The sequence below is a fragment of the Enterococcus sp. DIV0086 genome (assembly GCF_050498705.1).
Taxonomy (GTDB): domain Bacteria; phylum Bacillota; class Bacilli; order Lactobacillales; family Enterococcaceae; genus Enterococcus; species Enterococcus faecalis.
In genome coordinates, this window is record NZ_JBNIDN010000001.1 from 1,211,100 (window position 1) to 1,672,472 (window position 461,373).

General features: G+C 37.3%; 445 protein-coding genes, 3 tRNA genes, 3 rRNA genes, 5 pseudogenes, 3 riboswitches and 2 other annotated features (2 of these 461 running past the window's edge). Of the genes and pseudogenes, 88 read left to right on the plus strand and 368 right to left on the minus strand.

Annotation, left to right across the window (positions count from 1 at the left end; all coding sequences use genetic code 11):
- The 4 genes from prmC to IGI63_RS05870 all read right to left on the minus strand — a co-directional run.
- A protein-coding gene (gene prmC / locus IGI63_RS05855; protein ID WP_429975509.1) for a peptide chain release factor N(5)-glutamine methyltransferase crosses the window boundary here: on the minus strand, positions 1-524 show its 5' portion. The gene continues 310 nt to the left of window position 1, outside the view; only the first 524 of its 834 coding nucleotides appear in the window; it begins with the start codon at positions 522-524; the stop codon falls past the left edge of the window.
- Positions 517-1,590: a peptide chain release factor 1 gene (gene prfA, locus IGI63_RS05860; RefSeq protein WP_002356619.1), complete on the minus strand. Its 1,074-nt coding sequence runs from the start codon at positions 1,588-1,590 to the stop codon at positions 517-519. Before prfA ends, prmC begins: the two co-directional genes overlap by 8 nt.
- A gap of 11 nt (positions 1,591-1,601) precedes the next feature.
- Positions 1,602-2,186, minus strand: a complete 585-nt coding sequence (locus IGI63_RS05865; protein WP_002356618.1) for a thymidine kinase — start codon at positions 2,184-2,186, stop codon at positions 1,602-1,604.
- Positions 2,187-2,411: 225 nt separating this feature from the next.
- Positions 2,412-3,929, minus strand: a complete 1,518-nt coding sequence (locus IGI63_RS05870; RefSeq protein ID WP_002356617.1) for a flavocytochrome c — start codon at positions 3,927-3,929, stop codon at positions 2,412-2,414.
- A 369-nt stretch (positions 3,930-4,298) separates the two neighbouring features.
- Here IGI63_RS05870 and IGI63_RS05875 point away from each other — a divergent pair, with 369 nt between their 5' ends.
- Entirely contained in the window at positions 4,299-5,714 is a 1,416-nt protein-coding gene (locus tag IGI63_RS05875) for a Ktr system potassium uptake protein D (RefSeq protein WP_002385738.1), read from the plus strand.
- Positions 5,715-5,750: 36 nt separating this feature from the next.
- On the opposite strand, the gene nifJ is transcribed toward IGI63_RS05875, so the two are convergent.
- From nifJ to ssnA, 23 genes are all read right to left on the minus strand, one after another.
- Positions 5,751-9,284, minus strand: coding sequence for a pyruvate:ferredoxin (flavodoxin) oxidoreductase (nifJ, locus tag IGI63_RS05880; protein WP_429975510.1), 3,534 nt, complete (start codon positions 9,282-9,284; stop codon positions 5,751-5,753).
- A 20-nt stretch (positions 9,285-9,304) separates the two neighbouring features.
- Positions 9,305-10,723, minus strand: a complete 1,419-nt coding sequence (gene gltA, locus IGI63_RS05885) for an NADPH-dependent glutamate synthase (protein ID WP_429975511.1) — start codon at positions 10,721-10,723, stop codon at positions 9,305-9,307.
- Positions 10,716-11,573, minus strand: coding sequence for a sulfide/dihydroorotate dehydrogenase-like FAD/NAD-binding protein (locus tag IGI63_RS05890; RefSeq protein WP_002370486.1), 858 nt, complete (start codon positions 11,571-11,573; stop codon positions 10,716-10,718). The genes gltA and IGI63_RS05890 overlap by 8 nt, the downstream gene beginning before the upstream one ends.
- 37 nt (positions 11,574-11,610) lie before the next feature.
- Entirely contained in the window at positions 11,611-12,075 is a 465-nt protein-coding gene (locus tag IGI63_RS05895; RefSeq protein ID WP_002382673.1) for a flavodoxin, read from the minus strand.
- Between the two features lie 235 nt (positions 12,076-12,310).
- Positions 12,311-13,141 (minus strand): selenium-dependent molybdenum cofactor biosynthesis protein YqeB, encoded by an 831-nt coding sequence (gene yqeB, locus IGI63_RS05900; protein ID WP_174114044.1) that lies wholly within the window; start codon positions 13,139-13,141, stop codon positions 12,311-12,313.
- Positions 13,105-13,860, minus strand: coding sequence for a selenium cofactor biosynthesis protein YqeC (gene yqeC, locus IGI63_RS05905; RefSeq protein ID WP_010819565.1), 756 nt, complete (start codon positions 13,858-13,860; stop codon positions 13,105-13,107). The genes yqeB and yqeC overlap by 37 nt, the downstream gene beginning before the upstream one ends.
- Positions 13,848-14,105 (minus strand): DUF3343 domain-containing protein, encoded by a 258-nt coding sequence (locus tag IGI63_RS05910; RefSeq protein WP_002356603.1) that lies wholly within the window; start codon positions 14,103-14,105, stop codon positions 13,848-13,850. Before IGI63_RS05910 ends, yqeC begins: the two co-directional genes overlap by 13 nt.
- 20 nt (positions 14,106-14,125) lie before the next feature.
- A complete protein-coding gene (gene yedF / locus IGI63_RS05915) occupies positions 14,126-14,713 on the minus strand; it encodes a sulfurtransferase-like selenium metabolism protein YedF (RefSeq protein WP_016622328.1) in 588 nt (195 codons plus the stop codon).
- A 15-nt stretch (positions 14,714-14,728) separates the two neighbouring features.
- Entirely contained in the window at positions 14,729-15,751 is a 1,023-nt protein-coding gene (gene selD / locus IGI63_RS05920) for a selenide, water dikinase SelD (protein WP_002362241.1), read from the minus strand.
- Between the two features lie 15 nt (positions 15,752-15,766).
- The gene (gene sclA / locus IGI63_RS05925) at positions 15,767-16,915 is read right to left on the minus strand and encodes a selenocysteine lyase SclA (protein ID WP_429975512.1); all 1,149 of its coding nucleotides are present in this window, start codon (positions 16,913-16,915) and stop codon (positions 15,767-15,769) included.
- Positions 16,916-16,928: 13 nt separating this feature from the next.
- Positions 16,929-17,510, minus strand: coding sequence for a molybdenum cofactor cytidylyltransferase (gene mocA, locus IGI63_RS05930; RefSeq protein WP_108120076.1), 582 nt, complete (start codon positions 17,508-17,510; stop codon positions 16,929-16,931).
- 13 nt (positions 17,511-17,523) lie between these two features.
- On the minus strand, positions 17,524-20,097 hold the full coding sequence (gene xdh, locus IGI63_RS05935) for a selenium-dependent xanthine dehydrogenase (RefSeq protein WP_002410254.1): 2,574 nt from the start codon (positions 20,095-20,097) through the stop codon (positions 17,524-17,526).
- A 120-nt stretch (positions 20,098-20,217) separates the two neighbouring features.
- Entirely contained in the window at positions 20,218-21,225 is a 1,008-nt protein-coding gene (locus tag IGI63_RS05940) for an XdhC family protein (protein ID WP_002397107.1), read from the minus strand.
- The gene (locus IGI63_RS05945; protein WP_002356595.1) at positions 21,222-21,581 is read right to left on the minus strand and encodes a winged helix-turn-helix domain-containing protein; all 360 of its coding nucleotides are present in this window, start codon (positions 21,579-21,581) and stop codon (positions 21,222-21,224) included. The genes IGI63_RS05940 and IGI63_RS05945 overlap by 4 nt, the downstream gene beginning before the upstream one ends.
- A gap of 93 nt (positions 21,582-21,674) precedes the next feature.
- The gene (locus tag IGI63_RS05950) at positions 21,675-22,994 is read right to left on the minus strand and encodes a nucleobase:cation symporter-2 family protein (RefSeq protein WP_002356594.1); all 1,320 of its coding nucleotides are present in this window, start codon (positions 22,992-22,994) and stop codon (positions 21,675-21,677) included.
- 93 nt (positions 22,995-23,087) lie between these two features.
- Positions 23,088-23,468, minus strand: coding sequence for a RidA family protein (locus IGI63_RS05955; RefSeq protein ID WP_002362244.1), 381 nt, complete (start codon positions 23,466-23,468; stop codon positions 23,088-23,090).
- Positions 23,469-23,482: 14 nt separating this feature from the next.
- Positions 23,483-24,427 (minus strand): carbamate kinase, encoded by a 945-nt coding sequence (arcC, locus tag IGI63_RS05960; protein WP_002367131.1) that lies wholly within the window; start codon positions 24,425-24,427, stop codon positions 23,483-23,485.
- 240 nt (positions 24,428-24,667) lie between these two features.
- The gene (ygeW, locus tag IGI63_RS05965; protein WP_002359643.1) at positions 24,668-25,861 is read right to left on the minus strand and encodes a knotted carbamoyltransferase YgeW; all 1,194 of its coding nucleotides are present in this window, start codon (positions 25,859-25,861) and stop codon (positions 24,668-24,670) included.
- A 38-nt stretch (positions 25,862-25,899) separates the two neighbouring features.
- Positions 25,900-27,225 (minus strand): YgeY family selenium metabolism-linked hydrolase, encoded by a 1,326-nt coding sequence (locus tag IGI63_RS05970; protein ID WP_002362247.1) that lies wholly within the window; start codon positions 27,223-27,225, stop codon positions 25,900-25,902.
- A complete protein-coding gene (gene dpaL, locus IGI63_RS05975) occupies positions 27,216-28,409 on the minus strand; it encodes a diaminopropionate ammonia-lyase (protein ID WP_375343736.1) in 1,194 nt (397 codons plus the stop codon). The genes IGI63_RS05970 and dpaL overlap by 10 nt, the downstream gene beginning before the upstream one ends.
- 23 nt (positions 28,410-28,432) lie before the next feature.
- Positions 28,433-29,806, minus strand: a complete 1,374-nt coding sequence (gene hydA, locus IGI63_RS05980) for a dihydropyrimidinase (RefSeq protein WP_173951346.1) — start codon at positions 29,804-29,806, stop codon at positions 28,433-28,435.
- Positions 29,807-29,835: 29 nt separating this feature from the next.
- Positions 29,836-32,841 (minus strand): putative selenate reductase subunit YgfK, encoded by a 3,006-nt coding sequence (gene ygfK, locus IGI63_RS05985; RefSeq protein ID WP_002400915.1) that lies wholly within the window; start codon positions 32,839-32,841, stop codon positions 29,836-29,838.
- A 30-nt stretch (positions 32,842-32,871) separates the two neighbouring features.
- Complete coding sequence (ssnA, locus tag IGI63_RS05990; protein WP_002381504.1) at positions 32,872-34,206, minus strand: putative aminohydrolase SsnA; 1,335 nt, start codon at positions 34,204-34,206, stop codon at positions 32,872-32,874.
- Between the two features lie 401 nt (positions 34,207-34,607).
- Here ssnA and IGI63_RS05995 point away from each other — a divergent pair, with 401 nt between their 5' ends.
- From IGI63_RS05995 to IGI63_RS06015, 5 genes are all read left to right on the plus strand, one after another.
- Positions 34,608-35,246 carry a helix-turn-helix transcriptional regulator gene (locus IGI63_RS05995; protein WP_016614361.1) on the plus strand — a complete coding sequence of 213 codons (639 nt, stop codon included), beginning with the start codon at positions 34,608-34,610 and terminating at the stop codon, positions 35,244-35,246.
- A 205-nt stretch (positions 35,247-35,451) separates the two neighbouring features.
- Positions 35,452-36,804: a Mur ligase family protein gene (locus IGI63_RS06000; protein WP_002356584.1), complete on the plus strand. Its 1,353-nt coding sequence runs from the start codon at positions 35,452-35,454 to the stop codon at positions 36,802-36,804.
- On the plus strand, positions 36,794-37,486 hold the full coding sequence (locus tag IGI63_RS06005; RefSeq protein ID WP_002356583.1) for a type 1 glutamine amidotransferase: 693 nt from the start codon (positions 36,794-36,796) through the stop codon (positions 37,484-37,486). The genes IGI63_RS06000 and IGI63_RS06005 overlap by 11 nt, the downstream gene beginning before the upstream one ends.
- Before the next feature lie 114 nt (positions 37,487-37,600).
- Positions 37,601-37,645: riboswitch (PreQ1 riboswitch) on the plus strand.
- A 77-nt stretch (positions 37,646-37,722) separates the two neighbouring features.
- Positions 37,723-38,697 carry a nucleoside hydrolase gene (locus IGI63_RS06010; RefSeq protein WP_429975513.1) on the plus strand — a complete coding sequence of 325 codons (975 nt, stop codon included), beginning with the start codon at positions 37,723-37,725 and terminating at the stop codon, positions 38,695-38,697.
- 2 nt (positions 38,698-38,699) lie between these two features.
- A complete protein-coding gene (locus IGI63_RS06015) occupies positions 38,700-39,245 on the plus strand; it encodes an ECF transporter S component (protein WP_002356581.1) in 546 nt (181 codons plus the stop codon).
- Positions 39,246-39,300: 55 nt separating this feature from the next.
- Here the strand turns inward: IGI63_RS06015 and manA are convergent, their stop codons facing one another.
- The 10 genes from manA to licT all read right to left on the minus strand — a co-directional run bounded on the left by manA (position 39,301) and on the right by licT (position 52,063).
- A complete protein-coding gene (gene manA, locus IGI63_RS06020; protein ID WP_429975514.1) occupies positions 39,301-40,272 on the minus strand; it encodes a mannose-6-phosphate isomerase, class I in 972 nt (323 codons plus the stop codon).
- A gap of 41 nt (positions 40,273-40,313) precedes the next feature.
- Positions 40,314-41,357, minus strand: coding sequence for a serine hydrolase domain-containing protein (locus IGI63_RS06025; RefSeq protein ID WP_429975515.1), 1,044 nt, complete (start codon positions 41,355-41,357; stop codon positions 40,314-40,316).
- 129 nt (positions 41,358-41,486) lie between these two features.
- Positions 41,487-42,356 (minus strand): VOC family protein, encoded by an 870-nt coding sequence (locus IGI63_RS06030; RefSeq protein WP_071646778.1) that lies wholly within the window; start codon positions 42,354-42,356, stop codon positions 41,487-41,489.
- A gap of 162 nt (positions 42,357-42,518) precedes the next feature.
- Positions 42,519-44,387, minus strand: coding sequence for an ABC transporter ATP-binding protein (locus IGI63_RS06035; protein ID WP_002359616.1), 1,869 nt, complete (start codon positions 44,385-44,387; stop codon positions 42,519-42,521).
- Positions 44,384-46,111 carry an ABC transporter ATP-binding protein gene (locus tag IGI63_RS06040; protein ID WP_002367144.1) on the minus strand — a complete coding sequence of 576 codons (1,728 nt, stop codon included), beginning with the start codon at positions 46,109-46,111 and terminating at the stop codon, positions 44,384-44,386. Before IGI63_RS06040 ends, IGI63_RS06035 begins: the two co-directional genes overlap by 4 nt.
- 20 nt (positions 46,112-46,131) lie before the next feature.
- A complete protein-coding gene (locus IGI63_RS06045) occupies positions 46,132-46,809 on the minus strand; it encodes a TetR/AcrR family transcriptional regulator (protein WP_429975516.1) in 678 nt (225 codons plus the stop codon).
- 147 nt (positions 46,810-46,956) lie between these two features.
- On the minus strand, positions 46,957-47,526 hold the full coding sequence (locus tag IGI63_RS06050) for a guanylate kinase (protein WP_002367148.1): 570 nt from the start codon (positions 47,524-47,526) through the stop codon (positions 46,957-46,959).
- 181 nt (positions 47,527-47,707) lie between these two features.
- Positions 47,708-49,153 (minus strand): glycoside hydrolase family 1 protein, encoded by a 1,446-nt coding sequence (locus IGI63_RS06055; RefSeq protein WP_429975517.1) that lies wholly within the window; start codon positions 49,151-49,153, stop codon positions 47,708-47,710.
- A gap of 24 nt (positions 49,154-49,177) precedes the next feature.
- Positions 49,178-51,058 (minus strand): beta-glucoside-specific PTS transporter subunit IIABC, encoded by a 1,881-nt coding sequence (locus IGI63_RS06060; protein ID WP_002381495.1) that lies wholly within the window; start codon positions 51,056-51,058, stop codon positions 49,178-49,180.
- Between the two features lie 162 nt (positions 51,059-51,220).
- Positions 51,221-52,063 (minus strand): BglG family transcription antiterminator LicT, encoded by an 843-nt coding sequence (gene licT / locus IGI63_RS06065; protein ID WP_002359608.1) that lies wholly within the window; start codon positions 52,061-52,063, stop codon positions 51,221-51,223.
- 301 nt (positions 52,064-52,364) lie between these two features.
- Between licT and IGI63_RS06070 the strand changes: the two genes are divergently transcribed.
- Entirely contained in the window at positions 52,365-52,991 is a 627-nt protein-coding gene (locus IGI63_RS06070; protein ID WP_002367152.1) for an FMN-dependent NADH-azoreductase, read from the plus strand.
- Positions 52,992-53,052: 61 nt separating this feature from the next.
- On the opposite strand, the gene IGI63_RS06075 is transcribed toward IGI63_RS06070, so the two are convergent.
- The 28 genes from IGI63_RS06075 to groES form a co-directional block, all read right to left on the minus strand.
- Positions 53,053-54,222 carry an AI-2E family transporter gene (locus tag IGI63_RS06075; RefSeq protein WP_429975518.1) on the minus strand — a complete coding sequence of 390 codons (1,170 nt, stop codon included), beginning with the start codon at positions 54,220-54,222 and terminating at the stop codon, positions 53,053-53,055.
- Positions 54,223-54,226: 4 nt separating this feature from the next.
- On the minus strand, positions 54,227-54,595 hold the full coding sequence (locus tag IGI63_RS06080) for a PTS glucitol/sorbitol transporter subunit IIA (RefSeq protein WP_002356567.1): 369 nt from the start codon (positions 54,593-54,595) through the stop codon (positions 54,227-54,229).
- A 127-nt stretch (positions 54,596-54,722) separates the two neighbouring features.
- On the minus strand, positions 54,723-54,899 hold the full coding sequence (locus tag IGI63_RS06085; RefSeq protein WP_002356564.1) for a DNA-directed RNA polymerase subunit beta: 177 nt from the start codon (positions 54,897-54,899) through the stop codon (positions 54,723-54,725).
- 13 nt (positions 54,900-54,912) lie between these two features.
- Positions 54,913-56,214: a UDP-N-acetylglucosamine 1-carboxyvinyltransferase gene (gene murA, locus IGI63_RS06090; RefSeq protein ID WP_429975519.1), complete on the minus strand. Its 1,302-nt coding sequence runs from the start codon at positions 56,212-56,214 to the stop codon at positions 54,913-54,915.
- Positions 56,215-56,316: 102 nt separating this feature from the next.
- Positions 56,317-56,553 (minus strand): DUF1146 family protein, encoded by a 237-nt coding sequence (locus IGI63_RS06095; RefSeq protein ID WP_002356560.1) that lies wholly within the window; start codon positions 56,551-56,553, stop codon positions 56,317-56,319.
- 188 nt (positions 56,554-56,741) lie between these two features.
- Positions 56,742-57,161 carry a F0F1 ATP synthase subunit epsilon gene (locus tag IGI63_RS06100; RefSeq protein ID WP_002356559.1) on the minus strand — a complete coding sequence of 140 codons (420 nt, stop codon included), beginning with the start codon at positions 57,159-57,161 and terminating at the stop codon, positions 56,742-56,744.
- Positions 57,162-57,177: 16 nt separating this feature from the next.
- Complete coding sequence (atpD, locus tag IGI63_RS06105; RefSeq protein WP_002356558.1) at positions 57,178-58,584, minus strand: F0F1 ATP synthase subunit beta; 1,407 nt, start codon at positions 58,582-58,584, stop codon at positions 57,178-57,180.
- 73 nt (positions 58,585-58,657) lie between these two features.
- Positions 58,658-59,566, minus strand: a complete 909-nt coding sequence (locus IGI63_RS06110) for a F0F1 ATP synthase subunit gamma (protein ID WP_002359606.1) — start codon at positions 59,564-59,566, stop codon at positions 58,658-58,660.
- A 15-nt stretch (positions 59,567-59,581) separates the two neighbouring features.
- Complete coding sequence (gene atpA / locus IGI63_RS06115) at positions 59,582-61,138, minus strand: F0F1 ATP synthase subunit alpha (RefSeq protein WP_002356555.1); 1,557 nt, start codon at positions 61,136-61,138, stop codon at positions 59,582-59,584.
- A gap of 28 nt (positions 61,139-61,166) precedes the next feature.
- A complete protein-coding gene (gene atpH, locus IGI63_RS06120) occupies positions 61,167-61,709 on the minus strand; it encodes an ATP synthase F1 subunit delta (protein WP_429975520.1) in 543 nt (180 codons plus the stop codon).
- On the minus strand, positions 61,696-62,226 hold the full coding sequence (gene atpF, locus IGI63_RS06125; protein WP_002365031.1) for a F0F1 ATP synthase subunit B: 531 nt from the start codon (positions 62,224-62,226) through the stop codon (positions 61,696-61,698). The genes atpH and atpF overlap by 14 nt, the downstream gene beginning before the upstream one ends.
- Positions 62,227-62,363: 137 nt before the next feature.
- Positions 62,364-62,585, minus strand: coding sequence for an ATP synthase F0 subunit C (gene atpE, locus IGI63_RS06130; protein WP_002356552.1), 222 nt, complete (start codon positions 62,583-62,585; stop codon positions 62,364-62,366).
- Between the two features lie 48 nt (positions 62,586-62,633).
- A complete protein-coding gene (atpB, locus tag IGI63_RS06135; RefSeq protein ID WP_002356551.1) occupies positions 62,634-63,353 on the minus strand; it encodes a F0F1 ATP synthase subunit A in 720 nt (239 codons plus the stop codon).
- A 302-nt stretch (positions 63,354-63,655) separates the two neighbouring features.
- Complete coding sequence (smpB, locus tag IGI63_RS06140; RefSeq protein ID WP_002356550.1) at positions 63,656-64,120, minus strand: SsrA-binding protein SmpB; 465 nt, start codon at positions 64,118-64,120, stop codon at positions 63,656-63,658.
- Between the two features lie 12 nt (positions 64,121-64,132).
- Entirely contained in the window at positions 64,133-66,502 is a 2,370-nt protein-coding gene (rnr, locus tag IGI63_RS06145; RefSeq protein WP_429975521.1) for a ribonuclease R, read from the minus strand.
- A complete protein-coding gene (locus tag IGI63_RS06150; RefSeq protein WP_002389815.1) occupies positions 66,502-67,275 on the minus strand; it encodes an alpha/beta hydrolase in 774 nt (257 codons plus the stop codon). The genes rnr and IGI63_RS06150 overlap by 1 nt, the downstream gene beginning before the upstream one ends.
- A 145-nt stretch (positions 67,276-67,420) precedes the next feature.
- A complete protein-coding gene (gene secG / locus IGI63_RS06155; RefSeq protein ID WP_002356546.1) occupies positions 67,421-67,657 on the minus strand; it encodes a preprotein translocase subunit SecG in 237 nt (78 codons plus the stop codon).
- A gap of 167 nt (positions 67,658-67,824) precedes the next feature.
- Positions 67,825-68,100 carry a GNAT family N-acetyltransferase gene (locus tag IGI63_RS06160; protein WP_002356545.1) on the minus strand — a complete coding sequence of 92 codons (276 nt, stop codon included), beginning with the start codon at positions 68,098-68,100 and terminating at the stop codon, positions 67,825-67,827.
- The gene (locus IGI63_RS06165) at positions 68,090-68,374 is read right to left on the minus strand and encodes a (4Fe-4S)-binding protein (RefSeq protein ID WP_010710643.1); all 285 of its coding nucleotides are present in this window, start codon (positions 68,372-68,374) and stop codon (positions 68,090-68,092) included. Before IGI63_RS06165 ends, IGI63_RS06160 begins: the two co-directional genes overlap by 11 nt.
- A 91-nt stretch (positions 68,375-68,465) precedes the next feature.
- Positions 68,466-70,295 carry a heavy metal translocating P-type ATPase gene (locus IGI63_RS06170; RefSeq protein ID WP_002384144.1) on the minus strand — a complete coding sequence of 610 codons (1,830 nt, stop codon included), beginning with the start codon at positions 70,293-70,295 and terminating at the stop codon, positions 68,466-68,468.
- A 168-nt stretch (positions 70,296-70,463) separates the two neighbouring features.
- Complete coding sequence (gene nadE / locus IGI63_RS06175) at positions 70,464-71,291, minus strand: ammonia-dependent NAD(+) synthetase (RefSeq protein ID WP_429975522.1); 828 nt, start codon at positions 71,289-71,291, stop codon at positions 70,464-70,466.
- A gap of 2 nt (positions 71,292-71,293) precedes the next feature.
- Positions 71,294-72,778: a nicotinate phosphoribosyltransferase gene (locus IGI63_RS06180; RefSeq protein ID WP_002356538.1), complete on the minus strand. Its 1,485-nt coding sequence runs from the start codon at positions 72,776-72,778 to the stop codon at positions 71,294-71,296.
- A gap of 77 nt (positions 72,779-72,855) precedes the next feature.
- Complete coding sequence (locus tag IGI63_RS06185) at positions 72,856-73,266, minus strand: GtrA family protein (protein WP_002356537.1); 411 nt, start codon at positions 73,264-73,266, stop codon at positions 72,856-72,858.
- Positions 73,267-73,484: 218 nt separating this feature from the next.
- Positions 73,485-75,005, minus strand: coding sequence for a glucosaminidase domain-containing protein (locus IGI63_RS06190; protein WP_429975523.1), 1,521 nt, complete (start codon positions 75,003-75,005; stop codon positions 73,485-73,487).
- A gap of 16 nt (positions 75,006-75,021) precedes the next feature.
- Positions 75,022-75,732 (minus strand): hypothetical protein, encoded by a 711-nt coding sequence (locus IGI63_RS06195; RefSeq protein WP_429975524.1) that lies wholly within the window; start codon positions 75,730-75,732, stop codon positions 75,022-75,024.
- Positions 75,733-75,755: 23 nt separating this feature from the next.
- Complete coding sequence (locus IGI63_RS06200; protein ID WP_002356534.1) at positions 75,756-76,475, minus strand: response regulator transcription factor; 720 nt, start codon at positions 76,473-76,475, stop codon at positions 75,756-75,758.
- 297 nt (positions 76,476-76,772) lie between these two features.
- Positions 76,773-78,398 (minus strand): chaperonin GroEL, encoded by a 1,626-nt coding sequence (groL, locus tag IGI63_RS06205; protein ID WP_002362559.1) that lies wholly within the window; start codon positions 78,396-78,398, stop codon positions 76,773-76,775.
- Between the two features lie 57 nt (positions 78,399-78,455).
- On the minus strand, positions 78,456-78,740 hold the full coding sequence (groES, locus tag IGI63_RS06210; RefSeq protein WP_002356531.1) for a co-chaperone GroES: 285 nt from the start codon (positions 78,738-78,740) through the stop codon (positions 78,456-78,458).
- A 232-nt stretch (positions 78,741-78,972) separates the two neighbouring features.
- Here groES and IGI63_RS06215 point away from each other — a divergent pair, with 232 nt between their 5' ends.
- Together IGI63_RS06215 and IGI63_RS06220 are read left to right on the plus strand one after the other, a co-directional pair.
- The gene (locus IGI63_RS06215) at positions 78,973-79,149 is read left to right on the plus strand and encodes a hypothetical protein (protein WP_002356530.1); all 177 of its coding nucleotides are present in this window, start codon (positions 78,973-78,975) and stop codon (positions 79,147-79,149) included.
- A gap of 18 nt (positions 79,150-79,167) precedes the next feature.
- Positions 79,168-79,821: a CPBP family intramembrane glutamic endopeptidase gene (locus IGI63_RS06220; RefSeq protein ID WP_002362272.1), complete on the plus strand. Its 654-nt coding sequence runs from the start codon at positions 79,168-79,170 to the stop codon at positions 79,819-79,821.
- A gap of 44 nt (positions 79,822-79,865) precedes the next feature.
- Here IGI63_RS06220 and IGI63_RS06225 read toward each other — a convergent pair whose 3' ends face one another.
- On the minus strand, positions 79,866-80,516 hold the full coding sequence (locus IGI63_RS06225) for a redox-sensing transcriptional repressor Rex (RefSeq protein WP_002356528.1): 651 nt from the start codon (positions 80,514-80,516) through the stop codon (positions 79,866-79,868).
- A gap of 213 nt (positions 80,517-80,729) precedes the next feature.
- On the opposite strand from IGI63_RS06225, the gene IGI63_RS06230 reads away from it, so the two are divergent.
- The 4 genes from IGI63_RS06230 (at position 80,730) to IGI63_RS06245 (ending at position 86,416) form a co-directional block, all read left to right on the plus strand.
- Positions 80,730-82,676 carry an ABC-F family ATP-binding cassette domain-containing protein gene (locus IGI63_RS06230; RefSeq protein WP_002410270.1) on the plus strand — a complete coding sequence of 649 codons (1,947 nt, stop codon included), beginning with the start codon at positions 80,730-80,732 and terminating at the stop codon, positions 82,674-82,676.
- A 14-nt stretch (positions 82,677-82,690) separates the two neighbouring features.
- On the plus strand, positions 82,691-83,323 hold the full coding sequence (locus IGI63_RS06235; protein WP_002356525.1) for a GntR family transcriptional regulator: 633 nt from the start codon (positions 82,691-82,693) through the stop codon (positions 83,321-83,323).
- Positions 83,324-83,523: 200 nt separating this feature from the next.
- Positions 83,524-84,714, plus strand: coding sequence for a quaternary amine ABC transporter ATP-binding protein (locus IGI63_RS06240; RefSeq protein ID WP_002388977.1), 1,191 nt, complete (start codon positions 83,524-83,526; stop codon positions 84,712-84,714).
- Positions 84,707-86,416: an ABC transporter permease/substrate binding protein gene (locus tag IGI63_RS06245; protein ID WP_002356521.1), complete on the plus strand. Its 1,710-nt coding sequence runs from the start codon at positions 84,707-84,709 to the stop codon at positions 86,414-86,416. Before IGI63_RS06240 ends, IGI63_RS06245 begins: the two co-directional genes overlap by 8 nt.
- Positions 86,417-86,700: 284 nt before the next feature.
- Here the strand turns inward: IGI63_RS06245 and IGI63_RS06250 are convergent, their stop codons facing one another.
- The 11 genes from IGI63_RS06250 to IGI63_RS06300 form a co-directional block, all read right to left on the minus strand.
- Positions 86,701-87,435, minus strand: coding sequence for a YcjF family protein (locus tag IGI63_RS06250; protein WP_002384134.1), 735 nt, complete (start codon positions 87,433-87,435; stop codon positions 86,701-86,703).
- Between the two features lie 119 nt (positions 87,436-87,554).
- Positions 87,555-88,457 (minus strand): diacylglycerol/lipid kinase family protein, encoded by a 903-nt coding sequence (locus tag IGI63_RS06255; RefSeq protein ID WP_033625099.1) that lies wholly within the window; start codon positions 88,455-88,457, stop codon positions 87,555-87,557.
- A 122-nt stretch (positions 88,458-88,579) separates the two neighbouring features.
- Complete coding sequence (locus tag IGI63_RS06260) at positions 88,580-89,593, minus strand: CdaR family transcriptional regulator (RefSeq protein WP_002356518.1); 1,014 nt, start codon at positions 89,591-89,593, stop codon at positions 88,580-88,582.
- 141 nt (positions 89,594-89,734) lie between these two features.
- The gene (locus tag IGI63_RS06265) at positions 89,735-90,883 is read right to left on the minus strand and encodes a glycerate kinase (protein WP_002356517.1); all 1,149 of its coding nucleotides are present in this window, start codon (positions 90,881-90,883) and stop codon (positions 89,735-89,737) included.
- A gap of 21 nt (positions 90,884-90,904) precedes the next feature.
- Positions 90,905-92,197 (minus strand): GntP family permease, encoded by a 1,293-nt coding sequence (locus IGI63_RS06270; protein WP_002359581.1) that lies wholly within the window; start codon positions 92,195-92,197, stop codon positions 90,905-90,907.
- A 109-nt stretch (positions 92,198-92,306) separates the two neighbouring features.
- Complete coding sequence (locus IGI63_RS06275) at positions 92,307-92,990, minus strand: TVP38/TMEM64 family protein (RefSeq protein ID WP_002376564.1); 684 nt, start codon at positions 92,988-92,990, stop codon at positions 92,307-92,309.
- 148 nt (positions 92,991-93,138) lie between these two features.
- Entirely contained in the window at positions 93,139-94,212 is a 1,074-nt protein-coding gene (locus IGI63_RS06280) for an ABC transporter substrate-binding protein (protein ID WP_429975525.1), read from the minus strand.
- Positions 94,209-95,045, minus strand: a complete 837-nt coding sequence (locus IGI63_RS06285; RefSeq protein WP_002356512.1) for an ABC transporter permease — start codon at positions 95,043-95,045, stop codon at positions 94,209-94,211. Before IGI63_RS06285 ends, IGI63_RS06280 begins: the two co-directional genes overlap by 4 nt.
- Positions 95,045-95,851 (minus strand): ABC transporter permease, encoded by an 807-nt coding sequence (locus tag IGI63_RS06290; protein ID WP_002356510.1) that lies wholly within the window; start codon positions 95,849-95,851, stop codon positions 95,045-95,047. The genes IGI63_RS06285 and IGI63_RS06290 overlap by 1 nt, the downstream gene beginning before the upstream one ends.
- An 18-nt stretch (positions 95,852-95,869) precedes the next feature.
- Positions 95,870-96,955, minus strand: a complete 1,086-nt coding sequence (locus IGI63_RS06295; RefSeq protein WP_002356508.1) for an ABC transporter ATP-binding protein — start codon at positions 96,953-96,955, stop codon at positions 95,870-95,872.
- A 25-nt stretch (positions 96,956-96,980) separates the two neighbouring features.
- On the minus strand, positions 96,981-97,523 hold the full coding sequence (locus tag IGI63_RS06300) for a helix-turn-helix domain-containing protein (protein WP_002359576.1): 543 nt from the start codon (positions 97,521-97,523) through the stop codon (positions 96,981-96,983).
- Between the two features lie 263 nt (positions 97,524-97,786).
- Here IGI63_RS06300 and IGI63_RS06305 point away from each other — a divergent pair, with 263 nt between their 5' ends.
- Genes IGI63_RS06305 through IGI63_RS06320 form a run of 4 tightly spaced genes read left to right on the plus strand, consistent with a single transcriptional unit; the run spans position 97,787 to position 100,758 of the window.
- On the plus strand, positions 97,787-98,779 hold the full coding sequence (locus IGI63_RS06305) for a YhdH/YhfP family quinone oxidoreductase (RefSeq protein ID WP_429975526.1): 993 nt from the start codon (positions 97,787-97,789) through the stop codon (positions 98,777-98,779).
- Positions 98,780-98,794: 15 nt separating this feature from the next.
- Complete coding sequence (gene coaB / locus IGI63_RS06310; RefSeq protein WP_002370507.1) at positions 98,795-99,568, plus strand: phosphopantothenate--cysteine ligase; 774 nt, start codon at positions 98,795-98,797, stop codon at positions 99,566-99,568.
- Entirely contained in the window at positions 99,565-100,119 is a 555-nt protein-coding gene (gene coaC, locus IGI63_RS06315; RefSeq protein WP_002365039.1) for a phosphopantothenoylcysteine decarboxylase, read from the plus strand. Before coaB ends, coaC begins: the two co-directional genes overlap by 4 nt.
- Before the next feature lie 3 nt (positions 100,120-100,122).
- Positions 100,123-100,758, plus strand: coding sequence for an ECF transporter S component (locus tag IGI63_RS06320; protein ID WP_429975527.1), 636 nt, complete (start codon positions 100,123-100,125; stop codon positions 100,756-100,758).
- Between the two features lie 51 nt (positions 100,759-100,809).
- On the opposite strand, the gene IGI63_RS06325 is transcribed toward IGI63_RS06320, so the two are convergent.
- Positions 100,810-102,018: an aminoacyltransferase gene (locus IGI63_RS06325; RefSeq protein WP_002395491.1), complete on the minus strand. Its 1,209-nt coding sequence runs from the start codon at positions 102,016-102,018 to the stop codon at positions 100,810-100,812.
- Positions 102,019-102,255: 237 nt separating this feature from the next.
- Positions 102,256-102,762, minus strand: coding sequence for a QueT transporter family protein (locus tag IGI63_RS06330; protein WP_002356499.1), 507 nt, complete (start codon positions 102,760-102,762; stop codon positions 102,256-102,258).
- Positions 102,763-103,024: 262 nt separating this feature from the next.
- On the opposite strand from IGI63_RS06330, the gene IGI63_RS06335 reads away from it, so the two are divergent.
- The gene (locus IGI63_RS06335; protein WP_002356498.1) at positions 103,025-103,984 is read left to right on the plus strand and encodes a diacylglycerol/lipid kinase family protein; all 960 of its coding nucleotides are present in this window, start codon (positions 103,025-103,027) and stop codon (positions 103,982-103,984) included.
- 66 nt (positions 103,985-104,050) lie between these two features.
- Here the strand turns inward: IGI63_RS06335 and recD2 are convergent, their stop codons facing one another.
- The 4 genes from recD2 to IGI63_RS06355 form a co-directional block, all read right to left on the minus strand.
- Positions 104,051-106,660: an SF1B family DNA helicase RecD2 gene (gene recD2 / locus IGI63_RS06340; protein WP_429975528.1), complete on the minus strand. Its 2,610-nt coding sequence runs from the start codon at positions 106,658-106,660 to the stop codon at positions 104,051-104,053.
- A gap of 26 nt (positions 106,661-106,686) precedes the next feature.
- Entirely contained in the window at positions 106,687-107,331 is a 645-nt protein-coding gene (locus IGI63_RS06345) for a histidine phosphatase family protein (RefSeq protein ID WP_002365042.1), read from the minus strand.
- A gap of 216 nt (positions 107,332-107,547) precedes the next feature.
- Positions 107,548-108,054, minus strand: coding sequence for a tRNA (uridine(34)/cytosine(34)/5-carboxymethylaminomethyluridine(34)-2'-O)-methyltransferase TrmL (gene trmL / locus IGI63_RS06350; protein ID WP_002359567.1), 507 nt, complete (start codon positions 108,052-108,054; stop codon positions 107,548-107,550).
- Positions 108,055-108,366: 312 nt separating this feature from the next.
- The gene (locus IGI63_RS06355) at positions 108,367-109,212 is read right to left on the minus strand and encodes a methyltransferase domain-containing protein (RefSeq protein ID WP_002380669.1); all 846 of its coding nucleotides are present in this window, start codon (positions 109,210-109,212) and stop codon (positions 108,367-108,369) included.
- A 129-nt stretch (positions 109,213-109,341) separates the two neighbouring features.
- Here IGI63_RS06355 and cutC point away from each other — a divergent pair, with 129 nt between their 5' ends.
- Positions 109,342-109,971 (plus strand): copper homeostasis protein CutC, encoded by a 630-nt coding sequence (gene cutC, locus IGI63_RS06360; protein WP_002359565.1) that lies wholly within the window; start codon positions 109,342-109,344, stop codon positions 109,969-109,971.
- A gap of 117 nt (positions 109,972-110,088) precedes the next feature.
- Here cutC and mgtE read toward each other — a convergent pair whose 3' ends face one another.
- From mgtE to IGI63_RS06380, 4 genes are read right to left on the minus strand one after another with little or no spacing between them, the layout of a single operon-like run.
- The gene (gene mgtE, locus IGI63_RS06365) at positions 110,089-111,450 is read right to left on the minus strand and encodes a magnesium transporter (RefSeq protein WP_002362548.1); all 1,362 of its coding nucleotides are present in this window, start codon (positions 111,448-111,450) and stop codon (positions 110,089-110,091) included.
- A 30-nt stretch (positions 111,451-111,480) separates the two neighbouring features.
- Positions 111,481-112,374: an RluA family pseudouridine synthase gene (locus IGI63_RS06370; protein ID WP_010707216.1), complete on the minus strand. Its 894-nt coding sequence runs from the start codon at positions 112,372-112,374 to the stop codon at positions 111,481-111,483.
- A gap of 7 nt (positions 112,375-112,381) precedes the next feature.
- Entirely contained in the window at positions 112,382-113,179 is a 798-nt protein-coding gene (locus IGI63_RS06375; protein ID WP_002356486.1) for an NAD kinase, read from the minus strand.
- A gap of 12 nt (positions 113,180-113,191) precedes the next feature.
- Positions 113,192-113,866: a GTP pyrophosphokinase gene (locus IGI63_RS06380; RefSeq protein ID WP_002356484.1), complete on the minus strand. Its 675-nt coding sequence runs from the start codon at positions 113,864-113,866 to the stop codon at positions 113,192-113,194.
- A 196-nt stretch (positions 113,867-114,062) separates the two neighbouring features.
- Here IGI63_RS06380 and IGI63_RS06385 point away from each other — a divergent pair, with 196 nt between their 5' ends.
- Positions 114,063-114,641, plus strand: coding sequence for a CYTH domain-containing protein (locus tag IGI63_RS06385; protein ID WP_429975529.1), 579 nt, complete (start codon positions 114,063-114,065; stop codon positions 114,639-114,641).
- 63 nt (positions 114,642-114,704) lie between these two features.
- On the plus strand, positions 114,705-115,364 hold the full coding sequence (locus IGI63_RS06390; RefSeq protein ID WP_002356482.1) for a ClpXP adapter SpxH family protein: 660 nt from the start codon (positions 114,705-114,707) through the stop codon (positions 115,362-115,364).
- A gap of 282 nt (positions 115,365-115,646) precedes the next feature.
- Here IGI63_RS06390 and IGI63_RS06395 read toward each other — a convergent pair whose 3' ends face one another.
- From IGI63_RS06395 to spxA, 5 genes are all read right to left on the minus strand, one after another.
- Positions 115,647-116,366 carry a helix-turn-helix transcriptional regulator gene (locus IGI63_RS06395; RefSeq protein ID WP_002356481.1) on the minus strand — a complete coding sequence of 240 codons (720 nt, stop codon included), beginning with the start codon at positions 116,364-116,366 and terminating at the stop codon, positions 115,647-115,649.
- Positions 116,367-116,556: 190 nt separating this feature from the next.
- Positions 116,557-118,368 (minus strand): oligoendopeptidase F, encoded by a 1,812-nt coding sequence (gene pepF, locus IGI63_RS06400; RefSeq protein WP_429975530.1) that lies wholly within the window; start codon positions 118,366-118,368, stop codon positions 116,557-116,559.
- Positions 118,369-118,415: 47 nt separating this feature from the next.
- Positions 118,416-119,594, minus strand: coding sequence for a competence protein CoiA (locus IGI63_RS06405; protein ID WP_086318011.1), 1,179 nt, complete (start codon positions 119,592-119,594; stop codon positions 118,416-118,418).
- A gap of 89 nt (positions 119,595-119,683) precedes the next feature.
- On the minus strand, positions 119,684-120,346 hold the full coding sequence (locus tag IGI63_RS06410) for an adaptor protein MecA (RefSeq protein WP_417630065.1): 663 nt from the start codon (positions 120,344-120,346) through the stop codon (positions 119,684-119,686).
- 342 nt (positions 120,347-120,688) lie between these two features.
- Positions 120,689-121,087 carry a transcriptional regulator SpxA gene (spxA, locus tag IGI63_RS06415; protein ID WP_002356477.1) on the minus strand — a complete coding sequence of 133 codons (399 nt, stop codon included), beginning with the start codon at positions 121,085-121,087 and terminating at the stop codon, positions 120,689-120,691.
- A 359-nt stretch (positions 121,088-121,446) separates the two neighbouring features.
- Between spxA and trpS the strand changes: the two genes are divergently transcribed.
- Positions 121,447-122,457, plus strand: coding sequence for a tryptophan--tRNA ligase (trpS, locus tag IGI63_RS06420; RefSeq protein WP_002359559.1), 1,011 nt, complete (start codon positions 121,447-121,449; stop codon positions 122,455-122,457).
- A 43-nt stretch (positions 122,458-122,500) separates the two neighbouring features.
- Here the strand turns inward: trpS and IGI63_RS06425 are convergent, their stop codons facing one another.
- Positions 122,501-124,216, minus strand: coding sequence for an ABC transporter ATP-binding protein (locus tag IGI63_RS06425; protein ID WP_108120125.1), 1,716 nt, complete (start codon positions 124,214-124,216; stop codon positions 122,501-122,503).
- Between the two features lie 327 nt (positions 124,217-124,543).
- Between IGI63_RS06425 and IGI63_RS06430 the strand changes: the two genes are divergently transcribed.
- Positions 124,544-125,257 (plus strand): HAD family hydrolase, encoded by a 714-nt coding sequence (locus IGI63_RS06430; RefSeq protein ID WP_429975531.1) that lies wholly within the window; start codon positions 124,544-124,546, stop codon positions 125,255-125,257.
- 37 nt (positions 125,258-125,294) lie between these two features.
- On the opposite strand, the gene elrE is transcribed toward IGI63_RS06430, so the two are convergent.
- The 10 genes from elrE to IGI63_RS06480 all read right to left on the minus strand — a co-directional run bounded on the left by elrE (position 125,295) and on the right by IGI63_RS06480 (position 140,006).
- Positions 125,295-126,320, minus strand: coding sequence for a transmembrane protein ElrE (elrE, locus tag IGI63_RS06435; RefSeq protein WP_002376547.1), 1,026 nt, complete (start codon positions 126,318-126,320; stop codon positions 125,295-125,297).
- A 74-nt stretch (positions 126,321-126,394) separates the two neighbouring features.
- Positions 126,395-127,171, minus strand: a complete 777-nt coding sequence (elrD, locus tag IGI63_RS06440) for a WxL domain-containing protein ElrD (RefSeq protein ID WP_002362542.1) — start codon at positions 127,169-127,171, stop codon at positions 126,395-126,397.
- A gap of 39 nt (positions 127,172-127,210) precedes the next feature.
- Positions 127,211-127,993 carry a WxL domain-containing protein ElrC gene (gene elrC / locus IGI63_RS06445; protein ID WP_002362540.1) on the minus strand — a complete coding sequence of 261 codons (783 nt, stop codon included), beginning with the start codon at positions 127,991-127,993 and terminating at the stop codon, positions 127,211-127,213.
- 1 nt (position 127,994) lies between these two features.
- A complete protein-coding gene (elrB, locus tag IGI63_RS06450) occupies positions 127,995-128,363 on the minus strand; it encodes an LPXTG anchor domain-containing protein ElrB (protein ID WP_002356469.1) in 369 nt (122 codons plus the stop codon).
- 3 nt (positions 128,364-128,366) lie between these two features.
- Entirely contained in the window at positions 128,367-130,538 is a 2,172-nt protein-coding gene (elrA, locus tag IGI63_RS06455; RefSeq protein ID WP_429975532.1) for an enterococcal leucine-rich protein ElrA, read from the minus strand.
- A gap of 189 nt (positions 130,539-130,727) precedes the next feature.
- A complete protein-coding gene (gene elrR / locus IGI63_RS06460; RefSeq protein WP_002384093.1) occupies positions 130,728-131,633 on the minus strand; it encodes an Rgg family transcriptional regulator ElrR in 906 nt (301 codons plus the stop codon).
- Positions 131,634-131,700: 67 nt separating this feature from the next.
- Positions 131,701-134,898 (minus strand): DEAD/DEAH box helicase, encoded by a 3,198-nt coding sequence (locus IGI63_RS06465; protein ID WP_002356465.1) that lies wholly within the window; start codon positions 134,896-134,898, stop codon positions 131,701-131,703.
- Between the two features lie 19 nt (positions 134,899-134,917).
- A complete protein-coding gene (locus tag IGI63_RS06470) occupies positions 134,918-138,055 on the minus strand; it encodes an SbcC/MukB-like Walker B domain-containing protein (protein ID WP_429975533.1) in 3,138 nt (1,045 codons plus the stop codon).
- A 4-nt stretch (positions 138,056-138,059) separates the two neighbouring features.
- A complete protein-coding gene (locus IGI63_RS06475; protein ID WP_185946578.1) occupies positions 138,060-139,328 on the minus strand; it encodes an exonuclease SbcCD subunit D in 1,269 nt (422 codons plus the stop codon).
- A gap of 51 nt (positions 139,329-139,379) precedes the next feature.
- Positions 139,380-140,006 carry a lysophospholipid acyltransferase family protein gene (locus tag IGI63_RS06480; RefSeq protein WP_002356461.1) on the minus strand — a complete coding sequence of 209 codons (627 nt, stop codon included), beginning with the start codon at positions 140,004-140,006 and terminating at the stop codon, positions 139,380-139,382.
- Between the two features lie 188 nt (positions 140,007-140,194).
- Between IGI63_RS06480 and IGI63_RS06485 the strand changes: the two genes are divergently transcribed.
- Together IGI63_RS06485 and IGI63_RS06490 are read left to right on the plus strand one after the other, a co-directional pair.
- Positions 140,195-140,929 carry a tRNA1(Val) (adenine(37)-N6)-methyltransferase gene (locus IGI63_RS06485; RefSeq protein ID WP_002356457.1) on the plus strand — a complete coding sequence of 245 codons (735 nt, stop codon included), beginning with the start codon at positions 140,195-140,197 and terminating at the stop codon, positions 140,927-140,929.
- A complete protein-coding gene (locus tag IGI63_RS06490; protein WP_002356455.1) occupies positions 140,919-141,185 on the plus strand; it encodes a GIY-YIG nuclease family protein in 267 nt (88 codons plus the stop codon). Before IGI63_RS06485 ends, IGI63_RS06490 begins: the two co-directional genes overlap by 11 nt.
- Positions 141,186-141,251: 66 nt before the next feature.
- Here the strand turns inward: IGI63_RS06490 and IGI63_RS06495 are convergent, their stop codons facing one another.
- From IGI63_RS06495 to IGI63_RS06505, 3 genes are read right to left on the minus strand one after another with little or no spacing between them, the layout of a single operon-like run.
- A complete protein-coding gene (locus IGI63_RS06495) occupies positions 141,252-141,947 on the minus strand; it encodes a 5'-methylthioadenosine/adenosylhomocysteine nucleosidase (protein ID WP_002356454.1) in 696 nt (231 codons plus the stop codon).
- 15 nt (positions 141,948-141,962) lie between these two features.
- Positions 141,963-142,259, minus strand: coding sequence for a cell wall synthase accessory phosphoprotein MacP (macP, locus tag IGI63_RS06500; protein ID WP_002356451.1), 297 nt, complete (start codon positions 142,257-142,259; stop codon positions 141,963-141,965).
- Positions 142,256-142,840 (minus strand): NUDIX hydrolase, encoded by a 585-nt coding sequence (locus IGI63_RS06505; RefSeq protein ID WP_002356449.1) that lies wholly within the window; start codon positions 142,838-142,840, stop codon positions 142,256-142,258. The genes macP and IGI63_RS06505 overlap by 4 nt, the downstream gene beginning before the upstream one ends.
- A gap of 402 nt (positions 142,841-143,242) precedes the next feature.
- Here IGI63_RS06505 and IGI63_RS06510 point away from each other — a divergent pair, with 402 nt between their 5' ends.
- The 4 genes from IGI63_RS06510 to IGI63_RS06525 all read left to right on the plus strand — a co-directional run bounded on the left by IGI63_RS06510 (position 143,243) and on the right by IGI63_RS06525 (position 146,655).
- Positions 143,243-143,923: a 5-bromo-4-chloroindolyl phosphate hydrolysis family protein gene (locus IGI63_RS06510; RefSeq protein ID WP_002356448.1), complete on the plus strand. Its 681-nt coding sequence runs from the start codon at positions 143,243-143,245 to the stop codon at positions 143,921-143,923.
- A gap of 19 nt (positions 143,924-143,942) precedes the next feature.
- Positions 143,943-145,130: a toxic anion resistance protein gene (locus IGI63_RS06515; protein WP_002356447.1), complete on the plus strand. Its 1,188-nt coding sequence runs from the start codon at positions 143,943-143,945 to the stop codon at positions 145,128-145,130.
- Between the two features lie 144 nt (positions 145,131-145,274).
- Positions 145,275-146,114 (plus strand): NUDIX domain-containing protein, encoded by an 840-nt coding sequence (locus tag IGI63_RS06520; RefSeq protein WP_002384084.1) that lies wholly within the window; start codon positions 145,275-145,277, stop codon positions 146,112-146,114.
- Between the two features lie 16 nt (positions 146,115-146,130).
- A complete protein-coding gene (locus IGI63_RS06525; protein ID WP_002362532.1) occupies positions 146,131-146,655 on the plus strand; it encodes a GNAT family N-acetyltransferase in 525 nt (174 codons plus the stop codon).
- Between the two features lie 44 nt (positions 146,656-146,699).
- Here IGI63_RS06525 and IGI63_RS06530 read toward each other — a convergent pair whose 3' ends face one another.
- The 4 genes from IGI63_RS06530 to recX form a co-directional block, all read right to left on the minus strand.
- Positions 146,700-147,185 (minus strand): hypothetical protein, encoded by a 486-nt coding sequence (locus tag IGI63_RS06530; RefSeq protein ID WP_002356444.1) that lies wholly within the window; start codon positions 147,183-147,185, stop codon positions 146,700-146,702.
- Between the two features lie 137 nt (positions 147,186-147,322).
- Positions 147,323-148,447 (minus strand): LCP family protein, encoded by a 1,125-nt coding sequence (locus tag IGI63_RS06535; protein ID WP_002368824.1) that lies wholly within the window; start codon positions 148,445-148,447, stop codon positions 147,323-147,325.
- A 180-nt stretch (positions 148,448-148,627) separates the two neighbouring features.
- A complete protein-coding gene (mutY, locus tag IGI63_RS06540; protein ID WP_129193756.1) occupies positions 148,628-149,812 on the minus strand; it encodes an A/G-specific adenine glycosylase in 1,185 nt (394 codons plus the stop codon).
- Positions 149,802-150,602: a recombination regulator RecX gene (gene recX, locus IGI63_RS06545; RefSeq protein ID WP_429975534.1), complete on the minus strand. Its 801-nt coding sequence runs from the start codon at positions 150,600-150,602 to the stop codon at positions 149,802-149,804. Before recX ends, mutY begins: the two co-directional genes overlap by 11 nt.
- Before the next feature lie 131 nt (positions 150,603-150,733).
- On the opposite strand from recX, the gene rlmD reads away from it, so the two are divergent.
- Entirely contained in the window at positions 150,734-152,104 is a 1,371-nt protein-coding gene (gene rlmD, locus IGI63_RS06550; protein WP_002359466.1) for a 23S rRNA (uracil(1939)-C(5))-methyltransferase RlmD, read from the plus strand.
- A gap of 206 nt (positions 152,105-152,310) precedes the next feature.
- Here the strand turns inward: rlmD and IGI63_RS06555 are convergent, their stop codons facing one another.
- The 3 genes from IGI63_RS06555 to IGI63_RS06565 all read right to left on the minus strand — a co-directional run bounded on the left by IGI63_RS06555 (position 152,311) and on the right by IGI63_RS06565 (position 157,294).
- The gene (locus IGI63_RS06555) at positions 152,311-152,559 is read right to left on the minus strand and encodes a GlsB/YeaQ/YmgE family stress response membrane protein (protein WP_002356434.1); all 249 of its coding nucleotides are present in this window, start codon (positions 152,557-152,559) and stop codon (positions 152,311-152,313) included.
- A 180-nt stretch (positions 152,560-152,739) separates the two neighbouring features.
- The gene (gene ebgA, locus IGI63_RS06560; protein ID WP_429975535.1) at positions 152,740-155,862 is read right to left on the minus strand and encodes a beta-galactosidase subunit alpha; all 3,123 of its coding nucleotides are present in this window, start codon (positions 155,860-155,862) and stop codon (positions 152,740-152,742) included.
- On the minus strand, positions 155,795-157,294 hold the full coding sequence (locus IGI63_RS06565) for an amino acid permease (RefSeq protein WP_002359464.1): 1,500 nt from the start codon (positions 157,292-157,294) through the stop codon (positions 155,795-155,797). The genes ebgA and IGI63_RS06565 overlap by 68 nt, the downstream gene beginning before the upstream one ends.
- A 148-nt stretch (positions 157,295-157,442) precedes the next feature.
- Here IGI63_RS06565 and IGI63_RS06570 point away from each other — a divergent pair, with 148 nt between their 5' ends.
- Both IGI63_RS06570 and IGI63_RS06575 read left to right on the plus strand, forming a co-directional pair.
- Positions 157,443-158,273 (plus strand): AraC family transcriptional regulator, encoded by an 831-nt coding sequence (locus IGI63_RS06570; RefSeq protein WP_002356429.1) that lies wholly within the window; start codon positions 157,443-157,445, stop codon positions 158,271-158,273.
- Positions 158,274-158,466: 193 nt separating this feature from the next.
- Positions 158,467-159,969: a glucosyltransferase domain-containing protein gene (locus tag IGI63_RS06575; protein WP_429975536.1), complete on the plus strand. Its 1,503-nt coding sequence runs from the start codon at positions 158,467-158,469 to the stop codon at positions 159,967-159,969.
- 122 nt (positions 159,970-160,091) lie between these two features.
- Here IGI63_RS06575 and rplL read toward each other — a convergent pair whose 3' ends face one another.
- The 5 genes from rplL to lsa(A) all read right to left on the minus strand — a co-directional run bounded on the left by rplL (position 160,092) and on the right by lsa(A) (position 164,188).
- Positions 160,092-160,460 (minus strand): 50S ribosomal protein L7/L12, encoded by a 369-nt coding sequence (gene rplL / locus IGI63_RS06580; protein WP_002356427.1) that lies wholly within the window; start codon positions 160,458-160,460, stop codon positions 160,092-160,094.
- Between the two features lie 62 nt (positions 160,461-160,522).
- Positions 160,523-161,023, minus strand: coding sequence for a 50S ribosomal protein L10 (gene rplJ / locus IGI63_RS06585; protein WP_002356426.1), 501 nt, complete (start codon positions 161,021-161,023; stop codon positions 160,523-160,525).
- A gap of 130 nt (positions 161,024-161,153) precedes the next feature.
- Positions 161,154-161,283, minus strand: a sequence feature (ribosomal protein L10 leader region).
- Between the two features lie 62 nt (positions 161,284-161,345).
- The gene (gene rplA / locus IGI63_RS06590; RefSeq protein WP_002356425.1) at positions 161,346-162,035 is read right to left on the minus strand and encodes a 50S ribosomal protein L1; all 690 of its coding nucleotides are present in this window, start codon (positions 162,033-162,035) and stop codon (positions 161,346-161,348) included.
- A 111-nt stretch (positions 162,036-162,146) separates the two neighbouring features.
- On the minus strand, positions 162,147-162,569 hold the full coding sequence (gene rplK, locus IGI63_RS06595; protein WP_002356424.1) for a 50S ribosomal protein L11: 423 nt from the start codon (positions 162,567-162,569) through the stop codon (positions 162,147-162,149).
- Between the two features lie 122 nt (positions 162,570-162,691).
- A complete protein-coding gene (lsa(A), locus tag IGI63_RS06600) occupies positions 162,692-164,188 on the minus strand; it encodes an ABC-F type ribosomal protection protein Lsa(A) (RefSeq protein WP_429975537.1) in 1,497 nt (498 codons plus the stop codon).
- A gap of 375 nt (positions 164,189-164,563) precedes the next feature.
- On the opposite strand from lsa(A), the gene sdaAB reads away from it, so the two are divergent.
- Both sdaAB and sdaAA read left to right on the plus strand, forming a co-directional pair.
- A complete protein-coding gene (gene sdaAB / locus IGI63_RS06605) occupies positions 164,564-165,232 on the plus strand; it encodes an L-serine ammonia-lyase, iron-sulfur-dependent subunit beta (RefSeq protein WP_002414070.1) in 669 nt (222 codons plus the stop codon).
- 22 nt (positions 165,233-165,254) lie between these two features.
- Positions 165,255-166,127 carry an L-serine ammonia-lyase, iron-sulfur-dependent, subunit alpha gene (gene sdaAA, locus IGI63_RS06610; protein ID WP_002362308.1) on the plus strand — a complete coding sequence of 291 codons (873 nt, stop codon included), beginning with the start codon at positions 165,255-165,257 and terminating at the stop codon, positions 166,125-166,127.
- A 64-nt stretch (positions 166,128-166,191) separates the two neighbouring features.
- On the opposite strand, the gene IGI63_RS06615 is transcribed toward sdaAA, so the two are convergent.
- Genes IGI63_RS06615 through IGI63_RS06625 form a run of 3 tightly spaced genes read right to left on the minus strand, consistent with a single transcriptional unit; the run spans position 166,192 to position 169,779 of the window.
- The gene (locus IGI63_RS06615; protein WP_002388425.1) at positions 166,192-167,037 is read right to left on the minus strand and encodes a M55 family metallopeptidase; all 846 of its coding nucleotides are present in this window, start codon (positions 167,035-167,037) and stop codon (positions 166,192-166,194) included.
- Entirely contained in the window at positions 167,034-168,137 is a 1,104-nt protein-coding gene (locus IGI63_RS06620) for a M42 family metallopeptidase (protein ID WP_002356417.1), read from the minus strand. Before IGI63_RS06620 ends, IGI63_RS06615 begins: the two co-directional genes overlap by 4 nt.
- Positions 168,138-168,150: 13 nt before the next feature.
- On the minus strand, positions 168,151-169,779 hold the full coding sequence (locus tag IGI63_RS06625) for a peptide ABC transporter substrate-binding protein (protein WP_010730862.1): 1,629 nt from the start codon (positions 169,777-169,779) through the stop codon (positions 168,151-168,153).
- A 77-nt stretch (positions 169,780-169,856) separates the two neighbouring features.
- Between IGI63_RS06625 and IGI63_RS06630 the strand changes: the two genes are divergently transcribed.
- Positions 169,857-170,579 carry a MurR/RpiR family transcriptional regulator gene (locus IGI63_RS06630; protein WP_126254677.1) on the plus strand — a complete coding sequence of 241 codons (723 nt, stop codon included), beginning with the start codon at positions 169,857-169,859 and terminating at the stop codon, positions 170,577-170,579.
- A gap of 92 nt (positions 170,580-170,671) precedes the next feature.
- Here the strand turns inward: IGI63_RS06630 and IGI63_RS06635 are convergent, their stop codons facing one another.
- From IGI63_RS06635 to rpmG (IGI63_RS06650), 4 genes are all read right to left on the minus strand, one after another.
- On the minus strand, positions 170,672-171,559 hold the full coding sequence (locus IGI63_RS06635; RefSeq protein WP_429975538.1) for an alpha/beta hydrolase: 888 nt from the start codon (positions 171,557-171,559) through the stop codon (positions 170,672-170,674).
- 110 nt (positions 171,560-171,669) lie between these two features.
- Positions 171,670-172,215, minus strand: a complete 546-nt coding sequence (gene nusG / locus IGI63_RS06640; protein WP_002384070.1) for a transcription termination/antitermination protein NusG — start codon at positions 172,213-172,215, stop codon at positions 171,670-171,672.
- 124 nt (positions 172,216-172,339) lie between these two features.
- Positions 172,340-172,510 (minus strand): preprotein translocase subunit SecE, encoded by a 171-nt coding sequence (gene secE, locus IGI63_RS06645; protein ID WP_002356409.1) that lies wholly within the window; start codon positions 172,508-172,510, stop codon positions 172,340-172,342.
- A 20-nt stretch (positions 172,511-172,530) separates the two neighbouring features.
- The gene (gene rpmG / locus IGI63_RS06650; protein WP_002356408.1) at positions 172,531-172,683 is read right to left on the minus strand and encodes a 50S ribosomal protein L33; all 153 of its coding nucleotides are present in this window, start codon (positions 172,681-172,683) and stop codon (positions 172,531-172,533) included.
- Positions 172,684-172,968: 285 nt separating this feature from the next.
- Here rpmG (IGI63_RS06650) and cbpA point away from each other — a divergent pair, with 285 nt between their 5' ends.
- Positions 172,969-173,607, plus strand: a complete 639-nt coding sequence (gene cbpA / locus IGI63_RS06655) for a cyclic di-AMP binding protein CbpA (RefSeq protein WP_002365057.1) — start codon at positions 172,969-172,971, stop codon at positions 173,605-173,607.
- A 73-nt stretch (positions 173,608-173,680) separates the two neighbouring features.
- Here cbpA and murB read toward each other — a convergent pair whose 3' ends face one another.
- Positions 173,681-174,568 carry a UDP-N-acetylmuramate dehydrogenase gene (gene murB, locus IGI63_RS06660; protein ID WP_002387193.1) on the minus strand — a complete coding sequence of 296 codons (888 nt, stop codon included), beginning with the start codon at positions 174,566-174,568 and terminating at the stop codon, positions 173,681-173,683.
- A gap of 86 nt (positions 174,569-174,654) precedes the next feature.
- A complete protein-coding gene (locus tag IGI63_RS06665) occupies positions 174,655-175,569 on the minus strand; it encodes a Gfo/Idh/MocA family protein (protein WP_429975539.1) in 915 nt (304 codons plus the stop codon).
- Positions 175,570-175,775: 206 nt separating this feature from the next.
- Here IGI63_RS06665 and IGI63_RS06670 point away from each other — a divergent pair, with 206 nt between their 5' ends.
- The 3 genes from IGI63_RS06670 to IGI63_RS06680 all read left to right on the plus strand — a co-directional run bounded on the left by IGI63_RS06670 (position 175,776) and on the right by IGI63_RS06680 (position 177,810).
- Positions 175,776-176,531 (plus strand): exodeoxyribonuclease III, encoded by a 756-nt coding sequence (locus tag IGI63_RS06670; protein WP_002367205.1) that lies wholly within the window; start codon positions 175,776-175,778, stop codon positions 176,529-176,531.
- 34 nt (positions 176,532-176,565) lie between these two features.
- Entirely contained in the window at positions 176,566-177,099 is a 534-nt protein-coding gene (locus tag IGI63_RS06675; protein ID WP_002356400.1) for a 3'-5' exonuclease, read from the plus strand.
- 120 nt (positions 177,100-177,219) lie between these two features.
- Entirely contained in the window at positions 177,220-177,810 is a 591-nt protein-coding gene (locus tag IGI63_RS06680; RefSeq protein ID WP_202333843.1) for a hypothetical protein, read from the plus strand.
- Positions 177,811-177,909: 99 nt separating this feature from the next.
- Here IGI63_RS06680 and IGI63_RS06685 read toward each other — a convergent pair whose 3' ends face one another.
- The 14 genes from IGI63_RS06685 to IGI63_RS06750 all read right to left on the minus strand — a co-directional run bounded on the left by IGI63_RS06685 (position 177,910) and on the right by IGI63_RS06750 (position 193,314).
- Positions 177,910-179,592: an FAD-dependent oxidoreductase gene (locus tag IGI63_RS06685; protein WP_429975540.1), complete on the minus strand. Its 1,683-nt coding sequence runs from the start codon at positions 179,590-179,592 to the stop codon at positions 177,910-177,912.
- 96 nt (positions 179,593-179,688) lie between these two features.
- The gene (gene ahpC, locus IGI63_RS06690) at positions 179,689-180,252 is read right to left on the minus strand and encodes an alkyl hydroperoxide reductase subunit C (protein WP_429975541.1); all 564 of its coding nucleotides are present in this window, start codon (positions 180,250-180,252) and stop codon (positions 179,689-179,691) included.
- 240 nt (positions 180,253-180,492) lie between these two features.
- Positions 180,493-181,182, minus strand: coding sequence for an O-methyltransferase (locus IGI63_RS06695; RefSeq protein ID WP_429975542.1), 690 nt, complete (start codon positions 181,180-181,182; stop codon positions 180,493-180,495).
- Between the two features lie 615 nt (positions 181,183-181,797).
- Positions 181,798-182,802, minus strand: coding sequence for a lipoate--protein ligase (locus IGI63_RS06700; RefSeq protein ID WP_002356394.1), 1,005 nt, complete (start codon positions 182,800-182,802; stop codon positions 181,798-181,800).
- Between the two features lie 32 nt (positions 182,803-182,834).
- Positions 182,835-183,575: an MBL fold metallo-hydrolase gene (locus IGI63_RS06705; RefSeq protein WP_002356393.1), complete on the minus strand. Its 741-nt coding sequence runs from the start codon at positions 183,573-183,575 to the stop codon at positions 182,835-182,837.
- 145 nt (positions 183,576-183,720) lie between these two features.
- Positions 183,721-184,512: a DUF975 family protein gene (locus tag IGI63_RS06710; protein ID WP_002362504.1), complete on the minus strand. Its 792-nt coding sequence runs from the start codon at positions 184,510-184,512 to the stop codon at positions 183,721-183,723.
- A 20-nt stretch (positions 184,513-184,532) separates the two neighbouring features.
- Positions 184,533-185,615 (minus strand): M42 family metallopeptidase, encoded by a 1,083-nt coding sequence (locus tag IGI63_RS06715; RefSeq protein ID WP_429975543.1) that lies wholly within the window; start codon positions 185,613-185,615, stop codon positions 184,533-184,535.
- Positions 185,616-185,827: 212 nt separating this feature from the next.
- Entirely contained in the window at positions 185,828-187,102 is a 1,275-nt protein-coding gene (gene dltD, locus IGI63_RS06720) for a D-alanyl-lipoteichoic acid biosynthesis protein DltD (RefSeq protein ID WP_002376500.1), read from the minus strand.
- The gene (gene dltC / locus IGI63_RS06725; RefSeq protein ID WP_002356389.1) at positions 187,102-187,338 is read right to left on the minus strand and encodes a D-alanine--poly(phosphoribitol) ligase subunit DltC; all 237 of its coding nucleotides are present in this window, start codon (positions 187,336-187,338) and stop codon (positions 187,102-187,104) included. Before dltC ends, dltD begins: the two co-directional genes overlap by 1 nt.
- 32 nt (positions 187,339-187,370) lie before the next feature.
- Positions 187,371-188,576, minus strand: a complete 1,206-nt coding sequence (gene dltB / locus IGI63_RS06730) for a D-alanyl-lipoteichoic acid biosynthesis protein DltB (protein WP_002382500.1) — start codon at positions 188,574-188,576, stop codon at positions 187,371-187,373.
- Positions 188,573-190,093, minus strand: coding sequence for a D-alanine--poly(phosphoribitol) ligase subunit DltA (gene dltA, locus IGI63_RS06735; RefSeq protein ID WP_002362499.1), 1,521 nt, complete (start codon positions 190,091-190,093; stop codon positions 188,573-188,575). The genes dltB and dltA overlap by 4 nt, the downstream gene beginning before the upstream one ends.
- A gap of 14 nt (positions 190,094-190,107) precedes the next feature.
- Complete coding sequence (locus IGI63_RS06740; protein ID WP_002356384.1) at positions 190,108-190,257, minus strand: teichoic acid D-Ala incorporation-associated protein DltX; 150 nt, start codon at positions 190,255-190,257, stop codon at positions 190,108-190,110.
- 203 nt (positions 190,258-190,460) lie between these two features.
- Entirely contained in the window at positions 190,461-192,557 is a 2,097-nt protein-coding gene (locus IGI63_RS06745; RefSeq protein ID WP_002384061.1) for an ABC transporter permease, read from the minus strand.
- The gene (locus tag IGI63_RS06750) at positions 192,547-193,314 is read right to left on the minus strand and encodes an ABC transporter ATP-binding protein (protein WP_002356382.1); all 768 of its coding nucleotides are present in this window, start codon (positions 193,312-193,314) and stop codon (positions 192,547-192,549) included. Before IGI63_RS06750 ends, IGI63_RS06745 begins: the two co-directional genes overlap by 11 nt.
- Before the next feature lie 405 nt (positions 193,315-193,719).
- Between IGI63_RS06750 and nrdD the strand changes: the two genes are divergently transcribed.
- Together nrdD and nrdG are read left to right on the plus strand one after the other, a co-directional pair.
- Positions 193,720-195,903, plus strand: a complete 2,184-nt coding sequence (gene nrdD / locus IGI63_RS06755) for an anaerobic ribonucleoside-triphosphate reductase (protein WP_002385686.1) — start codon at positions 193,720-193,722, stop codon at positions 195,901-195,903.
- A 32-nt stretch (positions 195,904-195,935) separates the two neighbouring features.
- Positions 195,936-196,532 carry an anaerobic ribonucleoside-triphosphate reductase activating protein gene (nrdG, locus tag IGI63_RS06760; RefSeq protein WP_002356379.1) on the plus strand — a complete coding sequence of 199 codons (597 nt, stop codon included), beginning with the start codon at positions 195,936-195,938 and terminating at the stop codon, positions 196,530-196,532.
- A 44-nt stretch (positions 196,533-196,576) separates the two neighbouring features.
- Here nrdG and dinB read toward each other — a convergent pair whose 3' ends face one another.
- From dinB to IGI63_RS06830, 14 genes are all read right to left on the minus strand, one after another.
- Entirely contained in the window at positions 196,577-197,692 is a 1,116-nt protein-coding gene (gene dinB / locus IGI63_RS06765) for a DNA polymerase IV (protein ID WP_023894966.1), read from the minus strand.
- A gap of 128 nt (positions 197,693-197,820) precedes the next feature.
- Complete coding sequence (locus tag IGI63_RS06770) at positions 197,821-198,579, minus strand: ABC transporter permease (RefSeq protein ID WP_429975544.1); 759 nt, start codon at positions 198,577-198,579, stop codon at positions 197,821-197,823.
- A complete protein-coding gene (locus IGI63_RS06775; protein WP_002356375.1) occupies positions 198,563-199,225 on the minus strand; it encodes an ABC transporter ATP-binding protein in 663 nt (220 codons plus the stop codon). Before IGI63_RS06775 ends, IGI63_RS06770 begins: the two co-directional genes overlap by 17 nt.
- A 14-nt stretch (positions 199,226-199,239) precedes the next feature.
- The gene (gene rsmI / locus IGI63_RS06780; RefSeq protein WP_429975545.1) at positions 199,240-200,112 is read right to left on the minus strand and encodes a 16S rRNA (cytidine(1402)-2'-O)-methyltransferase; all 873 of its coding nucleotides are present in this window, start codon (positions 200,110-200,112) and stop codon (positions 199,240-199,242) included.
- A gap of 112 nt (positions 200,113-200,224) precedes the next feature.
- Positions 200,225-200,572: a DNA replication initiation control protein YabA gene (locus IGI63_RS06785; protein WP_002356372.1), complete on the minus strand. Its 348-nt coding sequence runs from the start codon at positions 200,570-200,572 to the stop codon at positions 200,225-200,227.
- Positions 200,565-201,404: a PSP1 domain-containing protein gene (locus tag IGI63_RS06790; protein WP_002356371.1), complete on the minus strand. Its 840-nt coding sequence runs from the start codon at positions 201,402-201,404 to the stop codon at positions 200,565-200,567. The genes IGI63_RS06785 and IGI63_RS06790 overlap by 8 nt, the downstream gene beginning before the upstream one ends.
- A gap of 116 nt (positions 201,405-201,520) precedes the next feature.
- Positions 201,521-202,471, minus strand: coding sequence for a DNA polymerase III subunit delta' (gene holB, locus IGI63_RS06795; RefSeq protein WP_002389791.1), 951 nt, complete (start codon positions 202,469-202,471; stop codon positions 201,521-201,523).
- Position 202,472: 1 nt separating this feature from the next.
- Positions 202,473-202,802 carry a cyclic-di-AMP receptor gene (locus IGI63_RS06800; protein ID WP_002356367.1) on the minus strand — a complete coding sequence of 110 codons (330 nt, stop codon included), beginning with the start codon at positions 202,800-202,802 and terminating at the stop codon, positions 202,473-202,475.
- A gap of 19 nt (positions 202,803-202,821) precedes the next feature.
- On the minus strand, positions 202,822-203,460 hold the full coding sequence (gene tmk / locus IGI63_RS06805) for a dTMP kinase (protein ID WP_002356366.1): 639 nt from the start codon (positions 203,458-203,460) through the stop codon (positions 202,822-202,824).
- A gap of 208 nt (positions 203,461-203,668) precedes the next feature.
- Positions 203,669-204,265 carry a recombination mediator RecR gene (gene recR / locus IGI63_RS06810; protein WP_002356363.1) on the minus strand — a complete coding sequence of 199 codons (597 nt, stop codon included), beginning with the start codon at positions 204,263-204,265 and terminating at the stop codon, positions 203,669-203,671.
- A gap of 175 nt (positions 204,266-204,440) precedes the next feature.
- Complete coding sequence (gene tenA, locus IGI63_RS06815) at positions 204,441-205,103, minus strand: thiaminase II (protein ID WP_002362330.1); 663 nt, start codon at positions 205,101-205,103, stop codon at positions 204,441-204,443.
- A gap of 11 nt (positions 205,104-205,114) precedes the next feature.
- The gene (locus IGI63_RS06820) at positions 205,115-205,768 is read right to left on the minus strand and encodes a CbiQ family ECF transporter T component (RefSeq protein WP_002362491.1); all 654 of its coding nucleotides are present in this window, start codon (positions 205,766-205,768) and stop codon (positions 205,115-205,117) included.
- Positions 205,759-207,117 (minus strand): ABC transporter ATP-binding protein, encoded by a 1,359-nt coding sequence (locus IGI63_RS06825; RefSeq protein ID WP_429975546.1) that lies wholly within the window; start codon positions 207,115-207,117, stop codon positions 205,759-205,761. The genes IGI63_RS06820 and IGI63_RS06825 overlap by 10 nt, the downstream gene beginning before the upstream one ends.
- On the minus strand, positions 207,114-207,677 hold the full coding sequence (locus IGI63_RS06830; RefSeq protein WP_016626139.1) for an ECF transporter S component: 564 nt from the start codon (positions 207,675-207,677) through the stop codon (positions 207,114-207,116). Before IGI63_RS06830 ends, IGI63_RS06825 begins: the two co-directional genes overlap by 4 nt.
- Before the next feature lie 104 nt (positions 207,678-207,781).
- Positions 207,782-207,872: riboswitch (TPP riboswitch) on the minus strand.
- 178 nt (positions 207,873-208,050) lie between these two features.
- Between IGI63_RS06830 and IGI63_RS06835 the strand changes: the two genes are divergently transcribed.
- Together IGI63_RS06835 and IGI63_RS06840 are read left to right on the plus strand one after the other, a co-directional pair.
- Positions 208,051-208,836 (plus strand): TraX family protein, encoded by a 786-nt coding sequence (locus IGI63_RS06835; protein WP_429975547.1) that lies wholly within the window; start codon positions 208,051-208,053, stop codon positions 208,834-208,836.
- Between the two features lie 163 nt (positions 208,837-208,999).
- Positions 209,000-210,361, plus strand: a complete 1,362-nt coding sequence (locus tag IGI63_RS06840) for an MFS transporter (RefSeq protein WP_002362334.1) — start codon at positions 209,000-209,002, stop codon at positions 210,359-210,361.
- Positions 210,362-210,411: 50 nt separating this feature from the next.
- Here the strand turns inward: IGI63_RS06840 and IGI63_RS06845 are convergent, their stop codons facing one another.
- Positions 210,412-211,602 (minus strand): MFS transporter, encoded by a 1,191-nt coding sequence (locus IGI63_RS06845; RefSeq protein ID WP_010706833.1) that lies wholly within the window; start codon positions 211,600-211,602, stop codon positions 210,412-210,414.
- A gap of 144 nt (positions 211,603-211,746) precedes the next feature.
- Between IGI63_RS06845 and IGI63_RS06850 the strand changes: the two genes are divergently transcribed.
- Positions 211,747-212,103 (plus strand): winged helix-turn-helix transcriptional regulator, encoded by a 357-nt coding sequence (locus IGI63_RS06850; protein WP_002356348.1) that lies wholly within the window; start codon positions 211,747-211,749, stop codon positions 212,101-212,103.
- A gap of 92 nt (positions 212,104-212,195) precedes the next feature.
- Here the strand turns inward: IGI63_RS06850 and thiD are convergent, their stop codons facing one another.
- The 8 genes from thiD to galE form a co-directional block, all read right to left on the minus strand.
- The gene (thiD, locus tag IGI63_RS06855) at positions 212,196-213,026 is read right to left on the minus strand and encodes a bifunctional hydroxymethylpyrimidine kinase/phosphomethylpyrimidine kinase (RefSeq protein ID WP_429975548.1); all 831 of its coding nucleotides are present in this window, start codon (positions 213,024-213,026) and stop codon (positions 212,196-212,198) included.
- Positions 213,023-213,658 (minus strand): thiamine phosphate synthase, encoded by a 636-nt coding sequence (gene thiE / locus IGI63_RS06860; RefSeq protein WP_002368794.1) that lies wholly within the window; start codon positions 213,656-213,658, stop codon positions 213,023-213,025. The genes thiD and thiE overlap by 4 nt, the downstream gene beginning before the upstream one ends.
- Positions 213,655-214,473, minus strand: coding sequence for a hydroxyethylthiazole kinase (locus IGI63_RS06865; RefSeq protein WP_429975549.1), 819 nt, complete (start codon positions 214,471-214,473; stop codon positions 213,655-213,657). Before IGI63_RS06865 ends, thiE begins: the two co-directional genes overlap by 4 nt.
- Positions 214,457-214,945, minus strand: a complete 489-nt coding sequence (thiW, locus tag IGI63_RS06870) for an energy coupling factor transporter S component ThiW (RefSeq protein WP_002356342.1) — start codon at positions 214,943-214,945, stop codon at positions 214,457-214,459. Before thiW ends, IGI63_RS06865 begins: the two co-directional genes overlap by 17 nt.
- 140 nt (positions 214,946-215,085) lie before the next feature.
- Positions 215,086-215,174: riboswitch (TPP riboswitch) on the minus strand.
- A gap of 147 nt (positions 215,175-215,321) precedes the next feature.
- Positions 215,322-215,636 (minus strand): YbaB/EbfC family nucleoid-associated protein, encoded by a 315-nt coding sequence (locus IGI63_RS06875; RefSeq protein ID WP_002384048.1) that lies wholly within the window; start codon positions 215,634-215,636, stop codon positions 215,322-215,324.
- A gap of 20 nt (positions 215,637-215,656) precedes the next feature.
- Positions 215,657-217,417 carry a DNA polymerase III subunit gamma/tau gene (dnaX, locus tag IGI63_RS06880; RefSeq protein ID WP_002356340.1) on the minus strand — a complete coding sequence of 587 codons (1,761 nt, stop codon included), beginning with the start codon at positions 217,415-217,417 and terminating at the stop codon, positions 215,657-215,659.
- 71 nt (positions 217,418-217,488) lie between these two features.
- Positions 217,489-218,739: a UDP-glucose--hexose-1-phosphate uridylyltransferase gene (locus IGI63_RS06885; protein WP_033592909.1), complete on the minus strand. Its 1,251-nt coding sequence runs from the start codon at positions 218,737-218,739 to the stop codon at positions 217,489-217,491.
- The gene (gene galE, locus IGI63_RS06890; protein ID WP_002388439.1) at positions 218,720-219,712 is read right to left on the minus strand and encodes a UDP-glucose 4-epimerase GalE; all 993 of its coding nucleotides are present in this window, start codon (positions 219,710-219,712) and stop codon (positions 218,720-218,722) included. The genes IGI63_RS06885 and galE overlap by 20 nt, the downstream gene beginning before the upstream one ends.
- Before the next feature lie 267 nt (positions 219,713-219,979).
- Between galE and IGI63_RS06895 the strand changes: the two genes are divergently transcribed.
- Positions 219,980-220,147 (plus strand): DUF3042 family protein, encoded by a 168-nt coding sequence (locus IGI63_RS06895; RefSeq protein WP_002356337.1) that lies wholly within the window; start codon positions 219,980-219,982, stop codon positions 220,145-220,147.
- Between the two features lie 162 nt (positions 220,148-220,309).
- Here IGI63_RS06895 and IGI63_RS06900 read toward each other — a convergent pair whose 3' ends face one another.
- The 8 genes from IGI63_RS06900 to IGI63_RS06935 form a co-directional block, all read right to left on the minus strand.
- Positions 220,310-222,148: an FAD/NAD(P)-binding protein gene (locus IGI63_RS06900; RefSeq protein ID WP_429975550.1), complete on the minus strand. Its 1,839-nt coding sequence runs from the start codon at positions 222,146-222,148 to the stop codon at positions 220,310-220,312.
- A 13-nt stretch (positions 222,149-222,161) separates the two neighbouring features.
- Positions 222,162-222,512 (minus strand): DUF488 domain-containing protein, encoded by a 351-nt coding sequence (locus IGI63_RS06905; protein WP_002362343.1) that lies wholly within the window; start codon positions 222,510-222,512, stop codon positions 222,162-222,164.
- 121 nt (positions 222,513-222,633) lie between these two features.
- Positions 222,634-223,032, minus strand: coding sequence for a rhodanese-like domain-containing protein (locus IGI63_RS06910; RefSeq protein ID WP_002356334.1), 399 nt, complete (start codon positions 223,030-223,032; stop codon positions 222,634-222,636).
- A 15-nt stretch (positions 223,033-223,047) separates the two neighbouring features.
- A complete protein-coding gene (locus IGI63_RS06915; protein WP_002356333.1) occupies positions 223,048-224,019 on the minus strand; it encodes an ROK family glucokinase in 972 nt (323 codons plus the stop codon).
- The gene (locus tag IGI63_RS06920; RefSeq protein WP_002356332.1) at positions 224,020-224,238 is read right to left on the minus strand and encodes a YqgQ family protein; all 219 of its coding nucleotides are present in this window, start codon (positions 224,236-224,238) and stop codon (positions 224,020-224,022) included.
- Positions 224,239-224,255: 17 nt separating this feature from the next.
- Positions 224,256-224,966 carry a rhomboid family intramembrane serine protease gene (locus IGI63_RS06925; protein WP_429975551.1) on the minus strand — a complete coding sequence of 237 codons (711 nt, stop codon included), beginning with the start codon at positions 224,964-224,966 and terminating at the stop codon, positions 224,256-224,258.
- Between the two features lie 10 nt (positions 224,967-224,976).
- Positions 224,977-225,519 (minus strand): 5-formyltetrahydrofolate cyclo-ligase, encoded by a 543-nt coding sequence (locus IGI63_RS06930; RefSeq protein ID WP_429975552.1) that lies wholly within the window; start codon positions 225,517-225,519, stop codon positions 224,977-224,979.
- 87 nt (positions 225,520-225,606) lie between these two features.
- Positions 225,607-226,377, minus strand: a complete 771-nt coding sequence (locus IGI63_RS06935) for an alpha/beta fold hydrolase (protein ID WP_002356329.1) — start codon at positions 226,375-226,377, stop codon at positions 225,607-225,609.
- A gap of 165 nt (positions 226,378-226,542) precedes the next feature.
- Between IGI63_RS06935 and IGI63_RS06940 the strand changes: the two genes are divergently transcribed.
- Together IGI63_RS06940 and IGI63_RS06945 are read left to right on the plus strand one after the other, a co-directional pair.
- A complete protein-coding gene (locus IGI63_RS06940; RefSeq protein WP_002356327.1) occupies positions 226,543-227,118 on the plus strand; it encodes a DUF805 domain-containing protein in 576 nt (191 codons plus the stop codon).
- 89 nt (positions 227,119-227,207) lie between these two features.
- Positions 227,208-228,779 carry a hypothetical protein gene (locus tag IGI63_RS06945; protein ID WP_429975553.1) on the plus strand — a complete coding sequence of 524 codons (1,572 nt, stop codon included), beginning with the start codon at positions 227,208-227,210 and terminating at the stop codon, positions 228,777-228,779.
- Between the two features lie 86 nt (positions 228,780-228,865).
- Here IGI63_RS06945 and IGI63_RS06950 read toward each other — a convergent pair whose 3' ends face one another.
- The 11 genes from IGI63_RS06950 to IGI63_RS07000 all read right to left on the minus strand — a co-directional run bounded on the left by IGI63_RS06950 (position 228,866) and on the right by IGI63_RS07000 (position 240,761).
- Positions 228,866-230,032, minus strand: a complete 1,167-nt coding sequence (locus IGI63_RS06950; RefSeq protein WP_429975554.1) for a CHAP domain-containing protein — start codon at positions 230,030-230,032, stop codon at positions 228,866-228,868.
- 88 nt (positions 230,033-230,120) lie between these two features.
- Positions 230,121-230,501, minus strand: a complete 381-nt coding sequence (locus IGI63_RS06955) for a hypothetical protein (protein WP_002362349.1) — start codon at positions 230,499-230,501, stop codon at positions 230,121-230,123.
- Positions 230,502-231,206: 705 nt separating this feature from the next.
- Positions 231,207-232,271, minus strand: coding sequence for an FUSC family protein (locus IGI63_RS06960; protein ID WP_002378657.1), 1,065 nt, complete (start codon positions 232,269-232,271; stop codon positions 231,207-231,209).
- Positions 232,272-232,526: 255 nt separating this feature from the next.
- Positions 232,527-232,778 (minus strand): hypothetical protein, encoded by a 252-nt coding sequence (locus IGI63_RS06965; RefSeq protein WP_002389274.1) that lies wholly within the window; start codon positions 232,776-232,778, stop codon positions 232,527-232,529.
- Between the two features lie 89 nt (positions 232,779-232,867).
- A tRNA-Ser gene (locus tag IGI63_RS06970) sits at positions 232,868-232,957 on the minus strand.
- A 95-nt stretch (positions 232,958-233,052) separates the two neighbouring features.
- Entirely contained in the window at positions 233,053-233,202 is a 150-nt protein-coding gene (gene rpmG, locus IGI63_RS06975) for a 50S ribosomal protein L33 (RefSeq protein ID WP_002356321.1), read from the minus strand.
- A gap of 125 nt (positions 233,203-233,327) precedes the next feature.
- Positions 233,328-235,463: a peptidoglycan D,D-transpeptidase FtsI family protein gene (locus IGI63_RS06980; protein ID WP_002359399.1), complete on the minus strand. Its 2,136-nt coding sequence runs from the start codon at positions 235,461-235,463 to the stop codon at positions 233,328-233,330.
- Positions 235,464-235,627: 164 nt separating this feature from the next.
- The gene (gene thrS, locus IGI63_RS06985; protein WP_002356319.1) at positions 235,628-237,565 is read right to left on the minus strand and encodes a threonine--tRNA ligase; all 1,938 of its coding nucleotides are present in this window, start codon (positions 237,563-237,565) and stop codon (positions 235,628-235,630) included.
- A 396-nt stretch (positions 237,566-237,961) separates the two neighbouring features.
- Entirely contained in the window at positions 237,962-238,141 is a 180-nt protein-coding gene (locus tag IGI63_RS06990) for a 2-hydroxymuconate tautomerase (RefSeq protein WP_002356318.1), read from the minus strand.
- 164 nt (positions 238,142-238,305) lie between these two features.
- A complete protein-coding gene (locus IGI63_RS06995; RefSeq protein WP_002370561.1) occupies positions 238,306-239,751 on the minus strand; it encodes a L,D-transpeptidase family protein in 1,446 nt (481 codons plus the stop codon).
- A 146-nt stretch (positions 239,752-239,897) separates the two neighbouring features.
- On the minus strand, positions 239,898-240,761 hold the full coding sequence (locus tag IGI63_RS07000) for an aminoglycoside 6-adenylyltransferase (protein WP_288666053.1): 864 nt from the start codon (positions 240,759-240,761) through the stop codon (positions 239,898-239,900).
- A gap of 121 nt (positions 240,762-240,882) precedes the next feature.
- On the opposite strand from IGI63_RS07000, the gene IGI63_RS07005 reads away from it, so the two are divergent.
- On the plus strand, positions 240,883-241,464 hold the full coding sequence (locus tag IGI63_RS07005) for a YdcF family protein (protein ID WP_429975555.1): 582 nt from the start codon (positions 240,883-240,885) through the stop codon (positions 241,462-241,464).
- 157 nt (positions 241,465-241,621) lie between these two features.
- Positions 241,622-242,566 carry an endo-beta-N-acetylglucosaminidase gene (locus IGI63_RS07010; protein ID WP_104875546.1) on the plus strand — a complete coding sequence of 315 codons (945 nt, stop codon included), beginning with the start codon at positions 241,622-241,624 and terminating at the stop codon, positions 242,564-242,566.
- A gap of 278 nt (positions 242,567-242,844) precedes the next feature.
- On the opposite strand, the gene IGI63_RS07015 is transcribed toward IGI63_RS07010, so the two are convergent.
- From IGI63_RS07015 to IGI63_RS07180, 34 genes are all read right to left on the minus strand, one after another.
- Positions 242,845-243,675 carry a DUF6287 domain-containing protein gene (locus IGI63_RS07015; RefSeq protein ID WP_429975556.1) on the minus strand — a complete coding sequence of 277 codons (831 nt, stop codon included), beginning with the start codon at positions 243,673-243,675 and terminating at the stop codon, positions 242,845-242,847.
- Between the two features lie 233 nt (positions 243,676-243,908).
- Positions 243,909-244,628: a YebC/PmpR family DNA-binding transcriptional regulator gene (locus IGI63_RS07020; protein WP_002356305.1), complete on the minus strand. Its 720-nt coding sequence runs from the start codon at positions 244,626-244,628 to the stop codon at positions 243,909-243,911.
- 86 nt (positions 244,629-244,714) lie between these two features.
- On the minus strand, positions 244,715-245,902 hold the full coding sequence (locus IGI63_RS07025; protein WP_429975557.1) for a nucleotidyltransferase: 1,188 nt from the start codon (positions 245,900-245,902) through the stop codon (positions 244,715-244,717).
- A gap of 80 nt (positions 245,903-245,982) precedes the next feature.
- A complete protein-coding gene (locus IGI63_RS07030; RefSeq protein ID WP_002356302.1) occupies positions 245,983-246,723 on the minus strand; it encodes a class I SAM-dependent DNA methyltransferase in 741 nt (246 codons plus the stop codon).
- A 1-nt stretch (position 246,724) separates the two neighbouring features.
- The gene (rsfS, locus tag IGI63_RS07035) at positions 246,725-247,063 is read right to left on the minus strand and encodes a ribosome silencing factor (RefSeq protein WP_033072556.1); all 339 of its coding nucleotides are present in this window, start codon (positions 247,061-247,063) and stop codon (positions 246,725-246,727) included.
- 46 nt (positions 247,064-247,109) lie between these two features.
- Positions 247,110-247,700, minus strand: coding sequence for a bis(5'-nucleosyl)-tetraphosphatase (symmetrical) YqeK (gene yqeK / locus IGI63_RS07040; protein WP_429975558.1), 591 nt, complete (start codon positions 247,698-247,700; stop codon positions 247,110-247,112).
- Complete coding sequence (locus tag IGI63_RS07045) at positions 247,678-248,337, minus strand: nicotinate-nucleotide adenylyltransferase (RefSeq protein WP_002365150.1); 660 nt, start codon at positions 248,335-248,337, stop codon at positions 247,678-247,680. The genes yqeK and IGI63_RS07045 overlap by 23 nt, the downstream gene beginning before the upstream one ends.
- Before the next feature lie 17 nt (positions 248,338-248,354).
- Positions 248,355-248,666 (minus strand): ribosome assembly RNA-binding protein YhbY, encoded by a 312-nt coding sequence (gene yhbY / locus IGI63_RS07050; protein WP_002356298.1) that lies wholly within the window; start codon positions 248,664-248,666, stop codon positions 248,355-248,357.
- Positions 248,667-248,689: 23 nt separating this feature from the next.
- Positions 248,690-249,799 (minus strand): ribosome biogenesis GTPase YqeH, encoded by a 1,110-nt coding sequence (yqeH, locus tag IGI63_RS07055; protein ID WP_429975559.1) that lies wholly within the window; start codon positions 249,797-249,799, stop codon positions 248,690-248,692.
- Positions 249,796-250,323 carry a YqeG family HAD IIIA-type phosphatase gene (locus tag IGI63_RS07060; RefSeq protein WP_002356296.1) on the minus strand — a complete coding sequence of 176 codons (528 nt, stop codon included), beginning with the start codon at positions 250,321-250,323 and terminating at the stop codon, positions 249,796-249,798. Before IGI63_RS07060 ends, yqeH begins: the two co-directional genes overlap by 4 nt.
- Before the next feature lie 221 nt (positions 250,324-250,544).
- Positions 250,545-251,333, minus strand: coding sequence for an acetyl-CoA carboxylase carboxyl transferase subunit alpha (locus tag IGI63_RS07065; protein ID WP_002407956.1), 789 nt, complete (start codon positions 251,331-251,333; stop codon positions 250,545-250,547).
- Between the two features lies 1 nt (position 251,334).
- Positions 251,335-252,201 (minus strand): acetyl-CoA carboxylase, carboxyltransferase subunit beta, encoded by an 867-nt coding sequence (gene accD / locus IGI63_RS07070; protein ID WP_002356293.1) that lies wholly within the window; start codon positions 252,199-252,201, stop codon positions 251,335-251,337.
- A gap of 94 nt (positions 252,202-252,295) precedes the next feature.
- Complete coding sequence (locus IGI63_RS07075; RefSeq protein WP_002359385.1) at positions 252,296-253,666, minus strand: acetyl-CoA carboxylase biotin carboxylase subunit; 1,371 nt, start codon at positions 253,664-253,666, stop codon at positions 252,296-252,298.
- Between the two features lie 7 nt (positions 253,667-253,673).
- On the minus strand, positions 253,674-254,099 hold the full coding sequence (gene fabZ / locus IGI63_RS07080; protein ID WP_002356286.1) for a 3-hydroxyacyl-ACP dehydratase FabZ: 426 nt from the start codon (positions 254,097-254,099) through the stop codon (positions 253,674-253,676).
- 3 nt (positions 254,100-254,102) lie between these two features.
- A complete protein-coding gene (accB, locus tag IGI63_RS07085) occupies positions 254,103-254,591 on the minus strand; it encodes an acetyl-CoA carboxylase biotin carboxyl carrier protein (protein ID WP_002359384.1) in 489 nt (162 codons plus the stop codon).
- Position 254,592: 1 nt separating this feature from the next.
- Complete coding sequence (fabF, locus tag IGI63_RS07090) at positions 254,593-255,828, minus strand: beta-ketoacyl-ACP synthase II (protein ID WP_002356284.1); 1,236 nt, start codon at positions 255,826-255,828, stop codon at positions 254,593-254,595.
- Between the two features lie 18 nt (positions 255,829-255,846).
- Positions 255,847-256,584, minus strand: coding sequence for a 3-oxoacyl-[acyl-carrier-protein] reductase (gene fabG, locus IGI63_RS07095; RefSeq protein WP_002356283.1), 738 nt, complete (start codon positions 256,582-256,584; stop codon positions 255,847-255,849).
- A gap of 3 nt (positions 256,585-256,587) precedes the next feature.
- The gene (gene fabD / locus IGI63_RS07100; protein ID WP_010819607.1) at positions 256,588-257,517 is read right to left on the minus strand and encodes an ACP S-malonyltransferase; all 930 of its coding nucleotides are present in this window, start codon (positions 257,515-257,517) and stop codon (positions 256,588-256,590) included.
- Positions 257,518-257,549: 32 nt separating this feature from the next.
- Positions 257,550-258,506 carry an enoyl-[acyl-carrier-protein] reductase FabK gene (gene fabK, locus IGI63_RS07105; RefSeq protein ID WP_033596412.1) on the minus strand — a complete coding sequence of 319 codons (957 nt, stop codon included), beginning with the start codon at positions 258,504-258,506 and terminating at the stop codon, positions 257,550-257,552.
- A 136-nt stretch (positions 258,507-258,642) separates the two neighbouring features.
- Complete coding sequence (locus IGI63_RS07110; RefSeq protein ID WP_002356278.1) at positions 258,643-258,870, minus strand: acyl carrier protein; 228 nt, start codon at positions 258,868-258,870, stop codon at positions 258,643-258,645.
- A gap of 52 nt (positions 258,871-258,922) precedes the next feature.
- Entirely contained in the window at positions 258,923-259,888 is a 966-nt protein-coding gene (locus IGI63_RS07115) for a beta-ketoacyl-ACP synthase III (protein ID WP_002365153.1), read from the minus strand.
- A 15-nt stretch (positions 259,889-259,903) separates the two neighbouring features.
- Entirely contained in the window at positions 259,904-260,344 is a 441-nt protein-coding gene (gene fabT, locus IGI63_RS07120; protein WP_002362455.1) for a fatty acid biosynthesis transcriptional regulator FabT, read from the minus strand.
- Positions 260,345-260,733: 389 nt separating this feature from the next.
- Positions 260,734-260,964: a YkuJ family protein gene (locus IGI63_RS07125; RefSeq protein WP_002379802.1), complete on the minus strand. Its 231-nt coding sequence runs from the start codon at positions 260,962-260,964 to the stop codon at positions 260,734-260,736.
- Positions 260,965-261,064: 100 nt separating this feature from the next.
- Entirely contained in the window at positions 261,065-261,955 is an 891-nt protein-coding gene (locus IGI63_RS07130; protein WP_002359377.1) for an NAD(P)-dependent oxidoreductase, read from the minus strand.
- Between the two features lie 72 nt (positions 261,956-262,027).
- Complete coding sequence (gene bgsB / locus IGI63_RS07135; protein ID WP_002389260.1) at positions 262,028-263,251, minus strand: cell wall glycolipid biosynthesis glucosyltransferase BgsB; 1,224 nt, start codon at positions 263,249-263,251, stop codon at positions 262,028-262,030.
- A gap of 46 nt (positions 263,252-263,297) precedes the next feature.
- A complete protein-coding gene (bgsA, locus tag IGI63_RS07140) occupies positions 263,298-264,302 on the minus strand; it encodes a cell wall glycolipid biosynthesis glucosyltransferase BgsA (protein ID WP_002359375.1) in 1,005 nt (334 codons plus the stop codon).
- A 192-nt stretch (positions 264,303-264,494) separates the two neighbouring features.
- Positions 264,495-264,568 (minus strand) — tRNA-Asn (locus tag IGI63_RS07145).
- A gap of 6 nt (positions 264,569-264,574) precedes the next feature.
- A 5S ribosomal RNA gene (gene rrf, locus IGI63_RS07150) occupies positions 264,575-264,690 on the minus strand.
- Positions 264,691-264,786: 96 nt separating this feature from the next.
- A 23S ribosomal RNA gene (locus IGI63_RS07155) occupies positions 264,787-267,699 on the minus strand.
- A gap of 176 nt (positions 267,700-267,875) precedes the next feature.
- Positions 267,876-267,948, minus strand: a tRNA-Ala gene (locus IGI63_RS07160).
- Positions 267,949-268,027: 79 nt separating this feature from the next.
- Positions 268,028-269,590 (minus strand): 16S ribosomal RNA (locus IGI63_RS07165).
- Together the 16S, 23S and 5S rRNA genes with 2 tRNA genes alongside form the textbook arrangement of a ribosomal RNA operon.
- A gap of 434 nt (positions 269,591-270,024) precedes the next feature.
- Complete coding sequence (locus IGI63_RS07170; protein WP_429975986.1) at positions 270,025-270,273, minus strand: hypothetical protein; 249 nt, start codon at positions 270,271-270,273, stop codon at positions 270,025-270,027.
- On the minus strand, positions 270,257-270,628 hold the full coding sequence (locus IGI63_RS07175; RefSeq protein WP_002385270.1) for a hypothetical protein: 372 nt from the start codon (positions 270,626-270,628) through the stop codon (positions 270,257-270,259). Before IGI63_RS07175 ends, IGI63_RS07170 begins: the two co-directional genes overlap by 17 nt.
- Before the next feature lie 64 nt (positions 270,629-270,692).
- Positions 270,693-271,061, minus strand: a complete 369-nt coding sequence (locus tag IGI63_RS07180; protein ID WP_002365178.1) for a CvfD/Ygs/GSP13 family RNA-binding post-transcriptional regulator — start codon at positions 271,059-271,061, stop codon at positions 270,693-270,695.
- A gap of 183 nt (positions 271,062-271,244) precedes the next feature.
- On the opposite strand from IGI63_RS07180, the gene IGI63_RS07185 reads away from it, so the two are divergent.
- Positions 271,245-272,411, plus strand: coding sequence for a MalY/PatB family protein (locus IGI63_RS07185; protein WP_429975560.1), 1,167 nt, complete (start codon positions 271,245-271,247; stop codon positions 272,409-272,411).
- A gap of 33 nt (positions 272,412-272,444) precedes the next feature.
- Here the strand turns inward: IGI63_RS07185 and IGI63_RS07190 are convergent, their stop codons facing one another.
- Positions 272,445-272,651 carry a DUF3955 domain-containing protein gene (locus IGI63_RS07190; RefSeq protein ID WP_002355151.1) on the minus strand — a complete coding sequence of 69 codons (207 nt, stop codon included), beginning with the start codon at positions 272,649-272,651 and terminating at the stop codon, positions 272,445-272,447.
- Positions 272,652-272,815: 164 nt separating this feature from the next.
- The gene (locus IGI63_RS07195) at positions 272,816-273,406 is read right to left on the minus strand and encodes a peptidylprolyl isomerase (RefSeq protein ID WP_002361120.1); all 591 of its coding nucleotides are present in this window, start codon (positions 273,404-273,406) and stop codon (positions 272,816-272,818) included.
- 204 nt (positions 273,407-273,610) lie between these two features.
- On the opposite strand from IGI63_RS07195, the gene IGI63_RS07200 reads away from it, so the two are divergent.
- On the plus strand, positions 273,611-274,621 hold the full coding sequence (locus IGI63_RS07200) for an NAD(P)/FAD-dependent oxidoreductase (RefSeq protein WP_002368301.1): 1,011 nt from the start codon (positions 273,611-273,613) through the stop codon (positions 274,619-274,621).
- A 148-nt stretch (positions 274,622-274,769) separates the two neighbouring features.
- Positions 274,770-275,732, plus strand: a complete 963-nt coding sequence (locus IGI63_RS07205) for a phosphoglycerate dehydrogenase (RefSeq protein WP_002355148.1) — start codon at positions 274,770-274,772, stop codon at positions 275,730-275,732.
- A gap of 85 nt (positions 275,733-275,817) precedes the next feature.
- Here the strand turns inward: IGI63_RS07205 and IGI63_RS07210 are convergent, their stop codons facing one another.
- The 19 genes from IGI63_RS07210 to efrA form a co-directional block, all read right to left on the minus strand.
- Positions 275,818-277,371 carry a bifunctional metallophosphatase/5'-nucleotidase gene (locus tag IGI63_RS07210; protein WP_016632810.1) on the minus strand — a complete coding sequence of 518 codons (1,554 nt, stop codon included), beginning with the start codon at positions 277,369-277,371 and terminating at the stop codon, positions 275,818-275,820.
- A gap of 97 nt (positions 277,372-277,468) precedes the next feature.
- Complete coding sequence (locus IGI63_RS07215; RefSeq protein WP_429975561.1) at positions 277,469-278,749, minus strand: extracellular solute-binding protein; 1,281 nt, start codon at positions 278,747-278,749, stop codon at positions 277,469-277,471.
- A 23-nt stretch (positions 278,750-278,772) separates the two neighbouring features.
- The gene (locus IGI63_RS07220; protein ID WP_429975562.1) at positions 278,773-280,062 is read right to left on the minus strand and encodes an MBL fold metallo-hydrolase; all 1,290 of its coding nucleotides are present in this window, start codon (positions 280,060-280,062) and stop codon (positions 278,773-278,775) included.
- Complete coding sequence (locus IGI63_RS07225; RefSeq protein WP_002355144.1) at positions 280,046-280,864, minus strand: carbohydrate ABC transporter permease; 819 nt, start codon at positions 280,862-280,864, stop codon at positions 280,046-280,048. The genes IGI63_RS07220 and IGI63_RS07225 overlap by 17 nt, the downstream gene beginning before the upstream one ends.
- A 4-nt stretch (positions 280,865-280,868) precedes the next feature.
- Complete coding sequence (locus tag IGI63_RS07230) at positions 280,869-281,744, minus strand: carbohydrate ABC transporter permease (RefSeq protein WP_002355143.1); 876 nt, start codon at positions 281,742-281,744, stop codon at positions 280,869-280,871.
- The gene (locus IGI63_RS07235) at positions 281,744-282,814 is read right to left on the minus strand and encodes an ABC transporter ATP-binding protein (RefSeq protein WP_033624553.1); all 1,071 of its coding nucleotides are present in this window, start codon (positions 282,812-282,814) and stop codon (positions 281,744-281,746) included. The genes IGI63_RS07230 and IGI63_RS07235 overlap by 1 nt, the downstream gene beginning before the upstream one ends.
- Before the next feature lie 209 nt (positions 282,815-283,023).
- Entirely contained in the window at positions 283,024-283,962 is a 939-nt protein-coding gene (locus IGI63_RS07240) for a glycosyltransferase family 2 protein (protein ID WP_023894780.1), read from the minus strand.
- Between the two features lie 203 nt (positions 283,963-284,165).
- Positions 284,166-284,495: a HesB/YadR/YfhF family protein gene (locus tag IGI63_RS07245; RefSeq protein WP_002355140.1), complete on the minus strand. Its 330-nt coding sequence runs from the start codon at positions 284,493-284,495 to the stop codon at positions 284,166-284,168.
- A 54-nt stretch (positions 284,496-284,549) separates the two neighbouring features.
- Complete coding sequence (locus IGI63_RS07250; protein WP_002355139.1) at positions 284,550-285,215, minus strand: potassium channel family protein; 666 nt, start codon at positions 285,213-285,215, stop codon at positions 284,550-284,552.
- 103 nt (positions 285,216-285,318) lie between these two features.
- The gene (locus IGI63_RS07255; RefSeq protein WP_002355137.1) at positions 285,319-285,951 is read right to left on the minus strand and encodes a response regulator; all 633 of its coding nucleotides are present in this window, start codon (positions 285,949-285,951) and stop codon (positions 285,319-285,321) included.
- On the minus strand, positions 285,926-287,029 hold the full coding sequence (locus tag IGI63_RS07260; RefSeq protein ID WP_002365182.1) for a sensor histidine kinase: 1,104 nt from the start codon (positions 287,027-287,029) through the stop codon (positions 285,926-285,928). The genes IGI63_RS07255 and IGI63_RS07260 overlap by 26 nt, the downstream gene beginning before the upstream one ends.
- Positions 287,026-287,757 (minus strand): cell wall-active antibiotics response protein LiaF, encoded by a 732-nt coding sequence (liaF, locus tag IGI63_RS07265; protein WP_002381168.1) that lies wholly within the window; start codon positions 287,755-287,757, stop codon positions 287,026-287,028. Before liaF ends, IGI63_RS07260 begins: the two co-directional genes overlap by 4 nt.
- Before the next feature lie 150 nt (positions 287,758-287,907).
- Complete coding sequence (gene greA, locus IGI63_RS07270) at positions 287,908-288,387, minus strand: transcription elongation factor GreA (RefSeq protein WP_002355133.1); 480 nt, start codon at positions 288,385-288,387, stop codon at positions 287,908-287,910.
- Between the two features lie 260 nt (positions 288,388-288,647).
- The gene (gene mltG / locus IGI63_RS07275; protein ID WP_002387309.1) at positions 288,648-290,033 is read right to left on the minus strand and encodes an endolytic transglycosylase MltG; all 1,386 of its coding nucleotides are present in this window, start codon (positions 290,031-290,033) and stop codon (positions 288,648-288,650) included.
- A 207-nt stretch (positions 290,034-290,240) separates the two neighbouring features.
- A complete protein-coding gene (locus IGI63_RS07280) occupies positions 290,241-290,918 on the minus strand; it encodes an HAD family hydrolase (protein ID WP_002399507.1) in 678 nt (225 codons plus the stop codon).
- Positions 290,919-290,992: 74 nt separating this feature from the next.
- Complete coding sequence (gene wecB / locus IGI63_RS07285; protein ID WP_002385282.1) at positions 290,993-292,144, minus strand: non-hydrolyzing UDP-N-acetylglucosamine 2-epimerase; 1,152 nt, start codon at positions 292,142-292,144, stop codon at positions 290,993-290,995.
- Positions 292,145-292,157: 13 nt separating this feature from the next.
- Entirely contained in the window at positions 292,158-292,649 is a 492-nt protein-coding gene (locus tag IGI63_RS07290; RefSeq protein WP_002355129.1) for a gamma carbonic anhydrase family protein, read from the minus strand.
- 97 nt (positions 292,650-292,746) lie between these two features.
- Entirely contained in the window at positions 292,747-294,516 is a 1,770-nt protein-coding gene (gene efrB / locus IGI63_RS07295) for a multidrug efflux ABC transporter subunit EfrB (RefSeq protein ID WP_002365186.1), read from the minus strand.
- A complete protein-coding gene (efrA, locus tag IGI63_RS07300; protein WP_010717186.1) occupies positions 294,513-296,240 on the minus strand; it encodes a multidrug efflux ABC transporter subunit EfrA in 1,728 nt (575 codons plus the stop codon). Before efrA ends, efrB begins: the two co-directional genes overlap by 4 nt.
- 228 nt (positions 296,241-296,468) lie before the next feature.
- Here efrA and IGI63_RS07305 point away from each other — a divergent pair, with 228 nt between their 5' ends.
- The 3 genes from IGI63_RS07305 (at position 296,469) to rnjA (ending at position 299,060) form a co-directional block, all read left to right on the plus strand.
- Positions 296,469-296,855, plus strand: a complete 387-nt coding sequence (locus IGI63_RS07305; protein ID WP_002355126.1) for a YbaN family protein — start codon at positions 296,469-296,471, stop codon at positions 296,853-296,855.
- Positions 296,856-297,160: 305 nt separating this feature from the next.
- On the plus strand, positions 297,161-297,373 hold the full coding sequence (locus IGI63_RS07310) for a DNA-directed RNA polymerase subunit epsilon (protein ID WP_002355123.1): 213 nt from the start codon (positions 297,161-297,163) through the stop codon (positions 297,371-297,373).
- A gap of 1 nt (position 297,374) precedes the next feature.
- Positions 297,375-299,060 (plus strand): ribonuclease J1, encoded by a 1,686-nt coding sequence (gene rnjA, locus IGI63_RS07315; protein WP_002355122.1) that lies wholly within the window; start codon positions 297,375-297,377, stop codon positions 299,058-299,060.
- Between the two features lie 105 nt (positions 299,061-299,165).
- On the opposite strand, the gene IGI63_RS07320 is transcribed toward rnjA, so the two are convergent.
- From IGI63_RS07320 to IGI63_RS07335, 4 genes are all read right to left on the minus strand, one after another.
- Complete coding sequence (locus tag IGI63_RS07320; protein ID WP_002355121.1) at positions 299,166-299,366, minus strand: cold-shock protein; 201 nt, start codon at positions 299,364-299,366, stop codon at positions 299,166-299,168.
- Between the two features lie 153 nt (positions 299,367-299,519).
- The gene (gene radC, locus IGI63_RS07325; RefSeq protein WP_429975563.1) at positions 299,520-300,218 is read right to left on the minus strand and encodes a RadC family protein; all 699 of its coding nucleotides are present in this window, start codon (positions 300,216-300,218) and stop codon (positions 299,520-299,522) included.
- A 56-nt stretch (positions 300,219-300,274) separates the two neighbouring features.
- On the minus strand, positions 300,275-300,934 hold the full coding sequence (locus IGI63_RS07330; RefSeq protein WP_002385286.1) for an HAD family hydrolase: 660 nt from the start codon (positions 300,932-300,934) through the stop codon (positions 300,275-300,277).
- On the minus strand, positions 300,918-302,240 hold the full coding sequence (locus tag IGI63_RS07335; RefSeq protein ID WP_429975564.1) for a bifunctional folylpolyglutamate synthase/dihydrofolate synthase: 1,323 nt from the start codon (positions 302,238-302,240) through the stop codon (positions 300,918-300,920). Before IGI63_RS07335 ends, IGI63_RS07330 begins: the two co-directional genes overlap by 17 nt.
- Before the next feature lie 248 nt (positions 302,241-302,488).
- Between IGI63_RS07335 and IGI63_RS07340 the strand changes: the two genes are divergently transcribed.
- Together IGI63_RS07340 and IGI63_RS07345 are read left to right on the plus strand one after the other, a co-directional pair.
- Positions 302,489-305,053 carry a YfhO family protein gene (locus IGI63_RS07340; RefSeq protein ID WP_429975565.1) on the plus strand — a complete coding sequence of 855 codons (2,565 nt, stop codon included), beginning with the start codon at positions 302,489-302,491 and terminating at the stop codon, positions 305,051-305,053.
- Entirely contained in the window at positions 305,046-305,645 is a 600-nt protein-coding gene (locus tag IGI63_RS07345) for a TVP38/TMEM64 family protein (RefSeq protein WP_429975566.1), read from the plus strand. The genes IGI63_RS07340 and IGI63_RS07345 overlap by 8 nt, the downstream gene beginning before the upstream one ends.
- Positions 305,646-305,691: 46 nt before the next feature.
- On the opposite strand, the gene IGI63_RS07350 is transcribed toward IGI63_RS07345, so the two are convergent.
- From IGI63_RS07350 to IGI63_RS07405, 12 genes are all read right to left on the minus strand, one after another.
- Entirely contained in the window at positions 305,692-308,334 is a 2,643-nt protein-coding gene (locus IGI63_RS07350) for a valine--tRNA ligase (RefSeq protein ID WP_429975567.1), read from the minus strand.
- 102 nt (positions 308,335-308,436) lie between these two features.
- Positions 308,437-308,676 (minus strand) — a binding site (T-box leader).
- 49 nt (positions 308,677-308,725) lie between these two features.
- On the minus strand, positions 308,726-309,214 hold the full coding sequence (tpx, locus tag IGI63_RS07355) for a thiol peroxidase (protein WP_002367321.1): 489 nt from the start codon (positions 309,212-309,214) through the stop codon (positions 308,726-308,728).
- 63 nt (positions 309,215-309,277) lie between these two features.
- Positions 309,278-309,925 carry a redox-sensing transcriptional repressor Rex gene (locus tag IGI63_RS07360; protein WP_002365189.1) on the minus strand — a complete coding sequence of 216 codons (648 nt, stop codon included), beginning with the start codon at positions 309,923-309,925 and terminating at the stop codon, positions 309,278-309,280.
- A gap of 129 nt (positions 309,926-310,054) precedes the next feature.
- Positions 310,055-311,269 carry a tRNA uracil 4-sulfurtransferase ThiI gene (thiI, locus tag IGI63_RS07365; protein WP_002359156.1) on the minus strand — a complete coding sequence of 405 codons (1,215 nt, stop codon included), beginning with the start codon at positions 311,267-311,269 and terminating at the stop codon, positions 310,055-310,057.
- A gap of 91 nt (positions 311,270-311,360) precedes the next feature.
- Positions 311,361-312,479 (minus strand): tyrosine-type recombinase/integrase, encoded by a 1,119-nt coding sequence (locus IGI63_RS07370; protein ID WP_429975568.1) that lies wholly within the window; start codon positions 312,477-312,479, stop codon positions 311,361-311,363.
- Positions 312,454-312,666: a DUF3173 domain-containing protein gene (locus IGI63_RS07375; protein WP_002399131.1), complete on the minus strand. Its 213-nt coding sequence runs from the start codon at positions 312,664-312,666 to the stop codon at positions 312,454-312,456. The genes IGI63_RS07370 and IGI63_RS07375 overlap by 26 nt, the downstream gene beginning before the upstream one ends.
- Before the next feature lie 92 nt (positions 312,667-312,758).
- Positions 312,759-313,115 carry an LptM family lipoprotein gene (locus IGI63_RS07380; protein ID WP_010823197.1) on the minus strand — a complete coding sequence of 119 codons (357 nt, stop codon included), beginning with the start codon at positions 313,113-313,115 and terminating at the stop codon, positions 312,759-312,761.
- A 65-nt stretch (positions 313,116-313,180) separates the two neighbouring features.
- Positions 313,181-313,717 carry an EF0163 family protein gene (locus tag IGI63_RS07385; RefSeq protein WP_033594329.1) on the minus strand — a complete coding sequence of 179 codons (537 nt, stop codon included), beginning with the start codon at positions 313,715-313,717 and terminating at the stop codon, positions 313,181-313,183.
- Positions 313,714-313,938, minus strand: a complete 225-nt coding sequence (locus IGI63_RS07390; protein ID WP_002371406.1) for a hypothetical protein — start codon at positions 313,936-313,938, stop codon at positions 313,714-313,716. Before IGI63_RS07390 ends, IGI63_RS07385 begins: the two co-directional genes overlap by 4 nt.
- A gap of 12 nt (positions 313,939-313,950) precedes the next feature.
- Complete coding sequence (locus tag IGI63_RS07395) at positions 313,951-314,979, minus strand: phage tail tip lysozyme (RefSeq protein WP_429975569.1); 1,029 nt, start codon at positions 314,977-314,979, stop codon at positions 313,951-313,953.
- Between the two features lie 42 nt (positions 314,980-315,021).
- Positions 315,022-317,073: a hypothetical protein gene (locus tag IGI63_RS07400; RefSeq protein WP_429975570.1), complete on the minus strand. Its 2,052-nt coding sequence runs from the start codon at positions 317,071-317,073 to the stop codon at positions 315,022-315,024.
- 15 nt (positions 317,074-317,088) lie between these two features.
- Entirely contained in the window at positions 317,089-319,593 is a 2,505-nt protein-coding gene (locus tag IGI63_RS07405) for an ATP-binding protein (protein WP_429975571.1), read from the minus strand.
- A gap of 248 nt (positions 319,594-319,841) precedes the next feature.
- On the opposite strand from IGI63_RS07405, the gene IGI63_RS07410 reads away from it, so the two are divergent.
- A complete protein-coding gene (locus IGI63_RS07410) occupies positions 319,842-320,162 on the plus strand; it encodes a hypothetical protein (RefSeq protein WP_229204073.1) in 321 nt (106 codons plus the stop codon).
- Between the two features lie 77 nt (positions 320,163-320,239).
- Here IGI63_RS07410 and IGI63_RS07415 read toward each other — a convergent pair whose 3' ends face one another.
- From IGI63_RS07415 to IGI63_RS07455, 9 genes are all read right to left on the minus strand, one after another.
- Positions 320,240-320,629 carry a conjugal transfer protein gene (locus IGI63_RS07415; protein ID WP_033628147.1) on the minus strand — a complete coding sequence of 130 codons (390 nt, stop codon included), beginning with the start codon at positions 320,627-320,629 and terminating at the stop codon, positions 320,240-320,242.
- 8 nt (positions 320,630-320,637) lie between these two features.
- Positions 320,638-320,862, minus strand: coding sequence for a hypothetical protein (locus IGI63_RS07420; RefSeq protein WP_002394254.1), 225 nt, complete (start codon positions 320,860-320,862; stop codon positions 320,638-320,640).
- A complete protein-coding gene (locus IGI63_RS07425) occupies positions 320,862-321,848 on the minus strand; it encodes a conjugal transfer protein (protein WP_429975572.1) in 987 nt (328 codons plus the stop codon). Before IGI63_RS07425 ends, IGI63_RS07420 begins: the two co-directional genes overlap by 1 nt.
- A complete protein-coding gene (locus IGI63_RS07430) occupies positions 321,829-322,296 on the minus strand; it encodes a hypothetical protein (protein WP_002380870.1) in 468 nt (155 codons plus the stop codon). Before IGI63_RS07430 ends, IGI63_RS07425 begins: the two co-directional genes overlap by 20 nt.
- Positions 322,293-322,835: a hypothetical protein gene (locus tag IGI63_RS07435; protein ID WP_429975573.1), complete on the minus strand. Its 543-nt coding sequence runs from the start codon at positions 322,833-322,835 to the stop codon at positions 322,293-322,295. Before IGI63_RS07435 ends, IGI63_RS07430 begins: the two co-directional genes overlap by 4 nt.
- A gap of 139 nt (positions 322,836-322,974) precedes the next feature.
- On the minus strand, positions 322,975-325,722 hold the full coding sequence (locus IGI63_RS07440; protein ID WP_429975574.1) for a SpaA isopeptide-forming pilin-related protein: 2,748 nt from the start codon (positions 325,720-325,722) through the stop codon (positions 322,975-322,977).
- A gap of 159 nt (positions 325,723-325,881) precedes the next feature.
- Complete coding sequence (locus IGI63_RS07445; RefSeq protein ID WP_142428258.1) at positions 325,882-326,904, minus strand: hypothetical protein; 1,023 nt, start codon at positions 326,902-326,904, stop codon at positions 325,882-325,884.
- A 91-nt stretch (positions 326,905-326,995) separates the two neighbouring features.
- A complete protein-coding gene (locus IGI63_RS07450; protein WP_429975575.1) occupies positions 326,996-327,607 on the minus strand; it encodes a Phi-29-like late activator in 612 nt (203 codons plus the stop codon).
- A complete protein-coding gene (locus tag IGI63_RS07455) occupies positions 327,608-327,877 on the minus strand; it encodes a hypothetical protein (RefSeq protein ID WP_033628140.1) in 270 nt (89 codons plus the stop codon).
- A gap of 27 nt (positions 327,878-327,904) precedes the next feature.
- Between IGI63_RS07455 and IGI63_RS07460 the strand changes: the two genes are divergently transcribed.
- Positions 327,905-328,222, plus strand: coding sequence for a hypothetical protein (locus IGI63_RS07460; RefSeq protein WP_142428256.1), 318 nt, complete (start codon positions 327,905-327,907; stop codon positions 328,220-328,222).
- On the opposite strand, the gene IGI63_RS07465 is transcribed toward IGI63_RS07460, so the two are convergent.
- The 12 genes from IGI63_RS07465 to IGI63_RS07520 all read right to left on the minus strand — a co-directional run bounded on the left by IGI63_RS07465 (position 328,219) and on the right by IGI63_RS07520 (position 335,605).
- Positions 328,219-329,502 (minus strand): replication initiation factor domain-containing protein, encoded by a 1,284-nt coding sequence (locus IGI63_RS07465; protein ID WP_429975576.1) that lies wholly within the window; start codon positions 329,500-329,502, stop codon positions 328,219-328,221. The two genes, IGI63_RS07460 and IGI63_RS07465, sit on opposite strands and share 4 nt — an antisense overlap.
- 287 nt (positions 329,503-329,789) lie before the next feature.
- Positions 329,790-330,230, minus strand: coding sequence for a hypothetical protein (locus tag IGI63_RS07470; RefSeq protein WP_010710100.1), 441 nt, complete (start codon positions 330,228-330,230; stop codon positions 329,790-329,792).
- Between the two features lie 9 nt (positions 330,231-330,239).
- Positions 330,240-330,527, minus strand: a complete 288-nt coding sequence (locus IGI63_RS07475; protein WP_033599777.1) for a hypothetical protein — start codon at positions 330,525-330,527, stop codon at positions 330,240-330,242.
- Positions 330,517-330,795, minus strand: a complete 279-nt coding sequence (locus IGI63_RS07480) for a hypothetical protein (RefSeq protein ID WP_010716622.1) — start codon at positions 330,793-330,795, stop codon at positions 330,517-330,519. Before IGI63_RS07480 ends, IGI63_RS07475 begins: the two co-directional genes overlap by 11 nt.
- 18 nt (positions 330,796-330,813) lie before the next feature.
- Positions 330,814-332,322: an FtsK/SpoIIIE domain-containing protein gene (locus IGI63_RS07485; RefSeq protein ID WP_429975577.1), complete on the minus strand. Its 1,509-nt coding sequence runs from the start codon at positions 332,320-332,322 to the stop codon at positions 330,814-330,816.
- A gap of 309 nt (positions 332,323-332,631) precedes the next feature.
- A complete protein-coding gene (locus tag IGI63_RS07490) occupies positions 332,632-333,531 on the minus strand; it encodes an XRE family transcriptional regulator (RefSeq protein WP_429975578.1) in 900 nt (299 codons plus the stop codon).
- 5 nt (positions 333,532-333,536) lie between these two features.
- Positions 333,537-333,731, minus strand: a complete 195-nt coding sequence (locus tag IGI63_RS07495; protein ID WP_429975579.1) for a hypothetical protein — start codon at positions 333,729-333,731, stop codon at positions 333,537-333,539.
- A gap of 8 nt (positions 333,732-333,739) precedes the next feature.
- On the minus strand, positions 333,740-334,249 hold the full coding sequence (locus IGI63_RS07500; protein ID WP_429975580.1) for a hypothetical protein: 510 nt from the start codon (positions 334,247-334,249) through the stop codon (positions 333,740-333,742).
- A 163-nt stretch (positions 334,250-334,412) separates the two neighbouring features.
- On the minus strand, positions 334,413-334,799 hold the full coding sequence (locus IGI63_RS07505) for a HepT-like ribonuclease domain-containing protein (RefSeq protein WP_429975581.1): 387 nt from the start codon (positions 334,797-334,799) through the stop codon (positions 334,413-334,415).
- A complete protein-coding gene (locus tag IGI63_RS07510) occupies positions 334,789-335,115 on the minus strand; it encodes a nucleotidyltransferase family protein (protein WP_002394268.1) in 327 nt (108 codons plus the stop codon). Before IGI63_RS07510 ends, IGI63_RS07505 begins: the two co-directional genes overlap by 11 nt.
- Before the next feature lie 59 nt (positions 335,116-335,174).
- The gene (locus tag IGI63_RS07515) at positions 335,175-335,468 is read right to left on the minus strand and encodes a hypothetical protein (RefSeq protein WP_429975987.1); all 294 of its coding nucleotides are present in this window, start codon (positions 335,466-335,468) and stop codon (positions 335,175-335,177) included.
- A 41-nt stretch (positions 335,469-335,509) separates the two neighbouring features.
- Positions 335,510-335,605, minus strand: coding sequence for a DUF6906 family protein (locus tag IGI63_RS07520; protein ID WP_373413213.1), 96 nt, complete (start codon positions 335,603-335,605; stop codon positions 335,510-335,512).
- A gap of 284 nt (positions 335,606-335,889) precedes the next feature.
- On the opposite strand from IGI63_RS07520, the gene IGI63_RS07525 reads away from it, so the two are divergent.
- Positions 335,890-336,078 (plus strand): hypothetical protein, encoded by a 189-nt coding sequence (locus tag IGI63_RS07525; RefSeq protein WP_002371434.1) that lies wholly within the window; start codon positions 335,890-335,892, stop codon positions 336,076-336,078.
- Here the strand turns inward: IGI63_RS07525 and IGI63_RS07530 are convergent.
- The 4 genes from IGI63_RS07530 to IGI63_RS07545 form a co-directional block, all read right to left on the minus strand.
- Positions 336,065-336,226 carry a hypothetical protein gene (locus tag IGI63_RS07530; protein ID WP_002380875.1) on the minus strand — a complete coding sequence of 54 codons (162 nt, stop codon included), beginning with the start codon at positions 336,224-336,226 and terminating at the stop codon, positions 336,065-336,067. The two genes, IGI63_RS07525 and IGI63_RS07530, sit on opposite strands and share 14 nt — an antisense overlap.
- A 40-nt stretch (positions 336,227-336,266) precedes the next feature.
- Entirely contained in the window at positions 336,267-336,665 is a 399-nt protein-coding gene (locus tag IGI63_RS07535) for a DUF961 family protein (RefSeq protein ID WP_429975582.1), read from the minus strand.
- Positions 336,665-336,991 carry a hypothetical protein gene (locus IGI63_RS07540; RefSeq protein WP_010826740.1) on the minus strand — a complete coding sequence of 109 codons (327 nt, stop codon included), beginning with the start codon at positions 336,989-336,991 and terminating at the stop codon, positions 336,665-336,667. The genes IGI63_RS07535 and IGI63_RS07540 overlap by 1 nt, the downstream gene beginning before the upstream one ends.
- Before the next feature lie 85 nt (positions 336,992-337,076).
- A complete protein-coding gene (locus IGI63_RS07545) occupies positions 337,077-337,328 on the minus strand; it encodes a hypothetical protein (RefSeq protein WP_010777935.1) in 252 nt (83 codons plus the stop codon).
- Between the two features lie 745 nt (positions 337,329-338,073).
- Here IGI63_RS07545 and IGI63_RS07550 point away from each other — a divergent pair.
- From IGI63_RS07550 to IGI63_RS07565, 4 genes are all read left to right on the plus strand, one after another.
- Entirely contained in the window at positions 338,074-338,457 is a 384-nt protein-coding gene (locus IGI63_RS07550; RefSeq protein WP_002394275.1) for a helix-turn-helix domain-containing protein, read from the plus strand.
- Positions 338,454-339,113 (plus strand): ImmA/IrrE family metallo-endopeptidase, encoded by a 660-nt coding sequence (locus IGI63_RS07555; RefSeq protein WP_429975583.1) that lies wholly within the window; start codon positions 338,454-338,456, stop codon positions 339,111-339,113. Before IGI63_RS07550 ends, IGI63_RS07555 begins: the two co-directional genes overlap by 4 nt.
- Before the next feature lie 15 nt (positions 339,114-339,128).
- The gene (locus tag IGI63_RS07560) at positions 339,129-339,464 is read left to right on the plus strand and encodes a winged helix-turn-helix transcriptional regulator (RefSeq protein ID WP_002402309.1); all 336 of its coding nucleotides are present in this window, start codon (positions 339,129-339,131) and stop codon (positions 339,462-339,464) included.
- Positions 339,465-339,563: 99 nt separating this feature from the next.
- Complete coding sequence (locus IGI63_RS07565; protein WP_429975584.1) at positions 339,564-340,784, plus strand: IS256 family transposase; 1,221 nt, start codon at positions 339,564-339,566, stop codon at positions 340,782-340,784.
- A 53-nt stretch (positions 340,785-340,837) separates the two neighbouring features.
- Here IGI63_RS07565 and IGI63_RS07570 read toward each other — a convergent pair whose 3' ends face one another.
- The 4 genes from IGI63_RS07570 to IGI63_RS07585 all read right to left on the minus strand — a co-directional run bounded on the left by IGI63_RS07570 (position 340,838) and on the right by IGI63_RS07585 (position 344,235).
- Complete coding sequence (locus tag IGI63_RS07570) at positions 340,838-342,169, minus strand: FAD-dependent oxidoreductase (protein WP_429975585.1); 1,332 nt, start codon at positions 342,167-342,169, stop codon at positions 340,838-340,840.
- Between the two features lie 98 nt (positions 342,170-342,267).
- A complete protein-coding gene (locus tag IGI63_RS07575; protein ID WP_171803825.1) occupies positions 342,268-343,203 on the minus strand; it encodes an aldo/keto reductase in 936 nt (311 codons plus the stop codon).
- A 14-nt stretch (positions 343,204-343,217) separates the two neighbouring features.
- Positions 343,218-343,637: a MerR family transcriptional regulator gene (locus tag IGI63_RS07580; RefSeq protein WP_002365234.1), complete on the minus strand. Its 420-nt coding sequence runs from the start codon at positions 343,635-343,637 to the stop codon at positions 343,218-343,220.
- Positions 343,638-343,653: 16 nt separating this feature from the next.
- Entirely contained in the window at positions 343,654-344,235 is a 582-nt protein-coding gene (locus IGI63_RS07585; RefSeq protein WP_002380883.1) for a histidine phosphatase family protein, read from the minus strand.
- A gap of 221 nt (positions 344,236-344,456) precedes the next feature.
- Between IGI63_RS07585 and IGI63_RS07590 the strand changes: the two genes are divergently transcribed.
- Both IGI63_RS07590 and IGI63_RS07595 read left to right on the plus strand, forming a co-directional pair.
- Positions 344,457-344,786, plus strand: a complete 330-nt coding sequence (locus IGI63_RS07590) for a winged helix-turn-helix transcriptional regulator (RefSeq protein ID WP_002365236.1) — start codon at positions 344,457-344,459, stop codon at positions 344,784-344,786.
- A 78-nt stretch (positions 344,787-344,864) separates the two neighbouring features.
- The gene (locus tag IGI63_RS07595) at positions 344,865-345,473 is read left to right on the plus strand and encodes a hypothetical protein (RefSeq protein ID WP_010816771.1); all 609 of its coding nucleotides are present in this window, start codon (positions 344,865-344,867) and stop codon (positions 345,471-345,473) included.
- A gap of 126 nt (positions 345,474-345,599) precedes the next feature.
- On the opposite strand, the gene IGI63_RS07600 is transcribed toward IGI63_RS07595, so the two are convergent.
- From IGI63_RS07600 to IGI63_RS07635, 8 genes and pseudogenes are all read right to left on the minus strand, one after another.
- Positions 345,600-346,649: a hypothetical protein gene (locus tag IGI63_RS07600; protein ID WP_429975586.1), complete on the minus strand. Its 1,050-nt coding sequence runs from the start codon at positions 346,647-346,649 to the stop codon at positions 345,600-345,602.
- 284 nt (positions 346,650-346,933) lie between these two features.
- The gene (locus IGI63_RS07605) at positions 346,934-347,173 is read right to left on the minus strand and encodes a hypothetical protein (RefSeq protein WP_002394283.1); all 240 of its coding nucleotides are present in this window, start codon (positions 347,171-347,173) and stop codon (positions 346,934-346,936) included.
- Between the two features lie 249 nt (positions 347,174-347,422).
- A complete protein-coding gene (locus IGI63_RS07610; protein WP_429975988.1) occupies positions 347,423-347,734 on the minus strand; it encodes a CPBP family glutamic-type intramembrane protease in 312 nt (103 codons plus the stop codon).
- A complete protein-coding gene (locus tag IGI63_RS07615; protein ID WP_429975989.1) occupies positions 347,710-347,787 on the minus strand; it encodes a hypothetical protein in 78 nt (25 codons plus the stop codon). The genes IGI63_RS07610 and IGI63_RS07615 overlap by 25 nt, the downstream gene beginning before the upstream one ends.
- 1,087 nt (positions 347,788-348,874) lie before the next feature.
- The gene (gene hchA / locus IGI63_RS07620; protein WP_429975587.1) at positions 348,875-349,738 is read right to left on the minus strand and encodes a glyoxalase III HchA; all 864 of its coding nucleotides are present in this window, start codon (positions 349,736-349,738) and stop codon (positions 348,875-348,877) included.
- 505 nt (positions 349,739-350,243) lie between these two features.
- Positions 350,244-350,779 (minus strand): annotated as a pseudogene (locus IGI63_RS07625) (C39 family peptidase); the annotation flags it as partial.
- A gap of 150 nt (positions 350,780-350,929) precedes the next feature.
- A pseudogene (locus IGI63_RS07630) lies at positions 350,930-351,624 on the minus strand (M23 family metallopeptidase); the annotation flags it as partial.
- 186 nt (positions 351,625-351,810) lie between these two features.
- Positions 351,811-352,002, minus strand: coding sequence for a hypothetical protein (locus IGI63_RS07635; RefSeq protein ID WP_429975588.1), 192 nt, complete (start codon positions 352,000-352,002; stop codon positions 351,811-351,813).
- A gap of 201 nt (positions 352,003-352,203) precedes the next feature.
- Between IGI63_RS07635 and IGI63_RS07640 the strand changes: the two genes are divergently transcribed.
- The 6 genes from IGI63_RS07640 to IGI63_RS07665 all read left to right on the plus strand — a co-directional run bounded on the left by IGI63_RS07640 (position 352,204) and on the right by IGI63_RS07665 (position 357,445).
- Positions 352,204-353,403, plus strand: a complete 1,200-nt coding sequence (locus tag IGI63_RS07640; RefSeq protein WP_429975589.1) for an efflux RND transporter periplasmic adaptor subunit — start codon at positions 352,204-352,206, stop codon at positions 353,401-353,403.
- Between the two features lie 2 nt (positions 353,404-353,405).
- Positions 353,406-354,092, plus strand: coding sequence for an ABC transporter ATP-binding protein (locus IGI63_RS07645; protein WP_429975590.1), 687 nt, complete (start codon positions 353,406-353,408; stop codon positions 354,090-354,092).
- A gap of 4 nt (positions 354,093-354,096) precedes the next feature.
- Positions 354,097-355,329 carry an ABC transporter permease gene (locus IGI63_RS07650; protein ID WP_429975591.1) on the plus strand — a complete coding sequence of 411 codons (1,233 nt, stop codon included), beginning with the start codon at positions 354,097-354,099 and terminating at the stop codon, positions 355,327-355,329.
- 41 nt (positions 355,330-355,370) lie between these two features.
- Positions 355,371-356,042 (plus strand): response regulator transcription factor, encoded by a 672-nt coding sequence (locus IGI63_RS07655; RefSeq protein ID WP_429975592.1) that lies wholly within the window; start codon positions 355,371-355,373, stop codon positions 356,040-356,042.
- A gap of 151 nt (positions 356,043-356,193) precedes the next feature.
- Positions 356,194-356,568 (plus strand): hypothetical protein, encoded by a 375-nt coding sequence (locus IGI63_RS07660; protein WP_429975593.1) that lies wholly within the window; start codon positions 356,194-356,196, stop codon positions 356,566-356,568.
- Between the two features lie 16 nt (positions 356,569-356,584).
- Positions 356,585-357,445, plus strand: a complete 861-nt coding sequence (locus IGI63_RS07665) for a HAMP domain-containing sensor histidine kinase (protein ID WP_429975594.1) — start codon at positions 356,585-356,587, stop codon at positions 357,443-357,445.
- Positions 357,446-357,807: 362 nt separating this feature from the next.
- On the opposite strand, the pseudogene IGI63_RS07670 reads toward IGI63_RS07665, so the two are convergent.
- The 5 genes and pseudogenes from IGI63_RS07670 to IGI63_RS07690 form a co-directional block, all read right to left on the minus strand.
- Positions 357,808-359,112, minus strand: a pseudogene (locus IGI63_RS07670) (IS1182 family transposase); the annotation flags it as partial.
- 113 nt (positions 359,113-359,225) lie between these two features.
- A pseudogene (locus IGI63_RS07675) lies at positions 359,226-359,434 on the minus strand (cold shock domain-containing protein).
- 904 nt (positions 359,435-360,338) lie between these two features.
- Positions 360,339-361,652, minus strand: coding sequence for an NCS2 family permease (locus tag IGI63_RS07680; RefSeq protein ID WP_002355107.1), 1,314 nt, complete (start codon positions 361,650-361,652; stop codon positions 360,339-360,341).
- A 180-nt stretch (positions 361,653-361,832) separates the two neighbouring features.
- A complete protein-coding gene (locus IGI63_RS07685; RefSeq protein WP_002359155.1) occupies positions 361,833-362,570 on the minus strand; it encodes an SDR family oxidoreductase in 738 nt (245 codons plus the stop codon).
- Entirely contained in the window at positions 362,570-363,151 is a 582-nt protein-coding gene (locus IGI63_RS07690) for a DapH/DapD/GlmU-related protein (RefSeq protein ID WP_002355105.1), read from the minus strand. The genes IGI63_RS07685 and IGI63_RS07690 overlap by 1 nt, the downstream gene beginning before the upstream one ends.
- A 107-nt stretch (positions 363,152-363,258) precedes the next feature.
- Here IGI63_RS07690 and IGI63_RS07695 point away from each other — a divergent pair, with 107 nt between their 5' ends.
- A complete protein-coding gene (locus IGI63_RS07695; protein ID WP_002365269.1) occupies positions 363,259-364,143 on the plus strand; it encodes a LysR family transcriptional regulator in 885 nt (294 codons plus the stop codon).
- A 19-nt stretch (positions 364,144-364,162) separates the two neighbouring features.
- Here IGI63_RS07695 and rbsU read toward each other — a convergent pair whose 3' ends face one another.
- From rbsU to rbsR, 4 genes are all read right to left on the minus strand, one after another.
- Positions 364,163-365,050: a ribose/proton symporter RbsU gene (gene rbsU, locus IGI63_RS07700; protein WP_002378904.1), complete on the minus strand. Its 888-nt coding sequence runs from the start codon at positions 365,048-365,050 to the stop codon at positions 364,163-364,165.
- Positions 365,051-365,070: 20 nt separating this feature from the next.
- The gene (gene rbsD / locus IGI63_RS07705; protein WP_002355102.1) at positions 365,071-365,466 is read right to left on the minus strand and encodes a D-ribose pyranase; all 396 of its coding nucleotides are present in this window, start codon (positions 365,464-365,466) and stop codon (positions 365,071-365,073) included.
- A 15-nt stretch (positions 365,467-365,481) separates the two neighbouring features.
- On the minus strand, positions 365,482-366,399 hold the full coding sequence (gene rbsK, locus IGI63_RS07710) for a ribokinase (protein ID WP_002381157.1): 918 nt from the start codon (positions 366,397-366,399) through the stop codon (positions 365,482-365,484).
- 91 nt (positions 366,400-366,490) lie between these two features.
- The gene (gene rbsR / locus IGI63_RS07715; RefSeq protein WP_002370032.1) at positions 366,491-367,486 is read right to left on the minus strand and encodes a ribose utilization transcriptional repressor RbsR; all 996 of its coding nucleotides are present in this window, start codon (positions 367,484-367,486) and stop codon (positions 366,491-366,493) included.
- Positions 367,487-367,697: 211 nt separating this feature from the next.
- On the opposite strand from rbsR, the gene IGI63_RS07720 reads away from it, so the two are divergent.
- Positions 367,698-368,672, plus strand: a complete 975-nt coding sequence (locus IGI63_RS07720; protein ID WP_429975595.1) for an alpha/beta hydrolase — start codon at positions 367,698-367,700, stop codon at positions 368,670-368,672.
- Between the two features lie 64 nt (positions 368,673-368,736).
- Here IGI63_RS07720 and IGI63_RS07725 read toward each other — a convergent pair whose 3' ends face one another.
- From IGI63_RS07725 to IGI63_RS07850, 26 genes are all read right to left on the minus strand, one after another.
- Positions 368,737-370,104, minus strand: coding sequence for a PTS ascorbate transporter subunit IIC (locus IGI63_RS07725; protein WP_429975596.1), 1,368 nt, complete (start codon positions 370,102-370,104; stop codon positions 368,737-368,739).
- Positions 370,105-370,118: 14 nt separating this feature from the next.
- The gene (locus IGI63_RS07730) at positions 370,119-370,418 is read right to left on the minus strand and encodes a PTS sugar transporter subunit IIB (protein WP_002367331.1); all 300 of its coding nucleotides are present in this window, start codon (positions 370,416-370,418) and stop codon (positions 370,119-370,121) included.
- 1 nt (position 370,419) lies between these two features.
- The gene (locus tag IGI63_RS07735) at positions 370,420-372,429 is read right to left on the minus strand and encodes a BglG family transcription antiterminator (RefSeq protein WP_429975597.1); all 2,010 of its coding nucleotides are present in this window, start codon (positions 372,427-372,429) and stop codon (positions 370,420-370,422) included.
- Positions 372,430-372,594: 165 nt separating this feature from the next.
- Positions 372,595-372,819 (minus strand): hypothetical protein, encoded by a 225-nt coding sequence (locus tag IGI63_RS07740; RefSeq protein ID WP_429975598.1) that lies wholly within the window; start codon positions 372,817-372,819, stop codon positions 372,595-372,597.
- A gap of 45 nt (positions 372,820-372,864) precedes the next feature.
- Positions 372,865-373,266 carry an LPXTG cell wall anchor domain-containing protein gene (locus IGI63_RS07745; RefSeq protein WP_002359148.1) on the minus strand — a complete coding sequence of 134 codons (402 nt, stop codon included), beginning with the start codon at positions 373,264-373,266 and terminating at the stop codon, positions 372,865-372,867.
- Complete coding sequence (locus IGI63_RS07750; RefSeq protein ID WP_429975599.1) at positions 373,247-374,380, minus strand: DUF916 and DUF3324 domain-containing protein; 1,134 nt, start codon at positions 374,378-374,380, stop codon at positions 373,247-373,249. Before IGI63_RS07750 ends, IGI63_RS07745 begins: the two co-directional genes overlap by 20 nt.
- A gap of 87 nt (positions 374,381-374,467) precedes the next feature.
- Entirely contained in the window at positions 374,468-375,157 is a 690-nt protein-coding gene (locus IGI63_RS07755) for a WxL domain-containing protein (RefSeq protein WP_002365278.1), read from the minus strand.
- Between the two features lie 425 nt (positions 375,158-375,582).
- Positions 375,583-376,554: a dimethylarginine dimethylaminohydrolase family protein gene (locus tag IGI63_RS07760; RefSeq protein ID WP_429975600.1), complete on the minus strand. Its 972-nt coding sequence runs from the start codon at positions 376,552-376,554 to the stop codon at positions 375,583-375,585.
- Positions 376,555-376,665: 111 nt separating this feature from the next.
- Positions 376,666-378,111 carry an alkaline phosphatase gene (locus tag IGI63_RS07765; protein ID WP_429975601.1) on the minus strand — a complete coding sequence of 482 codons (1,446 nt, stop codon included), beginning with the start codon at positions 378,109-378,111 and terminating at the stop codon, positions 376,666-376,668.
- An 87-nt stretch (positions 378,112-378,198) separates the two neighbouring features.
- Entirely contained in the window at positions 378,199-380,112 is a 1,914-nt protein-coding gene (locus IGI63_RS07770; protein ID WP_429975602.1) for an endonuclease MutS2, read from the minus strand.
- Between the two features lie 346 nt (positions 380,113-380,458).
- Positions 380,459-381,202: a 2-dehydro-3-deoxy-phosphogluconate aldolase gene (gene dagF, locus IGI63_RS07775; protein ID WP_429975603.1), complete on the minus strand. Its 744-nt coding sequence runs from the start codon at positions 381,200-381,202 to the stop codon at positions 380,459-380,461.
- Positions 381,203-381,205: 3 nt separating this feature from the next.
- Positions 381,206-382,309 carry a DgaE family pyridoxal phosphate-dependent ammonia lyase gene (locus tag IGI63_RS07780; RefSeq protein WP_002370039.1) on the minus strand — a complete coding sequence of 368 codons (1,104 nt, stop codon included), beginning with the start codon at positions 382,307-382,309 and terminating at the stop codon, positions 381,206-381,208.
- Between the two features lie 11 nt (positions 382,310-382,320).
- The gene (locus tag IGI63_RS07785; protein WP_429975604.1) at positions 382,321-383,172 is read right to left on the minus strand and encodes a PTS system mannose/fructose/sorbose family transporter subunit IID; all 852 of its coding nucleotides are present in this window, start codon (positions 383,170-383,172) and stop codon (positions 382,321-382,323) included.
- Positions 383,172-383,921 (minus strand): PTS mannose/fructose/sorbose/N-acetylgalactosamine transporter subunit IIC, encoded by a 750-nt coding sequence (locus tag IGI63_RS07790; RefSeq protein ID WP_002355079.1) that lies wholly within the window; start codon positions 383,919-383,921, stop codon positions 383,172-383,174. Before IGI63_RS07790 ends, IGI63_RS07785 begins: the two co-directional genes overlap by 1 nt.
- Before the next feature lie 23 nt (positions 383,922-383,944).
- On the minus strand, positions 383,945-384,439 hold the full coding sequence (locus IGI63_RS07795) for a PTS system mannose/fructose/N-acetylgalactosamine-transporter subunit IIB (protein WP_002355078.1): 495 nt from the start codon (positions 384,437-384,439) through the stop codon (positions 383,945-383,947).
- 19 nt (positions 384,440-384,458) lie between these two features.
- Entirely contained in the window at positions 384,459-384,860 is a 402-nt protein-coding gene (locus IGI63_RS07800) for a PTS sugar transporter subunit IIA (RefSeq protein ID WP_002365282.1), read from the minus strand.
- Positions 384,861-384,931: 71 nt separating this feature from the next.
- Positions 384,932-387,745, minus strand: coding sequence for a sigma 54-interacting transcriptional regulator (locus IGI63_RS07805; protein ID WP_429975605.1), 2,814 nt, complete (start codon positions 387,743-387,745; stop codon positions 384,932-384,934).
- Between the two features lie 120 nt (positions 387,746-387,865).
- Positions 387,866-388,393, minus strand: a complete 528-nt coding sequence (locus IGI63_RS07810; protein ID WP_002359138.1) for a histidine phosphatase family protein — start codon at positions 388,391-388,393, stop codon at positions 387,866-387,868.
- Between the two features lie 65 nt (positions 388,394-388,458).
- The gene (locus IGI63_RS07815; RefSeq protein ID WP_429975606.1) at positions 388,459-389,907 is read right to left on the minus strand and encodes an amidase; all 1,449 of its coding nucleotides are present in this window, start codon (positions 389,905-389,907) and stop codon (positions 388,459-388,461) included.
- Between the two features lie 96 nt (positions 389,908-390,003).
- Positions 390,004-390,669 (minus strand): helix-turn-helix domain-containing protein, encoded by a 666-nt coding sequence (locus IGI63_RS07820; protein ID WP_002359135.1) that lies wholly within the window; start codon positions 390,667-390,669, stop codon positions 390,004-390,006.
- A 352-nt stretch (positions 390,670-391,021) separates the two neighbouring features.
- The gene (locus IGI63_RS07825; protein ID WP_002396661.1) at positions 391,022-392,230 is read right to left on the minus strand and encodes an ABC transporter permease; all 1,209 of its coding nucleotides are present in this window, start codon (positions 392,228-392,230) and stop codon (positions 391,022-391,024) included.
- On the minus strand, positions 392,227-392,901 hold the full coding sequence (locus IGI63_RS07830; RefSeq protein ID WP_048737579.1) for an ABC transporter ATP-binding protein: 675 nt from the start codon (positions 392,899-392,901) through the stop codon (positions 392,227-392,229). Before IGI63_RS07830 ends, IGI63_RS07825 begins: the two co-directional genes overlap by 4 nt.
- On the minus strand, positions 392,894-394,060 hold the full coding sequence (locus tag IGI63_RS07835; RefSeq protein ID WP_002361088.1) for an efflux RND transporter periplasmic adaptor subunit: 1,167 nt from the start codon (positions 394,058-394,060) through the stop codon (positions 392,894-392,896). The genes IGI63_RS07830 and IGI63_RS07835 overlap by 8 nt, the downstream gene beginning before the upstream one ends.
- A gap of 171 nt (positions 394,061-394,231) precedes the next feature.
- Positions 394,232-394,531, minus strand: a complete 300-nt coding sequence (locus IGI63_RS07840) for a rhodanese-like domain-containing protein (RefSeq protein WP_002361086.1) — start codon at positions 394,529-394,531, stop codon at positions 394,232-394,234.
- Positions 394,524-396,173, minus strand: coding sequence for an FAD-dependent oxidoreductase (locus tag IGI63_RS07845; protein ID WP_429975607.1), 1,650 nt, complete (start codon positions 396,171-396,173; stop codon positions 394,524-394,526). Before IGI63_RS07845 ends, IGI63_RS07840 begins: the two co-directional genes overlap by 8 nt.
- On the minus strand, positions 396,174-396,488 hold the full coding sequence (locus IGI63_RS07850; RefSeq protein WP_429975608.1) for a rhodanese-like domain-containing protein: 315 nt from the start codon (positions 396,486-396,488) through the stop codon (positions 396,174-396,176).
- Positions 396,489-396,656: 168 nt separating this feature from the next.
- Between IGI63_RS07850 and IGI63_RS07855 the strand changes: the two genes are divergently transcribed.
- A complete protein-coding gene (locus tag IGI63_RS07855; protein WP_002355063.1) occupies positions 396,657-396,917 on the plus strand; it encodes a metal-sensitive transcriptional regulator in 261 nt (86 codons plus the stop codon).
- Positions 396,918-396,961: 44 nt separating this feature from the next.
- On the opposite strand, the gene IGI63_RS07860 is transcribed toward IGI63_RS07855, so the two are convergent.
- Together IGI63_RS07860 and IGI63_RS07865 are read right to left on the minus strand one after the other, a co-directional pair.
- A complete protein-coding gene (locus tag IGI63_RS07860; protein WP_002368361.1) occupies positions 396,962-398,221 on the minus strand; it encodes an MFS transporter in 1,260 nt (419 codons plus the stop codon).
- Positions 398,222-398,317: 96 nt separating this feature from the next.
- On the minus strand, positions 398,318-399,526 hold the full coding sequence (locus tag IGI63_RS07865; protein ID WP_002355061.1) for a pyridoxal-phosphate-dependent aminotransferase family protein: 1,209 nt from the start codon (positions 399,524-399,526) through the stop codon (positions 398,318-398,320).
- Positions 399,527-399,697: 171 nt separating this feature from the next.
- Here IGI63_RS07865 and IGI63_RS07870 point away from each other — a divergent pair, with 171 nt between their 5' ends.
- On the plus strand, positions 399,698-401,323 hold the full coding sequence (locus tag IGI63_RS07870; protein ID WP_002365289.1) for a PucR family transcriptional regulator: 1,626 nt from the start codon (positions 399,698-399,700) through the stop codon (positions 401,321-401,323).
- Between the two features lie 117 nt (positions 401,324-401,440).
- Here IGI63_RS07870 and allE read toward each other — a convergent pair whose 3' ends face one another.
- The 6 genes from allE to sylA all read right to left on the minus strand — a co-directional run bounded on the left by allE (position 401,441) and on the right by sylA (position 408,093).
- On the minus strand, positions 401,441-402,226 hold the full coding sequence (gene allE / locus IGI63_RS07875; protein ID WP_002384779.1) for a (S)-ureidoglycine aminohydrolase: 786 nt from the start codon (positions 402,224-402,226) through the stop codon (positions 401,441-401,443).
- A 21-nt stretch (positions 402,227-402,247) separates the two neighbouring features.
- On the minus strand, positions 402,248-403,471 hold the full coding sequence (gene allC, locus IGI63_RS07880) for an allantoate deiminase (RefSeq protein ID WP_002383320.1): 1,224 nt from the start codon (positions 403,469-403,471) through the stop codon (positions 402,248-402,250).
- A 181-nt stretch (positions 403,472-403,652) separates the two neighbouring features.
- On the minus strand, positions 403,653-405,017 hold the full coding sequence (gene allB / locus IGI63_RS07885) for an allantoinase AllB (protein WP_429975609.1): 1,365 nt from the start codon (positions 405,015-405,017) through the stop codon (positions 403,653-403,655).
- Complete coding sequence (allW, locus tag IGI63_RS07890; protein ID WP_429975610.1) at positions 405,018-406,514, minus strand: allantoin permease; 1,497 nt, start codon at positions 406,512-406,514, stop codon at positions 405,018-405,020. It lies immediately after the preceding gene.
- A gap of 595 nt (positions 406,515-407,109) precedes the next feature.
- Entirely contained in the window at positions 407,110-407,622 is a 513-nt protein-coding gene (locus IGI63_RS07895) for a GNAT family N-acetyltransferase (protein WP_429975611.1), read from the minus strand.
- 18 nt (positions 407,623-407,640) lie between these two features.
- Positions 407,641-408,093 carry a transcriptional regulator SylA gene (gene sylA, locus IGI63_RS07900; protein ID WP_010823229.1) on the minus strand — a complete coding sequence of 151 codons (453 nt, stop codon included), beginning with the start codon at positions 408,091-408,093 and terminating at the stop codon, positions 407,641-407,643.
- Positions 408,094-408,285: 192 nt separating this feature from the next.
- Between sylA and IGI63_RS07905 the strand changes: the two genes are divergently transcribed.
- On the plus strand, positions 408,286-408,978 hold the full coding sequence (locus IGI63_RS07905; RefSeq protein WP_002407878.1) for a hypothetical protein: 693 nt from the start codon (positions 408,286-408,288) through the stop codon (positions 408,976-408,978).
- Positions 408,979-409,140: 162 nt separating this feature from the next.
- On the opposite strand, the gene IGI63_RS07910 is transcribed toward IGI63_RS07905, so the two are convergent.
- Positions 409,141-410,802: a SulP family inorganic anion transporter gene (locus IGI63_RS07910; protein ID WP_429975612.1), complete on the minus strand. Its 1,662-nt coding sequence runs from the start codon at positions 410,800-410,802 to the stop codon at positions 409,141-409,143.
- Between the two features lie 176 nt (positions 410,803-410,978).
- Between IGI63_RS07910 and IGI63_RS07915 the strand changes: the two genes are divergently transcribed.
- Entirely contained in the window at positions 410,979-412,046 is a 1,068-nt protein-coding gene (locus tag IGI63_RS07915) for a choloylglycine hydrolase family protein (RefSeq protein WP_010823971.1), read from the plus strand.
- A 51-nt stretch (positions 412,047-412,097) separates the two neighbouring features.
- Here the strand turns inward: IGI63_RS07915 and IGI63_RS07920 are convergent, their stop codons facing one another.
- The 3 genes from IGI63_RS07920 to IGI63_RS07930 all read right to left on the minus strand — a co-directional run bounded on the left by IGI63_RS07920 (position 412,098) and on the right by IGI63_RS07930 (position 415,854).
- Entirely contained in the window at positions 412,098-412,754 is a 657-nt protein-coding gene (locus tag IGI63_RS07920) for a glucose-6-phosphate 1-dehydrogenase family protein (RefSeq protein WP_429975613.1), read from the minus strand.
- A 24-nt stretch (positions 412,755-412,778) separates the two neighbouring features.
- The gene (locus tag IGI63_RS07925) at positions 412,779-413,987 is read right to left on the minus strand and encodes a chloride ion channel protein (RefSeq protein WP_429975614.1); all 1,209 of its coding nucleotides are present in this window, start codon (positions 413,985-413,987) and stop codon (positions 412,779-412,781) included.
- A 208-nt stretch (positions 413,988-414,195) separates the two neighbouring features.
- The gene (locus tag IGI63_RS07930; protein WP_429975615.1) at positions 414,196-415,854 is read right to left on the minus strand and encodes a PucR family transcriptional regulator; all 1,659 of its coding nucleotides are present in this window, start codon (positions 415,852-415,854) and stop codon (positions 414,196-414,198) included.
- A gap of 127 nt (positions 415,855-415,981) precedes the next feature.
- On the opposite strand from IGI63_RS07930, the gene IGI63_RS07935 reads away from it, so the two are divergent.
- The 5 genes and pseudogenes from IGI63_RS07935 to IGI63_RS07955 all read left to right on the plus strand — a co-directional run bounded on the left by IGI63_RS07935 (position 415,982) and on the right by IGI63_RS07955 (position 422,560).
- Positions 415,982-416,848, plus strand: a complete 867-nt coding sequence (locus tag IGI63_RS07935; protein WP_002365307.1) for a DUF2877 domain-containing protein — start codon at positions 415,982-415,984, stop codon at positions 416,846-416,848.
- Complete coding sequence (fdrA, locus tag IGI63_RS07940; RefSeq protein ID WP_429975616.1) at positions 416,826-418,385, plus strand: acyl-CoA synthetase FdrA; 1,560 nt, start codon at positions 416,826-416,828, stop codon at positions 418,383-418,385. Before IGI63_RS07935 ends, fdrA begins: the two co-directional genes overlap by 23 nt.
- Complete coding sequence (locus tag IGI63_RS07945) at positions 418,372-419,796, plus strand: DUF1116 domain-containing protein (protein WP_429975617.1); 1,425 nt, start codon at positions 418,372-418,374, stop codon at positions 419,794-419,796. Before fdrA ends, IGI63_RS07945 begins: the two co-directional genes overlap by 14 nt.
- Positions 419,797-419,839: 43 nt before the next feature.
- Positions 419,840-421,021 carry a hypothetical protein gene (locus IGI63_RS07950; protein ID WP_429975618.1) on the plus strand — a complete coding sequence of 394 codons (1,182 nt, stop codon included), beginning with the start codon at positions 419,840-419,842 and terminating at the stop codon, positions 421,019-421,021.
- A gap of 100 nt (positions 421,022-421,121) precedes the next feature.
- Positions 421,122-422,560 (plus strand): annotated as a pseudogene (locus IGI63_RS07955) (helix-turn-helix domain-containing protein).
- A gap of 5 nt (positions 422,561-422,565) precedes the next feature.
- Here the strand turns inward: IGI63_RS07955 and IGI63_RS07960 are convergent.
- The 10 genes from IGI63_RS07960 to IGI63_RS08005 all read right to left on the minus strand — a co-directional run bounded on the left by IGI63_RS07960 (position 422,566) and on the right by IGI63_RS08005 (position 433,506).
- Positions 422,566-425,118: a cation-transporting P-type ATPase gene (locus tag IGI63_RS07960; RefSeq protein ID WP_429975619.1), complete on the minus strand. Its 2,553-nt coding sequence runs from the start codon at positions 425,116-425,118 to the stop codon at positions 422,566-422,568.
- A gap of 149 nt (positions 425,119-425,267) precedes the next feature.
- Positions 425,268-426,530, minus strand: a complete 1,263-nt coding sequence (gene sstT, locus IGI63_RS07965; RefSeq protein ID WP_002359106.1) for a serine/threonine transporter SstT — start codon at positions 426,528-426,530, stop codon at positions 425,268-425,270.
- 284 nt (positions 426,531-426,814) lie between these two features.
- Complete coding sequence (locus IGI63_RS07970) at positions 426,815-427,042, minus strand: potassium channel family protein (RefSeq protein WP_429975620.1); 228 nt, start codon at positions 427,040-427,042, stop codon at positions 426,815-426,817.
- A 102-nt stretch (positions 427,043-427,144) separates the two neighbouring features.
- Entirely contained in the window at positions 427,145-427,885 is a 741-nt protein-coding gene (gene truA / locus IGI63_RS07975) for a tRNA pseudouridine(38-40) synthase TruA (protein ID WP_289854204.1), read from the minus strand.
- A gap of 111 nt (positions 427,886-427,996) precedes the next feature.
- Positions 427,997-429,778 (minus strand): hypothetical protein, encoded by a 1,782-nt coding sequence (locus IGI63_RS07980; protein ID WP_002386294.1) that lies wholly within the window; start codon positions 429,776-429,778, stop codon positions 427,997-427,999.
- A gap of 151 nt (positions 429,779-429,929) precedes the next feature.
- Positions 429,930-430,856 (minus strand): anti-sigma factor, encoded by a 927-nt coding sequence (locus IGI63_RS07985; RefSeq protein ID WP_002406041.1) that lies wholly within the window; start codon positions 430,854-430,856, stop codon positions 429,930-429,932.
- Between the two features lie 2 nt (positions 430,857-430,858).
- Positions 430,859-431,323 carry an RNA polymerase sigma factor gene (locus IGI63_RS07990; protein ID WP_002355030.1) on the minus strand — a complete coding sequence of 155 codons (465 nt, stop codon included), beginning with the start codon at positions 431,321-431,323 and terminating at the stop codon, positions 430,859-430,861.
- A gap of 137 nt (positions 431,324-431,460) precedes the next feature.
- A complete protein-coding gene (gst, locus tag IGI63_RS07995; RefSeq protein ID WP_002370068.1) occupies positions 431,461-431,970 on the minus strand; it encodes a DinB family glutathione transferase in 510 nt (169 codons plus the stop codon).
- A 39-nt stretch (positions 431,971-432,009) separates the two neighbouring features.
- Entirely contained in the window at positions 432,010-432,771 is a 762-nt protein-coding gene (locus IGI63_RS08000) for a hypothetical protein (protein WP_429975621.1), read from the minus strand.
- Positions 432,772-432,804: 33 nt separating this feature from the next.
- Entirely contained in the window at positions 432,805-433,506 is a 702-nt protein-coding gene (locus tag IGI63_RS08005; protein ID WP_429975622.1) for a hypothetical protein, read from the minus strand.
- Between the two features lie 327 nt (positions 433,507-433,833).
- Here IGI63_RS08005 and IGI63_RS08010 point away from each other — a divergent pair, with 327 nt between their 5' ends.
- Positions 433,834-435,237 (plus strand): dicarboxylate/amino acid:cation symporter, encoded by a 1,404-nt coding sequence (locus IGI63_RS08010; protein WP_002387350.1) that lies wholly within the window; start codon positions 433,834-433,836, stop codon positions 435,235-435,237.
- A 165-nt stretch (positions 435,238-435,402) separates the two neighbouring features.
- On the opposite strand, the gene IGI63_RS08015 is transcribed toward IGI63_RS08010, so the two are convergent.
- The 8 genes from IGI63_RS08015 to rlmH all read right to left on the minus strand — a co-directional run bounded on the left by IGI63_RS08015 (position 435,403) and on the right by rlmH (position 447,241).
- Entirely contained in the window at positions 435,403-437,031 is a 1,629-nt protein-coding gene (locus tag IGI63_RS08015; protein WP_429975623.1) for a glycoside hydrolase family 13 protein, read from the minus strand.
- A gap of 11 nt (positions 437,032-437,042) precedes the next feature.
- The gene (locus IGI63_RS08020) at positions 437,043-440,195 is read right to left on the minus strand and encodes a TIM-barrel domain-containing protein (RefSeq protein WP_429975624.1); all 3,153 of its coding nucleotides are present in this window, start codon (positions 440,193-440,195) and stop codon (positions 437,043-437,045) included.
- A gap of 73 nt (positions 440,196-440,268) precedes the next feature.
- Positions 440,269-441,516, minus strand: coding sequence for an ABC transporter substrate-binding protein (locus IGI63_RS08025; RefSeq protein WP_429975625.1), 1,248 nt, complete (start codon positions 441,514-441,516; stop codon positions 440,269-440,271).
- Positions 441,517-441,533: 17 nt separating this feature from the next.
- Positions 441,534-442,358 (minus strand): carbohydrate ABC transporter permease, encoded by an 825-nt coding sequence (locus IGI63_RS08030; protein ID WP_002404340.1) that lies wholly within the window; start codon positions 442,356-442,358, stop codon positions 441,534-441,536.
- A complete protein-coding gene (locus IGI63_RS08035; protein WP_002359095.1) occupies positions 442,355-443,227 on the minus strand; it encodes a carbohydrate ABC transporter permease in 873 nt (290 codons plus the stop codon). The genes IGI63_RS08030 and IGI63_RS08035 overlap by 4 nt, the downstream gene beginning before the upstream one ends.
- A gap of 15 nt (positions 443,228-443,242) precedes the next feature.
- Positions 443,243-445,510 (minus strand): TIM-barrel domain-containing protein, encoded by a 2,268-nt coding sequence (locus tag IGI63_RS08040; RefSeq protein ID WP_429975626.1) that lies wholly within the window; start codon positions 445,508-445,510, stop codon positions 443,243-443,245.
- Position 445,511: 1 nt separating this feature from the next.
- Positions 445,512-446,519, minus strand: coding sequence for a LacI family DNA-binding transcriptional regulator (locus IGI63_RS08045; RefSeq protein ID WP_002359092.1), 1,008 nt, complete (start codon positions 446,517-446,519; stop codon positions 445,512-445,514).
- Positions 446,520-446,761: 242 nt separating this feature from the next.
- Positions 446,762-447,241: a 23S rRNA (pseudouridine(1915)-N(3))-methyltransferase RlmH gene (gene rlmH, locus IGI63_RS08050; RefSeq protein ID WP_002355021.1), complete on the minus strand. Its 480-nt coding sequence runs from the start codon at positions 447,239-447,241 to the stop codon at positions 446,762-446,764.
- Positions 447,242-447,641: 400 nt separating this feature from the next.
- On the opposite strand from rlmH, the gene IGI63_RS08055 reads away from it, so the two are divergent.
- Complete coding sequence (locus IGI63_RS08055) at positions 447,642-448,940, plus strand: S1C family serine protease (protein WP_002368406.1); 1,299 nt, start codon at positions 447,642-447,644, stop codon at positions 448,938-448,940.
- A gap of 46 nt (positions 448,941-448,986) precedes the next feature.
- On the opposite strand, the gene ytpR is transcribed toward IGI63_RS08055, so the two are convergent.
- From ytpR to pepA, 4 genes are all read right to left on the minus strand, one after another.
- Positions 448,987-449,607: a YtpR family tRNA-binding protein gene (gene ytpR / locus IGI63_RS08060; RefSeq protein ID WP_002361057.1), complete on the minus strand. Its 621-nt coding sequence runs from the start codon at positions 449,605-449,607 to the stop codon at positions 448,987-448,989.
- 210 nt (positions 449,608-449,817) lie between these two features.
- A complete protein-coding gene (locus IGI63_RS08065; RefSeq protein WP_002385249.1) occupies positions 449,818-450,273 on the minus strand; it encodes a universal stress protein in 456 nt (151 codons plus the stop codon).
- 147 nt (positions 450,274-450,420) lie between these two features.
- On the minus strand, positions 450,421-450,735 hold the full coding sequence (locus IGI63_RS08070; protein ID WP_002355015.1) for a thioredoxin family protein: 315 nt from the start codon (positions 450,733-450,735) through the stop codon (positions 450,421-450,423).
- Positions 450,736-450,746: 11 nt separating this feature from the next.
- The gene (gene pepA, locus IGI63_RS08075; protein WP_002355013.1) at positions 450,747-451,823 is read right to left on the minus strand and encodes a glutamyl aminopeptidase; all 1,077 of its coding nucleotides are present in this window, start codon (positions 451,821-451,823) and stop codon (positions 450,747-450,749) included.
- Positions 451,824-452,129: 306 nt separating this feature from the next.
- Here pepA and IGI63_RS08080 point away from each other — a divergent pair, with 306 nt between their 5' ends.
- Together IGI63_RS08080 and IGI63_RS08085 are read left to right on the plus strand one after the other, a co-directional pair.
- Positions 452,130-452,471, plus strand: a complete 342-nt coding sequence (locus tag IGI63_RS08080; RefSeq protein ID WP_002355012.1) for a PepSY domain-containing protein — start codon at positions 452,130-452,132, stop codon at positions 452,469-452,471.
- Positions 452,472-452,789: 318 nt separating this feature from the next.
- Positions 452,790-454,445, plus strand: a complete 1,656-nt coding sequence (locus IGI63_RS08085; RefSeq protein ID WP_002355011.1) for a peptide ABC transporter substrate-binding protein — start codon at positions 452,790-452,792, stop codon at positions 454,443-454,445.
- 66 nt (positions 454,446-454,511) lie between these two features.
- Here IGI63_RS08085 and IGI63_RS08090 read toward each other — a convergent pair whose 3' ends face one another.
- From IGI63_RS08090 to chbG, 7 genes are all read right to left on the minus strand, one after another.
- A complete protein-coding gene (locus IGI63_RS08090) occupies positions 454,512-455,348 on the minus strand; it encodes a PTS system mannose/fructose/sorbose family transporter subunit IID (protein WP_429975627.1) in 837 nt (278 codons plus the stop codon).
- Positions 455,320-456,093 (minus strand): PTS N-acetylgalactosamine transporter subunit IIC, encoded by a 774-nt coding sequence (agaW, locus tag IGI63_RS08095; RefSeq protein WP_002355009.1) that lies wholly within the window; start codon positions 456,091-456,093, stop codon positions 455,320-455,322. The genes IGI63_RS08090 and agaW overlap by 29 nt, the downstream gene beginning before the upstream one ends.
- 24 nt (positions 456,094-456,117) lie before the next feature.
- A complete protein-coding gene (gene nagA / locus IGI63_RS08100; protein WP_429975628.1) occupies positions 456,118-457,269 on the minus strand; it encodes an N-acetylglucosamine-6-phosphate deacetylase in 1,152 nt (383 codons plus the stop codon).
- A 45-nt stretch (positions 457,270-457,314) separates the two neighbouring features.
- Positions 457,315-457,791, minus strand: a complete 477-nt coding sequence (agaV, locus tag IGI63_RS08105; RefSeq protein ID WP_429975629.1) for a PTS N-acetylgalactosamine transporter subunit IIB — start codon at positions 457,789-457,791, stop codon at positions 457,315-457,317.
- Between the two features lie 26 nt (positions 457,792-457,817).
- Positions 457,818-458,255: a PTS sugar transporter subunit IIA gene (locus IGI63_RS08110; protein WP_002355006.1), complete on the minus strand. Its 438-nt coding sequence runs from the start codon at positions 458,253-458,255 to the stop codon at positions 457,818-457,820.
- 146 nt (positions 458,256-458,401) lie between these two features.
- Positions 458,402-459,496 carry an acyltransferase family protein gene (locus IGI63_RS08115; RefSeq protein WP_429975630.1) on the minus strand — a complete coding sequence of 365 codons (1,095 nt, stop codon included), beginning with the start codon at positions 459,494-459,496 and terminating at the stop codon, positions 458,402-458,404.
- A gap of 86 nt (positions 459,497-459,582) precedes the next feature.
- Positions 459,583-460,398 (minus strand): chitin disaccharide deacetylase, encoded by an 816-nt coding sequence (gene chbG / locus IGI63_RS08120; protein ID WP_025190278.1) that lies wholly within the window; start codon positions 460,396-460,398, stop codon positions 459,583-459,585.
- A 143-nt stretch (positions 460,399-460,541) separates the two neighbouring features.
- Here chbG and IGI63_RS08125 point away from each other — a divergent pair, with 143 nt between their 5' ends.
- Positions 460,542-461,294 carry a MurR/RpiR family transcriptional regulator gene (locus IGI63_RS08125; RefSeq protein WP_429975631.1) on the plus strand — a complete coding sequence of 251 codons (753 nt, stop codon included), beginning with the start codon at positions 460,542-460,544 and terminating at the stop codon, positions 461,292-461,294.
- Positions 461,295-461,362: 68 nt separating this feature from the next.
- Here the strand turns inward: IGI63_RS08125 and IGI63_RS08130 are convergent, their stop codons facing one another.
- Positions 461,363-461,373: the 3' end of a DNA-3-methyladenine glycosylase I gene (locus IGI63_RS08130; RefSeq protein WP_429975632.1), read on the minus strand. 541 nt of this gene lie beyond the right edge of the window; 11 of the gene's 552 nt are visible here — the last part of the coding sequence; the start codon falls outside the window, past its right edge; its stop codon occupies positions 461,363-461,365.

Here is a 461,373-nt window from a genome sequence, read left to right on the forward strand (position 1 = left end):
GAAGCAACTGGCTGTAAGCCATTCCCATGATAAAATTCGATGCCAGCACCTAATGCTTGCGCGTTTTGTTTAGCGACAGTCAACGCTTCCTCTGAAAGATCAATGGCAATAACTCGCCAGTTGGGCCGTGCCAGTTTCAAGCTAACCGCAATGGCACCTGTCCCTGTTCCGACATCCACGACCGTCAAAGGAGTATCTGGATTGGCTTTTAAGCAACGCTCGACTAATTCTTCTGTTTCTGGTCTAGGAATCAAAGTATGTTCATTAACAATAAAGGAATGTCCATAAAATTCAGCTTGTCCTAGTAAATATTGTGCTGGGTAATCTGTCAATAATTGGGCTAAATCCGTTTTTAATTGTTCCTCTTCTTCTTTGGGCATTTCTTCTTGCATATGCAGGAGCCACTGCGTTTTATCCCAACCTTTACGTTCTAAAAAAACATAGTGAATAGCATAGCCTTCTTTGCCTTGCGCCTCTAAAAAAGAAGAAGCCCAGTTAAGGACTTCAAAGTAACCTTTAGCCATTTTGCATCTCTTCTAATTTCGATGTTTGATCATATAAGACTAATGCATCAATGATTTCGTCTAATTTACCAGCAAGAATCTGGTCTAGTTTTTGGATGGTTAAACCAATACGATGATCCGTTACTCGATTTTGTGGGAAGTTATACGTTCTGATTCGTTCTGAACGATCTCCGGTCCCCACCGCCGATTTACGGTTAGCATCATATTCACTTTGTGCTTCTTGTTGAATTTGGTCATACACACGAGCACGCAAAACTTTCATTGCTTTTTCACGGTTTTTTAGCTGTGAACGTTCATCTTGCATTGCGACCACGATTCCTGTTGGTAAATGGGTTAATCGAACAGCCGAAGCGGTTTTATTGACGTGCTGTCCACCAGCGCCACTTGCATGATAAATATCGACACGGATATCTTTATCAGCTAATTCGATTTCGACTTCTTCCGCTTCCGGCATAACTACAACGGTTGCTGTCGATGTATGAATCCGTCCTTGTGATTCTGTTGAAGGAACTCGTTGCACGCGGTGAGCGCCACTTTCATATTTTAATTTTGAAAAGACGTTATCTCCTGAAATCATCATAATTACTTCTTTATATCCACCGATTCCAGTGACGTTCGCTTCTAAAACTTCCGCTTTCCACCCTTGTGCTTCTGCATATTTTTGGTACATATTAAATAAGTCGCCAGCAAAAAGTGCGGCTTCATCGCCACCGGCTGCACCACGGATTTCCATGATGATGTTTTTATCATCATTTGGATCTTTTGGTAATAATAAAATTTTAATGCGGTCTTCTAACACTTCTTTTTCTTTTTTCAAATCAGAAAGTTCTTCTTTCGCCATTTCGGCCATTTCCGCATCTAAGTTTTCACTTAAAAGTTCTTCGGCATCGCTAATCCCTTCAACAACTTGTTTATATCGGCGATAAACCTCAACCGTCTCACGTGTATTAGCTTCTTCCTTCGATAATTCCATGAAACGTTTTGTATCACTAATGACTGCTGGGTCACTTAATAATTCGCCCAATTCCTCATAGCGATCTTCAATAGATTGTAATTGATCGTACATAGTGTCTCTCCTTACTGTTCTTCATTCACTGTTTTTGGATGAAAATAATGTTTGCGACAAACAGGATAGTAGGCTTCATTCCCACCAATTTGGACTTGATCCCCTTCATAAACGGGTTTGCCATCAATATAGTGCAAGTTCATAGTTGCTTTTTTATGACAGAACCAGCAAATCGTTTTTAATTCTTCTAATTTGTCTGCATATAAAAGTAAATACTTTGAGCCTTCAAATAATTCATTTCTAAAATCATTCTTTAGCCCAAATGCCATTACTGGAATATCTAATTCGTCAACAATTCGTGCAAATTCAATGACATGATGCTTGTTTAAAAATTGACATTCATCGACTAATACGCAAAAAGGTTTGTAAGACAAATCATTAATCAAGTCAAAAACATTGGTTTCTTCAAAAATTGGAATAGCATCTCTGCGTAATCCGATGCGACTGGATACTTTCCCGACACCATCACGTGTATCTAGTCCACTGGTCATCAAAACAACTGGTTTGTCTTGTTCTTCGTAATTGTGTGCTACTTTTAAGATTTCAATGGTTTTACCACTATTCATTGCGCCATACTTGAAAAATAATTGAGCCATGTTCACTACACCTTTCCGTTAGTTCCTTACGTATTTTACTATATTTTCAGCAAAAAAGCAGTATTTTTAGCTAAAATGGTCGTGCATTTTTCTGAAAAAAACAGAATCTACGCCAAAGTCATTTTAGCAGGGCTATTTATACTCCAACTAATGATCCTGCTAGTATGCAATAAAAAAGCCCGAAATTGTAGTTATTTGACTACAATTTCAGACTTTTTAAACTAGTTATTTTTGAGCAGAGGCAAATTCTGCTGATTGCGTACCTGCTTGACGACCATAAATGATAATATCGGCGATGGCATTGCCTCCGATACGGTTTTGACCATGTAAGCCACCTGTTAATTCACCAGCAGCATATAGACCTTTAATTGGTGTGCCATCTTCACGTAAAACTTCTGTTTTCGTGTTGATTTTCACGCCACCCATTGTGTGGTGAATCCCTGGTGCAATTTTAATTGCGTAGTAAGGCGCTGTGCTTAGGTCAGCTTCCATGCCAGTTGTCCGGCCAAATTGTTTGTCATCTTTGGCATTAACATCTTGGTTCCAAGTATCAATCGTTGCTTTCAATGTATCGGCAGGCATGCCAATTTTTTCAGCTAATTCTTCAATCGTTTCACCTTTTTCCACGAAACCTTTTTGATCATAGAAATCAATGGCTTTTGCACGGTCGCGAACGCCTTGGTCAAAGACTAAATAAGCTGATTTTTCTGGTAAGGCATTGATTGCTGCAGAAACTTTGTCGCGTGTATCTAACTCATTAACAAAACGTTCTCCTTTTTGAGAAGCCAAGATTGCGCCTTCTCCACGAACTGCTTCACCAATTAAGAAAGCATCGCTTTGTTGAACAGTTGGGTGAATTTGAATTTCTTTCATATCCACTAACGCACCGCCAACTTTTTGAATCATTTGGATACCGTCACCTGTTGTGCCTTCTTGGTTCGTTGTAACATAGTTTTTCAATTCTGGTTTGTATTGTGTAATTAATTTTTCGTTGGCACCGAAACCACCTGTTGTGACAACGACTGCTTTTGCTTTAACTGTTTTTTCTTTATCATCTTTCATTTTCACTTTTACGCCATCAATTTGACCGTTTTCTTCAACTAAGTCTGTCACGTCAGCATCAACAAACAATGGAATTTTTTCTTCGCGAACGTTACGTACTAAACCGTCAACTAGATAGCCCCCAATTGCTGATCCGTCAGCAGGACGGTGTGTGCGTTTTTCGCTCATTCCACCTGTAATCGTTAAATTGCTCAATGTAATTCCTTTTGTATCTAACCAATCAATTGCTTCAGCTGAATGATCAACAAAATAACGTAGTAATTCTTGATCGTTGGTTCCTTTACCGCCTTTTAGTGTTTCTTCAAAGAATTTATCGTTGCTATCTTTAATGCCTTCTTTTTCTTGGAATTTTGTTTGTGAAGCATTCATTCCTGAAGACGATTTAATTGTATTCCCACCTGCAACAGGCATTTTTTCTAAAATAACTGGATTCATGCCAGCTTCTTTGGCTTGTAATGCAGCGGTCATCCCCGCACCACCTGAACCAACAATAACAACATCATAACTGTCTTTTAGTTCACTTGGATCTGTATAACCATTAGCAGAGGCACCAGATGTTGCTTCTGTTTTTTCAGAAGACGCTTTTGTTTTACCAGCGGCTTTTTCTTGATCGCTTGTACAACCTGTTGCTGCACCTAATAATAACCCTAGGGAAAGAACTCCCATTAACACTTTTTTCATTGTTTTCCCACCTTATAAACTATTGATTTCTACCAACACAATTTCTTATTTTTCATTTGAATAAAAATAACAGTTTGTTACATAAAGTGAACACATTCACATATCAACCGAAATAAAAAAGCTACCACTACTTTTTAAAGTTGTATCGTTAGACAAACTGACCAATTAGCAATAAGTTGTTTGGGGAACAACCTATTTTTCTATTCTTTCATAAAATATCATGTTCTCGCTTGTTTGTGGATGTTTTCCAATTATTTCTAACGAATTTCTAATTTTTATTTGTCATTTCAAGGATTTTCTGGCAGAATTATTCGTTTGAGGCGAAAAGTTTTGGTATACTTAGTTTAATTAGAATTGGGAGGTTATCTAGTGAACCATACACGTTTGCTGTGGCTGGCACAGCGAAAAAGCGATCGATTTATTCGCAAAAATTTTTCATCTATTCAAATCATCGTCGCTTATTACATATTAATGACGGTTATTTCTTATTTATTGTTTTGCCTCCCTATTTTCAGAGAACCTGACTCGCATGTTCCTTTTATTGATTTATTTTTCTTAGCAATCAGTACAGTCAGTGTTACTGGACTCACCACAGTCGATATTAATTCGGTTTTTAATGATCGTGGGATCGTCTTATTGGAGGTTCTTTTCCAAGTTGGTGGCTTAGGGATTATGATGATTTCAACGGTCTTTTTTATTTTATCAAAACGGCGAATCACATTAAAGCAACGTCAGTTAATTATGACTGACATGAATCAGCCGCGACTGAGCGGAATTGTTCGACTGATCCGCACCACTTTTTTGATTTTAATTTGGTTCCAAGTAATCTTCGGCTCGCTCTTTTCGCTTTATTTTTATATAAGTGGTTATTATACAAACTGGCGAGATGCGATATTTTATGGATTTTATCAAGCTATTTCTGCAGTGACTAATTCAGGCTTTGATATTTCAGGTGATTCAATTATTCCTTTTGCTCATGATTATCTCTTTTTACTGGCAATTATGTTCTTAATTTTTATCGGCGGAATTGGATTTCCCGTTTTACTAGAAATTCATGAGTGGTTACATTTTAAGAAAAAGAACTTTCGTAAGAAGAAACGAGGCTTGCCTTTCCGCTTCTCATTGTTTAGTAAAATTGCTTTGCTAGCGTTTATTGTTCTGTTTATTGGTGGGACTATTCTGATTTACTTATTAGAAAAAGATCACCTATTTTTGACAATGAATGAAAGTGGCCGTTGGGTAAGTTCGATGTTTTATTCGATGACTACACGAAACGCTGGCCTCCAAATTAATGATTTAGGGGACTTCCAAATTACAACGTTGATTATTTTTTCTGTGTTAATGTTTATTGGTTGTAGTCCTAGCTCTGTTGGTGGTGGTGTTCGAACAACGACTGTTGCGATTATTGGCTTGTATTTGTTAGCCTTTTTAAAAAGTGAAGATGATATTAGCGTCTTTAGCCGTAAAATAGATGACGATGATGTCAAAAAATCGATTGTCGTCTTCATGTTATCTTTGATTATGTGCTTTTTCGCTGTCGTCTTTTTGTCAGCCACTGAAAATCTGCCCTTGATTTCAATCATTGTGGAAGTCGCTTCTGCCTTTGGGACAACCGGTCTTTCTTTAGGCATTACAGACGATTTAACAACAGTAGGTAAATTAATGATTGCCTTATTAATGTTTATTGGACGTATTGGTATGCTTTATACCTTAATGATTTTTGTACCAAAAGAAACACGTGACTTAGGCTACGAATACCCTTCAGAAAAAATTATTATTGGATAAAAAAACAAAGCCTCTCAAGTAAGAGGCTTTGTTTTTTTATTTTTTCATGTGTGTGACTAGTTTGTTATAACTTTCAGAGCGTTCAATTGCATCTTCTTTAGTTTTATCAAGTAAATGTTCGACTACTTCTTGATTCTGTTTAATTGTATGCAACGCAGAGTAACGTGTTTGTTTTTCAAGGAAATCACGCATTTTGTCAAAATCTGTTTTCTTGTAGTCAATGACCATCGGATCTTTGCCTTTCTTAACTAACTCTGGATTATAGCGATAAAGTGGCCAATAGCCAGATTCAACGGCTTCTTTGGCTTGATCTAACGTCCGAACCATTCCGCCTTTGACCCCGTGATTAATACATGGGGTATAACCGATGATAATTGATGGGCCTGGGTACCGCTCCGCTTCGTCAATTGCTTTAATCGTTTGCATTGAGTTTGCGCCTAAAGCCACTTGTGCAACATAGACATTCCCATAAGTGATTGCCATCATCCCTAAATCTTTTTTAGAGGTATGTTTCCCACCCGCTGAGAATTTGGCAATGGCTGAAGCTGGTGTAGCTTTAGATGTTTGTCCGCCTGTATTGGCATACACTTCGTTATCCATAACAAAAATATTAACATCTTCCCCACTGGCAAGAACATGATCAATGCCGCTAAACCCGATATCATAGGCCCAACCATCGCCGCCGACAATCCATTGACTCGTTTTCACTAGTAAATCTTTTTGTTCGTAAATTTTTGTTAAAAGTGGATCTTCATCGGCTTCTTCACTTAATGCCGCCGCTAGTTTGGTTGCTCGCTGTTGTGTTCCTTCCCCTTCAGCCATGTGTTCCAACCAATCATTTAACAAGGCTTGAAGTGAATCTGATCCGACATTTTTAGCAAGACTTTCTTCAACCAGACTAGCTAAATGTTGACGTTTCGTTCGATTGGCAATATACATACCATAACCATATTCCGCATTATCTTCAAACAGCGAATTACTCCAAGCTGGTCCTTGGCCACATTCGTTCGTTGTATAAGGCGTCACCGGTGACGAACCACCCCAAATTGATGAACAGCCTGTTGCGTTAGCAATCATCATTCGATCACCAAATAATTGCGTCAACAACTTAATATAAGGTGTTTCGCCACAGCCTTCACAAGCACCTGAAAATTCCATCAATGGCTGGTTAAATTGGGAACCTTTAACAGAAAGTTTTTTGACTGGGTTGGCTTTTTGTTTAAGAGTCATCGCAAAGGCCCAATTCATCGCTTGCTCTTTCTGAGTTTCATAAGGTTTCATTAAAATCGCCTTGTCTTTCACGGGACATGCCTGAACACAAAGACCACAACCTGTACAGTCTTCTAAAGAAACTTGGATACGATACATCAACCCATCTGTGCCACGCATTTCGCGCATGGCAAAACCTGCAGGTGCTTCTTTCAGTTCTTCTTCATCCGCTAAAAACGGTCGAATAGCCGCATGTGGACAAACAAAGGCACATTCATTACACATCGTACACTTATCCATTTGCCACTCAGGCACTTCTAACGCAATGCCACGTTTTTCATAAGCCGCAGTGCCCATAGGAATGGCACCGCCCTTCATTCCGTTTTCAATCAAATCTGAAACGGTCAGCTGATCCCCTTTTTGACGATTGATTGGTTCTAAAATATTTGTCACAAAAGCTGGAGCTTCCGACTCTTGATTTTCTGGTTCTAAAACAATGGTGGCCCAATCTTCTGGAACTACGATTTCTTGCAGCGATTCAAAGGTAGCATCAATCGCTTGGTAATTTTTTTCAACAATTTCCATTGATTTTTTTCCATAAGTCTTTTTCACTTCTTCTTTAAGTAACGGTAAATATTGCTCTTTCGTTAAAATATCTGTTACTTCAAAAAAGGCAGTAGACATCACTGTATTGATCCGACGGCCTAAGCCTACTTTGCGAGCTAACTCAACCGCATTGATAATATAAAATTTGATTTGGTGCTCCCCAATATATTTTTTTAACTTAGCCGGTAATAAACGATGAACCTTTTCTTGATCCCAAATAGTATTCAGTAAAAACGTTCCGCCATCTTTTAAACCTTTTAACAGGTCGTATTTATGCAAATAGGAAGCATTATGACAAGCGATGAAATCTGCTTGTTCAATTAAATACGTGGAAGTAATTGGCTCTTTACCAAAACGCAGATGCGAAACGGTTAAACCGCCTGATTTTTTAGAATCATAACTAAAGTAAGCTTGTGCATAAAGGTCGGTATGATCTCCGATAATTTTAATCGCTTGCTTGTTTGCTCCCACAGTTCCGTCAGAACCAAAGCCCCAAAATTTTGCTTGGAAGGTAGTATCTGGCGTTAAATCTAAAGTAGGTTCTTCTGGCAATGATTGATAGGTTACATCATCAACGATCCCTACCGTAAAGCGTTGTTTTAATTCTTTAAATGGCAATAACAAATGGTCATAGATCGCTTTAATTTGATTAGGCGCTACGTCTTTAGAACCTAACCCATAACGTCCACCAATCACAATTGGACGATTTTCATGTTGATAGAGAGCGCTTTGAACATCTAGCAATAACGGTTCCCCTTCGGCTCCTGATTCTTTTGTTCGATCTAAAACCGCAACCTTTTCTACTGTAGCTGGTAATTTTTCAAGAAGGTTTTCGGTAGGAAATGGACGATATAAATGAATATTGATAAAACCAACTTTGCGTCCTTGTTGATTGAGATAGTCGACTGTTTGTTTGATTACTGGCGAAGCCGACCCCATTGAAATAATGACTTCTGTTGCATCTTCAACCCCGTAATAATCGGTTAAATCATACGTTGTTCCACGAAGATTGTTAATTTTTTTCATGTATTTTTGAACAATTTTTGGCATTTCTTCGTAATTTTTATTGACTGTTTCTCTTTGTTGAAAATGAATGTCAGGATTTTGAGCGGTCCCTGAAACAGTGGGATGATTAGGATTCATGCCTCCCATTCTAAAACGAGTTACAGCTTCCTGATTCACCATTTCTTTCAGGTCATCATAATCAATCACTTCGATTTTTTGTAGTTCATGGCTCGTTCTAAAACCATCAAAAAAGTTTACAAAAGGTAAACTACCTTCTAAGCTAGCTAAATGAGCAACTGCCGACAAATCCATCACTTCTTGAACACTCGATTCTGCTAACATACAAAAACCTGTTTGGCGGGTAGCCATCACATCGCCATGATCACCAAAAATACTCAACGCACTTGTCGTTACTGCCCGAGCCGCCACGTGGAACACAGAAGGCAGCAATTCTCCTGCGATTTTATACATATTGGGAATCATCAACAGTAAACCTTGTGAAGCAGTATAAGTAGTGGTTAACGCACCTGTTTTTAACGAACCATGAACTACTCCCGCTGCCCCAGCTTCTGATTGCATTTCAATAACTTGAACTTTTTGACCATAAATATTTTTTAAACCACTTTCCGCCCATTCATCTACCAACTCAGCCATTGTTGAACTTGGTGTGATAGGATAAATAGCGGCAACTTCTGTAAACGCATATGAAATATAAGCCGCTGCGGTGTTTCCATCCATTGTTTTTTTCATTTTTTCACCTTTTATCTTTCCTAAACATTGCTTGTGACTGTTGTTTTTTGTGTTTTGACATACTGATCAATTGCATTAGCTGCGGTTTTCCCAGCGCCCATCGCTAAAATAACGGTGGCAGCACCTGTGACTATATCGCCCCCAGCAAAAACGCCAGGTATTGAGGTTGCTCCTGTTTTAGGATCAGCCTGAATGTAACCCCATTGGTTTAGTTCTATTTCTGGATATGTTGATAACAAGACTCGATTTGCCCCTTGGCCAATTGCCTCGATTACTGCATCAGCAGGAATGGTAAACGTGCTGTCTGGAACCGGTTCTGGCCGTCGTCTTCCAGACACATCTGGTTCACCTAAAACCATTTTGATACATTCAACACCGGCTAGATTTCCTTGTTGGTCATCTAAATAAGCAATTGGATTCGTTAACCAATAATAGTTAATTCCTTCTTCAAGGGAATGGTGGTATTCTTCAATTCTTGCTGGTAATTCTTCTAACGAACGACGATACACAATGTTCACATTTTCAGCGCCTAATCGTTTGGCTGAACGAGCGGCATCCATTGCAACATTCCCGCCGCCAATCACAACAACATTTTTAGCACGTTTAATCGGTGTATCATATTCTGGAAACTCATAGCTATGCATTAAATTGATTCGTGTTAAAAATTCACTAGAAGAATAAACCCCATTTAAACTAGTTCCTGGGATTCCCATAAAATTTGGTGCCCCTGCACCAACCGATAGATAACAGGCATCAAACTCTGACATTATTTCTTCCATCGTAATCGTTTTACCTACTACCACATTGGTTTCTATTGTTACACCTAAGGCTTCAATACTCGCAATTTCTTGTTTAACAATTTTTTTCGGTAATCGAAATTCAGGTATGCCATAGGTTAATACGCCACCAGCTTCATGAAGCGCTTCAAAAATAATTACTTCGTAGCCGAGCTTTGCCAAATCCCCCGCAACTGTTAACCCAGAAGGACCAGAACCGACCACTGCGATTTTCCCTTTTGTTGGTTCCGCTGTTTTTTTTGGAAACATGTGATTTTCTAATGCCCAATCGGCAACTAAACGTTCTAATTTGCCAATTGCCACTGGTTCAAAGTTTTTGGCTTTCCCTAATTTACAAACTTGTTCACATTGTTTCTCTTGCGGACAAACGCGTCCACAAATAGCAGGTAAATTCGTATATTTACTTAAAATATTGGCTGCTTGTTCCATGTTTCCTTCACGAATAGCTAAAATAAATCCAGGAATATCAATCATCACGGGGCATTTAGCAATACAAGGTGCATTTTTACATTGTAAACAGCGAATCGCTTCTTCTTGCCCTTCTGCTAATGTATAGCCTAAGCAAACCTCTTCAAAATTATTCTTTCTGATAGTAGGTGCTTGTTCCGCAATCGGTGTTTTTATACGACTTTTCCTAGCCATTTTTCTCCACCTGCTCTTTCAAACGATCTGTAAAGCAAACTGCTTCTTCTTCCTGATATTGCTTCATTCGATTAATGAATTCATCCCAATTTACTTCATTGCCTTTAAACTCAGGTCCATCAACACAGGCAAATTTCATGGTGCCATCAACAGTGACCCGACAACCGCCACACATGCCTGTTCCGTCAATCATAATAGGATTCAAGGAAACATAAATTGGTAATTGATGTTTTTCAGCTGTCAAGGTACAAAATTTCATCATGATGCTGGGCCCAATCGCCCAACTGCACGCTACAGATTCACGTGCAATAACTTCTTCCATCGCTTCTGTTACTAAGCCCTTTTTACCTAATGAACCATCATCCGTTGTAATGATTAGCTCATCTGAATAACGACGGCATTCTTCTTGTAACAGAACTAACTCAGCTGTTCGTGCTCCCAAAATCGTAATCACTCGGTTGCCTGCTTCTTTTAAAGCCTTGATAATTGGATAAATAGCCGCGATACCAACCCCGCCACCGACAACCATCACCGTTCCATATTGCTTCACTTCTGTGGGCATACCTAAAGGTCCAGTGACATCTAACAAAGAGTCGGAAGTTTTAAGTTGGGAAAGTGCAGCTGTTGTCTTACCAATTACTTGGAAAATAATTCGAATACTGCCTGCTTGTGGATTTGTCTCCGCAATCGTTAAAGGGATCCGCTCTCCTTTTTCGTCAATTCTTAAAATAACAAACTGTCCAGCCTGGGCATGTGTCGCTATTCTTGGCGCTTCCAGCCAAAAATCAAATGTATTACTAGATAATTGAGTCGATTGAAGAATATTAAACATTGAAATACCTACCTTCATCGTTCCTTTTCATTCTGACTCCTACTTTCTTAAACCCTTAGGCAACGCTATCAGATAAAGTTGTGGCGACACTTTTAACAAATGTTTTTAGCATTTCGATGTCTTCTTCTTCTGCATTGTTTTCAATTTCAACTGTTTCAGCTACTTTTTTAGCACCAGCTTTTTCAAAAGCTCCTACAAAATCATGCGCTGATTTACAGAAAAATTCACCATATTCACGATCACCGGAGCCAACAACACCAAATGGCTTACCTGCTAAATCCTTCTCAGTTAATTCATCAAAGAAATCTTCAAATTCAAAAGGCAGTTCCCCATCACCATAAGTATACGTTGCGATAATACAAGCATCTGCATCATCAAAGAAGTCTACATCAACTTCTGAACATTCTTCACGTTCTACTTCAACTCCAGCTTCTTGAAACTGTTCTTCCAAAATCTCGGAAATTTCTTCTGTGTTTCCAGTCATACTTGCATAAACAATTTTTACTAGTGCCATCTTCATTCATTTCCTTTCTTTTTCCTAAATATTTCAATGCATTCAAATGCAATTGTAACCCCTTACATTAATCCTTAAAAAAATAACTTTTACAAATGATTTTATTCACAAACTAATCTAACTAAGTATGTACTCTTCCCCTTTCGAGATAGAGTATTTTTTACTACGTCTTTACTATACCACATTCCAAACCTTTTTAACAATATTTTTAAGGTAAAAAAAATATTATTTAGGTTCTTTTTTATAAAACGTTTTTCCTTCTTCCAATCATAAAAATTGCTTCTAAAACCGCTCCCCCTAATGCACGAGCTTTGTCGGAGATCGTCAAGCAATCGACTTTCTCAACTGGTCGAGGATCTACATCTGCACACTTCAACCCTTGATAACATGTTACCTTTTCTGAAATCAATCCTCTCAAAGTCCCTGTCAGAGGCGAATAAACTGGAACCTGATCGATAAAAAATAATGCTTCCCCTTTCAACACGAGATCCCCTATGTTTTTAAGGTGGGTAACTTGTCCTGAAGCAGGAGCATGGACAACTCGTTCCGCACTTTTTCCGCCAATTTCACCTGGAATACCTGTATTAGGTAAAGCTGTTCCTTCAAAGTATAAACGTCCCAACCTATGTCCACGCATTGTCTCAATCACAACATCGACATCTTTCGGTGCTGAAAAGCCTGGTCCTAAAGCAATCGTAATCGGTGCCATTCCTCGATGCGTACCTAAATTTTTCTTAGCCAAAATCGCATCGATAACAATCAGTGGTTTCAATTGTTGAATAGCACTTGCTGTTTGATCGACAAAAACAGGCAGCTTATTTTGCTGCCAACATTTCGCGCAATCCTTTAATGAAGTAATTCGAACAGCAACCAAATCTTCCACTCTTTGTTCTTTCTGAAAAATAGCATCACAAACTGAAACAGTCCGCCGAATGGCCAGAGGACATTCTGTTTCTAATACTAGTATTTTAAAGCCAACGTGCCATAATTTTTGGATAACACCTGTCGCTAGATCGCCCCCTCCGCGAACAATCACTAATTTTTCTTGGATGTTTTGACTGATTTCTCCCATAAAATAAGTCCTTTCTCTAATTCCATATTGCAAGCAATAATCTTGTCTAATTTTTCAAAACAGCTTTTGGGTAACTGAAGACAGACATTCATCGCTTGAACGAACTCTCTTCGCGTATGGGTTTGATTTAAACACAAAATTCGTTTGCCTTGGCTCTCTTTAAACAATCCTTTTGGATGAGCAATCAGTTGAGCTAACAATGTTTCTGTGATTGGTTCTTGTAGTTGCGCATCGGTTAATTCCAAAAAAAGCGGCAACCGATGAATGGTCGTTTCATCTATCTTTTGACCAATCACAGAAATCGGAAGCACACCAATTGTGGTGGTTGTTTCTTTTAATATCACGGGTTCATAAGAGGACCAGCCTTTCAAAGGTCGTTGTTTGGACCCATCCGCTTCTAAAAAAACTTTCGTGAAGTGCTGAAACAATGTTTGAAACGAGGTCATTGCAGGCATCGTTAGTTTTGTTTGGTTGTTGATAGCGGTTCCTGCTAAAGTGATTCCGCAGATATTCGGCGTTATTTTTTCAAAATGGTTTGTATAAAAATAATCATACAATTGACGTTGGGGAAACCCAATTTTTGTGGTTGTACTAACCAGAACAGCTTCTTTTCGATATGTTTTTGCTAGCGCCCACATTAAGCTTGTTTTCCCACCACTACCAACAATTGACACAATCTCCTTTCCTTGTAAATCAAAACACTTTTTTAAGGACTCCACAGTTGGTACCTCCTTTCCCCAAGGTCATTTTTCACAGAAAAAATAGAGGCTACGCGTACTTTTGCTTCTTCTAAAAAACATACACTGTGAGTTATTTCCGCTTCATTAATGAGTAAACCGATCCCACAGCCATCCGTCAATGATGGTGGCAAAGTAAAGACGCGAACAGCCACCTTTCTTGCCAACAGTACTTGTTCTGCCAAAACAGCATAATGTGTATTCGGAAAGGTTAGCAAATACTCCATCTTTTCACCTTCTTTTTTTGTTAAAGCGTAATTACTTTAACCGCTTGATTCATTGTTTCAACAATTTCGTACATATTAGTAATAGAGCCGATAGCTAAGGTGTCTGTTAAATGATAAAAATCTAAACAGGCCCCACACGTTTGAATCGTGGTTCCCTTCTCCGCTAATTGTTGCAAATCAGCTAAGGTATTCGCTGCTTGATTCGTTAAAAATGCCCCTCGATTAAAGAATAATAGCTGTGTAGGAACAGTTTCTGCTTCTGATAATGATTGAAGATAACTTTTCATTAATAGTCGTCCTAGCTGCTCGTCTCCAGTACCTAATTGATCGGAGCCAATCGTAATTACTAAATCTGTTGCTGACTGACTTGTTTGTTGCGTCGCTTCTTCAGGTACCGTAATTTTGACAGAGAAAACCGTGGCTTCTATCTGCTTCGCAGTCAAAGTGGCCTGTTTTTTAGTAGCTAATTTTTTTAAATTTTCAATGGCTACTTCGTTATCGACTAATACCTCGATAGTGCCTCCAGCTAAACCTAACTCCGCCAAAGCTTTTTTTGTTTCAATCACAGGTATTGGGCAAGGTTTCCCCAATGCATCTACTAATTTCATATTTGGCCCTTCTCTCTATAAAAGTACTACTGCTTGTTGTTCTTTTGGCAGAACCTCGCCAATAATTTTGGCAACAGGGTCCTCTTTTTGAATAGCTGCTAAACAGGCTGCCGCTTCGTCAGCAGCGACACTAATTAACAGTCCGCCAGAAGTTTGTGGATCAAACAAAAGTTCTTGCATTTCCATAGAAATTTTTGAATAATCGATTGTCGTTCCGATTGTTTGGCGGTTTCTTTGCCCAGCTGCAGTGACTAAACATTCTGCGGCGTAGGCCAACGCTCCTGTAATGGTTGGTAATGCTTCTGTATCAATCAGTAATGTTACCTGATTATCAGCCATTTCTTTTGCATGAATTAATAGACCAAACCCAGTCACGTCAGTACAAGCATGTACTGCGTAGGATCGAGCATTCGCAGCGGCATATTTATTTAAACGTTCCATCGAATCTTGTGCGATTTTTTGTTCCGTCTGCTTCGCCAATTGCCCCCGAACAGCCGCTTGAATAATTCCTACACCTAATGCTTTAGTTAAAATCAAGACATCCCCCACCTGTGGCGTATTATTATGCCACAAATTTTCCGGATGAACTTCTCCGGTTACCGCTAGACCATACTTGGGTTCATGGTCATAAATCGAATGGCCTCCCGCCAGTAAAGCACCCGCTTCCTTTAATTTTAAGCTGCCACCCAAGAGCATTTGTTCCAACCATTCTTTTGACATCTTTTGTGGAAAACAAACAAGATTTAGCGCATAAAGGACTGTTCCGCCCATGGCATAAACATCACTTAAAGCATTAGCGACCGCAATTTTTCCAAATGATAACGGATCATTGACCATTGGTGAAAAAAAATCTACCGTTGAAATCAAAGCTTTTTCAGGCGTTATTTGGTAAACCGCGGCGTCGTCGGCATGTTCAAATCCGACGAGTAGCCGCTCATTTGCCGGTGTTTCGGGTAAGTGTTGCAACAATTGGTTCAGTACACGGGATTCAATTTTTGCCCCGCAACCACCTGATGTACATTGTGATAAAAAATCCATGCTGTCCGCTCCTTCTCACATTAGTAGTTCTTGTAAAGCGTGAATTGTCCAAGTAATTTCTTCAGGCGTTGTCTGCCAACCAAAGCTAAAACGTAAGGTGCCAGTTGCTAAAGTCCCAGCTGTTTCATGGGCTAATGGTGCACAATGCAAACCTGCGCGCGTCATAATGCCATATTGTTCTGCTAGTTGCTGTGCCACCACTGTTTCTTCCTGATTCCACAGTGTGATAGAAACAACAGGGACAGTTTGTGCCACGTCCTTGGTTCCTAAAATTGTGACAGGTAACCCTGATAAACCATTTAAAAAATTCTGCATTAAGGTTCGTTCGTGCTTTTGAATCGCTGCTAAACCAATTTTATTCAACTCTTTAACAGAACTATTTAAGCTTAGAATACCTAAACTGTTTAACGTACCAGCTTCAAATTTATCTGGTAAAAAAGAGGGTTGATCAAAGGAATTAGAATGGCTACCAGTGCCGCCCGTTATCAGTGGCTTAACCGCTTCAGCCCCTCGCTCACTAAAAGCTAACCCACCAATACCTGCTAATCCATATAAGCTTTTATGTCCAGTAAAGGCTAACACATCAATGGCCATCTGGGTCATTTTTATTGGTAAAAATCCCGCCGTTTGAGCCGCATCCAAAATAGTTAGTAATCCTTTCTGTTGAGCCCATTGAAAACATTCTTCAATGGGTAAAATGGTGCCTAAGACATTGGATGCGTGTGTCATCACCAAGGCTTTTGTATTCGTTCGCCAAGCTCGCTGAATATCTTCTACATCTAACAGGCCAGTTTTTTGACAAGCAACATATGTCACTGAAATGCCTCGTTCTTTCTCAAGCAAGTGAAGAGGTCTGGCTACTGCATGATGTTCTAACATAGTCGTAATCACATGGTCGCCAGGTTGTAAAAAACCTGCTAATGCAAGATTTAAGGAAGTTGTTGCGTTATTCGTAAACGTAATCTGAGCCGCACTGGGTGCCTGAAAAAAGTCTGCTAACAATTGACGTGTCTCTAAAAGAGGAAGCCCCTCTCTCAGCAAAGGGGCATTTCTTCCGTAATTCATGAACTGATTTTCTGCTAAATAGGCAGTCAAAGCCTCAATGGTTGCTGGAAATTTTTTATAGGAAGTCGCTGCATAATTTAAATAAACCAAGTCCTTCATACGTTTTTCCTCTCTAACTATTGGTTTCTTGAATTAATTTTCTGTACTCTTCTGGCGTATCGATATCTTTTAAACGGTCAGGAGTCGCTATTCTCAGCATCTGAACTGCTTCTGGAAAGCGTTCATAAATCATGCGTCCGCCTGTTTCACCAGTCAATGTTAATAGTTCTTGTCGAAATTGATTACCGAATAATACTGGACTACTAGGACAACCATCTTTTTGTAATGGCACTACAATTTTATTTCTCTGACATTTATCTAACACAGGTTGTAGCATTTTAGGTGTTAACAATGGTTGATCACTAGGTAAGTATAAATAGCCAGCTCCCCGAGCTTGTTCGGTTCCTAAACGAATACTGCTACTTTGTCCTTCTTGCCATTGATGATTGAGAATCAACTGAATGTTCTTAGGTAAAGGAAACGCTGGCTGATTCTCAGGCGAAACAACTAAAATCCGTTCTAATACGTCTAATTGATTCACTAAGGTTAACGTGTGCTCTAAAAATGTTTTTCCTTGATATTTTAAGAACAATTTATTTTGGCCCATCCGTTGTGAATTGCCCGATGCTAGAATAATGACACTAACGAGTGACATGAGTTGTCTCCTTTTATCTTTTTTTCTTTTGATAAGGGGTATTTTCTAAAGGCAGACTTGGTCGGAGCTGACCATCCAAGGCAAAATATGCGCCTGCTAAAGCTGGTGCGGTAGGGATCGTTGCTAACTCACCTACGCCTTTAATTCCATAAGCTAAACCTTCGTGAAGATTGTCAGCATGAACCAAAATTGTTTCGATTGGTGGTACTTGAGTGGCGTTCACTAATCCTAGCGTTGCATATTTTGCTTTAACATAGCCTTCTTCTAAGGCAAATTTTTCAGTTAAAGCATACCCCATGCCCATCGCAATCCCACCTTCAATTTGACCTTCAGCAGCTCGTGGATTCACCACTTGCCCCATATCATACGCAGCCACAAATTTAGCTACTTTTCCTTTGTCATCTAGAATAGCTACTTCAGCAGCATAACCATAACCAGCATGACTAACTGGACTTTTTTTATCATTAATTAACGGATCCGTTTTCGCTGAATATTCCCCATAAAATTCTTCGCCTTCCAAATCGCTTAAAGCACGTCCCATATCAAGTTCATACCGTAATTGCATTGCCGCTCTTCTAGTTGCTTCTCCTGTGAAGAGTGACTGCCTCGAAGCCGTTGTTGTTCCTGAATTCGGCGTTCTTCTCGTATCAGGTGCTTCCGCAACAATCATTTCTGGTGGTAAATTTAATGTTTCACAGGCAATTTGCGTCGTAACGGTTGCCATCCCTTGACCGATACAAGCAGCACTTGTGCGGACATGTATTTTTCCTTCTTCAACAGAAATAATACAACGCCCTGTATCAGGTAGCCCCACACCCACGCCACTGTTTTTAAAGAAACTAGAAATTCCAGCAACTTCCGCTTGTTCATAGACGTCTTTAACTGCTAACAAGGCTTCTTTTAACGCCGCATTTTTCGAGACCAATTGTCCATTCGGTAAAGTATCTCCTGGGGCGACGGCATTTTTAAAGCGTATTTCCCATGGTGATAGTCCGACTTTTTCTGCTAACAAGTTTAAATTACTTTCAATTGCAAAAGCCGTTTGGCAAACACCAAATCCACGAAATGCACCTGCTGGCGGATTATTAGTATATACAGCAAACCCTTCCACATCAATCGTTTGATACTTGTAGGGACCTGCCGCATGTGTACAAGCCCGTTGCAATACCGGTCCTCCTAAAGAAGCATAGGCCCCAGTATCCGCATAAATCACTGCTTTCATTGCAGTTAAATTGCCTTCTTCATCACAGCCGGTCGTAAAGTCCATTTCCATGCCATGGCGTTTGGGATGAACCATCAAACTTTCTTCACGGCTTAGCAGTACTTTTACTGGTTTCTTCAATAACCAAGCGGCTAAGGATGCATGATGCTGAACACTCATGTCTTCTTTTCCACCAAAACCACCACCAACAAGTTTTGATTGAACATGAATTTTTTCCTTGTCTAGCCCTAGCATCCGAGCCACTTCCCGTTGTTCATCATAGATACTTTGACCCGCACTAAAGAGTAAAATGCCCTCACCTTCAGGTTGTGCAATCGCACATTCGGGCTCCATAAAGGCATGTTCATTAATTGGTACGGAATAATGTTCTGTCACTACAAACGCAGAATTTTCTAACACTTCCTCTGCATTGCCACGTACCAAGTGTTCATGAGACAAGATATTGCCCTTTTCATGAATAGCTGGTGCACCTTCTGCTAAAGCAGCTTCACAAGAAGTAAGCGGTATCATTTCTTCGTAATCAACTTCCACTAAATTTTTTATCTCTGGTAAGGTTTCTTTTCTTTTTGAAACAACGAGTGCTACTGCATCCCCAACATACCGTGTTATTTCTCCTTCTGGAATCATTACATCCCAATCGGAAATAAATTCTAAATGACCAATTTTATTATTTCCTGGAACGTCTTTAGCTGTGAACACAGCCACACAGTCAGGATGCGCCAATGCTTGGGTACTATCGATTGATAGAACTTTTGCGCGAGGATAGGCACTCCGCAAAGCAGATGCATGAAGCATTCCTTCTATGTCAATATCATCTACATAAATCCCTGTTCCTAAGGTTTTCTCCACTGCATCGACCCGTTGGAAGTCTTCCCCTAATTTACCATTTGAATGTTCTTCTGGAATGCTCGTTTCTTCACAAAACATTTTAGCAGCTAACTGAATGGCTTCTATTATTTTCACATATCCTGTACAACGACAAATGTTTCCTCGTATAGCTTTCTGAATGTCTTCTTTTGTGGGTTCGGGTTTCTTGTTCAATAATCCTTGTGCCGAAATAACCATCCCAGGGATGCAATACCCGCACTGAACTGCACCCGTTTTTGCAAACGCATAGGCATAGACATCTTTTTGCCGTTGGCTTAAACCTTCGATTGTCGTGACTTCTTTACCAGCTAATTTTTCTAGAGTAAACAAACATGCTTTGGAAGCCTTTCCATTTACTAACACCGTACATGCACCGCAAGAGCCTTGGTTACAGCCATCTTTTGTTCCAGTTAGGCCCAGATCCTCCCGCAAAAAGTCCATTAATTTTTTGTTTGTTTCACAGGTTTCACTTTGACCATTTACAATAATTGAATACATTTCTTGCACCTCGATTTCTGATATAGTTTAGTGTTCAATCACCTAGATTATACCACAAATCTTCGTTCTAAAAATTATTTTTTAGCAAAAAAAGTTTTTTATTTAATTTAAAGGTCCTCATTATTGATAGCGCTGTTGAATTAATTCTCCCGCGATGCTAATCGCTAACTCTTCTGGTGTTTCGGCTGCAATATCTAAGCCAATTGGCATGAAAATTCTTTCAATTTCAGTCATTGTATAACCGACCTCTTTTAACCGTCGAACTTGTGAAGCAATTTTGTGTTTGCTCCCCATCACACCAATATATTTGGCTGGTGTTTCCAATAACTGTTTGGCAACGATGAAATCAAAATTGTGTCCTCTGGTAATCACTATACCATAATCGTCCGCCGTTATTTCAATAAACGCAGCTAAATTTTCTAAAGGAATCACCCGTAGTTCTTCAGCTTGTGGAAAAGCTTGTGCCGTCAAAAATTCTGGACGATCGTCCACTACAACGCAATAAAACGATAAATAGTTTAAAATAGGTACCAATGCGCGTGCGACATGACCACTTCCAAAAATATACACTTTCCCTACTTGGAGGATCGCTTCTGTTAAAAAAATTATGTCCTCTTTTTGCTCACAATGGATACCTTTAGGTAGCAAACTTAATTCCCCCTCCCAAGAAGTGGAACCAATCAATTCGCCTGTTTCACTATAAAAGGATACTTTTCCTAAATTGTTTTGATCTAGTTCAGTCACTAACCAACCTTGTTGGTTATTTTGAAAATGCGTTTCTATGGATTCACACAACTCCTTTAAAAATGGCGTTTCCCATGAAAGATAATGGAAAAAAATCGTGACATTCCCGCCACAGACCATACCTAAATCAGCAATATTATTCGGGGCTAAAATAAATTGACGTTGTGCATTTTCTTTCTCAAGAAGTAGCTTTTTTGCCACTTGTTCAGCCTGAAATTCAACCGCCCCACCACCAACAGTTCCGGCTATTCTACCTTCGGCGGAAACCAGCATTCTAGCCCCTTGACTTCGTGGTGTGGATCCTGAACTTGTACCAATCGTTAATAACATCGTGTCTTGCTTTTCCAATATTGCCTGTTTCAAACGCTGAAATACTTCTCTCATTTCAGTTCCTCCGATACTACATCCTGTTCTTTAAAGATTTCTTCAAAACATGCCTCTACCTGTTGATACACTTTTTTCTCAAATAAAAGATATTGATCAATCAACTCTTTTCCTTGATCCGTAACAATTGACCCGCCACCATTACAACCACCAACACTTTTGATAATTAATGGAAAAGATAGCTCTTCTTCAGCTACCCGCACAATCCGCCATGCCTTATTATAAGACATTTTCATCTCTTTTGCCGCTAAGTTTAGTGACCCAGTTTGCTGAATTTTTTGTAAAACTTCGACAACGCCAGGACCAAAAAAGTTCCGATCTGTTTTTAATTTTAAGTTTAGGGAATACGTAAACATCTTCTCCTCCTTTATTCGTTCATTTTTTTATAGATAACGTAAGGGAAAAAGGATACGAAAGCTTACTCACTTTCGTATCAAAAAAAGCAATCTTCACTCAAGTGCTACGCGCTTTTTTGGTTTTAAAATGACATTTAAAAGGACTGCTACCAAAGTGGTTAAGATAACTTCCGAATTACCGAAAATCGTTGTTACCCAAGTTGGAAAACCAGCTAAGCTTCCAGTAGACAATGTGACACCAATTCCAAATGCTAGAGCTGTTCCGACAACCCCAGTATTTCGAGGAGTCATTTCCTGCGAAGCAATCATCCGAATACCTGTCATAGAAATAGAAGCAAAAACTGAAATCGTTGCGCCACCAATTACCGCGTAAGGAATCGTAGTTAATAATGCAGCTACTTTCGGAACAAAACCAGCAATTAATAATATAACTGAAGCGAAAACCAGAACATATTTATTAATCACTTTTGTTACCGTAACCAGACCAACATTTTGTCCAAAAGTTGCCACTGGGATTGATCCAAATAAACTGCCAATAAAGTTAGTGAATCCACTCCCCATAATTCCGCCAGATAATTCTTCATCCGTTGCATCTCGATCCATTGCTCCAACCGTTGTTGCTGTAAATTGACCGATGGCTTGAACAGCATCAACAATAAACATCACCACAAGCGTAAAGATTGGTACCAGTTGAAAATCCAGTCCAAAATGAAACGGGGTAATTACCTGAACGATTTTAGCATTTTGAACTGGCTCAAAACTAACCATCCCTAAAGCTAAAGAAATCAAATAGCCAATAACCATTCCGTTTAAAATTGCGGATAACTTCAAAAATCCTTTTGCAAAATAATTGAAGTAAAAGACAATCGCAAAGGTTAATAATGCAACTAACCAATTCCGGGCTGAACCAAAATCAGCACTACCAGCTCCTCCTGCCATATACTTAATCGCAACAGGAAACAGGGATAGGCCAATACTTAAAATAACCGTTCCTGTTACTAAAGGCGGAAACAACACACGGATTTTTTTAATGAACAAACCAACAATAATAACAAGAATACTGCCAACTAATTGGGAACCAAAAATTGCTGCAATTCCAAAATCAGCTCCGATGGCCATCAAAATCGGTACATACGCAAAACTTGCCCCCATCATAACTGGTAACCGTGAACCCACTTTTCCAAAAATAGGGAAAAGTTGAATTAACGTTGCAACTGCTGAAAAAATCAATGATGTTTGAATCAAAATAGTCGTATCACTAGGACTTAATTGGCAAACTTTGGCAATCATAATTCCCGGTGTGACAATCCCTACTACTGCTGCGACAACGTGTTGCAATCCCATCGGAATTGCTTCAGAAATTGATAGTTTCGCATCATATTCAAATAATGCTTGCTCTTTTTTTTCATTCATAGGATCGTTTCCTTCTTCTTTTTATTCTAAAAGGATTGTTCCCCTTAATCAGTAAAGAATGCAATCCTTTTTCCCTCAGAAACATCTTAAAAATTATCCTTTGACAGCAACTGCTTCAATTTCAAATAAACCATCTTTTGGCAACTTGGCTACTTCTACACAAGAACGTGCAGGCAAAACTTCTGAAAAGTAATTCCCATAGATTTCGTTAATTTTGCTAAAATCAGACATATGTTGTAAAAACACCGTTGTTTTCACAACATTATCATAGGTCATCTCGACCTCTTTTAAAATCGAACCTAAATTGATAAAAGCTTGTTTTGCTTGTTCTTCCACTGTAGTCTTCATTTCGCCCGATTGCGGATCTAATCCTAGTTGTCCAGAAATGTACAACGTATTTCCCGCTAAGACAGAATGTGAATAAGGCCCTACAGCAGCTGGTGCCTGTGCAGAATTAATCATTTTGTTTGTCATCGTTTTCCTCCATTCTATGATTCTTTATTTTCAATTAAAGTCCCTGTTTTTCCAGATAATCCTTCTTTGGCTTTTTCTAATAACGTAATCAATGTTTTTCGACCTGGCTTAGATTCAGCAAACTTAATCGCTGCTTCAACTTTTGGTAACATTGAACCTGGAGCAAACTGACCTTCTTGCGCATATTGTTTCATTTTTTCTGTTGAAACATTCCCTAAGGCTTCTTGATTTTCTTTACCAAAATTAATACAAACTTTTTCAACTGCTGTTAAAATCACGAGCAGATCAGCATCCACTTGTTCAGCCAGTCGTTCACTACAAAAATCTTTGTCGATGACTGCATTGACACCTTTTAGTCGGTTCCCTTCTTGAATGACTGGGATGCCACCACCGCCGCCAGCAATGACTGTTTGGCCAGCATCAACCAATGTTTGAATCGTGAGAAGTTCGACAATATTTTTTGGTTTAGGAGAAGCGACGACTTGGCGATAACCACGGCCAGCATCTTCCATCACTTGTATATTTTTTTCTTTGACTAATTGTTCTGCTTCTTCTTTTGTCATGAAGCGACCAATTGGTTTCGTTGGTTTTTTGAACGCCGGATCATTTTCATCCACGACCACTTGAGTGACTACGGTGGTGACGGCTTTACTTATATTTCGTTGACGCAACTCTTCTTGTAGCGCATTCTCTAAATCATAGCCAATGTAACTTTGACTCATGGCTACGCACATGGATAACGGAACAACTGGATATTGTGGATTATTAAAGGAAAATTCTTCCATAGCTAATTGAATCATCCCCACTTGAGGACCATTGCCATGAGATAAAATAACTTCATATCCTGCTTCAATCAAATCTGCAATCGCTTTGGAGGTCTGTTTCACGGCAGTCATCTGCTCCGTCAAATTATTTCCTAAAGCATTGCCACCTAAAGCTACTACGACGCGTTTGCCCATTGCTTCACCTCATTTTCTGTTTTATAAAAAGGACGATGCTTTTTCTTTTTCACAACGAGTTTTCGTATTAACTGTCTGTTGTCGTTGCATGAAGTCAACGCACATGACTAAGCGTTCTTGACTCGAGACAATCACACATTCATGAATAGACTTGGGAAGGTCTTATTTGTTCATGTTGAAGAGGCAACTTCTAATGATTCATTGTGTAAAGAAAAAGCATCTGTCTTCATGCCAAATTCATTATTTTACTTCTCTTGGTGTCGCTTTATCCGCTAAGTCTGTTAAGGTTTTTTGCGGATTTTTTACTTTACTTAAGAAAATCATAGCCGCAATAACATACGGTTTGTAGCTAGCTTCTTTGTAAAGTTCGACCCGATAACGATCGAAAACAGAAGCTTCCACTTCGCCTTCTTCACAACTAACGCCAGTAATATCAGCTGGTAGACAATGCATATACAAAGCTTTGCCGTCTTTTGTTGTTTTCATCAATTCTTCTGTACATTCCCAATCTTTGTGCTTTTTATTTTGAGAAAGTAATTCTTGTTCTAATTGATCAATTCCTGCTTGGTCACCATTGCCATATAATTCAGTTCGCTTTTCCATTGCCGCAAAAGGTGCCCAGCTTTTCGGATAAACAACATCCGCATCTTTGAATGCTTCTGCCATACTATTCGTTTTAGTAAAGTTTCCACCAAATTCTGCCGCATTTTTCTTCGCAACTTCTTCTACTTCTGGCATAATTTCATAACCTTCTGGATGTGCTAAGACGACATCCATTCCTAAACGGGTCATTAGACCAACAATTCCTTGAGGAACAGATAATGGTTTTCCATAAGATGGTGAATACGCCCAAGTCATGGCAACTTTTTTCCCTTTCAGGTTTTCAATGCCACCAAATTCATGAATTAAATGCAACGCATCCGCCATTGCTTGCGTCGGATGGTCAATATCACATTGTAAATTCACTAACGTTGGGCGTTGTTCTAATACCCCATCTTTATATCCTTCTTGGACAGATTCTGATACTTCGTGCATGTAAGCATTGCCTTTACCAATGTACATGTCATCACGAATACCAATGATATCAGCCATAAAAGAAATCATGTTTGCTGTCTCACGAACAGTTTCTCCGTGAGAAATTTGACTTTTTCCTTCGTCTAAATCTTGAACTTCTAAGCCCAAAAGATTACACGCTGAAGCGAAACTAAAACGTGTTCTTGTAGAGTTGTCGCGGAATAAAGAAATCCCCAAGCCACTATCAAAGATTTTAGTTGAAATATTATTTTCTCTTAAATAGCGTAATGTATCGGCAACTGTGAAAACAGCTTCTAATTCATCTCTTGTTTTTTCCCAAGTTAGGAAAAAGTCATTTTCGTACATTTTTTCAAATTCTAATTTATCTAATTTCTCAATATATTCTTTAAACGTTTCCATTCCATCTGCTCCTTTTTGCTTATCTAATAATCCTTTACTTAACCACAATAGACCGTTGGTAATGCCGCATAAACGGCTGCACAACGAACCAAATCATCTTTCCAAGTTTTTTCATTTGGTGCATGTGCTTGTGCTTCCGCCCCTGGCCCGAAACCAATACAAGGAATGCCATTACGTCCCATAATTGAAACGCCATTTGTTGAGAAGGTCCACTTATCTAACAATGGGCGCTCTTCACGCATTTCCACTGTTTCTACAGAGCCTTTCCGTGTTTCTCCATAGAGATTTTTATGCGTTTCCATCAAGGCTTTTGTTACATCATGATTTTCTGGAATTACCCATGTTGGGAAATAACATTCAATTTCATAAGTTAAATCAGTATAAGAAGGACGATCATAGTTGTACATTGAAACCGTCACATCATCTCCATATTTTTTAACAGCTGGTAAATTGCGAATTTCTTCCAAACAACTTTCCCAAGTTTCTCCAGCAGTCATTCGACGGTCTAGTGAAACGGTACAGCCATCCGCAACAGCACACCGACTTGGTGAAGAATGGAAAATTTGCGAAACAGTCACCGTACCACGACCTAAGAAACGGGCTTCTTGCCACTCTGGATTGTACTTAGGATCTAACATACGAACTAAACCACGAATCGCTGTGCTTTCTGTATCTCCATTGTTGTTTAAGGCACGAACATCTTGTAAGATATCCGCCATTTTGTAAATGGCATTATCTCCACGTTCTGGTGCTGAGCCATGACACGAAACGCCTTTGACATCAACTTTAATTTCCATTCGGCCTCGTTGACCACGATAAATCCCCCCATCTGTTGGCTCTGTTGAAACAACAAATTCTGGACGGATACCGTCTTCTTTGATAATGTACTGCCAGCATAAACCGTCACAGTCTTCTTCTTGGACAGTAACTGTTACCAAAGCAGTGTATTTTTCTGATAATAGACCTAAATCTTTCATGATTTTAGCGCCATAAATAGCCGAAACAATCCCGCCCTCTTGGTCAGACGTACCGCGACCACCGATCTCAGTTTCTGTTTCATAGCCATCGTAAGGATCAAATTTCCAGTTACTCATTTCACCAATTCCGACAGTATCCATGTGCCCATCAAAAGCAATTAATTTTTCACCAGACCCCATATAACCAAGTAAATTCCCTTGAGGATCAATGTCAATTTTATCGAAACCTAATTTTTCCATTTCGGCTTTTGCTCGCGCAATTTTGTTGCCTTCTTCTGCACTTTCTCCTGGAATTTTGACAAGGTCTCTTAAAAATTTGACCATATCTTCTCTGTAACCTTCTGCTGCTGCATTTACTGCATTAAAATCCATTCCTTTTACCTCCATAAAATTTTTTTATAATTGTCTGGATCAGTGTCCCCTTCGGTAGAAAACATTAAAACGTTTGACGTCTCATCCAGTTGCAATGCCTCACGTAATTCTTGATAGTCGGGATCTTGCATCACTGTAGCTACTAAGCCCATTGCTACTGCCCCAGATTCGCCTGATACAACTTGCGGATCCCCTTTTAATGGCGCGCCCAACATACGCATTCCTTTTTCAGAAACCCAATCTGGCGCTGAAACAAAGAAGGATATATGATTTTTTAGAATATCAAAAGAAATCGTATTAGGTTCTCCACATGCTAAGCCAGCCATAATTGTCTGTAAATCACCATCGACAAAGCGAATTTCTCCGTCTTTTTTAATTGCTGATTGATATAAACAGTCAGCCGCCTGTGCCTCAACTACGACCATAATCGGTGGGTTTTCTGGAAAAGCATTAGCAAAATAACCAATCACTGCACCAGCTAAACTGCCGACACCAGCTTGAACAAAAACATGACTAGGTCGTTCAGAGCCAAACTTTCTTAATTGTTGAGAGGCTTCTAACGCCATCGTTCCGTATCCTTGCATAATCCAAGTCGGAATTTTTTCATATCCGTCCCAAGCGGTGTCTTGAACCATGACACCGTTTTCAGTTTCTTCGGCCATTTTATTAGCCATTCGCACACATTCATCGTAATTAACTTCTTCGATTGTGACGGTTGCGCCTTCTTTTTCAATATTTTCTTTTCTCGTCTGTGTTGAACCCTTCGGCATGAGTACAACTGATTTTTGGCCTAATTTATTCGCAGCCCAAGCGACTCCTCGTCCATGGTTGCCATCAGTTGCTGTAAAAAACGTAGCTTGTCCAAAAGCTGATCGTAATTGATCAGAAGTTAATTCATCATATGTTAGTTCCGAAACATCTTTCTTTAATTTTTCGGCAATATAGTTAGCCATGGCAAACGAACCACCTAATACTTTAAAAGCATTTAAACCAAAGCGATAAGATTCATCTTTAACAAAGAAATCATTTAACCCCAGATACGCGGCCATATGATTCAATTCTGCTAATGGTGTTTCTGAATACTGTGGAAAACTTTTGTGAAAAGCCAAAGCTTTCTCAATTTTTTCTTTAGACATCAGAGGTAAGTACTTATCCTCCGTCTTCGGCATTTCATTTGCTGTCCATTTAATTTTTTCCAAAAATACTTCTCCTCCTTCTATTTTTAAGTTGCTTTACGAAAAACAAATTTTCCTTGATTTGCCAAGATGACTTGCCCAGCTTCAGCAACTTTTTGACCTCTTAAATAAACCATTCGAGCCTGTCCTTGTGTTTCAAATCCTTCATACGGCGTATAATCGACATTTTGTAACTGCGTTCTCGCAGCAATCACGCCGGTTGTTCTAGGATCCCAAACAACTAAATCGGCATCACTGCCTTCTTGCACCACACCTTTTTGTGGATACATCGAGAATTGTTTAGCAATATTTTCAGAAAGCAGAGCAACCATTTTTTCCAAGGTGATTTGGCCCTTCGCCACACCTTCCGTGTAAATTAATTCTGGTCTCGTTTCAACACCTGGCATCCCATTGGGAATTTTACTAAAATCATCTTTGCCAACTGTTTTTTGTCCGTGAAAATTAAAACTACAGTGATCTGTCGATATTGTATTGATTGCCCCCTCTTTAATTCCTTGCCACAAAGCCTGTTGATCCTCTCGTTTGCGTAGTGGCGGTGAGCAGACATATTTTGCTGCTTCAAAATTAGGCGCATCGTACAAGTGATCATCTAGTAAAAGATATTGAGGGCAAGTTTCTACATAAACTGATTGTCCTCTTTGACGAGCCCGTTCCACCGCTTCTAATGATCGTTTTGTGCTTAAATGCACAATATTAACCGGCAAATCAGCCATTTCCGCTATCATCAAATATCTTGCTACCGCTTCTGCTTCAACAGCCGCCGGTCTTGATAACGGATGATAGTGCGGGGCTAACTTTCCTTGAGAAACATATGATTGGATTAATTCATCTACTAAATCACCATTTTCACAATGAACACCTAACATTCCATTAACTTTTTTTATTTCCTTCATCGCTTCAAAAATTTCCGCATCTGTGGTCCGCAAATTATCATAAGCCATATACATTTTGAAGGAAGTAATACCTGCAGCAATCATTTCCTGAATTTCAGCAGCTATCGTTGGTTTCCATTCAATCATGGACATATGGTAAGTATAATCACATGAACTCTTGCCTTCAGCCAATTGATTCCAAGTAGCTAAACAGTCTTTCAATGAGCCGCCTTTATTAGGTGTAGCCATATCAATAACCGTAGTCGTACCTTTGGCCACCGCCGCTTGGCTTCCAGTGGTAAAGTTATCCGCCGTACTTAACGAACCTTTGCCATTATTTAATTCCAGATGCGTATGCGCATCAATAAAGCCTGGTAATACATAACACCCCGTAACATCCTCAATCTGAGAATTTTCTACTGGTAAATTTGCCCCCATCTCTACAATTTGCTCGCCGTCAATTCGAATATCCAATTGACGACGATTATATGCAGATACGACGGTTCCACCTTTGAGCAGAATAGACATTTATTTATCCCCCAGTCGTAAATTTCCTTTTATGCTTGCATACAATAAGCATATTCTTCAATCATAGTTACCATTAATGCAATTAAATCTTCTGGTACATCTAATCCTTGATCTGTTAATTGAATTGTTGACACCGTTCCCCATAGACGCAGTAAACAAATTTTATCCACAGGATTTTGAACATAGAAACCTGAATTAGTACTGTCATAAAAATCAGCTTCACTGTTAAATAAGGTAAATTTGTCTTTGTAAGGGGCACTTGCATAAGGGCAAAATGTTTCACAGTTACCACATTCGTTACACATCCGATCAACATGGACAATTTGTGGTTTTCCTTCGACATACACAACAATATTTGCTCGGTTTGGACAGACATCCATACAAGATTCACAAATTGTGGAGCATTCTAAGCAACGACTAGCTTGACTACAAGACATCTCGTCTGTCACAAGGATACCCCGTTTGTTTCTAACAAATGCGACATCACTATTTAAATTATCTTTTTCATAGTGATGATTGTGGACAAGACAAATATTATTGGCCGCTTTGGTTGCATCAGCGATTGCTTCAACAATTGTAGCTGGTCCTAAATTAGCATCACCAATGACATAGACGCCTGGTATATTTGTTTCCAATGTTTCTTGATTTGAAACGACTTTCCCATAGTTGTCTGTGTGAATGCCTAATGCTTGGTAAAATTCTGTATCTACTTTTTCACCAACAGCGGCAATCACTGTATCAGCAGGAATATCAATCATTTCTCCTGTACCAATTGGTCGACGGCGTCCAGAGGCATCTCGTTCACCTAGGACCATTTTTTCACAAGTTAATTGTTGATTTTCATGTTTAATTGGCGAAAGTAATTCTAAAAAGTCAACGCCATCTTCTAAGGCTAAATAAAGTTCTTCTTCATCTGCTGGCATATTGCGTTTATTCCGACGATAAACCACTGAGACTTTTTTAACACCAGGTAATGTTGTGGCTGCACGAGCACAGTCCATAGCTGTATTTCCGCCACCAACGACGACAATCTGTTCTCCGTAAGGATTAATCGTTGGATTTTCTCGGTTTGCTTTTAAAAATTCTAACGAGTTCAATGCTCGACCAGATTCTAAACGAAGGACCCCATGTTTCCATGCACCAATGGCATAAATAACATTCGTATAGCCTTGGTTTTTCAATTCTGCCAATGATGGCGCCTCTTGTCCTGTACGGAATTCAGCTCCCATAAATTCCGCTAACTGAACGTCTTTTTGAACAGATTCCATAGAAATTCGAAATTCTGGTACAATCTGGCTACAAACGCCCCCAATTGTCTCGGATTTTTCAAACACAGTAACAGGCATGCCTTCACGTGCTAATAAATACCCAGCAGAGATCCCTGCAGGACCTCCACCCACAACAGCTGTTTTAGGTGCATTTTCTTTTGGCTGTGGCTTTTCTAGTGTCGTCAATAATTCATCATAGGCATGTTCAGCTGCTTCTAACTTCACTTCCCGAATATGAATAGATTCTTCATAAAATTGACGTGTACATTTAGTCATACAAGGATGTGCACAAATGGTTCCAGTAATAAAAGGCAATGGATTTTTATCGACAATTACTTGCAAGGCCTTTAAATAATTACCTTCACTTACATAACGAAGGTAAGCAGGAATATCCTGATTGATTGGACAACCACCGTCACTTCGACAAGGAGCAATATAACAATCTGTTAACGGAACTGTTTTTCTTAGTTTGGTACTTTCTGGTAATTTAATTGACTTTTGGTAACGTGCTTGTGTTTTAGCTTTCTCAACAACTTGGGCTAATTTATCCAAGTTGACATGAACCATCTGAGGATATTCTGCTGCGCTTAATACATTAGCAACTTGATTCATTCGTTGATAGCCACCGGGTTTCAACAGCGTCGTTGCCATAGTGATTGGCCAAATCCCAGCATCAAATATTTCTTTACTATTGAAAATATCTGCACCGCCAGAATAAGAAATTTGTAGTTTCCCATCAAATGCTTCTGATAATTTTTGTGCCAATGAAATACTAAGAGGAAATAGCGAACGTCCTGACATGTACATTTCATCACCAGGTAATTCATTTGCTGCAATCGTTACCGGGAAAGTGTTCGTAATTTTAACTCCGAAGCTTAGATTTTTACTATTGGCTAATAATTGCAGACGTTGTAACATCGGTACTGCTTCTTCAAATTGTAAATCTTCTTTAAAATGGTGATCGTCAAAAACCATATAATCAAACCCTAGCTCATCCATCGTTTGACGCGCATATTCATAACCTAACATGGTTGGATTACATTTAATAAAGGAATGGAGCCCTTTTTCACTTAATAAATAGGCCGCAATTCGTTCAATTTCGTCTGATGGACAACCGTGTAAAGTCGACAACGTAATAGAATGACAGACTTTAGGACTAATTGCTTCGATATATAAGTCATCTACTTTTTTAAAATAAGATAGATATTTTTTGGCAGCTGCTTGGCATTCCGCCCAAATCGGCGTTCCTTCTGCGTTCTGCATTTCGTTAATATAACGATCAATTTTTGGTGATTGAATCCCTGCCAAATCATAGCCAACACTCATGTTAAAAATGAAACCATTCGGGTCACCTAGCTCAAACTCTTTACTCAGTAACTTCAAAACAAACCATGCTTTGACGTATTCATCATAAGCTTGAGGAACGCGCAATTCTGTGGACCACTCAACGTTGTAACATTCATCCGCTGCTGCGATACATGGTTTACTAACTGGTAAATCTTCTCCATCCAGTATCTGGACTGTCTTGACTTCAAAAAAACGAGAACCTGTTAAATAGGCCGCAATAATATTTTGTGCTAATTGTGTATGAGGACCTGCTGCTGGACCACAAGGGGTTTCCATTTTTTCTCCAAATAACGGAATCGTTTTTGTAGGATCCGCATGATAAAATTTACGAATGCCAAAAATTGTGCCATCTTGTTGATACTCACTAAAAATCCAATTTAATAAAGCCTCAATTGAGATGGGATGCATAATATCACTCATTAACGTCACTCCTTTTATTTATAATGAAAGCTATTGATTTACTCGTTTCCAGAAAGATTGTGCTTGCGTTTGCGCATCATGCCAAACTTTCTCTTCATCAATTCCTTGAACTTCACGATTACGCATCCGAATTTCTCCATTAATCACCGTGTCAGTAACCATCCCACCATTCATGCCGAATAAAATGTGCATGTTATAATTCTCTTTTGTCATTGGTGTCGGGCCATGATAATCAACAATAATGACGTCTGCTGCTGCATCAGGTTCTAAAACGCCTAGCTTTGTTTTAAAATAGCGATTAGCCATTTGCGGATTATTATCAAACAGCATTGCGGGAATTTCTGCCCAAGCTGCATTTGGATCAGCTAAATGATGTTTGTGGATAACATTTCCTACCTTATAAGATTCCGTCATATCATTCGTATAACCATCTGTGCCAAGACCCATCAAAATACCATACTCATTAAACATGCGCATCGCAGGTGGGCAACCGACCGCATTCCCCATATTCGACTCTGGATTCGTGACCACCATTGTGTCTGTATCTCTTAGTAATTCCATCTCATGAGGGCCAATATGGATGCAATGGCCTGCCATTGTCTGTTTTCCTAAAATTCCTAAATCAAATAATCGGTTCACAATCGGCTTCCCATATTTTTTCAAAGAATCATGAACATCGGCTAAATCTTCTGCAATATGAATATGATAACCAATCCCATCTGGCGTATTGGCTGCACATAATTCTAAAGAAGCATCTGATAAAGTAAAGGCTGCATGCATACCCATCATCGCTTTTTGCATATCATCCTTTCTTAAGGAACTGGCTTTAATAAAGGCGGCATTTTCTTGAACTGCTTCCCGCATTTTCTGCTCACCATCGCGATCAGAAACTTCATAACAAAGGCAGGTCCGAATCCCTAACTCGTCCGCTGCATTAGATAATTGGGTTAAACTCCCTGTAATTTCTCCGTAACTAGCATGATGATCAAAGACAGTTGTAACACCGTTGCGAATACTATCTAAATAAGCAACCTTACCACTTTGATAAGTGTCTTCTAATGTCAAGGCACGATCAATTCGCCACCATTGATCTACCAAAATATCCATGAAATTTTTAGGATGATAATTCGTTAAACTTAACCCACGTGCAAAGGTACTATAAATATGATTGTGCATGTTAATAAAGCCTGGCATAATCACTCCACCTTTAGCATCAATAAATGTCGCTTCTGGATAAGCTTGTTTTAAATCTTCTGTCGTTCCGACTTGTTTCACAACTTGACCATCAATCGCCACACACCCATTTTCAAAAAAATGATTCTGCGCATCCCGAGTGATTAAACGCCCATTTCCAATTAATAACATGTATTCTCCTCCTATTTTTCAACCTATTCCCCACAAGTGGCAAACGCTTACAAATCTATTGCTCAATCATTCACGAATATAGCTTGACTAGCTTGGCTAATCTATATCCCTACGAAAAGCATTTGAAGCGCTTGCATTTTTTACTAACGAACTCATTAACTTGATTAAAGTATATCACCTTACCTTAAAAAAAACAATGCTACCTAAAAAATATTTTTTAGAATTTTGACAGCCGTTATCTTGTATTATTATTTTTATCATGCTATCATTATTTTTCAGAACAGGTAGTACGCGACATTAAAGGATTTAGCCCTGCCTATTCCATTTAAAAATATTATGTTAAATTTGACACAATCTTATAAAAACTGTTTGTGCCAGGCACATTAGAAAGGAGCTTATTTATGTTATCCGACGAAAAACTTACTTTTTTAACACAAATTGCTAAAGGTTTAGCTGGTCAATTTGGGGAAAACTGCGAAGTCGTTATCCACCAAATCAATGAAGACAATATTAACAATTCTATTGTTTCCATTGAAAATGGTCATGTCTCTTCTCGTCATTTGGGCGATGGACCTTCTCAAGTAGTCTTAGAAGCCTTAAAAAAAGACCCTAGTGAGTTGAATGATCATATTAACTATCTGACCCGCACCCATGATGGTCGTATTTTAAAATCTAGTACAATGTATTTTAAAGATGAGGATGGTCAGCTCGATGGTATTTTTGCTATTAACTACGACATCACTACATTGATTGCTGCAGAGTCGAACTTAAAATCTTTGATTTCCACTGCAGAACCTGAAGAAGATAAAGACCCTGATTACATTCCTCAGGATGTTAATGAGTTGTTAGACGATTTAATTCACGAATCAGTCAAATTAGTTGGCAAGCCGGTCCCATTAATGACGAAGGACGATAAAATCAAGTGTATTCAATTTTTAAACAATAAAGGCGCCTTCTTAGTCACTAAATCTGGGGACAAAGTTTCTAACTTCTTCAATATTTCTAAATATACGCTATACAGTTATATTGATGCGAAATAAAAATGGACATCGATGGACGATTTGTTGTTAAGACAAGTCGTCTATTCTCTTTTTTCCTTCACTATTCTACTTTTTCTAAAAGACTTTTTAAATAATAGTAAGAAAAAGTAAAAGGAATTAATTTTTTATTTTAGTTATGGTATGATAGATTGAGTTTAATTTAAAATAACGAAAAATTAAAGATATAGAAATTGGGGGACAACAAATGGGGATTCGAAGTCATTTAGCAATTGCTGCAGGAAAAACTTCGCAATGGGTTTTACAAACATTTTTTAAAGGCGGCAGTAGCTACCCAGGGAAATTAGCCCTAAAAATCGATCCTAAAATTTTAGATACATTGGCAAAAGACTATGAAATTGTCGTAGTCACTGGAACGAACGGCAAAACATTGACAACTGCTTTAACTGTTAACATTTTACGCCAAGAATTTGATGAGGTATTAACAAATCCAACGGGTGCTAACATGGAGCAAGGAATTGTCTCTACTTTTTTAAATGCCAAGGCGAAAAAAGGACAAAAGAAATTTGCGGTGTTAGAAATTGATGAAGCAAGTTTAAGCCGTGTCACTAAATATATTCAACCAAAATTATTTGTTTTTACGAATATTTTCCGCGACCAAATGGATCGCTATGGTGAAATTTATACGACGTATCGCTTAATTATGGAAGGCGCCGCTGCTGCTCCTGAAGCAACTATTTTATGCAATGGTGATTCGCCAATTTTTAATTCAAAAGAAACTGTAAATCCTCGCAAATACTATGGATTTAATCATTTACCACCGAAAGAGCAATTGGCTCATTATAATACAGATGGGGTTTTATGTCCAAAATGTAATCATATTCTTCATTATAAAATGATTACGTATGCTAATTTAGGTGATTACTATTGCCCAAATTGTGGCTTCAAACGCCCTGAATTGGATGTGCAGTTAACGGAAATGGTCCGGATGGATAATACATCTGCTGATTTTGTGATTGATGGCGAAGAATACGGCATTGCTGTTGGTGGGATGTATAATGTTTATAATGCGCTAGCGGCCACAGCGGTAGCAGAATATTATCAGGTGGCACCAGATAAAATCCGAGCAGGCTTAGCTTATGATGAAAAAGTTTTTGGGCGTCAAGAAACCATTAAAGTTGGCGATAAAGAATGTACGTTAGTTTTAGTAAAAAATCCCGTTGGTTTAAATCAGGTCATTGATATGATGGGCTTAGCCCCTTACTCTTTCTCGCTGGTTTCATTATTAAATGCCAATTATGCAGATGGAATTGATGTCAGTTGGATTTGGGATGGTAATCATGAAGCCTTTGCTGATATGGACATTCCAAAAGTAATTGCTGGCGGTGATCGCCATGAAGATATGGCCTTGCGTTTAAAAGTTGCGGGTATTCCTGAAGAAAAATTACTAGAAATTGCTGATTTAGAGCAAGTAATTTCAGAAATTAAAACGTTGCCGACAGATCATGTCTATATTTTGGCAACCTATACTGCTGTTTTGCAATTAAGAAAATCATTAACAGCCCAAGGGTATATTCAAGGGGGAATGAATGGTGTCTAAAGAATTAGTCGTTTGTCATTTATATGGCAACTTATTAAATACTTACGGAGATAACGGAAATTTATTGATGCTTAAATATTTAACCGAAAAAATGGGCGTTACCTTCCGATCAGAAATTATTAGTATCTACGAACCGTTTGATCCCGAAAAATATGATTTAGTCTTTGTTGGTGGCGGTCAAGACTTCGAGCAACTGATCATCTCAGAAGACATTCAGAATAAAAAAGAAGCTTTGACTTCTTATATTGAAAATGACGGCGTCTTGTTAGCTATCTGTGGTGGTTATCAACTTCTAGGACATTACTATGTCGGCGCACAAGGCGAAAAAATTAAAGGAATCGGTGCATTAGATCATTACACTTTGAGCCAAGACAACAATCGTTTCATTGGTGATATTGAAATTTATAATGAAGAATTTGATGAAACGTATTATGGTTTTGAGAATCATAACGGCATGACTTTTTTAGGCGAAGGGGAACGACCTTTAGGAACAGTCAAACAAGGCAAAGGCAATAACGGTCAAGATAATGGCGAAGGCGTTGTCTATAAAAATGTGTTTGGCTCCTACTTCCACGGTCCAATCTTAGCACGCAACAAAAATCTAGGGATTCGGTTAATTCGGACCGCTTTAGAGAAAAAATATGGTGAACCGATCGCTATTCCTGAAACGCTTTATAAATAAAAGAAGAATCTAGTTCCTACATATAGGGCTAGATTCTTTTTCATTTATCCGACAACTATTTACATCTTTACAAAATATAGTAAGATAAAGAGGTGCATTTAAAATCGAGAATTTCTCGGACTGGTTCGGAAACTTCCCAGAATAAAAAACTAAGTATCTCTCAATACTAACTCAAGTCATAGCTTTTTTAACAAGAGTTATCATTTGCAGTTAATGAAAAAGGAGGATTGGAAAAAATGCAAAAAGTAATTATTGATTGTGATCCTGGAATTGATGACACGCTTGCTCTCTTGTATGCACTTGCTTCACCAGAGCTAGATGTCCAAGCGATTACAGTTGTTTGCGGAAATGTCCCTGTGGAGATTGGCGTGGAAAATGTTTTTAAATGTTTGGAAAAAGTTAATCGCTTAGATATTCCTGTCTACCAAGGGGCTGCTAGCCCTTTAAAACGGCCATTTGTTAGTGCACAAGATACACATGGCATGGATGGTTTAGGTGAAACATATTTCCCCAGAACTAGCAAAATCCAAGCACAAGCACTTTCCGCTGCTGACTATTTAGCACAAGCCTTTCAACAAGCTACCGATTGCTCAATCATTGCCCTTGGTCCTTTAACAAATATTGCTTTGGCTTTAAAAAAAGAACCTCTTCTGGGGCGAAATCTTCAACGTTTTGTCTCAATGGGTGGTACCTTTAAAAGCCACGGCAATTGCTCTCCTGTTGCAGAATTTAATTATTGGTGTGATCCTGATGCAGCAGCTTGGGTTTTTGAGAAATTAGGTGCAAAAATCGAGATGGTCGGCTTAGATGTCACACGAGAAATTGTTTTTACACCAACAATTCTCAATTATTGTCAACGACTCAACCCCAAAATGGGGAATTACCTCGCTGAGATTACTCAATTTTATTTTGATTTTCATTGGAAATATGAACGTATTTTAGGGTGTGTTATCAACGATCCCTTAGCGGTTGCTTATTTTATTGATCCTACGCTCTGCCAAGGCTTTTCCAGTTACGGACAAATTGTTCCTGACGGCATTGCTATGGGGCAATCAATGATCGATCAGTATCATTTCCAGCAGCAACCAGCTAATTGTCATGTCTTGACTACGGTTGATAGTCAACAGTTTTTCGTGAAGTTTCTATCCATTCTTTTAAATGTACAAATAGATGAGATCGAAAGAGATTTCAAAAATTTAAGGATGGGATAACCATGAAAAAAATAACACCACGAATCATTACAATTATCGCTTTTAGTGTTGCTTTAAATTACCTTGGCAGTACCATTGCATTGCTCCTTCGCTTACCAATCTATCTTGATAGCGTGGGAACTATTTTTACAGGTGCGTTATTAGGCCCACTCTTTGGTGCACTGACAGGTATTTTAACAAGTCTACTAACTGGATTGACAACGGATATCTTTTCTCTGTATTATTCACCTGTCCAACTCTGCACAGGAATTTTAGCAGGTTTGCTCCTTCATCAGCAGTTAAAAGTAACCAAATTACCATTTAAAACGTTGTGGTTAACGATACCAGGAACAGTGATTTCTTCCTTGATTACAGTTTGTTTATTTGGTGGAATTACTTCTGCTGGCTCCAGCATAATTGTCCAATTTTTATATGGTTTAGGCTTAAATCAGCTAGCAAGCGTCCTGTTGGTTCAATTGATAACAGATTACGGGGATCGTCTGCTATCAGTCATCATCGTCACAGCTGTTATCGCTGCCTTACCTAAACGTTCCTTTATAACAAAATAAACTGTTTTAATGCCAAAAAATGAGGAAATCATCTGTTGATGATCTCCTCATTTTTTTAGCGACTGCCAGGTTCTGAAGCTATAATCGTTAAATCACCTTCAAAACGCCAGCTCGGAATATCTGTTGGAAAAATAAAGCTATCGCCTTTTTTCAAATCAAAAGTAGCCACATCTGCTTTTGTAGCATCTTCTGTAATCAATCGACCCACACCTTCAATAACTGTTGCTAATGTATAAGGTGCTTGTTTTTTGACTTTTAGAATCCCACTGACACGCCACTCATAGACATTAAAGAAATCTGTTTTTACATAAGTAACAATGCTTGATTGTCCTTGATTTTCTTGTTGAATAGAGAGGTCAGGATCCTTCGCCGGAACGGTTGTCACATCAATGGATTGTTGAATATGCAATTCCCGGGTCTTTCCTTGATCATCTGTTCGATCATAATCATAAACCCGATACGTAGTATCACTGCTTTGTTGCGTTTCTAAAATTAAAATACCCGAGCCGATGGCATGAATAGTGCCGCTTGGTACATAATAAAAATCGCCTTTTTTCACTGGTACTTTTCTTAAAAGATCGTCCCAACGACCTTCTTCAATCATTTCTGCAAGTTCTTCTTTTGTTTTCGCGTGATGTCCATAAATGATTTCAGCGCCAGGTTCTGCATCAATAATGTACCAACATTCAGTTTTGCCTAGCTCGCCTTCATGTTTTTGGCCATATGCATCATCAGGATGAACTTGCACGGATAAATCATCTTCAGCATCTAAAATTTTCGTTAATAATGGAAAGACAGCGCCACCTGCATGGCCGAATAACTCTTGATGGTCTATCCACAATTCATCTAATTTTTTTCCTTTAAATTCGCCATTTAAAACAGTACTAACGCCATGTGGATGTGCACTGATTGCCCAATCTTCACCAATTTTATCGCTCGGTAAATCGAAACCAAATAGCGTGTGTAGACGATTGCCGCCCCAAATTTTTTCTTGAAAAACAGGTTGTAAAAATAATGGTTCTTGCATTGACTGTGACCTCCCAAATTGAATTCGCTCTCATTATATCACTAAAAACTAGTCATTTCATCTGAAACTGATGATTTCTCTTTTAAATAGGTTGCCAACAACTGATCTCTTTCTTCGATATAAGTATTCCGGTGGTCCTCTGGATAGACTCGATTAGATAAAAAGATAAACGCTGATTGTTGTTGCACATCAATTAGCAAAAAAGTTCCTGTATAGCCTGTATGGAATAATAATGGCCGTTGCGTAGCTACATCATATTTAAAATCCCAGCCTAGAGAACGTGGTTTATCTGCAGCTGGCACTTGGTTAACTAGCAACAAATCAATCGTCTCTTTTTTTAAGAATTGGAGATTGTGATAACTGCCTCGATTTAAATACATTCGAACAAATTTTGTTAAATCATAGACATTGCTAAACAAGCCAGCATTCCCTGCATGTTCCCGTAAAACAAATGCCTTAGGATCATGGGTTGTACCTCGAATCAACCCTCTTTGTTCATGTAATTCTGTTGGCACACAGTTTAAAGGATTCTTTGGTAGAAACGTACTTTCGTTCATCCCTAAAGGAAGCAATACTCGCTCAGATAAAATTTCTATCATTGATTGTTGGAACATTTCTTCTAACATAAAGCCTAATAAAATAGTCCCTGCATCTGTATAGACGACTTTTTCACCTATTGCTTTGCCTGCGTGAAAGGAATGATTGTAGGCGTCTTTTAATTCTTGGGCATTCAGCTGATCACGATTAGGAATATAGCCTTGTAAATCTGCCGTATGTGTCAACAAATGCCGGATTGTAATATTAGAATCTTGAAAAGAGGGATAATAAGTTTGTAATGATTGATCTAGAATAATTTTTCCTTCTTCCACTAATTGCAAAATAACGGTGGTGGTGCCGACTACTTTGGTTAAAGAAGCCACATCAAACAGCATGGCCGAGGTTAATTGTTCTTTGGTGGGTTTTACTTGTGCGAGTCCCCAACAATTGCTCTCCTCTTTTTCACCTTCAATGAAACAAAAACTAGCGCCCGAAAAAACACCTTTTTTCATCATTTTTTGAATTTTCCACTTTGTTTTTTCGTACATTTTTTCACCTTCTATTTTTAATATTAAAGGAAAAGTCTAGAATAAGTCCCGAACAAAAGTAGCGTTAAACTTTTATTCCGACTTTATTCCAGACTTGCTAAAACAAGCTTATTTTGTCTGTCTAAGCGTTTATTTTAAGACAAACCACCATTCCAAGCCAATTGGATCAAACACAGTGACAATCGCTTTTTTCTGGTCAATAAAGAACTCTTGATTTTTTGCCGTTAATTGTTGCTCCATTGCTAAAATATGGTCTTGATCAGAGAGCTTAATGGTAAAGAAATCTAAACCTAAGTGTGGATCAGGTAATTGATCCACTTCACTTGTTTCAGGTTTTTGGAATCCAATAGTTGCTTTGCCATCTTCTAAAACAAATTGATCTTTTTCATTGCGTTTTAAACCCAGAACTTCCTCATAGTATGCTTTTATTTCTTTTTGATTGTTTGTTTTTAATTGCACATGCGCTAAATATGACCCAGCGGCTAACCCTTGATGCGGCTCTAAGTCCTCACTGATAAGATCTTTAAGCACAATTGGTTGCTTTTCAGAAGTCGAATTTGCTGTTGCTTCATCGTGAAAAATCTCAAATTGATTACCTTCAAGATCAGTAATGAACATGCTTTGTCGTGTGCCAATTTGGAAACTTTCATCAATTGGGTAGTCTTGCTCAAGCACTCGTTGAGCAATTTGTAAAAATTCTTTTTCCGTAGGAACTTTAATTGAGAAATAAGCCATTTGCTTTTCTTCATTATGAAAATCTTCGGCTTTTCTAGTTTCTTCTAAAATTAATAATTGCGTTCCTGCTTCACGTGTACCCCAGATAGACAGGTTATTTTCTTCTGACTTTAAAACAAAACCCATTACTTTTTTATAAAAGTCGACCATTTCACCAACTTTTTTCGCACGAATGGCAATTGTTTTTAATGTCGCAGTTTTTTCTAATTGAAATTCAGTCATTTTTTCTGTTACCTCCATTTTCTTCTCTCCCATTTTATACATCTCTTGCTATTTCATCAAGTAATATCCTGTTTTTCTCAAAAGAAAATAGAAATTTTTCAATTTCGCTAACTTTTTGTCAAAAAAATAAGGCTTCAGGAACCAGTCTTTACGACTATGGTTCCTGAAGCCTTATCATGAATTACTATTTTTTTGCTTCGCCTTTTAGGCTACTTCTTCTGAAAACTGACTGTTATATAAATCAGCATAAAAACCATTTTTTGCCATTAATTCATCGTGGGTTCCTGTTTCCACAATTGAACCTTCTGCCATAACGATAATCGTATCAGCATCACGGATAGTCGACAAGCGATGAGCAACTACAAAGCTGGTCCGATTTTCCAATAAACGATTCATTGCTGCTTGAATCAGTATTTCTGTTCGAGTGTCCACACTTGAGGTGGCTTCATCCAAAATTAAAACGTCTGGATTTGCTAAGAATGCTCGAGCAATTGTAATTAATTGTCGTTGACCTTGAGAAATATTGCTGGCTTCTTCATTTAGAATCGTTTGATAGCCTTCTGGTAATTTTCTAACAAAATCATCCACATGGGCTGCTTTCGCCGCACGGATCACTTCTTCTTCGCTCGCTTGCTCATTACCATAATGAATATTGTCATAGATACTTCCAGTGAACAACCAAGTATCTTGAAGAACCATTGAAAAGTGTGCTCGCAACTCTTCGCGAGATAAATCGCGCGTATCTACGCCATCATATTTGATGCTGCCGCTACTAATATCATAGAAGCGTTCCAATAAGTTAATTAGGGTTGTTTTCCCAGCACCTGTTGGGCCCACGATTGCGACCATTTCCCCAGGTTTAACATTTAAATTGAAATCTTTCATTAATAATTTCTCTGGTGAATAGCCAAAAGCAACATGTTCAAAAGAAACACGATAAGGACTATCTGTTTCCACTGGTATGCCAGAAGGTTCATCCACCATTTCTTCTTCATCTAATACTTCAAAGACACGTTCTGCCGAAGCCACCGTAGCTTGGATTGTATTCATTAAATTAGCGATTTGAGTAATCGGTTGTGAAAATTGATTGGTATATTGAAGAAATGCTTGGACATCCCCTAAATCCATCATACCATTCGCTACTTTTACGCCACCAAGGACTGCAACAAACACGTAGCCTAGATTTTTGATAAAGTTCATTAAAGGCATAATGATCGCTGAAATAAATTGTGCTTTTCGACCAGCATGATATAATTTTTCATTTTCTTTTTCAAATACTTCTTGATCACTTTCTTCGTGGTTGAAACTTTTTACTACTACGTGACCACCGTAGGTTTCTTCGACTTGGTTATTCAATAATCCTAAGCTTTTTTGTTGAGCCGCAAAATGTTTTTGCGAGCGAGGCGCCACAACCATCACAACAATTAAACTTAATGGCACTGTTGCTAAGGCAATTAGTGTTAACTGCCAGCTAATGGTCAGCATCATCCAAAGTACACCCACAAATGTCACGATACTGGTAATTAATTGGGTTAAGTTTTGTTGTAAAGTACTCGCAATATTATCCATGTCGTTAATTGCCCGTGACATAATGTCCCCATTACTATGAGTATCATAATAGGAAATTGGAACTTTGTTCATTTTCGCTTCTAATTCTTGACGTAATTCATAAACTGTTCGCTGTGAAACACGTGTCATAATTACTTGCTGCAAGAAATTAAAGACAGCAGAAATAAGGTACATGGCAATAACAATTAATAAAATTTGACCGATTTTGTCAAAATCAATTGGAAAAGATGTTATTTTTAAGCCTTGTTTCATTTCAGCAGCGCCTTTCATGACGCCTTTAAAAATTTCAGTTGTCGCCTGTCCTAATACTTTTGGTGTTTGAATTTGGAAAACGACGGCTGCGATTGCTAATACTAAGACTGCAATAATTGACAGCATTCGTTTAGACATGTATCGAAATAAACGTTTCACTGTTTTCCAGAAATTTTTTGGTTTTGGCCCTTTTGCGCCAATGTTGCGTCCTGGTCCACCGCCCATTGGTCCGCCTTTTGGTCGACTACTCATGCAAGGTCCTCCTCTCTCAATTGAGAATGTACAATTTCTTGATACGTTTGGTTATTCGCTAATAACTCTTCATGCGTTCCTTTACCAACTAATTTCCCTTCGTCTAATACTAAAATTGTCGATGCTTCCATAACCGTACTTACACGTTGGGCCACTAAAACAACAATTGCATCCGTCATCTGCTCTTTTAAGGCTTTTCTTAAATTAGCATCAGTTTTGAAGTCCAATGCAGAAAAGGAATCATCAAAAACATAGACATCTGCTGGTTTTACTAAAGCACGAGCAATAGCCAACCGCTGGCGTTGTCCGCCAGAAAAATTACCGCCGCCTTGTTCGACATGACTATCCAAACCTTCTGCCAATTCTGAAACAAACGCCTTTGCCTGCGCAATTTCTAAAGCTTGCCAAATTTCTTCATCGGTCGCATTTGGGGCGCCGTATTGCATATTTTCACGAATCGTTCCTGTAAATAAAACAGCCTTTTGCGGTACAAAGCCAATCATTTCTCGTAAATTATGCTGTGACGTATCTTTAATGTTTTTACCATTTAGCAAAATCTTGCCAGATTCAACATCATAAAAACGTGGTAAAAGATTAACCAGCGTTGTTTTCCCAGAACCTGTCCCACCAATAATTGCGACCGTCTCCCCAGATTTTGCTGAAAAATCTATATCTTCCAGTGCTAAGTTTTCAGCATGCTGGTAACGATAATTAACATGTTCAAACGCCAATGTTGCTTCGTCGCCTTTTAGAGAAAGCAGTTCTGGATTGGGTACATCTTTGATTTCTGAATCAGTATTTAGCACCTCATTAATCCGATCAGCAGAAGCTTGCGCCCGCGGTACCATGACAAAAATCATAGATAACATCATGAAACTCATCAGAATTTGCATGGCATAAGTCATAAAGGCAATTAAGTTTCCTACTTCTAGTTGCATTTCCGCAATATAATGACCGCCGAACCAGGTGATTGCAATATTGGTACCACTCATAATGAGTGTCATTAAAGGAATCATCAAAGCGACAATCGTATTCACTTTAATCGCCGTTTGTGTATAATCCTTATTGGCTTCATCAAAACGTTGTTCTTCATAGTTTGCTTTGCCAAAGGCCCGAATCACACGAACTCCTGTCAGTCCTTCACGAAAAACTAAATTTAAACGGTCGGTTTTCTTTTGCATGCTTTTAAATAACGGAACCGCTAAAAACATGATACCTCCCACTAAAACAGCCATAATTGGTAAAACATATAGAAAAATTTTCGTTAATTGTGGGTCCTTGTTATACGCCATAAAACTTGCACCAATTAACGTTAAAGGTGCGTTAATCATTAAACGTAAAAACATTTGCATAACCATTTGAATCTGATTGACATCATTGGTTGTTCGTGTAATTAGCGAAGCTGTCCCAAATTTGTCAAATTCATTATTAGAAAAATTTTCAACTTTTCGATAAATATCAGTCCGTAATTTTTTACCTAAACTTTGTGATTCTTTGGTGGCAAAAAAGGTATTTCCAATAGAAGCGACAATGCTAATCAAAGAAAAGCCTAACATGACAACTCCTGTACTCCAAATATAGTTAATATCTCCTTTAGCGACACCGTCATTAATGATATTAGATGTTAATGTGGGCAGATATAAATCTGCGATAATTTGCACGATCATAAATAAAACCGCTGCAAAGACCGACCATAACGACATCCGTTTGACTAGTTTAATCAACTAACTTCTCCTCCTTTTTGCTACTTATAAGCGCCATTTTTCAACCAATTTAATTTCATTTTTAATTGTTTGACTGCTTCAGTTGAATCATAGGCGGGATTTTCTCTTTGTTGACGATACCCGTCAACAATTGTTGAGAAAACGGCATGCATCGCCGTCTGCATGAACCATGTGAATTCTTTTGGCGTTTCAATGGTTAATTTCGAACGATCGATTATTTGATAAAGATGTTCTGCATAGGCAGCATGGCCTTTTCTTCCTCTATGCTTATGACAGTGCTGTTTCCTATTTTTTTCCTCTTCACCAGTCGCTAAATTATCTGTCACCCGACGTGAAGCACGATAGTCCATGTTGACAAATAAATTCCGATAGAAAGAAGCATTCTCTCCAGTTAGCACTTCGACAATCATTTTGGAGAAATAGACATCCATGGCTTCGATTAAATCACCATTTTCCGCAATAATTTGTTTCTCTAAATCTCGTTCACTATTTTTTCTTAATGTCGCAAAGTAATAAAAATACAAATCTTCTTTGTTCTCAAAATATTGATAAAAGCTACCGCGAGGAATTTCCGCTAATTTAACAATATTTGCAATTGACGCTTCTTGTAAAGAATGGCGCGAAAATTCAATTTGCGCAGCATCTAATAAGCGTTGTTGCTTTTCTTCTGGCAAATGAAAAAACGTATTCATAGGCATATTTGTGTTCCTCCCTTTTATGACACATTGTCATATGACACCATGTCATTATAGCACTCTCTATTCAGAATGCAAGTTTTTTACAAAAAAAATCAAGCACCTAGCAAGACAAAATTGATGTTAGATTCTGTCTCACCAGTTGCTTGATTAATAATAGTGTTTGATGCATTCTTGTAACAAGCCAGCGACCTCTTTTATAGGTCCATTGGCATCTATTCGTTGATAATTAGGATATTGTTCCAATTGGTTTTTGATAAGAATTTCTTGATCATAAAGGTTTAAACGTTCTTCAATAATTTTAGGATCAGATTCTCGTTGTTTTAAACGTTGATAAATATTTTCTTTTGAAACGTCAAAAAAAACTGGAATGACGGACTCGCCGAAACGCTCAAAGACCGCTTGAAAGCCTGGAAAAGTTAACGCATTATAGGCTGGATGCTCTTTCGTTGTTTCAACGATGGCAGCTACACCGACACCGTAATAGTTTCCATGGTAAAAATCATACTCCACTAACTGATTGGTTTCAATCAAGGTTTGAAAACTTGCTTTTGTTTCAAAATAGTAATCCACGCCATCCACTTCATCCAATCGTTTTTTCCTCGTAGTATGCGAGATAACTTTATAGTTTTTCGGAAAAACCTTACTTGTAATTGCGGTCTTGCCAGAACCACTCGGACCCATAATAACAAAAAATGGATGTTGTAATTGCTTAATCATTAGAAACGCTCCTCTCAGTTGTTTCTATTATAACGTATTGTGCACTATTTTGAAAAATTGACAAAAAAGAGCTTGGGCCAAAAATCACTTTGGATTTTTGGCCCAAGCTTAAAAATTAATAAACGGCGGGAACAGAAGCAACAACCTACTACGCTTATCTTGTTTTGTTTAATTACAATAACTAGCCTAAGTTTTGTCCATTAGTTTCGATAACTTGTTTGTACCAATTAAACGATTTTTTTTCATAACGGTTTTTAGTACCATTTCCTTCATCGTCTAAATCAACGTAAATAAACCCATACCGTTTACTCATTTCACCTGTGGAAGCACTGACTAAATCAATACAGCCCCACGGCGTATAGCCCATTAAATCGACGCCGTCTGCAACTGCTTCTGCCATTGCTTCAATATGACGACGTAAATAATCAATCCGATAGTCATCTTCCACATAGAAATTTTCGTCTACTTTATCAATTGCACCTAAGCCGTTTTCCACAATAAATAAAGGTTTTTGATAACGATTATATAATTCATTTAGGGCAATTCGTAAGCCTTCGGGATCAATTTGCCAACCCCATTCACTTGCTTCTAAGAAGGGATTTTTAACGCCGCCTAAAAGATTCCCATTTGCTGTATCGTTGGTAGTACCAGTAACATCGACAGCAGTCGACATATAATAACTAAAGCCAATGTAATCCACTGGGTATTCTTTTAATAATTCTAAATCTCCTTCTTCAATAACTAAGTCTTTCACAGCATATTTTTGATACATGCGTTCTGCGTATGCTGGATATTCACCACGAACTTGAACATCTGTACAATAATAATTAAACTCTTGGTTTTCAATCATTGTAGCAACTTGATTGACTGGATTCGAATCAATGCCATACGTTGTTGCATAAATAATCATACATCCAATTTGTAATTCTGGATTTAATTCATGGCCAATTTTTACAGCTTTACTACTTGCAACAAATTGATTATGCCATGCTTGGAAAATGTTTTGATAATCATTGGCTCCATTGCTTTTCACCAATCCTTGACTAAGTGCTGGGAAATGGAACGCTGAATTAATTTCATTGAATGTCATCCAATAGTTAACTTTTTGGTGGTAACGTGTTAAAACAGTTTCCGCAAAACGTTCATAAAAGTCAACTAATTGGCGATTTTTCCACCCGCCGTATTCTTTCGCTAAATGCAGTGGCATTTCATAATGAGAAATCGTAATTACTGGTTCAATGTTATAGTTTAAGCATTCATCGATAACCGCATCATAAAATTTCAAGCCGGCTTCATTCGGTTGTGTTTCATCTCCTTTTGGAAAAATACGCGACCACGCAATTGAAAAGCGATAACATTTGAAGCCCATTTTAGCAAACAACGCAATGTCCTCTTTAAAGCGATCATAGTGATCAATTCCTGTATGATTAGGGTAGCGATATTTCGTTTCGTCAATCGTCCAATCAAACGCTTCATCTCCTAAAATAGCGAAACGTTGTTTTCCTCCCGGCATCGCATCTGCCACAGATAAACCTTTACCATCGGCTAAGTAAGCCCCTTCTAATTGATTGGCTGCGGTCGCACCGCCCCATAAAAATCCTTTTGGAAATTTTGTCGTTGTTGTCATACTTGTTCCTCCTCCAATTGTCTTTTATTTAATAATGGCTAAAAAGTCTTCACCATGTAACACGTCTGTTTGGTTCATATCCAAAACATCTAAATAATCATTCGTATTCGTTACCACAATCGGTGTAACTACTGGATAACCAGCTTCTTTAATGGCAGCAATATCAAAAGTAACCAGCAAATCTCCTTTTTTAACAGAATCACCTTGTTTCACTGATAATTCAAAGCCTTTACCATCTAATTCGACCGTATCCATGCCAATATGCATTAATAATTCAACGCCCTCTGTTGTCGTCAAGCCAACAGCATGTCCTGTCGGAAATAATGTGGTGATTTCACCATCTGCGGGTGCATACAGTTTGCCTTCAGTCGGCTCAATTGCAACACCTTTTCCTAAAGCACCTGAAGCAAAAACAGGGTCTTGTACTTTTTCTAGCGGTAAAATTTCACCTTGAAGTGGACTTGCTAAAATAATTTTATCTTCTTGATTCGTTTTTACAGGTGCCACCATCTTATCAGTTTCTGTTTTTTCAGTTGCTGTTTCTGGATTAGGTTGATCTTCAAAACGTAAGACAAACGTTAAGACAAACGCAATGATAAAGGCAATTCCGGCACCAATTGCACCAGTAATCATCGGTGCAGTATCTTTTGTCTCTGCAGGAATAAAGCCAGGCAAGCTCAACATACTAACCAAGCCAAACGTAAAGTTTTTCACGTGATTCATAGCCACAAATGCACCACCGATACCGCCACCAATACAAGCTGCAATAAATGGTTTTTTCAATGGTAAAGTCACGCCATATACAGTTGGTTCAGTAATTCCAAAAATAGTCGTAATACTTGAAGACAAAGCCAAACCTTTTAGTTTCACATTTTTTGTTAGGAAAAAGACAGCTAAAGCAGCCCCGCCTTGTGCAATAACGGCTGGTAATAACATTGGTACCATCGTATCGCCACCTTGTGTTAAGTTTAACATCATAATTGGTACAAAGCCCCAATGCATACCAAACATTACCAAGACTTGCCACAACGAACCCATTAATAACCCTGCGATAATTGGACTAAAAGCGTAAATTGCGTTGTATCCTTGTCCCAACCAATCGCCGATGACCGTCCCGATAGGACCAATAGCTAAGAAGGTAACAGGTGCCATAATAAGGAAAACAGCTAACGGAACGCAGATAATTTGTAGAAAACTCGGAATTACTTTTTTGAAGAAATGTTCTACATAACTTTGTGCAAAAACAGCCAAAATAATTGGTAAAACCGAAGAAGTATAGCCACTTGGCCCAATAATCACTGGAAGACCAGCAAAGCTAATTGTTTTGCCTGCTAAAGCAGTAATGCTGGGATGAACTAAGGCCATCGCCAAAGCAACCGCTAAAAAGGGATTAGTATTGAATTTTTTAGCAGCCGTAAACGCTAACATAATTGGTAAGAAAGTAAATAAACCATCTGCAATCGAAAAGAGAACAAGATATACGCCTGAAGTGTCAGCTAACCAGCCCATAGTTACAGCCAATGTTAAGAAGCCTTTTAGAACCCCAGCGCCGGCCATTGCACCTAAAAACGGTGTAAAAATAGAAGAAATAATATCAATTAAACGGTTAAAGATATTTCCGCCACTTTCTTTTTCTCTATTATCAGAATCATTACCTAGTCCACTGTTAGCCATCAAATCCTTATAGACATCACTAACGTGACTGCCAATAACCACTTGATATTGTCCTGCACTTTGAACTACCTGAATAACATCTGGGTCAGCATTCAATGCAGCTGTATCTGCTTTATTCTCATCTTTTAATTTAAAACGTAAGCGTGTAGCACAGTGAACAACACTATTAACGTTGCCTTCGCCCCCAACAGCTTTTAACACACGTGCTGCAATTTCTTGATTTTTACTCATCTCTAGATCCTCATTTCCATTAATTTTTAATATCAAAAAAACCTACATTGAAAAAGAGCCAGATCCTTCTCTTCACAGCTGCGCAGTCTGCGAAAATCGTTATCGGTTTTTTCAATCTAGGTTTTGCCTGCATTATCAGTAACAATCCGCGATTATTGGTTGTTATGCTTTTTTATCATTGACCACTCTTTGGATATGAATGGTTAAATAAATCATTTCCGCTTGATCAATTGGTCGATCATAGCTTTTTAATAAATACTCATTAATACGTTGGACCGCTTGAAACGCCTTAGGATACTTTCCTTGGACCAATGCAAAAAGAAATTCGTCCTCCTCATCATGCGCTTCTTGTTTTAAATAACGTTGCGCAAAATATTGAAGATGTGTAACAATTCGTTGATAGTTCAATGAATCTTCATCAAACACCTGTCCAAAGTAGCGACTAATAATCGTTAAAATATCACGAACCATCTTGGTTGCTTCCATGGTAACTTCCATATTGCCATTTCCTTGTTCAGCATTCACAATATGAAAAGCAATGAAACCCGCTTCATTTTCTGAAAATTGAACCCCTAGCTTTTCAGCAATAATCGCTAATGCTTGCTTTGCGATTTCAAATTCTTTAGGATAAAATTTGCGTGTTTCGAATACAAGAGGATTCGGAATATCAATTCCTTCTTTGGCTCGAAGTAACGCATAGTGAATATGATCCGTTAAAGTTAAATAAATATTTGATGAAAGCTCAATAGCTAGCGTTGTTTCTGCTAAATCAACGATTTGTTTGACGACTTCTACTTCTTTGGTGGGGACGTCTTCAAACAGCTGCTGGAATTGCCCTGCCATAGCGGAGTCCTTTAACACGAATTCCTTTTCAACATAATCTGGATTGATCGTGTCTCCAATCTTCTTTTGAAAGGCTAAGCCGCGTCCCATATAAACAATTTCTTCGCCTTGCTCATTTCTTGAAAGCACGACATTATTATTTAAAACTTTTTCAATCCTCATGATGAATGCAACCTCACTTTTTTATAAAAAAAGCCCAGAATCCCTCCACTGATTGTGTTAATGGAAGACTCTGGTTTTGCCTGCAAAGCAGTAACAATCCTTATTTACAAAGTAATAATAGCATGCTTTTTTTTAATATGCAAGCCTTTCCAAAAAAATATTTTTATTTATTTTTTACTCTGTTGATCCATTTTAAAAAAAAGTTTACTAAAAGTAAAAAAAAGACTTGCTTTCTCTTACTTTTTATTAGTAAAATAGAGATGTTGAATTTTTAAACTATTTATTTTAAGGAGATTACACAATGTCAAAATTATTAGTTGTTAAAGCACATCCATTAACAAAAGAAGAATCACGCTCAGTTCGTGCGTTAGAAACATTTTTAGCTTCATACCGTGAAACAAATCCATCAGACGAAATCGAAATTTTAGATGTTTATGCACCAGAAACAAACATGCCGGAAATCGATGAAGAATTATTATCTGCTTGGGGTGCACTTCGCGCTGGCGCAGCATTTGAAACATTAAGCGAAAACCAACAACAAAAAGTGGCTCGTTTTAATGAATTAACTGATCAATTTTTATCTGCCGACAAAGTAGTAATTGCTAATCCAATGTGGAACTTAAACGTACCGACACGCTTAAAAGCTTGGGTAGATACAATCAACGTTGCTGGAAAAACATTCCAATATACTGCAGAAGGACCAAAACCTCTAACAAGTGGTAAAAAAGCCTTACACATCCAATCAAATGGCGGCTTCTACGAAGGAAAAGATTTTGCTTCTCAATACATTAAAGCGATTCTAAACTTTATTGGCGTTGATCAAGTCGACGGATTATTCATCGAAGGAATCGATCATTTCCCTGATCGCGCGGAAGAACTTTTAAATACTGCCATGACCAAAGCAACTGAATACGGTAAAACATTCTAAATTTTCCGAGTGATTTACATCAAAAAGAGACAAGCAGTTCGTTCACTGCTTGTCTCTTTTGTTACGTAGATTCTTGTTGATCTGGCTTATCTTCATCATACAAACCGGAAACGATTTGGTACCACTCAAAAATGTGTGTAATTATCACCTTAGCTGCGTCATAAACAGGAATTCCTAAAATCACCCCGACAATCCCAAATAGTTTACCAGACGTTAATAAAACAACCAAAATGGTGACTGGATGAATGGATAACTGACTGCCTAGGACAAGTGGTGAAATAAACCGACCTTCGACCGTTTGCTCAATGGCAAAAACAATCAAGACTTTAATTAACAAAGCTGGCCCACTGACAATTCCTAAAAAGACTGCTGGAATCATGGCTAAAAATGACCCTAAATAAGGGATTAAATTTAAAAAGCCTGCTGCAATACCTAAAGTGACTGCATAATCTAAGCCAATGACAGAAAAACCAATCATAAACATAATTGCCACTGCGAAAGCGACAGTTAACTGTCCTCTAATATAAGAAGAGACTTGATCATTGACTTCTGCAAGAACTTTTAAGGTTGGTTTACGCATCTTCACTGGTAAAAACTTCATTAAATATGGCGCTAAGTTTTTGCCATCTTTCAGTAAATAAAATAGAATAAACGGCATCGTAATGATGGCGACAAAGATCGTAGCCACCGCCCCAAAGAAATTACCAATTCCTTGTACTGTGAACGTTGAGACGTTTTTAATGATGGTACCTAACGAACTGACAACTTTATCGCCTGCCGCTTCAAGTTGTTCTCTAAATTGCGCAAAAAGTGGATCACTTAATATTTCCTGCGATTTTTGATCAATTGTATCAATATATTGAGGAAAATGATTCACAAAGCTGACAGATTGCTCACGAATTTTAGGAACGATTACAATACCACCCCAAATGAGTAGTGCCACAATTAAAATAAATAGGCCGATAATACTCCAGACACGCGAGATTTGTTTTTTCTCTAAATAATCGACAATCGGATTTAATAAATAATATAAAATCCCCGCCATAATTACTGGTAAGCCGACAACGCCAAAAAACTGCCAGACGGGCTTAAATAAATAAGAAACTTTCGTAAAAGTTAGAATAATTAACAGCACCAATAAGACAATCAGTAAGGCTGTTACTACTTGATTATTTAAAAACCAACGCCAAAACCAAGACAGGCGTTTATCAGTCGTTTGTTTTTTATCCATTGATTCACGCTCCATTTACTAAATAATCAATTGTTGTTCCAATGGTTATCTTTGGTAACTGATGGGGCGTTAAATAAACACCATTTCGGATAACATCATCCTCATCGGTTGGTGCATCAGCAAAGATTAAAGTGCTGTGAGCGATACTTTGCAAGTTACTATTGGCAAAAGAACCCACTTTTGTGATTGTATAGTTTGTATCGCCAATTTTCAGATGATCTCCTTCTGCCAAGGTAACTTGGTCTTTTTCTGGGAATGATTGAATAACTGCATGTTGCTTCAAGGTATCGGTAGCAGTTTCTCCAAAAAGAATAATCATTTTTTCTGAATCATCGATTGCATGTTTGCCTATTTCTGTTACGGTTGCTTGCATCTTCCATCCCACTCCTTCATTATCTTACTTCTATTATTATAGCATAGAATAAAATAGATATTCAGGAAAAAGAAAAGGCGGTGAACAATCGTCAATTGACTTTTGTTCACCGCCTTAAAATAAGTTTTTATTTAAAGAAGTTCATAATATGAGTCCAAATTTTTTCATCAAAGACATCCATTGGATTCCCATTTCCAATCAAACCATAACCAATCATTGTTCCCACAACAAATAAGATAATGACTAACGAAATGACCACTAGAATTTTCAATAATGTTACTAAAATATAACGAAATGAACTCATACGTTTGACTCCTTTAGATTACTGTCGTTGCTTGTTTTTCTTCAATTTTTTCATCATTGACACGTTCAACGTTCGCGCCTAATTTTTGAAGTTTTTTATGGAACTCATAATAGCCACGATCTAAATATTTCAAATTAGAGACACGTGTAATGCCATTTGCACGTAACCCTACTAAAATCAATGCGGCAGCTGCCCGTAAATCAGTGGCTTCCACTGCTGCTCCTTGTAACTCGTTGCCACCATTAATAACGGCAATGTTGCCGTCAATTTTTAAGTCAGCGTTCATTCGACGCATTTCCTCTAAGTGTTGGTAACGATTTTCAAAGACTGTTTCTGTCACGATGCTTGTTCCTTCAGCAAACATTTGGATCGCTGTCATTTGTGCTTGCATGTCTGTTGGGAAACCAGGATGCGGCATTGTCTTAACATCTGTTGGTTTTAGATGTTTTGGTCCAATTACACGGATGCCATTTTCTTCTTCTTCAATGATTGCACCCATTTCAGTTAATTTAGAAATTAGCGGACGATTATGTTCAGAAATTGCTTCTTCAATTAAAACATTGCCCTCAGTCATTGCTGCAGCTACCATGAACGTACCTGCTTCAATTCGATCTTGAACGATTGAATGCTCTACGGCATGTAATTTATCGACGCCTTCGATACGCATCGTTTCTGTCCCAGCACCGATAACATTGGCACCCATTTTGTTTAAAATGTTTGCTAAGTCAACGATTTCAGGTTCACGAGCAACGTTTTCAATGATGGTTGTTCCTTTCGCACGAACAGCAGCCATCATAATATTTTGCGTAGCGCCGACACTTGGGAAGTCTAAGTAAATAGTGTTACCGATTAGTTCATCCGCAATTGCTTCAATATAACCATTTTTTTGGATGATTTTTGCACCTAATGCTTGGAAGCCTTTTAAGTGTAAATCAATTGGTCGTTTGCCAATGGCACAGCCACCTGGCATTGCCACTTTGGCATGACCATTACGAGCCAATAAAGGTCCCATTACAACGATAGAAGCACGCATTTTACTAACGTACTCATAGTTTGCTTCGATCCCTAAAGGTTGTGTTGCGTCTATTGTTACTTCATTCGCGTCTTCATCAAAATCAATGGCTACATTCAAATGCTTAATTACTTGATTCATTGTAAATACATCAGATAAAATTGGTACATTTTTTAAAGTAGTAACGCCTTCTTCAGCTAAAAGAGTAGCTGCTAAAATTGGTAAAACAGCGTTTTTGGCGCCTTCAATTTTTACAGTTCCTTGTAATTTTGTATTACCACCATGAACAATAATTTGTTCCATTTTGTTCCCCCCAAAAAAATGAGAATAGGTATTCCTATTCAAAATCTTTACTATTATACCATTATTCAACTAAAAATTGTACCTTTTTTTATTTTTCAATTTTTAAGGAAAATACACAATGAAAAGATTTCGACAAAGCGCAATCAATTCTAAAGCAAACGAGCTAACTGTGTATCCGATAGCGATGGCGAAAAATACCATCAGCATTCTAATTTGCGGTGTAAATTGGGTTTTGAAAAATTGCTCAATACGCAATGATTGCAACGCCCAAAAACTTATGTAAATGAACATAAGATGACTAACGATTCGAACAATAGCATCTACTCCATAGTATTGCATAAGGAGCCTCCTTTTTTCTAACGTAGGAACATTTTATCACAAAATAATAAAAACCGATAATTAATCCACTTGAAATGCCAAAATTTGACACTATTTATTAAAAAATACGAAGAAATAGAGTTTAAGGCACCTGACTCAATAGCAAGCGCCTTAAACTCTACAAAAGTGACTGAATCCTTCAGCCTTTTTTACCCATGTTTCGATACATTGATCCGGTTGATTGCACGATGCAAAGCAACAGTCGCACGACGTAGTTGATCGCGGTCATCTTTTGCTTTGGCTTCTTCAATTAAACGTTCTGCTCGTTGTTTTGCTCGTTCAGCACGAGGTACATCGATATCTCGTTCACGTTCGGCACTATCGGCAATAATAGAAACGACATTATCACGGACTTCCATGATACCACCATTTACAGCTACCCAGTCAACATGTGTATCTGAATCGGTCCGTTTGATGCGGACTTCATCAATCGCTAGCGGAACGATGATTGGCGCATGTTTTGGTAAAATACCAATTTCACCATCTGTTGTTTTCGCCACAACGATTTTTGCATGGTGGTCATAAACTAGACCATTAGGCGTTACTACATTCACAGTAAGACTATCCATTGTGTTTGCCGCCTTTCTAGTAGTTTAATTGTTTCGCTTTTTCGATGGCATCTTCAATTTTACCGACACTACGGAAGGCTTCTTCTGGCAGATTATCATGTTTACCTTCAAGAATTTCTTTAAAGCCACGAACTGTTTCCGCAACTGGTACATAAGAACCAGGTTGACCTGTAAATTGTTCAGCAACGTTAAAGTTTTGAGATAAGAAGAATTGAACACGGCGTGCGCGACCAACAAGTACTTTTTCGTCATCTGATAATTCGTCCATCCCTAAAATAGCGATGATATCTTGTAATTCACGGTAACGTTGTAAAATATGTTGCACTTCGGTAGCCACTTCGTAGTGTTCTTCTCCAACAATTTCAGGAGCCAAGGCACTAGAAGATGAAGCTAACGGATCTACCGCTGGATAAATCCCTTGTTCGGTTAATTTACGTTCCAAGTTAGTTGTTGCATCCAAATGAGCAAACGCTGTTGCTGGCGCTGGATCGGTATAGTCATCGGCTGGAACATAGATTGCTTGAATAGAGGTAATTGATCCTTTTTTCGTTGAAGTAATCCGTTCTTGTAATTGTCCCATTTCAGTCGCTAAGGTTGGTTGGTAACCAACGGCTGACGGCATCCGACCTAAAAGGGCAGAAACTTCTGAACCGGCTTGTGTGAAACGGAAAATGTTATCAATAAATAATAGCACGTCTTGTCCTTCCACATCACGGAAATATTCAGCAATCGTTAACCCAGTTAAAGCCACACGCATCCGTGCACCTGGTGGTTCGTTCATTTGACCAAAAACCATGGCTGTTTTTTCAATAACGCCTGAATCTTTCATTTCATAGTACAGGTCGTTCCCTTCACGTGTCCGTTCACCAACACCAGTAAAGACGGAAATCCCTCCATGTTCTTGGGCAATATTATGAATTAATTCTTGAATTAAGACGGTTTTACCAACACCGGCACCACCGAAAAGTCCGACTTTACCACCTTTTAGATAAGGTGCTAATAAATCAATAACTTTAATCCCTGTTTCTAAAATTTCATTACTGGTACTTAATTCATCAAATGCTGGCGCTTTTTTATGAATCCCACTACGTTCAGCATCTGCAGGGAATGGCGCTTCTAAGTCAATTGTGTCTCCTAAAACATTAAACACACGACCCAATGTATCTTTACCAACAGGAACTGAAATTGATTTTCCTGTATCGATAACTTCCATTCCACGTTGTAAACCATCTGTCGATTCCATGGCGATAGAACGAATCACTCCATCACCTAGTTCTAAAGCGACTTCAAGTACTACTTTTTGTTTTGCTTCGCCATTTTTATAAACGACTAAAGCGTTGTTAATATCGGGTAAGGATTGATCTAATGAAAATTCCACGTCAACAACGGGACCGATTACTTGAACAATCTTTCCTGAACTCATAATTTCTTTCCTCCAGTCTTCATAAAGTCACACGCTTTGAACGTTTTTATAAACGTTCAAACGTAAGACTAGATTATTCTAGTGCAGCTGCACCAGCAACAATTTCTGTAATTTCTTGGGTAATCGCCCCTTGACGAGCACGGTTATAAGAAATTGTTAAATCGCTAATAATATTTTGCGCATTGTCAGTGGCTGTTTTCATGGCGGTCATCCCAGCAGCATGTTCTGCTGTTTTCGCATCAATGATCGCCCCATAAATTAAGCTTTCTGCATATTGTGGTAATAATTGATCCAAGATTGCTTCAGGTGAAGGCTCTAAAAGATATTCTTGTTCGTAAGAGGTCGCCTCTGATGGATCTAAATCAGTAATTGGCAACATTTTTTCCACACGAAACTGACTCGTTAGTGAGTTAACGTGGTGATTATAACAAACATACAATTCATCAAACACTTCGTTTTGGTACATAGTCGTTGCCGTTGTCACAATCTTACGGACTTCTTCAAACGTTGGTTGATCCGTTAAGCCTCTGAGCTCATAGGAAACATCGATTCCGCGTGCTTTAAAGAAATCCGCCCCTGTACCACCAATGGCGATTAAGGCATATTCTTTATTAGAATCGTGGTCTTCTTGAATCATACTCATGGTTTGTTTTAAGATTGAGCTATTGTAGCCACCAACTAACCCTTTGTCAGAAGTGATAACGATATAGCCTGTTTTTTTAACAGGTCGTTGTGCTAACATCACATGATAGTTCCCTTCACTAAGAGAAGATTGTTCTGTTTCACGTAATTCACTTAACTGAGCAGCTACTAAATGCGTAACGACACTACGAATTTTTGAAGAATATTCTTGAAAGCTTTTAGAGGCGCCTTCTGACTTGGTCAATTTGGCTGCAGAAACCATTTGCATCGCTTTGGTAATTTGGCTTGTCTTTTTTGTTGATGCAATGCGTTGTTTGATTTCGTTTAATGAAGCACCCAATGTCGCTCACCTCTCTTATGCGTTATCGATTTTTTCTAAAGCTTCTTTGGCTGAATCTCCGCTATTGTTTGCCGCTGCAAACATTTCAGAAAACTCTGTAATCGCTGCATCTAATGCATCAGTATCTGGTAAGTCTTTCGTAGTACGAATGGTTTCCAATAAGTCTGCATGTTTGCCATCAAAATAATCGAATAAATCTTGTTCAAAGTGTAAAATTTTATCTACGCTCACGCTATCTAAAAAGCCGTGTGTTAACGCATATAAAATTAAGACTTGTTTTTCTACAGGCAGTGGCGCATGTAGTTTTTGTTTTAAAATTTCTACCGTACGACGACCACGGTTTAATTTAGCTTGTGTTGCCGCATCTAAATCAGAGCCAAATTGTGTAAAGGCTTCTAACTCACGGTAACTAGCTAAGTCTAAACGAAGCGTTCCGGCAACTTTTTTCATTGCTTTGATTTGCGCTGATCCTCCGACACGAGAAACAGATAACCCAGCATCAACGGCTGGACGAGTGCCTGCATAGAACAAGTCGCTTTCTAAGAAAATTTGTCCATCAGTGATTGAAATAACGTTTGTTGGAATATAAGCAGAAATATCGCCTGCTTGTGTTTCAACGAATGGTAAGGCTGTCATTGAACCGCCACCTAATTCATCACTTAATTTAGCTGCACGTTCTAATAAACGTGAGTGTAAATAGAAGACATCCCCTGGATAAGCTTCACGACCTGGTGGACGGCGTAATAGTAGAGAAAGTTCACGATAAGCCACGGCTTGTTTTGATAAGTCATCAAAAATAATTAAGACATGTTTGCCGTTATACATGAATTCTTCACCCATTGCAGTTCCTGCATATGGTGCAATGTAAAGTAATGGTGCTGGTTGTGAAGCCCCTGCAGTCACAACGATTGTATAATCTAAGGCACCAAATTTACGAAGTGTTTCTACTTGGTTACGAACAGTAGATTCTTTTTGACCAATCGCTACATAAATACAAATTACATCTTGTCCTTTTTGGTTAATAATTGTATCAATTGCAATCGATGTTTTCCCTGTTTTACGGTCTCCAATAACTAATTCCCGTTGTCCACGACCAATTGGTACGAGGGCATCAATGGCTTTTAAACCAGTTTGCATTGGTTCAGCAACAGATTGACGTTGCATAACACCGGGAGCTGTTGCTTCCACAGGACGTGTTTTGTCTGTTTTAATTTCGCCTAAACCATCTAATGGTTGACCTAATGGATTAACAACACGGCCAATCAAAGCTTCCCCAACGGGTACTTCCATGATTTTGCCTGTGCGTTGTACTTTATCTCCTTCACGAATGGTTTCAAAATCGCCAAGGATAATAATCCCTACATCATTTGTTTCTAAGTTTTGTGCCATTCCGTATGAACCGTTTGAAAACTCAACAAGTTCTCCACTCATGGCATTTTCTAAACCGTGGGCGCGGGCAATTCCGTCACCGACGTAAGTGACTGTTCCAACTTCTTCAACAGCAAGCTGTTGTTGATAGTTTTCGATTTGTTCTTTAATCAAGGCACTGATTTCTTCTGCTTTGATAGCCATTCAATTCACCTCTTTGTAGTCCTAAAGATTATTTTAATAACTTCTGCTGCATATGTTCTAATTGTTTGCGGATGCTGCCATCGATTACTTGATGGTTTGCTTCAATAACCACTCCGCCGACAATTGACGGGTCAATTAAATTGACTAAATGCGCTTGTTCATACCCTAATAATTGGGCAGCTTTTTCTTCCATTGCTTGATGTTGTTCTTTTGATAAAGGAATGGCTGTTGTCACTGAACCCAAAATTAGTCCTTGGCGCTCATCATAACGTCGTTCATATTCATCAATCATCAAGAGCAGATCGTACATGCGACGATATTCGTAAACCACTCGCAAAAAGTTTTGCATCATTTCACTAAAACCTGTTACTAGTTTTTCCATGATGCTGTCTTTTTCATAAGGTTCTAAGCGATCATCACTTAAAATATCGCCAATACCAGGTACTTGGTGATAGACTTCGCGAAGCGTCAATAATTCTTGATAAATTGCTTCAGCTTGGTTCTTTTCAACTGCCAACTCAAACAAAGCCTTGCCGTAGCGTTTACCAACTGTATATTTATCTAGTTTCATTTGCTTTACCTAAACTTTCAATATAAGAATCAATCAATGCTTCATGTGCATCTGGTGTTAATTCTTTATTTAAAATTTTGGCTGCAATTTGAAGAGAAAGATCTGCCACTTCATTTTTTACTGAAGACAATGCTTCTTCACGTTCTTGAGAAATATCTGTCCGAGCTTTTTCGCGTAAGCGAGTAACTTCCGCAGTTGTTTCTTTTAATGTTTTTTGGCGAGTCTGTTCTCCACTTTCTTTCGCGTTTTTAATAATTTCAGCTGCTTCTGATCTGGAAGAAAGTAATTGTTGTTGACGTTCTTTTTCCATTTTCGCTGCTGCTACGCGAGATTGTTCTGCAGAGTCTAAATCGTTGGCAATTTTTTCTTCACGTTGTGTCAAAATATCTACGATTGCTCCCCATGCATATTTCTTTAATAAGAGCATCAAGATTAAAAATGCACCACTGACAACAATCATCGTGCCTAGTGTGGTACTAGGAGCCGTTTCACCGACTACCAATGTAGTAAGTAGCATGAAGTCTCAACTTCCTTTCCTGCAAAAATCGATTTAGCTTCTTCAACTGCTTTATCACCAGCTATTGAAAAGGCTAAAGATAGAAGAAAGCAGTGACGGTCCCGATAATAATCAGCGTCCTGCCTCCATTTTATTGCTTATCTGAATAAAAGTAATAAAGAAACAACGACACCTAAAATTGGCACAGCTTCGATTAAAGCGACCCCGATAAACATTGTTGTTCTTAATTGACCAGACATTTCTGGTTGACGAGTCATTGACTCGATTGTTTTTGAAATAACTTGTCCGTTACCGATAGCGGCTCCGATAGCTGAACCGAAAATTGCAATTGCTGCTGCGATAAAATTTAATCCTTCCATTGTGTAAAATCCTCCTAAAAGATAATTTTTGTCCTTCGTATTTCTTGATTATTCTTCTGTTTCAATTTTGTGTGACATATAAACCATTGAAAGTGTCACAAAGATAAACGCTTGGATACATCCAATAAAGATTGAGAATGCTACCCAAATCATTTCTAGCGGAATTGCTAGTGGGATAACCCATAATCCAACGCTTGCTACGGTTCCAGCAATCAAGCCCAATAGAACTTCGCCGGCAAAAATGTTTCCGTACAAACGCAAGCCTAATGTTAATAGATTCGTGAATTCTTCCATTAATTTTACCGGTAGTAAGAAACCAACGGGTCTTAAATAACTATTAACTAGATAGCCTTTAAAACCAAAGCGTTTCATACCAAAGAAGTGTGTTAAGACAATCATCATCATCGCTAACGTTAAGGTTACGATTGGATCGGCGGTTGGACTTTTCCAAACGCTGAGATCGTCGCCCACAACGATTTTTGTAACGAGACCCAAGATGTTTGAAACAAGTACAAACATGAACAGGGTAAACGCCATTAAATGAAAATTGCTCACTTCTTTACGAGGTAAATTGTCTGTAATGATTCCACGAATAAAATCCACTAACCATTCGATGACCGTTTGTTTGCCCTTAGGTCGTAGCTTCATATTTCTCGTACAAGCATAGACAAAGGCGAAAACAATGATACACGTCAACAGCACCATCAAAACAATGGTTCCATCAAACCAAATTGGTCCGATATTGAAGAGTAATTTCTTCTCTTCCAAATCAATTCACCTCTTTTCCAACAATCTTTCAGAAGTTTCATCCTACTCCTGAGTGATAATCCCTGGCAAAGCTATCGTACCACCACTTGTTGATAATTTACAAATAGTTTACTTTTAAAATTTCATGTGTTGAAAATTGGTTGGAAAACCTTTTCCATAAACCAATCTAATGCAGGGTGGTACTGCTTTCCGAAGCGATTAAAAAATGAATCATTTACATTCATTTACTCAACACTTACCAGATTTTACACCTAATCCGAAGAAAGGCAAGCAAATATGCGAAAAAGAATAAATTTACATTTTTAACGTCGGTTATTTTTTAATGTTCGGCTGATTTGTCGGTCAACTTCCTTACGTTTCAAGTCTTCACGCTTGTCGTACTGCTTTTTCCCTTTAGCTAAACCAATCAAAACTTTGGCATAGCCGTCTTTAATATAGACCTTCAAAGGTACTAATGTGATACCTGTATTTTTGGTTTCGCCGATTAACTTATTAATTTGTTTTTTGTGTAATAATAATTTTCTGGTACGTAATGGGTCATGATTAAAAATATTGCCCTGTTCATATGGACTAATATGAACGTTATACAAAAAGGCTTCTCCGTTTCGAATTCGCGCAAAACCATCTTTTAAATTGATACGACCATTTCGAATAGATTTGATTTCTGTTCCTTGTAAAACAAGCCCAGCTTCAACCGTATCGATAATTGAATAATCATGTCTAGCTTTGCGGTTTTGTGCGATTAATTTTCCTTCCCCTTTTGGCATAAGCGACCTCCTCTACTTCTTCTTTTTCCCTTTTTTATTTTTTTGTTTCATTGCTTCTTTATAAAAAGGTTGTTTTTTGCCTTTGCCTTTTTTCTTATTTTTCTTTTTCTTACCATCAAATGATTCATCTTTTTTATTTCTTCGTTGATTATTTGAACGAGTTGAAGAATTGGCTTTACCTTTTTTACGTCCTTTTGGTCCTTCGACTGGCGCGACTTCCTCAGCTGAAATCAATTCAAAATCAACTTCTCTTGTTTCTGGATCAGCTTTTTCAACACGGATTTGAACTTTCTGACCAATTTTCAAAGTCATTCCCGTCCGTTCACCAACTAACGCCATATGATTTTCAATAAAGTGGAAATAATCTTGTTTTAAGTTGTTCACGTGAATCAAGCCTTCTATTGTATTAGGCAGTTCCACAAAGATACCAAATTTTGTGACTGAGCTGATAATCCCGTCATACGTTTCTCCCACTTTATCTACCATAAATTCGGCTTTCTTCATGGCGTCCACTTCACGCTCTGCATCAACTGCGCGACGTTCCATACTTGAACTATGGTTGGCAATTTCTGGTAATGCTTCGTTCCATTTTTCTTGATTTTTTTCAGATTGATCTTGGCTATAGCTACGAATCAAACGATGCACAATTAAATCTGGATAACGACGTATTGGTGAAGTGAAATGCGTATAATATTCAGCAGCCAACCCATAGTGTCCGTAGTTGTCTTCTGAGTATTTCGCTTGTTGCATACTTCTTAGCAACATCGTATTGATAACCACTTCTTCCGGCTTATTTTCAACTTGCTCTAAAACTTTTTGTAAATCTTTCGGTGAAATGTTTTCTTTTGTTCCTTTAACAAGAATGCCAAGTACTGCAGCGAAATCAAAGAAACGTTGCATTTTTTCTTCTTTTGGTTGTTCATGAATCCGATAAATAAATGGCAGTTTTAAGTCATGATAATGACGCGCCACAGTTTCATTCGCTGCCAACATAAAGGATTCAATTAATCGTTCACCCACACCACGCGTGCGTAAAAGAATATCTTGGGGATGACCATTTTCATCAACTAGGACTTTGGCTTCACGATCTTCAAAAGAAATCGCACCACGGCGCATACGCATCTCTTCTAATATATGGTGCAGCTCGCCCATCTCTTTAAACATGGGAACTAGTTCTTTGTAGCGTTCTAACGTTTCAGGTTTTTGCTCTTCTAAAATTTCATTGACTGCTGTATAGGTCATTCGCTCCGTTGTTTGGATTACACTTTGGAAAATTTCATGCGAAATAACTTCTCCTTCTGGTGTAATTTCCATCTCACAACTCATGGTTAAACGTGGAACATGTGGGTTTAGCGAACAAATCCCATTTGATAATCGCTGCGGAATCATTGGCACAACTCGGTCTGTCAAATAGACACTTGTACCACGTTCATACGCTTCCATATCCAATTGGCTTCCTTCAGTTACATAATAAGAAACATCTGCAATATGCACCCCTAAAAAGAAATTGCCATTTGCTAACTTTTGTACCGTTACTGCATCATCTAAATCTTTCGCATCTTCTCCATCAATCGTCACAATCAACTGATCACGTAAATCCCGACGACCGACTAAATCGCTTTCTGCAATAGTTTCTGGTACTTGGTCCGCTTCAGCCAAAACTTCATCAGGAAATGCTGTGGGAATTCCATGAGACACCACGATTGATAAAATATCCATTCCTGGATCATTTTTATGACCAATCACTTGTTTGACTAGTCCTTCCATACTCGTTGGATATTCTTGATCTGGATAATAGGTAATTTCAGCAATGACAATGCTACCATCTACTGGCTTAATCCCTTCAGGTGCAATTGATACAGTATACTGATTCAATTTCTTATCTTTGGGAATCATGTAGCCATACAGTCCCATTTCTGCCATTTCTTCTTCACTATATGCCACAAATTCTCCGACAACTTGGCTCACTGCTCGCTCTTTAATTTCTTTGACTTTACCTTCTGCGCCGCGATCTGAAAAAGGATCCGCATGTTGGATCACGTCAATTAAAACCGTATCTCCATCCATTGCAAAGTTCGTTGCCTCTTTCGGAATATAAACATCTGGTTCTTCAGGATCGATGGTCACGAAACCAAAGCCTCGTTCATTTGCACGAAACGTTCCTTCTATTAATAAGTCTTTCATTGGTAACAGGACTTTGCCTTTTTTGTGGAAACTAACTGACTTTTCTCGTTCCATTTGTGCAATGGTTTGCACTAAAATTTTAAAATCTGAACTTTTTTCTAAATTCAAACCTTGTGCAATTTCTTCCATTGAAAAGCTTTTCTTTTTTTGGCTTTCCATGAAATGTAAAATTTGCTCTTTAATTGTTTGTTTTGTCATTATTTCTCCTCATTCCAAGGTAGTGTTGCTAAAAATTGCACCACATCTTGCTCTAATTGTTTGTGTTCTCCACTCACCGTAATGACATGTCCGCTGTTTGGGTACCATTGTAAGGTCACACGTGCTTGTGTTAGCGCTTGGGCCGTTTGATAGACGCCCATTGGCTCAATCATTTCATCTTTGCCAGCTTGCGCTAAGAAAAGAGGTGCGTGGATTTTGTTTAGTTTGTCAGCCGTCTGACTAGCAATCGTTTCAATCGCTCCTAATTGTTGTTTGACTCGTTGCTCAATCGATTGCAACCGGCTTTGTTGTTCCTCTGCAGGAACTTCTGCGATTTTCATCACGTTTTCTGCGTATAATACAAAATTTTCTGGGACTTTATTTGCGACAGGGTAGATCGGTGAACAGAAAAATCCACCACCAATTAATCCTGTTAATTGTTCCGTTAATGCATGCATACTGAAAATCCCGCCCATTGATAAACCAAAAATGGCAATTTCTTGGTAACCTCTTTCTCTCAAAAAAGCGACTGCTTCTTGTGTATCTTGCCACCATTGTTCCGTTGTTTGATCTAAAATATCTTCAGGAACTAGCGTGCCATGTCCTGAAAAATTAGGCGAATAGACAGTATAATTTTCTTTTTCTAAACGTCTGCTTAACATCCGTACATCATTACTGCTGCCAGAATAAGCGTGTAATAAAAGGACCGCCCGTTTTCCTTTTTCTGAAAATAATGGCTTCGGTAAATTGATTTTTTTTGCCACTTCGCTCACCTCAGCTTCATTCTATCATATTCTCAAAAGAAAACCTTCCGAAATGATAAGTTTCAAAGACTTTTTCAGAAAGAAAAAGAACAGAAAAATAAGTGTCCGCACTCATCTCTCTGTTCTAAACTTGTCATTTTAAAAGATTACGTACTTATTTTGAAGATAAGAACGCCAAAACAAATAATAAAATCATCCAAATTGCGCCAAGAACTGCTGTTGAGCGTTGCATAACAGCTTCAAAACCGCGCGCTTTTTGCTTCCCAAATAATTTATCTGCACCGCCAGTGAAGGCACTTGCTGCACTGTTTTGTTTGCTTGGTTGCATCATAACAGTAATGACGATTAAAACAGATAAAATGATGACCAACGTTAAGATTAGATTATACATGCGTTAATTCTCCTTTTTATACAAATATGCGAAATTCATCTACTTTAATGTAGCATATTTTATCTGTAAACACCAGTGAAATTTAATGTCTTTCCTTATTTGTCTCTAATAGCAACAGCCGCAAGTAGGAATCAGATTTCTACTTGCGGCTGTTGCTAACTTATTTTTTATTTTCTCAACACGTCTCCGTATTCAGGTTTAGTATCAAATTCTTTTTTGGCAAATGGACATAGCGGAATAATTTTTTTATGCTCTTTTCTCGCTTTTTCAACACCGGCTAAAACAAGTTTTTCAGCTAATTTTTGTCCACGATAAGTTGGATCAACAAACGTATGGTCAATAATCATCATGCTTTCGCCAGCATCTGACCAAGTCATTTCACCAATTTCTTGGTTTTCATCGTTATATAGAGCAAAACGATTGTTTTCTTCTTTAATTTGCATATTCGTTCCCTGCTTTCCGAATATATTTTAGAGCACCACTTGGACATGAATCTACCACAATCATGTCATTTTCAACACTTCCGTTATCTGGAATAATCCATGGTTTCCGACCAACTTCAAAGACTTCTGGATTTCCGCGAACACAATTACCAATATGTTCACAAATATCTTTATTATAAAAGATATCAATTCCTTTCCCAGTATATTTACGGTAGCCTTCTTTTAATAGTTGTTCTTCCGTGACTGGTTGCCCATCTATTTGGTTTCCTTTCATTGCACAATCTCTCCCCTGTAACTTATTAATATTAAAAACGTACCTTTATTTTACCACTAAGCTGGACATTCAGGCAATTAATTGTTCCACCTTACTTGCCAATTCGACGAGCACGCAAAGCAGATAAGATTGACACAGTGTCCACGACTTCTTGTAGCATAGCCCCGATTAGCGCCGGAATGATCCCGGTACTAGCAATTAACATTAGTAAAACGCAGATAAAAATTCCGATTAATACAGATTGTTTGGCAATTTTCATGGTGTCTTGGGCAATTTCGACCGCTTGGCTGACTTTACTTAAGTCATCTTTTAAAATAACAACGTCAGCAGTTTCACTAGCCGCAGTAGCTCCATGAGCGCCCATAGCAATACCTACGTCTGCAGCGGCAAGCGAAGGTGCATCATTTACACCATCTCCTACCATGATGACTGGATGATTTTCTTTAGGCAATTCTTTTAGAATAGTTAATTTATCTTGTGGTAAACATTCCCCATGTACTTCGGTAATTCCTACTTCTGCAGCAATCGTTTCTGCGACGGATTCTTGATCCCCCGTCAGCATTAAAATTCGTTGAAGATGTAATTGGTGTAATTTTTCCATAGTCTCTTTTGCTTCTGGGCGTACAGTGTCTGTAAAAGTAATTCGGCCTAAATATGTGCCATTACGTGAAATATGAATAGTCGTTTTATCAATTTTTTCAGTTTCTTGAGACTCTTGTGTCACAAAATTCTTTTTACCTACCCGTATCTCAGCACCATCCACAAATGCCTTCACGCCAGCACCAGAAACTTCCGCTAGATCTGTAATATTTTTTAATGGGACATCTTGCTTTCTGGCATAAGCAACAATTGATCTAGCTAAAATATGACTTGATTCTTGTTCCACGCTTGCTGCCAATCCCACTAATTCAGCAGCAGTTATTTCAGCATTGATTGGTTGGACTTGATCAACAGAAAGTTGTCCTTGCGTAATCGTGCCTGTTTTATCAAACGCAATCGTTTTTGCAGAAGCTAATTTTTCGACCATCGTTCCCGATTTAATAACGACCCCATGACGACTTGAACGACCCATCCCTGCCACTAAAGCAATTGGGGCAGATAGAATTAAAGGACACGGCGAAGCAACCACTAAGACTTCCGCAAAGCGTGTCGGACTTTTCGAAACAAACCAAGCAACACCTGCAATTAGGTAGGCAACTAGTGTAAAAGGTACCGCATAGCGGTCTGCTAAACGTACAAAATGAGCTGGACGTGCCGCAGATTCTTTCACTAAGTTCACAATTGTTTGATATTGACTGTCGGCTACAGTTTTTTCAGCAACCATTTTCAAAGAGCCATCACCATTCACGGAACCCGACATTAATTCATCACCAGGATTTTTTTCAATTGGTTTTGATTCTCCTGTTAATGAAGATTCATCGACTGTTGATGTCCCGGTTTTTACCAAGCCATCAACTGGAACTAGTTCCCCTGGTTTTACTACTAATTCATCGCCAACATTGATTTCCTCAACAGAAACATCTTCTAAATTTTCGCCATTCAAGCGATGAGCTTTTTGTGGCGAGTTATCCAATAATGACTTCAGCTCTTGGTTAGCTTTTCCAGCGGCATAGTCTTCTAATGAATCACCACCAGTCAACATAATTAAAATCATCAAACTGGCCCAGTATTCTCCCACAGCTAAGGTTGCAACGATAGCGGTAATCGCTAAAATATCGACACCATATTTTCCTTCACGTAAGGTTTGAATCATTTCCCAGAACATCATTAACGCCATTACAGAACCTGTTATTAAAATAATGCCATACGCCCAATTCGGCTGATGTAAAATAAATTCAAATAATAATGCCAAAACTCCTGTTATAATTGTAATCCCCAATTTTGTTACATGCTTCATCTCTTTTTCTCTCCCATCATTCACTTTACATTATTGAGCGTACCTTTTCTGTTTTGAAAAAGAAAGTGAAAACGCCTAAATGAAAACGACTTTCATTATCATAGGATAGTTGCTGTAGCAACGTTTACTTTCTGAAAAGTAGTTATGTAAAAAAAACACAGACCATCGTTCATTCGCCGATGGTCTGTGTTTTTATTTCCAAAAATCATCAAAAATTGTAATGGGTAAATGCCGTTTGTGTTGTCCTTTTTTATACCAGTTTTCAATTGTTTGTTGATCTGTTTCCGAGACTTTTTTGCCTTCCAAATAGTCATCAATGGCATCATACGTGACACCTAAGGCAACTTCATCTGCAACTAACGGTTTGTCATCTTCTAGATCAGCTGTTGGTATTTTTAGATACAAGGCTTCTGGTGCCCCAAGTTCTTTCAGCAAAGCTTTTCCTTGGCGCTTATTTAAACGAAATAACGGTAAAATATCCGCTCCGCCATCGCCATATTTAGTGAAGAAAGCTGTGACATTTTCGGCTGCGTGGTCTGTGCCAATTACTGCGCCAGCATTTTCGCCAGCTACTGCATATTGTGTAATCATACGTTGACGTGCTTTCATGTTCCCTTTATTAAAATCGCTAATTTGAACGCCAGCGTTTTCTAGCGAACCAACCATTGCATCCACTGCTGGTTTAATATCCACTCGTAAAGAAACATCTGGCTGGATAAAGGCTAGCGCGGCTTGTGCATCAGCTTCATCTGCTTGCTCACCGTATGGAAGGCGAATCGCAATAAATTGATACGACATATCTCCTGTTTCTTCGCGCATTTCAGTCATCGCTAATTGTGCTAAGCGCCCAGCTAATGTTGAATCTTGTCCGCCACTAATTCCCAAGACAAAGGTTTTTAAAAAAGGCTGTTTAGTTAAATAAGCTTTCAGAAAATCAATACTTTTACGAACTTCTTCTTTTGGATCAATTGTCGGTAAAACACCTAACTCTTGAATGATTTTTTCTTGAAGTGTTGTCATTTCTAGGCCTCCTTATTCACCGTTTCCGTTAAATGTTTAACGTCTTTACGCACTTTTTCCAATAAATTCATTTTGTGGTTCCAACAATCTGTTGAAAGGTCCACTGGATATTTCTGCGGATTCAAGTCCCGCTTGTATTCTTCCCAAAGTGAATCTAAATTTTCTTTTGCATATTGTTTAATTTCATCTAAAGTTGGTAATTCATACACACGTTTTCCTTCAACGAAAATATCTTGGAGTACTGGCCGTGCTTCAAAATCACGGACATACTTATTAATAAAGGTATGAACGGGATGGAACATATAAATTTCTTCTTCTTGGCGAGGATCTTCGTTCCAAAGTGTCACATAGTCCCCTTCTGACTTTTTATCAGATTTACGTGTAATGCGCCAGACTTGTTTTTTTCCTGGTGTTGTCACTTTTTCAGCATTGCTAGATAGTTTAATGGTATCTTTCATTTGACCATCTTCACCTTCAATTGAAACTAATTTAAACACCGCTCCTAAAGCCGGTTGATCATAGGCGGTAATCAGCTTGGTACCCACGCCCCATACATCAATTTTTGATTTTTGCATTTTTAGATTCAAAATCGTATTTTCATCTAAATCATTCGATGCATAAATTTTTGCTTCAGTAAAGCCAGCTTCGTCCAGTTGTTCACGAACTCGTTTAGAAATATAAGCCATATCGCCACTATCAATCCGCACACCTAGGAAATTAATTTTATCACCCATTTCTCGAGCTACTCGAATTGCGCTTGGCACTCCCGCTTTCAAAGTATCATACGTATCAACAAGGAAAACGCAATCCCGATGTGTTTTGGCATACGCCATGAATGCTTCATAATCATTTCCATACGACTGAACCAATGAATGGGCATGAGTCCCACTAACCGGAATACCAAAAATTTTACCAGCACGAACATTACTTGTCGCGTCCGCCCCACCAATATAGGCGGCTCTTGTGCCCCAAATGGCAGCATCTAATTCTTGTGCCCGGCGTGTTCCAAATTCCAATAAAGGATCATCGCCTATCACGGATTTAATTCGAGCCGCTTTTGTCGCAATTAATGTTTGGAAATTCACCATATTTAGCAAGGCAGTTTCTACCAATTGACATTGTGCCAAAGGACCTTCAATTTGAATTAACGGTTCGTTATTAAAAACCAAATCCCCTTCTAAAGCAGAGCGTACAGTACATTTAAATTCAAAATTTGCTAAATACGTCAAGAAATCTTCTGGATATTCTTCAACTTCTCGGAGATATGCAATATCAGATTCTGTGAACGTTAAATTTTCGAGATAATTGACTAAACGTTCTAAACCTGCAAAAATTGCGTAGCCATGATTAAAGGGCATCTCTCTAAAGTAACATTCAAAAACAGCATGTAAATCTGCTCTCCCTAATTCCCAGTATGTTTGCATCATATTGATTTGATACATATCTGTATGCAATGTCAAACTATCATCTGCATATGTATAGTCCATCGTTTTCTACCTCTATTCTTTGTATTAAAAACTTGTTTATATTATAACAAAAAAATTTTTTTTAGCCTAAAATCTGCTTAGACCTCTTTTTCTTTAAAAATGAAAAACTTACTGAAGAAATAATTTAAAATCACTACTACAACTTGTGTAATCATTTTCGCCCAAAACGATGAAAAATGAATGCCATCAATTAGGAGAATCATTAAACCCATATCAGCCACAAAAGATAAAATTCGGTACCAATAAAATAAGCCCATTTCTTTAAAAAAACCAGCTATGCTTTCATGCTTACTTGCGAATACCCAATATTTATTCGTGAAAAAGGCAAATAGAACAGATAAAAACCAACTAATTGTGTTACTTATCTTGTAATCCAACCCTAACACATTTTGACAAACAAAAAACACAACTAAGTTGACGACAGTCGTTGCACCACCAAAAAATAAATAAGCCAGTACTTCTCGGTATTTACGAAATAATTCTTTCAATTTTCACGCATCCTTTCAACTAATCATTTTATCAAACTTCGGCAAGAAAACCTATCTATTTTGTGTAAAGACACAATTCTCTTGCTAATTTTACTATTTATTAAGTATTTATGAAAAACATAATAAGAGTAGAGGAAAAGTTCATCCATGAATGAACTTACCCTCTACTCTTACTCTAATAATATATTGACTCCATCGACCGATAAGTTAAATCAGCATTAGTCCTTTAGCTTAGGAAGTGCTATCGTTTGTCCTTCGGTTAATACAGAATACGTTAAGTCATTTGCCTGCTTGAGGGCGGTTAAGGAATAGCCCGTTTTTTTTGCAATTTTTGCGAGTGTCTCTCCTCTTTTTACTTCATAATACTCAGTAGACTCTGTTTTTGAGTCATTCGCTGTACCATTTGATTGTTCTGCTGTCTTCAAAGCATTAGTCACCGATTTACTGATTATTAGTGATTGAAGTAACGCTTGTTCTTTCGGTTCTAGAGAAGTCGCCGCTGTATGCTGAGGAATCGTGATTTTTTGGCCAATATAAAACATTTCTTGAGTCTTTGAATTTTGTTTTAAGATGGCTGTTGCTGACACACCAAACGTCTGGCTAATGGTGGCGAGAGAATCTCCTTTGCTTACTTCATAGATGACTGCTTCCTTATCAAACGAAGGTTTCTTTTCTTCTGCCAAATTAGTCACTACTGGTTTCTTCTTTTCTTGATCGTATTCAGTTAATTGATAGGTTTCAATCAACGCGTTTAATTTTTTATCGTAATATGTATCCGTTGCATAACGACCTGTTAAAAATTTTGTTGCCTGCTGATAATCCGTCGTGTTTGCTTTCAAAACGCCGTGATAAAACGTCGGATTACCCGCCAGCCCATTGATAATTAATTTACTATAGTCTGTTAATGACTCTTTATAAGATGGATACTGACGAAAATCGGCATGAATGGTGGTCATCTTCCCTTTACCATCATCTTCTTGTGTGGGAAAGCTGACACTTTGACCATGGTAAGCTCCTTTAATGCCAAACAAATTATAATTTGGCGCCGCCGCTAACGCACTATTGCCCGAGCCACTCTCTAAAATAGCTTGAGCTATCATGACAGAAGCGTATAGATCATGTCGCTGACCAATAACTCGTGCTTCTTCACCGATTTTTCTAATAAACTCAGAAGTAGAAGCATTCTCTTGGACAACAAAATTTGCCTCGGCTTGTTGTTGAATTCCTGCTTGCTTTTCCTTTTCTTGACTATTGTCTACCTCTGAATGTACCAACGGCTCTTTGGTCTTTTCAGTTAATGTAGAATTTTGTGGTTCCTGATTATGAGGTGACTTCTCAGTGAGCGCTTTACGCTCTTCAGATACTGGTTGCTCATTTTGTAACGATTCGGTTGGTTTAGTACTAGCAATTGTCTTTTCTTGTGGCGGTAAACTATTTTCAGATTCTAATGGTTCCACATTATTTTCCTGATGGTCACTGCTGTCATTTTGTGTTGAACTTTCTTGTTGTTCAGACGAACTTATTATTGTTTCGTTCAGCGTTGAAGAAGTAAGGGTTCCTTGGTCTTGATTGGCTTGGTCCGCTCTTTTTTCTTCCAGCGATAGCTGTCGACTTTCGTCCCTCGTTTCGGTCTCTTCTTGAGCGATTAATGGTTCCGAATTGTAGTAACTGGCGCCCGCATAAATCCCTAAAATTCCAATACATACCAACTTCAAATATCTTGCCTTTCTTTTTTTCATCGCATTTCTCCTTCATTTACCTCTTTATTTCTGCTAATAACTGCTCTATCTGTCGGTACGTTCCTGTTGATTCATTCTTGATTGTCAGCATTTGTTCACAATAAGCTTGGTACTCTCTTGCCACTTGCTTCATGCGTGTTAAAGTTGCTAAACGTTGTTCCATTTCTTCATGAACTGTTGCAACTTGTTGTTTGGCTTGACTAATTGTTTCTTTTGCTTGACGTTTGGCTTCTAATAACACTTCGCCAATTTCTTTTTGAGAAAGCGTAACGGCTGTGTCTAAATTCTCTTCACTGGTCTGTCTCTGTTGCATCTTTTCTTCAGACAATTGTTTCTGTAAAGAAGTGATAGTTGTTACTTTATCACTTAATGTTTCTTTAACATGTTTAAGTTGAACATCTTTTTCGACTACTTGTTTTTGTAATGCTTCCACTTCATTGGTTTGCATTAATAATTGCTCCGTTAGCTTTTTAATGGATTGCTGATATAGTTGATTTTCTTCTTCTAGTTTTTCAACAAAAGAAAATGACTCTTCTGACAGTTCAGTCGGCACTTGTTGCTGGACCTGTTTTACTTTTGCGGATTGCTCTTTTGCATAAACGAACTCGTCATCAAAGATTGCTTCTTCTGTTACCGTTGGTTGTGCTTTCATCGATTGTTCATTTTCAAAATCCGGCATCTTCTCATACTCCTCATCTTCATTGTTTTTAGTCAAAAATTGCCACATTTGTTTCTCCTCCTTCGTACCTTTTACACCGTTAACATATAGCCTTTTGAGCGAATTGTTTTGATATATTGTGGTTTGTTCACATCTTGTTCAATTTTTTTACGCAAATGGAAAATCACATTAGCGACACGATATTTTCGTTCATTCGCAGTATCTTTCCAGACATTTTTGTAGAGTTCTTCATATGTAATTGTTTGTCCTGCGTGTTTGTATAAATACTCTATTGTGAAAAATTCCAATTTTGTTAAAAGAATTTCTTCTCCACTTCCCAAGCAAACACTCAAATTTGGCGCAATTAAATACAATCTCTCAGAAAGATTCTTAGTAACTGTTTGTTCCTCGTTTGCAATAGCTAATTTAGGATAAAAACGTCTTTTTACACGTTGCAATAAATTACTCATGCTTAACATGCATTCTTGACGATCATAAGAATGATCAAAAACGCCATCTGCACCTAATTGTAAATAAATAATTCGATTGACTTTACTAATTACTTCTGTCCGAGAAAATAACCAAATCGGTAAATCTGACTGCTTGCGAATCGTCATTAATAACTCACAACAAGTATTTACTTGCTGGTGGTCAGTAACTTCAATCACTAATCCATCAATATGGTGCAAATGAAGAAGTATATTTGTTCCTTGGATGATCTGACATTCTACTTGATTACTAACAAACCAATTTTGACAGTATTCTTTTGTTTCAATTGTCAAAGGAACGACACCAATTGTATATTTTTCCATTTTTCCACCTCAATCTTCCTAATATTCCCCTTCAAAATATAATAATTTTTATTTATATTCTATTAATAAATAAAAATTACCAACTACTAGTTTTCAAAAAATGATTGTTATTACTAAATTTTATCGAATAAAAACAAGGCTGTCTAGCTAAAACGAATCCTTTAAATTATCATCTTTTTTGTTAATTGAGTAAATATTTGAGAAAACACCATAAGCAAAGATATTATTTAGATTATTTATTCTTTATAAAAAGCTTACGATTTTTCAATCGTAAGCTTTTAGAATACTTTTTTATTTTTACATCATACCGCCCATGCCCATTGATGGATCCATCATAGGAGCTGGTGCAGCTGGTTCTGGTTTGTCTGCAACAACTGCTTCAGTTGTTAATAATAAAGCTGACACAGAAGCTGCATTTTGTAAGGCAGAACGAGTTACTTTTGTTGGGTCAACAATACCGGCTTCAACCATGTTTACCCATTCACCGTTAGCTGCATTGAATCCGATACCTAAGTCAACATTTTTTAGTTTGTCAACAATCACTGATCCTTCATAACCAGCATTTTCAGCGATTTGACGGATTGGTTCTTCTAATGCACGAACGACAATCTTGATCCCTGTTGCCACATCGCCTTCAGCTTCTAGCGCAGCGACTTTACCAATTACATTGACCAGTGCGGTACCACCACCAGAAACCATGCCTTCTTCTACAGCGGCACGTGTTGCGTTTAATGCATCTTCAATTCGTAATTTTAATTCTTTTAATTCTGTTTCAGTTGCAGCACCGACTTTAACGACAGCAACCCCACCAGCTAATTTAGCTAAACGTTCTTGTAATTTTTCACGATCAAAATCAGACGTTGTTTCGCCGATTTGGTTTTTAATTAAATGAACGCGGGCATCAATGGCTTCTTTTGAACCAGCACCTTCAACAATTGTTGTGTTATCTTTGTCGACAACTACTTTGCTAGCATTTCCTAAGTTTTCAATAGTTGTGTCTTTTAACTCTAACCCTAAGTCGTCAGTGATTACTGTACCACCTGTTAAAATAGCAATATCTTCAAGCATCGCTTTGCGGCGGTCACCAAATCCTGGCGCTTTTACTGCGACAACATTAAATGTACCACGGATTTTGTTCAATACTAATGTTGGTAGAGCTTCCCCATCAACATCATCCGCAATGATCAATAGTGGACGGCTTTGTTGTAGAATTTGTTCTAATAAAGGTAAGATATCTTGAATATTTGAGATTTTTTTGTCGGTAATTAAGATATATGGATTTTCTAAAACAGCTTCCATTTTATCGTTGTCAGTAACCATGTATTGAGATAAATAACCGCGGTCGAATTGCATTCCTTCAACCACATCTAATTCTGTTTCAATCCCTTTTGATTCTTCAATGGTAATTACGCCGTCGTTACCAACTTTTTCCATTGCATCAGCAATTAATTGGCCGACTTTTTCAGAACCTGATGAAACAGCAGCGACTTGTGCAATCGCTTCTTTTGAATCAACTACAGATGAAATATTGTGTAATTCTTCTACTGCTGTTTTTGTTGCTAATTCAATCCCACGGCGAATACCTAATGGGTTAGCTCCAGCAGTTACGTTTTTTAAGCCTTCACGAACAATGGCTTGTGTCAAAACAGTCGCTGTTGTTGTTCCGTCACCAGCAATATCATTCGTTTTAGAAGCAACTTCTGAAACTAATTTTGCGCCCATGTTTTCAAAATGATCTTCTAATTCAATTTCCTTAGCAATTGTTACTCCATCGTTAGTAATCAATGGTGAACCAAATGATTTTTCTAAAACAACGTTACGACCTTTAGGGCCTAATGTCACTTTCACTGTATCTGCTAATACATCTACTCCGCGTAGCATTGCTGCACGTGCATCTTCTGCAAATTTAATCTCTTTTGCCATGATTTCTTCACCTCATAATTTTTTTCTTCTATTATATTATTCTGTAAAAGTTGTTTATTATTCAACAGTGGCAATAATGTCTTTGGCTGATACAATTAAGTATTCTACGCCTTCGTATTTCACTTCTGTTCCTGAATATTTTTCAAACATTACTGTGTCACCAATTTTTACTTCCATCGGAACTTTTGTGCCATTTTCAAGCACACGACCTTCACCTACTGCGATAACTTCACCTGTTTGTGGTTTTTCTTTTGCAACGGATGCAAGAACAATTCCTCCAACAGTTTTTTCTTCTTCTTTCGCGACTCTAATTACGACGCGATCGCCTAATGGTTTTAACACAATAAATCCCTCCAAATAAAAAGTTTTCGCTTATTTTAGCACTCGATACACAAGAGTGCTAACTCACACTATTTATAATACTCATTTCACTCTAAAAATGCAAGTCTTTTCTCTCTTTTTCTTGTCAATTATAAGATACGCATTTTTTATTGCGTATTCTTTTTTCATGGAATGTTTTTCCAATCCTTTAATTCATGGTAAAATAAATTGACTACGATTGGAGGCGAATAAAATGAAACAACGTTTACTTACAGCACTAATAGCAACATTCGTTTATTTTGTGATAGCGAATTTAGGAAATCTTGTTTTCAGTGTCACAGAAGGAATTGTTTCGACACTTTGGGAATCTCTTTTCTTTTTCTTATTCGTTTTTCTTTTATTAGGATATCGCAATAATCGTAAAAAATAATTATAGAAAGGATTAACCATGACCTTAAGAAAATCAAGTTTATTTATTTTAGTCACATACATTATCGCTTTTTTCGGGCCGTTACTTTTTTCGGGTATTTCCCCCAATGCAGCGATTAATGTGACAACTGCTCTCTACATTATTGGCGCCCTTGTAATGATTGGCATCTTTTTAAAAACAACAGAACCTTCTCCTTTAGAGGAAACAGCAACCTTGAAATCACCTATTTTTATTTTTTTACTAGGTGTTAGTGGGATTTTCATTGCCATGCTGATTCAAGGGGTTACTTTTGCCATTGAAGTAGCCATCACAGGAGAACAAGCTACTTCTCAAAATACACAAGCTATTGTAGCGGTGATTTTGGCAAATCCTTTATTTATTTTGGCAACTACTATCGGTGGTCCGATTATGGAAGAATTCGTCTTTCGTTATGCATTTATCCATTTAATCCAGCCTTTTACAAATTTCTGGATTGCGGCTACTGTTAGTTCGGCGATTTTTTCACTCGCACATGCCGATGGTCACTTTTTTGTTTATTTCTTTATGGGATTTTTCTTTGCTCTTTTGTACAAGCAAACTGGAAAAATTTGGACCTCAATTATTGCCCATTGTGGCATGAATACGATTGTGATTATTGTTCAACTACTTTTGCATAATGGTACAATTCAATAAGAAAAGGGCCTAGTCATTTAAACGACTAGGCCCTTTTCTTTTGCTTATTCTTCTTCGTCAATCAATTCGTTGTCATGATGTAAGAAATAAATTAATGTTTGTAATTCGTTGGTTAAGTCAACATTTTGAATTAATACTTCAGGTGGCGCTACTAAACGCGCAGCCGTAAAGTTTAGAATTCCTTTAACCCCTGCTTCGGCAAGTTTGTTCACAACTTCTTGCGCTTTGCGAGCTGGAATAGTTAAAATAGCTACTTCGATTTGTTGAACACGGATTTGTTCCATCATATCTTCCATTGGATAAACCGGAATACCGTCAACAATGCGTCCCACAATATCTTCATTCACATCAAATGCGCAACTTACACGAATACTGTTGCTTTGATGGAATTTGTACTTTAATAAAGCACTTCCTAAATTACCAACCCCGATTAATGCGACATTGGTTAACTCATCTTCATTCAATGTTTTTGCAAAAAAGTTCATTAAGTTTTCAACATCATAGCCGTACCCACGTTTACCTAATTCACCAAAATATGAAAAGTCACGACGAATAGTCGCACTGTCTACTTGTACCGCTTCACTTAATTCAGTTGATGAGACTTTATTTTTTCCTGTATCATGTAACATTCTTAAGTAGCGATAATATAAAGGAAGGCGTCGCGCCGTTGCTTTTGGAATAACTTGATCTTTCACAATTGGACCTCCAATACTTTCACTTAAATCTTATCCATTAACATAATAGCAGTTTTTCACAATAAAAAGCAATTCTATGGCTCAAAAATAGCATTTTTCTTCAAAAGTTTGTGATAAAAGGTATAAACCTTCACAAAGCATTTTTTGATACGTGCTATTTTAGCAGATTTTATGCTACACTAAGGGCAATGAATTTAGAAATGAGGACTACTGATGATTTTATTACAAGCAAATCAAGTTGCCCGGCATTTTGGCTCGGAAACATTGTTTGAAAATATACATTTAGAAATTGCAACAAAAAGTCGGATTGCCTTAGTTGGTCGTAATGGTGCTGGAAAATCGACTTTTTTAAAAATCATTGCAGGCATTGATGCTCCCGATAGCGGAACCATTGCCAAAAATAAAACTGCTACGTTAGGTTATTTAGCTCAAAATACCGGCTTAGAATCAGATAAAACCGTTTGGGAAGAAATGACAAAAGCCTTTGCTGACATCCTAGAAATGGAACAGCGTATGCGAGAATTAGAAACCAAAATTAGTGAAATGGAGCCAACCACCTCCGTTTATGAAGGAATTTTAAAAGAGTACGATCAATTGCAACATACGTTTTCTGAAAAAAATGGCTACGGCTATGAAAATGAAATTCGTTCAGTCCTTCACGGCTTTGGCTTTGATGAATCCTTTTACACGAAAGATATTCAAACCTTATCTGGTGGTCAAAAAACCCGGCTTGCATTAGCGAGAATGCTTTTACAAAAACCAGACATTTTAATTCTGGACGAGCCTACAAACCACTTAGATATCGAGACGCTTTCTTGGCTGGAATCTTATTTGCCAAGTTATCCCGGCGCCCTATTAATTGTTTCCCACGATCGTTATTTTTTAGATAAGGTAGTTAATGAAGTTTATGAACTGAGCCGCAAAAAAATGACTCACTACAAAGGAAACTATTCCAAATACTTAGAGTTAAAAGCAGAACAATTAGCCAGTGAATGGAAAGCGTATGAAAAGCAACAAGAAGAAATCAATAAGTTAGAAGATTTCGTTGCCAAAAATCTGGTTCGTGCATCTACAACGAAACGTGCACAAAGTCGCCGAAAAGTATTAGAAAAAATGGACCGTTTAGACCGACCTCAAGGAGATGAAAAATCGGCGCATTTTCTTTTCGATAGTGAAAAAGTCTCGGGAAATGTTGTTTTACAAGTCGAAGATGCCGCCATTGGTTACGACCAAGAACATATTTTATCCGAACCTATTCACTTGGATATTCGTCGCAAAGAAGCCATTGCCTTAGTCGGACCGAACGGAATTGGTAAATCCACTCTCTTGAAATCAATTATTGATCGCATTCCTTTCATTAAAGGAAGTAAAACTTTTGGCACCAATGTTTCTGTAGGTTACTATGACCAAGAGCAAGCCAATTTACATGGCAATAAAACGGTCTTAGCGGAATTATGGGATGAACACCCAACCACACCTGAAAAAGAGATTCGAAGTATTTTAGGCGGCTTTCTCTTCAGTGGAGATGATGTTGAAAAAACGATTCCTTTATTAAGTGGTGGCGAAAAAGCCCGTGTGGCATTAGCAAAATTAGCGATGGATCGTGACAATTTCTTGATTCTCGATGAGCCAACCAACCACTTGGATATCGATAATAAAGAAGTTTTAGAAAATGCGCTGATTGATTATGAAGGAACCATCCTCTTCGTTTCTCATGACCGTTACTTTATCAATCGAATTGCAACAAAAGTTGTTGAGCTTTCTGAAAAGGGCAGCAAACTTTATTTAGGCGACTATGACTATTATTTAGAAAAGAAACAAGAGGAAGAAGAAATCGCTGCCCTCTTAGCTAATGAAGAAGCGGCGAAAAAACCCAAACCAGTTACAGCCAAAAATACCTTTTATCAAAATAAGGAGCAACAAAAATTACTCCGTACTTTGCAGAGAAAAATAACACAAGTCGAAGAAAATCTTGCTCAGTTAGATACGACAATTGCACAATTGGAAGCACAAATGAGTCAACCAGACATTCTAGAAAATCATGTTGAATTGCTGGCTTTAAACCAACAATTAGATGACGCTCGTCAGCAACAAGATGAACTACTTGAGCAATGGGAAAATTTCAGTTTAGAATTAGAAGAAATGGAAAATAACAATTAACGGAGGGATTCACTATGGCTTCCAAAAAAATCAGTTTAACGAAGCCCAAATATCAACAAATCGCCGTTGATGTTGCGGAAAAAATTGCAGAAGGCAAATTACATGTTGGAGATAAAATCCATGCCCGTTCCACCCTAGCTAACCAATACCAAGTGTCGCCAGAAACAGCCCGCAAAGCCATTATCGTTTTAGTCGATTTAGAAATCGTTAAAGCCAAACACGGCAGCGGCTTCTATGTGGCATCAAAAGAAAAAGCGCAGGACTTTGTGACACAATATCAAGACGTTCAAACGATTGCTGAAATTAAAGAAGAATTGCTAGATAGCGTAGCGAAACAAAAAGAAGAACTTACTCATTTTTCTAGCATTCTAGATACTCTTGTTGAACAAACAAAGCGTTTTGATTCTTTCAATCCAATGAATCCTTATTCATTAGTTTTAACAGAAGAAGCTGCTTATCTTGAGGCGACGATTAGCGAAATGAATTTTTGGCAAAACACTTCGGCAACGATTATCGCCATCAAACACAAAGAAGAACTTCTGGTCTCACCTGGTCCATATGCAAAGATTTCGTTGAACGACACACTTTATTTTGTTGGACATGACGAATCAACCTTACAACGAGTGCAGAATTTCTTTTATCCTTAAACAAAAAAGTGACTACTTATCTTGCGGTAAATAGTCACTTTTTTTATTTATTATTTCTATTTTTCATAAAAAACCACTATAAAACCTAGTTAAAATACTGTTTTTCTTCATTTTCAGAAAGATTTTCATCTAATTTGACAAAGTGACAACTTTATAGTAGTCTGATGTAGTCACTTTTTTTAATGAGGAGGAACAATGATTTGCCAAAAGTAAAAGTAAATCACCTTACCAAGATCTTTGGTAAGAAAACCAAACCGGCACTTGAAATGATTCGTGCCAACAAAAGCAAAACAGAAATTTTAGAAAAAACGGGTGCCACAGTCGGTGTTTATGATGTAAATTTCGAAGTTGAAGAAGGCGAAATTTTCGTTATTATGGGGTTATCAGGAAGTGGGAAATCAACATTAATTCGTTTATTAAATCGTTTGATTGAACCAACTTCAGGAAATATTTATATTGATGGACAAGATATTTCTTCTTTAGATAAAGAAGGATTACGTGAAGTACGTCGAAATAAAATGAGCATGGTTTTCCAAAACTTTGGTCTTTTCCCCCATCGAACTATCTTAGAAAATACGGAATATGGTTTAGAAATTCGTGGTGTTCCTAAAGAAGAACGCCAAGCAAAAGCTGAAAAAGCCTTAGAAAATTCTAGCTTAATTGCTTTTAAAGACCAATTACCAAGTCAATTATCTGGTGGGATGCAACAACGTGTCGGCCTTGCTCGTGCCTTGGCTAACGATCCAGAAATTTTATTAATGGACGAAGCGTTCTCTGCTCTTGATCCGTTAATTCGTCGTGAAATGCAAGACGAACTATTAGATTTACAAGAAAATGTCAAAAAAACCATTATCTTTATCACACATGATTTGAATGAAGCTTTACGAATCGGCGACCGGATTGCTTTGATGAAAGATGGTCAAATTATGCAAATTGGGACTGGAGAAGAAATTTTAACCAACCCAGCCAACGAATATGTGCGAACCTTCGTGGAAGATGTGGATCGTTCAAAAGTCTTAACTGCCCAAAATATTATGGTACCTGCTTTAACTACTAACATTGAAATTGATGGCCCAACTGTTGCTTTAAAACGGATGCGTCAAGAAGAAGTGAGTATGTTACTTGCCGTGGATAAAAAACGCCAACTAAAAGGCGTTGTACGCGCAGAAAAAGCTTTAGAAGCGCGTAAAAACGGGACTTCTCTTGTAGAATGTGTGGATCCAGAAATTCAAACAATCGACAAAGATATGTTAGTGAATGATATTTTTCCACTGATTTATGATGCACAAACACCTCTTGCCGTGACTGATAACGGCAAACTATTAGGCGTGGTCATCCGTGGTAGCGTACTTGAAGCACTTGCAGAAACAGAGGTGAACGAACATGAATAAGTATCAATTACCTGTCGCGTCTTGGGTTGAAAGTTTTACTGATTGGTTAACTTCAACATTTGCTGGATTATTCAGCTTTTTACAAACAATTGGTCAAAGTGTAATGGACAACATTACTGCCTTACTAACAGCCGTACCACCACTTGTGCTGATCGTGCTATTAACGATTGCTGCTTTCTTTATTTCTAATAAAAAAATCGGCTTAAGTTTATTCACGTTTATCGGCTTAATGTTTATCTATAATCAAAACTTATGGAACGATTTAATGAGTACCGTTACGTTAGTTTTACTTTCTAGTGTTATTTCCATTATCATTGGTGTGCCACTAGGGATTTTAATGGCGAAAAGCGAAAAAGCCAAGAGTATTATTACACCGATTTTGGACTTCATGCAAACAATGCCTGGTTTCGTTTACTTGATTCCAGCCGTTGCATTCTTCGGAATTGGTATGGTTCCTGGGGTCTTCGCCTCTGTTATCTTCGCTTTACCACCAACCGTGCGCTTTACGAATTTAGGAATTCGACAAGTACCAAATGAACTTGTTGAAGCAGCTGATTCTTACGGTAGTACTGGCTGGCAAAAATTATTCAAATTAGAATTACCTTTAGCCAAAAACACGATTATGGCTGGTGTTAATCAAACAACCATGCTAGCCCTATCAATGGTAGTTATTGCTTCAATGATTGGTGCGCCTGGATTAGGACGTGGCGTCCTTTCTGCTTTACAACGTGCGCAAGTCGGGAACGGTTTCGTAAATGGTGTGGCTTTAGTTATTTTAGCGATTATCATTGACCGTTTTACTCAACATTTAAATAATAAAAAAGCAGCCCCTAAAGCAGCTGGTGCCACCTCTAAAAAGAAAAAATATGGGATTATTGCAGCGGTTGTTGTAATTGTCGCTGGCTTAGTCGGTGCTTCAATTTTTACAACAACAAATGATAAGCAAATTTCCCTTTCTTATGTGGAATGGGATACCGAAGTAGCCTCCACACATGTGGTTGCCGAAGTCTTAAAAGATATGGGGTATGATGTTAAAACGACTCCTTTAGATAACGCAATCATGTGGGAATCTGTAGCTAAAGGTGAAACAGATGCCATGGTTGGTGCGTGGCTGCCAGGAACTCACGCAGAGCAATATAAACAATATAAAGATAAATTAGACGACCTTGGTGAAAACCTTAAAGGCGCGAAGCTAGGAATTGTCGTCCCTTCTTATATGGATGTTGATTCTATCGAAGATTTATCTGATCAAGCTGGGAAAAAGATTACTGGAATTGAACCTGGGGCTGGTGTTGTTGCAGCAGCAGAGAAAACTAAAGAAGCTTATCCTAATTTGAAAGATTGGTCTGTTGAAACTTCTTCATCAGGTGCCATGACTGTCGCCTTAGGACAAGCAATTAAAAACAACGAAGACATCGTTATTACTGGCTGGTCTCCTCACTGGATGTTTGCAAAATATGATTTAAAATATTTAGCTGATCCAAAAGGCACTATGGGCGGCGAAGAAGCGATTCACACAATGGCTCGCCAAGGCCTAAAAGAAGATCAACCAGAAGCTTACAAAGTGTTAGATAATTTCCATTGGACCACTAAGGATATGGAATCTGTCATGTTAGAAATTAACGAAGGCAAAGACCCACAAGAAGCTGCACGCGATTGGGTTGATTCACATAAAGACCAAGTAGCAGAATGGAAAAAATAATTCTTAACAAATGACTTCCCCATCTATTTAAAAGAGGGCGTTGAACAAATTGTTCAACGCCCTCTTTTTTCGCCAAAAAAACCACTCAGTTGGGTAGACTGAGTGGAAAGGAGTTATTTTTACTTGAGGAGTAAAAATGAAAAGTGTTTATGTTGGGTGTTTTGTTGGTATGCTTATATATTAACGAGAACCTGTGAATAATTTGTGACGAAAACCTTGGAAATTTGCTACGAATTACTTAAAAAAGTTTAAATGTGTCTCACCCTAGTTAATCAATACAGCGATTATTTCTTTTTAGCATTTTGGATGGCTTTAAATAATGTTGAAAATTGTCCTTTGAAAGACATCACATCATCAAAGATATCAACACCATCGTTTAACATTTTGACGGTAACCCAGCCAAGCGCTTCCGTAATTGCTACCGCAACTGAAGCATTGACCATGCCACCAGTCACAGTTCCGACAACAGGAATCACTTTTAGAATATTCCCGACTGCACTCTTACCTAAACTAACCACTACTAATTCTTTGGTTAAGCTTTTCCCTAAGCTTTCAGACCAAGACTGACCAAAAATTTTATGCAGCCGTGACATCATAGTTAATTGAACAGGTACCAGTAAAAAAGCATCCGAAAATGGAATTGGCGAAAACCCAATAATTGCTGCTGACAATGCAGCAAAATGAATCGTTTGATGACTTTTCTTTTTCACGTCAGGTGAAACACCAGCCAAAAATTCATCAAATACTTTGTCGAGTTGTGTTTGACTATTCGTCACTAATTGTTCTGCTTTACCTTTAGAAGTTGCGAAAGCATTCATTATGGCTGTAGACGTTTTTTGTGGAAATTTTTTCAAGACATCTTGAAAAAAAGAACGAAATTCTGGGTCTTCGATTTCTTCATTCAATTGCTTAGTTTCTTGTTCTGCTAATTCTTGTTTTTCAATCTCTTCAAAAAGTTCTTGTTTCTTTTTGTTTTTATGTTTTTTTCTTCTCATCTCATTAACTCCCTTATCTATCAATATGTAGAAACAAAGTATAGCATAGCCCCTGATTGATTCTCTTTTAGATGATTTGAAAAGCCAGAACTTATCTGTTTTTCAAACAAATAGAAATGTTCTAGCTTTTCTCAAAAAATCAGCTATTTTGTTTGTTCTTCACCGCAATACACCGTCAAGTGTTTAGGCAAAATTTCCAGCGTAATTGGCAAAGCAGCTCCTTCATCACCATCCACATTAGTGGTTAATTCTTCTTGGTTTTCTAAGGAGATTGTTCCTTCTTTAAAGGTTAGGTAAACTAAATTATCAGTGGACTGGTCGACTCCTTTTAACAAATCTGGGACTGCTTTTACTGCATCCCACAATGATTGATCTTTTAAATAAACTAAATGAAGTTTGCCATCATCCACTTGGGCCTCTGGTAATAATGTTTCAAACCCACCGATTGAATTCGTTAAGCCAACTAAAACGGTACTACTTTCAATGGTTTGTTCTTTTTGATCCAAGCTTAAATGAAAAGGATACGTTTGAGCATTCGCTAAATGTTTGGCACCTGAAATAAAATAAGCGAGTTTTCCTAACTTCGTTTTTTGTTCAACGTCCACGTCGTTAATTGACTCTGGAATCGTCCCAATCGCAACGACATTCATAAAGTAGTCGTCATTGATTTTCCCCACATCTAAAGCACTGGTTTTTTCTAAATCTAATTGTTGAATCGCTTCTTCAGGGTCCATCGGTAAATTCAAGGCTCGCGCTAAATCGTTCACCGTTCCTAAAGGAAAAAAGCCAAATTTTGGGCGGTAATCTTGTTCTGCCAACCCGCTAATTCCTTCATTAACGGTTCCATCTCCCCCCATTACGAAAACACTGTCGAAGTGACTTTCCGCAGCTTCACGGGCAAATTGTTCTGCATCGCCGCCTTTTTCTGTTTGTTTCACTACAACTTCATCAAATAACTGCTTTAATTTTTCTTCTGCTAACGTTTCAAATTCTTTGGCTTTTTCACCACCAGAACTGGGGTTAACAATTAAAACTGCTTTTTTCACTGGCACCACTCCTCATTGATATCTAAATCGTTTGATTCCTTACAATTATTATAAAAGATATTTTTGATTCTGGCGAAAAATATGCTGACACTTGCTTAACAAACAAGCATTCCTGCTCCTCACTACTTTTCAAAACGTTCTTTAAAGCAATAGGCAAAATAATAGAACAATTTCCAAAAATCTTGCCAAACTTTTGGATCCATCCCCGTCAATTCATGAATTCGTTTCAAACGGTAATTCAATGTATTTCGATGGATATGTAATACTTGTGAGGTTTCATTGATGTTTAAGTTATGATTGGCGAAAAAAATAACGGTTTCATAGTATTCATCATAAATCGTCTGGATGGTTTCAAAAAAATCCAATTCAATATGAAAAGGAAAATTAAAAATTCCTTGAATGAAAAAATCTTCTGCTTGGTAAAACTTAGCCTTTTCTAATTGGAGAAACGATAGAAGTAAATACGTGTTTTGTGCCTCTTGGACCATTTGTTGAATCGTGGCTTTTTCCGAACTTATCACAAGGTATTCTGTTACTGGCTTTGTTATCTGAGGTGGTTCAGAAGTAATCACCAGATAACAATTTTCCCATTCAAATATTTCATGGCCAGGATAATAACTGGATAATAAGCGCTTGTCCTTGGTCAGTACACAATGATTCTGGTCATCTAATTGAAGGTTATATAGTTCCAACGCTTCAAGTTTTAAGGCTTCTGAGTAAGCAGAATCAACATGCATTAAGTGCTGGATAAACTGATTTTTTTGTTTCTTCTTTTTTTCGCGTTCTTGTTGTGTATTTAATTCTTCTGTCAGTAAAAGAACAATCGAGCGCACAAGTTTGGTAAATTTGCGCACCTCGTCTGGTTCTCCTGAAATGCCTACGACACCTAAAATGTGATCATTCAAAATAATCGGTTCATTGGTGCCTTTTTTCTCTAAAGAAGTATCTTTATAAATTTCAATATTTTTTCGTTCATTGATGGCTCTTTCTGCACCACGATGGCGCTCCCCAATTCGAGCAGAATCTCCACTCGCAATAATTTTTCCTCGTTCATCCATAATATTGATGTTATAAGGAATATCTGCCATCAACTTTTCAACAATTTTATTTGCTTGGATTTTGTCTAATTTTAACATTGCTATCGCCAACTTTCTAAAAAGCGAGTAGCGTTTGGGACATAAGCCGCAATGACTTATGTCCCAAACGCTTAATTCTTCAGATCAACGACTGAACATTTTTATTTCAGCTTTCATTACTGATGATACCATGGTTAGTTCTTAGTCACAAGGCACCAGCTGTAATGTACGAGCAATATTTTCAACGGTTCTTTCTAAGTTAACTGGCCCATTTTTCAATGCTGCTTCCAATGGTTCGGCTTTGGCCAAAATTCCAAAAATAGCCGTCATCCCTTCTTCATAGAGGACATCCACATCTTTGCCGATATAGCCAGCACAAGCGAAAACCGGTTTTTGATACTTCTTGGCCAAACGTGAGACGCCATAAGGGGCTTTGCCGAATTTTGTTTGAAAATCCATCCCGCCTTCACCAGTAAAGACATAATCAGCAGCTTTTATTTTTTCTTCTAATTGATTCACTTCTACGACAATATCAATCCCTGGGCGTAACTGAGCTTTTGTGAATGCTAGTAACCCTGCACCCAAACCACCAGCAGCTCCTGCGCCTGGCATCATCTCAACATCAATGCCGACCTCTTTTTTGATGATTGCTGCATAATGGGCTAAGTTTTTATCTAATTGAGCCACCATTTCTTCTGTCGCACCTTTTTGCGGACCAAAGACATGAGACGCCCCTGTTGGCCCTGTTAGTGGGTTATTCACATCACTAGCTACTAGAACTTCGGTAGCAAAAATACGTTGATCAAACTGTGTTAAATCGATCTGCGCCAGTTTATCTAATGCACCACCGCCACGTGTCAATTCTTGCCCTTCCTTGTCTAACAAACGCGCACCAAGTGCCTGAATCATACCTGCACCCCCATCATTTGTCACGCTACCACCAATGCCGATAATGATTTTTTTTGCCCCATGATTGAGCGCATGTTGAATCATCTCTCCTGTACCATAAGTAGAAGTGATCAAGGGATTACGTTCTGCTGCTTTAACCAATTCAATTCCGTTGGCTTTCGCCATTTCAATGACCACCGTTTCTTGGTCACCTAATAAGCCGTAATAGGTTTCAACGATTTGATCAGGAAGCGGTCCTGCCACGCGCACTGGTACTCTTGTACCTCCTGTTGCATCCACTAAGGAATCCACCGTTCCTTCCCCGCCGTCTGCCATCGGGACATGTTGAATGTCTGCATCTTTAAATACAGCTAAAATCCCTTTTTCCATTGCCAGACAGGCTTCTTTTGCACTCATACTTTCTTTAAATGAGTCTGGAGCCAAAACAAATTTTTTCGTCATCTTTTCGCGCCTACTTTCCAACTAGTTTAAAATAAAGCCATATAAAATGGTTGCAACAATCGTCATTACCCCACCGACACACATTTCATAAGGAATCACTCGAATTCTTTCTTTAATCGTCATATTCATACTTTGTGCCGTAATATGGAAATAATTGCCTTGAGGAACACTATCAATCACAGTTGCACCAGTATGCACCATGACTGCTGCTGAAAGTGAAGATGTGCCCATATCTAAAATCGCTGGTCCAAAAGAACCTGTCGCTAAAATAACCGCTGTGGATGTTGAACCAACTGCTAAGCCCATTAAAATACCAGAAATCGGTGCCAAGAAGGTTCCAGAAATTCCCATAACAGAAATTAAGTGGACAATTTGTGTTGATAAATCAGAAACAGAAATTAATCCAGCAATTGCACCTGCACCAATTAAAATTAAAACGGTATCGGTTACTCTCTTCAAGCCAGAAGATGCATAAAAGGCCAGTTGTTTTGTTTGCCCAATCGCAATTGTCCCAACAACTGAGGCGAACGGCAAAATATACAGAGCATCAATATTCAAACTTTTGATGAAAGAAATATTTAAAACGGCGCCAATCGGATTAAGTAATAATAAGACAATCGCTAACACTGGCGCGATCAACGCCTTTTTCAAAGGTAATAATTCTTTTGTTTGTTCCTCTACAAGATCCGTTTCTTTGACCATTGATCCTTTGCTTCTCATGATATTTGCAAGAACAACAGCTGTAATTAAGCCAAATACGGCTGGAATAAAGCCAGCAATCATAACGTCACTTAGAGGTAAATCAAAGCCGTTCGCCGCTGCAATAGTATTTGGATTAGGCGAAATAATATTGCCCGCTTTGCCGCCACCTGATAAGGCAATCAATAATGATAACTTACTGATACCCGTACTTTTCCCAACAGATAGAGCAATCGGGGCAACAATCAACACTGCAACAGGAATGAATACGCCCACTGCTGTAATTACCATTGTGGATAATGCCAAAGATAAAATAGCTTTTTTCTCGCCAAGCTTTTGTACAATGGCGTTGGCAATTGATTCTGCCGCACCAGATTCCATCATCACACCCGCCAACATGCCGGCTGCTAAGACACGGATTGCGGTTCCCATAATACTTTGTGTTCCGTTTAATAGAACAGCGACTGTATCTGACAGGGAAGCGCCTCCAATAAGACAACCAACAATTGCACCAAAAAACAAGGAATACACAGGATTAAATTTTTTCAAAATTAATACTATCGCTACAACTAATCCTAAAATTGCAGCAACCCAAGATATTGTAATATCTGGCATTCAAAATCAGCTCCTTAAATTGTTTACGCTTTCATTTTATCAAAGTCCTTTCTTTTTAAAATTGTAAATTTAACAGGATTTATTGTTCAAATGCACAAAAAAACCGTTCTTAAAGAACAGTTTTTTGAAATCTTTTTCTATCTTTCTCAATAATGACCACCAATCCAACGAACAAAAGAACACTCACAATTAACAATACTGCCGTTTTATTATATCCATGAAATAGTGCTTCGCCTCCACATGCGTAAAGTATTGAGGAAGGAATTACACCAATGAATATAGCGGCTATTAAATTTTTTAATGGCAACTGCATAGTATCCGCAGCAAAATTAATCACAGAAGAAGGAATAATTGGAATCATGTAGCCCACCATAATCCCAATTTTTGGATGCTTCATCCGTCGAATGGACTGGACCCAATGATTGGTCTCCGTTTTTTTATCTAAAAATTTTATATGATGCATCAAAAAGATTGCAACTAAATTTCCCAAACTATTCCCTAAAACGTTAATGAGTGTGCCGCTGAAGGGACCAAAACTCAATCCTGCAATCACACCAATTACTGAGGTTGGAATCCCTGGTACTGCACACATGATTGCGGTCAAAAAAACTAACAACAGCGCTGCTGAAAAACCATGTGAACGAATTCGCTCTAATAATTGTGTCTTACTGGCTTTAGGATTCAAAAATAATTGAATATCTGTTTGATATTCTAGATACAAACGGTAACCCACCAGCAGGATTAAAATAAGCCCGCTACTGATTAGTAGTATTCGAATTGTTTTCCTCTTCATTTTCTTTGCTCCTTTTATGCTTTATACAAAGTGTAGCACAGGTTTCTTCGTGCCTCAATTAGAAGCTTGTATGAATAAAAGCCGCCCCTAAAAGTTAGACTAAAAATCTAGCTTTTAGGGGCGATTCGAAAGTTACGAAGGTATTTTTTTATTTCCGATACATCTTAAACTCCAAGAACAGATCGTTATAAATTCCTAAGTATTCTTGACCTAAGTCTTGGTAAACTTCTAAATTTTTGATGGTTTCATCATCTGGATAAAATTGTTTATCTTCAGCAACTTCTTTTGGTAATAGTTTTTTAGCTTCTTTATTTGGTGTGGAATAACCAATATATTCTGCGTTTTGTGCTGCATTTTCTGGTCGTAACATAAAGTTCATAAATGCATAGGCGCCGTCTTTATTTTTGGCTGTCTTAGGCATCACAATGTTATCAAACCAGAGATTAGAGCCTTCACTGGGAATCACATAATGTAGATGTTCATTGTTTTCTAGCATTTCAGCAGCTTCACCAGAGAAAGTTACAGCAACTGCACTTTCTTCATTAGCCATGTACATTTTGATTTCATCGGCAACAATTGCTTTGACATTGTTCGTTAATCGGTTTAACTTATCGGTAGCCTGACGTAATTGTTGGTCGTTTTTACTGTTTAACGAATAGCCTAAACTATTCAAAGATAATCCTAACACTTCGCGAGCGCCATCAATCAGCATGACATTATTTTTTAATTCCGGGCGCCATAAGTCATCCCAATGTTGGATCTGACGGCCGTCAATAAATTTATCATTATAAATAATCCCCAACGTACCCCAGAAGTATGGAACGGAAAACTTATTTTTGGGATCAAAGGATTGATCTAAAAAGCGTGCATCAATGTTTTCTAAGCCTTTTAATTTGCTGTGATCAAGTGGTAAAAGCATCTTCGCTTTCATCATTTTTTGAATCATATATTCAGAAGGAATGGCAATATCATAGGCTGTGCCACCTTGCTGAATTTTTGTATACATAGCTTCATTAGAATCAAAGGTTTCGTAATTGACTTTATAGCCTGTTTCTTTTTCAAATTTCTTAATCAAGGCTGGATCTATATAGTCCCCCCAATTGTAAATGGTCAAGGTATCTGCTCCTGCCATGCCACTTGCTTTCTCCAATTGGCGCACGCCAAAAAACAAGATGACAATAATAGCGATAATTCCAATAAAAAGTGACTGTAATTTTTTCATTTTAACTTGGCCACCTCACTTTGTTCCCGACGCATTTTCTTTAAACGTTTTGGCGTATTGTCTTTACTGATAAAGTAATAACCGACAACTAGAATCATTGAGAATAGGAATACTAACGCACTTAAGGCATTGATTTCTAAACTAATTCCCTGACGTGCTCGTGAATAAATTTCAACAGATAATGTTGAAAAACCATTGCCTGTCACAAAGAATGTTACGGCAAAATCGTCCAACGAATAAGTAAAGGCCATAAAGTAGCCAGCAATAATTCCTGGCGCTAAAAAAGGCAAAATAATATTTTTAATCACTTGAACATTATTGGCCCCTAAATCCCGTGCCGCATCTACCATAGAATCGTTCATCTCTTGTAGTTTTGGTAAAACCATTAAAACAACAATTGGAATACTAAAGGCAATATGCGACAATAATACACTTGTAAAACCTAAACTGATAAACCCTACTGCCGTGAAGAAAATTAAGAAACTGGCTCCAATAATAACATCTGGTGAAACGAGTAAAATGTTATTAAAGCTAAGCAACGTGTTCCGGTTTTTACGACGTTTTGTATAATAAATCCCCATCGCACCAAATGTTCCAATGATGGTTGCTATTAAAGCCGATAAGAAAGCTAGCAAAAACGTATTCAGAACAATGGTTAACAAACGTGTGTCTTCAAAAACGTTCCGATAATTATCTAACGTAAAACCAGTAAACTGATTCATCGTTTGCGTGTCGTTAAACGAATAAAAAATCAAATAAAAGATTGGTGCGTACAGTAGCGCAAAGACAACGAATAAATACACATAAGACCATTTAAACTTTTTCTTTTGCATTATTTGCCACGCCCTTTCTTCTTCTCACCCGTCAGCAACATCACAATAAACATGGCAACAATTAAAATCACACCAATTGTTGAACCCATGCCCCAGTTTTGCGTTACTAAGAAGTGTTCCTCAATCGCCGTTCCCAACGTAATCACCCGATTGCCGCCAATTAAACGCGTTAACATAAAGAGCGAGAGCGAAGGAATAAAGACAGCTTGAACGCCACTTTTCACACCGTTTAGGGAGAGAGGAAAAATGACACGGCGGAATGTTTCCGCACTGCTAGCTCCTAAGTCCCGACTAGCACTAATCAATGAAGGATTCATCTCTTCTAAGGCATTAAAAATCGGCATAATCATAAATGGAATTTCTATATACGTTGCGACAAATAAAAAACTAAAATCTGTAAACAGAATCTGGTGCGTGCCCAAACCCATAAAACTCATAAACTGATTGATACTCCCATGAATACTGAAAATCCCAATAAAGGCATAAGCTTTTAATAATAAATTCACCCACGTTGGTAAAATAACAAGCATTAACCACAACTGTTTGTGCTTGAGCTTTGTCAAAAAATAAGCCGTAGGATAACTTACCAATAACGTAAAAATGGTAATCAGAAAAGCATACCACACTGAATTAATGGTCATACTTAAATACGTTCCTGATGTAAAATACGTTTGGTAATTCGCCAAAGTAAACTGGCCATTCATATCGAAAAATGATTGATAAATAATCATTAGCACTGGCGCAATGACGAATAAAAGTAACCACATTACATAGGGAATCGAATAAATTCGACGCATTGTTTTCATTTTATTTTCCCCTTTCGTTTACTCGTCGTAACTTTCTAAACGGGCATCAAAGTCTTCTTCTGATTCATTGAAGCGCATCACGTGAATATCTTCTGGCTCAAAAGAGAGACCTACTTGAGCACCTTCTTTGGCTTTTCGAGTGGAATGCACCATCCATTCGTTTCCTTGTTCATCAAAACAAATAATTTCATAATGAACGCCGCGGAATAACTGCGTGTCCACCGTTACGGTTAGCTTGCCTTTTTCAAGCGTGGTAATCGTTAAGTCTTCTGGACGTAAAACGACTTCTACAGGTTCATTTTTCCGCATGCCGCCATCGACACATTCAAACTTTTTGCCCACAAATGAAACTAAATTATCTTCCAGCATCACGCCATCCACAATATTACTTTCCCCCACAAAGTCAGCAACAAAGTGATTAATCGGTTCATCATAAATATCGACTGGTGTGCCACTTTGCACGATATGACCTTTATTCATGACAAAAATTTCATCACTCATCGCTAATGCTTCTTCTTGATCATGGGTCACAAAAATAAAAGTAATCCCTAAACGTTGTTGTAAATCACGTAGTTCATATTGCATCGCTGTGCGTAATTTCAAATCTAAAGCGGATAACGGTTCATCTAAAAGCAATACTTTTGGCTCATTGACAATCGCTCGTGCAATTGCGACCCGCTGACGCTGGCCCCCAGACATTTCACTAATTTCACGTGTTTCGTAGCCCGGTAATTGAACCAAACGTAATGCCTCTTTCACTTTTTTTTCAATTTCTGCTTTGGATAGTTTTTTGATTTTTAAACCAAACGCAACATTATCAAAAACATTCATGTGAGGAAACAAAGCATAATCCTGAAACACGGTATTGACTTGGCGTTTATTGGCAGGTACATCATTTATTCTTTTACCATCAAAATAAACATCGCCAGAAGTCACGTCATTGAATCCCGCAATAATACGCAAAATCGTTGTTTTGCCACATCCTGAAGGTCCTAATAACGTATAAAATTTTCCTTCTTCAATTTCAAAGCTGACATTTTTTAATACTGGTTCATCGTCAAATTGTTTGACAACATTTTCAAATGAAATCACATGGTTTCTCACTGGATAAACTCCTCCATTTCGTCCTTTATAAATACGATTCTGTCGCCACAATTAACGCACGACTTTTTCCTCGACCATTGTTGCTAATTTGGTGAGGTTCTGTTGCTTGGTAATACATGGTTTGACCTTTTTTAGCAATATACGTGGCTTCCCCTAATGTCAAACAAATGGAGCCATCAATCACATAAATAAATGTTTCCGATAGAGAAGGTTCAAACGTTTTATATTCGCCATTTTTATCAAAAGTAATAATGACAGGTTCCATTTCTTTTTCATTTGAGGCTGGAATTAACCATTTTAGTTCATAGCCATGTTCTTCATCATAATAGAGGGTACTTTCTTCTTCATTGTAGACAATTTTCTGTTCAAGCGGTTGCTGACTAAAAAACTGCTCTGGCGTCACGCCTAGTACTTCTAAAATTGAGAAAAATGTTTCCATTGATGGTGAGCTTAAATCCCGCTCCAATTGGGAAATATAGCCTTTGGATAAATCCGTTCTTTCGCCTAATTCTTCTTGTGTTAAATTTTTCTGAATGCGTAAATTTCTCAACTTCTCACCAATTTCCATGGCACACCTCGTTTCTATTTTCAGCTAATCTTTTCAACAAAAGTTTTGTAATACTAAACTTACAGTTTAGTTTTACCTTTTTTAGTATACGAACTTTTTGAAAAATTTCAACCATTTTTCTTTATTTTTCTAGTCTAATTGTCACACAATCTTTCTTTTCTGTATAACTTACTGTTTATAAGAAGAAAAATGATACGAAAAAATCAGAATATGATAAAATAAGACGAGTTGCTTTTTTACATAATTGGAAGGAGAGTTTTTATATGAATTCATTTCAAGCATTTACGTTAAGAGAACAAGATACATCTGTTATTGGTCAACTAGAAACCATTACTTTAGACGATTTATCAGAAGGCACTGTAGTAATCAAAGCAGCCTACTCCTCAGTTAACTTTAAAGACTCTTTAGCTTCAAAAAAAGACGGCGGTGTGATTCGCAATTATCCAATGATTCCAGGAATTGATGTCAGTGGCACTGTTATCACATCGGAAGATCCTCGTTTCAAAGAAGGCGATAAAGTGATCGTAACAGGCTATCAATTAGGGGTTAGTCATACTGGTGGTTATTCTGAATATGTGCGTGTTCCTGGCGATTGGGTAGTTCCACTTCCTGAAAAAATGAGTCTCAAAGAAGCAATGATTTTCGGAACTGCTGGCTTTACGGCCGGATTATCTGTCACAGCTTTAGAAGACGATGGCTTACGCGACGACAAAGAAGCCCCCATTATTGTAACTGGTGCGACAGGCGGTGTTGCGACATTGTCTATTGCGATGTTGCATCAATTAGGCTACACTTCAATCACTGCATTAACTAGAAAGCCAGATTCTTTTGAGCTTTTAAAAGAGTTAGGTGTTAGTGAATGCTTATTAGTAGAAGATTTCTTAGCAACTCCTGTTAAAGCATTAATGAAACAGCGTTTTGCTTTTGCAATTGATACCACTGGTGGGGAAATTACTTCTGCTGTTTTACCACAACTTCGTTATGATGGCCGTTCAGCCATTTGTGGCCGCGCTGCTGGAATTACATTAGAGACAACCGTTTTACCCTTTATTTTACGGGGCGTTCATTTATTGGGCATTGATTCGGTTAATGTTGGTATGGACAAACGAAAAATAGTTTGGCAACGTCTTGCCACTGATTTAGACATCACTGAAAAAGCTGTGTATCAAGAGATTACTTTAGAAGAACTTCCCCCTGTTTTTGAAGCATTACAAGCAGGCCAACATATTGGACGGACCATTGTCCGAATTTCTTAAGGAGGCGTTTTGATTATGGATGTTTTAGTTACTGCTGGTGGAACGTCAGAACCGATTGATAATGTTCGTTCGATTACCAATCATTCTTCTGGCGGACTAGGAAAAGCAATTGCTGAAAGTTTTTTAGCTGCTGGACACACCGTAACCTACGTAACAACCAAACATGCATTACGTCCAACCCAACAATTGGACTTATCAATTAAAGAAATAGAAACAACAGTTGAATTAGCTACTACGTTAGAACAACTCTTTGCTGAAAAGCAATTTGATGCGATTGTTCACGCAATGGCAGTCAGTGATTTTACGACGGAAACCGCGCAAACGGAAGAACAATTTATTGATTCTTTTGCTCAACAATTAAGCGAACAAACATTGCCAAAGACCAAAGAAGCCTTGGTAACTATCGTTCAAAACACATTGAATCAGATTGCTGATATTCCTCAAACAGCAACAAAAATTTCATCTGATACGGACCGATTATTAATTTTTCTAAAGAAAAATCCTAAAGTCATCCAAATGATTCGTGACAAGCAACCCCAAACTGTTTTAGTGGGCTTTAAATTACTTGTCGACGTTTCACAAGAAGAACTTGTCCAGGTTGCACAAGCCGCTTTGGTTAAAAATCGGTGTGACTTTATCTTAGCCAATGACTTGATGAACGTTCATGAAACAGAACACGAAGGATTATTAATTAACGAAACGGGCATTGTCCAAGAAGCTTGTTCAAAACAAGGGATTGGTTCAATGATCGTTAAAAATGTTGAAAAGAAATGGAGAGAACAACAATGAAAACTATTTTATTAGGCGTCTCTGGCAGCATTTCTGCATATAAAGCAGCAGATATTACAAGTCAACTAACTAAGCTTGGCTACAATGTGGAAATTTTAATGACTAAAAGCAGCACAGCGTTCATCACTCCGCTGACGTTACAATCACTTTCTAAGAATCCAGTGCATACGGATGTCATGATGGAAATTGATCCCAGTAAAATTAATCACATTGAGTTAGCTAAAAAAGCGGATTTATTTTTAGTAGCACCTGCTTCGGCCAATACAATTGGGAAATTAGCCCATGGGATTGCCGACGACTTATTATCAACAGTTGCTTTGGCACTTTATCCTGAAACACCAAAAATTATTGCGCCCGCGATGAATACGTATATGTACCAAAACCCCATTGTCCAACGAAATATTGGCATTTTAAAAGAAGTCGGCTATCAAGAAATAATCCCACGTGAAGCTCTATTAGCTTGTGGCGATTATGGTCGTGGCGCACTTGCCACTGTTGAAGATATCCTTCAAACAGTGATGAAAATTTTAGCATCTGATAACAAGGAGTAATTTATGAATAACACGAAAAAATTTACGTTAACAGCAATGTTCTTAGCTATCTTACTTTTACTGGCTTTAACCCCGCTAGGATTTATCACATTAGGTCCTTTAAATTCGACCACGATGCATATTCCTGTAATTATTGGTTCCATTGTTTTAGGGCCAAAAATCGGTAGTATGTTGGGCGGCACGTTTGGGATCATTAGCTTAATTAAAAATACGACAGCACCAACACCTTTGTCGTTTGTTTTTTCTCCATTTATTCCCGTGATCGGTACCGATCACGGTAGTTGGAAGGCTCTTTTAATTGTGCTAATTCCGCGGATTTTAATTGGGGTCGTTCCTTATTTCGCTTACAAATGGCTAAATAAATTAACGAAGGAAAAAGCGCAACCTGTCTCCTTATTTGTGGCTGGTGTTTTAGGCTCAGCAACGAATACCATTTTAGTCATGAACATGATTTATTTTCTTTTTAATTCAGCTTATGCTGAAATTATTGGTAAAGCTGGAACTGCTGTTTACCTAGCTATTATTGCGACGATTTTCAGTTCTGGTGTGCCAGAAGCTCTTGTTGCTGGTGTAGCTGCTTCAGCAATTGCTAGCGTTTTGCTTCGCTTAATGAAACGGAATGAAACGCAAAAACTATAGAAAAAAACACAGGGACTAAAAATCAAGTTTGATTTTTAGTCCCTGTGTTTTTTATTTATTTTTTTGTTTTCGTAATTTATAGGCATATTCACTGGCTTTAAATAATAATTTATTAACCGGTAAATCAAATTCCCCAATAAATTCATTAATCGTTGGGTTGAAGTTCGCTTTAAACTTAATTAAGCCATCATTTAAACTACCTTCTAAGCCGCCCATATTACAGCTTTCGCAGCCACGGTTAAAACATTCTTGAATGGCATCTCGCCAAGTCACATATGTTGGCATGTAGCGTTTATAACGATCATCTAAGCCAGCATAAAGGATTTCACTTGTTGGACCAAATGTCACAGCCAAGGCGCCAGCAACCGTGACGATTTCACCAGCTTCTGCGATATTTTCTTCTAATTCTTTTAGTTCCCGAGTCAAGGAAGCATCTAATTCTTCTAAATTATGGCGCTTTTTCACTTGATTTTCTTTCAAATTACTCAAGTCTTTTTGATTTTTGTCATAGCGTTGTCGCGTGCTATCTAAGCGTTCCTTTAAATTGACTTGCGCCAGCATAATAAAGGAGTCTTCTGGGTAAATGTTCAACAGCTTCTTAAAGTAATCACTATTCCGTAAAGAAATATGTTGGCGTTCCATGGTTGATTGAATGACTTTTTCAAATTCATCAACAAAGTCAACATGCCCTTGCTGCACAACGACCCCTTTTTTTTCAGCTGTTTTAATCATTTTCTTGGTACTTTTTGACAATTGTTCCTCACTAAAATCTTCACGATAAATATTCGCTTGGAAGCGGGGCTGGATGGTGGCCCCCATATCCATTGTCAGTCCTTGATATTTGGCCCCTGCTTCTTTCAAGGTCTCAATAATAGCTGTCGCTTCAGCATGCGGTTGATGTTCTTCTCCCAAATGAAAATCTTGATAGTGAACCGCTGGATCCATTTTTATAAATAAAGCTCGTTTTTTCTTGCCAAATTTTTTCAATTCAGCCATAAAGTAGCTGACCAAACGTTCATTTGTATAGTCCATTACTGGACCTCTTGGTGTATATAACATCGTAAAACCGGCTGGTAATGGTTTGATTAAAACTAAACTTGATGCGACTAATGTATCCTTTTCATAAACCCCAACAATTTCAGAACCCCAGTTATCCTTGACTTTTGCCCATGAAGATGACTGTAGTAAATTACATAATGGGTGATTTTTAACAAATGTATCGTGTACTTCTGCCGGAATACCGATTTTAAATGTGTACATGTTCAAACTCCTCTGCTGTGACTTTCCAATAGTCCGTTTATCTTACACTATCATAGTGTATTCCAACAGACTAGTAAAGTTTTACATGAAAATTTTTAGAAAAAATGTAGATCTTATTCTTTATGTAAAAAAGACGAGGTAGAAACAGTTCATTCTATCACTTAGCTCACTAATAGCAACGACACTTTTCTTCACTGCCATTCAAAGGATGAATCATTTCTATCCACATCTTTTCAATTAAATACGTGTTTCAAATTTTAATGACTTGTTGATAAAATACATGATTGGTGCTGAAATCGTCATAATAATCGCTTCACTTAATGCTAACCAACCATAAGTTGTCCAAAATGCTTGACCGCCACTTGGTACTAGCATAAAGGCAATAAAAAACATACTTACAGTGAAAAATAGACTATTTAGACACATTCTAACAGGAATACTTGGTACTTTTTTTTGTAAAAAAGCTGTTAAACTCAACGCAAATAATGTTTGCGCTCCACCAAACAGAGCATCCATTACACCGAAACCAAAAAATAAGTTAAAAAAGATAACGCCGCCTAAAACACCCCACATCAATTTGCGATTGAAAACGACTAGGTGATTCAAACTTTCTGAAATTCTAAATTGAATCATACCAGAAGAAACTGGCCGAACCAATAAAGAGAGGACAATATATAAGCCCATAATGATACCATTGGCTAAGACTGTTCTTAGCTTTCGATTGGCTTGAAACGAATTTTGCATACTTTTTCCTTCTTTCTCCGAGTTTTTTTACAAGGGATGGTTGATGAACCTTGGTTACAATTGCAACAGTTCACATTCTAATATGGAACGTCAAAATAGTCAATGAAAGCCCTGTTTTACTTTGCACTTATTTGCAGTTTTCACCTCTCATGCATTGTTTCGTGCCTTTTTCTAGTCATTTTTTACTTTTTTAAGCAATCTTTATTCGCAGAAGTTCCTCCCTCTGGTATAATGGACAATAGCGATTCAAAGGAGGAGCTCAATGAACATTCACTACTATCTTATTATCAACGAGCAGGCAAGTAGCGGCAATGGCCGAAAAGTCGCTAGAAAAGTGATTCAACAACTCAAGCAACAAGAACTTAAATATACGGCTCTTTACACTGATTACGCTGGACATGAAAAAGAATTGACGAAGGAACTTGCAGAAACAACTTTACTTCCTTGGTCTGAAGACTTAGACGTTTCAACTTTTCCAATCCTAGTCGTGCTAGGCGGCGATGGCACACTACATAATGTCATTAATTCATTACTTCCATATGATTCAGCTATTCCTTTAAGCTATATTCCATGCGGCTCTGGAAATGATTTTGCACGAGGGGTGGGATTATCAAGAAATATTGATAAAGCATTGCATCAAATCCTGCGCACCAGACGACCAAAAGAAATTCAAACAATTCATTATGTAGAAGCCAACCAAGAAGAAATCGGCTTAGCCACCAATAATGTTGGCTTAGGGTTAGATGCGGCAATCGTGGAAAAAACCAACGAATCGTCATCAAAAAAAGCCTTAAATAAATTTAAGCTTGGCTCGCTTTCCTATATTTCTTCAATCATTCATGTCTTTTTTAAACAAAAAGGCTTTCCAATTTTAGTTGAAATGAATGGTAAACAATACACATTTAATCGTGCTTTCCTATGTACGGTCACAAATCATCCTTATTTTGGCGGGGGCGTATCAATTATGCCGACGGCCAATCCTCGCAAAGCAGTCGTGGACTTAGTTGTCGTGGAACGAATCAATATTTTTAAAATTTTGTGGCTTATTTTCCTATTGCTTCGCCAAAAACAAGGGAAATCTAAGCATTTTCATCATTTTCAATCAAGCAAAATTCGAATTGTTTCGACGATTCCACAAACCATTCACGCAGATGGCGAGATTTTAGGCAAACGAAGTATTGATATGGTTTATACCACACAAAAACGTTTGTTTTGGTTTTAACTGAGTCCCTTAAGGTTGAAAAAGAGTGCCATAAGTCAAAACGACTTATGGCACTCTTTCCTTTTCTCACAGAAATTGATAAGGCGTCGTATCCTTCATTCCAATCATTGGATCAATAGCATTTGTTTGAATAATTTCGACTGTTAGTCGTGGTTCTTTTGGTAATGATTCTTCGACAACTTTTGTCGCTTTCTTTGCTGTTTCTGGGGTTGACTCTTCCCCTTCATCAGCAAATAGTGAAACTTCTTGTACCGTTGTTTCAACTAATTGCTCGTCTGTTTCTTTTATCTGATCGGCTTTCGTTGATTGCTGTTCAGTTTCATAAGAGACAGCTTTTGTTTCCTTTTCAGTAAATGGATGGTCTGCCGTTAAACCTTCTTCATAGGCTTCTAACTGAGTTCTAGTCGTTAAGGTCATTTGTTCTGCGTTCACGATTCGTTCTTTTAGCATCGTCATGCGACTAGCCGATTTGTTTTTGACACATGTTTCAAAAGCAGAAACCTCACCTAGTAGAATTAATAATTCTTTACTACGTGTCACTGCTGTATACAGCAAATTTCGTTGCAGCATTCGGCTATACTGATGAACCATTGGCAGTAACACCATGCGGAATTCACTACCTTGCGCTTTATGAATCGAACAACAATACGATAGCGTAATTTTATTCCATTCATTTCTTTTATACGTTACTTCATTATTATCAAACTGTAAAACCAACTCGTCCACTTTGTCCTCTGAGTCTTTGGCTAAAGTAATTCCGACGATTTCTCCCATATCTCCATTGAACACATTTAATTCTGGCGTATTGACTAGTTGCAAAACTTTGTCCCCAATCCGATAGACGGTGTCATTCCATTTGACTTCTTTTTTCTTACCATCATTTGGATTGAAGATTTCTTGCATCATCTTATTCAAGGCATCAATGCCAGCTGCGCCACGATACATTGGCGCTAAAACTTGGATATCTTGTGGCGTAAACCCTTTTGCTTTTGCCTTTGTGACGATTTGTCGAATGTATTCTTCAATATGACCAATATCACTTGCAAAGAACGAGCGATCCTTTTGATTTTTTTGAAAATCAGCAGGCAACTTTCCTTCTTTAATTTCATGGGCAAGAGGAATAATACTTGAACCGTCTCCTTGACGATAAATTTCGTTTAGCTCACATTTGGGAATTTCGTTAATTTGCAATAAGTCATGTAAGACTTGACCTGGACCGACAGACGGTAGCTGATCCTTATCACCAACAAAAATCACTTGCATGTTTGTCGGAATAGCTTTTAATAACGTATTGGCTAACCAAGTATCCACCATGGACATTTCATCTACAATTAGCAAACCACCTTCTAATTCTTTGGCGGTTAAACTCGGATTTTTTTCACGACCTGTCAAGCCTAACAAACGGTGGATGGTACTTGCAGGTAAACCTGTCGTTTCGTTCATACGTTTCGCTGCTCGCCCAGTTGGCGCCGCTAGCAAGATTGGAAACATCTCCTGCGTATAGTCTTTGAGATCTAATGAAAGACCATTTAGTTCCGCAAACAACGAGACAATCCCATTAATAACAGTTGTTTTCCCTGTTCCGGGCCCTCCAGTTAAAATAAATAACGGTGATTTAATCGCTGCTTCAATCGCTGCTTGTTGCGAGTCGCCATACTGAATATTTAAACGTTTCTCAATCATTCGGATATTTTTTTGGACTTCTTCTTCCTCATAATGAATTTCTTTTTTACGAGAAAGTAAACGCTGAATCGAAGTACCAATGCCCCATTCAGAAAAATAGAGACTGTTCTCAAAAAGTTTAGTCTCTTCTTGTTGGATTTTTCCATGTTCGACTAACGTAATGATTTCATTGGCTACTTGATCAGGTGAGATTTCCACTGGGCGACTTGCTTCCAAGGTCCGAATCGCTTCTTTTAACAAAACATCTGCTTGAACATACGTATTGCCTGAGCGAATGGAGTGCTCAAACACTTCATGTAAAATCGCCGCTCGAATTCGAACAGCAGAATCCGCCTGAATGCCGATTTGTTCAGCAATATTGTCCGCTCGTTTAAATCCGACTCCCTCAATATCTTCAACTAACTGATAAGGATTTTCTTGAATCACAGAAAGGGTTTCTTCTTGATAGGTTTGATAAATTGAAAAAGCTAACTGACTACCGAAGCCGTATCGATTTAGTCCCACAATCACTTGCTCCATCCCGTGATTCAAGCGAATTGTTTCGACGATTACTTGACGTTTTTTTTCATTTAAAACAGTAACTTCTTCCAAAACACTCGGGTCATCAATAATTCGGTCAATCGCACTTTCCCCTAATACTTCAACAATTTTTTCAGCGGTTCGTTTACCAATGCCAGGAAATTTGTCACTTGATAAATAGTTAACCATCCCACTAGCCGAAGTCGGTCTTTCTTGCTGATAACTATCCACCTGAAACTGTCTGCCATAACGAGGATGGTCCACAAAATGACCAAAGAAACGATAGGGTTCCTCTTCTTGAACTTGGCCAAAACTTCCAGTTACTACAATTTCTTTTTCTAAATAATCTGTATTTGTATCGGTCACATTTACAAGAACGACTTTATAAAAATTACTGGGATTTTCAAAAAAGATTGCTTGTACAGTCCCAACAATAAAGGCTTTTTCTTCGTCCTCACCAAAAAGTGTTACCACTACAAGCCCTCCTTTCTGTTGTGCGCTTATTGTGCTTTTTCTTTAGCTAAAAAAGACGTATCATTCCATAACGTTAAGTCGTACGGCATGTTCCTTGATGCCTCTTTGGTTTCAAGGATTGAAAGGCTATTGTTTAACAGCCCGCCCATTGTCCGTAATTCTGATAATGGTTTACCAGCCATCGCTTGGATTGCCGCCGTCAGCGCTGCTCCGTGTCCGACAAATAGAACTGGACCTTCGTGCTGTTTCGCCGCTTCAGCAACTGTTTCTGAAATCCGTTGAATCGCTTGCTCGATTGGTTCACCATCAAAAATTGTTGGATCATACAAATCTAAACGATGCCGTAAATGATCTAATTCTTCTCCATAAAAATTACGCATTTCTTCAATATATTGTCCTTCTAAACGACCTAAACCTAATTCTTTTAAGCTGTCTGTATAAACAATTTCAACTGGACGATTCAATTCTTGTTGAATTCCCCGCGCAGTATTTTTGGCACGTAATAGCGGACTAGAATAAATTTTTTCAAACGGAATATCTTGTAAATATTGGCCTAATTGTTTAATTTCATCATAACTAGTTGGTAATAACGGCGAATCTCCTGTCATTCCTTGAAATCGTTTCTGTTGATTCCATTCAGTTTTTCCATGTCGTGTAAAATATAATTTCATGTAACTTCTCCAAACTTCTTTATCTCTTCATATGTCTTTCTAGTTTATCACTTCCCTGCGAAAATATCCATGGAAGTTTCTAGCAATCCAAGCAAAATAAGCCTAGAACAAAAATCTAAATTGTTTTTTGTTCTAGGCTTGGAAATTGGCCAACAGTAAAAATAAAACCACTTTCTTCTGACATTTTTGAAAAAAGCGCTACTGTCTTAACTTTTTTTAATCCAATTTATCATTTTCATAATGATGCGTCAGTTCTAAGTTCGGAAAATTTTGCTGACGTAAGGCTTCATAAACAATTAGTGCGGCAGTGTTAGAAAGATTCAGTGAGCGCACATGTTCATCATTCATAGGAATTCGGATACACTTTTCTTCGTTTTCTCGCATAAACGTTTCTGGTAAGCCCGTTGTTTCTTTTCCAAAAAGGAAATAATGGTCCTCGCCATCATTATAATTGACCTCGCTGTATGTTTGGTGAGCAAATTTGGTTACTAAATGCAAGTGTTTGCCTGCCACATGGGCTAAAAAGGCAGCCAAATCTTTATGATACGTAATATTTACATCATTCCAATAATCTAATCCAGCACGTTTTAAGTGTTTATCATCTGTTGAAAATCCTAAAGGTTCAATTAAATGCAACGGTGCATTCGTCGCTGCACATGTCCGTGCAATATTTCCAGTATTTGCTGGAATTTGTGGTTCAAATAAAACAATATGGTTCGTCAACTATCTTCAGCTCCTCAAATATCAATCGTGTTCATTTTAGCATAAATTCAAAATAAATAGCGCCCACAATACTTATTTTCAAAAAAAAACCGCATGACGCGATGATGTCAGGCGGCAGCTATTCTAACCAATAAAAAAAACGTACCGTCTCGGTGTCTAGCACGGCGAGTCGTTACGTTAGTGAAGGTCTCTTCACTAACTTTTATCAGAACAGGACCCTGATAAAAACCAATGAAAAAACAACTTGTAAGTAATATAACACCAATGTCACTTTATTGCAAGACTTTTTTAGGATTTTCTTCACAAAAAAGTCTATCTTTTACGACCTACTAACAAGCGGACGTCAATCGTAATTTTTTCCAACGGTCGCTGTTGTAGCTCGGCTTTAACTTCTTGAGAAACTTGCCACTCTAATGGCGACATTTCTAATAAATCCAACCGCCTTTCCTCGGGAATGTCAAAGCAATAAGTTATTCGTTCATCTACTTCCACAGCTAATTCCTCGGCAAAACGTTGGACTACTTTTTGATTGGAATAACTTTGTTTCTTTTCGTCATTGGGATAAAAAGCCGCTCGTAATTCCTTTAAATAATTCTCTTCAGGAATAATTTTAATCACAGTCCCGTCAGCTTTTAGTACTCGCCGAAATTCTTGATAATGTGAAGGAGAAAAAATATTTAAAATCGTATCAAGCCCTTGATCCGCAAATGGCAAATTCGTTAAATCCGCCACACACCAAAACGCATCAATTGGCTGATTACTTGCTAAATAGATTCCTTCCTTTGATAAATCAAACCCGATTTTCAGTCCAGATAAGCCTGCTTGACTTAACTCAGCAAGAAAACTCCCTTCACCACAACCAACATCGACTACTGTTTTATTTTGAGGAAGATAGTGCATAATTTTGTTTAAAACAGGCGCGTACATGCCACTTTGAATCATTTTTCCTCGAGAAGTAAACATTTTTTTATTATATTCTGTCTGAACGCCATGATTTAGAAAGTATAGCGTGCCTTTCTTGGATAAATCAAATTGATGTCTCTGTTGACAAATCAGACCAACCCCTTCTACATGCATTGGTTCATGACAAGTTGGACAGCGAAATACGGCTGCTTCTTTTTTCAATAATTGTTGTGCTCGTTCAATTTTCTTTAACATTTAAAGCTCCTTACGTTCATCAAATGAACATTTTCTCTTATAAAAAGTTGCACTCTTTTTTTCAGGGCTATGGTAGTAAGCAGAATTATGGTACAATGCCTGTGAAGAAAAAGCAAGGAGCGATAAGAAATGATTAAAGAATTCTGTGCCGAAAATTTCACTAAGATTCCCCAAGCCATTCAAAAAGGTGCGAATCGCATCGAATTATGCGATAACTTAGCCGTGGGTGGAACGACGCCAAGTACTGGTGTTATTGAAGAAGTCTTAGCATACGCTGGCGAACATTCTGTACCAGTGATGACAATCATTCGTCCTCGTGGCGGCAATTTTGTCTATAATGATATTGAATTAAAAATTATGCATACCGATTTAATCGAAGCAAAGAAATTAGGAACCGACGGCATTGTTATTGGCTGTTTAACTGAGGACGGTTGGTTAGATGAAGAAGCTTTGGACTTATTCATTGAAACAGCTGAAGGCTTGCAAATCACTTTCCATATGGCTTTTGATGCCTTGTCGAAAGAAAACCAATTTAAGGCGATCGACTGGTTAGCTGAGCGTGGTGTGACACGTATTTTAACTCATGGCGGGCCAGCTGGTACCCCTATCGAAGACAACTTTGATCATTTAAAAGAATTAATTGCCTACGCAGATCAACGGATTCTTATTTTACCAGGTGGCGGTATTTCCACAGAAAACGTTCAAACTGTGATGGACACTTTAAAAGTCACAGAAGTCCATGGCACAAAAATTGTTTAATTTCTTGTATCTAAAAAAGTGAGGTAGCCGTCGTATTAACGGCTATCTCACTTTTTTGATTTCAAGCAAACCAACGAATCCTTTTACCTCAGTCTCATGATAAATAAGTGCAATTTTTTAAACAAAATAACGCATAAACATGCTGGCAATATTGAAATAAATTAATACACTGGTTAAATCACTTAAGGTAGTAATAAACGGACCACTGGCAACTGCGGGATCAAACCCTAATTTATCCATTAACATTGGGATTAAACTCCCTGCTAAATTCGCCACAGTAATTGCACAGAGCATTGCCATCCCAATCACAAATCCAAGCGGAAGATTATGTTGCCACACGCCAACCACAATCATAATGGTTAAACCTGTCACAGCCCCCGTCACTAGTCCCGTGAGTACTTCACTTAAGATTAAGCGACCAAAATTACTATCCTTTTCATCTTTCATAGCCAAACGGCGTACCGCGACCGCCAATGATTGTGTCCCGGCATTGCCGGCTGTTCCGGTAATTAAAGAAATAAAAACGGCTAAAATACTCGCTTCGCTAACTAACGACTCATAATTACTGATTAACGAGGCCGTAGACATTCCTAAAAACAATAGCGTAATTAACCAAGGTAATCGTTTAGAAGCGGCTTTTAAAGGGTTCTCACTAACTTCTTCAACGTCGACCCCGGCTAAACCAGAGTAGTCGCTAGCGGCCTCATCATCGATAACATCAATAATATCATCAACTGTTACAATCCCCAACAAATGATCATCATAATCTGTAACTGGCACAGCTAAGAAGTCATAGTCACGAATTGTTTGCGCGACATCTTCTTGGTCATCGCCAACATGAACTGAAATAACCCGTTCATTCAAAATATCAGCAATCAAGGTATCATCATCATTAACAATTAAATCCCGCAACGAAATAACGCCGACTAAATGATTTTCTTGGTCGACTACGTAAACGTAATAGATTGTTTCCGCCATGTCCGCTTGATTCTTTAAGACGTACATCGCAGAACGCACTGTTTGATTCGCCACAATCGAAACAAATTCGGTGGTCATAATCGCCCCAGCAGTTTCATCTTCGTAATGAAGTAACTCTTTAATTTCGCCTGCTTCTTCACTACTTAACAAACTAAGATATTTCGCCTTTTGACTCTTATCTAACATATTTAGTAAATCCACCGCATTATCGGTATACATCTCAGCTAACATATCGGCTGCATAACTTGGACGCATTTCAGCTAAATAATCTTTCATATTCTCATTATCTTCTTCGATAACATCAAACATATCCGCTAGTTCTTTCGGAGATAGGTAATTGTATAAATGTTGTCGGTCTTTTTCATCTAACGATTGGTAAAATTGTCCTTGTTCATAAATGTGTAACGCTAAAAATAGCTCACGAAATTCGTTCATTTGTTGATTTTTTAGCGTTTCTAAAAGAAGGGCAAATTGCTCTTCCATTTCTTGGCCTTCATTCATCTTACACTTTCCCCTCCTGCCTCTTTATTATTATAACGTATCATCTACACTTTTCATATCCTCCGCTAGTGGGGAAATCAGATGAACCGTTTCTTTGGTAAAAGGATGAGTAAAAATTAGTTCCATGCAATGCAACGCTTGCCGCTCAATTCCTTGATCCATCTTTCCATGATACATCTCATCCCCTAACAATGAACAGCCAATTGCTTCAAAATGTACCCGAATTTGGTGTGTTCGTCCTGTATGGAGCTGAATGCGCACAGCTGCTGCTTTGGCTCCTCTTTTTGCGAGCCAATATTCTGTACTAGCAAATTGACCTGTTTCGATAACTTGGCGTTTTAATAAAGAGGACAAGTCGCGCCCAATTGGCTTTTCAATCAATTGATGCTCGTTTAACTGCTCAATCGCTCCACCAACAAGGGCATAATAAATTTTTGTCACCTTTTTTTCTCGTAATTCTTGGTCAATTAAAGCATGAGCAAAGCCGTGTTTCGCAAATAACATCAGCCCAGAAGTATCTCGATCTAAACGAGTCACGACATGAATAACTTGATTCACGTAATTTTGTCGCTTGTAATACCCCTTAACACGATTCGCCATCGTTCCTGAAGGATGATACTGAGCAGGTATCGAGGCAATGCCAGCAGGCTTATTAACTACTAAAAAATGATCATCTTCAAACACAATTTCAATCGGTTCATCATCTGTTAATAATGTCTCATGTTCCGCTTCATCTGGAATCGTCATTTTAACGACATCGCCAGTTTGTAAAGGATAGATGGCATTTTGAACGGTCCCATTCACTTGAATTTTACCACCCTGAAATTTCACCTTAGCTAATAACCCTTTTGAAACGCCTTGTTCCTTTAAAAAATATTTCACTTGTTGTGTTGTTTCTTTGTCATATGTCCATTGAAATTCCATCGTTTAATTAATCCTCACCAATAAAGGCATCTTTCACCCGATGCCAAAAATGCATGTGCCGATAAGAGGCAAAATGAATCCGTTCGTCTGCAATTCGATAGCAGACAGAAGCGATATTTTCTTGATAAATATCTAATTGGTCCACCGTGACAAAATAATCATCACTTTCCTGTAATTTAATCTCCAGCCACTCCGTATGTGCGATTACAATCGGTGACCCCAATGTTCGAAAGACACGATTGTTTAAGGAGGCGATTTCGGTTAACTGAAACGCATTAATGCTAGGATGCAAAACAGCCCCACCAATACTTTTATTATACGCAGTAGAGCCGGTTGGGGTCGAAATCGACAACCCATCACCACGAAATCGTTCAAACAGTTCGTCTTTAATAAACACATCGCCCACCATCGTCCGGTTTCCTCGTTTAATTGTCGATTCATTTAATGCTAAAAAATGTTTATCTGGTTTCCCATCTCTAAACCGAATCCGCACATCTAATAATGGATAACTCGTACTTTTTTCACGATGAATACACAAACTCTCAACTAGTTCTTTTAATTCATAATCACGCCAATCTGTATAGAAACCCAAGTGTCCGGTATGTACACCTAAGAAACTTACTTCGTTTAACAGATGATTAAATCGATGAAAAGCGGAAAGAAGCGTACCATCTCCGCCGACTGAAATCACAAGTTCAGGTTGACGATTGTCTATTTGAATTTGGTTTTGCTCTAATAGTGTTGTCAGTTGTTTTGTGACTTGTTTCGATTTTTCTTCCGAGTTATGAACAATCGCCACTTTCATAAGCAGACTCCTTTACTGATTTTCTGGTGTTTCGTTTTTAATTTGCTTATAGTATTCGTTTTCTAGCAATCCACGGCCATGAGAGAAGTAATGTTGTGCTTCTTGAATTTCTTCACGAATAGATGACATTTCTTCATCTAATAAATAGGCTGCCTCTGCCGCTCGCTGAAGGCGTTCTTTCATTTCTTCAGGAAAGACACCTTGATATTTATAATTCAAAGAATGTTCAATCGTTGCCCAAAAATTCATGGAGAGTGTCCGAATTTGGATTTCGGCCAAAATAATCTTTTCCCCGGTGACTAATTGCACAGGATATTCCACCACCACATGGTACGAACGATAGCCACTTTCTTTTTTATTTTCAATGTAGTCCCGTTCTTCCACAATTTTTAAGTCTTTACGATTTCTTAAAAGTGCGACTACCTGGTAAATGTCTTCCACAAATTGGCACATAATCCGCAAACCAGCAATGTCTTGCATTTCTTCTTCAATCCGATTTAAAGGAATATGCCGAATAGCCGTCTTTGTCAAAATACTATCTACTGGTTTCACACGTCCTGTAACGAATTCAATTGGTATGTGTTTATCTTGCTCCCGAAATTGTTTACGAATACCTCGTAGTTTTACTTTTAATTCGCTGACCGCCTGTTCATATGGCGCTAAAAACAGCTCCCACTCTCGTTCCATGGTAGATCCCTCAATTTCCTTGAATTTCATTCACTGATTATTTTACCACAGTCCTCCCTAAAATAGGGTGTTATTCGCTATTTGATTTCCAAACGCCTTTCATTAGAAAAATTTTTCACAGAGAAGACCACTTTTCTTGACGGAAACCTATATAATATGTGAAAATTGGAGTGATTTAAGAAAGAGAGAGAACCCCATGAGTGAGCACTTAGAAATTGAATTTAAAACATTAGTTAGTCCGCAATATTTCAAACGATTAATCGACCATTTTGCTATTCAAAAAACGGACTTTTTTACGCAAACAAATCATTATTTTGATACGGACGATTTTCAATTAAAAGCACAACGAATGGGCTTAAGAATTCGCGTATTAGCAGATCGTGGTGAGTTAACCTTAAAAGTTCCTGCGCCAGAAGGATTATTAGAAATCAATGACCCTTTATCGCTTGAGACGGCGAACCACTTTATCAAGAGGAATCACCTCCCTACTGAGGGGGCTGTGGCGAAGAAATTACAAGAATTAGGTATTGAAATCGCCTCGATCCATTTAATTGGTTCATTAAAAACAGCACGTGCAGAAAAACAAATTCCTCAAGGACTACTTGCGTTAGACGAAAGTTGGTATAACCAACAGCACGATTTTGAATTAGAGTTAGAAGTTACTGAAGCTGAAAGCGGCAAGCAAGCGTTTCAAACATTAATGGCTGATTTGAACATTCCCATTACGCTTGCACCTAACAAGATTCAACGCATGATGCGGACCACTGCCCCTTAGTATTCGAAGCACTGACGTTCTGGCACCTGTATTTGAAAAAGCATGGCATTGGAGGAAGTATGAATGGTTGAAATTTATTTGTTCGTCAATCCTTTAGGCGGCGTCTGTTTAGAAATTGAAAAAGAAATTATACAATTGTCTGTTAACGACAAGAAAAAAATACAATTGCGCTTTATTCCTTTATTAAACATGAAAACGATCAATGAATTTTTAAGTCGTCAACATATTCCGATTAATGACATTAAACGACGGAATCGAATTTTTGAAGATTTATACTCAGCCGCTCTTGACTATAAAGCTGCACAGTTACAAGGCCGAAAAAAAGGCCGACAATTGTTGATTGGCTTACAAAAAGCAGTAGCTGAAGACGGTCTAGCTTACTCTCCTGAGTTATCAGAAGAACTACTTCTAGCGGCCGGCGGGGATATTGATATGTATCGTAAAGACCGACAATCAGATTTTGTCAAAGAATCTTTCCAAACCGACCAAAAAGTTGCTCGAGAAATGGGGATTAAACAACATCCTACCGCAGTCGTTTACAACTATACTTGCGAGAACGATTTCGGCATTTTAGTCGAAAATTTTGAAAACATGGATGAAATTAAACAACTTTGTCGTGTCCATCCACATAACGAACCGTTGCTGGACCAAGGTGACGCAACCTTTGAATTTAAACGTCGCTCCAATTATCATTTTCCAAATGGACATTTACATTTATTATAAAAAAGAAGGACCAGTTGACTGGCCCTTCTTTTACTATTTTCACCATGTTCTATAATAATAGATAAAGTCTAATACTGCTACATTTGATGATTTGTTCTTATAAAAGACAGCTATGGAATGGGGCCATGTATATATTATGTACTTTTAAATATTAACACCGAAATTTGTATCGACCACCAATATTTATTTCAGTTCATCGACTAACCTCTTGGAACGCTATCAGACAATACTCGCCGATACTAACTCAAAAAATCGAGGAAATTTTATTCGGTTTAACACAAGCTAATTTATTTCTTCCCATTTATTTTTAGTCTGCTTATATAATATGGTTAGTTCTTTTTTATCCTTATCTAAATTTTTATTTATTAATTCCTGAATCTCATAAGAAAATTTATTTCTTTGATTTACATTGTCAAAGATGAATTCTTTATCAAAAGATAACTCTAACCCATTTAATGCTCCTGTTGTCCAGTAAATTTTTATATTCGAATCATCACCGCTATAATACATATTAAACTTTTCGTTTTCAGAGATATACGAACTCATTAATTCCAATTCTTCTGGAATTGTAAACAGATTATAATTATCAATTTTAACCACATGATATTGAATGTTATCTTCTATTAAATTATAAGTTTGACCATTTTGATTCCATTCTTTGACACCGCTATAAAAATTATTCAGACGAAGTTGTAAAATAGTAAAATATCCACCTATACATAGTACTATAATTAATAATATTAAAAATAATTTTTTGTACTTCTGTCCCTCTCTAATATCTTTCGAAAGTTTCTCCACCATCGTATTGTCCTCCTTCAATAATCGATCCAAGGTCATTTCATAAAGATTACTTAGTTCAATTAAACAATCAATATTAGGATATGATTTATTATTCTCCCAGTTAGAAATTGTTTGCCTAGTAACGTATAATTTCTCAGCAACCTCTGATTGTGTCAATCCTAATTCATTTCTTCTCATTTTTAATGAATTCCCTATGTTCAAAAAAAAACCTCCTTTTATTACTCTAAAGATAATAGAAGCTTGATATAAAAGAAAGCAAAGAATCTTTGCTTTCTTTTATATAACAGCAACAATCTATTTAATTATATAACTAAACCTGGTTTTACACAGATATATTTACTATTCTGTGTAAAACCAGGTTTATATTTTATGTTTACTAAGAAGTTACGACTTATAATTTTTCAACCAAAGCTTCTAATTCCGTTAAACGTTCTTCAAAAACTTTCATTGCATCTTCGATATACACGGCTTGTGTCATATCCACGCCCGCTTTTTTCATCACTTCAATTGGGAAGTCACTACTTCCTGCTTTCAAGTAGTTAAGATAGTTCTCTAAAGCTCCTTCTTCTCCAGCTAAAATATGTTTAGACAATGCCGAAGCGGCTGAGAAGCCAGTTGCATATTGATAAACATAGTAATTGTAATAAAAATGTGGAATTCTCGCCCATTCGTAACTGATTTCTTCGTCTCTAACTACTTCTGGTCCATAATATTTAGCATTGAGCTCGCCATAATACTCACTCAAATATTCACTTGTTAATGGCGTGCCTTTAGCATCTTCCGTGTGAATAAAATGTTCAAATTCCGCAAATTGGGTTTGACGGAAAATGGTTCCCTTAAAGCCGTCTAAATAGTGATTTAAGACATACGTACGTACTTTAGGATCTGTTTCTGTTTGTAATAAATATTCTGTTAAAATATTTTCATTTGTGGTTGAAGCAATCTCAGCTAAGAAAATTGAATAGTCGCCATAAACATACGGCTGATTATTTCTTGTATAGTAACTATGAACACTATGGCCCATCTCATGGACTAATGTAAATAGTTGATCCAAACTATCATGCCAATTCATTAAAATGTATGGGGCTGTGTCATAAGCTCCTGAAGAATATGCGCCACTTCGTTTTCCTTGATTTTCAATCACATCAATCCAGCGACTTGAAAAAGCTTCTTTAACAATAGATAAATAGTCTTCACCTAGTGGTTTTAAAGCCTCAATTGCTTTTTCTTTTGCTTCTTCATAGCTGTAACGAATTGGTGCTTCACCTAGCAAAGGCGCATACAAGTCGTACATGTGTAATTCTTCTACGTTTAATAATTTTTTTCTTAATTTTACATAACGATGTAGCAAAGGTAAATGTTTATTTACTACAGCTACTAATGTTTCGTGAACACTTTCAGGGATATGATTACTTGCTAAAGATGCTGCCCGAGCAGAATCATAATTTCTAATTTTTGCTTTATAATTATGCGTTTTAACATGTGCACCTAAAGTTGAGGCTAATGTATTTCTAAATTGTTTGTACACTTTGTACAAACCTTTAAATGCTGCTTCACGAACAGATGGATCGACACTTTCCATTAACTGACCATAAACGCCATGAGAAAGTTGAATCGTTTCGCCTTCAGCATTTTGCACAGTTGGAAATTCTAAGTCTGCATTATTTAAAATTGAAAATGTATTACTTGAGGCACCAAAAATTTCACTAGCCCCCGCCAGTAAAGCTTCTTGTTCCATCGATAAAACATGGGGACGTTCATCTAAAATATTTTGAATATAGTGACGATAAACAGCTAATTTGGGCTGCTCTTCAAAATATCCCCAGATTTGTTCATCACTTAATGTTAAAACCTCTGGGTCAAACCAAGAAACAGCTTCACTAACTTGTGCATATAAAGAACTAGCTCTGGCATATAAAGCTTGGTAAGCTGTATTTGTAGTGTCTTGATCATTTTTTAAATGAGAATAGACATATAATGTTTCCACTTTTCGATAGACATCTAAAACGTATTCTAACGCAGCTAGAAAAGCTTCTGCACCATTCCCTAAGGTTCCTTTAAATGATTCTGCTTGATTTAGCTCTTCTGTCAACTGATTATACGCAACATCAAAAGCAGCATCATCTTTAAAAATTTTGGTTAAATCCCAAGTTAATGGAGTTGGAACTTCATCACGTGTTGGTAATTGTTTAATTTCGCTCATAGTTTACTCTCCTTTAAGAAACGTTTTACTCATTATACTATCATAATTTAACACGTGTGACTAAAAAAATGTTGTTTTTTCACTTTTTTTAGCCAATGAATGAGCTTTTCAGGATCTTCTCTTAGGAAAATACTAGTTATTAGGTACTTATTGTTTACTTTAATTAACACATAACATTCTTGTAACCAGCTCAATAAGCTATTCCCCACAATTTTAAAAAGCTTTTTTAAGCCAATATTCGGCAGTGGCTGCCAAACAAAGTTCCCTTCTTCCAAAAAAACAGCTTCCAAGATACGCCATAGTTCCTGTTTGGTCACTAAACGCTCTTCTTCGGTTTTTAGTGCTTCCCAAACAAGCATTTTTAAATGAATATCTTCTTCAGAAGAAGGTATTAGCTTCAATCCAGGATAGTAAAACCAAGGAGGTAACTGGAGAAGGTGACAACCTTTCGTATATAAAAAGCTCTGTGTCCTAAGCAACTGAGCATTTCTGTAACCAAGTTGTTGAGTCAATTTTTGATAATAATCATGCATCAATTGACCAGTATGCCGTCTATCTGGCAGTAAATTTAAATTAGAGGTCGGTAGTCGGAAGATTTCTAGTAATTTTTTTTCGTAAAAATCCCATGATTGTTTTCTTCTATAAAATTGTTGACATTGACTCTCTTCAATATGACAAAGTAACTCTATTCGTTCTTGTTTCTTATTGGCCGACCATAAATAAAATCCCAAGGACTCCGAAAAATAAAGGAATTGTTTCGTTAATTGCGTGAGCTTGTCTTTAGGCACTAATCGTTCACCTAAAATCCAAACAACTTGATAGCCATGAGCTTGATAAGTCTCCGTCCGTTCCACCAAACGTTTAATTGGCAATGGACTACATTGAATTTCAATGGCTATCTTGCCAATGAGTAAATCTGGGCGTTGCTTCAAGTTGGGTAAGTATGCCTCAACTTGAAAGGACAGCTTTTCGCGTAAACACTTTTCCGCAAAAAGCTGCTTCAAGCGGAGGTGTTCTTCTGTTTCAGCTTCTGCTTCGTACCAACAACTATTCTTTTTACGATGAGCAAAATGGGGTATTTTAATGGGGCCTGCCTTCAAAATGACCGATTGATGACACATTGGACACACAAAAGCTTGTTCGCTTCGTATCTGTGTTAATTCATCAATCGAGCAGTCGATTAAAGAAAATAATTCTTGGTTGTCTGCCGTTAAAGCTGTTAACATGATTTTCACCTCTCATAAATAAACTACGCAAAGTTTCTTAATTTTCATTAAAAAAAAAAGCAAAAACTCGAAAGTTTTTGCTTTTTTGCTTAATCATTAAAGTAATAACGTGTTAATTCCAACGCACTGCGTTCCATAATACAAGTGCCATATTCGACTAAAGTATCCTGAGTGACAGTTGTTTTATGAGCAAATTCTAAAATCTGTGCAATTTCATTGTCAACATTTGTTTTTTCTAATTCATCGGTTAAGAACAAAACTTGTAAGTAATAACGATCGTTGTACGTGTATAAGTTAGTCAAAACAGATTGCATGAAGACTTCTTTGGATAATTGGATCATCGCTTCAAAATTATCTAATTCAAAGATTACATTTCTGTTTGTTTCATCTGTGGCTTCCATCTCATCAAGTTCATCGGCGGTTGCTTTGTCTGCTTCAATTTGTTTGCGAATTAATTCGCTAACATCTGCATTGACTTCGCTCAGACCTTCTAAGGAAGACAAGTCGTCCATAGCGACATTTTTACTAATAAACAGTTCTAAACCATCATTTTTAGGCAAGACTTGGAAAGTGACTGCTTCACTACCTTGGAATTCATCTTCGACATCAACTTCTTCTAAAATACTATAAAAGAAATTTTCAACATCTTTGTGGTTTCCTAGTAAGTCAAGAAAAGTAATCCCTCTATCCGCCAGGTCTTCGTTGCCAATTAACACACGAATCGTATTTTCATTAATATGTTCCATTTCCATAGCGCTACACCTCTCTTTGCTTCAATCAGGAAACTTCTTACGTTCATTGTAGCGAAAACTACACAAAAGTAAAGTGGAAAGTCTATAAATCCTCGAAAACTAGCGAACGTTTTATAAACTTTGAACTTTTTTAACGATTGGTTTTTCGCTCCTTCTACCTCTTCATCTTAACGCAGTCTCTCCAAAAAAGATACTATTTTTCCTTGATCACGTTCTGCCAAATCAAATGAATACAAGTTCTAAATATGTATTAAAAAGCCAGAGATAAAAATCCCTGGCCCTAAATTCATATGAATCGTTCTTTATTACAATTAACAAATAAAGAACAAAATTTTATATTTTTTATAAACCTGCCATTAATTGTGCTTGGCGCAATTCCAGTTGTCGAACATCTCTTGGTAAGAATCGGCGAATTTCATCTTCGTTAAAACCGACTTGTAATCTTTTCTCATCAATCATAATTGGCCGACGCAACAATCCAGGGTTTTCTTGAACCAACTCTAATAAATCTTGAAGTGGAAGCTCGTCCAAATCCATATTTAATTTTTGGAAAACTTTAGAGCGAGTAGAGATAATCTCTTCTGTTCCATCTTCTGTCATGATTAAAATTGCTTTTAATTCCTCAATATTTAAAGGTTCAGAAAAAATATTTCTTTCTTTAAAAGGAATTTCGTGCTCTTGCAACCAGGCTCTAGCCTTACGACATGACGTGCAACTTGGGGAAGTATAAAGTGTCAACATTGTGCATCACTCCTTTTCGCGAATCATCGCGTTTCTGAAACAGGGAACTGTACTGTTCCTCTATTTAAAACCAGTATACCTAATTTCTAATAAAAATACTAGGGGTTTTTAAACATTTTTTATTCACTTTGTTTATTTTTCCTTCATTACATCCGTGTAAAATTAGGGTTAATTTTTATGAAATTTTATGGATATTCGTTATGATTCTGTAAAAAAGTAATACAGTTTTCTATTTTTATGGTTGCTGTTATAATTTACTTCTCTTGGTGATTTTTCAAGAAGTTCCCATGTATTTTTTTCTAATAAAATGTATAATAGAACTATTCACTATCTTAAGTCTAAAGTCAGGTGGTTATTTAATGAAAACAATTTTTTCTGGTATTCAGCCCAGTGGTACTCCGACAATCGGAAATTACATTGGTGCAATGAAACAATTTATCGAATTACAAAATGAATACAATTGTTATTTTTGTATTGTGGATGAACATGCCATTACCGTTCCCCAAGAACCGCAAAAGCTACGTCAACAAATTCGTAGCTTAGCAGCTCTTTACCTAGCGGTTGGTTTAGACCCACAAAAAGCAACAATTTTCATACAGTCTGAAGTGAGTGCCCATGCAGAAGCTGGTTGGATCATTCAGTGCAATACTTCTATTGGTGAGTTAGAGCGAATGACACAATTTAAAGATAAATCGCAAAAAAATGGTCGTGCTGGCGTAAGCGCTGGTCTTTTAACATACCCTCCATTAATGGTTGGTGATATCGTGTTGTACAATGCTGACTTAGTGCCAGTCGGAGATGATCAAAAACAACATTTAGAATTAACACGTGATTTTGTGGAACGCTTCAATAAACGTTATGCCCAAAAAAATCAAGAAATTTTAACGATGCCTGAAGTAAAAATCGCTGAGCAAGGTAGTCGAATTATGAGCTTACAGGAACCAACGAAAAAGATGAGTAAGTCCGATACAAATGTGAAGGGCTTTATTTCAATGCTTGATGAGCCAGCAGTGATTCGCAAAAAAATCCGCTCTGCTGTAACTGATTCAACTGGTGTAATTGAATATAATAAAGAAGAAAAGCCTGGTATTACTAACTTACTAAATATTTATTCTGCTGCGACAGGTCAAACTGTTGAGGAACTTGTTCAAGCATACGAAGGCAAAGGCTATGGAGACTTCAAAGCAGATTTAGCAGAAGCAGTAGTTGCCTTATTAGAACCTATTCAAGTGCGCTACCAAGAGCTTCTAGCTTCAGAAGAATTAGATATGATTTTAGATGAGGGCGCAGAAAACGCTCGCCAGGTAGCCAACAAAACACTTCAACGAATGAAAAATGCTGTTGGTTTGGGAAGAAAAGTTCGGCGCTAACTAAACATAATAAAAACCCGCGAAGTTTTATTCGCGGGTTTTTTTATGTTCTAAATTGAGCATCGTATAAGCGACGATAGTGGCCTCTTTGCGCGTACAAAGTTTCATGTGTTCCATCTTCTAAAATTCCTTGGTCACTCACTACGATTATTCGATCAGCATGTTTAATCGTTGCCAGTCTGTGGGCAATAATTAATGTTGTTCGCCCGTCAGCTAACGAGTTTAATGACTCTTGAATCACTTGCTCTGTTTCTGTATCTAATGCAGAAGTCGCTTCATCTAGAATTAAAATCGGCGGGTTCTTCAAGAACATTCGCGCAATTGCCACTCGCTGCTTTTGACCGCCCGATAATTTCACGCCACGTTCGCCAATAATTGTGCCTAAGCCATCTGGCATTAGCTGAATTACATGTTCTAAATGTGCTAATTTCACCGCTTGTTGAATGTCTATTTCTGTAGCATTTAAATTCCCATAAGCAATATTTTCTCGTAATGTTCCAGGGAATAAAAACACATCTTGTTGAACAATTCCAATTTGCTTACGTAATGAAGCCAAGGTCATTTGCTGGATATTTCTGCCATCGATCGTAATTTCACCACTACTGACTTCATAAAAACGAGGCAACAGATTACACAAGGTCGTTTTTCCTGAACCACTTTGTCCAACGAAAGCAACGGTTTCGCCAGGTTGAATTTTTAAATTGATATGGTCTAAAACTTTTGTGCCATCTTCATAAGCAAATGAAACATCTTTATAGGCAATCGTTCCTTCTAAATGCGAAACAGCAACAGCTCCTGGCAAATCTTTGATGGACGGTTGTTTGTCCATTTCTTCCGTAAAACGTTTAAAACCAGCAAATCCTTTGGGATAACTTTCAATCATATTGTTGACTTTTTCAATCGGCCGAATAAAAATATTGGCTAATAAAATAAATCCTACAAACTGGCCTTCTGTAATTTCTCCTTTAATTGTATAATACGCACCAAAAATTAATGAAAATAAATTTATCAGACGAATTAATAAGTAATTATAGGCGGAACTGACACCCATCACCTTATAAAAATATAATTTCGATTTTCGATACATTTGATTTAAATAATTAAACTGTTTTCGTTCAAATGGTTCATTTGCAAAAGATTGCGTGACACGTATCCCACTTACTGACGCTTCAATCCCAGCATTAAATTCACCTAAATTATCGTAAATATCCGTATTCGCTTTTGTCATTTTTTTATTAAAATAGCCTAGCGCAATCGTGATAAATGGCAATAAAATAAACGTAGCGATGGCTAATTTCACGTGAATGGTTAACATTAATAGAAAAGAACCTGCTAACGTCATAATCGTAATAAAGACGTCTTCTGGACCATGATGCGCCACTTCCGAAATTTCAAAAAGATCAGTGGTCAAACGGCTCATTAATTTCCCTGTTTTTTGATTATCATAATACTCAAACGGTTGTGTTTGAAGATGTTGATATAATTCTTCACGCATATCTGTTTCAATATTCACGCCTAACATATGACCAAAATAAACCACAATAAATTGTAAAAACGTATTGATTATATAAAATGCAAATAAGCCCGCACTAGCTAATGCAATGAGGCGAAAATCTCCTTTTGGCATAATCTTATCAATTACTTGGTTGACTGCTACTGGAAAAGCCAACTCTAACAGCCCCGCAAAAACGGCACACCCAAAATCCAAAATAAATAATCGACGATAAGGCCGATAATACCCAAAAAAACGCTTTAACATAACTCCCTAACTCTCCCCCTTCATTCTCATTCATTATACGGAAAAAGACTGTCTCTTGCAAAATTCTAACTTCTATCAGAACACGTGTTATTTAAGTAACTTTGACTCAAAATCATTTTCACAAACTTTTCATTATCAGAATATTTTTTCATTTATCGTTTCCATTTTTTCGGTAAAAATAACTATAATTGTCTTTTCCCACAAGGCTTTGATTTCTGTACAAAACCTTGAAATACAGTGAAAAATACTCTATTTATTTGTGAAAATATCGGCTACAATATAACATATGAAAAGTTTTGTAAAAAAGTTAAGAGGTGCACTTGTTAAATGAGAACCATTGTTTTTGATGTTGATGACACGCTGTACGATCAGCAACAACCCTTTCGAAATGCGATGACTAAAATTTTCCCAAACGTTGCGACAGAGGATATGCATGAATTGTATCTTCGTTTTAGACACCACAGCGATGAAACGTTTCCGAAAGTTTTAGCCAATGAATGGTCCCTAGATTTCATGCGGTTTTTCCGGATGAATGAAACATTAAAGGATCTAAACTATCCAGGAATTTCACAAGAAGAAGGAAAAATTTTCCAACAAGTTTATGAAGAAGAATTGGATAATATTACGATGCATCCAGAAGTTACTAAGCTTCTTGATACTTTACAAGAGAAAGAAATTCCGATGGGGATTATTACAAATGGTCCAACAAACCATCAATTTAAAAAAGTTAAACAATTGAATCTTGAAAAATGGGTTCCAAGCCAAAATATCATTATTTCTCAAAGTACGGGTTTTCAAAAACCTGAAAAGGAAATTTTTGATTTAGCCTGTAATCAATTTTGTATGGAACCTGAACATACTTTATATGTTGGTGATAGTTATGACAATGATATTGTAGGCGCACGTAATGGTGGCTGGCATTCTCTTTGGTTTAACCACCGCTCTCGTGAACTACCAAGTTGCCAACCTGCATCACACCTTGCAGAAGTCACTTGTTTCACCGAACTTTGTCCGACTGTGGAGAAATTATTTAATCTTTAAAAAAAAGCCGCTCTTCAAATTGAAGAACGGCTTTTTTTTATTTATTTTTTTGTTTTTTCAGACGTAAAATGATGAACAGGCAGATTATCAGTAAAAGGATCAATAAACCGATTAAGAGATAAATAAGTTTAGATTCCGTTTTTTTGACGGTTACATCTTTCTCATTAAATGTTTTTGCTTCCTCTTTTGAGATCGTAAATTCTTTCGTAAATTGCCATTTTTTTCCTGAGCCTTCCACAGTCATTGCCAATACATACGTCCCAGCTTCCATTTCATTTTCTTCATAAGGAATAGGGAAATTAAAAATTGAATTGGGCGCCATTTGCATATCTTCTTGTTCTTTCTCTAAAATAACGTTATTTGTTTTCTTATTTTTAACATTTGCCGTTACTTTCATTGATTGAAGATAGGCTGCTTCATGGTTTAACAGTGTTGCAGAAATAACACTGCGCGCATTTCTTTGCGTCGGTTCAACTTTCTCTAAAGACAATTCTGGTTGTACAACTGTTTCATTTTCTCGAAGTAAAACAGCTACTGTATAGGCATAGCGATTTTCAATTGCTAAGCCGTTTGTATTTTCTTTTTGCTTGTCTTTCGTTTCATCGACTTTTTCACTAAACGTGATCCCGCCCGCTAGTTGCCCTGAAAACTCTTCTTTAGGCATCTTCACTCGCAATTCAACTACTTTTTCACTTTTAGCAGGCAATTCAACACTCTCACCGCCGTCTTTCAGTTGAATGATTTCTGATAAATCTGCTGGTGCAGATTTATCTAAAGCTGTCAACGACTCACCATATTCAATCACTCCGTTGCTGTTTGTTGTGGCCGACTTCACACTAACATCAATCACTAAATTTTCATCTGTACTATTGGCCGCTCGAACTTTCAAAATTTGTTCTTGGTCTGGTTTCATCATTAAATCAAAATATGTTTTTGTTTTATCTATTTGGTTTTCTGGAATTTCTGTTTCAACACTAAATCGTAATTCTGCTGCTGAGGTTTCAATCCCAAAAGCAAAGAAATAAAAACTTAGGATCATCAGAATAAAATATCTATTTTTCATTTCGCTCTACACTCCATTTCTATGTAAAGGAGAAAGGCTGAGTTCCCCTCTTCCTTTCTCCAAAAAGGTTCTTTTTATACTGGCGTATTAGCTAATGTCCAAGTAATTGTTGTTTTGTAGGCATCGTTTAATTTAACTGATTTACCTGGCACTTTTAATTGAACATCTTTCATTACTTGACGGCCGTCAACTTCAGCAATTGAACTAGCATTGCCGTATAAGTATGACCATTTCCCAGCACCTTGATCTGTTGCGGCTACCATCACGTTATGACTTTCACCAACTGTACCAAAAGTTACGCTCGCTAAACTTGTTGGTGCAGCGCTTTGTCCTGCTGTCACAGCTGAAGCATTTTGAAAGACAATTTCAGTTCCTTCAAGCGTCTGACCTTTTGTAGCAGAAGTAAATGCAGAATTTTGTTTTGCAGATAAAGTCCAGCCTTCTAAAGTTCCACGATTATCTGTAATTTGAGCAAATAATGGACCCGTTTTTTCAACATTATTTTTATCTTTTAAAACTTGTGCTGATGCAAAATAGATTTCATCTTTTGTGCTGATGATATTTTCACCAAAGTTTAAACTTGAAGCATAGTCCAAGGTTAAGGGGCCTGTAGAACCTTCATCAACTGGTTTGTCAGGATTTACTGGGTCGATAGGTGTCACAGGATCTTTGCCGTCTTTGTCTTCTGGATCCACTACAGGATTTTTGCTGTTAGGATCTTTTTCATCTGGTGCTTTAAATTTTACAATAGCATCTGTGTCGCGATTAGCCACTTCCTCTGCTTGAACTGGTAGTGTGCCTACCGCGATGGTTGCTAAAATTAAGCTGCTTGCGATGGTCATTTTTTTCATGTTAGTGCTCCTTCTCTTCTATTGTTATAGTTTCAATAATTATACGCTTGGTAAATCAGCGATTGTCCATGTTAAAACAGTTTTGTATTGAACAGCATCTTTTGGTGTTGCTCCTGGTACAGTTAATGTGATCGCTGTATTTTTATCTACGCTTTCACCGTCAACTTCCACTTTTTCAATCCCACCGAACGCACTAAGCCAAGTTCCAGAACCTTGACCTTCAGCGGCAGACATCACATTTGATGAATCGCCAGCTACTAAAGTTACTTCATGCGCAGTTGGTGTGACTGCTTTGGAATTAGACACTGCTTTGTTTTGACTTAATTTAATTTCTGAACCGTCTAAAACTTTATTTAATGTTTCTTTTGTCGCTGTTAATTGTGTTTCTTGTTTAACTGTTAAGGCCCAACCGGCATTCGTTCCGCGTTTGTCGGAAATTTGTACATAATTTGGTTTAGGATTAGTCAAATCAGGACCAGAACCGTCTGCCAAGAAAAAGTATTGTGGATTTGCATAATATTTTTCATCTTTATTTGAAATTTTATTTTTGCCAAAGTCTAAACTAGAAGCATAATCGATACTTAGTGGACCAGTTGTTCCTTCATTTGGCTTATTGCCTGTGTCTGGTGTCGTTGGGTCAAAGGGTTCAACAGGTTTTTCGGTATCTGGATTCACTGGATCGACTGGTTTGTTGATAGAGGTATCCGGCGTAAATTCTACGATGGCATTTGATTCATAGTTTTTTTCTTCTGCATTCACTTCTGGTGCAATAGCCACGCCTAAAGTGATAGCGGGGATTGTTGATAAGATAATTTTTTTCATTTTATTGTTCCTTCTTTCTTTTTTTTAAAATAAAACTAGCCATAAAGATGACTATTATTCCGAGATAATTAAACATTTGTTGCTGTTTAGTACCAGTTCGAGGTAAGAAGCCTGAGCCTTTTTGATCAACCGTTTTACTTGTTGAATGCTTCAATGATTCTCCACTCACTGCTGGTATTGCTTCCGACTGCTTGGGGAAACGCTGTGGTATCTTACCATCTGGTTTTTCTTTGTTGGCTGGTGGCTCATACTCGCCATAAAAAGAAACTTCTGCATTTGTCGGATAGGCATTTGTTTCAGCAAATACATCAACTGATGAAATCAATCCTAATAGCAATACACCGCTAACTATTTTTTTGATAAGACTCACCCCCTATTTTGCACTGCCATCAGGTACGTCCATCAAGTGCCAAGTTAGTTTTGCTTCGTATTCTTCTGCTTTGGCCGTCCCTCCAGGAACAGATAATAACAACTCTTGGTCATTTTCTTTCCATTGATCAGAAATATTTGTTTCTTGATGTCCATTGACTTGGTTGTGAACAAGAATCGATTGGCCTTCTGGAATGTCCTGTAAGCGATGGTTGGTTCTAAATTTTAAAATATTCGGCAACGTAGCACCTGATTCAGATTTGAAATCAGAAGTAACGGTTAGTGCAAGCGACCAATTATTCCCTGTTTGACGAGTATCCCGTATCACTAATGGTTGATCCATGGAAACAATTGGATATTGGGTCGTGCTACTAGCGATTTGCAGCTCATTCCCAAAGGAAATCGCTGTGGGTACCGTTTTGAACCTGACAGAGCCAACCACAGTGACTGTTAGCGCTAATTCATCAATCTTGTAGCCTTTATCATAGACTTCCACGACCAACTGCTGTTTTCCATAAGTTAGTTCTGGTAATAACAAGGCTTTTTCCTTAAATGTTTTAGAATTAGTGGTTGTTTCATCTGCTAATTTCTGGATTTCTTGGCCCTCTTTTTTGACAATAAATTGTAATCTATTCCCAGCATCGACATCTTGCCAATAAAAAGGCAGGGCTGTTTTTTGAAAGTCATCAATATCGATTGTTTTTTCCATCGACTTTTCTATACGCTCTTTTGACCAAGATAGTTTCGTTTCACTTAAGAAAACTTCTTTGACAGGTTGGACGACTGTTCCAGAAAAGTTCCCTAAGTATGCTTTATCTGTTGATTCCCAGATATAAGAAACGCCTTCATGAGCTTTGGGTAAATTCCATTCAAACAGTCCTTTTGTGGCATCGTAACTTCCATAAGGGCTAATCGTCAGCGGTGGAAATAGTTGACCATCACGAGATACCACCTTATTTTTTAATTGCAGTGGTTTCCCAGCAATATAATCGACAGAAGATAAGATAATCATTTGATTAGATACATCTAGCCCTGTAATGGCCGTTAAGCCTTTTAACGGACTGATATCTGAAATTTGATTTTCTCCCACATCTAAAACTGTTAGATTGAGTGTTTTCTCTAACGGTGCCAAGGAAGAAATTTGATTGTTTCTTGCATACAGTACACGCAGATTAGGAACAGTGCTTAAAGCTTCCAGACTAGCAATCGTTTGATTCATAATACTCAACTCTTCTAGACGTTGTTTATTCGCCAAGGGCGCAATTGTTTTTAATTGATTATTTTCCACATAAAGACGGAGTAGGTTATTTGCTTCCGTAAGCCCATCTAAAGTAGCAATCTGATTATTGGCAGCCCAAATGGTTTCTAAATTACGAAGAGAACGAAGCGGGTCGAAGGAAGTCACTCGATTATTCGGCGTGATTTTTGACGGATGATCTGTCGTATTTTGGATACTTAAATTTTTTAAAGCAGGCATTCCTTCAAGTCCATTTAATGTAGTTAATTGATTGTTCTCAACATACAAGCCTTCTAAACTAATTAATCCTGCTTGACCTAACGGACTAAGATCAACTATTTTATTGTTTCTCATATATAAAAAACGTAATAGCTTAAATTCACCTTTAGCAAAAGGACTCAAATCTGTTACATTGAGCGAATCTTGAAAAGATAATTCTTCTAAGTTTCTTAGGTATTGAACTCCTTCCACATTAGAAACAACGACATTTTCTAAAATAACTTTATTCAGTTTATCCAATTCTGCTTGGGTGACAGTATTAGAGGTCCGAGATTTGCTTAACTGTTTTCTGATATTTTCCGCAAAGGCTGGATCAGGAAATAGTGTACTGATAGGCGTCGCTTTATCTAAGACAGCACCTGCGTATAATTGGGGCATCATCAGTTGTGCTTCCGTTATCGCTAGTGCTTCATTTGGCGGCTCTTCACTTGTTTCAACAGTCGTTAACTCTTCTGATTGGGGAATCTCCGAACTACTGGTTGCTGAATTTTGCTCTTCTGCCGATGAAGTTTCTGGAATCTTTTCTTCTGAAACAGATGAAACATTTTCTTCACTGGAGGATGCGATTGTTTCGGTCGTTTCGGCGAAAGTTGTTACAGGAAGTAGCAAACTATTACCCAAAAGTAAGGCACTAACTGCGGAGATGCACATTTTTTTCATAAACTTCACCTCCTGATATTTTCTTAATTATAGTGAATATCAACTGAAAATGGGTTCAATTACGACAAACTGTCCAAATTAATTTGTATAGACAAGACAAAGAGCGCCAAATAGGGTTTTATACCCCTATTTGGCGCTCTTTGTCGCTAAACACAACCAGAATGTATTATGACAAATTCTCAATTATGCCTAGTTTTCTTTTATTTCTTTTAAACTATCCTCTATTTTTTCCAATTGCCCAGCAAAAAATTCTTGTTTGGCTTTTGGTAAAAACAATGTGATAGATAAAAGGATTTGTTCTTTAAAGATTGACCAATCTGCGAATATTTCTTCATTGGTTAAAATCATTTCTATTTTTTCTGCTATTTTTTTCCAGAGGATCATTCGCCAGTTATTTTCACCCACTTCATATTCTTTAAACATGCTTAATACATGAAGAATATGGGGAACATTTTGGCTGACAATCGCCGCAAATAAAAAATCAATAATTACTTGCTCGATAATTTCTAGTGAGCGAATATCAATAATTTCCCGCTCATTGACAGATTGTAGTACACGAAAAAGTAACGAAGTTGGAAACGGCTGCAAGCCAACGTTTTTTTGTAATGCTAAAAATTTCAAATTAAAAATAGTATACACATCGGCATTAATTAATCGTTCCAGAATCTGATTTTCTAATGCAATAATTTCCTCTTTTGTCACAACCGTTTGAGGGTTAAAAAGATATTCCAACGCCAACATCGAATACATTACTTCTTGCTTTCCTAAAGCAAAAGACGATTTATCATAATACGCCCGATAATCTGCAACGATTCGACTACTTTCTTGAAAATTTTTACTAAAGATTGCTTGATTAAACTGCTCCTTAGCTAAAACTGTTTTGGACATTGGCGTTAATTTTTCTGTCATTTCCATCGGCGAAATAGACAAGATTTCGACAATAATGGCTAAATCCGAAATACGCAATTCACTATTTCCTTGGACAAAGCGTTGATAACTTCGACTAGAAACACCATTTTCATCAAAGACACGCAGAGGAATATTTTTCCCTTTACGAATCCGTTCAATTTCTTCACCTAGCGGCCGATATTCCATATATTCTTTTTGTTTCAAACGAATTACTCCATTTCTCTTTAAATAAGATAGCAACTAAGTTGAACGGCTATTCCCCAATGCTTAAAATTGTGCGAATATCTTCTTCCGTCATTTTCGCTAATTGCTCTTCATTTCCTTGAATCACTTTTTGGAACAGCTCGCGTTTTTCTTGCTGTAAGGAATTCATTTTTTCTTCAACCGTTCCTTCTGCAATCATCCGCCACACTTCAACAACCTTTTTTTGTCCCATGCGGTGCGCCCGACCAGCCGCTTGTTCTTCGACTGCGGGATTCCACCATAAATCGTATAAAATAACTGTATCTGCACCAGTTAAATTTAGTCCGGTTCCCCCTGCTTTCAATGAAATTAAGAAGACATCTTTTTCTCCTTCATTGAAGGCATTCGCCATCGTTAACCGATCTTGAGGCTTCGTACTTCCTCGTAAATAGAACGTCTCTAAACCTAATTCATTCAATTCTTTTTCTAAGATAGAAAGCATACTTGTGAACTGAGAAAATAATAGGACACGACGATTGTTTTCTTTGGCAGCCACTAAAAAGTCTTTGACTTGTTCCACTTTGCCAGAACCTCCCGTGTAATCCTCAATAAACAAACGCGGATCGCAACAGATTTGTCGTAAACGGGTCAAGCCTGCTAAAATACTCATGCGATTTTTCTTGAAGGTCGCCTGATCCATTTGACTGACATCTGCTTGCATTTGTTTTAGATAGGCCAAATAAACCGTTTTTTGTTCTTCTGTTAAGACACTGTACATATTATTTTCAATTTTTTCTGGTAAGTCTGCGAGCACCGTTTTCTTGTCTCGTCGTAAAATGAATGGTTGAATCATTTTGGCAATTTCTTCCGGCTTAATTTCTCGAAAGGCTTTTTTGCCTGGGAACAATCCCGGTAAGATCATTTGGAAAATTGACCACAGTTCATCTAAATTATTTTCAATTGGTGTGCCACTTAATGCAAAACGTTGTGGTACTTTTAAACTTTTTAAGGCTTGCGCCGTTTTAGTCCCACTATTTTTAACCATTTGGGCCTCATCTAGAATCAAATAGCCGACACGCATTTCCTGATAAAGCTGAACATCTTGTCGCATACTTGCATAAGAAGTAATCAGAATATCTTCGGTGCTATTTTGTAAAAGCGCTGCTCGTTCTTGGCGGTTGCCAGAAACCACTTGAACATTTAAGGTTGGCGCAAAACGTTTGACTTCGGCTAACCAGTTATAGGTTAAACTTGCAGGTGCGACAATCAAAGCTGTCCCTTTCAAGCGCTCTTCTTCTTTTTCCGAAAGTAAATAGGTAATGGTTTGCAGTGTCTTCCCTAAACCCATTTCATCAGCTAAAATACCGCCAAATTGATAATGGCTAAGCATTTTCAGCCATTTATACCCTGTTTCTTGGTAATGGCGTAACGTTGCTTGTAAGGATTTGGGGACTTGCGCTTCAAAGTTTTCTGGATGCGTTAAATCCGTGACCATTTTTTTAAAGGAATCTGAAAAATGTGCTCGCTCGTTGTCTTCTAATAAACTTTCGATCATGAGGCCTTGGTTTTTGGGCACATGAATGACATTGTCTTCTTGATGCATATTTTTTCGCAACTTCGTTAAAATTGCACTTGTATGGAAAAATTCCTCTGAGTCAAAAGCAAGAATTTCACCACTTTTTAACGTATAAAAAGCATCATTACGTAGCAGACTAGTCAATACTGCATCGATTTCGGTTTCATCAATGCCAGTGACATCAAACCGAATATCTAACCAAGAATCCCCTTCCGCAACTTCAATCGTTGGTTGATGATGCTGGGCATCTAAATACAATTCCCGTAATTTCCGTCCCATCCGAACTTCTCCTAATTGACGGAAAGCTGGAACTTCGGCTTTAAAGAAATAATACAAGGACTCTCCAGCAGGTAAGACTTTTTCAAAGCCTGTGGTTGTTTGCTGATAGGCAAACTGTTGAAATTGTTGCTTAATTGCTGTTTCTTTTGCTTTATCTCGAACGATTTCTTGATTGACTTCAGGTAATTGAGCATATTTCGGGTTTGTCGAGAAAATGACTTCTCCATAGTGATAGTCAATTCGAGCATTAATCCGACCTTTAATTTTCTTAAAAATAAAGACTGCTTTTAAAGGATGATGGACGACTAATTCTTCAACTGATTCTTCAACAGACACTCGACCAATTTTTTCCAATAATGGTAACACTTCACTAAATAAATCAGAAACTGTTTCTTTTTCATAAATAATTGACGGCTCTTCCAAGCGTTTCATTAATTGAAGTAACGTGGTGTAGATGGCTTCCTGCTCTTCTGTTAGTAAATAAACCGTTTGATCCGCAATCGCCCAGTGATAGTGGGCTAGAAACGTTGTAATAGGATTCTGAATAGTTAATTTGAAGCTTTGTTCCTCGGTTTTTTGCACTGTAAACGTAAGTGGCAAACTGGTTTCTTTGAACGTTAGATAGCGATACTTATGAGTTTGATTGGTCAATATAAACTGACCCGTTCGATTCATTTTTTCAACTAACGATTGACTGCGATCAATTGGTAATAATAGATAACGTTTGTCGATTTTCCCTTTAACTTGAATACCGTTTGCACCTAATAATTGGCTGGTATGATAAATTGCCGCAAGTTCTGTTAAAATTTCTTGAATCTCCATTGAAAAAGAATCATGTAGCAAGGTAAATTGGTGTTGTTTATTCACCATAAAGGTCATTTCTTTTTCATATGCTTGTAAAAAATCACCAATATTTTTCACAATATATGTTTTAGGTTTGGTGCCTTCCAAACCAATTTTTAAAGAAAGACCAATCGTTGATAATTCTGGATAGTAATTATTCGTTTCGATCACATCTAAATGAAATTCTAAACGTAAAGGCTGCAAGGGAACTTCGGCAGAAGCTTTGCTTAATTTGGCAAAGCCTTTGGTAAACATTTCAGCTGTTGATCGATTTGTTTTCTCAAAACTGACTGTTTGATTCGCTTGAATAATTCTTGACACGCCTCGTTGTTTCAGTGCCAGTTCAACTGCCACTGTATGCTTGCAATAGCCATGTTCCATCCAATATTGACATTCACAAACATCTTGTTCTTTGGCGGTACCATCCAATTCAACAAGATAAAGTTCTTCCCCTAAAACCTCAGACAACCAGATCCTTTTTTCTGGATTTTGAACGATAGATAAGACCCGGCCTTCTTGCATATATTCGCGCCCTTGTTCAACGATTCGCTCTGGAATACTCCATTTCATCGACTCACCTCCTCTTCTACTAAGCTAGCTGATAGTGAACGGTACTTTGACCATTCCCATTGCTTTTTATTTGTAATTGTTGTGGAATTCGTGCTTTTAATTCGCCAATATGACTAATAATCCCAATCATGCGGCCTTCATTTTCAATCGTTTCTAACGCCTCCATTGCCATTTCCAATGCTTCTTCATCTAAGGAACCAAAGCCTTCATCAATAAACAACGCATCAATTAAGACTCCGCCGGCTTGTTCTTGAATCACTTCTGCTAAAGAAAGTGCCAAAGCTAACGCTGCTATAAAACTTTCCCCGCCTGATAACGTGTGAGCACTGCGCACCGTCCCCGAATTGTCATCATAAATATTGATTTCTAGCCCCGTTTGATTCCGATAACTGCCTGCTTCGTGATTCAATTCAAATTGATAACGACTATTGGTCAGGCGGTCTAAACGCTGATTAGCAACTGTCAGCACTCTTTCTAAATACGTTTGTAACATATACCGTTCAAAACTAATTTTTTTAGGATTATTGCCATTCACCGTATCTGCCAACTGTTGTAGTGCAGCAACTTCCTCAAACTTGTCTTCAATTGTTGTTCTTTGCGCATTAATTTCTTGAACCAACTGTTGGTTGTTCAGCATTTTTTCATGCAGTTGATAGTATTTTTTTTCTTGTTCTTCAATTTGTTGTGTTATTTGTTCAATTTCTGTGATGATTAAAGATAATTCTGGGAACGTATCACTAGATAATTTTTTTTCAATTTCAGCGAGTTGGATAGTCAGTTGGGTTTGCTCTTGTTCAAATAAAGCAATTTGTTCTTGCTGACTTTCTAGTGTCGGTACTTCTTTCAACCACTCCGTCAATTGGTCCTCTGTCACGCCTTGTTCCGTTAAAACTGCGTTTAACTGACTCTCAAGTTGCGCGACTGTTTGTTGAAGTGTTTGTTGTTCTTTCTCCAAATGCGTCAACGTACTTTCAAGGATCATTTCTTCTTTCTTCAAGGTTTCTCCTTGTGTCGTCACGTTTTCTTTTTGACGTTCAAATGCAGAGAGTTCTTCTTGAAGCAAAGCTTGTTGTTTGGTCATTTCTTCGTATGTGACGGTTGCATCCAATAATTGGCTAGCAATCATTTGCTGCTGGATAGTGATTCTTTCCAGACTTTGTTGCATTGTTTCTACTTGTTGTCGGAGCACTTCAAAGCGTTGAGAATTTTCAGCTACTTGTTCTTCTAGTTCCGCCAGACGGTCCTTTTCGACTGAAATTTCCGTTAGTTTTTGTGCTATTTGTTGTTTTTCTTTAGCTAATTGCGACTCAACTTCCGCAATTTCTGCAGGTGTTACTTGTGAAAAAGTTAGTCCTGTTAACGGCAACTGAAAGTCAGCAAACTGCGCTGCTAATTGTTCTTGTTCCTCAGTATACGCAGCTTCCTGTTCTTGTAATTGGCTTTCTTTCTGTTGCTTTTCCGCCCCTAATGCAGAGAGCGTTTCAGTAAATCGTTGTACCGTTTTTTCAACTTCCGTTAATTCCCGTTCCGCTTGATTAATCTCTTCTAAGGAAACTTCTTGATGAGTTTGTTGCTTTGGATGTTCTAAAGAGCCACAAACTGGGCAAGGTTCCCCCTCTTCAAGTAACAAGCTTAATCGTTGGATTTGTAAAGAGGCCCATTGACTTTTCTTTGTCTGCAACTTCGCTTCTTCGGCGCTTTTTTGTTGCTGTTCAACAGCAAACCGTTGTGTCAACTCGTGCAATTCCACTTGGTTTTGACTAATTTTTTGCCAAGCTTTTTGATTTTTTTGACAACGTTCTACAAAATTTTGCCAATGATCTGCTACACTAGAACATTCAAAATTTGCTTTTTCAAGTGTTCCTTCTTGTTCAATAAATTGTTTGGCTGTCGCCACTTTATCCGCTAATGTTGTTTTTTCCTGTTGGCAAGATTCATACTCTTTTTGAATGGCTTGATAATTGGCTTGTTCTGCTATTTGTCGTTGGGCTAACTGTTCATATTCTTGGTATTGTGGTAATTGACGTTGAATCGTTTGAAAACGTTCTTGTTTTTCAGCAATCAATGGTTGTTGTTCTTCCAACTCACTCATGATTGCTTGCCAATCTGTCAATGCTTGTTGCGTTTCCATAAGAGCTTGTTGTTTGGACTTTGTTTCTTGCTCTTTTTGTTGTTTTTCGCTTCGTTTTTCAAAGACTTTTTCAGCTAAAGATTGCTGTTTTTGGCTCCATTTTAATTGCTGAATCTGTTCCTTTAACCGCTCAATGACGGTTTCCTGTTCAGCTTGTTTTGCTTTCTTTTCCAGTAATTCTTCTTTTTGCTGTTGCAAGTTTTGTCGTTCTTCAATAGCATAACGAACTTGCTCTTTTGCTTGTTTGGCTTGTTTTAAGGTTGCAATTTGTTCTCTTTCAACTAATAGTTGTTGCTGAGCCTCTTGTTGTTGGCTTTCTAATAATTGAAGTTTTTCAAAAAGTGTCATTGTCGGTTCAGGTTCTTCTGACCAATGCAACTGTTCTGTTTTCAGTTCAATTTTTTGCTGGGTTTCTTGAATCTCTTGATTGGCAATTTTTAAGCGTTCTTTTAAATTTTCGCTGAACAACTGATACAATTCTGTTCCGAATAAATTACGCAAAACCTTTTCTTTTTCATCACTTTTAGCAATTAAAAAAGTCCGAAACTCTCCTTGTGGTAACAATACAATTTGAGCAAATTGATTGGCGTTTAAATGAAATAATTCTTGAATGAGTTCGTCCACTTCGCGTCTTTTATAATAGGATCGTAGTTCTTTCCCTTGAGCATCTTTGACAATTAAAGAAATTTTGGCACTTTGTTTACGGACTCCTGTGCCACGTTTTTTAAAAAGTTCTTGTTCGGGAAGGCGGTTCAGTTCATAGAGATACTCGTTATGTTTAAAAAGCAAAGTAACTTCAGTGGCTTCTGAGGGGTCAGCAAATGTGGAACGCATTTCTTTGCCTAAACGTAATTTCCCAGAACTTTCACCAAACAAAGCATAGCTCATTCCATCAAAAATCGTTGTTTTCCCAGACCCTGTTTTTCCACTAATTAGAAAAAGTGAAGAATCTTCAAACTTCGTAAAATCAATGGTTTCATTAATATACGGTCCGAAGTTTTTCAATGTTAAAGATAATGGTTTCATCCTGTTACTTCCCTCTTTCTAATTGATTAAGTGTACTCAGTTCTTCTTGGACCCATTGTGCTTGTTGTTCTGTCAAGGCCTCTCCTGTCACATCGTTAAAAAAGTCATGCAGATGTTCTTCTGGTGAACGTTGTTCTATTTGTACCACTTTTTTCTGATTTCCGTTGCTTGTTTCTCGACCATTCAAACGTTCCAGCCCAATAATTTTGGGGTAAATTTTTCGCAATTGATTCATCATGTTGGGAATGATCGCTCGGTCGGTTAATTGGACATGTAAATAATTTTCCCGATTCACTTCTTGATAAAAAGCGGGATCCGTTAACTGCTGAAACGAGCCCGTCAATTGTTGAATGTCTCGCAATGGTTTCAAAGTACGGAATTGAAAATGAACTTCAGTTTCTGTTTCAACAAGCCAAACACCCTTTTCTTGTGTCATTTCTGATAAAGAAAATTTTACAGGCGAGCCACTGTATCGAGCATTAGGTGCCTGCAACGCATTTTTTCCATGTAAGTGGCCCAACGCGACATAATCAAAAGGCTCTAACAAAGCCGTCGGTACAACATCCAAACCACCCACTGTTAATTTTGTTTCAGAATCAGTTTTTTCACTGCCAGCGACAAAAAAATGACTAACTAACACTTGTTTTTTATTGGGGAGAAAAGATTCTTGCATTTTCGCGACAACTTTTTCCATCGCCGCCTGAATCGTTCGAATCGTTTCATCTTCAAAATATAAGCGAGCCGCAATCGGTTCAAAATAAGGCAACAAATAAAATTGGGTATTGTCGATTTCAATTGGTTGAAAGGCTTGTTCTAAACGCGTATTCAAATGAAATTGCGTTTGGTTAAACCAAGGGCCTCCTGTTTCTAAACGAGTGCTGCTATCATGGTTTCCCGAAATAGCTAACACGGGGAAATGCTCTTTGAGATTCATTTGAATCATCATTTCATTAAAAATCTCGACTGCTTCAACTGCTGGAACAGAGCGATCATACAAATCTCCAGCGATCACAACAGCATCCACTTGCTCTTCTTTCGCAATTGCTAAGATTTGTTTAAAGGCTTCCCTTTGTTCTGCCAACAAATCAAAACCATGTAATTTTTTGCCAATATGCCAATCTGCTGTATGTAAAAATTTCATTTTTTCACCGCCTAAAAAAGTCCTTCTTATTATTATAACAAATTTCTGGTATTTTTTAAGAAAATCGGACAGAAGAATTAGATTTTTAACAAACTTTTTTCTTAACGCAAGAAAAAAGACAGGGAGCATCATCTTTTGATGAGACTACCTGCCAGTAACATTCCTATTTTGTAGCGGTTTGTTTTATTCTTTTTCTGTTGATTCATATTTAAAAGTTGGATCAATTTCTTTATCTAACTGATCAAATGCTTCTTGCATCCGACGTTCCACTTCAGCTAAACCGTCTTTATCCATTTTTTTAATATCACTAATATCGATTGGCTCCCCAAAACGAACCGTTACTTTTTTCCGTTTAAACAACTCTTTTAAAGTTAACGGACCTTGATAAACAGATGGCACGATAGGTACTCGCCCCATTTTAGCAATCAAAGCTACCCCACCTTTTAATTCTGAGGAATGACGCGTGCCACTAGGGAACATAATCAAACTTAAATCAGAATTTTTTAAAATTTTGACAGGTGTTTTAATCGCGCTGGGACCGGGCTTCTCACGATCCACCGGAAACGCATTCGCATGTTTTAAAATGAAACGTAAAACAGGATTTTTAAACAACTCTTTTTTTGCCATAAAGCTAAACTTCTTAGGACTGCCAGCAACAGCTAAATACAGCGGTTCCCACCATGTTCGATGCGGCGCAACTAAGACATAGTTTTGGTCTTTTGGTAATTTTTCTTTATTTTCATAATGTGCATTTCCATTAATCACAAATAAAATGACGCGAACCACGCCACGCATAAATGTAAAAAACATAATTTTCTTCCTTTCTTCTCTCCGCTTTCTAGTATGCCGAAAGCTCTACCTTTTGACAAGCTTTTTTTACGTCTATCAATTAGAGAAATAACATGTCCCTACTAATCTAGGGAACAGATTTTGTCATACGGGTTTAAAAGTAGTATAATACATGAACAATCAGATGAAAAGTTGGAGGTTCTTAATCTATGTTATTATCCGGCGAACGGATTGATCAATTATATGCGGATGATATTCAAATTATTCAAAGCAAAGAAGTCTTTTCTTTTTCCATTGATGCAGTCTTATTGGCTAATTTTCCGCAACTACCAAAAAAAGGCAAGATTGTCGATTTGTGTGCTGGCAATGGCGCGGTCGGCCTCTTCGTTAGTCGGAAAACAGCTGCAAAGATCGACCAAATCGAATTACAACCTCGTTTGGCAGATATGGGTCAACGAAGTATTCTATTAAATAAATTGGAAAAACAAGTAACGATGTATGAACGTGATTTAAAACAAGCGACAGAGGTCATCAAAAAAGATTCTGTTGATTTAGTATTATGTAACCCCCCATACTTTAAAGAACGACCAACTAGCCAAAAAAATCCAAACCCGCATTTAGCGATTGCCCGTCATGAAATTCACACGTCTCTTCAAGAAGTGGTCACTGTGTCGGCGGATTTATTAAAAACAAATGGTCGCCTCGCAATGGTTCATCGTCCTGATCGTTTCCTTGATATTTTACATGCCATGGAAAACGCCAATATTGCGCCGAAAAAAGCTCGGTTTGTTTATCCGAAGCCAGGCAAAGAAGCCAATGTTTTACTAATTGAAGGCATTAAGCAAGGCAAAAAAGACGGTTTTCGTGTGTTACCACCTCTTTTTACATACAATGAGAAGAACGAATACGAAGCAGAAATGAAGGCTATGCTGTATGGAGAATAAGAAATCCCATTATTTTTATGTTTTACTTTGCCAAGATGGTTCCTTTTACGGTGGCTATACAACTGAGCCAGAACGTCGATTAACCGAACATAATAGCGGAACTGGTGCAAAATATACTCGATTAGCCAAACGACGGCCAGTCAAAATGATTCATACAGAGAAATTTGAAACACGTAGCGCGGCCACCAAAGCCGAAGCCGCCTTTAAAAAATTAACGCGTAAACAAAAAGAACAGTATTTAAAAACCTTCCATTAAGTGACAATCAGCAAAAAGAAACAGCCATCATTTCATTGATGAAATGATGGCTGTTTCTTTTTCTTTTTAAACTAAGTTTTCGACAAAATGAATAACCATTTCGGCTGATTTTTTCCCAGCTTCATCGATGAATTCGTCAAAGCTTTGAGTTGCTTCGCCATCTGCTGTATCACTCATTGCCCGTACAACTAAGAATGGAATATTGAACTGTGAAGCCGCTTGGCCAATTGCTGCGCCTTCCATTTCACAAGCTAAGGCTTCAGGAAACTCTTTCTTAATTTTGGCGATTTTCTCAGCGCTATCCACAAAAGTATCTCCAGTAACAATCAATCCTTTACGAATAGCTAAACCAGTTTTTTCAGCGGCTTTCGCAATTTCCATCCGCAAGTATTCACTTGTTTCAAAATACAAAGGCACACCACCAGGCAATTGTCCATAGGCATAACCAAAACCAGTGACATCAACATCAAAGTAAGCTAATTTGTCTGCAATGACTAAATCGCCGACTTTTAGTCCTTCACCGATACCACCAGCAGAACCGGTATTAATCACCATATTTACGCCATATTGATGAATCAATAAAGTCGTGGTCACAGCTGAGGCCACTTTACCAATTCCTGAACGAACCACAATCACCTCGTGTCTTCCTAACGAACCAGAAACAAATAAAGCGCCTGCTCGTTCCCATGACATCGTGTCTGTCAATTTTTCTTTTAGAATTTTGACCTCTTGATCCATTGCTCCAATAATTCCAATTTTCATAGTGATTCCTCTTTTCTATAAATTCAAAACGATATATGCCACAACGGCTAATAAAATCGCTACAATAATAATTGCCTTGTTTAACCAAGTACTCCGTTCTCGACGCTTCGAGTATTCTCCTACTCGTGACTTGTTGATCGGTTTTTGTTTTTTCTTTTCTTTACGATAAAACGTCGAAATTTCTTTTTCTTTTCGCTTATACGCTTTTTCCGCCAGCTTCTGCTCTTCTTGCTGACGACGTTCCGCTTCTTTTTCTTCTGCTTCTCTGCGTTTGCGAAGCTCTGTCCGAGTGACTAACGGACCTTTGCTCATTGCGTGTCCTCCTTAAACTGTCTCTGCAGTAAATACAATTCCCAGTATTGTATAGCAAAAAGTGTTTTGGCATCACAAATCGTGCCCTTTGCCACTTCTGCTTTGGCTTCAGCTATTGTTAGCTCGTAAAGTTCCAAGATTTCATCTTCATCTTGAGGACGCGGATTTTCGACTTTCTGCAAATCCGTTGCCAAATAGAGAGCCAATTTTTCATTAGCAAATCCTGGTGACAGATACATTGAATTTATGTAGGTAAGCTGACCTGCACGATACCCAGTTTCTTCTTCTAATTCCCGCATAGCCGTCGTTTCCAGTTGATTTTCTTCTCCAGGATCAATTTTCCCCGCTGGAATTTCTAAAATCACTTGTTCCAAGGGTTTTCTAAATTGTTTAACTAAGACGATTTTTCCTTCTGCGGTTAACGGAATCATAGCTACTGCGCCTGAATGAAAAACCAATTCGCGTTTAGCAGTGCCGCCTGTCGGTAAAGCCACGTCATCCAAAAAAACATCAATAATCTTTCCTTTAAAAATTTCTCGACGTTGAAGTGTTTTTTCTTCGAAGTCCTCATAATTTAACATATCTTTCACCAACCTTTCTTGTTTATCATACCCTAAAATGATAAAAATCGCACCCCTTCTTCTCTAGTTAAACCCTTTTCAAAGAAAAAAATTTATTGCTTTAGAAAAAAATTACATTTTCGAAAAAAAATAGACATAAAAAATTCACAACTTCCTTGTATTATTTAAGCATACCAACAAACAACCCTAACAAAACACTTTTTCATTTTTAACTCCTTTCCCGTCCTACCCCCAATTAGGACGGGTCTTTTTTTGCGTTTTATACTTTTTTTCTTAGGATTTCACTAAATCATAAAATACATCTTCCGCTGTATGTCTTTTCTCTCACAGAGTATGCTAAAATAACTATTGTAATGAGAGCTGACTCTTTCGAGGATTAGATAGATAGGAGGAACTATATAAATGAACAAATTAAATACAAAATTACTGATTGGCTATATTCTTTTAGGAGCCTTAATCATTGCTGTCGCTAGAGAATATGGCTTCTTCGCTTTTGTGATTCTGGTAGGCTTTTTAGTATTCGTTCTCTATCGAAAAAAGAAAAATGCCGCCGACAAGAGCGATCAAATGCCTTACTTAACAAAAGATAAAGAAGCCCATTATCGTGAGTTGGGGTTATCTCCACAAGAAATTGATTTTTTCAGAAGTACAATGAGCACAGCCAAAAAACAAATCATACAATTACAAGAAAACATGAATCGTTCAACTAAATTACGGGCGATTGACTTACGTAATGATACAACGAAGGTTTCTAAAGCTCTGTTTAAAGAGTTAGTGAAAGAACCTAAAAAGTTACACTTAGCCAATCACTTTCTCTATACACATTTACCAAATATCGTTGACTTAACAAGTAAGCATTTAGAAATCGAACAACATGAAGTAAAAAACAAACAAACGTATGAAAAATTAGAAGAAAGCGCACAAATCATTGACCAATTGTCAAAATTAGTTAAAAATGATTATGAGGAAATCGTTTCCGATGACTTAGACGATTTAGATGTCGAAATGTCGATCGCTAAAAGCAGCTTGTCGCAAAAAGCTGCAACTGAGGAATCACCTCAAGTAAACGAAGACCAGCAATAATCATTAGGGAGGAAAAAAAATGACTGAGCAACAACCCAAAGAAACAACATCTGTAACCAATACATTGGACGATTTATTAAGTAATCCATTTTCATCAATGGATGAACTAACACCAACGCAACAAAATGAACTATCTGAGTTAAAAGAACAGCAAGCAGCTCCTCGTTTAATTGATAAATTACCACAAGAACGTCAAGCCCAAGCAAAAGAATTAGCTTCAAAAATTGATGTCCAAGATTCACAAGCAGTAATTACCTATGGTTCAAATGCCCAAATCAAACTCGGCGAATTTTCGCAAGCGATGTTAAACCACGTTCAAGCACAAGACATTGGTCCTGTTGGTGATTCACTGACCGATCTAATGTTTCGTTTAAATGAAGCCAATCCCAATGAATTACGTGCTGGCGAAGGCAACTTTATTCAAAAAATGTTAGGTAAAGTCAAACAATCCGTTTACGAAATTACCGCCAAATATCAAAAAATTGGTGCGCAAATTGACAAAATTGCTGTCAAATTAACCCATGAAAAAGATGGTCTTTTAAAAGATAATGCCATGTTAGATCAATTGTATCAAAAAAATAAAGATTATTTTGATGCCTTAAACATCTATATTGCCGCTGGGGAATTAAAAGCAGAAGAACTACGGACGCAAATTATTCCTGAAGCCATGAAAAAAGCGGAAGAATCTGGAGATCAAATGGATGTCCAAATTGTTAATGATTATAACCAATTCCTAGACCGTTTAGAAAAAAGAACCCATGATTTACGCTTGGCTCGTCAAATTACGATTCAACAAGCCCCACAAATTCGTTTAATCCAAAATACTAACCAAGCTTTGGCTGAGAAAATTCAATCATCGGTGAATACGGCGATTCCGTTATGGAAAAACCAAGTAGTCATCGCCTTAACCTTACTCCGTCAAAAAGATGCTGTGACTGCTCAACGTCAAGTCTCTGAAACCACCAATGACTTACTGAAGAAAAATTCAGAAATGCTAAAAATTTCTGCAATTGAAACAGCAAAAGAAAACGAACGTGGCCTAGTCGATATTGAAACATTACAAAAAACACAAAATGATTTAATTGAAACTATCCAAGAAACATTACGTATTCAACAAGAAGGAAAAGAAAAACGCCAAGCTGCCGAAATCGAACTTGGCCATATGGAAGAAGATTTGAAAAATAAATTATTAGAATTAACACAATAAATAACGTCTAGAACAAACTTCTTATAGTACAAGCCTGGGACAAGAATCCAAAGTGATTTTTGTCCCAGGCTTGCTTTTCTTTTTACGCTTGAATATTGTATTTCAGCCACTTAATGATACAATAAAAGAAAACCATGTTTCTTTTTGAAAGGAGGAGCAATTGTGCCACAATTTGCTTCTAAAGCCGAAGAAAAAAATTATTATGAACGCCAAGCTAGCTTAGCAGAGTTTTTAACTTGGTATCATCAACAAGAATTACCTGAATATGAAAAACCCTCTTTAACCGTTGATATGGTTCTTCTTTGTTACAACAAGGAAGCTGATCAATTAAAAGTCTTACTGATTCAACGTAAAGGTCACCCCTTTAGAAACTCATGGGCGCTTCCTGGCGGTTTTGTTAATCGCAACGAATCTACTGAAGATAGTGTTTTAAGAGAAACAAAAGAGGAAACTGGTGTGGTGATTTCTCAAGAAAATATTGAACAATTACACAGCTTTAGTCGCCCAGATCGAGATCCTCGTGGCTGGGTCGTGACAGTCAGCTATTTAGCCTTTATTGGTGAAGAACCTTTAATTGCTGGCGACGATGCCAAAGAAGTCCATTGGTTCAATCTTGAACGGCATGGTCAACACATCACGTTATCTCATGAAGATGTGGAAATTACTTTAGACTTGAAAACAGCGGCCTCTCTTGGTAAAGATACATTAGCCTTCGACCATAGTGAAATTATAATTAAGGCGTTTAATCGTGTTGTTGATAAAATGGAACATGAACCGCAAGTGCTTCAAGTCTTAGGAAAAGATTTCACCATTACGGAAGCCCGTAAAGTTTTTGCGAAGTTCCTCGGCGTTGATTATCGCAGCATTGACCATTCAAATTTTAAAAAAGCCATGACACAATATTTTGAAGAGTTAGGTGAACGTCCCGTTGGCATTGGCCGCCCTTCAAAAATTTACCAATTGAAAACAACAACAGGTTTCTAAGAGGAGGGAATATTTTTTGACTGTTTACTTAAGAAAAGCAGAACCTTCTGATTTGCCTGACATCCTTGCTATCATTGAAGATGGACGCCGCACCTTACAAAAAAGTGGCATTCCCCAATGGCAAAACGGCGATGGCCCGAATCAAGAAATTTTAGCAAAAGATATCGACCAGCAAACTTGCTATATTTTAATGGTTGAGGATGCCTTGGCAGGCGTTGGTGTTTTATGTTCGGAGATTGATCCTGCTTATGAAGCGATTTTTAATGGTTCTTGGCAACCTCATTCTCAAACTACGTATACGGCAATTCATCGTGTTGCTCTAAAAAGTTCCTTTCAAGGTCAAGGACTGGCTTTGGTGCTTTTGCGCTCACTGGTTACAGCCGCTCGTTTGCAAGGTGCTACTGATATTCGAATCGATACACATCCACAAAATCTCGCTATGCAGCACCTGATTAAAAAAGCTGGCTTTGTTTATCAAGGTGACGTGATTTTAGATGTTAACGATGGCGAACGTTATGCTTATCAGATGATATTGAAATAAAAAAGTTAGGGATAACTGCCAGATTGACAGCTATCCCTAACTTTTTACATCTTATGAACACTATGAGCGCTTTGAATGCCCTCACAGGCTTCTTTACAAGCTTGATTAATTAATAAATAAGAGGATTCTTTTTGGCGGATTCCTAATTGATATTTCAATTCATCTGTCACTTGGCAAGATTCACTTAATGCCTCTAACCAGAAAAATACTCCTTCTTTATACGTATCTAATCCTTCTAGCAAGATTTTCGTTGCTTCTTTATCATAATACGGCTCTAAATTTTTGCGAAACATCATTTCTTCTGTAAAAAAACGATTCACATTATTTCGGCAAAACATATAAGTGTCACGGCCTCTCCGATGTGCAGCCTGATTACAACCGTATTCTTGAACTTCTTTAGAGATGGCTTTGAAAATTTCGTTGTATACTTCAATTCTTTGCATAATTGACAAAATGGTATCTGTATAACTAAACATAACTCCTTGCTCCCTTCCCCTTCTAAGTAACAAAAATTTGCTTGTTACTTTCATTATAAAGGGAATGTTGGGTTTATATCAAATGATACGCTGTTTCCTTGCTAAAATCCTTCGTTTTTTCCTTAGAAGAATAATAAGTAAGCGGATTACTTAATCTGTTATGTTCGGATTTTCTATACTTGGAAAATAAATTATTTTATAAAGCCATTTTCCGTTTTAACTGATGGCAACGGGCCAGTCTGTGTATTGCCAGGAACACCAATATACGTATTGCCGTTGATGGAAGTCATTTCGTTTTCCTCAGCTGCTTCATCTTGAACGGTATAATCACTTTGATATAAAAATTCACCGTTCGTATGGAAGACATAGCCGTCTTGATCTCGTTCATCTGGCTTTTCTAAATTTAAAGACACACGTAATTGATGACGGACATTTTCAATACTATCTGGATATAGTTCAACCATACTGCGCCCTTCATTACTAAAAGTGCGCCAGTCAAAAGAAAGCTGTTGTTTATCATAATTGGTCCAAGTCAAACCTTCTTTGACTAAATGAGTCAATTCATTGGAATCCACATCAGTTTGAATGTTTCCATTTAACGAATCAATAATGTCCATTATTTTCATGATTGATTGACCAGATTTCAACTTGTCTTCAACTGCTTGAATAATTTCTTGTTGTCGGAATCCACGCATAATATCGTTATCGCTATGTCTTTCACGGGCATAAGATAAAGCTTTCGTACCATCTAAATGCTGTTTCCCTGCATCAAAATGAATGGATCCTGGCCCGTCTTTGGTGACACCATCAAACGCCTGCTTGACATTGACATCTATGCCGCCAACTGCATCAATTAACTTAATAAAAGATAAAAAGTTAAACACAACGTAATGATTGATTGGAATATTCAATAATTTCTCAACTGTGTTAACAGAAGCTGTTGGTCCATCGTAGGTATAGGCGGCTTCAATTCGTTGCATCCCTTGGTAATTTTTTGCATCAATTTGAACAAAACTATCCCGTGGCAAACTTAAATAGGTTATTTTCTTCGTCTTGTTATTCACGGTAATCACCATCATAGCATCAGTCCTAGTTGTGCCTAATTTCCGTTCAATTGTATTGTCTAGACCCATGACCAAAAACGATTGACTATCTTTATTTTGCGCTTCAGTATAATCATTTTTTATGGGAACATAGCCTTTATCAATTGTTTTCTTTAAATAGCTACCCGCTACAGCAAAGTATGCTGAGCCGACTGTGACAAAAAACAAAATGATGACTAAACTAATTAAGCTGATTTTTCGCTTCCTACTCATTGGCTGTACTTCCTCTCTCTTGAAAAGTCTCCACCATCATTACTACTCCTCTAAGCAGACAAGAGACAAGTCTATCTTACCAGTCCCTTTCAAAACTAAACATAGCAGAATTTATATAGGGGTATAACCTAGAGGAAACAAAAAAGAGGGGCTTGTTTGTTAAAAAGCCTCTCTTTTTTGTTATTTTTTTTCGTGTTCTTTTTTGAACAATTCCACCATTTTTTGCTGTGGTTTTGGAAAAACATAGTCCGAAAATTGTTGTGCTGCCACCCATCGCTGCGACTCTAGTGTGGCTAATTCGCCTGTATTTCGGCCATAAAAGACTAAGATATGCCATTTTAAATGACTGAAAATATGAACGACTTCGCCTAAGGCACGTTTTTGCCAGACAACTGTGTCATAGTCAGCAAAAACATTGACAGGTTCTTCAGCAACCAAAGGCTCTGTTACAGGATCTAACTCTAAAGTTAATTGTTTTTCCGTTTCTGCTGGTTGCGCCAGTTTTTGCAATTGTTGAAATTGTTTTTTGCTAATTTCTTCAATCGGAAACAGCCACATATTGGCTAACAAACCGGTTTCAGGTCGTTGTTCTAATAAAAATTCTTGCTTTTTATTTTCAATAATAGTGCCGACATAATACACATCTTTCGGCTTAACTTTTTTTGATTTGACTGGATAAGCGGTCATTTTATCTGCCTGATAGGCCGCACAATATTGCTGAAGCGGACAGCTTTCACACTTAGGTGAAGTTGGGGTACAGACGGCTGAGCCTAGATCCATTAAGGCTTGATTAAAATCCCCTGGACGCTCACGATCGATGATTTTAAGCATCGCCGCTTCAAATACTTTACGACTACTCGCTTTTGCAATATCTGCATCAATTTCAAATAAACGGCTCACTACCCGCATGACGTTACCGTCAATTGCTGGTTCGGGGAGATTAAAGGCAATACTGCCAATCGCACCAGCCGTATAGGGGCCGATTCCTTTTAAACTCCGAATATCTTCGATTGTGTCAGGCATTTTCCCACCAAATTCTGAAACAATCTGTTGCGCTGCCACTTTTAAATTACGCGCTCGTGAATAGTAGCCTAACCCTTCCCAAGCTTTCAACAACTTATCATCTGGCGCTTCCGCTAAATCTTGAATCGTCGGAAACCATTCCATAAATCGATAAAAATAATCAATGACTGTATCTACGCGAGTTTGTTGTAGCATAATTTCAGAAATCCAAATACGATATGCATCTGTATTCGCTCGCCAAGGTAAATTGCGTTTTTCTCGTTCATACCAAGCTAAAAAATCTTCCTGGAATGAACTAACTTTTTCGGGACTCCACGCCTCCCAAGGCTCTTTATTCGTCATGTTCTACTTCCTTTTCGCTAATAAATTGCTGAATCAAATCATAGTCAAACCCTTTTTGGAATAAGCTTTGTTTGACTTTTTGGACTTTTTTAGAAAAATCAAATCGCTGATTGGCACGCCATAAACGTTCGCCTTCCTTGTTTAACGCTTGTTGTTCTTGTTCTTCGTCCTTTTCAAAAGCTAAAGATTCCAAAGCTAGATCAATGATTTCATTTGTAAAGCCCTTTTGCATCAGATGCAGACGCGTTTTCTGTAGTGCATCTTTAAAACTTTTAGTTCGATAGCGTTTCATGGCCTTTTCTGCAGTTGCTGTGGCAACATTAAGTTGTTCATCTAACGTATAAAAGGTCAAGCCATGCTGAATATCTTCTTCACTAATGCCTTTTTGCTTTAATTGTTGTGCCACATTTCGTGGTCCTTTATCACTGGTTCGCATAGCTGTCCGTACGTAACTTTCACTAAAAATTGCATCATCCAACAACCGCAGCTCTTCTAAACGTTGAACGATTTTTACTCGATCTTCAGGTACAATTTCTTTCTCTTTTAAATAAGTAAAAATCTCTTTCTTTGAACGTAATTGATAGCTTAAGTAATTCATCGCCATTTGTAACCCGACATCATAAGAACTGGCTTTTTTTATTTCTTCTATTAAAGTATCTGATAACTCTTGGCCTTTTAGCATACGCTGCCGTACTAAAATATCTTCCGAGACACGCAGTTTTTCGCCTGAAGATAGCCAAAGTAGATAAAATTCACCTTTATCTTTACTAATTCGTGTGATTGTTGTCATCTTATTCTCCTGCCCCTCTAAATCAGAACATATATTCTACTATACCATAGAATCCTTGGAAGCCAAATAAATAAAAATGTGCTAAAATGGAAGGAAGTGAAAAATGTGAGATGACTAAAGGATGAAAGAATATGACCCAACAACTAGTAAAAAAAGGCCAACAAATTTCTTTAAAAATTAAACGATTAGGAATTAATGGCGAAGGTATCGGCTATTATAAAAAATTAATTATTTTCGTTCCTGGGGCGCTACCGAAAGAAGAAGTGACTGCCACGATCACAAATGTTACACCCAAATTTGCTGAAGGAACCCTTCAATCTGTCAAAAAAGCTGCTAAAGATCGCGTGGTCCCTCCTTGTCCTGTCTATGAAACATGTGGCGGCTGCCAACTACAACATTTAGCCTACAAAGCACAATTAGACTTTAAAAAAGATTTATTAAAGCAGGCACTTAACAAATTTAAACCAGCCAATTATCAAAACTATGAACTACGAAAAACAATTGGGATGGAGAATCCTTGGAATTATCGAAATAAAGCCCAATTCCAATTACGCCAAATCGATGGCCAAGTAGAAGCTGGTCTCTATCAAGCTGATTCACATCAATTAGTACCGATTGATAACTGTTTGGTCCAACAGCCTGCGACAACCAAGGTGATGAATACATTAGTTGATTTATTGAATGACTTTCAATTACCAATTTATGATGAACGTAAAAATAGTGGTATCTTTCGAACATTAATGGTTCGAGTGGGCATCCAAACTGGCGAAGTCCAAGTAGTGTTCATTACACAATCGCAGAAATTTCCACAAAAAGAAAAAATGGTTCGCGCAATTAATGAACAATTACCAGAAGTTGTTTCTATTATGCAAAATGTCCAAAATAAAAAAACCTCTCTAGTAATGGGTGATGATACCCTTCACTTATGGGGCAAAGAAAGCATTGAAGAACACATTAACGACGTTGTCTTTGATTTATCGCCGCGAGCATTTTTCCAATTGAATCCAGAACAAACGGAAGTTTTATATAATGAAGGAATCAAGGCCTTAGATTTACAACCAAACGAAACTGTTGTTGATGCTTATTGTGGCGTCGGGACCATTGGCTTAAGTTTAGCGAAACAAGCGCATCAAGTTCGTGGTATGGATACCATTCCCGCCGCAATTGACGATGCTAGATTCAATGCAAAACGACTTGGTGTTACGAACACACATTATGCTGTTGGAACAGCTGAAGACTTATTACCTAAATGGTTCAAAGAAGGCTTTAAACCTGATGCCATTGTAGTTGATCCCCCACGGACTGGTTTGGATCGTAAATTATTAACGGCCCTTTTGAAACAACCACCTAAGAAAATGGTGTATATTTCTTGTAATGTATCCACGTTAGCACGTGATTTAGTTCAATTAGCCAAAGTATATCAAGTAGACTATTTACAATCTGTTGATATGTTTCCACAAACCGCTCGTTGTGAAGTTGTCGTAAAATTAACGAGAAAATAAAAAAAGGAGCGTGGGACAAAAATCACTTTGGATTTTTGCTCCACGCTCAAAAACTGATAAACGGCGGGAACAGAACCAACTCCTTCGGAAATAAGCCGAAATTATCCAAAAATTAAAAAGCAATTTTCGGAAATTTCTTCTTATTTCTCGGAGCTAAACGGTTCTGTCCCGACCTCCTTTAACTAATTAAACAATTATTTACTTAATTAGCTATTTTTTCGTCCGAAGAAGAATGAAACCACAGCAACTAAAATTACTGCCCCAATAATTGATGGCACAATTGCCATACCTGCTACGTGAGGACCCCAGCTACCTAAGATTTTTTCTCCGATAAATGAACCAACTAAACCGGCAACGATATTCGCAATCCAACCCATTGATTGACCTTTGCTTGTAAGTGCGCCAGCGATAGCACCGATAACAGCACCAACGATTAAAACCCATAAAGTATGCATAAAATAATTCCTCCTAAATGCTTTATCTAGCGAATAATTCGCTATGTTACTATTATGGACTACTTTTATTAGATAACAAAATAGTTTGCTTGTTTCCATGAAAAAAAAGCAATAATTTCTGATAATTTCATTAAAAAAACTCAGAACAGGAGACCGAAGTGCACTGTTCTGAGCTTTTATTTAAGAAATTGTTGGTCGTTTTACTCGTTCATGTGCGACATCCGCTGCTTGAATCTCTTTATTATTAAAAGGTGTTAAGCGGAATGCCAATTGGAATTCTTCAAACGTAGTCCGGTATTTTTCTAATTGCCACTGGCCACAAGAGTAGCTACCTAGGGCGTTTTGTTTGTAATCGATATTTAAAACAACATACTCACTTTCTTGTAATTCATTGGTATGCTTAGCAACATCTAGCGCTTGTTCTTCAAAATAAGAAACACTAAAATTATATGAATCAGCCGCTGTTGCTACTACCCCTTGGCCGCGATCATCCGTGAATGCGGACCATTTAGTCGCCATGTGGTTACCATTGGCTTGTGGAACAACATAATTAGTGAACATTTCCGTCACTGTAGCATCATAAACGCCAAGTAAACCAGCTTCTTGTGAATCTACATAGTTTTCTCTCGGCCCTTTACCGAAATATTTTACTTCTGATAGAGACTTGTCTAAATGGAGAGTCACACCCAAACGTGGTAACATATCTGGCGCATTTTCAATTTTACCAGCAGGACTACCTTTTAAGTCGAAGAAAATTTCGCCATTTGGTGCAATTAAATACTGATAGGTACATTGATAATGCCAAGCACTGTTAGTCGTTCCGTTAATTGTTTTTACGATGACTTGGATAAAATCATCAACTTTTTTCCACTCAAAAGAACGGACAATTTCATGCTCTAAATGTAAGAAATATTTCTTCTTCATTTCATCAATAATTTCCATATCATTACTGATTGGTGCCCGCCAAAATGTAAATTTCGGCCCTTTATGCAATAATTTTTTACCATCTCGTGTCACATTCGTTAAGGCGCCCTTCACTTTATCAAAATTAATTGAAAAGTTTGGTCCTTCAATGTATAAATGAGGGCCAATTTCCTTTGCCATCATCGTGCCAACTGGTGTGATCTCGATCCCTGGCGTTGCAATTGGCAATTCAAACTGTGCGGTAGCTAATTCATGACCAGCAGATGCATAGGCGGTCGTTTCTTTCAATTGATATGAAAGAGTTAAATAATAGGCGGCTCCTGCCTTTTTAGGAAAATCTAAATGATAAGGTAAGTGCAGTCTTCCTTCTTCTCTAGCAGCAATTGCTGGCACTGCTACTGTCCCTGATTGAATTACTGTTTGATCTTCAGTAATTGTATAAACCAGCTTAAAGATAGCCAAGTTTTCAAAGTCAAACCGACTCAATAATGAGAATTCACCTGACAGAACGTCAATAACGCTAGTTGTAATGGGTTCAATGACTTTTTTGTATTCATACAAGCTAGGAGATGGCGTACGGTCAGGCATCAACATCCCGTCAATACAAAAATCTTTGTTACTTGGATCATCGCCGAAATCGCCGCCATAACGATAATAAACTTCACCGTTATCTGTTACAGATTCAATGCCATGGTCAAACCATTCCCAAATAAAGCCACCTTGTAATTTATCATGAGCATAAAATAGCTCTTGGTATTCTTTTAAATTCCCAGGGCCATTCCCCATCGCATGACAATATTCACATAAAATATGCGGTTTTTTTGAATTTTCAATAATCGTATTCATCAGTAATTCTCTAGTTGGGTGTTCCAACCACGTATACATTGTAGAATAGACATCCGTGACCTCTGCTTCAAAATCACCTTCATAATGGACCAAGCGTGTCGGATCCATTTCTTTGGCAATACGGGCCATTTCAATAAAGTTATGACCAAACGCAGATTCATTTCCTAACGACCAAAAGAGAATTGATGGATGATTTTTATCCCGTTGAATCATCCGTACCATCCGAGAAACATAAGCCGTTTCCCATTCTGGATCGTTGCTAATCCAATCATATTCTCCAGTTAATTCAAAGCCGTGACATTCCAAATCAGTTTCATCAATCACATACATTCCATATTCATCGCATAAATCATAGAAATAAGCAGATGCTGGATAATGACTGGTTCGAATGGCATTAATATTAAATTGTTTCATTAAACGAATATCTTTTTCAATTTCTTCACGACTAACCACTCGACCATTTTTCGGATTATAATCATGACGATTCATTCCTTTTAGTTTAATGGCCACACCATTGACTAAGAAAGTCTCACCAGATACATGAATATTTCTGAAACCAACTTTTTGCGGAATAACTTCGACGACTTCCCCTTCAGAAAAAACAGTGATAAATAGCTGATACAAGTATGGTTTTTCCGCTGACCAAGCAGTGACAGACGGTAAACTCGCTGAAAATTCAACCGTACCTTGATTTCCTGCGACAGTCTCTTTAAGAACCGTTTTTCCCTGCTGATCCATCAACTCCAATTGAACTTGTTGTCCTTTGTCTTGCCAAAATTTACCCGTAATTGCCAAGTGGCCATTTTGATACGAATCATCTAAATCGGAAATAATAAAGAAATCTTCCAGCCCATTTTCTGGTACACCGAGTAATTCAACATCACGAAAAATACCACTTAACCACCACATATCTTGATCCTCTAAATACGTACCATCTGACCATTGATAGACTCGCACCGTTAAATCATTTGTTTCACCAATTTTAGTGTAAGGCGTAATGTCAAATTCTGCTTCATTTCGTGCACCTTTACTGTAGCCAACTTCATGGCCGTTCACCCAAACATGATAAGCTGAATCTACGCCACAAAAACGTAAAATGATTTTTTTATCGTGAAATGTTTCATCTATAGCAAATGTCCGTTTGTAAATACCTGTTGGGTTTTCCGTTGGTACATACGGCGGATTAATGGGAAAATTGTACCATAAATCAGAGTAATGCATTTTGCCATATCCTTGGACTTGCCAATTTCCAGGAACAGTGATTTGATCCATTTGGCTTGTATCAAAGTCCGTCGCAAAAAAGTTTTCTGGGCTGTATTCTGGCGCTTCTAAAAAGAGAAAATGCCAGCATCCGTTTAAATTTTTGTATGCTTGTGTATATTTATTTTCATTTAATAACGCTGTTTCTTTCGAAGGAAAGCTCGAAAAGTGTGCTCGTCCAGGCAACCGATTAATACTATCTACTTTATAATTTTCCCAAGTCTTCATAATCCATTTCTCCTTTACCAACTTCATTTTTTTCTTTTGTTTCATATCGTTTCCAACAAATCCAAGCAAAGCCCATAAAGACAATTAACCCAATAATGTTATACGCCAACATGCCCAGTGGACTAGCGGTTCCTTTCGGTAACGTGCCATTGATTTCTTCCATGATTAATTTTGGATCCGGCACAGTTGACATAAAGAATACAAAGATAAAAATGGCTAATAAGAAAATTCCCGCAATTAAGCCAAAGGTTCGATTACCAAAGCGGAAACTTCTCGGCATTGTTTCTTTTTTCCAACGAAGCCCAATATAGGCGATTAACAAGAACAAGACAGGCACTAATGACGTAGAAGCTGTCATATTAATTAACGTTTCTAAAAAGCTATCCATATTTCCAATTCCTAATGCTGGAATGGCAACTAAAATCGTCACAATAATTCCTTGAACTAACAAAGCATTGGTTGGATTTCCCTCTTCGTTCGTTTTCACTAGCCACTTACCGAAGACCCCATCAGGAATTTCTGAGAAAAATACTTTAACTGGTGCTGCCGTCCACAGAGCCAAAGAACCAAGACTTCCGACAAATAAGATAATTCCTACTAAGCGCACCATCATTGCTGCGGGAATATGGAAATACGTACCTAAAATTTTAAAGATATCAAAAATACCATTTGAAAAGTTTCCTTTTAAGACGTCCGTTGGCACTACCAAACCTACAGCAACGGCGCCAAGAATATACATGATGCCGACCGCAATCGTTGCACCAATCATCGTGCGGACAAACGTTTTATTGCCGCCTTTAACATCCTTAATATATACACCAATACTTTCACCACCGCCAACAGCTTGTAAAATCCACGCCATCGTCATGAAAAAAGTCCAATTAAAAGTTGGCATAATTGACGTCGTGGTAAACTCTTGTGCTGGTTCATTGCCAAAACCAAACACGACGACAAAGGCTAAAACCACAAAAGCTACGCCCATAAATAAACGAGCACCACCCGCTAAGCTAGTCACTTTCGAAATCCACGAAACCCCTTTAATACAAACCCATGTCATTAACCAAAATAACAGAATAGAAATCACTGCAATTATTTTAGTACTATGGTTTCCTTGAAAAACGTTTTGACCTAAAAAAGCGTATGAACCATAAATCAATGTATTCGGTAGCAATGAACAGAAGAAAAACAAGTTGACAAAGAAATACGACCAAGCACCTAAAAATGCCCATTTAGGTCCTAGCACAGATTCCAACCAACTGTGAACACCTGATTCATTTTCAGAATTAGCAGAAGCAAATTCTGCAATCATTAGAATAAATGGTAAAAAGTAAAAAATAGAGCCGAATAAATAGCCTGGAATAGTTGCTAGGCCAATCTGAATACTGTTGTTAACAATGCTGGGAAAGGCAAAAACCGCTGAAAAAGTCATGAGCATCAATGCGACAGAACCTAATCGTTCCCGTGAATGTGTTGCCATTTTACTACATCCTCTCTTTATCAAATTAATTAGTACTCACACATTGTAAAACGCTTACAGTTTTTTAAAAATAAAAAATGTTGCCTATTTCTTGTAAAGATGTTGACTTTTAGAAAGCCTTTACATACTCTTATAAAGAGGTGATAGCATGCAAAATGTTTTTACAAATAATGTCAGCATCCTGATTAATGATCAACCTATTAGCCAAGAATTTCATCTTTATGAAGCTGGCTATGAAAAATGCCGTCCGACAAAACCAACTGAGTTTGCACCCATTAATTATTGGGTTTTACATTATTGTAGCGATGGTGAAGGCTATTTTTCAACACCCTTTATGGAAAAACAACACATTACCGCTGGTGATTTGTTTATGATTCCAGCCAATTGTCGCAATATTTATTATCCTAATCGGCAAAATCCTTGGACCTATCATTGGGTTGGTTTTGTTGGAGATCTTTCGTCTCAGTATTTAGAAAAAATAGGCCTGACTACCGAAAATTGTATTTTAAAAGGAACTGTTGATAAGAAATTAGAAAGTTTATTTAAAAATATTTACCAAGAAGCGAAGAAACATAATCATTTTGGCAGTTTAAGTGAAAGCTTTCAATTGTTGAATTATCTAGAGCATCATTCCGTTACACAGCACGAAAATCAAAGCCAACAATTATTTAACCAAATTAAAATGGCTATTCACGAAAATTTTTCAAACAATCTTTCAATTAGTCAATTAGCTTCTGAGTATAACATTGATCGTAGCTATTTATTTAAGCTATTTCAGCGTTATGAACAAACAAATCCTAGTATTTATGTACAAAACTTAAAATTGCAAAAAGCCTGTTCTCTATTAAGAAAAAGTTCCTTAACCATCACGGAAATCAGTTTTGAAGCAGGTTTTTCTTCACCTTCTTATTTTTCAAAATTTTTCTTCCAGAAAAAAGAGATGACACCTCGACAATATCGTCAACAGTTTTTGACTTAAAATAAATTGTTGCTTATCTGTAGTTAAAGAAAAAACAATTTATTTAATAATTTTCAAATTTAGGTAGTTCTTATAATTTATCTATTTTATAATTAATTAGGGTTTTATTATAGGTGGGAGTGTGATATATAGACTAATCAAAATCAATAAATAATTTACAAGTTTTAGCAAATAAACAATATTGGAGAGAAAAATGAAACATTTTATTAAAGAAAACAAAGGTTTAGCCATCTACAGCTTTTTTATTGTCTTTGCCACTTATGGTATTAAACTATTTAACAATACTTACGCTATTGATACTATGCACTTAATGACTAATTACAGAGGCTATTTAAAACATTGGGTTTCCATTGGTAGACCAGGATTAGTAGCTTTAAAGCTTTTAACATACAACTATGTAAATGTTTATTTTTTAAATTTGTTAGCTATTATTTTCTTTGCTATCGCCACTATCTTGTTGTGCTATTATGTTGATCTTTCAACTAAGCAGATTTATAACAAAAAGTATTTATATATTATCCCAAGTATTTTTCCAACCAGTCAATTATTTAGCGAACAATTTTACTTCGTCCTACAAAATTTTGAATTTTCATTAGGTATCTGTTTGGTTATACTTTCTCTCATTGCTATTTACCATATTCCCAATAAAATTTTTAAATTATTCGGCTTTTTGTTGCTGACATTTACACTTACTATGTACCAATCATTCTTTGTATTTGCGTGTACCTTAGTTTTATTCAAGATTTTAATGACATTGTATTTTGCTCAGTTAAATGATCTTAAAATTTCTTTTAAAGACTATGCCTTCAAAATTGGTCATTTTATTCTACTAGCTATTTCATCTCTCGTTCTATCTCAACTAATGGCGATGTTAGCGAAAAAAGTTTTAAACGTTGAAAGCTCCTATCTAGATAATATGATTCTTTGGGGTAAACGTCTCTTGATAGATTCTATCAATGATATTAAAGATTACGCCAAAGAACTATTTTTCCCTACAGTCGGAGACACTTTTTTTACACCGCTGTTTTTGATATGTGTTCTTTTACTGGTCATTGTATTAATTAATATGTCCTATCTGAAACGCAAAAATGTTTTCTTCATCTTTATTACCTTGTTAGGTATTCTAATCACTCCACTCATGTTTACAATTTTAGGTGGAAAACGTCCGGCAATTAGAGGTGAAGTGCCTAACTTCCCTGCTGTTTTAGCGTTATTACTCATCTTTATTATGATTTACTGGGGATACAACTTTGTGCTTAAACATTTATTAGTTGGCATAGTAATTCTCTTTACTTTTATTCAAGTCCGGGAAACAACCAACCTAGAATATTCTGAGTATCTAACAGCGGAAGAAGATTTACGTACTGCGGAAATGATTACAAATAATATTTATTCAATGGAAGTTGAGAATCCAGAATCCTATAAACTTTTAATGTATGGAAATCGTTCTCCTCGGAATGTTTCAAATATAAAAGGTGAAACAAACGGTGTCTCATTATTTGAATTCATGCCTAACTCGGTGCATACTAGTTTAAATACTTTACTCTATATGAAAACATTTGGATTAAATTTTAATGATCCTACACCAGAAGATTTTGAAAAACACAAAGCTTTACAAGCAGAAATGAATGTCTGGCCTAGCAAAGATTCTATCCGAGTGGTAGATGATTGTATTGTTGTTAATTTGTCAAAGTAGACAATTAAATTTTATAGATATTTTACTAGCGGTAGTTGTTTTAGCAAAAGACAACTACCGTTTGCTATAAAAAAAGAACCCTTGCCACACAAGGGTTCTCGAACATTCAAAAGTTGAATGAATTATTTTACTGTTACTGAAGCGCCAACTTCTTCTAAAGCAGCTTTTAAAGCTTCTGCTTCTTCTTTAGAAACAGCTTCTTTAACTGGTGCAGGAGCGCCATCAACTACAGCTTTAGCTTCTTTCAAGCCTAAGCCAGTTGCTTCACGAACTGCTTTGATAACTTTAACTTTTTGATCGCCAGCTGCTGTTAATTCAACAGTGAATTCAGTTTGTTCTTCTGCTGCTCCACCTGCTGCTGGTCCAGCTACTGCTACAGGAGCTGCTGCTGATACGTCAAATTTTTCTTCGATAGCTTTAACTAATTCGCTTAGTTCTAAGATAGTTGCTGTTTCTAACTCAGCAACGATGTTTTCAATGTTTAATGCCATTTTGAATTTCCTCCATTTAAATTAAAATTGTTTGTTTTTTATTTGTTTGAATTAGACTGCAATTAAGCAACTTCTTCGTTTTTCTCTGCCACTGCTTTGACAGCGTAAGCCACGTTGCGGACTGGCGCTTGTAATACAGATAATAGCATAGATAGTAAACCTTCGCGGTTTGGTAGTTTTGCCAAGGCAGTAATTTGTTCCACTGAAGAAACTTTTCCTTCGATGACGCCACCTTTGATTTCTAATGCTTTTGCATCTTTAGCAAATTCGTCGATGATTTTAGCTGGTGCTACTACATCGTCGTTGCTGAATGCGACAGCAGTTGGGCCTGTAAAGACTTCGTCTAAGCCGTCTAAACCAACTTTTTTAGCTGCACGAGAAAGGATTGAGTTTTTGATGACTTTCATTTCTACGCCTGCATCACGTAATTGTTTACGTAAGTTAGTGACTTCTTCAACTGTTAAACCACGGTAGTCCACGATTACAACTGATGCTGCTGATTCAAATTTCTCAGCGGCTGCTTGAACTAGGGTTTCTTTTTTAGCGATTGCTGCTTCACTCATTTATTTCACCTCCTGATTTTGATGGTGGAGTTGGACTTGGTTTACGTTATGTAAAGTAGAAGAATCAAATGAAACTTCGCTCACTTCGTTCGCCAAGTATTGTTTTACATCGGCTTTTTTTCAAAAAGTCGTGTAAAACAACAAAACTCCATGCCACCGTAGACATAGAGGGACCGAATTGTATATAACTCAACAATTGTCCTCGGTAGGAAATTAAGACTTGCGTCACCTACTGTCTTCGGTACAGTTAATTATTAACCTCACTCACTTTACCATAGGGTAAGTGAGTGAGTCAAGAATTTTTTAATTATTTTCTTTCAAATTAGAAAGAAGCTTGGTCAACGTGGATTCCAGGTCCAAATGTTGTTGTTACTGAAATGTTTTTGATGTATTGACCTTTAGCAGTTGATGGTTTAGCTTTCAATAATACGTCGTTAATTGTGTTGAAGTTTTCAACCAATTTTTCGTTATCAAATGAAACTTTACCGATTGGTACGTGGATGTTACCAGCTTTGTCAACGCGGTAAGTTACTTTACCAGCTTTAACTTCTTCAACCGCTTTTGTAACGTCCATTGTTACAGTACCAGTTTTAGGGTTTGGCATTAAACCTTTTGGTCCTAAGACACGGCCTAATTTACCAACTGTAGCCATCATGTCAGGAGTCGCAACAACTACGTCAAAGTCGAACCATCCACCTTGGATTTTTGCAACCATGTCGTCGTCGCCTACGAAATCTGCACCAGCAGCTTCAGCTTCTTTAGCTTTTTCGCCTTTAGCGAATACTAAAACAGTTTGTGTTTTACCAGTTCCGTTTGGAAGCACAACTGCTCCACGGATTTGTTGGTCTGCTTTTTTAGGGTCAACGTTCAATTTGTAAGCAACTTCAACTGTTGCGTCAAATTTCGCGATGTTTGTATCTTTTGCTAAAGCTACTGCTTCTTCAACTGAGTAAGCTTTTGTAGCATCAACTTTTTTCAATGCTTCTTGCATTTTTTTGCTCTTTTTAGCCATTTTGTTTCCTCCTTGATTGTGGTTATAACGGTTGTACCTCCCACGTCTTTCATATCTTTAAATATGAAACGAACTGAGAAGCTACTTCTTTGAGTAAGTGTGGAATAAAAATTATTCTACGATGATACCCATGCTTCGTGCAGTTCCTGCAACCATGCGCATTGCTGCTTCAACGTCAGCGGCGTTTAGGTCTGCCATTTTAAGTTCAGCGATTTCTTTCACTTGATCGCTTGAAACTGTTGCAACTTTAGTTTTGTTTGGTTCACCTGAGCCTTTTTCGATTTTTGCAGCTTTTTTCAATAAGACTGCAGCAGGTGGTGTTTTAGTAATGAATGTAAATGAACGATCTTCATATACAGAGATTACTACTGGAATAATTAAGCCTGCTTGGTCAGCTGTACGAGCATTGAATTCTTTAGTGAATCCCATGATGTTGATACCTGCTTGACCTAACGCTGGACCTACTGGTGGAGCTGGTGTTGCTTTCCCCGCAGGAATTTGTAATTTAACGATTTTTTCTACTTTTTTAGCCACGAAAATACCTCCTTAAGTTCTCGTGCGTGGTTAATGGGGTTGAGATTTCCCCTCCCACTCAACGTACATTTAAAACATACCCTATTACTATACAGGATTCCCTTTACTTTTTCAAGATGTTTTTATGATTTCAAGACAATTTTTTTATCCGTTATTTTCTTCATGAAATGCGCATCATGCTCAATCACTAGCATTGCAGGCTTCACAGATAAGATTAGCGCTTCTAATTGTTGATGATTAAACACATCCAAGTAATTAAGGGGTTCATCCCAAATATAAAGCTCAGCTGATTGAGACAATGATTTGGCTACTTCGACTTTTTTTCGTTGGCCCATACTCATTTGTTCAATTCGATTAGTGAAAACGGCGCGCTCCATCCCAAGTTTTCGTAAGTTATTTAAAAATTGGGTGTAATCTAACTGATTTTTCTCTGCAAATTCAGATAAAGTTCCTTGATTGTCTTCATAATCTTGGCGCACATAAGAAATGGTTAATTGGTGAGCCAAAGTGGCTTCGCCTTCTGAATCTCCAGAAAAATCCCCCAACAAATACTGAATCAAGCTCGATTTTCCTGAGCCATTTTTTCCTGTTATTCCAACAATTTCTCCCGCGTTTATTGAAAAAGAAATTGGCGCAAATAGCCAATTTTTCTCGTAGCCCAGACGAAGCTCTTCCACCGTCAATAATGTTTTGTGATGCGTTGGCTGATAATCCATTGACAAAGAATCAATATACTCAAGATCTTTTAATAGTTTTTCTTTTTCTGCTAATTGTGTTTCGGCGCGTTGTTGAATATGTTTCGAGCGCTTCATTACGCGCGCTGCCCGGGCACCAATGGCTCCTGTATCAAAAATCGCCCCGCTCCCTTTTTCTTTAGCATTGCCGTACTTATCACCTTCACGGTTCATCGACCATTCCGCTTTTTTACGAGCGGTTTCTTTCAAGCGATTGACTTCTTTTTTGATTTTTTCATTTTCTGCTAGTTCAAAAGCATCTCTTAATTTTTTTTGCTCTTCATAAATAGAAAAATTCCCTTGATACAGTGTCAATTGACTTTTTTCAATCGCCAAAATATGATCAACCACTTCATCAACAAATGCCCGATCGTGGCTGACTAAAATAAACCCGTGTTTCTTTTTCTTCAAATATTCAGCCACTTGTTGTCTGCCAGCTAGATCTAAATGATTTGTTGGCTCGTCAATTAAAGGAAAGGCATTTTCTTCAATAAAAAGAAGACCTAATAAAACTTTCGTCTTTTCGCCGCCTGATAAAGAAGAAAAGGGCCGCCATAAAACTTCAGGATCAACGTTTAAAAGCGTTAATTCTCGTTCTAATTTCCACTGTTCAAAAGAAGTCACCTCTTGTAAGACATAATAAGTGAGCTGTTGTTCTTCTGCAACTGTTTGTGGAAAATAGACGAAATCGACTTGATGAAGAATCTCTCCTTGGTAATCCAACTGCTTTCGTAACAATCTTAATAAGGTTGTTTTCCCACGGCCATTGCGGCCAATCAATCCTAATTTCCAATTGGTATCCATCGTGATATTTGCCTGATCAAAAAGCAATACTTCTTGATTATCATAGGCAAAAGATAGTTGTTTTAGTTCAATTTTCGACATAAATATACCTCCATAAAGCAAAATTGATGCAGCTTTACGGAAATCAGCGGCATCAATCCAAGGTATACAAAAAGACCCGTGGTTGAATTCTTTAAGCTAATTTCCGAAAATCCGCACACTCCACCCGTTATATTCAGGCAAAGTTATACAGTTTCTCTAAAAAATTAACTTAAATTTTCAACGCACGAATCCCTCTTTTCGTCTTTTATTATCTAAAATTTAGCATCTCTTCACTGATTTGTCAACGAAGGCCCCTTGCTTTCATTCTGATAAAAATTTAAATTATTCGCTAAAACACAAGCGATTGCCTAGTTCCCCGCCATTTTTTGTGTTAGACTTCCAATGAAAACATATTCTAATGAAGAAGGTGCTGAAATGGAAGAGTTACGCTTTAATAGTGTTTTTGATATTATCGGACCCGTTATGATTGGTCCAAGCAGTTCTCATACAGCTGGAGCGGCAAGAATTGGAAAAGTGGTTCGCAGTATTTTTGGACAGCAACCTGATAGCGTTGACATTTATTTATATGAGTCTTTTGCCAAAACTTATCGTGGTCACGGAACAGATATCGCCTTAGTTGGCGGCCTTTTAGGCATGGAACCAGATGATGAGCAACTAGCCAATTCTTTGGAAATTGCCTATGAACAAGGAATGGAAGTTTGTTTTATTCCTAAAAGTGAAAAAGCAGACCACCCTAATTCCGTTAAAATTGTGGTTTCTTCTGGCGACCGAAAACTATCTGTGACAGGAATTTCAATTGGTGGTGGAAACATTCAAATTTCTGAATTAAATGGCTTCAAATTGTCTTTAAGTATGGGCACGCCAACATTTATCGTTGTTCATCAAGATGTTCCTGGCATGATTGCTAAGGTGACCAACATCCTTTCAGCTAGCGATATCAATATTAGTACAATGACCGTTACCCGAGAATCTAAAGGGGAAAAAGCGATTATGATTATTGAAGTTGATCAAGCCGAAGTCGGTGACATTGTCATGCAATTAGCTGAAATCCCTCATATATATAGCGTTAACTATTTTGACTAAATGAACGTAAAGGAGTAATACGATGTTTTATTCAATTGAAGATTTGGTAGCTCAAGCGAAAGATTACCCTTCTGTGAGCGAATTAATGATTGCAACAGAAATGGCTCATGGCGGGTATTCTCGTGAACGAATTATTGAAACAATGGAAAAAAATCTAGCCGTTATGAAACAATCCGTCGCTGAAGGAATCGCTGGTGTTACCTCAGTAACAGGGTTAACTGGTGGCGATGCAACCCGCTTAAATGATTACATACATTCAGGCAACTTTTTAAGCGGTGAGACCATTTTACAAGCCGTGCGAAATGCGATTGCTGTTAATGAAGTTAATGCAAAAATGGGCTTGATTTGTGCTACACCAACCGCAGGCAGTGCCGGGGTAGTTTCTGGTGTCTTGTTGGCAGTTATTGATCGCTTAAAGTTAACGCATCAGCAACAATTGGATTTTCTATTTACAGCTGGGGCTTTTGGCTTAGTGATTGCCAACAATGCCTCAATCAGTGGTGCCGAAGGTGGTTGTCAAGCTGAAGTCGGTTCTGCTAGTGCAATGGCGAGCGCCGCTTTAGTTGCGGCTTCTGGCGGTACGCCTGATCAATCTGCTCAAGCTGTGGCCATTACGATAAAAAATATGATGGGCCTCATTTGTGATCCTGTTGCGGGACTTGTTGAAGTCCCTTGCGTGAAGCGAAATGCATTAGGTTCTTCTCAAGCCTTCATCTCAGCTGACATGGCTTTAGCGGGGATTCGAAGTGTCATTCCACCAGATGAAGTCATCCACGCAATGTACCAAGTGGGTCGCCAAATGCCACAAATTTTCAAGGAAACAGCTGAAGGCGGTCTTGCGGTGACACCAACTGCACAACGTTTAAGCAAAGAAATTCTAGAGAAACAAAAATAGAAATAACTATTGCAAGAAGCTTACAGAAAAAAACGTCCATTCGTTTTTTCCGTAAGCTTCTTCTTTAATAACTTGTTCCGCCTAAACCAACCACAGCGACAATTCCATTCATGACATCTTTCATCGTTTCACCCACAAATGAAACGGTTCTACCATCAATGCGTTTAATCATTGGTAACATTTCAATACGATCTGCTTGTGCTGTCGTCACACATTGCAATTTTACGGTTGCTGGCGTTTGCAAAGTATATTTGGGTAATTCAGACAACGCAAAGGAAGTTAACACTTGACTTGTAGTCGCTACGATAGCTTCCCGAACTTGTTGCATGGGTCTATTTTTGATTGCATAACGTCCCAGAGATTCTTTGGTGGAAACAAAGGGAACTTCGGGCATCATTTTTTCTTGAAAAAGTTGTTCCTCTAAGCCTGATTCACCGATAATTAAACCAACAGGGACACCTAATTCGCTAGCGTAAGCTGCATTAATTGTCGTTTCATTCATCGCTAAGTCGTTTATTTTTAAATCATAAGCAACACTAGCGCTATACCCATGATCCATATTCCCTTTTTGTTTACCAATACCGGCATGATAACCTAAGAAAAAGACCACATCATAGCTACTATCCAAGCCACTCATCATATAATCCATGCGAGGAAAGCCGCTCACTAAGGAAATTCGTTCATCCATTTCTGCCAAGCGCGCATAAGCTAAATTCAATCCACGGCTATGCGAATCGGCAATAGTAATTTCTGTAATTTGTTCATTTTTGGCACTCTTTTGAATCCCTTCAATTAACCAAGCCACATGTTGGTGATATAATTCTCGGAATAAAACGGTGTCTTCTTTTTCCATATCAAATGTCGCAATACCTGCTAATCCTTCAATATCGCATGATACATAAATCTTCATTTGTTCCACTCCTTTGACAATGGCTGAACCAGTGCTTGAATTTTGTCAGCATCTAAATTTTTGATTAATTGAATGACTAATTCTTTCGCCGCTTGGTAATCTTGAAAATCTACATAGCAATGGGGTGTGTGAGCGTAACGGACAGGAATTCCTACAACAATCGTCGGGGCTCCTTGAACTTGTGTAATCGCCATGCCATTGGTTCCACCACCACTTCGAACAGAAACTTGAACAGGAATTTTGTGTATTTTAGCAATCTCTAGTGCATACTCTTGAAATTCCGGATTCGTAATCATAGAAACATCAAAATAACGTAACATCGGTCCTTTTCCCATTGCTGATTGAATCATCTCTGGCGTTTCTGCCGTATCATCAGCCGGGCAGCCTTCGAAAACAATAGCTAAATCAGGATTGACTTGTTTTGCGGCAATAAGTGCTCCTCTTTCGCCAACTTCTTCTTGTGCAGTTACTGTCGCAACTAACTTGAATGGAAGTGTCTCTTCTTTCAACTCCTCCATGACGTCCACTAAGCAAGCACAGCCAATGCGACAATCAAAAGCTTTTCCTAAAAAAAGATCTGTCTGTTCGTTGTAACAACACGTCACATCTGGAATGACCGGTGCACCAAGATCGATTTTGTACGTTTCAATTACTTCTTCTTTTGAGGTAGCACCAATGTCGATCGTCAAATCAGCAATGGTTAATGGCCGCTGACGTTCCTCTGGTGTCATAAAATGAGGGGGCCGACTAGTAACTACGCCTGGCAGATAGGTGCCTTCCCGGTTACGAATCCGAACTTTTTGTGCAGAAATCGTATTAGGGACCCAGCCACCTAACGGAAGAAAACGCAACAAGCCGTTTTCTTTAATTGCTTGAATCATAAAACCCACTTCGTCACTATGGGCATCAAAAAGCACAACTGGACCTTCACTTAGATTATTTTTCTTCTCAAGATATAAATTTTTAATGGCATCTAGCCGTTGAATAGTAAAATCCGCAGTTGCATGTTGAAGGATTCTAACGACTTCTGTTTCAAAGCCTGAAACACCATTAGCATTTGAAAGTTCCTGAATTAATTGAACAGCTTGACTTTTTTTCATTTTTTCCCAACCTTTACTTGTCACTGATAGAGACTGATTTGTAATAGCCTGAACCTAATGGACCATAGACTAAATTTTGGACAGAATCGGCCACTAAGCGTGCTTCTGTTAATTGATAAAGAGGAACTAGGGGGGCTTCTTCCGCAACCAATTGATCCGCTTTTTGTAATGTTTTCCAACGTTCTTCATATTTATTTGCATAAGTTACGTTTGCTTCTTGAAGCAACTGATCAAAGGTCTTATTAGACCATTTACCAAAATTATTGGAATTTTTTGATTGCAGTAAGTTTAAGAAATCGATTGGATCAGCATATACTGGCGTCCAGCCACCAACCACAATGTCGAAATCTCCGCTGCGACTTTTTTCTAAACGATTATTAAAAGGAACTGGTGAAACATTGACTGTTAAATTTTCTAAATTATCTGCTAAAGCTCCTTGAACATACTCACTGATTTTTTTAGCATTTTCTGTATCCGAACTTAAAATCGTTAGCTCCGCTTTTTCAATTCCTAATTCTTTTTTAGCCGTTTGCCATAACTCTTTCGCTTTTTCTGGTTCACTAGGATTTAAATCTCCTAATTCCTCTGCAAAATCTTTTTGCGTTTCTTGATTAGTGAAACCTGTTGGCACGAAGCCAAGTGCTTTTTTTGAGCCATCATTTAAAACATTTTTAGCTAAACGCTCAGAATTCAATGATAATGCTATTGCTCGACGTGCATTCTTATTTGCCAAAAGATCTTTTTGCGTATTTAATTGGATATAATACGTTCCAGGAATTTCACGAATTTTCAAAGCTGCATTGCCTTGTTCTTGTGCAACAATTTCTCCAGAAATTTTTACAACATCTAATTCTTTCCCTTCGAAAAGATTTTTCCCAGTATTGACTTCTTTAACTACTTGGACATCCACCTTATCTAGCGAAACATTCGCTTGATCCCAATAATTTTTATTCTTCACATAGGACCAAGTATTATTCGTGCCATCCCAACCTTCTAATGTGAAGGCGCCATTGTAAAGTGTTGACTCAGCTGATGTACCATAGTTTTTGCCCGTTTTTTCGACAAATGCTTCATTTAAAGGATAAAAAGCTGGTACCGCCAATAATTGTTGAAAATAACTCATAGGATAGCTTAGCTCTACTTCCAAGGTATGGTCATCAATGGCTGTTACCCCTAACTCTTCTTTAGATTTGCTACCGTCAACAATAGCACGATAATTTTTTAACCCTTCAAAGTAATACGCTTGCGGGGAAGCTGTTTTTGGGTCCACTGTGCGCTTCCAAGAGTATTCAAAATCATTTGCTGTGATTGGCTCGCCGTTACTCCATTTTGCATCTTTTCGAATCGTAAAAGTATAGCTTAAACCATCATTGGAGGGCTGTACTTTTTCAGTTGCCAATGCTGGTTTCGCTTCTCCTTTTTCGTCAAAGGAGAAAAGTCCCTCCCCTACTTGGCTCATTACATCTGCTGCGGTATTATCCATTGCCAACGACACGTCTGCCGTTGATAATTCCGAATCAATCCCGACCCGTAATACCTGTTGTTCTTGCTTTTTGGTTTCTTTCCCAACACTTCCACAGCCCGAGAGAAGTAGAACCATGATTGCTGCCAAAGACAGCCTTTGCTTTGTTGCCCTTTTCATAAAAACACCTCATTTTTTTATTTTTTGATACCTTTTTCCCACAAAATTATTTATAATCTGATAAAGGAGGTTTGCTCATGAACTTAGATTACTTAAAAGAAACGTACCATTTAACGAAAACAGAAAGTCAGATTTTGTATTATTTGGATCAACAAAGTACGAACGCGGCCGATTTGAGTATTCGAGAAGTTGCCAAACACTGCTTTTCTTCGCCTAGTTCCATCATTCGTTTAGCCAAAAAATTAAATTTATCAGGTTATAATGAACTTATTTACAAATTAAAAGAAGCCCATTTTTCTCAGCCAATCCCTTTTGAAACAGCGCCTTCATTTGAAACAACCAACGAGTTTTGTCAACTGCTTGCCAAACACAAGAGTCATTTATTTGTTATTTTAGGTCATGACTTTTCACGACATTTGGCGGCTTACATTAGTGAAGTTTTCAATTTTCATGGCATCCCCAGCATCACAACAGCCCATACTCATTCGATAAATAGTCAAAATAATCAGAATTTTCTTTTTATCATTCTTTCACATTCTGGTGAAGAAAAATACTTAAAAGAAACAGCTCTGCTTGCGAAAGAGAAAAAACATCCTATCATTTCTTTTGTTGGCGCCAAAAATTCAACTCTTGGTCGACTGGCAGATCTCGTTTTTTCAACTGACTCTTACAGCCCGTTTTCAACAAGTGTCGCTCAGCCACAAATGTTTTTTGGCCAAACATTAATCACCTTTGAAGCCTTGATTTGTGCTTATTTAAATCATGAGGATTCCATGCCAATATCTCCTAAAAATAAATAATTTTATTTATTATAGCTGAAAAAAGCTATTTTGCTAGCCAAAGTATAGAAAAAGGCACATGTTCCTTTTTTTATGGAACATGTGCCTTTTTGCTATTTTTTACTCGGCCATAGAAATTCGATTAGCAATTGATCTACTTCAGGATTTTCATGTAATTGACTATGTTGTGCATTTTCTCCTTTAATAATCTGGCTAGTGACTTGAGTTCCTCGCTGTCTTAGCAAGGCGTTGACTGCTAAGGCACTAGATAACGGCACCGTTCCATCACTTAAATCTGTTGCACTTAATTGACCACCAATTAATAAAATGGGCAGTTTTTCTGGAACAACATTAATCATCTCTTGATAATCCAAATAGCGGCTACTTTTTTCTGTGGGGCCGTTTTCTAGTTCCGTTTCGATGGTTTGCTGTTGACTCGTATCAATAAAATCATTGAAGGGTGCTCCAATGCTGACGAATTTTTCAATTTTAGGTAACGATGCGTCTTGCCCATAGGTTCCTAAATAACGTAAGCCACTAACACCGCCCATAGAGTGCCCGACAATATTGGCTTTGTTCACTTGATAATTTTTTTGTAAATAGAGTAATGTGTTTTTTATCCATTCTGTTTGATTCCATTCATTGTTTTTATTATCTTCAAATAGAACTTGAACACTGGGATTCGTCGCTTTGCCACTTAAAGCTCCTCGCTCTTTAACCACGGTCCCATCAGGTTTAACGAGTAGCACTAATTCTTGAGTTGTGGCACCTTGTTTCTCCAAGCGATGCAGTAACGAGCCAAACGAATTTTTAGTTCCTGCGTAACCATGAAAAAAAAGTGTTGGTGTTGTTGTGCGGTTTAACTCAACAGTTGCTTCTTTTGTGACGGCTTGATTGTCATTCTTCGTGGTTGCCCCAATTTGGCAAGCACTTAATAATAGAACAAGACCCATTAGCAAAGAAAAATAACGATATTTTTGGGCATGTTTCATTTTTTTCATTCCTTTCTGCGATGAACTAAAAAAGGGCTTGGAAAAGAAGTCAGTTGACTGCTTTTCCAGACCCTACAATCTGTATCAATCAGCTGAACAATAGTTTGTCAGCTTGTTTATTAATCAATGTTATCGACTTGTTCAAAGTCTAATTCTGTACTTGTTTCACGACCAAACATATCGATGTTTACTTTTAATTTTTGTTTTTCTTCATCGATTTCTGTCACAACACCTTCAAGACCAGAAAAGGCACCTTCGATAATTTTCACTGTATCGCCTAGCGCTACTTCTAAGTCTGATTGACGGGTGCTCATGCCAATTGAACGTAAAATGTGGTTAATTTCTTCTTGTAATAAAGGAGCGGGTTTACTACCGGCACCATGTGAGCCTACAAAACCAGTTACGCCTGGCGTGTTACGAACAATATACCAAGAATCATCGGTCATAATCATTTCCACTAACACATAACCAGGGAAAGTTTTATGAACGATTTCTTTTTCTTTACCATTTTTGACTTCTTTTTCTGTTTCTTCTGGTACAACGACACGAAAAATATAATCGCCCATCCCCATGCTTTGTGCACGTGATTCAATGTTTGCTTTTACTTTATTTTCATAGCCTGAATAGGTGTGCAATACGTACCAATTTCTTTCAAAAGTTTCCATTACTGATTCGGCTCCTTTAAATGTTTTAGTTTATTTTTTTCGAGCAAATAAAAAAAGCTCAGTTTCCCGAAGCTTTTTCTCGAATACTATTATAGCACCCCTCGTCGGGAAATACTAGAATTAATTATTTTAAAATCCAGCCAAATGCCGTTTGGATAACAGTATCCATGATAAAGAACAATGCTGCAAATAAAATAGATGTTTCAATTACAACTAATGTATCTTTACGCAATTGTTTTTTTGTTGGCCAAGTTACTTGCTTCATCTCATCAGCAACGCTGCGGAAAAATTTCATGTTGATACCCTCCTCTAAATCTATTTCGTTTCTTTATGTAACGTGTATTGATTACAATATTTACAGAATTTATTGATTTCTAAGCGTTCGCCACGTTTACCTTCACTAACGGATTTAGAATAGTTGCGAGAGCCACAAACGGAACAAGCAAGAGCTGCTTTCTTTGTTGCCATGTTCTTCGACCTCCTCTATTCACAAATTTACTTCTTAACAGTACCATTATTCGAAAAAGTTGTCAAAGTTTAATTTACTTTTTAAAGAAGCGCTGTGCCGATTCTTACGTAATTTTTTACCATTATCGCGAATACGTGCTTGATTTCTTTTATAAAATATCTGATTTTTCTTTATTTTCTATTTATTTTAACAAAATTGCTTTTATTCTGAGGTCTCAGCTATTGTTTTCTGCTAAGTTATGATATGATAAATTTATTAAAAATGAACCCTTAGGAGGCCTGTTTATGTTATTAAAATCTGTAGTTATTAAAAAAGATAATTTAACAACCGTCAATGAATCTTGTACTCTAGAAGAAGCTCTTTCTATTTTAGAAGACTCAGGTTACCGTTGTGTCCCAATTTTAGACGAATCTGGAAAAATTTTCCGAGGAAATATTTATAAAATGCATATTTACCGCCATAAAGCAAACGGTGGCGATATGAGTTTACCTGTTACCTATTTGTTAAAAAATGCCACAAAATTTATTTATGTCAACACTTCATTTTTCAAGGTATTTTTTACTATTAAAGAACTACCTTACATTGCTGTTTTAGATGAAAATAATTATTTTTACGGCATTTTAACACACAGCACCTTATTAAATATTTTAGCGCAATCTTGGAATGTAAAACAAGGGAGCTACGTTTTAACAATTGCTTCAGTTGGTCAACAAGGCGACTTAGCAGCCATTTCAAAAATCATTGCCAAATATAGCAGCATCGCCAGCTGTATTACATTGGATGTCGATAGTGAAGAATTTGTTCGTCGCACACTTATTACTTTACCAGCCGGCACAACTGCCGAAACGTGTACAGCCATTGTAGAACATTTAGAGCGGAAAAATTTTAAAGTTGTAGAATTGGAAAATTTAGAAGACGAGTAAAATTTACGACCTTTATCTTAGGATTTAAAGCTAGGGAGGCAAGTCAAAATGACTTACCTCCCTAGCTTATTTTTTAGACTTCTTCACCAATAATTCGAACTTCCGTTTGCAATTCAACATCAAATTTTTCTTTAATCACTTCTTGGATATGTGCAATTAATTCCACATAATCTGTTGCGGTTGCATGATCGATGTTAACAATAAATCCCGCATGCTTTTCGGAAATTTGAGCACCGCCCCATTTTAAGCCTTGTAAGCCAGCGTCTTGGATTAATTTCCCTGTAAAATGACCAACAGGGCGTTTAAAGACACTGCCACAAGAGGGATACTCTAGCGGTTGCTTCAGTTCACGAAGTTCCGTTAATTCATCCATTTGGGCTTTAATTTCTGCATGGTTTCCTTTTTCTAAAGCAAACGTTGCTTGCAAGACAATACAATGTAATTCTTGAATTTCACTATGACGATAACGGAAATTCAGGTCTTCTTTCGTCATTGTTTGGATAGTTCCATCTGCCAACAGCACTTCTGCAGATTGGAAAACATCTTTAATTTCCCCGCCGTATGCTCCAGCATTCATATAAACAGCACCACCGACACTTCCCGGAATGCCACAAGCAAATTCAAAACCAGTTAAATCAGCTGCTAAGGCTTCGTAGGTTGTATCAATCAGCTTGGCACCAGCATCCACAATCATGGTGGTACCGGCTACTTTGATTTCTTTCATTTCTGTTAGCATAATCACGACATCGCGAATACCGCCATCACGAACAATCAAGTTGCTAGCATTGCCTAATACTAACCATGAAAGTCCTTGTTCTCGGCAATACGCCACAATCTCTTCAACTTCTTTTTTTGTTTTGGGTAAGGCCAACACATCAGCTGGGCCGCCTGTTTTGGTAAAGGTTACGTTTTTTAATGGTTCATCTACTAATAAAGTAATTTCGTTTAATGTTTCTAACATAGCTTTAGTGTTCACGAAAGTTAGTCCTTTCTTTTCAAAATATCTGTCTTATTCTAGCATGATAGAAAGAAAGTTGCTAGTCCTCTTTAAAGAACATGCCGTTGTTGTTGGCGTAGCATTTCTTCACATAACGCATGACTTTCATAGACTTTTTCTTGTTTTAACTCTTGCTCTTGCGGTTTTTGAATGGCCTGAATGAAAGCAGTAACCATTTGGTAAAAACCTCTTTTTTCCAATGTTGGCGTCCAATCTCCCATCTCTTTTACTTGGTATTCTTCTTCTGTTTGGATGGTCAAATGCGTTAAATTTTCCAAGCGATAAGTACCTGTGGGGCTGGTGACTTCAAAAGTTTCTGTATTGGCCCCAGAGTGTAAATCCATGGAACAAACAATCGTTGTCTGTTCGGTTTCTAATTGTAAAATTGCTCGTTTTAAATGACCGTTTTCTTCCACTAATTTTGACTGCACCACGTGGAGCGGTCCTTCCGCTAAATAAACTGCGGTATCAACGACATGTAAAAATAAATCATACATCATAAAACTTGTTTCTCTCGTTGTATTGATGCGGTTCTTTTTAATAAAAATTGTTTGTTTTTCAGGAATATTTTTCAATACTTCCGTATAGGGGGCAAAACGACGATTGAAGCCAACCATCAGGCACAGATTTTTTGCTGCTGCCAATGCTTGTAATTCTTTGACTTCAGCAAGCTCTTCACTTAAAGGTTTGTCCACAAAGACGTGAATACCAGCCTGCAATAATTGGCGAACGACTGCACCATGCACTTTTGTGGCTACATGGACAAAACAAGCATCAATCTTCGCTTCAATCAATTCTTCTATGGTCCCAACGGTTTCTGTAAAGCCATACTGATCAGCGATTTTTTGTCGTGTTTCTGGGTTTCTAGTTGCTAATACAAACTCTGCCAAGTGGCGGCATTCACTATAAGTTGGCAAATACGCTTTTTGTGCAATATTTCCTAAACCAATGACTCCAATTTTCATTCGTTTGTCCTCATTTCTGCTCTTTTTACTATTTTATCATAGACTACTTCTTTCCAAAAATCAGTCATTTTCTCTTTTTCTTTTCAAGTATTTAAAACTTCTTTAAAAAGTATTAGAATAGAAGAAAGCACCAAGCGACCTTTTCTTTGGTTCTGGTTTGCACTGAAACGAGCAAAAGCGTTTCTTATTTGAAAGGAGTTTCAACAATGAAATGTATTTCTTGGAATGTCAACGGCTTACGAGCGGTTGTTAAAAAGAATTTTATGGATGTTTTTAATGAATTAGATGCAGATTTTTTCTGTTTACAAGAAACAAAATTACAAGCTGGGCAAATTGATTTAGAACTTCCTGGCTATCATCAGTATTGGAATTATGCCGAAAAAAAAGGCTATTCTGGCACAGCAATTTTCGCTAAAGAAGAAGCGTTAAGTGTTCGCTATGGCTTAGGTATCGAGGCTCACGATCAAGAAGGCCGCGTGATCACTTTAGAATATCCAGAATTTTTCATGGTCACTTGCTACACACCAAACTCACAAGCTGAACTAAAGCGTTTAGCTTATCGAATGACATGGGAAGATGCTTTTCGTGCCTATTTAAACGAATTAAATCAAGAAAAACCCGTAATTCTTTGCGGTGATTTAAACGTAGCTCATCAAAAGATTGATTTAAAAAATTGGAAAACCAATCAAAAAAATGCGGGGTTCACGCCTGAAGAACGGCAAAAATTTACTGAGTTGTTAGACAGTGGCTTCACTGATACATTCCGTTATTTTTATCCAGAAGCTGAAGGCATCTACTCATGGTGGAGTTATCGCTTTAACGCACGAAAAAATAACGCAGGATGGCGGATTGACTATTTCGTTGTGTCAGAATCCTTGAATGAACGTTTAGTCAGTGCTAAAATCCATACAGATATTCTTGGTAGTGATCATTGTCCAGTGGAAGTTGTACTTGATTTTTAAGTGTTACTCAACGCGTTGAAAGGAGTTTTTTTTAATGAACTTTTACGCTTTTGACTTTGAAACAGCTAGTTATGATAAACATAGTGCCTGTTCCATTGCAATTGTTAAAGTAGAAAATAGTCGGATTGTGGATGAATTTTACACGTTAATCAAACCAGAAACACCTTTTTTCTGGCGAAATACGCAAATTCACGGCATTCATGAATCAGATGTTGTCAATGCGCCCAAATTCCCTGAAGTATGGCAACAAATTCAGCATTGTTTTCAACCAAATCGGTTAGTGGTCGCTCACAATGCAAGTTTCGATTGTAGTGTTTTGGCTGGCTGTTTAGATTACTATGGCTTAGAACAACCTAATTACCTTTCTTTATGTACAGTCAAAACGAGTCGCAAACTGTTTCCTGAATTTCCTAATCATAAATTAAATACCGTTTGTGAAAACCTCAATATCACTTTAAATAATCATCATGATGCTTTAGAAGATAGCCGAGCTTGTGCCGAAATTCTTTTACAGCAAGAACAACGATTTGGGGTTGAACCTTTAAAAAAATTAGTATTGGTGAAATAATCCAGTTCTTGTTTCCAGCGAGGGCGTTATCTCTTTCATTGGCTAGTTGTCAGGAGATAACGTCTTTTCTTTTACATAACTTTTCCGCTAAAACAAAAATTTTTCAGAAAGGACGCGATGATGTATTCGATTCTTTACTTATTCACAGACTCTCTCAAAAATGCGTGGCGCTCAAAAAACCAATTTAGTACGTTGATTCTTATCTTTATTATTAGTTTTCTGACTTTTTCTGCTCTATTATTGACTTTGTTGTTTTCTCGATGGCTTTCACAAATGATTCTTCTTGATAATTATGCAGTGATTCCTCCCTTGACAATTTTCAGAGGTTTGGCTGGAATCAGCGCTGGAACACTCTTTTTCTTCCTGATTAGTTATATTTGCCGAGCTTTCTTCCTAACTTTTTTAGAGCAAAAAAACGACTTACTGATCTTAGCTCTTTTAGGTACGACAAAATTACAAATTTTAATTAGCTATGCCTTACAACCCATCTATTATTTGATTTTTATTTTGCCTTTAGCTGCTTTTCTAGCCAATAAGCTCATTCAACAGTTTATCCGTGATTTTTTCAGCGAGGTACCTGGTTTAATGCATATCGATAGCTACATGCAAGGTATCTTTTTACCACTAACAGGAAGCCTATTGTTCATTTGCTGTTGTGTCTTTTTAATTCTTTTTAGGAAACTCAATCGCCTAATCAAAAGAGATACTTGACTAACTATGCGAAAAAAGTGAGAAATACGTCATCTCGACGTATTTCTCACTTTTTTGAATGACTTAGGTTCTTTAGGCTAATTACTTTTCCCGCCTCTTTTAAGCCAAGGCTTCAATAATTTCGGTCATTGTTTTTGAACCAAAAATCATTTGTTCGCCATCAATCAGCATTGCTGGAACGCTCATAATTTTCTTTTCTTTTTTCAACTCTGGAAATAGACTAATGTCCACCATTTCTGCTTCCACATGAGGATTAATTGATGCAATACGTTGGCAAGCCGCCACGACATCGGGACAGAAATGACATGTTAGTGAAACAAAGATTTCTATTTTTCTTTTTGGCAATGCAAGTATGTTCTTTTGCAGACTTGCTTCTAACGGCTGCCCCTCGCTGCCGACATTATAAACCGCCAAAACCAACGAGTTTACTTCATGGCCACTAGGAATACCACTAAATTTAATTCCTGTATAGTTTCCTGCCGTATCTAAGAGCACAACGCTAGGCATTTTTTCAATCCCATACAGCAATTCTTTGGCTGGCTCAGTATCTTTCAAAATCGTTTCTAAAGTAATCTTCTGTTCCAGACTTGCAAATTCTGTTAAGAATGACTGAAGTTCCAATGATTTTTCATCACTTGCATCCAAAAACTGAAGCAATGTCACTTTTTTGGTTAGTTTAGCGAAAATACCGCTTAATTGTTGGCGCATACTTTCTGGGAACCACTGATGCTTACCAGTAACTTTGGCTGGCTGTTTTTCTTTTGGTTGCTGACTGTTTGTTTCAGGGGCAGATTGATTAGCTAATCGTTCAGTCATTCGCTTCGTTACAATCGGTTGGCCCGCCTGTGTTTTTTGTTCTGTCACGTAACGTTGCGCATGAGTGGCGGCAATTGCACCGTCTGCAACCGCCGTCACAATTTGACGTAATTCTTTTATTCGTAAATCTCCTGCTGCATAAACTCCGGGAATATTGGTTTCCATATTTTCAGTTGTTGGCACATACCCACGGTCTAAGGCAATTTTTCCTTCAAAAATTTCTGTACTTGGTTTATTTCCAGCAAAAACAAACAGGCCAAATGTACTGTCTTTTGGCGCTTCATAAACCGTTTCTTCTCCCGTCTGGTTATTGACAAACACAGCTTTTCGGACAAAATCATCTCCCGTAATTTCTTTCACTTCTGTGTTATAAACAATCTTAATTTTCGGGTGATTTTTGGCCGCCTCCGCAGTTAATTTTGCACATGTAAAATCGGGTTCTCGGATAATCATCGTTACTGATTTACCGTAACGTGTCAAATAAACGGCCTCTTCCGCTGCTGCATAACCGCCACCAATCACAAAAATATCTAGGCCTTGGAAAAACTCCCCATCACAAGTAGAACAATAGGCCACGCCGCGTCCTGTAAATTCACTTTCACCAGGGAAACCAATTTTACGAGCAGAGGCCCCTGTCGCAATCAATACTGCATATGCTTGATAGGTTTGACTCGCTGATTGAACAGTTTTTATCGTTTGACTAAAATCAACATCAATAATCTCGTCTTTTGTAAAAGCTACACCGAAGTCTTGTGCTTGAATGCGCATTTCTTCCATTAGTTCTGGACCTGTTGTGTGAAGAATCGCTGGATAGTTCACAATTTCAGAAGTCGTCGTTACTTGTCCGCCAATTTTGTCTTTTTCAATAATTAAGGTATCCATCATTGCGCGACCTGCATAGATACCTGCAGATAAAGCAGCTGAGCCGCCACCAATAATAATCAAATCGTAGATTTCTTCTGTCACTTGCTTCTCCTCTTTCTTCTGTGTTTCAGAAAAAGAGCTGAACAAAACATTTTCTCTGTTTTATCCAACTCTTTGACCTCTATTTACAAAGCGAATTTAAATTTTACCAACTAAATCTAAGCTTGGCGCAATTGTTTCTTCTCCTGGTTGCCAATTGGCTGGACAAACTTTATCACCATGTTCTGCTACAAATAGAGAAGCTTCTAATTTACGAACAAGTTCTTCAGCATTACGACCAACACCCATGTCGTTGATTTCATAAGATTTGATCTCACCTTCTGGACTCACAATAAATGAAGCACGGTAAGCCATTCCAGAAGCTTCATCTAAAACGCCAAAGAAACGAGCAAGTTGACCGTTGGGATCGGCTAACATTGGATATTTAATTTTTCCAATCGTTTCTGTAGCGTCAGCCCATGCTTTATGCACATAATGACTATCTTCTGAAACAGAGTAAACCTCACAATTTAATTCCTGTAAATGCGCATAATGCTCTTGCATATCCCCTAATTCCGTAGGACACACGAAAGAAAAATCAGCTGGATAAAAGAAGAAAATACTCCATTTTCCTAAAATATCTTCTGTTGATACTCGTGTAAATTCACCATCGTGATAGGCATCACATTCAAAGTCAAAAAGTTTTTGATTAATTAAATTCATTGTCGTTCCTCCTCTGTTTTTTTACTCTTTAAGGATAACAGTTTATAATTATTCCGTCAATAGAATAATTATAAACAAACGAGGTTCTATTAGCGTATAATACTGTCCTATTGAGAATTTTATGATTATCATTCTCAATTAGAAATAGCAAGATAACTTTTTAAATAACATAAAAAAGAAAGCGAACCATTAAAAGAACTTGCTTTTTAATGATTCGCTTTCTTTTTGTGAAGACATTCTTTAACTATCTAAAATAATCGTTTCTTTCTCTTTGGTAATTAAAATAACTCCATCACCAAGAGGAACTAAAGTAGAAGTTAAATCAGGGTGAGCCATGACTACATCTAAAAATTGGTTTAATTTACGATGAATCGCTCGATTTTTTTTCGGTACTTCCTCAGTAGGGTCTAAAATTGTCCCAGCTTGAAATACATCATCCACCATCAAAACGCCGCCAACTGGCAGCAACCGTAAACATTCAGGTAAAAATTCAATGTATTTTGATTTGGCACTATCCATAAAAATAAAGTCATAAGGTCCTTCCAACGTTGGTAGAATCTCAGCTGCTTGTCCTTCTAAAAGAGTGACCTTTTCTTCTAAGTCTAGGCGTTGGTAGGTTTTCTTCGCTTTTTTTATCATTACGTCAAAACGATCAATCGTGGTCACGTGACCATCTTCACCGACAAATTGGGCCATCAAGCTTGAAGAAAAACCAATTGCTGCCCCGATTTCTAAAATATTTTTGGGCTTTAGTTGTCCTAGCAAAAATTGTAGAAAAACTACTGTTTCGTGCGGAATAATCGGCACCCCTGCTTCATTGGCTTCCGCCTCCACTGCACCTAATTCTCCGGGAAGTTTCTTTTGTTTTGTACGCATATACTCAACCAATTCTGGTTTAACGACTGGTCGATGCATCATTTCGTTTCTCATCACTTTCGCTCCTTTTCGTTTCTTTATTATACGAAGTCCTTGTTCCTCTGTAAAGGATTGAAATAGGATTCTTATTATTTGTTTGAAAATAACATGCACATTCTTAACTTCCTAGCTAAGTGCGGATTACTTCTTGTAAGCACATTTTTTCTTTGTTTCTGCTATTTTTTATTAAGTTTTATTCAGAAAACGTCAAAAAGTAGCCCTCAAGAACATACCTATTGATTTTTTCTCGTTATTTCTTATAAAAATACTTCTACATATGTTAATATTTTCCCTTAAATCACTATTAATTTTTGCTATTTCAAGCCCCAAAACAAGCCTATAACCTTGCTAAAATAAGAAACGTCAAATTTTACTACTTTGTCTGTAAAAATTTGATATCACAAAAGAAAGGAAATCTTGTATACTCTTTACAGATAGTGATTTATAGTGAAGCACATAACCAAATTCCCGGACTTGACTTGGTTCAAGTACATATGCAGGCGAGCTATTTGATAGTTCCCTGATAAAAATCGTTTCGACGATTTTGCACATAGCACTACCTTTCTAAAAGCTAAAAATTATTTTTTAGCTAGAAAAAAGACAACCGTTTGAAATGGCTGTCTTTTTTTTTTAATAAATTAACCCAAGCAAATCTTCTTTTTCGATATTGCCAAAGTATTTTTTAACGTCAATTTGATCAATGGCTTCTTCTAAAGAAGCTTTATCATATTTCACGCCGGTTAAAATATCTTCAACATCTTTAATTTCACCAAGCCCAAAGAAGTCCCCAAAGATTTTAATTTCTTGAATGGCACCATCCGCCACATTCATTTTCATTTCAATTGAACCAATTGGAAAACGATGGCGACGTTCTAAGTTAAATGCAGGTGATTTACCATAATTCCAATCCCAATTGCGATAGTATTGCTCTGAAATTTTGTTAATAGCCGCCCAGTCTTGATCAGTTAATTCATACGTTTTAACTTGGTCGATCGAATCTACGCCGAAAATTTTCAAAAGAATTTCTTGGCGGAATTCTTCCGTTGTCATCTCTTGTTTATCTTCAGATAAAAATGGTTTAATGTTTGTTACCCGTGAACGAACAGACTTGATACCTTTAGATTCGATTTTATCTTTCCGTACTTTCAATGTATTTACAACTTCATCAATATCACTATCAAACATTAAGGTTCCATGTGCAAACATGCGGCCGTTGGTAGCGTACATCGCATTTCCTGAAAACTTCATATCATTAATCACTAGGTCATTGCGCCCTTTTAATTCGGCACCTTCAACGCCTAAGTCGTGCAATGCTTGGATAATTGGTTGGGTAACTTTCGCAAAATCACGGAAAGAGTTGCCGTCATCTGGCATAATAAAACTAAAATTCAAATTACCATGATCATGATAAACGGCGCCGCCGCCACTTAAGCGACGAACAACATGAATGCCGTGCTCATCTACATATTCTTTGTTAATTTCTTCAATTGTATTTTGGTTACGGCCAATAATGATTGACGGCTCGTTAATGTAAAATAAAAGGATGGGCTCATCTAAAGGCATTTCTGTTAACAAATATGTTTCAATTGCTAAGTTCACTCGTGGGTCATTATTTTCATTCGGTACAAAAATCACAATCGGTTCTCTCCCTTGGTATAGTTACTTTTTTAAATCTCAACTGTTAAATCTGGTTGGGCTAATGTCACTGGAATTTCCGTTCCAGCATAGTTTTGCGCTTCTTCACGTAGTTGTTCCAATGACCCATGTTGTGGTAAATGGGTCAACATCAATTGTTTGACTTGTGCTGCTTTGGCAATTTCACCCGCTTCTCTTGACGTAAAATGTGCATGATGTCGTTCATTACCTTCAAATAAGTACGTATCCGCTAAGAATAAATCAGCGTCTTTTGCAAAGTCTTCAAAACTTGCTAAGTAACCAGAGTCTCCTGTAAAGACAAAGACTTTGCCAGTCGCTTTTTCAACAATCCGCATCGCGTAACAAGTGACAGGATGAATCGTTTCCATGAAAGTAATTAAAAATGGTCCTACTGCCAACTCTTCTGCTTCAAAATACTCTTTCCCTTCGGAAACGTTAGGAAGCGTTAGTTCTTTGAAATGCATTTGATCTTGTGTATGGCCATATATTGGCAAAATAGGCGTCGGTTCCAGCGTTGGATAAAGCTGACGATAATATTGTAAAACACCTAAATCTGCGATATGGTCATGATGGTAATGCGACAGAATGACAGCATCTAATTTCAATGGATCTAGATAGTTTTCTAAACGCACTAATGTCGTACTGCCTGCATCAATAAGCAAATGAAAGCCTTCAGATTCTAACAAATAGGAACTCGTTCCTTCTCCTTTGTATGGATAAGCACCTAAACAGCCTAAGACAGTCAATTTCATGTGTGGACAACCTCCTTCAATACGATACTTCCATGTTACCATAAAATAACGGAAAAACGAGGTTAAAACGCTTAAATTTTCACAAAAAGACCAAAGAAAAAACCTGAACCCTTTGTCGAGATGACGAAGGATTCAAGCTTCTATTTTATTCTTCGGCTAAACCTTTTTCTTCTAAGGCAGTTTGATAAAAACTAGCTAACGCTACATAGTTATAAGGAATCACCCATAATAGACCGATACCAATAGCTAAAAAGCCCACAATATACCAACCAATAAAAGAAAATTGTAAACATAAATATTGCCAAAAACGATTTTTCATTAAATATAACGCCTGTTTCAATGCCATCATAATTGGCAGTTCTGGATTATCGAAACGTAGCCACACAGCAAATTGAAAAACGCCACTCACAAATAAACCAATTAAAAAGATCAAGATAGTGGCAACACCAAACGCTAGGAAAAAGGAAAAATCATTTAAGAAAAAGGTCTGAATTTCCTCTGGTGTAACTGTATTAAACATCAATTTGAAATACAAGGTTGTCCCTGCCCCAAATAAAATTGGTAACAAAAATAACAAACCAATTACACGTTCAAGTACTTTTTGAAGTAGGTTGACCACAAATAGCGGACCATAATATTTTCCTTGAAAAACACTCATTAAAATATTGACCCGCACCTTTTCACCACGTAACACCTTCAAGGCTGCGTAATATAGCGCATAACTTAACGCGAATAAAACAAAAATTTGCAGTAATACTGCGGCAAAACTACTTTGAAAAACTTGATTTTCACCAGAAAATAAATTTTGCACAATCGATGTTAAGAAGCTCTGTAAAACCACTCCTAAGAAAGTTAACCAAGCCATGATCCCCCATTGCCCATCAAGGGCTCTGCGAGCATTGGCACGATGTTGCGAATTTGTTACTAAACTTTTCATTCATTCCATCCTTTCTGAAACTAATAACTAGTCAATTTAGCGACTGTTTCTTTATCTAGACGTTTCACCACTTCTGTGACTAATTTGACTGTGTTGAAATAATCATCTTCATGAATAACTGAGGTATGTGAATGCAGATATCTAACAGGCACCGTGATGGCTAATGATGGAATCCCGTTGCGCGTTAAATGCATGCGGCCAGCATCCGTACCTCCCCCTATAATCACTGTATATTGGAAGGGAATGTTATTTTCTTCCGCCACTTGAATAACAAAATCACGTAATTTTTTATGCGGAATCATTGATGCATCATAAATCAAAATTTGTGGCCCTTCACCTAAAACAGAGTCGGCTTCTTTAGGTGTCATTCCTGGTGTGTCACCAGCTGTTCCTGTGTCTAAAGCAAACGCTATGTCTGGATTCACAAGATGCGTACTTGTTTGCGCACCGCGTAGCCCGACTTCTTCTTGCACATCACTGCCTGCAAATAAAATATTGGGGTGCCCTTCTGTCGCTAAATTTTCTAAAACTTTTAATGAAACGGCCGTACCAATTCGGTTATCCCACGCTTTTGCCAATAAAAATTTTGTATCATTCATGCGACGATAGTCAATATATGGTGTCACCATATCTCCTGGATGAATCCCCCATTCTGCAACTTGTTGATCGCTACTTGCACCAATATCAATAAACATATCTGCAATCTCATAGGGTTTGTTACGAACTTCCGCTGTTAACACATGCGGTGGTTTAGACCCAATGACACCATGGTAAACCTTACCAGTCGTGGTTTTAATCTGAACTTGTTGGGCCAACATCACTTGCCCCCACCAACCGCCAACGGTTTGAAATTTTAAAAAGCCTTTTTCTGTGATTTGGGTAACCATGAAACCGACTTCATCCATATGCCCAGAAATGTAGACTTTTGGTCCTTCTTTATCACCAACATTTTTTGCAATAATACTGCCAAGACCATCATATAAAAATTTATCCGTATACGGTGCTGCATACTTTTTAAATAACGAACGTACTTCGTCTTCATTCCCAGCAATCCCTTTAGCACTTGTTAAATCAATTAACATTTTTTCTTCTTTTGCATCCATAAAAATAACTCCCCTCAAAAACCAATTTTATCCATTATACCACGAACTAAAAAAATACTTACAAAAAATAAATTGAGCAACGTTCTCCACTAAAAATAAACGAAAAAACAGCCTGCACGCTCGTTATTCAACGGCAGGTACAGGCTATTTTCATTGTTACGAAGCGTTTCTAGTCCGCTTCAGACAATTGGTACTTGATCCATCTTGCCTTCTTAAAATTGAGGTAAGACCAATGGATTTTGTTGTTGCCAATCTGTCTGATAAAAACGATCATCAATTTGATACGCTAACTTTTTAGACGCAGGTTGTTTCATAAATTCATCTACTTGACGATCAACAGCGAGCCAACCACGCCAACCTAAATGAATCGTGTCCGCCATAAAGTAGCGTTCATTACTACATGTTGAGAAGTCAGCAATGTTAGTAAACCCTTGCTCTTGAAGTTGATATTTCAGCTTGCGTGCTACTTGTTGCAACATATCTTGTGACAAGCCCGTATAGTCCGACCAACGTTTGTTAACAGGTGGGATTACAAATAAAACATCGACATTTTTTTCTGCTAACTGTTCTAACGCAGCTTGGAAATCACCATATTCTGGAGAAAAACGATAATCCCATTTCTTTTGTGAATGAGCTAATTTCGGTAAAACTGGTTTAATCCGTTGGCGATAAAAACCGTTACTAATTTCAAATTTATTATTATTAATGGCTTTTGCCGCAATTTTTCCAGCTAGCTGATCTAATTCATTAAAATTATAAGTAGCAGGTAATTGTTTCATATCTTTTTCAACAATTGGTTCTCTGCTAACCATGCCAATTTGGCTAAACAATTCATCTTCACGATTCAAGAAACGGAGATTCATTATAAAATAATCTCGTTGAGAGCGTTGGGGAAGTTGCCCTGCCTGCAGATTTGCCAAAGTTTCCATTAAGACTTTGTCTTTTTGAACAACTGGAAATTTGATCAAACGTTGTGCTAGATATTGGTCACCGCTGGTTAATTCGGTTAAATTAGCTAACCATTGATAGGTTTGTAATTGTGAATAGTGTGCACCAAAACTATCATTAGGTACACCCTTTTTGACAAACCATTGCGGAGATAAAATAAAGACCGCTTTCTTATTGGCAATCGCATCGCCCATCGAATGAATGACCATTGCTTGGGTTAATGACTGTGTGCCCGCTTCTCCTAGTAAAAACGGTCGGTAGTTCCGTTGATACTTTTCAGAGAGCACACTAGGGTGGAAAGCACTAAATCGACTTAATTCAGAAGAGCCAAAAAAAGGAACATATTTACCAGAAGCCACTGCTTTGTTTTTAATCACATTGCCTTTTAAAACGTTCGGTGCCATTGACGTTGATGCTTCCTTCAACGTTTTTTCGGAAGTTAAATTGATTCTGAACGGTGCAAAAAAGAACACTGCAACCAAGACCGCTGAACAAAGCACTGGACCTAAGATTCTGATTAGTCGTTTTTTTCTAGACATTATTGTAAAGCTTCCACTTGTTGAATGATTTGTTTTGGTGTTCCCCATACTTCACGGTCAAAGTCTGATACAGGAACTTGGATTCCTAATTGTCCTTCAATTTCTACTAATAATTGAACCGTTGCTAAAGAGTCCAATAATCCTTCTTCAAATAATTGAATGTCTTGATTGTTCACAACTTCGTCTGTTCCTGTAATATCTTCTAAAATGTTTAATACTGTTTCTTGAATGTTCATTGTAAATTGCCCCTTTATATTTTTATTTTTGTTTATTTAAACCATAGTTTGTCTAAAAATCCTGAGAAAATCAGGAAGCTGACACAAACCGCTTGGAAAGTTAAAAAGACTGCAAATGCATGTGTAAATTTGTTTGATGGTATCTTGTCTTTATGTTTTTTCTTAAAACGTAGCCAAGCATCTGTCACACAAATTAGTGTTGCATGGTAGAGCCCATAAGCGATGTAGAACCACGTTAATCCATGCCAAATGCCCATGATTAAGAACAACGCAAAGTAACCAATATTAGAAGTCACGATCCGACTTTTAAAGACTTTCTTTTTCATTAAGAAAAACATTAAGCGCATGTAAATGTAATCACGGAACCAAAAAGATAAGGTCATGTGCCAACGATTCCAGAATTCTTTAATATTCCAACTTAGGAACGGTTTGTTAAAGTTCATTGGTGTATCATAGCCCATTAAATAACTTGTGCCAACGGCCAGTAAACTATAGCCTGCGAAATCAAAGAATAGATACAAACTGTAATTATACATATAGCCGACTGTCCACCAGGATAAACCACCTTGTGCCAAGGCCATTTTTTCCACATGTGGTAAAAAGACACCACCAAGATAATGACTGATAATAAACTTATATAAAAATCCTAGAAATAAATAAAAAATTCCTTTTTCTAAAAAGTCTAAATATTTCTCCGCACTCGGCGGGTTTTTCAAATCTTTTTCAAAGCGCCGATAACGATCGATGGGTCCTGAAGAAATAGTCGGGAAAAACAAGAGAAACTGAATGTAACGAAACGGATGATATTCTTTCATTACGCCATCCCGTAAATCCATGACCACTTGGACCGCTTTAAAGGTTAAATAAGAAATCCCTAAAAAGCCAAGTAAGGTTGTTTTGCCTGTCATGAAGGGAGAAACTTTCACCCAAACAAGCGGTAATATAGCTAAAAAGACAGCCAGATAAAAGACCCAACCTGCATTTTTATTTTTTCGATAAGCCGCATAGCCCCACGTTAGTAACGTTTGATAAATAACATATACAATCAGAGCGACTCCTTGTTGCCAAAATTCGCCACCAAAACTGATATATAGAAAGACCAGTGTCACGAGCGTTTGATACCAAGGCCAACGTGTCCCTTTAATGGCTAAAGTTAAAATCATCGGCAACAAGGCCGCAATTAGCAGAACAAAGTAATACGGTGCATTATAGGGAATCATATGAGGAAAATTCATCATGTGGCATTCACCTCATTCATCAACCCTTTCCGATCAATTTTGCCATTACTTGTCAAAGGTAATTGTTCAACATATACAAATTTTTGCGGAATCATATAGTCCATTGTCAACGTGGCTAATTCTTGTTTAATTGCCTTAGTTAATTGAAAATCACTTGAAAATTCATGTGCTTGCGGAACGACATAGGCAATTAATTGTTGGACTTTATTTCCTTGATATTTCGGCACAACGACTGCTTGTTTCACGTAGGAAACATTCGTTAAGTGATGATCCACTTCTTCTAACTCAATGCGGTAGCCATGCAATTTAATTTGAAAATCTAAGCGTCCCTCATACTGCAATAGGTTATCGACTAACTTTCCAGCATCGCCTGTGCGATAAGCTGGTACGCCATCTAATTGGAAAAAAGCTTCAGCTGTTTTCGCAGGATTATTTAGATAGCCTTTGGAAACACTTGGTCCAGCAATGACGATTTCACCAATTTCACCTGCAGGTAATTTTGACATGCCTTCCATAATATAAATTTGCGTATCTTCTTTCACATACCCGATTGGTAAACGTTGGACACTTTTTAAAACTTCTTGAGTGATTTCAATGGCACTAATCGCTACAGTCGCTTCTGTCGGCCCATACGTATTATAAATATGCGCAGTTGGGAAACGAGCGGCTAATTTCTCAGCCGTTGGTTTTGGTAATTCTTCTCCACAGAATAAAAACGTGCGCAGTGCTGGTAGATGTTCACCATCGAAGCTTGGTTCCATTAGACACAATTCAATAAAAGACGGTGTTGAAACCCAGACGTCGATTGTTAATTGTGGCAAACGCGTAAATAATTGTTTAAAATCGTTAATGATTTCATTGGGTAACGGAGTTAATGAGCCACCTAACGCCAATGCGGGATAAATAGACATCACTGATAAATCAAACGAATAAGGTGCCTGTGCTAAAAAGCGGGCCCCTTCTTCTAAACCAAAATCTTGCAACAACCAATTCGTAAAGCTAACTAAATTATCATGGCTGATTTGCACACCCTTTGGTACGCCAGTTGTCCCTGAAGTGAAAATGATATAGTAATTACTTGCTCCTGTGACAGGCGTCAACTCAGGCGCATATCGGGGTGCATGCATCATCATTTCTGTTAATTCTTCCGCCGTAATTACTGGCACTTCGGTGGCTAATTCAGGCCATTCATGCACAGCAATCACTGCGGTTGGTTTGGCTACGTTTAGAATTAGTTCAATGCGTTCTTTTGGTGTATGTGCATCAATGGGGATATAGCTAAAACCAGCTTTCGATGCGCCTAAAAAACTCACAATCATTTCAAAATCTAATTCTCCATATACGACAATCGCTGACTTGTCCGTTTTCAGCTCAGCTAAATAAGCGGCTAGATTGTCTGACTTTTCTTTTAACTCTCCATACGTAGAGACTTTTTCTTCGGTTAAATAAACAGGCCGTTGGGGTTCTTTACGTGCCCATTCATCAATCGTTTGAATCATATTAATTACTTTTTCCATGTATAGCCGCCTCCTTAAAACTCGTTATAAATGAAGGTTCCTCCATTGATATTCTTGTAATGATAAAGATAAATTAATGCAATGACAATGAAAGAATAAAATAACGTTTTACCGATGAATTTAAGACTTTCGTTATTGAGAATTTTCTGAAAAGTTGTTTTCATTATCATTCACCTCCTAAGGTTAATCGCTATCCATTATTTTATGCTATATTTCAGCAAAGTCCATTGAAATTTCTTACAATTTAATAAAAAAACTAACAATTTCGTCACTTCTTAAATTTTCATGATTTTCATAAAGGGAACTCTCATAATTTTTTCGCATAAAGAAACTGTAAAAACCGCTTCACAACGGCTTTTACAGTTTTTTAAAAATGGATGTGTCGAATCATCCGCGCATAAATGGCAGACGTTAAAATATAAAAAATTAGATAAACAATTATTAAGATTCCACAAGAAAGATATACTAACAAATATCCTGGACTCTTAATAAATTGGCTTAGCAAATAAATGGCAAAGGTAGTATGCAAAATCCCAATGACCATCGGCGGAAAGAAAATCAAACTATTCTGTCGATAAATTTGCTTAGTTATCGCTTTACTAGAAACACCCATCCGTTTTAAAGTCACGTAATCTTGACGCTCACTTACAGCTGAAAAGAGTTGTCGTAACATCAAAATACTGCCCGTAATAAACAACGCTAAAATTGCCACAAACATGGAGACATATAAAGTCAAGCCGTTAATTTTTCGTTCATAGCGTAAAGAGGCGTAGCGATCATTCATATTTAGCCGCCAAGTTTCTGTGACATCATCTTGCGTATTCTTTACCTCTTCGTTAGGCATTTGTTTGGCAAAACCACTCAACTGCTGGTTATTTTTTTCATACTTATACAAAATTGGCGCTTGCCATTCTGTGGCAATCTGTTTATTTACGGCTTCATAAAGTTTTTCACGGCTTTTCGTGTCAACATTTACGGCGTTAATCTGATACTGAATGGAATTTTTTGTCACTTTCTGATAAAGGGCATCGGAAACGACAATCGTTGGTAAGGAATATTGCAATAAAAAATTGCCTAGATAGTTAGGCAGCACTTGTTGCAGTTGTGCCTTCTCTCCTTCAACAAATTGCAGTTTCGATTCATAACGAGACATACCACTTAAAATATTGGTAAAGCTATCCATATAGATAACACTTTGGTCATTTTTTAAATGTAAATCGTTTAAATAAGGATTAATTTTTTGATAGTTGCGGTAATTTGAGAAAGATAAAACATTAACTGCTTCAATCGTTTCTTGTTCCTCTTGCGCTTGACCAATTCGCAAACTTCGTTCAATTCCAGTAATTTTATAAGAAAGTGTCACTTCATTTTTTATTTTGGTGTCCTTAGCTTCATCGAGAACTTTCTTCAATTTAGGATAGCTTTCCTGTGAAACTAAAAAGTCCACGGGGCCATCACTGTTGACCGTGTGCATACTAATCGTATACACAAAAACCATCACGCCGATCCCACTCAAGGCTGTCGCAATTAACAAGGTCAAACCAGTGAGTGTTTTGCTACTTTTAAATAAGTAGCGTTTGGCATTGCCTAAAGTAATCATGCGTAAATCTTGGTAATACCATTTTTTTCTATGATTAAATAAGCGAATGATAAAATACATGGTATAACGGAAAAATAAATAAGTTCCCACCACACATAGACCCAAAATGATAAAAGGCGTCAATGTAATAATCATCGGAATCGAGATATCCAATGAATCATTTAATTGTTTATACACAATACCTGTCGCTAAATTCCGAAAATCAAACGCAATAAAATAACCAGCCAGTAAACAAATAGGTCCTAAAATACCTAGAAACTGCCGCCGTTTCGTTAAACGACTATAATTAATTTGACCAATTTTTTCTTGGTGCATAAGCTGCGACAATGGATAACGATAAATCATCCAAATACTTCTTAAGCAGACAATCAAAATCATAAATGCAAAAGCTACACCGGTTTCAATAACGGAACGCCAAGAAATATAGAAGAAACTGGGGACTTCTAAAAACATAACTTTGGCTAAAATCATTGAAAACAACTTGGTGAAAATCACTCCTAAAATAATTCCATTAATTAGTGAAACAAAGCCTAAAACTAAATTTTCTACTAAAAAAATTAGTGAAACTTGGCTCTTTCTCAAGCCAATTAATCGATACAAGCCAATTTCTTGGCTACGTTTTCCTATAAAAAAACGATTTGCTGCCAACATAAAGCCCAAAATAATAATGGTGACTAAGGTACTACCAAGTCCTAAAGATCGCTTAATTTCGATATCACGGCCTGCACCTGCGACAAGAGGCTGGTTGTAAGCAATCGCACGGAAACAATAATAAACGACCGCTGCAAAAGTCATACTAATGTAATAAACCAGATAGTTAGGTACATGAGCTTTTAAATTTTTTAATGATAGTTTAAAAATCATTTGCGCGCCCGCCTCCACCAATCGTTGCTTGCATATCTATCACACGATTAAAAAATTCCTTACGTGATCCTTGACGAACAACTTCTGAGAAAATCGCACCGTCTTTAATGAACAAGATGCGATTGCAAAAACTGGCCGTGTACGGGTCATGTGTCACCATCAAAATTGTGGCATCATCATGTAGATTAATTTCAGCTAAATATTTCAACAATTCTGTTGCTGATTTTGAATCCAGCGAGCCAGTTGGTTCATCTGCAAAAATAATTTTAGGGTTCGTAATCAAAGCACGAGCAGCTGCTACCCGTTGTTTTTGTCCCACAGATATCTCTGGTGGATAAGCAGATAAAAGCTCCTGAATCCCCAAAATCGAAGTCACATGTAACAAACGTTTATCCATTTCTTCTAATGAAACTTTTTCTACAGCTAAAGGCAACAGAATATTGTCCTTCACATTTAACGTATCAATTAGGTTAAACGATTGAAAAATAAACCCCATTTCGTTTCTTCGAAAATCACTTAATTGATTATCTCGCATTTTTAAAATATCTTGTCCGGCGATGCGCACGATTCCTGCGGTTGGCAAAATAATCGAAGATAAGACATTCAATAGTGTCGATTTCCCAGCACCGCTGGGACCCATAATCCCCACAAATTCGCCTTCATCAACGGTAAACGAAATATTATCTAATACTTCTGTTTTATTATTTAAACGACCATATGTCTTGCTGACATGGTTTACTTCTACAATTTTTTTCATTTTTCTCGCTCCAACGTTTTGTTATTACTCTTATTTTACCAAGAAAAAATCTGAATGAACATCGTTTTATCTTACAATATCGTTCGGTAGTCAAAGAATAATTGGCATTTCGTGAATAAATCCGCAAACAATTATTATTTAATAATTGTTATTTTTTAGTGTTGCTTTTAGCAATTTGGCAAAAAACTCTTTGCTGTTTTTTAATTTGGACAAAGAATTTTTTTCACACAAAAAAATTTGCTCAATCCTTTTCTTCATTTGTTTTCATATTTTTTCAAAACAGCACAAGCACAATATATAGTGTTTGTCTAGTGATATTTTACTAAAAATACGCAATATATCGATTGAATTTAGCCGACCTTTGTATTAGGATAGTTACTAACGAGATATAAGGAGCTGGATAAAATGATGAAGATTACTGATGAAAAAGCCGAGGATGTTAATCTCTCAACAATTAAAGTCGTCAAACGGGATGGTCGTTTAGTGACTTTCGATGATCAAAAAATATACGATGCTTTGATCAAAGCTGAACAAAAAATACATGACCAAGTCACTCCTTTGACACATCAAAAAGTCCAATCGATTGTTGCCGATGTCAATCGAGAAATTGCCGAACGTTTTACCAATAACGTAAAAATTTATGAAATTCAAAATATTGTGGAACATACTCTGCTATCCAACAATGAATATGCCTTAGCCGAAGAATACATTCATTACAGAACCCAACGTGATTTTGAGCGTAGTAAAGCAACTGATATTAATGTATCTATCGGCAAATTAATTAATAAAGATCAGACTGTCGTGAACGAAAATGCCAACAAAGACAGTGACGTTTTTAATACGCAACGTGATCTAACCGCTGGGATTGTTGGAAAATCAATTGGTTTAAAGATGTTGCCTTCACACGTGGCTAATGCCCATCAAAAAGGCGACATTCATTACCACGATTTAGATTATCATCCATATACGCCCATGACAAACTGCTGTTTAATTGATTTTAAAGGCATGCTAAACAATGGCTTTAAAATTGGGAACGCTGATGTCGAATCACCAAAATCAATTCAAACAGCCACTGCACAAATTTCTCAAATTATTGCCAATGTAGCTTCCAGTCAATATGGTGGATGCTCTGCCGATCGGATTGATGAATTATTAGCGCCTTTTGCAGAACGTAATTATGAAAAACATTTAGCAGATGCGCAAGAATGGATTGAAGGAGAAGAACGCCAAAAAGCATTCGCTCGGAAGAAAACGAAAAAAGATATTTTTGATGCCATGCAAAGTCTTGAGTATGAAATTAATACCTTATTTACTTCCAATGGACAAACCCCTTTTACTTCTCTGGGATTTGGTTTAGGTACCAACTGGTTTGAGCGAGAAATTCAACGGGCGATTTTACAAATCCGAATTAATGGTTTAGGGATTGAAAAACGAACAGCTATTTTCCCAAAACTAATTTTCACAATTAAACGAGGCGTCAATGCGCAACCTACTGATCCAAACTACGATATTAAACAGCTGGCACTGGAATGCGCAACGAAACGCATGTATCCTGATGTTTTAAACTATGATAAAATCGTTGAACTAACAGGTAGTTTTAAGGTACCAATGGGCTGTCGTTCCTTTTTACAAGGCTGGAAAGACGAACAAGGTGAAGAAGTAAATGTTGGCCGAATGAATTTAGGCGTTGTGACCTTGAACTTACCAAGAATCGCTTTAGAAGCGCAAGGAAGCCAAGAAAAGTTCTGGCAAATTTTAAATGAACGTTTAGCGATCGTTAAAGATGCTTTGGTTTATCGTGTTGAGCGTGTTAAAGAAGCTAAACCAGCGAATGCACCGATTTTATACATGTATGGTGCATTTGGAAAACGTTTAGCTACACAGGATGCCGTAGATGAACTGTTTAAAAACAAACGTGCCACGGTTTCACTTGGCTATATTGGCTTGTATGAAGTGGCTTCTGCCTTTTACGGCGGTGCTTGGGAGGACAATCAAGAGGCCAAAAACTTTACACTGGATATTTTAAAAGAACTGAAAAAAAATGCCGACAACTGGGGCAACGAATACGGCTATCATTTTAGTGTCTACTCTACACCGAGCGAAAGCTTGACTGACCGTTTTTGCCGTTTAGATACTGAAAAATTTGGCATCGTCGAAAATATTACAGATAAAGAATATTACACAAATAGTTTCCATTATGATGTACGCAAAAATCCAACGCCTTTTGAAAAACTTGATTTTGAAAAGGATTATCCAAAATACTGTTCTGGTGGTTTTATCCACTACTGTGAATACCCCATGTTACAGCAAAATCCCAAAGCACTTGAAGCTGTCTGGGATTACGCTTATGACAAAGTTGGCTATTTAGGAACCAATACGCCAATTGATCATTGTTATGCCTGTGGTTTTGAAGGGGACTTCCATCCAACTGAACGTGGCTTTGAATGTCCAGAATGTGGCAATCATGATCCTAAGACTTGTGATGTCGTTAAACGGACTTGTGGTTATTTAGGTAACCCGCAAGCTCGCCCAATGGTACACGGTCGTCACAAAGAAATTTCCTCTCGTGTGAAACATTTAAAAAATTAAACTCGATTATTCTATAGAAAGAAGTTTTGCTGATGCGTAATCCGAAACCACAAGAATGGAAAACCGAAGACTACAGCCAAAAAAAGATTGCCGATTACAAAGCGTTCAACTTTGTTGATGGCGAAGGTGTACGCAATAGTTTATATGTGAGCGGCTGTCTCTTTGCTTGTGAAGGTTGTTTTAACAAAGCTGTCCAAAATTTCAATTACGGTACGCCGTTTACAGAATCTTTAATGAATCAAATTATTGAAGATTTGTCCCATGACTATGTCCAAGGTTTGACTCTTTTGGGTGGTGAACCCTTTCTGAATACAGATGTTTGTCTTAGTGTAGTCAAACGTGTGCGGGAAACATTTGGCTCAGCCAAAGATATCTGGTCTTGGTCTGGGTATACCTTTGAAGAACTACTTTTAGAAACGCCTGATAAGCTTGAACTACTCCATTCAATTGACATTTTAGTTGATGGGCGCTTTGAACTGGCAAAACGTAATTTAAATTTACAATTTCGTGGCAGTAGTAATCAACGGATTATTGATGTACCCAAATCACTTGCTGCTGGCAAAGCTGTTATTTGGGAAAAATGTCATGACGCCGAAACGTCTTATGAACAAATCAAAAAATCAATTTAAAAAAGTTAGCCCTTTAGCCATCTCTTGAGGATGTGTCTAAAGGGCTAACTTTTTTCCCATAAAGGTAAAACAATGTTTTCATACGCTAGTGGATCTAAATTCGTTAAAGTAATGCCTAATAAACGGATTCCTTGTTCTAAACCTAAAATATCTTCCCAAATTAAATTCGCTTGATAGAAAAGTTCTTCTTTTTTAGAAATATATTCAGGTAATGTCACACGTTTCGTAATCGTCGTATAGTCAGTATAACGAACTTTTAGGACTACTGTTTTGCCATGTTTTTGCACTCGTTGCAATGCACGCTCAACACCTGCTGCTAATTGTCTCAATTGAGCCGTAACCTGCTCTTCCGTCGTTAAAGGGGTGCCGTAAGTATGTTCCTTGCCTACCGACTTACGATCTCTAGTCACTTGAACTGGCGCATCATGGATACCACGGACTTTACGATACAATGAATAACCCATTTTACCGAATAACCGAATCAACGTCATCTCATCTTGCTTGTATAAATCTGCTCCAGTAAAAATCCCTAGTTCATGCATTTTAGGCACTGTTTTTTTCCCGATTCCGTGGAAATCTTCAATCGGTAATGCTTTCAAAAAATCTTCGGCCTCTTCTGGTAAGACAACCGTCAGGCCCTTTGGTTTCTGAAAATCTGATGCTAACTTGGCTAAAAACTTATTGTAACTAACACCTGCCGAGCAAGTTAACTGCAATTCATGCCAAATATCATATTGGATCATTTTCGCAATTTTAATAGCCGACTTACTGTTGACCTTATTTTCAGTTACATCTAAATACGCTTCGTCAATAGATACTGGTTCAATCACATCTGTATAGCGGCGAAAAATTTCACGGATTTCTTGAGAAATTTCACTATATTTCTGATAATTACCTGGCTTAAAAATGGCACTTGGACATAGTTCATACGCCTTTTGAGCACTCATAGCCGAGTGAATACCGTACTGTCGAGCAATATAATTCGCTGTGGTCACCACTCCTTTGCCCCCAGTATCACTTGGATGGCGCGCAATAACTAACGGATGTCCTACTAGCTCTGGATGATCTCGTTCTTCAACTGAAGCAAAAAACGCGTCCATATCTATATGTATAATTTTTCTCGACGTATCTTTTTTTAAGGGAAAACGTAATTCGCTCATCATTTTGATTCGCCTCCTCCCTCCATTATATACGAACGTCCGTTCTTTTTCAAATTGAAACTTCTTTATTTCAACCAGAAAAAGCTAAAAATCCGTGAAGTTATAAACACAGATTTCCAGCTTTTTAATTAAACAACCAATTGTTTTTGTTGATTATAGTAGCCTTTATAGGCAAGATAAGTTGCAATCACTGAACCAATACTTGTTGCTGATAGCAACATAAAAGTCACCATAATCTGATATTTTATCGCATGGACAGGATCAACGCCCGCAAAAATCAAGCCTGACATCATCCCAGGCAAACTAACAATTCCGACAGTTTTGGCAGAATCAATCGTCGGCGCCATCCCGATTTTCACACTTTGTTGGATAATTGGTAAAGAGGCGAGTTTGATAGTTGCACCTAATGCTAGTTTCTCCATTACCGCTTGCCGTTGGTTTTGAAAAAGAGTATCTAAATTGCGATAGCATAAACCAATTGCCACCATCGAATTGCTGGCAATCATCCCACTGATAGGAATGATTTGAGAAGGAATAAATTTGATAGAACCAGAAAAAATCAAAATACCAATGGTAATTCCTGTACTACAACCAATTGCAATGAAAGAAATCAAAAAGCCCTTTTGTAATTGCTGGCTGCGTTTTTTTGCATTAAAGGCTGCGTTGGAAACAATCACCAAAACCATGATGAGCGTTAAAATCAGGTTATTGACTTGAAAAACATATTTTAATAAATAGCCGACTGCGACTAATTGAATGACTGCTCGAATCACACTAATAATAATATCTTTGGTAAAACCTAATTTTTCTTTAGTACTAATAATTAATGCGACCACCACTAGCATGGCTGAAAAAAATAAGGATAAATTATTAACTGCTAAATCCATCTGTCGGCGCCACCTTTCCTGCTACAATACGAATCACTTGCTGTGCTTGCTGAATTTCTTCGGTATCATGCGTGACACGAACCAGCGTGACTCCTTGCTCTTTGTTTAATTGGTTTAACAATTGATTGACAATCTGTTTGCTTTCTTCATCTAATCCCGTTGTAACTTCGTCTAATAATAAAACATCTGGTACAAAAATAATGTTTCGTAGCAAAGCAACCCGTTGTCGCTCACCACCAGAGAGTTCGGCTATTTTCTTTTCAAGATAAGCAGCGGGCAATTTCACTTGTTGGAGTAATGCCACGACTTTTTCCTGATTAAACGCTTCTTGTCTGACGGTAAATGGAAATAACAAATTATCATACACGGTTTCACCAAATAAAGTTGGCTGCTGAAAACAATAAGAAACCTTTTGGCGGTATGTTTCGATTGGCATTGTAGTAATTGGCGCTTCTTGATAAAAAATTTCGCCTTCTGTAGGACTTAATAATGAAGATAAAATTTTTAAAAATGTACTTTTCCCGCTACCTGAAGGACCAACAATTGTTGTATTGCTGCCTGTTTCAAATGACAAATCAATATCAGAAAGAATGCTACGACCATTTACTTGATAAGACACGCCTTCTGCTCGCAATAAATTACTCATGTTTCTCTCCTTTTTTAAATGGAATGATATTCTTTATATACTTCTTGTTTTTTTACATTTCTCAATTTGGCCACTTCTTTGATTGCCTCTTTGGAACTCCGTTCCTCTTCCTCCATTAAAACTTGCACATGTTCCTTGAGGGAAATAGCTGGCATTGCTGCTATTGTCTCTTTCTCACCAGTAAATCCGCTAACTAATAAACAACACTCGCCTTTTAGCGTATTTTCTGCTAAATATTCTGTTAGTTCTCCTAAGGTACCACGCAAATACTCTTCATGAAGTTTCGTTAATTCTCGACAAATCACAGCGGGGCGTTCTTGACCATAGACTTCAGCAAACGTTGCTACCGTTTTAGCAATCCGATAGGGGGACTCATAAAAAATCTGTGTCGGCCGTTCTTCTTTTAATGCTGATAACACGTCTTTCTGTTCTTTTTTCTTTCTTGGTAAAAAACCATAAAACGTAAATGGCTGTGGTAAAAGGCCCGAGGCAATCAAGGCGGTCATTCCTGCCGTAGGTCCTGGCAAGGCAATCACAGCCAGTTCTTCTTCAAGACATGCTGTAACCAATTCATGGCCAGGATCACTAATTGAAGGCATACCTGCATCGCTAACTTGGGCAATCGTTTCACCACTCAGCAATCGTGTAATCAGTTGAGGAATTCGCTCTTTGTAATTATGTTCGTGTAAACTAATTTGTGGTGTTGTAATCTCAAAATGATTTAGCAATTTTTGTGTGTTTCTTGTGTCCTCACTAGCAATTACCGTTGCTTCTTTCAATATGTTTAAACAACGAATACTCATATCTTCTAAATTGCCGATCGGTGTTGGGACAAGATACAATTTTCCTTTTGTTGTTTGCTTATCAAAACTTTTCTGTTTTTGCATAGCGCATCCCTCATTTTCCTTTTTCGTTCTATAAATAGATAAAGGTTTGATTTGACAATCGATTGACTGTCAAACCAAACCTTTCCTTTTTATTTGCAGTGTTCCACTAGACTTAACGCGTACGTTCCCCATAAATAACATCAAGACAAAAGGCACATTCTTCATCATTTTCACGTCTTGAACCATATAAAATATTGCAGACATGGAAGCCCTCTTCATAAAGTTTTTCCAAATTCATACGTGATTTTGATAGCTCTTGTTTTTCAGTTTCAGTTGTATTTCCTGCTAACTTATTCAGTTCTTGGAGATGCTCCCGTAAGCGTTGGTTTTCGATTTCCAACGTGGTATTTTTTTCTACCAACTCATGGAGTGCTGCTTTAATTTCTCTTAATTGTGTCACGGAACTGTCTAAATCAGTTTCCAACGAATTTAATCCATCATAGAGCGAACGTTTATCCATTTTGATCACCTTTTTCAGCAGCAACTTTCGCAGTAGCTTCTTTGATTTCTTCGTAATCATAATCCGCTGCGATTTCACGACCATGCAGACGAACTTTGACAATCCGACTTAATAGATTCAACCCGACGACTTTGCCTTTGCCATCTGGTGTTATTACTTCTTTTCCATAATCTGGTAATTCTTTTTTAGCGGCTTCATATTCGTCGTTTTCGTATTTCAAACAACACATTAAGCGGCCACATAATCCCGAAATTTTGACAGGATTTAAAGATAACCCTTGATCTTTAGCCATTTTGATTGAAACTGGCATAAAATCTCCTAGAAATGTTGAGCAACACAGTTGTCTGCCACAAGGGCCAATGCCACCTAATATTTTCGCTTCATCTCGGACACCAATTTGACGTAACTCAATTCGCGTCCGGAAAATAGCCGCTAAGTCTTTGACTAATTCACGAAAATCAATTCGCCCATCTGCCGTAAAGTAAAAAATCATTTTGCTACGATCGAAGGTATATTCTACTCGCACTAATTTCATTTTTAAGTCATGAGCTCGAATTTTTTCATTGGCAATGCTTTTGGCAGCTTCTGCATCAGCCAAATTTTTTTGTTCTTTTTCTAAATCATTGGCTGTTGCTTTATTTAAAATGGGTTTTAGGTCCTCTGGTAAATCGTCTGAATCGACTGTTTTTTTAGGAATAGCAACAGTAGCTAATTGTTTTGACTGTTGAGATTCAACGAGTACTTTCTCATTATAAATATACTCAGATTTTCCAGGAGCAAAATAATAGATATGACCGGCTTCACGGAAGCGAACTCCTACTACTTCTACCATTTTATTCCTCCTAATCTAGTTCAAGTGAACGTCGCTTCAATCGGTTAAGGAACTTGCTGAAACAACTAAGTTCCTACTATATTATGAAACTGAATGCCACTTGGCACTTTTTTCCTTTATGATTTAGGGTGAATCATTTGGATAACTAATTGTTCACAAACATTTTGCCAACTAACATTGGCAGTCCATTTTTGGCGTGCTTTCAAAATTAGCGCCAACCGTTCCGCCTGCTCTTCCGTTATTTTTTTGGCTTGCTGTGTCGCAACACTTTCTTCCAATAATTGACGGTAATAAACCATGAGCAAGTCAAAGCTAAGCGCTTGTTGTTCTTTTTCCTTAAATACTTTGACCATTTTCTTCTGAACGTAGATAAATGCCTGTAAATCATTACTTTTTAGATAATTAAACCATTGCAAAATGATTTCCCTAGCTTCATTAAACCATTCATCTTGAGAGATTTCAACTGCTTTCTCAAAACTATTTGTCAGCTCAGCTAAAAGGGTTGCAGTCTTTTCACCAATCCCCTGTTTGATTAAGCGATCAATTAATGTTTTTTTGACTAATGGTTGAAAATGTAAGGTTTGGCATCGTGATTGAATCGTTGGTAAAATTCGAGAGAGCGAAGTGGTTTCTAAAATAGCTAAAATTTGTCCTTCTGGTTCTTCTAAAAATTTTAAGAGACTATTAGCTGCGCCGGTACTCATTTTATCTGCTTCTTGAATTAAGAAAACTTTTTTAGCAGTCTCGACCCCACTTTTAGAAAACTCCGCTTTTAATTCACGGATTTGGTTCACTTTGATGGTTTGCCCATCTGGCGCAATTCTTAAAACATCTGGATGTTCATTTTCATTAATCCGCACACAATTATGGCATTCGTTACAAGGCTGTTGATTTACTAAATTCGTACAAAAGACATGTTTCGCCATCCATAAGCCAAATTCTTGTTTTCCAGTTCCTGTATCTCCTTCAAAAAGATAAGCATGGGCAAGACGACCATGCTCAAAACTTTTTTGGAGTTGCTTGTACAGCAAAGGTTGCATTTGCTGTAGCTGTTGTGCTTCATTCATCTTAATATTGATGGAATCCTTCAACTGGTAAGACGAAGCAAGTAGCGCCGCCTACTTCAACTTCCACAGGATAAGGAATTTGGCCATCCATTGTGATATCTAAAGTCACAGGTGTTGAAACATATTGTTTTCTTGATTGACATGTTTCTTTAATTAAAGCTAATGTTTCGTCGACACGTTCATCATCAATCCCAATAATAAATGTGCTGTTTCCCGCTTTTAAGAACCCACCTGTTGAGGATAATTTTGTAGCACGAATATTGGCATCAATAAATTCGTTGGCTAATCGGTTACTATCTTTGTCTTGTACAATGGCTAAAATAATCTTCATGGTCTACACCTTCCTATAATTAAAAGTTTTCTGGATAACGTTCAATAATCGCCTGATACGTTGCTTCTACGACAAGTTCTAAACTCATCCGTGCATCAATCTTTTTGATACGTTGTGGATTTTCTTCTGCTAATTTCAAATATTCATGACGAACACGTTGATGAAATTCTAATCCTTCTGAATCTAAGCGATCAATTTGCTGTGTTCGATTTTCTTGAATCCGCCGTAAGCCAGTATCTGAGTCAACGTCTAAATAAATTGTAAAATCTGGTGAGACACCTTCTGTCGCAAACGCATTAATTGAAGCAATGGGGGCAATCCCAATTCTACGCCCAGCGCCTTGGTAGGCTAATGAGCTGTCAACAAAACGATCACATAGGACTAAATGACCCGCTTCCAAAGCTGGCAAGATTTTTTCCACTAAATGTTGACGACGAGCAGCTGCGTAAAGTAAAGCTTCTGTTCGCTCATCCATTCTGTCATTTCTTGGATCTAAAATAACTGTTCGAATCTTTTCGGCAATCGGTATGCCGCCTGGTTCTCTTGTAGTGACAATTTTTCGTTTTGACTCTTTAGCTAATCTTTCAGAAACTTCCTTCAAAACACTGGTTTTGCCAGCGCCATCTGGACCTTCAAATGTGATAAAAATACCCTGCACGTGCGAAAACTCCAATCAATTTTTACTTGTATCTATTATACTTCATCTTGCTCTATCAGTCTAATTGAAATCCTTATGTCCTATTTAAAGTGATGCATCTGCTGAAAAAAAGAAACTGAAAAAGAAGTACGGAAAAGCTTGAACTGCGACATTTTCTCACAGAAACGACCTACTTCGATTTCAACCTCTTTTTCCAACGATGTTTCTTTTAAATTTCTCGACGTCCTTCGACTGCTTTCAGCAAGGTTATTTCGTCTGCATATTCAATATCGCTGCCGACAGACAAGCCGTGTGCCAAACGAGTAACGGTGATTCCAGCTGGTTTAATGAGCCGTGATAAATACATCGCCGTCGCTTCTCCTTCAGTGGTAGCGTTGGTTGCTATAATGACCTCTTTCACTTCATCATCGTGCAATCGTTTGATCAAAGAGGCAATATTAATATCTTCTGGTCCTGTTCCTTCCATCGGTGAAAGCACCCCGTGGAGTACGTGATACAAGCCTTGATATTCACGCATTTTTTCCATTGCCATAACGTCTTTTGGTTCTTCCACTACTAAAATAATACTACGGTCACGATTTTTATCTTGGCAAATTTCACAAGGATCTTCTTCAGTAATATTTCCGCAAATACTACAGAAATGGAGATCTCTCTTGACACTAATTAGCGCTTTTGCAAAAGCATTAGCATCTTCTTCTTTCATATCAATTGTATAAAAAGCAAGCCGTGTCGCTGTTTTTTGACCAATTCCTGGTAATTTCATATAACTTTCAATCAATTTTGCAATCGGTTCTGGATAATTCATGAGGCTTCTACAGTCCTTTCTTAGCAAGGCGTTTCTGTTATTACTGAGCGAGTTACAACAGATTTTGCGTCACTGAATATCTTATCACGCCCTGTCAAAAAAGCAACTGACAATTACTGCTTTCTAATACAAAAACAAGTCGTTAGTTACGAGCACTAAACGACTTGTTTTTGTATTAACCAATCCAGGTTTCGTGTGTATAGGCCATTTCCCAAAAAGCGTATTCCATCTCACTGCTGATAACAAAAGCGGTGATCATAGCTGCTTGTTCTTGTGGTGAACTTTCTTCATATAATTGGTCTAACAGTTGGCGTTCCTCTTGGACGTGTTGGTACGCTTCCTCCCCAGCATAGGTTTCAATCCAACGTTGGTACAGTGGCTCTGGTGAGTGTTGTTTGACTAACTGTGCACCAATTTCTTGATAGAGCCAAGAACAAGGCAACATACTTGCTGCGGCCGTCTTAGGCGTTCCTTCAATAAGTTGGCGATACATATGAGAAACATAGTGATAAGCGGTTGGTGCAATCGGTGTCGCTGCAACTTCTTCTTCCGTAATTGCTAGTTCTTCAAAAAAAGTTTCACGAATAGCTAATTCGCCCAACGCGAGATTTTCCGCATTTGTTAAGAGTAATTTTTTCAATCGAGGTTGTTGCGTTTGTGCCGCAATCAAGCGATAAAGTTGACTAAAGTGTTTTAAATAGTAATGATCTTGAATTAAATAGTAGCGAAAAATCGTTGGACTCAAGGTTCCTTCATGTAACTCTGTGATAAAAGGATGCTGAAAACTTCCTTGCCAAGAAGCTTGCGCTTGTTCTTTGGCTTGTTCTGTAAATGTCATAGGTTTCTCCTTTACGTTAGAAAAATAAACAAATTTGTAAAAATGATGATCAAAATAGCAAGCCCCAGACTGACTTTTGCTGACACAAAATGCTCTTTTCGACTTCTGGTGGCTCCTTCTTCATAGCCATGGGCAGACATTGCTTCCGTATATTTATCTCGCCAAGAAACAGCAACGAGCAGTGTTTTAACATAAAGCATCGGCGACCAAAAATGAAACGTTTTGCCACGGAGTAGGCTTGCTTCTTTTAAATCATTAATTTCTCTTTTCACTTCCGGTAAGGCGTGAACCACCACTAAAATTCCATAAACAAAGTTTGGTGCTAGCCCCTTTTGTTCCAATAACAACAATAATTCTTCAAAATCAACGCCTACAGCAAAAGCTAGTCCTAAACCGGCAAAGGCATACGTTCGACTAAACAAAAGCCAGGCTTGTTGACTACTCGTACCATGCAAATAAATAGACCAAAACGTCCCGATTGCTGGTAAAAGTGGCAAGAAAAATAACCAAAGCAGTAAGCGGGATTTTCGCTGGCCTATTAAAAAAATGACACAACCCATAAAAACCGCCAAATTTGCCAAAATTGACTGAGAAAAAGATAATTCAAAGGTCAAAATAAGAATCAAAGAAGCATAAATTGCTGCATTTGTTTGCTTTATTTGCATGTGGTTCCCTCCTGCCAGATAATCAGTTGTTGCTGCAGCAATTCTATTCGGTAATTGCTCACGCCAGAGAGAGGTTCTAGCCGATGCGTGACGATTAGAAAATCTTGTTGCGCACTTTTTTCTTTGATCCATTCAACAAAATAATTGCATGCTCGCTCATCTAATCCAGCAAAAGGTTCATCTAAAAGTAAACAGTCCAAATCTAAGCTCAGCAAACTAATTAATTGCACCATCTTTTTTTGCCCTTCACTTAGTTGAAAAACACTGTGCTCTAGTTTTTCTTTTAAACCTAAAAAAATTAAGGCTTCCTCTTGTTTTCTTCTTTTTTCTGCTGTCATGTTCTGACCAAACAAAAGCTCTTCTCGTAAAGTCAACGTGACAAACTGACGATTGGCTTGTTGCACCGCTAATGTCATGTGTTGATACAATTTTTTTGAAGCCCGCAAGCGGCGGCCCGCCAAGAACATTTTTCCTTGATATTTTTGTCTCTGAACGATGGCTTTTAATAAGGTGGATTTCCCCGCCCCATTTGGCCCCGTCAACGTGGTAATTCCTTTAAAAAAAAGCGCTTCTTTTTCTTCAAGTAGCACTCGTTTTCCCTGAGACAAACGAAAATTTTTCAATTGGAGCATTGGTTGTTTTACCACAGAAGTTGTAAGCTGAAATGTCTGCGGTTTTGTTTTGATAAACGTCAACGGTTGCTTTTCAAACTGGCCATTTTTCAACGTGACGACTTGGTCCACAACATCAGCGTAATCGTTGAAATCGTGGTCGCACACCAAAATCGTTTTGCCTGCTTGATGGAGTCTTGCTAAAATTTGAATAAATTGTTTTCGAGAGGTTGGATCAATGCTTGCAAAAGGTTCATCTAATAAAAGAATATCTGGGTTCATTGCTAGCAGAACTGTCAACGCCGCTTTTTGTTTTTCACCACCAGATAACGTCGCTAATTCTCGTGTGAATAAGGTTTGAGTCTGAACAAGTTGAAGCGCTGTTTGGATTTTTCGATTCATTTCTTCAGGCGGGATTCCTAGATTTTCTAAAGCAAAAATCAGTTCTCGTTCCAAGGTTTTCATTGTAAATTGTTGACTGGGATTTTGAAACAGCATGCCAATTTTTTGCGCCTTTTCACGAGTTGATAATTGTCGGCGTTCCATTCCTTCAATCAAAATTTCTCCTTGGTAATCAAGCGGAGCAAATCCGGCAATCAATCGTAAGAGCGTTGATTTTCCACTACCACTATCGCCAATTAATAAGGAAAACGTTCCTTGAGGAATTGCTAAATTTGTCTTTTCAAACAAGGGTTGTTCTCGTGAAAAGGACACAGCTTTTAATTGGATACTATTCATTTTGCCTTCACAGCTAACCCTTGCGCAGACTGATACATTCGTAAAATAACTTTCGTTAAGAAAATACCAAAGAAACAAATAGAAACGAACCGAACGCTAATTAAAGCAATGTTCATCCCCAGACCGTAATTGCCATAACCAAACTTAAAATATTCATACACATAACTAAAAATAGTCGTCCCAATCGCACTATAAAATAACGTTAGTGTATCGTACCGTTTGTAGCGTGTCGCAAAAAAGCCACTTTCACTACCTAGGCCTTGAATCACACCAGAAATTAATACACTAGGTCCGAAATACGAACCATAAAGCATTTCTGCCAAAGCGGCTAAAACTTCCGCCAAAACAGCACTTCCCGCTCGTGGAATCAGCATCGCTGCAATTGGTGCCACCATGGTCCACATTCCAAATAAAAGCTCATTGGCAAATGGACTCAGTCCTAATGGTAACAGCGCAGCATTCAATAACGCATAGAGGAACCCTGCCCCCATAAAAACACCGCCAAACAAAAAGGCTAAAAAAGCGAGTAAGACGACTTGTTGCAATGACCATTTTTTCAATAAAAAAACTCCTTTCTCTTAACAAAAAGCAAAAGGAGTGACTTAAATAAACCCTGATAAAAGAAAACACACTCATCCTAGGACAGAATGAGTGCGTGAAAAATCAAAGTAAATCGGCATTTCCCTGCGACAGTACTAACTGCATCAGGTTCAATGGGTATCATCTCAGCCATAACAGCACCCCAAATGTTTTTTATTAAAATGTACTTTTACTATAGCATAGAATAATTATAAAAACTAGTCTTGGCACTTTTTTCTTTCATCAAAAGCTGAAGAAATCAAACAATTTTGTAAGATAACTGTTAGGCAAATAAATGGTTGGTTTTTCTGGACTTTGTTATATTGTTCTTTATGAAAGAGAGGCGTTTATACTATGGGTAAAACATTAACTGGCTTTCACTTGAAAGTCATTGGGGTTATTTCAATGGTCTTTGACCATCTATTGCAATTTTTTAGTTTTTTAGGCGTGCCTGGTTGTTTCGGATGGATTGGACGAATTGCTGCACCTATTTTCTTATTTGAAAGTTCTGAAGGCTTCATTCACACAAGCAATCGGCGAAAATACATGTTCCGGTTATTGTTAGGCTTCTGGATTATGGGGATTCTGAACGGCATTTTAAATGCGTATTTTTCAACAGGTGGCTTAATTATCAATAATATTTTTGGGACGTTATTTTTAGGTACGGTCTACATGCAGTCTATGGACTATTTTAAACAAAAACAAATTGGTAAAGGGCTTCTTTGGTTTATTGTGCCTTTATTAATCAGTGCTCTACCTCTCGTTGTTTTTAGTTCTCCAGACATATTAAGCAACCCTGCTATCTTAATTGGTTTCCAAATTTTCAATCTGATTGTGCCATCACTAATGATGACAGAAGGTGGGTTTTTATTTGTTCTCTTGGCCGTGGCTTTTTATTTATTCCATGGCAAAAAGTGGTTACAAATTTCAGCAATTGGCGTTGTTGCGTTGATTTCAGCAGCCAGCTATAATTTCCAAGAACTATTCGGGGTGAACCACCAATGGATGATGATTTTAGCAGCGATTCCAATTGTTCTTTATAATGGTGAAAAAGGCCGTGGCATGCGGAATTTCTTTTATATTTTCTATCCAGCTCACATTGCTATTTTTGCAATTATTAGTTTCTTCATGCAACGTTAATTATTTTCTGCTTGACGATTGCCTAAAAACTGTTTACAATGCAACATGTAAACAAATCGTACAGATAACACGCAAGTTGCGTGTCGAGAGAGAGGCGGTTTCTATTCTTATAGAAACTGCTTCTATTTTTTTACGAAAAAATGAAAACTATAGAGGTGATTAAATGGAACAAAAAAACGTACGATTATTCCCTGCCGTTTTAGCGACAGGAATTATGTCTTTTGCTGGCGTATTAATTGAAACAGCAATGAATGTAACCTTTCCGACATTAACAAAGGAATTTGGTGTTTCCACCGGTACCGTGCAGTGGGTGACAACGATTTATTTATTAGTTATTTCTATCATGGTGCCCTTATCCAATTATTTATTAAAAACCTATTCGTTAAGACGCTTATTTATTGTTGCGAATCTTTTCTTTTTGATTGGTTTAGCGATTGATGTCTATTCGCCATCTTTCAGTATCTTGTTATTAGGCCGACTCTTCCAAGGGGCTAGCACTGGGATTGCTTTGCCACTGATGTTTCATATTATTTTGAACTTTACCCCGCTGGAAAAACGGGGAACGATGATGGGGGTAGGCACATTGACCACTTCAATTGCTCCAGCCATTGGTCCAACGTATGGTGGAATTTTAACATCTTCCCTATCTTGGCACGCCATCTTTTTATTCTTAATTCCTGTTTTACTGCTTTCTTTGTTTATGGGATTATCTGCTATTCCAGAAATACCTGTTAAAAAAACCACCACTCTTGATTTGGTTAGTTTAATTGGTATTGCCCTGTTATTTAGTGGTTTGTTGATGTTTTTAAGTAAAATTGGTACATTGTTTGGCTGGCTTTCACTTCTGGCAGCCGTTATTGGCTTTGTTATTTTTTATAAACGAGCAACAACCGCTGAACAGCCACTAGTTCGTTTGACAATTTTAAAAAATCCCGCCTTCGTTTTATTTTTATGTGGCTTTTTAGTTTGTCAATTCTTATTGTTAGGTATTTCCTTTGTCTTACCAAACTTTGTTCAAATCGTCCTTGGAAAAAATGCGTTTGTAGCTGGGCTAGTCATGCTGCCAGGTGCTACAGTCGGGGCCATTTTGGCACCACTTTCTGGACGAGTGTTGGATCAATACGGCGCTAAAAAACCTATATTATTTGGCTTAAGTTTGGCGACAATCGGTTGGCTAGCTTTAACAATTTTACTAGAGATGCCTGTTTTATTAGGATTCGTCGCTGGACATGTTACCTATATGATTGGTCTAGGTTTTGCATACAGTAATATGATGACGACTGGTATGAGCTTGTTAGAGGAGAAAGATTTTGGCGACGGCAATACGTTATTTAATACACTTCAACAATTTTCTGGCGCTATTGCGACGGCCATTGTAGCGACGATTATTAATATCGCTCAAGACCACGCAGATAATTTTGCTCAGGGGACAACGATGGGCTCCCTCATTTCTCTGATTTTCTTGTTAACCTTATTAGTAATTGTTTTAATTGCTTGCTGGAATTATTTCCGCAAAAAAGCTTAAAAAAAAGCAGCTGGTCAGTTACATAGTGACCAGCTGCTTTTTTTAGTTTTCTAAAGATAGTTGTTTTTTTGTTCTTCTTGCTTCCGAATATAAAGTACGAACAAGACAGCAATTAGCACGATAAAACCACCAAAAATCGGTGTATATGTTACTGATAAATGATCTGTGACTACCCCACCTGTCATTGAGCCAACGGTAATCCCAATATTAAAGGCTGCAATATTAAAAGCTGAGGCCAAAGTGATATCTTCTGGAACATACTTTTCCGCTAATTCTACAACATATAGTTGTAAACCAGGTACATTCATAAAGGCAAATAGACCCAACATCAAACTTGCTAATAAGCCTAGAAGACTGTTATCCATTAAAACAGTAATAAATAAAAAGACTAAGGACAGAATTAATAAGCTAAACATTTTTACTAACGAATCTAAAGGTTTTTTATTTGCCCAGTGACCACCTACTGTATTGCCAATTGCGACCATTACGCCATAAACAACTAAAATAATCACTACCGCGTTGGCTGAAAAGCCTAAATTTTCCAATAACGGTGACAAGTACGTATATGCAGCAAACGTTCCACCATAACCAAAAGCAGTAATTAGAAAAGAGAAAACGAGGGGTTTGTTCGTAAAAATCCGCGTGATTCCTTTTATGTCAACCTTCCCTGGTATCGGTAAATTTTTGGGAACTAAAAAATAACTAGCAATCAGTCCCACCAAGCCAATACTGGCTATAAAAAGAAAGGACATATGCCAAGCTGTTTGTTGCCCAATAAACGTCCCTAAAGGTACACCAGTCACTGTTGCAACCGTTAAGCCCGTAAACATAATAGCAATGGCGCTGGCACGACGTGATGGCGGCACAACATCTGCGGCGATGACAGTCGAAACAGACATGAAAATGCCATGCGCCAATGCAGAAAGTATCCGCCCTACCAATAAAATAATAAACGTTGGCGCAAACGCAGCAATTAAATTCCCACTAATGAAAAGAAGCATAATCCCTAGCATTAATGAGCGACGATTCCATTTTCCTGTCAAAATTGTTAATAACGGCGCCCCAATCGTCACACCTAAAGCGTACAAAGAAACAGTCAAACCTGCTTGGGAAAGACTAATATGAAAACTTTTAACAATCATTGGTAATAAACCCACACTAATAAATTCTGTTGAACCGATTGCGAAAGCATTGATAGCTAATGCAAAGAGCGTTAAATTTGGTGAAATTTTCTTTTCCATTCTCTTCCTCCTAAAAAACATTTGAATTTCAACAAAAATTACTATATACTAAGATTGAAATTTTGATAAGTACCTACTTTTTTGTATCATAGGTACCTTTTAGTAACTTTTGGTTATTATCAACCTATTAAGGAGGAATGTTTTTTGGAAACTCGTACATATGCGATTGGTGTCGAAGCAACGATGGATGTTATTGGCGGCAAATGGAAACCAATTATTCTGTGTAATTTACGGCACGGTGCCATGCGCCCCAGTGATTTAAAACGCGGCATTACTGGCATTAGTCAAAAAATGCTGACACAACAATTACGGGAACTCGAAGAAGACAACATTATCGAGCGAAAAGTTTACAACCAAGTTCCACCAAAAGTCGAATATTATTTAAGCGATTATGGTCAAAGCCTCTCTGCTGTCTTAGATAACTTATGTAATTGGGGAGAATCCCACGTGGCTCATTTGCAAGAACAAGGCCAAGAAATTTATTTAAAATGTGAAGATTAGTGAACAAAACGTTTATAAACTATATTAAGAGGGAGCTTTAAGCTATTTAGAGCCTGGGGAAAAATCATTTTAGATTTTTCCCCAGGCTCTTCTTATGCTTTAATAACTTGAATATCTTGCGTTAATTGGGCCCAATGATTAGTGGGTCCGTGGCCATGTCCAACAGAAATTGCTTGGCTAATAGCCCCTTGTATAAACTGTTTGCCAATCACAATCGCCGCTTCTAACGGCGTACCTTTTGCTAATTCGGCTGCGATACACGCTGAAAAAGTATCTCCTGTTCCATGAGTATTTTTCGTTACAATTCGTGGTGCACTTATCCAAAAGCTCGAACCGTCTTCCATTAACACATAATCAGCCGCTTGTTGATTTGTGCTATGTCCGCCTTTCATAATAATATTTTTTGTGCCCAATTGCTGTAATTTTTTTGCTGCGGTCTGCATTTCTTGTTCTGTCTTGATGGTCGTCTCTAGTAAAACTTCCGCTTCTGGTAAATTAGGTGTCACGACCGTTGCTAATGGAAACAGTTGCTCTTTAATCGTTTGAACTGCCTCGGCTTCTAACAAATGATGTCCACCTTTAGCCACCATTACAGGATCGACAATCAACGGACCAAAATCAACTTTCTGCAAATTGCGAACAACAGCTTCGACACGCTCACTATCTGCTAACATCCCCGTTTTCGCTGCCCCAATTTTAAAATCAGCCGCCAGTGATTGGAATTGTGCATCAATAAATGAACTAGGAATCGGTAAGCTATCTTGCACGCCATACGTATTTTGTGCCGTCAATGCAATGACAATATTTAAGCCAAATGCCTGCCGTGCTTGAAATGTTTTTAAATCTGCTTGCATGCCAGCTCCCCCACCAGAATCAGAACCAGCAATCGTGACTACTTGTGGGGTCAAATTATATTCGGTCATTTTCTCGCCTCCAACATTCGCTCCGTTACACGCATCAACCCTTGAACTTTCTCGGTTATCTGTTCAGCCAGCATAATTTCACTGACCAGTGAAACACCAGCCACTCCCGTTCCCATAAGTTGTTCTATATTTTCTTCTTTGATCCCACCAATCGCCACAACCGGAATCGTGACTGCTGCAGCAATTTCAGAAAGTGTCTGCAAAGAAGTTAACGGACTGTCCTTAGTCGTTGTGGGGAAAATTGCGCCCACGCCTAAATAATCGGCGCCCTCGTTTTCCGCTTCAACTCCTCGTGCCACCGTTTTGGCTGAAACACCTACGATTTTTGTGGACCCAACCAGTTTTCGCACAAGAGCAACCGGTAATTCATCATCCCCTATATGCACACCTGCCGCATCCACTGCCAAGCAAATATCGACACGATCATTAATAATCAACGGAATCTGATACGCATCTGTTACCGCTTTAACTTTCACTGCTAATTCGTAAAAGCGCCGTGTTGACACTTCCTTTTCGCGCAGTTGGACCAATGTCACTCCACTGCGACAAGCAGTTTCAATTCGTTTTAAAAATTCAGTATCACTAAAATCATACCGGCCTGTCACCAAATAAACTTTCAATTGCTCTCTCATAGCACTCGTCCTTTCACCGCCTCAAACCAATCCTTCTCCTTCATTAAAAGAGATAACTGATTTAACGTATTTTGGCGAAAATTGGCCAGCCCTTGGCTCTTAGTCTTGGCTTTTTCTCCGCAAAGATTAAAATAGCTCACTGCGGCTACTGCCGCAGTCATTGGCGCGTTGCCTTCACCTAATAAAGCGGCAACTAATGCGCCGACTAAATCGCCCGTGCCAGTGAAACAATCCAACTCAGGAACGCCATTTTGTAAGACAATCACTTGCTCTTGGCTAACCAAAACATCTTGAATCCCTGTTGCTAAAAATACCGTCTGGGGAAACTTTTGCGTTTGTTGACGTAAAGCTTGAATCAGCTCCTCAATTGCTTCTTCACTTTGATCCAAAGGGCTGCCATCCACTCCTCGGCCATGACTCACCAACTGGCAAAAAGTCCGCATTTCTGAAAGATTCCCTTTCACAACGGTTGGCTGATTGTGCACCAGCTTTTCCCCGACTTCACTCCGAATATCACTGGCGCCATAACCGACTAAATCGACTACGGTCGGTTTATTCACTTGCCGAGCATAATCACTAGCTGCTAACAAGCTTTGCTCTCGTTCTTGTGATAAATGGCCTAAATTCAAAACCAAAGCACTGGTTTGCTGAAACAACTGCGGAAATTCCCGGGGATCATCCGCCATAATGGGCTTAGCATCAATATAAAGTAATGCATTCGCCATAGACTCACACGTAATTTCATTCGTAATGCACTGAATTAATGGTGCCGTTGTCAGTGGAAAAATCGTTTCAAACTTAACGCTTGTTTTCATAAAAGTACCCTCCCAAAAATAATTCCTGTGTTTGTTTAAATACTCGAGTTTCTTTCAGTTTTACTAAGACAAGCCAAGCAATCACTGAACCAATCAGTGTGGCACCAATAAATCGTGGTGTATAAATGAACCAATAAAAATTCTGCTTACTGCCAGTAAACCAAACCATTACAGGATAGGACAATAACGAGCCAATGATGCCTGTACCAAAAATTTCCCCTAGCATCGACCAGCCTAATTTTTGTCCCCATTGATAAAATAAACCAGCAAAAAATGCGCCAAAGACGGCACCTGTTAACGCTAATGGCGGAATACCTAAGAACGTCATACGGATTAAGCCGCAGACAAGTGCCATGAGCGTTCCGTAAAGAGGACCTAATAAAACTCCGGCAATAATGTTCATGACACTGGACATAGGGGCCATTCCCTCAATTCGCATTAACGGTGATAATACGACGTCCATCGCAATCATTAAAGCCAGCAACGTAACTCTGTGGATTCGATTTTTTTCCACGTAAAAAAACTCCTTTCTGCGAGAAGCAAAAGGAGGCGCGACTGAAAAAGACAGAAAAACCCAACCACAAATAAACGTAGTTGGGTGCAATAATCGGTCAAAATTTCAAGACATTTCCCTGCGCCAGTCCTAACTGTTTCAGGTTCCATGGGTATAATCTCAGCTAATAGCACCCCAAATGTTTCTCTTCAATTGGCTTTAGTATAGCATAGTTTTTTGGAAGCGACTACTAAAATTGCCAAAGAGTTTTCCCACAAAAACAGAAAAAACGTCATGCCCAAAAAGTTCGATTTTTTGGGCATGACGTTTTTCATACTTTCGTTGGTCTTATTTTTTAGAATCCTGGCATTCCTTTGGTGTATTTACCTAAAGTTGCTTCAGTTTCTTTTTCAATTTTTACTAACGCATCGTTGACAGCCATAATGACTAAATCTTGTAGCATATCAACGTCTTCAGGATCAACCACGTCTTCTTTAATGATCAAATCTTTCATTGTGCGATCACCAGTAAATGTCGCTGTCACAAGTTGATTGGTGGCTTCACCGATAAATTCTTTTTCATTTAGCGCTTCTTGCGCTTTGGCCATTTCTTTTTGCATTTTTTGTACTTGTTTCATCATGCCTTGCATGTTGCCCATTCCTCGCATCATAATTCCTCGACTCCTTCATATTAATCATCTAGTACTTCGACAAGCTCTTCACCAAACATAGCGATTGCTTCATCTACTACTGGATTTTCTTGTGAATGTTCATTTGTTACAGGCGGTTCGTCCGCTAGACGAGCCATTTCATTTTCAGGTTCAGAATGATTCAAACTGCCCTGATTTTGGTTAATAAAACTTTGTCTTAGTTTTGGCCAGCTTTCTCTAGTAATGCAGACCATTTCTGGTGTATAGTCCATCAAACGGCTTAAATTATTATTGAAAGCTAACTGCATCTCTTCATCGTCTGTTGCACGAGCACAAACAATCTCATAGTCAAATGCCACCACGATGCCCTTAGGACTCGCTGCGACAGGTTCACTAGCTTTGAGCATCGCTCGTTGAGTCACAGATAATGTTTGCAGTAAGTCTTCCCAGACATTTTTCACATTCATTAAATGTGTTCTAGTCGCTTCGTTTAAGACTTGATATACCCGTTCTGTGGGTACACGGAACGAACTTTTTGGCGCTTGTGGTCGTGCTTGTTGACGTGGCGCATCTGCTTCTTTGGCAGCTACACCGTGTTTCTTTAATTCAGCCAGTTCTTTCTTCAGTTGCCCGATTTGATTTTGTAAATCTGCTAATTCTGGATTTCCCTCTGCACTACCATCTTGATTAGCTGTTTCTGGCGTGTTGTGTTTATTGGGTTGCACCGTTTTAGCTAATTTGACAGTGGCTACTTCCAGATAGATATTCGCATTGTTGGTAAAGCGGATCTCATTTTGTGTGTCACTTAAAATTTGGATTAGTTGGTAGATTTTTTCAGCAGGTGTTTGTGTAGCTAGTTCCTTAAATGCTTCTGTCAAAGTTCCTGCTTTTTCTGCTAATAACTTCGGTGCTTGCTGATACATCAGCAAATCTCGACAATATAATAACAAATCTTCTAAGAAACGGCGCGCTTCTTTGCCTTCGCCTAAAATACTTTCCAAACCTTCTAATGCTCGTTCAACATCACCGGCGACACAACACTGAATATAATGATCCATCATTTCATAGGTTAGGCTGCCTGTCACTTGCATTGCATCTTCCAGTGTTACTTTTTCATCACTAAAGGAAATCGTTTGATCCAAGATACTCAAGGCATCTCGCATCCCACCTTCCGCAGCACGCCCAATCACATAAAGGGCTTGTTCCTCATAATCGAGAGCCATTTCCTGCATGATATGGGCCATATGATCGACGATATCTTGCGTACTAATTCGCTTAAAATCAAAGCGTTGCGTCCGTGAGATAATCGTTAACGGAATCTTGTGTGGTTCAGTCGTTGCTAAGATAAAAATAACATTTTGTGGCGGTTCTTCCAAGGTTTTTAAAAGTGCATTGAACGCGCCTGTTGATAGCATATGAACTTCATCAATAATATAAACTTTGTACTCGGCTTGTGTCGGTGCATACTTTGCTTTATCACGAATATCACGGATTTCTTCCACGCCATTATTACTCGCCGCATCAATTTCAATGACATCATTTAAACGACCTTCCGTAATGGCTACACAGGTTTCACAAACATTACAAGGTTCACCATCTTGACTATGTTTACAGTTAATCGCTTTAGCGAAAATTTTTGCGGCACTGGTTTTACCTGTACCACGAGGGCCAGTAAATAAATAGGCATGAGATGTTTTCTTTTGCACTATCGCATTTTTCAGTGTCTGAGTAATTGCTTTTTGTCCTACTACGTCATCGAAACGTTGTGAACGCCAGACCCGATAAAGTGCTTGATAAGCCATTTTTTACCCTCCCTTATTTTTCATTCTTATCTATTATACGTGATTTTTAGTCATTCGGCATCTTTTTTCTTTTAATGAGTCACTGGCGCAACCATTGCTAAAAAAGCCGCTTTTCCTTCACTTGTTTCTGCAAACGCACTGGCTTCTTTTAATCGCTGTTGATACGCTGAAGCGACAGTTTCAAGTGCCTGCGTTTTCTGGTTGTTCCAAGTCGTTAAACCTTGGACTTCTGCTAACGTTAACGAAGGCTTTGCTTGAGGTCGACTAAAAATTAAGTCCATGACATATAAAAGTTCTTTTCGTCGGGCAACGATTTGTATCTCATCCGTTGGCAGTTTTAGCATTTGCCATTGCTCAAAAATATCATTTGCGGCTTGGGCAACTTCTGACGCATTCGGTCCCTCTAGGCGAAATGTCGCAACTGGCCAATTCACCATTCCTGCGTTGATTAAAGGATAGTTAGCTAACTCAACATATTCTGAAATGCTCGCTTCGGCTAATGGAAATTGTTGCAAACCCGTTTGATAATAGACATGCTCATTTTGTTCAAAGTCAGCATCAATCCCAGCAAAATAATGAGGAAAGACCTCAACAATTTTCAACAATTGCTGAAAAGTCTTAACTGAACGTTTCGCTGACTGATGTTTTTCAAACGCAATCACACCTTGTTGCTGATATTGTGCCTGTTTTACAAAGGAAAACCCCCAGCTTTCGCCATCTAAGTTCATTCGAATCACTCGATGGTTCGTAGTCGCAGGAAATTGCTGACTTCCCTGGTATCCTTCTGTTGCCATGCACCATTCACAGCGGGGATAGCTTTGTGCAGAGAGCGTTGCTTTTGACGCCTCACTGTGGACCTTATTTGCTAAAAAATCACCATAGACTGTTGAAAAAACAACAGGTTCTTCCTGTTCAATGACCGTACCGTTTTTTTGACAAAGTTGGTAAAAATACTCGGTAGCCTCTTGTGGCTCTTTGGCATAATGTTGTGCAAAAAAAGCATTAACCACAGAAGGTGGTGGTGTCAACAAATCCATCAATTGCACCATGAACTGTTCTTTTTGTTGCTCTGTTTTTACAAGTTGGTTGGCACTCGCAACTTGACACAATTGTTCCGCCAAATCAGCGGCGGGTGTTGCCACAGGCCGTATGTCTACTTCGCCTAATTCTTGTTCACCAATCATTGATAATAAACGGTTCTGAAGATATAAGCGATCCAATTCCATCCAACCACCTGCTTGAATAGCAAGTGTGGTAAAATCGGCAATCATTTGACTCGTGGTCATCGATTCATTCCTCCTATTACTTTTCTTGATATCCATGTGGATGAGCTTGATGCCATTGCCAAGCGGTGGCGATAATATCCTTGACCTCAGTTACTTCTGGTTGCCAGCCTAAAACTCGTTTGGCTTTTTCACTAGAAGCAATTAACGTACTAGGATCCCCTGCTCGGCGTGGCGCGATTGTCGCAGGAATTTCTTGACCTGTCACTTCGCGTGCAGCATCTAACATTTCTTTAACAGAATAGCCGTTGTTGCTTCCCAAGTTAAAGACGTCACTTTCGCCGCCATTTTTCAAATATTCTAAAGCCAAAATATGTGCTGCAATCAAGTCTTCAATGTAAACATAATCTCGAATGCACGTGCCATCTGGTGTGTCATAGTCATCCCCAAAAATACTTAGCTCTGCTCGTTGGCCCAATGCCACTTGTAAAATAATTGGCACAATATGCGTTTCTGGCGTGTGATCCTCACCAATTGAGGCATCTTTTTTTGCTCCTGCAACATTAAAATAACGCAAAGCAACATATTTCATTCCATAAGCGTTGTCGCACCATTTCATGATTTTTTCCATCATTAATTTACTTTCCCCATACGGGTTTTTAGGATTCGTTGGGGTTTCTTCTGTAATAGGCATTGCTTTTGGTTCGCCATAAGTGGCCGCTGTGGAAGAAAAAACAATGTGTTTCACTCCGAATTCTTGCATAACTTCTAAGGCAATTTGAGTGCCGTGAACATTGTTATTGAAATACATTAACGGTTTCTCCACGGATTCTCCTACTAAAGAATTGGCCGCAAAGTGCAACACCCCTTCAATTGATTCCTTTTCAAAGACACTACGTAAAAAAGCTTTATCACGAATATCGCCTTCATAGAAAGTCGCTTGTTCATGAACTGCTGAACGATGTCCCGTTAATAAATTATCAACAACAACAACGGCATATCCTTTTGAAATTAATTGATCAACGGCATGTGAGCCGATGTAGCCTGCGCCACCTAATACTAAAATAGACATAAATACGCTCCTTTTACTCTCTAATTTCTTTTTCTATTGTACCATTAAATAAGGTCTACTTCTGAATTATTTCATTTTGTAAACAGGATTTAATTTGGCCATTTCTCCTTATTCATTTTTCCTATAAAAATACAGAAAAGACTTGGTAAATTTTAACAAATCTCTAAATTAGTCGTAGAGTTTATAAAAAATCATTGTAACTATTGGATTTTTTTGCTTTTTTCCGTCATAATAGAAACAAATACAATTTGAAAGAAGGAATGAACGATGAAAAAATTTGTATCAGGTATGTTAGTCGGTACTGCTATCACAGTTGCTGCTTTAGCCGGTGTGGCTACAACTATTAAAAAAACAGTCATTGATCCAATTGAAGAAAAAGAAGATATGATTGAAGAAAACCGTAAAAAAGCGATGCGTAAACGTATTGCACGTTAAAAAATAGCTGTGACGTTGAGATAAAAAATCTAACGCCAAGAAATCAACAGAAGCGCTTCTGGCTCTGTTGATTCTCTTAAGCATAACAAGTGGTCATCCATCGCTTTGATGGATGACCACTTGTTATGCTTTCTTTTTTACCAAAGGAGCTGACTATTTTTCTTAACTATTAAAAATAGTGGCAGCAATCCGATCCATATCGCGCATATTCCAAGGATCCACACCAGGACGAGCTGCAGCGGCTGTTAACCAATGAATACCTTCTGTTGGAATACCACAACTAAAAAGGCCTGTCGCCACCTGTCCATCTTTTGTCATGACTTGATTCGTGGCAGGCACAATCAAGAGTGCACCTGTTTTGACTATTTGACCATCGGCTAATGCTAGTTGATGGAGCGTAGCTAGCTTATCGGCTAACAACTGCCTTGTTAAAGGATTCAAACTTTTTTCATTATTGACTTTGGGAATGCGCGCTTCAATTAAAAAGTGACTATTATACCGATTTTCCGGAAACAAATTAGCATAAGTAATAAATTGACCCGCTTTCATTTCGACACGCATTTCTGGCCCCAGAATCGTGACTAATCCCAGTTCAACTAACGCCTGTAGCTCTTCTGTTCTTTCAACAGAAGGTCCCACCGACAAAAAGGTATTCAACGGGGTAAACCAGTGCCACAACCACTTCTGACTCTCGTCATTCGTTAATAACCCTTCATCCAAGACAAAGCGAATCTGATCTCTTAAATCTTTTAAACTGTCTAAAGCAGTGGTCAAAGGACCGCTAAGATTGCCTTTCTCTGCTTCTTGAATATCCCATTTTAAATACTCTAGTAAAAACGAACGAAAACTTTCATGAGTGGTTTTCTTTGTTTCAGGATGTTCTAACGCTTGCCAATCAAACCAATCTTGTTTTTCAAAGTGGGCTAAGCTTTCCGGCGCTCCCTTGGTTTGAATAAACAGCTGTTGAAAGGCCTCTTTAGAAAGATGCGGATATTTTTCTTCGATTAAGCAAGTGTAATACACATATTCCACTTCTTTTTTTAAATACCCAAAAAACTCTGCGCTTGTAACCTGTCCTTTTTTACGACATTCAGCTAAATACGTTTCGGTTAAAAAAACAGGCTGATAGGTTTCCCCGTAGCCTTTTTGATTAATCCCTCGAGGATGAGAAGGAAAACCGCGACCAGAACCAGCAATAATAATAGGCTCTCTTCCAGAAGGTTCATAACGTAAGCGGCCATTTTGACGAGAAAAAACACCCCCGCGGCCAATCGTCAAGGCAGATAAATAGTCAAAAAATGCCAAACCTAAGCCTTTTAACACAACGGGTTGTTTTGCGGGTATATTGGCAAGTGCCAATAAAGCATCCGCTGCATTTTTAGGAGAAGAATAAAACAAACGATGCTCCTTTGCGTAGTCCGCAAGCTCTTGTTCAACAGTCGTTAATTCATTTTCTTGGTGACCCAAAGCTAAAATTACTTTGTCTGCCGTAAACTCAATGGATTGAGTATACACATAATAGTTATCCTCTCCTGCCCGCACAGCAGTTACTGGCTCTTTAAAAAACGTCAGCGATGTTTGTTCGTTACACCGCGTGGCTAAATACGTATAAAACCATTTTTGGTACATGCCATAAAAAGCTCTCGAACAGTGATCATTCGGTCCAAGGCGATGACATTCTTTCAACAACTCAAGATAATTATAGGGTTGTTTCTGTTGAATGTACTGCGCAGCTTCTGTTTGGGTCCATTCATAGAGAGTAGGGCCCTTGACAATTGGTCCTTCGCCACTAAAAGATTCATCTGTAAATAAAGTGACTTGGCTAATCACGGTGTTCATTAATAAATAATTAGGTTGCTCTGCTCGCCAAATTTTCCCACCTGGACCGTATGGATCAAACAACGTGAGCTGAACATTTATTTCCGTTTTACGAGCCCATTCAATGACTCGTTCTGCAGCTGATAAGCCTCTGGGTCCAGCACCTACAATTGCAATTTTCATCCAATCACCTACTCTATTTTTCTAATAATTCTTTTAAGACAACCGCTTGATTATGCACTGTATCTTTCGCCCCATAGACCAGCGTGACTACTGGCTGATTTTTTACAATCGTCTGTAACTGCTTAAACGCTGTGGCAGTTGGCTCATGTTTCAATTCTTCTTGGTATTTTTGTTTAAACTCAGGATATTTATTTGCTTCATGATTAAACCATTTCCGTAGCTCTGTACTTGGGGCCACTTCTTTGAGCCATTCATCTAACTTTTCAGATTCCTTGGATTTTCCTCGTGGCCAAACACGGTCAACTAAAACACGGTAGCCATCTTGCTCTGTCGGTGCTTCATATGCTCGCTTGATTTGAATCATCTGCCTTCACCTCTTCTCTTTATTGTAGCTCAAAAAGTGAGGACTGACAAAAAGCAACATCTCTATTAAGCTTTCCTATACAAAAAGAGTTGGTCTCAATGAAGACCAACTCTTTTTGTTATTAACTATTTCTCTTTTTCACTTTCCCAGTCCAGCCATCATAGCCGCCTTTTAAAATATAAATATCAGTATAGCCATTTTTGCGTAATAAATTAGCTGCTCGGATACTTAAAGCTTTCTTCTGATCATAAAGATAAACAGGTTGATCCTTACGAAGAGAACCAATTGTTGTTTTTAACATGCTGTATGGCATGCTGCGCGCCCCTAAAATATGCCCAGCATCAAATGTATCTTTCTCACGAACGTCAATCACTTGTGCTTTACGCATTGTTTCTTTAAATTCTTCTTCCGTCAACATTTTTGCTGAACGTTTCACCATAATTTTCAAATATAATTCATTGAATACCATCGCTAGTACAATAACTAGCAAAATGCCATTGATTACCCATAAAATACTCATTCTAAAAAGCCCTCTCTATTTCTCTTTTGAAAATTGTAATGCTAGTGAAGCGGCACCAATGACGCCGGCCTCATTACCTAGCTCTGCTAATTTGATTTTTGTACTATTTCGAACTTGCGGGAAAGTAAATTCTTGGAAATATTTTTCGACACGACTACGTAAAAATTCTCCTGCTGCAGAAACACCTCCACCGATAACCACGCTATCTGGATTTAACGTGTTACCTAAGTTTCCTGTGGCTAAGCCTAAATAGAAACAAACACGATCCACAACCATTAAAGCAAAATGATCGCCTTTTTCAGCAAATTCAAAAACGTCTTTACTTGAAACATCTTGTCCATCATCAATCGCTTGTTTCAGTTCAGAGTCACCTGCAAACTCTTCTGATAAATGACGTGCAACACGAACGACACCAGTGGCACTAGAAACAGTTTCTAAACAGCCACGTTTCCCACAGGTACAGTCAAAGCCGTTAGGATCAACCGTCACATGCCCAACTTCACCAGCACAGCCAGCAACACCGTGGAGCAATTCTCCCGCTGCAACAATGCCTCCGCCGACACCTGTTCCTAAAGTAATAAAAATCACGTCGGGATTGTTTTCCCCCGCGCCCTTCCAACGCTCACCTAAAGCGGCAACATTGGCATCATTATCTAAGGCAAACGGAATTCCTAAAGCAGATTCGATTTGTTCTTTGACAGGCTGTACAGTCGTCCAGTTTAAATTATAGGCACCTACAACAGTTCCTTTTTCAATGTCGACACTTCCTGGTGTTCCCATACCAATTCCCACAAAATCTTCTTTTTTCATATTATAAAGATCTATACGGTGACGAATACTTTCAATAATTGATGGCACAATATGCTTGCCATCTTCTAAAATATTCGTTTCAATACTCCATTTTTGTTGAACAACGCCATCAGTTGTTAAAATAGCAAATTTGATGGTCGTTCCACCTAAATCAATCCCAATAATCTTCTTATCCATTTAGTCGATTCCTTTCTGCTTCCCTCTAGATTCTTCTATTCGATGCTCTCTTTGCAAAATATGCCGGGCCTGTAAATACGTATCTCGGTCTACCAATTGACCTTCATACAATTTTTTTAATTCAATCATCATTAACTCAATATCATAAATCCGTGCACCGACATAAATATACATCCCAAACTGTTTAAAAAGTTGTTGTACATCATATAACGTTTCCATACGAAAACACTTCCTTATTATACAGGTAAACCGTATTTTTTAAAACCCAATAACAGACAAATTACGACAAGAAAAATAAAAATTAACGTGGCCATAATTCGCTCGTGCTTATTAAATGCTTCTTGACGATTTGGAACAGCAAAAGCCGTCGCGACTAATAGTCCACCGATTAGACCGCCAACATGACCCATCATATCTACAGAGCTACTAAACAAGTTAAATAACAAATTAATCACAATAAACATTGAATAGCGTTGCACCATATACATAATCGCTGGATTGTCTCTAAAATGGCGTCCTAAAATAACAAATGCGCCGAACAAACCAAAAAGCGCTGTACTAGCACCCGCTGAGACACTGTTGGGTGTCCCAAAGGCAAAACTGGCGATATTTCCAGCAATCCCACTCAATAAATAAATTCCCAAATAGCGCCAATGCCCATAAATTGCCTCAACCTGTGCGCCGATATAATAAAGAGTAACCATATTCAAAATAATATGCATAAACCCAATGTGAAGAAACATTGGCGTGATAAACCGCCAGTATTCATGATTTTGAGCTATCAGTGGGCGAACCATTGCCCCCCAATTAACTAAGTTTAAAATATTTTCTGATCCTCCAGTTAATTCCAATCCAAGGAAAACAATGATTGAAATACCTAAAAGGGCATACGTAATGAACGGCTGATTTTTTAGCCGTTTCAATTTCATTTCTGTTTGATAGTTCATTCCATTCCTCCTATTGTATAAATAATTGTTCGATTGGCTGATCAAACACTTCTGGTTGCCATTGCTCATGGAGTTGTTCACTAAAAACTAAACTACATGAATGGCCCGAAAAATGTTCCAAATAACGATCATAAAAACCACCGCCGAAGCCTATTCGATAGCCAGCACGATTGAAAACAATCCCTGGCACAATCAATAAATCAATCGCTGTAGCTGTTATTTCTGCCGCTGTTAACGGAGGTTCTTCCACGCCAAATGCACTGGTGTCATAAACCGTCTCTGGAAAGACTTGATAAAAGTGCATTTTTCCTCCTTTAAATGTTCGCGGCACCGCCACTTGCTTGCCCTCTTGCATGGCCCGTTCGAAAATTGGCTGTGTTGATAATTCTAGCGGTAACGACCGAATCATTCCGATTGTTTGTGCTTGTTGCCATTGCTGACTAGCAAACAACTGTTCATAGAGACTTGATTCTTTATGTTGTTTAATTTCTGGATGTTGTTTTAGCCATTCCAGGGCAGTTAAGCCCACTTTTCTCAACTTGTTTTTCTCCATGTACACCTTCAACCCCTTTTCTGTTAAGTTTATAGAAAGTGTTCTTAAAAAACAAGCTGATTCCCCTTTTCTCTTTGAAAAATCCCGTTATTTTTCTAACGTTTTTGACGCTTCTTTAAAAAAGTCAACAACCAAATCCATTGTTTCTCCTTTCACTAAATGCCGCTCACCGATTTCCGTTATAAATTGCGTATTTCTCGCATACGTTTTCCCAGACACTAATTGTTCAAAATCAGCCATGTCTTCATAAGGAATTTTTTCATCTTCCGTTCCATGCCAAAACAGCATCGGTCGTTCTTGTAGTCTTTCTGGCGTTTGTGATAAATCGTATTGATGTACCCAACTTAGCAACAGTGGCAAGTCTTTAGGTACAAAAATAGCAAATTCTTTCGCCCGTTGAATCACTCGCTGAATATAGCGCGCCGGATAGGGTGTTCCCATTAAGCAAGCAGCAGCTTGAATCTCAGGATGTTGGGTCATAAGAGCGCTAGTAGTAATACCGCCCATGGATACACCACCCACGCCAATCCAATTTTCTTTAATCAACCCTAATTTATGAAAATGATGGATAATTACTGGAAATTCAATTAAATTATATTGAATGCTACTCCAAAATGTAATCGAAGGAATCGTGGAAATAGGTCCTGTTTTTCTTTCTCCATGGTTCATGGCATCTGGTAAAATGACCCGAAACCCCTCGTGTGCTAATTTTCTTGCTTGTGTTAAAGATAATTCTTTAGCTGATTGCCAACCATGATAGTAAACAATTAAAGGTAATGCTTCGTTTTTTTGCTCTTCTGTTGTCACTTCTAATGCTGGAATTTTTGCTATGTAGCGATGTCTAATACTGATTTTCATTCATGATTCCTCCATTATAAAATATCTTCTCTTATTTTACCGTTTTTTGATAAAACCTGCTCTTTATATGATTTATCAAAAAAATCACAAAATATGCGAATTCGCATTTTCCTATTTTATTACTTTCCGTTATAATCATTTTATTAAATACAAAGGGGTGTTTTTATGGTTAAAATTGAGGAAAAAGGCAAAGTAACATTTGGACAAGCTTTTAAAGATTATTTTCGTGGATATGTTGATTTTAAAGGTCGGACCACACGTGCTGGTTATTGGTGGATGACATTGGTATTAAGCATTTTAGCACTTATTTTTTATATTGCCATTGTCGGCAAAGCCGTGTCAGCAATTTTAGCAGCTGAATATTTTGAAACCTATGATTTTGGAAACTTATTACCGTTGATGCTTTTTGCACTTGTTTTATGGTTAGCTTTATTATTACCAACGTGGGCAATGTGTGTACGTCGGTATCGTGATGCTGGGATGACAGGTTGGGGCGTGCTTGTTTTATATCTACTTTCTATTGCATGTAGCTATACACAAGTTTTCTCTGTTATGTCAACACTGAAATATGATGTTCAAACAGATACTGTGATAACAGGTGGCAGTCCCGTCTTCTTATTTTTCACTCTTGTGATTAGTCTGTTTTTCTTCTTACTAACAGTCTTACCGACAGATAAACTAACAACAACTAGCCAAAATAGCGTCTTACGCTTCTTCTTCCGTTACAAAGAAGTGAAGTAAGGAAAAGTTTTAAGCCTTTCTTTTAAAAGAAGGGCTTTTTTCTTATTTTAAAATCTTTATGATAAAATAAGAACTAGTCTAGCTAAAAAATGGAAGGAGAAAATATGGCTACTTTTAAACGGATTCTGAATCTAGAAAATTATATTTTTACTTTTTTTATTTTATTTGTCTTTTACGGCGCAATTAACTCTCCCTATTCGCTGGTAAAAATTCTTTGGGGAAAGCCTAAGCACTTGCTTGTTTTACTTCCTCTATTAATTATTCTATTGTTGATTATTTATAAAAACAAAAAATTTCTTTACACTAAGATTCAAGCGCTCTGGCACTTAATAAAAACCCATGATCGTGTGGTTATTATTGGTAGTTTGGTCAGTTTATTTTTACTACAACTTTTACTCCTGACGCAGATTACTGTGCCGATTGGCTGGGATGTTTTTGACAACTTTCATAGTATTACCACTGAAAATAGGGATTATTCAAAAATCGTACTTTCTTTAAACCCCAATAACGAATTTTTCTTTTTCATGATGTATTACCTGAATAAATTTTTGCGTTTCATTGATGTAACAGGGAGCTGGAGCAACACTTGGTTTAGTTGGCAAGTGGTTAATTGCTTGTTTATTAATAGCAGTTTATTTTTCTTTTATCATGCCTCTAAACGTGTCTTCAATCCATTAACGGCCTTCGTTGCTTATAGTTTATTTTTTCTTTCTTTCGGATTGTCTCCATGGTTACTCACGCCTTATACAGATACGGCCGTCTTATTGTTCATCAACCTAGTCTTTTTTGCATATAGCCTTTTTGAGAAAGTTTCCCCTCCCTTCGTAAAATATTGTTTATTACTGTTTATTGGGATTGGCCTAGCTTGGTGTTTTTTAATGAAACCTTCGTCTATTATCTTTTTTATTGCATTTAGTTGTATCAAAGTGCTGCAACTTCTTTTAGTAAATCGGAACAAACAGTCTATCGTAAAATTAACCGTGGTTGCTCTCTTTTTACTGACTGGTTTCGCTAGCGCATATTATAGTTTTCAATTTTTTGTGGAAAAACAAACGATTACGGAAATCGATAAAGAACAAGCCAAACCTTGGACACTTTTTGTAATGATGGGTTTGACTGGAATTGGCGGTTACAATGATGCAGATACACAAGCAGTAAATCAGTTGCCTACACAAGAAGCCAAAAAAGCTTATACCATAAAAATGATTCAAGACCGTTTAAAAAATAAAGGATTCTTCGGTTATCTCCGTTTTCTGGCTCAAAAAAATCGTCATAATACTGCCAATGGTGATTTTGACTGGGGTTGGGATGGCGGTGATTTAATCCCAGAAACACCTTCTAAAAATCGTTGGCAAGAACACTTGCGGTCACTGTATTATCCGCAAAATCAAAAAAGTAACTATCTACGAATTTATATGCATTTTTTCTATTTACTCACATTACTAGGTCTATTGTTCAGTATCCCTCTAAAAGATTCAAAAAATAACTACGCGATTTTAAAATTAGCTTTCATTGGAGCTATTCTGTATTTATTGCTCTTTGAAGGCGGCCGCTCTCGCTATTTAATCCAGTTTATGCCGTTTTGGTACTTGTTATCAGCGAGTGGTTGGCTGGGGTTGAGAGAGAAAATCAATGCAAAAACCATCTGTGAATTAGAATAAGTAGTCACTACGTATTATATAAATAGAAAAAAATAGAGCGGATTTACCGCTCTATTTTTTCTAACATATCACTAGGTTCTTTTTTACTACTTTTTAACATCCTGTTCTAGTACCCAAGACATTAATTCTTTTAATAAAAATGCTTTTTTAGATTTGCTTTGTGTGACATTTTTAATTTCCATCACTGTATATGATTTTCCTTTAAGACTACTTGGAATTGTTTCCCCAGTCTGATATGCACTAGCAGTCTCCAATAACATAACTTTATCCCCAATTTTAATATCAGTCGCTTGTGCATCATCTAAAAATGCTTTTTCGTCAATCCAACCAATATTATCCATGTAATAATATGCACCCTTTTTCCCAGTCACTTTTACTTCTTTATTGATATAATCAGCACTGACACCAAATCTTGTCACCCCTTTAAACCAAGGGAATTGGTCAACAGTGAAACCAGCTCTTTTAACAACCATTGTTTTATTGATAGTCTCAACTTCTTCAAACCCTTTAAAGTCTGTCCAGCCTTTTGTTTGAGGACTATATAAGTAACTTCCCATTTGCTGTGTCAAATCAATAACTCTTCCAGCAAAACTATCAATGCCATTGATTTTAATGTAACCTTTCTTTCCCCAAGGTAATGTATCCACAGTATATTTTACATCTTTTTTCACCATAACTCTTTTATTAATCTCTACCATTTCTTCTTCTCCCTCTAGTTTTGTATTTTGATTTGGATTCCATCCAGTATAATAGCGACTTAAGTCAATGAAAGTAACACCCGTTAAACTGTTAAACGTACTCAATGGATGAGTAGTTACTACAGTTCCATTGTTAGGATATACTCCATCTAATCCGCCAAATGTCGAACCAAAATTAGCTTCACCTGTAATTACTGTATTTCCATCAATACCTAGAACGATACCAGTATGTCCAGCACCTTGTGTATAGTAATTGTTATTCCATGGTGTTATTGAAAATAAAGAAAATGCCTTTGGAATGTTACTCTTTACTAATTTTCCTTTATTTGCATTTAACACAAAATCTACCGTTTGATAACCATTCCCGCTTTGTGTTGGCAAAGTTAAATTAGTACAATTCTTTAAGAACCATGTAGTAAATAGAGTACAATTTGAATGTGATGATGGCGAACCACCATAAGTTCCATAATAGACACCTGGATAAGACGGCAAATTAGTATCTAAATACTTCTGCATAAATGTTTTTGCTTGATTTTTTGTTAAACCTGTTGCCATTGTTGTTCCTCCTATAAGTTATTCCGTGCGTCCACGGCGAACATATGTTCATAAACCTAGTATAGTTGAATTGACCTGTTTCGTTTTGTCAAATTTCGTACCAACCCAGTCGATAAGCAATTTCATGGATAAATTCTGTATCTCGTCGAGCAATTGTAGACTCGCTCAAAAACGTCTCACAAGCAACAAATTCATTCTTTTTATATGGATAACCATTTTTATATTTCACTAAAAAGATATCCTGTACATCCCTTGTAGAATCAGCTAAGATATCTTCTACCGTTTGTAAAAATAATTTATGAAATGCAATTTGACTGATAGTTATTTTTTCAGTTGGTTGCTCTACAGGGTATTCTAAAAAAGGATTACGATTCATTAACATAACATCCTCGTACTCTTGTAATTTTTTTTCAATATGTTGATAATCCCATAATAATTGTCGAATATGTTTTTTTATTCCAGCTTTCATTGTACCTCTCCTCTAACCACTTAATATTTTATTTGTAGAACTTTTACAGATAATAGAAATAGTATGTTCATCCTCCATGTATTCCTTTTATCCATCTACTCTTATTTTTGATCACATTCATTTTCAAAATCTAACTTATTCGTTTCTACCCCTCCTTTTTTTCCCATTTATCAATAACTGTCCACCTCCTAGATTATTTTATATACAAAAATAGACCACTCCTTAAGCGATCTATAATGACAAAACTTATTCTTTTTCTTAGATTTAAGCGATTCTGTTTTTCCACTTAAATATACTTAACTTGATTTAAAGATATTGAACATTCTATTTTTTAAAACTTAGCTATATAAACAAGCATCTATAGCATTGATAATTCATTTTTAGCGATTCTTCATACTACTAATTTATCATGTTGACTATACTAAAATTTCCCAATAAATTCCCAATATGAAGTTACTTCTACTTATCTTCCAAAAATACAATTTTACTACGTAACTTGTGTTCACTGAATTCATTTATTTATATCCTACTTTATACTCACCTATACTATCCTTACCTATACTATCCTGTGTAGCCATTTGGTAGCCAAATTAGTAACCAGCTTCTGCCATTTTTAAACTCTTATTTACAAAAAATATAGTCAATGATTCTATTTAAAAATAAAAGGAGCCTAACATTCTTTCAAGAAAGAATGTTAGGCTCCTTTTATTCAGACAATTTCAGCCACTCTTTGCGATTGCAATAGGACATAGTTTTTACAAAGACAAAATGATAAAGCAAACCGTAAGCTAGCCCCAACATATTTAACAAAATTCTTAAGTAAAGACTTGTTTCTAGCCCAAATATCATAGAAGCTGCCATGATAGCACCAACACAATTAAAAATCGTTTTACTTTTATAAGATGTGCATAAGCCTAAACAAAGTCCTCCTAAAATACCAAGTAGGTTCGTTGGTATATAAAATAACAAGATAGCCGATACTAGAGAACCAATAACGACCCCTATTATTCGTTCTTTTGCTCGTTCAGACAATTTAAACGTATTATACCCAGAAAATAATGACGAACTAGCAAATGTTGCCCACATAAAGCGGTCAATCTGAAGGTGCGTTCCTATAAAAAGTAATAAGCTAATGCCTAAAGCGTAATAACCAAACCAAATATTTCTTTGATTAAAAAAACCATTTTCTGTAACCATCTGTATAAAAGTAATCTCTTGATCCAATTTTTTATGTTTCACATGATAAACAAAAGCTAAAAGTAGATAAGCAAACACTAATACAAAGAAAGTTTGTTCTAATTGCTGAAACGATTGATAGTGAACCGTGCCAACTAAATATAAGTAGGAGAACGTATACAAGCCAGGATTACCCATTTTAGGGTTTTTACCAGTTAAGAAAAACAATGCCAGCAAGCAGATAAAATGAAGACCCCATTGTAAAAATGATACAGAAATCAGTGAAATTAGTGGACTAACACCTAGAATTGTTAACACGATTCCTAAACTAAGCAAGGCCTGTTTTTCCCTGTAGCCATATGAGACGAAACGGATACTCAACAGCAAACAAAATAATACAATTGAAAAAGGCGCTACAGCTTTTCCAAAGAAAAAAGTAATCGTCGACACCCATAAAATCGCAAACGAAACTAATAAAATATCTCTTATTAACAAGGCGCGCCAAAAATATCTCCGCTGTTTTTTAGTGTCCGCTTGATGAATTTTTTGTTTTAAAATAAATGGATCTAACTGCAATAATTGATAAAAAGTCACCTAAAATCATCTCCTAAAAATCGACTCTTCTCAATTCATTATTCCAACTTTTCCTTCTATGAAATCAGAAGAAAAGTAGTTGTGACGAACATTTTACTACAACTTTTTTTCTGAATCAATACATGCTTTATTTCTTAATTCAATACCTCTCCCGATACGATTTGCTTACTTCATAAAAAATAAGCCTAGAAAAAATCAAAACGATTAATTCTAGACTCAAAATTAAATAACTGTTGAACAAAAGCTAGCGCTTTTTTACATAAACTTTTCCAACAGATCCATTTCTTTTTCTAATTCTTTTTCATCATACTTGTCATACTTACCAGCTTCGTGTGCAATTTTTTTAATCTCATGAATGGCTTTTTTTTCAACAATCCATTTCTTCATACTATGTTTTTTTGTATCCTCATCTAGCGAGGCCAACTCTTCTAAACTTGCATCCAATTTGTTCAAAACGTCGGCAATTTTTACTAATGCTTGCGCTTCTTTTTCTTCATAGTTTGACATAATAGACACCTCTTCTTAAGTATTTTTCTACTTTAAGTGTACGTCTCTGTCGTTTTATTTGCAACTAATAACTCAACTGCTTCTCAGTACGGAGGATAAGGGATTCGAACCCTTGCACGATGTTACTCGCCTAACGGTTTTCGAGACCGTCCCCTTCAGCCAAACTTGGGTAATCCTCCCTCTACATTCCATCTACAAATGAACATGTAATAAATCTATAGATAAAAAGCCTAGACCCTTACACAACAAGGATTCTAGGCTCTATCTAACTAAATTATTTAGTTTCACGGTGTAAAGTAACTTTTCTTTCACGTGGGCAATATTTTTGTTTTTCTAAACGATCAGGATTGTTACGTTTATTTTTATTTGTTAAGTAGTTACGTTCTTTACAAGAAGTACACTCTAAAGTGATGTTTACGCGCATGTTTTCCCCTCCTACTAATAATTGATCTTTCCAAGAGATTTCTTAGACTTGAATATCATACCATTTTTTTTGTCATTTGACTACCCTTTTGGGCAAATTTGTAAAGTAGAACTACTTTACAAATTTTATTTTTTGTACATTTCCATATACGCTTCTAAAACTTCTTTGGCAATCGTTTGATTTGGTTTGGAAGATTCATCATTTAAGTGTGGTAAAACAACGCTAATTGCAATTTCAGGATTTTCGTACGGCGCATAAGCCACCAAGTTACTATTAACCGTTGTATGGTTTACTCCATTAGCATCTGTTGCTTGCGTTTCGGCGGTCCCTGTTTTAGCAGCAATCGAAAACTTGTCTGATTTTAAACCACGTGCAGTTGTAAAAGGACTAGTTCCATTTACCACATTATAGAAACCTTGTTGAAGAATTCCTATCTGGTCTTCAGAAATATTCACCTTATTCAAAACTTTTGGTTCAATTTCTTTTAAAATTTTTCCTAAAGCTCCATTTTCATCATTGCCATAGATTCCTTCTACCACATGGGGTTGTACGCGGATGCCATTATTTGCGACAGTGGAAACGTACTGTGCTAATTGTAACGCGCTATAGGTATCATATTGCCCAAAAGATAGGTCAAGAAGATTACCGCCTTGTGGCGCAGATGACGAATCCTTAAAGTCCTTGTTTTGAATTCCTGTTGTTTCTCCTGGTATATCAATTCCAGTTTTCGTTCCCATACCATATTCTGCAAAAGCTTTTCTTAATTCTTTAAAGACAGTGTCATCTCCTACTTCATAAGGGAAAATCATATTGGGATAATAATTCACACCCATCATTTTAAAGACTAATTTCATCATATAGGCATTCGAAGAATATTCTAACGCTTGCTCCGCAGTTAATTGCATGGTTGTTCCGCCAGAAGCATTCCACCAAGAAGCTTTTGGATTACTACCTGCTAGTAAAATAGCTTCATCTGTTAAAACATCATTGCCTTTAATGACGCCTGTTTCATAACCCGCTGTTAAAGTACCTGCTTTCACAACTGATCCAGGAACTTCAGAATTCAAAATAGGTGCTAAAGGATTAGGTGTGACTTCTCCAGTTGCTAAATCATGATGAAATCCGGACATCGCTAAAATAGCTCCTGTTTGAGGGTTCATAGCAACGACATACGCATTTTCTGAGTATGGTCCAATGGTTTTGACTATTTGTGAATAGTTTCGTTGTAAAATTTCATCAACTTTGTTTTGGAAATTTGAATCAATCGTTAATTTTAAGTTGGAGCCTTTTTCCCCTTTGGAAATTGGGGTTTGTGAAACAATCTTTCCGTTATTGTCTAAAACGACTTCTGATTTTGCTTTTTTACCTTGTAGAACGTCTTCATATTGTTTTTCTAAATAGCTAGTTCCAACACGGTCATTTCGTGCATAGCCTTTTTTCAAATATTCATCGACTTCTTCGGCTGGCAATCCTTGTTTTTCAGTTGAAACGGTACCCAACAGGCTACGTAATGCACCACTTTGAGAATAATCACGCGTCCAATCAGTCCCTGTTGAAACACCTGATATTTCCGCTGTGTGTTCACCAATTGTCGCAATTTCACCTTCTGTTACCCCTTCATTCTTGATGAAGACCGTGTTCATTTGTGACGCTGCATTCATTCGTTTAAAAATCGTTACTGCTTGTAAGGTTCGGTCATCAAACGCAATTTCTTCAGGGGTGACTTTTTCAACTGCTTTGGCATATAATGTGCCTTCGTCCGTAATTTTGTTGCCTTTTTCATCTTCTTTATCTTGATCGGTTAAACGGGCTTGGGCTGCTTTTAAATTTTCAGGATTCGCTAACCAATAATCTTTTTTATCACGGTCCGTTAAGTTTGGATCAACTGGAACGTTAATAAGTTCGTTAACTTTATTCGCAATCGGTAAAATATCTTTTCCTTCAATATTTTTTCCTCGTGTGTAAGTGATTGCTAAATTGGCTTTGTTAGAAACCAAGACTTTTCCTTGTGAATCATAAATTTGTCCTCGAGGGGATGGTGTCGTGATTTGTAGTGAAGAATTGGCAGTGATTTTTTTGTTAAACTCTTCTCCTTCTACAATCTGTAAATACCCTAAACGGACAATTAATGAAACAAATAAAGTGAATATCACAAAAAATAATAAGTTCAATCGAAAAGGAATATGTGGCTTTCTACCTCGTTGACTCTTTGCTGCGGCATCTGTTTTTTTTATTTTATCTATAAATGAGTTTTTCTTCATACCTCTAGTCCCTTCACTAAAAAGTTTCGCATTCTCATTGTAACAAAAAATAGTCAAAAAATCAGGATTATTCCCAGCTCTAAGGAAATATTTAATTATTTTGTTGTTGAAAAAAGTCAAAAGGACTTCTGAATTCAGAAGTCCTTTTGACTTTTTCTCTTTTTTTAACGGCTGTAATTGTGAACTTCAGCAGCCATGCTGTCAATGAAAATTGATAAATCTTCGACAGACGTTTCTTTGCTTCCATAACGACGGACGTTCACCGTTGCGTCTTCCATTTCTTTGTCCCCGACCACTAATTGATAAGGTACTTTTTGTGTTTGAGAGGCCCGAATTTTGTAGCCCATTTTTTCGTTACGATCATCGACTTCAACACGTAAGCCTTGTGCTTGTAAACGTTCTTTGATTTCATAAGCATACTCAGAATGCGCTTCTACAGAAACTGGGATAATAGTTGCTTGAATTGGTGCTAACCAAGTAGGGAAAGCGCCTTTGTAAACTTCTGTTAAGTAAGCCACAAATCGTTCCATTGTTGAGACGATACCACGGTGGATAACAACTGGACGATGTGTATTTTCACCATCTTCGCCAACATAAGTTAAGTCAAAACGTTCTGGTAATAAGAAGTCTAATTGGATGGTTGATAATGTTTCTTCCATTCCTAAAGCTGTTTTCACTTGAACATCTAACTTCGGACCGTAAAAGGCAGCTTCGCCTTCTGCTTCAAAGTAATCTAATTCTAATTCATCCATGGCAGCTTTTAACATCGCTTGCGCTTTTTCCCACATCGCATCATCATCAAAATATTTGTCTGTATTATTTGGATCACGATAGCTTAAGCGGAAACGGTAATCCGTAATGTTAAAGTCAGCGTAGACTGCCACCATTAACTCCAAAGTACGTTTAAATTCGTCTTTAATTTGGTCAGGACGAACAAAAGTATGTCCATCGTTTAAAGTCATTTCACGAACACGTTGTAACCCTGATAATGCGCCAGATTTTTCATAGCGGTGCATCATCCCTAATTCAGCGATTCGAATTGGCAATTCGCGGTAACTATGAATGTCATTTTTATAAACCATCATATGGTGTGGACAGTTCATTGGACGTAATACCAGCATTTCGCCATCGCCCATATCCATTGGTGGGAACATATCTTCATGGTAATGATCCCAGTGACCAGATGTTTTGTATAATTCCACATCTGCCATAATTGGTGTATACACATGTTGGTAACCTAAGCTAATTTCTTTGTCCACAATATAACGTTCAATTGTACGACGAATGGTTGCGCCTTTTGGTAACCAGAAAGGTAACCCTGAACCAACTTCTTGTGAAACCATAAATAAATCTAATTCTTTTCCTAATTTACGGTGGTCACGTTCTTTGGCTTCCTCGCGCATTTTGATAAATTCTTTTAAATCTTTTTTATCGAAAAAGGCAGTGCCGTAAATCCGTTGCATCATATGATTGTCAGAGTTTCCGCGCCAATAAGCACCAGCTACTGAAAGTAATTTAAAGACTTGAATCCGTCCTGTTGAAGGGACGTGAACACCACGACATAAATCAACAAAATCGCCTTGATCATAGACAGTGATGATTTCATCTTCTGGTAAATCTGTAATTAATTCAACTTTGTAAGGATCATCAGCAAATAATTCTAACGCTTCTGCACGTGAGATTTCTTTACGAACGATTGGGTTATTTTCCTTCACAATTTTCATCATTTCGGCTTCAATTGCAGGTAAATCTTCCGCTGTCACAGGAGATTCCCCATTATCTGTATCATAGTAGAACCCAGAATCAATCGCAGGACCTACGCCAAATTTAATGTTAGGGAAAAGACGACGTAAGGCATTAGCCATTAAATGAGCTGATGAATGACGTAAAATTCCTAAAGCATCTTCATGATCAGGTGTCACGATTTCAAGCGAACCATCTTCTACGATAGGACGATCTAAATCGATTAAAACACCATTGAATTTACCAGCTAAAGCTTTTTTGGCTAAACTGTTGCTAATACTTTTAGCAACATCAAATGTTGTAATCCCAGAATCAAACGGTTTAACAGCGCCATCTGGAAAAGTAATGTGAATAGACATAATAAAATTCTCTCCTTTTAATTTTTTTGATTTGAAGCGTTTCATTGTGTTCCTGTTTTTCACAATGAAACGAAACAGCCACCTGTTCCCCTTGTTAAAAAACAAAAAGTCCTAGTATTCTAACGAATACTAGGACGAAAATATCGTGGTTCCACCTAATTTTGAACACAAATAATCTGTGTTCCTCTAGCGTGTTAACGGTGCGACCGCCTTTGTTTCAACAAAGGTTTCGAAAGTGGTCATCCCTTGTGCCAATCTGGAAAATTTTCAGCCAAGATTTTCCTCTCTAATAGATCGCGGGCAAGTTCAGTTGTCTTTCTCATCAATCATTTATGCACTTATTTAACCACTTATTTTCAGAAAAAGCAAGTGATTCAACAGAAATTCTCTGAAAACTTATTTTTTCCATTCGCCGCCTTGTGCATAGCGGTCTTTTTTCAATTCATTGACAATCACATGGATATTCTCTTTTGGTGCACCAGCGTTTTTTGACACAGCTTCTGTAATATCTTTGACCATATTAGTTAACTGTTCTTCTGTACGGCCTTCAATTAATTCTACATGTACAAATGGCATCTTCGTTCCCCCAATTTAAATTGCTTGTTCTGTTTGTATCATAGAGCGGGTTATGACGCTTGTCAATAAAAAATTGGGGACGTCAGTCGTTACGCTGACGTCTCCAATTTTTACTTTTCAGATACACAGCTGGACCAAAGTACGGTCTTGCCTAATATCTCTTTTTATACTTCTTCGCCGTAATCTACAGGTTTATCAAATTCACCTGGTGCATCATCATAGATATGTCCATAAATAATTACCGGCATTCCGTCATAGGATACATCAAAGATTTTTGAAACTTCTGTTCCTGGCGTATTGATACAGCCATTACTACCAGCATCGGTTTTAAAGGCTTCTTTATCGCCATACTTATCCAATTTATGGTCGGAGTCATGAATCCCGATTTGTGTGACAACGCCCCCTTGACTTAATAACGGCATCCAATATTTTACTGGCACACTGTATCGAGAACCATCAAGCATTTGACCTTCTAAATTCACATCGGTTGTCCGATATAAAATTGTATGGAATCCTGGTACTGTTGCGGTTCCTTTGTTATATCTGCCAGTAATGACATCTGTGGTGACTATTTTTTTGCCATCAATGAAACAATACATTTTTTGATCTTTCAAATCAATTTCAATGTAATTATTGGCAATTTTACTATTTTCTTTGGTATCACCAACCAACGGAGCAGTGATTGCATTCGTTTGTTCTTGGCTATTCAGCGCGTTTACTAGTAGTTCTTGCGTTTTGGCCCCATCAATCGACCAGCCATAACTTCCGTTGTTTTTAAAACGACGTGTCGTGCCGTGAACATCTGTAAATAAAACTGGTTGATTAGCAGAACCATATGTTGTTTCTAATTGTGTCACCCAAGTAGTTAGTTTTTCTTTGTTGATTGTGCCATCATCATTCAGCACGTTTTGAATTTGTGTTTTATCAAAGGCTACTTTTTCACCATTAATATCAACTGTAATTGTTTTATTTAACTTGTTATTGAGCGTTGTCAATGTTGCCTTTAACGTTTGATCCTCTTTTGTAATTTCAGGGGCTTTATAAAAATCTTTGGCATTATATTGATAGTTGCCTTTTCCCGCTTCAACATCCGCAATAATCTGCTGATTTAAGCGCTGTGTGTCCACTACTGTGCCTTGTTCTTCAGGAACAATTTCAAAAGTGCCATTGCCTCGACGGATACTCGCATTTTTGCTTGGTTTCCCCTCTGGAAAACTTAAAGTCGCTAATTTGGCTTCTAGTTCTTTTTTGAATGCCTCGTTTAACGGTAGCTTCACCTTGCTACTGTGTAAATGGTCTTTTAAAAATTTTTGATCCAATTGGTATTTTTTAGGAAGTTGAATTTTTTCTTCTTTTGTCCCCGTTTGAACCACAACTTCTTCGGTTTGATTAACTTGCGCTAATTTTTCTTCTGCAGCATTTACATTTAACCAGCCTACAGAAACTCCATTTACTTTTGTGGTTGGTAAAAAGTGACTTTGAAAATAAACATAACTGCCCCCAGCAACCAGAGCTAGTCCAACCAAAGAAGTAATAATTACTTTCTTTTTATTATTTTTTCCTGATTTTTGACGACGTGTATTACGCATTTGCATTTCTTCTTTTTTCATTTGTTCATCCTTTATATCAATAATTTTAGGTTTATTTCTTAGAGACTAGGCAACAAACAACTGCGGTGATCTACAATCAAAAAAGGTTCCCTTTCTCTCGCAGATTAATTTTTTCAATTATACACTATTTTTACGTTGTTTTCAGCTTATTTTCCTTGTAAATCCTTTAATCTTAAAGAATTTGTATACTCTGTGACTTTTTTTGCTTCTTGTAAATGATACGTAAACTGGGCCATTTTAGCAAAATCCTGAGCGACGACGTCAAAAAAGGCTTGTGTCTTTATTAAGCTGTTCCAACAAGCTTCTTTACTAGAAAAATCCAGCAACGATGCTAATTGATCCATCGTGTCAGGAGTGACATAATTTTTCAGATACTTAAATTGTTTCCCAACAGAAATTGGCTCCGGTTCCTGCCAAGCCGCTTGCCAAGAAAGCAAGCGCAACAGTTCCTGCTGACAATATTCATAGAGATGTGTGACAGCGTAAAATAGTTCATTCCGACAAAGCCCCTTAACTACATACGTACTAACCCACCAAAATTCATTGCAACAATCGTTAAACTGATGCTGATTCGGAACTGTTACTGTATAATTTTTATCAGATGCTACAGGTAAAGGCGGCAAATTTTCATCTTTGTCTAACAAGATAATTGCTAAAGAATCGCCTTCATGCCAATTGTCTTTTTCTGCGAGAGGACACAACGTTAAATCGATACGTTGACCATCTTCAAATAACATTAAAAATGTTTCCCGCGTCTTCGGTTCTGTGGGAAATAAGGTCATTTCCTTGGGACGTTGCATAATTAATGGTTGTCCAAATTTTGCTATCCACGTTGCTGTTTCAAAAAACTCAGCACATGGTTCTACAATATAAACAATGTCGAAATCTTGAAAACTATCTTTTGGCGCTTTCACATTCGTGCGAGAACCCACCATTCCCACAGCTCGAATGTGTTCTTCTTGTTTTGCTACATCCATAATAAGTTGAAACATTTCTTCTTCTGTACGCATGCATTCGCTCCCTCTCTTCAAAAGTTTCTATTAAAACATAGATTTTTTTATAAGTCTTTTGTTTTCTATCGCTTTTTCTATGGTACTTCGTATACACTAACATTACAAGGAGGGATGTTTCATGCATTGGTTAAAAATAACAAGTTTATCCATTGTCAGTTTTGGCTTTTTTATTCTTTTGATTTTAGGTCTACTTATTTTTACTGGCAAAAATACGCAACCCACCGATAAACCAGATGCTATTTTAATTTTAGGGGCCCGTGTTTTAGGGACGTCTAAAGAAACCGCACTGCCCAGCCGTGTTTTGCAAGCTCGGTTAGATGTGGCTATCCCCTATATTAAACAACACCCCGAGACACCCGTTATTGTTAGCGGAGGGCAAGGAGCAGATGAGCCGGCTACGGAAGCCGCGGCTATGAAACAATACTTGCTAAATAAAGGTGTTCCAGAAAAACAGATTCTCTTAGAAAATCGTGCCACACGCACCAAAGAAAATATTGTCAATTCACAAAAACTCCTTTCTTTTAAACGGCTAGTGATTGTTACTAGTGACTTTCACATGTATCGCTCGCAACTTTTAGCCAAGCGAGCAGGCATCTCAAATGTTTCAGGCATCACTGCGGCTTCTTCTTTTCCAAAAGATATCAAAAATTTTGGCCGAGAGCTGCTTTCTTTAGGCTATGCCTTACTCTTTGATTGGTAAAAGAGCGTCCTTCGCAAGACCATTTTGCGAAGGATGCTTTTATATTCTGTGGATTTGCTCACTTTTGTTCTCTTCTTCTTGTGTTTAAATTATAAAAATGATAACATATCTTTGTTAGCGCTTACAAATAATATTTATTTTATAGGAGGAGAAAGTTATGGGGCATCAATTGAGCACTCATTTTTTTAACAAGAAAACAGGGATTATTTCAACTTTTTTAAGTTTGATACTTTTAGTCGGTGGGTTACTGTTTGCACTACCTGCATTTGAAGTACAAGCAGCATCAACTGTTACACCTAAAACAGTCATGTATGTAGAAGTAAATAACCACGATTTTAACAATGTGGGAAAATATACTTTAGCTGGAACCAATCAACCTGCTTTTGATATGGGGATTATTTTTGCAGCCAATATTAATTATGACACGGTCAATAAAAAACCTTACTTATATCTAAATGAACGGGTCCAACAAACTTTAAACCAAGCTGAAACACAAATTCGTCCAGTTCAAGCACGCGGCACTAAAGTCCTATTGTCTATTTTAGGCAACCATGAAGGCGCTGGCTTTGCTAACTTCCCAACTTACGAAAGTGCGGATGCCTTTGCAGCTCAATTAGAACAAGTCGTTAATACGTATCATTTAGATGGTATTGATTTTGATGATGAGTATGCTGAATACGGAAAAAATGGAACGCCTCAACCAAATAATTCTTCGTTCATTTGGTTACTTCAAGCCTTAAGAAATCGCTTAGGCAATGATAAATTAATTACTTTTTATAATATTGGACCAGCGGCTGCGAACTCTTCTGCTAATCCTCAAATGAGTTCTTTAATTGATTATGCTTGGAACCCTTATTATAGTACCTGGAATCCGCCACAAATTGCGGGGATGCCTGCTTCTCGTTTAGGTGCTTCTGCCGTTGAAGTTGGTGTCAATCAAAATCTAGCTGCGCAATATGCTAAACGTACAAAAGCGGAGCAATATGGTATTTATCTAATGTATAACCTCCCAGGAAAAGATTCATCTGCGTATATCTCGGCGGCGACACAAGAACTTTATGGTCGAAAAACGAACTATTCACCAACTGTTCCAACACCTTAATATTATCTCGTGTCTACAAGCGCCAACATGTAAAGAGTTAAAAGCCAGCTTACTACAAGCTGGCTTTTTGGTATCTTGAGCGAATAGTTTTACACAAAAAAAGACCCGCCCTTTGGGTAAGGACGGGAAAGGAGTTAAAAATGAAAAAGTGTTTTGTGTTGTTAAGGTTGTTTGTTGATATGCTTATATCTTACAAAATAAATGTGAAGATTTTGTGATCATTTCATTCTTATTTTGCTACTTTTATAGGAATTAAATAGATTGCCACGAGACTATCTTTAGTTGCCTTGTGCATCCGTTATTCTGACTGCTCCTTGTGGCAATACTCTGAAAAAACCAACAGTCCCAGTCCCTCCATTTGCAGCCATCTGTTTCGATTGGGCTCTAAAAAAGAAGTCATTTCCATTCATACCAAAAAATCCAAGGTTCGTATCATCATTTTCTGCATCAGTCAATGTACTTCTGATACATGCCTCTGCTTGTTCTTGGTTCTCGATGATTTTTGCCTCTTCATTTTGGTCTTGAATTTCCTCTTCAGAAGAACGATAGTAATACTCTTCCGCAGGATAATTTCCACTATCTTGAGTAATTAACAATCGCGGTTTCGTCTTATCCGATTGGTCGCCGTTAGGATTTTCAACACCAATTTTATATAATAATAACGCAGCACCAGTAGGCCCCCACCTAATACTTAAGCTTGTAATTGGTCGCGACTCATCAGTAGGTGAATCCTTCGTAATCATTCCTCCGGTATTTGTACTACCATCAGGATGAATGATCAAACTCTCTCCTTTACCATTTTTCCATGTTCCAACTAAAGTAGTAAAATCGCCAGCATTAATCGCTGTAGTATCTAAATCAGCTACAGTTAGCTGACTATTGTTTCCATCAGCTGTCGGCTCTTCATTTTTCACTGATTCGTTAGACTCAACACTGCTGCTCGCTTGTTCGTTTGTCTTATCAATTGTTTCACTGGTTTTTTCATTCGTCTCTTCAACTTTAGAGGATGCCTCCGTTGAAGCGGTCACTTTCTTTTCTTTTGGTTCCCGACAAGCAGTTAATGATAAAACCGCTAGCCCGACAAAAAACGCTAACATTCCCTTTTTCACGCCTATTCACCCCGTTCAATGATCTATCTTACTAGACTATTGTACTATTAATTCAACTGTTTAGACAAATATTTATGGAACAGACAAAAATTGAACCTGTCATTGAATGCTTTGTGTCACATGGACTTATCAATCAACTTTCTTTTTTCTATGTATTATATGAAAAAAAGTGAGCCATCAGTCAAAATGACCGATGGCTCATTTCTAAATCTTAAAACAAACGAACAAATGGATTATTCAGGTAAATCTACATTATGATGAACTTTTTGAACATCTTCTAAATCTTCTAAAACGTCTAACATTTTTTCAAAGTTCGCTAAATCGTCGCCTTCTAATGTTACTTCGTTTTGTGGAACCATTTCTAACTCAGTAACCGTGAATTCTTCAATGCCTTTTTCTTTTAACGCTTCTTGTGCATGGTGGAAATCTTCTGGTTCTGTGTAAACGATAATTTGACCGTCTTCTTCAACAACATCGCGAACATCAATGTCTTTTTCCATTAAGTATTCTAAAATTTCATCCGCATCGTCACCAGCAAAGCCAATGATACCTGTATTATCAAACATGTAGGAAACAGCACCGCTGACACCCATATTTCCGCCGTTTTTACCAAATGCGGCCCGCACATCTGCTGCTGTTCGGTTCACGTTGTTTGTTAAAGCATCAACAATGACCATTGAACCATTTGGCCCAAATCCTTCATAGCGTAATTCAGAATATTGTTCATCTGCTGAACCTTTTGCTTTTTCAATAGCACGATCAATAATATGTTTTGGTACATTGTATGTTTTGGCGCGTTCGATTACAAACCGTAATTTTTGGTTTGCATGAGGATCAGGGTCTCCTGACTTCGCTGCTACGTAAATTTCAATCCCGAATTTTGCATAAACACGGCTATTGTTTGCGTCTTTGGCAGCTTTTTTCTCTTTAATATTTGCCCATTTACGGCCCATATTCTCACTTCGCTTTCTCTGATTTGTTGTTAGTATCTTATCCCTTGTTTATTATACTGGGGAAACTGATTTTTGTTAAGTATTTTTTAGGTATCTGGCGAAAATCGTAAGGGAAACCGACCAAAATTTTGTTCTTTTAAAGAAGAATCTCCCATCTGGTATAGTTGATTGGCGCGAATATCTAACGAAAGCATTGCGCGGTTTTCTTTAGATACTTTGGAAATTACCGGCAATTGAATCTGTGCTTTGGTTTCTTTTAGATAAGCTTGTCCCTTTGGCGTAAATCCTAGCACATGGAGATAACTGTTTTGCCAAACAGTTTCAACTTCTTCTTTGGTCATATTTAACAATATATAAGTTGCTAATCGTTGCAATCTTGTCCAAGTATAACGCTTCGTTTTCATACGTTCCATTAATTCGTGAAAAGAACCTGCTGCTTGGATTTGATCTTTTAGTCGATATTCAAGTCCTTCCGTCATTTGGTAAATGGCTTGTAACTCTTCTAACGAGGATTGAACAATTTTATACTTTAGGAAGGGCCAGTAGTTTTCCCATGAAATCATTGCCTGTGTTTGTAAATGTTGTGCGGTTATAGAAGGCACCGTTGGCAGTACTTGCGTTATTTCTTGTTGAAAAACACTTTGCCTAATCGCCGTGGCGCTAGCAACTTTCCCAGAAATCGTTGCATCATGAAAGCCCGCTTGTTTTCTAGCAATTGGGTAGAGCGTCATCGGGGTTGGATACGTGGCATTTTCCTTTGCATAACTCATCCCCAAAATATGATTAGGCGAAGAAAAATCAAACCTGCTTTCAGGATATACTTGACGAAAAACAGCAGTCATTTTTTGTGGATAACTCAATTGTTTGTCTGTCAATGCGTGGAACGTTTGATCAATTAAGGATTGATTTTCTTGGACAAACTGGCCGAAAGCCGCATAATCAATTGCGCTTGTACTATCTGTTCCAAAACATAAGCTCTCACATTGCAACGCCTGCAATAACTTTATACCGCCTTTGGCAAAGTAATCCGCAGACTGTACCGACCAAGCTGTCGGCAATTCAATGACTAAATCCACACCATTTTGAAAAGCTTCTTCTGCTCTGGCCCACTTATCTAGTAAGGCTGGTTCTCCTCTTTGTAAAAAATTCCCACTCATTATAGCAATTACTACTTCAGCTCCGCTTTGTTGGCGAGCTTGTTGGGCATGATAGCGATGTCCATTATGAAAGGGATTATATTCCACGATAATGCCACAGGCTTTCACTCTAGCCACCTCCGTTATAAAAAAATGGACTTATCAGCAAAGAGACAAACGTTTTTAAGCGCTGTCCCAAGCTCATAAGCCAAATCTTATTAATCTCTTTGACAAACAAAGAACCAGCGTTCACTTGTTTCAGTTGGTGCTTCATCTGTAAAGTCTGCATAAACTTTGACGTTCATGAAACCAGCACTTTCTAACATTCGTAAATAGTTATCTAACGAATAGGTTCGTTCTTGATGCAATTCATCATACCGAACAAAGTGCTCATCTGTTTCCTGTTCTTTCACAAAAAATGTTAAGAAATGTTCGATGCTGTGTTCTTTTTCACCAGCGTAACTATCCCATAGAAAAGCAAATTCTTCTGTTTGATAATGATAGCTATATTCTGGAAAAACTGAATCAATTTTGTAAGTAGAATGAACATCAAAAATGAACGTTCCTTCCTCTTCTAACGCTTGATAAACTTCATCGAACACTTGTTGTACTTCTTGGCGATTAGCCATATAGCACAGTGAATCAGAAAAACAAGTGATGGCTTGGTATTGTCCCACTTCAGATAAATCTAGCATATTTCCCTGAACAAATTGAACTGGCACTTCTTCTTCAAAGGCTCGTTCACTAGCAATCATCAACATTTCTTCTGATAAGTCTAAGGCCGTCACATCATAACCACTTTTCGCAAAATCAACTGCTAAAGCGCCTGTACCACAAGCCATTTCAAGAATTTGTTGGGTTCCTTGTGGGAGATGACGATTGGAAAAATCCAACCATTTTTGGTATAGGCTTTCGTCCATCACTTCGTCATAGACGAAAGCAAACGTTTCATAGGCCATTTTAGTCGACCCAAGCGCTTAGATCAACCATTGGGGCATCTGACCATAATTTTTCTAAGTTGTAAAAGGCACGTTCTGAAGATTGGAATACATGGACAATAACATCGCCTAAATCGATTAAAATCCATTTTCCGCCTTCTTTACCTTCCACACGCTTGACTTCTACTTGATTTTTGGCTTCTTGTTCGTTAATTTCATCAACAATCGCATTGATTTGACGTTCACTATTGGCTTGGCAAATTAAAAAATAATCTGCTAATAATGAAATCTCTCTTACGTCTAATGCGACAATTTCTTCTGCTCGTTTTGAATCTGCTGCTTTGACAGCAATTTCTAAAATTTTCTGGCTATCTATGATAGTTCCCTCCTAGTAATTCTTTCTTCTTTTATTTTTGATTAACGACCCATTGATTGTAGGTCTCTAACGTTTTTGGATAAATTTTATGTTCTTGTTCAATCAAATGTAACAAGGTATGTTTCGTTTCATAAGCAACCGCTGCATCTAAGTCAACAAGGGCAATTTCACGGGCTTCTTTCACACCTGGAAAATCACGTCCTGGTTCAATGTAATCTGCGACATAAATAATTTTATCTAGCAAGCTCATCTTAGCAGCCCCAGTTGTATGCACACGAATTGCCTGCAAAATTTCTTCGTCATCAATGGCTAATTCCCGTTTAACAATATCCGCCCCAACTAAGCCATGCCAAATTTCATTGCCATAGTTTAATAAAGCCAAATCAAAACCATCTCGGCGAATAATCAACTCGAATTCATCGTTTGGACGTTCTTTGGCGTAATCATGCGTCAAAGCAGCAATACTGGCTTTCGCTTCATCGGCACCATATTTCGCTGCCAAGGCCACAGCTGTTTCCTCGACTCCTAACACATGGCGTAAGCGACGTTCACTCATTTGCATTTGAACTTTTTGCATTAATAATTCACGTTGTGCAGCATCATAATTTGTTATCCAGCTCATCTTGATACAGTCCCTTCTCTTGAATATAGTTTATCACATTCTCTGGAAGAAGATAGCGTGTTGAGCAACCACTTTTGACTTTTTGTCTAATCAAAGTGGAACTAATCGCCATCTGCGGAACATCGACCCAAATAATTGGATAGGTAGATTCCGTTGGATAATTAGGACGCCGAATGCCGACAAATTGAACTAAATGGAGTAAGTCATCAATCCGATGCCATTTGGGCAAGTATTCCACCATATCTCCACCAATTATAAAATAATAATCAGTATCTGGATTGGCTTCTTTTAAAGCTTTCATCGTATCATACGTGTAACTTTTGCCTTTGCGAATTAATTCAATTGGCTCAATATCTAAGCAGGGATTATCAGCCACTGCTAGTTCTAACATCGCTAACCGATGTTCACTGCTAATTGTTTTCTTTTCGTCTACATGTGGTGGTAAGTACGTAGGCATTAAGTAAACTTTGTCCAAACCTAGTTGATTTTGAACTTGATCGGCCATGACAAGATGTGCTAAATGAACGGGATTAAAATTACCACCTAACAAGCCGACTTGCTTTCTTGTTTGAAAACGTAACGGTTCCTCTTGCAAGAGAACGTCCGCTCCTTGACGCGCTTGTCTTTTTTCTCCCATTGTTCATCCCTCCAATATTAAATCTCTTTGACTGCTGCTGAAATTTTTTGATATTTTTCTTTACTTGATGGCTTGAATAAGACCAACACGCGACCAATAATTTGTACTACATCGCAATGAATGGCTGCTGTTAGTTCTTCTGCAACCTCTTCTGCTACTTCATCTGTATTTTGTAATAACGTAATTTTAATCAATTCACGTTTTTCCAACGCTTCATCAATTTGTGTAATCATTGCGTCATTCAAACCACCTTTGCCTACTTGAAAAATAGGTTGTAAATGGTGTGCCTGACTACGTAAATAACGTTTTTGTTTTCCTCTAAGTTTCAAATTGTTTGCCTTCTCTCTAAAATTTAAATTAATGCTTTTCTACGTAAAACATCGACACCTTTAGGCGCCCAACCAGCGACTACACCAGGTTCTGTGACAGTAATCCAACCTAGACCAGCAAACACAATATCCGTTTTTTCTTTCACGGAAAATTCAAAGCGCACTAATTCAGGAAACTCAGCGACTTCATCGGCACGTGGAGGCTGCAATAAGCCACCAACATGTTTTTCATAAAAAGCATCGGCGGTTGCTGTTTTTGTTCGGTGTAAATTTAAGTCATTGGAAACGTAGGCAATGAAGGAACTTTTAGCACCTTGGACATAATCAAAGCGAGCCAAGCCACCTAAAAACAAGGTTTGTTCAGCATTTAATTGGTAAACTTTCGGTTTGATTTCTTTTTGCGGTGCAATAATTTTCAAGTCTTTTTTACCTAGGTAATGTGCCATTTGATGACGGTGAATAATTCCGGGCGTATCGATTAAGAAGTGGCCATCGTCTAATGGAATTTCAATTTTATCTAGCGTTGTTCCAGGAAATTGTGATGTCGTAATCACATCTTGAATACCCACTGTTTGTTGAATGATTTGATTGATTAATGTTGATTTTCCAACATTGGTCACACCTACGACATAAACGTCTCGGCCTTCACGATATTTTTCGATTGTATCTAATAACTCTTGCATTTCTTGTGGTTTCTTGCCACTTGTTAGTAAAACATCAACAGGGCGTAATCCTGCTTCATGGGCCCGTTCTCTCATCCATTGAACCATTTTAGGTTTTTTTAATGATTTAGGCAAAATATCCACTTTATTGCCAACTAACAACACAGGATTATCTCCGATAAAACGATGTAGTCCTGGAATAAGAGAGCCATTAAAGTCAAAAATATCCACTACGTTCACAATCAGTGCATCTTCTGTTCCTAAACCATTCAATAAACGTAAAAAGTCATCGTCTGTTAATTGGACATCTTGAATGTCATTATAATGTCTTAAGCGAAAACAACGTTGGCAATAAACTTCCCCTGTTTCCATTCCTTTTTCGAAAGCTGTTTTTGGTGTATAGCCTAATTCATGAGGATTTTCCGTTTGAATAATCGCACCACAGCCAATACAATGAATTGCCTCTGTCATTCTAATCCGCCTCTCCATGTCATTTCTGGATGTTTTTTTGATAAGTATTTCATAATTTTCCGTTCAAAGAACCGATTGATTCTAGTATTCCAGCCATCTGTATCGACAATCGGTTGAACTAAAACATTGCGTATACCCGCTGCGTTAGCTCCCCGAATATCTGTCATAATCTGATCGCCGACCATTAACATTTCAGATGGCTTCAAGCCTAATTTTTTTTCTGCTAATTTGAAGCCACGTGCGGTTGGTTTCAAGGCACGTGCTACATAATCTAAGTCAAACTTTTCAACAACGCGTTTAATCCGGCTGTCTTTGTTGTTTGAAACAACGAGGACAGTAATTCCTGCATTTTTCATTTCTAATAACCAAGTTTTTAATTCTTCTGTTCCATCGGGATTATTCCAAGCAATTAAAGTATTATCTAAGTCAGTTAGTACTGCCTTAATCCCCAGTTTTTTTAATTGTGCGGGGGTAATTTTATAAATCGCATCAATCATCCATGTCGGTTTATATTTTGAAAACATCGTGACTCCTCTCACTGACACTATGTAGTTTCTTCGATTTTAAGAGACTGAAACATAACTAAACAATTATGCTTCAGTCTCTACCTATTATATTATACTGCATTTTACTGAAAATTTCTATAAAGGACGGTCGTTCCTTGTAAAAGAACAAGTAAAATAAAAGAAAAAATAAAAAAAGCCACCCATCAACCCCTGAAAAGTTCGTTGATGAGTAGTAACTTCTAATATTTGCGAAAACGTTGGTATCTTTTTTCTAGTAACATTTCCGTATCTAATTTAGCTAATTCAGTTAATTTTGAAATAAACGCTTTTTGTAACATGCGATTAATTTTTGCTTGTTCCAGAGGCTGACCGTTCATAACTTCCGGAATTACTTTATCTACAATAGCTAATTCCTTCAGCTCTGTCGCTGTGATTTTCATCAATTCTGCTGCTTCTTTCGCACGACTGCCATCTTTCCACAAAATAGAGGCGAAACCTTCTGGCGAAAGAACCGCATAAATCGTGTGTTCCAACATCCAAACTTCATCTGCGACTGCTAAAGCTAAAGCACCGCCACTGCCACCCTCACCAATGATGACTGAAATGATTGGCACTTTCAAATCAGACATTTCTAACAAGTTTTGCGCAATGGCTTCCCCTTCTCCTCGCTCTTCGGCACCAATTCCACAATAGGCACCAGCAGTGTTCACAAAGGTAATGACTGGGCGGTTAAATTTTTCCGCTTGTTTCATTAAACGTAACGCTTTGCGATACCCTTCAGGATTAGGTGAACCAAAATTACGTTCAATATTTTCTGGTAGATTTCGGCCTTTTTGGATACCTACCACTGTAACTGGTTTGCCTTGCAAAGTAGCAACACCACCGACTACAGCTAAATCATCGGCAAAGTAACGATCCCCATGAAATTCTAAAAAGTCCTCAAAAATTGCTTCTATATATTCTAAAGTTGTCAAACGATCTTGGGCTCTTGCCAAGGTAACAACATCATTGGCTGTTTTCTTTTCCATGTTAGCGCCACCCTTCCAAAGAATGTAAACGTAACAAGTCGCTCAATCGTTGACGCAAAAGATTTCTTGGCACAATCTGATCTACAAAACCATGTTCTAAAAGAAACTCGGCCTTTTGAAAATCATCTGGCAACTCTTGACGAATCGTTTGTTCAATTACACGGCGGCCAGCAAAACCGATTAAACTCTGAGGCTCTGCCAAAATAATATCGCCATCCATCGCAAAACTTGCGGTAACACCGCCAGTCGTTGGATCAGTCAATACCGTAAGATACAGCAAGCCTGCTTTGTTATGCCGTTGCAAAGCGGCCGAAATTTTCGCCATTTGCATCAATGAAAAAATTCCTTCTTGCATACGGGCACCACCAGATGCAGTGAAAATCACTACTGGTAAATGCTTTTCTGTCGCCCGCTCAAACAAGCGTGTGATTTTTTCACCAACAATCGTTCCCATACTGCCCATGATAAAATTAGCGTCCATGATTCCAATTGCAACAGCTTGTCCTTCAATTGTTGCTTCTCCCGTTAAGACAGCTTCATCTAGCCCAGTTTTTTCTTGCATTTTTTCAATTTTTTCAAGATAACCAGGAAAATTTAGTGGATCTTTTGTCACTAATTCACTGTCCCAATTGTGGAAACTTTTTTCATCAACGGTTATCGCTAATCGTTCCCATGCACCAATCCGAAAACTATAGCCACAATGCGGACAGATTTTTTCTGCACCCATTTCTTTTGTATACAGTGTTCGCTTACAAGAAGGGCATTTTGCCCACATATTATCTGGAACAGAAGGCTTCTTTGATGCATCATTTGCATCAGCACGATTTGGATTAATGCGAATGTAATTTTTCTTTTTAAATAATGCCATTTGCTTACTCCTCGTATTTTAGCGGCAAGAGCTCAGCTCCTTTCAAAAGATCACTGATCTTTCCAAGCAAGAGAGCTCTTGCGGCGTTCTTTCTTTAATGATTGCTTTCTGGCTCCCAATTTGGTAGAAATGTTTCTTGTAAAAAGCTTGTGTCATAGTCACCTGTCAAAACATTATCATGTGTAATTAAATCCAATTGGAATTCGGCATTCGTAATAATACCTTCTGTTACAATTTCATTTAAAGCCCTTTGCATTTTCATCAAGGCATCAAAACGATTTTCACCATGTACGATGACTTTTGCAATCATTGAATCATAATAAGGTGGAATTGAATACCCTGAATACATAGCGCTGTCTACACGCAAGCCCATTCCACCACTAGGCAACAAGAGATTTTGAATTTTACCTGGTGAAGGAGCAAAATTAAAGGCAGGATTTTCAGCGTTAATTCGGCACTCAATCGCATGCCCAGTCATGATAACATCCTCTTGGGTATAGCCTAAAGGTTCACCTGAAGCAATTTCTAATTGTGCTTTGACTAAATCAATCCCTGTTACCATTTCCGTAACTGGATGTTCGACTTGGATGCGGGTATTCATTTCCATGAAATAAAAGTCGCCAGCTGGATCCATCAAAAATTCAATGGTTCCGGCATTTTCATAATGCACAGCTTGTGCCGCTCGAACGGCCGTTTCGCCTAACATCTGACGCTTTTCTTCAGAAATAGCAATCGATGGTGATTCTTCTAACACTTTTTGATTATTTCTTTGTAGTGAGCAATCACGTTCCCCTAAGTGAATCACATGCCCATATTGATCACCTAAAATTTGCACTTCGATATGACGTGCTGGATAAATAATTTTTTCTAAATACATATCATCATTACCAAATGCGGCTTTGGCTTCTTGCTGCGCTGAAGTAAAGTGTTTCGGTAACTCTTCTTTTGAAAGAACTTTTCGGATTCCTTTTCCGCCACCACCAGCAGCTGCCTTTAACATCACTGGGTAACCAATTTCTTCAGCAATCGTCAACGCTTCTTCGACAGAATCAATGACGCCATCACTCCCAGGAATAACAGGTACCTTGGCTTTTTGCATCAGTTGACGTGCGTTTATTTTATTGCCCATTGCATCAATCGTTTCTGCTTTAGGACCGATAAAAGTAATGTTACATTCTTCGCACATTGAAGCAAATTGACTATTTTCAGATAAGAAACCAAACCCTGGATGAATCGCTTCAGCATTGGTAACAATCGCTGCACTTAAAACAGCTTGAACATTTAAATAAGAATCAGTTGCTTTCGCCGGTCCAATACAAATGGCTTCATCTGCTAACTGTGTGTGTAACGCTTCTTGATCCGCTTCAGAGTAAACAGCAACTGTTTGAACGCCTAATTCGCGACAGGCACGAATAATACGAACAGCGATTTCTCCGCGGTTTGCGATTAATACTTTCGAAAACATTTTTCACCTATCCAATCATAAAGGTTAATTCAGCCTCGGCAACTTTTTTTCCATTAACTTTTGCCACACCTTTACCCATTCCAGCAGAAGCGCGGACTTTTAAAAGTTCAACCTCTAAAATTAATGTGTCGCCTGGTGTTACCTTTTGTCTAAATTTTGCTTTATCTAATCCACCAAAGTATGCCGTTTTCCCTTTGAATTCAGGCATTGAAAGTAATGCCACGGCGCCTGCTTGAGCCAACGATTCAATAATTAAAACTCCTGGCAAAACAGGATTCCCAGGAAAATGACCTTGAAAAACTTGCTCATTAACCGTTACATTCTTTTTCGCTACAACGCGTTCCCCGGGAATGACTTCTTCAACACTATCTAATAATAAAAAGGGATAGCGATGTGGTAAAATTTCTTGAATTTCTGTAATTGTTAATTTCATGTCTTATTCTCCTTTAGCAACTCGGAATAGCGGCTGACCAAATTCAACCACATCTTCATTGTTGACTAATATTTCAGTAATCACACCGTCAACTGTCGCCGTAATTTCATTCATTAATTTCATCGCTTCAACGATACACACAACGTCACCCGTTTTAACAGTGTCTCCTACTTTGACAAAGTTCTCTTTATCTGGTGCTGGTTGTAAATAAACGATTCCTACAATAGGTGACGTAATTTCTTCTGTCTTTTCATTGGCTGTCGGTGTATTGGTTGGCGTTTCTTCAGCTACAGAAACTGTTTCAACAGGCACTGAAACTCCACTAGCGGCTACTGGTGTTTCTTGTGGTTGCGCCACTGGTTCTACGGCACTTCGTCCAGAAACTGTATTTTTATTCATATATAATTCAAACGAGCCTTCTCGTAAATCGAATTCGGTTAAAGTTGATTGATCAAATTGTGTTAATAATGCTTTTACTTCTTCTAACTGCATGTTAATCCTCCCAGCGTTTTAAGCAAATAACTGCATTGTGGCCACCAAAGCCTAGCGAGTTACTTAAAGCATAATCAAATTTATGCTCTTTGCTTTCGTTTAAAACAACGTTCACCGTAATTGCTTCATCTTGATTTTCCACATTAATGGTTGGCGGAATAAATTGATGTTGTAAAGCATTTAGGGTAGCAATTCCTTCAATTCCACCAGCGGCGCCTAAGAGATGTCCCGTCATACTCTTCGTACTACTTACATACGCCGTTTTTGCGGCATCACCTAAAGCCAATTCAATTGCTTTAGATTCTGCACTGTCATTGGCTTGTGTGCTTGTTCCATGGGCGTTAATATAGCCAATTTTTTCTGGAGAAATCCCAGCTTCTTCCATTGCTAGTACCATGGCTTTCGCTGCCCCGCTCCCATCTGGTGTTGGTGATGTCATATGATAGGCATCGCAATTAGCACCATAGCCAACCACTTCACCTAAAATAGTTGCGCCTCGTTCTAGAGCATGATCTAATGATTCTAAAATAAAGACACCCGCTCCTTCTCCCATCACAAATCCACTACGTTCTTTATCAAAGGGAATTGAGGCTTTTTCTGGGTCAGTCGCCTTTGTTAAAGCGGTCAAGGAAGCAAATCCTGAAATACCGATTTCTGTAATAGGCGCTTCTGCTCCACCGGCAATAATGACATCGGAGTAGCCATGTTTGATATTGCGGAACGCTTCCCCAATTGAATGAGTTGCACTAGCACAAGCCGTCACTGTTGAAGTACAAATTCCTTTGGCACCAACACGTAAAGCAATATTTCCCGCCACCATGTTTCCAATCGCCATTGGAATAAATAACGGTGCCACACGTTCAGGTCCTTTGTCGTGCATCCGAATTACTTGATTTTGAATTGTTTCTAAACCACCAATCCCGGAACCCACCATGACGCCAAACCGATCCACATCTAGTTGACTGGTATCCAAGCCACTCATAGCCATTGCTTCTAAGGCCGCATAAATGCCAAATAACGAAAACTTATCCATGCGTTTGCCATCTTTTTTAACAAAATATTTTTCCATTGGAAAGTCTTTCACTTCAGCTGCTAAGGTGACACCTGTTTCACTAACATCAAATTTACTAATCGGTCCGATACCATTTTTCCCTGTTTTCAAACTTTCTAAAAAAGTCTCAGGTTCATTGCCAATCGGCGAGGTGACACCGTAACCGGTAATAACTACTCGATTCATCCTTTTGACTCCTTTCGTTTATCCGTGCATGACTAAGCCGCCATCAACATTCACGACTTGCCCAGTAATATAGGGACTTTTAGCTAAGAAAATCGCTGTAGCTGCGACATCTTCGACTTGCCCAAACGTTTGTAAGGGAATTTGCGCATTCATTTGTGTTTTAACTTTTTCCGATAAAACATCCGTCATTTCTGTTTGGATAAACCCTGGTGCAATCGCATTGCAGGTAATACCGCGCGGCGCAACTTCTCGTGCCACCGATTTAGTAAAACCAACGACACCCGCTTTACTCGCAGCGTAGTTTGCTTGACCAACATTTCCCATTAAACCAGAAACGCTAGCCATATTAATAATCCGACCACTTCGTTGTTTCATCATACGTTTAACCGCTTGTTGGGTCATGTTAAAAGTTCCTACCAAGTTAATATCTAAACAGGCATTAAAATCCTCTTTTGTCATTCGTAATAATAATTTATCATTCGTAATCCCAGCGTTATTCACCAGAATATCAATCGAGCCTAATTGGTCAACGGTTGCTTGAATCATCTCACCTGCTGCATCAAAATCGGAAATATCTCCAGAAAGGCCAATACATTTTACCCCAAAGGCTTCAATTTCTTGTCGTTGTTCTGGCGTAATCTCACTCCGACCGTTTAAAACAATATTGGCGCCCTCTTTCGCAAAAGCCAACGCAACTGCTTTGCCAATCCCACGAGTGCTTCCAGTAATAAATACGTTTTTCCCTGTTAATTCCATTTTTTACCTCCCAGTAAGTGCTGTTAACGTTTCTGTTAATGTTGCAACATCTTCCACACGGTGCATTTCAATTGTTTTGTCAATTTTTTTAACAAAACCAGTTAATGTTTTCCCTGGACCAACTTCAATCATCGTTCCCACGTTCATAGCCTTCATCGTTTCGATACTGTCTTCAAAACGTACCGCAGACATGACTTGCTCTTCCAATAACGCTTGAATTGCCTCTTGGGGCATAATTTCGGCAGTCGTATTACTAATGACAGGAATTTGCATCGTTTGAAAGTTCAATTTTGCTAAATCCTGAGCCAATTTTTTTGATGCTGGTTGTAACAGCGCCGTATGGAAAGGGCCACTCACATTTAACGGAATCATTCGTTTCACACCAGCTTCTTTGAGAAGTGTCATCGCTTGATCAACAGCAGCAACCTCACCACCAATCACGATTTGTTGTGGTGTATTATAATTTGCTGGAGCCACAATTCCGAAAGCACTGGCTTCTTGACAGGCTTTTTCAATTACTTCACGCTCAGCATTCATGACAGCAACCATTTTGCCAGTTCCTTGTGGTGCTGCTTCTGTCATGTACTGACCGCGCTTTTGGACCAAGGCCACTGCTTCTGAAAAACGCAAAGCCCCGCTGGCAACCAAAGCACTGTATTCCCCTAAGCTTAAACCCGCTACGACATCAGGCGTTAGTCCTTTTTGTTGCAAAAGACGGTAAAATGCGACACTGACTGTTAAAATAGCAGGTTGCGTATATTCTGTTTCATTTAAACGTTCATTTTCAGTAAAACAAAGTTCTGCCATCTCATAACCTAAGATATGACTTGCTTCATCGAAAGTTTCCCGAACAATCGCTTCTTGGTGATATAATTCTTCACCCATCCCTTGATACTGGGCTCCTTGTCCACTAAATAAAATCGCTGTTTTCATACGACACCTCATTTTTTGTTAAAATTATTCACTTAGCCCCAACGCTGATTCATCTTATGTACAATCGCTTTGCATTCAGACATGAGTGAATCAATGATTTCTTGGGCTGTTTCTTCTTTTTTTATTAACCCGGCAATTTGTCCCGCCATGACGGAACCGTAATCCATATCCCCGTCAACGACAGCTTTGCGCAAAGCGCCCTGACCAATTTTTTCAAACATTTCTAAATCAGGCACTTCTTTTTGGAGTTCTTGCTTTTCTAATTGATTATATTGAGCGGTTAATTTATTTTTTAAAGTACGCACTGGATGGCCAAAATGTTGACAGGTAATTACTGCATCTAAATCACGTGCCTTTAAAACTTTCTGTTTATAATCTGGATGAACGTTGCATTCTTTGGCAATTAAAAAACGTGTGCCTAACTGGACTGCTTCAGCACCTAACATAAAGGCAGCAGCCATACCACGACCATCACCAATCCCACCTGCTGCAATCACAGGAATTAACACAGCGTCAACGATTTGCGGTAAGCCACTCATAGTGGTTAACTTGCCAATATGTCCACCAGCTTCCATTCCTTCAAAAATGACAGCATCGGCACCAATTTTTTCCATTCTTTTTGCTAAAGCAACTGAAGGAACTACTGGGATTACTTTAATGTTATGTTCTTTAAAACGAGCCATGTATTTGGCTGGATTGCCTGCACCTGTCGTTACGACAGGAACCTGTTCTTCACAAACCAAATCGACAATTTCATCGGCAAAAGGTGAAAGTAACATGATATTGACACCAAAGGGTTGTTCCGTTAATTCTTTAACTTTTTTAATTTCTTTTTTTACGACTTCTTTTGGGGCATTGCCGCCAGCAATAATCCCTAATCCACCAGCGTTTGACACGGCACTTGCTAATGAAGCATCGGCTACCCAAGCCATACCGCCTTGAAAAATGGGATAATTAATTCCAAGCAACTCACATAACTGTTGATTCATTGATTTTATACGTCCTTTAGTTCTAAGATAAGTACACTTCGTTCAAGTAAAAAAGGATTTTCCCGGCTTATTTACTTGTTTTTTTAGGGACTGGGTCATTTAGCAATTAAATGTCCCAGCCCCCTATTTTCATGTATTAGTTTGCTTGTTGTTTTTCTACATATGTTACTAAATCTTGAACGGTTTGAATGCCATCTTCTGTTTCGATTTTCACATCAAATTCATCTTCGATTTCGTTAATGATTTGGAATAAATCTAAGCTGTCCGCGTCTAATTCTTCTTGAATGTTTGTAGTTAATTGTACCTCTTCAGCATCTTTTCCTAATTCTTCTACGATAATTGCTTGAATTTTTTCAAATACCATGTGTATATTCCTCCAAAATAGTCATTTTCTTCATTTATATGTGAACAGTTTTTTACAGCGTTAGGAGCAGTGAGCCCCATGTTAAGCCGCCGCCAAATCCTGTTAGCACCACGCGTTGTTGGGAACCTAAAATTAAGGTCCCATTTTCAACTGCTTCATCCAACAAAATAGGAATACTAGCAGCTGAGGTATTGCCATATTTATCCATATTCGTTAAAAACTTCTCGCGGGAAATCTTCGTCTTACGTGCAATTTTATCGATAATGCGCACATTTGCTTGATGTAGTAGAAGATAATCCACGGTTTCGTCCGTCACGAGTGATAAAATATTTTGTGAAACATCTTTAATCGCAAAATCAAAAATACTACGTCCTTCCATCTGTAGCGTCTTACTCGCCTGCTTATGCCCCTGATAAAAAGGACTTTCGTTGATCGTGTAGCCTGACGTTAAAGCCGCCCACCGTTGTCCATCTGCTTGTAATTTTTCATTTAGAAAATGTGGTGTCTCAGCCGCTTCAATCAAGACGCCGGCAGCCCCATCACCGAAAAGCACCGCTGTGGAGCGATCGGTCCAATCCAACATTTTGGAAAATGTTTCGCCACCAATTACTAGACCTGTTTGATAACGACCACTTAAGACTAGTTTTTCTGCCATGCTTAAGGCATAGACAAAACCAGAACACGCTGCACTGATGTCAAAAGCAAAGGCCTCAGTGGCGCCAATTGCGCCTTGCACTTGGCAAGCAACAGAAGGCATATTGAAATCTGGTGTCACTGTTGCAACTAAAATAAAGTCAATCTCACTTGCTTGCTTTCCAGATTTTTCCAATAACTGTTTTGCGACTTGATGACATAAATCAGACGTATTTTCTTGCGTAACGATGCGACGTTCACTAATGCCTGTTCGCGAATGTATCCATTCATCAGAGGTATCCATCATTTCACTCAGTTGGTGATTCGTGACACAATTCTCTGGAACATAACGGCTTGTACAACTAATTCGTGCATAATTCTTCATGGGGATCCTCACTTTTTATTTGTATTCTTGCAAGAAATCATGAAGATTTTTTAGTGCTCTTAACAGCGCTTGTTCTTCTTCTTGCTCCATGCCTTTCAAAATGTTTTTAACCATTTCACGATGAAAATGCTGATGGACTCTAAAAAGTAATTTTCCTTTTTTAGTTAAGCCAAGCTTTACTACACGTCGATCATCTTCACTACGCAAACGTTCAACATAGCCTTTTTTAACTAAGTTGTTAATCGCTACAGTAAGTGTTCCGACGGTAATTGACAGTTCCTTGGCTACTTCTGAAGACGTTTTTTTCTTGTACATACCAATTGCTTCGATTGTGTGCATCTCCGTAATGGATAAATCATTAAATTGTGATTTTTTCAATTCAGATTCTTCAATCGTTAAGATGTCATTAAAGACACTGACTAAGTAATCGTTGACTGTTTCTAAATTAGGTTCCATTCTGTGCACCATCCATATACTTTGATTATCAAAACATTTGATGTTCAAACTATATCGTAAATAAGCAAAGAATGCAAGAGAATTTTCTATATTTTTAATGAAATATTCTTCAAATATTTCAAAAAAGGCGCATTTTCAAGGGACGAGGCTTTTAAAAAAAGGATCAATTACTTTGATACCCAAACTATTTTCACAGAAAAAGGAAAGAAGTGCAACTAAAAAGCATCACTGGCACTCCCCTGATTGAGAAGTGCCAGTGATTTTTGTTATATAATTCTCAAACTCCCACTAAGCTATTGCTACAACTTGACTGGATAATACGAGAAGAGAGTGAACCAGAAGCTTTGGTGCTTCTACTCCACTCCCTTATTAAAATGTAGGACGATTAATTATTGAATTAAGTCGTAAATTTCCATTGCTACAATATCGATGTTATCGAATTGATAGCTTTGGTGCGTATCAGATTCTGTTAATTCAAATGTTTCTGTTGATTTATCAAAACTTACAATACATTTCTCTACGCCTTCACGTTCAAAGCGGCGTACTTGTACTTCATTATCTGCTGCTTCGATCATTGCTTCCAGTCTCTTAATAATCGCCACAAGTTGTGAATGTTTCATCAGTGGGCCTCCTTTTGCAAACTAGTTCTGTACCATTGTAACAAAACATTGCCTAACTTGCATGATTTTTCGTCATTTTTTTTGATTTTTTTGTTGTTCTTTAATTTTTATTCGTTGGTTGCTTGCCATCTGTCCACCAAAGCTTAATTAAGGCCTGTGTGCCATCATTTTCAAACCCTTTATCTGCAAGGCTTTCATATAATTCTGTCGCTTTTTGCGTCGCTGGCAATGGAAGGTCAAGTTTTTTTGCTTCATCTAACGCAATCTTTAAATCTTTGATAAAATGTTTAACAAAAAAGCCTGGCGTATAATCTTCTTTTAAAATACGCGGACCATAATTACTTAATGACCAGTTCGCAGCACTACCACCACCGACTGTTTCCAGAACTTTTTCTAAAGTTAATCCTGTCGCATTTGCATAAACGAGCATTTCAGTCAACCCGGTCATTGTGCCTGCAATCATTAACTGATTCGCCATCTTAGTGTGTTGCCCTTTTCCAGCTGAGCCGTGTAGCATAAACGTTTTACCAAATGTTTTGAAAATTGGTAAGACGGTCTCATAACTTTCTTGATCGCCACCAACCATAATTGTTAAAGTACCATTTTTAGCACCTAAGTCACCACCAGAAACTGGCGCATCCAACGCATGAGCACCCACTTCTGCTGCTTTTTTGGCAATCTTTTCAGCCAAGGTCGGCGTACTTGTGGTTAAATCTACTACTATTTTACCTGTAAGATCTGCTTGAAAAATCCCTGTTTCATTAAAATACACGCCTTCAACATCTGAAGGAAAGCCAACCATTGTAAAAATGATATCACTCGCTTCCGCAATTGCTTTTGGCGTATCATACCAAACTGCTCCTTCAGCAACTAAATCATCTGTTTTACTTTTTGTTCGATTGTAAACATTGACAGATAAATTGTTTTTCATCATGTTACGAATAATTGATTTTCCCATGACACCCGTTCCAATAAAGCCGATTTTAGACATAGTAGCTTCCTCCGTTCTTAAAATAAAAAACTTTCCTCCTTCAGTATAAACGAAGGAGGAAAGTTTTGCAGTTTATTTTCTTAAAGATGTAAATTTTACTTTAATTTTTTTAATTGAGTCCGCATTTTCTTTTTCCATTTGAAGTTGATCAAAGTAAATCAATGTGTCTTGATAAAATTCAATCATTTTGTTGCCAAAGTTTGTAGAAGAAATTTCAAATAATTTTTCATCTAAAATAGTTTGGTCCATTTTAATATTTGCTTGTATATAGTCAATCAATGTTGGAGCAAAATCACTGTCTGTCTTAAAAGTTTTGCCTAAGCTTTCATGATCAAATAAATTATTTAAATAGGCGTTCCCTTCTGCAACACATTGAACACCAGCAGCCATCGCTTCTGTATAAGTTAAGCCTTGTGTTTCCGACGTTGAGGCGCTGACAAAATAGTCAGCAGCTTTATAATAAATCGCGACTTCTTCATTTGGCACTTCACCCGTAAATTGAACGTATTCACTGACTTCTAGTTCTTCTGCTAATTCTTTTAAATCCTCTAGATAGGGACCATTTCCAACTATTACTAAACGAGTTTGTGGTAATTTTTCAATAATTTGTGGTAATCCTTGAATAATTGCTTGAATATTTTTTTCATAAGAAATTCGACTTAACGATAACAACATAATCTGTTGCTCTTCAATACCTAGTTGTTGACGCATTCCAGCGATCATTTCTTCAGTAATATCGGGACGTAAAAACTTATCAATTTCGATCCCTGTTGGAATAATTCTCATTGGTGCGGTCACTCCATAATCCCGTAATTTTTCAATTACACGTTCACTGGGACAAACAACACCTGTCGTATGATTTGTAAACACTCTTGAAAAGAATTTAACATGTGATGGACGGACAACTTTTCCTTTAGCAATATAATGTAAGTAATCTTCATACATCGTATGATACGTATGGATGACAGGAATTTTCATTTTTTTCCCAACCATTTTCCCTAAAATACCCGCACCAAATTCAGTATGTGTATGAATTAAATCTAATTCCAATTCTTTGGCAATTAAATAGGCGTACCACATGCCGCGAACCACTACTCGGCGATCTTTAAAAGATACGAATGGCACACTAGGCATTCGTATGACATCTTCTTCAAAATCAGTCGCGTTAGGATCGGTTGTCGTAAAAATATACACTTCATGGCCGTGCTTTTCTAATTCATCTTTTAAGGTCTTAATAGAAGTCGCTACCCCACTCACTTGCGGGAAATACGTATCAGTAAAAAAACCAATTTTCACTCTCATTACCTCCATTTCATCTAACAATAACTGCCTTCAATATTTGTTAAGATAAGACTGTTTCGTAGACTTCTTTTAACTCGTAACCAATTTGCTTGATACTTCTTTGCTCTGCTACTTGATAGCCTGCTTCTCTAGTGCTAGGTATTTTCCCTTCTAATAAGCCTTCAATATATTTTTTAAATTCTTCAATAGAATGACCCATATAACAATTTTCATTAGCTACTAGCCAGCCTTGATAAACTGGAATATCACGCACTAAAACTTGTTGCTGACTAGCTAATGCTTCTAAGACAACAATTCCTTCCGTTTCTTCACGCGAAGGGAAAAAGAAGAGATTCGCTGCCGCATAGGCCCCTTCGATGACATCTCCTTTAATATAACCTGGGAAAATAACATTTTCTGGATGATCTTCTTTAACTAATTGTCGAATATTTTTTGGGATAGAATACATTGGTGTATCACCAAACCAAATAAATTGATACTCTGGTAACTGTCGCGCAACTTCAATAAAATCAGTGATTCCTTTACGTTCAAAAAATAATCCCACACAAATAATTACTTTTTTCTCTTCATCTATTTTAAAATATTCTCGGAATTTTTGTTCCTTTTCTTCTGAAGGATAAAAGCGTGATAAATCAATACCATTTGAGATCGCCGAAATAGGCACTTTAATGCCATATCCTTCTAGCAATGTTTTAGAATACGGTGTTGGTGTAATTAAATGATCCGCTTTGGAGTACAAACTGATAAGATATTTTTTTACTAATGGTGCCAGTTGATTAGACCCAATAAAGGAATTACGAAAATCTTCTTCTGTCGAATGGGCATGATAAATAACTTTTTTTCCTAGTTTACGTGCTTTTCTGACCATACGATGGCTATTTACGCCATATGTATTAATATGCAATATATCATAGTCACTGCAATCAGCATCTAATGTATATTCTATTCCAACTTCAGAGAGCGCTCGTTTCTGGTGATCTAATGCTCGACCAATACCTGATTTAGCTAAGATTTTCTCACCTTCAAAATATAACAATATTTTCAAACCCGCTCCTCCTTTTCTGCTTTACTAACTATAATAAACACATTATACCATAGCTAAAATTTGATGTATTCATTCTTCGGTAGGATCCTTTTAATCTTATAAATGTTTTTAAAGTCCCTTCTTCAAGCTTATCAAAAAATAGTGAATAAAACAAAAAAAGCAAAAACCAAGTTGGTTTTTGCTTTTGCTCAACTCCGGCAGTAGGACTCGAACCTACGACATCATGATTAACAGTCATGCGCTACTACCAACTGAGCTATGCCGGAATAATCGCGTGGCGACGTCCTACTCTCACAAAGGGAAACCCTTCACTACAATCGGCGCTAAGAAGCTTAACTTCTGTGTTCGGCATGGGAACAGGTGTATCCTTCTCGCTATCGCCACCACACTGGGTGTTGTTTCTTATTGAGTTGAATCTTCATTCACTCAAAACTGGATTGAAGTTTGAATCAAAATAACCAAGTTGCTTTTACTTATCCATTCTTTGGTTAAGTCCTCGACCGATTAGTATTGGTCCGCTCCAACTATCACTAGCCTTCCACTTCCAACCTATCTACCTGATCATCTCTCAGGGGTCTTACTTTCTTAAAGAAATGGGAAATCTCATCTTGAGGTGGGCTTCACACTTAGATGCTTTCAGCGTTTATCCCTTCCCTACATAGCTACCCAGCAATGCCCTTGGCAGAACAACTGGTACACCAGCGGTAAGTCCATCCCGGTCCTCTCGTACTAAGGACAGCTCCTCTCAAATTTCCAACGCCCGCGACGGATAGGGACCGAACTGTCTCACGACGTTCTGAACCCAGCTCGCGTGCCGCTTTAATGGGCGAACAGCCCAACCCTTGGGACCGACTACAGCCCCAGGATGCGACGAGCCGACATCGAGGTGCCAAACCTCCCCGTCGATGTGGACTCTTGGGGGAGATAAGCCTGTTATCCCCAGGGTAGCTTTTATCCGTTGAGCGATGGCCCTTCCATGCGGAACCACCGGATCACTAAGCCCGACTTTCGTCCCTGCTCGACTTGTAGGTCTCGCAGTCAAGCTCCCTTCTGCCTTTACACTCTTCGAATGATTTCCAACCATTCTGAGGGAACCTTTGGGCGCCTCCGTTACCTTTTAGGAGGCGACCGCCCCAGTCAAACTGCCCATCTGACACTGTCTCCCACCACGATTAGTGGTGCGGGTTAGAGGGTTCATAACACAAGGGTAGTATCCCACCAGCGCCTCCTCCGAAACTAGCGTTCCGGTCTCATCGGCTCCTACCTATCCTGTACATGTGGTACAAACACTCAATATCAAACTACAGTAAAGCTCCATGGGGTCTTTCCGTCCTGTCGCGGGTAACCTGCATCTTCACAGGTACTAAAATTTCACCGAGTCTCTCGTTGAGACAGTGCCCAAATCGTTACGCCTTTCGTGCGGGTCGGAACTTACCCGACAAGGAATTTCGCTACCTTAGGACCGTTATAGTTACGGCCGCCGTTTACTGGGGCTTCAATTCTGAGCTTCGCCGAAGCTAACCCATCCTCTTAACCTTCCAGCACCGGGCAGGCGTCAGCCCCTATACTTCATCTTACGATTTTGCAGAGACCTGTGTTTTTGATAAACAGTCGCTTGGGCCTATTCACTGCGGCTGACCGAAGTCAGCACCCCTTCTCCCGAAGTTACGGGGTCATTTTGCCGAGTTCCTTAACGAGAGTTCGCTCGCTCACCTTAGGATACTCTCCTCGACTACCTGTGTCGGTTTACGGTACGGGCAGTTGTTTTCTCACTAGAAGCTTTTCTTGGCAGTGTGACATCAGGAACTTCGCTACTATTATTTCGCTCCCCGTCACAACTTGTCCTTAAAGAGTAAAGCATTTAACTCTACTCAAGACTCATTGCTTGGACATGCACTTCCAATCGCATGTATTCCTTAGCCTACTGCGTCCCTCCATTGCTCAAACAAAAACAACTGGTACAGGAATATCAACCTGTTGTCCATCGCCTACGCCTATCGGCCTCGGCTTAGGTCCCGACTAACCCTGGGCGGACGAGCCTTCCCCAGGAAACCTTAGTCATACGGTGGACAGGATTCTCACCTGTCTTTCGCTACTCATACCGGCATTCTCACTTCTAAGCGCTCCAGCCGTCCTCACGATCGACCTTCAACGCCCTTAGAACGCTCTCCTACCACTACACCTAATGGTGTAGTCCACAGCTTCGGTAATATGTTTAGCCCCGGTACATTTTCGGCGCAGGGTCACTCGACTAGTGAGCTATTACGCACTCTTTAAATGGTGGCTGCTTCTAAGCCAACATCCTAGTTGTCTGTGCAACCCCACATCCTTTTCCACTTAACATATATTTTGGGACCTTAGCTGGTGGTCTGGGCTGTTTCCCTTTCGACTACGGATCTTATCACTCGCAGTCTGACTCCCGGATATAAATGAATGGCATTCGGAGTTTATCTGAATTCGGTAACCCGAGATGGGCCCCTAGTCCAAACAGTGCTCTACCTCCATCATTCTCAATTCCGAGGCTAGCCCTAAAGCTATTTCGGAGAGAACCAGCTATCTCCAAGTTCGTTTGGAATTTCTCCGCTACCCACACCTCATCCCCGCACTTTTCAACGTACGTGGGTTCGGTCCTCCAGTGCGTTTTACCGCACCTTCAACCTGGACATGGGTAGATCACATGGTTTCGGGTCTACGACTACATACTCATTCGCCCTATTCAGACTCGCTTTCGCTGCGGCTCCGTCTCTTCGACTTAACCTCGCATGCAATCGTAACTCGCCGGTTCATTCTACAAAAGGCACGCCATCACTCATTAACGAGCTTTGACTTGTTGTAGGCACACGGTTTCAGGATCTATTTCACTCCCCTTCCGGGGTGCTTTTCACCTTTCCCTCACGGTACTGGTTCACTATCGGTCACTAGGGAGTATTTAGCCTTGCGGGATGGTCCCCGCGGATTCCGACGGAATTTCTCGTGTTCCGCCGTACTCAGGATCCTCCTAGGTGTTGTCAGCATTTCGTCTACGGGGCTTTCACCCTCTTTAGCGGAATTTTCCAAATCCTTCAACTATACTAACAGACTACCATATTGGAGTCCTACAACCCCAACAAGCAAGCTTGTTGGTTTGGGCTCTTCCCGTTTCGCTCGCCGCTACTCAGGGAATCGAATTTTCTTTCTCTTCCTGCAGGTACTAAGATGTTTCAGTTCTCTGCGTCTACCTCTAATCAGCTATGTATTCACTGAAAAGTAATATCCTATAAAAGATATTGGGTTTCCCCATTCGGAAATCTCTGGATCATAGCTTACTTACAGCTCCCCAAAGCATATCGGTGTTAGTCCCGTCCTTCATCGGCTCCTAGTGCCAAGGCATCCACCGTGCGCCCTTATTCACTTAACCTTATCAACCTTACGGTTGGGTCTTGATCACTTCTTCTAGCGATAGAAGGTTAATCAATAAATAAGCAATTGAACTTATTAAAAAACTCATTCAACGCGGTGTTCTCGGTTTGTTTTGATTCTTTTTACTTCAATATCCAGTTTTCAATGAACGAATCTGATAGCAAAAGCTATCAATGGAGCCTAGCGGGATCGAACCGCTGACCTCCTGCGTGCAAAGCAGGCGCTCTCCCAGCTGAGCTAAGGCCCCGAATTTATTTGATTGAGAGTAGACCTCTCAAAACTGAACAAAGTAAAGACGAAATGTGTATTTCCGTAATATTCCTTAGAAAGGAGGTGATCCAGCCGCACCTTCCGATACGGCTACCTTGTTACGACTTCACCCCAATCATCTATCCCACCTTAGGCGGCTGGCTCCCAAAAAGGTTACCTCACCGACTTCGGGTGTTACAAACTCTCGTGGTGTGACGGGCGGTGTGTACAAGGCCCGGGAACGTATTCACCGCGGCGTGCTGATCCGCGATTACTAGCGATTCCGGCTTCATGCAGGCGAGTTGCAGCCTGCAATCCGAACTGAGAGAAGCTTTAAGAGATTTGCATGACCTCGCGGTCTAGCGACTCGTTGTACTTCCCATTGTAGCACGTGTGTAGCCCAGGTCATAAGGGGCATGATGATTTGACGTCATCCCCACCTTCCTCCGGTTTGTCACCGGCAGTCTCGCTAGAGTGCCCAACTAAATGATGGCAACTAACAATAAGGGTTGCGCTCGTTGCGGGACTTAACCCAACATCTCACGACACGAGCTGACGACAACCATGCACCACCTGTCACTTTGTCCCCGAAGGGAAAAGCTCTATCTCTAGAGTGGTCAAAGGATGTCAAGACCTGGTAAGGTTCTTCGCGTTGCTTCGAATTAAACCACATGCTCCACCGCTTGTGCGGGCCCCCGTCAATTCCTTTGAGTTTCAACCTTGCGGTCGTACTCCCCAGGCGGAGTGCTTAATGCGTTTGCTGCAGCACTGAAGGGCGGAAACCCTCCAACACTTAGCACTCATCGTTTACGGCGTGGACTACCAGGGTATCTAATCCTGTTTGCTCCCCACGCTTTCGAGCCTCAGCGTCAGTTACAGACCAGAGAGCCGCCTTCGCCACTGGTGTTCCTCCATATATCTACGCATTTCACCGCTACACATGGAATTCCACTCTCCTCTTCTGCACTCAAGTCTCCCAGTTTCCAATGACCCTCCCCGGTTGAGCCGGGGGCTTTCACATCAGACTTAAGAAACCGCCTGCGCTCGCTTTACGCCCAATAAATCCGGACAACGCTTGCCACCTACGTATTACCGCGGCTGCTGGCACGTAGTTAGCCGTGGCTTTCTGGTTAGATACCGTCAGGGGACGTTCAGTTACTAACGTCCTTGTTCTTCTCTAACAACAGAGTTTTACGATCCGAAAACCTTCTTCACTCACGCGGCGTTGCTCGGTCAGACTTTCGTCCATTGCCGAAGATTCCCTACTGCTGCCTCCCGTAGGAGTCTGGGCCGTGTCTCAGTCCCAGTGTGGCCGATCACCCTCTCAGGTCGGCTATGCATCGTGGCCTTGGTGAGCCGTTACCTCACCAACTAGCTAATGCACCGCGGGTCCATCCATCAGCGACACCCGAAAGCGCCTTTCACTCTTATGCCATGCGGCATAAACTGTTATGCGGTATTAGCACCTGTTTCCAAGTGTTATCCCCCTCTGATGGGTAGGTTACCCACGTGTTACTCACCCGTCCGCCACTCCTCTTTCCAATTGAGTGCAAGCACTCGGGAGGAAAGAAGCGTTCGACTTGCATGTATTAGGCACGCCGCCAGCGTTCGTCCTGAGCCAGGATCAAACTCTCATAATAAAAGTTAGAACAATCTTTCGATTGTTAAGCTCAATTTGTTTGCTAGCATATTGCTTGCTTGTTAAAAATGTTTGTTGTCTCGAATTGAATCAAGACGCCCTACACATTTGGTTCGTCTATTCTTTGTTCAGTTTTCAAAGGTCTACGTTACCTCGCAGCAACTTTTATATCATAACAAACTTTCGTTTGAATGTCAAGAACTTTTTTAAAAAAGTTTTTTTAAGTTGTTTTGCTCGGTTGTTGTCATCTGTTGTGACAACTTCTATATCTTATCATCTCGTTTGTTATTTGTCAACAACTTTTTTGTTGTTTTTTCAAACTTTTTTCGAGAGATTTGAAATCAAGAATTGTTATTTAATTATTGATTTCTGAATCGCTCAGCTGTGTGACTCGCCTTGCGACATGTAATAATATATCAAGATTTTGATGTTTGGTCAACACTTTTTTTCAAAAAAATTAAAAGAAGTTTTCAATCTGTTTTCATTCTTTTCAATTATTTCGTTTTTAAACTTTTTAAATCCTAATTGTCTATCAAAACAGTTTAATTCCTTACTAAAAATCGAACAATTTGAATCATATATTTGAAATAGTTCGATTAACCTTTTTACATACAACATAAAAAAAGAAAGAATCTGTTCGATTATCGACAGATTCTTTCTTTTTTGTTTAAAACATTGGGACACCTTCAATATGATATTTTGACCAAATCGTTTTTAATTCTGCAGGTGCTACCCATGTATAGTCTTTATCCATTTCATTTTTAAGTGCTTGTTCATCCATCTCGAAGACAAACAGCGGAACATTTTCTTTATTGATATGCGCGTTAGTTAATTCTACTAAGCTAATTGAAGTAACGTCCAATTGAACCTCTTCTTTGAACCATTGTAGCATACTAGCTAAACCCGTCATCTCATCAGAAACTTTTGCCATCGCAAACTCAATCGCTTCACCTATTGGATGCATCAAAAATTTTTTACTACCATCGTTTAAGTTCAGTATGATTGTTCCAGCGACTTTTTTGTTAGACACGACATCCACCTCAATTAATTTTTAGATTCACTAACAAAAGAAATTGTAACACACTTTCTGAAAAAATACAGAATTATTTTTCAAGCAACTTATCCATTGCTTCATCAATCCATTCTGGAAGTTCTTTGTCTAAGGTTGCAAAGCCAATTTTTTTATTCTTATCCGTAAAATATTTTTTGCGTCGATGGTTCACTGAATGAACTTTGTCTTCAAGGGTTCGTAAAGATAAGCTAATCTTTTGAGAATATTCATCAACATCAATAACTTGAACGGTTACTTTTTGTCCAACAGTTAAGAGTCCATGGATATTTTTAGTAAAGCCAGCTTGTACTTCCGAAACATGAATCAGTCCTTGTGTTTCTTCGTCTAAAGAAACAAATGCGCCATATGGTTGAAGTCCGGTAATTGTGCCAGAAAGTACCATACCAATTTTGTACTTCATCAAATTTCCTCTTTTCATACGATAAATTTCTTTTTCCGTTTCTACTCATTTAAAATAATAGCATTTTTTCAACGTTTGTGCATTATTTCTTCCCTAGTTGTTAAAACTATTGTTTCATCTTTTAAGCAAAATCTACTATACTATAGGAAGTAAGACTTTATATAGAAGAAAAGGAGTTATCTTATGTTTAATTTTAATGAAACCATTGAGCGTCGCCACACGAATTGTGTTAAATGGGACACCGTTGAAACGAGTTACCACGAAAAAGATTTACTACCTTTATGGGTTGCTGATATGGATTTCAAAGTACATCAGCCTATTCTTGATGCCTTGTCACAAGTTATTGAACAGGGCATTCTAGGATATGCGGTGGCACCTAATGAACTGTATCAAGCAATTCAAGATTGGCAACGGCAACACCATCAATTGATTGTTGAAAAAGAAGAAATTTTGTTTAATAGTGGCGTGGTACCCAGTTTGGCCACAGCCGTTCAAGCGTATACAGCACCTGCTGATTCTGTCATGATTTGTGATCCAGTCTACCCCCCTTTTGCAGATGTGGTAAAACAAAATGAGCGTAGACTCGTGCGACATTCCTTACTAGAAGTTAACGGACATTATGAAGTTGATTTGGTTAAAATGGAACAACAGATAATCGAAGAAAAGGTGAAACTGTTACTTTTTTGTAATCCCCATAATCCTGGTGGACGTGTTTGGATAAAAGAAGAATTGCTAGCAATTGGCCGTTTATGCCAAAAACACCAAGTAACTGTGGTTAGCGATGAAATTCATCAGGATTTGATTTTCAAACCGCATACCTTCACTTCCTTCACTGTCGCTGATGAAGCATTTAAGGAATTCACTGTTACCTTAACAGCGGCAACCAAAACCTTTAATTTAGCGGGGATTAAAAATTCAATGCTGTTCATTCCTAATGAAAAACTACGGCAATCTTTCGTATCTTTACAAGACAAAAATCATCAAGGCGGCATCAATACTTTTGGCTACGTTGGAACGGCAGCTGCCTATCAAACAGGGGAGGAATGGCTAACGGCATTACTTGATTATTTAAAAGAAAATATTGATTTTGCCCTTTCTTTTTTCCGTGAAGAGATGCCTAGCGTTCGTGTAATGGAGCCTGAAGGGACCTATCTTTTATGGTTAGACTTTAGTTCTTATTCACTAACGGATCGAGAACTTCGCGATACCTTAATTCATAAGGGGAAAGTGGTTCTAAATCCAGGAATTAGTTTTGGTCCCCAAGGTTCTCAACACATGCGTTTAAACTTAGCTTGTTCAAAAGAAACTCTCGAAGAAGGCCTTTTACGTATCAAAAAAGCCTTTAATTAAAAACAGCTGTCCTAGTTTTTAGGACAGCTGTTTTTAATTCTTTCTTTTGCGTTTAGCTAAATAAACTCTGACGAACCAGATACCTGAAAATAGAAGTAAAATTTCTCCAATTATTATTGTATAAAATCCTGGTTCATGAACGATTCCTTGCTGATCTACATACGTAAAAAACGTTCCTATAAATGGGAGTATTACTGCAAACAAAGCCAAGGCCATTGGATATCTGTATTTTTCTAACAAATTCGCTTCCTCTCCTTCTATTCTTTAACTCAGTATCCTATAAAGACTTCATTAAAAGAAGCGATTTGGATGCTTTTAAAAAAAAGTTAGTCGTTTTAAGAAAAAAATAAAGAGTACCAACGAATTTGTCCCTCGTTGGTACTCTCTTTTTCAATTGGTTAAACTTATTCACCAATGATTTCAACTGTGTCCATCACGACGTCAAATGTTGGACGGTCTTGGGCATCCCGTTGGACTCCACCAATTTCATCCACTACATCCATACCATCAACAACATGACCAAAAACAGTATGACGGAAGTCTAACCAAGGTGTTCCGCCTTGTTTGTAAGCTTCAATAATTTCTTCTGGAAAACCAGCGTCTTCTAACTGACTCATCATTTGAGCTGGAACATTTTGATTAGTAACAACAAAGAATTGGCTACCATTTGTGTTAGGACCAGCATTTGCCATTGACAATGCGCCACGCAAATTGAAAACATCCCGAGAAAATTCATCCTCAAATGCTTCTCCATAAATACTTTCGCCGCCCATTCCTGTTCCGGTTGGGTCACCGCCTTGAATCATAAAATCAGGAATCACACGATGGAAAATAACGCCATCATAGTAGCCCTTTTTCGCTAATTCAACAAAATTTTCAACCGTTTTAGGCGCTTGTTCTGGGAATAATTGAACAGTGATGTCGCCTCGGTTTGTTTTAATGACCGCTTTTGGGCCTTTAGCATTTTCTAAATCTAATTGTGGAAATTGTGACATGAGAATGTCCTCCTAGATAATTATTTTATAGTTCCATCATATCGAAAAATGCTGAAAATTGCTATGATCTTTTTCCAATGATTAAAGAATGCTTTGATTCGTTAGCCAAACTTGCTTTTTTCGAAAAGCCGTGCTATTTTGTGAAGTGTTCGCAAAACGATCAATAGTTGTCTCAACCCTAAATGAATTAGGAGGAATTTTCAAATGTCTGATGAAAAAGATATTTATGATTTAACAATTATCGGCGGCGGTCCTGTTGGATTATTTGCCGCTTTTTATGCGGGAATTCGTAAAGCGAAAACGAAAATCATTGATAGCCTGCCGCAATTAGGTGGTCAGCTAACAATGCTGTATCCCGAAAAATATATTTATGATATTCCTGGATTCCCTGCTATTAAAGCCGGTGAGTTAATTGCCAATTTGGAAAAACAGATGCAGCCATTTCAGCACGATGTTTGTTTGGAAGAAGAGGTCACACACCTTGCACAGGAAGCAGATGGACTTTTGCGCTTAGACACAACTAAAGGCACACATTATTCTAAAACGGTTATCTTTGCGATTGGTAACGGCGCTTTCCAACCTCGACGTTTAGCTATCGAAAATGTTGAAGCCTTTGAAGGTGAGTCAATCCATTATTATGTGACTGACATGAAAAAATTCGCTGGCAAAAAAGTTGCGATTGCTGGTGGCGGCGATTCCGCAATTGACTGGGCTTTAATGCTAGAAAACGTTGCAGAAGAAGTATCTATTATCCATCGTCGCCCACAATTTCGCGGCCACGAACATAGCGTGGAACAACTAGAAAAATCTAGCGTTTCTATCAGAACTCCTTATATCATTAGTGATATTTTAAAGGAAAATGAAACGTTCACAGGCATCCAATTAACGGAGACAAAAGGTGACCAAACATTGGATCTCCCTCTGGATGATTTAATTATCAATTATGGCTTCACTTCTTCTTTAACACACCTCAAAGAATGGGGATTAGACGTTTCTAGAAATGCTATTAATGTTCATTCCGATATGTCAACTAACATTCCTGGTGTATACGCTGTAGGGGATATCTGTTCCTATGAGGGAAAAGTGAAATTAATCGCTACAGGATTTGGTGAGGCACCTACTGCCGTAAATAATGCTTTACATTACTTACGGCCCGATGCTCGACGTCAACCAGTTCATAGTACAAGTTTATTTGAAAACGGCGTACCTAAATAAGGTTAGCACTGGACTTTAGCAGTTTTTAAGCCAAGGACAAAAATCTAAATCGGATTTTTGTCCTTGGCTTTCTGCTTTACTGAAAAGCCTTTCTTTTTCTCTTTTAAATTTATTTTTGATACAATAAAAAGTGCTAGGAGGAAGAAAGATGAACCAACCAATTATTTATTTAAATGAAGTATTCAATGAAGAACAACTGGAACAAGTGAAAGCTGTGGCGCCCAATTATCTAGTTAAAACATCTACCGATCATTTATCCTCTGCTGAAGAAGAGGCAATCGAAATTATGTTAGGCTGGCATAAAGAAATTGGTCCGCGTTTATTAGCCTCTGATACTAGTCACCTAAAATGGATTCAGCTCATTTCTGCTGGTGCTGATTATATGGATTTTGATAAATTAAGAGAAAAAGGCATTCTGTTGTCTAATGGTAGCGGAATCCATAGTGTTTCTATCTCAGAACATGTTTTAGGCGTTTTATTAGCACATACCCGCGGACTGCAAGAAAGTATCCAACAACAAATGCAACACACATGGAATCAAACAGCCCCTTCCTATCAACAACTTTCTGGGCAAAAAATGTTAATCGTAGGCACCGGGCAAATCGGACAACAATTAGCTAAATTTGCTAAAGGTTTAAATCTTCAAGTTTATGGCGTGAATACCTCTGGACATGTGACGGAAGGCTTCATTGAATGCTATTCACAGAAGAATATGAGTAAAATTATCCATGAAATGTCCATTGTTGTGAACATTCTTCCTTTGACTGAAACAACAAAACATTTATACAATCAGGCACTTTTTGAAAAAATGGCTCCTGAAACAATTTTCGTAAATGTTGGTCGAGGCGCCTCAGTTGCAACGAACGATTTGATAACTGCCTTAAACAATAAAACCATTGCTTTTGCTGCCTTAGATGTCTTTGAAGAAGAACCTCTTCCCGAAGATAGCCCTTTATGGGAGATGCAGAATGTTTTATTAACACCTCATATTTCTGGCATGACACCGAAGTTCAAATCAAAATTACTGGCGATTTTTATTCCAAACTTAAATCAATTTGTGACGGATCAGACCCTCGTCAAAAACCAAGTTTCCTTAAAAAAAGGCTATTAACTCAAAAAAGGCCTTCAACCATCTTTCAAGTAATTGCATGGTTGAAGGCTTTTTTTTGCTTTTTTTTGCTTTTTTTTGATATTTTTTACCAGATAACCTTGAAGTTATCATTTGTCGACGCTTGAATGATTGGATGTTTTTTCAAATATTCTGCAATCAGTTCCGTCATGTCAATTTGAATTTCTCGAATAATTTTTTCAGGTTGGAACATTTGATAGTTTCCGCCACCGACTGCTCGGTATTGATTTGTCACGATTTCCAAAACATCTTCTGCTTGCACTGCTTTGCCATGATAATTAAGTTTCGTCACTCTTTCACCAAACGGTTGTCTTAAATCAAGCGTATACTCAATGCCTTCATACATATCATAATTATAGTATTGTGGTTTTGGATCGACATATTTCGGGTTAAAAATTGGTTGGCCTTTTTCTAACACAAAATAAGTAGCGCTTTGTTCTAACGCTTCACGGAGGTCTTGTCCAGTGACACGCAATACAGCCAAAGTATTTGGATAAATGTAGTTGGTAATGATATCGCGCATCGTAATTTGATTATTAAACCCTTTGCCTTCATTGTTAAAAAGTGCAGTCCCTGAAATATCCGTTCCGCTTGAAGCCATTTGGACGTTATTAATAAATTCTATATATGGATGTTCTTTGAGGCGTACGGCATTCGGATTTTGAATCGTCATATCCCCTTCCACATTTCCCACTGGTTGATCAAGCCACTCTTCTACCTCGTCATGTAACGCTGTTGTCAAAGCTAAAACTTCTGTATCTGGTTGTTCGTTTCCAACAGGATGAATAGCTGCGTCACTTCCAATAACGCGATAGCCTTTAGCCATAGGTTCAATTTCTAAAGTAATTTCTCCAACGAAAGCTCCTCGAAAACCTGGTTGAATCACAGGTATTCCATTCAGTTTTGTAGCAATTTCTCGATGTTGGTGACCAGTGACTAAGGCATCAATCCCAGGAACTTTTTCCAATAAATCGTAGCCTTCATTTTCTCCTGTTAGTAATTCCGTGGGTTCCCCTGTTTCTAAATCTTTTTCAAAACCGCCATGGTAAGCGACAACAACTAGGTCTGCTTCTTCCCGCAGTTTTGGCACGTATTCCGCCGCTGTTTCAACGACACTTTTAAACGTTAAATCTTTGACTGTTGCCGGCTGTTCCCAATGAGGAATATATTGAGTCGTCACGCCAAGGATGGCTACTTTAACCCCTTGTTTTTCTATGATGACATACGGCTGACCGAAATAAGGTTGTCCATCTTTACCAAGAATATTGGCAGCTAAAACTGGCTGTTGATAACTGGCAATCGTTTCCTTTAAATAATCTAATCCGTAATTAAATTCATGGTTACCTAAAATGCTAACATCATAATTCATTTGATTAATGATTTTAGTGATGGCTTCCACTGAATGTGTTTCTGCTTTTCTTACGTAGTAACTAAGCGGCGAACCTTGAATAAAATCCCCATTTTCAATTTGAAAAACTGGTCCTTCGGCAGACGCACGTAACTTTTTCAGCATGGTTGCTGCTTTTGCGGTTCCAAAAGGCAAATCCATCTTTTTTTCACTATAACTTGTCGGCATAATATACCCATGCATATCACTTGTTGCTAAAATTTTTATTTGCATTTTGTTTCTCTCCTTCTTCCGCCCAAAAGAACAGGAAGGTTAGAACACGAGCCATAACGACTCAGATCCCAACCTCCCACGTCTGTTTATTTATTGATTATTGGTTCCATGCTTGTTCAAATTGTGATGTTGCATCTTTCAATAATTTTTTCGTGTCTTTATTTGATGAAGCAAAAATACTTTCCATAATTGTCCGCATTTCATTATAGGCTGAATCAGCATTTTCTTCTACTGGGATAGCGAATAAATCTTTTACTGCGTTTTCAAGTTGTGCAGGTACTTTGGTTGTCTTAGAATTTTTGTACTCATCACTGTGTAAAACAGATTCTAAAATTGGCATATAACCTGTTTGTTGTGCCCAGTACAATTGTGAATCAGGAGTAGCTAAGAATTTCATGAATTCAAATGCCGCTGTCCGTTGTTCTGGCGTAGCACTATCGAACATATAAATATCTGTTCCTTGTTGTAAGTTGATTTTTTCAGGACGTGGTGCAACACCGTATTCATAGCCACCAGCTTCAGCATCTTTTTGAACAAAACCAGCACCAGCAATACTACCGACAAACATTGCTACCTTTTTGTTTGCAAATGGGCCAGATAAATATTTATCTGAACCAGCTGTGCGGAAGTAACCTGCTTCGATACCATCACGGTAATAGTCCACGACTTCTTGTGAATTTTTGCTTGTTAAATCTAAGTCTTTATTAAAATCAACGCCTTTGTTTTTCATCCCAATTGCGTAATAGTTATTTAACGAGTCAAAACCAGCACCAACGACTTCTTTGTTGGATTTTTCGTAAATTGTTTTAGAAGCTTCTTTTAATTCCTCTAATGTTTTCGGTACTTCAACACCATATTCTTTCAACAAATCAGCATTATAGAATAACATTTCTGTCGATTTATTAAATGGAATGCCGTATTGTTTGCCGTCGATTTTGGCGCCGTCTAACAATACTTCACGAATTGGCTCTGCATCTTTCCAGCCGATTGTGTCATCATCCATATATGGTTTTAAGTCCACTAACATTTCATCTTGTGCAGCATTCCATAACCAGCCTGGGTACGCCTGCGTAATTGTTGGTAAATCTTTTGGTGAAGTTAAAGTCGAATTGATTTTGGCTTGTAAATCAGGGTAAGCAGATTGATTTTGTAATTCCACTTTAATTTTTGGATTTTCTTTCATGAAGTCTTTCGTTAATTTTGTTAACGCTTCTTCTTGAATCCCATTCATTGCATGCCAGAAAGTGATTGTCGTATCTTCCTTCACTTCTTTCACAATATCGTTTGATTCTTTGGCCCCATTACCGTTACCACAAGCCCCCAATGCGAAAATAGCTGCGGTTGCTAACACTGTTGTTGCTAGAGTTTTGAACTTCATTTTTTTCTCTCCCTTAAAAAAATTTATAAAACAATTTGCTCGCCACGTTCTGGCAATATTCTTTCACCATACGGGTTTTCCAGTTTTTCTGGTTTTAACGTATGGATTGGAACCAATACTTGAGGTTCAATCAATGCAATAATTTTATCCAGATCTTCTGGAATTGCATGTCCTGAACAAGCTAAACGGACAAAAGTAATGTCTTTTTTAGCCAACAAATTTAAAAACACGCGATACTGTGGATCAAAGTCCCCTAACGGTTGCGCATCACTGTGAATGTATAAACTACCTTCTTGGAGGTTGTCAAACTGGTTCACAACTTGCCACAAATAGTCTGTTTTGTCCTTTAGTAACGTGTCATACGGGATTTCTAACGCTGGATTCAATTCTGGTATTTTACCAGATTCAGCATAATAATAACGAACTTCTATTCCAAATACTTCAAGTAACAACGTAGCCATATTTGCTTCTAAAACGACTGTACGTGGTGACTTTTCAATAATCTTAGCAAAACGTTCCACGTTTGCTGGATAACCATTAAAGGTAATTTGTCGATTCGGGTTTTCTAGTTCTAAACGAACCAAGTGCTGAACAAGATCTTCTTCACTGACAACCGCTATTTGGGCTGGATCTGGTTCACGTTCTGGGAAGCTAATGCTTACGCCTTCCATCATTAATAATTCAGTATGTTTAGCTTTTTCACAAAAAGCTAAAGTCTCTTCACGATTATGGCCATGTAAGCGCAAATCACCTGTGTATGTGATGAAATGGCCAGGCGTGCGAATCAGTAATGCCGAAGCACCGTACGCATCATGATCAACAGGCACGATTTCCACTGAAATTTCGCCAACTTTAATCACATCGTTTTTATTAAGACCAATCATTTCTCGGGTAAAATTCTTTTCTTCAAACGGTGATGGAATCAAAAAATCACCTTTGCGATTTAAACTATTTAGAATCATCTTCGTTTCTTTTAATGTGTACAACGGAACAGCTGGGTCTAAATAATTAATCATGCGCGAATGATCTAAATGGGCATGAGATAAGAAAACAGCTGTGTGTTGATACTCTTTGTCTTCTGTACCATGATATTCATAACCTAAACGTGGATCATATAAGTCTTTTAATTCTGGCACTAAACGATTATTAATTAAGGTTTCAATGTGATCATCGGGCAAATCTAATTCTGGTCGAAATTCTGTACCAAAATCAAAGAAGATGTGGGCATCTTTATACGCCACTTCAATCACGGTTCCTCCAATTGTTAAAATGCCACTGTGAAAAGTCACAGTTGTTTTAGCCTTTGATTCCATTTTTTGCAACTCCTCTGATAATTTCTTTTCTGAAAATCAAGTAAATAATTAAAATTGGAATAACGGTTAATGTTGCAGCAGCCATTTGTAAATGTACGTCACTACCGCTCTCTGTCGCAAAGGCCGATAGTCCATTATTTAATAGACGGTATTTTTTCTCATTCGTCACCAACAATGGCCACAAGAAAGAATTCCAACTAGAAATAAATGTTAAAATCCCTACTGTTACCAACGCTGGTTTTGACATTGGTACTAAAATACGCCAAATATATTCTAAATCACTAGCGCCATCAATCTTGGCAGCCTTGTAAAAAGTATCAGGAATACCTTTTAAATAACCGTTTAAATAGTAAATATAAAAAATACTAGTCAAAAATGGAATAATTAAGGCGCTGTAAGTATTTAACAAACCTAATTGCGCAATCGTTTGATAATTGGTAAAAATAATAGATTCATACGGAACCATTAACAACGAAATCATCAAAGCAATGACCACATTTTTAAAACGGAACTTCAAACTCGTTAACGCGAATGAAGCTAACACGGCGGTGACTACCGTAGCAATCGTTGTAACGCCTGAAACAAAGACTGTGTTCAAGAAATACCGAAGAAAGGGTGCTTTTTGAAAGACCTCTGTGTAGTTTTGCCATTGTGGTTGTTTTGGAAACATGGTTGGCGGCATGCTGGTCGCTTCAGAGTAACTCATTAAACCAGCTAAAATCATATAGACAAATGGAAATAACGTAATAACGGCTAAAATGCCTAAGAAAACAAATGCGATAATCGTTAAAACTTTTTTCATTGGCTTATTGCCCCACTTTCTTTAAGAGTTTATTTTGTAAGAAAGTGACCACTAAAATAATCACAAATAAAATCACTGTGGCGGCCATCGCAATTCCGGGACGCCCTGCAATGTGGAATTTGTCATAAATATAGTACACTGCGGTTGTGGCACTGTTGGCAATCCCCGCACGACCACCGAATAAAGCATAAACTTGTGTATAAACTTTAAAGGCGCCAATTAAATTGACCGTTAATAAAAAGGCAATGGTCGGGACTAGCTGCGGAAACGTAATACGTCGGAAAATTTCGCCGTCTGAGGCGCCAAACATTTTTGCAATTTTAAAATGTTCTTCATCAATATTTCTCAACCCAGCCAACAAAATAATAATATTAAATGCTAAACTCGTCCAAACCCCAAAAATAATCAATGTTGGCATACTCATTTGAACATTATCTAGCCAGTTGACAGAAGGAATGCCGAAAAAGCCTAAGACGTAATTGACAATTCCATAATCGCCATTAAAGAAGTAACGGAAGACAATCCCAATGGCAATCGTACTCGTTACATAAGGCATAAAGAAAATCGTTTCAAAGAAACTCTTATGTTTAACTTTTTCAAAGATAATCCAAGCAATTGCTAGGGAAATTATCAAGGCAATCGGTACCACAGCAAATGCATAGAGCGCTGTATTTTTTAACGCTTTATAGAAGATTGGATCATTCAATACACGTTGATAATTTTCTAAACCAGCGTAGCGTTGGTTAATTAAGGAACCTTTTTGGAAGCTCATCCACAAAGAACGAAACAGCGGATAAACGCTAAACAGTAAAATGATTCCTAATGATGGCAGAAGGAAGAGCCATGCTTTTGGTTGATTTTCTGGATTGTATTTTTTCATTAGTAAACCCGGTCTCCCGCTTCGTTAAAGATAAATACTTTTTTATATGAAAAATCAAAAGATAAAGTGTCTCCTTCTTCAATCGCTTCTTCTACACTTACAATTGATTTCACTTGTTCATTTCCTAATGTAAATCGTAAAATACGTTCTCGACCAATCAATTCCACTAAATCTGTCGTTGTGGTAAAGAGACCTGTTTCAGTTGGTACCACATCTTCTGGACGAGAAGCAAACGTATATTTCCCATCAGTCATTGGCATTTTAAAGCGTGCTTGCTCAAAACGCTCAAGCGGAATTTCAAAACTTTCATGGTACATTTTGCCGTCTTTCACTTCAACAGACAATAAATTAATAATTGGGTTACCTATGAACTGAGCAACAAATAAGTTATTTGGTTCTAAGTAAAGGTTTTGAGGTTCATCATTTTGTTGAATAACCCCTTCGTTTAATAAAATAATTTTATCACTGATTGATAGCGCTTCCTCTTGGTCGTGCGTTACAAAGATTGTTGTAATGCCTACTTCTTTCACCAAGCGGCGGATTTCTTCACGAATTTTCAAACGCAAACGTGCATCCAAGTTACTTAAAGGCTCATCTAATAATAAAACATCTGGTTTTTGAACTAACGCCCGGGTAATCGCAACACGCTGTTGTTGACCACCAGAAAGTGTGCCTGGCTTTTTATGGCTTAACTCTTCAATATTCGTTAGTTTCATATATTCTTCGGCAATAGCTTGTGCCTCTGTTTTAGGAACTTTCTTGCTCCCTACTGTTAAAGGAAACATTACGTTTTCTAGAACAGTCATATGTGGATATAAGGCATAGTTTTGAAAAACGAACCCGATGTTCCGATCTTTTGGTGCTGTTTTGACAACCGATTGCTGTCGAAACTGAATATCTCCATCACTTGGATGTAATAAACCTGCAATTAAGTTTAAAATTGTGGATTTCCCACACCCACTTGGTCCTAACAAACAAACCAAGTCCCCTTGCTCAATCGTAAAATTGACCGATTTTAACGCTTCAAACCCATTATCGAATACTTTTTTCAAGTCGATAACTTCTATCATGACCCAACCTCCAAAAAAACATTTAATAGCATACCTTTTGATTTTAACATTTATTTCTTGCAACCGCGAGAGCAAAGCTGTTTCATTAAGATAAAAATAGGTAAAGTTAATGTATTTTTTATGTAAAAAATGTTGTTTTTCTGAAAAGTCTATTCACACTTTTTTTAATGCACAACAAAAAAACAGAGAATTTTTCTCTGCTTTTTTGGTTATTTTTTAGAATCTTTTTCTGATTCCTTTACAATATAAATTGGTCGTTTTTTCGTTTCTAAGAAAATTTTGCCGATATATTTGCCAATAATTCCTAAACATAATAGTTGCAAACCACCTACAAAAAGTACAATACAAACCATTGAAGGCCAGCCGCTTGTTGGATCACCATTAACTAATGTTCGAAAGATAATCACTAACATTGCTAGTGCAGAACCAATACACGAAAAGGCGCCAACGTATGAAGCAATATTCAATGGTGTTTCTGAAAAATTGACAATCCCGTCAATTGAATAACTTAATAGACTCCAGAAAGACCAAGAGGTTTCTCCAGCAATTCGTTCTCGATTTTTAAATTCAATATATTCTGTTTTAAAGCCGACCCAACTAAAAATCCCTTTTGAAAAACGATTATACTCAGATAACTCTAAAATCGCATCGACCATTTGTCGGGTCATGACACGAAAGTCACGGGCACCATCCACCATTTCCGTCTCAGCAATTCGATTAATGAGTTTATAGAACATCCGTGCAAACAAGCTACGAATGGGCGGTTCGCCGTCTCTTGTTATGCGTCGTGTGCCAACACAATCTAAATCTGTACTGGTTTCAATCATCTCAATCATTTGAGGTAATAACTCAGGCGGGTCTTGTAAATCAACGTCCATGACTGTCACTAAGTCACCTGTTGCTTCTTTTAAACCAGCGTATAAGCCTGCTTCTTTCCCAAAATTTCGTGAAAAAGAAAGATAACGGACCTTCTCTGGATGTTCGCGATAAAGCTGTCTTAAAACAGCTAACGTATTATCTTTTGAGCCATCATTCACAAATATATATTCTACTGAATGAGACAGTTGCTGGCTAATTTTTTCTACTTCTTCAAAAAACAGCGGAATCGCTGCTTCCTCATTATAACAAGGGACAACAATTGATAACATTTTATTTCCTCCACACTTCAGTTAATTATCATTATACCATATAATAGCCTTATTAAATAACGATATCCAACTAAAAATAACTTAAATAGAAAGAACCTGAGAAAAAATCCAAAACGATTTTTTCTCAGGCTGACTAGCGGTTAAACGAAAGCAACAGAAATAGTCCTACGCACTACTTCATCTTTTTCTGTTTAGCACTAAATTTATTTTGTTAAATCTTCTTGGTTCGCTTCAAATTGATAACGCGGTTCATCATTCTTTTCATCATAATCAACAATCAAATCATACCCTTTAAAGAACCAATCATCTGTTTCTTCAATAAAATAGGTAATCCCATCTAGGTTCTCTTTAATCATTGGCTCATCTGGCGCTTCTACAGACATCGCAATGGAAAAACCATCATGAACAGGTGTTTTTCCGTAAATTTTTCCGAAAAAACGAATGCCTGTCTCAGGCTGAACCCCGGTTTCTTCTTTAAACCATTGTTGGGCTTTCGGTGTCACTTCTAATTTCATTCTTTGTTCCTCCTTCACATCTCTGTCGCCATTTATTGTAGCACAGCGTAGTGCTTTTAGAGAATAAAGTGCTTAGCCATTCATTTTTTCATCTAATAAATCCACGTCTGCTGTATCACCGATAACTAATAAATTGTCGTTTTCTCGAACAATTTCAGAAGCATCTGGCGAAGCAATTACTTCTGTTTTCGAGCGGCGAATCGCTACCACAGTTAAACCAAATCGCTGACGGAAATTTAATTCTGCTAAGGTTTTATTGTAAAATTTAGGATTGGTGACCCGAACCTCAGCTAATGAAAATTCGCTAGATAATTCAATATAATCTAAAATATTGCGTGAAACAAGTTTGTGAGCAATTCGAATGCCCATATCCCGCTCTGGGTGAACGACCATGTCTGCCCCAATTTTATCTAAGACACGGGCATGATATTCATTGACTGCTTTGGCTAAGACATTGGGAACCCCCATCTCTTTAACCATTAATGTTACTAAAATACTCGCTTGAATATCTTCACCAATTGCCACCACTACGTGATCAAAATTCCGAATCCCTAAAGAACGCAACGTCATTTCATCTTGGGCGTTAGCCACCACTGCATGCGTTGCAATATTCATATATTCATTGACACGGTCTTCACTGCTGTCAATGGCCAAAACTTCTTGACCAGCTTCCACCAAAGTTTGGCATATGCTGCCGCCAAAACGTCCTAAACCAATAATTGCAAAATTTTGTTTCATTTCTTCTGACCGCTCCTGTCTGTTCGTTAAAATTAGTATAACAAATCCATAAATAAATTCCTAGAAGGATTTCCTAGAATTTATTTATGGATTTATCTGATATTTATTTGGCTAAACCATGTTGAAAAGCATAAATCGCCGCTTGGGTCCGATCATCCACATCTAGTTTTGCTAAAATGTTTGAAACATGTGTTTTAACTGTTTTCAAAGTGATAAAGAGTTCATCAGCTATTTCCTGATTACTTTTACCTTGTGCAATCAACATTAAAATTTCGTGTTCCCGGTTTGTCAAATCTTCGTGCAACACCGGCTCTTGTTTTTTTGTTAACCGTTCCATCATCTTATGCGTCACTTCAGGTTCCAACACACGCTCTCCGCGATAAGTCGCCCGAATTGCATCAGCAATCTCATGTGCTGTTGATGTTTTTAATAGGTAGCCCGCTGCACCAGCTTCAATCGCCGGATACACTTTTTCATCATCAATAAAACTCGTCACAATAATAATCTTGGCTTCTGGCCAATCTTTCAAGATCGCTTTTGTTGAATCAATGCCGTCCATTTCTTCCATTACCAAATCCATCAAAATAACATCTGGACGTAGTTCCAATGCTTTTTCATAGCCAATCTTACCGTTTTCTGCTTCGCCTACGACTTCTATATCCTCTTGAATAGATAAATATGATGAAACGCCTAAACGGACCATTTCATGGTCATCCACTAACATTACTTTGATCACTTGCAGTTTCCTCCTTTATGACAGGAACTTTAATTTCAACGCTGGTTCCCTGCCCTTTAAAACTAATAATTTTAACTGTACCGCCCATGCCGACAACACGTTCTCGAATATTATTTAAGCCATAACTACCGGCTTTATTACTTTGTTCCTTCATATCAAAGCCGACACCATCATCAACAATACGCAATAACACGTTTTTATCGACTTGGTGTAAGTATACCTCTAATTCCTTTGCTTTGGCATGTCTTAAGGTATTTGAAAGTAACTCCTGCACAATTCGGAAAAGATGATCCTCAATGCTGCTATTTAAATGAACATCTTCAACATCCCAAATCAATTCAATTTTAATTTTTGTTTGTAGTTCTTTCAGTAATTGTTCAATACCTTTACGCAAACTTTTTCCTTCTAGACTGATAGGACGCAAGTGCAATAGTAGCGCGCGCATTTCCGATTGGGAGGCATTAATGATTTCTGCCACCATGGCTAGTTGTTTACGATATGGTTCCGGGGTTTCTGTTCGTTGTGCTTGTTCATTTAATGCAGACAACATCATCATGGCTGCAAAAAGTTGTTGACTGACTGAATCATGCAACTCCCGCGCCAAACGATGCCGCTCGTTCTCTAAAATTTCTTCTTTTGTTTGCCCATCCATTAATTGCGGTCGACTGTTTAATAATTGCAATTCTTTAGACATCTCTAATAATTTATTTTTAATCGACCAAATATCTTGTTCGACTTCGGTTAGATAATGGTCTTGATTTTCACTGGTCGTTGGTTTGTTTAAGACTGGACTTTCATAATTACCGTTGGCCAATAACCGAAGTTTTTCTTCAATCCGTCCATATTGCCCTTTTTGAACCAATGAAATCAGTAAAAAGGTCAATAAGCCTATTAGTAAGGATATGAGAACAATGTGCACAATTAGTGGTAGATAAAAGACTTTTCTCTGAAGAAGCTCTAATAGCCACCGGTTTTGTTTAATCGAATGAAAATATGAAAACAATGTAATTAAGATAACAATAAAGGTGCTAAGGGACGCATATAATGAAATCATGCGTCTTGAAATCCGATCGGTCATACACGGATCACCTCAACATCTCCTACTAAAGTGTTCGTCATAATTTTCAAACGACGAAGATTGGTATCATAATCATTGCTGTAAATTTTTAATGATTCGTTTTTCAATTGATATTTTTCTTCTTCAAAACGTACCGTTCCGTAAAAAGTTGAATGTTCTAACAAAATAGCTACACCTAACGGCACTAGAATTCGCGTGCGGCCAAAACCTTTACGAATAATAATAATATTGTCTTCTTTCGGTAGTAGCGTATTACCTAAATCAATAATGGTGTCCCCAGAGATTAAATCAATATTGATATCGTCCCATTCATAGATATTGTTACCAATGCGTTCGTTGGCAAACCAGCGGCGTTTAAATCGTTTGCCATTTTTAGGTTCTTTTGCCGCCGTCTCCACCATAATCATTTGTTTTTTTCGCCAAGGTGCTCGCTCAGCTATATCCACGCCTGAAATCTCAAAGCCTTTTAAGCCGATAAAGAGTACGCCAAAAATCAACATAAACCAAACAGCCGTGCTATTCATTGCACCAATGACAATAAAAACAACGCCGAGGACGAATTGAAAGTTGTTAAAATGTGTTTTAGATGCTTTCCTGGAAACGTAGGCCACAAGTAAAACGCCAATTGTTAATAAAACAGCTAATCCAGGATTATGTACAATTTGCCATAACGCCAGAATAAAAAGTAATGCTTCTGCGACGATAAAAAAGCGCCAAGGGTTATTCATAGATTTGCCTCCTCCCTCTGTCATTTATTTTACTCGTTTATTTTATTTAATCATAGTGGTTTGCGCCTCAGGTTACCATAGGACTTTAGCCCTAAATGTCATAGATTGCGAAAGGACAGGCCTTGGAAGCTGCCTGCCCTACTCAATTATTTAGTTTGCTTCAACTTTTGTAATTTTAACTGTCATGTCGCCACCAGGTGTTGCAATAATCACTTGGTCGCCTAATTGTTTACCAATTAAGGCTTGCGCAATCGGTGAATCGTTAGAAATTTTACCAGAAAATGGATCGGCTTCGGCACTTCCTACGATTGTGTATTCCTCTTCTTCTCCATCAGGCAATTCTTGGAAAGTAACTGTTTTACCGATGGAAACTTCGTCTTGGTCCACGCCATCATTATCGATGATTTCTGCAAAACGAATCATATTTTCTAACGTTGTAATACGTCCTTCAACGAAAGCTTGTTCATCTTTAGCTGATTCATACTCTGAGTTCTCTGAAAGATCCCCAAAGCTACGAGCGATTTTAATACGCTCTACGATTTCTTTACGTTTAATTGTTTTTAATTCTTCTAGCTCTTGTTCTAATTTTTCTTTTCCTTCAAGAGTCATTGGATATACTTTTTCTACCATGTTAATTCTCCTTTTTCGCTTAACGATACGTAGTTCTTGGTTGGTTATTGAAAAAAATTCCGCTTTCAATCCACAAAAGAGTACCACGCTTTTTCTAAATTGTAAATATAATTATTGAATTTTTGTGATTTTGCTAAATTTTATTTATATAAATTTCTAGTTGCTACTCTTTCCCTCTGTTAAACAGATTACTTTTTGAGTATCTAAAAGCTTGGTGAATCATACAAAATTGATTCACCAAGCTCTTTTATGTTTTCATTTTATTCACTACTTGAATTATTGACATACTGATCTACTAATACTTGATGTTCTTCATATGTTTTTGAGAAGTATACTTTTCCTGTAGAAATATCTGCTACAAAGTATAAATAGTCACTTGGTGTCGGATTCAAGACTGCTTTAATTGACTCCTCACTTGGGCTATCTAATGGTCCTGGTCCATAACCAGTATTTTTATACAAGTTATAAGACGAGTCCACTTCCAAGTCAGCATACGTTACAGTTTCTTTGTGTTCTCCTAGAGCATACAAAATAGAAATATCTGATTGGATCGGCATATCGGCAGCCAAGCGGTTAAAGAATACTTGCGCAATTTGTTTGCGGTCTGCTTCTTTGACTCCTTCTTTTTCAACCAATGAAGCTAACGTTAAGACTTGCTGATTGGTTAAATTCTTTGCATGAATTGTCGGCGTATATTGTTCCATTACTGTGTTCATTTTAGCAATCATTTGTTCGACAAATTCAGGAAGTGTTGCTTTTTTGTAGTAATCATAAGTTGCCGGGAATAAATACCCTTCTAAGCGATAACGAACACCTTCTGCGGTTGCAGCACTTTCAAGTAAATCAGGATACTTAGCCTTCATTTGATTGAAGAAGTCTTCGTTTTTCATTAATGCAATGAAATCTGCTTTCTTGAAATCTGTATTTTTTTCAATAGCTTCGCCAATTTTATCTATATCGTAGCCTTCAGGAATCGTTACTTTGCCATCTGCAATTTTAGTTGGTTCTGGCGTACCTCCTTCTTTTAGCATTTCACCAATTTCATCGAGTGTCATGCTTGGAGACATTTGATAATAGCCCGCTTGAAAATCTGTTAAGTTTTTAAATTTTACGTAGTAGTTAAAAACCATTCCGCTTTTAATGACGTTGCTTTCTTCTAAAACCGCAGCAATTTGCTTATTAGAAGATCCTTCTGGGATATGCACTTGAACAAGCTTCTTATTGTTCTTGTCTAGTGGCTGTAGCCCAGCATCTACATATTTATAAAAAGTAAACCCAAAGATTGCCATCATTAAAACTAATACAGAAACTACAATTAACACGATACGACCGACTAAACGATCTTCTTTTTTACGTGTTTGTTTTTTTGTATTTGTTGGCTTTTCGTCTGTTTCAATCGGGGTTGGCTCTTCGACTGTCTGTGTTGTCTTGTCTTTCCCACGTCTTCGAGCAGCTCTAGAACCTGCACGTGTTTGTGTTGTGCGGCTCGCTGTTTCTTGTGATTCATCAGATGAAGGTTGGGGTGACCTATCATTTTTTTCAGAGGAATCAGGTTGATCGCCATCATTTCTACCATTTAAAGACCCAGTTACTTGATCTCTAAGCGAAGATTTGGGATCTTGGTTATTTTGGTTATCATTAGCCAAAACTAACCCTCCTTACTATTCTATCGTTTATGACTGAAACTATTATACATGAAACCTCTTTAAAATTAAATGTTTTTAATAAAAAGACCGTCATTCCCCGATAAAAAATTCATCATTGATAACGTTTAAAGCCTATGATGGCGCTTTTCTATTGAAACGATAATAAATCTTAAAATCCTCCTAAATTTATCGAAAATCCATTTTCTATTAAGAATTTCGTAGCAAAATAGCACCTAAGTCTTTAGGCGAGTGTACTAGGAATGTCGCTCCCGCCTCTTGTAACTCTGTTTCTTCACCAAATCCATACAAGACACCTATACTATCTAAGCCATTTTGTTGAGCACCAAGAATGTCATGATTACGATCACCAACCATGATAATTGCTTCTTTGGTTGGGTCTAGTTGAGCTTCCGTTAATGCATACTGAATCACATCTGCTTTTTTAGAACGATGACCGTCCATACTCGCTCCATAGATGCCTGTAAAATAACGATCTAAATCAAAATGAGTAATAATCTTTTTAGCAAATTCTTCTGGCTTGGAAGTCGCAATGTATAACTTTGCTCCCGCTTCCTTTAACCTTATTAGTACCTCTGGGATCCCTGGATACACATGATTTTCAAACATACCTTTTCTCTGATAATACGCTCGATAATGACCCACTGCTTGTTGCGCTGCTTCAGCTGAAGGCGCCATGTGCAAAAACGACTCATATAAAGGCGGCCCTATGAAAGAACGTAATGTCTCCTCGCTAGGAGCTGGCCAGCCTAATTGTTCTGTTGCGTATAAAATAGAACGCATAATGCCGCTACCAGAATCCGTAATTGTGCCATCTAAATCAAATAAAATCGTTTGATACATCTTCACTTCACTACTTTCTAGCATTTTTTGTCTAATTGATTCTTCAAAATAAGATACGCAAAAGAAGCACATTTTTCAGCGCTTCTCTGCCTTTTTATTTATTTTGCTGTAAACGTATCTGGTTTTTTATCTGATTGCTGCATTTCATAGGCAATGGCTTCAACGATTCGGCGGCTAGCTTGACCATCCCCATACGGATTTTGTGCATGCGCCATCGCGTGGTAAGCATCAGAATCAGTCAATAATGTTTTCGCCTCTTGATAGACTACTTGTTCGTCTGTACCAACCAATTTCAATGTTCCTGCCGCTACGCCTTCTGGACGTTCCGTTGTATCTCGTAAAACTAAAACTGGCACACCTAAGGAAGGAGCTTCTTCTTGCACACCGCCAGAATCAGTTAAAATTAAAGAACTTTTCGCTGCAAAATTTTGAAAATCTTTGACATCCAATGGTTCAATTAAATGCACACGAGCTAATTCACCTAAGTGTTCCGCTACTATTTCACGGACTTTGGGATTTTTGTGCATAGGGAAAATGACTTCAATTTCTGGATGTTCCATTACAAGCCGACGAACAGCTTTAAACACATTTGCCATTGGCAGGCCTAAATTTTCACGACGATGCATTGTGATTAGTACGATGCGTTGGTCTGTAGGGATTTTTTCCAATAAATCATTTTGATAGTGGGCATCAACAGTGTACGCCATCGCGTCAATCGCTGTATTGCCAGTTACATAAATATGTTCTTCTGGATGATTTTCTTTGATTAAATTGTCCTTACTTTGAGTAGTTGGGGCAAAATAAATATCAGTTAACACATCTACCAGTTGACGATTCATTTCTTCCGGAAACGGAGAATATTTTTGCCAGGTCCGCAATCCTGCTTCCACATGTCCCACTGGAATCTGTTGATAAAAAGCAGCCAATGCAGCCGCAAATGACGTGGTTGTATCGCCATGAACCAAGACAATATCCGGCTGTTCTGTCACAAGAACCTCAGTTAATAAATTCAAAACACGACTTGTAATATCTGTTAAGGTTTGCCCATCTTTCATGATATTTAAATCATGATTCGGTGTAATTTGAAAATCTTCTAACACTTGATCCAACATTTGGCGATGTTGCGCTGTTACGACTACTACAGAGTCAAATCCTTGACTTTGCTCTTCTAAAACTTTGATTAAGGGAGCCATTTTGATTGCTTCTGGCCGTGTTCCAAAAACCGTCATTACTTTAATTTTCTTCATCATTTTCCTCCTAATTCTATGTTAGTTTCGGGTATTTTTGTTGGCGAAATTCTTCTGCTCGTTGAATATAATGTAAGGCGTTCGTATGATTACTGGCTATTTCTGCTGCCGTTAACGGACGGATAACCTTCGCGGGTCGACCAAATGCTAAAACATTTGGCGGGATAATTTTGCCTTCTGTCACTAAAGAGCCCGCACCAATCAGGCTGTTTTCTCCAATAATGGCGTTATTTAGAATGGTTGAACCCATGCCAATCAAAGCACCATCACCGATTTTACAACCGTGTAACATGCATTGATGGCCCACCGTTACATACTTGCCTACAATTGTCGGGGCATCTTCATCAACATGAATAATCGTGCCATCTTGAATATTACTACCTTCACCAATGGTAATTGTGTTACTGTCACCTCTTAAGACCGACTGAAACCAAATATTACTATCCTTCGCTAGTTGTACGTTCCCATAGACATCTGCACTAGCAGCAATAAAATATTCTTTTTTCAAACTCTGTCACCTCTTTTCATTAAGTATAGACAAGAATTCCTCACTTTCATAGTAAAAAAGACAAGAAAAACGACTGTCTTTTCAGACAGCCGTTTTTTTATTCCTCATAGTCGCCTTCTTCAGCAAATTGACTATTGTATAGTTTTTCATAGAAGCCACCTTGTTCCAGCAACTCATGATGCGTACCTTTTTCAATGATTTCTCCTTGTTTCATAACAAGAATTAAATCAGCTTCACGAATAGTTGATAGGCGGTGGGCAATAACGAAACTCGTTCGTCCTTCCATAACACGATCCATTGCTTTTTGAATTAAGGCTTCCAAGCGTGTATCGACTGAACTAGTCGCCTCATCTAAAATCAAAATTTTTGGATCAGAAATTACCGCTCGGGCAATGGTCAACAATTGTTTTTGACCAAGGGAAACGTTATCTCCCTCAGAATTGATTTCCATTTCATACCCATCTGGCATTGTCCGAATGAAGTGATCCACATTGGCCGTTTTCGCTGCATCCACAACTTCATAATCCGTGGCATCCAACTTCCCAAAACGAATGTTATCTGCAATGGTACCTTTATACAACCAAGCATCTTGCAATACCATTCCAAATACAGATCGGACATCACTACGGTTCATTTTTTTCGTGTCAATGCCATCAATTTTAATGGCACCTTCTGTTACATCATAAAAACGCATTAGCAAATTGATTAAGGTTGTTTTCCCAGCGCCAGTTGGTCCCACAATCGCAACCATTTGGCCCGCATCAACTTTAAAGTTCAAATTACGAATTAACGGTTTTTCTGGGTCATAACTAAAGCTGACATTTTCAAATTCAACAGAGCCTAAAATAGGTTCTGGTAAAGGAACATCTTGTTCGTTAAGTTCTTCTTCTGGCTCATCTAGGATTTCAAAAATCCGCATGGTCGAAGCTGAAGCGCTTTGTAAAGCTGCAGACAACTGCGTAATATTCCCCATTGGTTGGCTAATTTGCCAAATATATTGAATAAACGCTTGTAATTGCCCCACTACGATCACACCAGCAACCACATAGTAACTACCAAGGACAGCTACCCCGATATAGGTCCCATAAGCGGTCATTTGAACCAATGGCAACATTAATCCTGAGATAAAGGATGCTTTGAAGCCAAAACCATTTAAACGATGATTGACTTGTTTAAAGCCTTCAAGGGTTTCTTTTTCCCGACCATATAGTTTTAAAACACTGAACCCAGTCATATTTTCTTGGACATAACCATTTAAGTCTCCTAAAGAATTTTGCATTCCTTGGAAATATTTCTGGGAGATTTTAACAATTGTTCTGGAAATAATCAGAGACAACGGAATCATAATCACTGAAAAAATCGCCATCAGCGGATTGATTAAGAACATCATCACTACCGCCATCACAATACCTAAGACTGCTGAAACAATATTGATAAAACTTTGTTGCATCGCATTGCTGACAGCATCCACATCGTTCGTCACCCGTGACAAAATATTTCCTTGTTGGTTCTTATCAAAATAAGAAACTGGCAAACGATTGATTTTTTCTTCAATATCTCGACGTAAATCGCGCATGGATTGTTGAACGACATTCGTCATTAAAAAGCCTGACAAAAATTGTGCCACACAATAACCTGTTCCCACAACTAAAATCCAAATTAAACATTGGATTACATAATCAAAATTAATGGATTCGCCGGCCGCAATATTACGGCTAATTTCTGTCGTCGGTAATCCAGTCAAATAAGGCAACGCTGCATTAAAGGCAACGGTTAATATTGTAAATAAAATAACTAAATAAAACGTCACTCGGTACGGTTTAATATAGCGACCGATTCGTTTCATAGAAGAAAAGGCGTGTTTCATGCTAATTCCTCCTCTGACAATTGAGAAGCCGCAATATCATAGTAAATTGGACAAGTCTCAAGTAATTCACGATGTGTGCCAATTCCGACCACGTCGCCTTCGTTTAAAACAACAATGCGGTCCGCATGCATAATTGTTCCAACACGTTGTGCCACAATTAAAACAGTGGATTCTGTTGTTTCTTTTTTCAGACGCGCTCGTAAATTTGCATCTGTTTGATAATCTAACGCAGAAAAACTATCATCAAATATATAAATTTCCGGATTGCGAATAATCGCCCGTGCGATAGCTAAACGTTGTTTTTGACCACCAGAAAAGTTCGTGCCACCTTCTGAAAGAGGTTCATCATAGCCTTGCGGTTTTTGCGAAACAAATTCTGTGGCTTGAGCAATGTCAATTGCTCGTTCCATTTCTTCTAACGTCGCATCTTCCTTACCGTAGCGAAGGTTATCAGCAATTGTACCAGTAAAAAGTAACGCTTTTTGTGGAATATAGCCAATCTTATTGCGTAATGCACTAAGTTGGTACTCTTTTACGTTCACTCCATCGATTAAAATTTCACCTTCTGATACATCATAAAACCGTGGAATCAATTGAATTAATGTTGATTTCCCACTACCTGTGCTCCCAATAAAGGCCACTGTTTCACCAGGTGACGCCTTAAAACTTACATTGCGGATGACTGGGCTTTCCGCATGTCCAGGATAGGCAAAGGTTACATTTTTAAACTCTAGATAGCCTTTAGTAGCTGTTTCTGTTACGCCTTCTTCTTCACGAATAGCTGGTTCCATGTCTAAGGCTTCTTGAATCCGTGAAGCCGAAACCGCAGCCCGCGGATACATCATAAAGACACTGGCAAATAACATAAACGAGAACAGCGCATGGAAAATATATTCAATAAAAGCAATTAAATTCCCAACTTCTAAATCCCCATGGCTGATTTGAACAGTCCCGCTCCAAATGATTAAGACCATCACAATATTAAATAAGAAAAAGAACCCTGGTTGGGCTGCTGCCATTAAACGAAACAGACTTTTTGAACTTTTAGTGTAAGTTTCATTGACTTTATTAAAACGAGATTCTTCAAATTTTTCATTAACAAATGCACGTATTACCCGCAATCCAGAAAGATTTTCTCTTAAAATCCCATTGATTCCATCTAAGTTCTTTTGTTGCTTTTTAGATAACGGTTCTGACAAACGAGCAATTCCGACAACTGCTAGCAGCAGAAAAGGCAAGGCACCTAAAACGTACATTCCTAACGACGGACTCGTTCGCATCACCATGTAAAGACTGGCAATAAACATCACTGGCGTCATAAAGCCAAGACGTAAAATATTTCCCATGAAGAGCATAATTTGGTATGCATCATTGGTAGTTCGCGTAATTAAGGAAGAAACCCCAATACTTTCATATTCACTGTGTGAGAAAGTTTGAATCTTTTCAAATAAATCATCACGAATATCACGAACAATGTTTGTTGTAATTCTGGCACCAAAGTACCCCAGCAAAATATTCATTGCGACACCAATAATCGTAATTACAACCATCCAAATCCCTTGCTGATAAATATAGTCCATATCTTTAGGAATAATTCCTTTGTCAATCATTCGCGCTAAAATGGTCGGCAAGCCTAATTCAATCAAAATAAAACCAAACACACAAATAAAATCAGCAAAAAGTAATTTCTTATAACGCATTGTGTAACGCCACATTAACTTCAATTAATCATCTCCTTCTTATCTTACTTTAAATTTTCTAGTACCCCCACTGTATCAAAAAGAAATCGGTAATACAAGCTGTCTGGCTAGAAAAAACAGCCTTTCTCTTTCTATCCTTTCTCTTTTAGATTTTCTAAAAAATAGATAATTTTAATGATTTACTTATACGATTAAAATTGCTACTTCCTTTTGATTGTGCCATAATTGGGAAAAACTGAAAGGACCCTTTGAATGAAAAAATTATTCTTCATTTTTCTCGGTTCCTGTACGTTTGCTTTAGGCACGTTAGGAATCTTTTTGCCGCTTTTACCCACCACTGGTTTTTATTTATTAACGGCCTTTTTTTGGATGCGTAGTTCAGATAAACTTTATAACAAATTTTTAGCTTCTTCCTATTATCAAAAATATATCCAAGAAGCCTTCTTTGAGAAAAAAATTACTCGTAAAGGCAAATGGAAACTATTTATTTCCATGTTTCTTTTATTTGCCATTCCGTGTTTAATTGTCCGAAATACGTTGATGACTACGACTTTAGCGATTGTTTATTTAGCCCACGTGATTGGCTTAAGTTGGTATTGGCGTCCTAAAAAAAAGGCACTCGAACTTGATCAAGAATAAGGCGAAACAAGAAGTTTGTTTTTTTTAAAAGTCCAGTGAGTGTTTCTATACTTCCTTATCATTCTATGATAAAATAAGCTTAATTGTTGTTATTCACAACACACGGGACGGTTGAAAAAAGAACACATAAAATCAAATACCCAGAATGAAGCAAAGTCGAGGCTTCATTTCATCATTAACAGATGTTTTTGATGAGCATTCTTTTTTAGGTGATCAGCACCTCGTTTTGTTGTGTTTAATTTTCTGTCTTAAAATGAAAAAAACTATAAATTGCTACTATTAGTAGCTGAAGGAGAAATGAATCGATGATTTACAAAGTATACTATCAAGAAACAAAAATCAGAAACCCAAAAAGAGAAGACACAAAATCTCTTTACATGGAAGCCGATAGCGATGTAATCGTGCGCCAATTAGTTGAAGAAAATACCCCATACAATATTGAATACGTTCAATTATTAGACGAAAAACATCTTGCTTACGAGCAAGAACATGCGGACTTCACTCTAACGGAGTTTTAACATGAAAGTAAACATAAAAAATAACGAAACTGGCGTTTTTGCAATCGGTGGTTTAGGCGAAATTGGAAAAAACACATATGGGGTACAATTCCAAGATGAAATTATCATTATTGATGCTGGGATCAAATTCCCAGAAGATGATTTACTTGGGATTGACTACGTGATTCCAGATTATAGCTACATCGTTCAAAATTTGCATAAAGTCAAAGCACTCGTTATTACCCACGGTCATGAAGACCATATTGGTGGCGTTCCTTATCTTTTACGTCAAGCGAATATCCCAATCTATGCGGGACCACTAGCCTTGGCTTTAATTACCAACAAACTAGATGAACATGGTTTATTGCGAGAAGCGGAATTACACGAAATTAATGAAGATACGGTGATTCGTTTTAGAAAAACAGCGATTAGCTTTTTCCGGACGACTCACAGTATTCCTGATGCCTTGGGCGTTGTGGTTAAAACGCCTTCTGGTAACATTGTCGCAACAGGTGACTTTAAGTTTGACTTTACACCCGTTGGTGAGCCAGCCAACTTACACAGAATGGCGAAATTAGGTGAAGAAGGCGTCCTTTGTCTTCTTTCAGACAGTACCAATGCTGAAATACCCACCTTTACAAAATCCGAAAAAACAATTGGGACCTCTATTTTAAAAATCTTTGAAAAAATTGATGGTCGGATTATCTTTGCCAGTTTTGCTTCAAACATTTTCCGTTTACAACAAGCTGCTGATGCAGCCGTGAAAACAGGTCGCAAAATTGCTGTTTTTGGTCGTAGCATGGAAAATGCCATTGTCAATGGCGAACGCTTAGGCTACATCAAAGTGCCAAAAGGAACGTTTGTCGATGCGGCGGAACTGAATCAATTGCCAGCAAATGAAACAATGATTTTATGTACTGGCTCTCAAGGAGAACCTATGGCCGCGCTTAGTCGGATTGCTAACGGTACACATCGCCAAATTAGTATTCAACCAGGCGATACGGTTGTTTTCTCAAGTTCACCAATTCCTGGGAATACGACAAGCGTTAACCGTTTAATCAACTTATTATCTGAAGCCGGTGCAGAAGTTATCCACGGAAAAATCAATAATATCCATACTTCTGGTCACGGTGGACAAGAAGAGCAAAAATTAATGCTTCGCTTGATGAAGCCTAAATATTTCATGCCTGTTCATGGTGAATTTAGAATGTTAAAAATCCATGCTTCGCTCGCTCAAGATACAGGGGTTCCTGAAGAAAATTGCTTTATCATGGGCAACGGCGATGTCTTAGCTTTAACGGCTGATAGCGCACGTCCTGCTGGTCACTTCAACGCTAACGACGTGTACGTTGATGGAAATGGTGTCGGCGATATCGGGAATGTTGTTTTACGGGATCGTCGTATCTTATCTGAAGAAGGTTTAGTTTTAGCGGTAGCAACGGTTGATATTAAAAATAAAGAAATTATGGCTGGTCCAGACATTCTTTCCCGTGGTTTTGTCTACATGCGTGAGTCTGGTGATATGATTCATGAAGGCCAACGTCTTTTATTCAATGCTCTACGTGAAGCAATGAAAGATAAAAACTGTACCGAAGCAAAATTAGGCGAAGCCATGACGACCGCTTTACAGCCTTTCTTGTTTGAACAAACAGAACGTCATCCAATGATTCTGCCAATGATTATGACTGCCACAGTTAGTGATCAATAAAGCTCTCATTTAATAGAGAAGAAAAATGCTTGTCCATTTTTCTTCTCTATTTTTTCTAACAAAAAAACACCTAACGCATGTTAGGTGTTTTTGGATTATTTTTTATTAGTTTTTTTCTACGTTAACTGCTTGAGGGCCACGGTCTGAATCTTCAACATCAAAAGTCACTGCTTGACCTTCTTCTAAAGTTTTGAAACCATCACCTTGGATAGCTGAGAAGTGTACGAATACGTCGCTTCCGTCTTCGCGTGAGATAAACCCAAAACCTTTTTCTGCGTTAAACCATTTTACTGTTCCTTGTTCCATTCTTTTGTTCCTCCTCGTGCATTTGCACATAAATAGTCGTAACTTTGCTCGCTTCCAATAGAATATTTAAAAAAATTTAAAAAGTCTACATAATTCCAAACAAGATTACCCTTTCATTTTACACGTGATAAAATATTTTTGCAAGAATTGTCCTCATTCTGAAGCAAAAAAATTCTCTTCTCTCAAACTAATGTATCCGCTATCACCAACAATAATATGATCCAACAATTGAATCCCCATCATTTCGCCACATTCTTCCATTCGTTTGGTAAATTGAATATCTTGTGGAGACGGTGTCGGATTGCCAGATGGATGATTATGAGCTAATAGTATGCGAGCAGAAGAATATTTAACCGCTCCCCGAAAAATTTCGCGTGGATGAGCAATACTTTGATTCAGTGATCCTTTGAAAATCGTTTTCTGTTGGATAATGTCATTCTTGGTATTCAAGTAAATACAAATTAAATGTTCTTGTTGCAGCCCCTTCATCTCTTGGAGTAATCGTTGAGCGACTTGTTGACTGGACGTAACTTTGCCAAATTTGATTTGACTACTTTGATAAATTCGACACCCCAATTCAATGGCCGCACGTAATTCAATGGCTTTCACTTGGCCAATGCCTTTAATAGCCATTAACTCGTTCAACGTGGCTTGCTGGAAATAAGAAAGTTGCTTAAACTGTTTTAATAGCGTTGCGGCAACAGTCATCACGTCTGCTTCTTTTGAGCCAGTTCGTAACAGAATCGCCAACAACTCTTGATTCGATAATGCTTTTTCTCCTATCGCCAAGAGCCGTTCTCGTGGTAAACAATCACTCGGCATCTCACGAATAAACAGATCCGATACTTGCATAAAAAAAACCTCCTTTGCTAGTCATTAATAAACTACGCAAAGGAGTGTTGTTTTTATTATTTTAAATAATGTGGCGCTTGATGTAAACTCTCCAAGACATGTAATGTTTTCTCTTGGATAACTTCAGTTGGTTGCAATAAATCAGGTACCATGATCACTGGAATGCCCGCACTATGAGCCGCACTTACCCCATGAAATGAGTCTTCGAAAATCAAGGTTTTCGGGGCTTCTGTTCCTAAAAGTTGACGTGCTTTTTGAAAAATTTCTGGGTCCGGTTTTGCTCGTTTAACATCCTCTGCTGAAACAATTCCTACAAAACGATCCTGAATCCCAGCATGGCTTAATAACATTTCAATTGCTGGACGGACGTTACTTGAGGCAACTAATCGAGGAATTTTTTGATCATCTAAAAAGTCGAGAAATTCCACCACCCCTGGTTTTAAAGGGACGTTACCAGATCGAAACTCTTGCAAGGTATCATCATAAGAACGGCGGATAAATTCTTCCACTGTGTCGTGACCGTAAGATGCATAAATACGTCGGTAATTCTCTTGTACTTCTTCATCGGAAATCCCAACATAGTCTAAATAGACTTCTTTACTATATGGTAACCCCATTGCATCTGCTACTTTTTGAGTAGATGTATAGTAAATCAACTCCGTATCAAAAAGCAACCCATCCATATCAAAAATTACGCCATCAAATTTCTTCATCATTTCCTCCTATAGTTAAAAGTAATTCTCTTACTTGAGAAACAAAATATAATGAACCTGTTACTAATAATAAATCATCTGTCGACATTTTTTCTAAAATTTCGCCTAAGCCAAATTGCCATAAAGACACAATTTCTGTTAAATCGTCTTCATATTTTTCCATTTCTGTAAGTGCAATAGCTTTAGGGTAATCAAAGCTAGTTAAGTAAAGATGCGCATTCGGTACTTGCTTTAAGTCCTGAATCATCTCATCCACATCTTTAGTTGCTAAAGCTGAAAATAAAATATGAATCGTGTGTTGTGGAAACTCTTTGCGCAAGTTTTCAACTAAGCGTTTTACTGCATGATCATTGTGGGCACCATCTAAAACAATCAACGGTTCATCACTAAGACGTTCCATTCGAGCTGGCCATTGCGCTTTAGCTAACCCTTTAGTAATGTCTCGTTCTTTAAACGGCAAATGTTGTAGTTGGCAATACTTGTCAAATAATTGAATAGCTACCGCCGCGTTTTCTACTTGGTGACGCCCCAACAAGGGAACTTTAATTTTTGTCAGTTTGCCCATTTCTCCATAGAAATTAAATACTTCCCCCCATTGTGTATCAGGATGTAGATATTCCACTTGATACTCTTTGCCAAAACGAAAAATTGGACTCTGTTTTTCTTGTGCGACTTTTTCAATGACTGCTAGCGCATCAGCACAAATATTGCCTGTTACTACTGGGACTTTTTCTTTAATAATACCCGCTTTTTGATAGGCAATTTCAGCAATTGTTTCACCTAAAATTTCTGTGTGATCCTTCCCAATTGTCGTAATTCCCGTCAATAATGGCTTCACGACATTGGTGCTATCAAGTAATCCACCTAAGCCAACTTCAACAACTGCGATATCCACTTGTTCATTCACGAAATAGTCCAAGGCCATTCCTGTCAATGTTTCGAATTCTGTAATTCCAGCCACTTCAGTGATCTGGTCTAATTCTTTAATGATTGGTTGATACTTTTCCACATAGGTAATCAATTGTTCGTCTGAAATTGGTTGACCATTTATCGCAATTCTTTCATTAAATGATTCAATATAAGGAGAGGTAAAGGTTCCGACTTTCAAGCCCATTTCTTCTAATAGACAGCGTAAATATGTCACGGTTGAGCCTTTACCATTGGTTCCTGCGATATGAATCGTTGGCACTTTGTTTTCTGGATGATCAATTTTTTCTAATAATGCATTAATCCGATCCAAACCAGGTCTTGAGCCAAAGGGTAACCGGCTATGAATCCATTCAATGGCTTCTTCTATTGTTAATTGCATCTTGTCCAACTCCTTGTCTTCTTCTACATTATAACTAAGTTAGGTGACTTTTTCACTAATAACCAATTGAAACTTTTTCTTGAAAACTTTTTGCATTTTTCATAATTTTGCGTTATTAGCGGATACATTAATGAACTTATGGTAAACTAACATTCTGGATGGTTCGTTCCAGCCAGCCAATTAAAAACTATTTTTAGAGCGTTCAACACGCTTATTCATGATTTTTTTATAAAGGTGGACTTATTTTGATGAAAAACAAATCGAAGCTTTTATGGTTAGGAAGTTTTTTCTTGCCGTTTTTACTTCTATTGCTTGTATGGATGACATTACAACTTGCGCCTTTTGGTGACAACAACTTATTAGTTAGTGATTTAGGCACACAATACATGCCTTTCTTGAGTTTTTTAAAACGCTCTTTTCACGAGGGAATAACTACATTCTACTCTTTTTCCAATGAGATTGGTGAGTCGATTGTTCCTTTGGCAGCCTATTACTTACTGAGCCCTTTTAATGTGTTGGCTTTCTTTTTTCCTTATGAACAATTACCTATAGCAATTTTATGGATTATTACCTTAAAACTTGCCTTGATGGGCACGACGATGTTTAGCTATTTAAAATACACCTATCAAAAAGTTGATGGCACCACGTTACTTTTTTCAACGTCCTATAGTTTCTGTGGCTTTGTCACCGTCTATAGCCAAAACTTTATGTGGTTGGATGCACTAATTCTATTCCCGCTTATCTTATTGGGACTCCAACGTTTATGGGATCAACGTAAATGGGGCTTATACAGTATAACCCTGTTTTTAGCGATTGTGACGAATTACTACATGGGTTATATGATTTGTCTCTTTGCTGTTTTGTACAGTATCTATTGGTTCTTTAAAAAGAATACCCAAGCCCATGCTATTCGGCAATTTTTTAAACAAAGTCCGTTATTCATCCTCGTTTCTTTTTTAACAGGAACTGCAACTAGCTTTTTATTATTACCTGCAGCAGAAGGGATGCTCTATACAAAAAAAGCAGATTTTGATGTCTCGACGTTCTTTTTAACGCCTAAGTTCAACACTTCGTTTTTCTCGCAATTAGGCTTAGGTTCTATTAATTATGAGTTGCGTTTAGACCATTTACCAACCGTTTTTGCTGGATTATTTGTGACACTCCTCTGTGTTGCCTATTTTCAAACGAAACAAATTGCGTTAAAAGAAAGAATAGCTTCAGCAATTCTTTTATTCATTCTCTTTTTAAGCTTTTGGTTAGAAGCCTTTAATACTGTCTGGCACATGTTTCAAAGCCCAGCTGGGTTCCCTTACCGAAATGTCTTTATCTTTAGCTTTTTATTGATTGTCTTTGCCTATGAAGCTTGGCTTACAAGAGTGACCATTCCTTGGTCCGCACCTATTATTTTTAGTCTGCTGTTAGTCATTGGCTACGGATCTTTGTATTATGGTCCACAAAAGAATCTCTTAATTTCGATCAATTATTTATGGCTAAGTTTACTTTTTATTTGGTTGATTTTCGTTTGCTTGCGTTTAGCACACAAAAAGGCCTTAAGAAACTATGTAGTCGTGGCTTTATTCTTACTGGTCAGCACAGAATTAACAACGAATTTCTGGATTTCTTTTAAACATATGCCCTTTGGTAGCCAAGCAACATTTGCCCAAGATTACCGAAAACACAGCCAATTAATCGATGAAAAAATGGCCTCAGCACCAGAACTTTATCGCATGAAACAAGTCATTCCTTCCAAAGAAACAGGGTTCCGTGAAATCAATAACGGCTACAATAATCCTTTACTTTATGGCTATGCTGGCGTTTCTAGCTATACTTCGACTTTAACTGCCACTACCCAAGACACATTAAGTGCGCTAGGTTTATATCGAAAAAATGATCGCCGGATTGCCTATGTGGATAATTCACAACTAACCAATTTACTTTTAAATGTGAAATATGACTTTTTACCAATTGAAAAACCTACGAGTGAAAAATTGCTAAAAACAGTTGGTTCCACGAAAATCATGGAAAATGATGAAGCGATCGGTATGGGCTTTTTGGCGCCAACCGCATTAACCAAGTTAAAATTAGCAAAAAATAATCCTTTAGATGCCCAAGAAGAACTCCTGCAAACGCTCGTGCCGACGGATAAACCTTACTTTAAAACAGCTTCGTTGATAAATGAACCTCATCATACCAACGAAACAATTGAAGCAACCTTTAAAGTGAATAGCACTGGCGACTTGCATCTTTATATTCCGAATTTAAAATGGAAAAAAGTTACACAATTGAAGGTAAACCAAAAAGTTATCTCGACGCCGATTTATATTGCAACCAATCAACTGTTCAATTTAGGGCATTTTGAAAAAGGAACTACCGTGACCCTGTCACTAACTGCTGAACAAGTGGTTGATTTAACTAATTGGCAACTTCAAACTTTAGACCAAACAGCCTTTAATCGTGCAGTTGACAAATTACGCCAACAAGCTCTTCACGTGAATGCAACTAAAAAAGGCCATTTAAATGGCGCACTGAATGTACCTGGAAATGACACTCAGTTACTGTATACGTCCATTCCTTATGACCAAGATTGGCAAGTCAAATCGTCGCTACAAAAAGAACCCTTAAAAACACAACGCATTCTAGGTGGCTTTTTAGCTGTTGAAGTCCCAGCTGGCAAACAGCAGTTAACCTTTGCCTATCATCCAAGAATGATTTATCTCGGCACTGCCGTCAGCGGAACGATTTTACTGGGAACGGCTGGTTATCTTGGCTTTAAAAAATACCGTCGAAAACGTCAGGAGGCCACTCATGACTAATCAGAAAAAATTTTTAAATGGACTCATTCGGTGGTTACCCCTAGTTGGACTGGTGCTTTTCTTCGGCTTAATTTTATGGGGATATTCCAGAGGAATTTTTCATTCTGTTGCTTCCTTGCAAGCTTTTATTAAACAGTTTGGTAACTATGCGGTTCTGTGTTTCATTCTTTTACAAATCGTCCAAGTGATTATCCCTATTCTACCTGGAGGAATCTCTTCTGTTGCAGGAATGTTGATGTTTGGCAATTTGCAAGGCCTTTTGTATAGCTATCTTGGATTGATTATTGGTGAGTTTATTGGCTTTTTACTGGTTCGTTACTATGGACGTAGCTTTGTAAAAATAATCCTTTCACCCAATAAATACAAAAAATTTGAAGAGATTTTAGACAAAAATGAACAAAATGTCAAAAAGCTCTTAATCTTTACTATGTTAGTCCCCTTCGCTCCAGATGATATTGTTTGTTTAGTGGCGGGAATTACAGATATTTCTTTAAAGGAATTCATGAAAATTGTTCTTTTATTAAAATTCTGGTCTGTGGCTACTTACAGCTATTTAATGTTGTATTTGTTTCAATTATTTGGCAAATTATAACAAAAAGACAACAAAACCAACGTTTGGTTTTGTTGTCTTTTCTTTTTTAGATTGAACGTAATTGGGCAATCCGTTCTTTGACAGCCTCTTGTTTTTCAAGGTAGTCTTTTTCTTTTGCACGTTCTGCTTCCACGACCTCATCTGGTGCATTTGACACAAAACGTTCATTTGAAAGTTTGCCTTGCACACGTTTGACTTCTTTTGTCCATTTGTCTAATTCTTTTTCTAAGCGAGCAATTTCTTCCTCGATATTAATCAACCCAGCTAATGGTAGGAATAGTTCTGCGCCTGTTAATACAGCGGACATGGCTAATTCTGGCGCTTCTATTTCACGACTGATGACTAATTCCTCTGGGTTACAGAAGCGTTCCAAGTAGCTAGTATTAGCTGTTAAAAATTCTTCTACTTCTGTATCGTTTGTTTTAATTAACAAGGTAATTGGTTTAGAAAGTGGTGTATTCACTTCTGCTCGAATATTCCGAACCGAACGAATGACTTCTTTCAGAACTTCCATTCCTCGAGCTGCTGCTTCATCGTTAAATTCTTCATGAACAACTGGGTACTCTGCCACAACCAATGACTCACCTTGATGCGGAATTTTTTCCCAAATTTCTTCTGTTACAAACGGCATAATTGGATGCAATAAGCGTAAGATTTGATCCAATGTGTACACCAAGATGCTCCGTGTTGTTTGTTTAGCTGCTTCATTGTCCCCGTAAAGAATTTCTTTACTCATTTCAATATACCAATCACAGAAATCATCCCAGATGAAGTTGTATAATTGGCGACCTGCTTCACCGAATTCAAAGCGATCAAATAATTCTGTCACACGGGCGACTGTTTCGTTTAAGCGCGTTAAAATCCAACGATCAGCGACAGTCTTTTCACCACTAAAGTCAATATCTGCAGCAGTCATACCTTCTACATTCATGATAACGAAGCGACTTGCATTCCAGATCTTATTGATAAAGTTCCAAGAAGCATCCATTTTTTCATAACTAAAACGAACATCTTGACCAGGTGCTGAACCATTTGATAAGAACCAACGTAACGCATCTGCGCCATATTTTTCGATGACATCCATTGGATCAATCCCATTCCCCAATGATTTACTCATTTTGCGTCCTTGCTCATCACGAATTAAGCCGTGAATTAAGACATTTTGGAAGGGACGTTCGCCTGTAAACTCTAAGCTTTGGAAAATCATACGACTTACCCAAAAGGCAATAATATCATAGCCAGTAACTAATGTGCTTGTTGGGAAGTAACGTTGATAATCTTCGCTTGCTTCATCTGGCCAACCCATCGTTGAAAATGGCCATAAAGCAGAACTAAACCATGTATCTAAGACGTCACTATCTTGAACCCAGTTTTCACTGTCGGCTGGTGCTTCCATCCCAACATACATCTCGCCCGTTTCTTTGTGATACCAAGCAGGAATTTGATGGCCCCACCATAATTGTCGCGAAATAACCCAGTCATGAATATTTTCCATCCAACGTAAAAATGTTTGATTGAAGCGTGGTGGATAAAATTCAACAGCGTCTTCTGTTTTTTGATTTTCTATTGCTTTTTCAGCTAATGGTCCCATTTTTACAAACCATTGGGTCGATAAACGTGGTTCCACGACAACGCCTGTTCGTTCTGAATGGCCCACGCTGTGATTCATTGTTTCGATCTTAATTAAGCGACCTAGTTCTTTCAAGTCAGAGACAATCGCTTTACGTGCGGCAAAACGATCCATTCCTTCGTATTTTCCAGCCAGTTCATTCATCGTGCCGTCTTCGTTCATAACATTTACTCGAGGTAAGTCATGACGATTACCGACTTCAAAGTCATTTGGATCATGGGCAGGTGTGATTTTTACAACCCCTGTTCCAAATTCCATATCTACATAGTCATCTGCAATAATTGGAATTTCTTTATCTACTAATGGCAAGACAACTGTCTTACCAATAAGTTCTTGATACCGTTCATCTTCTGGATGGACCGCAATCGCCGTATCTCCCAACATTGTTTCAGGACGCGTTGTCGCAATTTCAACAACGCCAGAACCATCTGATAATGGGTAGCTCATGTGGTAAAAAGCTCCTTCAATATCTTTATGGATTACTTCAATATCAGACAATGCTGTTTTCGCTTTTGGATCCCAGTTAATGATATATTCACCACGGTAAATCAAATCTTTCTCGTAAAGAGAGACAAACACTTTACGAACGGCCTCAGATAGCCCTTCATCTAAAGTAAAACGTTCACGGCTGTAATCTAAAGAAAGGCCCATTTTTGCCCACTGTTCACGAATGTGAGAAGCATATTCTTCTTTCCATTCCCACACTTGATCAACAAATTTTTCACGACCTAAGTCGTAACGTGAAATTCCTTGTTGTGATAGTTTCTCTTCTACTTTTGCTTGCGTGGCAATTCCGGCATGGTCCATTCCTGGTAGCCATAACGTATCAAAGCCTTGCATTCTTTTTTGGCGGATAATCATATCTTGTAATGTTGTATCCCAAGCATGCCCTAAGTGTAGTTTTCCTGTTACATTGGGTGGTGGAATAACAATTGAATAGGGCTTCGCTTTTTTGTCGCCACTTGGTTTAAATAAATCTTGATCTAGCCATTTTTGATAACGGCCAGCTTCGATTTCTGTCGGTTGATATTTCGTTGGTAAGTTTTTTTCTTCTGACATTTTTTCCCCTTCTTTCTTAAAATACGCGATTTGGAGCAGTAATTATTTTACAAATGAGTTTTTTTGGCTAAACACTAAAATACGCCCTAAAATACTTTCGTATTTTAGGGCGTAGATTCATCTTATTTACGCGGTACCACCTAAATTGCATTTGAATTGAATTCATTCAAATGCCACTCATTCGTGAGATAACGTTCACGAAACGAATCGTTCTACTAACGTACTGTGTTCAAACCATTGACTCACAAGCTACCTTCTCACTGGTTGTGTAAAAGTCTTGCACCTGAACGACTTTTTCTCTAAAACGACGCCAATGATACTCCTCTTGTTCGCTGTCTTTGCTTCATTCTACAATGAAGCGCAAGCAAAGTCAATTTGTAATCTAGAGGGATTACACTTTTTTTGCAGCTTCTAACGCTTGTTGATAATCGGGTTCCGACGAAACTTCTGAGACGATTTCTTCATAAACTAACGTTCCTTCTGGGTCAATCACAAAAATAGCACGTGCTAAACGGCCCATTTCTGGAATATACAAACCATAAGCTGCACCAAATGAGTCTTCAGTATCATGAAGCATTTCCATTTCGACACCCTCAGCGGCACACCAATTTGCTTGTTCTTCAACTGTGTTATTGGAAATCGTGATAATCTGAACACCGTCTAATTTCGCCGCTTCTTGATTGAAACGTTTCGTTTGCAGTGAACAAACACGTGTGTCGATATCAGGAACCACACTAATTAAAACCGTTTTACCTTTATAATCTGCCAAGTTGATTTCTTGGTTGTTTAAATTTTTCAAAGAAAAGACGGGGGCTTTTGTGCCAACTTCGGGCTGTTCACCTGTCAATTCTAATACGTGCCCTTTTCTTGTAACATTCATTCTGAAATCCTCCTTTTCCACTTTCAATAATAAGTATAGTAGAGGATTCTTATGAAGACAATTTTATTGCTTTGGGCTATTTGCTAGTGAAAAAGTTTCATTAAAATAAATCAGTGTTTGCAGTTCCGTTGTTAAATCAATATACTGCACACTAACGTTGGCTGGCACACTGACACGGTCTGGCGCAAAATTTAAAATCGCAGTCACACCCGCTTGTACAATTTTGTCGATGGCTTTTTGGGCATGGTGACTTGGTACTGTAGAAATGGCTACCGTGACCCCTTCTTGTCGAACGAATGCTTCTAACTCAGACATATCATGAACTAATAACCCATTAATCGTGGTGCCAACTAAAGCTGAATCATTATCAAAAGCACAGACAATATTCAAATTCTCGTTGCGTCTAAAATTATTTTTTAATAATGCCTTGCCTAAATTGCCACAACCAATCAGAGCAATTCTTTTTTCTTCTTGCGTATTTAAAATATTACTAAATACCTCAATTAAATACGGCACATCGTAACCATAACCGCTTCGGCCCAGTTCACCAACGTGGGAAAAATCACGCCGAATCGTTGCAGAAGGAATCTGGATCATTTCACTAAACTCTCGTGATTTAATGCGTTTAACACCAGAATCCCCTAACATTTTTAAATAACGTAAATAAACCGGCAAACGTTTTGCCGTTGCTTTAGGCATTTTTTTCTCCATCCTCTGTCCTCCTTGTTACCTACTTCACATATTCAGTTTATCACGGTTCCCCTCTCCGAGCAACTTGTTTGTGAAATAAGTACAAAATAAATACAGTGACGTCTAAGCGACCGTCACTGTATTTATTTCTTATAGGAAATCTGCAAATTCGTCTTCTTGTTTATCTTTCGCTGTTTCTGCTGAAATCTCTGTAATTTTGAGTCCTTCTAAGGCCCGAGCCATTAAACCTTCTAAGTCTAAGCGCGCTTCATAATCTTGCGCTTTATCCAAGCGAGGTCGTGTTTTCGGTTGCGGTGGCGCAAAAATTGTACAACAATCTTCGAAGGGTTGGATGGCTAATTCAAACGTGTCAATTTTTTCGGCAATTTCGATAATTTCTGTCTTATCCATTGAAACAACGGGTCGAATTATCGGTGTTGAGGTAACCTCATTAATTGCTACCATACTTTGAAGTGTTTGCGAAGCCACTTGTCCTAACGATTCACCATTAATAATGACTAAACCTTTCCGCATTTCACGAATTGCATCTGTTAAGCGTAACATTAAACGTCGTGTAATGGTCATTAAGTAGCCTTGGGGAACAACTCGTTTTATTTCTTCTTGAATTTCTGTAAAGGGCACTTCAATAAATTGAATAGTTCCTACATAAGGGACTAATTTTTCAGCTAAATCTTTAGCCTTTTGTAACGCTTGTTCACTTGTATAAGGCGGACTAGCAAAATGGACAGCTTCCACTTCCACGCCACGTTTCATAGCTAAATAACCAGCAACTGGTGAATCAATGCCTCCTGACAACATCAACATACCACGACCACTGGTGCCCACTGGCAATCCACCCGCACCGCGAATCGTTTCATAAGATAAATACGCCGCATCTTTACGAATTTCAATTCTTAAGTTAATATCAGGCTTTTTCATTTGTACTTGAATTTCCGGAATGGCTTCAATAACGGCCCCACCTAATTCTTGATTCAAGCCATTTGAATCAAGTTCAAATGAATGGTCCGAGCGTTTAGCAGTAATTTTAAACGTCTTACCTGGCGTATAAACTTCCCGAACAACCTCTTGAACCATTGCACGAATCGCTGGCATTTCTTTTTCAATACGAATACTTGGCGAAAAATTTTGAATTCCAAACACTTTACTTAGTTTCGGAATCACTTCTTCACTATCTTCCCCATTTAATAAAATATGCATTCTATCTCGATCTGCATGGATTTTCAATGCTGGAAAATCAGCTAACGCACGTTTCACATTTTGTGCTAACTGCATGATAAACGTTTTACGATTTTTTCCTTTAGTTGATAATTCGCCATAGCGAACCATAATTTCTGTATATTTCACTTTCTATTAATCCCTTTCTAAATCGCTTTAAAACAAAGCTTACAATTAGTTTTCATTATATTTGCTAACAATAAAGCTAACAATTACTATTCTAAATTTTTAAATCAGTTAATTTCTTAGAAACATCATTCATTCTTCCATTATAAAGGTGCCCATATTTTTCTAAAGTGGTTGTTATACGACTATGACCCAATCTTTCCTTAATAACCAGTGAATCTTCCTTAAGGGCAATTAACATAGAAGCATGAGAATGTCTTAAAGCGTGTATTTTAATCACTGGCACATCTGCTAAGTCACAAATTTTTTTAAGCCAGCCATGCGTTGTAGACTTAGCCAATGTTCCACCATCTATAGAAAATATAAGGTTTATTTTTAAAGGAGATTGCTGTTCTCTCCATATTTCAAAAAGCCGTAACGTTTCATCGTCAAGAGATACCGTTCTAATACTACTTTTTGTTTTTGGCGTTGTAGTTCTAAACTCTCTTTTATTTTTAACAAGCATCGTCTTATTAATATAAACAACTTTACTGTCAAAATCAACATCTTCCCAATTCAAAGCTAAGGCTTCACCTAGCCGAAGACCTGTCATGAATAAAAATCTAAAAAACATTTTTTTAAAGAACAATAAACTATCGCTTTCATCACTAAGCAGCATTACTTTTTGCATATCATCTATAGTCCAAATGTTAACTTCTTTCTCTTCAACTCGAACTCTACTTACTTTTTTTGATATATCTTCATCAATAAATCCAAAAATAAAAGCTCGCTCGAATACGGATTGAATATTACAAATGATTAAATTAATATACTCTGGAGATAAACTTTCACCTGTTTTAGTTTTATACTCACCAGATAAATAATTAATCAATTTTTGTAAATCAACCGTTTCAATAGCATTTATCTGTACCTCATTAAAGATAGATAAATGATTTTCAATTATACCTGTATTGGTCTTAAAAGTACCTTCCTTAACATGATTTTTGTACCAGCATTTATAATATTCTTCGTAAAAATTAACAAATGTAATCTTTTCACGTTTTTCTTGATAATCAATCATAAACTGATTATAAGCTTTTTTTGCCTCCTTTGCTGTCTTAAATCCACGCTTAAATTTTTGTATTCTTTTCCCTTTTAAATCAAAACCCAAACTTGCAACAAAATAATACTTACCTGTCTTTTTGTCTTTATAAACATTTGATGTCTTTGCCACCTTTATTAACCTCTATTCCTAAAATTTCTTCAACTACACTCACAGGAACACAAGAGATTTTCTTACCACTATAGAAGTGGCAACCTCTTTCTACTAGTAAAGCTTTGGCTTCACGAATAACACGTTGTGATTGGTATGGAGAAAATCCAAGGCTAATAATGTCTTTTTTTGTCACAGTACTTAACATTAATAATACCATCTCCTTCTATTTAATTACATAAAAAAAAGCAGTACTTAATTAGCACTACCCTATGTCAAATGTTCATTAAAATTGAATTTCTATTTAAATTTACCCGACTTGTAGATAACTTCATAGTTACCACTAGCTTTCATATCATCAAAAGTTACTTTGCTTTTTGTACTATCTAACTGCTTATCTTCATCATAATAATAAAAATACTCCAATGCACTAGGCTCATCTTTAACAGGAACCCAAATATCAGCCAAATAACGATTAGTGTCTTTATCTTTATACATCAAAAAACTAAAACTATCTTCTGAATACTCATCACCATATGCAGAATCTTTAATTATAGAGTCTTTAAATTCTTCACCTGTTTTATCTAATTTAGAACCACAGGCAGATATCATAAAAATTGCAACAACCATCAACACAATTGAAGCTGCCTTTTTCATTTTATCATCTCCTAACTTATATAAACGTAATACTATTAAATAAAGCAAAAAATTGTATATCAAAATTAATACTCTTGTTTCACTGAGTTATAGGTAATTTCTGCTATCTTATTCCCTTTCACTTTTGCCAGTAAAAGTACCCTTGTTTTTGTTCCGTTTTGTTCACAATCAAGCACGACTGCGTATTCCTTTTTATCATTTTGATATATTGAACTTACTTCACCTTTACTTTCCAATTTTGCACCAGTTTTCACATCAATACCATTTTTCTTTATACATTCAGCAGTCATTAATTTCTTCAATTTTTCGTTACGATCATTGATACTAGAAAAATTAGCATAAGCATTTCCAAAGTCCTCTACCAACTGGTAAGTGTTAGATACCTTTTCTTCCGTTGATTTATCCTTACTCTGTATAGACTTGGTACTACTTTTTTCAGTTACTTCACTTCTTTTCGTAGTATTTATATTATCAACTGGTTTCATAGTCGCCGATTCAGTTGTTGACGAAGCCACCGTTTCATGACCTTTGGTATTTCCTCCACAAGCAGAAAATATTAATCCAACACCTAATACTAAAACTACTAAACTTAACTTTTTCATTTTCTACCTACTTTCTTTGAAATGCGTTGCACTTCTTTAATATACACAACCTTTGAAAAAATTCCCTCAGAAAATTTAACACGATACTCTTTATTATTCACAGCTACTAAAAAACCATCTTGGTACTTTTGAACTGCAAACTCATTTTTTCTACAGTTAAATTTCGAACAGATTTCTTTTATCTGACGATTAGTTAAACCACTTTTCTTACTCAAAATCATTCATAGTTCCTCCTACTTCCTTACTATGCTGGTCACATGTGGAAAATCTAATCCCCAAGTCCGAGAATACTTAGCAACAATTTGACCTTGTTCCGAATTTTGCTCGTATGTTGTAAATTTTCCTTTGCCTTCTACGCCTGCAACAACACCAGTATGTCCATAAATACTAGTAGCCACACCACCTTGTCCAAAATTAATAACATCTCCAGCTTTAATATCCGAGTAGTTTGGATTCTTTATCACTTTCCAACCTATTGACGGCCAATTGTAATCATTACCAATCTCACTCGCAAACATATGTCCTGTACCCATCATTTGAAAACCTCCTTGTTTTTCAACAAAAAAAGCAGATAAGCCATAGCACTGCCCACCATTAATAGTTTGTCCCAGTACATTTTCTAAAATATCAATTTCTCCTCCACCAATATTGGCTGAACCTCCGCCCATCGAACCTGTAGAAAGTCGCTTATACCAATTATTAGCACTAGTCTTTCTTTTTACTTGTTCTACAGGATCATCTTTTGTTCCAGCTCGTTCCCACAGCTTCAAAATATCTACCGCAAGTGTATTCACATCTTTTGATTTAGACATTCTTTTAAGTAAGTCACTATCAGAACCATCCTTATTCCACGCAAAATCCATTTGTAAAGCTACTGATTTCCATTCCTTTTTTTGACTTTTTGCAAAATTTAATAAATTAACTCTTCGTCCTGAATCCCATTGTCCTAATCCAATTCCATAACCGCCTAAACTAGCGTTATAAGCAATAGAAGGATTAAAATCCAAATCACTTTGAATTCTAGCAGGATTTAATCCACTTTCATGTTCCATATTGCCAATCCAAGCGGCTGCAAACTGCAACGTTCCACCGTGTGACGTCACGTAGTTAGAAACTTCTAATGCTACTTTTTCCTGTGGTGTAGCAGGCTGAAACTGGGAAGAATCTCCGCTTTCACTAGAAGAAAATACACCTAAAAATAATAAAAAAGGAAGAATAAAGACAAAGCAACTAGCAATTAAAACCTTATTTGATTTCTTCATGGTCTCTCCTTTCAATAAAAAAGAAGACTGACAATCATTTCATCAGCCTTCTACAACATCAAAATTATATTCTTCCGTGTCCACACTTCCAAAAAATTGTTCCTCTGTTTGTTCTAAATTATTGAAGTTTTCTTCTGTTTGGTAAAATGAATAAACGTTATTTAATGAATCATTGTTGTTTGTGATTAATTCGCTATCCTCTCCACCATCAAAAAATGCACGTTCTTCACGAGCAAATGCCAACTCATCGAAATTATCAACCCTAACATTCAAATTGTCCGCTATTTCTTGCTCATCAAGTTCTTGAATTGGCTCTTCTCTATCATTTTCACTTGATTCTACACTTGAATCTAAACTATCAAGTTCATTTTCAATAATTGGCTCTAATTCAATATTATTTTCATCAGCTAAAGAAGTATCAGTATCAAAATCAGATACATTTTCATCTAATACAGGAACATCAAATTCTTCTAAAGAATTATCCATTTCATCATCTGTTGAATCTTCAAAATTATCCACTTCATCAGTTAAAGCTTTATCTTCTATTTCTTCTAATTCCCCATTATCAACATTGGTTGGCTCTTCTACTTCCGCAATTTCTTCTTCGGGCAACATATCGTCTTTAAATGGTTGTTGTTCTTCTTGAGTAGAACGATTCAATAATGAATTCAATCCTGTTCTAACACCAGCAAATTGCCCATTATCGTCAATAAAATGGTCTTTGGCTAAGTTCAATGCCTTGTCATGTTTTGGCATTAAATGACTAGCACCATCAGCAGCCAACGCTAAATTCCCAGTGGAAGCACCTATTCCTGCTTTTACTGCTCCAACACCAATTTCACCTGTACGTTCAACCGTTTCTTTTGTTTTTTCATTCATTTTTGATTCAAAAGAAGGTTGTTGAACTTGACCATCAGAAAAGAATGATAATATTTTATATCTGCTTTTCCAAATTTTCCGATACAAAATAATTTTCACCAATGCAGTAACAATTAATGTGCCTAAAAGAAAAACACCACCAGACATCACCATTAATAAACTACTACTTACTTTATCCATCAATCCTAAAAACGCTTGGTCAATTAACTTATTGATCCAAAATAACACAGACAAAAAGATACCGAAAACTACAGGTAAAAATAAAATGCCAATTAATGATTTAAAAAATTTAAACATCATCATTTGACACCGAGGGAAGAAAGACACCAACGCAATAATCGGAAAAACAAGAATGAGTAAATCAACAATGATTTGAATTACATTGAGCATAATATTAATGTATGTTACAGGCACTGCTAAGACTGCTAAATTGACTAAACCCACACCAACGCCAAAAGCTTTTTCCATTGTTTTTGCTCCGTCCTGTGCGAAATATGGATTATCATCAACTATCTTATCTATATATTTTTTTCTATTTTTTTCAAATTTTTCTTTCTCTTCCTTAGACAATTTAGGCTTTTCTAGTAGTTTACTTTCGTCTAACTTCTTACCATTCTCCATTTTTCCATCAAGTGAACCACTATTTACAAAATTAAATGTTTGTTTTACTGTGGCATCAAAAATAGGGCTTTGGTATACTTCTCCATCTTTAGAACCTTCTGTTCCTAAATTGGCACTTGTAGTAAATGTACTTTGTACTCCTTTAGCAATTGCGTTTGTTGATTGAATCAAGAACGTTGAGCCACTTGTTGTGCCTGTTGACGTTGATACAGAGCCAAACCAAAAACCAAACAAAACAACAACTGCTAAATAATGAAGGAACACTTTTGAAAAGCTTCTACGACTGGAAAAGAAATGGTAAAGCAGATAATAGGCACTTACAAGAATCGCTAACGCAAATAAAGAACTACCTCTAAATCCCTTGCCACCAAAGCCATTTAGGACATCTTTTGACATATTCAATACCGTTTCTTGTTTTCCTTCAAAGAAACTAGATTGGTTTAAGACGTTCTCACAAAAAAGGAAAAAAGAAGCAAACATTCGTAAGATAAAGAATGGTATATCTACAAAAAACCAATTTACTACTTGCCATCCTTTATCCAACAAACCACCATCAACCGTATACGCACTATAACTGTCAATTAGATACTGCATCTTCTCACTTCCTTCCTATGCAACAAAGCGATTCTCCATTTTAGAAGCTTCTGTATCATCAACAGTTTTGAATAGTTCCAACCATTCCTCAAAAATTACATGAACAACAATTCGATTGGTTTGACCAAACATATCCTTCATTAAGCACTGACCTTGAACCATATTTGAGACCCATTTCATGTTAATTTCGTTCACTGGTAAATTGAGATATTTCAAAACACCTTCTCGATTTTGTACTTCATCAAAGCAAATCACTGTACCAAAACCAGTACCATCTTCACTATCATCTAAATCGTTTGTTGATTGTGTAATCAATACTAAGAAATTATTAAACGAACGACCAATACGTTTCATTGATTTTAAAATTGCTTTACCTTCGGGCGAAGATTGAAAAATCCAAGATTCATCAAATAACGTCACTGTTTCTTCTTTTGGATTTCTTGAACCAAACTTCGAACAAAACGTTCCTAAAGCAAACATCAATGTAACAGAAAGACGTTTATTTTCATCTAACTTTTCATTTTTATCGGTTGGTAAGTCTAAATCCTCAATTTCTAAAATAGTGACTTTCTTATCGAATGATAGACCTTCAACATCACCATGAGAAAAAGCTAATTCTAAAACTGAACCCTTAATAGTCGACAAAATAAATCTCCCCATATCTTTCACGTCAGAAATTTCACTTTCCACTAATCGCTCAATTACATGCCAAAATCCAACCTTTTTGCCTTCTTTCCGTTCCGAAACAACTTTCGCAATCGCTTCATTAATTTCTGTTTTTTGCTTTAAATTCCATGTTCCTTCGTATATATTGGTTAACATTGCTTTAGTTGTTGCAATCGCTTCTGTTTCATCAAACAAAACAATCGGGTCCAGCACGCCATGGTTTTTCGTATCACGTACATCTAAAGTGACGAAATTAAAGGACTTCACAAAATTAACATCTAAAGGATATTTCTTTTGATATTCAGGATCATTGATTGTATACATAAATTGCTTTCGCATTTCTTTTTTTGGATCAATGTACAACACTCTGTCTTTTAAAAGTGCCATTTGCATAAACAATGTTTTAGCTGTAACCGATTTTCCGTTCCCAGTATCGCCAGTTAAAGCCCAGTGTGGATTATTGGTTTTCTTACCATCAACATCTTGTTTATTCGCTAATAGCATGTTCATAAAAATTAAATTTTTTGAACTGGAAATAATAGATTTTCTATCTTCTTTTTCTTCCAAAGTTGTATCAATACGTCCAAGGTAAAAGCCTAACTTCGTACCTGCATGAAGTGAAGTAAAGAAATTCAACTCGGCAAACGATTCAATCGTTGACGTGTGTTGCCAACGAGAAGTCTGCATGCGGATAAAATTACCAAACAAAGTGGATTGAAATAAATAAGGATTATCAAACGTTGCTTTAATAAGCGGAATATCTAAACTATCAAAACGATTGATTAAATATTTTTTTCTTGCACGCATTTGTTTTTTTGTACTACCACTAACAACAACCACTGCTTTCCAGTCAATAATATCCACACCATCATCAATTTTTTGGTCTAAATCGTCTAGTGATAATTGACCTTCAACAATCTTTCGTTTTTGTTTAGAACCAGCTAAGTGTGCTTCCTGCATGATATTCTTAGTGCGGGTTCTTGCACGTGACGAACGCCCAGACAGTGCTAATTGCCCTTTACTTTCTGCAAAAGTCGCTTGAATCTTCACTTCAACTGGAAAAGGCATTTTTTGAACAACCTCTAAAAAATGGTTACCATCAAGAAAAACCCCAACATCACCCATAGGAAGATAGGATATATAGCTTTCGCCATAATCACAATTTAAATGAAGCCCTCCACCGAACAATGGTTTAATTTTTGTTGCCATTAAATTATCAAGATTCTGACTAGAAAGAACATCTTGTCGCTCATGTGGAATATTTTTTAAAAATTGATACGCTTGATAATAGTACAATTCATCTTCTGTCAGACGTTCAACCAATAACTCTGAAAGATTTTGATAGACTTCTAGTTCTTGTTCTCGGTAATCCTTTTCCCAATCTTCTGCTAGTTCCACATCAAAACCTAGCCCTTTAACAAATTTTTCCGATACGTTGCTAATTGAATTAGTAACGGTTTCTTTTAAATCAACAGCGAGATCTTTCTTGATTAAAGGCACACCAATAATCCACGTATATTCGTAAACCATACCCATTTCTTGTTCTAAAACCATTGCCGTTTTCATCAATTTATCTACGCCTACTTCATAATTATTAGAATCAATTAAAGAACGCATAACACCCATTTTCCCTCGAATGTCGGCATTAACTGGCAAAAGGTTAATTTCAAATCCATCATTAGCTTTTAAACGATTTAACGCACGAGAAACTTTCCTTTTCGTTTTTAATTTCTTTTCAACATCAGTCAACATTACGGTTTCAGAGCGAACACGATAGTATGCTATCGCTGTTTTTTCTTGTGTTAAAACAATATTTCCTTTCATATGATTCGTTAATGGGTATTCTAATTGCATATTTTTTCCTTTCTTGTTGATTTTATTTTAGTAATTAACATTAAAAATGATTTTTCAGAAATTTCTATATATTATTGGACAACTTTTTTTCATTCAGTTATTATAAAATAAAGCTATATTTAATATAGCTTTTAAATAATAATTGGAAAGAAGGAAAGTGTATGAAAAAAGTTTTTTTAGCTTTAACTATTTTCGCAATGGTAACACCTTTATTTTTAATTCAGAAGCTAGTGCCATAGAAGCTGAATTTGGTAATTAAAATGAGAAAAGAAAATGTTATCAAATTCTTTTTATATATTTTAATTCCTATAATCATAGGTACCATTATTTCACTTTTCACTAACGCTCCTATTTTCCTTATAGCGGGAATTATATATATTATTTTATTACTGTTTTTACTTCCTACTTTAGACTTTGGAATTACTGATTTTAACGCCAAACAAATTAATCCTAGCTATAGACCTGAAAAAAAAATAAATAAAAATGAAAGTATTGTTACTGTGCTACTTTTAGTCATCGGAATAATAGTCTGTACAGTCATGCTTTATTTAAAATATAAAACTTCATAATTTAGACATAAAAAATAAGGAGTTAATGCTATGCACTCCTTATTTTTTATATTCATAGATATAATTCTCTTTTTGTACTAACGTTTAAATGAAAACTCTTCTATTTCTTTTACTCGTTCAAAAGCTACAATTGATCTACTATCTAACACATAATTTTTCACATAGACAAAACCATCTTTTAAAAAACCAAAGCCTGTTTTTCCTTCGAATTCCTTTTCGGAATACCAACGAGCAACTTTGTTCGGCACCAACACCATGATTAACAAATTCAAGTTAATTCCTAAAATTTGTGGTAATGGTACTTCTTTCCAAAACAAACCAGTTAACACAATCCCTAAGAATAGAATTAAGAGATACGATAAGCTAACAGGTTGTGCAAATACCCAGACCACTTGACCCTTAGGCGACTTAATAACTTGCATTGAATAAGGGGCTTTTAAGCCCCTTGAATAATCGTAATATTTCATATACTCACCTACATCTTAATTCCAACTAAACTTAATACCCATTTAACAACTGCAAAAATATTTTTTCCTTGATTCGTCGCAAAGTCCTGTAAAATTAAGGCAATGACAATTACTGAACCAATTTTTGCCCATTCGGCACCTTTCCAATGTTTTAAAATCAAGATAATCGCACCAGCTGCTAAAATTGTAATAAAACCTGTACTTAAAAAACTACTCAAATTGCCTGTATTCATTAGTCATTTCCTTCTTTCTCTGTAAAGTAATGTTTCATCGTATTAATAAAATAAGAATTCTCCGTTTTAGATAACCAAAGCGAAAAATCCTCAGTATGCGTTAATTTTGTTGTGTTATCTGAAAAAGTAACCGATACTTGAACCCCTGTTACACCTTTCTGCTTTGTATCAAAAAATTTCATATCACCTGAATCTATTGAAACAAATGAGTCTTGACCAGCTGTCGTTGTTGGATTTTTCATTAACAACATTAATTCTTGTTTGTTCCCAATTGAATATTTTGTAAAAAACATCTTTAAAAATTTCTCTACAGATTGTTTTTCTTTCCCATCAACATCTATTGAATTTTCTGTCTGTTTTAGAGGTACTGTTTTCCCTTGTGGTAAACTACTTGCTACAAAATAAGGACGTCCTACAATTGAAAACAAATTGTCTTTTACTTGAATTGGTAAAACCATATTCTGTGTCACATTTTCAGTCTTTTTATCTTTCTCCAATTCATAATTCACATTTAGATAAACCAAATAACAATCTTCCATTTTCTCTATACGTGATAAAGACGTATTTTTAAACGTACGTAAGACATTCCCTTGTAGATTTTCTGTTTCATCAACATTTTTTACATCTAATGATAAATATTTAGATAATCGATCAATACGAGCCTTTTTCGCTTCATCACTAGCTTTCGAGTTATAATTCAAATACTCTTTCGCAAAATTTTCGACATAAAAAGAGAGGGCTGAATAATCAAGCTCCTCTCTATCAACTTTATTCTTTTTTGATTGTTCACTTAATGTATCCACTTTTGAATACAAATTATCTACATTACTTGCCATCACATTGGCTCGAAGCGCACCAACTCCTGACATCACCAGTAAAACACTAGCGCCAATTAACACAACCCGATTCGCTTTCTTTTGAGAAAAAGTTTTAACCTTTGGTGTTTTTTCTTTCTTCTCTTTCTTTTTAATTTTCTTTAAATTCATATTCCCCTCCTACTCTTAATAAGCCCAAACAACTTTCAAACGTTTTTAAAAAAGTAGATTTAATCGCCTTTTCAACATAAACTCTCTCTCTAACATGCCCCTTATGTGTTTGAAAGCCTTCTTTATACAAATAAAAATAATACGAATTGTACATTTTATCCCCGTTAGGCTTTCTCAAGTATTGACCTTCTGCAATCAAACTAGTTATACCGCCATGAAAAACGTATTGCGCAACAAATTCCTTTTTAAAAGGCGCTTCATCAATAATAATCCCCATTTTAAATAAAGAATTTTTATATTCTTCCATATAAACAATATCTGCTTCATCAATTGGCATTTCATCAACTATGAATCCATGCAATCGAAGCATTTCAGGAACTGGTACATTTGAATACTTTTGGTAAAATTTACTATGCTCTCTAAAAATTGGCATAATATTTTGATTCATAAAATACAACTCCTTTCCATTTTTCTGTAATATTTATGGTATCTTTCCATAAATTCTTCCCTTAACTCTTCCAATCCCTGCGTAACTGCTTTTTTAGAACGACTTATCATTAGTTCTTCATAACCCATAGGAAAATCATCATGTGTGAGAAAATAATTAGCAGCCACCTTCTTTTCTCGTCCTAAAATATAAGATAAATCATCTGCTCGATACTTTTCTAATGGCATTTGCTGTTTGACCATTTGTACGTGTAGACCACAAAATTTTTCTTCACTAATCACATCATATTCCACTCGAAATAACTTTAAACGGTCAAGAAAATTTCTTTGAACAATCCTACCCAGTTCTTTTTCATCAGGCGGATACCCCTTCATTCGTCTATACGTTTCATAAAATAATACAGCGATTTTCTTTTCACATTCCAAGAGTTTTTCTTGTTTAGCTGTTATTTTTTCAGGATTATTGGATTTAAAAATTAATGACTTAAAATCAAACATGTACTGATTGACAAATTCTTCTTTCGACAATTCTTTCACCATATTTATTAGTCAATAACACCTCTTTCGTATTTTTCTACTCCTCCGTTATATGAAGTTTAGTATTCACTATAATTCGTTCAATGAATAATAAAATAGTAGGTAAGAAATTGATTCATTCTTACCTACTATTTGTTTTCTATCATTTATTCATATGTTTTTTTCGTTTTTTGTATTGAACAAGCGCATAGACACTACCTAATAAAACAACCCCTACACCAATTAGCCATATGTTCGCTTCTTCTCCTGTATACGGCAATAGTCCATGTTCAGCTTGTTTCGGATTACTTGGCGTTTTAGGTTCTTTCTTAGGTACCTCTTTAACAGTAGGCGTAATATCTTGTGTTTTTTCCTTTCCACCGATGTTATGCTCTGAATCTTTTTCATATTTATTATTTTTTGTTTTGTTATAACCAATCTCTTTAAAATAGTAGCGAGTACCTTTTAGGTCTTTTTTATAGTCATAATCAGCTTGTACCGTCTGGACTGTATCCTTTTTCGTTACTTTATAATCAACTTTTCCAGAAGTCCAAGCGTCCTTTTCCTTTCCATCAGGCGTGACAGCGACTAGAATGGTTTCAAATGCTCGTTCTGTATCAACATCGACATTTTTATGAGAAATTTTTACATTATCGTATAACTTTACTTTTTCTCCCCAAATAAAAGTTTGAGTTTTATTATCTCCTATGTGTGCTTGACTGGAGATATTAATTTCAGGTTTATCTGGAAGAGCAGGAATAATTTCCTGATTTTTTTGATTGCCATCAAAATTATGCTCGGTATCTTGTTTATACTCTGTATCAGAAACTTTACTGTAACCAATTACTTTGAAGAAATATCGTGTCCCCTCTGGATCTTTTTTGTAATCATAATTCGTTTCTACTCGTTGTGTCATATTTTCATTGGCTACTTTATAATCAATTTTTCCAGAAGACCAAACATCTTTTTCTTGATTATCTGGTGTTACGGCAACTAATATATCCTCAAAAGCACGTTTTGTTCCTAGTGGAATATTTTTATGAGAAATCTTTACATCATCGTAAAGTTTAACCTCTTTACCCCAAATAAACGAACGTGTTTTTCCATCTCCAGTATGCGCTATAGAAACAATATCAACCCAAGGTGTATCTATAGGTGTCGCTTTGTCCTTTAATGTATACGTGCCAAGATCAACATTTTCGCCTTTAGATAAGTCTTTTTGTGTAAATTGTTCTGTATTTAATACATTTCCACTTTTTTGGTCAGTCACTGTAAAGGTGAAAGTATCTGATTCTTTATCATAAGAATGCTTCACTTCAATAGGATCAATACTTTGGTAGCCTTCAACACCTTTTGTTTCAGTAATGATATAATCATCAATCGGCAGATTTCCGAATTTAAAGTATCCATTTTTTCCATCAACATTGGCCGTTGTGACAACCGTTTTTTCTTGTGTTCGTTCATTAGTAGCTGTAAATTCTACACCGTTTTTGAAAATTTCATTTGTCTCGTTTTGAATAACTTTCTGACCATCTAAATTCATACGAATAACATCGTCTATACTCTCTGAATCTTTAATTACAACAGGCGTGTTTTGATCTTTATATGTCAATTCTACCACGTGTTTTTCTGGATCTAATGTATATCCTGCTGGCGCTTCCGTTTCTTGCCAGTAATACGTTCCTAAGTCTAACTTGTCCATTGAAGCAGTTAGTTTCTCATCTAAAGTAAATTCTTTTAACAAGGTGCTATTTTCCTTAAATAAACCATACTTAGCTCCTACCATTGGATATGTAGGATTTAATGGTTTATCAGAATTAGTCGTTTTATCTTCTTTTATTAAGGTCGTTTTCCCAGTCGCTACTTCATTTTTAAATTCTACTGAAGCTGTTTTTCCAGCTTTTACTACGACTTCTTTGGTATTGTTTTTATCTAGGACATATGGAGCAGGTACAAAAATTTCCGTTGCTTTAACTTTGGCATTATGAGGAATATTTTTTACGATTGCTTCCCCTTTGGTATCAGTTGTGACCGTTTGCTTTTTCCCGTTATATTCTACTTCAAATTTTGTATTTGGAACTGGTTTTCCTGTTTCTTTATCCAATTTAACGATTTTCATTTCACCTGTTGTTACAATCTCAAAATCTATTTTGTATTTACTTGGGTCTGAAACACCAGAACTTATCAGTTCTTGAGACCCTGATTTTTTCCATATAAAAGGAGTTCCTTCACGTAAACTTTTTTTCAAGATTAATGTACCTGAAGAATTTGCCGTACTTTTAGGTGTAATGGTTAACTTATTTCCTGATTGTCTGAAATCTACATTAGCAGTATTTTGTGCTACCACATCAAATTGAGATAAATTCGAACCATTCGTATCTGTTAATACAGTAGATTCGCCTAGAGTTAGTTTTACCTTACTATTATGAAAAGAAGGTTGTTTTTCATAATTTGCAATAACATCATTAATTTTTTTCTTTATTGTCATTCTTTGCTCTTCTGTTAAATCACCGTTTGAATGAACAACAGCTCCCACTTCGTTATAAAGCATTTCTTGCGCTACAAACATTGTATCTAAATCAGTACCAGCTAGATTCCACAGAGAGCTTATCAAATTTGCTTTTCGGTTCAAAGCAAAAGGATTACTTGAATACCCTGTCCCTTCTAAAACATGACTAAATGGATCCACGCAAAACACTAATTCTTTTCCAGTACCTTGATCTAAATAAATCGGCGCAGTCCATATATCTCTCGTTTCTCCTTTCCATGTAACAGACATCTCACGCTCGTTATTATGATCAAATGAAACATCTGAAGCGGTGACTGCATTAACTGGAACGGCAGTAAACAAAGTCTGCAGACCAATAACTCCAATCATCGCTAAATTTTTAATTTTTCTTGAAAATTTCATTTCTTTCTCCTTCTTCTTTATATTTATTTTGAAACATCAAAAATATATACAAAAAGAAGGTGCTCGTATCATGGTCAAATACTCACCTTCTTTATATATCTGTAATAAAAAAAACAACTCAGATTAATACATGAGTTGTCTGCTAACAAAAGTATTCATTTATAATTGTGAAGCTCCGTAAGTTCCTACCATTCCATTTGCATCATATAATGATTCAGCTGCAGCTAATGCTTCAGATTCTGAATTGAATGTTCCTGCACTGTGCAATTGCTTACCATCGTTCCACCAACCAACCCATTGTTGACTTGGTGTTGGATCAGGCGTTGGATCAGGTGTAGGTTCTGGTGCAGGTGTTGGTTCTGGCGTTGGACTCGGAGCTGGTGTCGGATTAGGCGTTGGCTCTGGGGTAGGTGTTGGTTGAATAGTATTTCCCCCAGTTGATCCACCACCTGTATTTGAATTATAATCAGGTGTTATTGAACCAGCGGCTTCGTTATTAGGACTAAGTTGACTATTTGGTTCTTGTGCTGATTCCACACCTGCTTCTTGATTCTCCGATGTAACAGTTGGTGTAGCGTTCGGTTTTTCTTTATTTGTTTTTTCAGGAGTTACCTCCGCTACATTGCTTTCAGTAGTTGAAGGTTCTTTCTCCTGTTTTGCCTTATCTTCTACTGATTTTTTCTTCTTTTCAGTTTCTTTTTTCTTTTGTTCCTCAATTGATTTTTTTAATTTATCAAGACGAATTTGGTGTGATTTTTTATCTTTTACTAAATAAACATCTTTTTCAGAATCAATACTTTCCTGTGCTACTTTTACATCACTGTCCTTCTTAGACTTTTCAGCAATTGAAAGCAATTGATCCGTCTTTTTAATTAATGCTAAAAACGATTCTAGCTTTAAAATCTTGTTCATCGGCTCTTTTTTATCTTCATTTTTTAATTGATCAATTGCTTCTTTTGCTAATTTAATCTCTTTAGCACTACGTGTATCATAAGCTTTTTTTATTGCATTATCTGCTTGATCCTGTAAATTTTTGTAGGATTCTTTTTCCTGTAATTCAATTTTTTCCGCTTGAACTTTCTGATTATGAACAACTAATCCAGCGCCACCACCAACAACTACAAGCGTAGCCACAACAACCAACATTTTCTTTTTCCCTGACATTTTAGTTTTTTTCTCCATTTTCGTTCCTCCATTTTTTACAATATTGGCTTACTTAATTATACTTGTTTTCTCCAAAAATTGTGTGTTTTATCACAATATTTCTTCTACTTTACACCATGTTAATTAATTTACCTTCCACAATTTCTCCCTCAAACCATTCCGCAAAGTCTTGCTTAAATCCATCTACACTGTACAATTCTTGTAATCCAGCTTCTTCTCCATCCGTTGGATCTAAATAAGTTGGTTTATCTTTAGGTCTAGCATAAACGCCAATCCATCTTTCAAAATCTCCTTCAAATGGACTATCAACAATATACCCTTTCTTTTCTAACAGCAATCGAGCTTGTTTTTTTAATTCTTCACTATTTTTAGGCTCAAAATATTTATACTTCTCTTTAAAACTGGCAAATTCTGAAAGCTCTTTATCATACAATTTTTTTATACTGAAAAATTCTTCCCAAATTGCTTTCTCTTTAACCGTCATTTCTGCCTCATGAACCACATAAGTATATTCATATCTTGAAATTTCTTTTAAAAGCTCTTCATTTGATTCTAAAAGCTTTTCAAAAGTAGTCTTTAAAAAAGGAATAGTCAATTCTCCTTGTTCATCTAATTGAACAATTTTTTCTTTTGTTTTTTGTAAATCATTTCTACCTTTTTTCATTTTTCCAGTAATAGCAATTACTACTTTTGTGTTTCGTTCAATAACTTCTCTACTCATTTATCCATACACCTCTTCGTCATAAATTGGCGTTACTTTTATGTCTTTTCTAAAAATCAAATCAATTCCGTTGGTAGTAGGTATTTTCATTCCACTTTTATCAAAATTTGTCATGGGAGCAATTAACATCAACCAACGTTTTCTTAATAACTTAGGTAAATCTTCTATTTTCTGTAAAGTCATCTGACTTTTTCCATCTGTTATGATAAAATCATTGTGTATAATATGCTCACCATTAATTATCACTGAAAAATCTGTAAACTCATTCATTAAAATCTTCCTTTCAAGGTGTAAATTATGTTAAAAATACAAGACGATATTATTAGTGAAAAAATTTTAGGTTCACTTTGCGAAAACCTTCAAAGCGAATTAAATACTACATACAAACCAAAAGCGTCATTCAAATTATTTAAAAAACACAGTTTATCTATTGGAAACGGTTGGTCTATTAAAGTTTCCTTAACAGAAGGTTATTCAAAAATAAAACATCGTTATTGGTTCAATTGCCACACTTGCAAACCTATGGGTACTATACCGACACCATTTACTAAATACTGTGATATTTCAACCATGCTAAAAAACGCTTTAGAAAAAGAATTTTCAGAGGAAGTCTAAAATGGATATGCTTCCTCTAAATCAAATTCTTGTTCCATATAAGATCGAACACTGCTATTTTGATTAGTGGTAAACAATAAATCTTTTGCATCAACACACACCATTTCAATTATTTCTTCATGTTTCTCTTTTAATTCTGCTAAATCAATACGCTCCATCAATTCATTTGTTCCTAACAGATTATCAATTTCTTTAATCATCTTTAATGAAGGGGCTAAATAATTTGATAACCATCGAAGTGTTTTCTCAATAGACGGTTTTTCACCTTGAACAGACAATTTTAAACCTTCCAATTTGTCTACGACATCATACCAAGCTTTGCAATAAACTTTCGCACCCTCTTCAATGTCAAAAACTGTCAAAGATTGATTAATAATTTCTTTCACTAACCAATCCAACGATTCACCACTCGATAGAAAATATTCGACAAATAAAAACGCCTTTTCATCAGAAAGGCGAATTTCGTATCGATTTTTAATTTCATATTTTTCTCTTGCTTCCTCAACACTTACACTTTCTTTTCGTGCTAACTCATAATCTTTTTGGTAAAAGTTAAAATATAATGGCGATTGACGACTGCCAAAATAAAGAGACAAACCTTTATTTACCATTTTTTTATTTTCATAAGCAAAGCCCCCACTAAAATCAAAATTCTTAAATGTAGTATCCACAAGCCCTTGTTCCATTTTTTCTTTCAAAATATACAAATCAAAATTTTCTTGACCTTTCACAATCAATTCATCAAGAGCAATATCAATTCGTGTAATTTTTGTATCTACCAAAATACCTTGACCGAAAATATCATCATCATAAAGAGAACGAAAAAATTCTGTCCACGATCTGTTGTTATCTTCCTCAAAAATTTCTTCTAATTGGCGACAACCTTCACCTGATAAGTCTAACATGATACCCATATTCACATTTTCTGGATTCCGAAAAATCCGAATAGAGCTATATGAAAATGTTTCTGTGTAATGATAAAACCCTCTAGATTCACGAGTAAACCAGTTCATATCCATGTGCAACAAATTCTCAATAACTGTCCGAACATCTAATGTTTTAAATCGTATTCTTAGAAAGTCAATTTTTGCTTCTACCGAAGCATGACCACCATCAATATGCAATACTTCCACTATTTTTTTCTCCATCTCTTGTGTAATCGGTCGTTTTCCAGATTCTAAATTAGAATAAAAACCTTTAGTGATAGACAACAATTGACACATTTCTATTTGTTTCAATTTTAATTCTTTTCTATATCTCTTTAAATCAACGCCCCTCACTATTTAACCCTACTTCCAAAAAAAGTTTCCAAATATCTACTAAAAAGTTTCCAAAAACATAATCGCTCAATCCCTTGCGAGACATAGTGTTTAAGCAACTTTTTTATATGGTATGTTAAATTCTACCCCCATGTTATAAAACGGGGGTAGAAACTTTTGAGGTGGGCTTGCCCTACCTCACGACTAGAAGTATTTGGGATATACGTTGCTACTTTTGTTAACGATAGAATAGGGGCGGGCGCCTTGGGGCGCCGCCCCTATTCTATCTACAAATCACGCAACAATCCCTAGCAACTTCTAGTCTGCTCTCCTGCTATTCCTTGCTTCATTTCTAGAACTTTCAGTCGTTTTTTTATCTCTGCATTATCCGACAAGACATCTTTTACTAAATCAATTAGTTCTTTCACTGTTGCTTTATTTTCTTCAAAATCTATTTTTGCAATAGTAATTACTTGTCGTTTTTCTTTTTCTTCTACAGACATAAATACCTCAATCATTGCCTGCTCTAACGGTACGTTTTGTTTCCTTAATTGAACTAATTCGTTAAATTGTTCAATTTGATTCCCACTAAAAACTTTATACGAGTAATTTCTGCCTTGTTTATTTTTAGCATATTGGCGAACAAATTGGACATCAGTTAACTTTTCAATTTTATTTGCCCAATTCTTCAAAGTTTTTAAAGAAATAGCATTATCTAACGCTAAAATTACTTCATCAAATGAAAACATGCTTCACACCTACTTACCAAACATTTCTTTCCAAGCAGAATCCATATGCTCCTTAAATCTTGTTTCTAAATACTTATCAACTTCTTGTGATGTTGAGAATTTCTTTTCCTCAACTGGTCTATCTTCATCATAAACAGCTTCTGCATCTAAAATAGAAGTCACTAAAGACTTATAATCAAGTAATCTATTATCATCTGAAACCCCTTCTTTTTCTGCCCTCCGCTCAACTTCTTTAATAATTTCTTGTTCCTTCTCCTTTACATAACTTAGCATTTGTCCTTGCGATTTAAATTTCACTTTCTTTTTCCTCCTTTTTATTCAAAGCAAAGATTACTTCTTCAACAATTTTAGTTCCCTTATTTTCCATAAATTTTTCAAACTCAACAGGATCAGTTAATTTTTTTATTCGCTTTCCATTAGAAAATCGAACTAATTTTGCATAGCTTTCTGATTGTTCATAGAGAATGTCACGAATACGTGTATCTAAATCAGGCTTTTTGTATCGTTTCTTGACTTCAACATATACTCGTTCTCTAACGCGCTTGATTATTTCACTAGAATCCAATAAAAAGCTCCTTTCTTATTATCCAAATTTTTCACTTAACTTAGCTAACTTTGCTTGTCCTGCTTCTAACTCTTCATCAATTTCAGCAAGGGCTTCTTTATCCACATGCTTAGATATTTTTTGAGATACTTCTTCTTGCACTTCTTTTGAAACATCTTCATATCCTAATTCTTTAGAAATCTTGATAAATTCCTGAATGAAGTCAAAATCTTGTGGTACTTGCGGGCTATAAAATTCTCTTGCAACAGAACCACCTAAGGCAACATAGCCACGTCCATAAACCTTTAATCCATCAATTTTTTCAACATATTTAAACTTTTTATTTTTATTTTCATCACCGAAAATCATCAAAATACCAGTTTCTGATAAACGGCCAACCGACATACGAAACATAAATTGATCTCTTAATGCCGTTTTGATAAACTCGCCATCTGGTCTTTGCATAGCAACAATAAAGAAAATTCCTGCTTGACGAGCTTTTAAAATAAGTTGGGTTAAATATTCATCTACATCACCATCAGTTGCATAGTCATTCGCTAATTCTGCTTTAAATGCAGCAAATTCATCTACGACAATAAATTTTGGTTTTAATCCGTAATAAGCATAATTTTTACCCATTTTAAATTTTGGACTCTCGTTGATAGTTTTGAATCGTTCTTCCATTTCCTGTACTGCATTTTTAATACAATTGACAATATCCGTTTTCCCTGTAAAAACTTTTCCTTCAAATAAAGGTAATCTACCTAATGCCATTAAATCTGAATTTTTTGGGTCACAAATTTCTATTTCACCCACACGACACAAAGCATAGATTAAAGAAAGAATGGTAAAAGTTTTACCCCCACCTGTACCTCCTCCAATCAACATATGCGGGTCTTTATCGAAATGCCAATATAACCCTTTCATCAACTGGACTTTACCTTGATCTGCTTGCATATCTCTAATGGAAATACGTTTACTATACACATCAGTTGCTAACTCATACATTACAAATCCTTTTTCACTAGTCTGACTTAAATTATCTGCATGAAACGCTGTTTCCAAAAACCCCCCAATGGTTTCAAACTTCTCTTGAAATTTATTACCTGCTGTTTCAAATGAAACAAAAATACTATTTTTTGCAGACTTATAATAAATTTTTGGAAACTTGATTTTTTCTCTTGTTTTGCCATCACTACCTTTAACTTGCTTCTTCGTATAATAGCCATTGTCAATAATCATACGAGCTAACACTTGACGTTGTTCTACTTTAGAAAAATAGCCTGAATTGATAATTGAAGCCTTAACAAGCAATATAATTAGCACAATTGCACCTATCGAAACACCTACAATGATTAACGCTGGCACAATATAAATTTTCCAATCAGGTGGATTTGAGAGATACAATGGATAAAGCCATTTATAGCCAACAAAATAGCCTAAACAAACAAAAATTGGCATAAAAAATAGCACTCGATAGAGTGCCAACAAATTTCTTGAAGAATAACGAATTCTTCGACCTCTGTATCTAAAAAGTTTTTTTAACACTATATCACCCCCTCTCCTATACATTTTATCAATAAAAAAGAGACTACAAATTATGTAGTCTCTAAAACTAAAATACTGGAAATTTCTTTATGCCATAAGTATCATCATCTATATACTTTTTCAACAGGTCTTCTTCTATAGAAAATAAATTACTAACAAATTTTAATTTATAAAGATTTTCATTTAAAATATCTTCAAACTTCCAAATATTATTTTCATCTAAAAAGTCAATAAATGATAAGAGAAAATTTGGTTTTTTAATTTTCCACTCTCTATCAAAAGGTTCTTCTTGTCTATATCTATATTTATTCATATTAACAAAAAAGTAGTTTTTTGGTTAGTGGTCATTTCACCAAGATTATACGCCCTATAACCCATCGCTGCTATTGAAACAAAATATTTTTCTTTCATATATATATAACTTTTAGGATTAGATATAGTTGATTTTATTAATTGTAAATCTGATAAAAATTCTTCTTCGGGCAATAAGAATGAACTCGCAAATTCATTTGCTTCATTTTCAACCTCTCTGAATTCTTCTTTTGTCAAAGATGTTATACTTACTTTCCTATGCAATACCAAATGTCCTAATTCATGAACTATGTCAAAGTTTCTTCTTACCAGAGTTTTTCGAGTTGATCCTAAAACAATGTACGCTGTATCTCCAACCCAAGAACTATACGCATCTGTTTTATTGCTTGTAAAAACTTTCTCTAAGACAATTACTCCAGCCCTTTCAACAGCTAATAGTAAATTCTTATTTGAAAATACATTAAGCTTACCTCTAACAAAACTAGCACATTCTGCTACTGTGGCACCAGAAGAACGCATTTTTTCTACTTCCGTTGTAATATAATTAATCAGACCACTAATGCCTTCAAATTTATTATTCATTTGAGAAATTAAATCATCAACAAACTCCAAATACATTGCTTCTGATGATGTTTTTGATCTTTGCTCTCTGTCCACATTTCTATATGCAATAGACTCTTCTCTAACTTTATAAGATAATGTGTTCTTAGTAATAAAAAATCTTGAATCTACATTAAAAAAACGAGAAAACTCAGATATAATATCTATTCTTGGATGTATGGTACTATTTTCATACTGCCAAATTGCTTGCTCACTTATTCCTATTAAACTGGCAAGCTCTTTTCTGGATAATCCGTTTAACATACGAATATCTCTCAATTTCTCGCCATTAAACATTTTCCTCAATCCCTATCAATGTTTTTACTTTTTATAACTTTAAATGTATCATACTGTGAACTATCAGCTCCAGATAATTCTTCATCTTCCATGTCATAATTTTTTACAGATTTCAATAAATCTTCTGGAATAGATAACCCTAACTCTGAAACTAAATCCGTTAAACTTCCAACCTGATAGGCTACACCTTCATATGGCACATAAATTTCTACTTTTTTATTCCTTGTATATTATTTACTTCATAAGAAATAATATAAAATCTATCTTCAATATTTCCATTAAACAGAGTCATCTGTTTAGGTATCATGATGCTTTCATCTAAAACTCCTTGTTCGCTAATAGAGAACAATTTTTTAAACTCAGGAGATTCTACAAAATGTTTATTCACAAGAGAATTTTCTGATAAATAATAATCATCTTTTTTTAATGAATCAATTGCCATTGGAGGTTTCAAAACAAATCTAAAACTAGCCCCATCTACTAACAATTCAAACGAAATATACTTCCAAGAACCAATCTTCTTGATTTCATACTTTAATTTTTCAGGAGCATTTTTCGCTAAAGCAGAATCTACATAATTTGATTTCATCCATGCAAAAGCTGAATTAATAACTAGTTCATCATCTAATACTTTTTTTTGTGTCAAATAATTAGTATAACCCGACGAGATTCCTGTAACTATTGCTTTCTTCACTTCAAAATCCAAGCCTAAATCCATAAAAATAATTCCTCCAATCTATTTTATCTTTATAGATTCTACCATAAGTCACTATATAATTAAAGTTTTTTCGTATTTTTATCATTTTTATTAAAGTGAGCTATAAAAAATGTTGTTTTTTCTCTAGCAATTATTTCTCTAACTGCCTTGTATTTATACCTCTTTAGTATAAATTATTATTCTTTCTTAATTCAGTAACTGCATACATACAAAATTCTTTATACACTGGAATATATTCTGTAGCCATTCGAAAAATCTGACGTTCATTCATTGTGCTATACGAATGTGCAAACATATTCCTCATATTCCTAAGTCTTTTCCAATCAACTTTACCACTATTTTTCTCTTTAAATTCTTCTGAAAAGCCACTGTTCCCAACAGTATATTCACCAATTTGCATTAAACACATACTGATTGCATTAAAAAACACTCTATCATGATAGAAGGTTTCATAATCCCTTCCAAAACGATTGAGTGTCTGTTCTATATCTTCAATGTAGATCAGCGTTCCTCTTAACAAACGTAAATCCTTTGCTGTACTATCTCTCAAATACCTTTACACCTTCCTTTAAAATGGTAGCTAACAATTCTCTTCTTTCAGGTTTATCTTGTGTATCAACAAGAGTTTCTAGCTCCACTAAATCAATATCATGCGCTACAGCTTCTTTTAATTCTTCAAAGAAATCTCCATACAAATTCCAATAGGCTTCTTCCGATTGTCCTGTAATATCTACAGCAAAATCAATATCACTGGTTTCTTTCGCTTCATTACGTGCATAAGAACCAAAGACATAAACGACTGGTACATTGTGTTTTTCTGCTACAGGTTTCACACGCTCTTTAATTTCATTCATTGTCATCACCATTTTTCTCACCTCTTCTAACGTCTATTCTAAAGCCATTATAAAGCATTCAAATTTCACAATCAATTCACTTTACTTGTGTATTCCTCAAAGAAAACACCCTTATCAAAATCTTCATGCAGTTTATTATTATATGCTTTAACTAATTGTTCTAAAAAATTATCTAACAAGTTTAAAACAGCTTCATCACATTCAAAAAATAAATCATCTAACAATAAAAACTGGATAAGATACTCACTAGTTTCGTTATAAAGTTTTAAATACAATGTACTATAATAACTAAAACTTTGCCACATACGATAGACTCTAATTTTTCTCTCTAAAAATCTCCTATATTTTTCTTGTTTTACATCCATTCTTTCCGCCAAGTCTAACACTACTTCTCCGCCACCCCCTTTCAATAATAAATTTCCTTCAAATTACCACTTTCTTTATGAAGAAAAATCACACTACTCTTCAACCGTCTTTCTACTAACCAATTTGTTGGATTCAATCAGCAACTTTTCAACAACTCTTTTTCTTTCCTAACTAGACGTTTCTCTTGCTTCATTTAACCTCTCCTTTTCTTTATTATTAATGTCTATTAACAAATCTTGTTAACACAAATTAATAGTAAAAAGGGGCACTCGTTAGAATGCCCTTTTTAGCTGTTAAACGGTGCTACCGATTCGTCTGAATATGATATTTACTTTCGTTTCAATTCCCACATCCAATTATTTTTTTCAGAAATTTCTGGTTCAGTGGTAAAATATTAACAAAAGGAGGTGTCCTATAATAATGCTAAAAACAATTGAAAAAGCATGTGAAATAGACATGCAATCCGTAACAATTATTCTTGCCAACAACCAAAGACTCAAAATTGAAAAATTCCAATCAATTATTGATGATAAAATTTTAGAATTTATCAGCTCCAATATTCAATACTACATTCCTGAAAAAAGTATTCTCTATTTTACAACGTCTTAAGAGACACCATTGTTCGTTGCATTTCATGATCTAATTTAATCGAAAGATAATTTAGCGTTACTTTTGCTTGTTCAAAGGTAACGTTGTTTTGTGCCAAAACTTTATATAACTCATCACCTATTTTTTTTAATTCTTCCCTTTTACTCATTAAATCTACCTCAATCTAATATTTATTTTTGCTAATTTGCTTAATTCTTATTTTCTTTTTGTAGTGTAGGTTGCGCTGGTTTAACAGCTCCTACTTTTTTAATACCCACTGCACGGACTTTAAACGCTTGTTCTGTTTGTACATTGTCATTAAAACCTTTGTAAGCATTAAGCCATCCACGAGCCGTTACATTTCCAGTCAACTCGATTTCATCATCATAATTGATACCACTAACGTCATAGCCTGGATCAATCGCAATTTCTACTTGGTCATTTAATTTGCTAGAATAAACCGTTACTCGTTGTTCACGAACTTCGTCAGTCACATTTCCTTCACCATCACGTTCATTAATTGCAACTACTTCTAAGAAATTCATCTTACCAAATGTTCCTACTACATCAAAATTGTCAATCGTGTTATTTTCAAATGATAATCCCATTATTTATTACCTCCAACTACTTCTAAACGTTTTGCATAAACTACCATGTCAATTGAGCGACTATTTCCAATGTTATTCCGTTTTACATTGATTCGAGCCACTGGTTCAATTAATTTTACTTCTTCACGGCCATTCAACATTTGTGAATTTCGTAAATGAGGAACAAAAATCTCAAAATCACGTTGCTTTTCGCTTGAAGCGGTGAACACACGACCACGAACAGGTGCCCCATTTACATAAATGTCACGTTCTGTTTTATAAACAGCTTTAATTTTACTTCCTAAATTTTTATCACTTAATGCAATTTCTTGAATTCTATTTGCCAAAATAATTTCCTTCTTTCACTAATTTTTATACAAAAATAAACAGTCAACCTTTGACTGCCTTTCTCTCTTTATGCAATTCTTCTTATTAACTAAAAAACACAACTTGACAAGGTTTATGATAACCTGTCATTTTATATGTTCGTTGTAAAATCTGATTTTTTAATAATCGACTTTCAATTGTTAAGCGTTCCATGTTTGTTAACTTAACCGCACTCTTACCTAACTTCTTACGTTCTAAGTTATAGCTCTTTTCTATATCCGAAATAGAAAAAGCTTTTTTCTGTCGTTTCATACGTTCAACAAACTTCTCAACAAAAAGTAATAGCTCTTCTTTCATTTTTATCCTCCTTATTCACTTAATAACAAATTCTGTTCTTTCATTTAAAATAAAAAAGTACAACTAAAATAATACAGTTGTGCTTACTAAAGTTAATATTGAATATTCTTTTAGAAAAAATCTTTTCCACACTTAAAAATAACAACTTTAATTGTATTTCAATTTTAGATTCTTACGTTCATCACAATACATAGAATCATCTTCAATGGCTAGTGACTTTTACATTACATCACATCACGGCACATTAGATAGTACTGTAATATACGGTGTACAGCTCTCCTCCTTTTATTGAGCTTGCATAGATTTTTTTATTCAATCTAGTTCAGCAACTATCTCCAACGTGTCTCACGACATGGTTATTGAAAATAATCTGACAGCTCTGCATTAATCTGTCATCAATATGGCTCTAGTTAAAGATACTACTGCCACCTTGCGTCCCATTCAACGGCTGGTACGCACCACCTCAACAAGACTTACAACATTTAATGAAAACTTCACCCTTGTTTTATCTCGTCAAATACCGTACAATAAAAGTGTCTAAGTTTTATTTTACGGCGTTTACGAAATGGAGATTCATTTTCTTCTCGTGAACGCTTTTTTGTTTATTCAACCGAAAAGTTAAACATTTTGTTTAACTCGTGTTAAGAATATACCTTTTAAAATAAATTGTCAACACTTTTTGTTTAACTTTCTCAATTTTGTACACAAAAAGTTTATAATGTACTTATAAGAGGAGGTAAAACCAGTGCAACCATTAGCAAAAAGACTACAGCTTTTAAGAGAAGAAAAAGAATGGACAAAAACATATGTTGCAAAACAACTAGGTTTAAATAACTTAGGAACCTATGCAAACTGGGAATATGGAACACGTGAACCAGATTCGGAAATGCTATCAAAAATTGCTTCCTTATATGATGTATCTACCGATTTTTTACTAGGTAGAACAGAGGAAAGAATACATCTAAACGACAAGGAAAAAATTGGAAAAAATATCATTTCTCATTTTCGTTTAAATACTTCTGATATGGACATAGAAGATATAGAAGAATTAGAAGAAGAATTAATCGACTTTCAAGATTTTCTTATAAAAAAAGCAAAAGAAAAAAAGGAACGTAACAAAAAAGATTGATTGGACTGTTGTTGGTGGATTTTATTAGTAAAAAACTCTATTTTGAAGCATTTAATTTTTCAAACAAATTAATAAAAGAAGTATCTTACTATTCTTCCAAAAATATTGAACAAGTTAAATGCTTTGATATTGAAAAATATGTAAAAGAAGTTGAAGATGTTGAATTTGTTGAATACACGTTTCAAAAACAACTTAAAAGACGGATGCTTGGTTCAATCTCTAAAGTAGACGATGAAGTCATTATAACAACAAACAAAGAATTAATGTTAGAACGAAAAAATTTCACTAAAATGCATGAGGTTATGCATTACTACATAGATATACCTAAAATTAATAATGCAACCCATACTTTTTCTGATATTCTTTTGAAAAATGGTTACTTGATGGAAGATTTTCCAAAAGAATATCGTGCTAATGTCGGTGCTAGCATGTTAATGGCAAATGACCAAGCATTGTTTTACGCATTAAAAAAGTTTTATTCATTTGAAGAAATTGCACAATACTTTTTTATGAGCAAATCTGCATTAAGAAATAGACTCATCGAGCATCTTATATATGTAAATAACTGTACTTTTGCACACGCTAATACACTTTTTAACAATTATTACTTTCATAAAGAAACTGATATCTACAGATTTATTTTTAATGATTCATAAAAGGAGTGTTACATAGTGGATAAAAACGTAGAAAAAAAATGCCCTGTAGAGGCTTTATCTAATATACTTGGAAAAAAGTGGATTCCCCAAATAATAGAATCCCTAAACGGAGGATCTATGCGCTTTGGAGAAATTTGCCGATTGCTTCCGAATAGTTCTCCAAAAATGATCAAACAACAACTAAAACTTTTGGAAGACAATGAGATTGTTAAGAATGAAAAAGAAGTTTTCAATAATACTACTTCGTCTACTTATTATTTGTCTGAAAAGGGAAAAGATTTAGCAACTATTGTTTTACAGATGAAATTATGGGGTCAAAGAGAATTAGATTGTACAAATCTAAAAAATTGAAGTTCATTTCATAACTATAGAAATGAACGAGGGTGTACAATATTTTGTGTAAGTTCCAAAATAGTAGAATAAACAAAATTAGCTTGGAGGAACGAACCAATGAGTATGCTCTCAAAAGATCAAATCAAAGAAATGATTCAACAATACGACATTGAGACCACAGATGACATTAAAAACGCCTTTAAAGAGTTGTTTGGCGAAGCGGTTCAGGAAATTATGGAAGCAGAATTGGACACGCATTTAGGTTATGAAAAGCATTCCAAAGAAAATAAAGACACAATGAATAGACGCAATGGGACTAGTTCTAAGACCCTGCGGTCTTCAGAGTATGGAGAAGTCCCACTCGCTGTCCCTCGTGATCGAAATGGTGAATTTGAGCCAATGATCATAAAGAAAAATCAAACCTCTTTATCTGGATTGGAAGACCAAATAATTGCTATGTATACCAAAGGATTAAGTACGCGCGATATTCAGGATCATTTTGCTGATTTATATGGCGCTGAAGTGTCACCTACTTTGATTTCAAATGTAACCAATAAGATTTTACCTTTGGTAAAAGAATGGCAAAACCGCCCGTTAGAAGCACTTTATCCCATTATTTTTATGGATGCGATTCATTTTAAAGTGCGGCATGAAGGCCGTATTCAATCAAAAGCGGCTTATGTCGTTTTGGGAGTAACGATTGAAGGCTACAAGGATGTTCTAGGTATCTGGATTGGTGAAACCGAGTCGTCAAAATTCTGGCTGCTTGTGTTAAATGAATTGAAAAATCGCGGGGTACAGGATATTTTGATTGCCTGTACGGATAATCTAGTAGGGTTTAGTGACGCGATTCAAGCAACTTTTCCGAAAACAGAAGTTCAAAAATGCATCGTGCATCAAATTCGCAACAGTATTCGATTTGTTGGCTATAAGGACTTGAAAGCGATAACGACTGATTTAAAGCCTATCTATAAAGCTTCTACAGAAGAATTAGCGTTGGAAGCACTCAGTGAATTTGATGAAAAATGGGGCAAAAAATATCCAATTATCACCAAAAGCTGGATGGACAATTGGACGGAATTAGCGACCTTTTTCAAGTATCCTGCAGAATTACGCCGCATCATTTACACAACGAATGTGATTGAAGGGTTTCACCGGCAGCTTCGCAAGCCAACAAAGTCAAAAAGTGTCTTTCCATCAGAGGAGTCGCTGTTAAAAATGCTGTATCTCATTACGATGGATGTCACAAAAAAATGGACCATGAAGGTCCAAAATTGGGGTCAGATTTTGTCACAATTTGTCATCTTTTTTGAAAATCGCGTGACTGATTATATTTAAAGGAGATAGAACTTACACAAAATTCTTTACAGACCCAAATGAACTTCAATTTTTTATTTTAGTAGATCATTTAAAGATTCCGACATAGTAGGGTGGGTATACACTCTATCACGTAATACTTTATAGTCCATATTAAAATCCATTGCCAACGAAATAAGATTTATTAATTCATGAGATTCTGCACCATATAAAGAAGCTCCCAAAATCTTTTCAGTTTCTGCATCTATTATTACTTTAAAAATTCCTACTGTCTGATCAATAATATGGGCTTTAGGTATAGCTTTAACAGGTAAACTAAAAACTTTATAGTTTACTTTGCTTTTTTCTAACTCTTTTTCTTTTATTCCAACACTTGAAAAAGGTGGTGTTATAAATACACTGTACGGTATATTACCTCTATTCATAGTATTTCTCTTTTTGTCACCATAAAGATAATCCACTATTATTCTATAATCATCTAAAGAAATATAGGTAAATTGTAGGCCCCCTTTTACATCGCCTATTGCCCAAATATTTTCCACAGATGTTTTTAAAAATTCATCTACAACAATAGCCCCATAACTATCCGTTTTTATATTTGTGTTTTCTAATCCTAAGGTATCTGTATTAGGTTTTCTACCTGTAGCTACAAGCAATTTAGACACTTCTACTTTCTTTATTTTACCAGCTTGAGTATATATTACTTCAGTATAATTATCCTTATCTATGATATGGTTTATAGATACGCCTAACCGAATATCAATTCCCTTATCTAAAAAATCTTTATATATTAATGTTGAGATATCTTCATCTTCTCTAGGTAAAAATTCAGAGCTAGCATCTAAAATACTAACTTTGCTTCCATAAGAATTAAACATTGATGCAAATTCTAACCCAATGTAACCAGCACCTATAATAACTATTTTTTCTGGTGCTATTACTTGTTCCATAGCAGTTGTAGAATCTAAAACATTTTTACTTTTATTTAACCCATCTATAGGTAATTTGATAGCTTTTGAGCCCGTATTAATAAAAATACGTTCACCTTCAACTTGTATTTTCGTATTATCTGTCTTAGTGATTTGTATGATTTTATCTGATAAAAATTTAGCTTTTCCATTTAAAATAGTTATATTCTCTTCCTCAAAAAGGTTATTGTAATTTTTTTCTCTCAGCTTACTTGTCAAACTATTTTTTATTGAATGTGCCGTTGACATATCTACATGTTTTTCTCCATTAATTATTAAAGATTTTGATGGTATACATCCTACATTAATGCATGTCCCTCCATACATTAGTTCAGATTCTTCAATCATCAATACCTCTTCACCACGCATAGCAATTTCTTTTGCTAGTGTTTTCCCTCCCTTTCCAAAACCGATAATTATATTTTTATATTTGTTCATAACAATCACTTCCTTTCTAAAATAATTTTATAAGGTTTTATTAAAGCTAGCAATTAGTTACTTTAAAGTAACCATATGGACCTATCTTTTTAACTCCTTTAATCCACATTAATTTCAGTGTCTAGCATTCTATTCATAAACCATTCCACTTGCTGTGGTGCGTCATGATCAAAGAAAGCAGATTCTTTCATGTCTAAATTCGCTATCTTTTCAATGTCTCCTTTTGAAAGCTCAAAATCAAAAATATCAATGTTTTCAGCCATTCGTTCAGGATGGACTGATTTTGCTAAAGCTACAATCCCTCTTTGCATTAGCCAGCGAAGCACAACTTGACCAATTGACTTGCCATATTGCTCACCGATTTCTTCTAATACTGGATTTTTGAATAGTTCATGGCGGCCTTCTGCAAATGGTGCCCAAGCTTCTATTTGTACTTCATATTTTTCGTGCCATTCCTGATCTTCAATTCGCTGATTCCATGGATTCACTTCAATTTGATTAATTTGAGGTTTTACTTCATTCAATCCAACAAACTCAATCATTTTAGCTGACTTGAAATTTGAAATTCCTATTGCACGCAATTTCCCTGCTTTTTGAGTAGCAACCATTGACCGCCATGCACCATAAATATCTCCATATGGTTGATGAATAAGATAAAGATCAAGATAATCCAATCCCATTACTTTAAGAGAATGTTCAATCGTTTCCTTAGCTTTGCCCTCTGATGCTTGAAGAATAAACAATTTAGAGGTAATAAAAAGTTCATCTCTAGTGACCAGATCTTCATTGATGGCACGTTTGATTCCCTCACCTGTTTCTTTTTCATTTCCGTAAATAGAAGCTGTATCGATCAAACGGTATCCTGCTTTAATGGCTTGATAGACTGCTTCAGCTGTTTCTTCTAATGGAATTTGATACACACCAAATCCCAATTGAGGCATTTCTACACCATTATTCAAAGTAATTGTTTGCATATTGTTTTCCTCCTCTAATTTCTTTACATGTTCTATCCTAAATCTTAGAGTTAAATACATAAAAAGAAAAAAATTTATTTTTTTCGTTCCCATAGTTTTTCGACTTTATCAGGATCCAATTCACCAGCTTTAAATTTTGCAATATGATCCTCATATGTTTCTATCTTGTACACAAGTAATTCTCTTGTTTGTTGCATTTCCTCTAGCTTTTTATCTAATTCTACTAACTGTTCTTTTAAAATATGCTTCTGCGCATCTTCTACATTTTGTTTATCTCTAAGTTGTGCTAAAGTTGAAAATTCAATCAAAGATTCTATAGATAAGCCTGCATTACGAAGATTTTTTACTAAATAAACCCAATTTAAATCTTTAGTTTTATAGTCTCTATATCCACTACTGTTTCTTGATACAGGAGGTATTATTCCCACTCGTTCATAATATCTTAACGTATCTACTGTTAAATTAAACATTTCTGCTGCCTGTTTTATATTCATTATTGTCTTTACCTCCTTACTCTAAATGTGAAAAATCATGATTAATAATCTCTTCTAAGTAAAACTGATCATTCTCAAAACAAAATTTCATAATACTACAGTTACCAATAGGAGCTTGCGGTGTAATATCACTTAAATGCGCCCACTCTCTTATAAATTGCCTACAAGCTGCTCCATGTGAGACTACTAAAATAGTTTTACCTTGTTCTTTCTGCATAATATTTACTAAGCATTTTGTTACTCTTTTTCTAAACTCTATTTCTTCTTCACCACCATATTGTACAAAAAAATCTCTATAAGGTAATGGTGGATTTAAATATTCATGCTCCGCTTCTAATCTGCCAAAATTCCATTCTTTTAAGCCTTTATGCCTCTCATAGTTTATTTCTGTAATTAATTCTAATGTATCTGAAGCTCGTTCAAGAGTAGAAGTGTGTGCACCATCAAATACAATACCGTTTTTTTCAAAAAATTCTTTAGCTATCTTAGCTTGTTCAATTCCTTGTTTTGTTAAAGGAGAATCGCACCATCCTTGAATTTTTTTTTGTTGATTGAACAATGTTTGACCATGTCTCATTAAATAAAGTGTCTTTTTCATCTATCTAACTCCCTACTATCTATTTTTCATCATTATAAACCTTGAAGTTAACTTCAAGGCAACTGATTATGTTTTAAAATATATATCTATAATTTTTCACACAATATTAGCTAAAATAGAAAGTCTATTAATAAAATTTTATTAGATATTTCCGTTGAAATTATCTATAAATTTAATTTATACTATAGATAAATTAAAAATTCTATTCGGAGAACAAAATTATGAAAAAAAATCCACAATTACCTATTTGTGATGTAGAAACAACAGTTAAACTAGTTAATAGTAAATGGAAGGTCTTGATTATCCGGGATTTAATGACTGGTTCCAAAAGAAATAGTGAGTTAAAAAGATCATTGAGTGGAATTTCACAAAAAGTTTTGACAGCTAGTTTAAAGTCAATGATTAAAGATGGCCTTGTTGAACGTATTGATTTTAAAAAAAATCCACCCCATGTCGAATATAAATTAACTAAACTAGGAAATACATTATTACCTGTAATTGAATCTATGAGAGAGTGGGGAGAATTTTACAAAACACAAGTTAACATATAGTTACATTTTTGTACCTACTTCTCATTCTAAAAAAAATAAGCTATCCTTATATTATAGAAAATTAGGGAGCGTGAAAACATGGATATAGAAATGTTTGATTTTGAGCAAGTAAATGTAAATGCCAAACTTACTACTTTAAAAAAAGATATTGTTTTAAGAGTTGTAAAATCAAATAAAATAATGGAATTTGATGAAAATACCTACGCTAAAGTAACTAATTTTTCTTTTCATAATGGTATAATTGAAGTAAAAATGTTAAGTAGGTTATTGTCGAATGCTCCAAACTTTGCTCGAGGTTTTATCGGTATTGCATTCAGGATAAATGATGATGATTCTAAATTTGAATCTTTTTATATACGCCCTACCAATGGTCATAGCGAAGATCCTATAAGAAAGAATAGAGCAGTACAATATTTTTCATACCCCAACTATACCTTTGAATATTTTAGAAATCTTAATATAGCGGATTATGAAGGTTCAGCTGATATTATGCTTAACGAATGGATTACTTTAAAAGCCATAATTCAAGAATCTAGAGGTGAATTTTATATAAACAATAATGAAACTCCTTCTTTGGTTGTAGAGAACATGAAACTTGGGGAGGCTGCTTCTGGTAGTATAGGATTGTTCGTTGATATCGGTACAGAAGCGTTTTTTAAAGATTTAAAAATTATAAAATTCGATTAAATAATAACAATTGCATGCAATAAAAAAGTCTGAAAAGCATTAACAATAATGTTCTCAGACTTTTTTTATAAACAGTTCAAAATATTCATTACATTGATTATTAACATTTAAATTACTTTAATGTTCTTACATTTTATGCTCTCTTTCAGGATTTTTTACTAAGTTAGCTCCTAATAATCCAAATAGGGAAGTAATAATTAAGCCAACGACCATTGCAAAAAATCCCCAAATAGATGCTTTAGCTGTCGTGTTTGATGCATCCTCTGCCGCTTGTCTTGCTTCATCGATTGATTCTTTCAAATCATCTTTAGCTTTATCTAAATTAGTACGTGCAGTGTCAATTTGTTTTTGCGCTTCATCACTAGCTGTTTTTAATTCATTGTAAATATTATCTGTTGCTTGTTGAGCTTCTTCTTGAGATAAGTCGCTATTTTTCGCTACAGCATTCGCAATCGCGTTTTTATCTACGGAATCGCCAATTTTTTTCGCTTGGTCTTGTAAAGAATCCGCTGTAGAATCAAAAACCTTATCTGCATTTTCAGGATTTTTTATAATTTCTTTACCAGCATCTTTGATTTTATCAGTCGCTTCACTCATTTGATCTTTTAAATAATCTGGTTGAAGTTCTGGAACATCCGTATCTTTTAAATATTTATTTACATTATTTTGTAGTTCTTGTGTATTGACCGTGCCAATTTCATCAGTTACTTTATCAAAACCTTTTGAGATCGCATCGCCAGTAGTAGAAGCAACTGCCCCAACACTATCCCCTACACCAGAAGCAACATTTCCTAAAAGGGAACCGATTGCTGAAAATGTACTAACAGCTGTATAACTCACTAAAAGCATTACTACAATCATACTTGTTGCCCATGTTAAGAAACCGTGCAATAAACCAATTCTTTTAGCCGCTACACCAGATACAAATCCTGCAGCCATCAGAGATAACACAATAGTAATAATCGACCAAATAATGAGTCCAGTCCCAACTCCATCTAAAGGGTTACTTGATGTCGGTTTTAAAGTACCGAACCCAATCGCTGATCCAATAAGTCCAAGAGTCATAAAAATAGATAGAAATGTAATTACTCCAGCAAAAACTGATCCCCAAGAAATGTTTGTCCCCGCTTCATCGTCTGTAAAATAAGTTCTGAATCTTGTATTGCTTTTTTTCATTTTATATATCCTCCTAATTTTTATTTACAATAAAATTTTATAGGATGTTATTTATTTATACAAATATTTTGATTTTCTATAATTATAAAGAGTTATTAAAAACAATCTATAAAGAAATCTTTACATTTATTCAGCAAAAGAGATCAATAAATTAAAAGATGTGTCTCTATTAATATTCTATAAAAATTTTTCTATAGCAACTTTTTAATTTTACTTAAAAATGTTAAACGTATAATGAATTTGAACACTGTATAATAATATTTTGTATATTTTTTATCCTTAATTTAATATTTATTTAGAACTCGTACTAACAATGATATTGCTGGAACTATCATTGCTAATTTAACAATATATAAAAAATTCACTAAACTATTTTCCCAGCTAATTGGAATGACAATACCTAGAATATTCAAAAAAATGATTACTAAAAAATCACCTGCTAACGCAATAAAAATTTCAATCACATCTGATGTTCCTTTATAATCAAAAATTCTTTTCCAATAGTTAAGATATAGTTTAAACATATCATCATCTCCAATTTTAATTCCATAATAATTAGTACAAAAAAAAGTATGAACTTTTATTCCTATTTATTGTGTATATAAATTATGCCTAGAATAATCTCAAGCTTATCTTCTTCACTAAACATACAATTGTGAACTCGCTTTTTTTAATTATATAGATAGATGTAATTCTCAGATAAATTTATTTATATAAAAATCATTTTATTAAATCATTTTTTGTAAAATTAGAATAGGTACTCAAATACTATGTTAATGCATCTTCTTTAATGAAAGTATTGTAGAAGGTACTATCAATATTATAGGTATAAGGATTTCAATCATAGAACTATCTTGTTTGACCAAAGAAATATTGCATGTAAAAACTTGAGAAAATGAGCCAAAAAAATTGAAGCTAGCGTGTAATAATATAATTGTAAAAATATTGTTTCTCTTAGAATAAATTGTTCCTAAAATCATACCTAAACAAAACGTATAAAAAACTTGAGTTAGCGTTCCTTTAATTAACCATGGTTGATCTATCAAATTTAATAGATGTACTATACCAAAAAAAAAATAGACGATATTGTTACACTTACTCTAGGAGAATAAATACTAGATAGACGTGTTAAAACAATTCCTCTAAATAGTAATTCTTCAAAAACACCAAAAAAGCATGTTAAAAGAAAAAGAAAACATTTCTAATTTGAAAACCATCTAATTTATCACTAGAAATAGAACCTAAATTTATTAGAAAAAAATTACCATTATCAAAAAATTAAGTAGCGTCCATCCCTAAAAAAAGATTTTAGAGTATTTTTTAAATTTTTATAACCAATTTTTACACTCAAAATACGAATACTAAAAAAAATAATAATTAATGGTAACGTATAAGTTAGTGCACCTTTAATTGTTAGTTCATTATTTTTTCCAAATAAAAAAAGCACTTAATTGCAAACTTAATAAATTGATAACTATAACAGTCAATAACTCTATATTTAATTTAATTTTTTTATATTTATACACATAATACACCTTCTTATTAAAGTTTAATTTTCTCCATCTATACTTATACGTAAATTTCTTTATCGAACTTTAAGATATATATAATTGATATCGCTAATTAAGAATCCCAACTATTTACTTTTTACCTTCAGATTTTAATATAAGGGAGGGTATTTATATTGTATTAAATCTCACAAATCTTCTAAAATTCAATCACTAAATAGAGAATGTAAAACTATGCTAATTTAACACATACATCTTTCAATATACTTCTGTCTAGAAATTAGCTATTTGTCAAACACTATTTTTAACTTATAATTTTATATCGATGCCTAATATATAATAATTAGGAACTTCTTTAATTTAAGAATTATAAAAATGTTATTCTTTTTGTGTAAATGTTATTTTTCCAGCATTATTGTTCTGAGAGCCCCGTTTATTTACCATATCTTTTTATATAAAAATTTCTCCCTAATATTTATAAAATAAAAATTATTGATTTTTTTAGCTAAGGCGTATCTACGTCTATATGAATTTATTCATTTTAAATTAATCAAACCTCCCTATTTCAAGAAAGGTTTGATTAACTTTGAATATAAATTAATATTTATCTATTCTAACTATTCACTTCTAAAAACAAACTGTTAAACCCATTAAAAATCCTATTAATTTCATGTTTTTGTACAACACTAATATTTTTTTATTAGTAATGAAATTTTTTTATTGATCCACCATTTCTAACAACTCATTAGCAGCAAGAATCCCCAAATTATTAGCAGCAAGTGGACTATCTCCTGTTAATAGATTACGATCTTTATGAACTTGTCCTGTAATATCTTCATTGAGAACTTTTACTCCATTTTCTTCCAGTGTTTCTTGTAAACGCCATTTCAATAGTCCTGGCATATATCCAATTTCTTGATTAGCACCTTCATCCAAACTATCTGGAAAGACAGTCATTTCGTAACCATCAAAAAGAAAATCTCCGTCATTAAGAGTTGCAGCTAGCAATGCAGCAGGTCCATGACAAAGAGTCACTACTTTCTTATCATTGGTCATAGCCCAATTGAGAATGTCTTTGACTTCTTCACTTTCAGGAAGATTTAGCAATGCTCCATGACCACCAGGGAAGAAAACTGCCACATAAGGAGAATTATCGGCCATTACTTGAGGTAAAATTTCACTTAGCTTCAAAGGGTTCTCAAACTTAGCAAGGTAATCATGGTAAAAGTCCATCACAGCCTCGTCTTCTTCTGGCATAGCCCACATTTCTAACTTGATGGAGTTACCAGAAAGAGTAGCAACATCAATGTCGAACCCCGCTGCAGCCATGTGCATCATAGGTAGCAAAGTCTCTACAGGATGATTACCTGTAGAAAACAATTTCCCGTTTTGTACTTGGACATAGCGCTCATCTGATCCAATCATTAAAATCTTTAATTCTCCTCCAGAATAAGCCTTATTAAACTTATATCCATCAAAAGGTGTAACTGGACTTGTATAAACACTCAATGAGTACTCTGATGGGAAATAAGCATTATGTTCTGCATAATCACGTACGGGCTTTTTACTTAATTCTGTCATTATTTTTCCTCTTTCCTATAAATAATCTAGCGAAAGTTTTAATATTTTTGTTAACTTAAAAATTTCTATAAATTTTTAATATACTTAGCATCTTACAAAAACGACTTTCACCATATACTATATTCCCAAAATCTCTTATTCGATTTTAGGTGAAAATATTTTTACCATCTATTTTTTTATCTATGACAACCATAATGCTCAATATGGTTTTAAAATAGAAAATCTAGAAATCAGCTTAAAATTAGTGTAATATTTAAAACTATTTTTATTGTTCAATTCACTATTTTATAAAATTCCATAGTTTATTATTTATAAATATAAACTACTAGCACACTCATATTTAACGAATTCATGGCGTTTAAATCTTTAACTATTTTAATCATCAGGAGAAACAGATATTGAAGTTATGATTTTTTTACTTGATTTATGGTTATTTATTCACTAGTTTGTTGATAATAAATAGAATATATTTATTATCAACAAACTAAAAAATAAGTAATAGATCTTAATAAATCGCAACCGCAAAGTTTCTTTCATTATATATACTTTCAAATGTATTCTTATCGATCCAATATTTACCAGAAATCGGATCCGATACGTGAAGTTTTCCTTTTTTTGAATCATAACCATCTAAAGTTACTGCATGATTATTATTTACTGCTCTACCAAAATTCCATATTCCCCATCGTGCCGGTTGAAATTTTATCGTTACCCAAGCAACAATTGGATTATTATTTTTCACTTCATTTAGTAATTCATCTAAAGAATGACCTGACATATCTTTTACATCACCATATGCTTGTCCCCATTTTACTAAAGGAATAGTATAGATAGCGGATTTCAACAAAAGGACTACCTACAAATCTATCATAAGGATTTCCACTAGGAGAGATAGGGATCGTCTTCAAAAACTTGATTAAGTCCCAATCTGAAATTTTCCCTTTATATTGTAATCCTTGTAATAGTGAGCTCCCTCCACCCACTAAGTGCTCCTAATGCATACTGATCATAATTTTTTACTCCAAGTAAATTATAGCCTTCAGAAGCAAAAGCATTGGTACCCAGCATAAAGAATACTCCAACAACAGAAAAAATAAATGATTTTTTCAGTATATTGACTGTATCTTTATTTACACTCGTTCACCTCTTTAAAATTTATTAAATGCGTAATCATGCTGTTATTTTTTAAATTTAAAATGGATTAGACTGTGAAATACCAATTTGCAAGCGATCTAACGGTTCCCCAAAAATTCCTGCATAACTATCTAATCCAGGAATAGAACCATTATCTGCACTTACTTTTAACCATCCTGATCGTTTCGTAGTTTGTAAGCAATAGTATGCTTGTGATAATTTTTCTCCCTTAGGAGTTATATAGTTTAACTGAACACCATCAATTACTTGTCCCTGAATACCTGCTACACCATTCACTGTATCATTTTTATTTCCTTTATTTACCCAAGCTAACCAGCCACTTTGAGCTGTATGAACACGATACTTCATTCCCCCTTTATCTACCTTAATATAAAGCATGTCATGTTGACGATTAGGATAACCTGCAAAACCATCATTAGTATTGTTAAAGTTTGTTACTTCCCCTAACCAAGATTCCCTAAGGACGTGTAAACCATAATGTACATTTGTTGTGAAATTGGTTGGTCCTGGATTGGAGGTGTAGGCGTAGATCCTCCTTGAAGTATAGGAATTGGGTTAAACCAAGTGCCATCATCTTTATTCCAAGAAGAATGAGCAGCACACCATTCTTTCTTTGTCATTCCTAAATGTAAATGACTAGAAGTAAAGTTTCCTATAAATTGTCCTTTGTTAACAGTTTGTCTCGTGCTAACTTTAATATCCCCAACATTTCGGCTAAATTCTTGATAGATTGATAACTAACTGCTTATAAGGCCCCCAATTGGTCTTTTATCTATGTGTTCGCATAAATCGTTAGGGTATATTACACCATTCAATTTATATGGAGCAATAAATTTGTCAACGAAAATACAAAAATTGACCCGGAAAAAATTTTTTCCGGGTCAATTTTTCTTAGCGAACTCAACTTCTAGTTAAGTTTATTTACTTGAATCCTCATTCCCTTGTGATGATTGTCCTGTCAGTGCAGATTGAGCTTCTTCTACTTTTCCACTTTTACTATCAGAAGTATCTGTTTTCTTTTCACCACAAGCTGCCATCATTATACACCCTAGTGTAAATATTAAACTTAATAATATCATAGTAGTTAGTTTTGTTTTGTTTTTTGTCATAATAATCCCCTTTTCTAGTAAGTTGTTTTCAGTATAGCTAAATATAGCATGAAAATATATAGATAAATTGTGGGGTTCAAGTGATATTTACATGTATAAAATACCAATTGTAATCCATTTTAAATCCATTTTAAACACCTCGTTAATACATACTAATTTGTTAAACTATCATTACTAAATTAGAAACGAGGGGATTCTTTAATGAAAAAAAAATTTTTTATATTTGGCCTTTTAAGTATATTACTTCTATTAATAGGTATATATACTACCTTTTTTCAAAAACAAAAAGAAGTCAATAATAAAAAAAATAATTTTGAAATTATTTCTATAAAAAATTTAACTACTCAAAATGAAGATGATTCTACTTATTTAACTGGCAAAATTGTTCCTAATGAGATTAGCAAAATCAATGCTGATAGTACAAAAGGAGTTATTAGTGAAGTCTATGTAAAAGTAGGCGATTCAGTTAAAAAAGGACAAAAACTTTTTTCTTATAACAATCCTGAAAGTCAATCAAATTTATTAGATGCACAAACAAACACTTCAAAAGCTCAAAATAAAATTAATTCACTCACCCAAACGATTAATTCAAAAACGACACAATTGAATAGCAAAAAAAGCGAATTAGCCGATGTAAAGCAAAAAATAAGTGTCTCCAAGGAAGAAGAGAAAAGCGCATTGAAACAAAATGAAAGTCAATTAGAGGAAACAATCAATACTCTTCAAACAGATATTGACTCTGCTAATAGTGACCTGAATGATGCAAATTTAGATTTAGAAAAGGCTACACAAGATCAAAACATTCAACAGAAAAAAAATGATCAAGAAACAGTTGTTTCGACAGTAGATGGGATTGTACAAAAAGTTGATGAAACACAAGTGAATACGACTATTGGTACGGGTAATACAAGTAGTTTCATGGAAGTCATGGACACTTCCTCTCTCAAAGTACAAGGAAATGTAAGTGAATATAAAAAGGATGATCTTGCTTTAAACCAAAAAATAAAAATTATAGATCGACAAGATCAGAATAAAACATGGTCTGGAAAAATAGTAAAAATTGATCCAATAGCAAAGGAAGAAAAAGATGATAATACTATTTCTAGCTATCCTTTTGAAGTTTTAATGGATGGGAATAATAATGTCTCTAGTATTGGAAATCATGTTTATGTCCAACCTGAAAAACAAAATAATACTAAAATAAATATTCCTACATTATACGTTTTTAAAGAAAAAGATAAAAATTATGTTTGGAAAGTAACAGATAAAAAAGCATTCAAACAAGAAGTAACTATTGGTACACAAAAAGATGATCAAACAGAAATCAAAACTGGTCTTACTGCTACAGATGAAATAATTGTTCCTACTTCAAAAATCACAAATGGACTGAAGGTGAAATAATAATGATTACTTTAGAAAATATTTATAAATCTTACTGGCAAGGGGAAAACGAAATTCCTATTTTAAACAACATCAATCTAAAAATTGATCGCGGGGAATATGTTTCTATCATGGGGCCGTCGGGTTCTGGTAAGTCTACCCTAATGAACATCCTTGGATGTTTGGATCGACCAACATCTGGTAATTATTTCTTAAATAATTGCAACGCATCCACTCTAAATGAAAACCAAATATCTGAATTAAGAAATAAAACGATTGGATTTGTTTTTCAAAGCTTCAACTTACTTCCGCGATTATCTGTCCATAAAAATGTAGAGTTACCATTAATTTACTCAAAAGTAGACAAGCATTCCAGACAAAAAAGAGTGCTCTACGCAATAAATCAAGTGGGATTAAATGATCGTGTGGATTTTAAACCAACTATTTTATCTGGAGGTCAAAAACAACGTGTAGCAATTGCCCGAGCATTAGTTACAGATGCAGATGTTATTCTAGCTGATGAACCCACGGGTGCTCTTGACACAAGAAATAGTCAAGAAATAATGACCCTATTTGACAATCTACATGAACTTGGAAAAACGATTATTATCATTACTCACGAGCCAGAAATTGCTGATTATACTAAACGAAAGATACTCATTCGTGATGGTCATATTACTTCGGATTCTAATTTTTTTATAAAGGAGTGATTCAATGTTTGAAAATATTATTCTTTCTCTCGAATCAATTTGGGAACATAAATTCCGCTCAATATTAACCATGCTTGGGATAATTATTGGGATTGGCGCAATCGTTGCAATTTTTAGTATTGTGGAAGGAAATACTGAAAACACAAAAAAAAGTATGCTTGGTGGCGATAATAATAGTATTACTTTGATGTTCGATACAGAAACAAACTTGAAAGGAGGATTTGGTGGTGTAGGAAGGCAACCATCTTATTTTAAAGATTTTTCTCAGGATAAGCGAAAAGAATTAAAAAAAATACCTAAAGTGAAAGATACCACCTTCAGTTATGATAATCAAACAGAATTTTTATACGGTAGCACTAAAAAAGATGGAAAAATAGTTGGAATAACAGATAATTACTTTAACTATAATGACTATTCACTAGTTCGAGGAAGAACATTCACTCCAAATGATTACATTAAAAATAAACAAACCATTGTTTTAGATGAAAGCTTATATGGAAATTTTTTTAAGAATGATGACGGTCTTGGAAAGTTAATTGAAATTAAAGGTTCTCCTTACCAAATCATTGGAGTAGTAAAACAAAAAAAAGAATCTTCTCCCGGGATTTATTCAATGGAGGGGCAAATTAGTAAAGGTTTTACTTGTTACCTTAATTGGCCGAAATATATGGGAACATTAAATCCTATACCAACCATCATGGTTAAAACAGAAAAGGCAGATGATTTACAATACACAGCCCAATCAGTGGCAGACTATTTAAATAAAAGTATCGATAAAAAAGAATCAAATTGTTTATTTGGTGTTTATAAATCAGAAGATTTAGAAAAAAGTATTACCAGTTATTCTCAAACACAATATAAACTATTAGGTGGTATTGCTAGTATTTCATTAATCGTTGGTGGAATCGGTGTGATGAACATCATGCTTGTTTCAGTGACAGAAAGAACTAAAGAAATAGGTATTAAACGAGCACTTGGAGCACGAAGAAAAATAATTTTAGAACAGTTTCTACTGGAAGCTATATCTCTAACAATAATTGGAGGTATCCTAGGTATCATTTTGGGGTTAATCAGTGGTAAAATTGCTACACTTGTTTTAAATTACCCTTATTATATTTCACTTTTCTCTATCCTTGGTAGTTTATTATTTTCAGTAATCATTGGCCTCGTTTTTGGTCTACTCCCTGCCATAAAAGCATCTAAGCTGGATCCTATTGAAGCATTGCGCTATGAATAAGAATGATACTGAATTATACTATAAACGTGGAGGTGATTTTTATGAAAACCATTTTACTAGTAGAAGATGACGAATCACTTTTAGAGGTTACTTATTCTTTTTTAACCGCTTCTGGATACAACGTCCTTACGGCAAATAACGGCATACAGGGCTACGAGCAATTTAAAAATAATGAAATTGATTTATTAATAACTGATATTATGATGCCTAAATTGAACGGATATGCTTTAGTTGAATTAATTCAGATGGAACAAAAGCATATCCCCATATTTATGCTCACTGCTTTATCTGGAGAGGAGGATGAACTAAAAGGATTAGAATTAGGCATAAATGATTATATACAAAAACCTTTTTCTTACAAAGTTTTTTTAAAACGTATTGAAAATATATTGAATAATGATCACGAAAAACCTATTATAGAAGAAATTTTAACTTGTGGTAATATCCAAATTTTTCCAGAGAGTTATATAGTACTCGAAAATAACAAACAAGTCTCGTTGACAAAAAAAGAATTTGAAATATTAGTCGTTTTAATTCGAAGAAAAAATAAGACAGTCTCTCGCCAAAAAATTATTGAACTAGTCTGGGGATACTCCGATGAAATAGATACTACAATGTTGAATTCCCACTTAAAAAATTTGCGTCAAAAACTAAATTCCGGAACAATCCAAACAGTTAGAGGTGTTGGTTATAAAATTAGCGAGCTATTTTAAAAAAAAAATTAGTTATAAACTATTCATAGTTATGTTTGGAGTGCTATCAATTTTTACGATATTAGGATACATTATTCTTATCCTGTTATTCCCTAAATTTTACTATGATATTCAATTAGAAGATTTAAAAAAAAATGAAGACAAGATAGTTATGGCAGCGAAAACTAATAATGCTGATAGATTAAAAAAAGCTGCAGATCAATTTTTAATAGAAACGGAAGTAATACCTATTATAGCCGATGAAAATAATAGTATTTTTTATATTCCTACTACTATTATTTCTAGTGGTATTCAAATAAATAGAGCCATACAATCAAACTCATTGAGTAGAGCCCCTATTCCTTCAGATTCTGCTGTTGCAGTAGTTGAATTTTCTTTTAAAGGTAAAAATTATTCATTAAACTACTCCCCTAATGTACGAACAATTAAAGATACCACACAGGTACTAATCAAATTTTCTACTTATTTTTTATTTTTTGCAATTCTACTTAGCATTTTAATTGCTTATTTTTTTCAAAACAGATAGTTGTACCTCTAAAAAAATGAATAGCATAGCAAAGAATATGGTGAATTTAGATTTTCGTCATCAAGTAACTGTAAACTCTGATGATGAATTAGGAGAATTAGCTAATAGTTTAAATTATTTAGGCATTTCATTGCAAAAAACTATGAAGAAATTAGAGGATAAAAATGACTTGCTGACTTCGGAGTTAGAGAAAGAACGAGAATTAGAACAACTTCGCAACGAGTTCATTATGGCTATTTCTCATGAACTAAAAACACCATTAGCCTCTGCCATGGGAATCATTGAGGCCATGGAGTATGAAATTAAACCTTACGATGATCATAAAAAATATCTTAAAAAAACTTATACTATTTTAGATAACATGGCTCAATTAATTCAAGAAATGTTGACTATATCTAAACTAGAAAAAAATTCTGAAGTATTATTAACAGAAAATATCGATCTCAATGAACAATTAAGAAATATAACGTTAAATCTAGAAAAAAATCCAAATTTTAGAACAAAAAAAATCTCATGGCAAACAGATCATAAAGTAGTTGTTAATACTAATCTAAAAATGTTACAAAAAGTATTACAAAATATTTTAAGTAACGCTTTCCTATATACTACAAAAAACGGAAAAATAAAAATTACTACTAAATCAACTAAAAATGGAGTATATTGTAGTATCTTTAATACTAGTCCTCCTATATCAGAAAAAGAATTGTCTAAACTATTCGAGCCCTTTTATAGGTTAGAAAAATCTGGAAATAAATCTACGGGAGGTACGGGTGTGGGGCTATTTATAACAAAACAATTCTTAACAAAATTGACTGTGTCTTATCATATTAAAAATGTAAATAATGGTATTCTATTTGAATTATGGTTTAAAAATTAAGTAAGATAGTGAATAATGTTTTGTTTAAGTTTCAAAATGTAATAATTAAATATATAGAAACTTGCTATAACACTAAACAGATGTATTCTCATCATGGTTGGCAATCCGCAACGTTTACTACTTCCAGAAGACTCACTTGGTTTCCATCCATTAAATCCCATAAATTTTCCTCTTTTCTGTAGTTTAAATTTTTTTGATACAATAAATATTAAAAAATAACGGATCAAAAATTGATCCGTTCAGACTGTAGACAAAAAGGAGTGGCTTAATTGCCAACTCCTTTTTGTTAGTTTTTGTATAAATTTGAAATAAAAAGCCATAGGCTTTTTTGTTTTCCATAGCCATGTGGCTAGTTTTTTTTAATTCATAGCAGCAAACGTAAGCATCGTGTGCGCAGCGACTTTTTCAAGACCTCGATATTTCGTCCAGCGCATACCATGCTTTTCTTTTGCATCTGCAAATATTCGTTCAATGGTCTGTTTTCTCTTTTTGTAAATTTCTTTATTTAACGCCGTATGGCGTTGGTGTTCAAGTTCATCCATAAGATCAGCCCAAATATGCCGAGTTACAATTTTTTGATAGTTTGCACTCGAAGTACAGGTTTCAAGTAATGGACAACTCCTACAAAATTTTGGATTTGATTTATAGGTTCGATAGCCATCACGAGTGATAGTTGAAAATAACAACGGTTGATTATTAGGGCATAAATAACAGTCAAAATAGGCATCATAAACAAAGTCTTTTTTACGAAACATTCCTTTTACTCCATGAGGTGCAGTATATGGAAGAATCGGGTAGAGTTTCAAGTGTGACAGAAAATGAACAAATTTAGGCGTCTTATATCCTGCATCAGCGACAACACGCTTTATATTTGGAAAAGCTCTTTTCGACTGTTTAACCAGATCGATTGCGACTTGGCTGTCATGCACATTTCCTGGTGTGATTAGTGTAGATAAGATAAAACCGTTATCTTCGCAGGAAGTATGCGCAGAATAAGCAAATTGTTTTTCTCGTTCTCCTTTAACATAGTAGCCACTTTCTGGATCTGAATGACTAATTTTTTGAAGACTCAACTCACTTTCTGTGTCCCATGTAAAAGGACGTTTTCCTACAGCAATACGTTCTTTATTTATTTCATCTTCTAATTCATCTTGATAAGCTTTAGCTTGACCGTAGGTCATTTCTTTTGTGAACTTATGTTTATTGGCATTTGCTTTGATATGAGTAGAATCAATATAAAGGTTGTCTTCCGTAACGAAGCCAGCTTTGACAGCTTGTTCTAAAATATGAGAGAAAATATCCTCAAATAAAGTTGTTTCTCTAAATCTTCGAACATAGTTTTTACCAAAAGTAGAGAAATGTGGGATAGGATCCTCGAATGAATATCCTAAAAACCAACGATAAGCAACATTTGTTTCAACATCTTTAATTGTCTGTCTCATCGAACGGATACCAAATAAATATTGGATAAATACTAATTTAATTAAGATCACTGGATCAATACTGGGACGACCATAGGTCGAATACGTGGATTCTACAATGGGATAAATAAAATCAAACTGAATCGCAGCATCAATCTTTCGTACCAAATGATCTTTTGGTACAAGATCATCAATTGTTAACATAGCAAATTGATTTCTACCTTCAATCGATTGTTTTCTCATCATTAGAATCACTCCCAAAATAGTTTATGCAATCAGTATAAAACAAAAAAACTGCAAACAACACTCCAAATTTGGGAGTTTGTCTACAGTCTGACGGATCAAAAATTGATCCGTTATTACTCGTAATTAAGCTTTTGTATATTAGCAACTTGTGGATCACGCAGATCTTCTTCAGCATCAAACGTTGCGGATTCCCCTTCATCTAAAGTTTTAAATCCATCTGTTTGAATAGCTGAAAAATACGCAAATACATCATTGCCATCTTACCTATAATAAGTCCAAAAACTTTGTCTGCGTTGAACCATTTTACTATACCATTGTTCATATATATTTCCTCCTAGTGCATTAAAACATGCAAGTTATTATAAAAAATGTTAATTGGCAAAAGGAGAAGTATAGTTTTTAAATATATAACTCAAATTACTTGTTCACTATAACACATTAATATTGAATTATGTTTATTCATATTAGATATTGATAAATATGAGAGAGTTGATCACGCAATTAATTGTTGCAAGGAACTCATGTATATGTATTCAAAAAAATTTTATTCACTAATCAAATAAATTTTACTCTAAAAACACTATTATTTGCAATAGTGTTTTTATTTTAAACTCCACTTTTATCAATGGGATTAACTTTACTATTTTTGTACTGAAAAATCTAAAAATATTTTATTAGACAATAAAAAAATTAATAACAAAATAATTATCATTAATTTTTCTATCTTTATATCACTGAAAATTCTAATAAAAATAATTTTTAAAACATTCATTTTATCACATTAAAATTATAATATAAAATTCATATTCACATATTTTTAAATTTCACCTCTTTTATAACAATTGTGAATACCTTGTTTTATGAATTAATACTTCCTATAAGGAAAGCATATTATTTAATATCAAAACATATTTAAGTATTTAAAAAGCAACAACTGCTAACACAAGTGCTAACAATCATTGCTTTTTGAACTTATTTACTATGCAAATAAAGACATTAAAAACCAGTATTCTCAATATATTTCAACAGAAACTACTACCTGAAACCATAATTTCTGTATACTTCACTCAATTAATTCCTCTCTGTTCCTGTATCTTCACAGGTCAATGTCTTTGCAAATTATACATCAAATAAGGGGCGTTTTTCTAGTGCTTAGTCGAAAAAAAATAGTTGATTCATAAGTTCATTGTCTTATGAATCAACTATTTGATAACTTTCTCTCTTGCTTATTGCGCATTCAGGATCCACATGAATCCGACAAAAACAAAGAACAAGCCATACATAATTGGCGAAACTTCTTTCCCGCGTTTTGCCGCAATCATTGTAATTGGATAGAAGATAAAGCCTAAGGCAATCCCATCTGAAATGCTGTATGTCAATGGCATTCCTAACAAGATTAAGAAGGAAGGAATCGCAATTTCCATCTCGTTCCATTTAATTTTGCTTAAGGATTGTGCCATCAAAACACCAACAATAATCAACGCTGGTGCTGTAACTTGCGAAGTGACAACTGCTAACAAAGGAGAAAATAGCAAACTGAAAATAAATAAAATCCCGGTTGTAATAGCTGTGATTCCTGAACGACCACCCACAGCAATCCCCGCAGATGATTCGACATATGCGCCAACTGGCGATGTCCCTAATAGAGAACCAGCTAACATCGCTGTTGAATCAGCGGCTAAAGCTTTCCCCACACGCGGCATTTTATTGTCCTTCATAAAACCTGCTTGATTGGCTAAGCCCACCAACGTACCAGCCGTATCAAAGAATGTTACTAATAGGAACGTTAAAACCACGACCCACATTTGAATCGTATTGATATCTTTCACATGTCCTAACGCCACTAAAAATGTTGGTTCTAAACTTGGCGCGCTTGAAATAATCTTATCAGGCATTGGAATAACCCCTGTCGCTAAACCAACAATCGTTGAAATTGCCATCCCAATAAAAATACCACCAGGCACTCGACGAACTAACAAAATTGCAGTTACGACTAAGCCGACAATGGTGACCCACGTTGAGCCAACGTTCAAAGGTCCTAAGCCAACGAGTGTCGCATCATTAGCCACAATTAAGCCACCTTGGCTTAAACCAAGAAAAGCAATAAACAACCCGATCCCACCTGAAATGGCAAATTTCAAGTCTGCAGGAATTGCATCAATAATTAGCTCGCGTAATTTAAAAATTGTAATTAAAATAAATATCAATGAAGCCACAAAAACGCCTGCTAATGTCGTTTGCCAAGGAATCCCCATACCAACAGAGACTGAATAAGCAAAGAATGCATTAATTCCTAAAGCTGGTGCTGTCGCAATCGGATATTTCGCCAACACACCCATTAAAATACAACCTAAGGCACTCGCTAAAGCGGTGGCAGTAAAAACAGCGCCTTCGTCCATGCCAGAAGCACCAAGTACGGTTGGATTAACGAACAAAATATACGCCATTGAGATAAATGTGGTGAAACCAGCTAACATTTCTCGTTTCATATTCGTATTCAATTGTTCAAGTTCAAAATATGAACTTATTTTTTCTTTCATGTTCCGTCCTCCTAAAATCTAAACATTTTACAATGTTCGTAAAATATTCAATTTATTAATGAAACAACGTGTTTAATCATATAATAAACCAACAAATAAGTAAATATCAAATTCTAAATTCTGTAAAAAACGAACAATCACGATTAAAAAAAGTATTCCTTTCTAGGAATACTTTTTAAATTAAATCGTTTGTGTGGTCGGGCGAACAACCATTTCACTGATTGACATACGATCTGGCGTGTCTATGGCAAAGACCACTGCTTGCGCAATGTCTTCCGCCTTTAAGCCCCAACTTAACTGTTCTAGATGTAACGTTTCAGCTACTACTCGATTAGAAATTGTTTGATAAAGTTCTGTTTGTACAGCACCTGGTGAAATAATCGTTGATTTAATGTTATTCTCTCTTTGTTCTTGTCGCAATCCTTCCATAATTGCTCGAACAGCAAACTTTGTTCCACAGTAGACAGCCGAATCTGGATAAACGACATGTCCTGCCACAGAATCAGTAGCAATAATCTGCCCTGATTTTTGTTCAACCATAATTGGAAGAACTGCCGCAATGCCATTTAAAACACCCATAATATTAATATCTAGCATTTGACGCCATTCTCCTTTTGGTGCTTCAATAAGAGGCGCCGTTGGCATAACTCCTGCATTGTTAAAAAGAACATCAATTCGTCCATATTTTTCCATTGTAAGCTTGATTACACGCTGAACTTCCTCTTCTTTCGTTACATCTGCTTGTTGCACGAGAATCGTTGCTTCAGGAAGTTCTTTTTTTATAGCAATTAAACGTTCTTGTCGACGTGCTGCAATGACTAACTTCGCTCCTTTTCTGGCAAGTAAACGGGCTGTTGCCTCACCGATGCCACTGGAAGCGCCCATGATAACAATAACTTTTTCTGATAATGATTTCATTATATTTCCTCCTTATCTTCCTGAATCCAACGAATAATTTTAGCTGGTGTTCCTGCAACAATAGCGTTAGCTGGCACATCTTTAGTTACAGTCGCATTAGCTGCTACGATAGCATTTTCACCAATCGTAATACCTGGTAAAACAGTGACACCCGCGCCTAACCACGCAAATTTTTTAATGGTAATTGGTGCTAGCAATACGCCTCGCCGTTTCATTGGCAGTTCCGGATGATTGACACTTAAGAGATTAACGCGCGGACCAATTAAAACATTGTCTTCAATTATAATGCCCCCTAAATCAACAAACATAGCTGCCCGATTAATAAAAATATTTTTACCAAAATGTATATTGCGTCCAAAATCTGTATAAAAAGGCAATAAAATCGTAACGGTTTCGTCAATTTTGTCTTGGATAATCGTGGCAAGAAGATTCCTTACTTCATTATGTGTATAGGCTTGTTGATTTAATTCTATTAAATAGCGACTATTTTCCTCTTGAATCTGATGAATAAGTTGAAATAGTGGTTCATCTTTATCAATGCTCCCTGTTGCAATTAGTTCTTGGAGATTTTTTGTAAGCATTCCTAATCGCCTCCTTTTGCTAAATTTATCGTAATACGTGACAACTCCTCTGTCTAATACTTATAATAAATAGATAAGTATGCGTTTTAGTTATAGGAGGGAAAGTAATGGAATTACGAGTGATTCACTATTTCTTAGCAGTGGTCCAAGAAAAAACGATTAGTGGCGCAGCCAAACAATTGCATGTATCACAACCAACATTATCTAAGCAATTAAAAGAATTAGAGGAAGAATTAGGCGTGACATTATTTATACGAGGAAATCGACAAATACAATTAACACCTGAAGGAGAATATTTAGCTAAACAAGGGCAAGATATTTTAAGCTTAGCGAATAAAACAGTCACCAACTTGTCGCAAAATGAATTCATTAATGGCGAAATCACGATTGGTGGCGGCGAAACAAAAGCTATGTCTTTTTTAGCGAATGCACTACAACAAATAACAAGCCAGCACTCAGCTGATATTCACCTTCATTTATACAGTGGGAATGCAGATGATGTAATAGAACGGCTAGACAAAGGATTATTAGATTTTGGTTTAATTATTGAGCCTGCACCTAAACAAAAATATAGCTATTTAACATTACCAATTGTAGATACATGGGGCTTAATTACTGTAAAGGACCATCCCTTAGCCACTAAAAATGTTATTACTGCAGCCGATTTAAAAGAAGAACCTTTATTTATTTCTCGACAAGCACAAGTTCCGAGCCAACTCTCTGATTGGCTCGAAGCAAGTCTAGATCAGTTCCGAATCGTTGGGACCTACAACTTACTTTACAACGCTTCACTGATGGTAGAAGCTGGGCTAGGTAGCGCCCTAAGCATTGATGGTATTCTAGAAACAAAGCAAACAAATTTACGTTTTATCCCGCTATATCCTGCTTTAACAGCCAAAATTAGTTTAATTTGGCGCAAAAATACGGTTCTTTCCACAGCTGCTGCATTATTTTTAGAACAAATAAAAAAAAGTATTCAACGCCCTGAATAATAGGTCGTTGAATACTTTTTTAAATCATCACTGTGATCGTAGCTGCTGCCAAAATCAAAACTAAGCCGATAATCGTTACGGTCATTTCCTTGGCTGTTTTCTTTTGACCTAAGAACCAAATACCTGTCAATGTTGCAAGCACAACTGATGTTTGGGATAGAATAAAGCCAGTTGCCAAGCCGTTCATATCTGGCTGCGCTGAAATTAAATAAGTTAACGCTGCAAAGGCGAAGAAAAAGCCTGAAAAAATTTGTTTGTAAGAAACGGCTTCTATAAATGGGGATATTTCCCCACCCTTAATAGTGACAACTGCTGAGTAAATAACTGCCACAATTACCATGCCTATTGCTTGTGGTAAAAAGGCATGCATGCCATCAATTGCCGTCGCTTGGGGTGCTGCAGAGTACGCCCAATAGCCGATTTCACCAACGGCTAATAGAAGAACTGCTTTTTTCATAATCCCAGCACTCTCAGCGGACTCCGTTTCCGACCAGACCGTCATTTTGGCACCAATCATGATTAACACTAAGGCAAATGCGCCTAACAATTTGGCTGTCGCACCTGGCCAGTTTCCTAAGAAAAAGACACCCCAGAGAGAAGCACCTAAAAGTTGGAACGCGGTCGTTACTGGCATGGCACGTGATGAACCAATCATCGTGAAGCATTTAAACGTAATGATTTGCGCACAGGCCCAACCGACACCAGATAAAATTGAAAAGAATAAATCCATGCCCGCTGGAAAAGCCAAACCATTAATCATTGAAAAAATAGCGGCAAAAATTAATGTTCCTAAACTGGTACCAAGAATTTGATTCACTGGACGACCACCAATTTTGGAAGCGATTGTTGGGAAAAGCCCCCAACCTAAAAGCGGTCCTAAACCGATTAATAATGCAGTCGCATTCATCTTTATTTCCCCTCTCTCGTTTAAAAGACAACGTTACTTTCTAATAAAATATTTGCGTAAGGAGTCATTTCCCCCGTCCGAATAAATGCATGGCAGTTGTTTAATTCTTGTTTCATTTCTGTATGAGGAATAAAACTGATGGGAGTTTCTGGTAAACGAGTTTTAATTGCTGTCAACATGTCAGGATTTTCTGTTTTAATTTCTTCTGCTAAATAAATTCGTTGAACTGCCAATTCCTCAAGGACATTGTTTAAAACTTCCATAAAACTAGGGACGCCATTGGTAACTGCTAAATCAATTTTTTCTGTAGTCCGAGGCACTGGCATGCCTGCATCACCAATACTTAATTTATCAAAATGACCCATTTGTGCGATAACGCGGGAAATATCTGAATTAATAACTTTTGTTTTTTTCATGTCGCTCGCTCCTTTTTATTTGTCTGCCAATTCGTGTTGATAAGGAATCGAAGGTTGGGCTCCAAAACGTTGAACAGTCAACGAGGACGCCTTGTTTCCATAACGAATAGCTTCTTCCAAATTGCTAAAATCTTTTTCTAATATACTACTTAATGCGCCAATAAAAGTATCGCCAGCAGCCGTTGTATCAACCGCTTTCACTTTAAAAGCAGGCACAATACCACTTCGTCCATTGACGTCATAAAAGGCGCCTTTACTACCTACTGTAATAATTACTGCTTCAATCCCTAATTGATGAAGTGCTTCTGCGGCTTTACGCATACTCGCTTCATCTGTGATTTTAATGCCTGTTAAAATTTCGGTTTCTGTTTCATTTGGTACAATCATATCTGTAACGTTTAGTAATTCTTCAGGAACTTGTTCTAACGCAGGTGCGGGATTTAAAATCGTTTTGACGCCTGCTTTTTTAGCAATTTTAAACGCTGCAATCGTACTATCAATCGCACTTTCAAATTGGGCAATCACAAAATCACTTTTTTCAATAATTTCTTGATGTTCCTGGACTTGTTTTGGCGTAAAGGCGTTATTGGCTCCTGCGTAAATCATAATGCTATTTTCACCAGCGTTATCTACCATAATAAAGGCTTGGCCAGTAGCTGTTTTCTCTAAAGTGGTGACCCCAGTTAAATTAATTTCATCTTGACTCATTAAATCAGTCATCATAGCTCCAGCGCCATCATTTCCCACAGCACCAATAAAATATGTTTCTGCGCCTGAACGTTTCGCTGCAACTGCTTGGTTTGCTCCTTTACCACCACCTGCTGTAAAATGTTCAATGGCGTGAATTGTTTCGCCTGGTTTTGGCATTTCTTTGACTCTTAATGTTGTGTCTAAATTGATACTTCCGATAATTGTAACCGCGTTCATTTTCATCCACCTCAATAAAATTTATTTTTTCATTCTAATTAAAACGTTTTAGTAAAACGTTTTAATTCCACAACAAAAATATAGCACACCTTGAAAGCTATTTCAAGGGTGCTGTCGAAAATCGTTCAATCAGTTGGACAGGCAAGGTTTGCTCCTCCCAATCTTTTGCAGGCTGATGGATTCTTTCCAATAATAGAGTCGCCGTAGTTTGCCCCAATTGAAAAACAGGTTGAGCAATTGTTGTTAGCGGCGGCGAAACATACTCGCACATATCAACATTGTCATAACCAATAATACTATAATCCTCAGGAATTTTTTTGCCCGCTTCTGCTAATCCTCGATATAAACCAAAAGCAATTTCATCATTGATAGCAAAAATTCCGGTGCTCTCTGTTTTTAAAATTTCGGGGACAGCTTGGTAGCCGCCGGTTTTTGATAATTCTGTTTCGATTAACTGGACCTTTTCCGTATAAACAGAACAAAAACCTTTTAAACGTTGCTGAATATTGACTGGCGCATGTGGTGGCATTACCACGACGACCTGTTTATGTCGTTGCTCTTGTAAATGCTTTGCTGCTAGTTGCCCACCTCTATAATCGTCTGTCAAAACAGCATCGCTAAAGCCTTCTGCTTTTTTTTGGTCAAGTACAATAAACGGAATCTTTTTCGCACGTAGCGTTTCATTAATCGTTTGATTGGAAATTTCAGAACTTGCAATCACAAAACCATCGACACTGCGACGAATCAACTCTGTTAAATATTCATGTTCTCTTGTAACATCTTGGTCCGCATTGCATAACATCAGTATAAAATTTTCTTTGTATAAAACACTCTCAATTCCTCGAATCAATTGCGCGAAAAATGGATTAGTAATATCAGGTACGATTACGCCAATCGTCTTACTTTTTTTCATCACCATACGTTGCGCAAAATAGTCGGGCTGATAGTTTAATCGCTCTTTTGCAGCCAATACTTTTTCGACCGTTTTCCCACTAAACCGTGCCCCATTCCCGTTTAAAATTTGTGAAACGGTAGTAATGGAGACACCTGAGTCATTGGCAACATCTTTAATTGTAACCTTTTTATTTGTCATCCTACTTCTCTCCTTGCCGTGAACGCGCCCATTCACCGGACCTCTTAATCTCATTTAATTTACTACAATCATTTACTTTACGCAACCACAAATAAATACGTACATTCGTTTAAACCGTCCTTTCATCCCTTCAACAAATTTCGTTGTTCTACTTTTAAAATGTTATACTGTAGAAAAAATGATTTACTTTTTGCTGAATGGAGGGCCTTAATTGAAAAAGAAATCGATTGGTTTGTTGTTAGCTAGCGCATATTTGTTTCACGCACGTTCTCGTCAAAAATCCTTAAAAGCCTGTCTTTTTGAAGATTCTTTACGTCTTTCCCAAATTGCTCGACTTGAACGAAATCCGAAAGTCACCAAGGCTTTTTATCATTGGCAACGATCATTAAATGAACAAGTAACTTTGCCAAAACATTTACGTCATCTTTTTCCTCTTCAAGAAACGACTCAATTTCCTACGATGTATCGCATGTCAAACTCCGTTATTGCGCCTACCAAGAAAGCTGTACTGTACCTGCATGGTGGGGGCTTTACATTGAATCTCGCCTATAGCCAATTAGACTTTAGTTATAAACTAATTGAAGATCTCTCTTTTGCAACAGATTATTTTATCCCTGTATATCCATTAGCACCAAATAAGTCTTTTGCTGATATTTATAATCATTGCTATGCTGCTTATCAAGAAATTTTACAGCATTATGATCCCGAAGATGTTATTTTATTAGGTGATTCTGCTGGTGGTACATTGGTTTTAAACGTATTGCAGAATTTAGCCACCGATTTCCCTGAACGCTTACCAAAAGCTGCTGTTTTAATTTCTCCTTGGTTAGATGGACATTTAGACATTCCTGTTGCCAAAAGTTATCAAAAAAAGGACAAAATGATTGGCATGAACTATTTACAATTAATTGCCCAAGAGATTGACGACACGGCCAATCACTCCACGCTTTCTTTAAATTGCTTGTCCTTTGATTATCAAAAATTTCCGCCACTTTTTTTCGTGGGCGGTACACATGAAGTTTTTTGCCCTTCCTATCACCAATTTTTAAAACAATTAGGGCCACGACCACAAGATACTTGCCGATTGGTGCCTGGCATGCAACACGTTTTCGCAATGAAACAGTACTTGCCAGAAGGACGACAAGCGCGGAAACAAATTGCACAATTTATCCAAGAACAATGGTAAAAGGCAAGTGGGACAGAAGTCAAAACGACTTCTGTCCCACTTGCCTTTTTGTAGAAGAAAACACTTAGTTTTCTTCGGCGATTTTTTTCTCCCGCATAGTCAAAACAGCGCTAACCAAAAGAACAACCACTACAAAACCAATGATTCCTCCTACTAAAAGACTCGGACCTGCCTCACCTAATTTGCCTAAAAATAGGCCTGGGATTAAATAATCCGTATCCGCAAACGTTGAGGATGCTAACTGTAGATCACCCAAGACTGGTAAAATGAATAACGGTAACCAACTAATTAATAAGCCATTAAACGCAGCCCCTAAAATCGCTCCCCGACGTCCCCCTGTGGAATTTCCAAAAACGCCTGCCGCGGCACCACAGAAAAAGTGCCCGACAACGCCTGGTATAATCACGGTGGTATTCAGACCAACCATCGCTAACATTGAAATAGTTCCCACAATAAAGCTCACAAAGAACCCAATCAAGACAGCATTTGGCGCATAAGGAAAGATAATGGGAACATCAAGTGCTGGTTTAGAATTAGGCACTAATTTTTTAGCAATTCCTTGGAAAGCTGGCACAATTTCTCCTAAAACCATCCGAACACCCTGTAAAACCACAACGAAACCAGCCGTAAAGGTTCCTGCTTGAATTAATGAAAAAATAATCGCATTTTCGCCATTGCTTAACTCATGCTCGACATAACCTGTCCCAGCCAGCAAAGCCAAAATCACATAGACAATCGACATCAAAATCATAATTGAGATGGTTGAGTCTCTTAAAAAACCAAAACTTTTAGGAATTTTAATATCTTCCGTTGACTTTTCTTTATTCCCAAAGACTTTTCCAATAAAGCCACTTGCCGCATAACCAATATTCCCTGTATGCCCCATTGCTACTTTATCATTTCCAGTAATTTGTTTCATAAAGGGCTGACAAAGAGCAGGTGTCACTGTTAATAAAGTTCCTTCAAATAAACCACCTAAAAGAATCATTGGCAAACTAACGCTAAAACCGGCCCCCACTAAAATAACGGCTGTCAAACACGAAACGTACATCATCGCTTGACCTGTCAAAAAGATATATTTAAAACGTGTAAAACGCGCCAACAGAATATTAACAACCATGCCCACCAACATAATCAGAGCAGTTGGTGTCCCATATTGTTGCAAGGCAATCGCTACAACCGCTTCATTACTAGGAACCACGCCTTGTGTATTTAACGCGGTTTGAAACATCTCCGCAAAGGGCGTTAACGAGTTCGCTAATAGCCCTGCGCCACCAATTAAAACTAAGAAGCCGACGAATGTTTTCAACGTTCCTTGAACAACATCAGAAAATTTCTTTTTCTGTAAAACTAATCCCAACAAAGCAATTAATGAAACCAGAATCGCTGGCTGGCTAACAATTGAAACAAATAAATTCAATAAAGTTTCCATGTTTTTCCTCCTTCTTATTGATGTGCAATGCCATTGTCATCTAAAACTTTCAAGACTTTCTCCTTCGTTTCATCGTAATCAATAATCGCATTTAAAGGAATAATTTTTTCAGCAGGAATTGACCCTAAAGCATCTTGCAATGTTTTTTCGACAAAGAAGTAATCAGCCATATCGCCACTGGCACTCCCGACATCTGTGTGATCAATTTGAAAATTATCTGTATCAACACCGACTTCCTCTAAAATTTGTTGGATATTCATTTGCACCATAAAACTTGTTCCTAAACCACTTTGACAAACTGTAAAAATCTTCATCTTATTTCTCTCCTTCTTGGATAATTGATAGTATTTCTGGGACGGTTTCAGCCGCCACTAAGCGATGTAATGATTCTTTTTTTGATAGAATTTTTGTCAGACTAGATAAGGCCCGTAAATGTGTTTCGTTATCTGAAGCAGCTAAACAAATAAAAAGGTGAATTTCATGCTTAGGATCTTCTAATAAATCGACACTTTTTTGGATTTTTAGTAATGACATGCCTAACTGATTAACGCCATCTTCTGGCCGCGCATGAGGCAATGCTACGTCTGGACAGATATGGATAAATGGCCCAAACGATTCGACTTTTTGAATCATCGCATCAATGTACTTTTCCGTAATACTGCCATTTTTTAATAACGGCTTGGCAGCTTCTGTAATTCCCGCTCGCCAGTCTGCAACTTCAGGCAGGACTTGGACTGTTTCTGTTGTTAATAATTCCGATAACATTGGACGCAGATCCTCCTCTTTTTCTAAAATTTTGTTCATTTTACGATGCAAGACACGATATAACTGCGCTTCTGTGACTCCTTTTTTTAAGGAAATGTAAGGTTTTAACGCATCTAAAATATCTTTAACATCTGGCATGGAAATACCTGGCAATAGCCAATCTGATTGAACTTGGTGCATCAATTGATTTTTCTCCAAAGAGCTCATAATGGGCTTGGTAAGATAAACCTTTTTGGCTGTTTCAATAGGGACCGTTGAGAAAATGATGTCATAGCTTTTTTCAGATACATTCTCTATTTCCCTCACCGCATTCGTTTCTTTAAATTCAATCATTGGAAATAGCCGACGCAATTCCGATTGCAAAATCAACGAAGAACTGATACCACTGGGACAAACAATTAGCGCTTTTAGCTTTTCTTGCCGCTGCTCATTTTTTTGGCCGAAAATTTCTCCACCAAATAATATGGTAAAAAAACCGATTTCCTCTGACGGGATTGACCGTTTCGTTAATTTTTCTAAAGGAGCTAACGCTTGTTCACAAAGATGATAAAGCGACCGATACGATTGTCGAATATCCTTGATTAAAACATTCGGCAAGTAAAAGCCATAGTTAATCCGAAAATAGGCAGGAACCAGATGATAATACACATTCATGAGCAATTCACGAGGCTGTTCAAATTGAACAACGGCCAACAATTCCATTTTCCGAATAATTTCACCAGAAATATCTAATAAAAACTCTAACTTCGTATCTCGCAATTCTCCTTGCAAGGCTGTCATTAAACAAATCGTGAAAAAAAGACTCTCAGTTTCTACATTCGCCACTGGCCCAACTAAATCACTTAAAATACGACGACTGACGGGATAAGCGCGTAAGGACTGAATTAACTGGTTCTCAGGCCAGACGACTGTTTTATATTTGCCTAATCTTTTTTGAGAAAAAGCAAGAAAGTAACTAATTTCATCCAATCTGCTGGATACCAGTTGAAGCTGCGCTTCCTGGACGGCTAATTGAATGCCGTCACGTATTTTTGCGTATTGGCTCATTTGATGCTGACTGAGCCAGCAAAATAAAGCGAAGGTGCCCGACTTTTGTTGTAAGAGGCGGGCAAGCCAATTTTTCCCGAAACGACGAATCCGAAATTCATCTCCTTCTAGGTAAAACCCTCGTTTTCGTTCGTAGGATAAAGCAATGTTTTCAGTTGCTAGTTGGTGTCGTACTTTTTTGATATCCGCTAAAATAGTGCCTTTCGAAACGTCTAAAAAATTTTGATAATGATACACCGATAGTTCTTCGATTTCTGAATAAGTGAGCAAAAAAATAAGTGCTTGTCTTTCTGTTTCGCTATAGATCACTTGACGTTGTTGAAAAAGTTGTTTTCCCCATTCATTTGCGGAAAGGTTTGGAATGCTGACGGTATTCTGTTGAACTTCTCCGCCTATTGTCGAAAGTTGTGTCACTAATTCTCGTTGCGAAAGATCGGTTATTTGTTGAGCCAAAGAGAGCGCAATTTTTTGCCCTGCATACTCGTCAAGGAGATAACTTATTTTATAATTCACAGCTGTGTCCTCCTCCTGTAATCATCATATAATGATAGCGCTTTATTTTCTATCTAAGTTGGGTACAAATGTCTACTGTACTTTTTTGATAAATTGTACCGTTCTTTATTTTAAAGTTAACAAAAACCCGTTGCAAGTTTCTTAAAAACTTACAACGGGTTTTCTTTATGTTAATTGTGTTTGTAATGCGATATTCAGCAAAATAGCCACCGCCACCCAGCCGCCACACATCACCAGAAGCAGCCAACTAAACATTGATTGTTTTACTAAAGACTGCTTAGGCTTTGCCAGATGTACAAAATTCATGCTATTTACTAAGAACAGTAAAAATAAAGCAAAACAAAGGACGGCCAAGCCAGCACAAACCCAAATCCACATCGTAATCTCCATCTATATTCCTCCTTCTACATTAACTCTATTTATAAAAGCAGCACATTATTTTTCCTTTTTCCTTTTTTTATTCAAATAATAGAAACTTGTTAGTACTACGAGTAAACATGCAATACCAAGGCTGTAAAGCCACGTGCTATTTCGTTCACCTGTCCTTGGTAATGACGTCTGTGCATTAGTCGGATTCGTTTTAGCAGTGGTTTTTCTGCTCACTTTGTCTTGTTGTTGTGACTTTTTTTTATCTTTATCAGTGACTGGTTGCTCTGTTGGCTTAATGACACCTTCCGTTTTTAGTGGCTCTTTCCCTCCATAGAACGTTACACCGATATTCGTTTGCCCTACTTCTTCTGCAAAACTCTCAGAAGAAACAATTAGACTCGCAATGCCAACGGTTAAAAGTATTCCCAACGTCACCAGAAGTGACCCTTTACTTTTCATTGTCATCATAGCGTGCTCCTTGTCTATTTTTCAAGGCTGCCTGTTTTTCTTGTTGTAAATAGGCTTGTTGTTTCAGTGTTGCTTTCTGTTGCGTAAAACGCCAAATAGCTAGAATTAGACTCACAATTGTTGCAGCTAACAAGCCATAAAAAGCTTGATTCCACCAAGTCGGTAGGACCAATTTCACTACTGCTTCTTTATTTAATTTTTTGGCTTCTTGACTACTGATGGTAAATTCTTGCTTAAACGGCCACACTTGTTGTTCATCTTCTTTCAAGACCGCTTTTCCTTCAAAAATATAGGTTCCTGGACGAACATCTTCTTTCCCGAAATCTAAATGGAAGTTCATCGTCGAATTTGGCGCAAAACGAACACTTGGTAAAATCCGTTTGGCATATTCTTTCGTTTCGCCTTTTTTCGTTACTTTTCCTTCTAAACGCACTTCAGGAAAAATAGCGGATGTCGGATTCTGAATAACCGCTTGGACCGATTTATTTCCTAAAGCAATGGTCGGAACTAATTTAACTAATTGAAGAGTCTCTGCTAGATACATCGGTGTATCTTCTGACATTCGTAAAGCAATTGCTACATTAAATCCATATCGACTGGTTAAACCCGTTGATTTTCCTTTTTCTTCCTTTTCATCTTCTGCAAGCGAAGCATAAACACCACCCAAAACTAATCCTTGGAAACCATTCGCTGGAATTTCGACAGTCATTTTGGCTGTTACGGTTTTCTTAGCGGTAACTTTTACATGTTCCTCAGGTAATTTAATTAATGTTGTCAAGGGTACTTTTAAACTTGAATCTGGTTTTTTCTCGAAATCATTGTACACAATTAAACCATTGTCATTCGTCACAGCATTCGCCAAATTTAAATCAATCGTCAATTCTTCATCTGTTTTATTAATTAATGATAATTCGACTTCTTGTTTCTGTCCTGGTTTTACAATGAGATCGTAGTAGGATTGCGTATTTTTCGCTTGATTCTCAGGAATATTGGGTTTAACTGTAAATTTTGTATTCATGTTGTCATCCGCTTCTTCTGCTTGTACAGCAGAAGGGATGCTTAATGCCATCACACAAATAAAAACTGTGACGATTAGCCAGCGCATTGTCTTCATTATTTGTTCCTCCTATGTATCGAAAAGGAGCCGTGCACCACTGCGCAGCTCCTTTTCTAGTAATGCAGTATTCTCGTTAGTAACTTTTTATGGCGCAGCCACTAATGTCCAAGTTACGTTACCTGTATACGCACCATTTGTAATTTGTGAACTAGGTGTTGTAATGTTTAATTTTACATTTGATAATTCAGAATCCCATGTACCTTGACCTTTACCAACTGCTGCTGTAGCAATTGATACAGCTGCTCCACCTACTGGAATAGTTGTTCCAGCAAATTCAGGACTTCCTGGATCTGCTGCAAAGGCAGCTACATCACGTGAGTATGTTTTTGCTGTTTCATCGTATTTCGCTACTGCTCCTGTTTGTGCAAAGGTAATTGAGCCTTCTAAAGTAGCAGTGCCATTTTTCATTTCAGCAACGCCGGCAGTAACTGACCAACCCGCTTGTGTTCCACGAACATCCCCAACGGCATAACGTTTTGTTTGGGTACCTGTCGCATCTAACGAAATCGCTGATAAATCAGAACTAACTTCTGTCGAAGCAAATTTGAATTCTGTTGGAACATATAACAAATCAAAATTTGTATTCGAGCCTGGTTCTGGTTCTTGGGTGCTTCCATCATCTCCATCACCCGTACCGCCTGGTAATGAACCACTTGTCATCTCTACGTTTGCTGGTGTTGTACCAGTTGTTGTTGCATGTGCTGCTGCAGGAGCAATGCTTGCCCCTAAAATTGCCGTTCCTGCAAATAAAGTTACCAATGTTTTTTTCTTCATTTTACTCTCTCCTTTATATCTTGGTTAATTAATGAATAAAAAAGTGAAAAACTTTTCTATCTCAGTAGAACGTAAACTAAGTATAGCGAAAAAAAGACTGCTTGTGATTTCAAATTTTAAACACCTCATGCAAAAAAAATGAATTTACTATAACAGCAAGGTTCCAACGACTTTTTGTGTCTTTGAAAACGTAATTTTCAAAAAAGATATTGTTTTTTTTCATATATAAAGTGGTAATTTTATAAAAAAACAGCGAGAAAACGTCAAAACATTAGTAACAAACACTAACATTTTGACGTTTTCTCGCATTTATTAAATCAAAATTTCCTCAATATTTTTAAAAAAAATAGTGAAAACTAAAATTATATCGTTTTCATAGACAAAACGTACATTTTTTCTTACGAAAATTGATAATCACTCGCTGACTATTCTCTAATCAAAGCTTGCGTTGTACAACGGAAAGAACCACCTAACATTCTAGAAACATGGTAATCAATTGCCTCAACTTTGATACCTTTTACTTCTATTTGAGGAATTAAGGTTGTAAACGATTGGTCTGTTATATACGTTTCTTCGTTAAGCGGCAGACCATTTGTCACTAAATACGCTGCTTCTTGCAAAGTAACGTGAATTTTTTCCCAGTTTGCTAATTGCGCAGGAAGTCCATCCAAAAAGGCCTCTTCACAAACAATCATCAAGCCTTCTCTCAACAAGCTTAACGCACAATCTAAGTGGAGAATATGCGGATGTAACCGAACCGGCACCACTTCATAACCAAAATGACCAATCATATTGGCTAACCACTGAATCCCTGCTAGGTTACTTGCCAAGCCAGAGTAGCCCACAAAAATTGTTGTTCCTAGAACTAAAACATCGCCGCCTTCAATAAAGGGACCTGCTTCACTTAAAGCCCCTTCAGAAATGTCAGGTTGTGGCGCAGCAAAATAATAGCCTTCTGCTTCTTGTGTCCACTGCTGAATAATCGGACGAATTGGTAAAATTTCTTGTCGACGGTGTTGAAATCTTAAGTTTCCTTCTATTAAGAGATTGCCAATTGTAAAAAAAGGGTCTCGTGAAAAGAAGTTACTATATCCTACGCCCAATTCCTTGCCATGTTCTTTTTCATAGGTTGTCAATAAACGTGGACGAAATACTTCTACGCCATAAGATTCTAATACTCCTTGCATGACTTCTTTTTCTTTTTCCCAACGCACTTGTTGTTCTGGTGCAAAGTCTGCTAAATCACGCCCTTCATTATTCTGTGTTAAACGGGCATTTTCCTCTGTTAAAAAAGTCGTATCCGCTTCATCAAATTTATCTGGTAAACAAAATTGCGATTGTGCTAAAACAACTGAACGCAATGGTGCAAATTCACTTTCAACATGCATTTTTTTCATTATTTGACCTCACTTTTATCTGGTTACCTTCATTATAACAGAGATAAAATTTTTATGCCTTCAATGAAGAAAAAGCAGAACTTCTATACGTTCTGCTTTTTCTTCATTTTGTTATTTACCAATATCTTTATCTTTAATCTCAGCTTTTTGCCCGGTGCCATCTACTAAGCCAAAAATAATCTTCGCTTGGTCTGTATTATCAATTTGTCCTGAAAAAGCTTCTGCTTGTGGGCCATAAGCATAGACATTTACATCTTCTCCTGTGTGTCCGCCAGTAGTCCAACCAGTATTCGAACGTTCATCAAAAATCTTTCTTAATGCCTGAGCGATTTTTTCAACATCTTTTGACTCCGCCGCTGTTTTCACTGCTTTCAATTCAGCCTCACTTAATTGAAAATCAATATACTCAGTCACTGTTTTTTCCACATTACCATTTTTAATAATTTCTTCTGCCATGAAATCAGGCGTGCGTTTTGCCGCATGTAAAGGCTCCGTCAACCAGTTGTATTGATCCCCTTTGCCTAAAGACAAGCCCCCTGTTGAATGATCTGCAGTTGTAACCACCAATGTTTCACCATCTTTTTTGGCAAAATCGATGGCCTTTTCAAACGCCGCTTCGAAGTCTTGCATTTCGCTCATCACGCCAACAATATCATTGCTATGCCCGGCCCAATCAATTTGACTACCTTCAACCATTAAAAAGAAACCTTTTTCATTTTTATCTAACCGTTGAAGAGCCGCTTCTGTCATATCAGCTAATGAAGGGACTTCTTCCGTTCGGTCAATCATTTTAGGTAGCCCGCCTGGTGCAAACAAGCCTAAAATTTTGTCGTCTTGGTTCTCATTCAACGACTTTTTGTCTGTGACATGACCATAACCCGCTTGGGAAAATTCTTTGACTAAATCACGATCTTTCCGCGCAAATAATTCGGAGCCGCCGCCAAGTAACACATCGACTTTGTGTTGTCCGTCGATTTGATCATCAAAATAGTCATCGGCGATTTCTGCCATATTTTTGCGTGAAACATTATGTGCGCCATATGCAGCAGGGGTTGCATGTGTTATTTCAGATGTTGCTACAAGCCCCGTTGATTTCCCCACTTTTTTCGCACGTTCGAGCACTGTTTCTGTTTTGGACTTGTCATTATCGAGTGCAATAGCATTATTATAGGTTTTTACTCCGGCAGCCATCGCTGTCGCTGCGGAAGCTGAATCGGTGACATTCTCTTCTTCATCTTCTGGATAAGTGGCTTGCTGTCCGACCAAATAGGTATCAAAAGCTGTTTGGGGAACACGCTTGTCTGAGTGATTGGCTTTGAAATAGCGATAGCCCGTTGTATACGGATTCCCCATGCCATCTCCAATCATAAAAATAACATTTTTTACTGGTGCTTTTTCAGATTCAGTTGCCTTCGCTTCAGCAACCTCTGTTTGTTTTTCACCGCTTTTTTGTTCAGATAAATTTGTACAACCCGCTAATGTTGTGAATGTTAATAAGGTAACCCCTAGCAAAGCTCTTTTCTTCATTTCCTTGTTTCCTCCTTTATATCTACCCATACATTGACTATAACAAGTCTTAGTTGATTTCTGATAAATAACAAGTAAACAAAGTGTTAAGTTGTTGTATTGCTTCTGTTAAGTTCCTTATTTGTCGCGTCTTGCTGCTCTTTTTTCGGCCTCTTTGCGTAATTGTTTCTGCGCTTTTTTTGAGCCGCGTTCAATATCTTTGAGTTTCTTTCGTTCATGGAAATCTGTAAATAAACTTTCTAAATCATAGTCTTGCGGATATAGATTTTGTGCTTTCGCTTGTAATTTCAACCGTCTTCGTGGTACATTTTCAATTTTATCATTCACAAATACTTGGATTTCTTGTTCACCCTCATCTGTAAAAACCAACCCAATTTGTTGTGTTTCTGTCAATAGGACACGATCACCTTTTTGATAACGGTCTGTTTCTTCTACAAACGTGGCAAAGGTCGTTTCTTTTGCTTTCAGGGGTTTAAATAGACTTCGATTAGTAGGGTATTCTTTCCGCTGAATATAATGAGCCGCCTTTTCAATGAGCTGTGGCTCCATCTTCATTTTACGTGCAATCCAAAGCGCCTGACTATCGCCAACTTCACCAATTTTCAATTGATATTTGGGCGTTAATGTTTCACGATCGAAGGCCATTGCGGCGGGCACAAAATCGTCATGCTCTTGGGCAAAACGTTTAATTTCACCATAATGGGTCGTTGCAACTACCAAGGCTCCCTTTTGATACATCGTTTCCATGATAGCAATCGCTAAGCCAGCTCCTTCGTTCGGCTCGGTGCCACTACCAATTTCATCTAATAAAACAAGCGTGTGTCGCTTAACATTACGCAACATTTCCGCAATATTTTTCATGTGCCCAGAAAAAGTGCTTAACGCATTTTCCAGATTTTGTTGATCACCAATATCGACAAAAATTTCATCTAATACTGGAATCTCTGTGCCCGCTTGTGCTGGAATTTGCAACCCAAATTGTGTCATGACAGTCAATAAGCCAACTGTTTTCAAGACAACCGTTTTACCACCAGCATTGGCACCTGTAATGACAAGTCCTCGATACTCTGCTCCTAAAGAAAACGTCAATGGTACTGCGTGTTCTAATAAAAGAGGGTGTTTTCCTTGAACAATGCGCAAGCGTTCTTCTTTGTTTACTTTTGGCGTAATCCCACCAATTTCGCGACTATACTTTCCTCGTGCAAAAATAATATCTAAGGTGGTCATTGTATCGACGGCTTGATCGACAAGTCGTTCTTGCTCATTAATTAACCCAGTTAGTTCCGTCAAAATTTGATATTCTTCCGCTGTTTCTTCCGCTTTTAAGAGTGTCAATTGTTCATTTAATTTACTAATTGCTACAGGTTCAATAAAGACCGTTTGTCCTTTATTGGATTGCTCAATGATTGTGCCTGAAACCTTATTTTTATAGCTAGCTTTGATTGGTACCGTGTAATGTTCCCCTTTTTTCACCATCATATTTTCTTGAATATACAGTTGATTATTTTTATTACGTAAAAATTTGGTGACTTTTGTTTCAATTTCTTGTTGGCATTCATTGATTTGACGCCGGATTTTCCGAAGTTGTCGAGAAGCATCGGTGGCAACTTTTTGATTATGGATTTTCGTATAAATTTGTTCTTCAATTGCTCTGAAATCAGCTAAGTGCTGACTGTAACTAAATAGGCGTGGTGTTTGGTATTGATTTTTTTCAAAAAACTTCTGGATTCGCTGACTACTTCTTAAAAAGTCAGCGACCTCAATCAATTCGTTTGGTGTAAGGATTAAGCCTTTTTTCACTTGTTGAAGCAAGCGGGTAATTTGGCTCAAGCCCATGAAAGGGACGTGTTGTCCGCTATCAATAATTAAGCGGGCCTCGGTTGTTTCCGTTAAGCGGGACTGCACTGTTTCTAAACGTGTTGCAGGGACCATTTTCGCCAACCGTTCTTTACTATACTCGCCAATCGCACGTGTTTGAACTTCTTTAAGAATTGTTGTAAATTGTAATTTTTGAATGGTTTCATGATTCATTTGTTTTTTCTTCCTTTCTATCACGAAAAGAATACCTGGCGCCTTCAAATAAAAACCAGTTTCTATAGAAAAAAGAGGACAGCGTTCTACCGCTGTCCTCTTTATCATTGGATAAAGGTTACTAAAGAAACCTCTTTTAAAGGAGGTATTTAGTAAATGAGATGACTGACAGGTATCACTTTCTAAGCACACCAAATAAACCTTGCTTGGTTCACTGGTTATTCAACTTATCAATTAGATACCTACGACACTCACCAAAATACCCCACATTCATTTGTTGGTTTTTATTTATTCTCCACTTGAGAGTAGCAAATCTGGCGAAGAAAGTCAAATAAAGATTGGCCCTTTACTTATTCAATGTGTTTTTCATCATGGTTAGTAACGTTTTCACGTCTTCTGTTCTAGTGTCCCCTGTTTCTTGATCGATAATTGAGCTGTAGACATGAGGAATGATTTTTTTAACGCCGGCATCCACCGCAATCTGAACAATTTCTTCAAAGTTTTCTAAATCAATGCCCCCTGTTGGTTCTAAATAAAAGTCATACTTGGCGCAAGCTACTGCTACTGCTTGGTATTCTTCTTTGTGAGCCAAGCCTTTCATCGGGAAATATTTAATGGAACTGCCTCCCATGTCTTTCAACAATTTGATGGCGGTTTCGATAGGCACTTCCGCCGCTGGCGCACCCGAGCTTAACGGACCTGTCGCAATGTTTACATAGCCAACTTTGCCTGTGGGTGAAACCAAGCCATTAATCACTGTTTCGTCTTGACGCAGTAAGGCCCGTGAAGCGCCGACACCTGTGAAGACTTGGTTCACGTGTTGCGGTTGTAGAACTTCTGATAAGCGAGCCACCATTTGACTTTGATTTGGATCACCAGCTCCTAAGCCGACAGATAAAGCGTTGTTGGTTGCTGCTTGGTATTTTTTCATATCGTCAATGGCTGCTTCATCGGTTTCATAGTTTTTTGAAAGGACGCCTAAAACAACATGCCCTTCTGCTGCTTCATAACAGGCTTGGGCATTTTCTACTGAATTGGCTAAAACGTTTAAACAAATGCGTTCTTCTAAATAATTAGGTTTTAATGACATGACTTATTTCTCCTTTGTGTCCATAATTTCTTGTAATCGTTGCACGATTTTGTTCATTTCTTCTTGATTGACAGAACGAATGTCAAATTCAATGATGCCATTGTTGGCTTGATATTCTCGCGTATAAATGGCTGGACTTTCTGCTTTTAACGCTTGGATGACTTCCTTAGCGGTTTTTCTGCCGTCCACTTTGACACTGGCGCGATAAATGTCTCGGCCAGCGCCATCTTGGACGATTTTAGCGGTTAAATCTGACAGGTTGTTGATGGCTTCAACAAACGGTTTTAAGCGCTCTTGCATCGAAGCCCCTGATTCACTGCCATGTGCCAAGTATTCTTCCACTGCTTGCGTAAAGCCCAAGATATTGTCTTTGCCAATTTTCATTGCTCGACCAATGCCTTTGCCTTGTAGGCGCACCCAGTCAATGTATTCTTTTTTCCCGACCACTAAACCGGCACTTGGCCCTTCAATGGCTTTGGCGCCGCTGTAAATCACCAAATCAGCGCCTGCTTCGGTGTATTTGAAAAGATCTTCTTCTGCTGCCGCATCAACAATTAGCGGCACCTTGTGGCGTTGCGCCACTTTGGCCGCTTCGGCCACCGTCAGCATACTTTTTTGCACGGTATGGTGGCTTTTGATGTATAGAATGGCCGCTGTTTTTTCAGAAATCATCATTTCCACGTGTTCTGGACTGCACATGTTGGCGTAGCCAGCTTCCACCACTTGGCCGCCGCCTTGCGCTACCATAACTTCTACAGGCGTGCCGTAGTCCACGTTGTGCCCTTTAGGTAAAACAATCTCCCGCTGTTCGATCTTTTCTGAATAGGGATGATACGCGTGGTACAAGCTGCCTTTTCCAATCAAGGCAGCCACCGATTGGGCAATCCCCGCCGAAGCCGAGGAAACGATTTGGGCATCTTCTACCTTCAACAAGTCGGCTAAAAAGGCCCCTGTTTGCACACTAAGTTCACTCATTTCAAAGAAATGTTCGCCGCCGAATCGTTGAGCCGCGAGGACTGCCTCCGAAACTTTGGAGACACCTAGAATGGTCATTTTGCCAGAAGCATTAATGACTTCTTTTAAGTGGAATTTTTCGTAACTATTCATTATTTTCTCCTTTATAACAAACCAAAGAATGAAGTGACCAAACTAACTAAGACAATCGTGCCGATAATGATACCGTAACGTGGGCCTTTTTTTACCATGAAGAAATAAATAGCCATGACTGCTGCTAAAGGAAGTAACCCTTTCATAATTTGATCTAGAATATCTTGTAAAACAATCGTGGCACCGCCAGTAACTTTAAACGTCATCGGGCTAGCAATTTTAACATAACTCGCACTTAAAGCGCCCATCATCATCATTCCTAAAACATTTGCTGAATAAATGACTTGCTTAATTTTGCCGTCTTTTAACAAAATTAAGATTGAATTACGCCCTAATGTATAAGACTTATTCACTAACGTCCAACTGATGTATAACGTAATGGCTGTGTACAGAACCAACGGACCGATACTTCCAATCACATTACCTCCTTTAGCCATTGGAATAAAAATGGAAATGATTAACGGCATTAATGCTGCCCAAATAATCGAATCGCCAATCCCAGCCAGCGGACCCATCAGCCCAGTTTTAATCGATGTGATCGCCGTATCAGAGATCGCTGCGCCATTGGATTTTTCTTCCTCCATAGCAATTGCAATCCCTTGAATTGAAGCCCCTACTGTTCCTTCAGTATTAAAAAAATTCAAATGACGTTTCAGAGCTTCTCTTTGTTGTTCTTCATCGTCTGCGTAAAGTTTTTTAATTGCAGGAATCATCGATGCACAAAAAACTAAACTTTGGAGACGTTCATAAGAATTTGATAATTCACAGCCTAGTTGATAAATCCAAAAGGCTTTGGATAATTCTTTTTTAGTAATTTTTTTCTGTTCCAATTGTTGTTCATTTGCTTGTGTCATTTGTTCCATTATGCTGCCTCCTCACTCAATGCCTTATTTCTAACTAAAAAGGCAATACAGATTCCTAAAATAGCGACGGCCATAACTTCTGCGCCAAAATATACTACTGCAACAAAACCAATTAAAAAATAAGGAATCAAATTTTTCTTGCCAATTACCATAATTGTTAAGGCGAATCCTAACGCTGGTAAAATACCACCCATTACTTCAAAGCCGTGCATCAACCATGCTGGGATAACTTCTAAGACTTTATTCACCACAGATTGACCAAAAAAGTTCGCCGCAAAAACCAACGGAAAGCGAATTAAAAATCCCGCTAAAGCTGGATAAACAAACGCAGCTCGGTAAATCCCCCCATAATTTAACTCTTCCGCATATTTATCAGCCATATGCACCCACGTCGCATTGATGGTGCGCCGTAATTGATCCATAAAGACGCCTAACACACCAAAAGGAACAGCTAGTGCAACAGCCGCCTCGGCATTCATTCCCACACCTAAAGCAATCGGAATCGCGATTGCTGAAGCTAAAGCCGGATCACTAGGCACATTGCCACCCGGTGTGGAGGTGACTCCGAGATAAACAAGTTGAATCCCCGCCCCCACAACCATTGCTTCACTAAGTTTTCCTGTTGCTAAACCAGCCACCAACGCTGCGCCTAATGGCTGAGACAGCATGCCTGAAAATGTGTACCCAAAACGCAAACGTGCAAACCAATAATAAAGTCCCATAATAATTGAAACACCTAAAACGCCCATATGATTCTCTCCTTTTTCTCTGATTATAGTGATTGATATTTTTCAATTAATTTTTGAATTGGTAGGGGATTTTCTTCGGGAATCGCTTGGAAGAAAACATGGATGCCCTTCGTTAAAAGTTCAGTCAAAATTGCAACATCTTCTTCAGATAAATTGATATTTTTTAAAACATTTTTCCGATTTGGTCCGCCACCTAAGCCACCAACTTGAATCTCCTCTTTAATAATTTCTTGGTCCACCATCGCTTTTAAGGTCGTTAAATCTGGCACTAAAAATAACACCTTTTTCTCTTCCTTTTCTTGCGATTCCCAATATTCTTTGGCACTTTCAATCCCTTTAATTACTACAGAAACCCCTGGAGGCGCCGCCATTAAATAAATACTTTGTAAAAATTCATCTTGCTCTAGTTCATCACTCACTACCAAAATTTCATTTGCACCTGATTGTTGTAACCATTTAGTCACTACTTGTCCATGGATTAAACGACTATCGACTCTTGTTAATACGATTTTTGACATTCTGTTCACCTGTACTTTCTTATTTTGGAATTTCTAAAATTTGACAACTGTCTACTGCTGCTTGTTGAATCATCTCTGCATCTTGTAAACGAAATCCAGGACCACTTTGTTTCATGACGGATTCTAATAATAACGATGTGCATAATCCTGACACAATCAGGAGGTCATAATCTTTTGATAAACGTAATGCAACGTTACTAGGTGTGCCGCCTTTAACATCTGTTAAAATTAGCAACTGGTTGTGCCACGTTAATTGGTCAATTTTTTCTGTGACTCGTTCTAAATAATCCCCCAGTGAATCCTCTGCTTGTAATGCTACTTCATGTACATTTGTGACTTCTCCTACAATCATCTGGACGCTTTTGACTAATTCCAAGCCCCAACCATTGTGTGTTAAAAGTAAAATTGGTTCATTTTCCATAAACAAACTCCTTTGCTAATTAATCATTTTATTAAAAGCAATAAGTGTGCCAACTTTCATTTCCGTTTGAATTAAGCCTTTTCAAAGAGCAATTCATAAATATAGCGCACTTCCAAAGGTGGAATCAACAGATTATAGGACACTTCAAGCGGTCGAAACGCCATTTTTATGACAGATACTGCTTCTGGCAACTCTCGGTATGACACTTCATAAGCTGTCGGGTCATATTCTGGATTTAGCAATTGCCGTTCTAACATACAAGCACAATGAATGATAAAACGAAGTAAAATCTTTTCGTCACTTTTTATTTTAGTTTGTAAGCAAATATCTGAATAAATCTTAGCTAATTCGATCGAAATGGTTGTAGGATTCAAAACCGTTAGTAAGTCTGTAATAGCTTCGATTGATAATCCTTGAATATATTTAGCTGAAACTTTTTTTAGTAACTCTTGGTTTTGTTTTTCTTCTAAATGATGGCCTAATAATTCGAAAACTAGCTGAATGCCCCGCTTCGATAGTAAATCTTGTAAAGAAATAAACGGAATATCTGGCACTTCTGTCTTTACGGTGCCAATGATGCCAACGATTTTCTCTTCTTTTCGAACAAAAGAATGCAAACGATCAATGTCTTCCACTTCTCTTTTCTCTAAAGTAATGATGCGTACATTCGTTAGTAATTCATTGGGAAAAGTTTTTAGTAACAACTGTTCAATTTTAATAGCAGTCCCCATGCCAGTTAGACAGGAAATAATGAGAACTTTTGCCTCGTTGAAGCGACCTTTACTGCAAATCAAGGCGCGATGATTTTTTTCTTTTAAGACTGGTAATAGATACTCAAACGCCGTCGATTCATAAATGACTTCTCGGGCCACTTCTAGCAATGTTAAGAGATTGATATTGCTAATTAGCAGCACTTCCATTTGAAACGTTTGACTGATAGCATTACCAAAGTAAACCAGGGAACCGATGTCCACCATTAAAATAATTTTTTTATACTGATTTTGCTTTACAATTGTACGGACTTTTTCTAATGTTTCTTCCACTGATTGATTAATCGGCATATCAACTGCACGCATGACAGTTGTTGAGAACAGAAGGTTGGTGTACTCAACCATGCTGCTGGCCGTTGCGGCACCATGTGCAACGACGATAACGCCACAGTTTTCTTCAACTGAGTGCGCTCTTTTTTTAGCTGTGACTTTACGAATAAATAGATCGAAAAAGAGGATTTCCGTATCAGCAAAAGAAATCCCAAACAATGTTTGTAGAAAGTCCACCATGGTCTTAGCAGCTTGATACTGGGTGACTTTGCCAGAATAGATATTTTTGGTATCTGAATAAAATGTTTCATTCATTTGTGCAGAATAAAAAACAGCAGAATAAAGGTGGACAATTAAAATATTCTGGAAATCCTCTGTCAATTTTTCTTGGATTAATTGTTCAAAAAAGACAATGGCTTCTTGAATTTTTGGCTGCAATGTTTCGTCAATGGCCTCTATGGCTAGCGGTTCTTGAGCAAAAATATCCATATCATAAAGTTGCTCGACTTTGTTTTGCATGATTGCTAGCGCATCCTCTGTCGAAAAAGTTAATTTTTTCAAATCCGCATATTCTTTCAATAGAAAATTATAAAAACGATCATTTTTCAGACTTTCCGATTTGAGTAACTCTTGACTGCTTAAATAAAAATGGTTGTATTGAATCGTGAGGCCATCGTTAGGTATCCACTCATTAAAAGCCAGCAGACTTTCTACATCAGGTTGCTCTTTGACTGTCCCCTCGTTTGCTTCAATGCAAATAGTTTCCGTTAATTGATCGAACACTTCTAAATAGGCTTGTGCGCTCATAAATTGAATCGCCGCTTTCAATTCGCCAACGTTGGCTTCAAAATGAGTAAACGTTAATTGTTTCAACGCCTCATAACGAATATGGATATTCTTTTGAATCCGTTGACTTTCTTCTAAGAAAAAGGACAAAATCAATTGAATTTTTTCTTTCATAGAGCGCTCGGCTAAAGCTGGAATGGCTAATGTCACAGGGATCCTTCTTAAAAACGTTTTCAAAAAATGTTGATTGACTGCTTCGGTTGTTGCAAAAATAAATTTTATCGATACATTTCTTTGTTTTTCGGCTTCGCCCATCCGTGTAAAATACCCTTTATCCAAAACTGTAAACAATTTTTCTTGGCCTTCGCTCGTTAATCGATGGACTTCATCTAAAAATAAAAAACCGCCATCTGCCAACTCCACTAAGCCTTTTTGGTCATTGACGGCACCAGTAAAACTGCCTTTTTTATAGCCAAACAGATGCGAAGTTAATAATTCTGGATTGTTGAAATATTCTGCACAATTAAAATAAATAAACGGAACTTCTTGGTTCATTTTAACTTGATAAAATTGGTGTAATTGTTCTGCAATTAAGGTTTTCCCAACCCCAGATTCTCCAGTAAGTAAAATATTCAAGCCATTAGGCGGATATAAAATAGCGGCTTTCAACTTCTTGATGGCGTCTGCTAAGCTCCCATCAAAACCAATTACGTTCGCAAATGGATTCATTTTCAGTAGCTGCTTTTTCTTATGTATCTGTTCTGTCTGTTGATAAATATCCTCTTGCAGCGAAGCGAGGGAATCATAGCACGTGCTACTTTTAAAAAAAGGAAACTGTTCCTCTAAGTAGTCTTTATCAAAAAATAACACCGGTCTTGATTTAACTTTAACGACTTGGTCTTTTCTCACTAATTCTGAAAGCTCTTCACTAACAGCGGTTCGGGTATAGCCAGAGGTCTGACTTAATTGCGAAGCCGTTGCGGGCAACAAGGTTGCTTTGCTACTTGGATTTTGTACGTGAAACTGTTTTAACGCTTGATGAATATTATCAATTCTCATAGTCTTTTCCCCATTTCTTTTTTGATCCAAAAGTTAATTTATTATACATTAAAACGGAAGCGGTTTCTTATTTACCATAAAAAAATCAAGTCTTTAACCAAAAGATTAAAGACTTGATTTTTATTCTCCGTATTGTACAAGTTGTGTATTTTCACAATGAAAGTCCAAGAAATCTTGGATTTTTTTACCATTGAAGTAGTTATCAATGACTCGCATGACCGCATTGTGGCAAACAAATAGGTAAGTTTCCTCTGAAGCCAAGGCTTCCTCAATCAGGGGATAAATTCGACCCGCGACATCTAGGACTGATTCCCCTTCTGGAAATGGCAAGGAAATCTCAGAACGATTTTCTTGGAAAGCCGTTGTTTCAATCGGTTCACCATCATAAATGCCAAAATTCATCTCAATTAAACGAGGTTCTGTTTCAATCGTCAATTGATTTCGTTCTGCAATTTTACGTGCTGTTTCTTGCGCCCGTTTTAAAGGCGACGCCAGTAAACGGTCGATTTGAATTCCTTGTTTGGCAATTTTTTCAGCTACCAATTCCGCTTGTTGATAGCCTTTTTCGGTCAATTGCGCTTCCGCATGACCACAAATTCTACGGGCCACATTATAATCTGTTTCACCATGTCTCACTACGTACAGCATTTTTCCACCTCAGTTTTTTGTCTTGTGTCTATTTTATCTGAAATTTGGTCACAATAACACCCTATTTAGCGGTAACTTTCTGGTAATTTAAATTTGCCTTCTTGCTCAAACTGTTCGCCTACTTGGAATAAGAGATCTTCACGTCCACGAGCAGCCAGCAATTGAATGCCTAAGGGTAACCCCGTTGCCGTAACATGTGTGGGCAAGCTGATGGCTGGTTGTCCTGTCAAGTTAGCTAGTTGAGTATACGGTGTTAGCTGTAAACTTTTATCAAAATAATCATAGATTAATTCAGCTAGCTCTGCTTCTGTTAATTCTGCTGCTTGCTCCATTCGTTGACGAATGTGCTCACTTTGCAAATCTTCGTTAATTTTTGGTGCTGAAAAAGCCGTTGTTGGTGATAAAAACAGATCAAATTTTTGAAAAAGTTCTTCCATCGTTACTGCTGCTTGATCCCACAACTGTAATGAATGAACATAGGTGGCTGCTGGAATCTTTTGGCCAAATTGATGCATGGTCCATGAAAAAGATTCGATTTCTTCTTTACGAATTGGGCGCCCGAGCCCCTGTTGAATGCTGTTCATCATCGCTGTAGTTTCTGCGCCGTTCATTTGATAATAGGAGCGAATCAGCGCTGCACCATCGACTGGATAAGGAATCTCAATGATTTCATGGCCAGCGGCTGCCAGAAAATCAGCCGCTTGTTTCGCCGCTTGTGTTGCTTCTGGCGAAATCAGTGAGCCGATAGGCGAAGCGGTACACAGAGCAATTTTTAGCCGTTGTTTTTTAGGGTGTGTTTGCCATTCTGCCAAGGGCGCTTGGTAGGGGGCGCCACTGTGGCTACCACGTAGGCCATAAAATAACGCTTTGGTGTCTCTCATAGAAATAGTCAACGCAAAGTCAATCGAGGCACCTTGCCAGCCTCGCCAGCCTTCTGGGCCGACAGGCATGGAGCCACGGCTAGGTTTTAAGCCAATTAAGCCACTAAAAGAGGCGGGAATTCGGATGGAGCCACCGCCATCGCTAGCGCCGGCTATAGGAACAATCCCGCTAGCGACAACTGCGGCAGCGCCGCCACTGGAACCGCCTGGCGAATGTTCCAGGTTCCAAGGATTGCGGGCTGGCCCGTAAAGCGCAGGATCCGTAATATTTTTAAAGCCAAACTCTGGGGCGTTGGTTTGTCCTAAGGGCACCAAACCAATCGTTTCTGCTTGTTTGACAAAGTTAGAGGTCGTTGTTGCAGTACTATTTTTAAAAAGTTGCGAGCCAGCCGTTGCTGACCACCCCGCTTTTTCTTGGCCTAACATTTTCAAAGGAAATGGCAAACCAGCAAATAGTGTGTCCTGCTGTTCATTTTTTTGATAAGTTACTACTGCTTCTTGGCTGTCAAAGGTTACAAAGCCATTGATCTTTGGATTTAACTTTTGGACTTTTTTCTCAATATCCTTTAAGAGTTCTGTGTGACTTACTTTCTGTTCTTTTAATTGTTGTACCCAATATAGTCCGTCTTTCATACAGACCCACCTCCTATACTATTCCTTATTAGTATAGCATGGTTTTTAGGGGTCATCCTGTGATGGTGATTTTCATTCGTCAAGTGCTTCTCTAATTTAAGTAAATAATTCGCCAATGTAAGGAAGCAACTGCGGATGCAGTTTGTAGCCTTTATACCGTGTATTTTGGATACCTTGTTTTTTAAAGCCCCCTACTTGAATTTTTTTATTTAATTTTGTCAGCTGTTTGGTCATTTTTTTTCGATTATTGGCTGTTTCTTCTGTGTCATATATTAATTTACACAGGCGCTCCATTGGTAAGTGTTCTTTTGGCGTACTATACAAGACAGCCAGTAGTGCACGTTCTGCGGCTGTTAGCTTTATCCCCTCTACATCTAACTTTTCATCTTCTCGTTGGATGGGTTTATTTAATTCTGCCAAAAGGAGATTTTCTCTTAATGTATCCAAAGTCGCATCCAATCGTAACCAATTGAGAATGCCATATTGATAGCTAATGCTCAATTCTTCCGAGGTAGGAATGTCTTCCGAGCGAAGAAACAACGGCGTTTTAACTCTGGCTAATTCCTTTAGATATAAATATTGTTCTTTGCGAGGAATCGTTTCGCTGAGAATGATTGCATCAAATTTTCGATAAAACAAATGACTTTCCTTAATTTCACCAATCAAACACGTCGTACAAAAAACTTGGTGATCTAAATGCTGTAAGCGGTTTTGAAAAGCAGTTTCTGATAAAATATTTTTTGTGATGACCATTATTTTCATTCTTGATTCCTCCTTAATTCTTTTTTAGTTCAAAATTTTCTCAATTTTCGTGTTTTGTTTTGATATATTTAGTATACTGGAAATTTTTCGAATTAAAATTTAGAAATTTACAAGCAAATCAGTCATTAACAGTCATTCCCGTAATCCCAGATTTATAAAGGATTTCCAATAGTCTTATTTAAAAAATATTTGTTATTTAATCCTCAACATGCTATTTTTTTAATTTTTTCTTTTTTTATTTAGCTGACAAACGTCAAAAGGTTGGTAGCTATTTTCTCTTGAAATCTTTGGATTTTTTTCTACTTTCACTAAAAAAAACAGCCAAAAGTGGCTGTTTCTTTGCTGTTTATATTTATTTCATAATATCGATCAAGTCTTTTTTCGAAGCTGCCGAGGCAGGGAAATAGCTAAATACAACCCCGATAAAGACAGAAATCCCAATGGCTAATGAAACGGTCATTAAATCTGGTCGAACAGAAAACGGTAGTGCCATTGAGGCTAAGTAGGCAATAATCATTCCTAAAAGATAACCAGTAATTCCGCCGATTAAGGTCAAGGCAATCCCTTCTGTTAAGAATTGCTTTTTAATATCACTGGCTGTCCCGCCCAATGCACGTCGGATACCAATTTCCTTAATCCGTTCTGAGACCGAAATGTACATCATATTCATAACGCCGACCCCAGCAATTACCAGTGAAATAGCCGCAATTGCGGAAATAAACAAGGTTAAATTATTTAATAAAGAGCCCATTTCCTTGATGGTATCTTTAACATTATATTCTTGATATGTCCCGCTGTTTTTCATGGTTCCTTGTTGAGAGAGAGTTTTTATTGTTTCTTTCAATACTTGATCTGGTTGATAGCCAGGTGCTACTGTTAGCTTCAACGTAGATGTATCTTTTAGCTTGCCGAAATAATGTTCATAGGTCTTTTTGGGAAAATAAAGCAATGAGTCATCATTACCTGGACCAATGGCACCGCTGGTATTGGTTGTCACGCCAACAATGGTAAAAAGTTGCTCTTTATATGGAAAAGTTCGATTAACTGCTGCAGTTGGGTCTTGGTAGAGTTCTTTGGCAACCAGTTCATCCACCACCACTGTTTTATCCAGTTTTGCATTGTCTCCATCATTCAGTTGGCGTCCCGCCAACAATTCTTTGGTGGTTTTGTTGGCAAGTTCATAGGTTACAGAAAGATTTTTCGGTCCTGCTTGAAAATTCAGTGTACCTTTTTGGGCGCCATCAACTTCTCTTTGATCAAAATCAATTTTTTCTACGCCAGGAACCATGCGCACGACCCCTAAATCATTGTCGGTAAACATCGCTTGGTCACTAAACATATCCGAAGTGTTGTAGGCCGAAAAAGAAATCTTTTTCACATTTTCTTTTTGTTTTTCAGCAGATAATTTATCGACCATGTCTTCTTTAAAGCCGTTACCGATAGCCACGATGGTAATCACCGAAGCGATCCCGATGACAATCCCTAGCATCGTTAACAAGCTGCGTCGCTTATTTTTCAAAATGGAACGGAAGGCGGTTTTCCAAATAATTGAACGTTTCATGTCAGCACCTCCTCTAAAATCTTTCCATCACGAACTTTAATCAAACGATTGCAGTATTCAATTGTTTCTTCATCATGTGTCACTAAAATAATGGTGACACCTTCATTGTTTAATTGCTGAAAGAGCGTTAAAATTTCTTCCGATGTTTTACTATCTAAAGCCCCAGTTGGTTCATCTGCAATAATAAAACTTGGCCGATTGACAATCGCACGCGCAATGGCAACACGTTGTTGTTGTCCGCCCGAAAGTTGTTTTGGATGCTTCTTGCCTTTATCTGGCAAGCCGACTTTTGTCAGAACTTCGTGGACACGATCTTTGGCTTCTTTTGGGGTTAACCCACTATATAAAAGAGGTAATTCAATGTTTTCTTCAACTGTTAGTGTTTCAATTAAACTAAAATTCTGAAAGACAAAGCCGACTGCTTCATTTCTAATTCGGGATAGTTCCTTATCAGAAAAGTCGCCAATTTCATGGTCTTCAAATAAATACGTTCCTTCAAACTTTTTATCAATAAAGCCTAGCAAATTAATCAAAGTCGATTTCCCAGAACCAGAAGGACCCATAATCGCTAAAAATTCTCCAGCGTCTACTTGGAGGTTAATATCATCTAACACATGCAGTGTTTCTTCTTCGGAATAATAATATTTATGAATATGGGCTAGCTTAATCATTGGCAGCTACCTGAACATCTTGATTATCTTTTAATTCTTTATTGGGATTGGCAATCACTTGGTCTTTCCAGTTCAAGCCACTTTTGACAACTTTACGACCTAAATTTGTTTCTGTTTCAATCGGTGTTTTTTTCGCTTTGCCCGCTTTGTAAACATAGACAAATTCTTTTTCGCCTTCTTTTTGGATTGCTGCTGTCGGTATAATCATTTGCTTTTGTGGCACAGCGATACTAGTAGACAAGCCTTCTGCCCAAGGAAAATCACCTTCTACTGTAAATTGATAACTCACTACTGGATTGCCTTCATTTTTAGCTATTGGGGTTTGCGCAATGGAAACAATTTTGCCTGGTGCTGATTTACCTGAACCAACGGTCGTCACTGTTACTTCTTCCCCTGTCTGTAATTTATCGTAATCATACTCGGTTACTTTTCCTTGAATATTTTTCTTTTGTGTTGCAATTTTAATGACTGGTTTGTCGGTACTACTCATGGCACTAGCATCAACAGTGACTTGGCCATCAATTGGTGCTGTAACGACTGTGTTGACTTTGCCACGTGTTTGTTCAAGCGTGTTTGCTGCTCCGACAGCATCACTGTTGGCTAATTGAAGGGCTTGGTTAGCTTGGGCGACTTCACTATTCGCAGCACTAACAGCTTCATTCAATTGCTGAATTTCCGCATTTAGTGTTTCTTTCTCTTCAGCCTCTTTTGCGGTGTTTAATTTTTGCTTGGCTGCAGCAACTTTGTTTAACGCTTCATTGTATTTTTGAGTGGCTAAGTTAACGTTCTCTTGTGCTTGTTGAACTTGAAGATTGTTCCGATTAACGGCATTCGCTTGTTCTGTTTCTGTGGCTTGGATGTCTGAGTTATTGTACGTTAACAATGGACTATCTTTCTTGACTTCTTTACCATTTTCAACATTTATTTCGGCAATTTTTCCTAAAGAAGGATCAAAGAAAATATCCCGAGTATCTAGAAAACTCACTTGACCATCTAATTTTAATGAGGCCATTTCTGTAATGGTATACGTTGTGTATTCAGGTTCAACTTCTTTTGAAGAAAAAACTGTTTTTGCTCCGATAAATCCGACGACGACCACTGCGGCACCAATACCGAACCACACTTTTTTATTTCGCTTCTTCTGGCCTGACTTTTTCATTTATTTGTTCCTCCTTGATTTCTGTTGACGAGTTTGTCATTTTATTTAGTATATAATGAATAAAAAAACCGGTCCCTTCATCTTCCTATCATTCCTCTTACAGTTTTGACACATCTTTATCTAACAAAAAAACGTTTATCCTGTGTAAAAGGATAAACGTTTTTTGTTATTTTATTGTTCTAATTGACCCAACCAGCCAGATGTACCACCTAGAACATTGGTTACTTGATACCCTTGTTGACTGAGAAACGCACACGCTTGTGCGGAGCGCGATCCCATTTGACAAATCAGATAATAGGGTTGGTTTTTATCTAATTGCTGATAATTTTCGGTTAAAGTACTTAAAGGTAAGTTGATGGCCTGAGGGACATGCCCCAGTTGGTATTCCATTTCTTCTCGTACATCAATAATCGGTATTTTTTTTCGTTTTGCTTCCTGATAAAATTCAGGCATGCCAATCGTGTTATACATTTTCTATTTCCTCCGGTTTTACCATTCGATATAGTGCAAAAGCACCATCTAAATTTTTGGCTGAGATGCCTGCTTGTTTTAGCATCCGTTCTGCAATATAACTACGCAAACCGCTGTGACAACTAACAATGTACTCCGTTGACTTGTCTAATTCCTCCAAACGTTCTCTTAACTCATTTAAAGGAATAGAGACAGCATTTTTAAATTGACCATTGGCTTGTTCAGCGGGATTACGGACATCTAATAAAACAGCCCCATTAGCTAATTCGTTGGATAGCTCATACCATTGAACGTTTTCACTCAATCCTTCTACAAGGTTCATCGCTGCATAGCCTAACATGTTCGCGGGATCTTTCGCTGAACCAAACGGCGGCGCATAGGTAAACTCTAATTCAGGCAAATCAAAAATAGTTAACTGTCCTTTAATAGCGGTCGCAAGAATATCAATCCGCTTATCTACGCCCTTTGCCCCAATTCCTTGTGCGCCATAAATTTCCCCTGTCGTAGGATGGAAAACTAATTTTAACTGAAGATCTGTTGCGCCAGGATAATACCCCGCATGGTCTTTTCCACTGATATGCACAACAGCTGTTGTTAGTCCAGCAGCTTTAGCAGCCCGTTCGCTTAAACCAGTTGAAGCAGCGGTTAAATCAAAGACTCGCACAATGGCGGTCCCAATGCTTCCTTGATTTTTTCTCTCTAACCCAGCAATCACATCCGCTACTTGACGTCCTTGGCGATTGGCAGGAGAAGCTAAAGAAATCAGCGCATCTTCTTGAGTGATTTGTTGTTTCACTACAATAGCATCCCCAACCGCATAAATATCGGGTTGATTCGTTTGATAGTGTTCATCAACAACAATACCGCCACGTAAACCAGTTGCTACACCTGCTTCAACTGCTAAGGTATTTTCTGGTTGGACACCCACCGACAAAATGGTTAAATCAGAAGCTAATGTTTGACCGTCTTCTAAGCGAATCACTTGCCCTTCTTCTTCAAAAGCAACCGCAGATTGTCCCGTAATTACTTGAACATTGTTTTTGCTTAATTCAGCTTTGACAAAAGCGGCCATTTCTTCGTCTAATGGCGGTAAAACATGGGGTGCTTTTTCCACGAGAGTGACTTCTAATCCGCGTTTTTGCAAGTTTTCTGCCATTTCCAAGCCAATGAAGCCTGCGCCAATCACGACGGCTCGTTTTGTTTCTGGTGTCAAGGCTGTCATAATTTGATCTAAATCAGGAACATTTCTTAATGAAAAAACATTTTTGGCTTCTGCCAATCCTGTAATTGGTGGCACAAAAGGTTTCGCCCCTGGTGATAAAATTAATTTGTCATAGTGTTCTGTTAAAATTTCTGTTTCATGTTTCACTGTGATCACTTTTTCTATTGGATCAATCGCCACGACTTCATGGTGAGGACGAACATCTAAATTAAACCGTGCCTTTAACGCTTCGGGTGTTTGAACAAGCAGTTGCTCTCTTTCTGCGATTTCGCCAGAAACGTAGTAAGGCAAACCACAGTTTGCAAATGAAACAAAAGGGCCTTTTTCCATGACAACAATTTCAGCATCTTCCATTAAGCGACGTAAACGTGTCGCTGCTGACATACCACCAGCCACGCCTCCGATAATTACAATTTTCATTTATTTTCCTCCTTTAATTTGACCAGACCATTGGGACATCCCGCCACGAACGTTAATCACGTGATAGTTTTTTCTCGCTAAAATTTTGGCCGCATTTTTGCTGCGCATGCCGGACTGGCAAATCACATAGACTTCGTTAGCGGATTTGTTGTAGGCGGGAATTTTGTTAAGTGGGACATTAATCGCTTGTGGAATATGCCCTGCGCGGTATTCGATAGGTGTCCGGACATCTAATAACGTTATCTCTTTAGATAAACGGGACTGAAGTTCTTTTGTTGAAATACTTGGCGTTTTTTTAAACAATTGAAATAACATTTTGTTCTCCTTCTCTTATATACCTTATGGGGTATATTTAACATGAAAAAGTTAGACTTGTCAACTGAAGAGATTTCTGCCATTTTTAGATTCAAAGAAAAGATAGTTGACAAAAATACCTCGTGTAGGTATATTTTAAACCAATCACTACTCTTAAGGAGGGGCAAAATGACTGAAGAAAAAAAGAAAGTGCTGAATCGTTTACGCCGCACAGAAGGTCAAATTCGCGGGATTCAAAAAATGATTGATGAAGAAAAAGAATGTATCGATGTTATCACTCAGTTGAGTGCGGTCCGTTCTAGTATTGATCGCGTAATGGGGATGATTGTTGCGGAAAATTTAAAGCATTGCTTTGAAAATCCTGAAAAAGATCCTAAAGAACAAGAAGAGCGATTAGCACAAGCGATTAATATGATTGTCAAAAAGTAAAACAACGCAAACTTATTCAGCGAAAGATAAGTTTGCGTTGTTTTTTATTTATTAGACGAATCTGCCCCGCGTTTTTTTAAATTAACAAGCATAAAAAGAATCGTGCCAATTAGTAAAATCACGACGGCGATATAAAAGCCCATGACTTTCGAACCCGTTGTGTCTGAAATTTTCCCAGTTAAAGCTGGGGCAATCACAGATGACATCATGCCGAAAAAGTTAAAAACACCCAAAGTAGTGCCAATTCCAATTTTTGGTGCATTTTCACCTAGCCAAGAAATAATAATCGGTTCTACAGCTAATTTTCCTAAGAACCCATACATAATTAAAGCAATTAATAACAACGTCGCATTACTTACTTGTACAGTTAACAAAAGCATGGCTGTTGCTAAAAATTCTAAAACAACGATGAATTGAACTTTTTTATGCATGTACTTATCCGCCAACCGACTAAAAAATAACGCTCCTGGAATAGAGGCAAATGCGACCAGCGAAGAGGACAACCCTATTGCTGCTCCTTGGAAACCACGTTCGGTACTTAAAAAATTAGGTAACCAAGTCACAATCATATAATATGCATAACAAGTGCCAAAATATAAAATATACGCAAATAGCATATGTGGCGCAAACAGTTTTTTAAAGGGTACTTTTTCTTTTACCGCTCCGTTATCTTTTTCATCAACAACGGTTGGCTGAATCAAGGCCATGTCTTCTTTATGATTGCGAATAATCACTTGAAAAGCCACTAACATACAAATAATCATAAAGGCGGAAATGTACATCATCACTTGCCAAGGTAATCCTTTTTGGGCAACTAAATAACTAGATAAAATCATCCCTAAACCTGAACCAACTGCTGAACCACTGTTGACAATAGCTGTTGCAAAACTTTTTTTGGCTTGAGGAATGTTTTGCGACGTCAACGAGTAAGCCGAGCCATAGAAAGAACCACATCCTAAGCCTGCCAATAAGCTACCTAAGTAAATTGTTCCAATCGTTTGGGCTTGGGCAATCAGTAATGCTGCCAGCGCAAACAAGATAAAGCCTGGAATTAATACACGTTTTTTCCCAATTTTGTCTACCAAGAATCCTGCAGGAATCTGCATGACTACGTAACCGAGAAAATAAAAGCTAGAAATGGACCCTAGGGCCGTATCGGAAGCGTTACCATTTAGAGACGCGCGAATTTGTGGATAAACAGGAGAAAGCGCGGAACGATAAATCCAGATTGTTACCCAGCCCATACATAGTAAAATAACGATTTTTTTCCAATAAGCCAACGAACTTTTTGTCTTGTCTGTCATTTTCTTTTCCTCCACCAATCATTTTTTTGGTTAACGTTTCACAAGGAACAAAAGCACTACGCTTTTTACGTAGTGACCTTTGTCCTACCTTCTTTTTTAGTTTAAATACTCAGCCAATGCATGAGTACTACCGCTACCGCCTTCAAATTGATAGCCTTGGTGTTTCAATACAGTCTCAAAGGCACTTAAAAAATGCAACACATTGTCTTCGCGACTGCTGTAACCCATATTACCGACCCGCCAAATTTTTCCTTTTAAATCACCGAAGGAAGAGGCAATTTCAACTTTAAAATGATCCAGTAATAAGCTCCGCACTTTTTCACCATCAATTCCTTCTGGAATGACCACAGGAATGACTGTTGGTGTTTTTGTGTCTAACTTCCCGAAAATTTCTAAGCCCATTTTTTGCAGACTTTCAACTAAAATACGATCGTTTTTCCGATGGCGTGCGTAGACATTTTCCATGCCTTCTTGAAGTAACAAGCGCAGCCCTTCATGTAGCCCATAAATCATTGTAGTCGCTTCTGTATGGTGATTTAAGCGCTCTGGTCCCCAATATTTTTCTAATTGCGATAAATCCAAGTAGTTACTTTGAATGAACCGTTCATTCCGCGCATCCGCGCCAAGCCCTAACTCTTTTTGGTAACGGCCAGCCAGATAGTCGGCCACACGTTGGTTGTAAGTAATCAAAGAAAGGCCTGAAGGTACACTGACACATTTTTGAGTGCCTGCTACCGCAATATCAATCTTCCAATCATCGACCTTTGTTTCGACACCGCCGTAAGTCGCCACCATATCTACTACGAAGAAAATTTCATTTTCCCGACAAAAGGCGCCAATTTGATCCAGTGGTTGCATTTGTGCATTCGCCGTTTCGCCGTGGACCATCGCAACAATTTTTGGTTGATGTTCTTTAATCGCTTCAATCACCGTTGTTTGTTCAAACGGTGCGAGCCAGTCCTTTTCTAAATAAATGACTTCGGCCCGGGCGCGTTCGCAAATTTCACCTAATAAATAAGCAAACCGGCCATACGCAGGCACAAGCACTTTGTCACCTGGCTCAATCAATGCAAATAACCCCGCTTCTAAGCCTGAACGTGACGTGCCATCAATGGCAAAGGCTTGTTGATTCTTTGTGGCAAAAGGTACTTTAATCATTTCCCGAACTTCGTCCATAATCTGTAGAAATTCTGGATCAAATTGCCCTAAAATTGGTTGACCCATTTGACGAAGTACCGATGGATGGGCTTCGACTGGTCCCGGCGTCATGATTGTTCGCCGTACAAAATTTGGTTGTTGATACATAGTAATCCCTCACTTCATTTTTAATTCTTCTCTTTTATTATCTTTGGAAAAACCCAGAAATTCATTGTTCAATTTGCACTATTTTGACTTTGTTTTTTAGACATATTCAATAACTATCTTTTGTACTCCTTTTTATTCTTCGATATACTATAAAAAAAGGAGGTTGTTGTGATGAAAATATTAGCTGAGGTCTTGGCTTTACCAAGATTTTCTGACTTACAATTATTATCGTCTCACTCAAACTTAACACAGCCCTTGGAAAGTGTAGAAATCACGGAAACACCTGATGTGGCTGATTTTATCCCTAAAAATGTCATGATTTTAACAACGGCAATGATTTATAAAGATGATCAAGAAAAATTGAAACCTTTTATTGACTCGCTAAAACAAGCAGAGTGTACGGCTTTAGGAATCAAAGTTGGGCGGTTCCTTGACGAAATTTCACCAGAAATTGTTGCCTATGCCAGTGCCGTTGATTTGCCCCTGATTAAAATTCCTAGCACACAGCCACTAGGCGGGTTGTTGCATGAAATTGTTGGCTATCTTCGTGATAGCAAAACCGAACAGATGTCTGTAGCATTTGACATCCAAAAGCGTTTTTCAACATTATTAATGCAAGATGTTGATGCTACGCGTTTCATCGCTGAATTTGCGAAAATTTTAAATGCGCCAATTATTTTATTAAGTCCTTGGCAACAGGTGATTGCCCACTCGAATTATTTTTATGGCAATCAAAAATCGGCGGAGTTTTTCATCGAACAATTATCAAAAGACCACTTTCAACAATTGGCACAAGAAAAGAAAATCTTTCGTTTACAGGATGAGCGACAAGAAAACATTCAAGTAGCTGGCTTTCCAATTCGTGTGAACGATTATTTTCCCTATTATTTATTGGTCTTATCTCCTGAACAGATTCCTTATCCTATTTCTGAATTTGCCATTGATCAGGCCATTTTAGTTTTGACCTTTATGTTATTTAAAAACCAGAAAATTGCTGAATCTTTTGAGCATCTCAAAACAGACTTTTTGGACCGCTTGCTTGATACACATCAAGAAGCGCTGAGTAAACATCAAAATTGGTTGGAACTTTGGAAAAATTATCGTTTAATCAACAGTGATTATTATCAATTAGCGATTGTCTACGGCGTGACTAAACCAGAAAATGAAACCCATATTCGTTATCAGCAAGCGGAAGGGCAACTAATTTTCCAATGGCTCAAAGAACAATTGCCGGAAATCCTGCCAGATGTCGCCTTGTTTAAATTAAAAAATCAAAATAAAAGTATCTTGATTTTTCAATCTAAGAAAAATGACCATTTGATGATTTTGCAAAACCTCGCTGAACGTTTGCAACAGGCATTGCCTATTACCATTCGCTTTGCTTTAGGTAATGCTTATGAAAACCTAGAAGATTTGCCTAATTCTTATATTGAAGCTTCCTCGACATTAGAGGCTTCTTTACACGCTCAAAAACCAGCGACTGTGCAATTGTTCCATCCCAAAGGCCTAGCTGGACTTTTTGAAAAGATTGGCACTGAAGATGTTGAATACTTTTGCCAGCAACAATTGAAAGAGTTGGCCTATCCGACGGAACCGACGTTACAAGAATTACGAAAAACCTTGAAAGTTTTTTTAGATTTCAATTGCGAAATTACTAAAACGGCCAACGCTCTTTACCTTCATAGAAACACCATTAAATATCGCATGAATCAATGTGAAAAATTATTAGGCACCTCTATTCAAGAGCCTGAGACGAGTTTACTCTTACGGGTAGCGCTAGAACTTTCAGAAAAATAATTAACAGGAAAATAGCCGAATAAAAGTAACGTCTACCAAGAAAAAGGACTCTACCGTTCACCACTGCGTGTTCAAATCCTATTGTTCCGAGGTCATTACTTTACATTCGGCTTTTCGTTATAATTCTGGTTCACGATTGGCATCTTTGGAATAAACGTACATTAGCGGTTCTTCACGGCCAACCGCATAGGCCGCTTGTGGCACATAGGCACTCATGAAAATATAGTCCCCTTTTTCCACTGGATACCATTCATTGTCCAAATTGTACATCCCTTGGCCACTAATTAAATACGCACCATGCTCTTGGACATGCGTTTCAATATAGGCATGACTAGCACCTGGTTCAAAAGATAAGATATGCATATTCATATCAAAGTCAAACTCTTTCGGCAATAAACTCCATAGTAAAACGTCTGTCATTCCTTCATATTCTTCGGGTTGTTGGTCATGAATTGACCCAACCACTTTATAAGGTTGATGGCCTGCCAACGGCTGATAGCGTTTTTTATATAAGAAAACTTCTGTATCCGCTTCCTGTGCGTTTGCTAAATACATTTTCATTTCAGGCGTAAAGTAGGCATAGCCCCCTGCTTCAAGTTCATGAGTTTCTTGACCATCTGAAACGCGCAAACGACCGTCAATGACATAAACCAACGTTTGAATCCCGTCGCCACCAAAACCAGTTGTTTGTTGACCATTTTTATGAAACGTAGCAATGTAATCCACAAATGTCGCACCTAATTTAGGCGATCCCAAAATGGAAATATCGACATTTTCAAAACCAGGTACTGCATTTTGCACCAAACCATCATGGGGAATAATGGCGTAATTGTCTTTTTTTATCACAGCTCTTGATGTTAACAATTCTTTTTGGTAACCAACTCGATTATTTTTATAACCCATCACAATTCTTCCTTTTCTATCTTATTTATACGCTAATTCATATAAGGTATCTGCTAAAAGCTTGACGCCTTCAACCAAATCTGGAAATGCCGTTGCTTCTGCTGGATTATGACTAATCCCACCAATACTTGGCACAAATATCATCGCTGTCGGGTAATGGGGCGCAATAATTTGCGAATCATGCCCAGCACCACTATGCATCATACGATACTGATACTTGCCTTCTTTGGCTTTTTGTTCAATAACTTCTACAATTGCTTGATTCATCGGTACAGGGGCTTCATCCATCCAGCGGTCAATCGCAATCGTTAAGCCTAATTCTTGAGCAATTGTCTTCATCCGTTCTTCTAATTCACCTGTAAAATGTCGTAAAAAAGCAGCGTCGGTATGACGGCAGTCAATTGTAAATTCCACTTCTCCAGGCACCACGTTGACTGTATTGGGTTTCGGAATGACTTTGCCGAATGTTAAAACTAACGGATCACCAATTTCATTCGCACGATCAATGGCTTCTGCACAAATTTTAGCAAAGCCGTACACCGCATCATGACGGTAACTCATTGGCGTAGTGCCTGCATGATTGGCTTGCCCTTTTAAGTTAACCGTGTAGCGACGTTGCCCTACAATACTATGAACAACACCGACTTGGAGCTTTTCGTTCTCTAAAATATTGCCTTGTTCAATATGAATTTCGACAAATGCTTCAATGTCCTCACGTCTAGTTTGCTCCTGCCGAAAATCAAAGCCTTGGCGATGCATCTCATCAACAAACTTTTTGCCTTCGTTATCAGAGATATCGACTACTTCTTCACGTTTGGCTTCACCAACGACATTTTTGCTTCCCCAAAAAACCGTTGGAAAACGACTCCCTTCTTCTTCAGCCATGGAAAGCACTTCTAAAGAACGCCGTGGTTTCCCATATTTGTCTAATAAATATTGAACAGCCGTCATGGAAGCAATAACACCATATTGACCATCTAAGGTCCCACCATTAACCACGGTGTCGATATGTGACCCAGTTAAAATCGTTTCCTGAGGAAATTCCGTTCCTGCCACTCGACAAAACAGATTCCCGACTTCGTCAAATTGCGTTTCCAGTCCAAACGCCTCAGTTTGGCTTTGCACATACTTTTGTGCTGCCAACCACGAATCTGTATAAAGTAAGCGTGTCATCCCTCCTGCAGGATCACTCCCAATTGCTGACAACTCTTCGATTCTTTGTTTTAAAACTTTTTCCAAGTCCATCACAAAACCTCCTGACTGATTACACTCTGATTGTAAACGTTTCCCTAGTCATCTTCATTGTACTTATTAAACAAAATTAAGCCTTTTTTTGTGCAAAACAACCAATAAACATCCTCTAACTCGTGGACAGAGGCGCTAATTCAATTACGCTTCTGTCCCTTTTCATTTCTAAAATAAATGTTTAATTTTTGATAAATACGCCGTTAAACGCCTCGGTTACCCCAGTTTCTTGTTCGTAAATTGTTTCGCCTCTTAAAATTGTTTGAATCACTTGGGCCCCAATTTCACGACCAATGTAAGGACTAATTTTATTTCGGTATTCTAAATCTTCTGCTTTTAAGATATACGGCGCATTAGGTTTAATTAGTACAAAATCGGCATCCTTACCAATGCTGATGCGGCCCTTTTGTGCTAAGTGATAACGGTCAGCTGGGTTTGCTGCAATCATATCCGCGAATTGTTTCAAGGATAAACCACGTTTTTGGACGGCTTCATCGAATAACACATCGACGTTATTTTGAACACCAGAAATGCCGCCCCAAGCTTCAAAAGCATTGGTTGTATCTTTTAAGTCTGGCGTACAAGGAGAATGGTCAGAGGTTACAAACGCGATGCCGCCTGTTTGCACTTGGTTCCATAATGCGGCTTGTTGGTCCGCGTCACGAATCGGCGGCGAACATTTGACAACTGGACCAATGGCATCAAGTTCATCCGTGGTAAAATATAAATAATGCGTACATGTTTCACAAGTCACATCTACCCCTTCTGCTTGGGCTTTTAAAACTTCTTCCACGCCTTCTTGACAAGCCACATGACAAATATGAATCCGACAACCTGTTTCTTTGGCAAATAAAATGGCTTTTTGAATCGCTTCAACTTCGGTAAACACAGGACGTGTAGCTACATATGCCGCTAAAGTCGTTTCACCATTTTGATAAGCTAACGCGCCTAATTTATCCGTAATTGGCGCATTTTCTGCATGGATTGCTAGCACTTTGCCAGTTTTGGCGATTTGTTTCATTCCTTCATATAGCGAATAATCGTCGACATTTTGAAAATCTCCTTCAATTGAACGATCGCCGCACGTTCCTAAAAAGCATTTATAGCCGGAAACGCCTCCTTCATCAAGTTCCTGAATCCCACCAGCCAAGTTGGTCGGGACCACGCCGCCAAATGACCCTACATCTACTTTTAGTTTATTTTCTCCTGCCTTGTATTTGATCTCAAGAGAGGTCTTATCCACAGTTGCTGGAATCTGATTTAAAGGCATTTCCATAAAGGTCGTCACGCCCCCTTTGGCACAAGCGGCCGTTCCTGTGACATACCCTTCCCATTCATCGCGGTAACCACCACCAGGATCGGTAATATGAACATGAGCATCCACCATCCCAGGACTAACGACTAAACCCGTCGCATCAATCACACGTTCTCCTGACAAGTCTTGCCCAATCGCTACGATTTTTCCTCCTTGAACGGCGACATCCGTAATGACTTCTCCAGTTTCTAAAATAACTAACCCGTTTTTAATCACTAACTCTGCTTGCATTTATTTTCCCTCCTGATAAGCTGTTTCTTTCACTTTTTTTGAATCCCAAGTCCATTTTTTTAACACTAAGTACAGCACAAAACCTGTGGCAAAGCCCACAAACCACGAAATATCAGCAATGATTTTAACCTGTGGAATAAATTGACCACTTAAGGAAAGAACCAACGCCAGAATAGTAGCAACATACGCCGGCTTGTTTAATCCGTAAAAAGGATTGACTTCCTCTTTTTTGTGTTTATCTACGTATAAAGCATTTAAATCAATTTGTTGCTTTTGAACAAAATAATAATTCGCAATCATCACACCAGCGACTGGTCCTAAAACAGCCCCAATTGCGTTCAGAAAAATAAAAATACTATCGGCGTTTTCCATCAGTTTCCAAGGCATAATAAGAAAGCTAATAACACTGGCAATCATGACGCCTTTTTTATACGTCATTTTTTTAGGAAACAGCGCCGCCAATTGATAACCTGCCGGAATGATGTTCCCTGTTGCATTCGTTGAAATAGTCGTTAATAAGAAAACAGACATGGCTAAGACCACCACTGCCACATTATCTAAACGATCAATAATGTTTAAAATATTCCATTCTTGAATCCCAAAATACAGCGAACCACCTAACAGAATAACCACACTGGAAAAAGCGAAAATCCCATAACCAACAACTAAACCTGCTGTTTGCCCCACAACCTGAGCACGTGTCGAGCGCGCATTCTTAGTAAAATCCGCCACACTCGCACCAGGCGCTGACCAAACGGCCACAACCGAGTTAAAAATAATCAGATACGCCACCAGTGGATTGACTGAACGAATCGCACCAGAAACTTGATAGGACAAAATTGGTGTTAAACCGCCCCCAGCTCGAATGGCCCAAATCGTTAATCCAATAATAACGACATAAATCAACGGACTTAAAATGGCGGTAAAACGGTTCAAAATTTTGCTACCACCGAAACCTATTGCCACATTTAAGAGCCAGAAAAGAGTAAACGCCATTAATTCAGGTAGCCTGAGACCAAAAAACTGGAATGACCCACCAATTTCTAAAAAGTTCGGCCAAAATTTCCCGAGAATAATTAATAAAGCGAGCGATCCTGTAAATGTTTGCAGACCAAACCAAGCAATTGCGGCCACACATCCTCTTAAGAACCCTGGCAGTTTTGCCCCGAGACTGCCGTAAGTAGACTGTAAGTGCATCGCAAAAGGAATGCCATATTTAGAGCCAGCCACGCCATTCAAATTCATGAAAGTTGCTACAATGAATGAGCTTAACACAACTGCCAACATAACTTGCAGCGGCGATAAACCTAAGAAAATAAAGCCGCCCACTGCTGCATAATTCGGGATATTATGAATCGAACCCATCCATAATGTAAAAAAATTGCGCGCGCTCATTGTCCGTTGTTTCGGGCTACTTGGCAACAAATCCTCATTGTAGCCACGTGCTTTCATCGCTGTTTCTTCTTGAGCTGTTACTTGAGACACATTTTTCTCCACGACAAACTCTCCTTTTTATTAAAAAATTTTTTTCTATTAAAACACCCTGCCTTCTCTTTTTTGTCACTTTTGCACAAACATGCGTACTACTCTCATCACACAAATTGTAAGCGCTTTTTATAACAACAATCATTAGTTACCCCAACTAAATAACAAACGATTCTTTGTTCACTTTGAACGAAAAAATAGCAATCTTTTTTATATCGCCCTATCACTCTAGAAAGTAAGAAACAAATCTTTTTATTCACATATTATGTACAACTTCTCTTTTTCAATGCTAAAATACGCTTATTATTAAAAATGACATAAATAAATTATACAGTTAAATGAAATCCAACACAACATTTTTTAACCAAACACACACAAAATAGATAAACTGAAGTGGATTTTCAGGAAGAGACCCATCCTGAAAAAAGACACTGACAAAAGAGTTTTCTCACAAGATCGACAACTTTTCACAGATTCAAAATCTTCTTTTTCAATTTTTACGTTTTAAAAAATAACATTTTGAAAATAAAAAATTGCTTAATTTTAATCAAAAAAATAAACAAAGATTTCTGATAAAATCAGAAATCTTTGTTTCTAAATTTTCTTGCTATAATTCCTTTAACAAAATAAAATCCGTCTGTTCATCGTCTCCCATAAAAAATGAATGTTGACTGTAATAGCGGTAGCCAATCGTTTTATAAAATGACCGCGCCGCATCATTGTGTTCCCAGACACCTAGCCACAGTGCGTTTTTACCAAATTCACGAGCTTTTTCTTCCGCCAGTTCTAACAATTGTGTTCCCAGCTTCTTTCCTTTAAACGCAGGCAAAATATACAATCGCTCAACCTCGAGCTTTTCTGGCCCCATCGGTTCCGTTTGTGCCGTCTCACGATTTAATTTCATGTAGCCAGCTAATTGATTATCGACAAAGATAAAATAAAAGTCAGAGTGGGGATTAGCCAATTCCTTTTGTAATTTTTCTAAATTGTAGGCTTCTACTAAATAGGCTTGCATATTTTCTGGGGTATTATATGGTCCGAAAGTATCTGTATAAGTTTCAATGCTGATTTCTTGTAACGCTGGTGCATCTTCTATTGTTAATTGTTTTATTTCTCCCATCAATCAGTCGTCCTTTCCTTAATAATTTCGAGTGTTCCCTTTTTTGACAAATTCCCAATCTTCGCTGACATTTTTACGCATCCGGACTAAGTAATCTGCCAATTGTGAAATTTCCACTTCTGACAAGCCTTGCAAAGCAACTTGATTCGAGTGTTGATTTTCGCGCACAATGATTGGATAAACGTTTTTCCCTTTTTCTGTGGCATAAATCCGCTTAATTTTTTTGTTGATTGCATCTTCTTGACGATAAATAAAGCCTTGTTCTTCCAAACGCTTAATCGCCCGCGCCGCTGTGGTTCGATCAACTTTAATCAGTTCGGCGATCTTTTCTTGGATAATTCCAGGATTTTCACAGACCCTGACCAAATAAAGATATTGTCCTCGTGTTAAAGATAATTCCTTAAATTCAATATTACTGATTGAATCTAAGGCCCGCGCAATCATGCCAATTTCTCTTAAAATATCTGTCACTAGGACACTTCCTTTCGCTAATATTTTATGATTGTCATTACTTTAACTTATTTTTGTTGCAAATGCAACAAAAATAAGTATAAAAACTACAGATTTAAACAATTTGAGCATTCGTGAAAATAAAATAATTATTTCTTTTGTTATATTAACAAGTAAGATAAAATTAGTTATAGCGTCTATAGGAGGAATAGTATGAAAAAATTATTTTGTGTTATTTTAGTTATTTTTTTAACAGGTTGTAGTTCTCAAAAAGCGAATGAACCTAAAAAACAAGAAAATCCTACCAATCATACAACATCAATAAAAAGCAGTACTAATCATTACAGTTCTAGCACAGAAACAAGCTCTAGTAATAAACTAAAAGAAGCTTCAGAAAGTGCCAGTACCACTCAGGCTTCGTCAAAGTCTAAAAATGAAGTATCCACAAATGTCGAAGAAACAAATTCTTTAGAAGCAACACCTTATGCTGTCGATCTTAGTAGCTTAAACAATCCACTCGTATTTAATTTTAAAGGAATGAATGTGCCAACTTCAATTACGTTAGAAAACTTAAATTCAACACCAACTGCTACCTTCCGAACTAAATTGTTTGGGGCTGAAAATGATCAAGTGAAAGAAGCCATTAATAAATATGAGCTATCTATAAATACAATTCCTACAAAAGAGATTAGAATATTTTCAGCGGCCGATAACAGTATTCGCACCGTTAAAGTAAATACAGAGTTAATTTTAGGAACTAATATTTCTTCAAACGATGAACAAAATAGATCGGGTACTTTATACTTATTCAACAATAAAAATGGTTCGATATCTTTAATCACTCCTAACTACGCAGGCAATGTTACGGATGATCAAAAAGACGTTATGTTAGAAGTAATTCAATAAATAACCAAAAAATAATAAAGAGAAAACTTCATACTGAGAAGTTTTCTCTTTATTATTTTTTAGGAACTCCTCTAGAAACTCGTTTTAGTCCCCACTTATTTTTCTTATTTCTTCACCCATTAAGCCCGCGATAGAAAATAGAACATTTCATTTGAAAATGAATTATTGTTCTGCAACATGCACCGTTTGTAAAAATTCTGCGACTGAGAAATGGTATTCTTTCTCTTGATTTCCTTGAATGGTTCGAATCATTTTTTCAACTTCTGGTTGCAGAGCGGCAAATTGAACTTGTTGTCCACGACCTTCTGCTGCGAGACAAAATTCTTCTAAAATATCTAACGCCGTGCTATCAATGCTAGGAACTCCTCGCATTGAAAATACTACACCACTTTTTGTTTCCAATTGCAGTAACGTTTGTTTCAATCGTTCAGAAGACATGAAAAATAACGGGCCACTCAAATAAACCACCACCCAATTTTCTGTACAATCGGTCGGTACTAGCCCCATTCTTGACCAATCGACTTCCTCAACATTAATCGTAATCACGGCACTTTTCGCAATGAAAAACAGGCAACCCGCTAAGACCCCTAAAACAATCGCTAAACTTAAGTCAAAAATAACGGTCGCTACCATCGTTAAGAAGAATAAACATAAGGCTGTGTGGAAACGTTTCTGGAAGAATTCTTTAATCACCGACCATTCATTCATTCGCCACGCTGTCACCACTAAAACACCAGCTAACGCAGGCATGGGAATTTTAGACATGACTGGCGATAAAAGCAACATCGATAACAATAAAAAAACCGCATGAAAAATACCCGCTAAACGTGTTTGCGCACCAGATTTAATCACTACGCTCGTGCGGGCAATCGCTGCCGTTGCAGGTACGCCACCGAAAAATGGCAAAATTAAGTTGCCAATTCCTTGTGCCACTAGTTCCTGATTACTGTCTAATGGTTTCCCTGTCATGCGACCAGCCGAAGCGCCACAAAGCAAACTTTCAATCATACCTAACATAGCAATGCTAATCGAAGGCACCAAAATATCCTGAAACGCACTTAATTGAAGCGAACCAATTTCCAAACGTGTATCACTAAAAATACTTGTCGGAATTTTCCCTACAGTGGCCACTGGCAGTTGAAAAACCACTGTTGCTAACGTAGCTAAAATAATCATCACCAATGAAGCTGGTATCATCGCATTCCACTTTTTCGGAAAGAACACTAATCCAAGCACCACTAAAATCGACATAACCGTCGTTGGTATACTTAAATCAAAGCCCAATGAACGATAACTGTTGATTTTCTCAATTAAATTGTGGCCTTCTGAACGAACCCCAAAGAAATTATCAAGCTGCCCCAACGCAATAATAATAGCAATTCCTGAAGTAAACCCGGTAATGACCGGTGACGGAATAAAAGAAGTCAAGCTCCCTAAACGCAAAATCCCTGCCAAAAGCAAGAAAATTCCCGCCAAAAAGGTGGCCAACAAAATCCCTTGCATGCCATGCACTGCCGCAATTGACATTAAAATAGCTGCCATCGCACCTGTTGGTCCTGAAATTTGATAAAACCCACCTGAAAGGCTCCCAATCACAATTCCAGCGATAATCGCCGTGATCATGCCAGCTGCTGCAGTGGCGCCGCTAGAGACCCCAAACGCTAACGCTAACGGCAACGCGACGGCTGCGACAGTCAAACCTGCCAAGAAATCTTTTTTCAATTTTTTTTGATTATACCCTTTAAATTCATCCCTTATCATTTGTGTGTACTTTTTAAACATTCGCATCCTCTTTTCATGAAATTTCCATTCTAAAGATATCATATTTTCGGAAAGATAATAAGGTGTTTTGTGAAGGAAATCGCTAAAAAATTTTTTTCACCTCATTTAGACAAAATTGTCTAATATTTTAGGAATTTAGCCACCGCTGTTTCCTAGAGTATGATATGCTTAACTAGTAAACAGGCTTCACAAACTTACATTAATTGGGGGAAACTATTATGTGTACAGGCATCAAGATTATTTCCAAAACAAATGATATTTTTTATGGACGTACGATGGATTTTACGTTTGACTTTTTTGGCAACGAAGATCCAATTGCACCAAAAATCCCTACTCTAATTGCTCAATTTCCAAAAGGTACAGTTCTAAACAGCCAACTAAATCCTTGGACGGCAAAATATGCCTTTATGGGACTAGCAATGTCAGGCACAGATCAACCAGCGAACGATGGTAAAACCGTCAGCCTTGCTATCACAGATGGTATCAACGAAGCCGGCTTATCTGGTGATATTCAATATTTAATGGAATCTTCAACAGCACCTGCTGAAAGTTTAGCAGATCGTGGTTTAACACCTCATATTGCAGAAGAAGTACTCGCTTATATTTTGAGTAATTTTGAAAGCGTTGACGAAGTAAAAATAGCTTTTGAAAAAATCGGCCTGTTAGATCAAAAATTCCAACTTGATTCATTGGGGGAAGTTCATTTCACCTTACACTGGACCATTAATGATAAAAATAATAATAGTATCGTTTTGCAACCAACAGATAACGGAGCGTTCGTCATTTATGATTCGATTGGCGTAGTCACAAACAGCCCAGAATACAATTATCATTTAACCAATGCACGAAACTATATCGGAATGCGCAACTACGCTATTAAAGAACCTTACACTTTAAAATCAGGCGCAACACTTGACCCAATTGAAGGTGGGACTTCTTACGGACTATTAGGAATCCCAGGAGACTTCACTTCGCCGTCACGCTTCATTCGTGCGTTATACTATTCTGACAATCTCCAAGAATTTGATAGCTCTGAAGGGATTATGCAACTCTATCGCGCCTTCCAAACAGTGATGATTCCTCGGGGAATTGGCCATTTAGGTCAAAGTAATTCTCTGTCTGATTTCACACATTATTGGTCAGGATATGATGTGACTAATTTAACCATGTATGTCCAACCAGAAAGTACTACCTCATTTACAAAATACACTTTGGATCCAGCTTTAACAGAAGTTACTACTTTTGCTGTTTCTAACGAGCTACTACTAACAGATTTAAATCAATAAAAACACAAACAACGTCTCTGACCAGGTCCTTGGTCAGAGACGTTGTTTCGTTCATTTTTCAGATAATGCGTTATACAACGGCGCTAATTCTTGAAGCGCCTGACAACTTTTTTCTTCAATCGTTTCAAGCTTTTCCGTCGCAAACCACAACTTACCGATCTGAAATGAGCGATTGCCTATCCGCTCTTCTAGAATTTTCCGTTGTTTTTCATCTGCTAAATAATCTTTTAAAGGCAAATGGTCCACTAGTTCATGCTCCTCCTGCGGCCAAATATAATAGCCTTCACAGTCGATGGTTTGGCTCCAAGCTTCTAAACGATTAAGCAATTGATTGTAAGCGACGACTGAGCCTGCCCGCTCCTCACTTTTGTAATGTTGAAACATCAAATATACTTGAAATTGCTTTTTATTTAATAACAACGCCAGACAAGCATTTTCCGCTTGGCGTTGCTCACTGCGATATGCAGCCCAGAAATGACTGCGTAAATTCCAGCCGTTGGTCCAGCTTTCGATTTTCGGCTTAGTGATGCCGAGTTCAGCTGGTAAACCTTGAGCGATTGTGAGGTTTAAGGCTTTCCACTTTTCCCAATGTTGCTTGTAGGTTTGCTTTAAGTCATCGATTTCTGCTGATGTTTGTTGCTCTTTGAGTTGTTTAAATGTGAAGATTTCTCGGTTGAATAGATTGAAGTCTTGATGGGTTAGGTTCATTTTATTCCCTCTTTTTAGTATCTTCTAGTTACTCTTAATAATTTTATTTTTCAATAGCCATTGTAAAAATAACACAAGGACTACAATTGGCCAAAGCGTGATTGGGAAAAAGAGCCCCACAAAAATGCCTGGTACAAGAATCGTCCCTAAAATCTGGGTTGTTAAACTCGTAGCAAAAATTGCGACAACAAAAAGCGAGTCAATTGTTGGGAAAAATTGCGCGACCGCAAACCCGATTAAAATAGCTGAAAAAACGACGGGAAAAATATCGCCACCTATCCAACCTGTCTGTAAACAAACTTGTAAAAATACTAGTTTCATTATCGCAGCGATCACCAAGATATACCAGGCTTGTTGACTACCAAAACTAGGAACTAAATGCATAAAAGATTGTCCTGAAAATAGTAATCTTGGCATTAAAATAACAAAAAGAAAAATACAGGTTGCACCAAAGCTTACCAGTATGCTTTGCTTTTCTTCAAAAGGTTGGCATAGTTTAGCCAGAGCAGCTTGCAACCATTGATAGGCGTTACCAATCACAAAAGCAGTTAATAAAGCGGGTAAAATCAGCCATAACGAAGCCATTTCAATTTTTCCAGTTCCTAACTTCGTAATAAACGATGGGTGTCCCACCAATTTCATTAAAAAGGTAAACACCACCAACCCGTTCACAATAAATAACCCGTTCATCACTTGTTTCAGTTTCTTTTTATCCGAAGGAGCGAGCCTCGTGTCGTAGCGCTGAACAAACTGTTTCGGATGCAGCAAGCGCTGGATTTTTGTCCAAAATGTTTGCTGTTCTTGCTCGTCATAATGAAAATAAAGGTACCGTAACTTATCAGATTGCCAGACTGACAACGAAATAATTGCTCCCAACAATGCAGCTTCAGGACCGACACCAGCCCCGAAAATTAAAATTACCAAGGCGGCCAATAAATTTCTAAACACACCTGAATAATCGACCGATTGTTTCGCCTTCAATTCTGTCAGCGTCTCGTGCGCCATTTGTGGTACTTGCCCGAAGCGTTTCTTCAGATAACTCAATACCAACGCTCCTAGCACACACAAGACAAAATAATAGAGAATTGGCCACTTTATTTGCGCTGGCAACACCTCCCAGAGCAGAGTCGTTAGCTCTCCTTCAATGATTAAAAACGCTCCTGAAATTCCCGCGATGATACTACTTAAAAATAACCCACTGACGATAATTGTCCACATTTTTCTGTTACGCATACTTCCTCCAAATGATAGTTGTTTCTTTTATAGTAGCAGATAGTTAGTGGTTTGTGTTTGAAGATTTTGGGAAGGATTTATTTTTTTGAAAAAAATTGAGGTTATGAAAAGATTCCATTTTTTATTGATTAAATTATCCTTCTTGTATAATCGTTTCTTTTAGCTATATATATTCCATTAAATTAAAAACCGCCACTTATATTGCTTCTTAAGTTCCCACAAACAACGCCACTTCCAGCGCCAACAAATCCACTTCCTTATCAAAATCCAACAGCACTAGCTGTTCAATTTTCTCCAATCGTTGTAACAAAGTATTACGATGAATAAAGAGCTTTTTGGCTGTTTGAGACAAGTTTCGTTTTGATTGAAAATAGACATTCAGTGTATGGACAAAGTCGGTATGTTGCTGTTGATCACTTTTCTGCAATGGTTGAAGATATTTGTTTCTGAGGGTTGCTTGTCCTTCTTCTAAAAAATAACGTTGTAGTGTCTGTCTAAAATGAAAATTCGCGTAGGAAGCAATCCTCATTTCAGGTTTTTCTGCAATGAATTGGCGTTGAAAGGCTAAAACGTCAATCGCTTGTTGATAAGATTCATGAATCTGGGTCAGACCTTGAATCTTAGGTCCTATTGTTAGGAAAAGTTCCACATCTTCTTGTACTTTCATTAACTGATTTATACTACTTTGTGCTAGGCGTTGCATCATTTTCAGATAATCGCCTTCTTTTTCAGGTGGATCTTCAACTAATAAGACAAAGGAACTGTCAATTTCAATACAAACAATTTTTTGTTTGTCCCCTAAGATAACTTGGTTTAGCTGGTTGCCTAAAATAGACATTCTTTCTTGCCTTTGGCGTTCATTTAAGGTTAATGAAATTAGCAAAATCGCATAGGGCTTATCTATTGTCAAGCGATAATACTGTTGAAATTGTTGGAAAACAGCTTGATCCCTCTTTTCATGCGCAATCAGCTTAAAAAATAATTCGTTTCGTTGTTGGTATTCTTCAAATTTCCGTGAGTATTCCAATTGCAATTGTAAAAGTAAGTAATGAGCTGTGATTTTAAAATGAGCCACATCGACTGGCCGTAATGGGGCCAAGGTGTTCCAGACGAGTAAATAATATAAAATAACATTTTTCTTTTTAATTGGATAAATTTCAATTGGCACCACTTGGTTCTGGAGTTTCAACTGTAAATGAATCGGTTCTTGATAAAAGCGTAGTAATGGATGACTTTGTTCCAATAATTGTTTTTGGAACTCTGAGGTTTCTTGTCTATCTTCTAAAATGCTAGAAATACGAATTGGATTTTTAGGCAAGTCAAAAAAATTAACTCCTTCAAAATGGTCATTCAATAACAAGACAGGATTTTGAATGGTTTCTGCTAGATCCTGCAGCAAATGAAAACTGCTACTTCCCGTTTCTAAGATTTGATAAATTTTATTATGCAATGCGGTTTCTTGCGCATTCATGTCAAATTGTTCTAATGTGACACGACTTTTCAACACGTCAGCAATTTGCGAAAAGGTGTAATTGTAAGGAATTGCTAAAATAGGAACGTTCATTTCATCTGCTAATTTGATTAGGTCTGGTGGAACTTCTTCAAAATAACGTTGGGTTTTAAATCCTAAGGCAGCACAATGGTGTTTGGCTAGTTCTTTCAAAAAATTTTTCTGTAATTTCCGATCATCTTTAAATATGTACCCTGTCGTTAACAGCAGCTCACCTGCTGTTAGCCAATCTAAAATATCAGGATTTTCTAAAATATTGACTTTTAAAATCGGTTGGTCCTGATTTTTATGTCCTGCCACTAAGGTAATGCCAGGTAATTCTTCTAACGTTAATAAATCACTCACTTTTAACATCATTTATCCTCCCAATGTACAAATTGTCCATTCAAACTTGTAAATCAATGTCATTTTTAGCAATTGTTTAGCGTGCTGGATTCTTTTATTATGAAGTTGTGAAAGCGCTATTAAAAAGGAGGTCGTTGGAATGACAAAAATTTTAGCTTATGACCAAACGATTTTATCGAAACTCCCTCATCAAACATTGACTAGTTTGCAATGTTTTACGCACGCTATTAATTATGGTCATGTAGACACCCAAGAAATTCTCTTGACCATTTCAACGCATCCCGAACATATAGCACCTAACACGATTATACTCGATGAAAAAAAACTTAGCCATTTCGCTGATTTACCTGTCCAAATTGAGCCCCTGTTTATCCGGTTAGGCCGACGACAATTAACACTAGCCGATGCCCAAATTTGGCAACCAACGCCACTTTATTTAACACCCAGTAAAACAAAAATAGCTATTTTTTTAACGTATATTCAGCAAACTCGTTTCAATCCTTGGCAAGCGCTTTTTCCTGCTTCGTCGTCAACCTTTCTTTTTGATTCTTATAGTCGGACCCAGATTCAAAAAGAAATGATTCATTTTCAACAGGCTTGGGAGCAAAAATCTTTTAAAATAGCTCTTGATTGTTTAACGAAGATTTTGGGATTGGGGATTGGTTTAACCCCCACTGGCGATGATTTTATCACAGGATTACTTGCTAGTTTTTCTGCATTACAGCAACTTCCCTCGAATTTCCAACAGCTGGCTGTGCTAGCCAAGGAACGAACGAATGCGGTCAGTTATGCGGAAATCCATGAAGCAGTGAACGAGCGGTTTTCTCAGCTAGTTCAGCGTGTTTTTTTATCAATTGAAAGTGGAAATACAAACGAAATGGCTCAAGCGGTTTCAGCTTTAGAGGAGGTGGGCTCAACTTCAGGAAGCGACATACTTTGCGGCATTATTTTTGGTTTAAAACTATTTTGTGAGGAGAATAATCATGACAATTCAAACAGTAATTAAAGAGAACGCCTATTTTGATTCAGTTACTTTAATGACCATTTCAACACGAGCCAATGAACTGGCTGGAGTTAAAACCGCAATGATTGGGATGGGAACCGACATGAATCTTGAAGTGATTCGGAATGTTGGTTTATATACACCCGCCTTGGATCATGTTACAACAGGTGATTTATTAATTGTTTTAGATCTTGATGACCAAGCGAACTCAGAAGAAATTTTACAGCAAGTCGACGAGTTATTTACGAAGAAAAAGAAAACCGCTTCTTCTGAAGTAACCTATAAGACGTTAGATTCAGCCCTTCATGAAGAGCCTGATGCCAACTTAGTTGTAATTTCTGTCAATGGAAAATTTGCTGCACGAGAAGCGCATAAAGCTTTAGATCAGCAAAAACACGTCATGCTCTTTAGTGATAACGTGACGGTTGACGAGGAATTAGCGTTAAAACAAAAAGCACACGAAAAAGAACTGTTTGTGATGGGCCCTGATTGTGGAACAGCGATTATTAATGGCGTCGGGTTATGTTTTGCTAACGAGGTACGTTCAGGAGATATTGGAATTGTCGGCGCTTCTGGTACAGGTAGCCAAGAAGTTAGTGTTCAAATCCATAAATATGGTTATGGGATTTCACAATTAATTGGTACTGGTGGCCGTGATTTGTCTGCTGAAATTGGTGGGCTGATGATGCTTGACGGGCTGGATGCTTTAATGGTTGACGAACAAACTAAGGCAATTTTGCTTATTTCTAAACCGCCTGCTCCAGAAGTAACAGAGAAAATTTTAAAAAAATTAGCTGTTTCAACTAAACCAGTTGTTATTTATTTTATCGGCAGTGAACAAACGGAACGAAAAATAGACAACGTCACTTTTGCTACTTCTTCTCTGGATGCAGTTCAAAAAGTGATTCAATTTAGTCAAACACAGGAAGCGGAAACCAGCCTCTATCAAAATCCGACAGGCGCAACGTTAACAGCTATCCAACAGCAACAAGCCCCTTCTCAAAAATTTGTTCGTGGGTTGTTCTGTGGTGGCACTCTTTGTGATGAACTTTTATATGCTTTAACAGAAGTCTCTGATGATGTTTATAGTAATATTCATAAAATTCCTGAACGACAATTAGCAAATCCTGACCATAGCCAAGCACATACATTGATTGATTTCGGTGATGATCGTTTCACAGAAGGCCGCCCACATCCAATGATCGATCCGACTTCTCGGATTACTCGCATTCTTCAAGAAGCCAAAGATCCTGAAGTGGCGGTTTTAGCGTTAGATTTTGAATTAGGTTATGGTTCTCACGAAAATCCCGTTGGCGTGTTAGCGGAGGCGTTAAAGGAAGCCAAAGCAATAGCGAAAGCAGATGGTCGTGAGTTAACCATTATTGGCTATGTTTTAGGGACCGAAGAAGATCCACAAGATATTCATGAACAGCGGAAAATTTTAGAAGATTTAGAGGTTCTCGTTGTCGACAGCAGTCATCAACTTTGCGAAGCCACCAAAATTTTTGTAAAAGGAGCGAACGAACATGAGCAGAAATGATCTTTTTAAACAGCCTTTAGATACGATCAATGTAGGCATTGACTTTATTCATGAAGATATGAAAAAACAAGGGATTCCTTCACATCAAGTAAATTGGGCACCGCCAGCCAATGGTGACCCAGAGCTATTGAAATTATTGGATCAATTAAAAAATCCAACACTTTATGAAAAAATCCAACAAGCCAACGAAGAAGCGGTTACCCGCATTATTCAATCAAAACCTATTTTAGTAGGATTTGATAAAGCAATTAATGTCATGCCCGATATGACTGAAACGACCATTTTACATGCTGGGCCACCCATTACTTATGAAAATATGTGCGGACCGATGAAAGGTGCCGTTCAAGGAGCGCTTGTTTTTGAAGGATTAGCAAAAGATCTAGCTGATGCCGATCGGGTTGCTCGTTCTGGCGCGATTACGTTTTCTCCTTGTCATGAACATGATGCCGTTGGTTCCATGGCTGGCGTGACTTCTCCGAATATGTACGTTCATATTATCAAAAATGAAACGTACGGCAACACGGCTTTTACTAATTTAAGTGAACAATTGGCGAAAGTTTTACGATTTGGTGCAAATGATCAATCCGTCGTGGATCGCCTGATTTGGATGCGCGATGTTTTAGGTCCATTACTTCATGATGCCATGACTTTTTGTCCAGAAGGCATTGATTTACGCTTAATGCTTTCGCAAGCCTTGCATATGGGCGATGAGTGCCATAATCGCAATGTAGCCGGAAGTACGTTGTTAGTCCAAGCATTAACACCTTACATGGTTCAAACTGATTTTTCTCGTGAACAATTAAAAGAAGTATTTGAATTTCTTGGCAGTTCTGACTATTTTTCTGGTCCGACTTGGATGGGCGCCGCTAAATGTGCGTTAGATGCTGGGCATAATGTGGAGAATAGTACAATTGTCACCACCATGTGTCGCAACGGGGTCGAATTTGGGATTCGTGTCAGTGGGATTGGCGGAAATCACTGGTTTAAGGGGCCTGCCCAACGGGTGATTGGTCCGATGTTTGCTGGTTACACACAAGAAGATGCTGGTTTGGATATGGGCGATAGTGCTATTACAGAAACGTATGGTGTTGGCGGATTTGCTATGGCAGCTGCACCAGCAATTGTCCCATTAGTTGGCGGAACAGTGGCAGAAGCATTGAATTATTCAAAAGAAATGCTGGAAATTACTATGAAAGAAAATCCCAATGTCACGATTCCTGTTTTAGATTTTATGGGGATTCCTTCAGGCATCGATGTCTTAAAAGTCTTAGAAACAGGGATGCTGCCTGTCATTAATACTGCTATTGCTCATAAAGAACCGGGGATTGGTATGATTGGCGCTGGATTGACTAATCCGCCAGCAAATGTCTTTAACGAGGCACTAAAAGCTTTAGTAGCTAAAATAAACTAATTTCAAAAACTTAGTAAAATGTCATTTTTTTTGGAGCGATCATATGAAAAATAAATCGATCAATTACGAAGCCGTTTTAGCTCTTGTTGTAAAAATTTTTTTGGGAATGTTCCTGTATTGGATCATGAATGGCTTTCGACATGTGTCTAACTTTTTTCCTTACAATGACGTAGTTACCAAAGTGAATCAGCAGGGATTTTACAAATTTATCTATTTTGTTATGAACTTCACGGAAGGGGAATTTTACGGTGGACTTTTTACAACGCTTTTCTTACTAATCGGCGGTCTGATTGCTTGGCAACTTTATCGGAAAAATTCAAAATGGCAGGGATTTGCAATTGCTGGTGGTTCTGGTGCTTGGCCTTGGGTACTTGCTTCTCAGCTACTTTCCCTCTTTTTAACTATTTATGTTTTTGATTTTACACGCTTTTTTACAAAAGAAGTGTTGTGGTTACCAACGTTTATTGTGGTGGTCGGCACGCCGCCAGCTTTAACGCTCGTTTATGGTCCTGGCTGGAAAAAATTAGGAACGATTTCTCTGTTGAGTGCGCTTTTCACCTTTCCGTTTGTCAATTGGCTGAATGCGCAATTGATGCCCCTTTTAAATGTACCTGGGACAGTTTCCAACGTTACCACAATGGCTTTTGTTGGCTGGATTGTTTCAGCCATCTGTCATCAACTTCCTTGGATGGTTCCTTCTGTTGCACCAATCGCTCAGAAGCGGCAAAAACAACCTAAAATTGAAAATACGCAAACCTTTCAATGGTCAATACGACGCACTTTTGCTGACTTCTCCGAAGCTTGGTTTTATGGAAATGAGTTAGTTGGAGGTTTGGTAATTCTAGGCGTTTTAACAGATTGGTTTGTCAATATTAATCATATTACAAATGGTTCTGGCTTGGTTCCTGACATTTTAATGGGACAAATGATTGCTTCGGCTGTTGGTGTTTTTCTTTATCGAAAACATTTCGCTGAAGAAGGTTGGTATCCAACGTTTATGCCACTGGTCAGCATTGTTCCTGGTGTGATTTTAATGATGGGTGGTGGCTTTTGGCTTTCCCTGACCATCGCCGTTTTAGCAGGAATTAGTGCGGCCCCTGTCGGTAGCTATATTGCTAAACGATTACCTCCGTTTGTTCCTGGTGCTGTCGGCTTTGTATCAGGAATGGCTGTTGTAACCATTTTATTGTCAGCCGTTTTGCATACATTTGATATTTTTGTATAGTGAATAAAAAGAAGCGAATGACGATTCGCTTCTTTTTTTAATTGACCAATCCCCTTTTTATCCGTATTCTTAAGCAAAAGGAGGTTTTGCCATGTACTCCATGTTAAAACGTGTGATAACGGAAAAAGATTTGCTTCGGCAAATTCGTTTGTTGGAACAGTTGTTAAATGTTCCCCAGCTGACAGCCAAGCGTTTAGCCACGCAAATCCAGACGACAGAGCGAACCGTTTTTTCGGATTTACAGTATATTCGCAGTCAATTACCCGCCGACTGGTCCATTGAAACCGATAGCAGTGGTATTCGGTTACGTAATCAAGGGAATGCGCAAACCAATGAGCTTTGGTCATTATTTTTACCTCAATCCATTAGTATTCAGCTATTAAAAGAACTACTATTTACGAAAGAGTTAGTGACAACTTCTTTTTTGAGCACTAGTGGTGTTTCTTATGAAACTTTGAAGCGACATATCAAAAAAATGAATCTGGCCTTACGTGATTTTCATTTAACGATTCAACTAACCACGACGACCATTCAGCTAATCGGGGCAGAAAGCAATATTCGGATTTTTTATCATCGTTTGTTGGTGCCTTTTACTCATAATAATTATTTTTTTGACGATTATTCTATTCATGAGGAGCATTATTTTCAATTTTTGAAACAAGTTTACAGTAGTGAGTTGACGGTGGAAACGGAAGAAATTTTTGGTGCTTGTTGGTTTTTCATTAACACGATTCGCAACAAAGCCAATTGCCGAGTGAGTCAATTTTCTTTTGATTCAAAAGATGTCTTGTTTCAACTTTATCAACCGTCCTTGGCAAAGCTTTATGCTTCTGAAGGCATCTATTTGCAAGGGGAAGAAAGTTTTTTCGCCTTCTTTTGTTTCTTAGAAAGTTGGAATTACGATAATGTCTATGGCGAAACGTTGGCTTCTGCGCTCCACACTCATTACAGTCAGCTGCGAAAGTCGTTACAACAGTTTGTCACTAATTTGTCCACTGAAGAAGCCCGGCCTGATTTAATCCAAACAAATTTATTGGATAATCTGTTATTGTTATTCATTAAATATACCGAGTCCCAACACTTTCTGAGCAATTTCAATTGGAATATCAAGAATTAATGACCGAACAAGCCGCAGAGGACCTTGCGTTATCAAAGAGCAACCAAGAACTTTTGGAGATTTTATCTCGCTACACCACGATTGAAGAACCAACTTATTTTCTTAGTTTGGCTTCTTTGTTAGAAAAACAAGCCATTTATTCCATTCAGGCTCAAACGATGACCGCCTATTTCCTCTTTCAAGGGGAACCTGCTTGGAAAGCTTTTTTACAACAAGAATTAGCTGCTTATTTAGGTACTCGTGTGAAATTACAAGCTATTGAATATGTGGAACTAAGCCAGTTGACGTTAAATGAAGCCGACATAATTATTTCCAATTTTCCCTTGGATCATCTTGATCTTCCTGTCTTTTATCTCTCTTTAATTCCAACAAAAAATGAACTCCGCCGACTAGCAGAGCTCACTCTTCATTCTTATTTTTAAAGGAACTAGCGAGGACATTTGCTAGTTTTTTGGCTTTCTTTCGTCATGAATCGTTTGGTTATATATTTTTCCCCTTCAACAAGGAAAAACAGACTCACAACATGGGCGAAAATCATTGCTAATTGAAGGCCATTTAAAGAAGTTGTGCCAATTAATTGCTGCGCTACTGGCCAGTAAACTACTAGTGCTTGTAGTAAAAAGAGGATTCCTAATGAAGCAAACAACACTTTATTTTGGAAAAATCCTGTGCTTAACGACGGATCAACCAACTTACGACAGTTGATCATATACGCTGCTTGCGCTAAGACGATACTTTGTAAGAGGAACGTTTGCTGTAAGGCTTGGCCCTCAAATTGTAATGCCATGAGGTAACCTGGTACCATAATGAGTACCGACACATAGACGATTCTAAAAATACTGTACTTTGTTAAAATGCCTTCGTTGACATCTCTTGGTGGTCGTTTCATGGTATCAGCACTCGCTTTTTCAAAACCTAATGCATAAGACAAAGTAATCGTAGTTACCATGTTTACCCATAATATCTGGACAGGTGTCAACGGTAGAAGATGATTCATTAAAAGCGCCCAGACAACAATTAAACCTTGTGCTAAAGAGGTTGGCAAGAAGAAGGTAATCGTCTTTTTCAAGTTATCAAAAATGCGGCGTCCTTCTTTCACGGCTTTAGCAATCGTATGGAAATTATCATCTGCCAAAACCATATCTGCGGCTTGTTTGGTTACTTCACTTCCTTTAATTCCCATGGCAATTCCGACATCGGCTTTCTTTAGTGCTGGCGCATCGTTCACACCATCGCCGGTCATTCCGACAATTTCGCCATTGTTTTGTAAAGCCGTGACAATTCGTAATTTATGTTCTGGCGTCGTTCGTGCAAATACATCGACTTTTTGAACGTGCTGAGCTAATTCTTCATCTGACATAGCATCAATTTCTAATCCTTCAAGGACTTTTTTCGTATGCTTTAAACCAACTTGCTCGCCAATGGCTTGCGCTGTATCTTTATGGTCTCCGGTAATCATTTTGACGGAAATACCTGCTTCTTGAGATTCTTTGACGGCTTGAATGGCACTTTCTTTTGGCGGATCGATGATGCCTGCCAGTCCAGCAAACGTCAATCCTGACAATGTTTCATGTGTCAGTTCCTGTTGTGACGTAACTGCCTTATAAGCGAAACCTAATACCCGTTGTCCTTTTTGCGCTAATTGCGCAGCTTGTGCTTGCCAAGCACCTTTTTGATTATCAGATAACGTAGAAAGTTGTAACAATACTTCTGGCGCACCTTTGACATAAATAATTGAACCTTCTGCTTGCGGATGGCGAGTGGCCATGTATTTATAACTTGAACTAAACGGAATTTTCTTTTCTACAGGGCGTAAAGACAGTTGATCCTGATCGACATATTGTAGTAAAGCTAACTCGGTAGGATTCCCCTGCAAGTCGGCGATTTTTTGTTGGTCTTGTAATTTCAATTCTTGACAGTTGGCCATAATCTCTTTGACAATGGTCATTTCTTCAGTCACTACATCCATTACCGTCATTTCATTTTTAGTTAGCGTTCCTGTTTTGTCTGAACAAATAACTGTCATTGAGCCTAATGTTTCAACGGAAGGCATGCCTTTAATAATCGCATTTTCTCTAGCCATCTCATGAACACCCATCGATAAAATCATCGTTAACACAGCAGGTAAGCCTTCTGGAATCATTGCTACAATTAATGCAATCATCGCAGAAAATAAGAGGCTCCATTCCATGCCATGACGAAAAGTGGTAAAGAAAATCAGGAACAAGATCAAGACCATAATCCCTTGGAAAATTTGCTTGTTTAATTGGTGCATTTTCCGCACGAGCGGCGTTGTTTTTTGATCTACTGACTGCAACGCGTGATTAATTTTTCCAACTTCAGTGGAATCTCCTGTTTCTACTACAACGCCTAAGGCTGAGCCCGCTTGGACAAGTGTTCCTGAAAAAGCCAAATTCTTTTGATCGCCTGTTGGCAATTCTTCATTCAAGGAACCGGTAATTTTCTCCACGGCTTCTGATTCGCCTGTCAAAATTGATTCTTCAATCATCAGATTATGAACATCAAATAAGCGCAAATCTGCTGGGACTACATCGCCAGCTTGTAACGTGACTACATCTCCCAGAACCAATGTTTCAGAAGAAACGGTTGTTTTTTGTCCATCAATTAGAACGACTGCCTCTTGGCCCATCATCTGTTTCAGGCCGTCTAATGATTCTTCTGCTTTACGCTCTTGCCAATAACCGACAAAGCCATTGACAAGTACCACTAGAAAAATGATACTTCCTTCGACCACTTCGCCTGTGGCAAATTTTAGAATTGCGGCAGCGAGTAAGACCACCATTAGTAAATCTGTAAAATGTTTGGCTAGCTTTTGCCACGTTTTCAGTTGTTGTTTTTCTTCAATTTTATTTGGACCATTCGTTTGTAAACGTTGCTGACGTTCTTCGCTAGAAAGACCCGTTTGCTTCGTCTTAGTCTGCTCGATTACTTTTGTTGAGGAAAGTTGATACCATTTCATTTCGTGTACCTCCTATTTACTTGATACCTTTATTATAGAGAGAATTTTCTTCACAAAATGGTCGATAATTTCAGTGGCCCCTGAAAAAAATGGGGCCGAGATTATTAAAGAAAGGAACAACCCGCATTTTAGCGGGTTGTTCCTTTCTTTTAAATATTTTCTTGTTCGACCACCAATTGACTTTTGCCAATTAACGCTTTAACATCAATACTTTCACCATTTTTACGTCGGTCTGCTAACTCAACTGAGGTGGTAAACAACAAGTCACTAGAAGAGTTCAACGCTGTTTCAATGGAATCTTGGACTACGCCGACGATAAAGCCAACGCCGACGACTTGCATGGCAATATCATTGGAAATGCCAAACAAACTACATGCAAGCGGAATTAACAACAAGGAGCCACCAGCAATTCCTGAAGCCCCACAAGCAGAAACAGCGGCGATGATGCTCAACAATAATGCTAAATAGATTGGTACGGACATGCCTAATGTGTGGACTGCCGCCAATGTCATAATAGTAATCGTAATGGCTGCGCCGCCCATATTAATCGTTGCGCCTAGTGGAATAGAGACCGCATAAGATTCTTCATTTAAATCCATTGCTTTCGCCAATTCCATATTAATGGGAATATTGGCCGCAGAACTGCGTGTAAAGAATGCGGGAATCGCACTTTCCTTTAATACAAAAAAGACTAACGGATACGGATTTTGCCGAATATTCCAAAAAACAATCGCTGGATAAACGACTAAAGCAACCACGGCCATCGTACCAATTAACAATAATAGTAACTGACCATACTTGGCTAACCCTGCAATGCCTGTTGTTGCCACCGAATGAAACACCAAACCTAGAATTCCAATTGGCGCAATGCCGATAATCATTTGAACGACCGTGGTAATCCCTGTTGAAAGATTGGCAATCACATCCTTGGTAGCGACCGAACTTTGACGTAACCCAATACCGATTAATGAGGACCAAAATAAAACAGATAAATAATTGCCTTCAATCATCGCTTGAATCGGATTTTGGACAACGCTTGTTAACACATTGCTTAAAACATCACTAAGTTGCGTTGGGGCTGCTTGCGCTTCCTGCGCCGCCTCCAAGACAATCTTAACGGGAAACAGATAGCTTGCCGTCACGGCAACAACAGCTGCCAAAAATGTCGCTAACAGATACACAACTAAAATTGATCCAACATATGTTTTCGCCCCAGCCTTTTGTTGGGCTAGCGACGCAATAATTAAGACAAAAACTAAAATCGGCGCAATTGCTTTTAAGGCGCCCACAAACAATTCACCAAGAACGCTGATGAAGGTCCATTCTGGCACCAAGAAACCCAAGGTGGTTCCAATCACAATCCCTATCATGATTTTTTGAATTAACGATAATTTCCGAATCGCTTTGACCATTCACTTCACGCTCCTTTAAAATAAAATACAGTTTGGGACATACTACCATAATTATTAAGATAAAAAAAGAGTGTTTCTCAAAAAACTTTCATTTTTCGAGAAACACTTGGTCAACTCATCAATTTCGTCTATTTTTCTGAAGACTTTTCCGCTGAATGTTCTTTGTTTTTATGGTGATGGTGGTGATGACTTTGTTTAGAATACAAGTAGGATTTTGCTACGACCGAAATAAACATAGCCATAATCCCCAAGCCTACTGTAGCATAAACCATGGTGAAAATTTTTCACAAGTCAGTAACTGGATGAACATCTCCATAACCAATCGTGGTTAACGTCATGAAACTTAAATATAACGAATCTAATGGCGACAATTTTTCCACTGTTGAATAAAAAATAGTCCCACTCAACAACGTGGTTGCCAGTAAAAAGAACAAGGCACGAGTGTCTTCTTTTTTTAAGATACCTAAAAAAGATGAAAATAGTTTTTTGACAGAAATAAGTAAAGATAGCAAAAAAATGACCTCTTTCTATTGTTAATCTCTTCTTAACGTTAGCACTTTTTAGATGAAGTTCAACTTTTTAATTGGTGTGGTTAAAGAAAATTTATTTTTTTGTTATTTATAATACACTTCATCTAAAAACAATCCTTGTGCAGGAGCCGTTTCACCTGCGCCTTCTCGGACTTTTGTTGCGAACAATTCATCAATTATCGCTAATTCTTTGGTGCCTGCACCAATTTCTAAAAGTGTCCCAACGAGGATGCGGACCATTTTATGCAAGAACCCATTGCCTACAAAAGTGAACTGTAACATTTCGCCGTTTCTTTCAATCGTAATCTTTTCAATCGTTCGAGTAGTCGATTTTTTGGTTTTTTTCAATGCTGAAAAACCAATAAAATCATGGGTCCCTATTAATTTTTGGCAAGCTTGTTCCATTTTTTCTTGATCCAACGCTTTGGGAAAGTGAAAACTATGATACCGTTCAAAGGCATTAGGAATTGGGCTATTCCAAACATAGTAGCTGTATTGTTTGCCTGTGGCATTATACCGTGCATGAAAACGTTCAGGCATTTCTGTAACTTCTTTAACAACAATATCGCCAGGTAAATATCGATTTAAAAAGGATAACATTTCGGTTGTTGTTAGTGAACTAGTCGTTTTAAAATTCGCTACTTGACCACGTGCATGTGTGCCGGCATCCGTTCTGCCTGAGCCAATAATTTCAATCGGTTCACCCGTCATTTGTGTTAAAATACTTTCAATTTTCTCTTGAATCGTTTTCTCTGAATTGCCTAGTCGTTGCCAACCTGAGTATCTTTTACCATCATATTCAATGGTTAATTTTATGTTGCGCATGGGCGAAACTCCTTCGTATTCTTTTTCTCTCTTATCATAGCAGAAATAAGTGGATTTTTCTTCTTTTCCAAGAATAAAACACCTCTTTTCTATAGAAAAGAGGTGTTTTATTTAGTTTAATCCTGCAATTTTCAATTCTTCAACATTCGCTGCTTTAGCATTTTCAGTCACTACGGCTTTAAATGTCACTTGGTCGCCCTCTTTTAAGAATAGCGCCAGCGGACTGTTATTAGTCGTTACGCTAAAAATGGTTTTTTCATCTTCTAGTAAAAATGAAACTACCGTTTGCGCTTCTCCAGCTACTACTGAGACACGAGCTACTTTACCTTGCATCGTTTTCAAGTTGGCTTTGTCTGTATTTTCATTGTTACTTCCTTTGGTTACTAACTCAATTCGATAAGCGTCTAATGCGCCTTGTGCCGTGTCTGCATCAATCACAATATCATTATCTACAGCATTTATATAGACATATTTTTTGAAAATCCCTTTACTGTCCATTAACGAAACAATCCACGTTGGCACGCCATCAATATTATAAAGGACTGGCATACTAGCTTTCCATTTCTTTTCTGGATAAATTTTTGAAGCGATAGAAATGGCGCCATCACTATCCATAATGCCGACTTTAGTATCACGATAATACGTAACTTGACCTGTTCGGGCATTGATTAAGGAATAACCTAAAGCGGAATCTTGGTCTTTTTCACTACTTGTAAAGTCCGTAAAATAAAGCAACTGGTTCCCTTCCTTGTTCATCATCGGCGTAATTTGTCCTGATGCATAAATACCATTTTCAGTTGGAATTTTAACATCTTTTTTGGCACCAAACATTGTCTGGTTCCACCAGCCTTGACTGTAACGACCAAAGAATTCATTTAAGCTATTCGCCGCTGAGCTAGTAATCGGCGCATCAACGAAACTTGGGGCTTTTTGACTGTCATAAACGTTAACTTCTCCCGTTGTAGCATTTAATACCGCCGTTTTAAATTCATTATAGTGCATGCGACCAGAAACCCCATACTCTTTGTAAAGCGTTTGAATATAGTAAGGATTTCCTTGGTCGTCCAACTCTAAATTGATTGTGCCAGTTGCTGCATAACCTGGATAAGCGGAATAAATTTTTCGTGCGGCATCTTTGCCAAAGTAAGCTGAAGGAGTATAAACAATTGGTTTTTCTACAAATTCTGGCTGTGCGTTGATATCTGTCGCACTAATGATGAAATAGCCAGGTACTTCCCCCAGTTTTAGCCATTTAAAGAAGCCATTAAATTCGACTGTTGCTACATAAACATACTCGCCATTGACAACTTGTGCCGTTATACCATCCAAAGTAAACATATTGGAATTGGGAATGACGGAAAATTTCTGTAACATTTTTCGTTTCGCCGTTTGTGGTGCAATCGCAATGGGTGTTTCTTTCGCCGAAGTTAAAACTTCAGCTTTTTCTTCCGTTTTTAAAGGAATCGTTTGATAAATTTCATCAATAGAAGAGATTCTGGTAATACTACTGACAATAGTCAACAAAATCATTGCCAAAACGGCAACACCCAAAATTTTGCCAGACCAGTCTTTGTTAGCCGTTTTGTTGGTATTCTTCCCTACTTCTTTGCGGCCCTTTTGGATACCAGGAACTTCGACTTTACTAGCTAAGCGTGTACTTAATAACACCCCACTAGCAATCACTGCGCCAATCAGATTAATCCATAACACGGTTGAAAGATTTTTACTTGGCAAAGTCACAAATAAAAAGATACCTAACAAGAGCAATTCCATCGCCATTAATAGAATGGTCCCCTTACTCTTTTTCCCTTTATTCGCTACGATTTTGGCGCCATTCGCAACTAAGATCCCGATACCAAAAAATAACGTTAACCCAATAAAATTAAAAAACATTCACTTGCCCTCCTCATAGATAAGTAAAAAAAGTGCTCCCACGCATTGTAGAAGCACTTCCTGTGATCCATTCTATTATAACGTTTTCTATTTTTACTGACAATATCGTTGAAGCAAAATCAGTCGGAAGGCTTAGAGTTTGGAAGAATGTTTATTTCTCTGGCTGAATATAAGGAACGATAGGTGCCGTTACGCCAATTGAAGCACCACGAACAAAAGGTTCATTTTGTAAGGCTTTGAAATTTTTGGTTTGTCCGGTAAGCATGACTCCCCAAATAGGTAATTTTTCGACTTTTTTATTTTTATTTTGTTGGATAAACTTTTGGCCTTCTTGGTTGTCAGCAAACAACGGGGATTTTTCTAAGGTTTCAAAAAAGTGTTGCTTGTTATTTTCAGGATCAAATATTTCGTTGTGATCGTCCATGCTTAATTGAAAACCATAAGGCAGCGTACCAGAAGGACCTTCTGCTTCATTAACCGTTTCGGAGTAAACATAGAGCCAAACTAAGTTGACATTGCTCGGTAACATTTTGCGGACTTCTTCATATGGATAAGGTTTATCAAAAGAAATCGCCACTTCCGCTACTTGGTTTTCCATTTTATCTAATTCACTTAATTCGTTTTTGATACCACCATAGTAATTGGTAATCGCTGGGTTATAAAAAGATGCTACTTTCTGCTTGGTTTGTCGGTTGTATTCATAAAAATTCTTAGAAGAATAATAGCTACCAGGATAGACTTCATTCCAGTCAATCGAATTTCTGAAAAAGCTATATCTGCTACGTAAATTACTCCACTCCACCGTGTAACCATCAATATTTTTTGAACGATTGGTCACAACTTCGCCCCCAAAAGGCGAACTATTAGCAATTACTTGGGAATCTAATTGAGTGTTTGGTGAAGCAATCATTTCTTGATCATTAATTACTTCTAGTAGGGTATGATAGTTTTTCGTCGAAAGTTTATCCATTCCCACAAAAAAACCGACAAACAATACGGCAAAACTAACAACGGTTATGGCACCAATCACGATAAATTGTTTTCTTTTCGCTTTACGAATACTTTTTTTTAAATCCACTTCTATTCCTCCAGTTCTTTTTTTAATTTTTGACGTGTGCGATACAATTTTTTGCGAACATTTTCAACAGATAATTCTAAAATCAACGCAATCTCGGCATACGATAATTGATAATAATATTTCAAAAGTACTAGTTCTTGTTCCTCATCTTTTAAGGAATCGATCAATAATAATAACTCTTGCCCTTCCATTTTTTCTATTGATTGCACAGGATGGCTGTTTGCCACAAAAGTGCGTTCTCGTTTCTTTTTTCGATACATCGTAATGTAGTAATTAAATGTTACTCGGAAAAACCACGGGCGTAGATTTTCTGATGTAATTTCAGGTAATATTGAAAAAATCGTTGTATACGTTTGCGACACTGCATCTTGTGCATCTTCAAGACTTGCTCCTCGGCGAATCAAGACTTGGATGACTTCTTGCCCCAAAGAAAATAGTACTTCGTCAAAATTTGCCTCCTTTTTCATCTGATTTCTCCTTTCACTTATACAACGTTTCAACTAGGGAAAAAGTGGACAGTTCTTCGTTCATTATTTTTATGTATTTTTCTCTCAATAAAAAATGCTCCTGCTTAAGCAGAAGCATTTTTGTTTTTACTTATTTATCATTTTCCAATGACTAATCTTCGTGTATAAACGGCTTGCCCAGAATGCATCACTGCATCATCAATCACTGAAACTAAACGCACTTGTCTAGTCACCGGCGGGGTCCAATTTTTATCAATCACGTCTGACAATTGTTCTTCTTTGATTTGGTCTAAATAGCTTTTGGTAAGTGCCACACTAGCAGCCAAATAGTCACTAAGCAATTGCTTTTCTGCCACCACGACTTTCGCCGCTTCTTCTGGTGTGTGATGCCAGTCTTCTGTCTCATCTGGCAAATCCAAGGCAAATTTTTCTGTCCAGTGTTGGCTAAGCCATAACGGTTCACTATGATTAAGTGCGGAAATTTGTAGGTCTAATTCTCTGGCTGTGTGCCACATCAGCCAAGTAACAGACTTGATTAATGGTGCGGGCATCGTGTTTGCTTCGGCAACGGTCATTTGCGCAAGTGTTTCTTCAAAACGTTCGTGCGCTCGGTCAAGGGTTTCACTAGAAAGTTGAGTGACTTTCATAAAAATACCTCCTTTGTGTTGGTGCCTGTTCTTTCGTTTCTATTTTCTATTATACTGCAAAAGAATCCGTTGTAGTTCTTTTTTGGCTGCGGTATCTGCGGAAAGGGTAAATGTTTGAATAGGCCTTCCATTTTCTTGCCGATTGCCTTTATCATCCATCTCATAAAAACCATCTGTAAAAGAACCACTACTGTGATATTCATAAATTTCACCATCATCACCAAGTAAATATTTTATAATTGGTTTTCCTAAATCAGCAACTTCATTATAGCCTGCTGCTAAAGCCGAAGTCATTACTTTATCAGACTGGCCCAAGGTGCCATCTTTCGAAGTATAAAATGTTACCCCACCCAAGGCTTGAATAGAGTAGCTATTTTGTCTAGATGAATCTTGCCGCTGAACTAAAATAGCTTGCCAATCTGGTGTTAATGCATACCAATCACCTTTACCACTAGCTCCATGATCAAAAAATCTAGTGGTAACAGCCATTCCACCAATTTCTGCTCGCTTACTAGCCCAGAGCAGAAATTCATTAGTTATTGCTCGCTTCTCTAACTCCGTATAATTCCTTTCGTTTAATCTTGTTGAACTATTTTGCTGTGAACTCATTGTTTGAGGTATGGTTTTCAAACTCTCTTTACTAATTTTTGTTGTTTGGGCTGTTTTGCTGGAACTTTTTGTTTGTTTTTCAGAATTTTTCCCACCAGTAACAATAAGAAAAATAAGTAAGTCAATAATGACTAGTAGCAGTATAATCACAACAAAGAAGTATTTATTTTTTTGGTGACGATGATTAAACATACGCTTTAACTCCTTTTCTAAATCAGTGCTCTATTACTTTATGACAATCTGATCCGCCACTCGATTCATACTACTTAAATCACCCACATCAAAAAAATTTTTCCAAATTTTATTCATATTAGCTTGTCCCAAGTTTATCGCTGTTGGTTGAGCGGATGAATTATCCAGTTTCGTTTTAACAACATAATAGTAAATCATTTCACCATCACGTCCGAACGCATAGATTTGCGAGGGAACACCGCCAACACCTTGTATATTTTTCCCAGTTGCAAAAAACATTTGATCATTTTCACTAGTGTTATCACTTAACTTACTACTTACTTTGGTTAACGTTATAGTACTCATATTGGATAAAGCAATCTCTTGAACTGATTGATTCGAATTTTCTTGAGCTGGATAGCCATTAAACCGCCATCCTGAAGGCGCACCCAAAATAACTAACGCCGCACGTTGGCTAGTGGAGAGTTTTTTTACTGCTTCTGCAGCCACATTTTCTTCATCTGAAATAGTAGTAACTGCTGAACTACTTTCACTTTCTTTCACCACTGAGGTACTTGAATAACTGCTAACGGTCTTTGTAGAGGAAGATGGTGTTGCATCTACTTCTTCTACCGTCTTTCTTTTTAAATTTGTTTGCCCATTCACTAAGATGAATACTAATAATCCAATAATAACAATTAATAATCCAATCACTATTCCTAAATACTTGTTATTATGATGTCGATCACTTCTCATTAAAAATACTCTCCTATCATATAGAAAGGTAATATTTCCTTTCACTTATTCTACTAATGATTATTTTAACACAATCATTAAACAAAAAATGAAAAACGTCTGTTTCTTTCCTTTCATTTCTTCAAAAATAACACCCCCCTAAGTAAAAAAGAATTGACAATTCTCGTAGTTTCCCTTAGTATGTGGAAAAGTACCTTTAAGATAGTCCGAGAGGCTAACAAGGCAAAGTTCTGTAAAATTCTGTATTTTTGTATAGTGAATGATACGAGATGTCTTGCCCTTTTTTTGTGTGCAAGGCTTTTTTTGCGCGGTGCTTAATCAATTTATTTGGGAGGCAACAAAGTGGAAAAGAAAAAACGTGAAGTGAAAGGTATCTCATTTACCAAAAAAATGGTGATTTCATTGGTGGGAGGTTTAATCGTTGGGCTCGGCTTTTTATTTTTAAGAGAGCACCTTATTCGCAGCAATCAAGGCGCTGTGTGGCAGACAATCAATCAGATTCTTTTCCAAGATATTTCAGATCCTGAAAAAGGACAATCTGCGATTGGGCTTTTCTATATTATTGGTCAACTATTTATCAACGGCCTACAATTAGTGATTGTGCCGATGGTCTTTACTTCAATTACTTTAGCCATTTGTCATATTACCGATACGCAAAAATTAGGACGAATTTCTTATAAAACGATTTTTGGCTTTTTGTCGATGTCACTGATTGCGCTATTAACGGCTGGAATTGTGGGCTATAGCGTATATTTAACTGGCGCTTTTAATGTGTCGTTATCTGAAACGCTAGCTCCTGTCGAAGTAAGTACGAGCGGCAACCCATTAATGGTGATTGTCAATGCTGTCACGAAAAATATCGGTTCTGCATTTAGCGACAATGGTGCGATTTTAGCTGTTGTTGTGTTGGCAGTGATTACTGGTTTATGTATTAATGCATTAGGGGATAAAATTCGTGTTTTCAAAAAATTAATTGAAGAAGTCAATGCGATGGTCACGTTATTTTTAACCTTTGTAATTACTAAATTTGCTCCTATCGCCGTCTTTATGTTGTTAGTTCGGACGTTTGCTTCTTACGGGATTGATTATTTAAAACCAGCGTTAGTCTACGTCGTAACAACGACAGCGACGCTCTTAGCCTTTTTGATGATCGGTTACCCATTATTTATCTTATTTGCGACAAAATTAAATCCTGTTCCTTTTATTAAAAAGATTATGAAAGTTGTGGTCTTTGGATTTTCTACTTCTTCTTCGGCAGCCACTTTACCGTTAAATACAAAAACAACGGTTGAAGAGTTAGGTGTCGACAGCGATGTTGCCGCCTTTGTCTTGCCGTTAGGAATGACTATTAATATGAACGGCACAGCGATTATGCAAGTAATTGCGGCTATTTTTGTGGCGGGCGTAGCTGGTTATGAAGTGACACCAGCTAATATTGCCTTGATTGCCATTTTAGCTTTAATGTCATCTATTGGTACACCGGCGGCACCTGGCGCTGGCGGAATTATCCTTTTCACTATTTTAACTGGTTTAAACTATAACAATGAGATTGCGATTGCGACGTATTCATTGATTTTAGCCATTAATCGTCCAATCGAAATGCTCGTTACTAGCCTAAACGTGGTTGGTGATAGCGCCACTGCGATTTATGTCGCACATTCGGAAGATTTGTTGGATGAAGCCACTTATCTGACTGATGTCGCTGACTTGCAAAATGCGGAAGCGGAGTAATTAAAAGCAAATACGCTCGTATGAGATTGAAACAAAAGTGTTTAGTTCCTATAAAGCCTTTATCATCGACTATCTAAAAAAAGAGTTTGGGGCATCGGTCATTTTGTAGCGCCCCCAAACTCTTTCTTTTTTTATCAATCCAAAACATTTCTTCACTAAACTGATTTATTTCTGCCGTATTACAAAAGCTTCATATGGTTGCAGCATGATTTCTCCTTGTGGTAATTCCGCTAAATGATAATTGGAAATAATTACTTCTTTTCCCGCTCCTGGCATCGTCCACTGCTGCTGATTCCTGCTGATATTCGCTACAACTAACCAAACTTCGTCATTAAGTGTGCGCTGATAGGCAAATACCTCAGGTGGTGTATTCTCCAATAGTGTGTACTCTCCCCAAACAACAATTTCATTTTTCTTTCGCAACTGGATTAATTTTTTGTAAGTATAAAAAATTGATTCAGCATTTGCTAAATTGGCAGCTACATTAATTTCTCTATAATTTGGATTCACATGTAACCATGGTGTTCCCGTTGTAAAGCCTGCATTTTCTGAGTTGTCCCACTGGATAGGAGTACGTGCGTTGTCTCTACCTTTGGCATTGATTGATTCCATCAGCGTTTCTTTAGAAAAACCTAAAGATAATCGTTCATTATACATGTTAATTGTCTCTATATCCTCCGCTTCAGAAATATCTGAAATTGGGTAATTGGTCATCCCAATCTCTTCTCCTTGATAGATATAAGGCGTTCCTTTCATCATATGCAGCAAAATAGCAAACATTTTAGCGCTCTGTTCTCGGTAAATCGTATCGTCGCCCCAACGAGAGACAATTCGAGGTAAATCATGATTGTTCCAAAACAAACTGTTCCAGCCCTCATCACCTAGTGAAACTTGCCACTTAGATAAAACGGTTTTCAGTTCTGGAATACTTAATGGTTTTAAATCCCACTTATCTTTGCCTACGCCATGTTCTTGGTCCAAACCAATATGTTCAAACTGAAAAACCATGGATAATTCATGCCGTTTCGGATCAGAGTACAGCTTCGCAATCTCAGGTGTCGCTCCCCACGTCTCACCTACTGTCATTAACTCTTTATCGCCAAAAGTTGCTTGGTTCATTTCTTGGAGATATTCATGAAGCTTCGGTCCATTGCCAGTTATTTCCTTATCTGGTATTTTACCAATTAGGTCAATGACATCCATCCGAAACCCGCCTACACCTTTAGAAATCCAGAAATTCATCATTTTGTATACTGCTTGACGAACGTTCTCATTTTCCCAATTTAAATCAGGCTGACGTTTACTAAACAAATGCAAAAAGTACTGTCCAGATTCTGCATCAAATTCCCATGCAGAGCCGCTAAATGTTGAACGCAAGCCATTGGTAACCGCTCCAGCCACTCCATCGCGCCAAACATAATAACCTCTGTATTTATTATCTTTACCTTTTTTTGCTTCAATAAACCAAGCATGTTCATCAGAGGTATGGTTGACGACTAAATCCATGATAATTTTAATATTGCGTTTTTTTCCTTCTTCAATCAAACGCTCCATATCTGCCATGGTACCAAATTCCGCCATAATTTCCTCATAGTCGCTGATATCATAGCCATTGTCATCATTTGGCGATTGATAAACTGGAGATAACCAAATGGCGTCAATCCCCAAGTTTTCCAAGTAGTCTAAGCGTTGAATGATTCCTTGTAAATCGCCGATTCCATCTCCATCTGAATCTTGAAAGCTTCTAGGATAGATTTGGTAGACCACTGATTTTTGCCACCACTTTTTTTTCATGTTTGTTCCTCCTACAACTCAATCCATTCAATATCAAATGCTAATTGTTGCTCACAACTGACTGAACGGTCGTCTTTCGTTACTTTTATATGGATTGTATTTCCTAAATAGTCAACAATTGTTTGTTCAAAATCTGTTTTGACTGTAATAATCAGTTTTGGTTTTGTATATTGTGTTAAATCATTTCCGATAGTCTCTCCTAACACTCCTGTATTGCCTAAATTCAAAAAGACAGCTGAATTTTCTTTTATAAAAACAGGGATTTGATGAACTTCAGCAGAAACCTCTACAGTTGTGCCTCCGTCATAAATCTTATGCGTCCAAAAATCTGTCCAACGACCTTCTGGGAATTGCACGTTCCTTGCAATTGCTTTTTCCTCAATCACAGGTGCAACAAGTAAAGATTCGCCAAACATAAATTGATCATAACAATTTTGAAAGTCTTCTTTTGGATACTCAATTTGTAATGCATTCATCAATGGTTTCTGTTGATTCACTGAGTTCATGGCTTGATCATAGATGTACGGTAGCAAATTCATTCGAGTATTTGCAAAAAAACGATATACGTCAATGACTTTCGGTGTGTTCGTTCTTTCCGCTATATTCCATGGCGTTCTATCTTGATTAAATTCCCCTTTACTTTCCGCATGATACTGCATAATTGGACAAAAAGTAGCCATTGAAGTTGCACGCATAAATAGTTCTGCGCTAGGAATATCACCATTGAATCCCCCTAAATCCCAACCCCAAAATAGTACGCCAGACATCCCTGAATTTATTCCTGCAATAAGTTGTCGTTTAAACGCTTCAAATGTAGAGCGTTCATCTCCTGCCCAATGCGCTGGATAAGTTTGAGCTCCTGTATAACCTGACCGACTGAACGTGATGCCTTTGTTTTGCTGTGCAAATTCGTAATATGCTTTGATGTATTCTTTAGGATAGTTATTGCGCATGTTTCTCCCCGTGCTTCCATCTGAGAAGGTCACATCTGCTCCGTAAACCATTTCTCCCCCGTCTGTTTTAAAGCCATCAACACCAATCTCAATTAAATATTGTCGTTTTTCAAACCACCATTTTTTTGCCTCGTCATTCGTAAAATCCATCAAAAGACTATCTGTAAACCAATTTTCTGGAATTCTATACGGCGATCCGTCGGCATTCTTAACTACAAATTCTTTTTCAATCATATACGCTTCGTCTTGATCTTTTAAGGGATGTTTTTGCTGATTTAAATATTTTTCTATCGGAATTTGCCACAATATAAATTTCAACCCATTTTCATGACAATAATCAATCAACCCTTGAGGGTCAGGCCAACGCCCCCATTTAGGAAAAGTCATCTGATGATAAGAATGACTCTCACCAGGTTTCAACATTGGATACTGGGCATCATTAAACATATAATAGGTTGTCTCATCACTCCACTGCTCAAGAACAATCACCGTAGAGGGGATATCATATTGCTTGGTCAGTTCTACTTGCTGACGAACAATACTGTCCCGATCCCAATTATTACTAGACATCCAAGGTCCCAATGCCCAACTAGGCACCATAATTGGCTCACCTGTACATGTGATATATTGACCAATCATCTCTTTCATGCTGCCGTGAAGTAGCTTAATTTCAACAAAAAAGTCTGTAGGTTCTGTCTCTATAAACACTGTCACAACACCCGATTGTGCTTTTTGTAAATCAAAGCTTGTATAATAATCTGTGTCTATATACATTCCGTATCCACGATCTGTAAAAAAGTAAGGCATCGGCAGATACGTTCGAGTTCCTTGATCCCGATATTGATTATAGACAAAGCAATCCAGCTGATTGCCTAATTGATTGATTGCGTTATAGCGTTCACCAAAGCCGTAATAAATCTCTGATTGATCGTTAAAATTCATTGAAATGCCACTAATTCCTCGCCCCATTAGCTCGTGTAGTTGAAGCATATTTTCATGAAATTGAAGCAACGGCTCACCAGTCGGTGTCATAATCTGCTGCTGCTCGTTCAAATACATATATCGTTTATTTACTTCCTTTGAGCAAGGTTGTGGCTGCGCCAAAACAAGTTGTACTTTTGCTTGTTGAAACATTAAAAAAAGTGGGGGTCCATTACTCTCCAACTGATAAATATTCCCCTCTACACAAGAACCTAAGAACATAGGCTTAGCCCCTGTCGAAACTTTTTGAATCGTCAATTGATAGGTTTCCGAACGTTCTTTTGTATCTCCTACAGCCAAAAATGAATAGGTTCCACCTGTGTAACCTACAGGAATATTGACAGTTCCTTGATAAATGTTTTGTTGCTCATCTACCAATTCACAAATAACCTCACCTAGTCCATCAAGAATCAAAACAACCTCCTTTACATATTTGCTATTTACTTGAACCTTAAAGGTACAGTCTTCCCCAACGATTGGGTAATGAGGGCTTCTTTCATAAGGTAAGTTATCATAAATATTGCCATTGCCTAATGGCTTATGGATAAAATCATTGGTTGATATACTGGCTTTTTTTTCTTTCAAATAGGTTTCAAAAAGACAGGTGAGTATGTTGCCGTCATCAACTGCTATTTTCGTTTGTGCCAGATAATTGTCTGCTTTCGTAAAATCATATTTTTCTGTATAGTAAATCCCTAACAATGCTGCTTCATTTTTTGATACTAGCTTTTTCTTCTTTGTTAGCTGTTGGATTCCTGCGACCATAACTAAATCTTCTGGTGCAAAAAGGCCAAAAGGCAACACACTTAACACTATGTCAAAATCAGGCTCTCCTTTTTCAATAGACGAAATAAGTGCACCTTTTCGAATCATATGTGCAAAAATATAGTCACGAATTTCTGTAATTTCTTTTTGTAGTTCAAAAAAACTATAATTGTTTTTAACCTCTAACAATGTCATGTAATAAATAGCCAAATTTGATGTATAGATATCCGCGGGTTCTTCAAAGACATTTTTCGTCTTATTTGACCATTCTTTTTGAATTCTATAAATCATCGTATAATCTTCTTCATTTAATATTATGCCAGTTCTTACTTTTACCCAAATTGCTGCGGCTGTGATAGGTAAAGAAATAGTTGTTAGCTTTAATTTTTGTTCATTATCACGACGGCTATTGATATAATTATTATAAAATGAAAGTATTTCTGAGAATTCTTGCGCTAGTTTCATAAATGCTTCCTCTCTTAAAAAAGAGTGTGGTGCGGGGACTCCCCTGTTTCTATACCACACTCAAAAATTTTATCTATTTTCCAAACTCATTTTGAAGTTTATCCAGTGCTTCTTGTGCACTTTCTTCATTCAATAATACTTTTTGGAATTCTTTATCTGCAGTATCACTTACTTTACTCCAATCACTATCTACTGGCGGTAAAATTAGATAGTCTAATGATTCAAATACAGCTTTCCGATTTTCTGGTGGTGTTTGTTCTAAATATGGTTTTAAAGTTGAATCATCCGTAATTGCTGGTAGTTCCCACCCATTTTCTACACGAATTGCCGCAGCTTCTTTGCTCGCACTCATGAATTGAGTAAATTTATAGGCTGCTTCAGCATGTTTGGTATCTTTAGAAACTGCTAAGCCATTCGCAAAAAAGTGCGTTGCTTTTTCTACATTCCCAGCTTCAACTTGAATATCCCAATCAAAATCAGCCTCTTTAAATTGACTAAACATCCAAATTCCAGTATGAACCATTGCTAGTTGACCATTTAAGAAAAGGTCTTCTGAATTTTGACCAGACATTTCTTCTGGCGAAGGGGCTATTTTTTCTTTGGTTACGTTGTTCACCATATATTCCAGTGCTTCAACATTTTTTAAATCATTGATTGTCCAATTTCCAGCATCATCCTTTAATTTCCCACCATTTTGAGCAGCAACTTTGTAAAATTCATTCATTGTAACAGGCGCATACGTGCCATAAATATTTTCTTTTGCATTTGTCAGTTTTTTAGCAGCTGCCACTTCATCTGACCACGTCCAATCTTTTGTAGGATAGTCGATATTGGCTTTGTCAAAGAGATCTTTATTATAAAAAGTCACTACGTTTGAAAAACTTTCAACCATTCCGTATTGCTTTCCATCATACTGATATGCTTCAAAAGCTTCTTTATTCAATGTCTTGCTGTCAAAATTCTGATCCTCTGCAATGTATTTATCCAAGTTTAATAATGCCCCTTTTTCTGCATAGGAAACAAAGTTCTCATAGTTCAATTCAAAAACATCTGGTGCTTGACTTCCTGCCATCAACGTCTGTAGCTTCGTAAAATAATCGTTGTACGGCACTAATTCAACATCAACTTTGATTTCTTTGTTTTCGGCTTCAAATTTTTCAACCATCTCGTTTAGCTGGTCTTCATAATCAGGTGTAGCTGAAAAACTATAATATTTTATTTCTGTTTTGTTTTTGTCGGATGTAGAGTTGCCTCTACCACAAGCGCCTAATACCAATAACGTCAATGCTGCAATGCTCATAAATAATAATTTTTTCTTCATATTTTTCCCTCCATTTTTTATTCTTTCATACCACTCATGGTCATCCCTTGAATGAAATATTTTTGTGCAAATAGGTAAACTGCTAAAATAGGAATCACGCTAATTACAACGCCAGCCATTACAAGGTTCCAGTTGGTACTCCAACGACCTTGTAATAATGAAAGTCCCAAAGGTAAAGTAGCCATTTCACGACTACTTGTAGCGATTAACGGCCACAAATAATTATTCCATGATTGCATAAATGTAAAAATAAACAATGTTGCTATCGTTGGTTTTACTAACGGCAAATCAACTTTTATAAAAACAGTCCAGTGATTCGCACCATCCATGAAAGCTGCTTCTTCTAACTCAATAGGAATGTTCAAAAATGCCTGTCGCATAAGAAATACACCAAACACACCAAAGATATTTGGTAAAATTAGTCCTTGATACGTATCAATCCAGCCTAAATTTTTCAAGAGAATAAATTGAGGAATCATGATTACTTGTGACGGAATCATCATTGTACTCAAATACAGTAGAAACAATAGGTTTCTTCCTTTGAAACGCATTCGGGCAAAAGCATAAGCTGCCATTGATGCTACAATGATTGTTCCCACGGTTGTCACCAAGGATACAATGATTGAATTTTTCATAAATATTAGCATTGGAAAACGGTCGATTACTTGTTGATAATTTTCAATCATGGGATTTTCAGGAAGAAATGTTGGTGGAAAGACCATTGTCGCTCCACGTTCTTTTAATGACGTGGAAACCATCCATAAAAACGGCAAAATCATAATGCCGCAGCCCATAAGAACGATCAGATATTTCAAAATCGTTACTAGTCTTACTTTTTTCATTTCGTCAACTTCCTTTCTCCCCACATCTGAACAACCGATACGACTAAGATAATCAAAAATAATATCCACGACATAGCCGCCGCATAGCCCATTTCTGAATATTTAAACGCCGAATTATAGATGTTTTGTACCAACACTGTCGTTGCATCTCCAGGACCACCTGCTGTCATGATATTTACTTGATCAAATACCTGAAAAGAATTAATTAACGAAATCATTGAAACAAAAAAGGTTGTTTGTTTTAGCATAGGTAAAGTAATCTTCCAAAATTGATGCCACTTATCAGCACCATCAATATCCGCTGCCTCATAAAGTGATACAGAGATATTTTGCAAACCACCAAGATAAAGGACCATGATAAAACCAATATCTTTCCAAACGCTTGTGATAATAATAGCTAGCATAGCGGTCTTAGGATCATTTAACCAATTAGGTCCATGAAGCCCAATCATTGTCAAAAAATAATTAATCAAGCCATACTTCGGATTAAACAACCATTTCCAAACCAATGATACCGCCACCCATGATGTCACTACAGGTAAGAAATAAACCCCTCTAAAAACAGGTTTTAAGCATAATTTACTATTTAACAACAATGCCACAAGTAGCCCAATTATCATCACGGAAGGTAAATAGCCAATTATAAACAGAAACGTATTTTTCAAAGAATTCCAAAATGTAGAATCATTAACTAAACTTTGATAATTTTTTATCCCAACAAATTTCATTGGATTGATTAAATCCCAATCAGTAAAACTCACCCCAAGAGAATAAAATACTGGATAGATAATAAATACTAAAAAACCCATCAAACTCGGTAGTAAAAATAAACTTATCCATAATGCATTGTTTTTTTTTGAACCAATCATCGCTTTCCTCCCCCCTTAACTTTCTTCTATATAAAAGACTTCCGTTAATAAATCTGTTAACTGTTCATCTTTAAAGCACTTGACAGTTAACAATTTATTTTTAAAATCTGTAGTATCGGCTAGTATTTCCCATAATTGATTTTTTAAATCATAGGAAATTTCTGGTAAATCAATGCGCTCAAAGAGCATATCTGTCATCATTTGTTTGTCTATTTCTTTTACTGGTAACGACAAGTGTTCAACAATCTCTGCTCGGAAAATATTTTCAGGAAAAGCAGAACCATCACCAGCTTCTACACAATGTAAAATCAATCTATGACTTCTGTCACTAGGGATAATCGATAACTCACCATTGATCGCAATTGTCACTTTCAAATTTTCCCAGTCTAATTTGAAAGAAGTAGTACAACGTTTACCCTCTTTTTCTTCGATTAAATGATATTCTCCTGACTGACCAGGAAAAACTTTCCATTCAATGACTTTTGGTAGTTCATCTGGCTTTGTTGTGAGGAAATCTGCTGCGGTTGGAATAATAGCTCCTCCTCTGACAAACACAGCGCTTTCATTAATTTTTCGAAAAATACTAATTTCAGTATCCCCTTCATAACGATAGCCATTATGGTAGTCATACCACTTTCCTTCGGGCAGCCAGATATCTTCTTTTGAAAATTTATACGTTTTATCTGTAGGGTGAACGATTGGAACAACCAGAAGTTCATTCCCAAAATAATATTGATTTTTATAGTTATAGGCTGCATCTTTTTCTGGATTTTCGTAATACATAGGTTGTAGCAAAGGGCTTCCTTGTTCACTTAGTTCTACATTTGCTGTATATAGATACGGCAATATGCGATGCCGCTCTCTCAAGGACTCCTTCATGGCCTCTTCAATCATTGGTGGAAAATTCCAAGGCTCTTTTCCATTAAATGGACTGGACGAACTATGTAAACGATTAATTGGACTATAGATACCGAATTGCATCCATCTTAATGTCAACTCATCATCTCTCTTTCCACCCATATGTCCGCCAATATCATGGCTCCACCAAGAATAACCAATGTTAGAAGCAGTCGCTGTAAAATAAGGTTGAAATTGTAGTGATTCCCAACTGATAATCGAATCCCCAGAAAAGCCAACTGGATAACGATGACTGCCCGGGCCTGCATATCGTGAAAGAATCAAGCCATCTTTTGTTTTGTTATTATCTTCAAAATGATACTGGTTCAATAGCCACAAAGGGTCTAAACCATCCTCTTTACTTTGTTCACCTTGTTGCCAGTCAATCCACCAAAAATCAACGCCTTGTTGTTCTAAAGGATGATGGACATCTTTAAAATAACTTTCAACAAATGCTTGACTCGTCATATCAAATTCTGCCGACTCTTCAAGTAAAACGTTTAACTTTAATCGGTCAGCAACTTTCGGATAACAATCTTCAAATGCTCGAATGCCATCAGCAGGGTGAACATTTAACGTTACCCTCAGTCCTCGCTCATGCAACTTTTCTAAAAATTCAGCTGGTTGAGGAAATAATTTTCGATTCCAAGAATAGCCTGTCCAGCCACTGCCAAATCGACTGGGAATATCTCGAAGATGCCAGTCCATATCAATCACACTCACTGAAAGCGGGATTTCTTCTTTTTTAAATCGATCCATTAACGCTAAATATTCCTGATCTGTATAAGCCCAAAATCGACTCCACCAATTTCCAAGTGCATAACGAGGCAGAATCGGTGTTGCCCCAGTTAACTTGAAATAATCTTTGAGTGCTTTTTTGTACTCATGTTGGTAACCAAAAAAATAAATATCTTTATGTTCCACTTGTTTTGATTTAGGTAAACCTTTAGTTGATACAATAAATGAGGTGGAATCATCAAGTATGGCATAACCTTGTCTAGAAATGATTCCTTCCTCTAGCTCAATTTCTCCATCTACGTTATCAAGTGTGCGAACAGTTCCTTTTAAAGTATTTACTTTTTGGCCGTAATACCATTTATTATTGTAATCAGTAAAATTAGATTTCATAGTAATTACCAGCCCTTGACTGGTAAAAGCTTTCTTATCATAAGTTAGGTGAAACGCCTCCGTATCAATCTCTAACCGTTCATTTTTTTCCTCTAGTTCAAACTCAAACTCAGGAAACTCTCTATTTTGAATCACCTGTGTCTGCTCATCAATAAAGAAGTTCTCTTTTGAATATTCCATTCGAATTAGCTGTGGCGTTAATACTGTAAATCGATATCCCTTTCCCACTATTTTCTGCTTACTTGATACTTTTACCATCTCACTCTGTCCTTTCCAATACTGACTCTCGACTAATTAGCTGACCTTCAATCATAATATTTCTTTCAAACTGCTTTTCTGACCTTTGAAGCATATCGTTGATTAATTTAACAGCAATACGTCCCTTTTCTTTTTGTCTCAAATCAACGGTAGACAGAGGAGGATTCAATAGTTGAGAAAATATATTATTGTCAAAACTAATCAGTGACTTGAATTGCTGATTTCTTTCTCTTAATTTATACAAATATTGTGCTGCTAAATAATCTGAATTAATGATGGATGCGGAATAAGTTTCTTCAGCTTCTATAAAATTAGTCAATTTTTCTTCCGAAAATAACAGTTTATCGTCAGCAGCCAAGCCAAATTCCAAAAGTGCATCTAAATAACCTAAATAACGTTGTGGGACTACGCCATCATCTTTTAATGAAAAAGCTGGACTGAAAAAGGCAATATTTCGATACCCATAATTTAATAATACTTTTGTAGCTTCATAAGCAAGTTTTCTGTCATCATTATTGACAAATAAAATTTGTGGATTTTGGATAGATAGATCATAATAACTATCAATAAAGACCATGGGTTTACTGATTTTTTTAACAAGTTCTGTAATAATATTTTTAAATGCACCAATAATGATAAAACCATCAAAATTCCAGTTTCTTTGCAATAAATCAATGTCTTTTAATTCATTAAATCCATGAAATAAGATGAACGTCCCTTGTCGTTTTGCTTCAAATTCTAAGCCGGTCATCAAATCAGCAATAAATGGATCGCCAAAATCGATTTCTTCTTTAATAGAGTAATATAAAATACCAATCATCTTTGATTCCTGTGCTACGAGGGAACGAGCATTTAAATTAGGTGCATAATTGTATTTATCCATCAACTCATGAATTTCACGTTTCTTTTTTTCTGAAACACGGTTTGCTTTATTATTAATGACATTTGAAACCGTGGCGATACTGACTCCTGCTTCACGCGCAATATCCTTTATCGTAATTTTTTTCACAAAAACACTCCTATCAAATAAAGTTAAACGTTTAACTTTATGAATTAAGATTAGCATAGTTGCATTCAGCTGTCAACGCTTTCATTAACAAAAAATAACGTTTTTGACCGATTGATTATTCGTCTCGTTAACGAGTTCTATATCTTTTGAAAATCACATAGTATAACTTGTTACCATACCTCCTGCTTATTTCACTACTTTTGCAAAGCTCTTGCTATCCTTTTTACGTTAGGAAACCGCCCCTATTTATGATACGGTTCCCCTTTCATAATCCGAAAACCGCGATAAATTTGTTCCACTAATACCAAACGCATTAACTGATGTGGATAAGTTAAGCGGCCAAAAGAAATTTGTTGGTTACTTCGCTGAAGGACTGAATCACTGAGACCTAAGGAGCCACCAATGACAAAGGTTAGATTACTTTTGCCACTAATCCCTAATTGTTCAATTTCTTTTGAAAATTCTTCACTAGATAATTGTTTGCCATTAATGGCTAAAACAAAGACGTATTCGTTGTCATTAATTTTCCCCAAAATACGTTGGCCTTCTTTTTCTTTGACTTGAAGCATTTCAGCGTCACTGAGTTTTTCTGGGGCTTTTTCATCTGGTACTTCAATGATTTCCATCTTGGCATAGCTATTTAAACGTTTCAGATATTCATTAATGCCTTGAATCAGGTATTTTTCTTTCAGTTTTCCGACTGTTACTAGTTTAATTTTCACCTATTCCACTACTTTCTCGTTTTCTCTTCTTTCTTATTTTAGCACGAAGTTTGGCTACTTTCCACAACGTTTCCACATACTTATACACATATACACAGAGTTATCCACAGAACAAACTAAAAAATTACTTTATTTAACAGCTTTTTCAATACAAACACATATTCGCCACTGATTTGTCCACATTATCCACATTCTGTGGATAACTTTTCTGAAAACTGTACACAGAGTTATTCCCGATTTGTTCACATTTTTCTGTGTATAACTTTTTCATTCGTATTTTTTCTGTAATTTTTCCCTAAGTTGTTCATAAAAAATTCAAAGCTATTCGATAGACTAAAGGAGTAGGAAACAGATATACTTAATATAGAAAATTCAGATGCACTTATTGGGAGGTTATTTTATGCAACGAAAAGATGTTACACCTAATTCAGATAAAAAAAGTTTATTGCAAAAATTTGGGATTGGTTTAGCTGGCGGCTTACTTGGTGGCGCCCTTATTCTAGGAGGCGCTTATTCTGGGATTATTCCCACACCCAACGGCGGAAATAATGCGGCGACGACGACATCCACTAATCACGGCGACACAAAAGTCAGCAATGTAAGTTACAATGTGTCTAGCGATGTCACAAAAGCCGTGAAAAAAGTTCAAAATTCTGTGGTTTCTGTCATTAATATGCAAAGTGCTAGCAACAATTCTTCGGCAGATGATCCTTTTGGGGGATTGTTCGGTGGGAATGAAGGTACTCAAGACTCTTCCGGCAACAATGGTAACGATTTAGAAGCAGCCAGTGAAGGTAGTGGGGTTATTTATAAGAAAGATGGTAAAACGGCTTATGTCGTGACAAATAACCACGTCGTAGATAAAGCGCAAGGATTGGAAGTTGTTTTATCTGATGGTACCAAAGTGAAAGGCGAATTAGTCGGAACCGATGCTTACACGGATTTAGCCGTGATTAAAATTTCTTCCGACAAAGTTGATCAAGTCGCTGAGTTTGGGAATTCTAGTAAAATCACAGTCGGTGAGCCTGCTATTGCAATTGGTTCCCCGCTAGGTTCTGATTATGCTAACTCTGTCACACAAGGAATCATCTCTTCTGTGAATAGAAATATTACCAATAAAAACGAGTCTGGTGAAACCATCAATATTAATGCCATTCAAACCGATGCTGCCATCAATCCAGGAAACTCCGGTGGTCCACTAATCAATATTGAAGGACAAGTCATTGGAATTAACTCAGTAAAAATTGTGCAATCAACTAGTCAAGTGAGCGTTGAAGGGATGGGCTTTGCCATTCCAAGTAATGACGTAGTCAACATTATCAACCAATTAGAAAAAGATGGTAAAGTGACGCGGCCAGCTCTCGGGATTACGATGTCTGATTTAACAGGTATCTCTTCACAACAACAAGAACAAATTTTAAAAATTCCAGCTTCTGTAAAAACTGGCGTAGTGGTTCGTGGTGTTGAAGCAGCGACCCCTGCTGAAAAGGCTGGATTGGAAAAATACGATGTTATCACGAAAGTTGACGGCCAAGACGTAAGCTCTACTACAGATTTACAAAGCGCGCTTTACAAGAAAAAAGTTGGCGACAAAATGGAAGTGACTTATTATCGTGGTTCTAAAGAAATGAAAGCAACCATCGATTTAACCATTGATAAATCAGCTTTAACACAACAAAATAATCGCAGCAATCAATAAAAGAAAGAAACGACCTGTTGTCTGAACAACAGGTCGTTTCTTTCTTTTATTCTCCTACCGCAAATGCAGAACCAACTTCTGCATCAAAAGGCAATTCTAAGATTCCTTTTTTAGCTGGTGCATTTGGTAAACGTAATTCTTTTGCTGAACAAATCATTCCAAAACTTTCTTCACCACGTAAAACCCCTGGCCAAATCATTAAACCATCAGGCATCATTGCGCCTGGTTTGGCCACAACTACTTTTTGTCCTGCTTTGATGTTCGGTGCGCCACAAACAATTTGTAAGATTTCGCCGTTGTCTACTTCTGTTTGTGTGATAGATAAATGATCTGAATCTGGGTGTTTTTTACATGATTTGACAAAGCCGACCACAATTTTAGGGGTGTCGTCTTTTTCAAGGGTTTCTGAAAATCCCGCATCTTTAATCGCTGTATTGACTTTTTCAATTTGTTCGTCTGTTAAAGTCACTTGGCCGGTGCCATTAATGTCACCTAGAAGCGCTGAAGCATTGAAAATATTCCAAGCTACCACTGTTTCTGGCGCCTCAACTAAACTTACACGTGCCACATCGCCGACACGTTTTACTTGGTTTTCCGCCCCTTGATCGTCCGCAACGATGACAAGTAAGACATCGCCAACGTGTTCTTTGTTATATGCAAAAATCATTTCTGTTCCTCCTCTGTCGTTTTCCTGTCTTATCTTATCAAAAATTGACCCCTTGTGCATACTTTTTTGTCGAAAAACTAAAAGACTTGGAAAATATGTCGCTACGACTTATTCTCCAAGTCCTCAATTTTGAGTGACAAGCCGCTGATCCTTTGAAAAAACAAAAGAAACGTAGGGTCAACTCTCTATTCAATCAATAACTTTTTTTGCTTATTTTTCTTCAGAGTGAACAATTAAGACATCGCAAGGGGCTTGACGAATAATGTAGCTACTGACGCTTCCCATGACCACACGTTCGACTGCGTTTAATCCTGATTGTCCCACCATAATTAAATCAACATTGTATTTTTCAGGTAATTCATGACTCATGACTTCTTTGGGTGAACCAAACATGGTAACTGTTTCAACATTATGAAAATCAACGCTTTCAGCATACTTTTTACAATCGGCCATTAATTCTTCCGCAGCGGCTGTTTCTTGATCAATTAATTGATCATTTAACGTCGAATACCCCATCATTGTATACACTTGATTTTCTAAAATATTTGCAACAATGACTCGGCTTCCGTTTCGACGAGCAACCTCAATTGCACGTTCATAAGCTAAATTAGCTTGATCACTACCGTCTACGCCGACAAGAATATTTTTATACATTTGTTCTTCCATTTTCGTCACCTTCCCGATGGAGGCTGATCTAAAAGGCTTCTTTGACTAAGAACCTAGAGTCAAAAATGAATTTAGGACCCTTGCGCAGAACGCCCTTTTGTCCAGCTGATTCTCTCTTAATTTAATGGTTCCTCTGGTTCATGAAAATTAGCCTAAGCTAGTTAAAAATGCACTGATTTCTTCTTTTGTTTTTCGATCTTTATTTACTAAGCGTCCTAACTCTTGACCGTTTTCAATTACGACAAAACTCGGAATACCAAAAATATTCCACTCGGCAGCCACGTCAATAAACTGATCACGGTCGACTTCGATAAATTGAAAAGCTGGAAATGCTTCTTCAATTTCAGGCATGACTGGTTTAATGAAACGACAGTCTCCGCACCAATCAGCAGTAAAGAAGAAAACATTTTTACCTTTTTCAACATAAGTTGCTAGTTCTTCTAATGAATTGGGATAAATCATTTAAACATCCTCTACTTTCCGTAAACAATTGTATTAACTGTTGATTTATCCAAGCCACGTAATGCTTGTAACAACATTTCCCGCGCTGCTTCATAATCCGCAATACTAAACATTGTTTGATGCGTATGGATGTAACGACCACAAACGCCGATGACTGTACTTGGTACACCGTTATTAGTTGTGTGCGCTGCCCCAGCATCCGTTCCGCCTTTAGAAACAAAATATTGATACGGAATATTGTGTGTCGCTGCTGTATCTAATAAGTATTCACGTAAGCGAGGCAATGTGATCAAACCTGGGTCGAAAATCCGTAATAACGTTCCTTCACCTAAATGACCATATGTCCCTTTTTTCGTGTGAATATCATCTGCCGCTGAACAATCCACCGCAAAGAAGATATCTGGATTAAATTTATGAACAGATGGTTTAGAACCACGTAAACCGACTTCTTCTTGTACGTTTGCTCCAGCAATTAATGTGTGGCCTAATTCTTCATTTTGTAACGTTTCCAATGCATCTAATACCAACGTACAACCATAGCGGTTATCCCATGATTTACTGATAATATTTTTGCCATTAGCTGTTTTAATCGTTTCTGTTTGTGGAACAATGGAATCCCCTGGACGAACGCCAAAGCTTTCAGCTTCTTCTTTTGAAGAGAATCCTGCATCAAATAACACATCAGAGACTTCCAATTGTTTTTGACCACTCGTACCACGCAACAAGTGTGGCGGAATAGATGAAGAAATACATGGATAGTTCCCTTTACTTGTTTTTAACGTAAAACGTTGTGCTGAAACAACATAGGGATTCCAGCCACCTAAAGGAACCACTTGGAATAAACCATTATCGTTAATTTGAGTTAACATGAAGCCAACTTCGTCCATATGGGCTGCTACCATTACGCGTGGCGCTGCTTCCACTTTTGAACGTTTAATCCCAAAAATACCACCTAAACCATCATATTGGACATCGTCCACTAATGGGGTGATATGTTCTTTCATGTACGCGCGAATGTCGTCTTCAAATCCGCTGGTTCCTTGTAATTCAGTTAATTCCTTGATTCGTTGAAATGTTTTTTCTTCCATAGATGTATGTCCTATTGCTTTTGATTTGTTGGAAATTACGCCAACCAAGCGTCACTTTTTCTCTAAAAAGTCACTTTATCCTGTCGATAAAAATAGGTACTCCTTTCATATGATTTCACTCTTATTATAACGCAAATACTAGAAAATGCACATCGCTTTCTCTTTTTAAACGTGACAATGAGAATGCCCTAAAAGAATGATTGAAAAACTTTTTTTATTTCTCAGCGGCCCCTTCTCTATGGTAAAATAAGAGTGATACTGACAAAAGTAATAGTAAGCAGAAACCGACCAAGGGAGGTCATACAAATGAACGAAGAAAATGAGTTGACATACTTTAAAGGCGGCTTAGCGCTAGGCGTTGGTCTTGGTTTAGTAGGCGGCATTGCCTCAACCTTGTTCTACCATAAGAAAAAAACAATCTCCGCTGATCTCGTCTTAGAAAATGTAAAAGCTGCTTTTTTAAAAGAAGGACCGATTGAAGGTTCGTGGATTGAGTTTGAGAAAAAGCCTTTGCGGAAATTCGCCATCCACTCCAAAACATATACTGGAGGAATTTGCCGCATTGAAGACGACGGCATTGTTCAATACGAATTCACTGCAGATGCCTACACAGGAACTGTCATTGACATCCAACGATTAAAAGATTAAAAAGATTGTTACAAAAGCACTTATTTGCTTTTGTAACAATCTTTTTTTCTTCTCATTTGTTTTTTGTAAAAGGGATGTTTATTTTATGTCAAAAAAATCAAATCAATGATGAATAAATACTCAAAAATTGAATGTTTTCTGCATGGAAATCAGCTTAAATCTTTACTTATCAACGTTTGTCCACTTTTTTCATAAAAAAGATTAGACATTTTTTAAAAATTGATAAAAGAATAATCATTTCTAACGATTTTTTAATTTCTCCTTTTCATTTTTACATTATACTGAGAGTATTGCTAAAAATGAAAAGGAGCGTGTCAAATGAAGAAATCTGTTTTATTTACTTCATTACTTGTATTATCAAGCTTAGCTTTAGCGGCCTGCGGCGGTGGCAGTGACGATAAAGGAGCAAGCAACGGCGGCAGCGACAACCAAGTATACACAATGGTTGAATCCCAAGAAATGCCTAGTGCCGATCCGTCCCTTGCGACAGATGAAGTGAGTTTTACCACTTTAAATAATGTCTACGAAGGAATCTATCGTTTAGATAAAGACAACAAACCCGCGCCTGCTGGTGCAGCCGAAAAAGCGACTGTTTCAGAAGACGGTTTAGTTTACAAAGTTAAATTACGTGAAGAATCAAAATGGTCTGATGGCAAACCAGTTACTGCTGCAGATTACGTTTACGGTTGGCAACGAACAGTGGACCCTGCCACTGCTTCAGAATATGCCTACATGTTTGAACCAGTAAAAAATGCTGAAAAAATTTCTAAAGGGGAACTACCTAAAGAAGAATTGGGCATTAAAGCAATCAATGATCATGAATTGGAAATCACTTTAGAAACAGCAACACCATATTTTGACGATTTATTGGCTTTCCCTTCTTTCTTGCCGCAACGTCAAGATATCGTTGAACGTTTTGGTAAAGATTATACAAAGAGTAGCGATAAAGCAGTCTACAATGGTCCGTTTACGCTAACTGAGTTTGATGGTCCCGGAACAGATACTAAATGGTCTCTAACTAAAAATGAAGAATATTGGGACAAAGAGACTGTCAAGTTAGATAAAGTCGCTATCAACGTGGTGAAAGAAGCCCCAACTGCCTTAAATCTTTATGAAACTGGTGAAGTGGATGATACGTATTTATCTGGCGAACTGGCCCAACAAATGCAAAACTCGCCTGACTTGGTCCAATTAAAAGCCGCTTCTTCTTTCTATTTAGAAATGAATCAAGCAGATGAAAAATCACCATTGACCAACGCAAACTTACGTCGTGCTATGTCTTATGCCATCGATCGCGATTCATTAGCTAAAAACATTTTAGCCAATGGCTCTCTTCCTTCACAAGGCTTCGTCCCTGTGGATGTCGCGAAATCACCAAAAACGGGTGAAGACTTTGTTAAAGAAGCTGGTAGCGACAAATTAGTCAAATACGACAAGAAAAAAGCTGTGGAATACTGGAACAAAGCGAAACAAGAACTTGGTGTTTCCAACTTAACGGTTGATTTAATGGTAGACGACTCTGAAGGCGCTAAAAAAATGGGCGAATATCTTCAAGGATCACTATCTGATACTTTGGAAGGCTTAAAAGTAACTGTGACACCTGTCCCTATGGCTGTTCGCTTAGATCGTACCTTAAAAGGGGATTTCCAAATCGCTGTTCGTGGTTGGAGTGCCGACTATTCAGACCCAATTAACTTCTTAGATTTATTAGAAAGCTCAACTTCTAATAACCGTGGACGTTACAGCAATCCTGAATACGATAAATTCATTGCTGCGTCCAAAACCACAGATGTTAACGATCCTGAAAAACGCTGGGAAGATCTAATCAACGCTGAAAAAACAGTAATTGCTGATATGGGTGTTGTGCCAATTTACCAAAAAGCAGAATCACACTTACGTGCACCAAACGTGAAAGAAATTATTTATCATCCAACAGGTGCTAAATACGACTTCAAGTGGGCGTATAAAGAATAATCACTCGATTAAATTTAGAAAAAGATTTGGAACAATAGCGATTTTGGCTATTGTTCCAAATCTTTTTTATATAATCCCGATTAAAGAACCTAACAACCCAAAAATCACAGTAAAAATAATTAAAGCAATCGGCGTGCGTCCTTTTTTCAACATAATAAAACAAAACAGCGTAAACACTAACGGTAATAAATTGGGCATGATTGTATCAAACAATTGTGTTTGAAGGTCTAACTTAGTATCTTTCAAGCGAAAAACAAAAGTTGTCGTTAATTGTACACTCTTCGGAATCAACGCACCCACCACGGAAATTCCTACAATTGTTGCTGAACGAGATAATTTTTTAGTACTTTCGCTTAAAACTGAAATTGCTTTGACACCCATTTTATAACCTAGATTAATTAACCCAATTTTGGCAGCCATATACGGAATATTAAATAACAACAAGAAAACAATTGGTCCTAAGATATTGCCTTCTAATGATAGTTGTGAACCAATCGCTGCTGCAATCGGCAAAACGGTTAAATAAAATAGCGCATCCCCAATTCCTCCTAACGGGCCCATCAACGCTGTTTTAATCGCTTGAATGGATTTTGGTGATTCTTTTGACTCTTCCATTGCAATAATCACACCATGCATGAACGTCACTAATTGTGGATTCGTGTTCATAAATTGTAAATGATTTTCCAAAGAAAGAGCTAACTCTTCTTTATCACGATGAATCTTTTTCAATCCTGGAATTAATGAGTAGGTCCAGCCGCCTGCTTGCATTCTTTCATAATTAAATGAAGATTGTAGCAGATACGAACGGAACATTATTTTTTTTAACTCTTTTTTTGTTATTACTTTTTCGGATATCGTATCATTATATGTTTCTTCAGATGCCATCTTCTTCAAACCCTCCATTATTATTTGATGCAGTGACTGTATTATTTCTTTGTGCGTAAAATTCATATAAAGCAATTGCGACAGCTAAACCTGCAACCGCTAATGTATCTAATCCTAAATAGGCAGCCATAACAAACCCAAAAATAAAGAACGGTACGTAGGATGTTTCCCACATCGTTTTTAATAACATGGCGAAACCTACTGCTGGCATCATCCCACCTGCAACGCTCAAGCCATGAATACTCCATTCGGGTAGAATAGAAATGAAACTAGATGCTTTATCAGCACCAAAGAAAATACATAAAAATACTACAAAAAAATAACAAATGAATAAAACGATTGGTACAAAACTAGACAATCTTTCGATGCCCCTTGTATCTGCTTTTTTTGCATAAGCATCAAATTTATGCATAATTGGTGACATCGCTGTATATAACAAGGTAATTAACGCTTGCGCTGCAACTGCGAAAGGAACAGCCAACCCTACGGTTACTTGCGGGTCAGATTTTGTGATAATTGCTAACGCTGTTCCAATAACTCCCCCAATTACTACGTTGGGTGGTTGCGCACCGCCGATTGCTACTGCACCAATCCAAACTAACTCTAGCGTTGCTCCAGTGATTAACCCTGTGTTGACATCTCCCAATATTAAACCAACAATCAGCCCTGTAACAATCGGACGATGAATATGTGTCTGTAAGACAAGCTTATCAACCCCTGCTATCCCAGCCCAAATTCCTACCAAAATTGCCTGTACTAACATTTTTTTCCTCCTATTAGACTTCGTCTACTTTTTATAAACTGTTTCACCATTTACTAAGGTTTCTAGTACTTCGTATTTCTCATCAATAATTGTAAAATTACCTAAAAGCCCTAGTTTGATTTCTCCCATAGATTCGTTCACATTCAACAAACGAGCTGGATTTTTCGTGACTGAATTAATTGCAATCACTTCTGGAAGTAATGCTTTTTCAACAAAGTTGCGAACCATATTATTTAAATGGTTCGTACTTCCAGCTAACTTGCCATTCGCTAAACGAACCACATTTTGTTCATCAATAACCATTTCGATCCCTTTTTCTGGTTTTGGATAAACGCCTGGTTGACATCCTTTGGCCCAGATAGAATCTGTCACAGCAATTAAATAGTCCTTGCCTTTTAGTTTGGCTAACACACGTACTAATGAATAATCAACATGTACCCCATCAGCAATAATTTCAGCAAACGTTTCTTCACTATCCAAAGCAGCAACTACTGCGGTTGGTTTTCGATGACTGATATCTTCCATCCCATTAAACGTATGGGTAAAACTTTTTGCACCTGCTTCGACAGCTGCCATTGCTTGTTCATAGGTTGCAGCCGTATGGCCAATTGAAATGACTACATCATGTTCATGACAATATGTAGTTAAGGCATTCTCTACATCATTTTCTGGTGCCAACGTCATTAATTTTATGTGCCCTTTTGCTAACTCTTGCCATTTTTTAAATGTCTCTACGGAAGGTTTTACTAATAACTCTGGATTATGAGAGCCACGAAATTCTTCAGAAATCATTGGTCCTTCCGCATGAATCCCTAAGATTTGTGCCCCGTTGGTTCCTTGGTCTTCCTCAATAAATGAACCAATCACTTCAAATGAATGTTCCAAGTCTTTTGGAAATGTTGTTGACGTTGTTGGTAAAAAAGCTGTAATCCCTTCTTCTGGAAGGTAAGCTTGCCACTCTTTGATAAATTCATGATTGGCATGATTGGCATCCCCACCATGCCAACCATGATCATGAATATCAATAAATCCTGGAAGAATGCGCTTTTCTCCGTATTCTTTGTCGACAGCTTTTTCATTGTACGGTAGAATTGCAACAATTCGTTGTTCTGACACTTCAACTTGAGCTGGTTGAAATTGTTCGTTAATCCATACGTTTTTACTTTGAATAATCATTCTTCCCACTTCTTCTCTTCAAAATTATTGTCCAACATTACTTTTTTATGAAAATAATGCATCTAAACTTTCTTCTGGCGTTGACGGTACACGTTGAATCGAAAGTTTAACACCTAATTCTTGTAGCTTTTTAAAGGCGTCTACATCTGTTTTATTAACGGCAACAGCGGTAGCTACTTGTTTTTTGCCTTCTTCCCTATGCATATTACCAATGTTTAATTTTTCAATTGGCACACCACCTTCTACCAAGCGCAATGCATCAACAGGATTATCAACTAACAGAAAAATCTTTTGTCTTTCTGAGGCTTTATGAATGACCTCAATCGTTTTCTTAATGGAGAAAAAACGGGTTTGTACTTCTGCAGGAGCCGCCATGTTTAACAATTGTTGGCGCATTGTATCCTCAGAAATTGCATCATTTGCGACTAAAATTAAGTTGGCGCCTAAAGAACCGTTCCATTGTGTTGCGACTTGACCATGAATCAAGCGATTATCAATTCTTGTTAATAAAATATTCGGCATAGTGCTTCCTCCTCTTTTCTAATTGGTTAGATTCCGTCTGCTTCTTCTTGAGTATTTGCTTGTGGTTGTTCTAGTTTTTTATGAACAATCCCGTCTCTGGCTGAATCTGTGACCATTGAAACAAAATCTTCTACGTTCGTGCTGATTGTGCGTAATGCAAGTCCTTCAAGAACCATCGGTAAATTTGTTCCTGCTAGCACTTCAACATTTGGATAATTACTTGCGACAGTCATTGAAATTCTAAACGGTGTGCCACCTAAAAGGTCAGTTAAAATGACCACTGCTGGACACGTCTCCAGCATAGAGTCAACGGCTTTACGAATATTTGACTCTAATACATCAAGCCCTGTATCATTGAAAAAAGGGACCGCCTGAATATTTGGTTGTTCTCCTGCAATCATACTAACTGATTGATGCATTCCAGTTGAAAATACCCCATGTCCCGTTAAAATAAGACCTATCATTTATTCTTTCTCCCCTAACTATTTACTGAGCTTACTATTTAATTGGATAAGCAGAACTTATTCCTCAAAGAGTGTAACAATTCTTGTGATAATTGAGTATGCTTTCCCATGATTTTGGACGATGATTTCTATTTAAGAACATGTCCCTATACAGATACAAGGCGTCCCAACTTAAATATGCTTTTGAAAAAATGCTCGATTACAACCGTTAACCCAAATGAGCCAACAAATGTACCCATATACAACACAAGAATAACCAAGCTGACTGGTTGATTGGTTAAAAACGGGTGGACCAGTTTCAAGACCACTTGAAAAATAAAAACATTCGCTAAATAACTGCGATACGCATAAGTGGCTACCCATTTAACCATTGGTAAAAGACGAATCTTTTTGGCTATTCCTTGTGTTCCCAAATAAAAAACCAACCCGATAATCAGTAAACTATAGGCACTTTGAAGAAGATCCAAATAAGGTAGATCGTTCGGTGTCATCTGTGTTCCATCAAATAAATTCCCTTGGACTGCCTGCCAAAAAATAAAAAGAAACAACAGAAATAGGGCCGCTCTCGTCTTTTTCAAGAAAGTAAAAATTCCCCCCTGATACTTCGCTGCGATGACCCCGAAAATACCATAAATGAGATAACTAATCCCTGAACGATCTATTAAGTACCAAAGAGAAGTTTCTGCATATGGAAAAATCATTTTCTGGTACCAGAAGCACCAAAGGATATGCGCACCGAGTGTAAAAAAAATAATTGGTAAAATCACTTTTTTGTTTTTTGTAATTCTTGTTGCCAACCAAATAAAATACGGCATAAATAATTGGAATTGCAACATCATTACGGCATACCATAGATGTGCCGCGCCATCACCACTGAGAACTTTTCCTAGAAATCCTAGGGGCGTTTCATAGGGCATTCGTTGTTGTAAACTAGGAAAAGCGTATAGATAGAGACTGGACCAGACCACATAAGGAAGCACCAATTCATAAAATTTTTCCTTTAAAAATTCAAGATACGATTCAGCTTGACTCTTTAACACCATGTTGTAAATAATTGCAAAAATAAACATGGGTGCCGAATATTTAGACATTCGGTAAAAACTACCGATTGAATTCATTGCTTCCGTTTGCGGAGAATGTGTCAACACGTATGATAAAACCGTTTGTAAAATAACTGATGCTACAGCGAAAACTTTTAAAAAATCGCTGATATTCAGATTTATTGGTTGTTCTTTACTCATGTACGTCCTCTTTCTTTCAATAATTTAGCGTGTAAGTAAGCGCTCGGATTAAGAACTTACTCACACGCTATTCACGCTTCTTTGATTTACATTGCTAGCGATTCATAATTGGCTAACAAGATGCCGCGTTCTTCAATCGCTTCTTTGACTTCTTGGGACGTTAATATTTCCACTTCACGAATTCGAGGCATACAATACCCTGATTGCTTTTGTAAAATAGTATCGATAAACGCAGGATGACAATTGATTTCAAAGACCTCTCCTTCACTACAAGCAACCATATCAAGCAATTGCAAGATGGTTTCAGTTGAAATCGCCTTGTCATAAAATTGGTACAACATTTCATCTGGCGTGCGAACATCCTGATATAACTCTAAATAGTCTTTTGTTTCAATACTTCTTGAAGCGTTACGTAAAGGTAATTGATATTTGCGAGCAAGTGCCAAAGCCACACCTAATAACTTTTCATTTTTTCCATGAACGTTATGATGAGAATCAATATGATCAGGGCGTCTACCACTTTTCATAAATGAAATAATTTGAGCATCCCATTCGTTATAAACCTCTTCTAAATTGACTTTTTCTTCAAAAATCGATTGATGCCAAAAATAACCAGCTTCATCTACTAAGGAAGGAACCATTTCTCGAGGTAAAATAGGTTTTGCTTGGTTCAATGTCAATGTTAAATGGACACCGATAGCTAAAGTCGGTGCACTGATTCGAGCACTCTCCATGGCCTCTAAAAAATAAGGAGAAGTTGGTAATGCGGTTGTTGAAGTAACCACACCACGTTTGTGTGCTTCAATGATTCCTTGCGTTACCGCTGGCGTGTAACCAAAATCATCAGCGTTGATAATTAATTTTTTATTGCTCATTTTTCCCCACTCTCTCTTCTGTTTCATGAATTTTTAGTTGTTTCTCTATTGATTGTAGCTAAGTGGCGCCTTTTTTTATAGCTAGTTTTCTGATTGAGTGCTATAATCTACAAATAAGACCATGTCCCTAAAAAAGGACATTACGTTCACAAACGACAGGAGGGATCAGCATGCTGTTTTTAACCTACGATCCACAATTAAATCCAACAGAATTAGAGATTTACAAGTATATTAGCCACAATATTGAAAAAGTTCCTTATATGACAATTCGAGAATTAGCAGATGAAATTCATTTCAGTAAAACGGCAATCTGGCGTTTTTGTCAAAAATTCGAGTGTGAAGGCTATACAGATTTTAAATTTAAATTGAAGAATTATCTAAGCGAACGAAAAAAAACAGCCCAACCAAAATCTTTAGATGAAACAATGCTGATTCATTTTTTGCAACGCTCATCAGAAGAATTATTAGAAGGACGGATTGTTCAAGCTGCGGAATTGCTGGCAAAAAAAGAATTTGTTCTTTTTATTGGCGAAGGAACGTCCAAAGTCCTAGCTGAATTTGGTGAAATTTATTTTTCCAGTATCTACAATTTATCTGCTTCTGTATCCCACCTTTTTTCCCATCCCGTTAGCAAATTATCCGAAGAAACGACTAAAAAAGTGGGTGTTATCGCCTTATCAGTTTCGGGTGAAACACAAAAAGTTCGGCAAAATATTGATTATTTTATCGAAATGGGGATTGATGTAATTGCTATTACAAATAGTGAAAAAAGCACGATTGCTCAACTTTCAACAGTCACAATCCCCTACTATATAACAACCGAGAAAAGTTCCATTGCAGACGTAACGTCCCAACTACCTGCACTATTCTTAATAGAAAAGTTGGCGAAAACTGTTTCAACGATGTTAAATGAGTGTCCATAATCACTGCAAAAAAAGGAAGGAACTAGCAATTCATTTTGCTAGTTCCTTCCTTTTTAATTCTTCTATACTTATTTATACT

Bases quoted from the DNA above. Each gene is read 5' to 3' on its own strand.
- prfA (WP_002356619.1), bottom strand. From the start codon at position 1,590: ATGTACGATCAATTACAATCTATTGAAGATCGCTATGAGGAATTGGGC.
- IGI63_RS05865 (WP_002356618.1), bottom strand. From the start codon at position 2,186: ATGGCTCAATTATTTTTCAAGTATGGCGCAATGAATAGTGGTAAAACC.
- IGI63_RS05870 (WP_002356617.1), bottom strand. From the start codon at position 3,929: ATGAAAAAAGTGTTAATGGGAGTTCTTTCCCTAGGGTTATTATTAGGT.
- nifJ (WP_429975510.1), bottom strand. From the start codon at position 9,284: ATGAAAAAAACAATGGATGGAAACACCGCAGCGGCTTATATTTCATAT.
- gltA (WP_429975511.1), bottom strand. From the start codon at position 10,723: ATGGCTAGGAAAAGTCGTATAAAAACACCGATTGCGGAACAAGCACCT.
- IGI63_RS05890 (WP_002370486.1), bottom strand. From the start codon at position 11,573: ATGAAGGTAGGTATTTCAATGTTTAATATTCTTCAATCGACTCAATTA.
- IGI63_RS05895 (WP_002382673.1), bottom strand. From the start codon at position 12,075: ATGAAGATGGCACTAGTAAAAATTGTTTATGCAAGTATGACTGGAAAC.
- yqeB (WP_174114044.1), bottom strand. From the start codon at position 13,141: ATGGGAGAAATCAGTCAAAACATCCAAGAAAAATTAGTGATTGTTCGC.
- IGI63_RS05910 (WP_002356603.1), bottom strand. From the start codon at position 14,105: ATGGAGTATTTGCTAACCTTTCCGAATACACATTATGCTGTTTTGGCA.
- yedF (WP_016622328.1), bottom strand. From the start codon at position 14,713: ATGAAATTAGTAGATGCATTGGGGAAACCTTGCCCAATACCTGTGATT.
- selD (WP_002362241.1), bottom strand. From the start codon at position 15,751: ATGGATTTTTTATCACAATGTACATCAGGTGGTTGCGGGGCAAAAATT.
- sclA (WP_429975512.1), bottom strand. From the start codon at position 16,915: ATGAAGGACTTGGTTTATTTAAATTATGCAGCGACTTCCTATAAAAAA.
- mocA (WP_108120076.1), bottom strand. From the start codon at position 17,510: ATGTCACTCGTTAGTGTCATTATTCTAGCATCGGGCAATTCACAACGG.
- xdh (WP_002410254.1), bottom strand. From the start codon at position 20,097: ATGTATTCAATTATTGTAAATGGTCAAAGTGAAACCTGTGAAACAAAC.
- IGI63_RS05940 (WP_002397107.1), bottom strand. From the start codon at position 21,225: ATGAGAGAAGTATTTCAGCGTTTGAAACAGGCAATATTGGAAAAGCAA.
- IGI63_RS05945 (WP_002356595.1), bottom strand. From the start codon at position 21,581: ATGTTTACGTATTCCCTAAACTTAAAATTAAAAACAGATCGGAACTTT.
- IGI63_RS05950 (WP_002356594.1), bottom strand. From the start codon at position 22,994: ATGAATGAAAAAAAAGAGCAAGCATTATTTGAATATGATGCGAAACTA.
- IGI63_RS05955 (WP_002362244.1), bottom strand. From the start codon at position 23,468: ATGACAAACAAAATGATTAATTCTGCACAGGCACCAGCTGCTGTAGGG.
- arcC (WP_002367131.1), bottom strand. From the start codon at position 24,427: ATGGGCAAACGCGTCGTAGTAGCTTTAGGTGGCAATGCTTTAGGAAAT.
- ygeW (WP_002359643.1), bottom strand. From the start codon at position 25,861: ATGGAAACGTTTAAAGAATATATTGAGAAATTAGATAAATTAGAATTT.
- IGI63_RS05970 (WP_002362247.1), bottom strand. From the start codon at position 27,225: ATGGAGGTAAAAGGAATGGATTTTAATGCAGTAAATGCAGCAGCAGAA.
- hydA (WP_173951346.1), bottom strand. From the start codon at position 29,806: ATGTCTATTCTGCTCAAAGGTGGAACCGTCGTATCTGCATATAATCGT.
- ygfK (WP_002400915.1), bottom strand. From the start codon at position 32,841: ATGAGTGATATTATGCATCCCATCTCAATTGAGGCTTTATTAAATTGG.
- ssnA (WP_002381504.1), bottom strand. From the start codon at position 34,206: ATGTTATTAATTGGAAATGGGCGTTTAATCACTCGGGATGCGCAGAAT.
- IGI63_RS05995 (WP_016614361.1), top strand. From the start codon at position 34,608: ATGTTATCCGACGAAAAACTTACTTTTTTAACACAAATTGCTAAAGGT.
- IGI63_RS06000 (WP_002356584.1), top strand. From the start codon at position 35,452: ATGGGGATTCGAAGTCATTTAGCAATTGCTGCAGGAAAAACTTCGCAA.
- IGI63_RS06005 (WP_002356583.1), top strand. From the start codon at position 36,794: ATGGTGTCTAAAGAATTAGTCGTTTGTCATTTATATGGCAACTTATTA.
- IGI63_RS06010 (WP_429975513.1), top strand. From the start codon at position 37,723: ATGCAAAAAGTAATTATTGATTGTGATCCTGGAATTGATGACACGCTT.
- IGI63_RS06015 (WP_002356581.1), top strand. From the start codon at position 38,700: ATGAAAAAAATAACACCACGAATCATTACAATTATCGCTTTTAGTGTT.
- manA (WP_429975514.1), bottom strand. From the start codon at position 40,272: ATGCAAGAACCATTATTTTTACAACCTGTTTTTCAAGAAAAAATTTGG.
- IGI63_RS06025 (WP_429975515.1), bottom strand. From the start codon at position 41,357: ATGTACGAAAAAACAAAGTGGAAAATTCAAAAAATGATGAAAAAAGGT.
- IGI63_RS06030 (WP_071646778.1), bottom strand. From the start codon at position 42,356: ATGTATAAAATGGGAGAGAAGAAAATGGAGGTAACAGAAAAAATGACT.
- IGI63_RS06035 (WP_002359616.1), bottom strand. From the start codon at position 44,387: ATGAGTAGTCGACCAAAAGGCGGACCAATGGGCGGTGGACCAGGACGC.
- IGI63_RS06045 (WP_429975516.1), bottom strand. From the start codon at position 46,809: ATGCCTATGAATACGTTTTTTCATTTGCCAGAAGAAAAGCAACAACGC.
- IGI63_RS06050 (WP_002367148.1), bottom strand. From the start codon at position 47,526: ATGATTAAGCAATTACAACATCCATTTTTTGTTATTATGGGTCCGAGT.
- IGI63_RS06055 (WP_429975517.1), bottom strand. From the start codon at position 49,153: ATGACAACAACGACAAAATTTCCAAAAGGATTTTTATGGGGCGGTGCG.
- IGI63_RS06060 (WP_002381495.1), bottom strand. From the start codon at position 51,058: ATGAGTAAAAATCAAGAAATTGCAGCACGTGTGTTAAAAGCTGTTGGG.
- licT (WP_002359608.1), bottom strand. From the start codon at position 52,063: ATGAGGATTGAAAAAGTTTTAAATAATAATGTCGTGCTTTCAAGAAAT.
- IGI63_RS06070 (WP_002367152.1), top strand. From the start codon at position 52,365: ATGTCAAAATTATTAGTTGTTAAAGCACATCCATTAACAAAAGAAGAA.
- IGI63_RS06075 (WP_429975518.1), bottom strand. From the start codon at position 54,222: ATGGATAAAAAACAAACGACTGATAAACGCCTGTCTTGGTTTTGGCGT.
- IGI63_RS06080 (WP_002356567.1), bottom strand. From the start codon at position 54,595: ATGCAAGCAACCGTAACAGAAATAGGCAAACATGCAATCGATGATTCA.
- IGI63_RS06085 (WP_002356564.1), bottom strand. From the start codon at position 54,899: ATGAGTTCATTTCGTTATATTTTAGTAACATTATTGAAAATTCTAGTG.
- murA (WP_429975519.1), bottom strand. From the start codon at position 56,214: ATGGAACAAATTATTGTTCATGGTGGTAATACAAAATTACAAGGAACT.
- IGI63_RS06095 (WP_002356560.1), bottom strand. From the start codon at position 56,553: ATGCAATACTATGGAGTAGATGCTATTGTTCGAATCGTTAGTCATCTT.
- IGI63_RS06100 (WP_002356559.1), bottom strand. From the start codon at position 57,161: ATGGATAGTCTTACTGTGAATGTAGTAACGCCTAATGGTCTAGTTTAT.
- atpD (WP_002356558.1), bottom strand. From the start codon at position 58,584: ATGAGTTCAGGAAAGATTGTTCAAGTAATCGGTCCCGTTGTTGACGTG.
- atpA (WP_002356555.1), bottom strand. From the start codon at position 61,138: ATGGCTATCAAAGCAGAAGAAATCAGTGCCTTGATTAAAGAACAAATC.
- atpH (WP_429975520.1), bottom strand. From the start codon at position 61,709: ATGAAACTAGATAAATATACAGTTGGTAAACGCTACGGCAAGGCTTTG.
- atpF (WP_002365031.1), bottom strand. From the start codon at position 62,226: ATGCTACTTACTACATTGGTAGTCGGTGAAACGGCTCCTAGTACCACA.
- atpE (WP_002356552.1), bottom strand. From the start codon at position 62,585: ATGGAAGGATTAAATTTTATCGCAGCAGCAATTGCAATTTTCGGTTCA.
- smpB (WP_002356550.1), bottom strand. From the start codon at position 64,120: ATGCCAAAAGGGGAAGGAAAATTAATCGCACAAAACCGCAAAGCTAGA.
- rnr (WP_429975521.1), bottom strand. From the start codon at position 66,502: ATGACAAAACAAACAATTAAAGAGCAAATTTTACATTTCATGGAAAGC.
- secG (WP_002356546.1), bottom strand. From the start codon at position 67,657: ATGTATAATCTAATCTTAACGTTGGTCATCATTTTATCTGTTTTAATC.
- IGI63_RS06160 (WP_002356545.1), bottom strand. From the start codon at position 68,100: ATGCAAATTAAAGAAGAAAACAATCGTTTTGCTCTATATAACGATGAA.
- IGI63_RS06165 (WP_010710643.1), bottom strand. From the start codon at position 68,374: ATGAAAGGAAACCAAATAGATGGGCAACCAGTCACGGAAGAACAACTA.
- nadE (WP_429975522.1), bottom strand. From the start codon at position 71,291: ATGACAACACTTCAAGAAAAAATCATTCAAGAGTTAGGTGTTTTACCG.
- IGI63_RS06180 (WP_002356538.1), bottom strand. From the start codon at position 72,778: ATGGACTATACATATGCAGATGATAGTTTGACATTGCATACAGATATG.
- IGI63_RS06190 (WP_429975523.1), bottom strand. From the start codon at position 75,005: ATGAAAAAAAGAAAGGCAAGATATTTGAAGTTGGTATGTATTGGAATT.
- IGI63_RS06195 (WP_429975524.1), bottom strand. From the start codon at position 75,732: ATGTGGCAATTTTTGACTAAAAACAATGAAGATGAGGAGTATGAGAAG.
- IGI63_RS06200 (WP_002356534.1), bottom strand. From the start codon at position 76,475: ATGGAAAAATATACAATTGGTGTCGTTCCTTTGACAATTGAAACAAAA.
- groL (WP_002362559.1), bottom strand. From the start codon at position 78,398: ATGGCAAAAGAGATTAAATTTGCAGAAGATGCACGTGCAGCAATGCTA.
- IGI63_RS06215 (WP_002356530.1), top strand. From the start codon at position 78,973: ATGAAACAACGTTTACTTACAGCACTAATAGCAACATTCGTTTATTTT.
- IGI63_RS06220 (WP_002362272.1), top strand. From the start codon at position 79,168: ATGACCTTAAGAAAATCAAGTTTATTTATTTTAGTCACATACATTATC.
- IGI63_RS06230 (WP_002410270.1), top strand. From the start codon at position 80,730: ATGATTTTATTACAAGCAAATCAAGTTGCCCGGCATTTTGGCTCGGAA.
- IGI63_RS06235 (WP_002356525.1), top strand. From the start codon at position 82,691: ATGGCTTCCAAAAAAATCAGTTTAACGAAGCCCAAATATCAACAAATC.
- IGI63_RS06245 (WP_002356521.1), top strand. From the start codon at position 84,707: ATGAATAAGTATCAATTACCTGTCGCGTCTTGGGTTGAAAGTTTTACT.
- IGI63_RS06260 (WP_002356518.1), bottom strand. From the start codon at position 89,593: ATGTTAAAATTAGACAAAATCCAAGCAAATAAAATTGTTGAAAAGTTG.
- IGI63_RS06265 (WP_002356517.1), bottom strand. From the start codon at position 90,883: ATGACGAAAAAATTTGTTTTGGCTCCAGACTCATTTAAAGAAAGTATG.
- IGI63_RS06270 (WP_002359581.1), bottom strand. From the start codon at position 92,197: ATGCCAGATATTACAATATCTTGGGTTGCTGCAATTTTAGGATTAGTT.
- IGI63_RS06275 (WP_002376564.1), bottom strand. From the start codon at position 92,990: ATGAAGAGGAAAACAATTCGAATACTACTAATCAGTAGCGGGCTTATT.
- IGI63_RS06280 (WP_429975525.1), bottom strand. From the start codon at position 94,212: ATGAAAAAATTACAGTCACTTTTTATTGGAATTATCGCTATTATTGTC.
- IGI63_RS06285 (WP_002356512.1), bottom strand. From the start codon at position 95,045: ATGCAAAAGAAAAAGTTTAAATGGTCTTATGTGTATTTATTCGTTGTC.
- IGI63_RS06290 (WP_002356510.1), bottom strand. From the start codon at position 95,851: ATGAAAACAATGCGTCGAATTTATTCGATTCCCTATGTAATGTGGTTA.
- IGI63_RS06300 (WP_002359576.1), bottom strand. From the start codon at position 97,523: ATGGAAATTGGTGAGAAGTTGAGAAATTTACGCATTCAGAAAAATTTA.
- IGI63_RS06305 (WP_429975526.1), top strand. From the start codon at position 97,787: ATGAATTCATTTCAAGCATTTACGTTAAGAGAACAAGATACATCTGTT.
- coaB (WP_002370507.1), top strand. From the start codon at position 98,795: ATGGATGTTTTAGTTACTGCTGGTGGAACGTCAGAACCGATTGATAAT.
- coaC (WP_002365039.1), top strand. From the start codon at position 99,565: ATGAAAACTATTTTATTAGGCGTCTCTGGCAGCATTTCTGCATATAAA.
- IGI63_RS06320 (WP_429975527.1), top strand. From the start codon at position 100,123: ATGAATAACACGAAAAAATTTACGTTAACAGCAATGTTCTTAGCTATC.
- IGI63_RS06325 (WP_002395491.1), bottom strand. From the start codon at position 102,018: ATGTACACATTTAAAATCGGTATTCCGGCAGAAGTACACGATACATTT.
- IGI63_RS06330 (WP_002356499.1), bottom strand. From the start codon at position 102,762: ATGCAAAATTCGTTTCAAGCCAATCGAAAGCTAAGAACAGTCTTAGCC.
- IGI63_RS06335 (WP_002356498.1), top strand. From the start codon at position 103,025: ATGAACATTCACTACTATCTTATTATCAACGAGCAGGCAAGTAGCGGC.
- IGI63_RS06345 (WP_002365042.1), bottom strand. From the start codon at position 107,331: ATGAAATTATATTTTACACGACATGGAAAAACTGAATGGAATCAACAG.
- IGI63_RS06355 (WP_002380669.1), bottom strand. From the start codon at position 109,212: ATGTTAAAGAAAATTGAACGAGCACAACAATTATTGAAAAAAGAAGCA.
- cutC (WP_002359565.1), top strand. From the start codon at position 109,342: ATGATTAAAGAATTCTGTGCCGAAAATTTCACTAAGATTCCCCAAGCC.
- mgtE (WP_002362548.1), bottom strand. From the start codon at position 111,450: ATGAATGAAGGCCAAGAAATGGAAGAGCAATTTGCCCTTCTTTTAGAA.
- IGI63_RS06370 (WP_010707216.1), bottom strand. From the start codon at position 112,374: ATGGAATTTCAATGGACATATGACAAAGAAACAACACAACAAGTGAAA.
- IGI63_RS06375 (WP_002356486.1), bottom strand. From the start codon at position 113,179: ATGAAAGTGGCGATTGTTCATAACTCGGAAGAAAAATCGAAACAAGTC.
- IGI63_RS06380 (WP_002356484.1), bottom strand. From the start codon at position 113,866: ATGGAACGAGAGTGGGAGCTGTTTTTAGCGCCATATGAACAGGCGGTC.
- IGI63_RS06385 (WP_429975529.1), top strand. From the start codon at position 114,063: ATGAGTGAGCACTTAGAAATTGAATTTAAAACATTAGTTAGTCCGCAA.
- IGI63_RS06390 (WP_002356482.1), top strand. From the start codon at position 114,705: ATGGTTGAAATTTATTTGTTCGTCAATCCTTTAGGCGGCGTCTGTTTA.
- pepF (WP_429975530.1), bottom strand. From the start codon at position 118,368: ATGAGCGAAATTAAACAATTACCAACACGTGATGAAGTTCCAACTCCA.
- IGI63_RS06405 (WP_086318011.1), bottom strand. From the start codon at position 119,594: ATGTTAACAGCTTTAACGGCAGACAACCAAGAATTATTTTCTTTAATC.
- IGI63_RS06410 (WP_417630065.1), bottom strand. From the start codon at position 120,346: ATGGAAATGGAACATATTAATGAAAATACGATTCGTGTGTTAATTGGC.
- spxA (WP_002356477.1), bottom strand. From the start codon at position 121,087: ATGTTGACACTTTATACTTCCCCAAGTTGCACGTCATGTCGTAAGGCT.
- trpS (WP_002359559.1), top strand. From the start codon at position 121,447: ATGAAAACAATTTTTTCTGGTATTCAGCCCAGTGGTACTCCGACAATC.
- IGI63_RS06425 (WP_108120125.1), bottom strand. From the start codon at position 124,216: ATGTTAAAGCGTTTTTTTGGGTATTATCGGCCTTATCGTCGATTATTT.
- IGI63_RS06430 (WP_429975531.1), top strand. From the start codon at position 124,544: ATGAGAACCATTGTTTTTGATGTTGATGACACGCTGTACGATCAGCAA.
- elrE (WP_002376547.1), bottom strand. From the start codon at position 126,320: ATGAAAAATAGATATTTTATTCTGATGATCCTAAGTTTTTATTTCTTT.
- elrD (WP_002362542.1), bottom strand. From the start codon at position 127,171: ATGAAAAAAATGACCATCGCAAGCAGCTTAATTTTAGCAACCATCGCG.
- elrC (WP_002362540.1), bottom strand. From the start codon at position 127,993: ATGAAAAAAATTATCTTATCAACAATCCCCGCTATCACTTTAGGCGTG.
- elrA (WP_429975532.1), bottom strand. From the start codon at position 130,538: ATGAAAAAAATGTGCATCTCCGCAGTTAGTGCCTTACTTTTGGGTAAT.
- elrR (WP_002384093.1), bottom strand. From the start codon at position 131,633: ATGGAATATCGGCCGCTAGGTGAAGAAATTGAACGGATTCGTAAAGGG.
- IGI63_RS06465 (WP_002356465.1), bottom strand. From the start codon at position 134,898: ATGAAATGGAGTATTCCAGAGCGAATCGTTGAACAAGGGCGCGAATAT.
- IGI63_RS06470 (WP_429975533.1), bottom strand. From the start codon at position 138,055: ATGAAACCATTATCTTTAACATTGAAAAACTTCGGACCGTATATTAAT.
- IGI63_RS06475 (WP_185946578.1), bottom strand. From the start codon at position 139,328: ATGATGCTCCCTGTCTTTTTTCTTGCGTTAAGAAAAAAGTTTGTTAAA.
- IGI63_RS06480 (WP_002356461.1), bottom strand. From the start codon at position 140,006: ATGTTTTTTACATTTATGCGTGGCGTGGTTCGCGTCATTTTATTTGTG.
- IGI63_RS06485 (WP_002356457.1), top strand. From the start codon at position 140,195: ATGTTATTATCCGGCGAACGGATTGATCAATTATATGCGGATGATATT.
- IGI63_RS06490 (WP_002356455.1), top strand. From the start codon at position 140,919: ATGGAGAATAAGAAATCCCATTATTTTTATGTTTTACTTTGCCAAGAT.
- IGI63_RS06495 (WP_002356454.1), bottom strand. From the start codon at position 141,947: ATGAAAATTGGAATTATTGGAGCAATGGATCAAGAGGTCAAAATTCTA.
- macP (WP_002356451.1), bottom strand. From the start codon at position 142,259: ATGAGCAAAGGTCCGTTAGTCACTCGGACAGAGCTTCGCAAACGCAGA.
- IGI63_RS06505 (WP_002356449.1), bottom strand. From the start codon at position 142,840: ATGTTAAATTATGAGGACTTCGAAGAAAAAACACTTCAACGTCGAGAA.
- IGI63_RS06510 (WP_002356448.1), top strand. From the start codon at position 143,243: ATGAACAAATTAAATACAAAATTACTGATTGGCTATATTCTTTTAGGA.
- IGI63_RS06515 (WP_002356447.1), top strand. From the start codon at position 143,943: ATGACTGAGCAACAACCCAAAGAAACAACATCTGTAACCAATACATTG.
- IGI63_RS06530 (WP_002356444.1), bottom strand. From the start codon at position 147,185: ATGAAAGTAACAAGCAAATTTTTGTTACTTAGAAGGGGAAGGGAGCAA.
- IGI63_RS06535 (WP_002368824.1), bottom strand. From the start codon at position 148,447: ATGAGTAGGAAGCGAAAAATCAGCTTAATTAGTTTAGTCATCATTTTG.
- mutY (WP_129193756.1), bottom strand. From the start codon at position 149,812: ATGACGAATAAAGAGCCTTGGGAGGCGTGGAGTCCCGAAAAAGTTAGT.
- recX (WP_429975534.1), bottom strand. From the start codon at position 150,602: ATGACAACAATCACACGAATTAGTAAAGATAAAGGTGAATTTTATCTA.
- rlmD (WP_002359466.1), top strand. From the start codon at position 150,734: ATGACCCAACAACTAGTAAAAAAAGGCCAACAAATTTCTTTAAAAATT.
- IGI63_RS06555 (WP_002356434.1), bottom strand. From the start codon at position 152,559: ATGCATACTTTATGGGTTTTAATCGTTGGTGCTGTTATCGGTGCTATC.
- ebgA (WP_429975535.1), bottom strand. From the start codon at position 155,862: ATGAAACAAAAGAAAAAAATGAAGTTGGTAAAGGAGAAATGGATTATG.
- IGI63_RS06565 (WP_002359464.1), bottom strand. From the start codon at position 157,294: ATGGCAACACATTCACGGGAACGATTAGGTTCTGTCGCATTGATGCTC.
- IGI63_RS06570 (WP_002356429.1), top strand. From the start codon at position 157,443: ATGCAAAATGTTTTTACAAATAATGTCAGCATCCTGATTAATGATCAA.
- IGI63_RS06575 (WP_429975536.1), top strand. From the start codon at position 158,467: ATGAAACATTTTATTAAAGAAAACAAAGGTTTAGCCATCTACAGCTTT.
- rplL (WP_002356427.1), bottom strand. From the start codon at position 160,460: ATGGCATTAAACATTGAAAACATCGTTGCTGAGTTAGAAACAGCAACT.
- rplJ (WP_002356426.1), bottom strand. From the start codon at position 161,023: ATGAGTGAAGCAGCAATCGCTAAAAAAGAAACCCTAGTTCAAGCAGCC.
- rplA (WP_002356425.1), bottom strand. From the start codon at position 162,035: ATGGCTAAAAAGAGCAAAAAAATGCAAGAAGCATTGAAAAAAGTTGAT.
- sdaAB (WP_002414070.1), top strand. From the start codon at position 164,564: ATGGAAGAGTTACGCTTTAATAGTGTTTTTGATATTATCGGACCCGTT.
- sdaAA (WP_002362308.1), top strand. From the start codon at position 165,255: ATGTTTTATTCAATTGAAGATTTGGTAGCTCAAGCGAAAGATTACCCT.
- IGI63_RS06615 (WP_002388425.1), bottom strand. From the start codon at position 167,037: ATGAAGATTTATGTATCATGCGATATTGAAGGATTAGCAGGTATTGCG.
- IGI63_RS06620 (WP_002356417.1), bottom strand. From the start codon at position 168,137: ATGAAAAAAAGTCAAGCTGTTCAATTAATTCAGGAACTTTCAAATGCT.
- IGI63_RS06625 (WP_010730862.1), bottom strand. From the start codon at position 169,779: ATGAAAAGGGCAACAAAGCAAAGGCTGTCTTTGGCAGCAATCATGGTT.
- IGI63_RS06630 (WP_126254677.1), top strand. From the start codon at position 169,857: ATGAACTTAGATTACTTAAAAGAAACGTACCATTTAACGAAAACAGAA.
- IGI63_RS06635 (WP_429975538.1), bottom strand. From the start codon at position 171,559: ATGAAAAAAATGAAACATGCCCAAAAATATCGTTATTTTTCTTTGCTA.
- nusG (WP_002384070.1), bottom strand. From the start codon at position 172,215: ATGGAAACTTTTGAAAGAAATTGGTACGTATTGCACACCTATTCAGGC.
- secE (WP_002356409.1), bottom strand. From the start codon at position 172,510: ATGAAATTTTTCCGCAGCGTTGCTGATGAGATGAAGCAAGTAACTTGG.
- rpmG (WP_002356408.1), bottom strand. From the start codon at position 172,683: ATGGCAACAAAGAAAGCAGCTCTTGCTTGTTCCGTTTGTGGCTCTCGC.
- cbpA (WP_002365057.1), top strand. From the start codon at position 172,969: ATGTTATTAAAATCTGTAGTTATTAAAAAAGATAATTTAACAACCGTC.
- murB (WP_002387193.1), bottom strand. From the start codon at position 174,568: ATGTTAGAAACATTAAACGAAATTACTTTATTAGTAGATGAACCATTA.
- IGI63_RS06665 (WP_429975539.1), bottom strand. From the start codon at position 175,569: ATGAAAATTGGAGTCATTGGTTTAGGAAATATTGCACAAAAAGCGTAT.
- IGI63_RS06670 (WP_002367205.1), top strand. From the start codon at position 175,776: ATGAAATGTATTTCTTGGAATGTCAACGGCTTACGAGCGGTTGTTAAA.
- IGI63_RS06675 (WP_002356400.1), top strand. From the start codon at position 176,566: ATGAACTTTTACGCTTTTGACTTTGAAACAGCTAGTTATGATAAACAT.
- IGI63_RS06680 (WP_202333843.1), top strand. From the start codon at position 177,220: ATGTATTCGATTCTTTACTTATTCACAGACTCTCTCAAAAATGCGTGG.
- ahpC (WP_429975541.1), bottom strand. From the start codon at position 180,252: ATGAATTTAATTAATCAAAAACTTTTTGACTTTGAATGTGATGCCTAT.
- IGI63_RS06695 (WP_429975542.1), bottom strand. From the start codon at position 181,182: ATGAGAAACGAAATGATGCATCGACCAGTCGTTAAACCAGAATTGGTT.
- IGI63_RS06705 (WP_002356393.1), bottom strand. From the start codon at position 183,575: ATGAAATTGACTGTCTTAGGCTGTTTAGGTGCTTATCCATACAAAGGA.
- IGI63_RS06710 (WP_002362504.1), bottom strand. From the start codon at position 184,512: ATGAAAAGTTTAGTAACAAATTCGCAACATCGTGCCAATGCTCGCAGA.
- IGI63_RS06715 (WP_429975543.1), bottom strand. From the start codon at position 185,615: ATGGATGCAAAAGAAGAAAAAATGTTAATTGATTTAACAAGTGCTAAA.
- dltD (WP_002376500.1), bottom strand. From the start codon at position 187,102: ATGTCTAGAAAAAAACGACTAATCAGAATCTTAGGTCCAGTGCTTTGT.
- dltC (WP_002356389.1), bottom strand. From the start codon at position 187,338: ATGAACATTCAAGAAACAGTATTAAACATTTTAGAAGATATTACAGGA.
- dltB (WP_002382500.1), bottom strand. From the start codon at position 188,576: ATGATGAATTTTCCTCATATGATTCCCTATAATGCACCGTATTACTTT.
- dltA (WP_002362499.1), bottom strand. From the start codon at position 190,093: ATGGAAAAAGTAATTAATATGATTCAAACGATTGATGAATGGGCACGT.
- IGI63_RS06740 (WP_002356384.1), bottom strand. From the start codon at position 190,257: ATGAAAACAACTTTTCAGAAAATTCTCAATAACGAAAGTCTTAAATTC.
- IGI63_RS06745 (WP_002384061.1), bottom strand. From the start codon at position 192,557: ATGATTTTTAAACTATCATTAAAAAATTTAAAAGCTCATGTACCTAAC.
- IGI63_RS06750 (WP_002356382.1), bottom strand. From the start codon at position 193,314: ATGAAAAAAATTGTAGAAGTAAACCATGTCAGCAAGACATATGGTCGT.
- nrdD (WP_002385686.1), top strand. From the start codon at position 193,720: ATGATGAAGATTACTGATGAAAAAGCCGAGGATGTTAATCTCTCAACA.
- nrdG (WP_002356379.1), top strand. From the start codon at position 195,936: ATGCGTAATCCGAAACCACAAGAATGGAAAACCGAAGACTACAGCCAA.
- dinB (WP_023894966.1), bottom strand. From the start codon at position 197,692: ATGAGCGAATTACGTTTTCCCTTAAAAAAAGATACGTCGAGAAAAATT.
- IGI63_RS06770 (WP_429975544.1), bottom strand. From the start codon at position 198,579: ATGGATTTAGCAGTTAATAATTTATCCTTATTTTTTTCAGCCATGCTA.
- IGI63_RS06775 (WP_002356375.1), bottom strand. From the start codon at position 199,225: ATGAGTAATTTATTGCGAGCAGAAGGCGTGTCTTATCAAGTAAATGGT.
- rsmI (WP_429975545.1), bottom strand. From the start codon at position 200,112: ATGCAAAAACAGAAAAGTTTTGATAAGCAAACAACAAAAGGAAAATTG.
- IGI63_RS06785 (WP_002356372.1), bottom strand. From the start codon at position 200,572: ATGGATAAACGTTCGCTCTATGATGGATTAAATTCGTTGGAAACTGAT.
- IGI63_RS06790 (WP_002356371.1), bottom strand. From the start codon at position 201,404: ATGGTAGAAGTAGTAGGAGTTCGCTTCCGTGAAGCCGGTCATATCTAT.
- holB (WP_002389791.1), bottom strand. From the start codon at position 202,471: ATGAATGAAGCACAACAGCTACAGCAAATGCAACCTTTGCTGTACAAG.
- IGI63_RS06800 (WP_002356367.1), bottom strand. From the start codon at position 202,802: ATGAAGATTATTTTAGCCATTGTACAAGACAAAGATAGTAACCGATTA.
- recR (WP_002356363.1), bottom strand. From the start codon at position 204,265: ATGAATTATCCAGAACCGATTGCAAAATTGATTGAAAGTTATATGAAA.
- tenA (WP_002362330.1), bottom strand. From the start codon at position 205,103: ATGACATTTACAGAACAAGCCAAAGAACAAGCGCAAGCTTCTTGGCAA.
- IGI63_RS06820 (WP_002362491.1), bottom strand. From the start codon at position 205,768: ATGCAAATAAAGCAAACAAATGCAGCAATTTATGCTTCTTTGATTCTT.
- IGI63_RS06825 (WP_429975546.1), bottom strand. From the start codon at position 207,117: ATGAATAGTATCCAATTAAAAGCTGTGTCCTTTTCACGAGAACAACCC.
- IGI63_RS06835 (WP_429975547.1), top strand. From the start codon at position 208,051: ATGGGTAAAACATTAACTGGCTTTCACTTGAAAGTCATTGGGGTTATT.
- IGI63_RS06840 (WP_002362334.1), top strand. From the start codon at position 209,000: ATGGAACAAAAAAACGTACGATTATTCCCTGCCGTTTTAGCGACAGGA.
- IGI63_RS06845 (WP_010706833.1), bottom strand. From the start codon at position 211,602: ATGGAAAAGAAAATTTCACCAAATTTAACGCTCTTTGCATTAGCTATC.
- thiD (WP_429975548.1), bottom strand. From the start codon at position 213,026: ATGACCGAATATAATTTGACCCCACAAGTAGTCACGATTGCTGGTTCT.
- thiE (WP_002368794.1), bottom strand. From the start codon at position 213,658: ATGAGAGAGCAATTGAAAGTTTATTTGGTGACAGGCCGGTATGATTTT.
- IGI63_RS06865 (WP_429975549.1), bottom strand. From the start codon at position 214,473: ATGAAAACAAGCGTTAAGTTTGAAACGATTTTTCCACTGACAACGGCA.
- thiW (WP_002356342.1), bottom strand. From the start codon at position 214,945: ATGATTGCGATGGACGTCGTATTATCACCGTTAATGCGAATTGAGGGA.
- IGI63_RS06875 (WP_002384048.1), bottom strand. From the start codon at position 215,636: ATGATGCGAGGAATGGGCAACATGCAAGGCATGATGAAACAAGTACAA.
- dnaX (WP_002356340.1), bottom strand. From the start codon at position 217,417: ATGGCTTATCAAGCACTTTATCGGGTCTGGCGTTCACAACGTTTCGAT.
- IGI63_RS06885 (WP_033592909.1), bottom strand. From the start codon at position 218,739: ATGGATATCAAGAAAAGTAATAGGAGGAATGAATCGATGACCACGAGT.
- galE (WP_002388439.1), bottom strand. From the start codon at position 219,712: ATGTCTATTTTAGTATTAGGTGGCGCAGGCTACATCGGCTCACATGCC.
- IGI63_RS06895 (WP_002356337.1), top strand. From the start codon at position 219,980: ATGAAAAAATTTGTATCAGGTATGTTAGTCGGTACTGCTATCACAGTT.
- IGI63_RS06900 (WP_429975550.1), bottom strand. From the start codon at position 222,148: ATGAAAATTGCAATTGTAGGTGCTGGACCCAGAGGCTTATCAGCTGCA.
- IGI63_RS06905 (WP_002362343.1), bottom strand. From the start codon at position 222,512: ATGATTCAAATCAAGCGAGCATATGAAGCACCGACAGAGCAAGATGGC.
- IGI63_RS06910 (WP_002356334.1), bottom strand. From the start codon at position 223,032: ATGAGTATTTTATGGGTAATCAATGGCATTTTGCTAGTTATTGTACTA.
- IGI63_RS06915 (WP_002356333.1), bottom strand. From the start codon at position 224,019: ATGGATAAGAAGATTATTGGGATTGATTTAGGTGGAACGACCATCAAA.
- IGI63_RS06920 (WP_002356332.1), bottom strand. From the start codon at position 224,238: ATGGAAACGTTATATGATGTACAACAACTTTTTAAACAGTTTGGGATG.
- IGI63_RS06925 (WP_429975551.1), bottom strand. From the start codon at position 224,966: ATGAACTATCAAACAGAAATGAAATTGAAACGGCTAAAAAATCAGCCG.
- IGI63_RS06930 (WP_429975552.1), bottom strand. From the start codon at position 225,519: ATGGAGAAAAACAAGTTGAGAAAAGTGGGCTTAACTGCCCTGGAATGG.
- IGI63_RS06935 (WP_002356329.1), bottom strand. From the start codon at position 226,377: ATGAAAATCAGTATTAGACATCGCTACATAGCAAAAATTCCAGCATTA.
- IGI63_RS06940 (WP_002356327.1), top strand. From the start codon at position 226,543: ATGGTTAAAATTGAGGAAAAAGGCAAAGTAACATTTGGACAAGCTTTT.
- IGI63_RS06945 (WP_429975553.1), top strand. From the start codon at position 227,208: ATGGAAGGAGAAAATATGGCTACTTTTAAACGGATTCTGAATCTAGAA.
- IGI63_RS06950 (WP_429975554.1), bottom strand. From the start codon at position 230,032: ATGGCAACAGGTTTAACAAAAAATCAAGCAAAAACATTTATGCAGAAG.
- IGI63_RS06955 (WP_002362349.1), bottom strand. From the start codon at position 230,501: ATGAAAGCTGGAATAAAAAAACATATTCGACAATTATTATGGGATTAT.
- IGI63_RS06965 (WP_002389274.1), bottom strand. From the start codon at position 232,778: ATGTCAAACTATGAAGAAAAAGAAGCGCAAGCATTAGTAAAAATTGCC.
- rpmG (WP_002356321.1), bottom strand. From the start codon at position 233,202: ATGCGCGTAAACATCACTTTAGAGTGTACTTCTTGTAAAGAACGTAAC.
- IGI63_RS06980 (WP_002359399.1), bottom strand. From the start codon at position 235,463: ATGAAGAAAAACTCATTTATAGATAAAATAAAAAAAACAGATGCCGCA.
- thrS (WP_002356319.1), bottom strand. From the start codon at position 237,565: ATGTCTATTCACATTACTTTTCCAGATGGCGCTGTTAAACCGTTTGAT.
- IGI63_RS06990 (WP_002356318.1), bottom strand. From the start codon at position 238,141: ATGCCATTTGTACATGTAGAATTAATTGAAGGCCGTACAGAAGAACAG.
- IGI63_RS06995 (WP_002370561.1), bottom strand. From the start codon at position 239,751: ATGAAAAAAGAAGAAATGCAAATGCGTAATACACGTCGTCAAAAATCA.
- IGI63_RS07000 (WP_288666053.1), bottom strand. From the start codon at position 240,761: ATGCGTACAGAAGAAGAAATGTTTCAACTTATTATGGATGTAGCAAAA.
- IGI63_RS07005 (WP_429975555.1), top strand. From the start codon at position 240,883: ATGCATTGGTTAAAAATAACAAGTTTATCCATTGTCAGTTTTGGCTTT.
- IGI63_RS07010 (WP_104875546.1), top strand. From the start codon at position 241,622: ATGGGGCATCAATTGAGCACTCATTTTTTTAACAAGAAAACAGGGATT.
- IGI63_RS07020 (WP_002356305.1), bottom strand. From the start codon at position 244,628: ATGGGCCGTAAATGGGCAAATATTAAAGAGAAAAAAGCTGCCAAAGAC.
- IGI63_RS07030 (WP_002356302.1), bottom strand. From the start codon at position 246,723: ATGGCCTATGAAACGTTTGCTTTCGTCTATGACGAAGTGATGGACGAA.
- yqeK (WP_429975558.1), bottom strand. From the start codon at position 247,700: ATGAGCTGGATAACAAATTATGATGCTGCACAACGTGAATTATTAATG.
- IGI63_RS07045 (WP_002365150.1), bottom strand. From the start codon at position 248,337: ATGGGAGAAAAAAGACAAGCGCGTCAAGGAGCGGACGTTCTCTTGCAA.
- yqeH (WP_429975559.1), bottom strand. From the start codon at position 249,799: ATGACAGAGGCAATTCATTGTATTGGCTGTGGTGCGATTATTCAAACG.
- IGI63_RS07060 (WP_002356296.1), bottom strand. From the start codon at position 250,323: ATGTTTTCAAAATATAAACCGACATGGATGATTGATGCGATTTATAAA.
- IGI63_RS07065 (WP_002407956.1), bottom strand. From the start codon at position 251,333: ATGGAAAAGAAAACAGCCAATGATGTTGTTACCTTGGCAAGAGCCCAA.
- accD (WP_002356293.1), bottom strand. From the start codon at position 252,201: ATGGCATTATTTAAAAAGAAAAATTACATTCGCATTAATCCAAATCGT.
- IGI63_RS07075 (WP_002359385.1), bottom strand. From the start codon at position 253,666: ATGTTTTCGAAAGTATTAATCGCAAACCGCGGAGAAATCGCTGTTCGT.
- fabZ (WP_002356286.1), bottom strand. From the start codon at position 254,099: ATGAAATTAACAATTACAGAAATTCAAGAAATTTTACCACATCGCTAT.
- accB (WP_002359384.1), bottom strand. From the start codon at position 254,591: ATGCAGTTAGAAGAAGTAAAAGCATTATTAACACAATTTGATCAATCA.
- fabF (WP_002356284.1), bottom strand. From the start codon at position 255,828: ATGAATCGAGTAGTTATTACCGGTTACGGTGTCACCTCGCCGATTGGC.
- fabG (WP_002356283.1), bottom strand. From the start codon at position 256,584: ATGGAATTAACAGGGAAAAACGTATTTATTACTGGAAGCACTCGTGGG.
- fabD (WP_010819607.1), bottom strand. From the start codon at position 257,517: ATGAAAACAGCGATTTTATTTAGTGGACAAGGAGCCCAGTATCAAGGG.
- fabK (WP_033596412.1), bottom strand. From the start codon at position 258,506: ATGAATCAACAGTTATGTGAGTTGCTTGGAATTAATTATCCCATTTTT.
- IGI63_RS07110 (WP_002356278.1), bottom strand. From the start codon at position 258,870: ATGGTATTTGAAAAAATTCAAGCAATTATCGTAGAAGAATTAGGAAAA.
- IGI63_RS07115 (WP_002365153.1), bottom strand. From the start codon at position 259,888: ATGAAGAATTATGCACGAATTAGTTGTACAAGCCGTTATGTTCCAGAG.
- fabT (WP_002362455.1), bottom strand. From the start codon at position 260,344: ATGGAACCTAATTTAGAAACAGTCAACGATTACTTAGTCAGTGTCTTT.
- IGI63_RS07125 (WP_002379802.1), bottom strand. From the start codon at position 260,964: ATGAAACATTCACAACTTGTGGCGATTATTAAGAGACTGGAAGCAATG.
- IGI63_RS07130 (WP_002359377.1), bottom strand. From the start codon at position 261,955: ATGTCTAAAATCGGCTTTATTGGAACGGGTGTCATGGGAAAATCAATT.
- IGI63_RS07180 (WP_002365178.1), bottom strand. From the start codon at position 271,061: ATGAAGTACAAAATTGGTATGGTACTTTCTGGCACAATTACCGGACTT.
- IGI63_RS07185 (WP_429975560.1), top strand. From the start codon at position 271,245: ATGTTTAATTTTAATGAAACCATTGAGCGTCGCCACACGAATTGTGTT.
- IGI63_RS07195 (WP_002361120.1), bottom strand. From the start codon at position 273,406: ATGTCACAATTTCCACAATTAGATTTAGAAAATGCTAAAGGCCCAAAA.
- IGI63_RS07200 (WP_002368301.1), top strand. From the start codon at position 273,611: ATGTCTGATGAAAAAGATATTTATGATTTAACAATTATCGGCGGCGGT.
- IGI63_RS07205 (WP_002355148.1), top strand. From the start codon at position 274,770: ATGAACCAACCAATTATTTATTTAAATGAAGTATTCAATGAAGAACAA.
- IGI63_RS07210 (WP_016632810.1), bottom strand. From the start codon at position 277,371: ATGCAAATAAAAATTTTAGCAACAAGTGATATGCATGGGTATATTATG.
- IGI63_RS07215 (WP_429975561.1), bottom strand. From the start codon at position 278,749: ATGAAGTTCAAAACTCTAGCAACAACAGTGTTAGCAACCGCAGCTATT.
- IGI63_RS07220 (WP_429975562.1), bottom strand. From the start codon at position 280,062: ATGGAATCAAAGGCTAAAACAACTGTGACTTTTCACAGTGGCATTTTA.
- IGI63_RS07225 (WP_002355144.1), bottom strand. From the start codon at position 280,864: ATGAAAAAAGTTTTAACGATTATCGCATTTGTTTTCTTAGGCATTTTA.
- IGI63_RS07230 (WP_002355143.1), bottom strand. From the start codon at position 281,744: ATGAAAAAATACAATCCAGAAAATCAACCAAAAGCATGGCTCTTCCTT.
- IGI63_RS07235 (WP_033624553.1), bottom strand. From the start codon at position 282,814: ATGATAGAAGTTATCGACTTGAAAAAAGTATTCGATAATGGGTTTGAA.
- IGI63_RS07240 (WP_023894780.1), bottom strand. From the start codon at position 283,962: ATGTTATCAATTGTTGTCCCTTGTTATAATGAGGAAGCAGCGATTCCG.
- IGI63_RS07250 (WP_002355139.1), bottom strand. From the start codon at position 285,215: ATGAAACAAAATTTTGCAATTATTGGTTTAGGACGTTTTGGCGGCAGC.
- IGI63_RS07260 (WP_002365182.1), bottom strand. From the start codon at position 287,029: ATGACCGATCGGATTTCAAGACGCATGATTTCATTATATGCGTCCCTT.
- liaF (WP_002381168.1), bottom strand. From the start codon at position 287,757: ATGAATAACCCTTGGCGCTTTTTTATCGTCGCAGAAGCATTACTTTTT.
- greA (WP_002355133.1), bottom strand. From the start codon at position 288,387: ATGGTAGAAAAAGTATATCCAATGACTCTTGAAGGAAAAGAAAAATTA.
- IGI63_RS07280 (WP_002399507.1), bottom strand. From the start codon at position 290,918: ATGCTAGAAAGTAGTGAAGTGAAGATGTATCAAACGATTTTATTTGAT.
- wecB (WP_002385282.1), bottom strand. From the start codon at position 292,144: ATGATGAAGAAAATTAAAGTAATGACGGTTTTTGGAACACGGCCAGAA.
- efrB (WP_002365186.1), bottom strand. From the start codon at position 294,516: ATGAAACACGCCTTTTCTTCTATGAAACGAATCGGTCGCTATATTAAA.
- IGI63_RS07305 (WP_002355126.1), top strand. From the start codon at position 296,469: ATGAAAAAATTATTCTTCATTTTTCTCGGTTCCTGTACGTTTGCTTTA.
- IGI63_RS07310 (WP_002355123.1), top strand. From the start codon at position 297,161: ATGATTTACAAAGTATACTATCAAGAAACAAAAATCAGAAACCCAAAA.
- rnjA (WP_002355122.1), top strand. From the start codon at position 297,375: ATGAAAGTAAACATAAAAAATAACGAAACTGGCGTTTTTGCAATCGGT.
- IGI63_RS07320 (WP_002355121.1), bottom strand. From the start codon at position 299,366: ATGGAACAAGGAACAGTAAAATGGTTTAACGCAGAAAAAGGTTTTGGG.
- radC (WP_429975563.1), bottom strand. From the start codon at position 300,218: ATGCAAGTATCGGATCTGTTTATTCGTGAGATGCCGAGTGATTGTTTA.
- IGI63_RS07330 (WP_002385286.1), bottom strand. From the start codon at position 300,934: ATGATGAAGAAATTTGATGGCGTAATTTTTGATATGGATGGGTTGCTT.
- IGI63_RS07335 (WP_429975564.1), bottom strand. From the start codon at position 302,240: ATGCAATTAACAATAGAAGAAGCCATTGAATGGATTCATAGCCGGTTA.
- IGI63_RS07340 (WP_429975565.1), top strand. From the start codon at position 302,489: ATGAAAAACAAATCGAAGCTTTTATGGTTAGGAAGTTTTTTCTTGCCG.
- IGI63_RS07345 (WP_429975566.1), top strand. From the start codon at position 305,046: ATGACTAATCAGAAAAAATTTTTAAATGGACTCATTCGGTGGTTACCC.
- IGI63_RS07350 (WP_429975567.1), bottom strand. From the start codon at position 308,334: ATGTCAGAAGAAAAAAACTTACCAACGAAATATCAACCGACAGAAATC.
- tpx (WP_002367321.1), bottom strand. From the start codon at position 309,214: ATGAATGTTACAAGAAAAGGGCACGTATTAGAATTGACAGGTGAACAG.
- IGI63_RS07360 (WP_002365189.1), bottom strand. From the start codon at position 309,925: ATGGAGAAAAAAATGCCTAAAGCAACGGCAAAACGTTTGCCGGTTTAT.
- IGI63_RS07375 (WP_002399131.1), bottom strand. From the start codon at position 312,666: ATGTTAAGTACTGTGACAAAAAAAGACATTATTAGCCTTGGATTTTCT.
- IGI63_RS07380 (WP_010823197.1), bottom strand. From the start codon at position 313,115: ATGAAAAAGGCAGCTTCAATTGTGTTGATGGTTGTTGCAATTTTTATG.
- IGI63_RS07385 (WP_033594329.1), bottom strand. From the start codon at position 313,717: ATGAAAAAGTTAAGTTTAGTAGTTTTAGTATTAGGTGTTGGATTAATA.
- IGI63_RS07390 (WP_002371406.1), bottom strand. From the start codon at position 313,938: ATGATTTTGAGTAAGAAAAGTGGTTTAACTAATCGTCAGATAAAAGAA.
- IGI63_RS07395 (WP_429975569.1), bottom strand. From the start codon at position 314,979: ATGAAGAAATCAAATAAGGTTTTAATTGCTAGTTGCTTTGTCTTTATT.
- IGI63_RS07400 (WP_429975570.1), bottom strand. From the start codon at position 317,073: ATGCAGTATCTAATTGACAGTTATAGTGCGTATACGGTTGATGGTGGT.
- IGI63_RS07405 (WP_429975571.1), bottom strand. From the start codon at position 319,593: ATGCAATTAGAATACCCATTAACGAATCATATGAAAGGAAATATTGTT.
- IGI63_RS07415 (WP_033628147.1), bottom strand. From the start codon at position 320,629: ATGAAATATTACGATTATTCAAGGGGCTTAAAAGCCCCTTATTCAATG.
- IGI63_RS07420 (WP_002394254.1), bottom strand. From the start codon at position 320,862: ATGAATACAGGCAATTTGAGTAGTTTTTTAAGTACAGGTTTTATTACA.
- IGI63_RS07425 (WP_429975572.1), bottom strand. From the start codon at position 321,848: ATGAATTTAAAGAAAATTAAAAAGAAAGAGAAGAAAGAAAAAACACCA.
- IGI63_RS07430 (WP_002380870.1), bottom strand. From the start codon at position 322,296: ATGAATCAAAATATTATGCCAATTTTTAGAGAGCATAGTAAATTTTAC.
- IGI63_RS07435 (WP_429975573.1), bottom strand. From the start codon at position 322,835: ATGGTGAAAGAATTGTCGAAAGAAGAATTTGTCAATCAGTACATGTTT.
- IGI63_RS07440 (WP_429975574.1), bottom strand. From the start codon at position 325,722: ATGAAATTTTCAAGAAAAATTAAAAATTTAGCGATGATTGGAGTTATT.
- IGI63_RS07445 (WP_142428258.1), bottom strand. From the start codon at position 326,904: ATGGAGAAAAAAACTAAAATGTCAGGGAAAAAGAAAATGTTGGTTGTT.
- IGI63_RS07450 (WP_429975575.1), bottom strand. From the start codon at position 327,607: ATGAGTAGAGAAGTTATTGAACGAAACACAAAAGTAGTAATTGCTATT.
- IGI63_RS07455 (WP_033628140.1), bottom strand. From the start codon at position 327,877: ATGAATGAGTTTACAGATTTTTCAGTGATAATTAATGGTGAGCATATT.
- IGI63_RS07460 (WP_142428256.1), top strand. From the start codon at position 327,905: ATGTTAAAAATACAAGACGATATTATTAGTGAAAAAATTTTAGGTTCA.
- IGI63_RS07470 (WP_010710100.1), bottom strand. From the start codon at position 330,230: ATGTTTTCATTTGATGAAGTAATTTTAGCGTTAGATAATGCTATTTCT.
- IGI63_RS07490 (WP_429975578.1), bottom strand. From the start codon at position 333,531: ATGTTTAATGGCGAGAAATTGAGAGATATTCGTATGTTAAACGGATTA.
- IGI63_RS07500 (WP_429975580.1), bottom strand. From the start codon at position 334,249: ATGGATTTAGGCTTGGATTTTGAAGTGAAGAAAGCAATAGTTACAGGA.
- IGI63_RS07510 (WP_002394268.1), bottom strand. From the start codon at position 335,115: ATGGTGATGACAATGAATGAAATTAAAGAGCGTGTGAAACCTGTAGCA.
- IGI63_RS07515 (WP_429975987.1), bottom strand. From the start codon at position 335,468: ATGGATGTAAAACAAGAAAAATATAGGAGATTTTTAGAGAGAAAAATT.
- IGI63_RS07525 (WP_002371434.1), top strand. From the start codon at position 335,890: ATGCTAAAAACAATTGAAAAAGCATGTGAAATAGACATGCAATCCGTA.
- IGI63_RS07530 (WP_002380875.1), bottom strand. From the start codon at position 336,226: ATGAGTAAAAGGGAAGAATTAAAAAAAATAGGTGATGAGTTATATAAA.
- IGI63_RS07535 (WP_429975582.1), bottom strand. From the start codon at position 336,665: ATGGGATTATCATTTGAAAATAACACGATTGACAATTTTGATGTAGTA.
- IGI63_RS07545 (WP_010777935.1), bottom strand. From the start codon at position 337,328: ATGAAAGAAGAGCTATTACTTTTTGTTGAGAAGTTTGTTGAACGTATG.
- IGI63_RS07565 (WP_429975584.1), top strand. From the start codon at position 339,564: ATGAGTATGCTCTCAAAAGATCAAATCAAAGAAATGATTCAACAATAC.
- IGI63_RS07570 (WP_429975585.1), bottom strand. From the start codon at position 342,169: ATGAACAAATATAAAAATATAATTATCGGTTTTGGAAAGGGAGGGAAA.
- IGI63_RS07575 (WP_171803825.1), bottom strand. From the start codon at position 343,203: ATGTATTTAACTCTAAGATTTAGGATAGAACATGTAAAGAAATTAGAG.
- IGI63_RS07580 (WP_002365234.1), bottom strand. From the start codon at position 343,637: ATGAATATAAAACAGGCAGCAGAAATGTTTAATTTAACAGTAGATACG.
- IGI63_RS07585 (WP_002380883.1), bottom strand. From the start codon at position 344,235: ATGAAAAAGACACTTTATTTAATGAGACATGGTCAAACATTGTTCAAT.
- IGI63_RS07590 (WP_002365236.1), top strand. From the start codon at position 344,457: ATGAAAAAAAATCCACAATTACCTATTTGTGATGTAGAAACAACAGTT.
- IGI63_RS07595 (WP_010816771.1), top strand. From the start codon at position 344,865: ATGGATATAGAAATGTTTGATTTTGAGCAAGTAAATGTAAATGCCAAA.
- IGI63_RS07600 (WP_429975586.1), bottom strand. From the start codon at position 346,649: ATGAAAAAAAGCAATACAAGATTCAGAACTTATTTTACAGACGATGAA.
- IGI63_RS07605 (WP_002394283.1), bottom strand. From the start codon at position 347,173: ATGTTTAAACTATATCTTAACTATTGGAAAAGAATTTTTGATTATAAA.
- hchA (WP_429975587.1), bottom strand. From the start codon at position 349,738: ATGACAGAATTAAGTAAAAAGCCCGTACGTGATTATGCAGAACATAAT.
- IGI63_RS07635 (WP_429975588.1), bottom strand. From the start codon at position 352,002: ATGACAAAAAACAAAACAAAACTAACTACTATGATATTATTAAGTTTA.
- IGI63_RS07640 (WP_429975589.1), top strand. From the start codon at position 352,204: ATGAAAAAAAAATTTTTTATATTTGGCCTTTTAAGTATATTACTTCTA.
- IGI63_RS07645 (WP_429975590.1), top strand. From the start codon at position 353,406: ATGATTACTTTAGAAAATATTTATAAATCTTACTGGCAAGGGGAAAAC.
- IGI63_RS07650 (WP_429975591.1), top strand. From the start codon at position 354,097: ATGTTTGAAAATATTATTCTTTCTCTCGAATCAATTTGGGAACATAAA.
- IGI63_RS07655 (WP_429975592.1), top strand. From the start codon at position 355,371: ATGAAAACCATTTTACTAGTAGAAGATGACGAATCACTTTTAGAGGTT.
- IGI63_RS07660 (WP_429975593.1), top strand. From the start codon at position 356,194: ATGGCAGCGAAAACTAATAATGCTGATAGATTAAAAAAAGCTGCAGAT.
- IGI63_RS07665 (WP_429975594.1), top strand. From the start codon at position 356,585: ATGAATAGCATAGCAAAGAATATGGTGAATTTAGATTTTCGTCATCAA.
- IGI63_RS07680 (WP_002355107.1), bottom strand. From the start codon at position 361,652: ATGAAAGAAAAAATAAGTTCATATTTTGAACTTGAACAATTGAATACG.
- IGI63_RS07685 (WP_002359155.1), bottom strand. From the start codon at position 362,570: ATGAAATCATTATCAGAAAAAGTTATTGTTATCATGGGCGCTTCCAGT.
- IGI63_RS07690 (WP_002355105.1), bottom strand. From the start codon at position 363,151: ATGCTTACAAAAAATCTCCAAGAACTAATTGCAACAGGGAGCATTGAT.
- IGI63_RS07695 (WP_002365269.1), top strand. From the start codon at position 363,259: ATGGAATTACGAGTGATTCACTATTTCTTAGCAGTGGTCCAAGAAAAA.
- rbsU (WP_002378904.1), bottom strand. From the start codon at position 365,050: ATGAATGCGACTGCATTATTAATCGGTTTAGGACCGCTTTTAGGTTGG.
- rbsD (WP_002355102.1), bottom strand. From the start codon at position 365,466: ATGAAAAAAACAAAAGTTATTAATTCAGATATTTCCCGCGTTATCGCA.
- rbsK (WP_002381157.1), bottom strand. From the start codon at position 366,399: ATGAAAATGAACGCGGTTACAATTATCGGAAGTATCAATTTAGACACA.
- rbsR (WP_002370032.1), bottom strand. From the start codon at position 367,486: ATGACAAATAAAAAGGTTACAATTAAAGATGTTGCCAATGACTCAGGT.
- IGI63_RS07725 (WP_429975596.1), bottom strand. From the start codon at position 370,104: ATGGAAACTTTATTGAATTTATTTGTTTCAATTGTTAGCCAGCCAGCG.
- IGI63_RS07730 (WP_002367331.1), bottom strand. From the start codon at position 370,418: ATGAAGATTTTTACAGTTTGTCAAAGTGGTTTAGGAACAAGTTTTATG.
- IGI63_RS07740 (WP_429975598.1), bottom strand. From the start codon at position 372,819: ATGGAGATTACGATGTGGATTTGGGTTTGTGCTGGCTTGGCCGTCCTT.
- IGI63_RS07745 (WP_002359148.1), bottom strand. From the start codon at position 373,266: ATGATGACAATGAAAAGTAAAGGGTCACTTCTGGTGACGTTGGGAATA.
- IGI63_RS07750 (WP_429975599.1), bottom strand. From the start codon at position 374,380: ATGAAGACAATGCGCTGGCTAATCGTCACAGTTTTTATTTGTGTGATG.
- IGI63_RS07755 (WP_002365278.1), bottom strand. From the start codon at position 375,157: ATGAAGAAAAAAACATTGGTAACTTTATTTGCAGGAACGGCAATTTTA.
- IGI63_RS07760 (WP_429975600.1), bottom strand. From the start codon at position 376,554: ATGAAAAAAATGCATGTTGAAAGTGAATTTGCACCATTGCGTTCAGTT.
- IGI63_RS07765 (WP_429975601.1), bottom strand. From the start codon at position 378,111: ATGGGTAGATATAAAGGAGGAAACAAGGAAATGAAGAAAAGAGCTTTG.
- IGI63_RS07770 (WP_429975602.1), bottom strand. From the start codon at position 380,112: ATGAATCATGAAACCATTCAAAAATTACAATTTACAACAATTCTTAAA.
- dagF (WP_429975603.1), bottom strand. From the start codon at position 381,202: ATGTCATTAAAACCTAATTATTTAGAAGAACGCATTTGTTTAAACGTT.
- IGI63_RS07780 (WP_002370039.1), bottom strand. From the start codon at position 382,309: ATGAATAGTTACGAAAAATTCCACTTAAAAGAAGTCATTAATGCTTCT.
- IGI63_RS07785 (WP_429975604.1), bottom strand. From the start codon at position 383,172: ATGGAACAAATGACACAAGCAAATGAACAACAATTGGAACAGAAAAAA.
- IGI63_RS07790 (WP_002355079.1), bottom strand. From the start codon at position 383,921: ATGGGCGTTTTAGGTGTTTCAATTATTATGGGACTTTATTATTGGTTT.
- IGI63_RS07795 (WP_002355078.1), bottom strand. From the start codon at position 384,439: ATGTCAAAAATCGTATTAACAAGAGTCGATAGTCGTTTAATCCATGGA.
- IGI63_RS07800 (WP_002365282.1), bottom strand. From the start codon at position 384,860: ATGGAAAATGAACCAATTTTACTTTTAACACACAATGGTTGGGGCTTG.
- IGI63_RS07805 (WP_429975605.1), bottom strand. From the start codon at position 387,745: ATGAGAATTGATAATATTCATCAAGCGTTAAAACAGTTTCACGTACAA.
- IGI63_RS07810 (WP_002359138.1), bottom strand. From the start codon at position 388,393: ATGCTGTACGTAGTGAGACATGGTGAAACAGATTATAATGTGGCCCGT.
- IGI63_RS07815 (WP_429975606.1), bottom strand. From the start codon at position 389,907: ATGAAAGACGGACTATATTGGGTACAACAATTAAAAGAACAGAAAGTA.
- IGI63_RS07820 (WP_002359135.1), bottom strand. From the start codon at position 390,669: ATGAAAATAATGGTCATCACAAAAAATATTTTATCAGAAACTGCTTTT.
- IGI63_RS07825 (WP_002396661.1), bottom strand. From the start codon at position 392,230: ATGAAACGTTCAATTATTTGGAAAACCGCCTTCCGTTCCATTTTGAAA.
- IGI63_RS07830 (WP_048737579.1), bottom strand. From the start codon at position 392,901: ATGATTAAGCTAGCCCATATTCATAAATATTATTATTCCGAAGAAGAA.
- IGI63_RS07835 (WP_002361088.1), bottom strand. From the start codon at position 394,060: ATGAAAAAGTCAGGCCAGAAGAAGCGAAATAAAAAAGTGTGGTTCGGT.
- IGI63_RS07840 (WP_002361086.1), bottom strand. From the start codon at position 394,531: ATGTATAACACGATTGGCATGCCTGAATTTTATCAGGAAGCAAAACGA.
- IGI63_RS07845 (WP_429975607.1), bottom strand. From the start codon at position 396,173: ATGAAAATTGTAATTATCGGAGGCGTGGCTGGTGGTATGTCAGCAGCG.
- IGI63_RS07850 (WP_429975608.1), bottom strand. From the start codon at position 396,488: ATGTTATTTCAATTGTTTAAAAAAACGCCAAGTATTTCAACAAAAGAA.
- IGI63_RS07855 (WP_002355063.1), top strand. From the start codon at position 396,657: ATGACTGAAGAAAAAAAGAAAGTGCTGAATCGTTTACGCCGCACAGAA.
- IGI63_RS07860 (WP_002368361.1), bottom strand. From the start codon at position 398,221: ATGACAGACAAGACAAAAAGTTCGTTGGCTTATTGGAAAAAAATCGTT.
- IGI63_RS07865 (WP_002355061.1), bottom strand. From the start codon at position 399,526: ATGTATCAACAACCAAATTTTGTACGGCGAACAATCATGACGCCGGGA.
- IGI63_RS07870 (WP_002365289.1), top strand. From the start codon at position 399,698: ATGAAAATATTAGCTGAGGTCTTGGCTTTACCAAGATTTTCTGACTTA.
- allE (WP_002384779.1), bottom strand. From the start codon at position 402,226: ATGGGTTATAAAAATAATCGAGTTGGTTACCAAAAAGAATTGTTAACA.
- allC (WP_002383320.1), bottom strand. From the start codon at position 403,471: ATGGACTTGGAAAAAGTTTTAAAACAAAGAATCGAAGAGTTGTCAGCA.
- allB (WP_429975609.1), bottom strand. From the start codon at position 405,017: ATGCAAGCAGAGTTAGTGATTAAAAACGGGTTAGTTATTTTAGAAACT.
- IGI63_RS07895 (WP_429975611.1), bottom strand. From the start codon at position 407,622: ATGGGAGAAATAAAACAATTAACAATAGAAGATGCACCAGCGTTACAA.
- IGI63_RS07905 (WP_002407878.1), top strand. From the start codon at position 408,286: ATGAAAAAATTATTTTGTGTTATTTTAGTTATTTTTTTAACAGGTTGT.
- IGI63_RS07910 (WP_429975612.1), bottom strand. From the start codon at position 410,802: ATGATATCTTTAGAATGGAAATTTCATGAAAAGAGGATGCGAATGTTT.
- IGI63_RS07915 (WP_010823971.1), top strand. From the start codon at position 410,979: ATGTGTACAGGCATCAAGATTATTTCCAAAACAAATGATATTTTTTAT.
- IGI63_RS07920 (WP_429975613.1), bottom strand. From the start codon at position 412,754: ATGAACCTAACCCATCAAGACTTCAATCTATTCAACCGAGAAATCTTC.
- IGI63_RS07925 (WP_429975614.1), bottom strand. From the start codon at position 413,987: ATGCGTAACAGAAAAATGTGGACAATTATCGTCAGTGGGTTATTTTTA.
- IGI63_RS07930 (WP_429975615.1), bottom strand. From the start codon at position 415,854: ATGATGTTAAAAGTGAGTGATTTATTAACGTTAGAAGAATTACCTGGC.
- IGI63_RS07935 (WP_002365307.1), top strand. From the start codon at position 415,982: ATGACAAAAATTTTAGCTTATGACCAAACGATTTTATCGAAACTCCCT.
- fdrA (WP_429975616.1), top strand. From the start codon at position 416,826: ATGACAATTCAAACAGTAATTAAAGAGAACGCCTATTTTGATTCAGTT.
- IGI63_RS07945 (WP_429975617.1), top strand. From the start codon at position 418,372: ATGAGCAGAAATGATCTTTTTAAACAGCCTTTAGATACGATCAATGTA.
- IGI63_RS07950 (WP_429975618.1), top strand. From the start codon at position 419,840: ATGAAAAATAAATCGATCAATTACGAAGCCGTTTTAGCTCTTGTTGTA.
- IGI63_RS07960 (WP_429975619.1), bottom strand. From the start codon at position 425,118: ATGAAATGGTATCAACTTTCCTCAACAAAAGTAATCGAGCAGACTAAG.
- sstT (WP_002359106.1), bottom strand. From the start codon at position 426,530: ATGGTCAAAGCGATTCGGAAATTATCGTTAATTCAAAAAATCATGATA.
- truA (WP_289854204.1), bottom strand. From the start codon at position 427,885: ATGCGCAACATAAAATTAACCATTGAATATGATGGTAAAAGATACTCA.
- IGI63_RS07980 (WP_002386294.1), bottom strand. From the start codon at position 429,778: ATGTTTTTTAATTTTATTGGGTTAACGTTATTTTTTGGTATCGGGATC.
- IGI63_RS07990 (WP_002355030.1), bottom strand. From the start codon at position 431,323: ATGAAAAAGGAGGCAAATTTTGACGAAGTACTATTTTCTTTGGGGCAA.
- gst (WP_002370068.1), bottom strand. From the start codon at position 431,970: ATGAAAGTCACTCAACTTTCTAGTGAAACCCTTGACCGAGCGCACGAA.
- IGI63_RS08000 (WP_429975621.1), bottom strand. From the start codon at position 432,771: ATGTTTAATCATCGTCACCAAAAAAATAAATACTTCTTTGTTGTGATT.
- IGI63_RS08005 (WP_429975622.1), bottom strand. From the start codon at position 433,506: ATGAGAAGTGATCGACATCATAATAACAAGTATTTAGGAATAGTGATT.
- IGI63_RS08015 (WP_429975623.1), bottom strand. From the start codon at position 437,031: ATGAAAAAAAAGTGGTGGCAAAAATCAGTGGTCTACCAAATCTATCCT.
- IGI63_RS08020 (WP_429975624.1), bottom strand. From the start codon at position 440,195: ATGAAACTAGCGCAAGAATTCTCAGAAATACTTTCATTTTATAATAAT.
- IGI63_RS08025 (WP_429975625.1), bottom strand. From the start codon at position 441,516: ATGAAGAAAAAATTATTATTTATGAGCATTGCAGCATTGACGTTATTG.
- IGI63_RS08030 (WP_002404340.1), bottom strand. From the start codon at position 442,358: ATGAAAAAAGTAAGACTAGTAACGATTTTGAAATATCTGATCGTTCTT.
- IGI63_RS08035 (WP_002359095.1), bottom strand. From the start codon at position 443,227: ATGATTGGTTCAAAAAAAAACAATGCATTATGGATAAGTTTATTTTTA.
- IGI63_RS08040 (WP_429975626.1), bottom strand. From the start codon at position 445,510: ATGGTAAAAGTATCAAGTAAGCAGAAAATAGTGGGAAAGGGATATCGA.
- IGI63_RS08055 (WP_002368406.1), top strand. From the start codon at position 447,642: ATGCAACGAAAAGATGTTACACCTAATTCAGATAAAAAAAGTTTATTG.
- ytpR (WP_002361057.1), bottom strand. From the start codon at position 449,607: ATGATTTTTGCATATAACAAAGAACACGTTGGCGATGTCTTACTTGTC.
- IGI63_RS08065 (WP_002385249.1), bottom strand. From the start codon at position 450,273: ATGGAAGAACAAATGTATAAAAATATTCTTGTCGGCGTAGACGGTAGT.
- IGI63_RS08070 (WP_002355015.1), bottom strand. From the start codon at position 450,735: ATGATTTATCCCAATTCATTAGAAGAACTAGCAACTTATGTTGAAAAA.
- pepA (WP_002355013.1), bottom strand. From the start codon at position 451,823: ATGGAAGAAAAAACATTTCAACGAATCAAGGAATTAACTGAATTACAA.
- IGI63_RS08080 (WP_002355012.1), top strand. From the start codon at position 452,130: ATGAACGAAGAAAATGAGTTGACATACTTTAAAGGCGGCTTAGCGCTA.
- IGI63_RS08085 (WP_002355011.1), top strand. From the start codon at position 452,790: ATGAAGAAATCTGTTTTATTTACTTCATTACTTGTATTATCAAGCTTA.
- IGI63_RS08090 (WP_429975627.1), bottom strand. From the start codon at position 455,348: ATGGAGGGTTTGAAGAAGATGGCATCTGAAGAAACATATAATGATACG.
- agaW (WP_002355009.1), bottom strand. From the start codon at position 456,093: ATGTTAGTACAGGCAATTTTGGTAGGAATTTGGGCTGGGATAGCAGGG.
- nagA (WP_429975628.1), bottom strand. From the start codon at position 457,269: ATGATTATTCAAAGTAAAAACGTATGGATTAACGAACAATTTCAACCA.
- agaV (WP_429975629.1), bottom strand. From the start codon at position 457,791: ATGCCGAATATTTTATTAACAAGAATTGATAATCGCTTGATTCATGGT.
- IGI63_RS08110 (WP_002355006.1), bottom strand. From the start codon at position 458,255: ATGATAGGTCTTATTTTAACGGGACATGGGGTATTTTCAACTGGAATG.
- IGI63_RS08115 (WP_429975630.1), bottom strand. From the start codon at position 459,496: ATGAGTAAAGAACAACCAATAAATCTGAATATCAGCGATTTTTTAAAA.
- chbG (WP_025190278.1), bottom strand. From the start codon at position 460,398: ATGAAACAGAAGAGAGAGTGGGGAAAAATGAGCAATAAAAAATTAATT.
- IGI63_RS08125 (WP_429975631.1), top strand. From the start codon at position 460,542: ATGCTGTTTTTAACCTACGATCCACAATTAAATCCAACAGAATTAGAG.